Below are 459,957 nucleotides of genomic sequence, written 5' to 3' on the forward strand. Positions count from 1 at the left end.
ACCGGACAGGCGGCAGCTGCAGTGGCTGCTGCGCACGGAGCTGGGCGACGGTCCGCTGGCGCTGCTGAAGCTGCGCAACTTCAGGCTGCCGGCGCAGATATTCAGCGCCGGTGTCCCGGCAGTCGGCCGCACGGATGAAGAGAGATATGACGCGGGGGAGATGAGTGAATAATGAACCCGGCGGCGGCCAGCCGCGACGATATTTGACGGTCTTAAGACCTCTTCGGCGGTGACTGGAAATGACCCCTCCCCCTCGTATGAAGCTATTGTGTCGGAGACGGGACGCGGCGAAGCAGAACAAATCCGGTTACGGCCGGATAGAGAATTGCTACCTGGCGTACTGAGATCTGTCTTATCGCTCAGAACGGCGGGTAGTGCGTCAGTAATCTGAATATCGACCCATTAATGAGAGCGCAATGGAGAAAGGGAGTGATTTGATTCGCGTTGACAGAACTACCTGCGGCGAATTTATCTGCCGGTTCACTATGCTGGGCGTACCGGTTGCGCGTGAAATAGACCGGGTAACGGGTGGTCAACATCCGGGCATATACACGATCGCTGGCTCTATTCCTGGAGACAGTCTTGATGGCCTGGGGTAGGCCGGAACGTTGCACAATAAAAGTTCCTGTCCTGTCCTGGCCCGGTTCGGTTTATCGCCTCAATGATGAACGATACCTATGAGCTGTGATGCTGCTAAGGGTGTATCAGATCGTTCTTCCTTCCCGCGCTTTTAACAAAATGCGTTCACGTTGCTACAAGGCACAGCATAAAATTCTATGGATGACTTAACTCTGCGTTATTTTGACGCCGAAATGCGTTACCTGCGTGAAGCAGGTGAAGAATTCGCCCGCGCCCATCCTGACCGGGCAGCGGCCTTAAATCTCGACAAAGCGGGCGCGCGCGACCCGTATGTGGAACGCCTGTTTGAAGGCTTCGCCTTTCTGATGGGCCGCCTGCGGGAAAAGCTCGACGACGATCTGCCGGAACTGACCGGCGGTCTGGTCAGCATGATCTGGCCACATTACCTGCGTACCATTCCTTCGCTCTCCATTGTCGAATTCACCGCGGACTGGCATGAACTGAAAGAACCTCTACGAATAGAAAAGGGCTTTGGCATACTTTCGCAGCCTATTGGCGAAAAGCGCACCCGTTGCCATTACACCACTACGCAACCGTTGACCCTGCTCCCCTTGTCGCTTGTCCGGGCGGGGATGTCGACGGAAGCGGACGGGCGCTCGCTTATCCGCCTGCGCTTTGAGTGCAGCTCGCTGGCAGACTGGAGCCGCATCGATGTAAGCCGCGTCCCGCTGTATCTGAATGCCGATGCGCCGCTGGCCTGCGCTCTGCATGAGGCGCTGACGCTCCGGGTGGCGAAAACGTATGTTCGCCTCCCCGGCAATGCCGAACGCTGGCCGCTGGATGCCCGTTTTGCCGTCTGCGGTTTCAGTCAGGATGAGGCGCTACTGCCGGAGAGCGGCAGCTTCAGCGGTTATCAGCTGTTGCTGGAGTATTTTTCCTTCCGGGAAAAATTTATGTCGGTGTCGCTGCGCGGCCTGGAAAATGTGAATTTCCCTGAGGTTCTGGCGTGGTTTGAAATTGATATCGTGCTGGAGAAACAGTGGCCGCACGAATATGCGCTGTCGGAGAAAAATCTGCGCCTGCACTGCGCGCCGGTGATTAATCTGTTCCCTCTGGAGTCCGATCCGCTGCACCTGGACTCGTTGCAGACCGAATATCTGCTGCGCCCGATGCGTATCCAGGATGGTCATACCGAAATTTATTCCGTGGATTCGGTCACTTCCTCGCGCCATTCCGGCCATCAGACGTATGTGCCCTTTACCAGCTTCCGTCACAAAGGGGGCATGCTGCGCCATGATGCGCCGGAATATTACTATCATACACGGGTGAAGCCCGGTCCTTCCGGGCTGCACGACACCTGGCTGATGCTCGGCGGCGAGGCGTTTGATAACCACAGCGTACCTGAGCATGAAAAGCTATCGCTCAGCCTGACCGGCACTAATGGTCAACTGCCGCGCCGGGCGCTACAGAGCGCGCTGCTGGATACGGTGGTGAAATCCACCGCCACGCCTATCCAGGTGCGCAATCTTTGCGCCCCGACGCTGCCGTGCTATCCGCCGGATCGCGACCGATTTCACTGGCGAGTACTAAGTCATCTCGGCAGCAGCTTCCTGTGGATGATGGATAACGCCGACGTGCTGCGCGGCGCGCTGGCCCTCTATGACTGGACCGATAACGAGATGAATCGCCGCCGCCTGGAGGCGATTGTTGATGTCAGGCACAGCGAGGTGGAACGTTTTGCGCAGGGCCATTTTCTGCGCGGCGTACAGATTGAGGTGACCCTCGACAGCAGCGGCTTCGCCGGGCACGGCGATATCTGCCTGTTTGGCGAAATGCTGAACCGCTTCTTCGCGCTCTATACCGATATTCATCTGTTCAACCATCTGATTCTGATACTACAACCTGGGGGAGAACGTCTCGAATGGCAGGAGAACCACAACCGCCGTATTCCCGGCTGAGTCCCCGGCTGGAGCGGGAAATCCATCGCATTAACTTCTACCGCTTCTGCCAGTTACTGGAAAAGCGTCACCCGGAAGCCTCCCCGTTGGGCGGTACTCTGAACCCGGCCAGCGATCCGGTACGTTTTCGGCCGCATCCGGGAATGGGCTTCCCGGTTAGCGAGCTAAAAGCGGTGGAATATGATGAGTATCATCCTGATGCGCCGCCGACGGTGCGTACGACGTTTATGGGGCTCTACGGCGTCGACTCACCCCTGCCCACCGCATGGCTCGATGATATCGCCCGACAGCGGGAAGGGCACGAAGCGCAGGAGGCCTTTCTCGATATCTTTAACCACCGCATTCTGACGCAGTTCTATCGCATCTGGCGAAAATATTCGTACCCGGCGACGTTTGAAGCGGGCGGCAGGGACAGCACCTCGCAGAGTCTACTGGGACTTATCGGTCTGGGCATACCGGGTACCGCAAAGCATATCGCCACTCCGACGTCGCGTTTTCTGGCGCTGCTCGGCATCATGCGCCTGCCTGCGCGTACCGAAGAGGGCGTGCAGGCGCTGGTACGGCTGCTGGCTCCCCGCACGCAGGCCCGCGTCACGCCGCACTCTCCGCGCCCGTTTTCCATCAGCCATCCTCTGGGGTTTTACGACAATGACGATTTTCTGCTTGATGGCTATAACGTGCTGGGCGATGAAACGACAGAGGTCAGCAGCCAGCTGTTGATTGCGCTGTATACGGATGATATTGCCGAGACGCAGGGATGGTTACCGGAAGGGCAGCTATATCAGGACTTTGTGGTCCTGCTGCGGGTCTATCTCGGGTGGCGCTATAAGGCGCGGATACAGCTGACCGTTCCTGCTCAGCTACTGGCTGCGCCGGTGCTGGGCGACTCCCCTTTTATGCTCGGCATGACGGGGGTACTGGGTGTGGAGGGGGAAACGATCCCGCCCGATATCCCCGCCGCTTTTACTATTGAGCCAGGCAACTATAACGGAATGCCGTCTGCAACTTTACAACAAGGAAACCAACGTGTTGCGTATCACTTCGATTAAGCGATCTACCTTACTACTTATACCGTTAATGCTGACGGGGTGTGGCCTGACGCAGAAAATTAGCGACGGCACCTCATCGGTAGTGAAATCGGTCTTTTATAAACCGGTAAAAACCCTGCATCTGGACGTGACTGGCCGGGCAGAGCTGAACACCGATGAGCGGGAAAATGCCTCATTCTCCCAGCCGGTGATGGTATGGGTGTACCAGCTCAGGGACCGTAAGGCGTTTGATCATTTGCTCTATCAGCAGCTGGCTTCGGAAGGCGATAATGCAGCCGGAAACGAACTGCTTGCCAGCCATAGCCTGGTGGTGAAACCCGGCGCAGACGCCAGCCTCGACATGCCGATGGAGGAAAGAACGCAGTTTATCGCGGTGGTGGGGCTGTTTCGGGCGCCGGATATGGTGAGGAATGACTGGAAGCTGGTACTGAGACGCGACGACCTCGATCCGGACAAACCACGCGTTATTGAAGCCAGCTAACATCGTCTGACGCTGCAACCGAAGAAGGATGACTGATGATGGGGGGAACTTCTCTGTATGAAATGCTCTACGGCAATTTTGCCGGAGGGACTGCACTGGACCAGGTGAGCGAAGAAACCCAGGTGATTCTGTCGGTTCTGGATAATATGCAGCGCATTGTTAACTGTCGCGCCGGGACGCTGGCGCATCTTCCGGATTACGGCCTGCCGGATATGACTAAAATTCTGCAGGGTATGCCAGGGACGGCCCATGAACTGATGAGCATCTTGTCGACCGTGTTGCTTAAATATGAGCCCAGGCTAAAGAAAGTGAAGGTGGTTCTGCTGGCGCAGGCGATGGCGGGCGAGCTGCGCTATGGGCTTGATGCTGAGCTGAGGGGTATTGGCCTGGTACGTTATGGTACCGTATTTATGCCCGAGGGAAGGGTGCTTATTCGTCATCTGAAGCAGCAGCATTACCTGGAGGCCCGTTCCGCAATCCAGGCTTTGCAGGCTGGTATCATCAGATCGTCCAACGCTGAAGCTTGATGAGAACCGGCGGTGGCCCGTGCCCGCCGGGGAATGATGCGCTTTAAAGATGAAAACGCGCCATCGACGCTCTTCTTGCGAGCTGGCGCGGTCCGCCGCGCCAGCTCCGCTTACAGAGACGTTTGGCTACCCCTAACCAGCGGGCCGTTTAATAACTACGTAACTCATTGGCTTCCCAGCTATAAACCTCATTACCAACTAACGAATCGCCAAGTTCCTGATAATCAAAATGATAAAACTCAGCGCTGGCGCCATAGCCGGAGTAGTCGACTGCCGCAAGGCCAACAAACGCTCCGGTAAAGAAACCGCCATAGCTCTGCAAGACATAGTCATCTGAAAGGATAGCGGCATCTAACCTGACCGGGATTTCAGTGAACGCGACGCCATCAAAGCTATATTCATAGCTATACGTTTCCTTCCTGACTTTGCTGCGCAACCAGACATATTCGACATGCTCTGGCACCTTAATGGCATTATCTTTCAGATAGGAAGTATATTTTCCGCGATTATTTTCCCCTATTTCAATGACCCTTCCATTAATTTCATTCCAGGTAACAAACACAAAGCTCCAGTGGCGATCGTTATAGTAATTCGTTAATCCTGCCATTTGCTGGTAGTTGAACGGATCAAATTTTACTTTTACCTGGGCATCAAAATAAAAGGCTTGCCAGCGTCGGGCAATCAGCGACAGATCGTGCGTATTGGCTAAAGAGCCCTGGCCGATTAAGGTGAGCTTTCCGTCTCCGGTAGTACCCATTTTCTCGCTAAAGGGCACCCGCAACGTATTCCAGTTGGGATCGAGCGTCGGCGTGGTAAAGTCGTCGTGCTGGTTACGATCCTCTGCACTTTCGGTATAAATGGCGTCTTTCGGCCCCTCGACGAACGTTTTACCGCCGTGACCGCCCGCAATACGCGGCCAGCCATCTTCATCCCAGTACACTTTTTGGATCGACGTTTCTCTGCCGAGGGTTGACCAGCCGCGAGGATCGTAGACCGACTCGCCAGGGCGATTCCACGGACGAGCGCAGAGCGAGGCATAGTACCATTCGCCTCCTGGGGTAGAAACTAAGGCGCCATGCCCTTGCTTTTGGATATAGCTGTCTGGCGTATCGACATTCGTTAAGAAGACGTCTCCCGGTTCGGTAGTAAAACTGTTGGCTTCCAGCGTTTTTGAGCGGGCAACCACTTCCTGGTGGGTAAATACGGTTCCTCCTTGAGCGGCAAAAAGATAATAATATCCGTTGAGCTTATAGAGATGTGGCCCTTCAACGAGGCCAACGGCAGTCCCATGATAAATGGTACGCGCGGTTCCCGGCATTAATTTCAGGGTTTTGGTATCCAGTTCGGTTAACGTAATGCCGTCAAAAGGGTGGTGATATTCGCGATGATCCCAGGTTTGCTGCACGATATATTTTCGGCCATCATCATCGTGGAAAAGAGAGGCATCAAAACCCACGCCGTTAAGCTTGACAGGATCGCTCCAGGGGCCGCGAATATCGGTCGCGGTGGTCAGATAGTTAGTCATGTCTTTAAAGGCGCCTTCGGTGACTTTGACATCGGTATAGACTAACCAGAATTGACCGTCGGCCCAGGAGAGCGCCGGCGCCCAAATACCGCCGGATGAGGGGTTGCCTTTCATATCCAGCAGGGTGGTCGTTGACAAAGGCGCAGGGAGAAGATTCCAGTGCTCAAGGTCTTTTGACTCATGTAAACGAACGCCAGGAAACCACTCAAATGTAGAGTTGGCGATATAGTAAGTGTCCTCGACACGGATAATACTGGGGTCGGCATTAAATCCACGTAAAATAGGGTTTTGAATAAGAGACATATCATTACACCTTTTTTATTTAAAAGTTCCAACTGCGTCAGATTTATATTTTTAACTAAACGCGTATCTCATCAAGCTGACGATTGATATCGGTCACGTTTTTGTCCGAGATGGGATAAACCTGGATAATGATCATTGAAATAATCGCCAAAGCAATCGGGATCCAAACTGCGGTCATTATAATCCCCTCGATTGCGCTGGCACTTTGCCGGGCGCCGGTTTCATTGAAGCCATAAACGGCCAGCAACCATAGCGGAATCGCGCCGCCGATAGTAAAGCCAATCTTAAAAAAGAGCCCCATAATAGCGTTAATGATGGCAGCGTTTCGTTTGCCCGATTTTAGTTCGCCATATGCAATCACTTCCGGCACCAGCGCCCACATGAAGCCGGTCGCTGACGTTAAGCCCCACTGTTTAATAAATGTCGCGATGTAAGCAAGCCACAGCACATCGTGCATACCCTCGCGCGACCAAATATAGGTTAATAATTCACCGACAATGAACATGGCCAGAAAAAGATGGAAGAACCCTTTTTTGCCAAAAATTTTCTTGAGTCGCGGCCAGAAAATGGGGAAAGCAATGCCCGGAATAGAGGCGACCAGGCCAACTGCGCCCATCCATTCTGAATGGCCAACAACGTACTGATTGAAAAAGCCATTTACCGTGTTCATAAAAAACATGAACGTAAAGGCCAGCATAAAGAACAGTCCGAGAATAACCAGCGGGCGATTATGTTTGAGTTCAAGAAAAAGATCGGTGGTTTTGACGTTAGCCGTCTGTTCCGCTGTCGCCACCACACGTTCTTTGGTGAATTTATAGCAGATGAAAAGCGCCACCGCGCCAATCAACATATAAATTGAGTAAACGCCAAACCAGGCATAGTTCGCAGAAGGATCGGTATAGTTACCCAGATTGAGTTCAATACCAAAAAAACCGGTGTCCTTCAGGCTGCGATCTTTAGGCGAAGCCATTTGTACAAACATCGGGAACAGAGTATAGACAAGCAGGTTGGCGCTGTTGGCCAGCATCATTCGCGTACTGGTGAGCTTATCAATCGATTCCGGGTCGCGCGTCAGTGAAGCGTTAAGTGAACCATAAGGAATATTCACGAGCGAATAGACTAAATCCAGCGCCAGATAGATGATAAAAGCAAAAGGGACTGAACCGCGGACGCCGGGGATCGGGGCAAAAAGTAAAGCGGAAAGGATCACCAGCGGCACGCCAGCTCTGAGCAGCCAGGGACGGTATTTCCCGGCGTTCGATGTTCTCTTGTCAACGAAAGTTCCCACCATCGGATCCCAAAAGACATTGATGATGCGGACAAAAAGAAATATAAACCCTGCCGTTGCTGTACTGATGGTATTGACCGTCAGCATGTGTAGAGCAAGAAAACCGCCAATTGTGCCAAAAACCAGGTTTTGAGCAAAGTCGCCCATCCCATAACCAATACGTTCCCCGCGAGTTAATTTATGATATTCGTCATGGCGACTTTGCATTATGTTTTTACCCATGCTGAGCAGACTCCGGCTTGTTGTGTAGATGTGTAACACTTTCTGACATAAATGATCTCGAAGAATCTATTACGTTTTTAAATTAATTTATTATGTTTTTTTACTTCTGTGATCATCAAAGCAAAGGCAACTCCAGAGTATGTTGAGTCACTACACAAAAATGCTATTCCGCCTGCGTTGGAATTTTCTAAAACCACCATTTTATCCCTTACAACTTGCATTCCTGCATAAAATGTACGCCAGATAGCTCCCCGAGTGTTAAATATATAAAGCTGTTATTTGCGAGATGGCTCACAGTTGGGGCTTGCTTAATCGCTGAGTGAAATAACGTAATTCAATGACCGGGCAGGAGAATAGAGGATGTGTCACAATTATTAATTTACTTTTCCCTTGATTTTGGCGTTTAGCATGCAACGGTATTTTGCGAGGGGCACGGTCAGCGTTTATACCACCAGCGCGGCGCTGTCGCAGTCGAGTCGTTACGGTGTTCCTGGCGGTAGCGCAGGTTAATACGTCCATCACTGCCGACGGGTGTTTGGGCGCTCCGCAAGCCTTGTGGACGCTTGCGCTGCAATAAAGGCATGCAGTCGAAAAGGAGAGGGACGGGACAATAACGTTTTTACCCATACTGTTTTGCATTTATGCAGCCGATGAAGACTTGCCGGGTATATGCCGCAATAATCGTAAGGATATATCCGCAGGGTTTTCCTTATACCCTATGAAAAATAGCAGGGGGCTGTTGGAATAAGGATATACGTTCCGTCGCAAATGCCTGAGCCGTTACTGAGTTCACTGCTGGTCAGCGAATTATCCTTAGGGTAGATTTATACGGATTAGCATAAATGATGACACGTTTATTAGGGAGGCGCGACAACCCGAATAGTGAAAAAACCTCACTGGCCGGACAAAATAAAAATTAAATTGCTCTCATAATAGCGGCATATTCTGCCTGCCCGGAATGGGATTGTTATTATCTGAATAAGATTAACCTGTCTTGAGATAAACATGACAATGATAAAAAACTTACATCAACGATGGCGGTTATCGCCGCTGGCCTTCCGCGACTATGACAACGGCAAGGACACTAGCGACAACCGTAAAACGATGGCGCCATCGTGCGGCCAATGTACTTCTGGAACGATGTGCATTCGACCTGGCTGGAAGCAAGCTATCAGCGCGTCGATTACGATCGGGGCGGCGATAACCGCGGCTGGAAGCTGACGCTGTCGCAAAACATCGCCATTGGCATGGGGGCGGAGAGCCGCCGGATGCTGCGCTTCTACGTCCCCGGCGGCCGGGTGGACAATAAGCACATCGCCAAAGTGAACGACAGCAGCGTCGAACGGCTGCATTCGTTAAACGTCGGCGGGATGTTTGAGGCGTGGTTCCAGGTCTGTCGGCATCTACGCGAACAGGCTGGCCTGCGCCGGCCTGTTCGCGGGTTCTGTAGACTTAATTCACCGTCAGGCGCAGGGCCAGATCCTGCGGATAGGGATCAAAGTAGTTCTGCGTCTGCAGGTAACGATCCGGGTATTCCGCCAGATAGTGCTTAAGCAGCGTTAGCGGTGCGAGGATCGGCAGCAGTCCGGAGCGATAGTTGAGGATCACGTCGCGTAACTCGCCGCGCTGGCGGCTGTTCAGCTGGTTACGGAAGTAGCCCTGAATATGCATCAGTACGTTGGTGTGATTTTTACGCGAGGCGGGCTTTTTCAGGATCGCCATCAATTTGTCGCGGTACGCCACAAAGAAAGCCTCCAGATCCTCCCATTCATGCAGCGAGGCAACGAACGGGCCAATTTCCCGGTAACCCGCCTGATGGTGAGCCAGCAGCTGAAGCTTATAGCGGCTATGGAAATCCAGCAGCCCACGGCGCGTCAGGCCACTTTTGTGCAAGCAGTTGAGCTCGTGCAGGGCAAAAACTCTTTCGACAAAATTCTCACGCAGCGCCGGATCGTGCAGGCGGCCGTCCTCTTCTACCGGTAGCCAGGGATATTTCTCCAGCAGCGCGGCGGTAAATAACCCTGTGCCTTCTTTACGTCCGCGATTGCCCTTATCATCATACAGCCGCACGCGCTCCATACCGCAGCTCGGTGATTTGGCGCAGACGATAAATCCCGACAGTTCGCCCAGCGTCGTAAGGTGGGCGCTGGCAAAATCGGCCATTTTCTCCGTTACGTCGTCGTGCGGAGCATGGGTGAAGCGCATGCGGATATCCCCTTCGCGAGTTTGGACCAGCCGCAGCGCAGGCCGGGGAACGGGCAGGCCGATCGCCATCTCCGGACAGACGGGCTTAAACGCGACCCATTGCGCCAGCTCATCCATCACGAATCCCATTCGCTTATGCCCGCCGTCGAATCGCACGGCTGCACCGGTCAAACATCCGCTGATCCCAATCAAAGGTTGTGTGCTCATGGCATAATCCTCTTTTATTGTGCTGTCCGGGTGAAGAAAAGGGTGACGGTGGCGACGGTAACGCCAAATTTCTTCATCTCCGTTTTGTTGAACAGATGCACGCCGTCCTGCAGGAACATCCAGTCGTCGAAATCGAGTCGCCAGCGGCTACCCTCGGCTTTTACGTTCATGCTGTAGCGCCAGTGAAAAGCGTTGCCCGATGCCTGGCCAAGCGCCACGCCGGTAATATCGCCAGCGGTGCCTTGATAACGGTTGTCGCCGGTGCGGCGAATGCGCCATACCCGCTGCTGCTTTTCGCCATCATCGTAGACAAAGCGTTCATGTAGCGTCAGCGTGTCGCCAACAACCTCACCGTCAATCTCAACATGAAAGCGGCGTAGCTGCTTGCCATGGCGATCCTGCACCATCCCCCATGCTTCGGTTTTACCCTGAAAATAGTGGAAGATATCCAGCGCCGGCTGCTGCTGTCGATAATCGGTCACTTCGGCGCTGCAGCCCGCCAGCGCCAGCATCAGCAGCGCGAGGCCAAGGGTCAAAATGCGTTTCATGATGTTCGCTCCGCGGTGAGCTGCACGACGCTGATGGTGCGGGCGTTAAATCCGGCCTCACAGTAGCCGAAGTAATAAAGCCACATGCGGCGGAAACGTTCATCAAAGCCGAGCTTCTCGATATCCTGCCAGGCGTGGAGAAAACGCTGCCGCCAGTGGGCCAGGGTACGGGCGTAGTCCGGGCCCATATCGAACAGATCGCGCATCACAAAATCGGTATGGCGCGTCATCAGTTCGTTCATCACTGTAATGCTGGGCAAAAATCCGCCCGGAAAGATATAGCGCTGAATAAAATCCACGCTTTTGCTGTAGCCGCGATAGCGCTGGTCCTGGATGGTGATTGCCTGGATCGCCATCCTGCCGCCCGGACGCAAGCGCGCCTGACAGGTGCGGAAAAAAGCCGGCAGATAGCGTTGGCCCACGGCCTCAATCATCTCCACCGACAGCAGCTTGTCGTACTGGCCGGTGAGATCGCGGTAATCGCAGAGCAGCACGTCGACGCGATCCTGAAGCCCGGCGCGGGCAATCCGCGCTTTGGCCCACTGAAACTGTTCCTGCGACAGGGTGGTGGTGGTGACCCGACAGCCGTAATGGCGAGCGGCGAATTCGGCCATTGCTCCCCAGCCGGTACCGATCTCCAGCAAATGATCGCCGGGCGTAAGCGCCAGACGCTCGCACAGGCGCGCCATTTTGGCCCGCTGGGCCTGGGTGAGATCCTGACCGTCATCGGTAAACAGCGCGCTGGAGTAGAGGAGCTCGTCGTCAAGAAAGCGGGCGTAAAAGTCGTTGCCCAGATCGTAATGGGCGGCGATATTCTCCTTCGCCTGCGCGCGCGAGTTGCGGCGCGTCCAGTGGCGCAGTCGTTCTACGGGCTTGCCCAGTAGCCGGAAGCCGCGCTCCAGCCGTCCCAGCACCTGGCCGTTGCGCGCCAGGATCTGCAGCAACTGCGTCAACTGCTGGCTCTCCCATTCTCCGTCCATCCAGGCCTCCGCCGCGGCAAGGCTGCCGCCAGTGAGTAAGCGCCAGTAGACGCCCGCGGAGAGGACGTGCGCGTCGGCGCGTAACGTCGCGGCGGGGTCGCCAAAGTGAAAGGTCTGCGCCCCTTCGCGAACGGTGAGCGAGCCTTCACGAATGCCGCTCAACAGACGAAAGAGCAACCAGCGCGCGATACGTACGTTGCGCGGGATATCGGGCTCAAGCGCAAAAACGGGATCGGTCATGAGCGTTCACTCCTGCTGACAGGATGGTTGTACAGCGGCACGCGCTTGAGCCACAGCCGTAGCGCCTGCCAGTAAATCGCGAGAACGGTTTTCAGCGTCATCAGCGGAATGCGCAGCAGCAGCCCTCGCAGGTTGGCCCGGGTTAAGGGTTCACGGCTCAGGGCCAGCGTGGCATCGAAGACTTTTGCCGTCTGATGGTTCTCAATATGCATATGCAGCGTTTTACCGGGCCGGTTGAATCGCCAGTGATAGACCATGTCCATCGGGTTAAACGGCGAGACGTGAAATGCCTTATCCAGCGGACGCGTCCGTTGGCCGTCCACGGCGTAGTAATGCCGTTCATTCCACGGCGTGTTGCGCACTTCTGCCAGTACCCAGCGCAGGGCGCCTGCGCCGTCATAGCAGTAGTAAAAGTTGACCGGGTTAAAATGAAAGCCCAGATAGCGCAGCTGGGTCAGCAGCATAACGCGGCCATCCGGACGCGCGCCGGTCAGGCTTTCCAGCCGATTCAGAACCTGCGCTTTCAGCGGCATACCCAGCGGGTAATCCGCATCGTAAAAAGAGGCGGCAGCAAAACTATTGCGGCGGATACCCACTTCGCTGAGCAGGTCCAGTTCATCCAGATCGAGCCAGGCCATGAAGATGCGATAGCGAAAATGGTGCGCTTTCGGCTGGAGACGGCGGTGGCGTAATACCCCTTCATACAGGCAGCTGTTCATTTCAGCGATTCTCCGTCGCGGCGATGCCGTTGACCACATCGAGGGCGCTGCGCACGCCATCTTCATGGAAGCCGTTATACCAGTACGCGCCGCAGAACCAGCTCCGCTGGCGGCCGTTGATCTCCTCGCGCCGCAGCTGAGCCGACCCGCTTTGTGGATTAAACAACGGATGTTCATAGACCATACGTTTCCAGACGAAGCGCGGGTCCACCGGCGTCGGCGGATTGAGGGTGACGCAGAACAGCGGGGCGTCGGCAGGCAGGCCCTGAAGAATATTCATGTTGTAGGTGACGCAGGCGCTGGCCTGATCCTGCTCGCTCAGGCGATAGTTCCAGCTGGCCCAGGCGCGCTTACGCACCGGCAGCCAGCGGGGATCGCTGTGCAGAACCACCTCGTTGCGCTGCCAGCCGATATCGCCCAGAATCTCGCGTTCGGCGACGGTGGGTTCCGCCAGCATGGCCAGCGCATCGGCCGAATGGCAGGCGAAGATCGCCTGATCGAAATGCTCCTCTCCCGTTGCCAGTTGCAACGTCACGCCATCCTGACCGCGGATAACGTTTTGCACCGGCGTATTGAGGCGGAGGCTCAGGCGATCGCCAGACCGGACAAGCAGGGCGCGGACGTATTCGCGCGAGCCGCCGGGCACCACGTACCACTGCGGACGCTGGCGGATATCCAGCAGGCCGTGATTATCAAAGAAGCGTAAGAACAGCGCCAGCGGGAAGCGACGCATCTCCTGTAGCGACGAAGACCAGATAGCGGCCCCCATCGGCAGAATGTAGTGGCGCGCAAAAAAAGGGCTAAAGCGGTGGCGCTCGAGGAAGGTCTGTAGCGTGGCGGCCGGGTCGAACGCGCCTCCCAGAGCCTGCTTCGCCAGCCGATTAAAACGGACGATTTCTCTCAGCAGACCCCAGAAGGCCGGCTTAAGCAGATTGCGTCGCTGGGCGAAAAGCGAACTCAGGCTATGACCGTTATACTCCAGGCCACTCTGCGGGTTATGGACCGAAAAGCTCATTTGCGTTTTTTGGCCGCGGATCCCCAGCTCGCTCAGCAGGCCGATAAAGTGCGGATAGGTGCGATCGTTATACACAATGAATCCGGTATCGATGGCCCACGTACCCTGCGGCGTGGCGATATCCACCGTTGCGGTGTGCCCTCCCGGCGTGGATGCAGCTTCGAACAGGGTTACCTGGTGTTGCGCGGCAAGACGCCATGCGCAGGTCAGCCCGGCAATCCCGCTGCCAATAATCGCGATTTTCATGACCGTACCATCCTGCGTAACAGCTTGCGTTGAAGACTTTCAGGAAGCCCGGCCAGCAGGCGCAGAAGCAAACAAAAGCCAGTCGGGAAGGCAATACGATCGTGACCTTTCGCCAGGCCGCGGCGAATGGCTTTCACCGCCTGCTCCACGCTCACCTGTCCAGGCATTGAAAAATCGTTCTGACGCGTTAGTGGGGTATCAACAAACCCAGGCGAAACGACCGTGACGGCGATCCCTCGTGGCTCCCAGTCCAGGCGCAGACTGTTGGCAAACCAGGTTAGCGCCGCTTTCGATGCGCCATAGGCCTCGGCCCGTGGAAAGGGCAGCCAGTGCGCCATCGAGCTCACCAGCACCACGCGATTCCCGGCTGACAGCTGCGACTGAAGCGCTGCCAGGCAGTTCACCGGCCCGAGAAAATTGGTGGTGATGACTCTTTCAACCAGCCCGGCATCAACCATGCCGCGATCGAGGTACTCGCAGGTCCCGGCGCAGAGAATGACCCAATCGGCGCGGCAGTTGGCGAGCGTCTGGCGACAGGCATCCCTGTCCGTCATATCGAATGAGAGAACGCGGATGTTGGGGCTGTGCTGCTGTAGCGCCGCCAGACGAGACGGATCGCGGCCGCAGGCAATGACAAGATGACCATCCGCAGCAAAGGATCTGGCGAGCCCGGCGCCAATGCCGGAGCTGGCGCCGGTGATCAGAACAGTCATCATTTCCGCACCCTCCGCTTGACGCCGCGCACCGCCGATCCCAGCAGGGGAAGATGTTCATACAGCATCTCTCCGGCGTCGTAGTAGTCACGCTGATGAATAATGCGTTCGTCCTCAATGGTGACCGTTGAACATCCCGCAAGCTCTAGCGCCGCTCCGCCGGCAAGCCGCGGATGCGACCAGTGCATGGTCCAGGCGACGGCAAAGCGTTGACCGGCGCAGAGCGGGGCATCGAGGGTGAAACGGCAGTGATCCACGTTAGCCAGCAGGTGTGAAAGGTAATCCTGGATTGCGGCCAGTCCCTGATGTTGGCCAAAAGGATCGATCAGCACGGCATGGGCATGGTACAGCTCGGCCAGCGCTGAGGGCGGCTGGGTATCCAGCGTGGCATAGTACGCGCTAAAACGACTGATGGCGGACGACGAGGGACGCATAGGTCACTTCCTGAGTAAACAATGTGGCATAGTTAAAACTTACACAATTAATAATATTTGTCCAAGTTTTGGTGAAAATATTTTTTATTGTTGTTATTTATCATGTGGTTATTATTGAAACTTTGATGCGTGGTTCTGGAGGCGTTAGCGAGAAAAGAGGCGTCTGCGAGCGGGTGCGAAAAAGTTGCACGAAAAAGCAAAGGGGGATTTTTGTTGGGGCGATACTGAGGGACCTGTTCGCTGCGCCACGGGGTGTGGCGCATGCCATTACAGCGCGACAATCTCCAGCGAGACAACCTGCTGCTGCCAGCGTTCAATCTGCCTCTGCCGGGCAGGCGAGAGTTTACCGGTCGTCACCAGCAGCCATTTGCGTTCTGGCAGGATCTCCGGTGCAAGGGTTGCGGGAGGGGTGGGAAGGACGTCGATGCGGTGACCCTTGCCGGTGCGCTTGAGCGCTTCAAGCCAGATTTCGCAGGCGTCCGTCAGGTGCCAGCCGGTGATCAGATAGTTATCGCCGGGCGCTTTTTTGTCCCCTTCGAGGCAAAAGGAGGTATAGGCGATAATGATGCCATCGAGGATTTCGCGCAGCGTCATGATTGCCGGGACATTGGCGGAAACCTGGCTACGCAGCGGGCGCAGCACTTCGGTGACCAGCTCGGGGCGGGGATATTCACGACCGGCGTCGTAAATCAGCTGGCGCAGTGATTCGATTTTTCCCTCTTTCAGTCGCTGCAGCATGCTTTCCTGCAAGGTGAGCCAGTTATTTGTCCGTCGCGCGCCGGGACGGGCCAGCAGGGGCTTGACCTGGCTGACCGGCACCCCTTTTTTGACCCAGTCGAGAATTTTGAGCGCCTGCTGAATATCGTCATCGCTGTACAGACGATGGCCGCCATCGGTACGCTGTGGCTTAAGGAGGCCGTAGCGACGCTGCCAGGCGCGAAGCGTGGTCGCGTTAATGCCGCAAAGCTGCGCAAATTCACCGATGGAGTAGGTCATAAGGTACACCTGATAATCAACAATACTCTCAATAATATACTACGAATAGCGGCGGGTTGAATGGCTTGCCCCGTTTACCCGCCGCCAGCGTTGCCATCGCTCAGTGAGCGGAAAAAGCATACAACCCATAAATCGCCGCCATCCCTGCGATGCTGACCATCGTACTGATGACGAACCAGGTCCTGAACGGCTGCTTCTGCGTTTTATGGCGGAACAGCCTTTGGCCCGCTATGGCTCCAGCCCAGCCGCCCAACAGGCCAAATGTCAGTAAAGTGGCCTCGGGCACTCTACGCCAGGCCCTGCGCGCCGCCATTTTATCCACGCCATAAATCACCAGCGTCAGTACGTTAATCAGCAGCAGCCAGACAGCAAAGGGCCAGGAGGTAAAAAAGCTACCGATCGCTGCGAAGATCAGTAGCAGCCAGCAACACCGGTTGAGATGCATAATATGAGCCGCGGTTATTTTTCAGCGTGAATGCAAGCCGCATTATACGCATTACCCGCGACGAGAAAACTCCGCTGCTCGTATCGGATTCCGTGAGCTTATTTCGCCGGTTGACGGCTGGTGAGCAAAGTCATACCCACCGCGGCAAGCAGCAAAATGCCGCTTAAGCCAAACGCGCTTTGCCACCCCAGGCGGTCGAATGCCCAACCTCCAGCAGTTGAACCCAGCGCGATCGACAGCTGAATGACGGCGACCATCAGGCCGCCACCCGCCTCGGCATCATTGGGCAGGGTCCGCGCTATCCAGGTCCACCAGCCGGTTGGCGCCGCCGTCGCCAGCATTCCCCATAAGCTTAACAGTACGGCAACGGGCCAGACGTGGTGGCCGACCAGAAGCAGCGTTGCGGCAATCGCCGCCATCAGCAACGGGAGGGTGATTAAGGTCTGATAAAACCGGGCGTTGAGGAGCGTCGAAACGCACAGAGTGCCGATAAAACCCGCGACGCCGATAGCGAGCAGAATCAGTGACAGACCTGAGGCGCTGATATGGGTTACCGTTTCCAGAAATGGCCGCACGTAGGTAAATAAGGCAAACTGGCCCATAAAGAAAAGTCCGCAGGCCAGCAGGCCGATGGCGACGATGGGGCGGCTGAACAGACGAAGCAAAGCACCGCGTGGCCGACTCGCTGTGGCGCTTTCCATCGCTGGCAGGCTGACGCACTGCCAGATGAATGCAGCTATCGCCAGCGGCACGAGGCAGAAAAAAGCGCCGCGCCAGCCGACGGTGGCTCCCAGGTAGCTGCCAAGCGGCGCCGCTACGACGGTTGCCAGCGCGTTACCGCCGTTGAAAATCGCCAGCGCACGGGGAACCTGGTGCGCCGGCACCAGTCTGATAGCGGTGGCCGCCGACATGGACCAGAAGCCACCGATAACGACGCCAATCAGGGCTCTTCCCGCCATATAAACCGCATAGTTGTGGGCGAGGGCAACAATCATTCCCGACGCCGCCATCAGCACCGTCAGCCCCAGCAGGAGATATTTACGATTCAGACTGCCGGCAAGGTCAGAGATGGTCAGGCTGGTCAGCACCGCCAGGGCGCCGGAAATCGCAATGCCCTGGCCTGCCAGCCCCTCGGTGATATTTAACTCTCTGGCAATCGGCGTCAGCAGGCTGACCGGCAGAAATTCGGAAGCGATAAGGACAAAAACGCACAGCGTCATGGCAAAGACGCCGCCCCAGTGGGCGGGGGGTTGAGGGTGTGGTGTATTACGACTCAATATGGACATGATGGACATCTCTGGATATTTTTTCGGCCAGATTCAGGCCCTGCCGCAAAGGACGCCTGGCATGGAATAGCGGCAAAAAAGGCGGTGAAAAGTCATGGGCGCGAGGGTCAGCCGCCCGCAAAGACGGGCGGCTCGGGGGCGTTATCTCAGGCTGGTTTTGAAGAACTGTTCAAATCTTGCAAACGGGATTTTACCGGCCGCATTATCATACAGATCGACATGGTTCGCGCCGGGGACAATGACCAGCTCTTTCTCTTTACTGCCGATAGCCTTGAAAGCGTCTTCGGCAAAATAGCGTGAGTGGGCATTTTCACCGGTTACGATCAGCGTCGGGATGGTGACTTCATTGGCATAGCTCAGCAGCGGCATATTCATAAACGACAGCGGCATGGTCGCGTTCCACGCGCCGGTTGAGTTGACGGAGCGGGCGTGGAAACCGCGCGGCATGCGGTAATAATCAAAGAACTCTTTCAATACCGGGTTCGGGTTGGCTGGCAGGGTTTCCGGCAGGATACGATCGCCCGCGCTGGCGTTGCCTTTCTCATCGACATAAATGTCATGTCCGCCCGGTGCGAAGGTACCGTTTTCCGCATCTTTCCAGCGCTGCGCGTTCAGATATTGCAGTACGGCGCGGCGATCGGCGGTGGTATAACGATCTTTACCGTCGCCAACGCCGTGGCCCATCGCGCGGCTCATATCGTACATAACGCTGGTGGCCACCGCTTTGACGCGGGTATCCATCGCGGCATCGTTCAGCGCCATGCCGCCCCAGCCGCAGATGCCGAGCAGGCCGATTCGGTTGCGATCCACTTCGTTTTGCAATCCTAAAAAATCCACCGCCGCGCTGAAATCCTCAGTATTGATATCCGGCGAGGCGACGTTACGCGGATGACCGCCGCTTTCCCCCGTGTACGAAGGATCGAAGGCGAGGGTGACAAAGCCCTGTTCTGCCAGGGTCTGGGCATACAGCCCGCTGGACTGCTCTTTCACCGCGCCGAAGGGGCCGCTTACGGCAATCGCCGCCAGCTTGCGCTCGCCGCGATCTTTAGGGATGTAGAGATCGCCGACCAGGGTGATCCCGTAGCGGTTCTGGAAGGTCACCTTGCGGTGATCGACTTTCGCGCTTTTCGTAAAGGTTTTGTCCCAGGTTTCGATCAGCGAAACGGGCGCGTTCGGATTGGTTGTATCGGCATAGCTCATGGTTGTTACTCCACTTAATGATGCGCATAGCAGCATGGCTGGCATGACGGCCGTCAGTTTTCTGGTGAACGCTTTCATCAATATTTCCCCTAAAACAGGTTCCTGATACAGGTTTCATACGGACAACGCTGCTGTGCTTTGTTGCAGTGCGCTGATTATAGTTAGCAGTCAGAGTGCTGATTAGCGGGGGGAAAGTGCTAAGATTCATATCAAATTGTGATAAATAGCGAAACGGTAGCGGGGAGAATGATGGCGAGGCGGGAAAACTATAACGATCTTTACCTGTTCATGCTGGTGGTGCGGGAAGGGAGCTTTACCGCCGCCGCGCAGCGGCTTGGGCTGGCGCAATCCGGCGTCAGCCGCGCCGTACGCGAACTTGAAGAAAGGCTCGGCGTACAGCTTCTGGTGCGCACGACCCGTAAACTTTCACTTACCCAGGCCGGCGAGCAGCTCTATCGAACGGTAGAAGCGGGCTTTGATGCATTGGATTCGGGGCTTTCCACTCTGGCGTATTATCGCAACACGCCTTCCGGCACCGTCCGCATTAACGCCAGCCAGCATGCGATTGATAAAGTCCTTCTGCCGAAGCTGGCGGTGTTCAAGCAGCGCTATCCTGATATCCGGCTGGAACTTATTAGCGAAAGTCGGTTTGTCGATATTATTGCAGAGCGGTTTGATGCCGGGGTGCGTCTTGGGCCGGAGGTCGGCGGCGGCATGGTCGCAGTGCGCATTTCGCCCGATATGGAGATGGCCGTTGTCGGCACGCCCGAGCATTTTCGCCGCTACGGTTTCCCGCAAACGCCAGCGGATCTGGTCGTCCATCCCTGTATCGCTTACCAGTTTGGCGACGGTAGCCTTTACGCCTGGGAGCTGAATGAGCAGGGTAAAAAAATTACCCACCGGCCTCAGGGGCAGTGGGCTTTTGCCGACAGCTATATGGAAGCGAAAGCCGCCCGCCTGGGACTGGGCCTGGCCTATGTTCCGCAGGAGCTGGTCGCCGACGACCTGGAGCGGGGCGCGCTTATCAGAGTCCTGCAGCGTTACAGCCAGCGGCTGGAAGGCTCTTTTCTCTATTATCCTCATCGCAACGTCTCCCCCGCGCTGCGGGCGGTGATAGATACATTGCGAACTTGAGCAGGCACGAGGATGCCTGATACGGGAGACGTGCACGAGGAGAGGAGCGGTGGCCGCGGCGGTCAGTGACCGGCGCAGCGCCGAATGCGAAGTTATTAGAGAAATAAGGGTATGTATTTTTAATGTTAAATGTTGTGGTTGTATTTGTTAATTTTTACGCCAATTCCTATAATCATCGCCCAACATGTTAGTAGGGCTAAGCGATGAAGTTATTATCTACGGAGCGCACCGATATCTGTTTACTGGCGCCCGACCATGCACGGCATTTACAGGATTATTTGCTGGAAAACCGTTCTCACCTTGCGCCATTCGAACCCTTGCGAAATGACGACTATTTTACGTTAGACACTATTGCGCAAAGAATCAGCAGCGCGCGCAGAGAGTATGACGAAAAACGTAGCCTGATGCTGGTTTTCACCCTCAAAAATGAACCGCAAATCATCGGCAGTATCAACTTCACTAACTTTGTCTTCGGCGTTTTTCAGGCATGCTATCTGGGCTTTTCCCTCGATCGCGCCTGCCAGGGAAAGGGCCTGATGCGCGAAGCGTTAGAGCAGGCGATTCGGTACGTGCGTGAGAATTACGGGATACACAGGATCATGGCCAATCATCTGCCTGATAACGTGCGGAGCAGCAATACCCTTAAAAGTCTGGGTTTTGTGCAAGAGGGCTATGCGCACTCTTATCTGAAAATTAATGGTATCTGGCAGGATCACGTCCTGAACGCATTAATCTTTCCGGAATGAGTATCTGCTGTCGTGCCGCCGCCAGCCAACGCAGAGCCTATGGCCTGGCGAAGGTTTACTGACGGCACCCCTGTCCTGCTGTGAATTAATCCTGTTAATTTCACCCAGGAGGACGGTATTAAATTTGTTTTTCACAATAAGCTCTCTAACCATTCGGTAAACACCCGAACTTTGCGGGAAAGATGGCGGTGCGGATACAAAAGTGACAGTTTGCGATCGGGGGTAGGATTGTCGGGTAAGACTTCCACTAACAGCCCCCGGTCGAGATAAGGCTGTAAAAACACGTTCATCCCCTGGACTAATCCCAGGCCTGCCAGCCCCGCAGATAAATAGGTTTCTGAGTTATCCACGACCAGCTTACCGGGAAGCGTCATTTCAACGGGGCCTTCTGGCGTGGTAAACGTCCACGGCATGCTTTGTCGGCTGTTGCTGTTAATCCAGTTGATCGCCTGATGCTGCTGTAAATCCTCCAGCGTGTTCGGCGCGCCGTAGCGGGCAATATAGGCCGGGCTGGCGCAGGTCGTCATTTTAATATTGCCCAGCTTACGGGCGATATAGTCTCCGTCATCCAGTTCCCCGACGCGAAGCAGGCAGTCAAGACCATCGCGCAGCATATCTCTCCGGCGATCTGAGCTACTAAGAATGATTTCGAGGTCAGGATGCTGGCGATAAAAATCAGGAAGCCTTGGGACAACCAGTAAAGTTGCAAAAGCGATGGGCATATCAACCCGCAGCTGGCCGCGCAGTACGCGATCGGCGCCAAAAGACTCCAGCAGCTCATCCGCCTGGGAGAGTAAAGGTTTACTCCGGTGATAAAACGTTTCCCCGTCAGGCGTCAGGCTAATGCGACGCGTGGTTCGCTGCAGCAAACGCGTACCGCAGTGCTGCTCAAGCAGCTGTAAGGCTTTCGTCACGGCGGGGCGATGAACTTGCAGGTTTTCTGCTGCCTGAGTAAAGCTGCCTGATTCGACAATTTCAATAAAAATTCTTATAGATTCAAAGAGATTTAATTGCATGGCTGGATTCTTTTGCCTGATGCCAGAGTAGATATTGTTATCAATTTTATAATAGTGATGAACTTTTTTAGCTATTTTTCTAAATAATCTAACGTCATACACTCCTTCCAGCAAAAACGACCCGCGCCGTAGCGCCACTGCGAAGGATAATCCATTATGAAAACTAACCGTATCTGCCAGATCCTGCATATTGAAAAACCGGTGATTCAGGGCCCTCTCTCCTGGTTGACCGATGCCCGTCTAGTCGCCGCAGTCAGCAATGCCGGGGGACTTGGCGTACTTGGCCCTAATGCCGGATTAACCGCCGCGACTGCGGTATCAACGCCCGAAGAAACCGCTGAAAAAATGCGCGAAGAGATTCGTAAAACTAAGCAACTGACCGAAAAGCCTTTTGGTGTGAACCTGATCCCCTCTCCAGACAATGACATCTGGACTCCACCCATTCTGCAGGTAATTAAAGAAGAGGGCGTCAGCGCTGTGGTTTATACCGGCTACGGTGAAGGGGCGATCATACCGTCGTTATTTAATGAACTTAAACAGGCGGGCATTGCTATTATTTATCGCGATATCAATCCAACGCCTGAAAATACTCGTCTTGCTGAAGAGGCCGGCGCCGATATCATTGTCGCGACCGGTTTTGATGAAGGGGGAACCTTGCCGGGCACCGCGCTGGGTACTTTTTCAATCGTGCCGCTGATTGCCGATGCGGTGAAAAATATTCCGCTAATGGCTGCGGGTGGTATTACTGATAACCGCACCGCCAGAGCGGCGCACGCATTAGGCGCCGAAGGGGTATTTGCCGGTTCGGTGTTCATCGGAACGGAAGAGAGCAGGGTACCGCTGTCGATTAAAAACAGAATTATTGCCGCCAACGGTCTTGATTTGCTGCTGTTCCGCACGCAGCCGCACTACTATCGCTCCCTGCCGGGCAGGCTCGCTGAAACTTTGGTCGCAATGGATAAGGCCGGCGCAAGTCATGAAGAGCTCGGCAGAGCAATGGGGGGATTGCGTGGCTTGCGTATTGGCATGCTGGAGGGGAATGCTGATGAAGGCTATATCTCACTCGGTACGGGGATCGGCACTATCCGCAGCATCAAAAGCGCCGCCAGTGTTGTGAACGAGTTAGCCGTAGGCTGAAAACCGACGTAACAAAATCATGACGGGATCTCGCGGTTGCCAAACCCCGTCATGGCATCACGCACCAAACGCGCCGTCAATGGTCTGCATGGCTCCTGTTACGAACGAGGCTTTCGGGCCTGCCAGCCCCGCGACCATTGTTGCGACTTCTTCGGGACGACCGTGGCGTTTAATAAATACTACTTTTGAGCCATGAGGCAATATCCTGGGTAGGTATATTATTTTGTGCATTCCACGTTTTATTCATTGGCCACCACATACCGTCTCCCCTGGCAAAAGCTGCGCGATAGCGAAGCATTCCATCGTCCGGGTTTGAACGTAGTTGTTCCAGTAGAGTGGGCAAAGTGAGTACCTTTTTTGAAAAGCATTTTTGAGTTACCCGCTCAACGGTGTCCGCCAGTTTTCTATAGGAAGTGGTTTCTCCGGCGATAAAGATAACTTCATTTCTCACCCGCGGTTGTTGCAAATAAATCGCGGTGGTCAGACGGCCAATATCCGCAGGTGTTGTTACGGTAACCTGGGTATCCCAGCTGCCGAGGGCATTAATCGTATTTTTCGATAAATTCACCACGTCGAAGGCAGGCTCGAAAAGAAAACTGGTAAACATACCGGTCGAAATAATCACCCATTCTGTGGCGATTTGTTCCCGTAATAATGTTCTGACATCATACTGTTCGTCCCAGACGGGTTGACCGCTGCCTTTCCCGACTACATTGTAGTTTACGCCAAACTGCCAGGGAAAATAGCGCTTCACTCCGGCCTCCAGTACCGCACGGGTAATCTTTATCTGGGTTCCTGTGCCAGCAATAAAGCCCATGCAGTTGATGATGGTATCAAACTCTGCAAACGGGCCCGTTAACGATGCAACCGTACCAGCGGCTACGTCGCAGGCAATAAATTCTGCCCCCGCCGCCGCCAGTTGTTGATGGCTAGCAGAAAGCAACTCCCCCCGATCGCCCCACGATCCTGGCGACACGATAGCCGCGACGGTACCATTTTGTCGCTTGACCGCCGGGATTAATGAGCTGAGTACGGCTGCTCCCAACTGTCCCGCTCCCAGCACTAATACCTTTTCACCTGCATTAATATGAGATTCTCTCATTCTGACTCCTTACTGATCAGATCACACTATCGATTGGGTTTACGGAAGTTTAGGTCGATCAGCTACATTCGATAAGGACTCAACATTGGGTTAAACTGTTCGCAAATATAGAACAATCGCGTGGGTGAAGGGGCAAAATGGATAAGCTGGAATCAATGCAGGTCTATGTTTGCGTGGTGGATTCACACGGGTTCGCCAGAGCGGCTGAAGTGCTGGGGCTGCCGCGCTCAACGGTATCGCGGGTGATTAAAGAGCTTGAAGCATACCTGGGAATTCAGCTTTTACAGCGTACCACCCGTAAGCTTAGCGTGACGGTAGACGGCCACAGTTATTATACAGAGTGCAAAAGGCTTCTGGCTGAGATCGCCACCCTGGAGTCCTCTTTCCCCGGTAGATTTGCGCAGCCCAGAGGACGCTTTAAAGTGGGTATGCCGCAGTCCCTTGCCCGACATTGTATTATCCCAGGGCTGCCGGAATTTCTGCAGCAATATCCCGGTCTGGATATCACGATTTGTTCAAGCGATGACGTAGAAGATATTATTCAGGAAGGGTATGACTGCGCGATACGAACGGGCAGAATCGACGATTCGACCACTTTGGTTGCCCGACCGCTTGCCAGCTTTCGCTGGGCGATTCTCGCTTCTCCAGACTATATTGCCGCTCATGGTCAGCCGGAAACTCTTGACCAACTGGAACAGCATCGCGCCGTTGGCTACCTGAACCACCGTACCGGTCGGAGTATCGAGTGGCATTTTTCGCTTGCTGAGGGGGATTATGCCCTTCGCATGAAAGAGACGCTGGTCGTCGACGATACGGATGCCTACATTCAGGCCGGAATACAAGGGTTTGGGCTCATTCGGGTTGCCAGCTATCTGGCTAAGCCGTACCTGCGCAGCGGCGCGCTGGTCTCCTGTCTGGAGAACTTCTCTTCTGCTTTGCCCCTTTCGCTGGTTTATCCGCAAAACAGATACCTTCCTCCTTCGGTACGGGCGTTCTATGCGTGGAGTAAAGCGCTGTTACAGCAGGCGGTCACTGACGAATAATCGCTATTCAGGGCGTTAATATCCGGGCCATTAGGCCGCGATTATGTGAGCGCCGTAACCTTGCTTCCGCCACGCGATCAAAATAAAACTTGCTATCAAACTACTTTTGTGCGATCAATAGATGGTTGATTTACTCCACAGATCCAGTAATGAAACGAGTAGTAAAGCAGTTCTCATCTCAAGCGTTATCCATCGATAATCCTTCTTTAGAGTCTCCTTTTCGTTATTAATTAATTCTGTGAAGCCAATAGTGTTAAGTTTTTTGAACCTGCGACAACGATGACGGTCTAAGCCCGAGTAGACAAGTTCAGAAGCTGACGCGAACGGTGATAGCAAAGTGGTAGTTTTAGTACCGCCGTTTAGCGTGAAAAAGTGCAAAAGAGATATCGCTATCCTGAAAGCACGCAACTTTTTATTGAAATTTACCGAACATTACGTGCCCTGAGGGCAAATTAAGCAAACAACAACATTAAAAAATCGCTGGTGCAGTAATAGAGCTCAATCTGGACTAAGCTTCAGAGGCATCTATCAGAAGTAATGACAATGAGTCATTGTTATTCTCAACCATTCAGAGCAGCGCGTTGACGCTGTAACAGAAAGCCGGGAAGGTGATTTCTGTGAATGTTCCTGCGGTAGAGAATGTTGTAGCAAAAAGAGGCTAACATCATGATTGACCACATTCATTTCAGGTGCCCATGCTGTCATGGGTCACAGTACAGAACATCGACTTACGATGTGTCTGAAAAAAATCCGTTTGGCGCGAAATGCATTTTTTGTAAATCGGCAATGATTACATTCGATAATATCGCCCCGCATATTGCCAGAAACTCGGCATCGCTCGAGTTACGCAAGTAACCTGGCGGCCCTGAAAGGGGCCATTAATCTTAAATTATTCAATATTGTCACCCTTTTGTCACTAAGCTGCCTGCGGGCGGCTTTTTTGTGTAAAAAAATCGCTTACGATTCGCAGGCGAAAGCATTATGGCCATAATTACAGTACATAACTGGTAGCACCGGCATCCGGAAAAGTGTGATCTTGATCAATGTTGCCTGCCCGTAATGCCATTAAAAATGAGATAAGAAAAATAAATGTAATGGATTAATGGTGATTAATATGGCGATTAAAGAGTTTTTTATTCAGACACAACCGGAAAGGCGCCGTTATGGCGTAGCGCTATTTGTCGGGGTGGTTGCAGGGATTATGTCTGCGTTCGTTAAATGGGGTGCGGAAGTTCCTTTACCCCCTCGAACCTTTTCCGGTGGCAGGGATGAGTTTAATCCGCCGTATCTTTTCTTGCGCGACTATCTGGGAATTGACCCCACGCATACGGTATATACTTTTTCCGAGCATATCATTAATCCGGTTATGGTGACGCATATTATATTCTCTCTGGTGTTTGCGGTGGGATATTGCGTTGTTGCTGAAATCTTTCCGAAAGTCAAATTATGGCAGGGGGCGTGGGCAGGGATTGTTGCTACCATTGCCGTTCACTGGATCTCATTTCCGTTACTGGGCCTGACGCCTTCCTTATTGAATATTCCTGCAGATGAGTATATTTCGGAGTTAGTGGGGCATATTTTTTGGTTCTGGGCGATTGAGATGATTCGTCGCGACCTTCGCAACCGCATTACTCACCAGCCTGACGCCGAAGTGCCTCTGGATGCGCCCTTCAGATAATTGGCTCCGCAGGAACCCGTGTGTCCACGGGTTCTTGTGGCCAGGACTTTCAGACTAAACCAGAGCACGCGGCATTGTATTCAGCGCGAAATTGAGGATCTTTTCGCCATCAAATGTAGCGTAGGGCAAGCTTTCAATAACAGCAATTTCTTGAGGTAAATGCAACGCAGCAATAAATTCGGCAATTTTATACTGAATATGTGGCGCGATCAGAACGCCATCAAAGGCGGGGGCGATGCTAAAGAAGTTTTCAACCCCAACGGCGCTGATTAAGCGATCGCATTGTCGGTCATCAGCTATTTTTTGCATCCTTCGGGCAATAATACCTGCCGTTTCGCCGAACAGACAGCAGATTAGTAGTTTTTTCACGTTTTAACCCTCGGTGAGTAACCGTAGCTACCTTATTCCTCTCTGATTATCGAAAATGCGCGCTGCATCAATTTTTCACGGCAATTTATGCAGATATTTCTTGTGTCTGAGAGCATCACAGATACGTCAATCGACGGCCTCTGTGACGCTGTGAATGGCAGGAGGTTAACGCGCAGACTACTTTATTTTCCGTGAAATTACGAAGCGATCGCCAACTCGCGTAAGCTTTGCTCCATGTGTACAATACTCAATAGCAAAATTAAAGAACTCATCGGAGTCGAGCTCGAAATCCAGTTCTATTTTAACGGTATCGTCGGACTGCAGTAGCTGCTTTGCCTGTTCCAGATTGCTGGCTTTTAACATGGCCATCTCTTCACCTCGTTTTAGCGCTGGTGGGATCCGGGGTTTAGCTTACAGCCTTTATTTTACGTTACCGTGACATGACTATTACCTGAACTTCTGCCGTTTGCCCACGGAAATCATCGCTATGGCTGAGCCGATAGCGATGGTATTAAGTACATTCTCAATCAACGTTATTGAAGTAGTCCCGCGCCGCCGCCTCAACGTTCTTTGCATCAATGCCCGTTTTCTCGGTGATAGAAGCAACAAACGGCTTGAACTTCTCCGTCATCACATGGCCGCCATCCCAGTGGGCAACATAAAAGCGGCACTGATAACGATAAAAGTGGAGAGTCTTATCTCCTAACGTGTAATACATATGAATCTCCAGTTCAGTATGTCGGGTGGACAACAGCAGGTTATGTGCAAAGAGCGCATCTACGGATTCTATCCTCCTCCCAAATTGAGGAAATTTCCAGCGCGCAGTGCAAAACCATCTGGAATACGTAGGTCCGGGAGTGGCCTGCCTGCGGCAGTCATGGTCTCAGGCAGAATTTTACGTCTTTTTATGTTTTCGCCTCAATGTTTGCCGGGCGGCTTGATAAACTCGGCTGAAAAATTAATACTGTATATAAACACAGTATTGATGTGGGAGGATCTATTTTGATGTTCAATAAACCGGCTGAAATGCGTGAAATCTTGTCGATTCCGATGTTTAGTGACCTTGTGTCGTGCGGCTTTCCCAGCCCGGCGCAGGATTACATCGAGAAGGGGATAGACCTCAATGAGCTTTGTATCAGCCATCCTGCGGCAACCTATTTTGTTATGGCGACCGGCATGTCGATGGTGGATGCCGGCATTTATGAAGGTACGTTGCTGGTGGTGGATCGCGGCCTGAAGGCGAAGCATGGTGATATCATCATTGCCGCTATCGGCGGCGAATACACGGTTAAACGCCTGTGTACGCACCCCACGATGCAACTGCTGCCGATGAATCCGGATTTTCCGCCGATTGTGCTGCACAACGACGGTGAAGAGCTGGAGATTTTTGGCGTAGTCACTTTCAGCATCAACAGGCTGCGCTGATGTTTGCCCTGGTCGATGTGAATTCATTTTATGCCAGCTGTGAAATGGTCTTTCGTCCTGATTTACGTGGGCGCCCCGTGGTGGTGTTAAGCAATAACGACGGCTGCGTAATCGCGAGGAATCACGAGGCTAAACTGCTGGAGATCCCGATGGGCGCGCCGTATTTCAAAATGAAATCACAGTTTGAGCGTCATCAGGTGGCGGTATTTAGCAGCAACTATGCGCTTTATGGCGATATGTCCCAGCGCGTTATGACCCTTCTTGAGGAGCTGTCTCCCGCGGTGTATCAATATTCCATTGATGAAGCGTTTGTGAATCTCAGCGGCATCCATCGCACTGAGGAGCTTGAAGCATTCGGGCGCCACGTGCGAAGTACGCTGCTGCAGTGTACCGGATTGACGGTCGGGGTCGGGATCGGGCCGACGAAAACGCTGGCCAAGCTGGCTAATTATGCGGCCAAAAGATGGCCAAAATTCGAGGGTGTTGTCGATCTCTCTTTACAAGCCAGGCAGAGGAAACTGCTGGCGAAGGTTGCCGTCGGCGAAATCTGGGGGGTGGGGCGGCGCATGGCGAAAAAGCTGAATGATATGGGAATTACCACGGCTCTAGAACTTGCCGAAATGCCCGCTTCCCTCATCAGAAAAAATTTCAGCGTGGTGATGGAACGCACCGTGCGTGAGCTACGAGGTGAGTCCTGCCTTGAACCTGAAGAGTATATGCCCACGAAACAGCAAATCATTAGTTCGCGTTCATTCAGTCAGAAGGTAAGCGAATATGGGCCGATGCGCGAAGCCATATGCAGCCATGCGGTACGCGCGGCGGAAAGGCTGCGCGCGCAGCATCAGTATTGCCGCTATGTTTCAGTATTCCTGAAAACCAGTCCTTTCGCCGGCAATGACGTCTATTACGGTAACGATGCCGGGACAGAAATTCACATTCCGACTCAGGATAGCCGGGATATCGTTGCCGCAGCGGTAAAATGCCTGGAGACTATCTGGCGGGAGGGACACCGATATCAAAAGTGCGGTGTGATGCTGGGTGATTTCTTTAGCCGGGGCGTGGCCCAGTTAGGCCTGTTTGATGACTATCGCCCGCGCGCCAACAGCGAACAGTTGATGGAGGTGCTTGATTTTGTGAATCGGCGTGAAAAAGGTCGGCTCTGGTTTGCCGGGCAGGGGATTACGCGTAGCTGGGAGATGAAACGGCACAGGCTGTCTCCAGCCTACACCACCCGGTTCAGCGACCTGCTGCGGGTCAAACTGTAAGCCAGTATGAACGGGCGCTTTATTCGCTGCCTCACGCTGTCGCCAACAAGCCCTCTCTGATACCCCGCTCAGCGTAACGCCGGGAGCCAGCGAAGAGAACTTTCCCGGAACCGATGCAGGCGCACCGACCCGGGAATCCGCCATCAGACAGCTAGCGCAGCGCTTACTTCAGACCTGCCAGTTCCTCTGCGGTCAGCGCTAAGGTTTGCGTCGTTCCGCTCTCGGCCGATTTTACCGCGGCTTCCAGCACAGCCATTACCGCCAGCGCCTCTAACGGCGATACCGGATTGTTGATTTTGCCGGTCAGCGCGTCGCGGACGTGAATATAGTACTGGCGCTGATCCCCTTGCGGGGCGCTGATTTCACGTGACTGCAGGTCAGCATCGTACAGGACCAGACTATCGTCATCTTGGCCCCAGTCCTGGCTCCCCGGCGTCACCCCCGCCAGCAGTTGGCTCTCCTGCCGATCAGCGCGCTGTTTAACGACGCTGCCTTTATCGCCATGAACGGTAAAGCGCGCCACCCCACCTGCCACCAGCATGCTGCAGTGCAGAACGACTTTATGCTGCGGATAGTTGAGGACCACATGCGCCCAGTCGTTGATTTCCGCGCCTTCACGCAGGGTAGCGATATTTCCCCGGACCGACTGCGGCAGACCGAATAGCTGTAGCGTCTGGTCGATCAGGTGCGGACCTAAATCAAACCACAGGCCGCTTCCCGGTACGTTCTGCTCCCGCCAGCGGACACGTACTTCCGGGCGGAATCGGTCGAAATGGGACTCAAAATGTTTCACTTTGCCGATAAGCCCTTGTTCGATAACCTGCTTCACTCCCAGATAGTCGCTATCCCAGCGACGGTTATGGAACACCGACAGCACCCGCTGTTTTTCCTCCGCCAGCGCAATCAGTTCGCGGGCCTCCTGCATATCCAGGGTAAACGGTTTATCGACGACGACATGTTTACCGGAATTTAAAGCCAGACGGGCAAGGGGAGCGTGCGTCGCGTTAGGCGAGGCGATGACGACCAGATCGACTTCCGGATACTGAATCGCCGCTTCAGGCGATGCGATGACGGTGACGTCCGGCAGGTCGCGTTTGACTTTCTCTTCATCGCGCGAGGCGACAATCGCCAGATTCAGGCCTTCGACGGACTGAATCAGCGGCGCATGGAAAGTCTTGCCGACGAAGCCGTAGCCAATCAGGGCAATATTAATAGTCTTAGCGTTACTCATAAGCATCTCCGCGTTATTTAGTCTCAGCGATATTAAGTTGTGTTGAGCCGTTGTCCTGCAATTCTTTCCATGGCCGGTCGAGAAAGAGCTGATGGATGTCGGCGAGCCCGGCAACCAGCCAGGGCTCGCAGTGATTCAGTTTCAGATGATCGGCGACCAGCCAGTGTTCTGCGCTGGCCGCCAGCATGGCGCGCTTGACTTCAGCATCCGCTTCCTGGCTGGCGCTAAGGCCGAGATCGGCGTGGAGTGCGCAGGCGCCGAGGATCGCGATATCCGCCCGATAGCGTTCCAGCAGAGATACCGTCGCGCTTCCGGCAAACAGGCGCTGCTGTCGGTCCCATTTTCCACCCAGTAAAATCAGCTCAATATCCGCGCGATCGCTGAAGTGTTGTGCAATATCCAATGAGGTGGTGATGACCGTCATCGGGCCCTGTATCCATGCGGCGACGGCCAGCACGGTGCTACCCGCATCAAGAAACAGCGTCGATCCGCCGGGGATCTTCTTCGCCACCATTTTCCCGATCCGCTGCTTGGTATCCGCCAGCAGCGTATTGCGGTTCTGGCGATTCATTATCGAGAGATTAAGCGCGATAGCGCCGCCGTGGTTTTTCTGGGCAAGCCCCTGTTTTTCAAGGTCGCTAAGATCGCGGCGCAGCGTATCCGCAGATACCTGCAGTTTATCAACCAGTTCGCTGATGGTGACCTGGCCTTTTTCACTAAGGATATCAATGAGGTATTTTTGTCTGGCCGTTTTATGCACTATTATGACCCCGCAAAATGCTGCAATAACTCGCATAATACAGCATTTTGCGCAAAAAGAAATCGGCAGCATCGGCGGTCTGGCGCTAACGACGCCGCTGCCGCGTTTTGTCCCGGCGAATAATAATCCTTCGCGTAGTCCAGATCGGGCTGAGTAACGGCTGCGGTATTTAAAATCGGGTAGGTAGGTGGTGTATGGCCAGGAGTTTGCCATTTTCCAGCTGGATATAGTGACCTTTTTTTAATTCGGCGAGCATTTTCATAATACTGCTGCGTGATAACCGAGTACGGTCAAGAATATACTGATAGGCGGCTGTACTGGCGCGGATTTCGTCGGGTTCCTGAATCAGCATCAGCAACTGATAACGCAAAATATCAAAGCTGGTGGGCGCCGTCAGCATCTCGTTATAAATGAAAATTTTATTTGTCACAAACATAACGTGTTTAGCAACCAGGTCCCAAATCTGCTTTTCTTCGACTATCGCCATCACCTGTTCATAGGGAAGCGTAGCGATTTCAGATTCAGCCATCGTACGCAAATGAAGGTGTTCCGACAGTGGAACGGTAAAACCCAACGCCAGCGGGGCGGAAAGAATGCCGAGGGAGAAGGCATCTTCATTGCGCACGATCAGCACACTGCCTTTACGCACGAAGTGGCATAAAGGTTGCGATCCACGGCGGAAAAAAAGTTTGCTGCTTTTTTTCCATAGGCGGTAATCCTCATCGTGGGTTATCGCGGCAAGCAGAGGCGTCAGATGAGGTGACGGTACTTTGATATCGATATGACGATCGCGCGCAGCCATAGAACATTCTGTTTAATCTGCCATGACATTAAATCTAGCAGAAGATAGTCGTTGGGCAACAGGACACAAGTTTGGCGTAATTTTCAGTATTTCAACGGGATTCCCTGTTTGATCTGCAACAAAATCCCGCGTTCGGTGGTGATATAACTGCCTTTTTTTAGTTCGGCAAGGATTTTCATAATGCTGCTGCGAGAGAGAAATGTCCGCGACTGGATATAGTTTGCCGCAGTAATGCTCTGCCGAATCTCAGCGGACTCCTGCATCAGCTCATATAATTGTGAACGGATAATCGCGTATGAGCTTGGTGCGGAAATGCGGGTACAGTGATCGTAAACGCGTCCGGCAGTATAAATAAGTAAATGCGCGAGGCTTTCCCACAGGTCTTTTTCGGCAATAATGGTATTGGCGGTAAATAAAGACAGGCTGGCGATACGAGAAGGCTCCATCGTTTGCATATAAAGATAGTCGGCTGCGGCCAGCTGATTGCTTAGGCCAAAAACGTAAGGCGCGGACTCTGAGTTCATCATAAAACCATCCCGGGTGCGAAAAAGCGCAATACTGCCGGAGAGCAGTAAGTAACATTTACGAGAACTATCATTCTCGTAGTTAATTTTTTGTCTGGGATGTGTTTCAAATATGTTAGACCCGGGCTTGAGGTGAGTAATAAGATTTTCAATATGCGACGTTGGTTTGAAAGATAAAGCCCCATACATACTTGTTTTCACTGTGTTTATACTATCAGACACGTTTTTATATCTCCAAAAGAATAGCCTGGCATCAATGTGCTGATTCAACTGAGAGTGAAATTATGAGCCAACCGCTAGCGGAGAGTGAATATCTCAGGCGGTGTAAAATTACACCGAAAAATCACTTGAGATAATGGGTGGGTTTATATCAAAATTTAAATCAGGAGCAATGAGGTTGGTTTTTTAATATCACTATTTGTACAGGGCAATATCGCCTGAATGCAGATTTTAATACAAGTATGTTCTTGTGCATTGCCTCCGGCAGGATAATTTATTGTCTAAACAAATGATGAAGCAATGGAACGTCTGCGAAATGATGACGGGCGAATTTGATGCCATGTTTTTATCCGCGGAACGAGAGTAAATTAATTAAGGAGTATCAAAATGAATAATAAAATAATCATGGCGACATTTGCTATCAGCGCCGCTCTGTCGGCGGCAGGCGCTCACGCTGCTGATGGCACCATTAACTTTACCGGTGAAATTCTTGACCAGGCCTGCACCGTAGATATCGGCAGTAATAATACGATGACGGTCGATTTGGGCCGCGTGGCGCGCACCTCATTCCAGAGTACAGGAGATGAGTCTGACGCAACTAAATTCACGATTAAGCTGATTAACTGCCCGGCGAGCGTAAACTCAGCGAAGGTGAAATTTGATGGTGCCAATGATTTAAACAATAGCGATCTTTTAGCTATTACCCAGGGGCCGGCTGCGGCAAGCGGCGTCGCTATTAAGCTGATGACGGCGGATAAAAGTTTGCAAGGGCTAAATCAGGTCAATAGCTATAGCTACCCGTTGGTCACCACGGCTGATAACAATCTTGATTTTTATGCCTCTTATCAGGCGACTCAGGCAGTTGTTACTGCCGGTCCGGCAAATGCGGTTGCCAACTTTACCGTTAACTACAACTAATTTTTGAACGTTAATCAGGGCCACTGCTCGGCCCTGATTATCGCTGGAGTGTGCAATGAAGTTTTTTACCGCAATGGCGACGGTGGCGCTTTTAACCCTTACTTCAACATCTTACGCGGGGGTGATTATCGGCGGGACGCGGGTGATCTATGCGGGTGATAAAAAAGAGGCTTCATTGAGCGTGACCAATCCCGACGGCCTGGCTTATCTCATCCAGTCCTGGGTCGAACCTTCAATACCGGGTGGGAATAAAGCCCCTTTTATTATTACGCCGCCGCTTTATCGGCTGGATAAAAATCAGCAGAACGTGATGCGTATTATTCTGGCCGGACAGTTATCTCAAGATCGCGAATCAATGTACTGGCTAAACATTAAATCTATTCCGTCGGTGACGCCTCGGGATAATACTTTACAGGTGGCCGTGAAAACACGAATAAAGCTGATTTATCGTCCCGCGGCGCTGAAACAAAGTAGTCCTGAAGAACAGGCGGATAAACTCAGATGGCAGCGAACGGGCGATCGACTTCAGGTCACCAATCCCACTCCGTACTATATGAATTTTAATGAAATAAAAGTGGGAACAGTAAAGATAGACGATGTGACATTCGTCGCGCCAGGTGCAACCCGTTCATACGCTATTCCCTCAGGCGGAACCTCTACGCCAGTTGCATTTAAGCTCATTAATGACTATGGCGGAATTGGGGTAATACATAACGTCATGCCGTAAACAAAGGATTAAGGCGATAGCGACAGAATAACAATAAAAACTATCGTAATGGAGTGAATGCTTATGAAAGCACAAAAGCGAAAGCCGGAGCATTATCCAGCATACCTGGTGGTTGGCGTCACGCTGTTATTCTCCGTTATGGGAAATGACGCGCAGGGCCGTGATTTTTTTAACCCGGCGCTGCTTGAAATTGATAACCCCGAAATGAAAGGGGCCGACCTTTCAGCTTTTGAAAACGGCGCTCAGGCACCGGGTACTTATCATGTCGATGTGATTATAAATGGCAAGGTGGTTGATGCGCGGGATATCGTCTTTTATGCCGTTGAGCGCCAGGGCGGAGTGCCAGAACTAAAACCTTGCCTGAAGGTGGACCTGCTACAGAGCTATGGGGTGAAAACGGCGCAATTTGCCGCCTTATCCGGCACCGGGAAATGTGCGGATCTCTCCGCTATCCCGCAGGCAACGTCCGAATTTCTGTTTAGCACGCAAAAATTGCGATTAAGTATTCCGCAAGCTGCGCTTTCACCGGTAGCACGAGGTTATGTCCCCCCGGAACGTTGGGACGAAGGTATTAACGCTGTCATGCTGAACTATATGCTTAGCGGAGCCAACGATAGGGGGCGCCATCAGGATGAAAAGAGCAGCAGTCAATATGCCAACCTGCGTCCGGGCATAAATTTGGGACCGTGGCGGCTGCGTCACTACTCCACCTGGAATCATGACAGCCAGGGGGAAGAGAAGTGGGAGACGATTTACAGCTACGCGCAGCGCAATATTATTGCGTTAAAAGCTCAGCTGACGCTGGGCGACAGTACGGCGCCAGCGGATATTTTCGATAGTATGCCTTTTCGCGGCGGCCAGCTTGCGTCTGATGATGACATGCTGCCGGAGTCGATGCGCGGCTATGCCCCGGTGATTCGCGGGATAGCAAGATCGCATGCGCAGATCGTTATTCGCCAGAATGGTTATGTTATATACCAGGACTACGTAGCTCCCGGCGCATTTGAAATTAATGATATGTATCCCACCGGCGGTTCCGGGGATCTGAACGTGATCATTAAAGAAGCCGATGGCAGCGAGCAAAATTTTATTGTTCCCTATGCTTCGTTACCGATTCTGCAACGCGAAGGACGATTAAAATATGCCCTGACGGCCGGCCAGTACCGCTCCTGGGACCGCCGCGTCGATAAAACTCCCTTCGGCCAGATGACAGGTATTTTAGGGGCAGGCGGTGGGTTCACGCTATATGGCGGCTTTCAGGAATCAGCCAAATATCAGTCAATTGCCGGCGGCTTAGGAAGAAACCTCGGCGATATCGGCGCGCTCTCCAGCGATGTGACGCAGGCATGGTCGCATCCTCAGGAGGAGAAGAAACAGGCCGGACAATCGTGGCGCATACGCTACAGCAAAAATATGCTCGCCACCGGCACCAATTTCGCTATTGCGGGATATCGCTACTCAACCGGCGGTTACTACGCTATGCAGGAAACGCTGGACTCGTGGGGGAATCCCGGCACGGTGAACCAACATCGGCGCAACAGAATGGAGATGACGCTGAGTCAGGGGCTGGGTGAGCGCGCAGGGTCATTAATGATGAGTGCGATCCGCGAAGATTACTGGCATGCCAGTCGCTCAGCCTCATCGCTGAGCGCCGGTTATAACAACGCCTGGCAAGGGATTAGCTACGGCATTAACTGGACGCGAAGTCAAAATGGCGGAGCATCGGGTGGACAAAACCGCAGTACAGGGAGCGCCGAACAGCTTATTTCACTGAATATCAGCGTTCCGTTGCCGCGTCTGGCCAGCAATACCTGGGCAAATTATGCCCTGAATAGCAGCAAGAGCGGCGGTGCGACCCATTCCGTCGGAATAAACGGCATTGCCCTGGAAGGCAATTCGCTGAACTGGAGCTTTCAGCAGGGGTATGGTTCCGGAGGCGACGGATACAGCGGCAGCGCGAATGCAGATTATCGAGGCACCTATGGTGAACTGACGAGCGGCTGCAGTTATGACAGAAATAGCGAGCGGCTGAGCTATGGCCTGGCGGGCGGGGTTCTGGCGCATGCCGACGGCATCACGTTCTCGCAACCGTTGGGTGAAACGAATGTGCTGGTAAAAGCTCCTGGCGCCTCCGGCGTCGACATTAATAATCAGAATGGCGCGAAGACCGATTTTCGCGGCTATACCGTAACGAATAATGTATCACCCTATCGTAAAAACGATATTGGCCTGAATACGACGACCTTACCGGAGAATGTCGATTTGGCGATTACCAATAAAACGGTTATTCCGACGCGGGGAGCGGTGGTCCGCGCCGATTATATTGCTAATGTGGGTTTGCGGGCGCTGTTAACGCTAAAACAGAATAATCAACAGCCGGTGCCATTTGGCGCGCTGGTTAATCTGATGGGTAATGAAGGGCGCAGCGCTATCGTCGATGAGGCAGGTCAGGTCTATTTAACCGGCATGCCGCCGCAGGGAACCTTAGACGTTGCCTGGGGCCAGAAAAACTCGCAGCGCTGTCAGGTGGATTATTCTCTGGCTGCAGATAATAGCATTAGCGGAATTAGCATGGCGCAGTTTACCTGTCGCTAGCGTTATTTTTTCAAGCACAAGAGTACTTCTATGAGAAAGTTTATATCTCTCATTATTTTAATGTTGAGTTTAACGGCTGGCTGCTGTTCCGCGGTGACCTGTGAGGTATTACTGGCGCAGATCAATACCGTTGGTTTTGGTACGGTGAATGTTCAACGCGATATCCCGGTAGGGGCGACTATCGCTTCTACCGTCTCCCCTAGCTATGCGCAAGCTGCCATTACTTCGGATAATGGAGAGTCTTGCCCCGGAAATTATTCCATGGTGTATTTGTCGGGTATTGAATCGCCAGTCAGCGGCGTTTATCAAACCAACCTTGAAGGGGTAGGGATCAAAGTAAATGGCATGCCCGGAGATTTTAGCTTACCTCCGGTAACCGCAAACTACATTTTTTACCTGGGATATTATACGGTGTCGCTGGTGAAAACCGGAAATATCACCTCCGGACAATTAACGCCAGGGTTAATTGCTCAGGCGTGGTTTGGTTCTCCTGGCAATTATTTTACCAAAATCTCCCTGGACGCCAGTTCACAGGTAAATGTGCTTAGCTGCTCTATTTCGAGCCAGGTATTGAGTTTTGATCTCGGCAGCGTAAGCGCGGCCGAGTTTGGGTCTGCTGCGGGTTTTTCGCCTCCGCACACGGACACGCAGAATTTAGGACTTAATTGCAACGCCGGAGCAAATATCCATATACAACTCCAGGGGACGCAGAATCCGGACGCCAGCGGCGACCGCAGCGTGCTGGCGTTAACCGGCCAGGGCAGCGAGACCGTTGCGGATGGCGTTGGCGTTCAGCTGCTTTATAACAATGCGCCAGTGCAGCTGAATAATCGCCTGATGCTAAAGCAATCCTCGGGCGGCCTGGAAAGTTTGCCGATTACGGCTCGTTATTATCAGACCAAGCCGGTGGTTAAAGCCGGCGAAGCTAACGCGACCGCAACTCTGGATATGACTTATCAATAGGAGAGGCAATGATCGCCAAATTACATGATTTATGTCTGGTTCTGGTATTGTTTTCCGCTCCGCTACTGGCCGGCGATGTGGTTTCGTTGAATATCAAGGGTAAAATAGTTGCCGCCCCCTGCCAGATCAGCAGCGATAGTGTTGCAAGAACAATTTCCTTGACCGATTCGCAGGGTATCCGGGCGTCTTCTCTCTATACGCCTGGCTCCGCGACGGAGTGGGTACCCTTTGATTTTAATATTGAACGCTGTCCCGCGGGAACGACAACGGCCACGATGCAGTTTTCCGGTAATGCTGATAACGCTGGCCCGGACGATCTTTATCAGAATAGCGGTAGCGCAGGCAATATTGCCATACAGCTACAAACGGCAGAAGGGCAGCCTTTAGGTAAGGATAAAACGGTAAGCGGGACGATTGTGAATAATCAATATCGCTACCGCCTGCGCGCGCGGGCATTCAGCCCGCGAGGTGGTGTTACGCCCGGTACGATTAATGCAGTTGTCACCGTGTCCTTTACCTGGCAATAAAAGGAAGTACCATGCTTTTCTGTACGCTATTTTGTAAATCGGCGATCGCCGTAATTACGCTGGCGACTATCGTCTGGCTGATGCTTGATATACTATCACCGGGTATCCAGGGGCTATCGTGACCATGCTGAATGTCATTTATAAAAATGATAATAATTTTTTTAAATTAGGTTTTAACGCTCTGCTGGAGAGTTTATTCCCTGCGGCTATGTTTAGCTCGTCGGCAGTGAATAAAATATATAAGGGGAAAGATACCGCAACCGATATTATGGTGCTGAGTTTATGCCGCGGGGAGGAGTACATTTGTCATCCCGAGTTACAGCATCGCCGGGGAGGCATCCTTATTGGCCTGGTAGGTAAGCAGTTCCGCTGGCGCGGAGGGATCTTGCCCTCATGCCTGAAGGAGATGATATTTATTCAGCAGGATGAGAAAATTTACCGGATAATTGCGCAAATTAAGCGGGCCCGGATGCAGGAGGCGACTCCCTCGATGAATCAATCCGATATGCGCTGTCATGATTGTCGTCATCGCAAACTCTCAAGACAGCAGGAAAAAGTCGCCGCAGCACTACTGGCGGGGCTTTCTGTCAAAGAGATTGCCGGCAAGCTGGCGCTGAGCGAAAAAACGGTTTTCTCCCATAAGCGCATCATCATGTCAAAATTCAAATTACGCCATGATGTCGACCTCGTGCTGTTGTTAAATTATTTGCGCAGAAGCTCAGCGGGCCATAATGACTAACTTGCAAAAAGCTATTTCTCATCTATGTTTATTCTGCTTGTAACAATGGAGGATAAAAGCATGTGTACCCATTTGCATGATAACGCGCGTCAATACGCCGAAGAGAAAAAATGAACGACTCCCGTTAACCTGTCTTGCCGCCGGCATACGTTCTGGCGACGGACGATCGCGCAGGTTAGCCGCTGTATCGCAAAGTTTATCCATAACCCGCCGCCGGCGGGTTCTTGGTTTTTGCGTCCCCACTTTTCGCCAGTGAATTCAGCAGGATGGGTTTATTAACTCTTGCGTAACCGTCGCGTAAGGCTAGACTACGAAAATGTGCATGAGTTAACGGAGGTCCAGTGGACGCCATAAAAGGATCGGAACTGAACGTGCCGGATGCCGTTTTTGCATGGGTGTTCGACGGGCAGGGCGGCGTAAAGCCGCTGGTCGACAGCGATACCATTGATAAAGAGCATCCTTGTTGGCTGCATCTCAATTATACCCATGTTGATAGCGCGGAATGGCTGGCATCGACGCCGCTGCTGCCTAATAACGTACGCGATGCGCTGGGTGGGGAGAGCACTCGTCCCAGAGTGACGAGGATTGGCGATGGGGCATTAATTACGCTGCGCTGTATTAACGGCAGCACCGATGAGCGCCCGGACCAATTGGTTGCGATGCGTCTTTATATGGACGAGCGGTTAATTGTTTCTACCCGGCAGCGCAAAGTGCTGGCGCTGGACGATGTGCTCGGCGATTTGCGTGAGGGCAACGGGCCGGTTGACGGCGGCGGCTGGCTGGTGGAAGTCTGCGATGCGCTGACCGATCACGCCAGCGAATTTATTGAGCAGCTCCATGACCGGATTATCGATCTGGAAGATGATTTACTCGATCAGCAGGTGCCGCCGCGCGGCTTTCTGGCGCTGTTGCGTAAACAGCTTATCGTCATGCGCCGTTATATGGCGCCGCAGCGTGATGTCTATGCAAGGCTGGCCAGCGAGCGGCTGCCGTGGATGACCGATGACCATCGGCGGCGGATGCAGGATATTGCTGAGCGTCTTGGCCGCGGTCTGGATGAAATTGATAGCTGCATCGCCAGAACGGCGATTATGAGCGATGAGATCGCGCAGATTATGCAGGAGTCGTTATCGCGAAGAACCTACACGATGTCGCTCATGGCGATGGTTTTTCTGCCCAGTACCTTTTTAACCGGGCTGTTCGGGGTTAACCTCGGCGGCATTCCCGGCAATAGCTGGCATATGGGTTTTTCTATTTTCTGCATAATGTTAGTCGTTCTCATTGGGGGTGTTACATGGTGGTTGCATCGTAGTAAATGGTTGTAAAGAATCGTCTTTTGTCGCGATGGCGATGATGAAAACCCGGCAATGTTTGAGCGAAATCAATAAACCATCTACCCATTCAGGGCAATATCTCTCTCGCAGGTGAATGCAACGTCAAGCGATGGGCGTTGCGCTCCATATTGTCTTACTTCCTTTTTTGAATTACTGCATAGCACAATTGATTCGTACGACGCCGACTTTAATGAGTCGGCTTTTTTTTGCGCTCTGTTTCCCAGCTTCTACGCTTAATTGGTGTACCCGTCCATCACCGGGAGTCAATATGCGTTATCAACCGCTGAACTCAATACCCATACCGCCGGAACCCAACGATCCTGTGCCGGTCCACGATCCCAAGCCACGTCCGCGCCCGTTGCCCGATCCGCCGCCTGACGATGAGCCGATTAAATTGTCGCATCGGGAGCGGAGATCTGCGAGGATACGCGCCAGCAGATTGTCCGCCCCTCAATGTAATGCGAGAAATTATTGTGACCGCTTTTTCAACTCTGAATGTTTTGCCCGCCGCCCAGCTCACTAATCTGAATGAACTGGGGTATCTTTCGATGACCCCGGTTCAGGCAGCGGCTTTACCCGCGATTCTTGCGGGCAAAGATGTCCGCGTGCAGGCAAAAACCGGCAGCGGTAAAACGGCGGCATTCGGCCTCGGGCTACTCCAGCACGTTGACGCCTCGCTGTTCCAGACCCAGTCTCTGGTGCTGTGTCCGACCCGCGAGCTGGCGGATCAGGTGGCCGGTGAACTGCGTCGCCTGGCGCGTTTCCTGGCGAATATCAAAATATTAACCCTCTGCGGCGGCCAGCCTTTTGGCGCTCAGCGCGACTCGCTGCAGCACGCGCCGCATATTATCGTCGCCACGCCGGGACGCTTGCTCGATCACCTGCAGAAGGGCACCGTGTCGCTGGACGCTCTGCAAACGCTGGTGATGGACGAAGCGGATCGCATGCTGGATATGGGTTTTAGCGATGTCATTGATGACGTGATCCGCTTTGCGCCGGCGTCGCGCCAGACGCTGCTGTTTTCCGCCACCTGGCCGGAAGCGATAGCGGCAATCAGCGGCCGAGTGCAGAATAATCCGCAGACTATTGAAATTGATGCCGTTGATGCGCTACCGGCTATCGAACAGCAGTTTTTTGAAACTTCGCAAAAGGGCAAAATCGCGCTGCTGCAAAAGCTACTAAGCCAGCATCAGCCCGCCTCCTGCGTGGTGTTCTGTAATACCAAAAAGGATTGCCAGGCCGTTTGCGATTCGCTCAACGCCGCCGGGCAGAGCGCGCTATCGCTGCATGGCGATCTTGAACAGCGCGACCGCGACCAGACGCTGGTGCGTTTTGCCAACGGGAGCGCGCGCGTGCTGGTGGCGACCGATGTCGCTGCCCGCGGCCTGGATATAAAATCGCTCGAACTGGTGGTGAACTATGAGCTGGCCTGGGACCCGGAGGTACACGTGCATCGCATTGGCCGTACCGCTCGCGCCGGTGAAAGCGGTCTGGCGATTAGCCTCTGCGCGCCGGAAGAGGCGCAGCGTGCGAACGTTCTTGCCGAAATGCTGCAAATGAAGCTCAACTGGATGGACGGGCCGATGAATAGCTCGATCACGCCACTGCAGGCAGAGATGGCCACGCTGTGCATTGATGGCGGTAAAAAGGCTAAAATGCGTCCGGGCGATGTGCTGGGAGCGTTGACCGGTGATATCGGTCTTGATGGTGCTGACATCGGAAAGATCGCCGTTCATCCGGCGCATGTCTACGTTGCCGTACGTCAGAGCGTAGCGCATAAGGCATTCAGGCAGCTTCAAAACGGCAAAATTAAAGGCAAGGCCTGCCGGGTACGTTTGCTGAAATAGACCCGGCAGCGGCGTCTCAGGCGATTGCCTGAGACGCAGGAGGATTATTTCACTTCCACCACGTTCAGACGCAGAGCGTCCAGCTGCGCATCATCTTCTTCCGGTTGCCAGCCGGCCGGCTGCGTCGGGAGCTCTTCGCGATCGAACGCCAGGTCGCCGCCGTCAACGACCGCAGAGCCGTGATGAATGCCTTTGAAGTCGAACAGATTAACGTCGCTGAGATGAGAAGGCACCACGTTCTGCATCGCGCTAAACATGGTTTCGATGCGTCCGGGATAGCGTTTGTCCCAATCGCGCAGCATATCGGCAATCACCTGACGCTGTAGGTTCGGCTGCGAACCGCACAGGTTGCACGGGATAATCGGGAAACCTTTCGCCTGAGAGAAACGTTCAATATCTTTTTCCCGGCAGTAGGCCAGCGGGCGAATAACGATATGTTTACCGTCGTCGCTCATCAGCTTCGGCGGCATCCCTTTCATCTTACCGCCATAGAACATATTCAGAAACAGGGTCTGCAGGATGTCGTCGCGGTGGTGGCCAAGGGCGATTTTGGTGGCGCCCAGCTCAGTCGCGGTGCGGTAAAGAATGCCGCGGCGCAGGCGCGAACAGAGAGAGCAGGTGGTTTTGCCTTCCGGAATTTTTTCTTTAACGATGCCGTAGGTATTTTCTTCAACAATCTTATATTCAACGCCCAACTGCTCAAGATATTCCGGCAGGATATGCTCGGGGAAGCCCGGCTGTTTTTGATCGAGGTTGACCGCCACCAGGGAGAAGGAAATTGGCGCGCTTTTCTGCAAGTTGCGCAAAATCTCCAGCATGGTGTAGCTGTCTTTACCGCCGGAGAGGCAAACCATGATGCGGTCGCCTTCTTCAATCATATTAAAATCAGCGATCGCCTCGCCGACGTTACGGCGCAAGCGCTTCTGCAATTTGTCGATATTGTATTTTTCTTTCTTTGTAACTTGCTGATTATCAAGCATTATAAACGTTCTCTGAAACAAAAAGGGGCATATAAGGGGCAAACAAAATCACAGTTATAGCCTGGCGTTGAGCATTGAAACCTGATCGCCGTTCATTTCTTCAATCCATGTACTGTAGACTTCGTACACCATTTTCGCGTTTTCATGCCCCATCTGGTTAGCTATAAAGGACGGGTTGGCACCTGCTGACAGCAGCCAGCACGCAAAAGTATGTCGCGTATGGTACGGATTCCGACGACGAATACCAGCGCGTTTTACGGCAGCTTTCCATTTTAGCCCTACCCTGACTATACGGATGCAAGTACAACATTGTTGCCACAGGCAAAATTGCCTTTTATTGAGATAACAGCCGTTGCTAAAAGGAATAATGGTGAAATGATAGGCAACAGATAAATATTCTATGGCCACCGCGAAGGCGATCTTCGGGTGGCTTTTATGGAAGAGTAACTAAGTGTGTTGACCGATCAACGCTGACCCGGCCCGTGGAAATGCCCCCCGCCCGGTCCACCACCGGGTCCACCTGGAGGCAAAATACATCCGGACAGAGACAACGCTCCGCAGAACACAAATACGACTAACATAATTTTTTTCATAATAACTCCTGAACTGGCGAGACCCAATTCCAATATAAAAATGTGAATATTTTAAGGAGATGCCATAGATACTCCTCTGCCGGCGCAGCAAATAGGAGTAATCCGTGGATACTCTGGCTTTAGCGAGCTGCTAGCCGATTGCGCTTAGCAGGCATTGTTGTTATGTGAATGGTCGGAATTAGCAAAGGGGGAGCACAGGGAATCTACTGTCAGGCGAGCAAATAAAAGCCCGCACGGCGGCGGGCAGGATAGGTTTATCGTACGACCAGTACCGAGCATTCCGCATGGCGGACAACGGCGGCGGCGTTAGAACCCAGCAGATAGGTGGTGATATCGGGACGGTGCGAAGAAATGATCACCAGATCGGCGGGAAGGGATTTCGCCATAGCGAGAATTTTATCTTTCGGCGAACCCTCGGAAACGTGTAAATGGACACGGTCTTCCGGAATAGTAAATTTTTTCACAATCTCTTTCAGCCGCGACTCCGATTCGGCTTTGAGGTCGTCCATCGCCGGCAGCTCTGCAGTATAGGCCATTCCCAGCGAAGCGTAATAGGGAAGGGAGGGAATGACGGTCAGGAAATGCACCTCGGCATCATCGATTCTGGCTTCAGCCTCAACGTGCTTGATAACACGGTCAGTTAATTCTGTATCGGAAATATCGATGGGCACAAGAATCATTCTGTTCATATAACCTCCTGTTTAAGTAACCACTTAAAGTGTAGGCCATCCGGACGAATATTGTATATTGAACCCAATCACACTTTCGCTATCAGGCGCGGCGGCGTTCGGTAAATTTGCCTTTAATCACACCGTCGTAAAAACGGCCCTTAGAAACAACCTGGAGAAAATCGCGAAAAATGCGTGGCGGGACGCCGAGATACTGTAGCGTTTGGTTATCGCGGAAACGGATTTCAAGAATGCCAGAGGATTCATCATAGGCGATGGAGTGGATGCGGGATGATTTTACGCAATGATGGTGCATGGCAGGCGTCCTCTACGGCTACGGCAGTTCCTGTCAGTAATATATCATTCATCGGACGATTATTTTAAAGCAATTGATATATTGTTTTGCTTTGAATGCAGCTTCAGAGGCAAGGGAAGAGAGCCCGCCGTTGCCAGCGGGCCCGCAGCTTAGAACTGGTAAACCAGGCCTAAAGCAACCACGTCATCGGTAGAGATGCCATTGTTGGAATAGAAGCTGTCGTCTTCGTCAAGCAGGTTGATTTTGTAATCGACATAGGTAGACATATTGCGGTTGAAGTAATAAGTCGCGCCAATGTCAGCATATTTCACCAGATCTTTGTCGCCATCGGTATTGGTCAGATCTTTGCCTTTAGACATCAGGAAAGAGACCGCCGGGCGCAGGCCGAAGTCGAACTGATACTGAGCAGTCACTTCAAAGTTCTGAGTTTTGTTGGCTACGCCGTTACCGTTGCCGTAAGGCGTCATATTGCGGGTTTCGGAATACATGGTCGCCAGATAGATGTTATTGGCGTCATATTTCAGGCCGGTGGTCCAGGCTTCCGCTTTATCGCCCTGCGCGGTGGTCTGGGTCATCTGATCGTTGGTACGGTCAGAGGAGGTGTAGGCGGCAGCGGCGCTGATACCCATACCGAAATCATAAGAAGTGGATAGACCAAAACCATCGCCGTTAGCGTTACGTACGCTGCGATCGCCATTGTTGGTGCCTTCTCCGCTGCCGGCATTTTCGTTTTTACCCTGGTACTGCAGGGCAAAGTTCAGGCCATTAACCAGACCGAAGAAGTCGGTATTGCGGTAGGTTGCTACGCCGTTGGCGCGGCCGGTCATAAAGTTATCCGCCTGGGTATAAGAGTCGCCGCCGAATTCTGGCAGCATATCGGTCCAGCCTTCTACGTCGTACAGCACGCCGTAGTTACGGCCATAATCGAATGAACCGTAATCAGCGAACTTGAGGCCTGCGAACGCCAGACGGGTCCAGGACTGGTTGTCCGCGCCTTCGGTGTTGTTCGCCTGGACGTTATATTCCCACTGACCGTAGCCGGTCAGCTGATCGTTAATCTGAGTTTCGCCTTTGAAGCCAAGACGGACGTATGACTGATCGCCATCTTTTGATGCATCGTCAGAGAAATAATGCAGACCGTCCACCTTGCCATAGAGGTCCAGTTTATTTCCGTCTTTATTATAAATCTCAGCGGAGTGTGCAGCGCCAGCAGCTAATAATGCCGGGATAACGAGGGCCAGTACTTTTCTTTTCATTTAGACAATCCTTTAACTGTTTTTGTTTTTGCTTCCTCCAGGGAAGTAAACTCATGCTAAAGGAGCAGATTGAGATCTGGTAAATATCAATTGTTACGATATAAGTAAAATCTAAAATAAATAATTCGAATGAAATGATGATAATTATAATGAATGAATTCGTGTAATGCATATAAAATAAAAATTATACATATCGGTATTAATGCCGTATTATCCACCCGTTATATGCCTTTTATTGTCATCCAAATTTTTATGTTGCCGCCCGTTCCTGAGAATGGTTTTATTGATCGGTAAAATGACAAGCCCGAATTCATATTCGGGCTTTTTTTATGGGCTGAAAAAAACGTCAGTAGATTAGCTTTCGGTAGTCGGTTTTTCTGCCTTACCGGCCAGCTGCGCGAGGAAGTCGTAGCGTTTTTGCAGGTCTGCCGTTGCATCCTTCCACAGTTGTTCCGCGACTTCCGGCTGTTGAGCGTTCAGGCGACGGAAGCGCTGCTCGTTCAATAGCGTCTCAGCCAGCGCATCTGACGGCGGACGGGAGTCCAGCGCCAGCGGGAGTTTGCCCTCATCGGCACGACGCGGGTCAAAGCGATACAGCGGCCAGAAACCGGTGGCGGTCAGCTGACGCATCTGATCGTGGCTCAGCGCCAAATCGTAACCGTGCTCTTCGCAAGGGCTATAGGCGATAATCAGCGACGGACCCGGGTAAGCTTCCGCTTCCTGAATGGCTTTTACCGTCTGATTCAGCTGGGCGCCAAGCGAAATCTGCGCCACATAAACATGACCGTACATCATCATGCTCACGCCGAGATCTTTACGCGCCTTGCGCTTGCCGTGCTCGCCAAACTTCGTGACGGCTCCCAGCGGCGTAGCCTTCGATGCCTGACCGCCGGTATTGGAGTAGCACTGGGTATCGAGCACCAGAATATTAACGTTTTCGGTCAGACTCAGCACGTGGTCGAGACCACCGAAGCCAATATCATAGGCCCAGCCGTCGCCGCCAATCAGCCAGATCGATTTTTCCGCCAGCGCGTCGGCATCGGTTAACAGCTCCTTCGCGCCTTCTTCATTTGCCAGTACCTTGCGCAGCTCGGCTATCTGCTCGCGGCGCACCTCAGGCGTTGCTTCTGCGTGCAGCGCATCGTTAAGCTCGGGCGGAAGTTTATCGGCGAACTGCGCCAACAGACGCATGACGCGCTGCCGATGCTGATCGACGGTAAGTCGGAAGCCAAGCCCAAATTCGGCGTTATCCTCAAACAGCGAGTTGGCCCAGGCCGGCCCGCGACCATTGGCATCGGTGGTGTAGGGCGTGGAAGGGAGGTTGCCGCCGTAAATCGATGAACAGCCGGTGGCGTTGGCAATCAGCATTCGATCGCCGTAGAGCTGAGTCAGCAGTTTGATATATGGCGTTTCGCCGCAGCCGGAGCAGGCGCCGGAGTATTCAAACAGCGGGCTGATCAGCTGTGAGGTGCGGATATCGATACGTTCCAGCTTGCTGCGGTCCATTTCCGGCAGGTTGAGGAAGTAGTCATAATTCACTTTCTCTTCTTCAACATGCTCAAGGCGCGACATCATATTGATAGCCTTGATTTCCGGGTTCTGCCTGTCTTTTGCCGGACAAACTTCGACGCAGAGATTACAGCCGGTACAATCTTCAGGCGCGACCTGCAAAACGTATTTCTGACCGCGCATATCGCGGGATTTGACATCAAGGGAATGCAGGCTGTCCGGCGCATTTTCCATTGCCTCCGGGGAGACCACTTTCGCACGGATTGCCGAGTGCGGGCAGGCGGCCACGCAGTGGTTGCACTGGGTGCAAAGCTCTTCCTTCCAAATCGGGATCTCTTCGGCGATGTTGCGTTTTTCCCAGCGGGTAGTGCCCATTGGCCAGGTACCATCCGGCGGCAGAGCGGATACCGGTAGCGCATCGCCGAGCCCGGCCAGCATCGCGGCGGTGACGGTTTTTACGAAATCCGGCGCGGCGTCGGAGACGACCGGTGGGCGATTCGGGCTGTTGCCGTCAACCGGCCGTAGCGGCACTTCCGCGAGCGACTCGCGGGCCATCGCCAGCGCCTGCCAGTTACGCTCCACCAGCTCCTGGCCTTTGCTGCTGTAGCTTTTGGCAATGGCCCCCTGTAGCTCCGCCAGCGCGTTATCGCCCGGCAGGATCCGCGTCAGGTGGAAAAAGGCCATCTGCATAACGGTGTTGATACGCGCCCCCAGGCTGCATTCACGGGCGATTTTTGCCGCGTTGACGATATAAAAACGCGCTTTTTTCTGATTGAGGGTGGCCTGGACTTCTTGTGGCAAACGGGACCAGACTTCATCGGCGCTGTAGGGCGTATTAAGCAGGAAAATACCGCCGGGCTTCAGACGTTCCGCCATCTGATATTTATCGATAAACTGCAGCTGGTGACAGCCGACAAAGTCGGCCTGCGAAATCAGATAAGAAGAACGAATCGGCTTCTCGCTGACGCGCAGATGTGAAACCGTCAGCCCGCCGGCCTTTTTCGAGTCATAGACGAAATAGCCCTGCGAGAACCACGGCGTAGAGTTACCGATAATCTTGATATTGTTTTTCGTAGCCGAGACGCTACCGTCGCTGCCGAGCCCGTAGAAGAGGGCTTCCAGTTTCGCTTCCGAGGGGAGCGTGTTTTCGACCAGCGGCAGGGAAAGATTAGTGACGTCATCGTAGATGCCGACGGTAAAGCGCGGCTTGGGTTTAGCGGCGCTCAGCTCCTTGAAGATGGCCAGGACACACTCCGGACCGAACTCTTTTGAAGAGAGGCCATAGCGTCCGCCAATGGTGCGCGGCAGGGTTTCTCGCTCGCCGCGGTTAAAGGCTTCGGCCAGGGCGGTCATGACGTCGAGATAGAGCGGCTCGGCCTGGGACCCCGGTTCTTTGGTGCGGTCCAGCACCGCCACGGCTTGGGTGCTCGGCGGTAAGGCTTCAAGCAGGTGCGCGGCAGAGAAGGGGCGGTAAAGACGAACTTTTAGCACGCCGACTTTTTCACCGCGGCTCAGCAGCTCATCGACCACTTCTTCACAGGTACCGATGGCGGAGCCCATAATGACGATTACGCGCTCAGCCTGCGGATGACCGTAAAACTCAAAGGGTTTGTACTGACGTCCGGTGGCGGCGGCAAAATCATCCATTGCCGTTTCGACACACTCATAGACCGCGTTGTACCACGGATTCGTCGCTTCACGTGACTGGAAATACGTATCCGGATTAGCTGAGGTGCCGCGGATAACCGGATGTTCCGGGTTCAGGGCGCGCTGGCGATGTTCATCAATTCTTTCCTGCGGCAGCAGGCTACGAATGGTATCGTCTGCCAGTGGAGCGATTTTGTTGATTTCGTGCGAGGTACGGAAGCCATCAAAGAAATGAATGAATGGCACGCGACTTTGCAGCGTGGCGATATGTGAAATCAGCGCAAAATCCTGAGCTTCCTGAACGCTGCTGGCGCAGAGCATCGCGCAGCCTGTCTGACGTACGGCCATCACGTCGGAGTGATCGCCGAAGATAGAGAGCGCGTGGGTGGCCACGGTACGGGCGGCGACGTGCAGCACAAACGGCATCAGCTGGCCCGCCAGTTTGTACAGCGTCGGGATCATCAGCAGTAAACCCTGCGATGAAGTAAAAGAGGTTGAGAGCGCACCGGTCTGCAGCGCACCGTGTACGGCGCCGATCGCCCCGGCCTCCGACTGCATCTCGACGACGCGGGGGACATCGCCCCAGACGTTTTTCAGCCCGTTGCCAGCCCAGGCATCCGCCTGCTCCGCCATTGTGGAGCTGGGCGTGATCGGGTAGATGGCGATAACTTCACTGGTGCGAAACGCGACTGAAGCAACCGCGCCATTACCGTCAATAGTGATCATATCAATACTCACATTGCTAAATATTTGAAAAAAACTTTTTATGCCCAGTGATGCAACCTGGGCACTCGCTTATCTCTGCTTTAAAACCGCTTTCGGCGCGATCCTGTCGCTGGCTAAAAATGCATCTCTGATCAGCCTGAGCGCGCTCAAAACGCGACCCGCTTCAGTTCGCGCAGGGCGTAGGGTTTGCGATACCGTGTTTAAGTATAGACCCCTGAGCAACAGGCCTTTTTGATCTCCGGTAGCGATAAAATCCATAATTTAGATAAATTAATTCAACTTATTACAGCGTTGTTTGCTTATAAACGACAGCCTACACCAAAATCACAGGCTCCATTTTTCCATAAGTAGCAGTGTTGCCAGTGGAGGTGAGCAAAGCGTTGAGAACGAAAATTTCGCGTACATTACCTATAGGTAATTTAATGGCGCTTTGCTATATTTTAGATACCTGCTGGTAACTGGTGTTAGACAGATTACGATGGATAAATACGAAATCAGACGTCAGCGCTTGCTCTATATCCGTGATAATTTATGCGGCGGTAAAGCTGTTGATGTAGCCCGAACCCTTGGGCGGGAGCCTTCTTACGTTTCCAGGATGCTCTACCCGGAAGGCAAGAAACAAAAGAAAAGGATAGCTGACGAGATGGTCGATCTTATTGAATCTTCTTTCAATTTGCCCCGCGGCTGGATGGACGGCATTAGCGGAAGTATTGATATCGAACGAGAACCGGTGGAAGACACACCTCAGATGCAGTACGTCATTGAGGTTCTGGACGCTCAGGCCAGCGCGGGACCAGGATGTATTGTCTCAAGCGAGGTTGATGAAACGGTCAACAGTATCACCTATGACACTGCCGGCGCGCTGAGGCTTTTTGGTAACCGGCCCGCAGAGCATATCAAGGTGATTACGGTTTCCGGCGATAGCATGTCCGGCACCATCGAGACCGGTGATTACATCTTTGTTGATGTCTCAAAAGATTACTTTGAAGGTGACGGTATCTATGTCTTTTCGTTCAAAGGGGCGGTGTTGGTGAAGCGTCTTCAATTCACGGCGGATGGCCTGCTTGTGCATTCAGATAACCGCAAATATGCCGACTGGACGATCGGCGAAAGCCATGAACAGTATCTGAAAATTATTGGCCGCGTGATCTACAGCCATAGCGTTAAACGGTTTGTTTAACGCTTTACTAGCGTTCAAACCCTCCTCCCGTTCCAGCCTTTAGTATCAAGTCCAGCAGGTAAAATTTCCCGGCAGGCTTTTTAAGCACCGGGTTTACCTGCGCTGGATGCGAGAAATCATGTCCAGCAGCCCTTTTTATGTTGGCAATCTGGCGCATCGCCCGCCTGCATCGTTTCCCTCCCGGCAAAACCCTGCCTTGTAACTAAATTTTGAATATTTTCAGAGGGTTATTCTAATTGCACCATAAAATATACCTGAAGGTATTTATTTTTAATTAACCCTTAGGTATTCTTTCTTCATCGACTTGAAACACATCGCGTTATCGTCGGTGAAATACAACGATTCGAAAATGAATCTACGTGGCTGAAAAGCCAGCACCATAACGCAGTGCGCTTTGGGGTGAAGCCAGCGGGAGAGGATTCATCGCCGACGCACCGTCAAAGCTCATTAAGGAGACCGCAATGTCCCGTAAAACCGCGTTTCATGGTTCCGCTGCCGGTCGTCGCCGTGCGCAGCGCTCGCACTTACAAAATCCACAAGCCCTCAGTTCAGAACGCCTCCACCGGCCTACGCCTTCTCGCGCTCAGATTCAGGCTAAGGGAAAGCACCATACGCCAGCGCGTATCGAGGACGCATTGCCCATTAACTTTGTTGCCCAGGATATTTTTTGGCAGCTTGAGGAATATAAACGGCAAATTGCGCGTGCCACCATTGTTTATCAGCAAGAATTTTCACACCACTATGCGCAACCTGGGACCTGGCTCTGTCACAGGGCCATCTATGCGCTGGGTTTGCAAAAAAGAAAAAAGGTTACGGCAAAGTAAAAGCATTAGCATGATGCTGCTTTCCTTCGCCATTTGTTATGACCATCAGGAATGTCAGTGAAAGAAGGGAGGGTGAATGTCCGATCCTGTTTCCGGTACGTCGGCAATTGTTACTGGAGGATTAATGGCAGCGAGTCTATTTGGCCTGATCGCAGGTATTGATTATGGCGTTGTGTTCGGCGCATTTGCTGGCGCCGTGTTTTATGTGGCGACCGCAGTAAATATTTCACGTTTCAGACTGGCTGCCTATTTTATGACTTCCTTTATTGTCGGCGTATTGGGCGCCGGGTTAATTGGTACGAAGCTGGCAATCTGGACCGGATACAGTGAACGGTCTTTAGACGCGTTAGGCGCCGTACTGCTATCCGCGCTGATTATTAAGATACTCACATTTCTGAATAATCAAGATCTCACCGAATTGTACAAAATACTCACTCGCAACAATAGTGAACGGCCAAATGGAAAATGAACTGCCGGCGCTGATTAACGCAATTGTCTGCGCTTTGATCACTCTGAACTTGATGTTTTATCGCCGCGCGTGCTACCGAAGACATCGGCCATGGATATCATACACGGCATATTTACTGGTACTTACCTATGCCAGCATACCGTTTCGCTATCTTTTTGGCCTGTATGAATCGACCCATTGGTTAGTCGTCAGCGTCAATTTTTTTATACTTATTACCGTATTCCTCGTCAGGGGGAATATCGCGCATTTAATCGATAAATGAGGGATGTATGAATAAAGATGAGATTTTTAACGCCATTTTGGATAAGGAGGGCGGCTATGTAAATCATCCGGACGATCGAGGTGGCCCAACAAATTGGGGGATTACTCAGACCACTGCCCGCGCGCATGGTTATGATGGACCTATGCAAAAACTGCCGCGCCAGCAGGCGCTGGATATTCTCAACGCGGACTACTGGATTGCGCCCCGGTTCGACCATGTTGCTGAGATATCTACCCCGCTTGCTGAAAAACTGTGTGATGCCGGGGTCAATATGGGCACCATTCTGCCGGGTAAGTGGCTTCAGCGATGGCTAAATGCCTTTAATCATCGCGGAGTGCTGTATCCGGACCTCGTGGTCGATGGTGCTATCGGCCCCAGAACGATTAACGCCTTAAGCCAGTACCTTATTCGCAGAGGCAATGAAGGTGAGACGGTACTATTACGAGCATTAAACTGTAGTCAAGGGCAATATTATCTGGAGTTGGCTGAAAGAAACGATGCTAATGAATCCTTTATCTATGGTTGGCTCAGGGCTCGAGTAATTATTTAGTTTATCTCTTTATTAACCATTGATTCAACAATCTACGCCTGGAGAAAATAAATATGTATGCATCTAATGATTTAACTCTCTCAATGTTTTACTCATCTAGTATTGCTGAGGAAACAGGCAATAAAATCGCAACGCTTACCGTTCAAACCTTGGGGCCAGTTGCGGAAGTTTTACAAATCAGTAAATTGCATTGTATTACTGACGAAAACAGAACGAAATATTATAGTATCGGTGAGCAGTTTATTGCGAATGGTTCCGACCCTCTTCTTGCTGCTATCGAAACCTGGTGGCGCGATAATTCGGCTACTTTGATCCAGGAATTAATGGTGGAAGTTATGGATTTTATTTCTGGTAACATCAACCAAAATGCCACCTGGATTGGCCAATATGGAATGAAAATCTTTGAAAATGAGCCAGTGCTAAAACGTATCCCTGAAAGTGTATTGCCGAATAATTACTCTGCGAACACCTGAATAATTTATGAGAAATGGCTTTAGTTTAAAAGTGTAGTCACTATGGCACACAACAATAAGTCATGCCCAAACAAATTATTCACTTTTTAAAAGAATATTAAAACATTCAAATATTGATAATGGAGATATTATTATGGCTTTTGCTCTGCCTAATGGCTCAACTGTTTTTGTCGGTTCCGGCTTGAGTAATCCTGTCGTGGTAAGTACGGTATCGAATGCGGAAGGTGCGGTTTTTACCGTGACTGAAAATCATAATCTTAGGGTCGATGATGTCGTGCTTATTTCTTCGGGCTGGGGTGCCATCGATGGTTTAGTCGCCAGAATTACTGCGCAAACCCCTAATAGCGTGACCATTTCGGTCATCAACTCTAGCGACCGGAATTTCTTTCCTGCCCATGCCGGTGGCGGGAAATTGCAAAAAATCACTGAATGGACTGAAATTCCACAGATTACTGAAGTCGCGCTGTCAGGGGGGGAGCAGCAGTATGCACAGGTACAGTTTCTGGCCGACGATCGCCAGCGTAATATTGGAACCTTTAAGGCCGCTAAAAACCAAACGTTCACATTAGCGCATGATGCTTCATTACCTATCTATAATGTATTGAGCATGGCAGATCGTTATGGACAAGTTTTACCACTACGCATGTTTGTGCCTAATGCAAAAGAGTATCGCTACTGGTCCGGCGTTCCGTCGTTTGATCCGCAACCAATGACGGCGGTGAATAGCGTTGAAACCGTACAAGTCGCGTTTTCCATTCACTCTCGGGATATTACTTTCTACAAGTCGGAAGAATAATTGTTCTTCTTATCTGTGAACCATAAATTAAATTCAACCAGGCTCCTTCGGGAGCCTCTTTTAAGGGTATATATGAGCGCTATCTTCAAATTACAACCTAAACCTGTTTTTAAAGCTGATGTTGCTATTCCTCGTGCGGGTGAAGAAGACGGAGTGCTGAATTTTACGTTTAAGCATCGGCCTATAAAAGAATTGGCAGAGTTAGAAGATATTGACGAAAAAACGGTATGTGATTTTTTACTGGAGATCGTCGACGGTTGGGGATTATCAGAACCTTGTACGCGAGAAAATATGGGAGTACTGGTAGATAATTATCCGGGGGCTGTTAAGGCAATAATGGCTACTTATTATCAAGAGCTGACGGGGAATCGCGAAAAAAACTGATTACGGTTGCCTCTGCATTCTATACGCCTGAACCATCAGCGGATGAGCTAAGCGCATTCGGTCTGACAGCCGAAGATTATGACGATACTGTTATCAATGTTTGGCCCGATATCTGGCCTGCATTTGTGGTCTTTCGCTCGGCCAGCACGCAGTGGCGAACCAGTCCAGGCGGCTTAATCGGTCTGGACTATAGTGTGCTCGCATGGCTCATGAGGGTTTATGATATAGCTGATGAGGTAACCGTAATAAACGATATTCAGGTAATGGAACGGGTGGCGTTGAATATCCTGAATAAACTACAGAGCTAGCCTGGGTTTTTAGCAGAAGTATGTTCAAATTATTAATCAACGTAAACCGATGAGTGGTTGGTTTATTCTCTCAGGAGAAAGTCTATGGCGAGTGAAACCAATATAACGCTGCGCGTAAATACCAGCGAGCTGGAAAAAAGTAGCCAGCTTCTTGATAAGTATCAACAGAAAGCATCCGTCGCCAACCGTAAAAGCGAAGAGCTGAATAAAACTTTTCGTGCTGCAACAGAAATACAGAAAAGGCATACGGATAGCCTGAAGAGGCTAATGCAAACGCTCCCTCTTCCTCCAGCCAGAATGGGATCCATACTTCAGGATATGGTGAAGAAATCTGAGGGTGAGACCTACAATATAACGTCTGGCCCTAAAACTTACTGGGATTCACTGGCAGGAATTGGTAGCCATCCAAAAGAGGATGTGGGTAATACGCCAAAATTTTTTCTGCAAGGCGAAAATATGGAAGAACGTCCTGACGATGATAAGAAAAAAAGGAGGGGCGGCGATTGGCTCGGCGGTTTAATGGAAGGAGTTAAAGAGGCGTGGGATAAATTCCTTAAAGATGGAGAAAACGTTCATGGCAAGCTTAAGGATTTAGCTAAAGACGCTTTTAGCTCAATGGGGAACTCACTGGTGGAATATATAACCACAGGAAAGGCGAGTTTTAATGATTTCCTGATGACCTTTCTGAAAGGGACGCTGAAGATGCTCAGCCAATTATTGTTGGTAAAAGCCATGCAGGCTTCCTTTAACGCGATGTCGAATTCCGGCATTGGCTGGGTAGCATCCATCGGTAAAGTTTTCACGGGCCATTCCGATGGCGGCTATACCGGAGACGGGGGTAAATATGAGCCGAGAGGGATTGTTCATGGCGGCGAATTTGTTTTTACTAAAGAGGCGACCTCGGCGATAGGGATTGGCAACCTTTACGCCATGATGCGCGGTGCGCAGGGGTATGCGGGCGGCGGCTATGTAGGAACGGCATCAATGCAGGGACTGGGTTCTTCTGGCGCAGGGCCACTGACCATTCAGACCTCAGTACTTATTCAGAATCAAGGCTCCGAACCGCAAGCGGTCGATAATAACGGCGCGTTAAATCGCGCCTGGCAGCAGACGATAGACCGTTCCGTTCGCGCTGGTGTGGCAAATGAATTGAGGCCTGGTGGCCTTATCTGGAATGCAAACCACGCACGTTAATTTTTTGATTCCCGGAGATGATATGGCAATAGAAACCTTTACCTGGCGAACGCAAATACAAGCGGGTCTACTGGGGGATTTTAATTATACCGTTCGAGAGGCCAGTTTTGGCGATGGGTATCAACAGATCGTAGGAGATGGCCTGCATTATGAAAAGCAAAGCTGGCCAGTGACCTTGACCGGAGATAAAGAAGAGATATTAGAAGTGCTAGAATTTTTACGGCGCCATATAACGAAGTCGTTTATCTGGAATTCACCGGTAGGGGAATCCGGGCTTTATCGTGTTAGCGCTGACACACTAAAAATTTCGCCATTATCGAGTCAGGTAATGACGGTAACCGCTACATTTAACCAGGCATATGCACCATGATTACAGCTGATTACCAAAAACTTGAACCTGGAAATGAAATACGTTTACTGGAAATTGATGGCAGCGTATTTGGCATGGATGATGTCTTATATTTCCACGGACACAGTATCGCGCATAGCGAAGCCGAAATCCTGGATGCAGGAGGGGATGAAAAACGTTTGCCTGCAAAATCTATTTGGTGGCAAGGCAATGAATATATGCCGTGGCCTTGCATTGTTGAAGGGATAGAATCCACTACCAGCGGTCGTGACGCGCAACCATCTCTGAAGGTGGCAAATATTGATGCTTCGATTACCGCGCTGTGTTTGTATTACGATGACCTGATTCAGGCAAAAGTCACTATCCACGATACGTTGGCAAAATATCTCGATGCACGTAATTTCCCTGAAGGTAATGCGTCAGCCGACCCCACGCAGGAAAAACGAAAAGTTTTTTTCATTGATGCCAAAAGTGAGGAGACTAATGAAGCAATTGAGTTTTCACTTGCCAGCCCAATGGATTTGCAAGGGATTATGATCCCAACGCGCCAGCTGCATTCTATCTGTACCTGGTGTATCAGAAATAGATATCGTACCGGTGATGGATGTGATTATATCGGTCAACGATATTTTGATATTAATAATGTGCCTGTTAGCGATCCCTCCCTCGATGTTTGTAGCGGTACGTTGTCAGCCTGTAAATTACGTTTTGGTGAGGACAACGAACTGCCTTTTGGTGGTTTCCCCGGCACCTCTTTAATTCGGAGCTAGTATGCGTCAGAAGGTTATCATGGCCATTCAGAAGCATGCGCAGGAGGAGTATCCTCACGAGTGTTGTGGTGTGATTGCGCAACGGGGACGGGTGGAGCGTTACTTTCCCTGTCGTAATATTGCGGATAATCCCCTGGATCATTTTCTCCTTGCGCCTGAAGATTATGTGCAGGTAGAAAATTGGGGTGTTGTTACGGGAATTGTCCATAGTCATCCTGATGCGACGACGCAGCCAAGCGAGTTGGACAAGGCGCAGTGTGATGCAATGTTATTACCATGGCATATCTTTAGCTGGCCGGAAGGGGATCTCCGTACAATTTTTCCGCGAGGAGAATTACCGCTACTGGAACGCCCGTTTGTGCTTGGACATTATGATTGCTGGGGATTGGTCATGAGTTATTTTCGCCAGCAGCATGGAATTGATCTGGCGGATTACAGAGTTGATTATCCTTGGTGGGAAGATAACTACCCGGATAACTTCTATCGTGATTGCTGGTATGAATGCGGCTTTCGCGAGTTTTATGGCCCACCGCAGCCTGGCGACATGGTAATTATGCAGGTACAGGCGAATAAGTGGAATCATGCAGGTATTCTTCTTGAAGGTAATATGCTACTTCATCACCTATATGGTCATTTAAGCCAGCGGGTACCTTATGGTGGTTACTGGCGAGAAAGAACAGTAAAGATTTTGCGCTTCCATAACAATGATACTGAATTGAATAATAATACTTTCTGAAAGATATTCTCTACATACTAAGGTTGATGTTTAATTCATTAATGAAAGAGTGTAATTTAAATTAGGCGGTTCGAGTCGCTTTCGAGCCAGTTCAGTGTGCGATATTATTGATGGCAGAATAAAAATTATGATTTATTCATAATGTCTGCTGCTGATGGAGTATGTATGCAAGAACATATGGTCAGAATAGAATTGGGTGGTATTCTTGGTAAGAAGTTTGGCAAATATCATTGTCGGATGGTAGCAACAGCATCTGAAGCAATAAGAGCTTTATGCTGCACTATCAATGGATTTGAAAAATTTATGAATAACAGCAAGTCTATGGGGTTAACTTATGCTGTTTTTAAAGGAAAGAGGAATATTGGAGAGGATGATATTCCTTTTCCAATTAATGATAAATTAATACGAATTGTCCCGGTCGTTATTGGCAGTAAAAAAGCTGGCGTATTACAGACGATATTAGGTGTAGCATTGATCGCGGTCGCTTCAATAGCCACTATGGGATCTGGGGGGATATTTGCCGCCATTGCTGCTGGTTCCGGTTGGGGAAGTGCCGCAATGCTAGGGGCCTCAATGGTCCTCGGCGGTGTACTCCAGATGCTTTCTCCCCAGGTTCCAGGCTTAGCTAGTCAACAGTCACCCGAAAACAAAGCCTCTTATGCATTTGGCGGAGTAACGAATACCACCGCACAGGGATATCCTGTACCGCTGTTGTATGGGAAACGTCTTATCGGCGGGGCAATTATTTCGGCTGGAATTTATGTAGAAGACCAGCAGTAGATTATCCGGCTTCTCCTATTTCAGACCACCTTACAGGTGGTTTTTTTATGGACAAATATCTATGACACAGCACCTCATTAAAGGTCGTAAGGGCGGGAGTTCAAATCCGCGAACCCCAACGGAACAGCCTGATGATTTACAGTCTGTTGCGAAAGCAAAAATTCTCATTGCGCTGGGCGAAGGTGAATTTGCCGGTGCGCTTACAGCTAAAGATATTTACCTTGATGGCACGCCGCTGGAAAACCCCGACGGCTCCCAAAATTTTAGCGGCGTTTTCTGGGAGTTTCGCCCGGGAACTCAGGCGCAGAATTATATTCAGGGAATACCCGGTTCAGAAAATGAAATTAATGTGGGAGTAGAAGTATCCAGCAAAACGGCCTGGTCCCGCTCTTTTAGTAATACACAGATTTCGGCAGTACGTTTGCGTTTAAAATGGCCATCGTTACTCAAACAGGAAGATAATGGCGATCTGATAGGGAACGCCGTCAGCTATGCCGTTGATTTGCAGACTGATGGTGGTGTCTGGCAGACGGTTCTGAAGAGCGCAGTAAAAGGTAAGACCACTTCTGGCTATGAACGTTGTCACCGTATTGATCTACCTCGGGCGACGACGGGTTGGGTATTGCGCCTGCGTAAGGTTACGGAAGACGCAAACACTTCAAAAACTGGCGATGTCATGATGTTACAAAGCTATGCTGAGGTGCTTGATGCGAAACTTCGCTATCCAAATACAGCTCTGCTTTACGTTGAATTCGACTCTCGTCAATTTAATGGCTCTATTCCAAAAATTTCCTGCAGTCCTCGCGGCCGCATCATTCGCGTTCCTGATAATTATGATCCGAAGACCCGACAATATTCCGGTATCTGGACGGGGAGATTTAAATGGGCCTGGACGGACAATCCAGCATGGATTTTTTACGATCTGATTGTTAGCGATCGTTTTGGGCTGGGGAATCGTCTTACTTCTGAGAATATAGATAAATGGACGTTATATCAGGTCGCACGATATTGTGATGAACCCGTACCCGATGGCAAAGGCGGGAACGGTACAGAGCCTCGCTACTTATGTAACGTCTATGTTCAGAATCGCAACGATGCTTATACGGTGTTGCGGGATTTTGCGGCTATTTTCCGGGGTATGACATGCTGGAGCGGCGATCAGGTGATTGCTCTGGCAGATATGCCTCGTGATATCGATTACACCTACACCAGGGCTAACGTTATTAATGGACGTTTTCAATATGCCAGCAGTAGTAGCAAAACGCGCTATACCAATGCACTGGTTTCCTGGTCTGACCCAGAAAACGAGTATGCAGATGCGATGGAACCAGTTTTTGAGCAGCCGCTGGTAGCCCGCTACGGATTTAACCAGCTTGAATTGACGGCCATTGGCTGTACTCGTCAGTCGGAGGCTAATCGTAAAGGACGCTGGGGGATTCTGACCAACAATAAAGACCGCGTGGTGACTTTTTCCGTCGGACTGGACGGTAATATTCCGCAGCCTGGCTATATTATTGCGGTGGCAGATGAAATGCTGGCGGGAAAAATCAACGGTGGCCGCACCAGTAAGGTTGACGGCTGCATTATTACACTCGATCGCAAAACGGAAGCTAAAGCCGGTGATCGACTGTTGTTAAACCTGCCATCGGGCGTGACGCAAAGTCGAACTATTGAGAGCATCGATGGGTTTGTTGTCACCGTCACTGCCGAATATGCAGAATTACCCGAAACGGAATGTGTATGGGCTATAGAATCTGATTCGCTTAGGGTCCAGCAATATCGAGTCGTAAGTGTTAAAGATAACAACGATAGTACATTTACTATTTTCGCGGCTGCTCATGATCCGGATAAATATGACAGAATTGATACTGGCGCGATAATTGATAGCCGGCCGATAAGCGTTATTCCTCCCGGGAACCAAAGTGCGCCGGATAATATCATTGTTGAGTCTTATTCCGTAGTCAATCAGGGGATGAGTGTTGAAACAATCCAGGTTAACTGGACGCCAGTTAAAAATGCCCTTGCTTATGAAGCCCAATGGCGACGTAATGACGGTAACTGGATTAACGTGCCGCGCAGCTCGACCACCTCGTTCGAGGTCAGCGGCATTTACGCCGGTCGTTATCTGGTCCGTGTCCGGGCGATTAACGCTGCAGAGGTCTCCAGCGGCTGGGCATACTCAGAAGAGAAAACGCTGACCGGAAAAATCGGTTTGCCGTCGGCACCGCTGGCGCTGACCACCACTTCCCTGCTGCATGGCGTGCAGCTGAACTGGGCGTTCCCGGAGGGGAGCGGCGATACGCAGAAAACCGAGCTGCAGTACAGTCCTAATCCCAACGGCAACGGGGCGATGGCGCTGTCTGATGTGGCGTATCCGGGTAAAACGTATCAGCAGATGGGCCTGCAGATTGCGGCGATATTCTGGTACCGCGCGCGGATCGTTGACCGTATCGGCAATGAAAGTCCGTGGACGGCTTGGGTGCAGGGGATGGCCAGCGACGATATCGGTGACTATTACGACAAACTGACCGATGCGATTAAGGACACGGAAGCCTGGCAGGAAGCCCAGCGGGATATTGAGGAGACTCATAAGGAGCTGATAAAAACCGCCGAGGCTATTCGTGAAGAAGTCGCGCAGCAGGTCACCGATATTAACCAGAGTATTGATGATTCTGCGTCTGAGATCCGCCAGCAGGTTGACGGTCAGATAGAGTCCGTCAACACGTCGATAACGGAGAATATCAACAGCGTAAATCAGACGCTCAGTGACAATATCACGGCAGTCAACAAGAGCATCACCGATGCCGTGAGCGATATTAATACCTCCGTTGACCAGCAGATCGCTGACGTTAACAAAACCCTCACCGAGGGGGATGCTGCGTTAAAATCCCAGCTGCAGGCGGTTGAAAACAGTCTGAAACAGTCCATCGCCCAGGCGAATACAGGCTGGGACAAAGCGGTAAAACAGGAGACTGCCGACCGCATTGCGGACGTCAACGCGAAAGCGGCGCAGGCGGCAGACCAGCTGCTGAATGAAACAAACGAGCGCGTGGCCGCCATTGATAATCTGCAAACGATTATTCAGGACGGCGACGAGTCACTGGCCCGTCAGATTTCTGAAATTTCCGCCGGTAGCGGGCAGCAGTTTGATTCGTTCAGTATCTGGTACTTCGATAAAGACAATGAGGGGTGGACCGAGGACGATGCCGGTCAGGTGCCGATGCAAATCACGGACGACGGCTGGCTGAAAGCACTGAACAGCACCGCCTCCTGCCGCTCACCCAACGGGCAAACTATTCCGGCTTCCTCCTATCGCACCGTCATGCTGCGTATTAAACGCGTGGGTAATCCGGCATGGAAAGGGCGGCTTTACTGGATTGGTACAGAGGAAACCGGCTGGAGTGATGCCCGCTCGGTGAATATCGCGGAGCAGGAGTTTGACGGCGATGGTATCAGCGTGGTGGCCATCTCCGATGTGAACTGGAATGCATCCGGTACGGTCCGCCGCTTTCGCCTGGATCTGGCTCAGGGGCAGAATGCTGACAACCATTTCCTGATCCACTGGATATCGGTCGGGCGCCCGGCACCGGCGGCCAGTACTGCGGCGCTGCGTAATGAGGAGATGGCGCGGACACAGGCAGATGAAGCGGAAGCGCTGAAGCGCTCCACGCTGGCGGCACAGATAAGGGGAACGACGGACAGTAACAGCCTGGCGGATCTGCGTTCCGGCCTGCTGTATCAGGAGATGAATGCCCGTATCACTGCTGATAAAGCAGAGGTGACAGCCCGGGAATCGCTGCAGACGCAGTTCAACGAGAATAAATCCTCGGTCGCGGAGGAGCTGAGTTCCCTGTCGACTGCACAAAGCGCACAGGCCAGCAAAATCAGCGGGCTGGAAACCAGTCTGGGTAAAAAAGCCGATGCAACCGCGCTGCAGTCCCTCACGCAAAAGGTTGAACAGCAGGGCACCACGTTAACCAGCCAGGGGAATTCGCTGACCTCGCTGTCTAACCGCGTCGGTAAAACAGAGTCGGGTGTGGCCGCAAACAGCAACGCCATCACGGGCCTGCAGTCCAGCGTCAGCCAGCAGGATAAAACGCTGACCAGCCAGGGCAGCGCGATCACTAAACTGCAGAACGACCTGACGACAACCAATTCAAACGTCAGTAAAAAGGCCGATGCGAGCGCGGTCACGGCGTTAACCAACCGGGTATCCGCGACGGAAGGCAACCTGACAACACAGTCTGGCCAGCTGACGATGCTGAAAAACACCCTGGCTGAAGGGAGCCTGATTAGCAATGGCGGCATGGATGTGGATCTGTCGTTCTGGGAGAACTCCGGTACCGGCTCGGCATTCACGTATGATACAGGTGAAAAAGCGCTGAGAACGACAACCGGCTCTGTCCGGGTTGCCAACGTCACGCGTATCCCTGCTGAGGCCGGGCTGACGCTTACCGTCTCATTTGAGTACAAAACATCGGAAACGATGAACAGCGTATCGTCTGATACCGTTGGTGTGATAACTGATTTGGGCAATCCTGTCGCCTGGCTATCCTCAGAATCTCCGTGGCTGAGTGGCGTGACGACCAGCTGGCAGACGAAAACCGTGGAGCTGACCATTCCGGCAGACTTTACCGGGAATTATGTCTATCTGCGGTTTGCCGCCGGGGGCTGGGCACCGTCAAACAGTGCGCGTCTGTATATCCGTAAAGTCGACGTTTTTTCGTCGACCGGGGTGTCGAAGAAGGCAAATGCCTCTGCCGTGACTGACCTGACCAGTCGCGTTGACTCAGCGGAAGGGAAGCTGGCCAGCCACAGCCAGGCAATCACAAAGCTGCAGAATGACCTGACCACCACGAACTCGAATGTGAGTAAAAAGGCGGATCAGAGTGCGCTGACGTCACTGACCGGGCGAGTGGAGAAGACGGAAAGTGGTCTGACTGCAGCGAACAGCAATATCACATCGCTTTCGGGAAGCATAAATACGCTCCGCAACCAGGGATCCAATCCGTGGTTTGATGGCTCACTGGAAAGCTACGCAGATGGTCAGCAGATTGGCGGAGCTGGAGCGACGGTTGTTTCGTCGCAAAAATACAGTGGGATGAGAAGCCTGCGGTTACGCCGTAACGCGAATGAAAGCGGCAACAGCGATAAGCAAATCGGATCGTGGGCGGTTGTCCGGGCGCAGGCCGTGTATCGCTTCGAATTATGGGCAATGATGCCAGCCGGGCAGGCGCCATCATCAGGCTGGTCAGTTGCAGTGGGTCTGCAGTGCCAGGATGAGACAGGTTCGGGGAATACATGGCCTGCGGCTATTATCATCACAGAGAATGCGCTGGAAGGGCGAGATCGCTGGGCGAAATTCACCGGCAACCTGACAGTGCCAGCAGGTAAATCGCGCGCGGTGATCTGGATGGCATGTCGCGGTGCGATCGGTACCGGGACGCCGGGGTACGATCTGTACGCGGATAATATCGTTATTACCGATATTACCGATGCAAAAGCAGCACAAGATACGGCGAGCGCAGCTGCGTCAGCGGTGGATTATCTGACGACAACAGTTTCTCAGCAGGTCGATACCCTGTCCAGTATCGGGAACCGCACCACGACGCTGGAAAACGGGTTGAAGACGATAAACAGCACCATCAGCCAGAAAGCGGATGCGAGTGGGCTGCAGACGTTACAGAACACTGTGACGGAGCATGCCAAAACGCTGACCAGCCAGGGCAGCAGCCTCACGAAGCTCGATAACAGCCTCAGCACAACACAAAATAATGTTGCTGCTATGCAAGATGATGCTGCGGCTAGCGCGGCTGTCATAGGTAACATGCTCGTTAATAGCGGTTTTGAGTTAGGGAGCAAACGCTGGACAGTCTCAGGAGCAGCGACGTTTACCACGGCCTTAGCGCCGCACAGCGGTAGCAAGATAGTGCGTTGTGGTACAGGTAAAGCGGCGATCTCACAGCGCATCAGTGTAAAATGTGGCCGGACTTACAGGATCGGCGTATTCACCCGCCGTAACGGGGCTGCAGCCACGGCAGAGCAGTCGTATCACAAGCTGAGAGTCGGTGATATCAATGGTTCGATTATTTATGCGGTGAATTTTATTACGCCGGAGTTGCCGACAGGATCAGACTGGTCAGAAATTAACGGTTCCTGGGTGCCGTCTGCAGATATGACGGTTGAGGCCGCCATCTGGTCATCGTTGTCAGCCGGAGAAATATACTTCGATGATTTTTACATTGTCGATATTACTGATGAGAAAACTATTACGGCGCATGCCGGTGCTATCAGCAATCTGACCAACCGGGTAACGAGCGCGGAAGGGAAGTTGGAGAGTCAGAGCAGCAGCATCACTAGCTTACAGAACTCCCTGATGAATTCGAACCTGAACATCACTAAGAAGGCCGATGCGTCAGCCGTCACCTCGTTAAGTAACCGGGTTTATGAAGCTGAAGGTAAGTTGACCAGTCAGAGCAACAGTATCATACAGCTCCAGGCGTCGCTGATATCCGGCAGCCTGATAGCAAATGGCGGAATGGAGTCAGACCTTTCGTTATGGGTGGATTCCGGTACAGGCTCTGCGTTCACGTATGATGTCGGTGAAAAAGCGCTGAGGACGACGACAGGCTCCATTCGTGTGGCTAACCAAACTCGGATTCCGGTTGAGCCAGACACTAAATTAACCGTTACGTTTGAGTTTAAATCCTCAGAGACGATGTCGAATATATCCTCTGACTCTGTTGGAGTGATTTCTGATCTGAATAACCCCACCGGCTGGCTGGTATCCAGTACATCATGGTTAAAAGGGGTAACGACCAGCTGGCAGACGAAAAACATTGAGCTGACCATCCCGGCAGATTTTACTGAAAATTTTGTCTACCTGCGATTTGCAGCCGGCGGCTGGGCGCCTACCGCCAGTGCACGACTTTTTATCCGTCATGTTGTCGTGTTTTCATCAAATGGTGTGGCGGGTAAAGCAGATGCCAGCGTAGTCAGTAATTTATCGTCAAAGGTTAACCAGCAGGACAAGACGCTGACCAGCCAAAGTCAGGCGATCACAAAGCTGCAGAACGACCTGAACGCAACGAACTCGAATGTGGGTAATAAGGCGGATCAGAGCGCCCTGACAGCGTTGACCGGACGGGTTGAGAATACCGAGAGCGGATTAACGGCTGCAAACAGCAGCATTAGTTCCCTGACTGGCGCTATTGTTGCCGCAAAAGCGGGAGGCGATGATTTAATCCCTAATCCAACGTTTGACCCTGCTTACAACCAGATGGGGTTTACAGTCATTGATACTTCTGCTGTGGGCGTGCCAGCAGGTTGCCCTTTTAAATATGCCGCCCGACTGGCTAGTCGCGATCATATTCCCGGGATCAATAATATTGTGGCTACTACCGGCGACGTGATCGAACTGTCCGCCTTGGTTGCCTGCGGTGCAGGTACGGCGACATTCAATTTGTATATCAGTTCTGCGTCCTCACCCTCGGCCAGTATTGCTGCTGCAAACTCTGGAGGTTCAGTTTCTGCAGCTGCAGGTAAAACCTGGGTTCGCACGACCTGGCGCTGGACCGTCACCGCTGCGGTTGCGGCGAAAGGCTATTTCAGACCTTTTCTGCAAGTTAACCAGAACACACCATTTGACACTATCTGGTATGCCACCGACTGGCATTGCCGGAATATTACCGCAGCAGCGATAGCCCAGAGAACTGCCGATGCTACAGCATCCGTTGTGGATTCTCTGACAATGAAAGTCACTCAGCAGGGTGATAACCTTACCAGTATCGGGAACCGGACCACGACGCTGGAAAACGGATTATCGACAACAAACGCTATAGTTAACAAGAAAGCGGATGCTAGCGCGCTGCAAACGTTACAGAACACCGTGACGGAGCAGAGCAAGACGCTGACCAGCCAGGGCAGTAGTCTGACGGAGCTGAATAACACCCTGAGTGATACCACGGCCAGCCAGGCTGCTGACAGTAAAATCCCCGGTAACCTGATTTCCAACGGGTCATTCGAGCGTGGTCAGGATGCATTTACCGGGTGGGGAAGCGTCGGGTCTGTTATCAGTGCGCAGTCGCCGAACTACGGCAGCAAAATCGCGATGTGTGGTGTGGGTCTTGCCACACTATCCCAGAAGGTCCCGGTAACGAAAGGCAACACCTATAAAATCGGTGTCTTTGCCCGTGCGCAGGGCGGTTCGGTCATGAATGATCAGGACAATAACAAACTGCGTATTGGTCAGTCGTCCCTGCTGTACGATCGCCAGTTTAACACCGCAGACCTGCCCACCGGCTCCTCATGGGTTGAGCTGTCCGGAACATGGAAGGCGACAGTTGACGGGATGGTTGATGTGGCGATCTACTCTTCCCTGAAGTCTGGCTTTCAGTATTTTGACGACTTCTATTTTGTGGATGTCACGGATGGAGTGAATATTACTGCCAACGCCGGGGCCATCAGTAGCCTGACCACGCGTGTGACGACGGCAGAGGGGAAAATCACCTCGCAGGGCAGCAGCATCATAAAGCTGACGAATGACCTGGCCACCACCAATGGCAACGTCAATAAAAAGGCGGATGCGACAGCGTTGACCGCACTGACTAACCGGGTAACGAGCGCAGAAGGGAAGCTGGAGAGCCAGAGCAGCAGCGTCACTTCACTGAATAACAGCATTGTGGCTACCCAGCAGGATGCGGACGCGACAAAATCAATGCCCGGCAACATGCTGGCGAACAACTCGTTCGAACGCGGTTTTGAAGGCTGGAGTAATTCCGGCTGGAGCACGCTGGCGGCGCAGAACCCGAAGTCCGGCAAATACATCATTCAGGCCACGAAGACTTCCAGCGACTACACGACCTGCGACCAGGTGATAAAGCTGACCGGCGGCCAGACGTACCGCGTGGGCGCCTGGGTGCGCAGGTCTGGCGACATGGCCATCAGCAATGCCAGCAATACCAAAATCAGCATCCGCAATAGCTCAGGACCGCTGAAAGATATTACGATCCCGGCCAGCGTCGGTACTGCATGGACTTATATCAGCGGCGACTATAAGCCAACGGCAGACGCAGAGCTGATCATCTCCCTGCGCTCCAGCCTGTCTGCAGGTTATCTGTATCTGGATGATGCATTCTGTATCGATGTCAGCGATGAAGTGGCCAATACTGTCAACGCTGCAGCCATCAGTTCGCTGACGACGCGCGTGACCAGCGCCGAGGGGAACATTACCTCGCAGGGGCAGCAGCTCACCAGCCTGCATAACAGTCTGGCGAATAAAGCGGATGCCAGCGCGGTCAGTTCGCTGACGACGCGGGTCACGAAGGCTGAAGATAAAATCGAATCAACAGCCAGCAGCCTGACCAGCCTGAACAGTACCGTCGGCACGTTATCCTCGTCCGTACAGGCCCAGGGTCAGACGCTGGCGGATACAAACGGCAAGGTCAACTCGATGTACTCCATCAAAGTTGAAACCAATAACGGGAAGAAGGTAGGCGCCGGGATCGTGCTGGGCAGCGATGGTTCCACCAGCGACATGATCCTCTATGCCGACCGTTTCTCGCTGTTTAACCGCAACAGCAAGGCTGCTGTGCCGGTGATGATTGCTGAGGGAAATGAACTGTATATCGACAGCGCAAGGATAAAAAACGGTACTATTGATATTGCAAAAATCACAGATCGACTTTCCTCTACTAATTATGTGTCCGGAAGGTACGGTTGGAGTATTACTAAGAGCGGAAGTAGTGAATTCAATAACGTTGTTGTACGCGGTGAAATACAGGCTGACACAGGTACTTTGAATAATGTAGTTATTAACGAGAGTTGTAATATCCTGGGCACCGTAAGGGCTAACAAGATTATTGGAGATGTCGGTTCGTGGGCAATCAATATTTCTCAGCATCGTTCGCGCAGAATTGCGAAAGCACAATGGGCCTGGTTCGACTTGCTTGTTGTTGATCGTCAGCCATTTGAGCAACGAGTACAGTTGTTAGGGGCGCTTCGCCAGGATGATTCAATTAATATTTCTGGTAGCGGGAAATTAACGGCCGGCATGGAATTTAGTAGTTACGAAGGTGGTTCCTTAAGCATGGGTAAACTAGGTTACAGTATTCTCATGTTGGGTACTGGCGATACTTCAGGTGGTGGCCCAATGACCTGTGCGCTCTCTATTGATGGTGTTTTATATCAAAAGGGAGATGGGAGTATGGAAATTCAGGCAATGGATTTTATCGTTCCGCCAGGTACCGGACAGACAGTTGTGCGTTATGGGTACTATTTGGACAGAAACGGTGGTATGACGGGCGTAATCTTGTCGCGTTTTCACGCGTTTGTTATGCGTAATTCGAATATTATTCGAGGCGTTTCAACCGATTAATAGTCTTAGTTTTGTTACGAAATGGGCTTTTACCAGACCAGGAGGTACTCAGTAAGTTAAATTTAATCGCCTGAAATACAAACCGAAACAATGCCCTCATTATGGATGACATAATGAGGGCGTTTTGCGTTCAAAAATTGTTGATGAAGAAAAGAGAACATAAAATTGCTAAAAAATGTTAACACAACGCATAAATACGTACTTCGCCTCTCGACGCGGCGCGCTGAGCTGCCTATTATTCTTGAGCTTGTTCATTTTAAGATGTATCTGAGGGGAGAGAAGATGCGAGCTGCGTTTTTAGTGGGATGTGCTGCGCTGTTACTGTCGGCGTGTAGTAGCAATGATGAACCTGTTCAGCAGGCAACGGCGGCGCACGTGTCGCCAGGGATGCGTGCCGCGATGAGCAGCAGCGGGCAGGCGAACTGCGCCATGGTCGGCGGCTCGTTATCCGTAGCCCGCCAGCTTGATGGCTCCGCTATCGGCATGTGCGCATTACCGAACGGCAAGCGATGCAGCGAGCAGGCGCTGGCAGGCGGAAGCTGCGGTAACTATTAATTCATCAGGTCGGCGAGCTTATACACCAGCGTCTGGTCGGCGGTTGCCAGCGTCAGCTGCGTTTCCGTCAGGTCGACCTGCGCACCGTCGCGCAGCATTTTGCTCAGTGTGGCGTCCAGCGCGCTCAGCTGCGAGTCCGTGCAGAGCATGCGGGTCATCGCCAGCTCTTCAACCTTCAGCTCGCCGTCAGAGACTTTACCCGTGCCGCTAAAGCGGTTGCACATATTGCCTGAAACGTACATATTGCCTGTAATTGGCATCTTTTCGCCAAAGCTCAGCTCCAGAGGCTTATCGGCGGCTTTCAGCAGTTGACCGTTGACGCTGGTCAGCACAAAACGGTGGTGCTGAAGCTGTTCCGCTCTGGTCGACACTTTGCTGTTATAAACGCAGCCCGATAGCAACATTCCCGCCGCCAGCAGCGCAGCAATCTTGTTCATTTAATCTCCATAAATATTTATCACATCAATAAATGAAGGGGATTGTAACTTTATCGCAGGGGATTTCTGTGGGGATTATCTGAATGTGCCCCCCGCGGAAGGGGAGCACAAAAGGGCAAGGAAAATCAGACCAGTGCGTTAGGGCAGGTTTCGCCAGCATCCACCTGACGCAGGTTGTCGAGGGTGGTCTGCGAGATACTGATCAACGCCTCTGCGGTCAAAAACGCCTGGTGACCGGTAAACAGAACGTTGTGGCAGGCGGAAAGGCGGCGGAAGACATCGTCCTGAATAACGTCGTTAGACTTATCTTCAAAGAACAGATCGCGTTCGTTCTCATACACGTCCATCCCCAGCGCGCCAATTTTCTGGTGCTTCAGGGCATCGATCGCTGCCTGCGAATCGATAAGCGCGCCGCGACTGGTGTTGATGATCATCACCCCATCTTTCATCCGATCGAACGCGGCATGGTTCAGCAAATGATAGTTCTCATCGGTCAGCGGGCAGTGCAGGGAGATAACATCGGACTCCCGGTATAGCGTTTCCAGATCGACATACTCCACGCCCATATCCAGCGCGGCGGCGCTTGGATAGGGATCAAACGCCAGCAGGCGCATACCGAAACCTTTTAGGATGCGCAGCGCGGCAACGCCAATTTTACCGGTGCCGATAACGCCGGCGGTTTTACCGTGCATAGTGAAGCCGGTCAGCCCCTCAAGGGAGAAGTTAGCATCGCGAGTGCGTTGATAGGCGCGATGAATGCGGCGGTTCAGCGACATCATCATGCCGATTGCGTGCTCAGCGACCGCTTCCGGCGAGTAGGCCGGGACGCGTACTACCCGCAGGCCCAGCTCTTTCGCGGCGTCGAGGTCAACGTTGTTGAACCCGGCGCAGCGCAGCGCGATGTACTTCACGCCGTGGGCTTTCAGTTCTTCAAGTACCGGGCGGCTACCGTCATCGTTAACGAAAATGCATACCGCTTCACAGCCGTTGGCGGTTTTGGCGGTCTTTTCGGTGAGCAGGAAGTCAAAAAATTCCAGTTCAAAGCCGTATGCATCATTGACATGCTGCAGATACTTCTTGTCGTACTGTTTCGTACTGTACACAGCGATTTTCATAAGACTTTTCTCCAGTGATAATACCGTCACGGTAGCATAATTAAAATAATCTTACAATTATTAAAAAATAGTTTAATTGCCAGGCTATAGTAATAATTCTAGAGCATATCGCTGAGTTAAGAAATCTCTTTAAAAGACAATACGTTTCACCAAAAATTGAGGCTTAAAGCGCCTGGCGCCAGCAGGATTAACGGCCACAGCAAGCCGGAACTAACGTTGGCCAGCTGGAAATGGCAGAAGGACGTCCCGCTGGCGCCGGTTACCAGCGGCACGGTGGCGCGCAGGGGGGAAAGAAAGCGGCCAAAAAAAACCGCCCATGCGCCGTGGCGGCGCAGGAACAGCTGACCGCGCGCGAGACGCTCGGCGTTAAGCCAGCGAATACGATACAGATGATGCTGGTAATGACGGCCGGTTAGCCATGACAGCCAGAATCCGCCGATTGCGCCGAGGCTGGCGCTCATCCACATTAACAAGAAATGCCCGGCGCTGGCCGAAGCCAGAGTGCCGAACAGCAGCAGACCGGAAGTTCCCGGGATCAGCAGCGAGATAACGGCGCAGGATTTGGTGAACGTCAGCAGGAAAACCATCAGTAATACCAATGAATAGTGGCCCTGAGCGTACGCCATCAGCGAGATAATTAAGTCCACAGCAGCATCCGTTTACGTTCCCGGTGGGTGACCAGTGTCGCAGGAGAAAACTAAACCCCGACTAAATGGCCTGCTGGTGAATCACAGGGCGGCGACTACGCTTAAACGGGATGGGAACTTTAACTCGCAGGTCGAACGTGCCACAATGACGGCCTCTCGGCTTTTACTTATTTCGAATCAGGATATTAGCTGCCCATGAAGGGTAAATATAAAGCCGCCATCGCGCTATTATTAGCACTCGTGCTGCTACCGCTGGCTTTGCTGTTGACGCTCACCCACTGGGTGCCCACGCTGGCTGGCATCTGGCTACCTGCGGGCACCCGAATCTCTCTCAGCGAGAGCCCGCGCCTGACGCGCTCTTCCCTGCGTATTCCGGATTTACGCTACCTGGTAGGCGACTGCGAAATCGCGCGTGTCGCTAACGCCGAGCTCTCCCGCCCCAGCCGCTGGCGTTTACATATCACTGAGCTGGATATTAACAGCGCCTGCCTGAATAAATTACCGCACAGCGAAGCCGCGCCGGGGGCGCCGAAAACCCTTGCCGAGTGGCAATCGATGCTGCCATACAGTTGGCTGACGATTGAAAATCTGCGTCTGTCGCCGTGGGAGAAATGGCAAGGGCGTCTGGTGATGTCGTTGACCCCGCAGCAACAGGATATCGGTTACGCCGGAGAAGAGGTCTCTCTCCAGGCGCGCCTGCGCGGCCAGGCGCTGACGGTCAGCGACTTTTCCGCGCGTCTGGTAGAAGGCCAGGCGCCGGTGAAGCTGGTGGGCGAGTTTCAGATGCCGCTGGTGCCGGACGGTTTGCCGGTTGATGGTCATCTGTTTAGCACTTTTGAATTTCCTCAGACACCCGGCCTTGTCGACGCCGAACTGGAGTGGCATGAGAATCGCGGGCAGCTGTTGGTCACGCCGCGTGGTGAAGTGGAGCCGATTCTCGATCTGCCGTGGGAAATCACCCCGGATCGTATCGCTATCAGCGATGGCCGCTGGCACACCGAGTATGCGGGCAATGCGTTAAGCGGTCGCGTTGCGCTTTCGGTGGGTAACTGGCAACAGGGCACCGAACAGATGAAGGTCAGCGGGCGGTTGAACGTGCTTACCCAGGGTCAGGCCGGTAAGGGTAATGCCGTGCTCAATATTGGCCCCGGTAAGCTGAGTATGGACAGCAGCGACATGCCGCTACAGCTGACCGGCGAGGCCAAACTTGGCGATCTGATTTTTTACGCCAGACTGCCCGCGCAGCTGAGCGGTCCGCTTATCGCGCCGGTCCTCAACTTTCATCCTGGGGCGCTGCTGCGTTCGCGCGGGCGGGTCATCGACTCACTGAACATCGATGAAATTCGCTGGCCGCTGGCGGGCGTCACCGTGACGCAGCAGGGCGTGGATGGCCGCCTGCAGGCCATTCTCCGCGCCCATGAGCAGGAGATGGGAGATTTTACCCTGCATCTCGACGGCCAGGCCGACAATTTTATGCCAGACCGCGGCCGCTGGCAGTGGCGCTACTGGGGCGGTGGCCATTTTACCCCGATGCAGGCGCGCTGGGACGTTAAAGGCGCGGGTGAATGGGTTGATAGCGCCATCGTGCTCAATAGCCTGTCGACCGGTTTCGATAAGCTGCAGTATGGTTCCATGCTGGTGAGCACGCCGCGCCTCACCCTGGATAAACCGATTCACTGGCTGCGCGATGAGCAGCATCCGCGACTGACCGGCGCGCTGTCGCTGGATGCCGGAAAAACCACCTTCAGCGGCGGCAGCGAACTGCCGCCGTCAACGCTGAAATTTAACGTTGAGGGTCGCGATCCAACCTGGTTCCAGTTCAATGGTTCCCTGCATGCGCAAAAAATTGGCCCCGTCCGCGTCACCGGACGCTGGGACGGCGAGCGCCTGCGCGGGCAGGCGTGGTGGCCGAAACAGTCATTAACCGTTTTCCAGCCGCTGGTGCCGCCGGAATGGAAGATGAACCTGCGCGAAGGTTCACTGTACGCCCAGGTCGCGTTCTCTGCCGCCGCCGGTCAGGGCTTTGAGGCGGGGGGGCACGGGGTGCTCAAAGGCGGCAGCGCCTGGATGCCGGATAACCAGATCAACGGCGTCGATTTCGTGCTGCCGTTCCGCTTTAGCGAAGGCATCTGGCAGCTTGGCACCCGCCATCCGGTTTCGCTGCGCATTGGCGAAGTCGTCAACCAGTTTACGGCGCGCAATCTGACGGCAGATCTTCAGGGAGCCTGGCCCTGGAGCGAAGACGCTCCTTTACAGTTGAGCAACGTCAGCGTCGATATTCTCGGCGGCAAGCTGACCATGCAACAGCTGCGGATGCCGCAGCACGATCCGGCGCTGCTGCGCCTGCAGAACATCTCCAGCAGCGAATTAATTAGCGCCATTAAAGTGAAGCAGTTCGCCGTTTCCGGCCCGTTCAACGGCGCGCTGCCGCTGTGGCTGGATAACGATAAATGGATCATTAAGGACGGCTGGTTCAGCAATCCGGGGCCGATGACGATGCGCCTGGATAAAGACACCGCTGACGCGCTGGTGGCCGACAACGTCTCCGCCGGGGCGGCCATTAACTGGCTGCGCTATATGGAAGTGGCCACCTCGTGGACGCGGATCAATCTCGATAACCTCGGCGTACTGACGCTGAAGGCGACCATCAGCGGCACCAGTCGGGTAGAGGGCAAAAGCAACACGGTGCACTTAAACTACTCCCATGAAGAGAATATTTTTGACCTGTGGCGCAGCTTGCGTTTCGGCGACAATCTGCAGGCGTGGCTGGAGCAGAACGCCAGACTGCCCGCCCAGCGCTGCCAGGACAGTCATACCTGTAAGGAACAACAATAATGATCAAACTATTCACCGCTTTTCTGGCAACCATTCTGCTGGCGGGCTGTACGCCGCGTATTGAAATTGCGGCGTCGAAAGAGCCGATCACCATCAATATGAACGTCAAAATTGAACATGAGATTCATATCAAAGTGGATAAAGACGTTGAGAATCTGCTGAAAAACCGTAGCGATCTGTTCTGAGGCGATGATGAGAAAACGATGGTTAATCGCGACGCTGGCGCTGGCGTTGTTGAGTACTCAGGCGCTGGCGTTAACCCTAAGCGAAGCGCGTCAGCAGGGGCGAGTCGGCGAAACGCTGAACGGCTATCTTCAACCGCTGCGCCAGGATAAAGAAACCCTGGCGCTGGTTAAACAGATCAACGCCGCCCGCAGCGACAGCTATCAGCAACTGGCGGACGACAACAACCTGCCGGTGGATCAGGTGGCGAAAATGGCCGGGCAGAAGCTCGTCGCCAGGGCGCAGCCTGGCGAGTATGTGCAGGGCCTTAACGGCAAATGGCTGAAAAAATAGCTATCGGCAGCGCTTGCGATACTCCCCCGGCGAGACGCCGAAGCGCTGCTTAAAGGCGGTGGAAAAATGGCTATGATCGCTGAAACCCCAGCTGTAGCCGATCCCCGCCAGCTTTTCATCATCATGGGCGCTTTCCAGCGCGCGGGCGCAGAGATCGAGCCGACGATTCTTGATATATTGCGCCACCACCAGCCCCTTTTCCGCAAACAGGCGGTAAAGACTGCGCACCGACATACCGGTTTCGCCGGCCAGCCACTCCGGGCGCAGATGTTCCGCCTGAATCGACTCATCGATTAACGCCATGATTTTCTGAAACTGTTTATCGCGCCGGGTGGGCTGGGCCTCCTGATGGTGCAGCATGGGGCGTAGCAGGCAAACAATCGCCTCCAGCGCCGCTTTGCTTTCGCTTGCCGATAGCTCGGGGCTGTTCATGCTCTCATGCAGCAGCCGCTGACTGAGCTGGACCATCGGCAGGTTTTTTGCCAGCCGGGTGGCAATGCTGATTTCACTGCCGCGCAGCTGCTGTTCCAGCAGCGACCTTGGCAGCAGCAGGGAAGCCTGACGCGAGGTTTGCTGCCAGATTATTGAACAGGGGCGAGAAGCATCAATCAGGGTGATATCGCCGATCTCCAGCATCGCCTGGCGACCGTCCTGCTCGATTGTCGCCTGACCTGAGAGCTGGAAGACGGTATAAAACCAGGCGTCGTTATCGCGCTGGATCTCCTGCCGGGTACGGTAGAGGTTGATGCCGCGAGCGGTTACCGTGCTGACTTTCAGGTCGCCCGCATAGCTGGCGTCTATCTCACCGTGAAAATTATCATCCAGCGGGCGAGCGGCGAACTGGCCGCACACCTGATTGATTTTGGCTAACCAATGCTGGTAATCCTGTCCACGATTTGCCGTACTCATCGCGCATCCCTTGTAATGGTAATGTTTATGCATTGTTGCATTTATGATGCCGGAGACAAGGGTAAAAGGCGGAGTATATGAAAGAACTATTACCTGCTGCACATTTTTTGTGCGCGAAATCCCCTTAATTGCGGCGCCTGTCACAGCGGCAAAAGCGAATGTCACAGAGAAAAAAGCGTGAATCGCGCCCCCGGCATAGACTGAAACCACTATCCGCGAACAATAAGGAAGGGGTATGTCCACATCAGAGGTCGCGCTACTCGCCAGCGTACAGCAGTTTTTAGACAGGCAGCATGGTTTATATCTCGACGGCGCACAGCAGGCGGCAGAGAGTGAAAAGCGCTTAACCGTCTGGAACCCGGCAACCGGCCAGGCTATCGCCAGCACCGCGGACGCCAGTGCCGCCGATGTCGATCGGGCAGTCATGTCTGCCTGGCGCGCCTTCGTATCCCGCAGCTGGGCAGGGCGAACGCCCGCCGATCGCGAACGTATTCTGCTGCGCTTCGCCGATCTGGTTGAGCAGCATGGCGAAGAGCTGGCGCAGCTGGAGACGCTTGAACAGGGGAAATCGATTAATATTTCCCGGGCCTTCGAAGTGGGCTGTACCCTGAACTGGATGCGCTATACCGCCGGGCTGACCACTAAAATCAGCGGACGGACCCTGGACGTGTCGATTCCCTTCCCGCCGGGTGCGCGCTATCAGGCGTGGACCAAAAAAGAACCGGTGGGGGTTGTCGCCGGGATCGTACCGTGGAACTTCCCGCTGATGATCGGCATGTGGAAAGTGATGCCCGCGCTGGCTGCAGGCTGTTCTATCGTCATTAAGCCGTCGGAAACCACGCCACTGACCCTGCTGCGGGTAGCGGAGCTGGCAACTGAAGCCGGCGTGCCGGACGGCGTCTTTAACGTGGTGACCGGTAGCGGGACCGGGTGCGGTGCGGCGCTGACCTCTCACCCACACGTCGCTAAAGTCAGCTTTACTGGATCAACGGCGACAGGCAAACAAATCGCCCGCGTCGCCGCCGACCGTCTGACCCGGGTCACGCTGGAGCTGGGCGGTAAGAACCCGGCTATCGTGCTGAAAGATGCCGATCCGCAATGGGTTATTGAGGGACTCATGACCGGTAGCTTTCTCAATCAGGGGCAGGTATGTGCCGCCAGTTCGCGCATTTATATCGAAGCGCCGCTGTTCGATACGCTGGTGAGTGGCTTCGAGCAGGCAGTGAAGACGCTACAGGTGGGGCCAGGCATGCTGGAGAGCAGCCAGATTAACCCGGTAGTGTCTCAGGCGCATTGCGCCAAAGTGGCGGCCTATCTTGATGAAGCCCGTCAGCAGAAGGCAGAACTGATTAGCGGTAATATAGGGCCAGATGCGCAGGGATACTATATTCCCCCCACGCTGGTGATTAATCCCGACGCCGGGCTGCGCCTCAGCCGGGAAGAGGTTTTCGGCCCGGTGGTAAACCTGGTGCGCGTGGCCGACGGCGAAGAGGCGCTGCGCCTGGCCAACGACAGCGATTTTGGCCTGACCGCCAGCGTCTGGACCCGCGACCTGAGCCAGGCGCTGAGCTATACCGATCGCCTGCAGGCGGGAACGGTGTGGGTTAACAGCCATACGCTGATCGACGCTAACCTGCCGTTCGGCGGCATGAAGCAGTCCGGCACCGGCCGTGATTTCGGTCCCGACTGGCTGGACGACTGGTGCGAAACGAAGTCGGTCTGCGTGCGCTACTAGCGGCCTGTCTTCCCCCGGTGGCGGCTGGCGCCCTACCGGGGTTACAGGCGTGCAGTTTGTGAATTCTGCTGCTATGCCTGTGAAAAACCTCGCTGCACAATACCTTTTTTAGTTCGTTACCTGTTGATGTCACTCAGAGCGTTAGGGTGGCTAATGCAGCAGGTATTCAGTGATTGCAAAGCGTTTGTCTAACACATAATGTAAATATATTGTGATAATAAAATTTGCAGGGTTCAGGTCTTATGAATATCAAAGTTGCAAACACTGGAAACGCAGAGGAGTGCTGGGCGCTAAGGAATCAAGCCATTCGGTTTGGATGTAAGGGCAGTTATAGTGATGAGGTTATCAGCGCCTGGACGTCAGATTTGATGCCGGATGGATTTCGCGAATTAATGACCAAAGAATTTTTTTTCATCGGGCAAGATGATGAAGGAAAGATCATCGCTACCGCACTCCTTGACGTGGCCACCAACACTCTGAAAGCCTTCTACGTTCTCCCCGAGCTCCAGGGGAAAGGCATCGGGACCAGATTCCTCTCTGCACTTCTGGATGAGGCGAGGAAGTCAGGAATGAAATGTCTGGAGTTATCATCTACGCCAAATGCTCGTTTTTTTTATGCCAGCCGGGGTTTTGTTTTAATCGGCGAAAAAGCGTATACATCCTCTGTCACGGGGACAGACCTACTCTGTTTTGATATGAAAATGGTGCTTTAACGAATTTAAAATTTTCTAAGGTATCATGGCAACGCTGGCAGTAAACCCCGCCGCTAGTTCAATCCCTTCCGGTACCTTTGCTAAGTGAATACGCACAGGCCCTCGCTTTGCAGGCCGCACCGAGATAAAGCCGGGATTGACATCCGGCAGCCCCAGCCGCCCGTTTCTTCATAGGCATCATCGCTGCGTCTCCGCGCTGCCGATGCTGCGTCGCCATGCGCCGGGCGCCTGGCCGAACTGACGCTTGAAGCTGCGGTTGAAGGACTGCTGGGAGTCAAAGCCGAGGGCGATCGCCACGTTCAAAATCGGTTCATCGCTGTGGGCTAAGCGCTCGACCGATTTTTGCAGCTTTTGCGCGCGAATATACTCGCCGAGAGGATAACCGGTATGCTCTTTGAATATCCGCTGCAGGTGCCATTTCGAATAACCGGCGCGCCTGGCGACGGTCTCAATATCCAGGCGGCTATCAAGATTGTTGTCGATCCAGTCGAGTAAATCGTGAATGAATGCGCCAGTGTTCATCTGGTTCCCCCCGCGCAGCTTAGAAAAAGTATTTGTGTTTGTTGCATTTAAAAATGGATCGCTTTTAGACTAATTGCAAGTTTTATTGTTGCATTTAAAGCCCTGGCAGTATTGCGCCATTTCTCAAAGTCGGGAATAGCACATAAAGTGCAACAATTATTCTTGCACTAAATTAAGCGCCTTCCTACAATCGCCGCGAATAGTGTATTCGCAACTGTTACATTTTTGTGGCGATGATCGACACAAATAGCCTAAAGCCTGTCCGGGCAAAGGAAGTGGCGCGGCGTCTCCCGCTGCGTCTTGCCCGGCGGCTACCCATATCGGAATAAAAATAATGAGCCTGCAAAAAAACTGGGGTAACGTTCATCTGACTGCGCTGGGCGCGATACTCCTCTCCACGCTCCTTGGCGGGTGTGATGAGGGGGCCGCGCAAAACGCCGCGCCGCAAGCGCCTGTGGTGAGCGCCGCTGACGTGGTTGTGAAATCCATTAGCCAGTGGGACAGCTTTAATGGGCGGATTGAAGCGGTGGAAAGCGTCCAGCTTCGCCCCCGCGTTTCCGGCTACATTGATAAAGTGAACTACGTCGATGGCCAGGAAGTGAAAAAGGGGGAGGTGCTGTTCACCATTGATGACCGTACCTATCGCGCCGCGCTGGAGCAAGCGCAGGCGACGCTGGCGAGAGCCAAAACGCAGGCTAGCCTGGCGCGAAGCGAGGCTAGCCGCACCGATAAATTAATCAATACCAACCTGGTCTCCCGCGAAGAGTGGGAGCAGCGCCGTGCGGCGGCCACCCAGGCGCAGGCTGATATTCGCGCGGCGCAGGCGGCGGTTGACGCCGCGCAGCTTAATCTGGACTTTACTAAAGTGACCGCGCCTATCGATGGCCGCGCCAGCCGCGCGTTGATCACCAGCGGGAACCTGGTCACCGCCGGCGACAGTGCCAGCGTACTTACCACGCTGGTATCGCAGAAGACGGTTTACGTCTACTTTGACGTGGATGAGTCCACTTACCTTCACTATCAACATCTCGCCCGCAGCGGGCAGGGCGCGTCCAGTAATCATCTGGCGCTACCGGTAGAAATTGGCCTGGTTGGCGAAGAGGGATATCCCCATCAGGGCAGAGTGGATTTTCTGGATAATCAGTTAACGCCGAGCACCGGCACGATCCGTATGCGTGCGCTGCTGGATAATGCCCAGCGTCAGTTCACGCCTGGACTGTTTGCCCGCGTCCGCCTGCCGGGCAGCGCCGAATTTAACGCCACGCTAATCGACGATAAAGCGGTGCTGACCGATCAGGATCGCAAATATGTTTATGTGGTTGATAAAGATGGGAAAGCGCAGCGTCGCGACATCACGCCGGGACGCCTGGCCGCCGGCTTACGCATCGTGCAGAAAGGCCTGAATCCGGGCGATAGAGTCATCGTCGATGGGTTACAAAAAGTGTTTATGCCGGGGATGCCGGTTAACGCGAAAACCGTCGCCATGACCACCCGCGCCGCCCTTAACTGATCCCCTATCTGAGAATCCGACCCATGGACTTTTCCCGCTTTTTTATCGACAGGCCGATCTTCGCCGCGGTACTGTCGATTCTGATTTTTATCACCGGATTAATCGCCATTCCGCTGCTGCCGATCAGCGAATATCCTGACGTCGTACCGCCCAGCGTGCAGGTGCGTGCGGAGTATCCCGGCGCCAACCCGAAAGTGATTGCTGAGACCGTGGCGACGCCGCTGGAAGAGGCGATCAACGGCGTTGAAAACATGATGTACATGAAATCCGTCGCCGGCTCTGACGGCGTACTGGTGACTACCGTTACCTTCCGCCCGGGTACCGATCCCGATCAGGCGCAGGTTCAGGTGCAAAACCGGGTCTCGCAGGCCGAGGCTCGTCTGCCGGAAGATGTGCGGCGTTTAGGCATCACCACGCAGAAACAGTCGCCGACTCTGACGCTGGTGGTGCATCTGTTTTCGCCCGGCGGTAAATACGATTCCCTGTATATGCGCAACTATGCCACGCTAAAAGTGAAGGATGAGCTGGCGCGACTGCCCGGCGTCGGGCAGATTCAGATTTTTGGCTCGGGCGAATACGCGATGCGCGTCTGGCTCGATCCCGACAAGGTAGCGGCGCGCGGGTTGACCGCCTCGGATGTGGTGACGGCGATGCAGGAGCAAAACGTCCAGGTTTCCGCCGGGCAATTGGGCGCCGAGCCGCTGCCGCAAGAGAGCGACTTCTTGATCTCCATTAACGCCCAAGGGCGCCTGCATACCGAAGAAGAGTTTGGCAATATTATCCTGAAAACGGCGCAGGACGGCTCGCTGGTCCGCCTGCGCGATGTGGCGCGTATTGAAATGGGTTCCGGTAGCTATGCGCTGCGCTCCCAGCTGAATAATAAAGACGCGGTTGGGATTGGTATCTTCCAGTCTCCGGGGGCCAACGCTATCGATCTGTCCAACGCGGTGCGCGCTAAAATGGACGAGCTGGCGAAGCGTTTTCCGCAGGATATGCAATGGGCGGCTCCTTACGATCCGACGGTTTTCGTTCGCGATTCCATTCGCGCGGTCGTGCAAACGCTGCTGGAAGCGGTGGTGCTGGTCGTGCTGGTGGTGATCCTGTTCCTGCAAACCTGGCGCGCGTCGATTATTCCGCTGATCGCGGTGCCGGTCTCGGTAGTGGGGACGTTCAGCATCCTCTACCTGTTAGGCTTTTCGCTAAATACCCTCAGTTTGTTCGGCCTGGTGCTGGCTATTGGGATCGTGGTGGATGACGCCATCGTGGTGGTGGAAAACGTTGAGCGAAATATCGAAGAAGGATTGGCTCCGCTTGCCGCAGCGCATCAGGCGATGCGTGAAGTTTCCGGGCCGATTATCGCTATTGCGCTGGTGCTGTGCGCGGTGTTCGTGCCGATGGCGTTCCTCTCCGGGGTCACCGGTCAGTTCTACAAACAGTTTGCGGTGACGATTGCGATTTCCACGGTGATCTCCGCCATCAACTCGCTGACCCTCTCTCCGGCGCTGGCCGCTCTGCTGCTTAAGCCGCACGGTGCGCCGAAAGACATCCCGACCCGGCTTATCGATCGTCTGTTCGGCTGGATTTTCCGTCCATTTAACCGCTTTTTCCACCGCAGTTCGAACGGCTATCAAGGGCTGGTGGGGAAAACGCTCGGGCGCCGCGGGGCGGTTTTTGTGGTCTATCTGCTGTTGCTTTGCGCCGCCGGCGTCATGTTTAAAGCCGTCCCTGGCGGGTTTATTCCCACCCAGGATAAGCTCTATTTGATTGGCGGCGTGAAAATGCCGGAAGGCTCTTCGCTGGCGCGCACCGATGCGGTGATCCGCAAAATGAGCGAAATCGGAATGAATACCGAAGGCGTGGATTATGCGGTGGCGTTTCCCGGTCTTAACGCGCTGCAGTTCACTAATACGCCGAATACCGGGACGGTCTTTTTTGGCCTGAAGCCGTTCGACCAGCGTCAACATACGGCGGCGGAAATTAACGCTGAGATCAACGCAAAAATTGCGCAAATCCAGCAGGGCTTTGGCTTCTCTATTTTACCGCCGCCGATTTTAGGACTGGGCCAGGGGTCCGGCTATTCGCTCTATATTCAGGACCGCGCCGGTCTTGGCTATGGCGCGCTGCAAAACGCGGTGAACGCGATGTCCGGTACCATTATGCAGACGCCGGGGATGCATTTCCCCATCTCAACCTACCAGGCTAACGTTCCGCAGCTGGATGTGCAGGTCGATCGCGATAAGGCCAAAGCCCAGGGCGTGTCGCTGACCGATCTGTTCGGTACGCTACAAACCTATCTGGGATCGTCTTACGTCAATGATTTTAACCAGTTCGGGCGGACCTGGCGGGTGATGGCGCAAGCCGACGGGCCGTTCCGCGAAAGCGTGGAAGATATTGCCAATTTGCGTACCCGGAATAATCAGGGCGAAATGGTACCGATCGGCAGTATGGTGAATATCCGTACCACCTATGGGCCGGACCCGGTGATTCGCTACAATGGCTATCCGGCGGCGGATCTGATTGGCGATGCCGATCCGCGCGTACTCTCATCCTCGCAGGCGATGGCGCAGCTGGAGGCGATGTCGCAGCAGATACTGCCGAACGGCATGAATATCGAATGGACGGATCTGAGCTTCCAGCAGGCGACTCAAGGCAATACGGCGTTGATCGTCTTCCCTGTGGCGGTGCTGCTGGCTTTCCTCGTGCTGGCGGCGCTGTATGAAAGCTGGACGCTACCGCTGGCGGTGATCCTTATCGTACCGATGACCTTACTCTCTGCGCTGTTTGGCGTCTGGCTGACCGGCGGCGATAATAACGTATTCGTGCAGGTGGGGCTGGTGGTGCTGATGGGGCTGGCCTGCAAAAATGCGATTCTGATCGTCGAGTTTGCCCGCGAGCTGGAGCTCCAGGGAAAAGGGATTATGGAAGCGGCGCTGGAAGCATGTCGCCTGCGTTTGCGCCCGATCGTGATGACCTCCATCGCCTTTATTGCCGGGACGATTCCGCTGATACTCGGCCACGGCGCAGGCGCGGAAGTGCGCGGCGTCACCGGGATCACGGTGTTTTCCGGTATGCTGGGGGTTACGCTGTTTGGTCTGTTTCTGACGCCGGTGTTTTACGTGACGCTGCGTCTATTCGTGACGCGCGGTAAAGCGGTGAAGGACGTGATGCCTGCGTAGGACAGGCTGCCGCAGTGAAGAAAAACCGCTTTCCCTGTGAAGGCGGTTTTTTGCCATAAGCAACGGATTAGTGCGATTTGTTGTGCTGGGTACAGATTTCAGGAACCGGATCGCAGCCGCTGGTGTCGGCTTTTTTGACTTCTTCCAGCGCACTGGCCACGGTATGGCGAGCTAAAACCTCTAACGAAGCCTGCTCTGCTTCATCGGCGACAGATTTGAAGTACCAGCACGCGTTGGCGCTCACCACGCAGCGGGCAGGGATGTCGGGACGTGACGCCCACAGCTTTTTATCTTCGATGACGGATACGTAGATATCGCGCAGGGTAATCTCTTCCGCCGGGCGACCAAGATGGATAGAGCCGTTGCGGCCAAGCGTTGAGACGATGATACCGTCACGCGTGAGCGGAACCATCAATTTGCGGATAAAGCTCGGATTGGCTTTCAGACCGTAGGCCAGAATCGCACTCGTTGAGCGTTCGCCCGATTGCTCCGCCATCGCTACGCTGAGGACCATCTGCAAAGCTGTCGGGAAGCGGTAATCTAACATTTTCTTGTCCTGGGTTGCGGTGAATCTTGTTCTTTTTGGCACCGCAGAGGTGAGTAATCAATAAACAACAATATACCAAATACGGTATTTTTTTTGAAGTCATCAACGATTGACCTGGCGCGTAAAAAAGAGTTTCCGGTGTACCTGTGCTTTACCGCAAAGTTATGCCAGATCGCGTAAAAATGTATCGGTGAAGGGCAGGATGATCAGTTTAGGGGAGGGGACAAGGTTTAGCATGGGAGCAAAGATGCCGCAGGGAATAAGCGAAAAACGAATAGTCCCCGGTCGTCCCCTGGCCCGCAAACAGCGAAGCAGGCAGGTAATTTATACGGTTTGAACGCTGACGTATAAAATATTCGATATTGCAAACTTTAAATCTACGCCACTTCTAATACACATCAGTATTCAGTCAATGACTGTAGCAAAAATAAGATTATTCTAGCGAGGTTGGGCACTATGTACCCATCAAGGATATTTCCACGAATAATGCATCTGCATTAATATTCTCATTATTTACAGGTGGTTACGCTTGCCTGATAATATTTTTGGCGAGAAAAATGGTTAAAATGGAATCCTCTACTAAAATCAAATTGTTGATTAAATTCATACACTGTTCATTCGTATTAATTTAGATGATTGGCTTTTGTCTATCGCCCGAAATTGCAGCGGTGAATGATAGCTGCTGACGATAATTACTTAGTTCGATATTGCCATAAGTCTGGCAGGTAAACTTCTGCCCTGGACGTTTGTGCATAACGAGTTCGGGGTTAAAAAGTTATTTCAAAGGACAACGTAAATGACGCATATCTACGAATCTACCAATATTAGTAATCAGGAAACAGCCAGACCTTTGCCTGTCGGCGGGGTAAATAGCGCGAGCGCGGTATCATGGGGAGCAATATTTGCAGGCGCAGCCGCAGCGGCTTCGCTGGCGTTGATGCTGCTTATGCTTGGCGCAGGCTTAGGCCTGACGTCCATTTCTCCGTGGGAAAATCACGGTCTGGCAGCAGGTACCGTGGGTATTGTCGCCATTGCCTGGCTGACGTTTACCCAAATTGTGGCGTCAGGAATGGGGGGATATCTGGCCGGGCGTTTGCGTACCAAATGGGTTGATACTCATACCAATGAAATCTATTTTCGCGATACAGCGCATGGTTTTCTGACCTGGGCCGTTGCATTGCTGGTATCGGCTGTGCTTTTGACCACCACTATCAGCTCTCTCATCGGCGGCAGCGCAAAAGTGATTGGCTCCGTTGCCGGGGGCGCGACGGCAACCGCGATGAGTAACGCGGGAGACGAATCTTCCGTGCTGTCGAAGTCATCGATGGAATATTTTACCCGCTCGCTGTTCCGGTCGACCGCTTCCGCTCCGGCAGATAACGGCGGACTTCCGGCTAATTCATCAGGTAATGACGCGATGGCAATGAATCAGCCCGTACCGCCAAAGGCCGAATCTCCAGCGCAATTAGCAGAGGTTACGGGTATTTTTGCTAACAGCATTTATACTGGCGCGCTTCCACAGGAAGATCTGACTTATGTAGCGCAGTTAGTTTCGCAGAATACCGGCATCAGTCAGCAAGAGGCCGAGCAGCGGGTTCAGGCTGTTTATGATAAAGCGCAGGCCAATTTGAAAGAGGCAAAAGATAAAGCACAGCAGGCCGCAGATGCTGCCAGAAAAGCCACGAGCTACGTTACCCTGTGGTCATTTATTTCTCTGTTAATCGGCGCATTCGTTGCCAGCCTCTGTGCAACCTATGGCGGCCGTCAGCGTGACTTATAATTTCTAACACTCATTATTCAGGAGGAACCTATGCGTTCAATATTGCTTTTCTTTCTGGGCGTGCCTATCCCAATCATTATTTTGATCGCGTTATTTGTGCACTAACGATTTTCCGGCCCCGCAGGAATAATTGTTAAGAAAATACTGACCTTGCGCACATTACCGCTAAAGCATAAATGCCCTTTGAGGGCATTTATGCTTTTTATCAGGCGCTCAGCGGAGCCTGCTGCGCGTCACCTGAATCTCTCCATGATGTTCACTATCAATCACACCCGCAGTGAATTAGCGTTCACGACTTGCCATCATCAGCGCCAGGTCGACGAGGCGATTAGAGAATCCCCATTCGTTGTCGTACCACGCCAGAATTTTGACCATATTGCCGCCAATCACCAGCGTTGACAGACCGTCGATAATCGACGAGCGCGGGTCGCCCCGGTAGTCGCTGGAGACCAGCGGTTCATCGCTATAGCCGAGGATACTTTTCAGTGGCCCCGTCGCGGCGGCTTCGCGAAAGGCATTATTCACCACTTCGCTTGTCACATCTCGCTCAAGCGTGACGGTCAGGTCGACAATGGATACCACCGGAACGGGGACGCGCAGCGAATATCCCGTCAGGCGGCCCTCCAGCGCAGGAATAACTTTGCCCAGCGCCTTCGCGGCACCGCTGGAGTACGGTACGATCGACAGCGCAGCGGCGCGGGCGCCACGCAGATCTTTTTCCGGCTGGTCGTGCAGCGCCTGGCTGTTGGTATAAGCGTGGGTCGTGTTCATCAGGCCATGCTTGATCCCAAAATGCTGGTGCAGAACCTGGGCGGCAGGCGCCAGACCGTTGGTGGTGCAGCTACCGTTACTGACCACGTAGTGCTTATCCGGGGAGTAGAGGCCATCGTTAACGCCCATCACGATAGTTAAATCATCGTTTTTACCGGGGGCGGAGATAATCACGCGCTTCGCGCCACCGCTGTGGATATGCACCGCCGCCTTGTCGCGCTCGGTGAAGAAGCCTGTGGCTTCAATCACGATATCGACTTCACGCTGACGCCACGGGATATTTGCCGGATCGCGTTCGCTGAATACGGTAATGGGTTTACCATCAACCACAAGCTGCCCCTCGCTGGCGGTGACGTCGGCGTCGAGTTTACCGAGCAGCGAGTCGTATTTCAGTAAATGCGCCAGCGTCTTACTGTCTGTCAGATCGTTAATTGCCACAATCTCAATATCCGGATTGCCCAGTGCAGCACGCAGTACGTTGCGTCCGATACGACCAAAACCGTTAATACCGACCTTAACCATAATCCACTCCTTATTGATTGGCTCTGGAGTCAATGTAGGCCGGGCGTTTGATGGCGTAAATGACAAAAAAGGATCACTTTACGCCATTCTGCGGCTGTGAAACCGCTGGCGATATTCGCCGGGCGTGAGATGAAGCTGTTTTTCAAACAGCCGTCGCAAATTAATGCTACTGCCAAATCCCGTTTGTTCGGCGATACGCTCCAGCGTGTCGCTGGTCTGCTCCAGACGCTGCCGGGCAGCGGCCAGACGAGCTTCCGCGACGTAACGCGCCGGCGAAGCGCCGGTTTCCCGGGTAAACACGCGGGTGAAATTTCGCGGACTCATGGCGACTTTTTCCGCCAGCTTATCCACGCTGAGGTCGGCGGTGAGGTTTTCGAGCAACCATGCCAGCAGATCGTTAATCGGGCCCAGGGTGGTAGTCTGCTGAAGATTGTAGCGGCTAAACTGCAGCTGGCCTCCGGGGCGACGCAGATACATGACGAAGTCCTGGGCGATATCGCGCGCCAGGCTGAAGCCGTAATCTTCTTCAACCAGCGCCAGCGTAAGATCAAAGCCGGAACTGACCCCGCCAGAGGTCCAGATATGTTCGTCCTGAATATAGAGCGGACCGCCCTCGACGCGGACCAGCGGGAATTCCGCCTGCATGGTTTCCAGCAGCTTCCAGTGGGTAGTGGCCCGTCTGCCGTCCAGCAGTCCGGTTTGCGCCAGCAGCATTGCACCACCGCAAATGGAAGCAATACGGCGGGCATGGGGAGCGGCAAGGCGCAGCCAGTCAACCACCGCAATCCCTTCCTGCGGGTTTTGACCTCTGCCGGTAATGATGATCGTATCGAGGGGCTCGCGAGGGTCTATCTCATGCAGGCGATGATCGGCCAGCAAATTTAAACCGGACTGACCATGGATCACCTGATGCGGTTGAGTCGTCGCCAGCCGTACCTGGTAACCGATCTCACTGGCGCCTTGCGGATGCAGGCGGTTAGCCTGCATCAGAATGTCGGCAATACCGGCGGACTCAAACAGCATGCCGCCATCCGGGACAATAATGAGTATTTTCTTCATGTCCTGAAAAGTAATCTTTTTACATAATAAGTCAACAGGACGGATGGGGAAGGGGGCAATCTTACGTGCCTGAGAGACGGTATTTTCAGCCAGATGATGGTTGACGTTGCCCGAGCGGTGTCGCCTGCTGAGGTAGATCTGCTGGAAAAGAGGGCAGAATGTCCGCTATTAGCGAAAAGCAGACTTTGCTTTTAGCTGTAATCTAAGTGTGTGCGCATTGAAATTGGTATCCCTAAGTGCACATAAAGCTATTTAGTTTAAGTTAACCTACCTCTGAAGCTGGGTACATAAAACACCTAAACACCTGGAACGTAATTTGTCCTGTTTGCATCGTAAGTTGTCCCGCGGACTTATTACCCCAAAGAAGTTACATATCTACACTGGCCTCCGTTTAAAATATCGAGTCCGGGTAGTTTATGAGTACGAAAATCCTCCTTTTTCCCGTTTTACTGGTCGTTTCACTTAACGCCGCCGCGTCGTCCACATGGGTGGACAACCGCTACGCGCACATTACGGGATCAGAGAAAAACCAGTACAAAATCGGTGGCGGTCATACCTTTGACAATGGCGCCACAGTACGTGCCGCCTGGCTGTATGACGCAGGCAAGAACTTCGATCAGTTTAAAAGCAGCTTCCAGGAGTACGAGGGCTGGTATCCCCTCAACCTCAGCCCTGACTGGACGTTGTCGCCAGGCTTACTCAGTGACGTGGACCAGACGGGAACGAAAATTGCGCCCTATGCCATGCTTGAATACCGTGTCTCCGGCGATCTAATTGTGGCGGGGCGTTATCGCTATAACCACATGACGCACAAAGACGTAAACATCAATGGAGAGATGGAGTATAACGACTCCCACCTTCTTGACGTCTTCGTGAACTATCAGGCCACGGATAAATTATGGCTTCAGCTGAACCCCGAATTTTCTATTAATGCTGGTGACTTCAGGTCGCCTAACGGGAAAAGAACGCACTGGGAGCCCAATATTGCCGCGCACTACCAGCTGAATAAACACTGGAGACCTTTTGCAGAGCTGGGTTGGCTGGACCGGGATGAAAACCATGATAACCAGGTCCGCGTACGCATCGGGATCCGTTATTTCCTGCCGTAATAGCGTCGCGCTCTGGTCGCCATCGTTACCCGTCATATTTTGTATGTTGCGCTTTATAACTGACCTGATTTCATCGCACCTTGTCCCGCAGGCCTCTCACCTCTGCTGACACACCTCCCTATACTGGCTCTCACTGAAGACTTGAAGGCACTGCGGTGCCAGCCATTACCGAACAGGATTATTATGAAACTGACACAAGTACGAAACGCCACCCTTTTTATTGAGTATGCCGGCACCACCTTCCTCATCGATCCGATGCTTGCTGAAAAAGATGCCTGGGACGGCTTTGCCGGGACGGCGCGTTCGCATATTCGTAACCCGATGACCGCCTTGCCGATCGCGACAGAATCGCTGGTCAATGCTGATATCGTCATCGTGACCCATACTCATATGGACCACTGGGATGAGGCCGCACAGAAGCAGATTCCTTCAAACAAGCTGATCTACGCCCAGCACGAGGCTGACGCAGAACTGATCCGCTCCCAGGGGTTCACCAACGTTCGCGTGCTGCAGGATGACAACGTGTTCACCCACGGTCTGACTATCCATAAGGTCGAAGGCCAGCACGGCAGCAACGAAGCCTACGCGGTTCCGCACCTGGCTGAAGGTCTGGGCGATGCCTGTGGTCTGGTGTTTACCCATCATGATGAGAAAACGCTGTATATCGCCGGTGACACCGTCTGGGTGAAGCCGTACCTGAAAGCCCTTCAGCGCTTTAAACCTGACGTGGTGGTTCTCAATACCGGCGACGCGCACATTGACGACTATGGCCCGATTATCATGGGCGCCCGTGACACGCTGCGCACGCTTCAGGCCCTGCCTGAGACAACGGTTGTGGCCTCACACATGGAAGCCATTAACCACTGTCTGCTGACCCGCCAGGAGCTGCGCGAGTACACGCAGCAGAGTGGCATTGAAGAGAAGGTTCTTATCCCTGAAGATGGTGATACCCTGACTTTCTGATAATACTGAACCTGCCGGGGCCGCCCTCTGTCCCGGCAGACTGACGCTGAGGACCGCCATGTCATCATTATCCGTCGCCGTGGTTGCCACACCCGGTGTTAGCCCTTTCCATTTCTCCATTCCCTTCATGATTTTCGCCCAGGCCGTCGAGCCCGGACTGTTCAGCGTCAGCGTCTGTGCCGACGCGCCAGGTCAGGTCCGTTCCGACATGGGCTTTACCATTGATGTTCCGCATGGCCTTGAGCCGCTACGCACAGCTGACATCATTGTCATCCCGTACTGGTCTCATCCTGAAGAAAAGCCCGATGAGCGCCTGCTCGCCGAACTGAGGGATGCGTGGGCGCGCGGCGCCGAAGTCGTGGGGTTGTGTCTGGGGGCCTACGTTCTGGCCTACGCCGGGCTGCTCGACAACCGGCGGGCGGCGACCCACTGGGAGTTTGAGCATGATTTCAGAAAGCGTTTCCCCCTTGTGCATCTGGACAGTAATGCCCTGTACACCACGGACGAGCGTCTTATCACTTCGGCCGGCACCGCTGCGGGTATCGACTGCTGTCTGAATATCGTGCGGGAACGCTACGGCAGCAGCGCAGCTAACCACGCTGCGCGCAGAATGGTGGTCCCTCCCTACCGTGAAGGTGGCCAGGCCCAGTTTATCGAACATCCGGTACCGACCAACACGCGTGATGAGAAAATCAACGAGCTGCTCGACTATATCCGGCGTAATCTCGAAAAACCACACGATCTGGACGCGCTGGCGGGATTCGTGAACATGAGTCGCAGGACGTTTACCCGCCACTTCCTGAAGGCGACAGGGGTAACCGTCGGCGAGTGGATCAACGCCCAGCGCCTGCAGCGCAGCCAGGAGCTGCTTGAGACAACCAGCGCCAGCATCGAGAGCGTTTCCGAGCTGGCCGGTTTCCAGTCTCCGGTGTCGTTCCGCCAGAGTTTCAAGGCTCGTTTTAACGTCAGCCCCAGCGAATGGCGGAGGGCGTTCCGCGGGCCTGAGCCCCTTGCCTGATATCGCGCGCCTGAATAAGGGAGGATGAAGACTGTTCATCCTCCTTTTTTTATTTCACCCTGCACCGCGCCTGCAGCCCGCTCAGGGCCAGCGCGCTGAGCTCCCGCGTCGGGGCGGCACACCCTTTCGCCAGAACATGTACCCGCATGCCCCTGGCCTGTGGAGAGAGCGCCGTGTGCGTCACGCAGTGCTGCGTCATCATTCCCGTCAGCCAGATATCGGTGACGCCTGCACCGCGAAGCAACCCCTCCAGCCCCGTATTATAAAAGCTGTCCGCTTCTTTTTTTCGCAGCACCACCGCGCTACCCAGCGCACCGGCAACAGCGCTCAGGATATCCGTGCCAGGGCTGCCCGGGCGCAAGAAGGGCGCATCAGCCGCGGCAACATGCTGTATACCCACCACCATCCAGCCTTATAAGCCTGCCGGACAGTGCCGACGATTTCCGCCGCGACCTCTTCGGCACCTTCGAGCGGCCAGGCGCCGCCGGGGAAATAGTCATTCTGAACATCGATGACGATCAGTGCGTTTTTCATAGAGTCTCCTTTCTGAGGATGTCATGAGAAAGGCCCGTCAGTGAACTGACGGGCCTGCAGGTGTGTCTGGTGCCGATGGACAGATCGGCACGATGGGGTGAGGTGAGGCATTAATTTGAGGCGATGGCGGCCCGGCGACGCTGCCAGCCCAGCCAGAGAAGCGGCAGCGCCAGGACAATGACCCACGGCAGCAGCAGTTTATTCATGCTCTGCCAGCCGATGGTGTTGAGCAACGATCCTGCCGCAACCGAGCACAGCAGGGTGAACACAAACACGCTCATATCGTTAACAGCCTGTGCCACCCCTTTTTCTTTTCCACTGTAGGTTGTGGAAAGCAGGCTGGTTGCGCCGATGTAGAGGAAATTCCAGCCGGTACCGACAAAAATCAGCGCGCCGGCAAAAAGCGCCCAGCTGGTTCCCGACAAGGCCAGGCAGGCGTAGACGATCATCATTGCCACCCCGGCCAGCATAATTTTCACGGAGCCAAAGCGGGCCACCAGTCTGCCGGTAAAGAACGACGGCAGGTACATTCCCAGAACGTGCAGCTGGATAACCGAGGCGCTTTCTCCCAGCGAGTAATCATGGTGTGTCATCGCGATAGGGGTAGCGGTCATGGCCAGCACCATGATCCCGTAGGCCGAGGCTGCTGAAAACAGCGCCACAAGATAGGCCGGCTGGGTGATGACCGTCGTCCAGCGCCTGGCAGGCGGGGTATTGAAAGTCGCAGTATGGGACTCTCCCGGCACCTTCAGTCCAAGCAGCAGCAGTACGCCAATCGCTGACATCACGCCCATCAGGATAAAAGAACCGGCATACGGCGTTGAAAGCAGGTTGCTGCCCGTGCGGCCAAGCCAGGGGCCGGCAAACGCTGCCACCACGCCACCGGCAATAACCAGCGAAATGGCACGGGTACGAAATTCTACCGTGGCGACCTCACCGGCGGCAAAGCGGTAAAACTGGGCAAAGGCCTGGTAAATGCCCATCAGCAGCATGGCCAGGCAAAGCAACCAGAAAGAGTGCTGCATCATGGCGACCAAAGCGACGGCTGCAGAGACGATGCCCGATGCTGCGCCAATCAGGAAGCCTGCGCGACGGCCCACCCGGGTCATCAAAAAGGATGCGGGAAACATGACCAGAGCGGTACCGAGGCTGCCCATTGCAACCGGTATGGTCGCCCATGAGGGATCGGGCGCGAGATATAATCCGGCCAGCCCGCCAATGGTCATCAGCAGTATGGTTACCGTCTGGAATACGGCCTGCGATCCCGCCAAGATCAGGACCTGTTTGTACATATTACGCATGTGATTACTCCGTTGAATGCAGGCTGAGTGTGAAGCACGTCCTGTCGGTGCCGATGATGGTCGGTTACCTGAGGAACTCTCAGCGACGATGCAGGTATGTTAAGAGTTGCAGCCTGACGGAGTGAGAAGGTACATGGTCATCTTGCGATGAAAGCGGGCCAATCGGCCCGGCGTCATGGGGTGTATAACATGGGACAGGTCTTTTACGAGGGAAACCGCACTAAGCATGCCGGTACAATAAGGTGTCGCAGGTGAATCAGCTCTGTAAGGTATCGCGGTTTTTAGCGTCCTGTCCGGCATGCGACAGCGCTTCAGTATTCAGCTGTATCGACTGTGCCTGCTCCTTCTGAGGTTGTGCCGGCGCGCTGTCCTCTTCACCCATCACCTTCTTAAAGCCCCTGATCGATGCCCCGAGATCGGAGCCGAGAGAGCCCAGTTTTTTGGTGCCAAAAAGCAGCACCACAATGACGGCAATAATTGCCAGCTGCCAGATACTGATCCCGCCCATACGCGTTCCTCTGGTGATATAAACAAACCTCATTCAGGCGGCTGGCTGCAGCCGCCTGGCGTTGTGTCCGGCAGGATCGTCATCCTGCCCTGCCGTCAGTCTCAGACGGAAATCGTTTCACCGTCTTCCGGGATAAGTAGACGATTGTCGAATCCCATCAGCTTTGAGAATTTACGCAGATCGGCGCGCGTGACGGTGCAGTGGTTGACCGCCTCAAGGTGGCTCGCAATAAGGGTGGCGTCAGGCATGGCCTCAGCCACTTCGTTAACGTCCTCAACGCCCATAATGATGCCATCAAGGTTGGTTGCGACTGCAAAACCGGCGTTCATCACAATCACGTCCGGTTTATAGGTTTTCAGCGTTTTTCTGACGTAGCTGTTCCAGCGTGTGTCGCCGGTGAGGTACAGCGTTTCTTCACCGGTATGGCGGAAGACAATCCCGCATACGTCGCCCAGTCCTTCCCCGGCGACGGCCGTTGCTTCTTCCGTTCCGTGCCGTCCCGGCGTCCAGCTGAGTGATACGCCCTTGAAGGAGGACTCAGGCGTCAGCACCCGCACGTCCGTAAAACCCTGTGCCCGGATGCGCGCTGCATCGGCTTCGTGCTGGGCAAAGAGAGGCAGATGCTTGGGAACCAGCTTCACTGCCGCTTCGTCCCAGTGATCGCCCTGCGGATTGCCGTTGTGCGTATGGGTAACAATAACCGCATCGACGTCAAGAATGGTGTTCATCGGCGTTTTTAGCGCCACGCGCGGGTTGCGTAGTTGACTGTTTAACGTTCCCTCAAAGCCAGGGTAGGCTTCTTTTTCTGCCAGGTAAGGGTCTATCAGGAACTTAACGCCGGCATAGTTAACAATGAGCGTGGCATTACGCACTTGGGTGATCTTTATACGGCCGCTGCCGGAGCCCGCGGATACGGTTCCGGCGGTACCGGACGTGGCGGCTGTTAGGGCAGCCTGTGCTGCCGAGGTGAAGGGAATGGATGCCGCTGCGGCGGCCACAGCGCCGGTCACCGACAGCTGTATGAATTGTCTTCTGGATGTCATATCCGTTACCTCAGAGAGTATTGCAGGACAGGATCCCGTACCGGCTAACCGGGACGGGTCCGGAATATTTATCAGTTCCGCCCAGGAACGTACGTGACAGTGTCAGCGCAGCAGACATGGATGAGTCAGCCCATGCGTGGGCATTTTCCGGTTCGGATCCCGAAAGATTAGGACAAAACAACGAATGGCACCCTTTGCGACGGGTCATTAATCGATGCCTTCGGGTCAACTGCATGCGTATGTGAAGTGAAGGGATGCCAGGCGGGTTAAGCCAGGGGAATATGCCGGTAAAAAAAGCGTGTCGGGATCCTGACTTCGTACTTCACGAACTGACCCGATTACATCGAATATTGACATCAGGGCTCGTCACACAAGAATTCCCTGCCGGCGATAATAGCCCTGTACTCCGGACGCAGACTCGCCGGCTGAACCGGTAGTTCCTTCAACACCCTGTTTCAGTGATACCCATCCGCGTGGCTGTCCGCTGCGCAGGCGTGTCGCGGTCCGGGTTGTTCCAGCCTGTTCAACGTTAGCGGAGCGTAAAGTCACGCTCTGCCTGCCCGGAGGGATAACATGCCAAAAAATCTGACCCCATCCCATTCCCGTCACGCCCTGTGGGCATCGATGGCCGCCCTCTACCTTAACGGACTGCTGTATGCCGTCTGGGGCGTCAATATTGCCGTCATCAGGATCCGGTTTGACCTGTCCGAAGGCGCGCTGTCGCTGGCGCTCGCAGCCGTGGCGGTCGGGGGTATTGCCACCATGGCCATGGCTTCCCGTATCGTCACCCGTAAAGGCAGCCGCTATACCGCCATGGTCAGTGGTCTGCTGATGGGCGGCTCTGCATCGTTTATCCTGGTGATCCCACAGTTCATGCCGCTGCTTGCGCTGCTTTTTGTGTTCGGCATTTTCGTCGCTGCACACGATATTTCCGTCAACACCCAGGTCGCTTCGCTGGAGCGGCTATCCGGTAAACCTATGATTGGCGCGCTGCACGGCAGCTTCAGTGCAGGAGGACTTTCCGGTGCACTGCTGTCGAGCTACTGGCAGGGGGCCTCTTTACCTGCAGAGGCTAACTTTCTCGTGCCTGCGGCAGCGGGAGCCGCGGTCATCCTTCTCACGTGGCGATTCATGCTCCCCCGGGAGGCTGAAAGCACATATTCGGGCAGCGAGGACGCATCCGCTACAGGGCTCGCGGGCGAGTTTCACAAAGGCGTGCGTGCACGTCTGCTGTTTCTGGGCCTGCTCGCCTTCTCAGCCCTGGTTGTGGAAGGGGCTTTTTACGACTGGGCCGCGGTGTATATGCGTGAAGTGGTTAAGGCCCCGGCATCCTGGGTGGGATACGGTTACGCGGCCTTTGCCGTGGGGCTGGTCAGCGGGCGGCTGAGCGGTGACTGGATCCGCGCCCGGATTGCACATCAGCTTCTTATCGCCGTGGGCTGGATAGTGGCGGCAGGAGGGCTGGCAGCTGTACTGGCGCTGCGCTCGCCGGCGGAAGTGGTGGCCGGGTTCTTCTTTACCGGCCTCGGTATTTCAAACATCATTCCGCTGCTTTTCTCAACGGCGGCCAGGCTGGCCGTTCAGGGAGGAATGCCGGCATCCGAGGGGCTGGCCATCACCACGCGCATCGGATACATCGGCCTGCTGGCGGGGCCGTTGCTCGTCGGACCGGTTGCGGAGTTTGTCGGCCTGCGTCTGTCGCTGCTGAGTCTGGGGATCGCGCTCTCATTCACCTGTGCCGGATGGTTGCTCCTCAGCCGCCGGACCGCAGGAAAACCCTGGAACATCAGCGTAGCGTAAGGGGCTGTGTCCGGTGCTCTGGCCTGAACCCACAGAGCATTCCAGCGATTCAGGCACAACACTCAATGCCGCAGCTACTCTATGCTGCAGCGCGCGGCCAGGCCGCTCAGGGCCAGCTCGTGAAGAGCGTCCGTGGGAGCCGCGCAGGCTTCGGCAATGATGTGCATACTGAATTCCCTGGCCTGCGGGGACAATGCAGTATGGGTGATACAGTGCTGGGTCATCATACCCGTCAGGTAGACGTCGGTAATGCCTTGGTCATGCAGGAGTGCTTCCAGGCAGGTTTCATAGAAGCTGTCTGCCTGCCCCTTGCGGATCACCGGCGCATCGCCCAGGGCCTCCGCGATATGCGGATGAAGGCGTACGCCCTCGCTGTCCGGCCGGAAAAATGGCGCGTCAGGAGCTGATACGTGCTGAACGCCCACGATGAGCCAGTTCTGCTGTCTGGCATAGTCGATGGCGGTCAGGACGTTAGTGCAGGCGACGCCGGCATTCTCCAGCGGAAACGCACCCTGCGGGAAATAATCGTTCTGGACATCAATAACAATCAGCGCTTTTTTCATCTTTTCTCCTTGTAAAATAACAACGGACAGCCGGGCTTATTTGTGCCAGGCCTTCCGCAGGATCAAGCCTGGCATCAGACAGGGCAGTAAAAAAAGATGTACACGGGACACTATTCGATGGGATCGGGTCAATTGGGCGAAATGCATCAGCTGTCGACATGGGGCAGCACCAGATACCCGGACCGCTTTTTGTAAGGGGCCGGATTATTTTTTTAATAATAAATAAGGAAAGCGTAATGTTAAAAATACTCAAAACTCCGGAAGGGAAAAGGTTTCTGATGGCCGTAGCTTTGGTGTTTGTCGTTGCGGTGTGCGTGGTTTCAAAAGCAGCTTTTCAGGGCGTGGAAGACCAGTACAACCTGCCGATGGAAACATGGGATGTATCACTCTTTATTATCCAGGGCACATGGGTGGCCATTTACAGTGTTATGTTCACAATAGTGGGCTCGCTCCCTTTTGGATTTTATTTCCTGGGCCCCAAAAATGAAGAGGGTTAACGCGCTAATAAGTTTGTAACTTGATTTTAAACTCAATCGGGCCTGCTTCGTGGTGGGCTTTTTTTGCCCACCACGAACTGCTCACGGTTAATAATACGACGCCAATAACGTCCGCTTTTGGCACTCAGCTGACCTTGTGCTTAAACCATGATGGCGCTGGCAGGATAGCTGTGGATGATTGAAAGGTAACAACTAATCCAGTAGCCGTAAATGCGTTGCAATTCCCCATCTAAGGGCAGCACAACGTCCATCAATCAGGTCGAAAACTGAGTAACTCGCGTTGGGTTGTGCATACCTCGGGAAATCATCGACAGTTCCACTTTTCAGAATCGAAAGAACGCCCTGAATGACATGCCCGTGCGACACAATACATATCGTTTGATGATGGCGTTTTTTTCCCAGAGCGTATAAAAAATGCATCATACGCTGAGAGGCATATGAGAGAGACTCGCCTCCGGGCGGACAATACTCGGCATCAAGTTTGAATAACGCTTCTGCAGCATCCGGGCTGTGCTTCAGGAGCTGCGCTGTTGCCATGCCTTCAAATTGACCAAATGCTTGTTCTTTCAGGGCAGGCTCAGCTATCAGTGAGCAACAAAAGCTTTCAGCCAGGCTCTGTCCCATTTGCCAGGCACGACCAAGCGGAGAAGCGTAGACACATTCTACCCGGTAATCACACGCTGCAAACGCCGCAAGTAAGGCTGATGTCTGGCGTTTCCCCCGGGAGGTCAATGCGCTATCGCTCTGTCCTTGTAGAATCTCTCTCACATTCCACTCGGTTTCCGCGTGTCGAACAAGTATCACTTGCATCATTAAAGGGCCATGTGTGTTATTGATGAAAATGCTAAAGACCAAACCTATCCCTTTAATAGAGTAGGATGTTTCTGCTCTGGATGATAAACAGCAATAAGTGTAGCTGACCAGGATGTTCAGTCTCAGAATTGATGCATTGAACATCGTTAACCTCCACTCCTGGTCCGCAGCAGCTTTCACCACCCTGGACTTAAATTTACCCAGCGATCGCTAACGCATTATCGACTTCAATGGCCAGATAACGGACTTTATGTGATGTTCATCACATAAAAATGATCCTGATTAGAGCTCCAAAATTGTGACTCTCTGCCATACCTCCCATCTAAAAAATCCCTATCATAAACTCGAAGTTGTACATGATTGTCCATGGACAACTCTAAATGTTCAGGTGCGCACCATGAAAACATTAATAAAAAGTTCACAAATTCCGCTTTATCAGCAGGTTGTGGAGTGGATAAGAGAAAGTATCTATAGCGGGGAACTTGTTGAGGATGACCGCATACCTTCAGAGTTTCAAATCATGGATATGCTTGAGGTGAGTCGCGGTACCGTTAAGAAAGCGGTGGACCAACTGGTAAGAGAAGGTGTCCTTGTGCAAGTTCAGGGTAAAGGCACCTTTGTGAAAAAGGAAAATGTTGCTTATCCGCTGGGTGAAGGTTTGCTCTCTTTTGCAGAAGCCCTGGCAAGCCAGAAAATAAACTTCACCACCAGCGTTATTACTTCCCGGCTGGAACCAGCCAATCGTTTCGTGGCTGAAAAGCTCGGAATTCACCCGGGGCAGGATATTCTGTTTCTTGAACGCCTTCGCTCTATTGGTGATGAAAAAGTGATGTTGATTGAAAATCGTATCAACATTGAGCTTTGTCCCGGTATTGTGGATGTGGATTTTACCAGGGAAAATTTATTTCCAACGATTGAGCGATTATCTCAAAAGAAAATAAGTTTCTCTGAAAGTCGTTACGCTGCCAGACTCATTGGTAATGAACGAGGACATTTTCTGGATATTGGTGAAGATGCGCCTGTTTTACATTTAGAACAGTTAGTGTTTTTCTCCAGAGGATTGCCCGTTGAGTTTGGAAACGTCTGGCTAAAAGGCAATAAATATTATCTTGGCACCATATTGCAGCGCCGGGATGCTAACTAGTAAAGAGGGAATTATGCAGGATATTAATTTTCGTCGTCATTACGTGCGACACCTTCCAAAGGAGGTCAGCCAACAGGACATTATCAGGACTCTCGCCAGTCCACTCATTAACGATGGTATGGTCGTGTCTGATTTTGCCGATCACGTTATTGAGCGGGAAAAAAGTTTTCCAACAGGTCTGGCTGTTGAACCTGTGGGTGTCGCTATTCCCCATACCGATCACCAACATGTTCGTCAGAATGCGATCAGTATTGGGATATTGGCAGAATGCGTCAATTTCGAAGATATGGGCGGAGAGCCAGAACCTGTTCCAGTCAGGGTAATATTCATGCTTGCATTAGGTGAAAGCAACAAGCAGCTCAATATCCTGGGCTGGATTATGGATGTCATTCAGGATGGGGATTTTATGCAGCAGTTGCTGGTCATGAATGATGATGAAATTTATCAATCAATTTACATACGATTATCTGAAAGAGGTGAGTTATGAGTCAAATGATACTGTTTGTTTGTGCAACGGGTGTTGCTACTTCCACAGCCGTGGCAGAAAAGGTAATGGAATATTGTAAAGAGAATGGGCTTGATGTTAATTACTCACAAACTAATGTCGCCTCTCTCCCAAATAATACTGATGGTGCAGCTTTAGTGGTATCAACAACAAAAGTGCCTTATGAACTGGATATCCCGGTTGTTAGTGGTCTGCCAATTATTACCGGAATAGGTGAGGATAAAGTACTGGAAAAAATAATTTCAATTCTTAAAGGCCAGGCCTGATTTCATAAATATAAAACAAGATAAATTATCCAGGCGCTAACGCGAGGTCTGGTTACATCTGAATCAAGAGGTCGGATATGAATGATATAGCACACACCCTCTATACCGTTGTGCAATATGTCCTGGGGTTTGGCCCTACGGTTTTATTACCGCTGGTGCTGTTCTTCCTGGCATTGTTCTTTAAGGTAAAACCAGCAAAAGCACTTCGTTCATCGTTAATTGTCGGAATTGGTTTTGTCGGGATTTATGCCATCTTTGACATTCTCACCAGCAATGTGGGTCCGGCTGCGCAGGCAATGGTTGAGCGTACCGGTATCAGTCTTCCAGTGGTCGATTTAGGCTGGCCACCGCTGGCTGCGATTACATGGGGTTCGCCGATCGCTCCCTTTGTTATCCCGCTGACTATGCTCATTAACGTCGCCATGTTGGCTCTGAACAAGACACGCACTGTCGATGTTGACATGTGGAACTACTGGCATTTTGCTCTTGCCGGAACGCTGGTTTACTACAGCACGGGGAGTTTTGTGTTAGGGCTCTCTGCCGCTGCTATTGCTGCGATAGTCGTGCTCAAAGTTGCGGACTGGTCAGCGCCATTAGTCGCTAAGTACTTTGGTCTGGAAGGCATTTCGCTTCCCACTCTGTCATCTGTCGTCTTCTTCCCGATTGGGCTATTGTTTGACAAAATTATCGACAAAATCCCTGGTCTTAACCGTATTCATATCGATCCGGAAAGTGTGCAGAAAAGGCTCGGAATCTTTGGTGAACCGATGATGGTGGGGACAATTCTGGGTATCTCGCTGGGTATTATTGCCGGTTACGATTTTAAACATATCCTGCTGCTGGGTATCAGCATTGGTGGCGTTATGTTTATTCTCCCGCGCATGGTCCGTATCTTGATGGAAGGTTTATTACCGCTGTCAGAGGCTATCAAGAAATATCTGAATGCAAAATACCCCGGTCGCGATGATCTCTTTATTGGTCTGGATATCGCAGTAGCAGTCGGTAATCCAGCTATTATCTCCACGGCCCTGATCCTGACCCCCATCTCTGTCTTTATTGCATTTCTCCTTCCCGGCAATAAAGTCTTGCCGCTTGGCGATCTGGCAAATCTGGCTGTCATGGCTTCAATGATTGTCCTGGCTTGTCGAGGTAATATTTTCCGGGCAGTGATTACCGCGATTCCGGTGATCATCGCCGACCTGTGGATTGCGACTAAAATTGCGCCATTTATTACCGGTATGGCTAAAGACGTTAATTTCAAAATGGCCGAAGGATCAAGTGGTCAGGTATCAAGCTTCCTGGATGGTGGCAACCCTTTCCGTTACTGGCTGCTTGAGATATTTAACGGAAATATGATTGCTATTGGGCTGGTCCCGGTAATTGCTCTGATTATTTACGCTATCTTTCGTCTGACAAAAGGAACTGTCTATGCCTGATTACCGCGCCGCGCTTGTCATCGATATTGGCACAACTAACTGCAAAGTCAGCTGTTATTCCTGTCATGACGCGTCAGTTTTGGATGTCCGCAAATTTCCTACACCTACCAGGGCGTCGGAGAAAGGCGGGGTAGATTTCGATATCGAAGCGCTGTGGCAGGCCCTGCGGCAGGTAATGGCTGAACTGGTAGCTTCTGCACCTTTCCCGGTGAAAGATATCAGTATTGCGAGTTTCGGTGAGTCTGGTGTTTTCGTTGATGAGCACGGTGACATTCTTACCCCGATGCTGGCCTGGTACGATCGTCGTGGTGAATCTTATCTGTCTTCGTTAAGCAAATCAGAGGCTGAAGAGCTGTACGCTATTACAGGACTTCCGCCTCACAGCAATTATTCAGCCTTCAAAATGAAATGGTTGCTTGATAACTACTCATTACATGAACGAAGAGATATTTGCTGGTTACATGCACCTGAAGTACTGCTGTGGAGAATGACGGGTGAGAAAAAGACGGAAGTCTCAATGGCTAGCAGAACGTTGTGCCTGGATGTCAGTCGACAGACCTGGTCTCGTAAAGCTGCCGGGATCCTCGGTATACCATTTGATGCGCTGGCACCATTGATAAAGCCGGGTGAAGTCGCGGGTTGGATGACCGCCACGCTCAGACAAGAGCTTGGATTCTCTCATGAAGTCAAAATCACGATTGCGGGACACGATCATATGGTCGGAGCCCGGGCATTACAGATGCAACCCGGTGAGGTGTTGAATTCTACCGGGACGACAGAGGGTATTTTGCTGCTGGATACTCAGCCAACACTCAGTGACCAGTCACGGAGGGATAAACTGGCAAACGGCTGTTATTCCGATGCTGAATTTTTCACGCTTTTTGCATCACTTCCTGTTGGCGGTTATGCGCTTGAATGGGTGAGAAAAACGTTTCGTTTGACGGATGAGGAAATTCAAACAGGCCTGGAAAAAGCACGCGAGCGCTATGTCCAGCCTTCCTGGTCTGCCGAAGACATTCCCGTGTTCATTCCTCATTTGCGGGGGTCTGGTTCGCCAAATAAAAATCGGCACACGCGCGGTCTGATTTTTGGTCTGACGGATTCACTTTCGCCAGCAACTCTGCTTGAGAGTGTCTTTATCGGTCTGGCGATGGAATTTTCTCTCTGTTATGAGTGCTTTAACATCCAGGCTGGCAGGAGTGTAAAAGTAATAGGCCCTGCGGTGAGAAACCCGTACTGGCTCCAGTTGAAGGCTGACATCCTTCAATGCCCCATTGAGGCCATTGCTTTTGATGAAGCCGTATCCGTTGGGGCATTATTGATAGCCTGCCCGGAGATTGACCCTCCCTCTGTTCCTGTGGCCGGGCGCTATATTCCTGACGTAATACGGTCGGAGAAGTTGCAAAAATATCAGCAGCAATGGCTAGCCTTTTACCGATTTAAATTAATGCAGGAAGGAGTATTTATTGGTGAGGAGGGTAATAGCTCAGTAGTTCGATAATTTCTTTACACTTTCAATATAGATATCTGGAGTTAATATGCCTTTAGTTAATGGTAGGATCCTGCTCAATTGCATTCAGGAAAAGCATGTGCTGGCTGGTGCATTTAATACAACAAACCTGGAGACGACAATTTCTATTCTTAATGCAATAGAACGCTCGGGGTTACCTAATTTTATTCAGATTGCGCCAACTAATGCGCAGCTTTCCGGTTACGATTACATTTACGAAATTGTTAAACGGTATGCTGACAAAATGGATGTCCCGGTGAGCCTGCATCTGGACCATGGTAAAACCCTGGCAGATGTTAAGCAGGCGGTAAGAGCCGGGTTTACCTCAGTAATGATTGATGGCGCGGCTTTACCGTTTGAAGAAAATATTGCTTTTACAAGAGAGGCGGTTGATTTCTGTAAATCATTTGGCGTACCCGTTGAAGCGGAACTTGGCGCTATTCTGGGTAAAGAAGACGATCACGTTAGCGAGGCTGACTGCAAAACCGAACCCGAGAAAGTCCAGCGCTTCGTTGAAGAAACAGGGTGTGACATGCTGGCAGTGTCAATCGGCAATGTCCACGGACTGGAAGATATCCCACGCATCGATATCCCGCTACTGCAACGCATTGCTTCCGTTTGCCCGGTCCCCCTGGTTATCCACGGCGGCTCTGGTATTGATGAAGAGATTCTTCGTAGCTTTGTTAATTATAAAGTGGCAAAGGTTAATATTGCGAGCGATTTGCGCAAAGCCTTTATTACTACAGTCGGAAAAGCCTGGGTGAACAATAATAACGAGGCTAATCTTGCTCGCGTAATGGCAAATGCAAAACAGGCGGTTGAAGATGATGTGTATTCTAAAATTCAGATGATGAATAAACTGCACCCTGCATTTCGCAAAGCGTGTTAAGGATCGGACATGATTAGACAAAAAGTACGCGTCATGAACAGTACCGGATTACATGCCCGACCCGCTGCAAGCCTGGCCCGGATCGTCAAAAAATACCAGTCTTCATTGATACTGGTTAATAATGACAAAGAAATCCCCATTAAAGGAATGATGAGCATTCTGGGTGCCGGTGTAAAAGGAAATACGATGATTGACCTCATTTGTGATGGACAGGATGAACTGGCCTTTATGGATGAATTAAAATCTGCCTTTGCTGCTGGTTTTGGTGAGTCCGAATAGTGTCATTCCCTTAAGAGGCGCGTGAAGTTGTGACGACTTGATGCGCCTCTTATGATCTTTTGAATCACAATCACTTAACTTATTGAATGCAGGCTTTTTTCATTAATAGAATCGACCTTCTTACTCTCTTAATGTCTCTCCACAGCGTTTAGCTTTCAGAGTATAAACTTCGGCTTCTGGCACCAGGCCGCCCACCAGCATCCATGAACTCCCGCGTTATGGTTGTGCGGGTAAAATGTATTCTTAATGTGCTGTACTATATGTTCGGGAAAAGGGCAAAGAGGATGCAATAAGATGCTGGCTTATATCACTATAGGTACAAATAACTTTCAGCGCGCCGTGGACTTTTATGACGCTATTTTTAAGGTTCTTGGCTACTCGCGATTGCCTGCCTGGACAGAAAGCTGGGCAATGTGGGGAGATGAAAATAATCCGGATGAGGTATTCAACTTCTGCATCTGTCCTCCTTTTGACCGCCATCCCGCAACGGCGGGAAACGGGACAATGTTCGCATTTCATGCAGACAATGCTGACATTGTCAGACGATTCCATGCAGCAGGTCTCCTTGCGGGAGGGGAGAGTGAAGGCGAGCCAGGTACACGCCCCGCATACGGACCCGACTTTTATGTTGCTTATCTGCGCGATCCTGACGGGCATAAGCTGGCATGCGTTTATCAGCGCTATTCTCCTGAAGCCGATAAGTTCGTAAATGAACCTTAGGGACTTCACTTAACCCATTTAACGGTTTGAGCATTGATAAAGCCTGGCGATGAAATGCGGCGTTTGCGGCGAACTCGCTCAATATCGTTTACGGCTGCCACCGTTCGCCCCGGCCCTTAGCCGCCCGGGCTAATTCACTCCCGCATTAAAGCTGCCGGGCTGATTATGGTGCCGTCCCTTAATGAGCTCACGAGAGCGGAGCGGCAGGGCATTCTTCTGAATAAGCTGAGAACGGCGATAGCCCCAGACCCTGGTTTTATCGCCGTTTAGCGTCTAAGCCACCTTACTCCTTCTTCTCGCCAAGCGTCGGCGTCTCGTCAAAGAAGTTCCACGGTTTCAGCAGCGCATGCGCCCACTCGGTCGGCATAATCGGCCACTCCTCGGCGCGGGCCACGTGGGTGGTACCGGTAGTGATCCACACGACATCATCGTGGTTGTCCAGGGATTCATCATCTTTCGCGTACTGGCCGAGGCCGGTGTCGTGAATTGAACGGTTAGGGTACTTACCTTCCGGGAAGCGTTCGGTCGGATGATAGCGGGTGACCCACAGCTGTTTATCCATAAAGCTCAGGCGATGGTAAATCCACTCATCAGGGGCAAATTTTGCCCCGGTAGCGACCGGATGCGTGCCGCCCGCGTAAGGGATAATCTGATACGACACCGGATTACCCATCCGGTTTTCCCTGGTGGTATTGCTTAGCAGACGGATGGTGCCCGGGTCAAATTTCTGCGCCGCTTTCTGCTCGCTATCAATCGTGTACTGATTGATCTGCATGGTGCTGCTGCGCGGGCCGCCGGCGGTATTCGGCTTCACTTCCGGGTCCATGGCCACCAGCGTGTTGTTCTCTCCGTCAACGTCAAGATCGAGGCGGAAGTTATAAATATGCTGGTGGGTGGTGCCGACAATATTATGGTCAATCAGCGTGCCGTAGCGGGTGTCCTCTTTGGCGCTCGGGTCATGCATAGTCTTCGCTTTCACGCCTTTGACCGCTTCGATGCCGGTGGCTCCGGCGTCAATGCCGATTGTGCCGTTTTCGTGGAATACCCAGTCAAAGATATAGTCGTAGTTGCCGACGGTACTGATCCAGCGCACCACCAGTTCGCGGCGCTCGGTACTGACGTTCGGCTTGCCCATCTCTTGATGTTTATACTCCGGCCCGGCGTAGCGTTCGAAAATAGCGATCGCGCGCGGAATGGTAGTGGGTGTGCCGGTATAGTCGGCGATGGTTTCATCCAGCAGGACCGCGTTGGACGGCGCGTCTTTACCGCGGACGATAGGTGAGGTCAGGGTGCCCATGCCGTAGTCGCCGGAATCGAGATAGGCCTTAAAGTACCAGCCCACGTCCGGGTCGCCGTAGGGCACGATCATTCCACCGAGCGATCCTTCGTACATCACCTGACGTTTCTTGCCGTTATCGTTATATGTCACGGTGGAGAGAATCGGCCCAACGCGGGAGTTCATGCGCAGGTGGAAATCCCAGTTTTGCCAGTGGATCATATCGCCGGTAATGGTGTAGTTTTTGCCTTCCGGCTCGATGATATCGAGGGGTTTAACCTTCGGTGCCACGCGGTCGCGCCCGTCATAGGGGCGGGCTGCCATCGGTACCGGGATCGTCGGACCTTCTTCAATTTTAATAATCTTCTTCTGTTCGAGGTCGACTACCGCGACCAGATTTTCAATCGGATGCGCCCAGTAGTTACCGTCGCCAACGTCAAGATAGCTCACCACTTTCAGCAGCCGCGCATCCTGTTTGAGGCCATCTTTGCCGTCGAAGTAGCCGACGGTTAGCGGGGTGGTAATCACCTTGCTCGGGTCGTCGATGCCGTGTTTTTTTAACACTTCGGCAAATTCGCTGCTGGCGTTGATGATGTTCTGCACGCTAGCGAAATCGTCCAGCAGTACCATGCCGTGGGCCTCTTTAATCGGCGTCCATGAGAGGACCTTCTTATTCCGGAGATCGACTACGGCTTCAATGACGTGCTTGCCATCGAGCATAATCACGTCGGCAGCGCGAGGGGCGTCGACCGGTGTGTCCTGAAGAGCAAAGGCCCAGACGGCGGCTTTATCGGGCTCGCGCAGGGAGACTTCGCTAAAGCGAGTATTAGGTTTGAAATCCGCAGCGGCTTTAACGATAGCGACCGCTGCGCTGATTTCCGCCGCTGACAGCGAATTCAGCGGATGCGGGCGTTTTTCCACCTGAAAGGTCTGATCGAGACCGGACTGGAAGACATCGTTGATGAAGGTGTCAGAAACCCATGCTTTGCCGTCTTTCATCACTACCGGCACCTGCAGCTCCAGGGTTTTACCATTGACGATGGCCGTTTTCGCCCCTGGTTTTACCTTTACGTAAGCGCCGTCTTTAATCAGGGTAAACATCTGCGCGTAGTCATCCCACTGAACGTCCGCGCCAAAATCCTGCAGGGTTTTATCCATCGGGACCATATGCGCTTCGCCGCCGTGGGCGAACGCCGGGCCTTGCCAGGCGCAAAACAGGGCGACAGCCAGCGCCAGAGCCGTCTTGCGGGGGGAAAGAATCGCCATTGTGACCTCACCTTATTGTTGTGTTGTGCAGTGCCGCTGCGAATGTCGGCTTGTCTATCGTTAAGCTAACAGCGGTCAGCGCCGGGGCGTTTGCCTGCTTTTGCCAGGTTGTTTGTCAGTTTTGCCAGTTATAAAAAATGCCTCCGCAGAGGCATGAAGATGGCGATAAAGATGGGAGAATTTCTAATATTTACCCGGCAAAATCCCCCTGCTGGCGGGCCACCAGGGTCAGAATGGAGTAGAGGGCGACCGCCTGCTGGTGCTGATTAAAAATCTCTACCGCCCACTCAACGACGCCGGTCGCTTTCTCTTCAGCGTTGCGCTGACGTTTCACCGTTTTACGCTTGCAGGTCAGGCGTACCTGGATGGTATCGCCCGGCTTCACCGGCTCGATGAAGCGCAGATTCTCCATCCCGTAGTTGGCGATCACCGGGCCGACCCCGGCGTCAACAAACAGCCCGGCAGCGGCGGAAATCAGGAAGTAGCCGTGCACCACGCGTTCGCCGAAAATCGACTCCGCCGCGGCAATCTTATCCATATGGGCGTAAAAGTGATCGCCGCTCAGGCAGGCGAAGTTGACGATATCCGCCTCGGTCAGCGTGCGGCGCGGAGTCAACAGGCTGTCGCCCGGCTGGATCTCCTCGAAATATTTGCGGAACGGGTGAATGCGGTCTTCCACCACCTGCGCGCCGCGCACCCACTGCTGGCCGATAGCGGCGAGCATCGTTGGGCTACCCTGAATCGCGGTGCGCTGCATATAGTGCTTCACCGCCCGCAGGCCGCCCAGCTCTTCACCGCCGCCGGCGCGCCCCGGACCGCCGTGTACCAGCTGCGGCAGCGGGGAGCCGTGGCCGGTGGACTCTGCGGAAGACTCTTCGTTCAGTATCTGAATACGCCCGTGGGCGCGGGCGGCGCCGAGAATAAACGCGCGCGCCAGTTTTCCGCTGGCGGTGACCAGCGTGCCTGCCAGGCTACCTTCACCGGCCCGCGCCAGGGCCATCGCATGCTCGACGCTCTGATAGGGCATCAGAGTAGCCACGGGGCCGAACGCTTCAATGGCGTGTACCGCCGGGGTCTCATCCGGCTGTGGGCAGAACAGCAGCGTCGGCGGGAAGAATGCGCCCGCGGCGTTGAGATCCGCGCGACCACCCAGCAACACTTCACATCCCGCTTCGATCAGACGGTTTACATTATCCTGTACGTCCTGACGCTGTTCGTGGTTGACCAACGCGCCCATCTTAACGCCTTCCTGCGCCGGGTCACCGAACGCCACTTTTTGCAGGCGCGCAACCAGCGCGTCGCTCACCGCTTTAACCTGTGCCTGCGGCACGATAATACGGCGGATGGCGGTGCACTTTTGCCCGGCCTTCGCCGTCATTTCTCGTACCACTTCGCGAATGAACAGCGCGAACTCCGGCTGCTCCGGCGTGACGTCGTCACCGAGTACGCAACAGTTTAGCGAATCCGCTTCCATGGTGAAGGGAATGGACTTCGCGACCAGGTTGGGATGCACCCGCAGCTGCTGTCCGGTATGGGCCGAGCCGGTAAAGGTGACAACATCCTGGCTATCGAGATGGTCGAGCAGATCGCCCGCGCCACCGCAGATCAGGCTGATTGCGCCCACCGGCATCAGTCCGCTATCGACAATCATTTTAACCATCGCCTGAGTCAGCTGCGCGGTAGCGGTAGCCGGTTTGATGATGGCGGGCATCCCGGCAAGCCAGGTGGGCGCCAGCTTTTCCAGCATGCCCCAGCAGGGAAAGTTAAAAGCGTTGATATGCACTGCCACGCCGGACTTCGAGGTCAGCACGTGGCGGGCGGCGAAGCCTCCCTGTTTTGATAGCGGAATCAGCTCATCTTCCGGCCACAGGGTATCGTCCGGCAGCTCGCGGCTGCCAAGGCTGGCGTAGGTGAAAAGGGTGCCAATGCCCCCTTCGATATCCACCCAGCTGTCGGCACGGGTAGCGCCGGTTTCGGCAGAGATTGTATACAACGCCGCCTTCTGCTCCAGCAAATATCTGGCGACCGCCTTCAGCATTGCGCTGCGCTCAATAAAGGTCATCGCCTCCAGCGCTTTGCCGCCGCGCTCAATCGCGAAGCGTCGCGCCTGCGCCATATCCAGACCCTCGCTGGTGACTTCCCATAGCGCTTCGCCGCTGATGGCGTGATGGATAGTGCGCGCATGGCCCCGGCCGGTCTGCCACGTGCCGGACAAGTAGCTGGCTAACTGCTGCATGTTTCATCTCCAGATGTGTTACGTGAAATATCTATAAATAGTTCTTTGGTGAATCATAAAAAGCAAGCCTGTATTTAATAATTTATTAACATTGTGATCGGTGGCGATCTGCTTTGATCACTTAATCTATTGTTATTTATGGGGTTTACAAATGCTTTTGCGGTAGCTATCACAAAAAGAACAAACAAAATTTGTGGTTTTATTTAACCTGAATGTAACTTTTATAAAACAAAGTGATTCGAAAATTATTTATAGTCGAATTTATTGGAATCATAAAAGGTGATGACGTGACAGAAGAACAACGCTTTGACCAGCGCATCGCGCAGGAGACGGCCATCGAACCGCAGGACTGGATGCCGGAAGCCTACCGCAAAACGCTGATCCGCCAGATTGGTCAGCACGCGCATTCGGAAATCGTCGGCATGCTGCCGGAGGGCAACTGGATAACTCGCGCGCCAACCCTGCGCCGCAAAGCGATTCTGCTGGCGAAAGTGCAGGATGAAGCCGGGCACGGTCTGTATCTCTACAGCGCCGCGGAAACCCTCGGCTGCGCCCGCGAAGATCTGTATCAGAAGATGCTCGACGGCAAGATGAAGTACTCCTCCATCTTCAACTACCCGACCCTGAGCTGGGCGGACATCGGCGTAATCGGCTGGCTGGTGGACGGCGCGGCCATCGTCAATCAGGTGGCGCTGTGCCGTACCTCCTACGGACCCTATGCCCGGGCGATGGTCAAGATCTGCAAAGAGGAGAGCTTTCATCAGCGCCAGGGATTCGAAGCCTGCATGGCGCTGGCGCAGGGTAGCGACGCGCAGCGGCAGATGCTGCAGGACGCCATCAACCGTTTCTGGTGGCCGGCGCTGATGATGTTCGGTCCGAACGACGATAACTCGCCAAACAGCGCCCGCAGCATGGCGTGGAAAATCAAGCGTCACTCCAACGATGAGCTGCGCCAGCGCTTTGTCGATAACACCATTCCGCAGGTGGAAATCCTCGGCATGACCGTACCCGACCCGGATTTACAGCGGGATGAAGCCACCGGCCACTACCGCTTTGGCGCCATCGACTGGCAGGAATTTAACGAGGTCATTGCCGGACGCGGGATCTGCAACCACGAACGTCTGGCCGCTAAACGCAAGGCGTGGGAAGAGGGCGCATGGGTGCGGGAAGCCGCGCTGGCGCATGCGCAAAAACAGCAGGCTCGCGACGCCGCATAAGGAGAAGAAAGATGAGCAATAACTATTGGCCTTTATATGAAGTGTTCGTTCGCAGCAAACAGGGACTGTCACACCGCCACGTCGGCAGTCTGCACGCCGCCGATGACCAGATGGCGCTGGAAAACGCCCGCGATGCCTATACCCGCCGCAGCGAAGGCTGTTCGATTTGGGTGGTGAAGGCCAGCGAAATCGTTGCCTCGCAGCCTGAAGAGCGCGGTGAATTTTTCGATCCGGCGGAGAGCAAAGTCTATCGCCATCCCACCTTCTACACCGTGCCCGACGGCATGGAACATATGTGAGGCGACGATGAAAAACGATAATCCCGTTGCAGCTTATGCTCTGCGCCTCGGCGATAACGGCCTGGTGCTGGCCCAGCGTCTGGGCGAGTGGTGCGGACATGCGCCGGAGCTGGAGATCGATCTGGCGCTGGCCAATATCGGTCTCGACCTGCTGGGGCAGGCGCGCAATTTCCTCAGCTATGCCGCTGAACTGGCTGGCAGCGGCGATGAAGACACCCTGGCCTTTGGCCGCGACGAGCGTCAGTTTCGCAATTTGCTGCTGGCGGAGCAGCCCAACGGCAACTTTGCCGACACCCTTGCTCGCCAGTTTTTTATCGATGTCTGGCACGTAGCGCTGTTCAGCCGCCTGGTCGGCAGTCGCGATACGCAGCTCGCCGCCATCGCCGCCAAAGCGTTAAAAGAAGTGCGCTACCACCAGCGCTTTAGCCGTGGCTGGCTGGAGCGCCTGGGCAACGGCACGGCGCTTTCGGCGCAGAGAATGCAAAGCGCAGTCGATAATCTGTGGCGCTTTACCGGCGAGCTGTTCCAGGCCGATGAGCTGGAGATTGAGCTGAGCGCGCAGGGCATCGCCGTCGACCCACGCGAACTGCAGGGCGAATGGCAGAGTGCGGTACATACGGCGCTGATCGACTCCGGTTTACAGATCCCGCAAGAAGCGGCCTTCCGCAGCGGCGGTAAACAGGGGCTGCACAGCGAGCATCTCGGGCCGCTGCTGGCGGAGATGCAGTATTTACAGCGCGCGTATCCCGGCCAGCAGTGGTAGCAGGAGGTGGTTATGCAACGTCTGGTTGATATCGCTCTCCCGGAGATCCACGCCGTCTGGGAGGTATTAAGCGCCATTCCCGACCCGGAAGTTCCGGTGTTGACGATTACCGACCTCGGCATGGTGCGCAGCGTGGATCGCCGCGGCGATGGCTGGGTGATTGGCTTTACGCCAACCTACTCGGGCTGCCCGGCGACCGAACATCTGTTGGGAGAAATCCGCGCGGCAATGACGGAAAACGGCTACGCGCCGGTGCATATCGTGCTGCAGCTGGACCCGCCGTGGACTACTGACTGGATGGGGCCGGAGGCGCGTGAACGTCTGCGCCAGTACGGCATCAGTCCGCCGCAGGGTCATGCCTGCCATGCCCATATGCCGGAGGAGGTGGTCTGCCCGCGCTGCGCCAGCCGCCATACCTCGCTGATTAGCGAATTCGGTTCCACGGCTTGCAAAGCGCTATATCGCTGCGACAGCTGCCGGGAACCCTTTGATTACTTTAAATGTATTTGAGGTTGCGATGACGACATTTCATTCGCTTACCGTGGCGAAAGTGGAGCCGGAAACCCGCGATGCGGTCACCATCACCTTTGCCATTCCCGACGCGCTGCGAAACGCATACGCCTTCCGTCCGGGCCAGCATCTGACATTAAAAGCCCGCCTTGGCGGGGAAGAACTGCGTCGCTGCTACTCCATTTGCCGCAGCCGCACGCCGGGGGAAATCAGCGTGGCGGTCAAGGCCATCGACGGCGGACGCTTCTCACGCTATGCCCAGAACGACATTCAACAAGGGATGGCGTTGGAGGTGATGGTGCCGCAGGGCCACTTTGGCTACCAGCCGCAGGCCGGGCGCAGCGCGGACTACCTGGCGATTGCCGCTGGCTCAGGTATTACGCCGATGATGGCGATTATCGACGCCACCCTCGCCACCGAACTCGACAGCCGTTTCACCCTGATTTATGGCAACCGCAGCAGCCACAGCATGATGTTCCGCCAGGCGCTGGCCGACCTGAAAGACCGCTATCCGCAACGCCTGCAGGTGGTGCATCTGTTCAGCCAGGAGGCGATGGACAGCGATCTGCTGCAGGGGCGCATCAATGGCGACAAGCTACGCGCGCTGGCCGCCCGTCTGCTGGATTTCAGCCGCTTTGAGCGCGCCTTTATCTGCGGGCCGGCGGCGATGATGGATGAAGCGGAGATGACCCTGCGCGAACTGGGCATACCGGAGAAAGCGATTCATCTGGAGCGCTTTAATACCCCGGGCAGCAGCGTCAAGCGGGCCACCGGCGTCCAGGCAGAGGGGCGCACGGTCACAATCCGTCAGGACGGCCGCGACAGAACCATCGCCCTCAGCGCAGAGGATGACAGCATCCTTGACGCCGCGCTACGCCAGGGGGCGGATCTGCCGTTTGCCTGCAAAGGCGGAGTCTGCGCCACCTGTAAATGCAAAGTCCTGCGCGGCGAGGTAGCGATGGCTGCTAACTACGGCCTCGAAGCCGACGAAGTAGCGGCAGGTTACGTGCTGAGCTGCCAGTCGCTGCCCACCAGCGGCGATGTGATCGTCGATTTCGACGCGCGGGGGATGGCATGAGCGAACTGTTAATTGCTCGCCACGCGCGCGTCCTCCAGCTGACGCTTAATCGCCCGCAGGCGCGCAACGCGCTGAATAACGCGCTGCTGACGCAAATTGCCGACGTGCTCGACGCGGCGGCGCTGGACCCGACGGTCGGCGTCTGCGTTATTAGCGGTAATCAACGCTTTTTTGCCGCAGGGGCTGACCTGAACGAAATGGCGGAAAAAGATCTGCCTGCCACCCTCGATGATATTCGACCGCGGCTGTGGGCGCGTATCGACGCCTTCACCAAACCGCTGATCGCCTCGGTAAACGGCTATGCCCTCGGCGCCGGATGCGAACTGGCGCTGCTCTGCGACCTGATAGTCGCCGGCGATAACGCCCGTTTTGGCCTGCCGGAAATCACCCTCGGTATTATGCCGGGCGCGGGCGGGACCCAGCGCCTGATCCGCAGCGTCGGTAAAGCGCTGGCCAGCCGGATGATATTGAGCGGCGAAAGCATCGATGCCAGGCAGGCGCTGCGGGCGGGGCTGGTAAGCGAGGTTTATCCGCCAGCGCTCACCGATGAATATGCACTCGCTTTGGCAGCAACTGTGGCCCGCCACTCGCCGCTAGCGCTGCGCGCGGCTAAACAGGCCTTACGGTTGTCGCAGGAGGTCAGCCTGCAGGCCGGGATTCAGCAGGAACGCCAGTTATTTACTTTGCTGAGCGCGACTGAAGACCGTCGCGAAGGCATCGACGCCTTTCTCCATAAACGTACTGCGGAATTTAAAGGACGCTAATCGTGGAAGCTTTCATTCTCAGCGAAACAGAACAGGGCGTGATGACGATTACCCTTAATCGCCCGGACCGACTGAACAGTTTTAACGACCTGATGCACCAGCAGCTGGCGGCGTGCCTGAAACAGGCCGAACGCGACGACAGCATACGCTGCCTGCTGGTGACCGGTGCGGGGCGCGGTTTTTGCGCCGGGCAGGATTTAAATGACCGTAACGTCGACCCCAGCGGGCCGGCGCCGGATCTCGGGCTCTCGGTTGAGCGTTTCTATAACCCGCTGGTGCGCCGTCTGGCGGCGCTGCCGAAGCCGGTAATTTGTGCGGTGAACGGGGTCGCGGCGGGTGCGGGAGCTACGCTGGCGCTGGGCTGCGATATCGTGCTGGCGGCGCGTTCGGCGAAATTCGTGATGGCGTTCAGCAAGCTTGGTCTGGTGCCGGACTGCGGCGGCAGCTGGTTTCTGCCGCGCGTGGCGGGACGGGCGAGGGCGATGGGGCTGGCGCTGCTGGGCGATAGCCTGAGCGCAGAGCAGGCCGCACAGTGGGGGATGATCTGGCAGGTGGTGGACGATGCCGAGCTGAAAGAGACCGGCCTGGCGCTGGCCCGTCATCTGGCCGCCCAGCCAACTTATGGCCTCGGTCTGATTAAGAAGGCGCTTCAGCTTGCGGAAACCCAGACTCTGGATCAGCAGCTCGATCTTGAGCGCGATTATCAGCGCCTGGCCGGACGCAGCGCCGACTATCGCGAAGGCGTCAGCGCCTTCCTCGCGAAGCGTCCACCTCAATTCAGCGGGAAATAGCCGATGAGCAAAACGTTACCTACCGTTGCGGTAATAGGCAGCGGCACCATGGGCGCCGGCATTGCCGAGGTGGCCGCCGCCGCCGGGCATCCGGTACTGATTTTCGACATCGATCCTGAGGCGGTGGTTCGCGCCATCGACGGTATTGGTCAACGTCTGGCCTCCCGCGTCAGCCGCGGCAAGCTGGCGGCTGGCCAGGCTGAGGCGCTGCTGACGCGTCTGTCTCCGGCTGAGGATCTGAGCGCTTTAGCCCGCGCGGAGCTGGTTATTGAAGCTGCCTCCGAGCGCCTGGACGTGAAAAAAGCGCTGTTCAAACAGCTGGCTGAAATCTGCTCCCCGTCAACGCTGCTAGTCAGCAACACGTCGTCGATATCGATCACCGCCATCGCCGCTGGAGTCGCGCACCCGGAGCGGGTTGCCGGGCTGCACTTCTTTAACCCGGCCTCGGTGATGAAGCTGGTCGAAGTGGTCAGCGGCCTGGCGACCTCAGCGGAAGTCGTTGAACAGCTCTGCCAGCGGGTCTGCGCCTGGGGAAAACAGCCGGTTCGCTGCCGTTCGACGCCCGGTTTTATCGTCAACCGCGTGGCGCGTCCTTTTTATGCCGAAGCGTGGCGAGCGCTGGAGGAGCAGGTTGCCGCGCCGGAGGTGATTGACGCCGCTCTGCGCGACGGCGGCGGTTTTCCCATGGGGCCGCTGGCGTTGACCGACCTGATAGGCCAGGACGTTAACTTTGCGGTGACCTGTTCGGTGTTTAACGCCTTCTGGCAGGACCGCCGCTATCTGCCATCGCTGCTGCAGCAGGAGCTGGTTCTGGCCGGACGGCTGGGCAAAAAGAGCGGGCAGGGGGTCTACTGCTGGCCTGGCGAAGCGCAGCCTGAGCTGGCGCTGGCCGCCGTATCAGCAGAACGCGCAGCAAAGCGCATTAAAAGTGACGTTGTCACAGAGCTGGACGAGGTGCTGCTGCTGGAAACGACCGGCGAAACCGCCCTGGCATTAAGCATCCAGCACGGCCGTCCGGTGGTGGTCTACGACCATAGCGCGGGCGAAACGGTGGTGCTGGCCAGCGCGGAAACGACCTCACAGGCGGCGACCGACAAAGCCATTTTCTATTTTCAGCAGCAGGGCAAAAAAGTGCTGCAGATCGCCGACTATCCCGGGCTGCTGGTGTGGCGGACGGTGGCGATGCTGGTTAACGAAGCGCTGGATGCGCTGCAAAAAGGCGTTGCCGGCGCCGAGGATATCGATACCGCCATGCGCCTGGGCGTTAACTACCCGCGCGGTCCGCTGGCGTGGGGGGAATCACTTGGCTGGGGCCGGGTACTGCGGCTGCTGGAGAACCTACAACAGCACTACGGCGAGGAGCGCTATCGGCCCTGTTCCCTGCTGCGTCAGAAGGCGCTGATGGAGAAACATCATGAGCAATGAAGCCTGGCGTAACGCCCGCGCGATGTATGAGAACGATAACTGCGCGCAAGCGCTGGGGATCAAGATTATCGAGATGGATGACGGCTACGCGCAGATGTCCATGGCGGTTACCGCGAACATGCTCAATGGCCATCATACCTGCCACGGCGGGCAGCTGTTTTCGCTCGCCGATACCGCCTTCGCTTACGCCTGCAACAGCCAGGGGCTGGCGGCGGTCGCGTCGGCGGCGAGCATCGATTTTCTGCGCCCGGCCTTTGTCGGTGAGCTGCTGACCGCGACGGCGAGAGTCAAGCATCAGGGCAAGCTGACCGGGGTCTATGACATCGAAATTGTCAATCAACAGCAAAAAGTTGTTGCCTTGTTTCGCGGTAAATCGCACCGCATCGGCGGCACAATCACAGGAGAAGTCTGATGCGCGACGCTTATATTTGTGACGGGATCCGCACGCCGATTGGCCGCTACGGCGGGGCGCTGGCCAGCGTGCGCGCCGATGACCTGGCCGCCATCCCGCTGCGCGAGCTACTGAGCCGTAACCCTAAGTTCGACCCGGCATCGATTGATGATGTGATTCTCGGCTGCGCCAACCAGGCCGGTGAAGACAACCGTAACGTGGCCCATATGGCGACGCTATTGGCGGGCTATCCCCACAGCGTACCCGGTACCACCATTAACCGCCTGTGCGGCTCCGGTCTGGACGCCATCGGCTTCGCGGCCCGCGCCATCAAAGCCGGAGAGGCGGATCTGATGATCGCCGGCGGCGTTGAGTCCATGTCGCGGGCGCCGTTCGTGATGGGGAAGGCCAGCGCCCCGTATCAGCGCCAGGCCGAGCTGTTTGATACCACCATCGGCTGGCGTTTTGTGAACCCGCTCATGCAGCGGCAATTTGGCACTGACAGCATGCCGGAAACGGCGGAGAATGTAGCTGAATTGTTAAATATCAGCCGCGCCGATCAGGACGCTTTCGCTTTCCGCAGCCAGCAGCGGACTGCGCAGGCTCAGCGCGACGGTATTCTGGCGCAGGAGATCGTGCCGGTCGACATTATCGGCCGGAAAGGGGCGGTAAACGTCGTGCGTGACGACGAGCATCCGCGAGCGGACACCACCATTGAACAGCTTTCGCGGCTAAAAACGCCGTTCCGCCAGGGCGGCGTAGTGACCGCGGGAAATGCCTCCGGCGTCAACGACGGCGCCGCGGCGCTGATTATCGCAAGCTCGCAGCAGGCCATCGTCCAGGGGCTGACGCCCCGGGCGCGCATTGTGGCCATGGCGACGGCGGGCGTCGAGCCGAAATTTATGGGGCTGGGGCCGGTTCCGGCGGTACGTAAAGCGCTGGAACGCGCCGGGCTGAACATTAACGACATGGACTTGATTGAGCTGAATGAAGCCTTTGCCGCTCAGGCGTTGGGCGTGCTCAGACAGCTGGGGCTGGCGGACGATGCCCCCCATGTTAATCCCAACGGCGGCGCCATCGCCTTAGGCCATCCGTTGGGAATGAGCGGCGCCCGGCTGGCATTAAGCGCCAGCCTGGAGCTGCAGCGCCGCAGCGGGCGCTATGCGCTGTGTACGATGTGTATTGGCGTGGGTCAGGGCATTGCCATGATCCTTGAGCGAGTGTGAGCGAATCTACCTGCGAGTACCCTACAAAATGACAACGATAACTCAATTAGACCCGATTGAAACCGCATCGCGCGACGAGCTACAGGCCCTGCAAACCCAGCGTCTGAAGTGGACCCTTAAGCATGCGTATGAGAACGTGCCGATGTATCGCCGTAAATTTGATGCGGCGGGCGTTCATCCTGACGATTTTCACGAACTGAGCGATCTGAGTAAGTTTCCCTGTACCACCAAACAGGATCTGCGCGACAACTATCCGTTTGATACTTTTGCGGTGCCGATGGAGCAGGTGGTGCGCATCCATGCGTCTTCGGGCACCACCGGCAAGCCGACGGTGGTGGGCTATACGCAAAACGATATTGATAACTGGGCCAATATTGTCGCACGCTCCCTGCGCGCGGCGGGCGGGACGGCGAAAGACAAAATTCATGTTGCCTATGGTTACGGGCTGTTTACCGGCGGTCTCGGCGCTCACTACGGCGCGGAGCGTTTAGGCGCGACGGTCATTCCCATGTCCGGCGGGCAGACCGAAAAACAAGCTCAGCTAATCCGCGATTTTCAGCCGGATATGATCATGGTCACTCCGTCCTATTGTCTGAACCTGATTGAAGAGCTGGAACGCCAGATGGGCGGCGACGCCAGCGGCTGCTCCCTGCGGGTGGGCGTGTTCGGCGCGGAGCCGTGGACCCATGCGATGCGGGCGGAAATCGAGCGCCGACTGGGTATTTCGGCGCTGGATATCTACGGTCTGTCGGAGGTGATGGGGCCGGGGGTGGCGATGGAGTGTCTGGAGACCGCCGACGGTCCGACGATCTGGGAAGACCATTTCTACCCTGAAGTGGTGAATCCGGACAACGGTACGCCGCTGAGGGACGGTGAACACGGCGAGCTGCTGTTCACCACCCTGACCAAAGAAGCGCTACCGGTGATCCGCTATCGCACCCGCGACCTGACGCGTCTGCTGCCGGGCACCGCCCGTACCATGCGTCGGATGGATCGCATTAGCGGACGCAGCGACGATATGCTGATTATTCGCGGCGTAAACGTCTTCCCGTCGCAGCTGGAAGAGGAGATCCTCAAGTTCGAACATCTGGCGCCGCACTATCAGCTGGAAGTTAATCGCCGGGGCCATCTTGATTCACTTTCGGTGCGCGTGGAGCTAAAAGAGAGCGGTCTGGCGCTGAACCACGAGCAGCGCTGTCAGATTTGCCATCAGTTGCGTCATCGGATCAAGTCGATGGTGGGGATCTCGACCGATATCAGCATCGTCAACTGCGGTAGCATCCCGCGTTCCGAGGGCAAGGCCTGTCGCGTGTTCGACCTGCGCAAGGTTGCCGCTAACGGATAATGTTTTCTCCCGGAGGCGGCGCATTGCGCCTGTCCGGGCTACACGACGACACAACTCCCTGGCCCGGACAGGGGTAGCCCGGGTAAGGCGTTTACGCCGCGACCCGGGGAGTGTGCCGGGATTGATGTATCAGCTCGGCCTCTTCCCGGCTTGCGCTGTGCTTAGCCGGGCTACGTGTTTATCGCCGTCTGCGGGCCGGTAGCCCGGACAGGTGCGCCAGCACCGCCTCCGGGATTTCCTGTGCTATGATTCAAAAAGGACAAAAATAACAACAGAATGAATCAGATGAGTAAACTCGATACCTTTATTCAACAGGCCACGGAAACGATGCCCATCAGTGGAACCTCGCTTATTGCTTCTTTATACGGCGACGCCTTGCTCCAACGCGGTGGGGAGGTCTGGCTCGGCAGCGTAGCGGCGCTGCTGGAAGGACTGGGCTTCGGCGAACGATTCGTGCGTACTGCGCTGTTCCGCCTGAATAAAGAAGAGTGGCTTGACGTGGTGCGCATTGGCCGCCGAAGCTTCTACCATCTCAGCGACAAAGGTCTGCGCTTGACTCGCCGCGCCGAACATAAAATCTATCGCGCCAGCGCCCCGGAATGGGACGGCACCTGGCTACTGCTACTGTCGGAAGGGCTTGAGAAGAGCACGCTGGCGGAGGTCAAAAAACAGCTGCTGTGGCAGGGATTTGGCGCGCTGGCGCCGAGCCTGCTGGCTTCACCGTCGCAAAAGCTGGCGGATGTGCAATCTCTACTGCACGACGCGGGCGTGGCGGAAAATGTCATCTGCTTCGAAGCCCACTCCCCGCTGGCGCTCTCCCGGGCGGCGCTGCGCGCCCGCGTTGAAGAGTGCTGGCATCTCACCGAACAGAACGCGATGTATGAGACGTTTATCAATTTGTTTCGTCCTCTGCTGCCGCTGCTTCGCGACTGCGAGCCCGCAGAACTGACGCCCGAACGCTGCTTTCACATTCAACTACTGCTGATTCACTTCTACCGCCGGGTGGTGCTTAAGGATCCGCTGCTGCCCGAAGAACTGCTCCCTGCACACTGGGCCGGGCAAACCGCGCGCCAGCTGTGCATCAATATTTATCAACGCGTTGCGCCCGGCGCGCTGGCCTTCGTCGGCGAGAAGGGCGAAAGCTCGGTGGGGGAACTTCCCGCGCCGGGGCCGCTCTATTTCCAGCGTTTCGGCGGACTGTCGGGCGTATAAGGAGGCACCATGCCCATTTATCAGATTGACGGTATGACGCCGGTTGTACCGGACGAGAGCTATGTTCATCCCACCGCCGTGCTGATTGGCGACGTGATCCTCGGCAAAGGGGTCTACGTCGGGCCTAACGCCAGCCTGCGCGGCGACTTTGGCCGTATCGTGGTGAAGGATGGCGCTAACATCCAGGATAATTGCGTGATGCACGGCTTTCCCGGCCAGGATACGGTCGTGGAGGAGGAGGGACATATCGGCCACGGTGCGATTCTGCACGGCTGTACCATCGGCCGCAACGCGCTGGTGGGCATGAGCGCGGTGATTATTGACGGTGCCAGGATTGGGGAGAATAGCATTGTCGGCGCCTCAGCCTTTGTGAAAGCCAACGCCGAAATGCCCGCCAACCATCTGATTGTCGGCAGTCCGGCCAAAGCCATCCGCGCGTTAAGCGAACAGGAGCTGGCCTGGAAAAAGCAGGGAACGCGGGAGTATCAGATGCTGGTGGAGCGCTGCAAGCAGACGCTGCATCAGGTGGAACCGCTAAAAGAAGCCGAGCCGGACAGAAAGCGTCTCGTCTTTGACGAGAATTTACGGCCAAAGTCATCGTCCTGAGGGGAAAACATGGCAGAAAAATTATCCGCTCAATGCCACTGCGGCGCGGTGGCGTTTACCGTTGAACTCAGCGATGGCTTCAACACCGCTCGACGCTGCAACTGTTCATTTTGCCGGATGCGGGGAGCGGTTACGGTCTCCGCGCCGCTTTCAGGAATCGATATCTTACGCGGGCGGGAGAAGCTCACGGAGTATCGCTTTAACACCGGTGAAGCCGTGCACTTTTTCTGCTCGGTATGCGGGATTTACACTTTCCATCAGCGGCGTTCAAATCCGCAGCAGTACGGGGTGAATGTGGCCTGCATTGCAGGCGTGTCGCCCTTCGATTTTCCCTGCTTAGAGGTCAACGATGGCGTGAATCATCCGAAAGATGGCGGCGGGGGCGTGGTGGGGTATTTGCGTTACGAGAAAAAGTGAAACTCTCCTCCCGCCGGGAAGCAGGAGGAGGCAAATCTTATGCGGCAACGACGCTGTCGATAGCGGCTTTCGCATCAGACTGCGCTTTCGCTGCGACTTCCGGACCGTAAGCGATGCCTTCAGCAAAGACGAAGTTCACGTCGGTGATGCCGATAAAACCGAGGAAAGTAGAGAGATACGGGGTCACCAGATCGGTCGGGGTATCTTTATGGATACCGCCGCGGCTGGTGACGACCACCGCACGTTTTCCTTTTACCAGACCTTCTGGCCCTTTCTCGGTATAGCGGAAGGTGACGCCAGCGCGAGCCACCAGGTCGAAGTAGTTTTTCAGCTGAGTCGGAATGTTGAAGTTGTACATCGGCGCCGCAATAACAATCACATCGTTCGCCTGCAGTTCAGCGATCAGTTCGTCGGACAGCGCCAGCGCTTCCTGCTGACGCGGCGTCAGCGGCGCATCGCTCGGACGCAGGGCGCCAACCAGCTCGCCGTCCAGTACCGGGATCGGATTTGCAGCCAGGTCGCGCACGGTAATAACGTCTTGCGCGTGTTTTTCACGCCATTGTTCAACAAAATAGTCGGACAGCTGACCAGATTGCGAGTACCCTGCCAGAATACTGGATTTGAGAACTAATACTTTGCTCATGGGTGTTTCCTTTTTTAATGTGATTGACGGGCCTGTGCCCTGGTGCTTGATGACACTGTATTCACAATCATGTCACAGAGAAAGCGCAATAAATCGAACTCTGTATTCAGTTTTTTTGAACAAGGCACGAAATGCGCGGATGTGGTACTCTAGCGCAATATTTCATAAGAGATTTTTCCCGGCAGTGCACTGCCCGATAACGCTATGACAGAACAACAAAAATTCACCTTCTCACAGCTCTTTACGCAGCTGGATGGCCTGATGCTGCGCGATAAGTCGCGCTTTGCCCGTCGCCTGCACGGCGTGAAGAAGGTTAAAAATCCTGATGCCCAACAGGCCATTCTGCAGGAGATGGCGCAAGAAATTGAACAGGCGGCAGGGAGAGTCCTGCTGCGCGAAGCCGCGCGGCCAGCGATTTCCTATCCGGATAACCTGCCGGTTAGCCAGAAAAAACAAGCGATCCTCGAAGCCGTGCGCGATCACCAGGTGGTGATTGTGGCGGGGGAAACCGGGTCGGGGAAAACCACCCAGTTGCCGAAAATTTGCATGGAGCTGGGACGCGGCGTTAAAGGCTTAATCGGCCATACCCAGCCGCGTCGTCTGGCCGCGCGTACCGTTGCCAACCGTATTGCCGAGGAGCTGCAAACGGAACCAGGCGGCTGCATCGGTTACAAAGTTCGCTTCAGCGACCACGTCAGCGACAATACGATGGTTAAGCTGATGACCGACGGTATTCTGCTGGCGGAAATCCAGCAGGATCGGCTACTGATGCAGTACGACACCATCATCATCGATGAAGCGCACGAACGCAGCCTGAATATCGACTTCCTGCTCGGCTATTTGCGGGAACTGCTGCCGCGTCGCCCGGATCTGAAAATCATCATTACCTCAGCGACCATCGACCCGGAACGCTTCTCGCGCCACTTTAACAACGCGCCGATTATCGAAGTGTCCGGACGAACCTTCCCGGTTGAGGTGCGCTATCGGCCCATCGTTGAGGACGCCGATGACACCGAACGCGATCAGCTGCAGGCGATCTTTGACGCCGTTGACGAGCTGGGACGTGAAAGCGCTGGCGATATCCTCATTTTTATGAGCGGCGAGCGGGAAATTCGCGATACCGCCGATGCGCTTAACAAGCTGAATCTGCGCCACACCGAGGTGCTGCCGCTGTATGCGCGGCTCTCCAATAGCGAGCAGAACCGCGTGTTCCAGGCCCATAGCGGGCGGCGAATTGTGCTGGCGACCAACGTCGCGGAAACCTCGCTGACCGTACCGGGCATTAAGTACGTTATCGACCCCGGTACCGCGCGCATCAGCCGCTACAGCTTCCGGACCAAAGTGCAGCGTCTGCCGATTGAGCCGGTTTCTCAGGCGTCGGCCAACCAGCGTAAAGGCCGCTGCGGCCGCGTATCTGACGGGATCTGCATTCGTCTTTATTCAGAAGACGACTTCCTGTCGCGCCCGGAATTTACCGATCCGGAGATTCTGCGCACCAACCTGGCGTCGGTTATCCTGCAAATGACCGCGCTCGGACTCGGCGATATTGCCGCTTTCCCGTTCGTTGAAGCGCCGGATAAACGCAATATTCAGGACGGCGTGCGTCTGCTGGAAGAGCTGGGGGCGATTACCACTGACGAACAGCAGACCGCCTATAAGCTGACGCCGATGGGGCGCCAGCTCAGCCAGCTGCCGGTGGACCCGCGTCTGGCGCGAATGGTGCTGGAGGCGCAAAAACACGGCTGCGTGCGCGAGGCGATGATTATCACCTCGGCGCTCTCTATTCAGGACCCGCGCGAGCGGCCAATGGATAAGCAGCAGGCTTCCGATGAGAAGCATCGCCGCTTCCACGATAAAGAGTCCGACTTCATGGCGTTCGTCAACCTGTGGAACTACCTGGGCGAGCAGCAAAAAGCGCTCTCCTCGAACCAGTTCCGCCGCCAGTGTCGGGTCGATTTTCTCAACTACCTGCGCGTGCGCGAGTGGCAGGATATCTACACTCAGCTGCGTCAGGTCGTTAAAGAGCTCGGCCTGCCGGTGAATAGCGAACCGGCAGAGTATCGCGAAATTCACACCGCGCTGCTGACCGGTTTGCTGTCGCACATTGGTATGAAAGATACCGATAAGCAGGAATACACTGGCGCGCGCAACGCTCGCTTCTCTATCTTCCCCGGCTCCGGGCTGTTTAAAAAGCCGCCGAAATGGACGATGGTCGCCGAGCTAGTGGAAACCAGCCGTCTGTGGGGGCGTATCGCCGCACGCATAGAGCCGGAATGGGTCGAGCCGGTCGCTCAGCACTTGCTCAAACGTTCTTACAGCGAACCGCACTGGGAGCGCGCGCAGGGCGCGGTGATGGCGACGGAGAAGGTCACCGTTTACGGTCTGCCTATCGTCGCGGCCCGTAAGGTCAACTACAGCCAGATTGACCCGGCGCTGTGCCGCGAACTGTTTATCCGCCATGCGCTGGTGGAGGGCGACTGGCAGACCCGCCACGCCTTCTTCCGTGACAACCTGAAGCTGCGCAACGAGATTGAAGAGCTGGAGCATAAGTCGCGCCGCCGCGACATTCTTGTCGACGACGAAACGCTGTTTGAGTTCTACGACCAGCGCATCAGCCATGACGTCATCTCCGCGCGCCACTTCGATAAATGGTGGAAACAGGCCAGTCGCGAGACGCCGGATCTGCTTAACTTTGAAAAAAGTATGCTGATTAAAGAAGGCGCGGAGCAGGTCAGTAAGCTGGACTATCCGAACTTCTGGCACCAGGGCAATCTGAAGCTGCGTCTGACCTATCAGTTCGAGCCGGGCGCAGATGCCGACGGCGTGACGGTGCATATTCCGCTGCCGCTGCTCAACCAGGTGGAAGAGGCCGGGTTTGAGTGGCAGATCCCCGGTCTGCGCCGGGAGCTGATTATCGCCCTGATTAAATCGCTGCCGAAGCCGGTGCGCCGCAATTTTGTCCCGGCGCCAAACTACGCGGAAGCGTTTCTCGGCCGCGCGACGCCGCTGGAGCTGCCGCTGCTGGATTCCCTTGAGCGCGAACTGCGGCGGATGACCGGCGTGACTATTGACCGCGAGGCCTGGCAGTGGGATCAGGTGCCCGATCACCTGAAAATCACTTTCCGGGTGGTGGACGACAAAAATAAGAAGCTACAGGAAGGGCGATCGCTGCAGGATCTGAAAGATGCCCTGAAAGGCAAGGTACAGGAGACGCTGTCCGCAGTCGCCGATGACGGTATAGAGCAGAGCGGGCTACATATCTGGAGCTTTGGCCGCCTGCCGGAGAGCTACGAGCAGAAGCGCGGCAACTATAAAGTTAAGGCCTGGCCGGCGCTGGTGGACGAACGCGACAGCGTGGCCATCAAGCTGTTTGATAATCCGCTCGAGCAGCAGCAGGAGATGTGGCGCGGCCTGCGCCGCCTGCTGCTGTTGAATATCCCATCGCCGATTAAATATCTGCATGAGAAGCTGCCGAATAAAGCCAAGCTGGGGCTCTATTTCAACCCCTACGGCAAGGTGCTGGATCTGATCGATGACTGTATCTCCTGCGGCGTCGATAAGCTGATCGATGAAGCGGGTGGCCCGGTGTGGAGCGAGGAGGGCTTTGCCGCGCTGCATGAAAAAGTGCGCGCTGAGCTCAACGAGACGGTGGTGGAGATCGCCAAACAGGTTGAGCAGATCCTGACCGCGGTGTTCAACATCAACAAACGCCTGAAAGGTCGCGTCGATATGACCATGGCGCTGGGGCTGTCGGATATTAAATCGCAGATGAGCGGGCTGGTGTATCGCGGCTTCGTCACCGGCAACGGCTTCCGCCGCCTGGGCGATACGCTGCGCTATCTGCAGGCGATTGAAAAACGGCTGGAGAAAATGGCGATCGACCCGCACCGCGACCGCGTGCAGATGCTGAAGGTGGAGAGCGTGCAGCAGGCGTGGCAGCAGTGGCTGAATAAGCTACCGCCCAATCGTCGCCAGGATGAGGACGTGCAGGAGATTCGCTGGATGATTGAAGAGCTGCGCGTCAGCCTGTTCGCCCAGCAGCTCGGCACGCCTTATCCGATTTCCGACAAGCGGGTGCTGCAGGCAATGGAGCAGATTACGGCCTGAGCCGCTGCATTCCCCGGTGGCGCAGGCTGCCGGGGAAAGCTGTTGGCGTCAGGCGTTCACCCACGCGAGGGTGAACCCGTCCCAACCTTTGCTGCCCACGGTTTGCAGGGCCGTTACCGTCAGGCGCGGGTCGCTGCCCATCATCGCAATAAACTCCCTGACGCCCTGAACGCGGTCATCTGCGCTATGCGGATCGGTCACTTCGCCGTCGCGCACCACGTTATCGCCAATGATCAGCGTCCCCGGGCGAGAGTAGCGCAAAGCCCAGCGCAGATAGTTTGGGTTATTCGGCTTATCCGCATCGATAAAGATCAGATCAAACGGCGGATGGTCGCCCAGCTTCTCCAGCGTGGCCAGCGCCGGGCCTTCCCGCACCTCAACGAGCTTATCCACGCCCGCCATGCGCAGGTTCTCGCGCGCCACGGCGGCATGGTGCGCATCGGCCTCCAGGGTGACTAATTCGCCATCCGCAGGCAATTCCCGGGCCATCCAGATGGTGCTGTAGCCGCCGAGCGTGCCAATCTCGAGGATGCGTCTGGCGCCCGTCATGCGCACCAGCAGGGCCAGAAACTGCCCCTGATTGGCGGCAACATCGATGGCCGGAAGCCCGGCGCGCTGGTTATTTTCCAGAACCTGGTTGAGCAAGGGATCGTTGGGGATTAACGCTTCCACCAGATAATTATCTACTGCCGACCACTGTTGTTGCATGTCAGATTTCCCGTATTACATCCCTGATGAATCAGACCAGCCGCCTCCCAGCGACCGGTACAAATCGACTTGCGCCAGCAGCAGATTGTTTTTCACCTGCACCACGCTGAGCTGGGTGGAAAACAGCGTACGCTGGGCGTCCAGGACGTCAAGATAGGATGAGTAGCCGTTGCGATAACGGTTTTGGGCAATGCGCAGCGTCTCCCGGGCTACGTCCTCCTGGGCCTGCAGCTCCGTCAGCTGCTCCCCGTAGCGGCCAATAGCATCAAGGCTGTCATTGACCTCCTTAAACGCGCCGCGCACCGTTTTTTCGTAGCTATACAACGCCTGATTGCGCTGGGCCATCGACACGTCTACTTGGGCATTCAGCGCCTGGCGGTTGAGCAGCGGCGCCAGGATGCTGCCGCCAAGGCTCCATAAGCGTAGCGGATTATCCAGCAGGTCGGGCAGAGTGCGATCCTGCATGCTGCCGGTGGCGGTAAGGTTGATGGACGGCAGCAGCTGCGCCTGCGATGACGCCAGCGTGGCGTCGGCGGCCACCAGCTGACGCTGAGCCTGAACGATATCCGGGCGGCGATTGAGCAGGGTTGACGGCAGCTGGGACGGTAGCGACAGCGGCGTCAGCTGGGCAAAGGCGTTGCGCTTAACGGCGCCAGGATTAGCGCCGAGCAGCAGGCTGAGCGCGTTTTCCTGCTGGGCGATTTGGTGTTGCAGCGACGGAATTTGCGCCCGCGTCGAGCGCAGTTCGGAATCCGCCTGCATCAGTTCGAGGCGCGATGTATAGCCGGTCTCGAACTGACGTTTCGCCAGATTAAAGGCATCTTCCCGCGCTTTGAGCGTTTGTTGCGTTACCCGCAGCTGTTCGTCCAGCGAGAGCAGAGTGACATAGCCTGTCGCCACCGAAGAGGCGACGGTCAGGTTCGCCGCCGCGGCGGCGGCTTTTTGCGCCGCCAGACTGGCCTCCGCCGCGCTGGCGGCGCTGCGGTTAGCGCCCCAGATATCAACATCGTAGCTGGCGGTTAGCGCGCCTTTATACACCGTACTGTGGATCGGCAGACCGGTGGCGGCCGACTGCGACCGCGCGCGGGTACCGGTCAGTCCGGCGTCTAGTGAAGGAAAGAGGCTGCTGTCGGCGGCGTAGACCCGCGCCTGATACTCGTTGACCCGTTCGCGGGCAATCAGCACGTCGCTGTTGTAGCGTAGCGCCTGGTCGACGTATTGATTAAGCGTACTGTCGTGAAAATTGCGCCACCACACGCCCTCGACCGGGCTGGCGGGGCCGATATCCGCGCGCCAGGCGGCGGGAATATGCAGCGTCGGCGCGGCCTGTGGGATATCAGCTGACTGGCAGCCAACCAGCGCAAGAATAACGGCGAGGGTGAGCGGACGAATCATCGCGTCTCCTCCCCGCGGGTGTCGATGGTGACCTGCACCGACATCCCCGGCCGCAGGCGCTGGCTGTTTTTCTGCCCCTCATCCACGGCGATGCGTACCGGAATGCGCTGGGCAATTTTGACGAAGTTGCCGGTGGCGTTGTCCGGCGAAATGGCGCTGAACTCAACCCCGGTGGCCGGGGAGATGCTCTGCACCGTACCGGTGAATTTCTCGCTGTTCAGCGCATCAACGGTAAAGGTTACCGGCTGCCCGACGCGGACCTCCGCCAGCTGCGTCTCTTTGAGGTTAGCGATCAGCCAGTGCTGCGGCGGTACCAGCGAGGTCAAATGCGTCCCGGCGGTCACGTAGGCGCCAAGGCGCACTGATATTTGCCCCAGCTGACCATCGGCGGGGGCGATAATGCGGGTATTCTGGAGGTCGATCTGCGCCAGTTCCAGCGCGGCCCTCGCACTGGCGACGTCGGCCAGCAGCGAATCCCGATTAACAATTGTCGATTGCAGATCCTGGCGCGACATTTCCAGCGTCGCTTTGGCCTGCTCGATATCCGCAGTCCCCTGCGCCGCGCTGGCGCGGGCGGAATCGCGTTCGCGGATCGAGAGCGAACCGTCGGCGGTCAGCTCCTGAACGCGTTTTAAATCCGCCTGGGTTTTCAGACTTTGCGCGCGGGCGTTTTGCAGCGCCGCTTCGTTACGTACGATGACCGCCTCGGCGCTTTTGCGCTGCTGCAGATTGTTCTTGAGCGCCGCCTCTTTCATCGCCAGCGTGGCTTCCGCCTGATGTACGCGCTGTTTATAGATGCGATCGTCGATCTGAAACAGCACATCGCCGGCTTTCACCTGATTAAAATCCTGAACCTTGACCTCGGTAATATAGCCGTTGACCTGTGGGCTGATAAACGTGGTTTGCCCGCGAACGTAGGCGTTATCGGTAAACTGGCTTTGCCGGGTAAACGGCGGCAGCTGCCAGGCGTAAAGAATAACCAGAACGCCGACAATACCAATTGCCGCGGCGGTAAAAATAGAGACCACGCGAATATTATTACGGGTGTTGGCCTGTTGTTTGGCCGCATCCTGCTGACTCATAATGACTCCAGAGTAAAAATTTTATTTGCTTCCCGTCGCGCGCTTTAACGCAACGCGGGCGGTAATACGTAATCTTATTAAGCGCCAGAAAACCCACACCAGCGTGGCGGCTGAAATCGCCGCCGTCAGCAGATAGGTATCATTGTAAGCGAGAATATTGGCCTGCAGCGTGGCGGCGTTTTGTAGCAGCGTGGTGGCCTGAACGTTGAGCAGGGTGCTGTCGCCAATCTGGCTTTGATACATTTGGCTGTACTGCTGCAAACGTTCAGTAATCAGCGGATTGAGGGTGGTCAACTGGTCGGCGAGCTGGCTGGAGTGAAACTTCTCCCGCCATGTCTGAAAGGTGCCGAGAATGGCCGACCCCAGCAGACCGCCGATATTCTGACTCATGCCGAACAGTACCGAGAAGCTTACCAGATTGCGCTGGTCGGCAATCACGCCGCCAATCCCTGCCAGCATTGCCGGAGCAAGGAAAAAGGCGCTGCCGAAGCCCAGCAGGAACTGGCTGAACATTAGCTGTTCCGGGCGGGTCAGGATGGTCGACTGGCTGTCGAGCAGCGAGGCAATCATGATCAGCGCCAGCGCCGTAGCGGTGGGCCAGTAGAGACGCTGCGGGTTGAGCGTCAGACAGCTGGCGACGATGCCGCAGATGATGCCGGCGAAAATCGACCACGCCAGATTGGTCATCTGTTCATTCTGCAGGCCGACGTACTGCAGCCAGCCGATGACCCCGGTATTTTGCTCCGCCAGCACGATGCGGATCAGCAGCATAATCAGCCCGAGGCGCAGAATGCTGCCGCTGGAGAGCCATTTAATATTGAGTAACGGGTTGCTGCGGTTATGTTCAAAGGCAATTGCGGACACGATGAGCACCCCCGCTCCCGCCAGCGCCCAGCCGATCCACGGCGCTTCAAACCACCAGTCCAGACGCCCCAGCGACAGCACCGCGGTAACCAGCGCCATTCCCGGCGCCAGCAGGAAGAAGGTGATAAAGTCTTTCTTCTCAAAAACTTTTTTACGATCGCTTGGGGGAAGCTTCAGGGCGATCACGCAGGCCAGCGATACCAGCGCCAGCCCCAGTTCAAAGAAGTACAGTCCGCGCCACTCGTCAATTTGCAGCAGTTCGGTGGAAAACAGGCGCGCCAGCGGGATCGCCAGCGATGAGCCGGTAATACCGATAGTCAACGCTTTTAGCCGATGGCGGGCGGGCCAGGCCTGCACCTGATAGTAAATGCCTAACGAGCTCAGCGCCGCAGCCACCATCCCGTGGGCGGCGCGTACCATCAGCGCGGAGCTAAGGTCGTTGACGAACAGGTGAAAGAAGGTCACCAGCACATAGAGGACGAGAAAGCCTTCGGTGAAGGCGCGCAGGCCATACTGCTGACGGAATTTTACCAGCAGCAGGTTGATAGAGACGTTCGTCATCACGTAGACCGCCGGAAGCCAGGCTATCTCGGTGGACCAGGCGGCAAAGGTTCCCTGCAACAGTTGCAGGTTAGCGGTGACCACCGCGTTGCCCAGCGCGCCGGTCAGGCAGACCAACAGTCCAACGATCCCGTAGGCAATGCGCCTGGGCGTGCTGTGAATCGGGGTGGAAGGCGAGCCGAGGATCGCCGGTTTTTCGTGCGGAGCCCAGTCGTGGGGCACATAGGGGTTATCTTTACGGCGAGGCATTATTTTTTCTCTACCTCGCGCAGCAGTTTCTCCAGCACGCGCTGAGTCTGCTGCTGTTCGTCGGGCGTGATAGCGGTGAGGATCTCCTCACGCAGTTCATCGGCTACCGTTTTTACCTGCTGATACACCTCAAGGCCTTTAGCGGTGGCGATCAGCAGCCGTTTACGTTTGTCGCGTTCGGTTTTCACCCGCTCAACCAGACCCAAATCCACCAGCCGATTAAGCAACGGGACGAGGGTCGCGCTTTCGACGCCCAGCTCCTGGGCCAGCTCGCTTTGCGATAGCGGCTGCGCGTTGCGCGCGATAGCGGAAACGGCGACCCAGCTGGCCTGGCTCATGCCGAGGTCTTTGAGGCGACGGTTGACCGCCAGCCGCCAATGATGGGCGGTCAAATACAAAAGATGGGAGAAATTTAGCTGTCGGTTATCCATAGTTCGGTCTGCAATATCGTTAGAGCTCTAATGATTTTATGTCTGGCCAAAACGAGAATTCAAGTCCGATTGATAAAAACAGGTTAACGGTATGTGCGTTTATTGTGGTAGAAGCTTTGGAAGGGGGGAAGGAGAGTTCTGGTCTCAGCCCGGCTTTAACCGGGCTGAGAAGGGGGATTATCCCGGATAAATACCGCGATCTTTACGCGCCATCAGAATTCGCTCACAGGCCACGATATAGGCGGCAGTACGTAAAGAGCACGCTTTTTCCACCGCTTTATCGTAAACGTGAACGATCGCATCGGTCATAATGCGGTCCATTTTGGCGTTGATCTCTTCTTCGCTCCAGAAGAAGCTGGCCATATCCTGCACCCATTCGAAGTAGCTCACGGTGACGCCGCCGGCATTACAAATGACGTCCGGCACCACCACGATGCCGCGTTCGGCCAGCACGTCGTCCGCTTCCGGATAGGTCGGGCCGTTAGCGCCTTCAAGCACCAGTTTGCAGCTGAGGGTTTCCGCGCGCTCGCGCGTAATCTGACCTTCCAGCGCCGCCGGGATCAGAATATCCATCGGCGTCGTCCAGAACGTTTCTTTGTCAATTTCGCGGGCGCCCGGGAAGCCGGCAATTTGCTTGTTCTCGGCCTGCCAGGCGGTCAGCGCGGCCATATCGATACCGCCTTCGTTATACAGCGTGGCGGTATGGTCCTGAATGACCACAATCCGCGCACCGACGCCAGCGAACAGGCGGGCCGCTTCACTGCCTACGTTACCAAACCCTTGCAGCGCGACCTTCGCGCCTTCGATTTCGATACCGCTGCGGCGGGCCACTTCGCGACCAGTGACGAAGACGCCGCGTCCCGTGGCCTTTTCGCGGCCCAGAGAACCGCCGAGATGAATCGGTTTACCGGTGACCACGCCGGTGATAGTGGTGCCGTGGTTCATGGAATAGGTGTCCATCATCCAGGCCATCACTTTACCGTTGGTGCCGACGTCCGGCGCCGGAATATCTTTTTGCGGCCCGATAATAATGCCGATCTCGCTGGTGTAGCGACGGGTCAGACGTTCCAGTTCACCTTCTGATAAAGAGAACGGATCGACGCGGATACCGCCTTTGGCGCCGCCGTAGGGAATATTGACTGCCGCACACTTAATGGTCATCCAGGCTGAGAGGGCCATGACTTCATTCAGGTCCACATCCGGATGGTAACGCACGCCGCCTTTACCCGGACCGCGTGAGAGGTTGTGCTGGACGCGGTAGCCTTCGAAGTGGCGAATGGTTCCGTCGTCCATTTGTACCGGGATATCAACGATCAGCGCGCGTTTCGGATGGCGCAGCGTTTCGATCCAGTAGGCCAGATCGCCGAGGTAGGGGGCGACGCGATCGATTTGACGCAGGTAGGTGGTCCATGGAGATGTACTACTTTCAGAAGCGTAAGATAACTTTTCCATAAGAGTCCTGTTTTGCAGTGATAATTATTTTGTTAACCGTGGAAAGATACAGCCATAAAATCTGTAACGAGAATGTTATCACCAATTTAATGGGACGGTATTTGGCAAAAATGCAGAATATGCTGCCGTTATCGGTAGGGTTGAAGTTTTTGTGAATAAAAAAACGCAAAACAGCGTCGACTACGGATGAATATGCATCTTTGTGCATTAAAGCCGTAGTTTGGACCCTTTATCCCTATTTATCAGAATCTTGACTTCCTTCAAAAAGTGAACAAAACGCTATATTTGTGTGTTGACTTTGTTGCATTGCAGTGAGCATCCTTCGGCTGCTGCCGGCAGGGTGAATGGGTTGCCGGCAGCGAATGGCTTTATAACATCTCGCTCCTGGTGGCGACAGCGCCGGGAGCCTGCTTTAAGCGGCTGGCGCAGAAAATCGCGATAAGTGAAATCACCACCGTTCCCGCCAGATACCATGCGACCGGTATCCAGTCACCGTCATATTTTGCCAGCAGTCCGGTGGCGATCAGCGGAGCGGTACCCCCGGCGAGCGCGGCGCCAAGCTGGTAGCCAAGGGTGATGCCGGTGTAGCGAACGTTAGCGCTGAAGATCTCGGAGCAGAGCGTCCCCAATACCGCGGTAACCGGTGCCCACAGAATACCGAAGGCGATCACCGTGGCGAGCGCAATGCCCCACGTGCTGCGGGTATCCAACAGCAGAAACCACGGTACGATAAACAATCCAAGCAGCACCACGCTGAGCGTGTACATTTTCTGGCGTCCGATTCTGTCTGAAAGCAGTCCCATCAGCGGGATCATAACCGTAGCAACCAGCGCACCGAGGGTGACGGCTTCAAGCGCCTGGGATTTTTGATAGCTCAGCGTGGTGGTGGCATAGCTGACCACGAAAGTCGAAAAAATATAGAATGGCGCGGTTTCCACTACTTTGAGGCCCGCAGCAATTAACACTTCGCGCCAGTGATACTTGAGCGTATCGCGCAGCGGCGCCTTTGCTACCTGGCCTGACTGCTTCACCTGTTTAAATTCCGGCGTTTCATCAATATCTTTGCGGATCCACAGACCAATAAGAACCAGCACCGAGCTGAGCAGGAAAGGGATGCGCCAGCCCCAGGAGAGAAACTGCTCTTCGCTGAAAAGGGTCATTAGCGAGACGATAAAAGTGGCCATCAGCATGCCAATGGTCACGCCCGCCTGCGGAATGCTGCCGAAAAAACCTTTGCGCTTTTCCGGTGCGTATTCGTAGGCCAGCAATAGCGCACCGCCCCATTCGCCGCCGATGCCCATTCCCTGAACGATACGTAAGGTTATCAGCAGCGCTGGCGCCCATAAACCGATCATCTCATAGGTGGGAAGCAGACCGATGGCGACCGTTGCGCCGCCCATCAGGGAGAGCGTCAGGACCAGCGTTTTCTTACGCCCGATTCGGTCGCCAATATGTGCGAAGACCACCCCGCCAATCGGGCGAATGAAAAAGGTCAACGAGAACGAGAGCCAGGAGAGGATTAAACCGATGACCGGATCGACCATCGGAAAGAAAATCTTGTTGAATACCAGCGCCGCCGCCGTACCGTAAAGGAAATAATCGAACCATTCAATGGCGCTGCCGGTGAGGCTGGCAATGAGCACCTTTTTGTTTTTCTTGAGAATTGATGTGGTGCTGCTCTCGTGCAAGGTCATCTTTTAGCTACTCCCCCAGAGTCATCACAACCCGGTGACACCTGATGATTTTCAGGTGCAACCTGGCGAGCGATGAGGTTATTTAATTGTTAAGGAAGCTAGGGTTGTATGTTGCATTTGGCAAGTCTGGTCGCCACGTCAGGGAGCCGTTTTTGCCATTTTTACCGGCGAATCGCGCCGTTATTTAGCCGTTTATTTGAACGTATTCGCTAACAATCGGGCGTATGGTGGTGAGTTATTGAGGTGCAACCGTTCTGTTTTTGGACGTTTCTTGTTATTTCAATCTTGTTACCGCTCAGGCTTTATTAACCCTTAAAGGCGGCTCCGGTTTATCATGGTATCCACAATCCCGTGAAGGGTGACATTGGCGCAAAGGAGAGAACATGTCGGAGCATTTTCCATCGCTGCCGGAGGCGACGCTAGCCGCGGCGAACCGGCTGGGGGCCTGGCTGGCGCAGCATGATTTGCCGCAGCAGCCATCAATCGATGTCGTGGTGCTGGCGGGCAATGCGGTGATCCCAACCATTGATTTCGCCTGCCAGCTGGCGGCGCATCACGCCGTTCCGCTACTGATCAGCGGTGGTATCGGGCATTCCACTTCGTTTTTATACCACGCGGTGTTGAACGATCCGCGCTATTGCACCATCCCGGTAGCCGATCGCGCCGAGGCGCACATTCTGGCCGATATTGCCCACCGGTTCTGGGCTATTCCTCGCGAATACATTGTCGTGGAAGACCGCTCCACCAACTGTGGAGAAAATGCGCGTTTTACCCGGCAAATGCTGGAACAGAGAGGTATTACGCACCGAACGGGCGTGGTGATCCAGGACCCGACCATGCAGCGGCGAACGATGGCGACCTTTGCCCGCGTCTGGCAAGACGCAGCGCATGTGCCGATGTGGTACAGCGCGCCGGGGTGTTCGCCGGTGTTGTGCAATGGCGATAACGGCGTCACCTTTAGCGGCGATAGCAGCGGCCTGTGGCCGGTGGAACGCTATCTGGCGCTGATCCTCGGCGAGCCGCCGCGGCTGGCGGACAATCCGCAGGGTTATGGCCCGTTGGGTAAGGGATTTATCGCTCATGTGGATATTCCGCCGCAGATTATTGATGCGTGGCAGACGCTGCGCAAGGACTGTCTGCTGTCCGATACATTGAGCGCGCGCCAGCTGGCTTAGCTATTAGCCTGAACGCTGTCAGTCAGCCGCTGTCTTTGGCAAGCGCAGGGATGGTCCGGACGTATCCGCCGCATTGCCCGTTTGCGTTGGCGATATCGCAAACGGGCAGGTAGTGTTACTGAATTGTGGTTTTTTCAGCGCCGGCTTGGTCTGTTTTTATGAAATATCTCACAAAAACAAACGTCCGGCCTGTCTCTTTGCCCTTTGGACGATAATTTTTAACATCTATTTCACCTGTTAAAAACAATAATCCTGAGGAGCAGACCATGACAGCACCCGTTCAACACCCTATGTATATTGACGGTCAGTTTGAAGCCGGCCGCGGTGATGCATGGATTGAGGTGATCAATCCGGCCACGGAAGCGCTCATATCGCGTATTCCTGACGGCAGCGCGGAAGATGCGCAGCGCGCGATTCTCGCTGCTGAGCGCGCTCAGCCGGGCTGGGAAGCCTTACCTGCGATCGAGCGAGCGGGGTGGCTGCGTAAAATCGCTGCCGGTATCCGCGAACGGGCCGACGAGATCGCCGCGCTGATTGTCGCCGAAGGCGGGAAGATCCAGCAGCTGGCGGCGGTAGAGGTCTCCTTTACCGCGGATTACCTGGATTATATGGCCGAATGGGCGCGTCGTTATGAGGGCGAAATTGTGCAAAGCGACCGCCCGGGAGAAAACATTCTGGTATTCAAACGCGCGCTGGGCGTGACCACAGGCATCCTGCCGTGGAATTTCCCGTTCTTCCTGATTGCCCGCAAGCTGGCGCCAGCGCTGATTACCGGCAATACCATCGTAATTAAACCGAGTGAGTTTACGCCGAATAACGCCATCGCTTTTGCGCAAATCGTTCATGATATCGGCCTGCCGAAAGGGGTCTTTAATCTGGTGCTGGGCCGCGGCGAAACCGTGGGTCAGGAGCTAGCCGGCAATCCAAAAGTCGCGATGGTCAGCATGACCGGCAGCGTCACCGCAGGGGAGAAGATCATGGCCGCGGCAGCGAAAAACATCACCAAAGTATGCCTGGAGCTGGGCGGGAAAGCGCCGGCTATCGTGATGGATGATGCGGATCTTGAGCTGGCGGTAAAAGCGGTGGTCGATTCTCGCGTGATTAATAGCGGGCAAGTGTGTAACTGCGTTGAGCGCGTGTATGTGCAAAAAGGGCTATACGATCGCTTCGTTAACCGTTTGGGCGAAGCGCTGAAAGCGGTGCAGTTTGGCGATCCGGCTGCGCGCGACGATATTGCCATGGGGCCGTTGATCAATGCCGCAGCGCTGGAGCGGGTTGAGCAGAAGGTAGCGAAAGCGGTGGCTCAGGGCGCACGTATCGCTCTGGGTGGGAAAGCGGTGGAGGGTAAAGGCTATTTCTATCCGCCGACGCTGCTGCTGGACGTGCGCCAGGAGATGGATATCGTTCATGAAGAGACGTTCGGTCCGGTACTGCCGGTCGTGGCGTTTGATACCCTGGAAGAGGCGCTGGCGATGGCCAACGACAGCGATTACGGGCTGACGTCATCAATCTATACCCGCGATTTGAACGTCGCGATGAAGGCGATTAAGGGGCTGAAGTTTGGTGAAACCTATATTAACCGCGAGAACTTTGAGGCGATGCAGGGTTTCCATGCCGGATGGCGTAAATCAGGGATTGGCGGCGCCGACGGGCGTCACGGCCTGAATGAGTATCTGCAAACCCAGGTGGTCTATCTGCAGGCCTGATTTAGCAGAGGAGCGGCGCGTTCCCCGGAGGCGATGCTGCGCATCTGTCCGGGCTGGAGGTTACCAGCCGTCTGCGGTCTCGTAGCCCGGGCAAGGCGCGTTGCGCCGCCCCCCGGGAGAAACGTGCAGAACGTGGCAGACATTCCCGGAGGCGATGCTGCGCATCTGTCCGGGCTGGAGGTTACCAGCCGTCTGCGGTCCGGTAGCCCGGGCAAGGCGCGTTGCGCCGCCCCCGGGAGTTATTTGGCGAATTTATCCAGCACGCGAATCAGCTGGGTCACGAAACCGTATTCGTTATCGTACCAGGCGACGGTTTTTACGAGCTGGAGATCGCCAACTTCTGCGATCTCCAGCTGGGTGGCGTCGTAAATTGAACCGAAATGGCTGCCGATAACGTCTGAGGAGACGATCTCCTCTTCGGTATAACCAAACGACTCATTGTTCGCCGCCGCCTCCCTCATCGCCTGATTAACCTCCTCGGCGGTCACTTTTTTCTCCAGCACCGACACCAGTTCGGTTACCGAACCGGTTTTGGTCGGCACGCGCTGAGCGTGGCCTTTCAGCTTGCCGCTAAGTTCAGGGATGACCAGTCCGATAGCTTTCGCCGCCCCGGTGGTATGCGGAATGATATTTTCCGCCGCCGCGCGGGATGCGCGTAAATCTTTGCCGCGCGGGCCATCAACCAGCGACTGGGTGCCGGTATAGGCGTGAATCGTGGTCATGGTTCCCACTTTAATACCAAAGGCGTCATTCAGCACTTTCGCCATCGGCGCCAGGCAGTTGGTGGTGCAGGATGCTACAGAAATTATCGTATCGTTGGCGTCCAGCGTATCGTCGTTAACGTGATAGACGATGGTCTTCATATCGCCCGCCGGCGCGGAGATCAGAACTTTTTTGGCTCCGGCGGTCAGATGCGCCTGCGCTTTCTCTGATGAGGTGTAAAAGCCGGTACACTCCACGATAAGTTCAGCGCCCGTCGCTTTCCACGGAATATGCTGGGCCTCTTTTTCGGCATAAACGGTGATTTTTTTGCCATCAACGATCAGCGCATCTTCAGTAAAATCAACGCTCCAGGGGAAAGGTCCGTAGTTAGAGTCGTGCTTTAGCAGGTAGGCCAGCACTTTCGGTGAGGTGAGATCGTTAATGGCGACCACCTCTAAGGAACTATTAACCTCCAGTAACCGGCGCAGCACCAGCCGTCCAATACGCCCAAATCCATTAATCCCGAGTTTGCTCATGAAGAATCTCCAGGTCAGTTGAATCGTGATGTGAAAACTTCTCCAGGCTTAGTCCAGCAGTCAGGATAGGGCAACCAGCGAATTTTTTGCCGCGAGAAAGGTGGCCGCTAAATATAGCGGGAAAAGCGTGTAAATCCGGGAGGTTGAGGGTATGACGGAAACGGCTAATAATTTTTTGTTTCAGCGTTATACGCCACGGGCATATTGGCTGCGCAGAGAAAAGGAAAGGGCGGACCCGTAAAGACCCGCCGATGGCGATTATCTGGCCAAAGCGCCTGATTCAGCGAAAGCGGCTAGCGCGGCGCCGTCAAGACGATAGCGCACCCATTCACTTTGCGGCAGCGCGCCAATGCTCAGATAAAAATCGATGGCCGGCTGGTTCCAGTCGAGCACGCTCCACTCTAACCGGCCGCATTCTCTTTTAACCGCTAGCTGAGCAATGGTGCGCAAGAGTGCTTTTCCCGCGCCGTTGCCGCGAAACTCGGGCGAGACGTACAGGTCTTCCATATAGATGCCATTGCGTCCGAGCCAGGTGGAATAGCTGGTGAAGAACACCGCATACCCAGCGACCTTATTTTCTATCTCGCAGATCAGCGCTTCCGTTTTGCTATCGCTGGCGAAAAGGGTGGCCTGGATCTCCTCGACCGTGGTGACCACCTGCTCCGGCGCTTTTTCATACACTGCGAGCTCATAAATCATGTCATAAATTGCTTTTGCGTCCGCCGGGCTGGCCTGACGAATGGTCATATTCATTGAATTACCTGTTGTGCCGTCGTGAGTTTGATACCGCAAAGCATAAACGTTAAGGTTAGAAGAATTAAGTGCAATGAAATCACTGAATGATGAATATTATGCATCCCGCCCTTCGCCGTCTTGATTTAAACCTGCTGCCGGTATTCGAGGCGGTCTACCGCTATCGCTCGGTCCGCCTTGCGGCGGAAGAGTTAGCAATGAGCACATCGGCGTTAAGCCACGCGCTATCCAGACTGCGCGCGGCGCTTAACGATCCGCTTTTTTATCGTGAGGGTCACCGCATGTGCCCCAGCGTATATGCGACCCAGCTCGCGCCGTCGATATCATCTGCGTTAAAGTTTTTAAATCAGGAGCTCACCCCGCAGCCAAAGTTTGTCGCTTCCGCCAGTACCGACTGCCTACAGATCGCGATCACGGATTTCACCGCGCAGTGCGTTTTTCCAACCGTGATGTCCAGACTTCACCACCAGGCGCCGGGTTTGCGTTTCGAACTGCGTTATCTGCCGCATAGTCCGGCGCTGACGGAACTGCTGGCCGGAGAGGTGGACCTGGCGTTGGGTTTCAGCGCGCTCAATGAAGCGGAACATCCGGAACTGGATGAGATTCGCTGGCTGCAGGATGACTATGTTGCGATGAGTAACGAAAGGCGGAACAGACTCACGCTGGCGGATTATCTGGCGGCCCAGCATCTGGTGGTCACTCCGTGGAATGAAAGCCAGGGGGTTCTCGATGTGCAGCTGGCGAAAATGGGCTTCACGCGACATATCACCATCAAAACCCCCTCAATGCTGAGCGCACCGTTTATTGTTGCACAAAGTGAACTGTTGATGGCGATGCCGCGCTCGGCTGCTGAAAAGATGCTCGCAACCGCCGGGTTGAAGATTTTTGAACTGCCGTTTGAGGTGCCGCCATTTGAAGTGAAAATCTATTCCCATAAGCGCAGCGGTCAGCGCGGCGCAAGCCAGTGGCTGAAAGACACGCTGCGGGAGTGGGCGGCGCCGGAGGGCATCTGATGGCGGGTTTGACGAGTCAGCGATATATGCTTAACTCATGATATCAGAAATGTAAAATCTGTGTTAACAATCAAGGCGCGCATTGACTCTACGCGCTGCGCCGCTCATCCATAAAAGATAAGAGAGACAAATTGAAATTAGCCGGACCTCATCCAGATGAACTGCGTCGTCTGCAATCGCTGCGGGCATCCGGGTTACTGAATAGCGGAAAAGAAGAGCGCTTCGATCGCCTGACCAGGCTGGCGCGTACGCTCTACGATCTGCCGGTGGCGTCGATTAGCCTCGTCGGGGAGAACACCCTGCATGTTAAATCCTGCGCCGGACTTGATGTGGATACGCTGCCGAGGGATATCACCTTCTGCGCGCACACCATTCTGCAAACCGATCCTTTGATCGTCAACGACCTGCAGCAGGATATGCGCTTTCACGATAACCCGCTGGTGACGGAAGCGCCGTTTATTCGCTTTTATGCCGGGTATCCGGTTCAGCTACCTGACGGCGCGACGGTAGGTTCGTTCTGCCTTATGGATCATAAGCCGCGCGCTTTTTCCGGACATGAAATTCAGATATTGAGTGACCTGGCCGCCATTGTAGAAGATGAATTCAAGGTGCTGGATGCGGCGACCGCCGACGAACTGACGGGGTTATTTAACCGGAGGGGATTTTTGTCGTTAGCGGAGTATGCGCTGTTAACAGCCAGACGGCGAAGTGAACCGGCGAGCCTGGTGTTTATCGACCTCGATCGCTTTAAGCTGATTAACGATACCTGGGGCCATGAGCAAGGGGATAAAGCCCTGACGGCAATCGCCGATGTGATGAAGTCTACCTTCAGAGAGTCGGATTTAATTGCCAGACAGGGCGGCGATGAGTTTATCATCCTGCTTGCCAATACCGCCCAGCAGGCCGCGAACAAGGCGATGGAGCAGCTTAGCCAGAATGTTGCCGAGTATAATCAGCAAGCGGGTAATCCGTGGCAGCTGGCGTTCTCATGGGGCTGCGTTGAATACGATCCCCATGAGCACCATAGTCTCAATGACATCGTTGCAGTGGCCGACCGGCGGATGTATCAGGCTAAAACGAGCCATGGCGCAGAGCGCCGGTAGGCGTGTCGCCCGGCGTCGTCTGCCGGGCGTCTGCGGCATCCCCTGCGGTTCAGGCGGGTGATCGCCGCAGCTTGCGCAATCTTAGTGGAGTCCAAGACGGATCAATTCAACGGGCTCGAATTTGCCTTCAGCGCCTTCAACTTCTACTGTCTTATTACGACGCAGCTGGGCAGGAGTAAGACCATTGGCATGTATAGCAACAATTTTACCGGTTTTACCCGTCCCGTTAATCATTACCTGACTACCGTTAGTAATAGGGTTGCGGTTACGATCGTAAGTGATCATGGCTATTTCTCCTCTTAATAATCTGCAAATAAAACTCCGCTTAACCACCAGGCTTACTCCCGGCAACGGACGTAATACAAATACGCCTCTGAGGCTGGCGTTTTTTTGTTTTTGATCAACATCACACTTTTTAGCGGTCAGCGAAGGCCATTTCCTGACCATTCGTCCGCGCGTTATGCTTCTGCAGGTCTTTGACTTTGTACACTATGGTTGCGGATGCTGCAGGTTGCAGACGCGGTTGCGGCTGCTAAACTTTTGGCGGGCATAACGGAGCGGAACGATGAACAACAAAGACGAGCAAACGGGGCTGATCGGGCTTGCGATTGGCGCAGCGGTCATTGGCCTGGTGTCTGACCAGAAGCCAATTAATCGGGAAAGTATTGTTGAGGAACTGATGCGGTTAGGCAGGCAGAAGGGAGATGGCGTCGAGGACGAGATTTTTAAAAAAGCGGCAACGCTGGTGCGAAAGGGGATATAAACCCCGATAAAGAGATAAACGAAGCCCGGGTATCAGAAAACCCGGGATTACACCGGGAGCAAAGTCATCATTAGCCAGGCTAAAAAAATGCATATCAGCGTCATATACCAGACAAAACTCATTTTACCACCTGACTCTACAGCGCCATGCCAATCACTGCGTTAACCACGGATGAAGCCATTAACACGCCGCCAACGATATAACAGGTTCGGTTCTTTCGGCTCGCGGCTAAGGCCAGAAGAACAATAGCTGCGGCAAAGAATGGGATAGCTATGATGCTAAATGTGTTCATGATTCCCTGAGGCCTTATTCGTCAATATTCCCGCAAGTGGCTTCGCGGTTAAGAAGGCATAGACCGCGATTCGAAATCTACCGGAACCCGGTTAATCTTCCTGCATCCACATATCGGCTTCTTCAAACATTTCCTGCACGGCGCGGCTGATCTGCTCCTTCTCGTGCTTGCTGGCGTCGGTATTAATCGAAGCTAAAGTCATCATCGGTTTTACGCGGACGTCGGCATCGGGAAAAATGCGGTGAACTCGCTTCGTCAGTTCATTAAGAATGATCTCTTTAGCGCCGGCCAATCCCTCGAAATTTCTTTTGTCATAAATCAGTTCTACAAACATGCGTTATCCCGGTTATTTTGATGACAGCCAGTATTGTACTGTAATTATATACAGCGTCAAGGCGACAGAATAAGTTCCTCGCGCAGGCGCGATCTCTGCTTTTGCATCAAATGCCGGAGTAGGGCAATTGTTTTTTTATAAGTACGTAAAAGTTAATGAATTTTTAATAAAAGGTGGTTATGTTGACTCCATCACCATCTTTTTAAGGGTTTTCCATGCGCGATAAATACTCTGGCCTGCAGATAGGCATCCACTGGCTGGTTTTTTTATTAGTGATTGGCGCGTACGCGGCGATGGAGCTGCGGGGCTTTTTCCCGCGCAGCGCGCGGCCTGCCATTAATATGATTCACGTCTCGTGCGGTATTTCTATCTTTGTTCTGATGGTGGCGCGCCTGATCGTGCGCCTGAAATCACCGGCGCCGCCGATAGTCCCCAAACCATCGCCGATGATGACCGGCTTCGCGCATCTCGGGCATCTGGTGATCTATCTGCTGTTTATCGCGCTGCCGATCATCGGCATGGTCATGATGTACTATCGCGGCAACCCGTGGTTCGCTTTTGGTCTGACCATGCCGCACGCAGCGGAAAGCGACTTTGAACTGGTGGATAATCTGAAAGCGTGGCATGAGCTGCTGGCCAATACCGGCTACTTTATTATCGGCCTGCACGCGCTGGCGGCGCTGATGCACCATTATTTCTGGAAAGATAACACGCTGCTGCGGATGATGCCGCGTAAGCGTTAAACCCCGCTAAACCCGCTTCGGCGGGTTTTTTGTCGCTCTTTATTTTAATTGTGATAAAAATGTTATCAACAATAAAAAAAGGGGAAGGGTATGAAAGTCAGACTTGCCATCGCAGAAGAGGCTCCGGCCCTTTGGGAAGTTCGTAATCAGGCGATTCGCCACGGCTGCCGTGAAAGCTATGCTGCGGAAGTCCTCCAGGCCTGGGCTCCCGACAACATGCCTGAAGGTTATCGCCATGCGGTGCGCGATAATCCATTTTTTGTTGTTGATGATGGGCAGGGCAAGCCAGTCGCCAGCGGCTATCTGGATATCAAAGCGGGTAGCGTTGAAGCCATATTTACTTTGCCGACCTGGGAGGGTAAAGGCTGCGCCAGCATGATTATGGCGGCGATTATCGGGGAGGCGAAACAACGCAAGTTCAGGCACATTACCCTCGATGCAACGCCAAACGCGGCCGGTTTTTATCTGCGCCTGGGATTCACTTCAACCGGCGAAAAGCGCTGGCATTCGAACATGGCGAACGCCGACTTACGCTGTGAATCGATGATCCTTAGCCTCGACTGAGCGCAAATTCTCGCCGCTATGCTACGGTTAAAGCGGCGAAGCCATTTGCCTCATGGCAATAATAAATATAGTATACCCCCCTATATGATATGGAGGGCGACACCATGCCACATTCACCTGAAGATAAAAAGCGTGCCCTCAGCCGGGTAAGGCGCATCCGCGGCCAGGTTGAAGCGCTCGAGCGGGCGCTGGAATCTGGCGAACCCTGTATGACCATTCTGCAACAGATTGCCTCTATTCGCGGCGCCGCTAACGGCCTGATGGGGGAGATGGTTGAGATTCATCTGCAGGACGAACTGGTTAGCGGAGAAACGACGCCAGACCAGCGCGCCGCCAGAATGGCGGAAGTCGGGCATCTGCTACGATCCTATTTAAAATAAAATCACCACGAGGAAGAGAGATATGAAATCACGTGCAGCCGTCGCGTTTGGCCCAGGCCAGCCGCTTTCAATCGTTGAGATTGACGTCGCGCCGCCGAAAAAGGGCGAAGTGCTGGTGAAGATCACCCATACCGGCGTATGCCATACCGATGCTTTCACCCTCTCCGGCGACGATCCGGAAGGCGTCTTCCCGGCGGTGCTGGGTCATGAAGGCGGCGGTATTGTCGTCGAGGTTGGCGAAGGCGTAACCAGCCTGCAGCCGGGCGACCACGTTATTCCGCTCTACACCGCCGAATGCGGCGAATGTAAATTCTGTAAATCAGGCAAAACCAACCTCTGTCAGGCGGTTCGTGCTACCCAGGGTAAAGGCCTGATGCCGGACGGCACTACCCGTTTCTCTTATAACGGTGAACCAATCTACCACTACATGGGGACCAGCACCTTTAGCGAATACACCGTAGTGGCCGAAATTTCGCTGGCCAAAGTAAACCCGCAGGCGCCGCTGGACAAAGTCTGCCTGCTGGGCTGCGGCGTCACGACCGGCATCGGCGCGGTGCACAACACGGCGAAAGTGAAAGAGGGCGATACCGTCGCCGTTTTCGGGCTTGGCGGCATTGGTCTGGCGGTGATTCAGGGTGCGGTACAGGCGAAAGCCGGGCGCATTCTGGCGGTGGATACTAACCCGGAAAAATTCACCCTCGCCAAAGAAATGGGCGCCACCGACTTTATCAACCCAAATGACTACGATAAGCCGATTCAGGATGTGATTGTTGAGCTGACCGACGGCGGCGTCGACTTTAGCTTCGAGTGTATCGGTAACGTGAACGTGATGCGCGCAGCGCTCGAATGCTGCCATAAAGGCTGGGGCGAAAGCGTGATTATTGGCGTTGCTGGCGCAGGCCAGGAGATCAAAACGCGGCCATTCCAGCTGGTTACCGGGCGCGTCTGGCGCGGCTCCGCCTTCGGCGGCGTCAAGGGACGCACTCAGCTGCCGGGCATGGTGGAAGACGCGATGGCGGGCAAAATTCGCCTCGACCCGTTTATTACCCACCGTATGCCGCTGGATCGAATCAACGAAGCTTTTGACCTGATGCACGAAGGGAAATCAATTCGTACCGTCATCCATTTCGGTGATAACTGATTTTTCAGTCCAAACATAACCCGGGCTTGCCCGGGTTATTTCTGAATATACGCTATTCTCGCCGCAAATTTTCATAACCGCTATGCCACCGCCGCTGTTCCCGACGCTCCCGTTCTCGCTGAATATCTGATTTTTCATCTTCCCAGACCGCGCAGTGCGGGCCGCTAAAAACCTCGCAGGGCGGCTGGTCAGCGGTGAGCGGGTTGGCCGTTTTCTCTTCCCAGATCGTCGGATCGCGCAGGTCCACTTCCGGGGCCTTCAGCGCCTGTGCGGAGGCAGCGGCTAACGCCAAAACGGTGGCTGCGAGCAGGCGGCAGGTTGAACTTTTCATCCATTATCCTTGTTCAGTTTTTATTATTGATAACCATTCGCAATAATAACATGACTGAATGAAAATGGCGCGTTCAGGGAGATGAGAAGACAATTTCGCTGTCGTGATGTCGTGATGTCGTGATGTCGTGATGTCGTGATGTCGGGTAGCGGCTGGCGCCTGACCCGACCTGCAACACCGTGGATAACCACCGCTGGTAGGCACAGTAAGGCGTTTACGCCACCGGGCAATATCCAGGAAAGGTACTTCGCCAGTAAAAAGGGCCCCGGCTGGGGCCCTGAGGATTACTCCTGCTCCGGGAGCGCGTAGGCAATAATATAATCGCCGCGGTCCGGGGACTGGCGAGCGCCGCCCGCATTGATGATGATGTACTGCTTACCGGTTTTCGGCGAGACATAGGTCATCGGGCCGGACTGGCTGCCGACCGGCAGACGCGACTTCCAGATCTCTTTACCGTTGGCGGTATCAAACGCGCGCAGGTAGAAGTCCTGGGTACCCGCGAAGAACAGCAGGCCGGACTGGGTAGCAAGCGAAGCGCCCAGCGTCGGCATGCCGATAGGGATCGGCATATGCATGCGGATCCCCAGCGGACCGGTGTCCTCTACGGTGCCAACCGGAACCTGCCACACCAGCTTGCCGGTTTTCAGATCGACCGCTGACATCGTGCCGAACGGCGGTTTCTGGCAAGGAATGCCCAGCGGCGACAGGAAGCGCTCGCGCATGGCGCCGAACGGGGTGCCTTCCATCGGCACTATCCCCATTTCGATACCGCTGGCGTCTTTCGCCACGTTGGCGCGCGGAACCATATAGTTGGCGAGGCCAAGGCGCATATCGTTGACGAACATCAGGCTATTATTCGGGTCAACCGACACGCTGCCCCAGTTCATCCCGCCCAGCGAGCCAGGATACTGCAGCGAACGATCTTCGCCCGGAGGGGTGAAGACACCCTGATGGCGCATCTCTTTAAACTGAATGCGGCACAGCAACAGGTCGACAGGCGTCGCGCCCCACATATCCGACTCTGTCAGCGTCTCGTTGCCGATCATCGGCATGCCAACGGAATAGGGCTGGGTCGGGGAGTAGCGCTCGCCTTTGACGTTGCCCGCAGGGACAGGGCGTTCCTCAACTTTGGCGACTGGTTCACCGGTGGCGCGATTGAGCATAAAGATCATGCCCTGTTTACTGGTTTGCACCAGTACCGGGGTGGTGCCGCCTTTACCGTCAGGAAGATCGTACAGCAGAGGCTGCGAAGGCAGGTCGAAGTCCCAGAGATCGTGGTGGGTGGTCTGATAATGCCAGCGTACCTGTCCGGTCGTCGCATCAACGGCCACGATGGAAGAGCTGTATTTATCGTCCAGCGCGGTACGTTCGCCGCCAAAGAAGTCTGGGGTAGCGTTACCGGTAGGCAGGTAAATCAGATTCAGCTTCGCGTCATAGGACATGGCCGACCAGACGTTCGGTGTACCGCGGGTGTAGGTTTGCCCTGCAGGCGGTTCACCGGTCAGGTTCGGGTTGCCCGGATCCCATGCCCACGCCAGCTTGCCGGTGTGAACATCATAGGCGCGAACCACGCCCGGAGGCTCGCCGGTGGAGAAGTTATCCGCCACGCGACCGCCAACCACGACGACGTTACCCGCCACCAGCGGCGTAGAGGTTTGCTGGTAGTAACCTGCTTTGATTTCCCCCATCCCCACGCTAAGGTCAACGATACCGTGGTCGCCGAATGCGTCGCACAGTTTACCGTTATCGGCATCAATGGCGATCAGACGGGCGTCGGTAGTTGGCAGGAACAGACGGCGGGAGCAGGCGGCCGGCTGCGTATCGGCGGCAGAGGACACCTGGGCCTGGCTGTCTTCGTAATAGCCTAAACCACGGCAGCGCTGCCAGTTCGGCGCGGTGGCTTTTGAATCATAGCGCCACTTCTCTTTACCGCTATCGACATCCAGCGCCAGTACTTTGCTGTAGGGCGTACAGACGTAAAGCGTATCGCCAATCTGCAGCGGCGTATTCTGGTCTTCCGCGCCGGAGCCGTTGCTCTGCGGGATATCGCCGGTATGGGCGATCCAGGCGACCTGCAGCTGGTTCACGTTCTGTTTGTTAATCTGGTCGAGGGCGGCGAAGCGATCGCCGTGGGTGGTGTTGCCCCAGTGCGCCCAGTTCTTCTGCTGCTCGCCGGCGGCGACCGGTTTAACCGGCACCGCCTCGCTGGCGCTGACCAGAGGCTGAGATTTGAACATCCAGCCGAAACTTGCCAACAGGACCACTGCCAACACCGCTGCCAGGCCAAACGCGGGCCCTTTTTTCGCAGGCTGGCGGGAAAGGAACGGCCACACCAGCGCGCACAGGAAGGCCAGCACGCCGAGCGCGAACAGGCGCGAGAACAGCGGCCAGTAAGTCCAGCCCGCGTCGCTAATCGCCCAGACGATCGAGACGATAAACGCCAGCCCATACAGCAGTATGCCGCCGCGACGGTTGCGGAAAATGAGCGCTGAGGCGATCACCATCACCAGGCCCATAATCGCAAAATAGAACGTCCCGCCGACCGAGGCGAGCTTTGCACCAAGAATACCGATAGCCAGACCGATGATCAGCATCAGTCCGGCGAGAAGCCACTGCAGGATCCGTGGGAACCCTCGCGGCACGTTGCCAGTTGCCATTTTTGTCTCCTTAACCACCCCTGAACAGGCGTGAACCAGATGAATCAATTTTTCAAGTTAACTCTTTTGAATGAAGCGTCAATGACCTTCATAAAAGCGGGTTTTTTGCTGTTATTGATTTCGAGTGAACCATTTGGTGAAATCGTGGCTATGATAGATCTGTTAAATAAATTTGCGCAATTGTTAATGAATGATTTCGCACTAATTGATTATTGTGATGAATGACGTTAGCGAATCGCTGGAAAAAGAGGCTGCGTTTCCCCGGCGGCTGGAGGGGCGGCGCCGGGAGAAAAGCGGAAGACGCCGGTCAGACCGGCATAGATTTGCGAATGGCGCTCAGCAACGTTTGGCTACCGGCGGTGAGGGTGGCATCCACGCGGGTCAGAATACCGATAGGTTCGCCAGCGCCCTGAGTGGGTATGGGCAGCGCGGCGAGCAGTCCACGGCGCAGATCGTCCTTCACCGCGCCGGAGGGGACGAACCACACGTAGTCGTAATCGACGGTGAGCTGGCGCGAGAGCGAGGCCGACAGCGTTTCGATGCAGCCAGTGGGAATTTTACAGCCCTGGCTTTGCAGCAGGGCTTCCGCATTCTGTCGCGGCAGTGTGCCTTTTGGCGATACCACCACCGGCCACTCCATCACCCGGCTCAGGGTAACGGTTTCTTGCAGCAGCGGGTGCCCCGGACGAACCACCAGCTTCAGCGATTCAAGAAACAGCAGCTCATAGTTCAGACCGCTCATCAACTCCGGATCGGACATTCTTCCGATGCCGATATCGATTTCTCCCGATTTCAGGCCCGCCAGCAGCATGGTGTTATTCATGGTCGCGACCTGCAGGGTGATATCCTTTTGCTGCTGGTGAAACTGGCCAATCACCGAGGGCAGAATCCCCAGCGCAGCGGTTGGCAGCGCTCCGATACGCACGATGTCGTTGCTGAGGCCTTCTTTACGATTCAGCGCTTGCCCGGCGGTATTGAGCGCGTCCAGCACTTTCACCGCATGGGTAAGAAACTGTTCCCCGACCAGCGTGAGCTGAGCACCAAGGCGTCCGCGCTCAAACAGCCGCGTACCGGTAAGCTGCTCCAGTTCATTCAGGGTTTTGGACAAAGCCGGTTGGCTAAGGTTTAAGGTTTCAGCCGCGCGCCCAAGAGTTCCCTGTTGAGCGACGGCCACGAAGGTATGTAGATGGCGCAAGCGAATGCGCTGACTGAAAAGACCATTTTTTTGCATAATCAATGTTAAGAACTGAGGCTGACCGGTGACAAGTAAGGGTGTTTAAATTTGTTAACTTCATAGCAAAATATTATTAACATTTTATATTATTATTTTACAAGTTGATTTTGTTGAGATTGTGGAAAAGCGCCGCCTCTGGCTGGCAGAGGCGGAGAAGGAACGGGCAAATTTAGATATCGAAGAACACGGTTTCGTTGTTGCCCTGTAAGTGAATATCGAAGCGATAAACGATTTCCGTACCGCGCACTTCGCGCTGCCCGATGAGGGTCTGACGGCGAACTTCCCACTCAATCAGATTGAGCACCGGATCGGCCTGATTAGCGTCCTGCTCGTCGGAGAAGTACATCCGCGTATTAAGGCCAATGTTTATTCCGCGCGCCACCACCCATAAATTGACGTGAGGGGCCATTACGCGGCCATCTCGGCCCACTACGGCGCCGGGTTTAATGGTTTCGAAGCGCCAGATACCGCTGGTAAAGTCCGAGCAGCTGCGCCCCCAGCCGCGAAACTCCGCATCCAGCTTTTTGTTTTGCTGCCGATCGTCCGGGTGATTGTAGCGCCCGGCGGCGTTGGCCTGCCAGATTTCCAGTAGCACATCGCGCACCGGCGTTCCGGAGCCATCGATGACTCTGCCTTCAATGGTAATGCGCTCACCCTCGGTCGCAGGGGTCGTCAGCGTTGGGCCAAAGTTATTCTCAAAGATATGAAATCCGGCGGCGTCCGGCGCCAGGCCGATATGCACATAAGGACCGGCGGTTTGTGAAGCGGTTTCGGGTAAAAAATCTCTCATCGGGCGGCCCCCTGCGTGCGGTTTTCAAACAGCGTGGCGCGGTGGCCGCGCAGCACGAGATCAAAACGGTAAGCCAGCGAGTCCAGCGGTACGGCGGCATGGGTATCCAGCTCGGCGATCAGCGTCCTGATGGCATCGTCGTTATTGATGGTTTTGACGATAGGACACTGTTTGATCAGCGGATCGCCTTCAAAATACATCTGCGTAATTAAACGCTGTGCCCAGGCGTCTCCGGAGAGAGAGAAGTGAATATGCGCCGGGCGCCAGTCGCTTACCTGGTTGCGCCACGGGTAGGGACCGGGTTTGATGGTGCGAAAACAATAATAGCCGTTCTCGTCGGTCAGCACGCGTCCACAGCCGCCAAAGTTCGGGTCGATCGGCGCCAGATATTGATCCTTTTTATGTCGGTAGCGTCCGCCAGCGTTGGCCTGCCAGACTTCGACCAGCGTATTTTTCATCGGCCGACCGAATCCATCGCGTACGTAGCCGTGCACAATAATCCGCTCGCCAATCGGCAGGCCGTCTTTGGCGTAATTCAGGATCAGGTCGTTATCGAGCGCGCCGAGATCGTCGCTACTGAAAACCGGCCCGGTGATTTCCGAAAGTGAATTCTGTAGGGAGATAAGCGCATTGCGCGGCGAGCGCAGAACGCTGGTTTTATAGCCCGGCGCGTAAGCCGGAGGATGGCTGCTATAGTCGCGATGCAGAACCTCGCGCGGTGACCATTTGTCGTTCATCAGGGTACTCCGTTTTATCGGTAGAGAGGCATATCGTTGTTATGTCGCCACAAGCAGTGTGTGTAAATGTTTTGTTAATTTAAAGTGAAATTAAAGGGTGTTTAACATAACTACTGGTTATGAAGTGTTCAGGCGAAATTAAACGGGCAGCTACCGGCATCACAGTTTGTAAATTCTTCCCACCGTCTTCAGACAGCTTTTCTACACTCCAGGGAGAATTCACTGGAGGTAAGACATCATGGCGAACACCATCACGGCTGATGAGATTCGGGAGTGCTTTTCGCAGGCGATGTCGGCGATGTACCAGCAGGAAGTTCCGCAGTACGGGACGCTACTGGAGCTGGTGGCCGACGTTAACCTGGCTATTCTGGAGAATAACCCGAAGCTGCATGAACAACTGGCTAACGCCGATGAACTGGCGCGGCTGAACGTTGAACGCCACGGCGCGATCCGCGTTGGTACGGCGGAGGAACTGGCGACCTTGCGTCGCATGTTTGCCATTATGGGAATGTATCCCGTTAGTTATTACGATCTGTCGCAGGCTGGCGTGCCGGTTCACTCCACCGCGTTTCGTCCCGTTGATGACGCCGCGCTGGCGCGCAACCCGTTTCGTATTTTTACTTCGCTTCTGCGCCTTGAGCTTATCGCTAATGAGGCGTTGCGTAAGCGGGCGGCACAAATCCTTTCCGGGCGCGATATCTTCACCCCACGCTGTCGTGAACTGATTGCGCTTTATGAACAGAAAGGAGAATTCACCGCCGCAGAGGCCCGGGAGTTCGTCGAACAGGCGCTGGAAACCTTTCGCTGGCATCGACAGACCCTCGTCGATGAAGAAACCTATCATGCGCTGCACGATGAGCACCGGCTGATTGCCGATGTCGTCTGTTTCCCCGGCTGCCACATCAATCATCTGACTCCGCGCACCCTGGATATCGATCGGGTACAGGCGCTGATGCCTGAATGCGGCATCGCCCCGAAGGCGTTGATAGAAGGGCCGCCGCGCCGCGAAGTGCCTATTTTACTGCGCCAGACCAGCTTTAAGGCTCTCGAGGAGCCGGTGATGTTTGCCGGAGAGCATAAAGGCACGCATACCGCTCGCTTTGGTGAAATCGAGCAGCGCGGGATTGCCCTGACGCCGAAAGGCCGCGCGCTCTACGATCGTCTTCTGGGCGAGGCGGGGGTGGGCAAGGATAACCTCAACCATCAGCGTCATCTGCAGGAGGTGTTTAGCGCGTTTCCGGACAGCGAATTCCTGCTGCGTCAGCAGGGACTGGCATACTTCCGCTACCGCCTGACCCCTGCCGGAGAAGCCCATCGTCAGGCGTTTCGCCCCGGAGACGATCCGCAGCCGCTGATCGAACGCGGCTGGGTGATTGCGCAACCGATTATTTATGAAGACTTTTTACCGGTAAGCGCCGCCGGGATATTTCAGTCGAATCTGAGCAACGAGGTGCAGACCCGCAGCCACGGCAACGCCAGCCGGGAGGCCTTTGAGGAGGCGCTGGGCTGTGCGGTTTATGACGAGTTCAGCCTCTATCAGCAGGCGGAAGAGCGCAGCAAACGACGTTGCGGTCTGCTGTAAAATCAGTACTCTGCTGGCATGAGTCGTTAAAGGAAGCAGGTCATGCAGAATCCGTCCACCCCGCTGGTGAAAACCCGGCAGGGGATACTATCCGGCACCTCTGAAGAGAACATTCATATCTGGCGCGGTATTCCTTATGCCGCGCCGCCCGTCGGCGATCTTCGCTGGCGCTCGCCGCAGCCTGCTGCCCGCTGGCAGGGCGTGCGCCGGGCAGAGACCTTCTCGGCCTCCAGCTGGCAGGATATTGAATACTGCCGCGAGCTCGGCGGCGGCGATCCCGGCAGCTTTTCCGAAGATTGCCTCTACCTTAATGTCTGGTCGCCCGCCGCCCGATCGCAGCCGCTGCCGGTTATGGTCTGGCTGCACGGCGGGGGCTATACCATCGGCGCGGGAAGTTTGCCGCCCTATGACGGCAAAGCCTTAGCTTCTCGCGGCGTGGTAGTGGTGACGGTCAACTACCGGCTCGGGCATCTGGGCTTTTTTGCCCATCCGGCGCTGGAAGGGGAAGACGGCGAGCGTATCTATAACTTCGCGCTACTCGATCAGATCGCCGCCCTGCAGTGGGTGCAGGAGAACATTCACGCCTTTGGCGGCGATGCGGCTACCGTGACGCTGTTCGGCGAATCCGCCGGCGCGCGCAGCGTGCTGTCGCTGATGGTTTCGCCTAAGTCCAGAGGCTTGTTCCATAAAGCGATAATCCAGAGCGGCTATACCTTGCCCGATCTGCCGCGAGAGAAGGCGCTGGCGAAGGGGCAGCTTATTGCGGAACACTTTTCTTTGCCGCAGGCCAGCGCCGAACAGCTGCGGGCGATTCCGGCGCAAGCGTTCTGGTCGTTGACTGCGCCGTTGACCATCGGCCCGGCGCCCGTGGTTGGCGATGCCGTGCTGCCGCAGCCGATGCTGGAGACTTTTTTTAGCGGACGCCAGCATCCCCTGCCGGTGATGATCGGTTCGAACAGCGATGAGGCGAGCGTCATGGCGGTGTTTGGCGTCGATATCGCCGGGCAGATCCAGAAGCTTCGCCGTGAACGCCGTTTCGGTCTGGGTCTAATTAAATTGCTCTATCCCGGCGTGAAGGGAGATGAAGCGCTGGGGCGCGAAGTTTGCCGGGATATGGCCTTTACCACTCTGGGCTATGTGGTGATGCAGGCTCAGCAGCGAGTAGGGCAACCGTGCTGGCGCTACTGGTTTGACTACGTGGCCGAGGCGGAACACCAGACCTATCCGCACGGCGCGTGGCACGGTAATGAAGTCGCATACGTTTTTGACAATCTCGACCTTGCCGAGCCGGTACGAAATTATGCCAACGATCGCGACAGAGACTTTGCCGCCCGGGTCGCCGACTATTGGGCGAACTTCGCTCGCTTCGCCGGCAATGACTGTCATGAACTCTCAGGGCCGGTACGCTGGCCCGCCAGCGTGCGCGGACGGGATCGCCTGCTGCGAATCGGGCTGCACAAACGGGCCGGCTTTAAGGTGGAGAACCGCTTTATGCGCGCGCGTCTGGCGCTGTTTCGGCGGGTCATGAAGCATCATGTGACGCTGGATTAACATTATTCACAAAATCTCCGCTAGCCGGGTGGCGTTCTGCAAATGGGACAATGCGTCCCACTTTCGGCGGCTAATCCTCAGCCAGTGATTACACTATGATCAGCCTTATTAACACCATCTCCGCAGAACCGGCGTTCTGACGGAAAATCTGACGTTAAAATGAGGAAGAAACCATGGCCAAACCGTATGTTCGTCTGGATAAAAATGATGCCGCCGTGCTGCTGGTCGATCACCAGACCGGATTGCTTTCACTGGTGCGCGATATTGATCCTGATAAATTCAAGAACAACGTCCTTGCCCTTGGCGACCTGGCGAAGTATTTCGGTCTGCCGACCATCCTGACCACCAGCTTCGAAAACGGCCCTAATGGTCCGCTGGTGCCTGAGCTGAAAGAGCAATTCCCGGATGCCCCCTATATTGCGCGCCCGGGTAATATTAACGCCTGGGATAACGAAGATTTCGTTAAGGCAGTGAAAGCGACGGGCAAGAAGCAGCTGATCATTGCCGGGGTGGTGACGGAAGTGTGCGTGGCTTTTCCGGCGCTATCGGCTATTGAAGAGGGGTTTGATGTATTTGTGGTGACCGACGCTTCCGGCACCTTTAACCCGATTACCCGCGATGCGGCCTGGGATCGGATGTCGCAGGCTGGCGTGCAACTGATGTCGTGGTTTGGCGTTGCCTGCGAACTGCATCGCGACTGGCGTAATGATATCGAAGGGCTGGGCACGCTGTTCTCCAACCATATCCCGGATTATCGCAACCTGATGACCAGCTTTAATCTTCTGAATCAAAAATAAGCTTCTCTGCGGCCGGCGCTCGGCTGGCCGCTTCCTCTTTCTCTTCACTGTCGCTGAATTAAGCAGCAAACGCCGCCGGTTGGCGAAATCATCGCCGCCCCTGGCTATCGGCAATTCGGTCTGGTCCGGTGGACATATTTTTTTCACCTGATTTCTGCCCTCAACAATTGGATTATCAATCGTTTTTGTCTAGAGTGAGCGACATTCACGACGCATGGGTTTGTTACGTCGCGTCTCAATTCACATATGAAGAAGGATGCTCTCTCAGGCATGAACCGCAGACGTTTTCTCAAATCTTCCATGGCTGTTGCCGCCGTATGCGGAACGTCAGGAGTCGCCTCTCTATTTTCTAAAGCCGCATTCGCCGAAGATTCGGGAATTGCCGATGGGCAAACGCGCCGTTTTGATTATAGTGTCCTCCAGTCGATGGCCCACGATCTTGCCCGTCAGCCATGGGGCGGCGCGCCTCGCGATCTGCCGCCAACCCTGGCAACCCTGACGCCGCAGGCCTACAACAGCATTCAGTATGACGCCGCGCACTCCCTGTGGAGCAACATTGAAGAGCGCAAGCTGGATATCCAGTTTTTTCACGTGGGAATGGGGTTCCGCCGCCGCGTGAGAATGTTCTCGCTGGATTCACAAACTCAACAGGCACGTGAAATACACTTCCGGCCTGAACTGTTTAAATACAATGATGCCGGCGTCGACACCAAACAGCTGGTGGGCCAGAGCGACCTGGGTTTTGCCGGTTTTCGCGTATTTAAGGCCCCTGAACTGGCGCGTCGCGACATCGTCGCGTTCCTTGGCGCCAGCTACTTCCGCGCGGTGGACAGCACTTACCAGTACGGTCTTTCCGCCCGCGGCCTGGCGATCGATACCTTTACCGATACGCCAGAAGAGTTTCCTGACTTCACCTCTTTCTGGTTTGAGACCGTTAAACCGGGAGCCACGGTATTTACCGTCTATGCGCTGCTCGACAGCCCAAGCGTCACCGGCGCCTATAAGTTCATCGTTAACTGTCAGGAGACGCAGGTGATCATGGATGTGGAAAACCATATCTATGCGCGCAAAGACATCAAGCAGCTGGGCATCGCGCCGATGACCAGTATGTTCAGCTGCGGTAATAACGAACGGCGAATGTGTGACACCATCCATCCGCAAATTCACGACTCTGACCGTCTGTCGATGTGGCTGGGCAACGGCGAGTGGGTTTGTCGCCCGCTGAATAACCCGCAAAAGCTGCAGTTCAACGCTTTCCAGGATAAGAATCCGCGCGGTTTTGGCCTGCTGCAGCTGGATCGCGACTTCTCCCACTATCAGGATATTATGGGCTGGTACAACAAGCGCCCGAGTCTGTGGGTCGAACCGCGTAACCAGTGGGGCAAGGGGGCCGTCAACCTGATGGAGATCCCGACCACTGGCGAAACGCTGGATAACATCGTCTGCTTCTGGCAGCCGGAGAAGCCGGTGAAAGCCGGGGATGAACTGGACTTCCGTTATCGTCTCTACTGGAGCGCGCAGCCGCCGGTACGCTCGCCGCTGGCGCGGGTGATGGCAACGCGGACGGGGATGGGCGGTTTCCCGGAAGGCTGGGCGCCGGGCGAACACTATCCGGATAAATGGACCCGTCGGTTTGCTATCGATTTTGTCGGCGGCGACCTGAAGGCCGCTGCGCCTAAAGGCATCGAGCCGGTCATTACCCTGTCGAGCGGTGAAGCGAAACAGATAGAAATCCTCTACGTTGAACCCTTTGATGGCTACCGCATTCAGTTTGACTGGTATCCGACTTCGGATTCGACTGACCCGGTTGAGATGCGCATGTTCCTGCGCTGCCAGGGGGAGGCTATCAGCGAGACCTGGCTTTATCAGTACTTCCCGCCGCCGCCGGATAAACGCAACTATGTCGACGATCGGGTAATGAGGTAAGTGTCCGTTACTGCGCCCGCCGGGTAACCGCGCGGGCGCGTATTTTTTTAATCACATCGTTAATCAGAGTGCGCCATGTCCGCCGAAAACAGATCTGCTATCGAACATATCCCCGTTACGGATTCTCTCTCCCTGCGCGCGGTTGACGAGCGTCACGTGCCGGAACTGCATCAGCTGGTGATGAAAAACCAGCGCTGGCTTCACCAGTCGCTGAGCTGGCCCGCTGAGGTGACTCACGAAGAGGAGACCCGCCGCCACGTGCAGGGCAACGTGATGCTCCACCAGCGCGGCTATGCCAAGATGTTTTTGCTCTTTCTGCAGGAGGAGATTGTCGGCGTACTGTCGTTCAATCAGATAGAGCCAATCAACAAGACCGCTTACATTGGCTACTGGATTGATGAAAGCCATCAGGGGCAGGGGCTGCTTTCGCAGGCTCTGCAGGCGCTGATGGACTATTTTGCCCGCAGCGGTACGGTCCGCCGCTTTGTGATTAAGTGTCGGGTGGCGAACCACAAAAGCAATCAGGTGGCCCTGCGTAACGGTTTTAGCCTCGAAGGGTGCCTTAGGCAGGCTGAGTATCTCAACGGTTCGTATGATGATCAGAATATCTACGGACGCATTATCGATGATAGCACCGGGCAATTCCCGGGTCGCGGCTGACGATTTACCCGGGCGACAGGACGCACGGCCAGGTAGCCCGGGCAAGGCGCGTAGAGCGCCGCCACCGGGAACAGAGCGCAGGGGCCTGAGGCTGAAAACCCCGCTGCCTGGCGTAAAGGTTAAAGAAAGCCGACAATGGGCGTACGGGTATAATGTTCGTCGCCGTTAATGACCTTCGCGCCCCGGATAGAAATGGCGTCTCCCGCGCTGGCTTCGATGCGTGCTTCATCGCCGATAGTGACTTGATGCTCGATCACCACATCGCCGCAAATCACCGTATGGCCTTCAATTAACACACTATCGTCCAGCAGAATCGGCCCGCCCCGCAGGTGCGCATGGCCGCCTACCATCACCCGATGCTTCAGCAGGCAGTTGCCTTCGACCACAGCGTGCTCCGCCACCTGCGAACTGTAGCGCAGGGTCGGGATAGCGTCTTCTTCCCGCCCGGCGATAATCCTCGCATGGCCATAAACACGAGCGTTATCGCAGACCCAGACGTCGTTCTCTTCATTACCTTCCAGCCGCGCATGATCGAAAATTTCCGCCCGGTGCTCGACAAAAGCGTGTTCGACAAACGCATCGCCGTAAATTTGTGCCTGGTGAACGACGCGCGATGCGCTGACCGTGGCCCGCTGATAAATGCGCAGGATTTTATCGTTGTCGGCAGTCAGACCTTGAGCGGCGATAATTAAACAGTGGGGGAGGATCCGCGCGTGGTCGGCCAGGTGGCAGCACCCGCGAATGTGCGAGTGTGAAACGGTGACGTTGTCACCTATTTGCGCATTATGGCTCACTGCGGCGCTATCCAGACAAGCGTTACCGTTGACGATGGCCCCATGGCTGATAATGCACTCGCCGGTTAAGCGCGCATTGCCCTCAATTTTTGCCCCGGCAAATACGGCGCTATTAGGATCATAAATCCAGCACGCGCCCTCGTGGCTAAGGGCTGCTTCATCGTCCAGCCAGCCGCCTTCATCACCGCTTTTTACGTCAGCGAAATCACGTAAGGCGACAATTTGCCGCAGATTTACGCTATGTTTGTTGCCGTCGGCCTCATAGTGAAACTGGCGAACCTTCTCGCTGAGGTAATATTTGCGCATCTGACTATCTCATTACGTATGGTTAACATAAACATAGCAAAAAACTCCGTAGCGCGTTTTTGAAGGTTCCTTTAAAATGCAACTTAATATAATTTTAAATTTCAAACAAAATGAATAAAACGCAGCGCGCGAGCCGGGTGCTGAATCTTCCGGCGGGCTATTTTGGTATGGTACTGGGCATTATCGGCATGGGCTTCGCCTGGCGCTACGCCAGCACCATCTGGCCGGTGAGCCGGGTCGTCGGTGACGCCCTGGTGATCGCGGCTACGCTCATCTGGCTACTGCTGGCGCTGGCATTTATTACCCGGGCGGTCCGTTTCCCGCACAGCGTACTGCAGGAGATGCGACATCCGGTGGCCAGCAGTTTTGTCAGCCTGTTTCCGGCGACCACCATGCTGGTCGCCATCGGCTTTGTTCCCTGGATGCGGCCGCTGTCGCTGGTATTATTCGCGATTGGGGTGGTGCTGCAGCTGAGCTATTCGGCATGGCAGAGCGCCGGATTATGGCGGGGGAAACATCCCAGCGAGGCAACTACGCCGGGTCTCTATCTACCGACGGTGGCGAATAACTTTATCAGCGCCATGGCCTGCGGCGCGTTGGGCTTTAACGACGCCGGACTGGTGTTTCTTGGCGCCGGGATCTTCTCCTGGCTAAGCCTGGAGCCGGTTATCCTGCAGCGCCTGCGCAGCGATGGCGAACTGCCGACGGCGATGCGGACTTCGCTCGGCATTCAGCTGGCGCCGGCGCTGGTGGCGTGCAGCGCCTGGCTGAGCGTAAACGGCGGCGAGACGGATACCTTCGCTAAGCTGCTGTTCGGCTATGGTCTGCTCCAGCTGCTGTTTATGCTGCGGCTGATGCCATGGTATCTACGCCAGCCGTTTAACGCCTCTTTCTGGAGCTTCTCATTTGGCATCTCCGCGCTGGCGACGACCGGGCTGCATCTCGGTCATCAGCATCCGGGCGGCTTTTTCCATACTCTGGCGTTCCCGCTGTTTCTGTTTACCAATCTGATCGTCGGCCTGCTGCTGGTTCGTACCTTCTTGCTGCTGGTGCGCGGTAAACTGCTTATTCGCGTTGAACGCGACGCATTATTAAAAAATAAGGATTAATCATGACGCTTCGTGACGAAAACTACTTTACCGATAAATACGGCATGACCCGCACCCATTCGGAGGTGCTGCACGCCGCCACGCTGATCGCCCCGGGCAGGGCGCTGGATCTGGGCTGCGGCAACGGTCGCAATAGCTTGTATCTGGCAGCCAACGGGTTTGATGTTACCGCGTGGGACAAAAACCCTGCCAGCATCGGTAATCTTGAGAGCATTCGTCAGGCGGAAGGGCTGGGGAATCTGCGGACGGCGATTAAGGATCTTAACGCCCTGAGCTTTGATGGCGAGTATGACTTTATTCTTTCCACCGTGGTGATGATGTTCCTTGATGCGCAGACCATCCCGGGTCTTATCGCCAATATGCAACGCTGTACTAAACCCGGCGGCTACAATCTGATCGTTGCCGCTATGGATACCGACGATTATCCGTGCACCGTTGGCTTCCCGTTCGCCTTTAAACCGGGTGAGCTTAGCCACTACTACCAGGGCTGGGCGTTCCTCAAGTACAACGAAGACGTCGGTGAACTCCACCGCACCGACGCCAACGGCAATCGCATCAAACTGCGTTTCGCCACCATGCTGGCGCGCAAACCGGCCTAACGCGCGGCTAACAGGCAGAGCTGGAACGCGGTCTGATAAGAGGCTTCAAAGGCGCGCAGCGGCAGAAATTCAAACTTCGAGTGGAAGTTATGCGCGCCGGTGAAGAAGTTTGGCGTTAACACCCCTTTTGCCGACAGGGCCGCGCCGTCGGTGCCGCCGCGCATCGGCGTTGGTTTCGGCGTAATGCCTAAGCTTTCCATTGCTTCGAACATCAGATCAATGGCGCGGCGATCTTCGCCAATCGCATTGCTGATGTTGCTGTAGGTATCGCTGACGTGAAATTCCACCTTACCGGTTGGATACTGCGCGGCGATTTTTTGCGCCACTTCGCCGATCTGCTGCTTGCGGCGATTAAAGCTGGCGAGATCGAAGTCGCGGATGCTGGCCTGCAGTAGGGTGCTATTTTGATCGCCCTGGATGCCGTTAAACCACACGTAGCCTTCGCGTCCGGCCGTATATTCCGGCGTTTGCTGGCGATCGAAATGGCTCATGTAATCGGTGGCCATCAGCAGCGGGTTCACCAGTACGCCCTTTGATGACATCGGATGGGCCGTGACGCCGGTAAAACGGATCTCCGCGGCGGCGGCGTTAAAGTTCTCATAGACGATTTCGCCGAGCTCGCAGCAGTCGATGGTCCACGCAAAATCGACGGCAAAGCGCGAGAGGTCCAGCGCTTTCGCTCCCCGCAGACCCACTTCTTCATCCGGCACAAAGGCCACCACGATATCGCCGTGGCGATGCTCCGCCGTGAGGTTTTCCAGCACCGTCATCACCACCGTGACGGCGGATTTGTTATCCGCCCCGAGCACGCTGGTACCGTCGCTAAAAATAATCTCTTCATCGGGATAAGCGAGGATTTCCGGATGCTCGACGACGCGCAGCCAGATATCTTTCTCGCTGTTCAAACAGAGATCTTCACCAGTGAAGCGCAGAATTTGTGGATGAATCTCCGGTGACAAACCAACGTCAACGGTATCGATGTGGGTAATAAAGCCAATCCGCGGCGCGTCTGGGACATTGCCTTTTTTCACCGCCGTCACGGTGGCGTGTTCGTCAATCACAATGTCATCCAGCCCAAGCTGGCGTAGCTCATCCGCAAGGGCCTGCGCCATCGCGTGTTGCCCGGCGGTGGTGGGTAGGGTGGACGCTCGCGGATCGCTTTGGCTGGTTATCGCCAGATAGCGAAAGAAGCGTTGGGTTAATTGACTGGCCAGGGCTGATGACATAGTGATTCCTTCTTTATTCGAGTTTTCAGGTGTTTGCAATCAGGCTTTAGTGTTATGTATGGAAGGGAAAACAACAAGCTATTCATTAGCTGACAAATTAAAAAGGAAAACATATGCAACGCAGATTCACGACGCTTGCTCTGGCGGTAGCGGCCCTGACGGCCAGCTCAGCTATTAGCGCAAAAACGCTGGTCTACTGTTCAGAAGGATCGCCGGAAAACTTTAACCCTCAACTCTATACCTCGGGAACCAGCGTGGATGCCAGCGCGGTACCGGTCTATAACCGGCTGGTTGACTTTAAAGCCGGTACTACGGAATTAGTGCCGAGCCTGGCTGAAAGCTGGGAAGTCAGCGAAGATGGCAAAGTTTATACTTTCCATTTACGTAAAGGCGTTAAATTCCAGAGTAATAAATATTTCAAACCCAGCCGCGATTTTAATGCCGATGATGTTATTTTTTCATTTATGCGGCAAAAAGATCCTCATCATCCTTATCACAATGTCTCCAACGGCAATTATTCTAATTTTGAAAGCCTGGAGTTTGGTCAGTTAATTACCGCAATCGATAAGCCTGATGAATATACGGTGCGTTTTACATTAGCGCATCCTGAAGCGCCATTTGTCGCCGATCTTGCCTGGTATTTTGCCTCTATTTTATCGGCGGAATATGCCGATGCGATGTTAAAAGCCGGCACGCCAGAACGCGTGGACATGGACCCGATTGGCACCGGTCCGTTCAAACTCGCTCAGTATCAAAAAGATTCCCGCATTCTCTTCACCGCTTTCCCGGAATACTGGCAGGGGAAAGCCCATATCGATCGCCTGATTTTCAGCATCACGCCGGACGCTTCGGTGCGTTACGCCAAGCTGGAGAAAAACGAGTGCCAGGTAATGCCGTTCCCCAATCCGGCAGACCTGCCGCGAATGAAAGAGAACAACGCGATCAATCTGATGAGCAAAGCGGGTCTCAACACCGGTTTCCTGGCGTTTAATACGCAAAAAGCGCCGCTGGACAACGTCAAGGTGCGCCAGGCCTTAGCGATGGCGATCAATAAACCGGCGATCATTGAAGCCGTCTTCCACGGCACCGGTACGGCGGCGAAAAACCTGCTGCCGCCGGGGGTATGGAGCGCGGATAGCCAGCTTAAAGATTACGAGTATGACCCGCAGAAAGCGCAAGCGCTGCTGGCGGAGTCGGGCGTTTCCGGGCCGATAACCATCGACCTGTGGGCGATGCCGGTGCAGCGTCCTTATAATCCGAACGCCAAACGCATGGCCGAGATGATTCAGGCCGACTGGGCGAAAATCGGCGTGCAAACTAAGATCACAACCTATGAGTGGGGTGAATACTTAAAGCGGGTTAAGGATGGTGAACACCAGGCGGCGCTGATGGGCTGGACCACCGCGACCGGCGACCCGGATAACTTCTTTGGCCCGTTGTTTACCTGCCAGTCGGCAAACGGCGGCTCTAACTCGGCGAAATGGTGCTATCAGCCGTTCGATAACCTCATCGCCGAGGCGAAATCGATAACCGATCGCCAAAAACGCGAGACGCTCTATCTGCAGGCGCAGCAGATGATGCACGACCAGATGCCGGCGGTGATGATTGCCCACTCGACTATTTTTGAACCGGTACGTAAAAACGTTTCTGGTTACGAAATCGACCCCTTCGGCAAGCATATTTTTTATCAGGTTGATATAAAATAAATACGAAAAAACGGCCCGCCGGCAGCGGCGGGTTTATTTTTTTACGCTACTTGACGTACCACCACTTTTGCCACAAAACTTACCCCTGTCTTTTGCTATAACACTTGCCGATAGATGGTATTCACAGGGATCAACCTATATGCGTACTCAGTTATTTTTTAAGGTCGCCGCGCTCGCTGGCCTGTTAGCCTTGGCCGGTTGTTCATCAAAACTGGCTAAACCTGAACAATATTCCGGTTTTTTAAAAGATTACTCAGGTTTAAAAGAAACCACCTCCGCTTCCGGTAAACCGGAGTTGCGCTGGATTTCTGCGGATTACAATCCGAACAACTATGACAATATCGTTTATAACCCCATCACCTATTATCCGGTCCCTAAGCCGACGACCCAGGTTGGCGAAAAGGCGCTCAGCGATATCCTTAATTACACCAACAAAGAGATGAAACAGGCTATTTCCGAGCGTAAACCGCTGGCTACCACCGCAGGGAAACGCAGCCTGATCTTCCGCGGCGCCATCACCGGCGTGGATTCCAGCAAAGAAGGTCTACAGTTCTACGAAGTGATTCCGGTGGCGATGATTATCGCCGGTACCCAGGCGGCAACCGGTCACCATACCATGGACACCAACCTGTTCTTTGAAGGTGAGCTGATTGACGCGGCGACCAAAAAGCCGGTTATCAAAGTGGTCCGTAAGGGCGAAGGTAAAAACCTGTCCAACGAAAATACGCCGCTCACCGTCGAGACCCTGAAGCAGGTGATCGATGATATGGCGATTGACGCGGTGAAATTCGACCCTAATAACCGTTAATCAGGCGTATCCGTGAATAAAGGCGCTAGTGGTTGATAGCGCCTTTTTCATTTCTCCTCGACGGCAGCGCGAGCGTTAGCAGCGATCCGAGCGAACTCAGGCCAGCCTGCGCCGCAGCAGCCACTGCTCCGGGCGAGCAAACATCACCAGATTGCCGAGCAGAATCAGCGCTAACCCGGCGACGGCGTTGCTATGCCAGACGTAGCCCTCATAAAAGGTGGAAATCGTCAGCGCGACGAGCGGAAATAACAGGGTACTGTAGGCGGCTTTGCTGGCGCCGATTCGCCCCACTAGCGTGAAATAGGCGCCGAAAGCGATCACCGAGCCAAACACCGCCAGATACAGCAGCGCGCCCATATAGCTTAGCGTCCACTGCGGGGCAAAACTATCGCCGCGTACCAGGGCGATAGCGCCCATGACCAGCGTGCCGTAAAGCATAGCCCAGCTGTTGGTGGTCAAGGTTTCCAGGCCGCGGCGCTGGTGGCGAAGGCTGAGCATATTGCCGAGAGAAAATCCGTAGGTGCCTAATGCGCTGAGGGCAATACCCAGCAGGAGCGTGGCGTTCAGGCCGCTGGCCCACAAATCATCCCAGAAGAGCGTTACGATCCCCGCCAGTCCCAGCGCGGCGGCCAGCCAGAAACGGCCCGGCGGCTGCTGGCGGAAAAAGAGAAAACTGTTAATCGCGTTAAACAGCACCGCCATGGAGAAGATCACCGACTCCAGCCCGGTATTGATATACGCAGCGGCGGTATAGAAGCACCAGAAATTAAAGCAGAAGACACAGCAGCCCTGCAGCAGGCAGAAAAGATGGTCCCGGGCGGCCAGCGGGCGAAGACGGCGGGTAAACAGCAGAATGGTCAGCATGGTGATGCTGGCGACGGCAAAACGCCAGAAAATAGACACCGGCGCGGCGACCGGCCCCTGCTGCAAAAAGATAGCAATCCATGTCGTACCCCAGATAACGACGACTAACCCGTAGAGTAATGCGTTCAAAATGTCTCTCCTGTGAGTGTTGTACCCGTCATTTTGCAGCCTCGCCATGCTCCGCGCTGTCATCCACGTGTTGCCGACTTGCAAATTCTTGCGCTTATTTTGCGTTGGCGGCGGGCGAAAGCTGGTATCCGTCAGCGACTCTTCTTAGACTAGGGATCTGCGGAAACTGAACTGTGAAGGCTATGGCTTACGGGACTTTCGAAACATTGCGTCAAAAAAATGCCGTGCTGCGGGAGACGGTTAAGCTCAACTCCGGGATTCAGCTGGCGGCGTGGTATAACAATCTCGATACCATAACGGTACAAAGCGATCACCACACTCTGAGCCTGTATATTGCCGATGGCTACGAAAGCTACCAGAAGACGCCACATGGCTGGAAAAACGGCGGCGGGCCCGACCGTTTCTGCCTGATGCCGAAAGGCGATGAGAGCACCTGGGATATTCGCGGCGACCTCTCTTTTGTCCACCTTTACTGCACCGATGAACATCTCCGCCGGGTAGGCGAGCAGATTTGGGACCGTAGTCCGGCTTCGTTCACGCTGCAGGAAAAAACCTTTTCCAGCGATGACAAAATTACCGCTGTCTATCGCCAGTTTCTGCTGGACAACGACTGGCAGCAGCAGGCGAACCACCTTACGTTGAGTTCCGCCAGCACGCTGCTGCTCACGCACTTGATTCAGCATTATTCAAACGTTCAGTGGCGTTTGCCGACGGTGACCGGCGGCCTGGCGCCGCACGTCTTGCGTAATCTGCTGGCATGGATTGAGGAGAACCTCGACCGGCCGCTCACCCTTGCCGATCTGGCGCAGGAAGCGGCGCTCAGCGAATACCATTTTGCGCGGATGTTCCGCCAGTCAATGAAAATGGCGCCGCATCAGTACGTGATGCAGCGCCGGATGGTTAAAGCGCAGGCGCTTATTACCCGCAGTCTGCTGCCGTTAACCGATATTGCTATGGCCTGCGGTTTTAGCAGCGCCAGCCACTTTAGCAATCGGGTAAAAAGCGCCACCGGCCTGACGCCCTCGCAGCTACGCGCGGCGCAGCGCTGACAGTAAAACGTAGCTGACGCCGCCGAGAACCAGCCCCCAAAAAGCAGAGCCGATACCGGCCAGCTCCACGCCGCTGGCGGTGACCAGAAAAGTCACCACCGCGGCATCGCGTTCACGCTCATGATTGAGCGCCTGAAACAGGCTGCCGCCGATGGTGCCCAGCAGCGCCAGTCCGGCAAGCATCTGGATCCATGCCGCCGGCAGCGCCGACATCAACGAAGTGATGGAGCCGCCGAAGATTCCCGCCAGCAGATAAAAAACGCCCGCCGCCGCCGCCGCGAGCCAGCGCTTTTGCGGGTCCGGATGGGCTTCCGGGCTTTGGCAAATCGCGGCCGTAATCGCGGCGATACAGATCGAGTAGACGCCAAACGGCGACAGCAGCAGCGCCAGACCGCCGGTCGCCACGATCAGCGATGAAGCCGGAACCCGATAGCCCGAAGCCTGCAGGGTAGCAAAGCCGGGGGCATTCTGCGAAGCCATGGTAACAAGGAAAAAGGGTACGCCGACGCTAAGCAGCAGCGCGGGCGTAAATTCAGGAGCGATAAAAGCGGGGGCGACAAAGCGCCAGCTGATATGTGACCCTGTCACATCTCCGCTGAGGGCGGCCACCGCGCTTCCCGCCAGTAGGGCGGCCACCACGGCAAATCGGGGAAGGCAGACTTTGCATATCAGCCAGGCGGCTAACATGCTGCCGCATAGCAGCAGATTGCCCTGCAGGCTGGAGAAAGCCTGCATACCAAAACGCAGCAAAATACCGGCCAGCATCGCCGCCGCCAGCGAATGGGGAATGATTTTCATCAGCCGGGCAAACAGACCGGTTACGCCGCACAGTACGATTAAGCCGTTAGCAAAGATAAACACGCCAATCGCCTGCGCCAGCGTGACGCCGTGCAGGCCGCTAACCAGCAGCGCCGCCCCGGGCGTTGACCACGCCGTCAGGATTGGTACCTTTCGCCATAAGGTGAGCGCCAGGGTACTCACACCCATTCCCAGGCCTAAGGCGGTCATCCAGCCGGCGATTTGCGAAGCATCGGCGCCTGCCGCCGCCGCTGCCTGCCAGATAATGGCGGCAGAACTGGCGTAGCCGACTAAGACCGCGACAAAACCGGCAAGCAGAGTCGGAAAAGGCAGAGTAAAAGAGCGCATAAACATTACCTTGTGCGTTATAACGGTCTTTGTAATGTAGCATTGTGCGTTATAGCGCACAACTACCTTTCACCACCGCCGGGCCAGTACAGGGCTGCGAAGAGGGGGCGGATGATGTCGTTACCCTGTAGAATCAGGCAAATGTGCGTATAATTCCCTAAGAGATTATTGGGAGGTTGAATGAATATTGCGCAACATCTGTCGGCGACGCTAAAAACGCTGCGCCAGCAGCGCGGCTGGAGCCTGTCGCGCCTGGCGGAAGAAACCGGCGTATCGAAAGCCATGCTGGGCCAGATTGAACGTAACGAATCCAGTCCGACCGTGGCGACGCTGTGGAAAATTGCCACCGGCCTGAACGTACCGTTTTCCGCCTTTATTATCGCCGATGATAGCGCTGAACCAGCCGCCTTCGACCCGCAGCAGCAGGCGATGGTTGTGACGCCTGTTTTTCCCTGGGACCCGGTGCTGCGTTTCGATCACTTCTCCATTACCCTGGCGCCCGGCGCGCTAAGCGAGTCCACGCCGCACGAGGAAGGGGTTATCGAACATGTGGTGGTGATTAGCGGCGTGCTGGATCTGTGCCTGCAGGGCGAGTGGCTGTCGCTGCAGCCAGGGGAAGGGCGGCGTTTCGCCGGTGATTTAGCGCACGCCTACCGCAATAGCGGCGCAAAGACCGCCCATTTCCATTCGCTGATCCACTACCCAAAAGCACAATAAAAAAGCCGCGAGCAAACTCGCGGCCAGGCAAATGACTGAGACAACAAATCACAACGTGACGAGGAAAATCCGGAATACGCGATGACTGTATCCTCAGGCGCTTTTTGTGGGAAATATCTTTTCCTTCAATACTTTGCTGAAAAGTGAAAATTCCCCCTGCGGCGGCGGTGGAAAATGTTTTGGTCTGCGCGCAGTTCTGACTACAATAGCCGCCATTTCGACCCCCTATAATGGATAACGACGAGCGTATGCGCCTGCAAAACCATCATCTTGAACTATTGAGTCCTGCCCGCGATGCCGGGATCGCCCGTGAAGCGATTTTACACGGCGCGGATGCGGTCTATATCGGCGGACCGGGCTTCGGCGCGCGTCACAACGCCAGCAATAGCCTGAGCGACATCGCCGGACTGGTGCCATTTGCTCACCGCTACGGCGCGAAGGTGTTCGTGACCCTGAACACCATTCTTCATGATGATGAACTGGAACCGGCGCAACGTCTGATAACCGATCTGTACGAAACCGGCGTGGACGCGCTGATTGTCCAGGATATGGGCGTGCTGGAGCTGGATATTCCGCCGATTGAGCTGCATGCCAGCACCCAGTGCGATATTCGCAGCGTGGAGAAAGCGAAATTTCTTTCCGATGTCGGCTTCAGCCAAATCGTCCTCGCCCGCGAGCTGAATCTTCAGCAGATCAAAGCGATTTACGATAATACCGACGCGACCATCGAATTCTTTATCCACGGAGCGCTGTGCGTGGCCTATTCCGGTCAGTGCAATATTTCCCATGCTCAGACCGGGCGCAGCGCCAACCGCGGCGACTGCTCGCAGGCCTGCCGTCTGCCCTATACCCTGAAAGATGACCAGGGCCGCGTGGTGGCCTATGAAAAGCATTTGCTGTCGATGAAAGACAACGATCAGACCGCCAACCTGGCCGCGCTGATCGATGCCGGAGTGCGTTCCTTTAAGATTGAGGGACGCTACAAAGACATGAGCTATGTGAAGAATATTACCGCGCATTATCGCCAGATGCTTGACGCCATCATTGAAGATCGCGGCGATCTGGCCCGCTCGTCGTTGGGACGTACGGAGCACTTCTTCATCCCGTCCACGGATAAAACCTTCCATCGCGGCAGCACCGACTATTTTGTCAACGCCCGCAAAGGCGATATCGGCGCGTTTGATTCGCCGAAGTTTATTGGCCTGCCGGTGGGTGAAGTGCTGAAAGTCGGCAAGGATTTTCTCGACGTTGAGGTGAGCGAAGTCCTGACCAACGGCGACGGCCTGAACGTGATGATCAAACGTGAGGTTGTTGGCTTTCGCGCCAACACGGTTGAAAAAACGGGCGAAAATCGCTACCGCGTATGGCCGAACGAGATGCCCGCGGATTTACACAAAGTGCGCCCGCATCAGCCGCTAAACCGCAACCTCGATCATAACTGGCAGCAGGCGCTGCTAAAAACCTCCAGCGAGCGTCGCATCGCGGTGGATATCGAACTGAGCGGTTGGCAGGAACAGCTGGTCTTAACCATGACCAGCGAGGAGGGCGTCAGCGTCACCCATACTCTGGACGGCGATTTTGCCGAAGCGACCCAGGCGGAGAAAGCGCTGACGAATCTGCGCGACGGCCTGGCGAAGCTGGGCCAGACCCTTTACTACTCGCGCAACATGGAAATTAACCTGCCGGGTGCGCTATTCGTGCCGAACAGCCTGTTGAACCAGCTGCGTCGGGAAACCGTAGATATGCTGGATGACGCGCGGCTGAAAGCCGTGGTGCGCGGCTGCCGCAAGCCGGTTTCCGTCCCGCCGCCGGTCTATCCGGAAGCGCACCTGTCGTTTCTGGCGAACGTCTACAACCATAAGGCGCGCGAGTTTTACCAGCGTTACGGCGTGCAGCTGATCGATGCCGCCTATGAAGCGCATCAGGAGAAGGGCGATGTGCCGGTCATGATCACTAAGCACTGCCTGCGCTTTGCTTTTAATCTGTGTCCGAAACAGGCTAAAGGGTCGATTAAAAGCTGGAAAGCCACGCCGATGCAGTTGATTCACGGCGATGAAGTGTTGACGCTGAAATTTGACTGCCGCCCCTGCGAAATGCACGTCGTCGGTAAGATAAAAAATCATATCCTTAAAATGCCGCTACCGGGCAGCATCGTGGCGTCCGTCAGCCCGGATGAGCTTATAAAAACCCTGCCGAAACGCAAGGGCGCCTGATGACTGACAGGTCTTAGGGATAGAAGTGCATTTTCGGCTTTCGCGCATTTTGCCAGCGGTGATGTTCGCGCAGATCGGACGCGGCTTCTTCGCTCTGGCTGCGTAGCTCATCGCTATCGGCTTCGTGCTGTAGCTGCTGCTCGAGGCCCTGTACCGGGAAGAAATCGTGTCCGTGCTGGTGGGCCAGCACGTGGCCGGAAAACAGGGCGCACACCAGCAGTAGCGCTGAAACGTATCTTCTGAGCATATCTTTTCCCTTCTGTCGGTGAGTGGGGCTACTATGCCAGGGAGTTGTTGAGCTTATTTCCGCGTTTATCAAAGATGGGAAAAGCTTTTGTCAGCGCTCCCTGACGGATGGCGAAAAAAAGCCCGACGGTGGAGCCGTCGGGCCGACTAAAATGACGTTACGGGCGGCTCAAACCTTCAGCCCGGCGGCCGTCATCAGAAGCCGAAACCCCATGCTCACCGCTCCCAGCGCCAGCACGCTGCCTCCCCACAGCACTATCATCCATACCGCTCGCTTAAGCCATACTCGTTGCATCAGTGATACCCCTCGCCGTGTTGAACTTTGCCGCGAAAAACGTAGTAGCTCCAGAAGGTGTAGCCGAGGATCACCGGCAGAATAAGCAGCGCGCCAACCAGCATAAAGCCCTGGCTTTGCGGCGGCGCGGCGGCCTGCCAGAGGGTAATGTCCGGCGGAATAATATGCGGCCAGATACTGATCCCCAGCCCGCTAAAGCCGAGGAAGATCAGCCCCAGCGTGAGAGTAAAAGGCAGCAGGTGGCTGGCGCTGTTGCGAAGCGTTCGCCAGAGCCAGGCGCCGATCGCCGCCACCAGCAGCGGTACCGGCAGCAGGAAGAATAGGTCAGGCAGGCTAAACCAGCGCCGGGCGATGGCCGGTTGCGCCAGCGGCGTCCAGATGCTGATGGCGACAATGACCGCCAGCAGCGCCAACAGCAAGCCGCGCGCGGTCATGCGCATATTGCGGTGGAGCGCATTTTCGCTTTTCATCACCAGCCAGCTGGCACCCAGCAGCGCGTAGGCAACGCATAGCCCCAGGCCGCAGAACAGGGTAAACGGCGTAAACCAGTCAAACATCCCGCCGCTGAAGCTGCGGCCGTTGACCGGGAAACCGTTGATCACCGCTCCGACCACCATGCCCTGGGTGAAGGTGGCCAGAAGGGAACCGACCATAAAAGCGCGATCCCAGAATGGACGATGCGATGGCGTCGCATTAAAGCGAAATTCAAAGGCAACGCCGCGAAAAATAAGACCGATCAACATCAGGGTGAGCGGGATCGCCAGCGCATCGATAATGACCGCGTAGGCCAGAGGAAATGCGCCAAACAGCCCCGCGCCGCCAAGCACCAGCCAGGTTTCATTGCCGTCCCAGACCGGGGCGACGCTGTTTACCATCACGTCGCGGTCCGCCGTGTCCCGGGTAGTGGTGAATAAAATGCCAATGCCCAGGTCAAAGCCATCCATTACGATATACATCAGGGTGGCGAAGACAATGATAACAAACCAAATAACCGATAAATCGATACCCATTAGCGGAACTCCTTCTGCTGTTCATGGCCCGTAGCGGCGGAGAGTGGACGCGCTGGCGTACCGGAGGCCGGTGGCTGCGCGGTCTGCGGACCTTTGCGAATCAGGCGTAGCATATAGCTGTAGCCGACGCCGAACACCGAACCGTAGACAACGATAAAAGTCAGCAGACTGATCGACATATGCAGGTCGCCGTGAGCGGAGACGGCATCAGCGGTGCGCTGAACGCCATAGACGACCCACGGCTGGCGGCCCACTTCGGTGGTCACCCAGCCCGCCAGAATCGCGATAAGTCCCGAAGGTCCCATCCATAGCGCAAAGCGTAAAAAGGGCCTGCTGTGATAGAGGCGGCCGCGATAGCGTAGCCACAAGGCCAGCGCGCCCAGCAGGATCATCAGCATGCCGAGCCCGGCCATCAGGCGGAAGGACCAGAATACGATGGTGGAGTCAGGGCGATCTTCCGGGGCGAACTCCTTCAGCGCCGGCACCTGCTTATCCAGGCTGTGGGTGAGAATCAGGCTGCCGAGAGCCGGGATCTCCAGGCCATAGCGGGTACGCTCCTGCTGCATATCCGGCCAGCCGAACAGCAGCAGCGGGGTGGGCTCTCCGGGCGCGTTCTCCCAGTGTCCTTCAATGGCGGCGATTTTGGCCGGCTGGTGTTTCAACGTATTCAGCCCGTGCATATCGCCAATCAGCGCCTGAATGGGGGCGACAATCAGCGTCATCCACAGCGCCATGGAGAACATCGCGCGGACGGCGGGGGTATTGTTCCCTCGCAGCAGGTGCCAGGCTGCCGACGCGCCGACGAACAGCGCGCTGCTGAGGAAAGCCGCCACCGACATATGCAGCAGGCGGTAAGGGAAAGACGGGTTAAAAATCACCGCCAGCCAGTCCACCGGCACCACCTGACCATTGACGATCTCAAATCCCTGCGGCGTTTGCATCCAGCTATTAGATGCAAGGATCCAGAAGGTGGAGATAATCGTCCCCAGCGCGACCATACAGGTGGCGAAAAAGTGCAGGCCAGGTCCGACACGGTTCCAGCCGAACAGCATCACGCCGAGGAATCCGGCCTCAAGGAAGAAGGCGGTCAGAACCTCATAGGTCAGCAGCGGGCCGGTAATGCTCCCGGCGAATTCCGAGAATCCGCTCCAGTTGGTACCGAATTGGTAGGCCATCACCAGGCCGGAGACGACCCCCATGCCGAAGTTAACGGCGAAGATTTTTGACCAGAAGTGGTACAGCGAACGCCAGGTCGGGTTTTTGGTTTTTAACCATAAGCCTTCCAGTACCACCAGGTAGCTGGCTAACCCGATGGTGATGGCGGGGAAGATAATATGAAATGACACGGTGAAAGCGAACTGGATCCGCGCCAGGTGGAATGCATCAAGACCGAACATGCAGAACTCCGCAACAAAATTGACTCAGCGCAATTCTAGGCTTCGTTGATAACGGGTTGCAGGAACAGAAACGCTGTTTTTCCCTATAACAGTTGGGGTCTGTTATGACCTTTTGGCAAAACGCAGAATGGCGCTCTCCCGGTCTGCGCTGCGCTTAGCCGGGCTACGGGCTCCCAGCCGTCTGCGGTCCGCTAGCCCGGATAGATGCGCCAGCAACGCCTCCGGTAAGATATTATTTTCACTACACACCATAACAGTTTTTATAAACTGCCATTATTTCTCATCTGATATATAATTGACCCTACGAATAGCTACACGGATCGACGGATGAAAAAGTACCAGCGGCTGGCGCAGCAGATTACCGAACAGATCGCGCTTGGGGTGTGGTTACCCGGCGACAGGTTGCCCTCGCTGCGCGAACAGGTGGTAAGCAGCGGAATGAGTTTTATGACCGTCAGCCACGCCTATCAGCTACTGGAGAGCCAGGGACGCATCATCGCCCGTCCGCAGTCCGGCTATTATGTCGCGCCGCAGCCCACTAAACCGCGGCAGCCCGCGCCGCCCGCCCAGGTAACGCGTGATGAAGCGGTTGATATCAACACTTATATCTTTGAAGTGCTGCAGGCCAGCCGCCAGGCCTCTATGTTGCCCTTCGCCTCGGCTTTTCCCGATCCGCGACTATTCCCCTTACCGCAGCTCAACCGCTCGCTGGCGCAGGTGAGCAAAACCGCAACCGCCATGAGCGTGATTGAAAACCTGCCGCCGGGGAACGATGAACTGCGCCATGCGATTGCCCGGCGCTACGCGCTGCAGGGAATGAATATCTCGCCGGACGACATCGTGATCACCGCCGGCGCGCTGGAAGCGCTGAACCTTAGTCTGCAGGCCGTCACCGAACCGGGCGATTGGGTGGTGGTGGAAAATCCCTGCTTCTACGGGGCGCTGCAGGCTCTTGAAAGATTGCGCCTGAAAGCGCTATCGGTGGCCACGGATGTTAAAGAGGGGATCGATCTCGCCGCGCTGGAGCAGGCGCTACAGAGCTATCCGGTGAAAGCCTGCTGGCTGATGACCAATGGGCAAAACCCGCTCGGCTTTACCCTCAGCGCGGAGAAAAAAGCGCGGCTGGTGGCGCTGCTGGCGCGCTATAACGTGATGCTGATTGAAGATGATGTTTACAGCGAGCTCTACTTTGGTCGTGAGAAACCGCTGCCGGCAAAATACTGGGATCGCGACGATATGACGCTGCACTGCAGCTCCTTCTCCAAATGTCTGGTACCCGGGTTCCGTATCGGCTGGGTGGCGGCGGGCAAGCACGCCCGACGGATCCAGCAGCTACAGCTGATGAGTACGCTCTCCACCAGTTCGCCAATGCAGCTGGCGCTGGTCGATTACCTTTCGACTAAACGCTACGATGCCCACCTGCGCCGTTTACGCCGCCAGCTTGCCGAGCGCAAACAGCTGGCCTGGCAGGCCCTGCTGCGCCATCTTCCCGCAGAGGTAAAAATTCATCATAGCGATAGCGGTTATTTTCTCTGGCTTGAGCTTCCCGCCGGAGCCGATGCGGGGGAGCTGAGCGCCCGCGCGCTGGCGTATAACATCAGCATTGCGCCGGGGAAAATGTTTTCCACCACCGCCAGCTGGACTTCATTCTTCCGCTTTAATACCGCGTGGGGCTGGGGCGAAAAAGAGGAGCTGGGGGTTAAACGCCTGGGCGAACTGATTCGCGAAATGCTGGCTTAGCGTTATTTATTTCCCGCCAGTGATACCGGGCCGAAAAATAAGCCGGCGAACAGGTGGGTTATTATTTTACTGATGCCAACCATAGGAAATTCGCATAGTCGTATTGCCTCGCTAACTCCTTGTCTATAATCCATAAAGTTATTCCGTGTATGCCGTTTTTTGCGTAATGCGCCCCTTGTCACAACCTGAATAAATTTCCCCGGGGGCCCCAGGCGCGCCGTCTACTGTTATGAAGGAAGATATTTTTACGGCACGGCTGCCGCTCATTTTCTTGTGACAGGAGTATGACCCGATGAGCAAAAAAATTGCCCGTGGCAGCCTTTGCGTGCTGGGGATGGTTTTCCTGACGGCGCAGGCCGCCGAGCCGCCGACTTCTCTCGATAAAGGCGAAGGTCGTCTCGATATTATTGCCTGGCCGGGATATATCGAGCGGGGACAAACCGATAAAAGCTACGACTGGGTGAGCCAGTTTGAAAAAGAGTCCGGCTGTCAGGTTAATGTCAAAACCGCCGCCACGTCCGATGAGATGGTCAGCCTGATGGCAAAAGGAGGCTATGACCTGGTCACCGCGTCCGGCGACGCTTCGCTGCGCCTGATTATGGGTAAGCGCGTGCAGCCGATTAACACTGCGCTGATTGCTAACTGGCACTCCCTCGACCCGCGCGTGGAAAAAGGCGCGTGGTTTAACGTCGGCGGACAGGTCTACGGCACTCCATACCAGTGGGGGCCAAACCTGCTGATGTACAACAGCAAAACCTTCCCGACGCCGCCGGATAGCTGGAGCGTGGTGTTCGTAAAACAAAATCTGCCGGACGGAAAAACCAATCAGGGCCGCGTACAGGCTTATGATGGGCCCATTTATATTGCCGACGCCGCGCTATTCGTTAAAGCCACTCAGCCGCAGCTGGGTATTAATGATCCCTATCAACTTACTGAAGCGCAGTATCAGGCGGTGCTGAAAGTCCTGCGCGAACAGCACCCGCTGATCCACCGCTACTGGCACGATACCACCGTGCAGATGAGCGATTTTAAAAACGAAGGTGTGGTGGCCTCCAGCGCCTGGCCCTATCAGGCCAACGGTCTGAAAGCGGAAGGCCAGCCGATTGCCACCGTTTTTCCGAAAGAGGGCGTCACCGGCTGGGCGGATACCACTATGCTGCACAGCGATGCTAAACATCCGGTTTGCGCTTATAAATGGATGAACTGGTCGCTCACCCCGAAAGTGCAGGGGGATGTCGCCGCCTGGTTTGGTTCGCTGCCGGTCGTACCTGCGGGTTGCAAAGCCAGCGCGCTGCTCGGGGATAAAGGCTGCGAAACCAATGGTTACAACGAATTCGCCAAAATTGCGTTCTGGAAAACGCCGGTTGCCGAAGGCGGGAAATTCGTCCCCTACAGCCGCTGGACGCAGGATTACATCGCGATTATGGGCGGTCGTTAAGTCGCCGGAGGCGAAGAACATGCACGCGGTAGAGCTGGATAATGTTTCGCGCCTGTACGGCGACGTGCGGGCGGTGGATGGCGTCAGCATCGCTATTCGCGACGGCGAGTTTTTCTCTATGCTGGGGCCATCTGGCTCCGGCAAAACCACCTGCCTGCGCCTGATTGCCGGATTTGAACAGCTTTCGGGCGGAACGATACGTATTTTTGGCCAACCGGCCAGCGCGCTGCCGCCCTGGCAGCGCGATGTGAATACCGTTTTCCAGGATTATGCGCTGTTTCCTCATATGTCGGTACTCGATAACGTCGCCTACGGGTTGATGGTTAAGGGGATCGGCAAAAAGGAGCGCCACGCCCGTGCGCAGGAGGCGCTGGAGAAGGTGGCGCTCGCTTTTGTGCATGCGCGCAAGCCTTCTCAGCTTTCCGGCGGCCAGCGCCAGCGGGTAGCCATCGCCCGGGCGCTGGTGAATCAGCCAAGGGTCCTGCTGCTGGATGAACCGCTGGGGGCACTGGATCTAAAACTGCGCGAACAGATGCAGCTGGAGCTGAAAAAACTGCAGCAGGCGCTGGGCATCACCTTCATTTTTGTGACCCACGATCAGGGAGAGGCCCTGTCGATGTCTGACCGCGTGGCGGTCTTTAATCAGGGACGCATTGAGCAGGTTGATGCGCCTCAGGATCTCTATTTGCGGCCAAGAACGGCGTTTGTCGCCGGGTTTGTCGGTACCGCCAACGTGTTTAGCAGCGAGCTGGCGCAGAAGCTGTGCGCGATGACGGGCGCCTGGTCGCTGCGTCCGGAGCATATTCGGCTGAATGCCGGCGGGGAGGTGCAGATTCAGGGGATCGTGCAGGCGGTGCAGTATATGGGCGCCGCCACGCGCGTCGAGCTGAAGCTGGCTGACGGCGAGAAGCTGCTGGTGAGTCAGGCGAATGTCGATGGTCAGGCTGCGCTGAACGCCCCTCCGGTAGGGCAACAGGTGCTGGCTTCATGGTCGCGTGCGGCGATGGTCCCCCTGGAGAGCGGAGGGTGATATGACGATGGCGATACCCTCTGCCGGAGGCGGACGCCTGGCCGGCACCTTCTGGCGTCATCCCTCGCTGGCTCTGTTTCTGCTACTGCTGGGGCCGCTCATGTGGTTTGGCATTGTCTATCTGGGGTCGTTGTTGACCCTTTTGTGGCAAAGTTTCTATACCTTTGATGATTTCACCATGTCGGTCACCAACGACCTGACGCTGGCCAATCTGCGCGCGCTGTTTAATCCGGCTAACTACGACATTATTGTGCGCACGCTGGTGATGGCGCTATCGGTGACCGTCGCCAGCGCGATTCTGGCACTGCCCATGGCCTGGTATATGGCCCGCTATACCCGTGGCAAGATGAAAGCCTTTTTCTATATCGCCGTGATGCTGCCGATGTGGGCGAGCTATATCGTCAAAGCCTATGCCTGGACGCTGCTGCTGGCTAAAGATGGCGTCGCCCAGTGGTTCCTGCGCCATCTTGGTCTGGAAAGCGTACTGAGCATGGTGCTGACGATCCCGGCGGTCGGCGGCAATACGCTGTCGACCTCTGGGCTGGGGCGCTTCCTGGTGTTCGTCTATATCTGGCTGCCGTTTATGATCCTGCCTGTGCAGGCGGCGCTGGAACGCCTGCCGTCTTCATTGCTGCAGGCTTCCGCCGATCTTGGCGCCCGTCCGCGCCAGACCTTTCGCTATGTGGTGCTGCCGTTAGCGATCCCCGGCATTGCGGCGGGGTCCATTTTTACCTTCTCCCTGACGCTGGGCGATTTTATCGTGCCGCAGCTGGTGGGGCCGCCGGGATTCTTTATCGGCAATATGGTCTATTCCCAGCAGGGGGCGATTGGCAACATGCCGATGGCGGCGGCGTTTACCCTGGTGCCCATTGTACTGATTGCCCTCTATCTGGCGTTCGTGAAACGTCTGGGAGCATTTGATGCACTCTGATCGCGCACCGCTATTCCTGAAGGTCGCCACCTGGGGTGGCGTGATATTCCTGCATTTCCCGCTGCTGATTATCGCTCTCTACGCATTCAATACCGAAGACGCCGCCTTCAGCTTTCCGCCTGCAGGCCTGACGCTGCGCTGGTTTAGCGAAGCGGCGGGGCGTAGCGATATTATCGATTCCGTGACGTTGTCACTTAAAATCGCCGCGCTGTCGACCGCCATCGCTCTCGTACTTGGCACGCTGGCTGCAGGTGCGCTGTGGCGCAGTAGGTTTTTTGGCAAAAACGCCGTGTCGCTACTGCTGCTATTACCGATTGCGCTGCCCGGCATTATTACCGGGCTTGCGCTGCTGACCGCCTTTAAGGCCGTCAATCTGGAACCCGGGCTGCTGACTATCGTCGTGGGACACGCGACCTTCTGCGTGGTCGTGGTATTTAACAACGTGATTGCCCGCTTTCGCCGCACTTCATGGAGTCTGGTGGAAGCGTCGATGGATTTAGGCGCAACCGGCGGGCAAACCTTTCGTTACGTGGTACTGCCCAATCTGGGATCGGCGCTGCTGGCGGGGGGAATGCTGGCGTTTGCTCTGTCGTTTGATGAAATTATCGTGACCACGTTTACCGCCGGGCACGAGCGTACGCTGCCGCTCTGGTTGCTTAATCAGCTCGGGCGCCCGCGCGATGTCCCGGTCACTAACGTCGTCGCGCTGCTGGTCATGCTGGTGACGATGTTTCCGATTCTGGGGGCCTGGTGGCTCACTCGTGACGGCGACATCAGCGCGGAAAACGGAAAATAAAAAACCGATACAGGATAATGCTATGCAAAATAACCTTTTGATAAACGGTAAGTTAGTGGCTGGCGAAGGCGAGACTGTGCCGGTGTTTAATCCAGCCACCGGCGAAGAGATTTTGTCGATTGCGGAGGCCTCGGCGACGCAGGTTGATGCCGCGGTTGACGCCGCTGACCTGGCCTTTGCCGGCTGGAGTCAGACGACGCCGAAAACCCGCGCCGAATGCCTGCTGCGGCTGGCGGACCTGATTACTGAACATGCCCAGGAGCTGGCTCAACTGGAGTCGTTGAACTGCGGCAAACCGCTGCACTGCGTGGTCAACGATGAGCTACCGGCGGTTGCCGATGTTTTCCGATTTTTCGCCGGTGCAGCGCGCTGTCTGCCGGGTATGGCGGCAGGTGAATACCTCGAAGGCCACACCTCGATGATCCGCCGCGATCCGGTCGGCGTGGTGGCTTCTATCGCGCCGTGGAACTATCCGCTCATGATGGCGGCCTGGAAACTGGCGCCAGCGCTGGCGGCAGGCAACTGCGTGGTAATAAAACCCTCTGAGATCACTCCGCTCACCGCGCTGAAGTTAGGTGAACTGGCGCAGGAGATTTTCCCCGCCGGGGTGCTTAATGTTCTGTTCGGGCGCGGAGCAACCGTCGGCGATCCGCTGACCGCCCATGCCCGGGTTCGCATGGTGTCGCTAACCGGCTCGATTGCTACCGGCGCGCATATTATCGGCCATACCGCGGCGTCGATTAAGCGAACCCATATGGAGCTGGGCGGGAAGGCGCCGGTTATCGTTTTTGATGATGCGGATATTGACGCGGTGGTGGAGGGGGTACGGACCTTTGGGTTTTATAACGCCGGTCAGGACTGTACCGCCGCCTGCCGCATTTACGCGCAGGCCGGAATCTATGACCAACTGGTGGAAAAGCTCGGCGCGGCGGTCGCCAGCCTGAAGATTGGACCGCCGGACGATGAAACGACCGAACTGGGCCCGCTGAGCTCGCAGGCGCATCTGGACAGGGTCAGCGCCGCCGTCGATGCGGCTCGTGCCTTGCCGCATATTCAGGTGGTGACCGGCGGCAGCAAAGCGCCGGGCAATGGTTACTACTTCCAGCCCACGCTGCTGGCAGGGGCGAAGCAGGACGATGCGATTGTGCAGCGGGAGGTTTTTGGTCCGGTTGTCAGCATCACCGCATTTAGCGATGAAGAGCAGGCGCTGTGCTGGGCCAACGATTCCCAATATGGTCTTGCCTCGTCGGTATGGACTCGCGATGTCGGCAGAGCGCACCGGCTCAGCGCCCGCCTGCAGTATGGCTGTACCTGGGTCAATACGCATTTTATGCTGGTTAGCGAAATGCCGCATGGCGGGCAGAAGCTCTCCGGCTACGGCAAGGATATGTCGATGTATGGCCTGGAGGATTATACGACCATCCGTCATGTGATGATCAAGCACGGGTAGAGGATGAGTGATTCAGATTAGCCTGCTAATAGTTACCATAGCAAAAAATGTTAAAACAGAAGCGTGCGTTTATGAGAATATTCTTAAGCCCCTTCAAGAGCTAAGCCATGATGAGTGCCGGAGATAAGCGCCGGGTGGGGCCGGTTAGTCCTCGGGGCGAGGGATGCGCTCTTCCGGGTCCTCTCGTTAACTGACGGAAAAGTTCGCCAGCCCCTGCAGGCAATGCAGGGGCTTTTTGTTGCGCTGGAGATATTAACTTGTTGCTGTGATTTTGCCTGATATCAGGTCATCAGAAATTAAATACGTACGGCGTTATTTATTTTTTGGCAAATGATTAACAGGCTAACGTTTGTTTTTTTTGCTCGGTAAACTTGATTGACGACGCTCGCGAACATAAGAAAAAAGATTATAAATTGCAGCAATAAGTAAAATTAACGCCACAATAAGCACGGCGATTCCGGACATGTACCACCTCAAAAAGCAATGAGTAAAAAACAAGCTTCGCATAACTTGTAATTATGAATGTATGATTTTATGCGAAACAAGGCAAATGATATTTCTTATCATTTAAAGTCGAGAGAAAAGTTTTATCGCTATTTTGGTTTTATAACCTATTGATAAATAATGATGTATTATCTTTTTAACCCGTTTTACTGTATCCTGGCCGCCATTGAACCCGCTAATTATGATGATCGCCTCTTGGCTCAATGCTGATGATTGGATAAAGAATAGTGAACAATTGCCCTGCGACAGGAAAGGCCCGTGAGCTTCGGAGAATAGCGCGCAGCGCTGATTGCGGCAAATAAGGCTTATTTAAACTTAAGCCATCAAATATATAACCCTATAAATAAAGGTGTTATTAACTGCGGATTGTGAGAATAAGTTCTGAAAGGCAAGAGATATTCATTTACCGCCATTGATATTTTCGTGCTCCCCTTTAAAGTTAGCAAATATGTAATGTTTATGTTAAATAATGCGCGATGATGACGGCTGGTGGGGCAGGGAAGCGGGTTTGACTTTATATAGCCGCTCATGCGAACATTCGGCGCAATTTGTTGCTTCGACGTTGATATAGTTTTGAAAAAAATAGCGTGTTTTCTCTTCGTGGCCTGCGCCACAGCGATGCTTTACGGGAATTTTCCCGCTAAACAGATTGTTGATTGTGAAAAACAGGGCGTAGCAGAAGCGGTTTGCGCTGCGGCCGCGTGGGACAGTGAAAAAGTTGACCTGCTACCGGCGTGGGATCCTGAATTGCAGAAGCTGATGACGGTGCAACAACACGCCTCTGCAGCTGAGGCTGGCGCTATTAAATCGTAAAAAAGCAGCCTTCAAAGGCTGCTTTTTTAGGTTTCATTGCTGAGTAAAATCGCTAAAACCAACCAAAACGAACGGACAACAGGCCGATTAGCGCAAGCGCTGCGCCGACATTTATCAGAAGGACGGTTTTGCTGGAAACATCCATAACGCCACCTTAATGAATTAGCCTCTACAGTTATAGTACGAGGTCAAAGGTTGCGCTATCGGACTAAGCCGAATCGGGCGTATTTCTGAAAATTAAAGCCGTGACTCGTTTTATTATGCCATAAACTCTGACGTACGCTGGGGTACGAAAAGGCATCGCTTGACGCGAAAATGCCTCTCAGGGAAGGAAGAAGAAAAATGACGTTGTACCAGAAAATGCTGGTTTTTTATGCAGTTATGGGCTGTATCTGCGCGGTAATAAGCTGGTTCTTAACGAAAGAGAGCCGCTGGATCCGCCTGCTGGCGGCGCTGCTGATTGGCGCGACATGGCCGTTCAGCTTTCCCATGGCGTTGCTGGTCTCTTTGTTCTGATTGAAAAATCGATGGCTAACTTTTAGTGATGACTGTATAAAAAAACAGGCTCAACTAACGGATGATCTTCGATGAACAGTTTCTATTCCTCTCAGGCCGGCGGCAACGTGCGCTGGCTGGACCTGCCCGGCCGCGGTGAACCGATTATCTTTATCCACGGCCTGGGCTGCGCCTCAACCTATGACTATCCTCGCGTGGCCGCCGATCCTGCGCTGGCCGGACGGCGAACGATTCTGGTCGATTTACCCGGATACGGCTACAGCGACAAGCCGCCATCTTTCGGCTATCGCATTGGCGATCAGGCCGGAGTGATAGTTGAGCTTCTGGATTGCTTAGGGCTAACGCGCTGCTACTTGTATGGTCACAGCATGGGCGGCAGCGTGGCGATTGAAGCCGCAGAACGGCTCGCCGAACGGGTGCTGGGGCTGCTGGTGGCCGAACCCAATCTCTATCCCGGGGGCGGGATGTACAGCAGGCGCATCGCGGAACAAACCGAAGAGCGCTTTATTGCCAGGGGCTATGCCGAGATGCTCAGTGCCGAAACCTCGCCCTGGGCCGGTTGCCTGCAAAACAGCGCTCCGTGGGCGGTGTGGCGCGGAGCGTCCAGCCTGGTGAAGGGCGCTAATCCGTCCTGGTTTACCCGCTTTATCCATTTATCCTGTCCTAAGGCCCTGATTTACGGAGAGCATTCGTTACCGGCTGAAGAAGCGACGGATACTGTCGCGGCGGGGATCCCGCTGTTAGCGCTCCCGCTGGCCGGGCATTCAATGGCGTGGGAAAACCCATCGGCGCTGGCCCGCACGCTGGACAATTTTTATGCCAGCATTGAGGCAGAAATCTGATTCGTGATCGCTACATACAAAAAGAAATAATATTTCATTTATTTTGATATTCTGTTTCTTTTATATGTGGCGAGCGTGAAATGCGAATAATCAACATCCTGGGTATCTCGGCTTTACTCTGTACGCCTCTGCTTCTGCAAGGGTGCGTAACGCAACATCCGCGCGGGACGGCTTCCCGCCCGCAGCTTACGGCGGCGGAAGCGGCAAGCTTCACCATGGAGCGCTATTTTGCGCAGGGCGGCGCGTTGAGTGCCCCGGATGGGCCATGGTCGCCATCGCCAGTTAGCCTTCCGCAAACGGAAAGCGCCTGGCGCGTGGCGCTTGCGGGAGCGCCGTACTCTCGCATTCAGCAGGCGGTTAATGCGGCAATAGCCCAGCATTCGGCAAAGAATGAGCGTATCTATATCCGTATCGAGCCAGGCATCTATCGGGAAACGGTCTATATCCCCGCAGGGGCGCCGCCGATAACCCTTTATGGTGCCGGAGAGCAGCCCGAAGAGGTCAGGATTGAGCTGGCGCTGGATTCACAATTTTCTGCGCAGCGCTATCGCGAGCAGGTGAACGGCCAGCATCAGTATCGTGAAGGCGACCCCGCCTGGTACCAGTATGCGCTTTGCGCCGGGCGTACCAGTAAGACAATAGGCACCAACTGCGCGGCGGTGATGTGGTCGCAAAGCGCTGATTTCCAGCTGGTTAATCTTAGCGTAGCCAACAGTCTGCTGGATACCGTTGATGGCGGTACCCACCAGGGGGTGGCTCTGCGGACGGATGGCGATCGCGTGCAGCTGGAGAAAGTCCGTTTGCTGGGACGCCAGGATACGCTCTATTTGAATACCAGCAACCTGCGTAATGAAGCGGTGACGGATCGCATTAGCCGCGTATACGTCAAAGACAGCTACGTCGAAGGGGACGTGGATTATGTCTTCGGCCGGGCGAATGCGGTCTTTGACAATGTGCATTTCCACACCGTCTCGACGCGCCGTTCTCCCGAGGCTTACGTGCTGGCGCCGAACACGTTGCCGGATAATCCATACGGCTTTCTGGTGAAGAACAGCCGCTTTACCGGCGACAGCGGCTATCAGGGCAGTTTCAAGGCAAAGCTGGGCCGCGCCTGGGATCAGGGGGCAGGCAAGACCGGCTATTTAGCGGGGCAGACCGCCAACGGACAGGTGCTGATCGCCAACAGCGCTATCGATCAAAGCTACGATCGGCTTTCCCCATGGGGCGCTGCGGCCACCACCTCCCGACCGTTCCGCGGCAATTTTTCCGCAGAACGACAGCTGGATGACGTGGCCTTTAATCGCCTGTGGGAATTCAAGAACCATTGGCGGCCTTGAAACTTAAAACGGCAGCTCGCGCGGGAGCGTTTGCAGCGTGATCCAGCGCAGCTCGGTAAACTCGGCAATCCCCGCGCGTCCGCCAAAGCGGCCATAGCCCGATGATTTACAGCCGCCAAACGGCATTTGCGCTTCATCGTGCACGGTGGGGCCGTTGATGTGGCAAATGCCGGTTTGCAGATTTTGCGCCAGGTTCCACGCCCGGGCGCTGTCCCGACTGTATATCGCCGACGAGAGGCCATATTCGCTTTCGTTCGCGACGGCCAGCGCTTCGGCTTCGTTCTGAACGCGAATAATCGATTTCACCGGGCCGAACGATTCCTCATGCCAGATGCGCATTTCCCGGGTGACGCCATCGAGCAGGGTGGCGCGCATTTGCGTCGAATTGGATGTGCCGCCTGTGAGCAGGCGCGCGCCCTTCGCCAGCGCATCCTCTATCAAGGCATTGCAGCGGGTGACGGTCTTCATCTCTACCACCGGGCCGAGCAGGCTGGCGGGCAGGGCCGCCGCGCGCCTGGCCAGCAGCGCCACAAACTCTTCCGCGACGGCCGCATCCACAATGATGCGCTCGGTCGACATGCAGATTTGTCCGGCGTTGGCGAATGCGCCAAAAACGGCGCCCGCAGCCGCCTGTTCGAGGTCAGCGTCGTCGAGCACCAGCAGCGGTGCCTTGCCGCCCAGTTCAAGCACCGCCGGTTTCAGATGCTCCCCGCAGGTGCGGGCGATAATCCGTCCTACCGGCGTCGAACCGGTGAAGTTGATGCGGCGTACGGCGGGGTGCGCTATTAGAGACTCCACCAGCGCAGGAGCGTCGGCGGGAGTGCAGGTCAGATAATTCACCACGCCGGCGGGGAAGCCCGCCGCCGCCAGGGCATCGATAATTAGCCCCTGAGTCGCCGGCGAGAGCTCCGCGCCTTTGAGAATAACCGTATTTCCGCAGGCCAGCGGCGTGGCGATAGCGCGAGTCGCCAGAATCAATGGTGCGTTCCACGGCGCCATGCTGAGTACGACGCCCGCCCCCTGACGGATGCCCAACGCCAGATTTCCCGGCACGTTAGAGGGGATCACCTGGCCTTCGATTTGCGTGGTCAATGCGGCGGCTTCGCGCAGGATATCGGCGGCCAGATGCACGTTAAAACCGGCCCAGTGCGCGGTGGCTCCCGTTTCGGCCGCCATCGCGGCAATAAACTTCGCCTCACGGCGCAGCATCTCTTCGGCAGCGTCCAGCAGGAGGCGTCGCCGTTCTGCGGGTATCGTATCGCGCCATTGCGGATACGCCGCGCCGGCGGTATCGGCGCAGCGGCGAGCGTCAGCCAGGCTGGCGGCGCTGGCAACGGAGGCGTTTTCTTGCGTCAGCGGGTTGTAGCGGGTAAAAGTGGCATGGCCTTCCGCATCGTGCCACTGGCCGTTGGTGTAGAGAGTGCAGGTTATTGTCATTGTAGGTTTCTCCTGGCGTTGCGATTTGCCGAGTGTACCGGGTTGCGCCGCCGCGTGATGCCGCCCGGGCGGTTATCGCCCTGTTTTTTCGCAACCTTTCGCACGCTTCACATTTATGACTGAAATCGAGGGGGGAGTGAGAGTAGAGATGCTGAATTAATCGGCGAAAATGCGGTTTTTAGCATAACCTGATACCAATTGATTATTTGCCGGTTGAATTCCCCTGTGCTGTTATTAAAGGACTTATAACAAATTCATAAGGTTTATAACCATGTTTACAGGGAAAACGTTTATTGCGCTGGCGTTGAGCGCACTTCTGCCGGCAGCAAGCGCGCTGGCGGCGGGCGATGATACGCTGGTCTATTGCTCCGAAGCTTCTCCGGAATCCTTCAATCCGCAGATTGCCAGTTCAGGGCCCTCTTTTGTCGCCAGCTCTCAGGTGCTGTATAACCGGCTAATAAACTTTGATCCGGTCAAAAACACGCCAGTTCCTTCCCTCGCGACGGAATGGAACGTCTCTCCGGACGGCAAAACCTGGACCTTTACCCTGCGTAAAGGCGTGCAGTTCAACAGCAATAAATTCTTTAAGCCGACCCGCGATTTCAACGCCGATGATGTGCTGTTCTCGGTGCTGCGCCAGAAAGATGCGAATCATCCTTATCACAATGTTTCCCACGGGCAATACGAATACTTTCACGACGTCGGGCTGGATAAGCTGATTAAAGAGGTCAAAAAGATCGATGACTACCACGTTCAGTTTGTGCTCAACGAACCCAATGCGGCATTCCTCGCCGACTGGGGGATGGATTTTGCGTCAATTCTGTCTGCCGAATATGCCGATGCAATGCTGAAAAAAGGCACGCCGGAGTATATCGATACCTGGCCTGTCGGCACCGGACCTTACGCCCTCCAGCAGTACAAGGTGGATTCGCTGATCCGCTATGTTGCCAACCCGCACTACTGGGATGGTGAAGTGCCGACTAAACACCTGATCTTCTCGATCACCCCGAACGTTGAGACACGGCTGGCGAAGCTACAAACCAATGAATGCCAGATTATTCCCGCGCCGTCGCCGGTACAATTCCCGGTGATTAAAGGTAATAAAGATCTGGCGCTGCATTCGGTTGAGGCGCTCAACGTCGGCTATCTGGCGTTTAATACCGAGAAAAAGCCGTTCGATAACCTGCTGGTGCGGCAGGCGCTCAACTATGCCACCGACAAGCAGGCGATCGTGAAAGCGGTGTTCCTGGAGTCCGGCAGCGTTGCAAAATCGCCGATCCCTGCCAATATGCTGGGCTATAAGAAAGATCTGCCCGATTACGACTACGATCCGCAAAAAGCGAAAGATCTCCTTAAACAGGCCGGGCTGGAAAAAGGGGCCGAAGTCACCCTCTGGTCGATGCCGGTGCAGCGCCCGTATAATCCTAATTCGCGCCGTATCGCTGAAATGATCCAGAACGACTGGAGCAAAGTTGGCATCAAAGCCAAAATCGTCACCTATGAGTGGGGCGAGTACCTCGCCGGTATGCGCAAAGGGGAGCATGACAGCGCGCTGTTTGGCTGGATGTCAGATAACGGCGATCCGGATAACTTTGCCGGTACCCTGTTAAGCTGCGATAACATTAAAACCGGCTCCAACGTTGCCCGCTGGTGCGATAAGCCCTACGATGCGCTGGTGAAAAAGGCTATCCTGGTGAGCGACCCGCAGGAGCGCGCTAAACTCTACGCTCAGGCGCAGGAGATTTTTTATCAGCAGGCCCCATGGATCACCCTGGCAACCGGCAAAACCTTCTACGCGACGCGCAGTAACGTTAGCGGATACAGCGTGAGCCTGATGGGCAGCGATTTTTCCAAAGTTAAACTTAATTAAGCCGGAAGGAGGAAGCATGTCGCATCTGGATGAGGTCGTCGCGCGCGTGGACGCGGCGATTGCCGAAAGCGTCATTAGCCATATGAACGAACTGCTGATTACATTAAGCGACGACGCCGGGCTGGGGCGAGAAGAGCGCTACGTGCAGCAGCAGCGTTTGCGTAACGCTATTGCTCATCATGGCCGCCAGCAGCATGAGGAACAGGAAGCGCGCCGGGAGCAGTTGACCCGCGGCGGCGAGATCCACTAAGCCAGGCGCTAGAACTGGCGTCTGGCCACCAGCCAGGCGCCGATAACCAGCATTACCGCACCGCAGAGTGGGCCAATCAGCGCGCGAAGCGGAACGCCATGCGCGCGAAGTAAATCCATCACCAGGCCACCGATCAACTGACTGGCAATCAATACTGCGATGGTGGTCGCCGCCCCGACGTTCTGATAGCCGCTGATGCTGGCAAAGACAAAGAACGAACCCAGCAAACCCGGAATTAGCGTCCACCACTTTACGCTGACCGCCAGCTCCTGAATCCCTGCCGCGCCGTGCTTCAGCAGCAGTATCGTGACAAAAATCACGATGCCGACCAGCGAGTTCAGCAGCATAGCGATCAGAATGGTCGATGCGGACTGGGTAATTCGTACCATCAGGGTGTTTTGCACGACCAGCCCAATGCCGGCGGCAATCAAACAGGCCAGGGTCAGCGTCTGATTCATGCGCCGCCGTCCGGATCGCGGCGATCGTCAAGCTGTAGCTGCATAAAGGTCAAATCCAGCCAGCGGCCAAATTTCGTGCCGACCTGCGGCATCTGTCCGGTGGTGATAAAGCCCAGCGTGTGGTGCAGATGTAAAGAAGCCTCATTTTGCGCTTCAATACCGGCAACCATCACGTGCTTATTCAACCGCTTAGCTTCGGCGATCAGGGCCACCAGCAGGCTGCGGCCCAGCCCTTTGCCCTGATGCGCAGGATGGACATATACGGAATGCTCGACGGTATGGCGAAAGCCATCAAAGGCGCGCCAGTCTCCGAAGGAAGCATAACCGGTAATGACGCCGTTTTCTTCACTCACCAGCACCGGATAACCGGCGATCTGTCGGGCTTCATACCACGCGATGCGATTGTCGGTATCGACAGTTTTATCGTTCCAGATGGCGGCGGTATGGACGACCGCATGGTTGTAGATTTCTGCGATTGCCGCGCAATCGTCTTTGCTGGCATGGCGGATGATCATGGTAACCCTCAGGCTTGTACACTATAGTAGTACGCTATTATTACAATAATGTACGCAAGGCTGTCATCTGTTTTAGTCATAAATTTTTCCTCTGGCTTGCCGAATCCGTCGGTTCTCTGTCCAGGACTCTCCTGTCTCATCATTCAAATCAATAACTCCTGTATTACAACTGATTGAACGTATCACTATTACTCTACAGTCATATTTTCAATTTTTATTTACCGGTTTTATATTTTGATGACATTTAGTAATGAAGTTGTGGCCACGATAACTTCATGATTGTATTGAAGATGATACAAATCATTGTGATAGCATTCCCTTTTTTATTTTTACGCAATAGAAATAGCTTAACCCCGGAAGATATATTGTCATTAATCAGAGTGCGTATGGAAAAATATACGGCATAACTCTGGTGGATTTTATAACGATATTCCATTCATACCATTATGCGTATTTATACGCAGGGATTCATTTTGCTGATAAGGGTGAAGCAATGGCGCGTAGGAAAAATATGAAAGTAGTAGTGCCTTCGATACTGACAATTATTATGGGTAATGTATTTGTCAATACCACCATGGCGGCTGAAACCAATGTGCTACAGGCGGCACCGGCTTATACCGCAACGCAGACAAAAGGGGAGACGCTGTGGAGCAATGATGATACGGCGATCGGTATTTTAGGATCCGTACGTTTAATGGCCAAAACGGATTCTCATCATAGCCAGGAACATAATATACAGAATAATGACTCACGGCTGGGGGTAGCCGTACGGCATAATTTTGATCTGAACGGCCTGAGTAATTATGCCGTAGGTTATTATGAGACTGGCGTTCATGGTTTAGATTCCGCAACAGATGACCAGGGCAACGATGTTTATACCCGGCAGGCTTATGCCGGTATTGGTAACGATCGATATGGTGTAGTGACCTTCGGTAAACAATATGCGCCGACCGACTGGGGGTTGGGCATTGACACAACCTATGCCTGGGGTGGAAAGGCGAAACATGATACCGCCGGAATGTCGACGGATATTATTAATTCCGCGGCAATCTACTATTTTAATGATAAAAATATGACCCTTGGCGTCATGGGGCAAGGTAATGACAACGTCGACAGCATCGGCTTTGCGGCCTATGGCGATGGCCCGAACCTGCATGACGCTTACCGCGATGGTTCAGCCACCGTTCACGGCGGCGCCGCGGCCGCCGCGCAGTATCGCTGGGATAACGGCTTCTCCGTCTCCAGCGCCGTTGCTTATAATCATTACACGGTAAATAGCGGGTCAGCCAGCGGCTGCCAGAGTTTTGGCCCGAATGGTCACTGCTTTCATTACACCGATAATAACGGTGATGCCTATGACGGCAATACATATTCCATGGGGATGAACGCAAAATATACCGCCAACGTCGGCGACCACGCCTGGTATAACGGCGCGGAGGTGACGTATTACCTGAATAAAGTTAATGATGTTAAAGCGGCGACCAGCGGTCATTACGATCGTAATACCCGGCATGGTGATGACCAGGAAACGGTGCTTGGCCTGGAATATGACTCACAGTTTAAAATCACGCCGGCCTGGGGAGTGTATGTTGATTTTAACTGGTCGCAGGGCGGGGATGCCATGGACGGGCAGCACTTCCAGTCGACGGTATTAGGCACTGATTACTGGCTAGGTAATAGCGCGGTGACCTATCTTGAATACGGCTACGAAAAAGCCTGGGGCAACGATAACGAGGCGTGGAATATTGACGATCATCTTGGCGCAGTGGGCCTGCGCGTCTTTATTTAGTCGAGGCGTTTTCTTTTCATTTATTGCCTTAAAGGATGTAAGTTTAATTATCCCCTGATTTCTCCAGATTGCCCGGCGTAATATCACGTCGGGCCTTTTCCTCGGAATAAGCGGCCATTTTCGGCTGGTTGTGCAAACAGACGCCCTACACTATAGTGTCACGCTATGAATACTATAGAAGACAACCTGAACCAGCGCATCAGCGCACGCATCCGTATTGAGCGGGAATCTCGCGGCTGGTCGCTGAGCGAACTGGCGGATCGGGCGGGCGCGTCCCGGGCGATGATCCACAAGATCGAGCGCGGCGAAAGCAGCCCGACGGCCTCTATGCTTGGGCGGCTTTCCGGCGCCTTTGGCATCAGTATGTCGACGCTGATCGCCCGCGCCGAGATGCAGGAAGGCAAGCTGCTGCGGTTGGCTAATCAGCCGGTGTGGCACGACCCGCAGAGCCACTATCTGCGTCGTCACGTGTCGCCGCGTAGCGATTTGCCTATCGATCTGGTGCAGGTGGAGCTGCCCGGGGGCAGCGATATTCCGATGCCGGCGGCTTCTTATGCCCTGGCGCGACAGCTTATCTGGCTGCAGCAGGGCGAGCTGGTGTTTATCGAAGGCACTACGCGCCACGAAATGCAGGCGGGGGATTGTCTGGAGCTCGGGCCGCCGAACGACTGCCGCTTCATTAATGAAACCACGCAGCCCTGCGTCTATCTGGTCGTCCGGCTCAATCAATCTGCCTCATAATGTCAATGCGCGCTGACGGGAAAGCAGCTAGCCTCAATACAGACTTGTCAAAAGAGGAGTTTGTTATGGCTTTTAATCCGCAACGCCACCGCCGCTGGCTGCTGGCATCCCGTCCGCACGGCGAGCCGACCGGGGAGAACTTCCGCCTGGAAGAGGGTGAGGTCGCTTCTCCTGGGCCGGGGCAGCTGCTGCTGCGCACCGTCTTTCTGTCATTAGATCCCTATATGCGCGGGCGGATGAGCGACGCGCCTTCCTACTCGCCGCCGGTCGCCATTGGCGCGGTGATGGTGGGCGGCACCGTAAGCCGCGTTGTAACGTCGAACCATGCTGATTATCAGCCCGGCGATTGGGTGCTCGGCTACGGCGGCTGGCAGGATTATGAGATTTCCGATGGCAGCGGGCTGGTGAAGCTGGGCGATAACCCGGAACACCCCTCCTGGGCGCTGGGTATCCTCGGTATGCCGGGCTTTACCGCCTACATGGGACTGCTCGATATCGGCCAGCCAAAAGCGGGCGAGACGCTGGTGGTAGCCGCCGCCACCGGGCCGGTCGGCGCCACGGTCGGCCAGATAGCGAAGCTGAAAGGATGCCGTACGGTAGGCATTGCGGGCGGCAGCGAGAAGTGCCGTTATGCGGTAGAGACGCTGGGTTTCGACGTCTGTATCGATCACCGCGCGCCCGATTTTGCCGTTAAGCTGTTAGAAGCGTGCCCGCAGGGCATCGATATCTACTATGAGAACGTTGGCGGCAAAGTATTCGATGAAGTGCTGCCGCTGTTGAACACATCGGCCCGCGTGCCGGTCTGCGGCCTGGTCAGCGGTTACAACGCTACCGCGCTGCCCGCTGGCCCGGATCGTTTACCGCTGCTGATGGCGACGATCCTCAAAAAACGCATTCGGATGCAGGGCTTTATCATCGGCCAGGATTACGGTCACCGGATTGCGGAGTTCCAGCAGGAGATGGGGCGCTGGGTGCAGGCAGGGAAAATCAAATACCGCGAGCAGGTCGTTGACGGCCTGGAGAACGCGCCGCAGGCGCTCATCGGCCTGCTGAAGGGTGAGAACTTCGGTAAGGTCGTGGTTCGCGTCTCTCCTGACGAGTAATCATGTACCCGGCAGGCTTCGCGCCTGCCGGATAGTTTGACCATCAGGCGTAAAACGCCAGCCGCTCGGCCAGCAGATCGACAAAGGCCCGGCGATCGATGTCGAGCATCACCGTCGTATTTGGCGTCTTGCCGGTCAGGTTGTAGAAATCGACCACCGTCATTCCCTGCGTATATTTCCCCTGCGTTTCCACGCCGACCCAGCGTTCAACGGTGGTAAACATCTCCGGCTTCAGCAGCCAGGCAATGGTGCAAGGATCGTGCAGCGGAGCGCCGACAAAACCCCATTTTTCATCCTTATGGTACTCAAGGAAAAAGTCGAGTAGTTCGGCGACGATAGTGGATATCGGATTGCCGATACGGCGGAAACGCTCGATATCTTCGACGTGGATTTGCGCTTTGTGGGTGACATCCAGCCCGGCCATCACCACCGGGATCCCGGACTGGAAAACGATCTCTGCCGCTTCCGGGTCGACGTAGATATTAAACTCGACCGCCGGCTGCCAGTTACCCAGCACCATGGCGCCGCCCATCATCACGATGCGGGCAATTTTGCTATGCAGTTCAGGGTGGCTGTTGAGCAACAGGGCGACGTTGGTTTGCGGACCGGTAGCAACGATCGTAACCGGCCCGGCGCTTTCGCGCAGCGTTTTCGCCATCAGCTCGACGGCGGTGCAGGCCTGCGCGGCAAAGCCCGGCTCCGGCAGCGCCGGGCCGTCAAGCCCACTCTCGCCATGCACGTTATCGGCGATAATCAGCTCCCGCATCAGCGGCTTAAGCGCGCCGCCGGCGACCGGAATATCCGGGCGCTTAAGCAGGGTGAGCATCCGCAAGACGTTGCGCAGCGTTTTTTCCGGTGTCTGGTTTCCGGCGGAGGAGGTGACGGCTTTCACATCGAGTTCGGGTGAGGCGAGGGCAAGAACGAGGGCGATCGCGTCGTCGTGACCCGGATCGCAATCGATAATCACTGGCAGTGCCATGGCAGCTCCTTGTTGGCGTTATTTTGTGACAAGGGTAACGCCGCAAAGCGCTATAGACGAGGCTCAACGCAGGATAGTGTGATGGTGTGCACGAATGGTTGCCGATATTTTGGGCTCTCTCGCCAGGACGGATGCGCGATCTGTGCGCAATCAGGGCGTAGCCATGCGGTGGCGCAAGAAGTCGCTTCACGCGGTGGCGTATAATGATAAAACGACTCAACCATACGAATATTATTGGTTTGCTTTCCGCAAATGGATTCTTATTCTAAAGAAAATTTTACGAGGTAACCGCAATGAAAGATGTTGTAGATAAATGCAGTACCAAAGGCTGTGCCATTGATGTAGGTTCGATTATTGATAATGAGGACTGCGTATGGCGAGTTGAGAAAAACTTCGTCAGCCGTGAAGAGGCTGAGTCCACCCTGGCGGCCGTTCGCCAACGTGCCGAAGCCGCCGCACCCGCCAGCGAGCCGCCGCAGGTTGACTATACCATTGAGACCGCCGGTGATGAGGTTAAGCTTGAGGCTTCAATTGCCTTCTCCTGCCAGGCGGAGAAGATTATCTTCGAATTGTCCTTAAGAAACGTGATTTAACGTCAGCAAGCCGCCACAGCTAATCCTCAAGGGGATCATGCAAGCGATCCCCTTGAGGTTCAGCGGTTAAGGGTTACTCAAATCGCCATGCCAGATTGAGCCCGATGCCGTAGTTGCGGCCCGGCGCCGGTTCGTAGTAGCGTCCATTGGATTCGTTAACGATAACCGAACCGGCGTAGCGGCGGTCAAACAGGTTATCGACGCGGCCAAACAGATCCATATCCATCTTGCCGTAGCTCCATTTATAGCCGGTCGTCAGGCCGACGACTGTCCAGGACGGCGCTTTGGCGGTGTTCTCATCGTTAGCCATAATATCGCTCAGATAGCGAATATCGCTGCCCGCGTACCAGCCTTTTTCGGGCTGGTAGCCGAAGGAGGCGTAGCCCATGTTACGGGCGATCCCCGGAATACGATTGCCTTTACAGCTGGCATCGTCGCAGACGTTGGTACGATAGGTCGCATCCAGCCAGGTCCAGGCCGCTTTTAAACGCCAGCTCTCGCCAAACTGCTGATCCAGCCCCAGTTCCATCCCCTGGCGACGGGTTTTCCCGGCGTTTTTGTAGCTGGTACGGCCCCCGCTGCTGGCATCGACAACAATCTCATTGTCGGTGTCGGTCTGGAACAGCGCGGCAGTTAACAGGCCATTGCCGATTCGCGCCTTACTGCCAATTTCAACCGTTTCGTTGGTCGACGGCTGCAGGCCAAAATTCAGCCCGCCCTGGTCGCCGGAGCGATAGGAAAGCTCATTGATCGTCGGCGTTTCGAAACCGCGACCGGCGGAGACGTAGACATTCCAGGCGTCGGTTACCGCATATTTCAGCGAGCCTGCCGGCAGCCATTTATGATAGCTGGCTTCGCCGCTGTCATCGCCGTTGCCCGGCGTAATGTAATAATCGTTGGAATCGAACCAGACTGAGCTATAGCGCACGCCGGCGTCCAGAGAGAGCTTCTCGGTGAGCTGCCACTGGGTTTGCAGATAAGGGTCAAGGTTCCACATCAGGTTGCGCTCGTTGCGGCGCAGGTCGCCTTTCTCCCCGTACTGCGGCGCGCCGTTGTTCATGACAAAGTTTTCGTAACCCTTGCGACGTTCGCTCATGGTCTCGTAGTCGAGACCGGTGGTAAAGGTGACCGGCACCAGAAGCTCGCCACGGTGGGTCCAGCGGGTATCAATGCCCTGATAGTGACGCGTCAGGTCGATCACGCCGCCCGCATGGGTGGGTTGTTTGAGCTGCGGCGCACGCGGGATCGACTGATATTGCGTGGTCTCACGCTCGCCGGCATACATCATCACGCTCAGATCGTCCTGCTCGCTCAGCTGTCGCTCGTAGCGTAAACCGGCCTGGGTCTGTTTGATGGTTTTACGGGTATTGTACTCATCGCCTCTCGGCGACTGGCGCGGATTGTTTTGCCATTCGTCATAGCTCAGGCCGCCCGCGTCATTAGCTTTAATATCCACGCTGTTAAACAGCAGGGTCAGCTTACTGACGTCATTGATGCGCACGCCGAGCTTCGCGTTGGCGAGATTCTTACGCGCGCCGCTATGGTCGCGGGAGCCATGGGTGGTGAAGCGGTTGGTGGAGACCACATAGTCGACATCGCCCGCATGGGTGCCGTCGCCGACCGCGCCGGTTGCTTTCATGCCGTAATGCCAGGTACCAAAGCTGCCATAATAGCTGCTGGCTTCGAGAGTTGGTGGCTGGGCGCCGGTCTGGCTGGTAGCGTTGATCACCCCGCCGGAGGAGTTACCGTACAGGGCGGAAAACGGTCCGCGCAGCACTTCAAGCGAATCGAGGCTGCCAATATCAATATTCGAGGTTTGCCCCTGGCCGTCGGGCATGGTGGCCGGAATGCCATCGACGTAAATGCGCAGCCCGCGCACCCCGTAGGTGGAGCGAGAGCCAAAGCCGCGAATTGAAAGCTGCAGATCCTGCGCGTAGTTCTGGCGGTTTTGCACCTGTAGTCCCGGTACCGCGCCCAGCGACTCGGAGAGGTTAACCCGCGGCGCAGCCTGGCGCATCTCATCGCCGTTAACCACGCTGACGGCGGCGGGGGTATCGAGTTCAGAGACTGCCGACGGCGCGGCGGTAACTACCATGGTCTGTTCAGCGGCGATAGCGGTTGGCGCAGCGGATACCAGCGGTAAAAGCAGAGCGGGGAGCGCGACGGCGCGCACGGAAAGGATTTTCATCAACGTTACTCACAAAACGAACCAAACGGAACATATGTATATATGTTAGCTCTTTTGTAAATTTTTTGAAAAGACTTAACAGGATTTGAGTTAACAAATAGCAAGAATTGCGTGATGCTCAGGACACAACTGGTAATTAACGCTCCACATTGCGATAAATAATGATTACTATTCGCATTCCAAAGAATAGCGCAAAGCGATGATTTTGCGCCCCGGAAGCACTGTCGAGCAGGCATATATTTGTTTTATCAAAGGGAGTCGTCATGTCATTACGTCATCTGTCCGCGCCGCGTCTGCGCCGTTCACTGTTGTTAACTTCATTACTGCTGGCGGGGAGCTTTAGCGCCCATGCGGCGGAAGAAATGCTGCGCAAAGCCGTCGGCAAGGGCGCATACGAAATGGCCTATAGCCAGCAGGAGAACGCGCTGTGGGTGGCCACATCGCAAAGCCGTTCGCTGGATAAAGGCGGCATCGTTTATCGTCTCGATCCGACGACCCTCGAAGTGACCCAGATCATTCATAACGACCTGAAACCCTTCGGCGCGACGATCAATAACGCCACCCAGACCCTGTGGTTTGGCAACACTACCGACAGCACCGTCACTGCCATTGATGCTAAAACCGGTAAGGTAAAAGGACGTCTGGTGCTCGACGCTCGTCAGCGCAGCGAGACCGTGCGCCCGCTGGCGCCGCGCGAGCTGGCGGTCAATGAGAAAACCAATACCGTCTACATCACAGGCCTGGGTAAAGAGAGCGTGATTTGGGTTGTGGATGGCGACAAGCTGACGCTGAAAGACACTATCGCTAATACCGGCGCAATGGCGACCGGCCTGGCGGTGGACGCAGAAGCGAACCGCATCTATACCACCAACGCCGACGGCGAGCTGGTGACTATCGACAGTAGCAGCAATAAGATCCTCTCGCGCAAGAAGTTGCAGGATGATGGCAAAGAGCACTTCTATCTGAATCTCAGCCTTGATACCGCCGGTCATCGCGCCTTTATCACCGACAGTAAACAGCCGGAAGTGCTGGTGGTCGATATTCGCGATGGCAAAGTGCTGGAGAAAATCGCCGCGCCGGAGTCCCTGGCCGTTCTGTTCAACCCGACGCGCAATGAAGCCTACGTGACGCACCGCAAAGCCGGGGAAGTGAGCGTGATCGATGGTAAGAGCTACAAGGTGGTCAAAACTTTCAAAACCCCGACCCACCCGAACAGCCTGATGCTTTCCGCCGATGGCAAAACGCTGTACGTAAGCGTGAAGCAGGAATCGACGCGTCAGAAAGAGGCGACCCAGCCGGATGACGTTATCCGCATCGCGCTGTGATCTTCACGGGAGGGGGAAGCCCCTCCTGAAAGTCGTTCTGCCGGGCGGCGGTTTGCGTCTTACCCGGTCGGCATAATCCCCGCCTGGTTCGTGCCTTACAGAAAATAGCGTCTTCACCGATATCACCCTCTGTTACAAACGCTTATTAGCCTGACAAATGTAATGGCTATAAACTTACCGCTTTCCTGCGCAAGCGGGACGGTGGCATTAATCCTGGAGATATGATGAAAAGAACATTGATGGTCGTTTGCGCCGGCGCAATGCTGGCTTTGCTGGCAGGCTGTAGCTCAAACTACGTGATGACGACGAAAAGCGGGCAAACCATTGTGACGCAGGGCAAACCGAAGCTGGATAAAGATACCGGCATGACCAGCTATACCGATGAGTCGGGCAATAAGCGTCAGATTAACAGCAGCGATGTTGCTCAGCTGGTGGAAGATAATTAAGTTCTGCAGTTGCGGTTTGCCCCACCGGGCAAACCGCAAAAGGGACGAGTTACGGTTTTTCAATATCCGGCGCAGTGCTGTGAATATCATGCACGCGCTTGCGTACGCCAAACCAGCCGGCGACCAGCAAAACGGCAATCAGCGGAATCGAACCGATGGTATAAGTCCCATTCGGGTAATCGAAAGCCATTAATACCAGCACGCTCAGCAGGAATAGCAGGGTCAGCCAGGAAGTAAAAGGCGCTCCCGGCATCTTGAAGCTGACGTCTGCGGCCTTGCCTTCTTTGATCGCCTTGCGCAGGCGCATCTGGCACACCACAATAAATCCCCACGAGGCGATGATGCCCAGCGAAGCGACGTTGAGGACTATCTCAAACACCTGCGAAGGCACCAGGTAGTTGAGGAATACCCCAACGACATAGACGCCCAGCGTCGCCAGAATACCGGCATAGGGCACGTGATGGCGGCTCATTTTCGACATAAATTTAGGCGCCGAACCGCCCATCGACATGGAGCGCAGAATACGCCCGGTGCAGTACAGTCCGGAGTTGAGGCTGGAGAGCGCGGCGGTTAATACCACAATATTCATCACGCTGCCGATATACGGCACGCCCAGCTTCGAGAAGAAGGTGACGAACGGGCTCTGCCCGGCCTGATAGGCATTCCACGGCAGCAGCAGCACCAGCAGCAGCACCGAGCCAACGTAGAACAGACCAATACGCCAGATGACGCTGTTGATGGCGCGCGGCACCATGGTCTGCGGATCTTTACACTCGCCGGCGGCGGTACCTACCAGTTCAATAGAAGCGAAGGCGAAAACCACGCCCTGAACCAGCACCAGCGCCGGGAGCAGGCCGTGCGGGAACAGACCGCCGTTATCGGTGATCAGATGGAAACCAGTGGCATTGCCATCCAGCGGCTTGCCGGTGCCAAGAAAAATAGTCCCGACCACCAGAAACGCCACGATTGCCAGTACCTTGACCAGCGCGAACCAGAACTCCATCTCGGCGAACCATTTCACGCCGATCATATTCATGGTGCCGACGATCGCCAGCGCGCCGAGGGCAAACACCCACTGCGGAACGTCGCCGAACGCGCCCCAGTAGTGCATATACAGCGCGACGGCGGTGATATCGACAATCCCGGTCATCGCCCAGTTGATGAAGTACATCCAGCCCGCAACGTAAGCCGCTTTTTCGCCGAGGAACTCGCGGGCGTAGGAGACGAAGCTGCCGCTGGAAGGGCGATGAAGCACCAGCTCGCCAAGCGCGCGTAAAATAAAGAACGAGAAGAGGCCGCAGACCAGATAAACCAGCGCCAGCGCCGGTCCCGCCATCTGCAGGCGCGCGCCCGCGCCGAGGAACAGGCCGGTACCAATCGCGCCGCCGATGGCAATCATCTGCACCTGACGGTTGCCCATCGCCTTGTGGTAGCCGGACTCCTGCGAGTTTAGCCAGTGGCGTTTGGCAGCGTGCTGCTCCGCCACGCTAGAGTGTTTTGTATTCATTGATGTCGCTATTTTCCTGTCAATGTCCATGAAGTGGTTCGTGCTGCTGGCTCTCCCATCATTCTGATGAATGAGATAAGCGAGCATGGCGGAGAATCCTACACGTATCGGAAAATGGACGCACGTAAAAGATTTGTCGACAGCACTTGCTTAAATATCAATGAGATCGGCAGGTTTAAGTCCTTCCCCGGCGCCCTGGAAATTTTGCTCAGCGTTTTAACGATATTGCGCTATGCTTTTCCGCCCGTGTTTTGCCCGAGAGGCCACGATGAAAATCAACGTAGTAGGGACCAGCGGCGTCGGCAAATCTACCCTCGCGCGTCGGCTGGCTCAGGAACTGTCTCTGCCTTATATCGAAATGGATGTGCTCTACTGGCTGCCCGAGTGGCAAGGGACGCCGGACGATGAGTTCTACGCTAAGCTGGCCGCCGCGCTCGCCGCGCCAGGCTGGGTGCTTGACGGCAACTATAACCGCAGTCGTCCGGTAAAATGGCGCGACGTGGATCTGGTGGTGTGGGTGGATTACAGCTTCTGGCGCACGATGCGCCAGGCTATCTGGCGCGCGGCATCGCGTGCCAGCCGACGCCAGGAACTGTGGCCTGACACCGGTAACTGTGAAACCTTCCGCCGCTCCTTCTTTAGCCGGGACTCCATTATTCTCTGGACGCTAAAAACCTGGCGCAATAATCGCCGCCGCTATCTGGCTGATATGCAGGATCCGCAGTATCGACATATTCGCTTTGTGCGCTTACGCAACCAGCAGCAGACCGAGGCGCTGGTGCGCGAGCTTCGGCAGAATAGCCGATAATCCCCCGGCTCGCGCTGCGCTTAGCCGGGCTACAGGCCCGCAGATTGCTCAGGACGCGTAGCCCGGACAGATGCGCAGCATCGCCTCCGGGAAATTCTGCCACTCTGCGCTCTTTTTCCGGGGGGCGGCGCAAAGCCCTTGCCCGGGCTACCGGGCCGCAGACTGCTGAGGATGCTTAGCCCGGACAGATGCGCAGCATCGCCTCCGGGGACATTTACCTCACCGCATATCTAATTTTCGGCAGAGCACATGTAAATAAATTGTTTCTCTCCAGCCGCGGGCGATTCTAATAATGCAGACATGTTAATTCACATGAGCCTGCGAAATGTCTTATCGAATCAGTATCCTGGATAAAAGCCCGCTGGCGGCCGGAGAAACGGCCGCCCAGGCGCTGGCGCGCACATTAACGCTCGCGCAACAGGCGGAAGCCTGGGGATATCACCGTTTCTGGATCGCCGAACACCACAACACCGACCAGCTCGCCAGCCCGTCGCCGGAACTGGCGATTGCCTGGATCCTCGGCCAGACCCGCAGCATTCGCGTTGGCTCCGGCGGCGTTATGCTGCAGCACTACAGCCCATATAAGGTGGCGGAGAACTTCAATATGCTGGCTTCTCTTGCCCCGGGCCGCGTGGATCTGGGCGTGGGCAAAGCCCCCGGCGGACTGCCGCTCTCCACTCGCGCGTTGCAGCAGGGACTTAATCTCCAGCAAAAGGGGAGTTTTGCCGACCAGCTGGCGCAGCTCGACAACTGGCTGTCGCTGACCGAAACCGATGGTGAAGAGAGCGTCCGGGCAACCCCAATCCCGCCGCGTCGCGCCGACGGTTTTCTGCTCGGCGCCAGCCTGGAGAGCGCGCAGCTGGCGGCGCAGCTGGACTGGAACTTCGTCTTCGCCGCCCATCTCAACGGCGATAAGCAACTGCTGCGGGAGGTGTTAACCCGCTGGCGCGAACTGAGCCGTCGCGACGCCATTATCGCCGTTCAGGTTATTGTGGCCGAAGAGGCCGCAGCGGCCGCGGCGCTGGCAAAATCCGTCGAAGCATGGGGCGTTGAGCTGGAAAACGGTCAGCGGGTGACCGTCGGCAGCGAAGCGCAGGCGGCCGCCTTTGCCCGTCAGGCGGGCAGCAGGCCGACGCGTATCGCCCGGCGGGAATCGGCCGTGCTGTCCGGCACCCCCGAGCAGGTGAAAGCGCAGCTGGATGCCTTGCAGTCGGCGTGGAACATCGACGAATTTATCATCGACACGCCTATTAGCGACGGCGCGGCGCGCCTTAACTCCCTGCGTCTGTTGGCCCGGGCGCATCTGAGCGCGGAGGTCCAGCCATGAGCCTTGCTGAACAGTTAATTCGCTGGCGGCGCGAGCTGCATCAGTATCCGGAACTTTCGCTGCAGGAGGTCGACACCACCGCGCGTATTCGCGACTGGCTACAAAGCGGCGGCATCAGCCTGTTGCCATATGATCTGAAAACCGGCGCGGTTGCCGAGGTTGGGAGCGGCAATAAGGTGATTGCCCTGCGTGCCGATATTGATGCGCTGCCTATCGAAGAGGCGGCCAGCGTGCCGTTTCGCTCGCTGAATGCCGGCGTGATGCACGCCTGCGGGCATGATATTCATACCAGCGTGATCCTTGGCGCGGCCTTACTGCTGAAACAACGCGAAGCGCAGCTGGCGGGACGCGTCCGCATTCTGTTCCAGCCGGCGGAGGAGAGCTTCGGCGGCGCGAAAACCCTGATTCGCGCCGGCGTGCTGGAGGGCGTTTCCGCCATTTTCGGTATGCATAATGAACCGGGGCTGCCGGTGGGGGAATTCGCCACCCGAGGTGGCGCGTTTTATGCCAACGTCGATCGCTTTGTGTTTAAGGTGACCGGCAAAGGCGCTCACGCCGCCCGGCCTCATGAAGGGAAGGATGCCATTCTGCTGGCCAGCCAGCTGGTGACCCTGCTGCAAAGCGTCGCCAGCCGCGAAGTGAACACCCTCGATTCCGTGGTGCTGAGCGTCACGCGGATTCAGGGTGGCAATACGTGGAATGTCCTGCCGGAAAGCGTCGAGCTGGAAGGTACGCTGCGCACCCATAGCAGCGAAGTCCAGCAGCGGGTGAAGGCGCGGGTGAGCGAGATTGCCGCCGGCTTCGCCAGCGCCTTCGGCGCGCAGATCGATGTCTTCTGGTACGCCGGGCCGACCGCGCTGGTCAATGATGAGCGCTGGGCGGCTTTCGCCAGCCACATGGCCGATCGATCCGGCTACCGCACGCACCATGCGGATCTCCATCTCGGCGGAGAGGATTTCGCCGTTTATCTTCAGCATATTCCCGGCGCGTTCGTCAGCATCGGCAGCGCCAGCGAGTTTGGTCTTCACCATCCGGCGTTTAACCCGGATGAGCGCTTAATCGCGCCGGCGGCGCACTACTTTGCCGATCTGGCAGAGCAGGCGCTGAAAGAACTTTAATTATTCAGGGTCATAGACTAAGGATTAACGATGTCTGAACAACGACAGCTGCGCATTGGCACTATCTTACATGGCGCATCGGGAAATATGTCGGCCTGGCGCCATCCGGCCGCGCTGGCCGACGCCAGTATTAACTTTGAGTTCGTGAAGCAGACGGCGTTAAAAGCGGAAGAGGGCAAGCTCGATTTTATTTTTGTTGCCGATGGCTTATATATTAATGAAAAATCGATCCCGCATTTTTTAAACCGTTTTGAACCACTCACCGTATTATCCACCCTTGCAGCGGTAACCTCGCGTTTAGGCCTCGTCGGCACCTTGTCGACCTCCTACAGCGAGCCCTTTACCACCGCTCGCCAGTTCGCCAGCCTCGATCATCTGAGCGGAGGACGCGCTGGCTGGAACGTGGTGACATCGCCGCTCGAAGGCTCAGCGAAAAACTTCTCCCGGGCGCAGCATCCCGATCATGCGCTGCGCTACCGCATCGCCGATGAATATCTTCAGGTCGTTAAAGGCCTGTGGGATTCATGGGAACAGGACGCGTTTATTCGTAATAAAGAGAGCGGCCAGTTCTTTGATAAAAATAAGCTGCATACGCTTAATCATCACGGTGATTTCTTCAAAGTGGCCGGCCCGCTAAATATTGCCCGCACGCCGCAGGGCCGACCCATTATCTTTCAGGCGGGCGCTTCCGAAGACGGTAAAAAATTAGCCGCCAGCCATGCCGACGCTATTTTTACCCATCAGGACTCGCTGGCGGAAGCGCAGGCCTTTTATCGCGACGTCAAAAGCCAGCTCGACGCGTACGGCTGCCGGGAGAGCGAACTACACATATTCCAGGGCGTCAGCGTGATCGTTGGCGATAGCGCCGACGATGTGGAACAGCAATACCAGACCACCGCCGCGCTGGTATCGATTGAGGACGCGCTGAATTATCTTGGCCGCTATTTTGAGCATCACGATTTCGCCCAATATCCGTTGGATGAGGCGTTCCCGGATATCGGCGACCTCGGGCAGAACAGCTTTCGCAGCACCACCGATGAGATTAAACGCAACGCCCGCGAACGCGGCCTGACCCTGCGCCAGGTCGCGCTGGAGGCAGCCAGCCCGCGACCGCGTTTTGCCGGAACCGCCGCAGAGGTGGCAGATGGGCTACAGCAGTGGTTTGAACAGCGCGCGGCGGACGGTTTTATTATCCAGGGCGGTACGCCGGATACCTTCCCGCGCTTTGTGGACCAGGTGGTACCGATCCTGCAGCAGCGTGGATTATTCCGTGAAGAATATCCCGGCACCACGCTGCGCGAAAGTTTAGGGCTGGCAGAGCCCGTCAATCAATTCCAAAAACAATAATAGAGAACACCCGCTATGCAGAAAACGCAGAAAAAATCGCTATTACTGGCGCTGGCGCTGGCCGTGAGCGCGTCATCCTGGGCGCAGAACGTCACGATCAACGGCACCGGCGTGAGCCTCGAAGCTAACAAAACGCCGATTCACACGGCAAAAAACCCTCAGGCTATCGCCCAACTGCCGAAGGGTCTCCACCTGGCGGTGCCGGGTAAGCTGACCGTCGCGGTCGCCGCGCTGAATTCGCCGCCGCTGACCGTGTTTTCTGATGATAACAAAACCCTGCTCGGCAGCGAGGTGGATATCGCCCGCCTGGTGGCCGACAGCCTCGGGCTGGAGCTGAACGTGGTGCCCACCTCGTGGGAAGACTGGCCGCTCGGCGTCGCCTCCGGCAAATATGATGCGGCGGTCAGCAATATCACCGTGACCAAAGAGCGCAAAGAGAAGTTTGATTTCGCCACCTACCGCAAAGATTCGCTGGGTTTTTACGTCAAGAGCACCAGTCCGCTGAGCAAAATTGAAAAAGCCGAAGATATTGCCGGGCTGCGGATTATCGTCGGCTCCGGCACCAACCAGGAAGCGATTTTGTTGGCGTGGAACGCCGAGAATCTCAAGAAGGGGCTGAAGCCGTTTACGCCGGTCTACACCAAAGACGACGCCGCCCAGACCCTGGCGCTGCAGTCCGGGCGAGCCGACGCCTTCTTCGGCCCGAACGTAATCGGCGCGTGGAAAGCGGCGCTGACCGGCAAAACCAGGCTGGTGGGCAGCGTTGACGGCGGCTGGCCGAAGGCGGCGCATATCGCCGTGACGGTGAAAAAAGGCAGCGGTCTGGTTGAACCGGTACAGACGGCGCTGAACGGCGCTATCCGCAGCGGCGATTACGCGAAGGTGCTGAGTCGCTGGGGCGAAGGCGTGGAGAGCATCCCGCAATCGGAAATTAACCCGGCCGGACTCGGCGATTAACAGGAGGCATGATGAGCGATCTATTCCGCGATGTCTCTCCGGAAGCGCCGGAGCTGCAGCCGATTATTGAGGGCCTGTTCGGCGAGTACGCCGCGCGCTACGGCGACTACTTTTCCCGCGATGCCGAAGTCGAGCTGACTGAATGGTATCTGGCGCCGCAGGGGCTATTTATCGTGCTGGAGCGGGAGGGGGAAATTATCGCTACCGGCGCGTATAAACCGAAAGATGCCCATACGGCAGAAATCAAACGGATCTGGACCCATCGTCGTCTGCGCCAGCAGGGGCTGGCGGCGAAAGTGGTGCAGGAGCTGGAACGTCGGGCGCTGCTGGCGGGCTACAGCCATATCTTTTTGACGACCGGTTTTCGTCAGCCGGAAGCGGTGCGGCTCTATCTGAGCCAGGGCTACGAGGCGCAGTTTGACCTCAACCGCGATCCGGAAGAGTACAGTTTGCCGCCGTTCGATGGTCGGCTGCGCTTTACGAAAGCGCTGGCGGTCAGCGCGCTGAGCCAGAGCGCTTAAGGAGCCAATATGCATACTCAGGAAACGATTAAGGTTGTCCCCGCGCGCTATCCGCTGCGGGCAGTGGGCGCGGTGCTGGCGCTGCTGGTGCTGGCGGTGGTGATTCAATCAGTTGCCTTTAACCCGCGCTGGGAGTGGGGCGTCTTTGCCCGCTGGTTCTTTGACCCGGTGATCCTCGAAGGCCTCGGGCAGACGCTGCTGTTGACCCTGCTGGCGACGGCGCTCAGCGTTATCTTCGGCGGACTGCTGGCGCTGGCGCGACTCTCCAGTTCATGGCTGCTGAGCAGCCTTGCCTGGGGCTATATCTGGTTGTTTCGCTCGCTGCCGCTGATCGTGGTGCTGATTATTCTCTACAACTTCTCTTATCTCTACGACACCCTGTCGATCGGCATTCCGTTCACCGCTATTCGCTGGGCCAGTTTTGAGACCATTAGCGTGCTGGGGCAGTTTTCTACCGCCGTTGTCGGGCTGACCCTGGTACAAAGCGCCTACACCGCCGAAATTATTCGCGGCGGTTTCCTCGGGGTTGATCACGGGCAGTATGAAGCGGCGGCGGCGCTGGGGCTTCCGGCCAGCCGCCGCACGCTGCGCATTATCCTGCCGCAGGCGCTGCGCACCATTTTACCGGCGGGTTTTAACGAAATTATCAGCCTCGCCAAGGGGACAGCGATGGTTTACGTGCTGGCGATGCCGGAGCTGTTTTACACCATCCAGATGATCTATAACCGCACCCAGGAAGTGATCCCCCTGCTGATGGTCGGCGCCGCCTGGTACCTGGCGATCACCAGCGTGCTGTCGCTGATTCAGTATCTGGTCGAGCGCGGCCTGGCCCGCAGCGAGCGCCGCTCGGCGGTTAATAGCGCCCGCAGCAGCCGTCGCGTTGTTGAAACCGTTCATCGTCCCCAACCGCAGGAGTCCGCCCATGCTCAACTCTCGTAACGGTCATATCTCCATTACCGGCGTCAGCAAATACTTTGGCCGCCATAAAGCGCTGGACGATGTATCGCTGGAAATAGCACCCGGTACGGTGACGGTGATCCTCGGGCCGTCCGGTTCGGGAAAATCGACGCTGCTGCGGGCGATCAATCATCTGGAGCGCGTTGATGAAGGCTTTATTCAGATCGATGGCGACTATATCGGTTATCGCCGTAAAGGCGACAAGCTCTACGAACTGAAAGAGAAGGAGATCCTTCGCCAGCGGATCAACGTTGGCTACGTGTTTCAGAACTTCAACCTGTTCCCGCACCTGACGGTGCTGGAAAACCTGATTGAAGCCCCCATCGCCCATAAACAGGCGACCCGTAAGGAGGCTATCGCGCGGGCGTACGAACTGCTGGACGTAGTTGGACTACGCAATAAAGCCGACGCCTGGTCGCGGCACCTGTCCGGCGGTCAGCAGCAGCGCATCGCCATTGCCCGGGCGCTGGCGCTTAACCCGCGAGTGATGCTGTTTGATGAACCCACCTCCGCGCTTGACCCGGAGCTGGTGGGGGAAGTGCTGGATGTGATTAAAAAGCTGGCGCGCTCCGGCACCACGCTGGTCGTGGTCACCCACGAAATTGGCTTTGCGAAAGAGGTGGCGGATCGGGTGGTGTTTATGGTCGACGGCAAGATAGTCGAGCAGGGCAGCAGCGACGATGTGCTGAACCATCCGCAGCACCCGCGTACGCAGCAGTTTTTATCGAGGGTATTAGCGGCATGAGAAACGGATTTTTGACCCTGGCGTTACTCTCTTTATCTGCGGCATCGCAGGCGGCTATCGACCTGCGCGCCAACGAGCAGCCGCTGCCGGTAACCCGCGATGAGCAGGCGGTGGCGAAGATCCCGGCGGATTACGTCTTCGTCGAACCGGGTACTTTAACGGTGGCGATTTCAGCGCTCAACTCGCCGCCGCTGGCGCTGCTGGCCAGCGATAACCGCACGCGTATCGGCAGCGACCCGGATATCGCCCGACTGCTGGCCGGCAGCCTCGGGCTGAAGCTAAAGCTGGTGCCCACAGCCTGGGAGGACTGGCCGTTGGGGATTACTTCCGGGCGCTACGATGTGGCGCTGGTGAATATTGCGGTAACCGAGCAGCGGAAAGCGAAGTTTGATTTTGCCACCTATCGCGTCGATTCGCTGGCCTTTTCCGTAAAATCGACCAGCGACATCGCCAGCGTGAGCGGCCCGGCGGATCTCGCTGGTAAAAAAGTGATTGTCGGGTCCGGGACCAACCAGGAGCGAATTTTGCTCGGCTGGAACGCCGAAAACGAAGCCGCCGGGCGACAACCTGCGCTACCGGTCTACCTGACCGATGACGCTTCGGGCAATCTCTATATTCAGTCCGGTCGCGCGGACGTGTTTTTTGGGCCGCAGTCGGTAGCCGCTTACAAAGCGGCGCTCAGCGGTAAAACCAAAGTCGTCGGGCTGGGGCCAAAAAAGGCTTATGTCGCCACCACCACCAGGAAGGGTAACGGACTGGTCTATGCGCTTCAGGCCGCGCTGGATGGCGCGATAGCGCGCGGAGAGTATCAGAAAGTGCTGGCCCGCTGGGGCGAGCAGGGCGAAGAGGTGAGGCAATCGGAGGTGAATCCGCCGGGGATTACCTACTAAAAAACCGCTGTTTCGCAGGAGTGTGATGCGAAACAGCGGAGGCGAATGCTCGCCAGAGTTTTAAATCAGGCGGCGCGCGGGGTCAGCGTTAAGCGATCCAGCGGCCCGACGATAAACAGGTAGGAGAACAGGCCCAGTACGCCCATGGAACCGACGTACAGGATGGCGTAATCGAAGGAGTGAGTATTAGCGAGGATCACGCCGATAACCAGCGGCGTGATAATACTCGCCAGGTTGCCGCACATATTGAACACCCCACCGGCAATTCCCAGCATCTCCTTGGGTGATGTGTCGCTCAGCACGCACCAGCCGAGGTTACCGAACCCTTTAGCAAAGAAAGCCAGGCTCATGGCGGCGATCACCACCACTTCCGAAGTAGTGTAGTTGGCGACCACAATGACGCAGGAGAGCAGCATGCCGCAGATCACCGGCAACTTGCGGGCGGTCGTCAGGCTATAGCCGCGTTTCAGCAGCCAGTCCGAGAACACGCCGCCCAGCAGGCCGCCGATAAATCCGGCAATGGCCGGGATGCTGGCGACAAAGCCGACCTTGAGAATCGACATGCCTTTGGCCTGGTAAAGATAGGTCGGAAACCAGGTCAGGAAGAACCAGGTGATTGACGTCACGCAGAACTGGCCAATATATACCCCGATCATCATACGATTGACGCAGACGCTTTTGATTTGCGCGAGGGTTAATTTATGCTGCGTTTTTTTCGTGCCTAATTCCGGCTCGCCGCCGCCTTCGCGAATATAGTCGAGCTCCTGTTGGTTAATTTTTGGATGATGAGAGGGATCTCTTACTTTTACCAGCCAGAATATCCCCAGCACCACGCCGATAGCGCCAATATAATAGAATACGTAGTGCCAGCTTAAATTATGCAGAATAATCGTCATTAGCGGCGTAATAATCCCCAGGGAAATATACTGCGCGGCCTGATAGACCGAAGTGACAAACCCGCGCTCTTTATTGGGAAACCACTGTACGCTCAGACGACTGTTGGCGGGAAAGGCGGGGGCTTCTATCGCGCCCATCATCAGGCGCAGAATAACCAGTACAATCAGCGGGCTGGCGAACAGATAGATCGTACCCTGGAACATGGTGACGACCGACCAGCCAATCAGCGCGCAGCCGTAGACCAGCCGCGAACCATATTTATCCAGCAGCCAGCCGCCGGGTATTTGCATAATGACGTAGGAGATGCCAAAAACTGAAAAAGCCAGCCCCATCGCCTCGGGATCAAAACCTAACTCTTTGCTCATAATAGGCGCGACAACGGACAGCGTTGCCCGGTCGGCATAATTAAATACGGTAGCCAGAAATAAAAACAGTAATATGCCGTAACGCACGTTGCTGCGTTTTAAGGGTGTAGTCATCTTCAACTCCTTTGCAGGGTTGTTTATTGTGGGTACAGCCAATAAGAGGTATTTCCCCGGCAGGCCTACGGGTTTTCAGTCGTCCGCGGACCGGTAACCCGGACAGATGCGCAGCATCGCCCCCGGGAGAATGCGGTATTCTCCCGGGGGCGGCGCTTGATGCGCCTTGCCGGGCTACGCGGCCTGTAGCCCTTATGCCGCCATGCGGGGAATTCGGTTAAGGGCGTTTGCCAAACTCGCAGCTTTGCTGGGTCCAGCGGCGGGCCTGTTCGCTCAGGGTGAAGCCCAGACCGTGGCGTTCGGAAACCCACATCCGCCCGTCGCGCAGTTCCAGCTGTTCGTTAAACAGCGGGTTCAGCCACTCGAAGTGCTCCAGCCAGGGCTCGAGCGGGTAGGCGGCGGCGAGATGCAGGTGTACCTCCATCGCAAAGTGTGGGGCCAGCTTGCGACCGTGCTTCGCCGCCAGATCCATAATCTTCAGGAACGGGGAGATGCCGCCGACGCGCGGCGCATCGGGCTGCACGAAGTCGCTGGCGTTGCCGAGGATCAGCTGCTCATGTTCGCGGAAGCTGGTCAACATCTCGCCGGTGGCAATCGGCGTATCCAGCGCGGCGGCGAGCTGTGCGTGGCCTTCCACATCGTAGGCGTCAAGGGGCTCTTCAATCCAGATCAGATTGAACTGCTCCATTTTGCGCCCCATGCGGATAGCGGTTTCACGGTCCCACTGCTGGTTGGCGTCCACCATCAGCGGGAAGTCATCGCCCAGGACTTCGCGTACTGCCGTCAGACGGCGAATATCCTCAGCGGTATTCGGCTGACCGACTTTCAGTTTTATCCCGCCAATCCCGTTCTCGCGTGAGATAGCCACGTTTTTCAACACCTGCTCCAGCGGGGTATGCAGGAAGCCGCCGGAGGTGTTGTAACACTGCACGGAATCGCGATGCGAACCGAGCAGTTTCGCCAGCGGTAGCCCGGCGCGTTTGGCTTTCATATCCCACAGCGCAATATCGATAGGGGAGATTGCCTGCACCGCCATGCCGCTACGACCTACGGAAGCCCCGGCCCACAGCAGTTTGGTGTAGATCTTGTCGATATCATTCGGGTCTTCGCCGAGCAGATTATCGGCAATCTCCCTTGCATGGGCGTAAATGCCCTGGCCGCCCGCGCGTTTGGAATAGCTGAAGCCAACGCCTTCAAAGCCGTCCCGGGAGCGGATTTCCGCGATGATGATCGCCACTTCGGTCAGCGGTTTTTGCCGACCGGTCAGAACCTTTGCATCGCTAACGGGGGTGGCCAGCGGCAGAAAGGCCAGCGACAGTTTGACATGTTCAATGCGGTCGCCGGTTTCAGCGGCGGTTTTGACGCCGGAAGCTTTGGCGTAGGTCACGGAGTCGGAATTTGCGCTCGAGGTCATAGTCAGTTCCTTTTTAGTGGTAAAATGTTTGCGCTAACATTTTTAATCCTGAAATTATCCTGGTGCTACGACAGTGATTTTAATTTGTACAAACGATCACAATTAGCGGTTATAAAGGGTAAAATTATGCAGCGCAGGTCACGTTCCAAAAAGGTTTGTGAAAATTCACAAATCATAATGATAGCGATAACATTTAATTCGGCAGGTCGTTGATTCTATTGGGGATATACGGACGGGCGCTGGCAATTGCCTGGACCATCATCAATAATGGCCACAGGAAACGACTCAACACAGGGGCTTAGCCGTGAAAAGCAGAAAACCGACGCGCGCGCCGACGCTGGATGATGTGGCCCGCAGCGCCGGGTTGTCGTCGATGACGGTCAGTCGGGCGCTGAATACGCCGCAGCTGGTAAGGCCAAAAACGGTAGAGAAAGTGATGCAGGCGGTGCAGGCCACGGGTTATATCCCCAATGCGCTGGCCGGCGGCCTGGCCTCCAGGCGCAGCAAACTGGTGGCGGTGGTGGTGCCGCAAATCAATAACAATATGTTTGTCGATACCATCCAGGCGCTGAGCGATACCCTGGCGGCGCGCGGCTATCATATGCTGCTGTGCGTGGCGGGCTATAGCCGTCAGACCGAAGCCGAGCTGGTAGCAACCTTACTCTCCCGGCGTCCGGATGGCGTGGTGTTGACCGGTATTCAGCACGCTCCGGCGTTAAAGAGGACGATCCTCAACGCCGCCACGCCGGTGGTGGAAATCTGGGATCTCACCCCGACGCCGCTGGATATGCTGGTTGGTTTTTCGCATGAAAAAGTCGGTGAAACCATTGGCGAATATTTGCTGGAAAAAGGCTACCGTCGTCCGGGACTGCTATGGGCAGGCGATGCGCGCGCGACGTTGCGAAAGCAGGGGCTCCTGGCCCGGCTGGCCAAAAGTGGAATTAACGTTGCCCCGCAGGTCGAGGTGCCGCTTCCGGCATCGCTGGCGCTGGGGCGACGCGGGCTGGGCGAACTGCTCGCCGGTGGCGAGTTTGACGTTATCGTCTGCAGTTCCGACACCCTTGCCCAGGGAGCGATTATGGAAGCGGAAAGCCGGGGGCTGCGCGTGCCGCAGAATCTGGCGGTGATCGGCTTTGGCGATCTGGATTTCGCCGCCAGCAATCGTCCGGCGATCACCACCGTCAGCGTCGACCGTCACGCCATTGGCGAGCAGGCGGCTACGCTGCTTGCCGACCGCATAGAAGGCGGAGAAGAAGGGGACGCGATTATTGATATTGGCTTTCACCTGGTGGCGCGTGAGTCGGCGTAGCGTTGTGGTTTAGCCTGGGCGAGGGAGACTCCATAGCGACATTGCTCAATCAAACCTATACTGCAAGGTTGCTAAACCCGTCGCCGCTCTGTTCACGGGCGGCAAATTTCTTGAGGGCGCAGAATATGATCACCGTCTATGGCGTACCCGGCTGGGGCTCAACGATAAGCGAACTGATGCTGACGCTGGCCGATATCCCGTACCATTTTGTCAACGTTGAGGGCTTTGACCAACCGGGCCCGCAGCGCGACCGTCTCAAGCTGATTAACCCGCTGTGTCAGGTGCCGACCCTCACGCTTGAAGATGGCAGCGTGATGACCGAATCCGCGGCGATTGCTCTGATGATCCTCGACGTGCGACCGGATCTGGCTCCGGCGCCGGGATCGCCGCAGCGGCATGCCTTTCAGCGTCTGCTCATCTGGCTGGTGGCGAACGTTTATCCCACCTTTACCTTTGCGGATTACCCGGAGCGCTGGGCCGCCGATGCGCCAGAGCAGCTGCGGGAAAGCTGCATCAGCTATCGCAAATCGCTTTATCAGTGGCTGGAGGAGCAGCTTGCCGCCGCGCCGTATGCGCTGGGGGCGGAAATAACTCTGCTGGACTGCTATATTGCGGCAATGTGTGCCTGGGGCCCGCGACGGGAGTGGTTTGCGGCGCAAACGCCAAAATTCGTCGCCGTGGCGGATGCGGTGTATCGCCATCCCAAACTCGAAGCCGTTCTTCGCCGCAACGAGCTGATTTAAAGCACAAAAAGCGATCCAGATGATGCGGGTTATGCTAGCTTTATCATCCTGACAATAAAGGAGCCTGCTATGCCGCATATTGATATTAAATGTTTTCCCCGCGACCTGAATGATGAACAAAAAGCGGCGCTGGCCGCCGATATTACCGAGGTGGTGATTCGCCATCTCAACAGCAAAGAACGCTCGGTGAGCGTGGCCCTGAATGAAATTGAAGAGAGCGACTGGCAACAGGTGTGGGACAGCGAAATCGCCCCGCAGATGGAACAGCTGATTAAAAAACCGGGTTATAGCATGTAACCCGCTTTCTTTCCCGGAGGCGATGCTGCGCATCTGTCCGGGCTACGCGTTCTCAGTGGTCTGCTATCCGGTAGCCCGGGCAGGCGCTGTGCGCCGCCCCCGGGAGAGGGTGCGGAGTGGCAGAATATCCCGGAGGCGATGCTGCGCATCTGTCCGGGCTACGCGTTCTCAGCGGTCTGCGGTCCGGTAGCCCGGGCAGGCGCTGTGCGCCGCCCCCGGGAAGAGGTGCCAGGGCTGATGTATTAAAACCAAATCTCCGTCTGCACGCCAAAGTTCCAGTTTCCTCCGGCGGTAAAGCCTTTACTGCCGAAATCATCGTTGATCGCATAACGATCCAGGTCTTTATCCCAATTCATCCACGTGACAAAGAAACGTATCTCCGGCCTCGCTTTGATATCAAACACATCGCCCACTTTGAACGTCGGGGCGAAGGTCAGCTTGTAAAAATCGCCGCTCACCGCCTGGTATTGATGCACGCCGCTGTCGTAGCGATAGGTTCGGCCGTTGGGATTCAGGTCCATATATTGCCAGGACGCCTCGTATAGCAGGGCGAAGTTGCGGGTGATGCCCTGGGAAACCCGTAGGTTAAAGGTTGCCCAATCGTAGCGGTCGCCATCGCGGTAGCGATCTTCGCTATGCTGGGCGATAACCGATGGTGCAAGCTGCCAGTTTTTCCCCAACGGCAAAATGCCGTAGGACGCAAATCGCAGGGACTTAGCATTCTCGGTAAGATCGCCATCGCTGCCGGGCTGGCGCGCCTCGGCGCCCAGCCCGCCGCCGTACTGCAGGGCGCTCTCCGATACGCCCGGCGCGAGGCCATAGAATTGCTGTTTGTCGTGATACGCCAGCATCGCGTAGTAGCCGTTTTTCGCCGTATTATCGCTGCGCAGAGCGTAACTGCCGGTGGTCGAGGTATTATCTTTCAGGTCATCATTGCCCTGGGCGGTCATCGCCGTGGTCATCAGCTGCCAGTTGTTCCAGAAGTGGTTGGCGGTGAACATCAGGTTCTGTATATCGTTATCCTGGTAGTTATCGCTACCCAGATCGCCGAAGTTACGCGCATAGACCGAGTAATCGCCGCGCAGCGTATTACCCCACTTCACGTCATTGATCCCGCCGCCGGTACCGCCGAGGAACATAATATCGCTATCGGTAAAGTGGATATCGAAATTATCGCGGTCGAAACGCTTGCCCGCCCAGATGGAAGCGCTCCTGAACGGCCCGGAAAAATCGGCGAAATTGCCCATCTCGACGTACAGCTGACGCACGTTCAGGTGGTGGCTGTCGTTATCCTGTACCCATGGATCCGGGTTGGTTGCCCCGTCGGCAAGCATGGTTTTAAAGTGCGCCCATGACCCGTCGCTGAAGGTCATTTTTTTGCCGAAGCTGAGCTCCACGTAGTTATCTTTCTCGTTGCCGAGACGGCCAACGTGGGCATCGCCGTTGAGCGAACTGGCCGGGGAGACACCCGGCCCGCCGCGCGCGCCTTTGCCGTGGCTGTCAACCAGCATCCCGGAGCGCGCGTAGGCGTTGAACTCGAAGCCATCGCTGAGGCTGCTTTTCGCCAGCTGTTTGTCAGCAGCCTGCTGCTTTTGCTCGGTCGCTGCGGTGCGCTGACTGAGGGTCTGCACCTGCTTTTCCGCTGCCGCCGCGCGTTGTTCCGCGGCGCTGGTGCGCAGCTCCGCCTGCTGCGCCCGACGTTTGGCCTCTCCGGCCTCCTGCTCCGCATGATTAAGCCGGGCCTCCAGCTGCGCTAGCCGTTGTTCGACCGTGAGCGGGGCCGCACTCGCGCCGTAAGCCGAAAAAAGGGCGCAGCAAACCGCTGCGCTAATCAAAGAGATACGCATATCAATCCTTATTTTTTTCAGAGGTATGAAGGGGGTGCTGCGCCTTACAGGGCGTGGTTTTCTCCAGCAACGGACGATGGGTTCGACGGCGCACGGCGTCCAGCGTCAAGGTCGGCGCGGATCTGCTCGTACTGGTCGTCGAGTCGGTAGAAGCGACCAATCCACAGCATTGAAGCCACAATCAGCAGCGCCGGGATATAGAGGTAGCAGGCTTTTATCGCCAGCATCGCGCCGTCGCTTTGCGTCTGGTTAGCGATATAACCGCCGGATGAGAGCAGGGCCCCGGTAATGGCTCCCGCGCCCGCCATCGCCACCTTGCCAAGAAAGCCGTTGATGGAGGTTAAAATGCCGGCGGTATTGATGCCGGTTTTCCATACTCCGTAATCCACCGGATCGGCTTGCATAGAGAAGTAAATTGCCGTGCGCTGTCCGGCGCCAAGCGAGAGTACGACCGCTCCGGCAACCAGACCCCAGCTGTTAACGCCTGCCGCCATCATCATGCCCATGCCGACCAGGTTGATCGCGCTGGCGACCAGATAGACGTGGCGTTTTTTCATCCGGCTGGCGAGCAGCGGAACGGTGAGGGTACCCAGCAGAGGAACGAAGGTGGAGATCCCGGCGACGATCGCCGTGAGATCGTTATTACCGACGTAATAATGGAAGAAGTAGACCAGCGCCCCGGTCTGGAAGAAAAACGCGCCCCACATCAGGAAAATATTGATGGCGAAGACGAACCATGGACGGTTGGCGCGCAGGCTGACCCAGGCGCGTTTTAAGGTCATGCGCTCCTGAGTAATGCTGATATTTTCCTTAACGTTCCGGAAGCTCACCAGCAGAAAAAAGGTGGCAATAACGCCGAAAACCACCGCCGTATAGAAGAAGCCGTGCTCCTGATTGCCTTTCCCCAGCGCGCCAACCAGCGGCAGAGTGGCGACCGCGACAATAGTCGCGCCGAGCGAGCCGAGCAGAATACGCACCGCTGACAGCGTCGTGCGCTCCCGCGAGTCGTTCGTCAGAAACGGCAGCATGGCGCAGAATGGAATATTAACGAGGGTATAGAGAAACGACAGGCACAGATAGGTGACAAAAGCGTAGATCAGCTTACCGGTGGTGCCAAAATCAGGCACGTAAAAGGCCAGAATACACAGCAGTCCGAAGGGGATCGCGCCAATCAGCAGATACGGACGGCAGCGCCCCCAGCGGGTGGCGGTATTGTCGATAACCAGCCCCATTAGCACGTCGGCAACGCCGTCCACCAGGCGCGTCACGAGGAACATCAGGCCTACGTAATAAGCGGGCAGGCCCATCACGTCGGTGTAAAAGAACATCAGATAAAGAGAGATCATCTGCCACACAAGGTTGCAGGAGAGGTCGGCGATGCCATAGCCAAGGCGCTGCCGCCAAAGGGTAAAGGTTGTTTCTGCCATAAAAGTAAACTCGCTTATCGTTGTTGTTAAAGTCCGTACTGGCGAATAAACCAGGCCGGGGTGCAGCTCCACGCATGGCAATAACTGTTTATCAGCTTGCTGCCATAAGGGGAAAAATCAGGATGCGCCGGGTCGAAGATTTCCCAGAAGGTATCGGCACCGTAGTCGACCATTGCTCCCCAGTAGGCTTTGATCTGCGCAATAGCGTCGTCGCGCAGCCCGCACTGCAGAAGGGCGGCAATATAGTGGTGACGCAGGTATGGCGTGTTCATGGCGATCGCGGGGGGATTTTGCTCCAGATTATGCATGATCTCCAGGCGCTGCTGAGGAGTACCGACTTCCGCCAGTACCAGCCAGATTTGCGATGCCCATGAGACCTGCCGCTGCTCGCCGCTGAGGTAGAAGCCTTGCTGCTCGTCCCATAAGACATCGAGGGCCGCAGCTTTAAGCTGCTGTAAACGCTGGCGATAGCTGACGGCCAGCTCAGGTTCGAAACGCTCCGCCAGCCAGACGGCGCGCTGCAGGCAGTAAATCAGCACGCCCTGCGCTGCAGCCTGTTTATTCAGCGATGCCTGCCAGTCGATAAACACCCACCAGTCGTCGCTATCGCGCACAACCCCGGAGGCGTCGCAGCGTTTCAGCGCCAGTTCAATCTGACGACGGGCCGTGGGCCACAGCTCGCGGGCCGTAGCAATATCCTCCGCGCTTTGCAGATAGTTGTAGAGAACGTCAACAAAAAACAGAGAATAATCAAAAAGAAAAGTATCGTCAGCAATGACATCCGGCTGCACGAACACGTTGGCCGATACCATACCGTCCTCACGAGTATGCCCGGCGAAAAGGTACAGGCAGCGGCGTACTAAATCGTGACGGGCGAAGGTCACATCGTTCACCAGCGCCTGCAAACGTAAATCGCCGAGCCACAGGCGGCGGTCGCGTTTGGGGCCATCCTCAAACACCTCCTGCATGCAGTTTTGCAGGGTCAGAACGGCAACGCTGTCGATGGCCTTGAGCTGCGGGTCGGCGGTTGTCGCTGCCGGGCATGCGCCGCTGGCGGAGGTAACGGCATTCACCTGAATCTGGTTGAACTGCAGACGAAACTTGCGCGACACGGCTTTGACCTCCACCTTCAGATAGCGGAAGCAGTAGCGGCGCGGCAGATCAACTTCGGCCGGCAGGACATCAAGCCACAGATCCTGCTGCTGCAGCCAGCTGCTGCTTAGCCAGCCCTGGTAATCGCTGAACGGCTCACACACTTCGCTCAGCGTTTCGCCGAAGGTAAACTGCAGATGGGCCGGAGCGTCCGGTGGGCTCCCGACGCTCTGACAGAGAAAATGCAGGTAGCCAACAAAGTGGCTGCCAAAATCAATAATGACGCTATCGCCGCTGCTCAGCTCGCGCTGGTAAAACGCGGCCGGGGAACTTACCGGTTCGGCGCGCCAGCCAAACAGCGCCGTGGCGTCGGCGTGGGCTTCCACCACGGCGATCGGCGGGTACGCCTGGCGGCGTAGCGCGGGCCGGAGCGTCTCGGCGGTGCGTAGAAAATCCGGGTGGCGGGTCATCGAGACCTGAGAATTATGCTGAATTGCCTGTGACATACTGCGTCCTCTGTATTTATTTGTCCGCAGCATAAGATGCCGGCCCGGGGGGTAACCACTCTGGCAATGCCAATGCATTTGCCAGATTGGCACTGATAATGAGATGGGCGGGTTGCCGATCACAATTCCAAAAATCTTGCTCGTGGCGGTCGGGAAAATGCATTATCTTGCCTCTGCGCCGTATGCCGTTTTGGACTTTATAGATGATGATGTTGACCGTTGAGTATTATTTCACCCATCCGCAGGATAAGCTGGGCATGTACGCCAGCGATCCGGAAGATAATAACCATGAACATAGTCATGAATTTGCTGAGCTGGTGATCGTTGAGGAAGGGCACGGTTTACACGTTATTAATGGCAGGCCACTATATATTCAACAGGGCGACGTTTTTTACGTTCAGCCGGGTGACGTTCATTATTATGATGAGCTAGGGACGCTTAAGTTAATTAATGTGCTGATTAACCCGTTGGTAGGGTTTCATTATTTACAGCCTCTCGATACTTTATTACAGACTTTCTCTGCGCAGAATGCGTCCTGCTACGGTTGGCTGGCGCCGGACACCCGCCATATCTGCAAGGAACTGGTGGATAAGATATTTTCTGCCGAGCTGCGGCAGGGGCAAAATATTGCCCTGCGCGAAGCCGCGTTTTTCCAGCTGGTGACGACGATTCTGCATGCCGAAACCGAAGCCGAATATAGCACCACTAAATATAAGCTGCATAAATTGCTGACCTGGCTACAGGAGCACTGTTTTGAAGATCATAACTGGCAGCAGCTGGCGGAGAAATTCCATCTGACCACGCGTACCGCTTTTCGCCATATTAAAGAGGCGACGGGATTGACGCCGGATAATTATTTAAAGCGTCTACGATTAGTTTCGGCGCGCGTCAAATTACGCGAGACCGATATGACGATTACCGAAGTGGCTTATCTATGCGGCTTTGCCAACAGTAATCACTTTACCACTTTATATAAAAAGGTTTTTGGCCTGACTCCCAGCGAAGACCGGCGGCGTTTGCTGCGCTAGTACACCTGCCGGAGGCGATGCTGCGCATCTGTTTGGGCTACGCGTTCTCAGCGGTCTGGGGCCCGGTAGCCCGGGCAGGCGCTGCGCGCCGCCCCCGGGAGAGACGAGCAGGGTGGTGAAGAATTGCCCCGGAGGCGATGCTGCGCATCTGTCCGGGCTACTCTTCTGGCGTATTGGCGCGGACGTGGCGGCCGCTGGCGACAAAGTTGCCGGTGCCGAGATGATGGAGGGTATTGATCTTATCATCGTCGAACTGCCAGCGTCCGGTGACAAACGCGCGTTCGTCGGCGGCGGCGGAAACCACTTCGCCAAACAGCGTATCGTACTGCTCCTGAGCCGCCGTTGCCGGCAGCAGTCGGCACTCCATCCACGCCAGACACTTTTCTTCAATCAGCGGCAATCCCAGCTCCGGGCCTTGCACCACCGGAATACCGTAAGCGTTAAATTTATCCTCATCGCGTCCGCTGATGCTGCCGACCGCGTAGGTCCAGCTGGCGGCCTCGACGCCCGGGACGACGATGCCGAACGTGCCGTTGCGCTCAATAATTTCCCGCGTCCAGGCGCTTTTATCCACCACGATAGCCAGCCGCGGCGGGGCGAACTCCACCGGCATCGACCATGCGGCGGCCATAACGTTGCGGCGCTGAGTATGGGCGTCGTAGCTGGTTATTAAAATCGTTGGGCCATGGTTGAGCAGGCGACTGGCGTACTGGAGTTCCACGTGGCGAAAACGGCTCATATGCGTTCCTTGGTAAATGGGTCTGATGCCAGACAACACGTTAATCCGCAATGAAAATGTAATCAATACGTCATCAAGGCTCCCTATAGTCGGCGTCACTAAGTCCCAAAGAGGATAACAATATGTTAGCTCCCCTGTCTTTGACACAGGTGAGCGCGCGCCGGCGGATGTTGACCGCCGGCAGAGCCACGCTTTCCCAACGGGAGGGCGAAAATGCGCGCGCTTACCAGCATTAAGCTTGACGGCGTTTCTTTCGCCTTCGGCGCCAACACCGTCCTTAATCAGATCGATCTGCATATCGATGCGGGCAGCATCGTGGCGCTGCTCGGGCCTTCTGGCTGCGGCAAAAGCACGCTGCTGCGCCTGCTCGCCGGATTAACCGTACCCGCCAGCGGCAGCATTCACTTCGGCGATCGGCTGGTGGCGAAAGCCGGCTGGGGTATGCCGCCGGAGCAGCGCGATCTCGGCATGGTCTTCCAGGATTACGCCCTGTGGCCGCATATGACGGCGGCGCAGAACGTGGCTTTCCCGCTGCGCATGCGCGGCATCGGGCACAAGGAACGACAGCGACGGGTCGAGGAGGCGCTGGCAATGGTCGGTCTCAGCGGCTTCGCCGAGCGTAAACCGTCGGGCCTTTCCGGCGGACAGCAGCAGCGCGTTGCCCTGGCCCGCGCCATCGTCGCAGAACCGCGCGTGCTGCTGTTCGATGAGCCGCTCTCCAATCTCGACAGCGAGCTGCGCGAGTCGCTGTGTCTCGAAATGAGCCGCCTGCTGCGCCAGCTGGGCATCACTGCCGTCTACGTCACCCACGACCGTCGCGAAGCCGAGCTGCTGGCCGACAAGATTATTCATTTATCTGCGGGCTGCGTTGCCGCTGTCCGCGCCGTGACTTCAACCTCAGGGGAATCCGTATGAAAACCGTTATCACCGTTACCAAAGGAGCCGCGCTCGCGATGATGCTGTCCGCCACCACGATCTCCTGCGCCCACGCGCTCACCGTCTACACCGCCGGGCCGGGCTCGCTGGCGAAAAGCCTCGCCAGCGGTTATGAGAAGAAAACCGGGGTGAAGGTGAATATATTTCAGGCCACCACCGGTAAGGTGATGGCGCGTCTTGAGGCCGAGCAGGCTAACCCGCAGGCAGATGTGCTGATTTCCGCCTCGTGGGATACCGCGGAAGATTTGCATCACCGCGGCTGGCTGCTGCCGTATCAGAGCGCCAATGCCGATAAAGTCCCGGTGAACCTGAAATCCGCCGATTACGTTGCCCAGGGGATTTCGGCGCTGGGGATCGTCTGGAATACCAAAAGCGGCACTCCGGAGCCGAAAGAGTGGCGCGACCTGACCGAAGCGGCGTTCAAAGACAAAGTGACGACGCCGGACCCGGCGCTTTCCGGCGCATCGCTGGATTTGCTGATCGGGTTACAGAATGGCATGGGCGACCAGGCCTGGGCGCTGTTTAAAGACTTGAAGAAGAATGGCATGGCGGTCAGCGGGCCGAATGCCCAGGCGGTAACGCCGGTGATGCAGGGAGCGAAAGCGGCGGTATTCGGCGCGGTTGATTATGTCTCTTACGGCAATATTCATCAGGGCGAGTCGCTAAAGGTGATTTTCCCGGCCAGCGGCACGGTGATTGCGCCGCGGCCAATGATGATCCTCAAAACCAGCCCGCATGCTGACGATGCAAAGGCCTTTATTGATTATGTGCTGTCGCCGGAAGGCCAGGCGCTGGTCGCCGACGCCTGGCTTATGCCCGCCCGCAGCGATATTCCGGCGAAGCGTCCGCTGCTCAACGAACTGAAAATTCTGCCGACCGCCGGCGAAGGCACTAGCGAACGTAGTGCGGTGCTTTCCCGCTTTAATACGCTTTTCGCCCAGTAAACCGACTTTTCCCCAAGCTGCGAAAGTTGGTTCGGGCACATTCCCCGGAGGCGGCGCTGGCGCGCCTGTCGGGGCTACCGGACTGTAAACGGCCGTGATTTTGTAGCCCGGCTAAGCGCAGCGCGAGCCGGGTAAGATCGTATCCAGGAATATATCGTGAAACAGAGACTTATTTCAGCGGGCACGCTGGCGGCACTGCTGGTGCTGGTGGCGTTGCCGCTGCTCTTTATCGTCCTCCAGGCGATTTTTCCCCGGTTTAGCGCCGGCTCGCTGAGCGGCGCGTTTAGCGGCGTGTCAACACTGATTGCCGACCCGCAGCTGCCTACGATGCTCGGCGGCACCCTGTGGGTGGCCTGCGGCGTGGCGCTGATGAGCGTGGTCATCGGTCTACCGCTGGGCGTCGTGCGCGGATTGTTTACTATCCCGCTGCCGCGGCTGTGGGATCTGCTCTTTCTGATCCCCTTTCTGACGCCGCCCTATATTGCCGCGCTGTCGTGGATGCTGATGCTGCAAAGTCATGGCTATCTGCAGCAGCTGACCGGCTGGGATCTTAACGATCTGCTTTTTAGCCGCATCGGGATCGTGCTGGTGATGACCCTCAATATCTTTCCGGTGGTCTACTTTGCCGTCTCGCGCAGCCTGTTGGCCAGCGGTCAGCGGCTGGCGATTGTCGCCCGGGTGCACGGCGCCAGCGCCTGGCGAGCGTTCTGGTACATCACGCTGCCGATGCTTTCGCCGGCTCTGGCGGCGGGGATGCTGTTGGCGTTTACCCTGGCGATTGAGGAATACGGCGTTCCGGCGGCCCTCGGGTCGCGGGCGGGGCTGGTCATGCTGACCGTAGGCATTGAGAAAAAGCTTGCCGACTGGCCCGTCGATCTGCCCGGCGCATCGCTGCTGTCGCTGCTGCTGATCGCGGTGGCGCTGCTGGCCTGGTGGCTGCAAAAACGGCTGACTGGCGATAAAGAGGTCACCAGCGTCACCGGCAAGCCGGGAGAGAATAGCGGGGCGGAGCTGGGCTGGCTGGCACTTCCGGCGGTGCTAGTGATGGCGGGCGTCGGCGGGCTGGCGGTGGTGCTGCCGGGCGCATCGATGGTGCTGACCAGCCTGATGAGCACGCTGTCGGGCGGTATCCACGCTGACAACGTTACTCTTCGCCATTTTGCCGCGCTGTTTACCCAGCAGGGCGATGCGCTGTCGGCACTGGCAACCAGCCTTTCGCTGGCGCTGGCTTCGGCTGGGGTTGTTGGGCTGGTGGGGCTGCTCGCCGCCTGGCTGGTTGTGGTGCAAAAAATCAAGGGGAGCGCGATAGTCGATGCCTTATCGCTGCTGCCGGCGGCGCTGCCGGGCGTGGTGGTAGGCGTCGGGTTGATTCTGTTGTGGAATCAGCCGTTCTGGCCGCTTTCCCCCTACAACAGCTGGTTTATGCTGCTGCTCTCCTACAGTTGTCTGCTGCTGCCCTGGCCGGTACGCTACGTCGGCAGCGCGCTGCGCCAGCTTGGCAATAATCTTGAGCCTGCGGCAAGGGTACATGGGGCGACGGCCCTGCAGGCGCTGCGTCTGATCGTTCTGCCGCTGGTCTTTCCGGCGCTGCTGGCGGCGATGCTGATGGTGTTCGCCGTCGCCTCCCGCGAGCTGGTAACTTCGCTGCTGCTCGCGCCAGCAGGAACGCAAACCGTCGCGGTGTTTATCTGGCGCCAGTTTGAGCAGGGCTCGGCGGGGCAGGGAATGGCAATGGCGTCGCTGACGCTGCTTACCGGTCTCGGGCTGATGCTCAGCGCGCTGGCGCTGATGCAGCGAGGCACGCGCGGATAAATGCGATCGCACAAAATAGCTGGTCAGGCGGGAAAAACAGGCTATAAATGTCGGACACCGATTGCTGGAGGCATTGATGAGTCCCTTTTTAAGCGCCTATTTTTCTCGTCTGGGCTGGACGGGCACCCCGGGTGTTTCACTTAATACCCTGCGCGAATTGCATATTCACCATAACGGCGCGATCCCCTTTGAAAATCTGGATGTGCTGCTGCCAAGAGAGATACATCTCGACGATCGCACCCTGGAAGATAAGCTGATTCACGGTCGTCGCGGCGGTTACTGCTTCGAGCAAAACGGCCTGCTGGAGAGAGCGCTGCGCGAAATTGGTTTCAACGTGCGCAGCCTTCTGGGCCGCGTGGTGCTGGCCAATCCGCCGCATATGCCGCCGCGTACCCATCGGCTGCTGCTGGTGGACGTGGAGGGCGAACGCTGGATTGCTGACGTTGGTTTCGGTGGCCAGACCCTGACCGCGCCGATCAAGCTGCTGGCCGATGTGGAACAAGCGACCCCGCACGGTGAGTATCGCCTGATCTACGAAGGGGAAGAGTGGACCCTGCAGTTCAGCCATCACGGCCACTGGCAGTCGATGTACCATTTTGACTTAGGTCGCCAGTACGCTTCCGACTATGTGATGGGCAACTTCTGGTCAGCGCACTGGCCGCAGTCGCACTTCCGCCATCATCTGCTGATGTGCCGCCACTTACCGGATGGCGGCAAGATGACGCTGACCAATTTCCACTTTACCCATTGGGATAAAAACCATGTGGTCGAAAAGCGGGATTTAGCGGATGTTCCGGCGCTGTATGAAGCGCTGCAAACGCGTTTTGGCCTCGGCGTAGATGATGCCAAATATGGCTTCAGCGAAGCGGAACTGACGGCAGTGATGGCGGCGTTTGATACCCATCCCGAGGCGGGTAAGTAAATACAATACAGGAACCGTTGGCTGGATAAGGGGTGACTGTCAAACGTGGATGTTACCCGGCTTGCGCTACGCTTAGCCGGGCTACGGGTTCACAGCCATCTGCGTTGATGTATCCCGGGTGAGGCGTTTACGCCGCGACCCGGGATGATTGCAGATTTTGCTCAGCGTCTTGAACGTACCACCTGGTAGCGGCGGGTGAAATATTCAAACGGCGCGCTCCAGACGTGAACCAGACGGGTGAACGGGAACAGCAGGAAAATCGTCATTCCGAGTACCAGATGTACGCGGAAAACAAAGGCGACACCGCTGAGCATTTCAGACGAGCCGCCGCGGAAGGTCACGATGCCTTGCGCCCAGCCGACCAGCTTCATCATTTCACTGCCGTCAGGATACTGCGCCGAAAAAGGAATCGTGCTCAGCCCGAGCAGGCACTGAATCAACAGAATGCTCATGATGATGATATCCGGGGTGGTCGAGGTCGCGCGAACGCGCTGGTTGGTCAAACGACGCCAGAGCAAACCGGCGCCGCCGATCAGCGTCAGGACGCCGCAGACGCCGCCGAGCACCATCGCCATCTGCTGCTTGACCGCAATCGGTAAAAACCAGGCATACACCCAGTGCGGCGTTAACATGCCGAACAGATGGCCAAAGAAAATGCCGAGTATGCCGATATGAAAAAGATTCGACCAGATCACCATCCCGCGTTTATCGAGCATCTGGCTGGAGGAGGCGCGCCAGGTGTACTGACCGTAGTCATAGCGCAGCCAGCTGCCGAGAAAAAAGACCGTCGCGCAGATGTAGGGGTAGATGTCGTAAAAAAAGACGTTCAGGTACTGTATCATTTCGGGCCTCCCGCGCTGACGTCGACGTACTGCGGCGCCACGTCCTGGCTAAAGCGTCGTTGATATTGCTGTAACGGTGAGCTGTCACAGGTTGTGGCGTTATCTTCGATAAATTTCACCTGTTCTTCTTCCCAGACCGCATCCAGCGCCTGCCGAGTATCATCACGGGACTCGTTGTTAACCTGCTGCGTGACACTGTCACTTGAGAGGGGGCTCCCGGCGAGGCTCAGCAGGGCGTCAAACAGCGGGTACCACGCTACCTCGCGCTGCTTGAGCCGCCCGCCCAGCAGCGCCAGAATCGGCGCGACGTTTTGCAGCCCCTCACGCGCTTCGTTTTCCGGCAGGATGCTGAGGTATTCCAGATACAGCGGCAGATGGTCTGGAAGTTCGCGACAGTTGAGCACCAGGCCCGCCTTTTCATACTGAGCGAGCAGATCGACCATTGCCTGGCCGCGATCGCGGGACTCGGCGTGCACGTGTTCAAACAGCAGCAGCGACGTGGCGCGGCCCCGGTCGAACACTTCGCACCATTCGGCCTGCTTGTCCAGCAGCGGGGCATTCAGCATTTCCGCGGCGAAGTCGTTGAGCATGGGGGCGTCGTGCCGCACCATGGCCAGCACCTCCTCCTTGCACTGCCAAAGAAACTCATCCGGGTACTCCATCAGCAGGCCGATCGCTTTGAGGATTTGCATTATTCCCCCTCCGCTTTATCGCGTACTTCGGTGATGTTGATGGCATCGATACGGCTACTGTTGAACAGGTTGAATTTGGTGTCGGAGCCGTGGCAGCCGTCGCCAAAGGTAAAACCGCAGCCGTTGCGCTCGGGGAAAGCGTCGCGCGCCATTTCGCGGTGGCTGGTCGGGATCACGAAACGGTCTTCATAGTTGGCGATCGCCAGATAGCGGTACATCTCCTCGACCTGTTCAACGCTTAAGCCCACTTCCTCGATGGCGCGGGTATCCGTGACGCCTTCCACCGTTTGCGAGCGCATGTAATGACGCATCGCCATCATGCGCTTCAGCGCGCGCAGCACCGGGCCGGTATCGCCCGCGCTGAGCATATTGGCGAGATACTGTACCGGAATACGCAGGCTTTCGATGGCCGGAAGCACGCCGTCGCTTTTCGGCAGGCCGCCGGCGTCGGCGTAGGACTGAATCGGCGACAGCGGCGGCACGTACCAGACCATTGGCAGGGTGCGGTATTCCGGATGCAGCGGCAGCGCCAGCTTCCAGTCCATCGCCATTTTGTACACCGGCGAGCGCTGGGCGGCATCAATCACGTTTTGTGGAATCCCCTGTTTCAGCGCTTCTTCAATCACCGCCGGGTCGTGGGGATTGAGGAACACCTCACACTGCCGCTCATAGAGATCGGTTTCGCGCTCGGTGCTGGCGGCCTCTTCAATGCGATCGGCGTCGTATAACAACACGCCGAGATAGCGGATACGCCCCACGCAGGTTTCCGAACAGACCGTGGGCTGGCCGGACTCGATACGCGGGTAGCAGAAGATGCATTTTTCCGATTTACCGCTTTTCCAGTTGAAGTAGATTTTTTTGTACGGGCAGCCGCTGATGCACAGACGCCAACCGCGGCATTTATCCTGGTCGATCAGCACGATGCCGTCTTCTTCACGCTTGTAGATGGCGCCGCTCGGGCAGGTGGCGACGCAGCTCGGATTCAGGCAGTGCTCGCACAGGCGCGGCAGATACATCATGAAGGTGTTTTCAAACTGGCCGTACATCTCCTTCTGAATCTTGTCGAAGTTACGGTCGCGGGCGCGCTTTTCAAACTCGCCGCCGAGCAGCTCTTCCCAGTTGGGCCCCCAGATGATTTTATCCATCCGCTTACCATCGATAAGCGAGCGCGGACGGGCGGTGGGCAAATGTTTCCCCTCCGGCGCGTTGTGCAGGTGCTGATAATCAAAGGTAAAAGGCTCATAATAATCGTCGATTTGCGGTATCACCGGATTGGCGAAGATTTTGGTGATGACGCCCATTTTGCCGCCCAGACGCGGGCGTATTTTGCCATTAACGTCGCGCACCCAGCCGCCTTCCCACACCTCCTGGTCTTCCCAGTTTTTTGGATAACCGATGCCCGGTTTGGTTTCGACGTTGTTAAACCAGGCGTATTCCATTCCTTCACGTCCGGTCCAGACGTTTTTACAGGTGACGGAACAGGTGTGGCAGCCGATGCATTTATCAAGATTGAGAACCATGCCGACCTGTGAGCGTATTTTCATTTTTTCGCCTCCTGTACCCCGTCGCGACCTTCGTCATCCAGCCAGTCAATATTTTTCATTTTGCGGATCATAATGAACTCATCGCGATTGGAGCCGACGGTGCCGTAATAGTTGAAACCGTAAGCCAGCTGGGCGTAGCCGCCAATCATATGGGTCGGTTTCGGGCACACGCGGGTCACCGAGTTATGGATCCCGCCGCGCCGTCCGGTGACTTCCGAGCCCGGAATATTCATCAGACGCTCCTGCGCGTGGTACATCATGGTCATCCCCGGCGGTACGCGCTGGCTGACCACCGCGCGAGCGGTGAGCGCGCCGTTGGCGTTAAAGGCCTCGATCCAGTCGTTATCTTCAATCCCCAGTTCGCGAGCATCGGTTTCGCTGATCCACACGATCGGCCCGCCGCGCGACAGGGTTAGCATCAGCAGGTTTTCGCTGTAGGTGGAGTGAATGCCCCATTTCTGGTGCGGCGTCAGAAAGTTGAGCGCTTTTTCAGGAAAGCCGTTAGGCGGGATCGCTTTCATCTGGCTGACGCTGCGGGTGTCAATGGGCGGACGATAGACCACCAGGCTTTCGCCAAAGGCGCGCATCCAGGGGTGATCCTGATAGAGCTGCTGGCGGCCGGAAAGGGTGCGCCAGGGGATCAGCTCGTGGACGTTGGTATAGCCGGCGTTGTACGACACATGCTCGCTCTCGAGGCCGGACCAGGTCGGGCTGGAGATAATTTTGCGCGGCTGGGCCTGAATGTCGCGGAAGCGGATTTTTTCATCCTCTTTATTCAGCGCCAGGTGCGTGTGCTCGCGGCCGGTAAATTCGCCGAGCGCTTGCCAGGCTTTGACCGCCACCTGGCCATTGGTTTCCGGGGCGAGGGCGAGGATCACTTCCGAGGCGTCGATGGCGGTGTCGATGCGCGGGCGGCCTTTAGCCGGGCCATCCAGTTTGACGTAGTTGAGCTTGCCGAGGAAATCGACCTCGTTCTGGGTGTTCCAGGTGATGCCTTTACCGCCGTTGCCGAGTTTGTCGAGCAGCGGGCCGAGGGAGGTAAAGCGCTCATAGGTCGCCGGATAATCGCGCTCAACCACGGCAATCGACGGCGCGGTTTTACCCGGCGTCAGCTCGCATTCGCCTTTCCGCCAGTCCAGCACGTCAAAGGGCTGAGAGAGTTCCGCCGGGGAGTCATGCTGCAGTGGCACCAGCACCACGTCGGTCTCTTTATCGAGGTGGCCGACGCAGACTTCAGAGAAGGTTCTGGCGATATCTTTGTAAATTTCCCAGTCGCTTTTTGCCTCCCACGCCGGGTCAACGGCGGCGGAGAGCGGGTGAATAAAGGGATGCATATCCGAGGTGTTCATATCGTCTTTTTCGTACCAGGTGGCGGTTGGCAGAACGATATCGGAGAACAGACAGGTGCTGGACATGCGAAAGTCGAGCGTCACCAGCAGGTCGAGTTTGCCCTCAATGGCCGCGGTTTGCCACTCCACCTCTTCCGGCTTCACCTCATCGGTAGCCCCCAGCTCTTCGCCCTGAATACCGCTGTCGGTCCCCAGCAGGTATTTGAGCATATACTCATGGCCCTTGCCGGAAGAGCCCAGCAGGTTTGAGCGCCAGATAAACAGATTACGCGGATGGTTTTTGCCGTTATCCGGCTGTTCGCAGGCGAAGCGGATCTCGCCGGACTTCAGCGCCCGGGCGGTGTAGTCGGCGGGGGGCAGTCCGGCTGCGGCGGCCTGCGCCTTGATGGTCAGTGGGTTAACCCCCAGCTGCGGCGCGGAAGGCAGCCAGCCCATGCGCTCGGCGCGAACGTTAAAATCGATCAGATGGCCGCTGAATTGGCTGGCGTCGGCCAGCGGCGACAGCAGCTCCCGGGCGGTTAGCTTTTCATAGCGCCACTGGCTGGCGTGATTGTAAAAAAAGGAGGTGCTGTTCATCTGGCGCGGCGGACGATTCCAGTCCAGCGCGAACGCCAGCGGCAGCCAGCCGGTTTGCGGACGCAGTTTCTCCTGGCCGACATAGTGCGACCAGCCGCCGCCGCTCTGGCCGACGCAGCCGCAGAACACCAGCATATTGATCATCCCACGGTAGTTCATATCCATGTGGTACCAGTGGTTGACGCCGGCGCCGAGAATAATCATCGATCGTCCGTGGGTTTTATGCGCGGTATCGGCGAACTCGCGGGCGATCTGCTCGATGTGCTGGCGCGGGACGCCGGTGATCTGTTCGGCCCACGCCGGGGTATAGGCTTTCATTTCGCCAAAGTCCCTGGCGGCGCTGGGGTCGTCTAAACCGCGATCGAGCCCGTAGTTAGCGAGGATGAGATCATAAACACTGACCACCAGTCCCGTTTCGCCATTGGCCAGCGGGAGGTGTTTAACCGGTAGCTGGTGCAGGGTGACCGGATCCTGCTTAACGCTGCGAAAGTGCGGGTTTTCGTTGCCGCCGAAGTAGGGGAAACCCACCAGGGCGACGCTATCGCGGCTATCCAGCAGCGACAGCTTAAGTTCAATCGCTTGCCCTGCGGCCTGCTGTTCGAGGTTCCACTTGCCTTTCTCTCCCCAGCGGAAGCCAATCGAACCGTTTGGCGCCACCAGTTCACCAGCGCTGTTATAGGCGACGGTCTTCCACTCCGGGTTGTTGCTTTCGCCCAAATCGTCGACCAGATCGGCGGCGCGGACCATCCTGCCGGGAACGTAGAAACCCTCCTCGCGGCGCTCAAGCATCACCAGCATCGGCATATCGGTATAGGTGCGACAGTAGTTGAGGAAATAGTCGCTGGGATTATCAAGGTGAAACGTTTTGAGGATCACATGGCCCATTGCCATCGCCAGCGCGCTGTCGGTGCCCTGTTTCGGCGCCAGCCACTGATCGCTGAGTTTGGCAACTTCCGAAAAATCCGGAGTAATCGCGATGGTTTTGGTGCCCTTATAGCGCACTTCGGTAAAAAAGTGGGCGTCCGGCGTTCGGGTCTGTGGGACGTTTGAGCCCCAGGCGATGATATAGCTTGAGTTATACCAGTCGGCGGATTCAGGGACATCGGTTTGCTCACCCCAGGTCATCGGCGAGGCGGGGGGAAGGTCGCAGTACCAGTCGTAGAAGCTCAGACAGGTGCCGCCAAGCAGCGACAGATAGCGGGTACCCGCGGCGTAAGAGACCATCGACATCGCCGGGATCGGCGAAAAGCCCGCCACCCGGTCCGGCCCGTAGTTTTTGATGGTCCAGACGTTGGCGGCGGCAATCAGCTGATTCAGCTCTTTCCAGCTTGAGCGGATAAACCCGCCTTTGCCGCGTACCTGCTTGTAGCTGAGGGTTTTAACCGGGTCCTGCATAATGCTATCCCACGCCTGCACCGGATCGGCGTGCTGAGCCAGCGCTTCGCGCCACAGCGCAATCAGCCGCTTGCGCACCAGCGGATACTTCAGACGGTTGGCGCTGTAAAGGTACCAGGAGTAGCTCGCGCCGCGCGGGCAGCCGCGGGGTTCGTGGTTGGGCAGATCCGGGCGGGTTCGCGGGTAGTCTGTTTGCTGGGTTTCCCAGGTGACCAGACCGTTTTTGACGTAAATCTTCCAGCTGCATGAGCCCGTACAGTTCACGCCGTGGGTTGAGCGGACGATTTTGTCGAACTGCCAGCGCTGCCGATAGCTGTCTTCCCAGTCGCGGTTGGTGTTGTATACCTGGCCGTGACCGTTGGCAAAGCTCTCGCCTTTTTGTTTAAAGTAGCGAAAGCGATCCAGTAGTTTACTCATGACATTTCTCCTGCTCCAATAATGTCCGGCCTTACAAGACCGCACTATCCTGTAGGCCAGATAAGGCTTCAGCCGCCATCCGGCAAAGATGTCGTTATTTTTTTGCCGGTTTACGACGGCCGTAGACCAGCCAGGTCACCAGCACACAAACCACGTAGAAAACAAAGAAGACCTTCATTGCCCCGACAGGTGAGCCGGTCAGCGCCAGCGAGGTGCCGAAGGCTTTAGGGATAAAGAAGCCGCCAATGGCGCCGATAGCGGAGATAAAACCGAGCGCCGCCGCGGTGTCGGTCACCGCTTCGTGCTGAGCCTGTTCATCGCTGCCGCCGCGCTTCTTCACGCTGTCGATAGTTATCTGGCGGAAGATCACGGCGATCATCTGGAAGGTGGAACCGCTGCCGAGACCGGCGGTAAGGAACAGTCCCATAAACACCACGTAAAAGGCGAGAAAGCTGCCGGAGCCGGTGCCGGGCAGGGTGAGGAACAGCAAGCCGGTGAACAGCGCCATTAAGATAAAATTGATCAACGTGACCCGCACGCCGCCGAGACGGTCGGAAATAATGCCGCCAAATGACCGCGCCAGCGCGCCGATAAACGGCCCGAAGAAAGCCAGCTTCAGAATATTCACGTCGGGGAACTGCGTTTTCGCCAGCATGGCAAAACCGGCGGAGAAGCCGATAAACGAGCCAAAGGTGGCAAGGTAGAGCAGGCTTAACAGCCACATATGCGGGCGCTTCAGTACCGGCAGCTGCTCGCGAATGGAGGCCTTCGAGCTGGCGATATCATTCATTCCCACCCAGGCTGCGAAGGTGGCGATCGCCAGCAGCGGTACCCAGACGAGCGCGGCGTTGCTAAGTGCGAGAAGGGATCCATCCTCCTGAGGCACCCCATGAACACCGAGAAAAGCAAAGATGGGCAGAAAAATCACCGCCGGCGCGATCATCTGCATCACGCTGACGCCGAGGTTGCCGAGCCCACCGTTAATTCCCAGTGCGCTACCCTGTTTCGCTTTGGGGAAGAAAAAACTGATATTTCCCATGCTCGAAGCAAAGTTCGCACCGGCAAAACCGCACAGTAAGGCAATAATGATAAATACCCAAAACGGGGTAGCGGTATTTTGCACGGCAATTCCCAGCCAGATGCAGGGAACCACCAGAATAATCGTACTTAATACCGTCCAGTAGCGCCCGCCAAATATGGGTACCATAAAGGAGTAGGGTACGCGTAATATCGCGCCGGAAAGCGAAGGCAGAGCGGTTAATAAAAAGAGTTGATCGGTAGTGAAATTAAAACCGATTTTATTGAGGTTGACCGCGACGGCGCTAAATAACATCCAGACGCAAAAGGCGAGTAGCAGACAAGCTACGGAAATGCAAAGATTTCTGCGGGCTATTTTCTTTCCCTTATTTTCCCAGAATGCCGCGTTTTCAGGTTTCCACTCGCTTAAAAGATAATGATTCTTTTTCTCATTTTTGCTCAGCATATTGCCCTCGAATGAACATTAACCAGTCAAAAAGAATAAAGATGTAAAACAGTCAATTAATATAAAAGAATGAAAGAAGGGGCCGAACGATGTGTTTGTTGTAATGAATGAAGAATAGATAAGAAAAGCGCGTCGGCAGTCGACGCGCGGAGAATAGAGGGGGATAATTTGTTACAAAGTGTAACCTGAGTCAGAACAGTTCCATCGAAATAAAATAATTGATATGCCGGTTAAAGGTGGCGTCATCTATTTCCTCCATACCCAGCGCGTAAATACCATCCAGGCCACATACCAGCGCAATGAGCCGCCAGGCAATACTTTCCGCATGGTCTTTTGGCGTAAACTCGCCCGCTTCGGTTCCGCGCTGAATAATTTTCAGCGTCTCTTCATGCCACATACTCATCGTCAGCAGATATGCGCCTTTGATATCGCTATCGCTGTCGGCCAGCAGCTGCGCTTCGCGCCATAAACGAATATAGGGCTCAAGCTTGCCGTCGTCGCTGCCCACCATGGAAAACAGGCGTTCCCGCCACGTGGCGTCGTCAGCGACCAGCGGCATGTCCAGCATTTCACGGATAAGGCGTACAAAGGTATGGGCTTTCAGCTCGCCTGCTGAAGTGAAATGGTGGTGCAGTTGACCGGCGGAGACGCCGGCTTCGGCGGCAATCTGGCGCACGGTCATGGCGCTGAATCCGCCTCTAAGCGCTACGCGCATGGCTGCCAGTACAATAACTTCCCGTCGCGCATCGCGATTTAAGTAGCTCATAACGCCTGGTGACCCCCGTGTTTTTGGTCGATAGTAACAAAAAGTTGGACACTCGTTCAACATTGGGGCAGGATCGCCATCCTGGACGCTTGTCCAATTTTCAACTTTGAGGAAAGGTAGTATGTCTCGGCAATGGTTGACGCTGATGGCGATTTTGCTGGTTTATATTCCGGTGGCGATTGATGCCACCGTTCTGCACGTGGCCGCGCCAACGCTTAGCGTAGCGCTGGGGACCAGCGGCAATGAGCTATTGTGGATTATTGATATTTACTCGTTGGTGATGGCCGGCATGGTGCTGCCGATGGGCGCGCTGGGCGATAAAATAGGCTTTAAACGCCTGCTACTGCTCGGCAGCGCTATTTTTGGCGCCGCCTCGCTGGCGGCGGCGTTTTCGCCGACGGCCGAAACGCTGATTGCGTCCCGCGCGCTACTGGCGGTAGGGGCGGCGATGATCGTCCCGGCGACGCTCGCCGGTATTCGCAGCACTTTTGCGCTGGCGCAACAGCGTAATATGGCCCTTGGCCTGTGGGCGGCGGTGGGTTCCGGCGGGGCGGCCTTTGGCCCACTGATCGGCGGCATGCTGCTGGAACATTTTTACTGGGGCTCGGTTTTCCTGATCAACGTGCCGATCGTGCTGCTGGTGATAGCGATTAACGCCAAAGTGGTGCCGCGTCAGCCCGCACGACGGGAACAGCCGCTGAATCTATTCCAGGCGCTAATCCTCATCGCCGCCATATTGATGCTGGTATTCAGCGCTAAAACGGCGCTTAAAGGGCAAATGGCGCTGTGGTTAACCGGGCTGGTGGCGGTTGCTGGCGCCGGTATGCTGTTCTGGTTCGTGCGCAAGCAGCTTATGGCGACGCGGCCCATGGTCGATATGCGACTGTTTACCCATCGCATTATTTTAAGCGGTGTGATGATGGCGATGACGGCGCTGATCACGCTGGTGGGCTTTGAACTTCTGATGGCGCAGGAGCTGCAGTTCGTGCATAGCAAAACGCCATTTGAGGCCGGGCTGTTTATGCTGCCGGTGATGGTGGCCAGCGGTTTTAGCGGGCCGATTGCCGGCATGTTGGTTTCGCGCCTGGGGCTGCGCGAGGTGGCAACCGGGGGAATGCTGCTCAGCGCGCTGAGCTTCCTCGGCCTGTCGATGACCGATTTCAGCACCCAGCAGTGGTTAGCCTGGGGACTGATGACGCTGCTGGGCTTTAGCGTCGCCAGCGCGCTGCTGGCTTCCAGCTCTGCCATTATGGCCGCAGCGCCGAAGGAGAAAGCGGCGGCGGCGGGGGCCATCGAAACTATGGCCTACGAGCTGGGGGCTGGTCTGGGCATCGCCCTGTTCGGTCTGATATTGACCCGCAGCTACACCTCATCGATTGTTTTGCCGTCGGGCGTTGACGGCGCAGCGGCGGAGCAGGCGTCCTCCTCCATCAGCGAGGCGATTAAGCTGGCGCAGTCGATGCCGGCTATTCCTGCGCAAAACCTGCTCGAAGCGGCGAAGGCAGCGTTTATTCATTCGCACAGTATCGTGCTGGCGACGGCCGGTGTCCTGCTTCTGCTGCTGGCGGCTGGTATCTGGCGCAGTCTGGCCAGGGCGCCGGAGCTGAATTAACCCTTACAGCTGAAGAGAAAGCGCCATCGCCGCCCGCCGTAGCGGGGCGAGGGCTTTCTCCTTCAGCGCGGCGGCGTTGGTATAGCCTGCCGGAACGCCAACGTTAAGCGCCGCCACCACCTGACCGCTGCGGGAAAGCAGCGGTACCGCCAGCGAACATAATCCCACCTCAATTTGCCGGTCAGCGAGCGCGTAGCCCTGCATACGCACTCTGGCGATTTCCTGCCGTAAACCCGGCAGATCGCATAGCGTATACGGGGTATAGCGGATTAAGCTGGCTCGTGACAGTGTCACTTCAAGCTGTTCTTCCGGCAACGCGCTAAGCAGCACGCGTCCCATCGACGTGGCCCACGCAGGCAGACGGCTACCGCGGCCGATATCTACGCTGAGCAGGTTATTCACCGCCGCTCTGGCAATATACAGGACGTTATCGCCGTCCAGCGTGGCGGCGGAGCAGGATTCTCCGAGGTTTTTACCCAGATTATCCAGGGCGCTCTGCGCGACTTTCGCCAGCGGCGTTCCGGCCAGGTAAGCGTGACCCACCGCCAGCACGCGGGGGAGTAGCTCATAGCTGCGGCCATCCGGGCTATGCACCATTCCCAGCGCGGCGAGGGTATAGAGGCAGCGGCGCACAGCCGCGCGGGAGATCTGCGTTTTTTGGCTAAGCTGGGAAATGGTCAGGCGCTGCCGCTGTGGGGTAAACGCGTTAAGGACTTCCAGCCCGCGCGCCAGGGACAGCATAAAGTTAGGGTCGTGTTCAGACTGGCGGACGCTGAGAGTATCTGGTTTTTTTTCGCTCATACACCCCTCTTTTACTGAAGATAAAGGTTCATGGGGCATCACTATATCGCGGGTGAAAAACGCGGCGATTCCTTGTGCTGTTTTTACCATGTCGATCACATTATTAACCCCAATTTAACAACCGCGTCGATAATCGCACAACATTTCGATTATCGCCGTTGACCGTCCCGACCGTACAGACCTATTGTCAACAGAATCGTTACCCCACGTTATGAACAGGGGGATGAAAAGTTATGTATTTCATCACCAGGAAAAAAAGATGACCGCGACCATTGAACGTATTGAAAGCTGGCTGGTAGATATCCCGACCATTCGACCGCACAAACTCTCCATGACCACGATGGGCTGTCAGACGCTGGCGATCGTCCGCATCACCCGTTCGGACGGGATTTGCGGTATTGGCGAAGCCACCACCATCGGTGGATTGAGCTACGGCGTGGAGAGCCCGGAAGCTATCGTTTCGGCAATTAACCATTACCTGATGCCGCTGCTGAAGGGCCAGCCTGCCGATAATCTCAATTCCCTGACCGCGCGAATGAACGGCGCGGTTAAAGGCAACACCTTTGCCAAATCGGCGATCGAAACCGCGCTGCTGGACGCGCAGGGAAAGGCGCTTGGCCTGCCGGTTTCCGCGCTGCTTGGCGGCGCGCTGACGACCTCGCTGCCGGTTCTCTGGACGCTGGCGAGCGGCGACACCGAGAAAGATATTGCCGAGGGGGAAAGGCTACTCGCGGAGCGTCGCCATCGGGCCTTTAAGCTAAAAATCGGCGCGCGCGAGCTGGCGACTGACCTGCGCCATACCCGCGCGATTGTTGAAGCCCTGGGCGATCGGGCCAGCATCCGCGTCGACGTGAATCAGGCGTGGGAAGCCACCGTCGCGGCAAAGGGCTGCCGCGAGCTGGCGGCGATGGGGGTCGATTTGATTGAACAGCCAGTTAGCGCTCAGGATAACACTACGCTGGTGCGCCTCAGCCATCACATCGGCACGGCTATTCTGGCCGATGAAGCGGTAGCGACCCATTACGAAGGCTATCGCCTGGCGCAGCAGGGATTCAGCGGGGCCTATGCGCTGAAGATTGCCAAAGCGGGCGGGCCAAACAGCGTGCTGGCGCTGGCGAAGGTGGCGCAAGCGGCGGGAATTGGGCTTTACGGCGGCACGATGCTTGAGGGGACCGTTGGCACCCTGGCCTCGCTGCACGCCTGGTCGACGCTCCCCCTACAGTGGGGCAGCGAGATGTTTGGCCCGTTATTGCTGAAGGACGATATTGTCAGCGTGCCGCTCACGTTCGCCGAAGGCGAAGTGACGCTACCGCAAACGCCGGGTCTTGGCGCTGAACTGGATGAAGACAAACTGCGCTTCTATAGCCGCAAAGGATAATGGAGGATTTTTATGCTATTTAAAGTCGATATGACCGTGAATATTCCGCTGGGGTTTCCTGCCGACGAAATTGAGGAAATTAAGCAGCGAGAAAAAAAGTATTCACAACAACTTCAGCGTGAAGGTAAATGGCGACATATCTGGCGCGTCGCCGGACTTTACGCCAATGTCAGTATTTTCGATGTAAAAGATGCTGAAGAGCTGCATCAAATTTTAATGGCTCTACCGTTATATCCCTTTATGCAAATTCGCGTGGAGGCGCTCTGTCGTCATCCCTCCTCGATTCGCGAAGACGACCGTTAATAAAAATAATAACTAACCTCGCGCCGAAACTATTCGGCGAATATCCTACAACGATAAGTGAGAAATATTATGAGTAATGCATTCGTACAACAAGATGCTGTGCAACATTTATTGCGTGAAAGTGCAGGTTTAAATGCAACCGGCGGCGACGAACGTTTTAAAACGATTGTTCATCGTCTGCTGGAAAACATCTGCACGCTGATTGATGACTATAATGTCACTGAAGAAGAGTTCTGGCATGCGGTGAATTATCTGCATGAATTAGGCGGCCGCCAGGAAGCGGCACTGCTGGCGGCGGGCCTCGGCCTTGAACACTTCCTCGACCTGCGCCAGGACGCTATTGATGCCGCAGCGCAGCGGGAAACCGGCACTCCTCGTACTATTGAAGGCCCGCTGTACGTGGCGAATGCGCCGCTGGCAGACGGGCATACCCGCATGGATGATGGTAAAGATGCGGGGGAGGTGATGTGGCTTTATGGCCAGGTTCGCGACACCCAGGGCCACCCGATAGCCAACGCTATCGTTGATATCTGGCATGCCAATACCCTCGGGAACTACTCTTTCTTCGATCAAAGCCAGAGTGAATATAATCTTCGCCGCCGCATTCGCACCGGCGCCGATGGCTGCTATAGCGTGCGCAGCATTATGCCATCCGGCTACGGTTGCCCGCCGGATGGGCCAACGCAAAAACTCCTTGACCTGTTGGGGCGTCACGGTAACCGTCCGGCGCATATCCATTTCTTCGTTTCCGCGCCGGGTCATAAACATTTGACCAGCCAAATCAATCTCAACGGCGACAAATACCTGTGGGATGATTTCGCGTTCGCCACCCGCGACGGCCTGATTGCCGATCCGGTAAAAGTCAGCGACCGCGAGCTTATTCAGCAGCGTGAGCTGGAAGGCGAACATACTGAAGTGCGCTTTGATTTTACCCTGTGCAAAGCACTTAACGCCGATGAAGAACACCGCGGTACGCGCCTGCGCGCGCAGGAGTAGCGCGGCGTTAATTCTCTTCTCCGGCCAGGTCGTGGCCGGAGAATAAAGCGAAATCCCAACCTCACAGTTTTCTATTCCTGAATTATGCAGGAGGGCCGACTCATGCAAAAAATGTTCACCACATTAAAAGATAAAATCACCAATGCATTAATTGTCGATCGTGAAAAGCATATTTATCGCTGCCATCGCTCAATATTTACCGATCCGCAGCTATTTGATTTTGAAATGAAGCATGTTTTTGAAGGAAATTGGTTGTTCCTTGCTCATGAAAGCCAGATTGCGCAGCCTGGAGATTATTACACCCTGACTCTTGGGCGCCAGCCGGTAATAATAACTCGCGACAAAAAGAATGAACTGCATGCGCTAATTAACAGCTGCGCCCACCGCGGGGCGATGCTGTGTCGCCGTAAAACCGGTAATAAAAGTTCCTTTACCTGTCCATTTCACGGCTGGACATTCAGTAATAACGGCAAGCTTTTAAAAGCCAAAGATGAAAGTACCGGCGGTTACCCGGAGACTTTCAAGCATGAAGGCTCCCACGATTTAAAGAAACTGCCGAGGTTTCAATCGTATCGCGGCTTCCTTTTCGGCAGCCTGAATGCCGATGTACAGCCGCTGGAGGCGTACCTGGGCGAAACCTGCAAAATTATCGACCTGATCGTTGACCAGGCGCCGGAAGGGCTGGAGGTGCTTAACGGATCATCGAGCTACGTTTATGAAGGCAACTGGAAGCTGGGGGCGGAAAACGGTGCTGACGGCTATCACGTTAGCGTGGTCCACTGGAACTACGCTTCCACCATGTCGCGCCGCAACTACGAAGCGGAAGGGACGCATGCGGTAGACGCAAACGGCTGGTCGAAAAGCGTCGGCGGCGGTTACGGCTTTGACAATGGACATATGCTGTTGTGGACCCGGGTGCTGAACCCGGAAGTGCGGCCGGTCTACGAACATCGTGAACGGCTGCAGGCGGAATTCGGCCAGTCCCGCGCCGAGCAGATGGTCAACGAAACGCGCAACCTGTGCCTCTATCCAAACGTCTATCTGATGGATCAGTTTTCGACGCAGATCCGCGTGATACGCCCCATCGCGGTGGATAAAACCGAAGTCACCATCTGGTGCTTCGCGCCGAAGGGCGAATCTGACCATGCGAGGGCGCTGCGTATTCGCCAGTATGAGGATTTCTTCAACGTTAGCGGCATGGGAACGCCTGACGATCTGGAAGAGTTCAGCGCCTGCCAGCGCGGCTATCTCGGTGAGAATCTGGCATGGAGCGACCTCAGCCGCGGGGCGCTGCACTGGGTCGACGGCCCTGACGAACACGCTCTTCAGGCGGGCTTCAGGCCGCAGCTAAGCGGGGTGAAATCGGAAGATGAAGCTTTGTATATCGCCCACCATCATCACTGGCAAAACGTGATGCTGGCGGCGCTGGAAAAAGAGCAGCAGCGCTACGAGCAATCGATCACGCAACGCGTGGAGGTGGTCTGATGCTGACTCTCGAACAGGTTCGCCAGTTTCTCTATTACGAAGCCCGCCTGCTTGACGATCGCCAGTGGGATGATTGGCTGAACTGCTACAGTCCACAGGTGGTGTACTGGATGCCCGCCTGGGGGGATGACGACAAGCTTACCCGCGACCCTCAGCGCGAAATTTCGCTGATTTACTACCCGAACCGCGATGGCCTCGAAGACCGGGTATACCGCATCAAAACGGAACGCTCAGGGGCCAGCACGCCGGAACCGCGCACCACTCATATGATCGGCAACGTTGAGCTGCTTGGCGAAACCGAACAGGGGATGGAGGTGCGCTACAACTGGGTCACCTACTGCCATCGCTATCAGCAGACGGATACCTGGTTTGGCTCTACCTGCTGCACGCTGATTGAGAACGCCGGCAAACCGCAGATTATCCGTAAAACCGTGCGCCTGAATAACGATTACATCCGTCAGGTGATTGACGTTTACCACATTTAAGAGGCGTTTATGACCTTTAATATTGCTCTCAATTTTGAAGACGGCATCACCCGCTTTATTCAATGTCACGCCGGAGAGAAAGTTCTCGATGCCGCCTATCGTCAGCAGGTTAATCTGCCGATGGATTGTTCGGGCGGCGTTTGCGGCACCTGCAAGTGTCGCTGCGTCAGCGGCGAATATGGTTTGGGCGATGAGTATCTTGAAGAGGCGCTCAGCGAAGACGAAGCCGCAGAGCGCCTGGTGCTGACCTGTCAGATGGTGCCATCCAGCGATTGCGTCATTGATGTACCGGCGGCGGCAGCCCAGTGCAAGACCGCGCTGGCAAGCCTGGGGGCGACGGTGAAAGCGGTCAATCTCCTTTCTGACACCGCCATTGAGCTGGCGATCGTGCTGGATGAGCCGCTGGACTTCCTGGCGGGTCAGTACATCAATATTCAGGTTCCCGGCACGCCGCAGGTGCGCGCCTATTCGTTTAGCTCTCTACCGGGCTCGCGTGAGGGGAGCTTTCTGATCCGTAACGTGCCCGGCGGCTTGATGAGTCAGTGGCTGACGCAGCGGGCCAGTCCCGGCGATCGTCTGACGCTAAGCGGCCCGATGGGCAGCTTTTATCTGCGCAGCGGCGAGCGTCCGCTGTTGCTGTTGGCGGGGGGCACCGGCTTAGCGCCGCTGCTCTCGATACTGCAAACGCTGGCTATGCAACGCAGCGCCCGGCCCGTCACCTTGCTCTATGGTGTGACCCGCGACAGAGACCTGGTGAAAACTGATGCGCTTGAAGCATTTACCGGCCAGCTTCCCGCTTATCGCTGGCTGCCGGTGGTTGCCGATGCGCAAAGCCAATGCCCGCAGCGCGGTTTTGTGACCGACCATCTTAATGACGCAATACTCAACGATGGCGATGTGGATATCTATCTGTGCGGGCCACCGCCGATGGTCAATGCGGTATCCACGGCGCTGCGCGAGAGAGGCATTTCGCCGGCGGGGTTCTGGTATGAAAAATTCATCGCCAGCCAGAGTGCGGCGGCATAAGGAGCAACGATGCGATTTAACCATAAAGTCGTGGCCATTACCGGCGCCGCGCAGGGGATTGGCCGACAGACCGCAGAGCAAGCGGCGCGTGAGGGTGCGCGGCTGCTATTGATTGACCGATCTCGCTATGTTCACGAACTGGCGGCGGCGCTGAACGCCGCCGGTTGCCAGGCGCTGGCGCTGGAAGCCGATCTTGAACAATGGGAAAGTACCGAGCGGGCATTCGCCAACGGCGTGGCCCATTTTGGCCACCTGGATGTATTGATTAACAATGTCGGCGGCACCATCTGGGCGCGGCCGTTTGCGGAATATCAGCCGGATCAGATAGAGAAGGAGATTCGCCGCTCGCTGTTTCCGACCCTGTGGGGCTGTCGGGCTGCGCTACCGTGGATGCTGAAGCAGGGCAAGGGCAGTATCGTTAATATTTCGTCGGTGGCAACGGCGGGCGTGAACCGGGTGCCTTATTCCGCAGCGAAAGGCGGCGTTAATGCGTTGACCCGTTCGCTAGCCCTGGAATATAGCGCAAACGGGATCCGCATTAACGCCGTGGCGCCGGGGGGCACCGAGGCGCCTGCGCGCCGGACGCCGCGGAATGAGGAGCTGCCGTCGGCGCAGGAGCAGACGTGGTATCAGCAGGTGGTCGATCAGACGGTGGCGAGTAGCCTGATGCATCGCTACGGTACGCTGGCGGAACAGGCCAATGCCATCCTGTTTCTCGCCAGCGATGAGGCCAGCTACATCACCGGCGTGACGCTGCCGGTCGCCGGCGGCGACCTCGGTTAGCGCCGGGTCGCCTGCCAGCAGAGCAGGGAGCCGGCGCACACCATGCCGGCGCCCTGCCAGAACGACCACGAGAGCGCGGCGCTGAGCAGTACCGCCGCCAGCGCGGAGGAGAGCACCGGCGTAAAGTAGGAGGCGGCGGCTAACAGGCTGACGTTGCCGTGCAGGATGCCGACGTTCCACGCCGCATAGCCCAGGCCCAGGGCAATGGACAGCGCGATCAGTTTGACTATTACCGGCCAGCTAAAGACCATGGGCGGCTGTTCGCTGAACAGAAACTTTAGCCACAGGGTCAGGGCGGTAAGCAGAACAAACAGAGTGATGCCGTTTTTGCCTTGTGCATATTTAGCGGTGACCGTGCAGTAGGCCGCCCAGATAAATGCGCCGACGAACGCCAGAATATAGCTCAGCGGGCTGGAAACCACGTTGCTGATAATTTCGTCAATGTTCAGGCCATGCTCACCGCCTAATACCCAGGTGACGCCGAATAAAGCCAGCAATAACCCCGGGATAACCAGCCAGCTGCTTTTTTGATTGTTAAAGACAATGGCAAATAAAATCGTCAGGCTGGGCCACAGATAATTGACCATGCCCACTTCAATCGCCTGCTGGCGGGTTCCGGCTAGCCCGACCGACAGCGCGAGGCATATTTCATAACTGACAAACAGCACGCTGCCTGCCAGCAAATAAGGGCGGGGGATCTGACGTATTTGCGGAAAACCGACGGTAAAGATGAGCAAAAGGCCGCTCAGGCTGTAGATCATCGCCGCGCCGCCTACCGGACCAAGCCCTTCGCTTACGCCACGAATCAGCCCGACCATGGTGCTCCAGAGGACGATGGCGGCGAATCCAATTAGCGTGGCTTTTTTCTTCTCCATATTTAACCTGATGTTGGTTCAAACGCAGTCGGCTTTTATAACACTTTTTTTTCGCCCTCGGGGGATATTTTCCACAGCGCTTAATCCTAATGGAGTAATGAAATTCGGCGCGGCTGACTATTAAGGGGGCCTGGGTTCAGGACATTGATTTGACGCAAATAAAACAGGGTTATTGCTGTTAATTTCCACTCCCGCAATGAATAGACATCCCGCATGGAGGGGAACAATGGACGTCAGCCGCAGAAAGTTTTTTAAAATCTGCGCAGGCGGTATGGCCGGAACAACAGCCGCTGCATTGGGTTTTGCGCCCAAAATGGCCCTGGCTCAGGCGCGTAATTACAAATTGCTGCGCGCCAAAGAGATCCGCAACACCTGCACATACTGCTCCGTGGGCTGCGGGCTATTAATGTATAGCCTGGGCGACGGCGCGAAAAACGCGAAAGAAGCGATTTATCACATTGAAGGGGATCCGGACCATCCGGTGAGCCGCGGCGCGCTGTGCCCGAAAGGCGCAGGGCTGCTGGACTATGTCCATAGCGACAACCGTCTGCGCTATCCGCAATACCGCGCGCCGGGTTCGGATAAATGGCAGCGCATCTCCTGGGATGAAGCATTTACCCGTATCGCTAAATTGATGAAAGCCGACCGTGATGCCAACTTTATTGAGAAAAACGAGCAGGGCGTGACGGTTAACCGCTGGCTGTCCACCGGGATGCTGTGCGCGTCGGCGGCCAGCAATGAGACCGGCATGCTAACGCAAAAATTTGTGCGCTCGCTCGGCATGCTGGCGGTAGATAACCAGGCGCGCGTCTGACACGGACCAACGGTAGCAAGTCTTGCTCCAACATTTGGTCGCGGTGCGATGACCAACCACTGGGTTGATATTAAAAACGCCAATGTCGTGGTGGTGATGGGCGGTAACGCCGCCGAAGCCCATCCGGTGGGATTCCGCTGGGCGATGGAGGCAAAAAACAACAATGATGCGACGCTGATTGTCGTTGACCCGCGCTTTACGCGTACGGCGTCGGTGGCCGATATTTATGCGCCGATCCGTTCCGGTACCGACATTACCTTCCTGTCGGGCGTGCTGCTGTACCTGATCGAAAATAACAAAATCAATGCCGAGTACGTTAAACACTATACCAACGCCAACCTGCTGGTGCGCGACGATTTTGCCTTCGAAGATGGCCTGTTCAGCGGCTACGATGCCGAAAAGCGTCAGTACGATAAGTCTTCGTGGAACTATCAGTTCGACGAAAATGGCTTCGCGATGCGCGATGAAACGCTGCAGCATCCGCGCTGCGTATGGAACCTGCTGAAGCAGCACGTTTCGCGCTATACGCCGGAGGTGGTGGAGAACATCTGCGGTACGCCAAAAGCGGACTTCCTGAAAGTGTGCGAAGTGCTGGCCTCAACCAGCGCCACGGACCGGACCACCACTTTCCTCTATGCGCTGGGCTGGACGCAGCATACCGTCGGCGCGCAGAACATCCGCACCATGGCGATGATTCAACTGCTGCTCGGCAATATGGGGATGGCGGGAGGCGGGGTCAACGCGCTGCGCGGCCACTCCAATATCCAGGGGTTAACCGATTTAGGCCTGCTTTCGACCAGCCTGCCGGGCTACCTGACGCTGCCGTCGGAACAGCAGGTTGATCTGCAAAGCTATCTCGCTGCCAATACGCCGAAGGCGACGCTGCCCGAACAGGTGAACTACTGGAGCAACTACCCGAAGTTCTTCGTCAGCCTGATGAAATCTTTCTACGGCGACGCGGCGCAAAAAGAGAACGACTGGGGCTTCCACTGGCTGCCGAAATGGGACCAGGCTTATGACGTTATCAAGTATTTCAATATGATGGATAACGGCAACGTCACGGGCTATATCTGCCAGGGATTCAATCCGGTGGCGTCCTTCCCGGACAAAAACAAGGTGGTCCGCAGCCTGAGCAAGCTGAAGTACATGGTGGTTATCGACCCGCTGGTGACCGAAACCTCGACCTTCTGGCAAAACCACGGCGAGTCGAACGATGTTGACCCGGCAGCGATTCAGACCGAGGTCTTCCGCCTGCCGTCCACCTGCTTTGCCGAAGAGGATGGTTCCATCGCCAACTCCGGGCGCTGGCTACAGTGGCACTGGAAGGGCCAGGATGCGCCGGGCGAAGCGCGCAACGACGGCGAAATTCTGGCCGGGATTTACCACCGCCTGCGCGAGATGTATCGCACCGAGGGCGGCAAAGGCGTCGAGCCGCTGCTGAAGATGGGGTGGCACTACAAGCAGCCGGATCGTCCGGAATCAGAAGAGGTCGCGAAAGAGAACAACGGCTACGCGCTGGCGGATCTCTACGACGCTAACGGCGCGCCGCTGGCGAAGAAAGGCCAGCTGTTGAACAGCTTCGCGCTGCTGCGCGATGACGGTACCACCGCGTCGTCTTGTTGGATCTATACCGGCAGCTGGACCGAGCAGGGCAATCAGATGGCCAACCGCGATAACGCCGACCCGTCAGGTCTTGGCAATACGCTCGGCTGGGCATGGGCGTGGCCGCTCAACCGGCGCGTGCTGTACAACCGCGCGTCGGCGGATATGAACGGCAAGCCGTGGGATGCGAAGCGAATGCTGATCCAGTGGAACGGCAGCAAGTGGGTTGGCAACGATATTCCGGACTTCAATACCGCGCCGCCGGGCAGCAAAACCGGGCCGTTTATTATGCAGCCGGAAGGTCTGGGGCGTCTGTTTGCCCTGAATAAGCTGGCGGAAGGTCCGTTCCCGGAACACTACGAACCGATGGAAACGCCGCTTGGTACCAATCCGCTGCACCCGAGCGTGGTCTCCAGCCCGGTGGTACGCCTGTATGAAGAAGATGCCCTGCGTTTAGGTAAGAAGGACAAATTCCCGTACGTCGGCACCACCTATCGTCTGACCGAGCATTTTCATACCTGGACCAAGCATGCGCGGCTCAATGCGATTGCGCAGCCGGAGCAGTTTGTCGAAATCAGCGAAGGCCTGGCGAAAGCGAAAGGGATCGCCAATGGCGATCGGGTGACGGTCAGCAGCATGCGCGGCTTTATTCGCGCGGTGGCGGTGGTGACGCGTCGTCTGCAAACGCTCAACGTCAACGGTCAGCAGGTGGAAACCGTCGGTATTCCGCTGCACTGGGGTTTTGAAGGAGTGGCCCGCAAAGGTTACATCGCCAATACCCTGACGCCGAACGTCGGGGATTCCAACTCGCAGACGCCGGAGTATAAGGCGTTTCTGGTCAACATCGAGAAAGCGTAAGGAGCGAAGCAATGGCGATGGAAACCCAGGACATCATTAAACGCTCCGCCACCAATCCGATCACCCCCGCGCCGCGCGCGCGGGATTTTAAGGCGGAAGTGGCAAAGCTGATTGATGTCTCCTCCTGCGTAGGCTGCAAAGCCTGCCAGGTGGCCTGTTCCGAGTGGAACGATATCCGCGATGAAGTCGGGCACTGCGTCGGGGTTTACGACAATCCCGCCGATCTGAGCGCCAAATCCTGGACGGTAATGCGCTTTAGCGAAACCGAGCAGAACGGCAAGCTGGAGTGGCTGATTCGCAAAGACGGCTGTATGCACTGTGAGGATCCGGGCTGCCTGAAGGCGTGCCCGTCCGCCGGAGCGATTATTCAGTACGCAAACGGCATCGTCGACTTTCAGCAGGAAAACTGCATCGGCTGCGGTTACTGCATTGCCGGATGCCCTTTTAACGTCCCGCGCCTCAATAAAGAGGACAACCGGGTCTATAAGTGCACGCTGTGCGTCGATCGGGTCAGCGTTGGCCAGGAACCGGCCTGCGTGAAAACCTGCCCAACCGGCGCGATTCACTTCGGCAGCAAGCAAGAGATGCTGGAAGTGGCCAACGAGCGTGTGGAAAAACTGAAGAAACGCGGCTATTCCCATGCCGGGGTGTATAACCCGCCTGGCGTCGGCGGCACCCACGTGATGTACGTGCTGCATCATGCGGACCAGCCGGAGCTGTACCATAACCTGCCGAAGGATCCGCAGATAGATACCTCGATAAATCTGTGGAAAGGCGCGCTGAAACCGCTCTCCGCCGTTGGCTTTATCGCCACTTTTGCCGGGCTGATCTATCACTACATCGGGATTGGGCCGAACAAGGAAGCGGATGACGATGAGGAGGAGCATGATGAGTAAATCGAAAATGATTGTGCGCACGAAGTTTATTGACCGCGCCTGTCACTGGACGGTGGTCATCTGCTTTTTCCTGGTGGCGCTGTCGGGGATCTCGTTTTTCTTCCCGACGCTGCAGTGGCTGACCGAAACCTTCGGTACCCCGCAGATGGGGCGTATTCTGCATCCGTTCTTCGGGGTTCTGATTTTCGTGGCCCTGATGTTTATGTTCGTGCGCTTTGTCCACCATAATATTCCCGACAAACAGGATATTCCCTGGCTGAAAGGGATTATCGAGGTGCTTAAGGGCAATGAGCATAAAGTGGCGCGGGTAGGGAAATACAACGCTGGCCAGAAAATGATGTTCTGGACGATCATGAGCATGATATTTGTGCTGCTGGTCACCGGGGTGATTATCTGGCGGCCTTATTTTGCCCACTATTTCCCGATTCAGGTTATTCGCTATAGTCTGCTGATTCACGCAACGTCGGCCATTATTCTTATCCATGCGATTCTGATCCATATGTATATGGCATTCTGGGTTAAAGGATCGATTAAAGGCATGATTGAAGGGAAGGTGAGCCGCCGCTGGGCGAAGAAGCATCATCCGCGCTGGTATCGCGACGTGGAGCGCCTGGAAGCGAAAAGGGAAAATCGCGAAGGGCTGAAGTAAGCCTTAACGTATTACCCGTTCCGGTTAATGCCGGAACGGGGGTTAATATCCTCAGGGGCATCAATTAGCTCACCTCTGACAGCGGTGAAAAATTGTCTCATTTATTTATGTCCGGGCGCGCGATCTGACGGTCTCTCTTTTTCTGACGACAGATATTTTCCTTTTTCCCATTAAGCCAGTTGGGTCGCTGTTTCAACGTAGCGCTATTAACGTCATTATTCGTTGTCTCTATAAAAACGCTATCGTTTAGGCGGATCCTTGCGTATTTTGCGCGGCGGCTTCCACAGAAAAGAAAATCACTGAAATTAATATTGTGGGTTGTCTTTACGCAGCGATAAAGAGTAAGCTGTATACGGTTCAAGGAAGTCCGGGTTATATTTGAGTAAAAAATGGAAGATGCTAAATTAATAAAAATCATGCATGAAAGTGGCTTTACAGATAAGCAGATCGACAAGTTAACGGCGAGATATAAGACGCTTTTATACTGTGCCGTTGACGAAGCGGCATCGCGCTTGCCCAGGGCAATATTTGTCCATGTATTCGTTCTTTTAATTATCGGGATCGGCATCCTGAAAGCGGTCCATGAAGGGACCTGGCATCCTGCGCAACTCATTATTTTCGCGCTACCGCTGGTCGTCGCCTGTGGGGTATCGCATCACTTCGCTCCGCTAAGTGAGGTATACAAAGCAGCAAAGGTGATGAAAAAGATCAAACATCAGCAGGTTCACTAATTCACTCGCGGATGAAGCGTTAACGGCGACTGACTGCCCGAGGCAATAAAATCATGAAAGCCATGCTTCGCTATTTTTTAAAGGATATTTATGACGGCATTTGCACTCACGTAATATTAATCTGCGCAATAGTACTTACAGGGCTTATTTACAGGGCTTTCGATTTTGACGTTTGGTTCACGCCTGCCGTTGTCATTGTTATATTGGTTGCCCATTGGGTATTAAGCCAATTCAGGATTTAATGATTGCTGTTTTTATGAACGTTGGATATGAAGTAATCACGCTGTTTTATGGATAAACAGGTTACGGAAGGTTTTAAACTGGTTTACCGCCAGAGAATGCATAATAATGCGACCGGTAAAATCCATAACAAGTGATTAGATGTATGAAAAAGACTATTTTTTCGTTAGCGCTTGGCACTTTTGGTCTCGGAATGGCGGAATTTGGCATCATGGGGGTATTACCTGAAATTGCCCGTGATGTCGGCATATCCATTCCTGCCGCAGGCAACATGATTTCATATTATGCGTCCGGCGTCGTGATCGGCGCGCCGGTGATGGCGATATTCTCCAGCCGCTTTTCACTAAAATCAGTGATGCTGTTTCTCGTAGCGCTATGCATTATCGGCAACGCCATCTTCACGTTCTCTTCCAGCTACTCGATGCTGGCGCTGGGGCGCCTCATCTCCGGGTTTCCGCACGGCGCATTCTTTGGCGTGGGCGCGATCATTCTGTCGAAAATTGCGCCGCCAGGCAAGGTTACCGCAGCGGTGGCGGGGATGATCGCTGGGATGACCGTCGCCAACCTGCTGGGGGTACCGGGAGGAACCTGGCTTGGCCATCAGTTCAGCTGGCGCTATACCTTCCTGGCGATTGCGGTCTTTGACGTCGCGGTGCTGGTGTCCATCGCCTGGTGGGTGCCGACGTTATTTGATAAATCAACCACGCGCTTGCGCTCGCAATTTCATTTTTTAACCTCGCCTGCGCCGTGGTTAATTTTTGCCGCCACCCTGTTCGGCAATGCCGGCGTCTTCGCGTGGTTTAGCTATATTAAGCCGTTTATGATCAACGTCTCCGGCTTCGGTGAAAGCGCCATCATAATGATTATGATGCTGGTGGGTCTGGGGATGGTTCTGGGGAATTTATTTAGCGGTAAAGTTTCCGCACGCTACAGTCCGTTACGTATTGCCGCCGTGACGGATGGCGTTATCGTTTTGACCTTATTACTCCTGTTCCTGCTGGGTGAGAATAAAACCGCCTCACTAACCCTGGCGTTTATCTGCTGCGCGGCGCTGTTTGCCCTGTCGGCGCCGCTGCAAATCATGCTGCTGCAAAATGCCAAAGGCGGCGAGATGCTGGGCGCGGCGGGCGGCCAGATCGCCTTTAATCTTGGTAGCGCCATCGGGGCGCTGTTCGGCGGGATGATGATTACGGCCGGCCTTGGCTGGCGTTCTGTTGCCTTACCGGCCGCGCTGCTTTCGTTTCTTGCGCTCAGTTCACTGCTGATTTATGCCCGCTATCAGCAGCGTTCTGTCTGACGAAATCCGCAGGCGGCTAATCCTGCCACGGCTCCCCGAGGGTCAGCATTAACCGGTTGGCCCAGGCGAAGAAGGCTGCCGATTGCAGCAGATCCAGTTGGGCGAGGGTATCCAGCTGTTGCTGTTCGACGGCCGCAAGGTGGCTCGCGGCCAGGGCGGGAGGGGTAACGGAAATCGCTGCGGCAAAATCAATGAGCGCCTGCCAGCGCGGCGTCTGCCCATCGCTCAGCTTCTCTCCCGGGGTCACCGCCAGCAGGGTCTCTACCGCCGTTTCATCTTTCGCTAACTGCGCGGCCTTGCGAGCATGCACCGAGGCGCAATAAATACAACCGTTGATTTTACTCGCTACCGTCGCCGCCAGCTCGCGTTCGGCACGCGGCAGGCCGCCGGGAGTATAAAAAATCCCTTTATCGGTTAACGTACGCTGCTCCAGCACCGGCTGGTTGCGCGCCAGCAGGCGGAAGTAGGGCGAGTCGCTGTGGCCGAATTTCGCCAGCAGCGCCTGCTCATCCGGGGTAAATTCCGCCAGCGGTTTAGCCGCCAGCCAGGGTTCCCAGTGCAGTTCATCGCGGGTGAAGCGCACCGGCGCGCGTTTACCGCTGAGGGTTTGCGGTGAGGTATGCCAGAATCCGGCTACGACCGGGGTCCCGGCAACCGGGGCGCTTTTACCGTTGAGCAGGCGTAGACCGTTCAACAGACGACTCTGGAAGCTGACAAACGCAATCAGCTGGGCCAGCGTCACGATAGCGCGCGGGCTCCATCCGGCGCGGGTTAATGCCTCCAGAGCCGAAGGCGTGGCTTCTACCGGCGCGAAGGTCAACAGCCGGGCAAAGGCCTGCGCCGGAACCAGCCGCGGCGAGGTCGGATCGGCAATCCCAAACCCGGCATAGTGGGCGGCCAGCGCATCGCTCTCATGCAGCTTCGCTACCCTGGCGGCAACGGCAAAACGTTCGTCGAGCGGAAAGTCGTTATCCTGCTGACCGAACAGCGCTTCATAGCTTCCCTGAGCATGATGGGTGGCCGCCTCGCGCACGGCTCTCGCCGCCGCTAAGGCGGAATCGGGGGCAATTTCTGCCAGTTCGGCCAATATATCCTGACTGAGCGTCATGGTGACTCCTTATCGTATCTGCGGGGCAATATGCTGAGCGATCAGCTCAATGGAACGAAGCGTGTCGCGGTGCGAGGGTTCAACGGAGTGCACCTGGAACGAAATATCGGTTACCCGCCGCAGGACGCTATCGCGCCCCAGCGAAGCGGCGACGTGCTGCGGGTCGCCAACGTGCGCGTCAAGCTGCGGTAAAAAATCTGTGACAGTGTCACCAATAATGTGATGACCTGAGGCGCGATGCTGGGCCGCCTGCTGACGCAGACCGGGTTCTGCGACCTGCAGCGCATACTGCTGGCTATCGGCGACAAAGGCCGTCCGCGAGGCGAGGATCCGTGGCTCGACGCCCGGCGGCAGCGCGGCGAGATAGGCGTCAATAATCGGATTCTGGATAGCGTCCAGCGGCAGCGTGGGCTGCCCTGAAGGACGCGGCTGGGTACGCGAAAGCATCAGGCCGTGTCCGGCCTGAGCCGCGCGCACCGCGCCTTCAACGGAAAAAGTGGCAATCCAGATACGCTCCGCCAACTGCGGTGCCTGGGGATAAAGATGATTATCCGGATGCGAAAGTGAATCTCCGCGCCAGGCGCTTTGAATCAGATGCAGGTGTTCGGCAAAGACTGCGCTGCGCTGGTCGATGGTCAATCCAAAGGGTAAAAACGAGTTCGGCGTGCCGCCAGATCCGAAGCCCACCTCCAGTCGTCCATCGGCGAGCAGATCCAGCACCGCCGCATCCTCGGCAACCCGCAGCGGGTTTTCCATCGGCAGGGTGATAATGGCGGTTCCCAGGCGAATGCGCTCCGTATGCGCTGCCGCGTGGGCGAGAAAGACCAGCGGCGACGGCAGGCCGCCTTCGTGCTCATGAAAATGGTGCTGAGCGACCCAGGCGCTGTCAAAACCCAGTCGTTCGGCGTGGCGAATTTGTTCGGTAGCCAGCCGATAGCGCTCACCTGGCGCGACGTGGTCCAGCAGGCGAGTGAAAAAACCCAGTCGTTTACGCGTCATGCGACCTCCTTGTTCGAGGGGGAAAAGTGGGGAATAGCGGCAATAAGCTCGCGGGTATACTCATGCTGCGGAGCGCTGAACAGTCGGCCGACATCGCCATGTTCAATAACCTGGCCCGCCCGCAGTACCGTCACGCTGTGGGCGATACGGCGAACCGTCGCCAAATCGTGGGTGATAAACAGATAGGTCAATCCCAGCTGTTGCTGCAGCTGCTGCAGCAAGGCGAGAATTTGCGCCTGGACGGTAACGTCCAGCGCCGAAGTCGCTTCATCGAGGACAAGGATCGTCGGTTCAAGGATTAGGGCGCGGGCGATAGCCACCCGCTGCCGCTGTCCGCCGGAGAGTTCACGGGCGGTTCGCGACAGCAGCTCCGGAGCGAGCGCCACGCGAGCGGCGACCGTTTCGACGCGCTGGCGTCGTATTCCGGCGCTGAAGCGGTCGAAGTTCTTTAACGGCTCTTCAATGATTTCAAACAGCGTTTGCCGTGGGTCAAGAGAGGCAAAGGGGTTCTGATAGACAAACTGAATTTTACGCCGTAGCTGGCGGAGCGCCTCCCGACTGAGATGCCCGGCATCAATACCATCGATGGCAATCTGGCCGCTATCCGCCTTTTCGAATCCCAGCAGGATCCGCGCAAGTGTCGTTTTGCCGGAACCGGACTCACCAACCAGCGCGTGCGTGCAGCCGCGCTTAACCTCAAAACTCACGGCGTCCAGCGCCTGCAAATGCGCCCGGCCTAATGAGAAGCGCTTGCTGATGTCGTCGACGCGAATCGCCGGCGTAGCCAGTACGCGACCGCCGGCGGGAGCCATGGTCAGCGCCGGGCCGTGAAGATCGCTGAGCAGCTGGCGAGTATAGGCATGCTGCGGCGTCCGTACCACATCGCGGGTCGCGCCTTGCTCCTGAATTTCGCCATGACGAAAGACCAGCAGGCGGTCGGCACGTTCGGCTGCCAGCGCCAGATCGTGAGTGACGAACAGCACCGCCGTGCCGGACTCCCGGCGCAGGGTATCCAGCAGATCGAGGATCCGCTTCTGTACCGTCACGTCAAGGGCGCTGGTTGGCTCATCAGCAATGATTAAATCCGGTTTCAGAGCGATGGCGATGGCAATCAGCACTCGTTGCTTCATGCCGCCTGAAAGCTGGTGCGGATATTGATCGAAGCGCTGCTCCGGGTGGCTCAGTCCAACCTTCGCCAGCAGCGCCAGTACCTGCGTTTTACGTTCCGCGGCGCTGCGTTTCTGATGGAGGCGCAGAATTTCACCTACCTGCGCGCCGATGGTTTTCACCGGATTGAGGGAGTTGCCTGGATCCTGGGGCACCAGGCTAATTCGCGCGCCGCGCAGGCCGTCGAGGCGTTTACCTGACCAGCCGCTAATGTCTTCACCGTTAATACTGATGCGCCCGCTGTCGCGCCGGGCATTCTCCGCCAGCAGACCCATTATCGCCTGGGCGGTAGTGGTTTTGCCCGAGCCGGATTCGCCGACGAACGCCAGCATTTCGCCGCGTTTTACCTGAAAACTGACGTTATGCACGACTTCACGCCATTCACTCTGCGAACGATAGCTGATGCGTAGGTTTTCTACGGTTAAAACATTCATCGGCGTTCTCCGCTAAATTGACGGCTAATACGATTGGCGGCAAGCACGACCGCAATCACCGCCATACCGGGAAGGGTCGTTAGCCACCAGGCGGTGGAGAGGTAGTTACGGCCTTCGGCGATCAGTAATCCCCACTCTGGTACCGGCGGCGGCGTGCCGTAGCCGAGAAAACTCAGGGTTGAGAGCGCCAGAACGGCCTGGCCGAACTGGAGCGTGGCGAAGGCCAGTACCGCGGTGAGCGAATTGGGTAAAATATGCCGCCAGAAGACGGCAAAAAAGGTGCCGCCGCTGCCGTAGGCCGCTTCGACGTAATCGCTGCGCCGTACGCGTACGACTTCCGCGCGCGCCAGGCGGGCAAAGCTGGCTATTGCCGCCACCCCGACCGCGACGGCGGCGTTGAGGGTGCCGAAGCCGAGCAGAATAATGACCGTCAGGGACAGCAACAGGGATGGAATCGCCAGCAGTACGTCGACCAGCCGCATGACGATCGACTCCACGCGTCCCGCCAGCGCGCCGGCCAGCGTACCCAGCGCGGTTCCGATGATCAGGCCAATCGCCACTGCCGCCAGCGCAGCGGAGAGCGAATGGGCAGCGCCGTAGACGATTCGACTCCACAGATCGCGACCAAGCTGGTCGGTGCCCAGCCAGTGACCCGCCTGGGGGGCCAGGCGCTGGGCGCCGGGGAAACCTTCCAACGGGTTATAAGCGGTAAACAGCTGCGGGACAACGGCCATTAGCGCAGCAACGATCATAATCGCCCAGGCCAGCAGCAGGCCGGGCTGGAAGCGTAGCGTGCGCCAGTCTGGCGAGCGGCGGCGGGCGGCGATTGCGTAATCAACCAGACTCATAGCGTACCTCCCTCAGCGGTTTTCAGGCGCGGGTCGAGCAGCGGCATCAGCAGGTCGACCAGCAGATTAATCAGGACAAAACCAAGGGCTGAGATCATCACCACCGCCTGCAGTACCGCGATATCCTGATTATTGACCGCCTGCTGCGTCAGCAGACCCAGCCCGCCGCGGCCAAACACGGTTTCGGTAATCAGGGCTCCGGCGATCAGTTCCCCGAGCAGCAGCCCGGCCATATTGAGCACCGGTAGCAGGGCATTGCCGGTAACGTGCCGCCACAGCACGCCGGTCTCGCTCATGCCTTTAGCACGAGCAACGGCCACAAACGGCAGCGCGGCGACCTGATCCAGACTGCGCATCAGAATTTGCGCCAGCGGAGCGGAAATCGGTACCGCGACGGCGACGACGGGCAGAATGAGTCCCTCAATCGGTCCCGGATTGATCACCGGTATCCAGTGCAGCTGAAAGGAGAAAAGCTGTATCAGGGCGATAGCGAGCCAGAACGTCGGCAGGGAGATAAACAGCACCGGCAGCGATTGCAGCGTATTGCTTAGCCAGCGCAGACCCGGCAGCCGTGAGGCGAAGGCGAGGGTAAAAGCCAGCGCCACCGCCAGCGCAAAGGCGGGGAGCGCGAGGCTTAGTGTCTGCGGCAGATTGCTGGCGATCAGCGCGCTCACCGGCAGTCCGGCCTGCAGCGAATAACCAAAATCCCCGCGCAGCATGGCGAAGAGGGTGTGGAGATACTGCTTCCACACCGGGCTATCGGCCCCCCAGGCGAGGCGCATTTCGGCGATCTGCTCAGGGCTGAGCCCCAGATCCGGATTCTGAAACTTGATCAGTACCGCATCGCCGGGCAGCACCTGTAACAGGATGAAGGAGAGGGTAAATGCCGCCCATAGCACCAGTAAACCCTGGCCGGTTCGCCGCAGAAGATAATGGCTCATCGCAGGCTCCTCAGTGCTTTTCCAGCCACGCGCCATAGAACGACGGGCGGCCTACCGCTTCAAAACTGACGCCTTTCACCCACGGGGCGCCGGCGAAGACCTGCGGTTCTTCAAATATCGGGATCACGTAGGCATTATCCAGCAGATAGCGTTGGGCATCGCCGGTGAGCTGGAGCCGTTTTTGCGGTTCAACTTCGGCTGAAATCGCGCTCAGCAATGCGTTGAGCTTATCGTCGCGGAACCCCTGTACTTTGTCGCTGGAGCCGCCTTTTTGCAGCAGCGCGTCGCGGTTAGTGGGGAAAAACATGCTTTTCACCACGTCGGGGTCGGCGCGGCCCACTTCCGACACGGTGAGCGGCGTTTTCAGCGGATCGAGGTTATCCAGCGTACGGCTGCCGGCATCGCCGGCTTTGACCGCCAGCGCGACGCCGACCTGACGCCACTGCTGAGCGACAAGCTGCAAAACTTCTTTATTTTGCGGTTGCGGCAGAGATTCATAGACGGTTAAGGCCAGCCGCTGGCCATCTTTGACCCGAATACCATCGGCAGCCGGTTTCCAGCCTGCATCATCAAGCAGTTGTTTTGCTTTGGCCGGATCGAAAGCCAGCTTGTCGCTGAGGTTAACGTACCCGGCGGCGGTACTGGCGACGACGGAGGTCGCCTGCGGATAGTTGGCGGAGAACAGCGTTTCGACTACCTGCCTGGCGTCGGTGGCGTGCAGCAGCGCCTGACGAACGCGCAGGTCGGCAACCAGCGGATTATCCGGCCGGAAGCTCAGGCTGTCGTTAACGCCGCGCGTGGGGGCAGCATAAATTTTAAAGCCCTGCCCGGTGGCCTGCTTTTCATCGTAGGCCTGTACCTGACGGATAAAATCAGCCTGGCCCGCCAGCAGAGCGCCAATGCGCACGCCATCTTCAGGGGTAACGATGTAAGTGATGCCATCGAGATTAGCTGGTCCCTGCTGGGTGAGATTTTTCGGTCCCCATTGATAATCTTTGCGCGCGACCAGAGTGAGTTCGCGCCCCGGCTTTTCATCTTTTACCGTAAAAGGTCCGGAGCCAATAATATGGCGGGCATCGCCCAGCTCTTCAAAATTACGCGCCAGGGTACTGAGGGATACCAGCCCGGAGCCGATGGTGGCGGTGCCCTGCAGAAATCCCGGCGAGGGCTTTTTAAAGTAGAACTTTACCGTCAGCGGATCGATGACTTCGCTGCGATCGTAGTTATTAATGACCTCAGACACCGGCAGGCGGTGCGCTTTATCACCGAGGCCGTAGGTATCAAAGTTTTTGGCGACCGCCCTGGCGTCAAGCGGGGTGCCATCTGAGAAGGTCACCCCGGGGCGAAGCTTAAAGGTATATTCGGTTTTATCCGCGTTGGCGCTCCAGCTTTCGGCGATCCACGGCTCCACCTGCAGCGTTTTCGGGTTCTGCCAGGTGAGCTTATCGGTTATTTGATTAAGAATGCCGCCGTTGGGGTAGAAGCCACCGGCCGGTGGGTAAAGATTAGTATGCGGCTGCTGCTCCAGATAGATTAACGTACCGCCTTTAACCGGGGCGTCGGCGGCCCAGGCGGAAAACGCGCCGGTTAAAAATAGCGCCGCCAGCGCGGGCAGGCGAAAACGGATGTGCATGGTGAATTCCTTTGTTATCTCTTGTTTAGTCATCATCGGGCGCGCGTTTTAACAAAGGAAGTAAGGATTTGCGCTAAGCATTTGCGTAAAAAGCATTTATATCCTGCATACCACAGGCTGCGCATAGCGGGGAGAGCGTTGTTAATGAAGGTGGTAGCCGGTTCGATATTTATCGGCTGAACGATGATGAGCGTAAGAAAGGATTTCTGCCGGGCATCATGTAAATATGCGCAGCAGAGCTACCTGCATAAGGGGATAAATGGAACCTCTCCCGTAGCGAGAGAGGCGAGAAAATTAACGGCGGAAATCAATCACCATACGACCGCGAATTTGTCCCTGTTCCATCTCCTTAAAGATGGCGTTGATATCACCTAGCGGGCGCAGGGTGACCTTCGGTACCACCTTACCCTCGGCGGCAAACTGGAAGGCTTCGGCCAGATCCTGGCGCGTACCCACCAGAGAACCAACCACCTCGATACCGTCCAGTACCAGGCGCGGAATATCCAGGCTCATGGCTTCCGGAGGCAGGCCGACGGCCACCACGCGTCCGCCGGCGCGAACCGCATCCACCGCAGAGTTAAACGCCGCTTTGGCGACCGCCGTCACGACTGCGGCATGGGCGCCGCCGGTTTTCTCGTGGATAATTTTGGCCGCGTCTTCGCTGCGGGAATTGATGGTCAGATCTGCGCCCATTTCTGCGGCCAGTTTCAGCTGTTCATCATTAACGTCAAGGGCGATGACCTTGGCGTTAAAAACGTTTTTCGCATATTGCAGGGCCAGGTTACCCAACCCGCCGAGGCCATAAATGGCGATCCACTGGCCGGGTTTGATATGGGAAACTTTTACCGCTTTATAGGTGGTGACCCCTGCGCAGGTGATGCTGCTGGCTGCCGCAGAATCAAGACCATCCGGCACTTTGACCGCGTAATCGGCAATGACGATACACTCTTCGGCCATCCCGCCATCAACGGTGTAGCCCGCATTTTTTACCGAACGGCACAGCGTTTCGTTACCGCTGTTACAATATTCACAGTGACCGCAGCCTTCGAAGAACCATGCGACGCTGGCGCGATCGCCCGGCTTGAGCGAGTGCACGCCAGGGCCGACCTGCTGCACCACGCCCACGCCTTCATGGCCCAGAATGACGCCGGTTTTATCGCCGAAATCGCCGTTCTTAACGTGCAGGTCGGTATGGCAGACGCCGCAGCAGTCCATTTTTAAAAGGGCTTCGCCGTGCTGTAATGGGCGAAGTGTTTTTTCCGTAACATTGACCTGATGATCTTGCGTGACGACGGCAGCTTTCATTCTGTTCTCCTTATTAAACATAAGCGTATTAACACAATATTTGTTTTTACGCATGTTAACCAATAGCTTAAATTGCCAATAAATCAAGGTAATAATAGATTTTTATGCTGGTTAAAGATTTCTTTTGTTTGTTTTTCGAACAGTTTTTCTTATGTTTCTGCGCGTCATATTTATGTCACTTGCATGTCATGAAATTTTCATCCGCGATCTCTATCGTTCTGTTTTTCAATTTCTTATTAACCTAGAGCGACATGACAATGCATCTGGCGAAAACCCTCCTGGCCGCAGGCCTTCTGCTTTCTACCGCCGTTGAGGCGCAAAACGTGCTGGATTTTCCGCAGCCGAACAACAACCCTGAAGAGTTTTACGCCGTAACCGAAATCCCGGCGGGCGGCATTATCAAATACGAAACGGACGCCAAAACCGGCTTTCTGATCGCCGATCGTTTCCAGTCGATGCCGGTGGCCTATCCGGCTAACTACGGCTCGCTCACTCAATCGCTGGCAGGGGATGGCGATCCGCTGGACGTGGTGTTTTATACCCGCGCGCCGATGGCCCCGGGAACGCTGATTAAGCTGCGCACGATTGGCGTGCTGAAGATGATTGATGGCGGCGAGAAGGACGACAAAATCATTGCCGTTCCGGCAAGTAAAATCGATCCAACCTACGATGACGTGATTAACATCAGCGATCTGCCGAAAATTGAGCAGGAGCGTCTGCAGGCTTTCTTCCGGGTTTACAAACAGCTGCCGGACGGACGCAAAAAAGTCGAGCTGGACGGCTTTAACGATGCCGCCGCCGCGAAACAGGAAATCAAAGCGGCATGGGAAGCGTGGAAAGAGAAAAATCCGCAATAAGTACAAAAGCGGGTAAAGCCGGCAGGCGTCTTTTTCCCCGCAAGGTGGGTATCGGCATGGTGTCACGCGCGAGTAAAGTGCGAGCATTCACCCCGTTCAGTTGAGGCCAGTTCAGGGAGGAGGCAACACGGCGGCTTGACAGCACGCAGCAGAAAATGGTTGTATCATGCAACTATTTCTGGCAGAGCTGACCTCAGATGAACTCACCCGCGCTTGTTGATGAAATTCGTACCGCTTCCCGCCTGATGGTGCGTGAACTGGGCTTTATGAGCACCACGCTGGCCGCTACGGCGTACTCACCTTCGGCGGTACATACGCTTGTGGAAATTTCTCTACGCGGCGCGATGACGGCCGCTCAGCTGGTGCAGATCCTGGGGCTGGAAAAGTCTAGCGTCAGCAGGATGCTTTCCCGTCTGCTTGCCGCCGGGGAACTCCGGGAAAAAACGTCCTCCCGCGACGGGCGGATTAAGCAGCTTGCGTTAACGGCGCAAGGTGCGGCGACGGTCAAAAAAATTAACGCCTACGGCGCTATGCGGGTAGTGGATGCGCTGGAACACCTGAGCGATGCGCAAAGACAGTGCGTCGCTCAGGGCCTCACAACCTGGGCCTGGGCGTTGGAAAAATGCCGCGACGTCGAGGCTACAGGCTCGAAAAAGACGATTGATATCGCTACCGGCTATCGGCCTGGAATGATTGGCCGCATAGCGCAAATGCACGGCGAGTATTATGCAAAACATTATCAGTTTGGTGCTTTTTTCGAGAGTAAAGTCGCCAGCGGGCTGGCGGAATTTTCAGCTCGTCTCGATAAACCGTGCAACCGTGTTTGGCTGGCCGTTCAGGGCGAGCAAATTGTCGGATCGGTAGCGATTGACGGCGAGGATCTGGGGAATAACCAGGCGCATCTGCGCTGGTTTATTCTCGACGATAGCTGCCGGGGTAGCGGCATTGGTCGGCGCCTGCTGAGCGAAGCCATGGCTTTTTGCGATAGCCGGGACTTTGCATCAGTACAGCTATGGACCTTCAGCGGCCTGCACGCCGCCCGCAGGCTGTATGAATCCTTTAGTTTCACGCTGGATAAAGAGTGGCAGGGCGAACAGTGGGGCAGGACGATGACCGAGCAGCAGTTTAGTCGAATCAAACCGCGACCGGCGACTCATACTAAGTAAAATCCCGGCGCAGCGGGCTGCGCCGGGGAACAACATTTAGCTTAGCAAAGCGTTGAGGGTGGCTATCTCCTTACGCCACTGCGCCTGCAGCTGCGGTTTTTGATGTTTTGGTTTACGGGCCAGATCGTCGGCCAGCAGTTGCTCAAGCGACACTAACCGTTCCAGCAGCGTATCATGGTCTTCCTCCGCTTCGCGGCGGTTCTCCGCCACGACCTCCGGGGCCGGACAACGAACGGCGGTGCGTAAAACCTCATACACCTCTTCGGCGCTGTGCCATTCGCTCAGCCCGCGCTCGTCAATAAGCCAGAAGCGATTGCAGCTATGGTTAATGAGTTCGCGGTCGTGGCTCACCAGCAGCAGTCCGCCTGGGTAGTCGCACAACGTTCTTGCCAGCGCTGTTTTGCCGTCCATATCCAGATGGTTGGTTGGCTCATCCAGAAGCAGCAGGCTATAGCAGGCCAGAGACAGGCCGACAAATAGCAGACGCGAACGCTCGCCGCCGCTTAAGGTGGCGACCTTTTGCCCGTGACGAGCCCAGCTAAATCCGGCTGAGATCAGCGCCCGCTTGCGCGCGTCCGCCGCCGGCTCAAAAGGCTCCAGCGCGTCGAGAAGCGTGTCGTCATCCGCAAGCTGATGCAGGATCTGATCGTAATAACCCGGTTTCAGCCGCGGGTGCAGGCGTAAGCCGTCCTCCGCTGATTCCTGCTGCATATGTCGCCACAGTAGACGCAGCAGGGAGGATTTCCCGCCGCCGTTACGGCCCATTACCGCGACCCGATCGCCGCTTTTCAGACGAGCCAGACCCGCAGTAAACAGGACCGGCAGACCCGGCGCGGGCGGGACGGGAAGCTGATCCATCTCCAGCAGCCTGTCTGCCCGCAGCATGTCGCCGCGCAGCGTTAGCCGCCAGGGTGTTCCGGCGGTGAGATCGGTTTGGCTCTCCTTCAGGCGCTGAACCTGCTTTTCCATCTGCTTAGCTTTACGCGAGAGATCTTCGTTGTCATAGGTGCGCCCCCAGATAGCCAGTCGTTTGGCGCTGGCGGCGACCCGGTCAATCTCTTTTTGCTCGGCTTTATGGCGCAGCGCATCGCTGGCATCTCGCTCATCCAGCGCCTGACGGGCAGCGCTGCAGGGCAGGGAGAAGGCATGCAGGGTTTTGTCGCGCAGGATCCAACTCGCATTAGTTACAGCATCCAGTAAGATGTTGTCATGAGACACCAGAACGAAACTCCCCTGCCAGGTTTGCAAGAAGCTTTCCAGCCACAGGAGGGTCGGCAGGTCGAGGTGGTTTCCCGGTTCGTCCAACAGCAGGAGATCCGGTTGCTGAATCAGCGCCCTGGCAAGCAGCAGCCGGGTATGCTGACCGCCGCTCAGGGTTGATGCCCGCTGCCGGGCCTCATCGGACGTAAAGCCCATCTCCGCCAGCAGCCGCTCCGCTTGCCAGCGCTGGTTCTCTCGCTCAAGGGCGGGAAGTTTTTCCAGGACCACCTGTAGCAGAGGTTGCGCTAACAGCGTATCGGGTAGATGCTGTTCCACCCGCGCCATCAGGCAGTGGCTGGCCAGCGCCACGCTGCCCCCATTCGGAATCATCGTGCCGTCCAGCACTCTAAGCAGGGTACTTTTTCCGCAGCCGTTATAGCCAATCAGGCCAATGCGGTCGCCTTTTTTGAGGGTAAAGGAGAGGTTTGTGAACAGCGGGCCAAACGCCGTATCAACATGGAGAGATTGTGCAGTTAGTAATGTACTCATGGTGAACTTACTCAAGAGTTACAGGCATGTTTATGCCTCGTCAAACATCGCTGACGATAACCCGGTAAGCCCGAGGGAAGGGATTCAGTCTTTGGTTTCTTCGCTCAAGCTGAAGTTATCGCAGCACGATACCGATAACGCTTGAGCAGGTGCGATCGCCAAATGCACGTGAAAAAAACATTTCACGGTACGACATGGGATCCTCCTTTTTTTATTCAGTAAGTTGATAGGTGCAGGCAGTGTAATGGGTGAAATCCGTTTTGGCTAGCGATCCGTTTACGCCGGGCACGCTTTTGCCACTAACATCCTGGGCGCTTGAACCCTATCAGGCTTAGCAGCGCTGCTTTGGCGCAACGCAAAAGCGATAACGCAGAAGAATTATTCATGAAATCAATATAACTTACGTAATCTCGCTCATTTCATAATCGATTCGACAGAAAAGAAGAATATTTCCGCTACCAATTGATATATATCATTATTTTTCTGCAAACTGTAATGGTTCAAAATCAATTATTTGTCATACTTATAGCTATTTATGCTTCAGATACAATGATTATCGGTTTTATATACTTTAAAAACCGGGCTCACTGTTTTCATGCTGCTAAATAAATCTGTTTGCTTAGATTTTGATCATCAATAGCTAACGTTGAATAAGCCACGGCATGTGGTTTAATATTTGTTTCGTCTGTATAAGCCTGGCGAGATAATCTGACAGCAGGACTGATTATCCTCAATAAACGTTAGCCAGGCCGTTTCCTGAGATAACTATATCAATTGTCTGGTGCTTTATATCCTTATAAAGCGCTTTGGATTTTTATTCGCCGTGAGCCGGGTTTATGAAAAATTTAATTATCACCGCTAAAAACTATTTATTAGCGTTTTTAATGCCGCATGCTACTTAACGTACAGCAACAGCCGCACAATATAGTTATTAAAAAATAAAAAGGTCACGCCTGTTAATTACTATTGAAATAGGGGGGGAGATGCGCATACTTGTCTTTGCGGATAAGGCTCTGCTGCGTCATCATTTGAAAGTACAGCTAACGCAGCAAGGGCATATCGTCGATGATGCACAAAACGTCAAGGAAGCGAATTACTATATCGTAGAGTATCCGCCTGACATCGCAATTATTGATCTGGACGCGACAAGTGAAGCGGGTCTGGCTCTGATCCGCGACTGGCGCGGCCAGGGGGTTTCTGTACCGATATTGGTTATGAGCGCAGGCGAGTGCTGGCAGGATTGCGTTAACGCCCTCAACGCCGGTGCGGACAACCACATCCGTAAGCCATTTCATATTGATATTATGGTTGCGCGTATCAATGCGCTTTTTCGCCGCAACTATGGATTGTCATCAGAATTAATCTCAATACCGCCATTTCTGCTAAATCTTTCGCGTCGGGAATTGTCGGTAAATGGTGTTACGTTAAATCTGACCGCTTTTGAATATATTATTATGGAAACATTAATCCGCAACTGCGGTAAAGTTACCAGCAAGGATGATCTTATGCGCCAGCTGTATGCAGAAGGAGAGCTATATTGCAGCAGTTCACTAATGGTCCTTATTGGGCGGATACGTAAAAAGATTCGGGCGTGTTATTCATCTGAGTCCATCGTGACGATTCGCCGGCAGGGCTATAGATTTGATATCAAAAAATAGCGAACCAGAGAATTATTTCCCAGGTAACCAGGAGCATTAACGCTCCCGGTTACGCTAGTGGTTATATTGACGTCCGGCGATAGTTGCGATATTCCGGCTGCCAGAAGTTATCGGCGATCGCCTGCAGCAGCGCTTCGGCGGAGGTTTTCACCGCCACGCCTTGCTCCTGGGCAATTTTACCCACCGCAAAAGCGATAGCGCGCGAAACGCTCTGGATATCTTTCAGTTCCGGCAGAACCGGACCTTCACCGTTATTCACCAGCGGCGAATGTTTCGCCAGCGTTTCGCTGGCGGCCATCAGCATCTCATCGGTCACGCGCGAAGCGCCTGAAGCGATAACCCCAAGGCCGATCCCCGGGAAGATATAGGAGTTGTTACACTGGGCGATGACGTACTGCTTGCCTTTGAGCGTTACCGGAGCGAACGGACTGCCGGTAGCGACCAGCGCTTCTCCGTCGGTCCAGCTGAGGATATTTTGCGGCGTGGCTTCCACCCTTGAGGTCGGGTTTGACAGCGGCATCACGATTGGTCGTGGGCAATGCTTATGCATCTCGCGGATAATCTCTTCGGTGAACAGCCCAGGCTGCCCGGAGACGCCGATCAGGATATCCGGTTTTACATTTTGCACCACGTCAAGCAGCGACAGCACGTCACTGGTGGTGTCCCACTCTTGCAGGTGTTCGCGTTTCTGCACCAGTTTGCTCTGGAACGGCAGAAGATTTGGCATCGCATCCGTGAGCAGACCGAAACGGTCAACCATAAATACGCGTTTGCGGGCTTCTTCTTCGCTTAACCCTTCGCGCTGGATCTGGGCGACGATCTGCTCCGCGATACCGCAGCCTGCGGAACCGGCGCCGAGGAAGACAATTTTCTGCTCGCTCAGCTGACTGCCCGCGCCGCGGCTGGCGGCAATCAGCGTACCGACGGTGACCGAGGCGGTGCCCTGGATATCATCGTTGAAGGAGCAGATTTCGTGGCGATAGCGGTTAAGCAGCGGCATAGCGTTTTTCTGCGCGAAGTCTTCGAACTGCAGCAGCACATCCGGCCAGCGGGCTTTAATCGCCTGAATAACATCGTCAACAAACTGGTAATACTCATCGTCGGTAATACGCGGGTGGCGCCAGCCCATGTATAACGGATCGTCGAGCAGTTGCTGATTATTGGTGCCCACGTCAAGAACGACCGGCAGGGTGTAGGCCGGGCTGATCCCCCCGCAGGTGGTATACAGCGACAGTTTGCCGATAGGAATGCCCATTCCGCCGATGCCCTGGTCGCCGAGGCCGAGAATACGTTCGCCATCGGTCATCACGATAACCTTAACGTTATGGTTCGGTACGTTTTGCAGAATATCGTCGAGATTATTGCGGTTCTGGTAAGAGATAAACACGCCGCGGGCACGACGATAGATCTCAGAGAAGCGTTCACAGGCGGCGCCGACGGTCGGGGTATAGATGACCGGCATCATTTCATCGAGGTGGTTGCCGACCAGACGGTAGAACAGGGTTTCGTTGGTATCCTGAATGTTGCGCAGGTAAATGTGCTTGTCGATCTCGGTTTTAAATCCCTGGTATTGGATCCACGCGCGTTCGGCCTGCTCTTCGATGGTTTCGACCACTTCCGGCAGCAGGCCCAGCAGATTAAAGCTGCTGCGCTCTTCCATGCTGAAGGCGCTGCCCTTATTGAGCAGCGGAAATTCAAGCAGCACGGGGCCGGCGTAAGGGATGTAAAGAGAGCGGTTTTTCTTATGAGTGAATTGCATCGCACTAACTCCTTGATAATCGCTTCAGCCCGGGCGCGGCGACAGGCGGGGGGCTGGCAGGGAATGGCAGCGGGCAGAGTATAAAGCAGAAGACATCAAAGGAGGGTAAACATGAGGGGGATAGTCTTAAAAAAACACCATCCTGGAGAAAGGACGGTGTTTTTATCATCACTTAGCTGAAAGATTAGCCACCGCGGCGCTTGCGGCCGGTGGCGCGAACATGGTTAACCGTGGTTTCCGCATCGCCTTCCAGCAGGACCTTTTTCTGCTGAGAAAGTTTGTAGTTCAGACCAAGAAGATGACGTGCCTGTTGGTTCGATTTCATTCTTACTCCTTTATCCTGTGTCAGTTTCAAGGACAAGCCCGACGACTGTCGGACGAAATTTAACCCTCAATACGCCGCTTATTTTTCACGCGGCGATCATTAGCGTGGCCCATTTTGCCGGGATTAGCAACATTGAGACGGCACAATCAGCCTCATTTTCAGAGTGGTCCGGGGTCACTCTGCTTCTGCGGATCGTGCCCGGTAAGGCGTTCGCCTTTCCGGGCCGACGGGCGGGTGGCGGGCTTACCCCCTGGATATAGCATTAACCTTCACCAGGCAGAAATCCCCGCGTAATACCCAGACTTACCACTTCATTTCGCCGGTATTCACTTTGGCGCTCAGCTCCAGCGAACTCTCTTCCGCGAGCCCCGGCCAGCGCTGTTTCATCGCCTTAATGACGCCAGCGGAATCTTTATGCTCTTTGAGCGCCTGCTCAAACTGGGTCAAATAATCGCGAGTAAAAGTAATCGCCCGGTCACCGGCTGGCGGCGTGCCGAGATAATGGCCGGGGATCACCTGCTGCGGATGCAACGCGGCCATCTCGTCGAGCGTATTTATCCACTGCTGACGGCTTTCGACGCTCTGAGTGTCCGCCGTCCAGACGTGCATACCCCACGCCACGCCGGTACCGCCAAGAATGGCTTTATTCGCCGGGATCCACACATAGGCGGCATAATTTTGCGGCTGGCGGATCTCAACCTTTTCGCCGTCGATAGTGAAGGTATTAGCCGTCAGCTCCTGCGGGACATAAACCTGGGTCGGCGCGCCGTCCTTCATCTGCGGGCCCCAGTACGCCAGTTTGGCCTGTTTGGTGGCGTTAATGTGTTTAACCACTTCTGCGGTTGCCACCACTTTGGCTTCCGGGAACGCTTTGACCAGCGGCTGCAGGCCAAAATAGAAATCCGGATCGCCGGAAGTAATCACGATGCGGGTCAGTTTTTTACCGCTTTTCTGAATCATTTCAACCAGCTTCTCGCCATCCTTCACGCTGAACTGAGCGTCAAACAACACCGCTTCATGCGGGCCGGAGGCGAGGGTGGAGTTAACCGCGAAAATACCGTTCTCCTGCGGGTTATAGGTTTGCAACGTTAATGGGGCTGCCAGAACTGAAGCGCTGAACAGCGTAGTGGCGATGGCAAGGGCAGATAATTTCATGTTCGTTTCTCTTCGTCAGGTGAATAAGCGCTATTTTACGGATTTCCTGATTTGCGAAAATTCCTGAAAAAAGAGATGCTGAGTTTCATAAAACGTGCAGATGGAATCAAGTTATGGATCGAGTCATTGCCGCGCAGGTCTATATGCGTATTTGTGAGCTGGGAAGCTTAAGCGCCGCCGCGCGGGCGCTGGGGATGTCGCGGCCGATGGTGAGCCGCTATCTGGAACAGATGGAGCAGTGGGCTGGCACCCGACTGGTTCATCGCTCTACCCGTAAGCTGACGCTCACGGCTGCGGGGGAAAAGGTACTGCAAAAAACGCGCACCCTGACGCAGCTGTCGGATGAGATCGCCGGGCAGAGTGAACGAGCGATCCCCAGCGGAACGCTGCGCGTAGCCTGCGCTCATTTTACCGCGATGCAGCTGATTTCTCCGCTTTTGCCCGATTTTCTCGCCCGCTATCCGCACCTGCGTCTTGAGCTGGATATCAACAATCATCCGGTAAGCCTGATAGGCGAAAGGATCGACGTGGCGATTCGGATCACCGACAATCCGGAGCCGGGAGCTATCGCCCGCCGTCTCGGCGTTTGCCGTTCGGTGCTGTGCGCGTCGCCGCGCTGGCTACAGCAGAATGGGCCGCTGCATACGCCGGACGATCTCACTCGCCACAACTGCCTGCATTACAGCCATTTTGCCAGTCAGACCTGGCAGTTTAGCGACCCCAGCGGCGAAAGCGTGACGGTGGCGGTTTCCGGCAACCTCAGCGCCGGGATCTCCTCGCTGTTGATGGAGGCGGCGGTAGCCGGCTGCGGCATCGCAATGCTGCCGGAGCTGGAGGCGCAGCGGGCGCTCAACAGCGGGGCGCTGAAACAGGTTTTACCGACCTGGCGGCCAAAAGCCTTAAACGTGTATGGGATTTATCTCTCGCGGGACTACCAGCCGAGCGCGCTGCCGCTGTTTCTTGAAGAGATTCAGCAAAAACTGGCGCAACCTAACGATATAAAAGGACCCTTGTGATGATTGTTATTCGCCCAATGCGCGATGAAGAGTACGCCGCGTACCTGAACTATTTTATTGCCGATTATGCGGCGGAGATCGCGACCAATTACGCGCTTTCTCCGGAGGCGGCATTGGCCCAGGCGCAGCGCGAAATTGCCGAGGATCTGCCCGATGGCGTCAATACTCACGGCCAGGCTTTACGCTGCTTATTCGATGAAATTGACGGTACAGAAAAGCGGGTTGGCTATCTCTGGTATAAGCCTGACGCAGAAATACGCTCCGCCTTTATCTGTGATTTTTATATTTTTCCGTCCTTGCAGGGGCAGGGATTGGGTAAACAAGCGATGGCGGCTTTTGAGCATGAATTAAAAAACCAGGGTATCCGCCAAATAAAACTGCGCGTCGCCGGCGATAATCCGCGCGCTCGCCGACTCTATGAAGTCACCGGATTTCGCGTTACCGGCATCAATATGAGTAAAAATATCGCTGCGGATTGATCCTAAAATCGCCGCGTGCCGCCCAAATGCGTAAGGGAGTTCTATACTTAACCCTTTCATGTCACAAAAGGAGCGATATCATGGCAATCCATAAGAAAGGTCAGGCGCATTGGGAAGGGGATCTAAAAAGCGGTAAAGGAACCGTCTCTACCGAGAGCGGCGCGCTGAACCAGCAGCCTTATGGTTTTAACACCCGGTTTGAGGGTGTGAAGGGGACTAACCCGGAAGAGCTTATCGGCGCCGCACATGCCGCCTGTTTTTCCATGGCGCTATCGCTGATGCTGAGCGAAGAGGGCTACACCGCGACCTCCATTGATACCGTGGCAGTGGTAACGCTGGATAAATCCGGCGGCGGTTTCGCCATTACCCAGATCGCGCTACAGAGCAAAATCGTGCTGCCAGGCATTGAGGCCGACGCGTTTGACAGCATTATTCAGAAAGCAAAAGCCGGTTGTCCGGTTTCTCAGGTGTTGAATGCTGAGATAACCCTGGATTATCAGCTCAATTCCTGACCTCTCGGGTGCCCGCGTTCAGCGGGCGCTCTCCTTTAAAGCCGTTTCAGGACAATGCCCCCGCCGTTGATTAATGTTATCTTTCTTGCTCACGAATGAGAGCAGGTGGGTCATGATCAGCATACGCGGAACGATTGAAGCTCAGGTTCTGGGCTTAACCGGCATGGCGCTAAAAGAGATCGATTTTGAACATCCCAAAGGCGAACCGGGGCTTTTTGGGCCGCAGTCGGCTATCTGGCAGGTTCACGGCGATTTCACGTCCATGCTCTGCGGCGGGGTCAGCGCGCTGTTGTTACAGATGCTGCATCCGCTGGCCCTGGCGGGCGTCTGGGATCACTCAAATTTCCGTGAAGATATCTTTGGCCGCCTGCGCCGCACCAGCCAGTTTATTTCTGCCACCACCTTTGGCACCACCGCCGATGCCGAACGGTTGATTGCAAAAGTACAGGGGATCCATATGCGGGTAGGCGGCCAGGACAAAGACGGCACGCCCTATCAGGCCAGCGATCCGCACTTGCTGACCTGGGTGCACGTCGCCGAATGCAGCAGCTTTATGGCCTCGCATCTGCGCTACAAGCGGACCGTGGTCAGCGCCGCCCGTCAGGAGCAATACTATGAGGAAGCGGCCGAAGTTGCCCGTCGCCTCGGGGCGCGGGATATCCCACAGACGCCGCGGCAGATTGCTGATTACCTGCAGGAGATGCGGCCGGTGCTGCGCTGCGATGAGCGAACCCAGGAAGTTGCCCACGTTCTGCTGTCGACCCGTCTGCCGGGCCGTATGAGCCGGCCGGTGGGGCGAATAATGATGCGCGCCGGAATTGACCTGCTGCCGCCGTGGGCGCAGGAGATGCTTAATTTGCCGATGAGCACGCTACAGCGGCACAGCGCGCGGTTTGCGGTTCACGGCGTCGCTCGCATACTGCGCGCCTCGGTGCGCAACGGCGCGTATCATTGCGCAATGCGCCGGATGAATCAGTTTTAATTTTGCCCCTTTGTTGAATACGCGGAAATATAGCCATGGCTATTATTGATATGGCTATTTTGTTTAAAAGCAAACTATTCTCATTTATATATTTAAGGTCGGAAGAAATAATTAAACACTCTCTTAATGGCGGCGACTTATTCAGGAAAAATTAAGCCTGAACGCGTAGTCTTGCTCTTTTTCTTCGGGGAAGTGTCGGTAATGAAAATAAGTAACGATAAGCAGCGTTCCCAGGTTGCGCGTAAAACGACGCTGGTCAGCGTGATGGTCAATCTCTTTTTATCCAGTTTTCAGATACTGGCCGGGATATTCTCGGGCTCGCAGGGCTTAATCGCCGATGGTATTCATTCTCTTTCCGATTTGGTGGCCGATTTCGTTGTGCTGTTGGCCAATAAAAAAAGCGGCAAACCTTCGGATAGCGACCATCACTACGGGCACCGGCGCTATGAAAACGGCGCTTCACTGGTGATTGGCGCGCTGCTGTTACTGGTTGGCGCGGGTATGCTGTGGTCTGCTTGCGGCAAACTACTGCAACCGGAATCTATTCAGAGTGTGCATATTACCGCGCTGTGGGTGGCGCTCGCCGCGCTGACCGCCAAAGAGATTTTATTCCGCTATATGCTAAGGGCGGCTAAGCAAATCCAGTCCTCTATGCTAATTGCCAACGCCTGGCACGCCCGCTCGGACGCCGCGTCTTCGGTAGTCGTTGCGGTCGGCATCATCGGTAATCTGGCCGGTTACGCCTGGTTTGACCCAGTGGCCGCACTGGTTGTCGGCGCGCTGGTCACCCGCATGGGCTATACCTTTTCGTCTGACGCCCTCCATGACCTGATGGATCGGTCAGTGGATAGCGATAGCGAGCGGCAAATAATCGCCACTATCCTGGCAACGCCCGGCGTCGTGGCGCTGCACGACCTGAAAACCCGTCGTGCCGGGGATTTGATCCTGGTCGATGTGCATGTCGAAGTACCCGGGCATTTATCGGTAGCGGAGGGGCACGATATTGCGCTGCTGGTGCGGACCCGGGTGCTAAGCCACCATAACGTTCTGCATATGATGATTCATATTGACCCGTGTCGCGCAGAGAGCGCCGCGATTGTCGCGTAAATTATTCCCCTGGATTTTCGAGGGTTATGTCGGATTGCGGATAATATTGCCTGCGAAATAAAAAAGGACCATAATTCAGCGGCTATTCTTTCATCGCTGATAAATAGCCGGCTGACACAATGTCGTGTTTTTAAACAATATAAGAATCCAATCGGTTAATAGAAACGCTCTATAGCCTGAATAATTCAAGTTACAGGAAGACGGCGGCGCAGGGAGTCCCCAGAATCTGACTTCTGTCAGCGAATGGGGTGCGAGGAAAGCCAATGTCCAGGTAACTTGCCGTTTGACAGGGATATTAACCGTGCGAAATTTCAGGAAGTAATACAATGATTATCCGGCCAGAACAACACTGGTTCCTTCGCTTGTTTGACTGGCACGGCTCCGTGCTGTCCAAAATTGTTTTTCGCCTGCTGCTTAACGTAATGATGTCGATTATCGCCATCATTAGCTATCAATGGTATGAGCGGCTGGGGATCCATCTTACCGTCGCGCCGTTTAGCCTGCTGGGGATCGCCATCGCTATTTTCCTCGGATTTCGCAATAGCGCCGGATATAACCGCTTTGTTGAAGCGCGCAATTTATGGGGGACGGTGCTGATTGCCCAAAGAACGCTGGTGCGCCAGCTGAAAAATATTCTGCCGACGGAAAGCGCAGCCCATCAACGCCTGGTGAGCTATCTGGTCGCGTTTAGCTGGAGTCTGAAGCATCAGCTGCGTAAGACGGATCCGAGCGCTGATTTAGCACGTCTGCTGCCGCCGCACAGCGTAAAGGAAATTCTCGCCAGCTCGATGCCGACCAACCGTATTCTGCTGCTGGCAGGTGATGAGCTGGGGCGTCTGCGCGCAGAAGGGAAGATTGGCGATATCACCTTCAGCCTGATGGACAATAAACTTGATGAGCTGGGCCACGCGCTGGGGGGCTGCGAGCGGCTGGCCAGCACCCCGGTGCCCTTTGCCTATACGCTTATTTTGCAGCGCACGGTGTATCTGTTCTGCGCGCTGCTGCCGTTTGCGCTGGTCGGCGATCTTCACTATATGACGCCGTTCGTGTCGGTGTTTATCTCCTACACCTTCCTGTCGTGGGATTCGCTGGCGGAGGAACTGGAAGATCCGTTCGGTACCGCCGCTAACGATTTGCCGCTGAACGCGATGTGTAACACCATTGAGCGCAACCTGCTGGATATGACCGGACAATATCCCTTACCGGAGAAACTGGTGCCGGACCGCCACTACAATCTGACCTGATTTTGTGTGTTTATTATTCGTTAAATAAGTTAAATCTAACGCGTGATAGATAACATTGATTATACAGTCATGGCCCAGATTGTTATGCTTTCGTTAACAAAACGCCCGCTATTTTGACGGATAGCGGGTGATAAGACATCAGGCGGCATTTCACCTGCAATCCGCCGCCGAAAGCGCATCAGGAGTCAACATGAGTAATAGAAGACGCGTCGTTCCCGGCGTCCATCCCTATGATGGTCCGGCGGGCGGCTGGGGTGCCTTAAAAGCCACCGCGATCGCCGTGCGTACGCAAATGGACGCGCTCGATGCTCCCGCCACGCTGCTGCGGACCAATCAGCCGGATGGTTTTGATTGCCCTGGCTGCGCCTGGCCCGACAAAGAGCATAAATCGACGTTTCAGTTCTGTGAAAACGGCGCCAAAGCGGTGACCTGGGAAGCCACCAGTAAACGCGTGACGGCAGAGTTTCTGGCGACCAATACCGTGACCTCGCTGCTGGCGAGGAGTGATTTCGAGCTGGAAGGCTACGGGCGCTTAACTCAGCCTCTGGCCTATGATCAGGCCAGCGATACCCTGCGTCCTGTCTCATGGGAAGCGGCGTTTGCCCGTATCGGCGCCATTCTCCGGACGCTGCAGCCTCATGAAGTCGAGTTCTATACCTCCGGACGCGCCTCTAACGAAGCGGCCTTCCTGTTCCAGCTGTTCGCCCGCGAATATGGCACCAACAACTTTCCGGACTGCTCCAATATGTGCCATGAGTCGACCAGCGTCGGCCTGCCGCAGTCCATCGGTATCGGTAAAGGGACGGTCTCACTTGATGATTTTGATAAGACCGAGCTGGTGATTTCTATCGGCCACAATCCCGGAACCAACCATCCGCGCATGATGGGCACGCTGCACGAACTGGCGCGCCGGGGCGTGCCGATTATCGTCTTCAATCCGCTAAAAGAGCGGGCGCTGGAACGTTTCGCCGATCCGCAGAACGTCATTGAGATGGCGACCTACAGCTCAACCAACATTGCATCGACTTACTTCCAGGTCAAAGCGGGAGGCGACGCGGCGGCGCTTAAGGGCATCGCGAAGGCGCTGCTGCAGCTGGAAGCAGAGCAGGGCAAAGTGCTGGATCGGGCGTTTATCGATGAGCATACGCTGGGCTTTACCGACTTTGCGCAGGATCTACAGGCGACGCAGTGGCAGGATATCGAGCGCGAGTCGGGTTTAACGCGGGGCGATCTTGAACGGGTAGCGGCGGCCTATGCCAAATCTCACGCCACCATTATCACCTACGGCATGGGCATTACCCAGCATAATAAAGGCACCGCTAACGTCCGCCTGATAGCCGACCTGCTGTTGATGCGCGGCAATATCGGTAAGCCGGGTGCCGGAATCTGCCCGCTGCGCGGACACTCCAACGTGCAGGGTAACCGCACCGTCGGCATCACGGAAAAGCCGAGCCCCCAGTTTCTGGCCAACCTGCAGCGGGTGTTTGGTTTTACGCCGCCGCAGGAGCATGGCCATGATGCGGTAAAAGCGCTGCAGGCGATGATCGAGGGTGAATCGAAAGCGCTTCTCTGCCTGGGTGGTAACTTCGCGGTGGCTATGCCGGATAGCGAACGGGCTTTTCCGGCGATGCGGGGGCTGGATTTGAGCGTGCATATTGGCACCAAGCTCAATCGTTCGCATCTTCTGGTGGCGAAAGAGACCATTATCCTGCCGTGTCTTGGGCGAACCGAACTCGATCTGCAGGAGACGGGACGGCAGTCGATCACCGTCGAAGATTCGATGTCGATGGTGCATGCATCGTCGGGCAAACTGAAACCCGGTTCGCCTGAACTGCGCTCGGAACCGGCGATTGTTGCCGGGATGGCCATGGCGACGCTGACGGAGAGCAAAATTGACTGGCTGGCGCTGGTCGCCGACTACGATCGGATCCGCGATCTGATTGAGCAGACCATCCCCGGCTTTGACCACTACAATCAGCGCATTCGCCATCCCGGCGGTTTTCGCATGCCGCTGCCGCCGACGGAGCGTATCTGGCCCACGCCGACCGGCAAAGCGATGTTTTCCGTTTTCGACGGGGTGCACGAAAACCAGCAGGTAGAAGGGCATGAGGTGATGCGCCTGGTGACGCTGCGCAGCCACGATCAATACAACACCACCATCTATGCCATGGACGATCGCTATCGCGGCGTGTTTGGCCGTCGCGACGTGCTCTTTATGAACGAACAGGATATGGCTGAGCTGGGATTTGAACACGGCGACCGGGTGGATATCCGCTCCGCGCTGCCGGGCCACCATCAGCGGCTGGAAGATATCACGCTGGTTGCCTACAACATCGCCCCGGGCACCGTTGCGGCCTACTACCCTGAAGCTAACGTTCTGGTTCCTCTGGATTACCTTGATAAAGAGAGTGGAACGCCATCGTATAAATCGGCGCCCGTGCGCTTAACCTTGCGCTCGAAAGAGATTCGCGCGCTGACAGGGCTTCGCTAACCCCTTTTGCCCACGGCGATCGTCGCGTCGTGGGCAAAATCGCTACCTCTGCGCCAGAATGAGCTTAACCCCCAGCCCGACGAAACCGGCGGCAAAGCAGGCTCTCAGCCCCTGTAAAACCCCCGGACGCGTCAGCACGTATCCGCGCATCGCCGCAGAAAAGGCGCCGTAGAGCAGAAAAATCAGCAGCGTCATCAGCATAAACACAGCGCTCAGGATCAGCATTTCGCCGATCGGCGACGTCGAGTTGCGCTGGATAAACTGCGGCAGAAAGGCGAGAAAGAAGAGCGGCAGTTTGGGGTTGAGCAAATTGATCAGGATCGCGTGGCTGATGACCTGACGTGAGTTGCGTTGCTCGATGCCTGTCACGCTAAGGCTCCCGCGCTGGGTCAGGGTGGCCCACGCCAGATACAGCAGCCAGGCAACGCCGGCGTACTTAACCAGCTCGAATGCGCCTGGCGTACTGTGGAGGATGGCCGCCAGCCCGGTTATCGCCGCCAGCATATGTGGAATAATGCCCAGCGTGCAGCCGACGGCCGCGGCAAAACTCATGCGTCTGCCCGCCGTCAGGCCGGTGGCAATCGTGTAAAGCGTCCCGGTACCGGGAGCGATGACGACGATAAGCGACGTTAAGAGAAACTCAGGGCTGATAAATGCCATGATGTCTTCCTGTGGGAGAGAATCGAGGCCCTGAGTATTTCGCAAAGCGCCGCGCGGGTATTGAACAAAATTGCACAGTTTCAGCTAGCGGCTCGCCTGAACGATAGCCTGGTAGCTGCCCGGCGTGACGGCAAACTGTTTTTGAAATGCGCGGGTCAGGTGGCTTTGGTCGGCAAAACCGGCCATGAAGGCGGTATCGGCGAGGGAGTGACCCTCCATCAGCAGACGACGCGCCAGACGAACGCGGGACTGTATCAGATAGGCGTGCGGCGTGATGCCGGTCGCGCGCGCGAAGCCGCGGATCAGCTGAAAGCGGCTGAGACCGCAAAGCCTGGCAAGCGCCTCAAGAGAGATTTTCTCTTCGGGGGCATCATCGAGATATTGTCTGGCCAGCACGATGGCGGGGGAGCCGATTTTGCCCGGCCGCCTGGCGCAGAGATGAAATTGGCAAACCTGCATCAGGCAGAGCAGCAGCGCTTCTTCCACGGCGGCGTCATCCGGCGCGCTGGCAACGATCTCGCGAAACAGCCGCTGCATTTGCCCGCGCAGCATCGGGTCTCCGACTATCGGGCGCAGGAGGATCTCTTCAGCCTTCATCTCTCCCTGCAACTCGTCAACGACACGCTCAGGATCGAGATAGACCATCTGCCAGCTGCGCGGGCCATCCAGCGGAATACCATCGTGCATCTCGCCCGGATTAACCATAATGATATCTCCGGCGACGGCCTCAATTTTGCCCAGATGGCTCCATGAATGCTGCGCGCCCTGAGTGAAAATCCCGATACCGAACTGGTCGTGGGAATGGCGCGGAAAGCGCTGATCCGTGACTAACGATATGGCTTCCAGGCCTGGCATGGCCAGCCGGTGCTGCTGAACGTAATGAAGGCGAGTTTTCAACGGTTTCTCCTGCCGGTGCATCCCATGAGTGTAGCCTCAGGCACGCAGGACGAGCAACGGTCGACCGGCGCTTGAATTTCATCAACGCTGAACATAACATTTAACTAACATTTTGCCTGCTGCACCGGCAGCAGATTGCGCAAACAGTGGATGATAATGGATATTAAACAGCTTAAGTACCTGATTGCGCTCGACAGAACACGACATTTTGGCCAGGCCGCAGCGGCGTGCCACATTACTCAGCCTACGTTATCAATGCGTATTCGCAATCTCGAAGAAGAGCTCAATTTAACCCTTATCCAGCGCGGACAGCGCTTTGAAGGATTTACCCCGGAGGGCGAGCGTATTCTGGCCTGGGCGCGAGCGCTGCTGGCGGCGCATGACGGGTTAGAAGCCGAGGCGGCTATCTGTCGGGGGCAGATGGTCGGCCAGCTAAGGGTGGGGATGGTGCCTTTAGCCAGCCTTAATCCGATGCAGTTGATAAAACCGCTGGCGGAGAACTATCCGGAGCTGCAGTTCAGCCTGCTGTCCATGACGTCGGAACAGATTATCGACGGCGTCAGCCGCAACCAGCTGGATTTAGGGATCTGCTACCTGCACCACGTCGATAGCCAACTGTTCAACGTGCTCTGGCTGCCGCATACGCGTATGGGGCTGCTGCATGATAAACGTCATTATCAGTTTACCGATGCGACGCCGGAGTGGGAGACGCTGGCCGCGCTGCCGCTGGGCTTTCTGACCAAAGGCATGTACTACCGAGAATCGATTGAAATGAGCTTTAAGGCCAAGGGGCTGGCGCCAAAATACGTTTTTGAAAGCGATTCCACGTTTCAGATCATCCAGGCGGTGCAGGCCGGGATCTGCTGCGCGATTATGCCGCTGAATAACGGACTGGAAGCGTTAAGCGATAACCTGGAAATCAGGCCGATCGCCGAAACGGAGGTCGACTCGATGCTGGCGCTGATCATGCGCAACAAAGAGCCGGTGTCGTCGCTGGCGGAAAAATGCTTTGCCGATGCCCAGGCGATTTTTAGCGAACGCCAGCAGGATGAAGGCGCTTAGCCTGCCATCTGCCTCTGGATAAATTCAAGCCAGGCGCGCATTCTGGCGGGCATAAAATGGCGCTCCCGATAGAGGGCTGAAAGCTGTAACGGCGCCGGCGGTAACTCAAGCGTGACTTCCTGTAGCTCCCCGCGATTAATAAACGGGCGGCAGGGTTGTTCCCCCACAATAGCGAATCCGACACCGGCAAGAGCGGCATGCAGCGCCATTTCGCCGCTGTTGACGCGATAGTGCCCGTTGACGTTAACCTTTTTAAAGTTCCCGTCCGCCGCGGCAAACTGCCAGGCTTGCCCCGCGAGGGCGCTGACGGTGGTGATACAGGGTAGCGAGGTTAATTGCTCGCTGTCTGTCGGCATACCCGTTCTGGCGATGGGTCGGTAACGTTAAACCACGGCGCTTTTTGCTCTGCAACATGGCCCTGCTGGGGGGATTAACGATAATGACGCTGACCACCACCAGTTTTAGCGGATTGTTATTTTGGCGTTTTCTCGCCGGTCTGGTCGGCGGAACAACGATGGGGGTGGGCAGCAGTTTGCTGGTCAACATTATGCCAGCACACCTGCGTCCTCGGGCGTTGGCCTCAACGATTGCCGCATTCTCGCTGGTCAGCATCGTCGGCATGCCGACGATGTTATTTCTCAGTGAAAAAATCGGCTGGCAGATAGCCCCTGCGACGATCGGCGGACTCTGCCTGATTGCGTTGCCACTGATAAAACTCGCGCTGCCGGAACAGCCCGTTGCGGCGAACCGTCAGGCAGATTTGCGCTGGTCTTCATCGGTGCTGTTTTACGCCTCCGGCAACGCCCTCGCGCAGTTCAGTGCGATGTTAATCATTCCGCTGCTGGTTCCGTTACTGACGGCGAAAATGGGGGGCAGCGGCGATCAATTACCGTGGATCTTTTTCGCTGGCGGACTGGCGGGGCTGTGCGCCACTAAACTTACCGGCAAGCTATGCCAGCATTACAGCGGCTACTGCATCAGCCTGCTGGCCAGTCTGCTGTTTATACTGAGCCTGAGCATCGCTTTTACCTTCAACCACGGCGGCGGGCTGTTTATGGTGTTGTTTCTAGCGGCCGCCTACTGTCGCCTGGTGGCCTCATCGGCAGTGGCGATGCGTTTTCCAGAGGATGGCGCCAGGGCGGGGTTTACCCTTTTACAGAATACCCTGATGTCATTAAGTACGGCGGCGGCTTTTCTGCTTTCGTCATGGTTGTTATCGGTTGCCGGGAACGGCGTGCGGGCGATGAATGGGATATTGCTGCTCTGCGCCCTGAGCGCATTGCCGCTGCCGTGGCTACTACGGGTTCAGGAGAAAAAATTAGCCGCGCGCGCCGCCGGTTAAACCGGCGGCGGCAGTCATCAAATATTCTCCAGGCTAATCCCTCGGGTTTTTGGTCCAAAGATGCCTACTGAGAGCATCACCATCAGCATGCTGGCGACGATAAAGCTAATTACCCCGGGTGTACCGGCGTATTGCAGAATAATGCCGATCAAAATGCTGGTGATCGCCGTGGACAGGCGGCTAAAGGAGTAGCAAAAGCCGACCGCCCGCGCGCGAATATGGGTCGGGAAAACTTCGGCCTGGTAGGCGTGATAGCTAATGGTCAGCCAGGCGTTTGACCAGGTGATCATAAACCCGCAGATCACCAGCAGCACCGGACTGTTCTGAAGCGCAAACAGGGTACCAAATACCACCGTCATCAGCGCGGAAAGCACAATTTGCCATTTGTTTTCAAAACGATGGACGAAGCGGGTACAAAACAGGCAGCCAATCGGATAGGCGAGGGTAATAAAAAACGCATACAGCAGGCTGTGGGTGATGCTCGCTCCCTGGCCGGAAAGCAGGGCCGGTAGCCAATTGCCGAAGCCAAAGAAGCCGATGGCCTGGAAGAAGTTCATCACCATCAGCATAATCGTGCGTTTGCGGTACTGCGGCGCCCAGATCGCTTTAAAACTTCCCAGCCTGCGCGGATGCTCCTGCGTCTGCACCTGATGGCGCGGCGAGGGAGAAACGCCGCAGCGCTGTTCCATTTCGCACATGACCTTATGGGCCTCATCATGGCGGCCCTTTTCCTCCAGCCAGCGCGCCGATTCCGGCAGCTTCTTGCGGATGACCCAGATGATCAATGAGCAGAGCGCGCCGAAGATAATCACCCAGCGCCAGCCGGTCAGGCCAAAAAGGGTAATCGGCACCAGCATCCACGACATCAGCGCCACGGCGGGAACCGATAAAAACTGAATAAAGAAGGCGAAAGCGAAGGCTTTATTGCGCAGATGCGTCGGCACCCATTCGCTTAAGTAAGTGTCGATGGTCACCAGCTCAATACCGAGACCGATGCCCACCAGAAAGCGGCAGAAGATAACCCCTTCAGCGCTGCTTTGCAGGGCCATCATCAGGGAAAACACGCCGTACCAGGCGAGGGCGAACATAAACGTCAGGCGGCGGCCCAGTTTGTCCGCCAGCGGCGCAAGCAGGCTGGCGCCGAAAAACAGCCCCATAAAGGTGGACGAGGCAAAGGCGGCCTGGTCTGAAATCCCGAAAATACCCTGTTCGCCGGTATGGAAAATATTCTCTGCCAGCAGCCCGGTACTGATATAACCGGTCTGAAAAAGATCGTAGAGTTCGAAGAAACCGCCCAGCGCCAGAAGGGTGATAAAAGACCACAGGCCAACGGAGGCGGGCAGCGCATCAATGCGAGCGGTCAGGCTGGAGTGGGAGCGTCCCGGAGAGGCGAACGCGGCGTCGCCCAGGACCTGGGTGGTAGACATATTATTATTTTCCTTAGATGAAATGTTTGCCTGCTAATGTTATTTGATTGTTAATGGTTTTAAATTTTTAATCGCATCGGTGAAAAGGCATTTGCAGAATAAAATAATGTGAATAAGGTTTGGTTGGCGTTGTATGCTGGTTTCTGCGTTTGACCCGCCCAAAGGTTGAAGGAATTCACCATCATGCCGCTAAGTTTTGACCAGAATTTCATTTAGGAAAACGAGAGATTGTTGCGCTGAGGTTATTCATCTACATTCATAGCGAGTACTCCCTCTCAGGAAAAAAATCATGTCCAGAAAGCAAGTTTTGCAAGCGGCGCTGGCGGCGGCGCTTTCGCTGACCATGATGGCGACGCCTGTTTTCGCCAACCCCGGTAACGGCAACGGCGGCGGTAATCATGGTAATAGCGGTAACCATGGGAATAACGGTAACAACGGCAATAGCGGTAAAAACAACGTTGATAAGGGCAACAAGGGTCATAAAGAAGGAAACCCGGGGCAGAGAAAAAATTACGGTAAACCCGACCATGTGTCTGCCGATATCAGCTTCTCCAGAGCGCGCTCGCTGGCGGTTAATTACGGCTTAACCGGCTATCAGTCGCTGCCGCCGGGAATCGCCAAAAATCTGGCTCGCGGAAAACCTCTGCCGCCGGGGATTGCCAAAAAAGCGGTTCCGGCATCGATGCTTAACGAACTGCCGTACTATCCTGGCTATGAATGGCGCGTGGTGGGCCAGGATTTGGTGCTAATCGCGCTGAGTACGGCGATCGTGACATCGATAATTAATGGCGTCTTTGATTAGTCAATTAACCCCGGTTCGCGCCGGGGTTAAGGTTATCGTGGCGGGAGTTGCGCATTAAGGTCATTCTAAACAAATCGTCACTAAAGCGAGATTTTAACTTTACTCGAATAATTGAATGACTATAATGAGCACAAATTCACACAGGAGAAATATGTTGGACAGTCACCCTTACTTAAACATCAAGGCAAGCTGACGCTATTTTTTCTGCGCTGCTTGCCAACCGGCGGGCAGCAATCTCCTCATCCAGACGATTGCATCCCATAAAAAATAACGCAGCATGGCTGCGAGGATAATCGTCATGTTCATGTTTAAAAATACATTATTCCCTCCACCGTCAACACGACGTTAATCGCCTTCCGGGCGACAATTTGTCGTGTGCTTAATAAAGCACATAGTTAATTCTTCCAGCAAAAATGGAGGAAACTATGTTGATGTTTCCTTATATCGCAAATTTACTCGCCGCGATGCTGTTGGGCGCGCTGATTGGCGCTGAAAGACAGTGGCGTCAGCGTATGGCCGGCCTGCGCACCAACTCGCTGGTCGCCACCGGCGCGGCGGTTTTTATTCTGAGCTCCATTTCAACATCGCCGGACAGCCCCGGACGTATTGCCGCGCAGGTGGTATCCGGAATTGGTTTTCTCGGCGCCGGCGTCATCATGCGTGAAGGCATGAACGTGCGCGGCCTGAATACCGCCGCAACCCTGTGGTGCTCTGCGGCGATTGGTGTACTCTGCGGTTTAGGCCAGTTCTGGCAAGCAGCGGCGGCAACGCTGATAATCCTCTGCGCCAATATTCTACTGCGCGAAGCGGCGCAGAGAATTAATCAGATCCCCGGCGCGACAGAAGAAGAGAAATGCTACGTTCTGAATATTGTCTGTCAAAGCGAATATGAAAACGCGATTCGTCAGCTATTGCTTAATATCAGTAAAGAGATGACGCTCAGCCTTCAGGGACTGGTGTCGACAGCAGCAAAAGAACAAGGGCATAAAGAAATCCGCATCGAACTGGTGGGAAATACCGACTGTCGAAAAGCGCGAGATCTCATTATGACAAGAATTGGCGGGGACGAAAAGATTACGTCAGTCCGCTGGTGCGTCGAGGGGAGTTAACCTCGTGACTATTTCACTCTGACAATCATTTGTCTAAGGAGGGAATGATGGATATTCCCAGGCGATTAAAGTAATAAGCGTTTAATAACGTAAAAATGAATTATGCATAAGTCATTTATGCAGGGATAACGACGTCTTAAATTTGAGGATTAATCATGACTGACATGAAAATAGAAAACCGGAAAATAAACCGGTCTGCGTCAGAAAATGATAAGCAGCATAAAAAAAGCTTCGCCATTGAAACCGAGGCATTTAACAGTCCGGATCATACGCTGGCGCGGTTAAACAGCAGTCGCCACGGGCTCACCACCGAAGATGCCCTTGAACGACTGGATGAATACGGCCGCAATGAAGTGGCGCATGAGCAGGCGCCGCCGGCGTTGATCCAGCTTTTGCAGGCATTCAATAACCCGTTTATCTATGTCCTGATGGCGCTGGCCGCCGTCAGCTTCGTGACCGATTACTGGCTACCGCTGCGTAACGGCGAAGAGACCGATCTGACCGGGATCATCATTATCGTCACGATGGTTAGCCTGAGCGGGTTATTGCGTTTCTGGCAGGAGTTTCGCACCAACAAAGCGGCGCAGGCGCTGAAATCCATGGTCCGCACCACGGCGACGGTGCTGCGTCGCGGTCCCGGGAATATGGGGCCGGTGCAGGAAGAAATTGCCATTGAGGAGCTGGTGCCCGGGGATATCATCTTCCTGGCGGCGGGGGATCTGGTTCCGGCAGACGTCCGCCTGCTGGAATCCCGGGACCTGTTTGTCAGCCAGTCGATACTCAGCGGCGAGTCGCTGCCGGTTGAAAAGTATGACGTTCTGGCCAGCGTTTCCGGTAAAGGATGCGACAGGCTTCCCGAGCCGAACAAAGATAAAAGCCTGCTGGAGATGGGCAATATCTGTCTGATGGGCACTAACGTGACCAGCGGCAGGGCGCAGGCGGTGGTGGTGGCCACTGGAAACCGTACCTGGTTTGGTTCGCTGGCGAAATCCATCGTCGGCACGCGTACCCAGACGGCGTTCGACCGCGGGGTAAACAGCGTCAGCTGGCTGCTGATCCGCTTTATGCTGGTGATGGTACCGATTGTGCTGCTGATTAACGGCTTCAGCAAAGGTGATTGGGTTGAAGCCTCGCTGTTTGCCCTGGCGGTAGCGGTTGGCCTGACGCCGGAAATGCTGCCGATGATCGTCAGCTCCAACCTGGCGAAAGGCGCTATCGCCATGTCGCGGCGCAAAGTGATCGTCAAGCGGCTGAACGCCATCCAGAACTTTGGCGCTATGGACGTGCTGTGTACCGATAAAACCGGTACGTTAACTCAGGACAATATCATCCTTGAGCATCACCTTGATGTCAGCGGTCATGAGAGCGACCGGGTGCTGACGCTGGCCTGGCTTAACAGTAGCAGCCAGAGCGGGGCGCGCAACCTGATGGACCGGGCGGTGCTGCGCTTTGGCGAGGGGCGGATTGCGCCAGCGACCAAAGAGCGTTTTGTCAAACTTGATGAACTGCCGTTTGATTTTGTCCGCCGTCGGGTCTCGGTGTCGGTGGAAGATGTCCGCCACGGTGACAAAAGCCTGATCTGCAAAGGCGCGGTCGAAGAGATGCTGATGGTCGCCACGCATCTTCGTGAAGGCGATAACGTTGTGGCGCTGGATGAAACCCGACGCGATCTGCTGTTAGCCAAAACGAAGGACTATAACGCCCAGGGCTTCCGCGTGCTACTGGTCGCAACCCGCAAGCTGGATGACTCCGCGCTGACCACGCCGCTATGCACCGCCGATGAGCAGGGATTGACGGTTGAAGGGATGCTGACTTTCCTCGATCCGCCGAAAGAGAGCGCGGGAAAAGCCATTACCGCGCTGCGCGATAACGGCGTGGCGGTGAAAGTGCTGACCGGCGATAACCCGGTGGTTACGGCGCGTATTTGCCTGGAAGTGGGCATCGATGCCCACGGTATTCTGACCGGCGCCCAGATTGAAGCGATGACGGATCGCGACCTGGAGCGAGAAGTGGAAACGCGCTCGGTATTCGCGAAGCTGACGCCGCTGCAGAAGTCGCGCATCCTGAAAACACTGCAGAAAAACGGCCACACCGTCGGCTTTCTCGGCGACGGCATCAACGATGCGCCAGCCCTGCGCGATGCGGACGTCGGCATTTCGGTTGACAGCGCGGCGGATATCGCCAAAGAGGCATCGGATATCATCCTGCTGGAAAAGGATCTGATGGTGCTGGAAGAAGGGGTGATCAAAGGACGTGAGACGTTCGGCAATATCATTAAGTACCTGAATATGACCGCCAGTTCTAACTTCGGCAACGTCTTCTCGGTACTGGTGGCCAGCGCGTTTATTCCGTTCCTGCCGATGCTGGCGATTCATCTGCTGATTCAGAACCTGATGTACGATCTCTCCCAGCTCTCGCTGCCGTGGGACAAAATGGACAAAGAGTTTCTGCGCAAGCCGCGCAAGTGGGATGCGAAGAATATCGGCCGTTTTATGCTGTGGATTGGCCCAACCTCGTCCATTTTTGATATCACCACCTTCGCGCTGATGTGGTACGTGTTTGCAGCAAATCACGTCGAAGCCCAGGCGCTGTTCCAGTCCGGGTGGTTTATTGAAGGACTGCTGTCGCAAACGCTGGTGGTGCATATGCTGAGAACGCAGAAAATTCCGTTTATCCAGAGCCGGGCGACCTTGCCGGTGCTGCTCACCACCGCGGTGATTATGGCTATCGGGATCTACATTCCGTTCTCGCCGCTGGGAGCGATGGTCGGACTGGAGCCGCTACCGCTGAGCTACTTCCCATGGCTGGTCGCGACGCTGCTCAGCTATTGCCTGGTAGCGCAGGGCATGAAGCGTTTCTATATCAAACGTTTCGGTCAGTGGTTCTGATGATAAGGAGGCGCAGAGATGAATCGTTCTCCGGACACCATCATCGCGCTGATATTTTTCCTGATGGGTTTGCTGGTGCTGCTGTTGGCAATCTGGCAAATCCTGTTCTGAAAGGGGGCGCGATGCGCAGAGGATCGCTGGATAAAGTCTTTATTCAGGTGGCGATTATTGCGGCCATCATTATTCTGCTGACAATCTGGATTAGATAAGAGGATCCCGGGCCACTGGCCCGGGATGTGCATTTCTGCCGGTAAAGATGTTACAGATCGAAGCGGTCGAGGTTCATCACTTTGGTCCATGCGGCGACAAAGTCACTAACGAACTTTTGCCGCGCATCGCTGCAGGCATACACTTCTGCCAGCGCACGCAGGACGGAGTTAGATCCAAAGACCAGGTCAACGCGGGTCGCGGTGTATTTCTCTTCGCCGCTCTTACGGTCGCGACCGATAAACAGCTCAGCGTGCTCATCAGCGGCTTTCCAGACGGTGCCCATATCGAGCAGATTGACGAAGAAATCATTGCTCAATACGCCCACGCGGTCGGTAAACACGCCGTGACGGCTGCCGTCGAAGTTAGCGCCCAGCACGCGCAGGCCACCCACCAGTACCGTCATTTCCGGCGCCGTCAGCGTTAACTGCTGCGCCTTATCAATCAGCAGCGTTTCGGTGGAAATGCCGCCGCCAATGCGGCGATAGTTGCGGAAACCATCGGCCAGCGGCTGCAGCAGATCCATCGCTTCGACATCGGTCTGATCCTGGCGCGCATCGACGCGGCCAGGAGCAAAGGGGACGCTAACCTGAACGCCCGCCGCAGCGGCAGCCTGCTCAATGCCCACTACGCCAGCCAGAACGATGATATCGGCCAGCGAAGCTTTACCGGACGCCTGCTGAATCGCCTGCAGGGTCGGCAGCACGCGGGTTGCGATAGCGTTCACCGGCCAGGCATTCTGCGGTTCCAGCGCCAGACGTGCGCCGTTGGCGCCGCCGCGTTTATCGCCACCGCGGAAGGTGGAAGCCGACGCCCAGGCCACGGAAACCAGCTCGCTGACCGACAGACCAGCATCGGCAATAGCGGTTTTCAGCGCGGCGATGTCTTCTGCGCCCGGATTGTGGATCGCTGCCGGTAACGGGTCTTGCCAGATCAAATCTTCTTTCGGTACTTCCGGACCCATATAGCGGGATTTCGGCCCCATATCGCGATGGATCAGTTTAAACCACGCGCGGGCGAAAGCCTCGTTAAAGGCCTGCGGATCGTTAAGGAAGCGACGGCAAATTTTATCGAATTCCGGGTCAAAGCGCAGCGTCAGGTCAGTCACCAGCATGGTCGGCTTACGTTTTATCTCTGGATTAAAAGGATCAGGGATAATTTCGGGGCCGTCTTTCGCTTCGAACTGAATCGCGCCTGCCGGGCTACGGGTTTGTACCCATTCATATTTGTACAGGTTTTCTAAGAAGTAGTTGCTCCACTGAGTCGGCGTTTGCGTCCAGACAACCTCAAGACCAGAGGTGATGGCATCCGCGCCTGCGCCGCTATTGTAGCTGTTCGCCCAACCGAGACCCTGCGCTTCAATCGGCGCCGCTTCCGGCTCTGCGCCTACGTGGGTGGTCACCGCAGCACCGTGCGTTTTACCCAGCGTATGGCCACCGGCGATCAGCGCGACGATCTCTTCATCATTCATCGCCATATTACCGAAGGTAGCGCGAATCGCTGCGGCTGCGGAGAGCGGGTCGCCGCTGGCGTTGGGGCCTTCCGGGTTAACGTAAATCAGACCCATTTCAGTGGCGCCAATGGCCTGCTGATTCAGGCTTTCCGGATGGCGGTGAGCCAGCCATTCGGTTTCATTACCCCAGTCAACATCCAGATCCGGTTCCCAAACGTCTTCGCGGCCGGCCCCGAAGCCAAAAGTACGGAAGCCGGAATTTTCCAGCGCCACGTTGCCCGCCAGCATATAGAGGTCGGCCCAGGAGATTTTCTGACCGTATTTCTGTTTTATCGGCCACAGCAGGCGACGGGCCTTATCGAGGCTGACGTTATCCGGCCAGGAGTTGAGCGGAGCGAAACGCTGCTGACCGCGTCCGGCGCCGCCGCGACCGTCAACGGTGCGGTAGGTACCGGCGCCGTGCCATGCCATACGAATAAACAGCCCGATATAGCTGCCCCAGTCCGCTGGCCACCACTCCTGCGAGTCATTGAGCAGGGCATGCAGGTCGGCTTTCAGCGCTGAATAGTCGAGCTTTTTAAACTCTTCCCGATAGTTAAAGTTCTCCCCCAGCGGGTTAGAGCGATTGGAGTGCTGGTTCAGCAAATCGACGCGTAGCTGATTGGGCCACCAGTCGCGGTTGCCGGTACCACCGCCCGCGCTCTGCGTTGGCGTTGGCGTTTCGGCGTGAAAAGGGCATTTCCCTGCGGATGGGGTGTTCGATGGATCGTTTGACGTGCTCATATCAGGCTCCGTTTGCTTTTGTGAATGCCATTACGATATACACTGCTTCGAGTAAACGATATGTGAATAAAACTACGGATTTAATAGATAATTCCGTTCAATTGCTCTTGTAAAAACCGAACATATGTCATTGTTGAATGATTAGTTTTCGGTATTAACGCGAACACAATAATAGGAACCTCAGGGTAAAGGAATCGTTAAAACCGCTTCAGCGCCGGGGAAGACGCATTGTTTGCGTTACGACAATTTTCATGCGTAAAAAAGCTTAGCGCTGCCAGTATAAAGGCGTACCAAAAACGTCGACAAAATAGTCAATTACCGTCCGTACGTTTAGCGAAGGGTGGCGAGCGTGAGGATAAATCGCCGACACTGGCGAAGGCGTGCTGCTAATCGCGGCGGTGAAATGAGGCATCAAATGAATCAGTCTTCCCGCGCCAATGGCTTCGTTGACCATCCAGTCGGGAAAAAGTACTACCCCCATGCCGCCCAGCGCGGCGGTCAGCAACGCATCGGCGTTATTGGATGCCAGCTGCGGGGTTTGCGGATAGTGAACCCATTCGCCTTCCGCGAGGCGAAATAACCAGCGGTTAGGCCCGTTTGAACCGCTGTACACCAGCGTACTGTGCTGGCGAAGATCTTCCGGCCGCTGCGGAACAACGCGACGCTGCAGATAGCGCGGGGCGGCAACCAGATAGTGATGCTGCATCCCCAGCACTCTGGCATGAACGCTGGAGTCGGGCAGGCTACCGATGCGGAAAATAACATCGGTCGCCTCCCGATGCGGATCGATAAAATCATCGGTCAGCGCCAGCTCAATTTGCATTTGTGGATAACGTTCGCTCAGACCCGGTAGCCATGGCGCAATATGGCGCTGGCCAAAGTAGACCGGGGCGTTGATTCGCACCAGCCCCCCAGGCTCAAGGCTCCGATCCTGCAGGTCGCGTCTGGCGGCGCTGAACTGTTCGCTGATGCCTCTGGCATGTTCGGCAAAAAGACGTCCGGCTTCGGTGGGCACCACTGCGCGGGTATTACGATAAAACAGCTGTTGGCCGAGGGAGTCTTCAAGCTGATGAATGACGCGCGACACCATGGACGGGGAAACGCCTTCCCGTCGCGCCACCACGGAAAAGCTCTGGCTGTCGTACACGGCGATGAACAGCTGTAGCGCCCGAAAATTCACATTACCCGCATCGCTCATTTATGCAATATCCGCAAAAGTGTTTCCCTGATTGTACCGTTTTTCACACTACTTCGCTGTTTTATGCTCTGCCGCCTGATTAATAAGCGGAATTTAATGATGCAGTTATTACTGATTTTTCTGGTGATTGCCGGCGGCATGGGTCTGTCCGTCGAAGCCGGGCTACTGGGACCGCTGGCCGGTCAGGTAGGGGATTTATGGGCGACGTTCAGTATATTTGGCGTCGGGAGCGCCCTCACGTTTTTGCTGATGCTGCTGTTTGGCCCGCGCCAGAGCCCCTCATTTTTCTCTTTACCCGGCTGGCAGCTCACCGGAGGCGTGCTGGGACCCATTTACGTCGTCATTTTAACCGTTGCCGTACCGGTGATCGGTATCGCTATGACCATGATCGGCATTCTTGCCGGCCAGGTCTGTAAAAGCCTGCTGATCGACCATTACGGTCTGTTCGGTTCGCCAAAACGTAAAATCGATGGGCGGCGGCTTATTGCTCTGCTGTTAATCGTTGTCGCCCTGGTTCTGATTGCCACAAGCTGAGGTTGTAAAAAATGAGTAGCATAATGATTTTGTTGGCGCTGGTCGGCGGCGCGATGCTGAGTATGCAGGCGGCGATCAACGGCCGTTTAGGCAGTCAGGTTGGCGTGTTTCGTAGCGCATTTCTCACCTTCGCCGTGGGAGGATTGATCACCGCGCTGCTGATTTTGTATTTCGAGCCTCACCAGACGATGACGCTGCTCGATGTGCCGAAATGGCAGCTGCTGGGGGCGTTTTGCGGTGTACCCTATATCGTGATTATGGTGCTGGCGGTTCAGCGTATCGGCACCGCGACGGCCACGGTAGCGGTGATTTTTGGCCAACTGGCCATGAGCCTGCTGATTGATAATTTCGGCTGGCTGGGAAATGACGCCATCGCTTTCTCCCCGGGCAGGCTGGGGGCGATCGTCTGTCTGGGGCTGGCGTTGTTCTTTATTTATCGCTCCAGTTCAGTAGCCGCAGCGGAAGATAAGCAGTAGAGAGACATCTGTTTTGCCCGGTAGCGATACGCTACCGGGCGCCCCCTGTCAGCCAGACGTCGGCCGTTATCAGCTGCGAATACATTTTCGCTTCGGGCATCATCGACAGTAGACCGGCCATCAGCATTTCTCCTGCCTCATGAAGCGCGCTAAGCGGCATTTCCGGCAGACTTTCAAGAATAAACCACATCCGCGGACTCTCTACGCTCAGGCGAGTGCGTACTCCCTGTCGCCAGTTCCAGCGTCGGCAGGTCACCCCTGCGTCATCGCACCAGACCACTTCACCCGCGTCGGGGTTTTCGAAGACGATCTTTCCCTCTTTGACGGTATCGAACGGCTCGCTGCCGTCGGCGATCCTCAGTTGCGGGACGCCAACGTAAGCCGCCAGGTTTTCCCCACCGACCGGCACGGCGTAGCGCAGGCTCACCGCATTATAGAGATCGACGATCGGATCGAGCGCTGCCATTTCGCCATCGCGCAGCACCCGCCTGCGCAAGGCTTCCGCCGAGCAGGGCGTGCGCTTAGGCTTTGCGCCAAAGGCGCGGAATACCTCGTTCCAGGCCTGCAAATGTGCTTCCGCCCACTGCGGCTCACCGGCGATAACCGCACGGCAGGCGGAGCGGAGCGCTTCAGCGCCAACCTGCGGCGCGCGTACGGGAGCAGAGATAACATCAATGCTCAGGGCGCGAAAGCCGGGAGCCAGCGCCGATACCTGTGGGCTGATTGACGGTAATACGTTATTCATTGGATAATCCTTTAACGACTATTTTAAAGCATGATATCGACCGATGACCAAAAAAGTCAATATAACGACCGGGGCGGGTGCTGATGCCGCCAGCATCAATGAAGCCGTTGCGGCGCGCATTAAGCGCTATCGGGCGGAAAAGAAGATCTCCCTCGACGAGCTATCAAAGCGCGCGGGCGTCAGCAAAGGGATGCTGGTAGACATTGAAGCCTGCCGGGCTAACCCGAGCATTGCGCTGTTATGCCGTCTGGCGTCAACCATGGGCGTTGCGGTGGCCGATTTCGTCAATGTTGCCTCCGCGCCGCCGGTAAAGGCGATCGCCGCAGGCGATATCCCCACGCTGTGGCAGGGTGAACAGGGCGGCCACGCGCGACTGCTGGCCGGAACCAGCGGTCCAGATATGGTGGAACTCTGGCAGTGGAGTCTTTATCCGGGCGAAATTTTTACTTCTCCGGGCCACGGAGAAGGGACCACGGAGCTGCTTTTTGTGACCGAGGGTGCCCTGACATTAACGGTGAACGACAGCCTCTATTTGATTCCCGCCGGTGATTCAGCCGTCGCGCGTACCGACGCCCCGCATAGCTACGCTAACGCCGGCGAAACGGTGACGCGATTCACCATGACGGTCAGTGAAAAAGCGCGCTAGCCATTCGCCTCCGTCGATCTTACGATGGAGGTTATTTCAGTGACAGTGTCACTTTAAATCTCTAACATGCTGATACATTTCTGCCAAATCATTAGCAACCTTTCGGTAGGGCTCCCGCTGCGATAACGCTATTCTTCCCCGCTTTTCCTTTTTCAGGCCCTTTGTAACCCAGGTAAATGCCCGCTAATGTCCCTTATGAGAGATGAAATTCGCGACCATTCAGCGGAAGAGATGCTATTTATCCGCCGTGCCGTCATTGCGTTTCTACTGGTGGTGGTCTGCTTTGCTGTCCTGATTGTTAACCTCTACCGCCTGCAGGTAGAGCAGCACGACTTTTATCAGACCCGTTCAAACCAGAACGACATTAAAATGCTGCCCATCGCGCCGAGCCGCGGGCTGATTTTCGACCGCAACGGCATCCCGCTGGTACAAAATATTACCCTCTACCGTTTGCAGGTGATCCCGAGTAAAATCGCCGATATGACGGCGCTGCTGCAGCAGCTGACGCCGATTGTTGATTTAACCCCGCAGGATATCGCCGACTTCCGCGACGATATGCACCACACCAGCCGCTACAAAGAGGTGACCTTAAAATCGGACCTGAGCGATGTTGAGGTGGCGCGTTTTGCCGTCAATGAGTTCCATTTTCCCGGCGTTACCGTAGAGAGCTACCAGCAGCGCGCTTATCCCTACGGCGCCGAGCTGGCGCACGTAGTTGGCTATGTCTCGAAGATCAACGACAGCGATTTGCAAAAGCTGGCCAAAGCCGGCGAAGAAGAGAACTACGCCGCCGACCATAATATCGGTAAGCAGGGCATCGAAGGCTACTATGAGAAAGCGCTGCACGGCACCACCGGTTATCAGGAAGTTGAGGTGGATAACCACGGGCGGGTGGTGCGTCTGCTAAAAGAGGTGCCGCCGGTGGCCGGGAAGAACATTTACCTGACGCTGGATTTGCATCTGCAGCAGTATATCGAGTCGGTGCTGAAGGGGCAGCGCGCGGCGGTGGTCGCCGTCGATCCGCGCGACGGCGGCGTGCTGGCGATGGTTTCCAGCCCCAGCTATGACCCGAATCCCTTTGTCAGAGGCATTGGCTACCAGGCCTATCGTTCGCTGCTCGAAAACCCCGACCGTCCGCTGATTAACCGTGTCACCCAGGGGCTCTATCCGCCCGCGTCGACGGTGAAGCCCTACATGGCGCTGTCGGCGCTATCGGCGGGCGTAATCACGCCAACCACCTCCTTCTTCGGCGCGCCGACGTGGACGCTGCCGGGAACCCAGCGCCGCTACCGCGACTGGCTGAAGAGCGGCCACGGCATGCTTAACGTCACCAAAGCGATCGAAGAGTCGGCGGATACGTTTTTCTATCAGGTGGCGTTTGAGATGGGGATCGACCGTATTCACGAGTGGCTGAGCAAGTTCGGTTACGGTCAGTCTACCGGTATCGATCTTAACGAAGAGTATGCCGGGGTGCTACCGAGCCGGGAGTGGAAACAGCGGGTGCATAAAAAACCGTGGTATCAGGGGGATACCATTTCCGTGGGCATCGGCCAGGGCTACTGGATTGCCACGCCGATCCAGATGGTTAAAGCGCTGACGACCCTGATAAATAACGGCAAAGTGCAAAATCCGCATCTGCTTTACTCCATGAAGCAGGGGAATAGGGTCGAGCGCTATCAGCCACCGCAGAATCTGCCGCAGATTGGCGATCCGCATTCGCCATACTGGGACGTGGTACGCAACGGTATGTACGGCATGGCGAACCTGCCAAACGGCACCGGGTATAAGCTGTTCCATACCGCGCCGTACCAGATCGCGGCAAAATCGGGGACGTCCCAGGTCTTCAGCCTGAAGGAGAATCAGACCTACAACGCGAAGATGATCCCGGTGCGCCTGCGCGACCATATCTTCTACACCCTGTTTGCGCCGTATCAGCATCCGAAGGTGGCGATGGCGCTGATTCTGGAGAACGGCGGCGGCGATGGCGTAGTGGCAGGACCGACGGCACGCGCCATCCTCGACCATATCTTTGACCCGGCAAACGCGCCGGCTGAACAGGGTGCTGCGGCTGCGGTGCCGCAGGTGGAGAGCGCGGACGCGCAATAGACGTTATTCGCCCGGAGCATAAGCGTTAGCGGATTGGTTATTTGCCGCCGCTGGCGCTTTTGCTCATAGTAGGACTCTGTGTTGTTGTGAAAAAAGGCCCTCCGATGTCGTTAAGCCGAAATACGCTTCTCATTGTGCAGACCGGCACCCCGCCGGATGAAATCGCCTCCGACCACGGCGATCTTCCCTCCTGGTTTGCTCATTTACTGGCGCCGTGGCGCAATAAAATCAGCGTGGCGCGAGTGTTTGCCGGGGAGACGCTTCCCGCGCCGGATAACGCGACCGTCGCGGTGATTACCGGCTCATGGGATATGGTGACCGAACGCCTGCCGTGGAGCGAAATGACCGCGGCCTGGATCCGCGAGGCAATGGCAATAGAGATGCCGCTGTTCGGCGTCTGCTACGGGCATCAGCTGATGGCGCATGCGCTGGGCGGCGAGGTGGATTACCATCCTGCCGGGCGCGAGGCCGGAAGCAAAACCATTTCGCTGTCAGAAAGCGGGCGGGCGGATCGTCTTCTGGCCGATCATCCGGCGCCGTTCAGCGCGCATCTTACCCATATGCAAACGGTCACCCGATTACCGCCGGGGGCGACGGTGCTGGCCTCGTCGCAGCACGATCCGCACCAGATTGTGCGCTACGGCGCCCATGCCGTCTCCACCCAGTTCCACCCGGAAATCACGCCGGCGATTGCCCGCTCGCTGATCGCGTACCGTCAGGCGGCACTGCGCAACGAGGGTATTGACCCGGATAAGCTGAGCCTTGAGGTTGAGGAAAGCCCGGTGGCCTCGGCGATTTTGACCCGCTTTGTTGCCGGCTATCTGCCGCCGGATCGGGAAACGGCGTAACGTTAGCGCTGGTTTTCCTCAAGCCAGGCCGCTGTTTCTCGCAGGATTTCATCTGAAAACGCCGAATCAGCGGTCATTCGCGCCAGAATCAACGCCCCGACCATGGCAGACCAGTTGCCAATCGCCGCACGACGGCTCTTTTCCGGGTTTTTCTCATTAATCGCTTCGCTGAGATAAGCTATCTGCTGCTGCAGTCGCGCGGTCATTTCATCGCGTGCGGATTCAGACTGGCGGATGGTCTCCGCCGCCAGCGCTGCCAGCGGGCAACCGCTGGCAAAATTATCCCGGTGCTCGGGTGAGAGATAACGTGCGATAAGCGATTCGACGTCGTTATCCGCCGCTTCGCTCTCTATCTTCAGTTCAGCAAGGGTTTGTGCGATCAGGTCATCCTTCGATTTAAAGTAGCCGTAAAATCCGCCGTGGGTCAGACCGGCTGATTTCATAATATCGGTGACCGTGACCGCGTCAAAACCGCGCTCACGAAACAACCGGCCGGCGGCGGTCAGGATTGTCTGCTTATTCTCTTCAACCTGTTTTCTGCTCACTCTCATGGCGCGTTCCTGCGATAAATTATTTATGATGACCATCATATAACAATATTTACAGCTTACCCAGCTCGTGCCATTATACATGACGACCATCATGTATAATTCAGGAGTGTCGTTATGAGTAGTCAATCAGCAGTACTGGTGACCGGGGCATCGACAGGTATTGGCGCAGTCTATGCCGAACGTTTTGCTCGCCGCGGTCATGACCTGGTGCTCGTTGCGCGTCATCTCGAGCGGCTGACGGCGCTGGCCGAGCGGCTGCGCGGTGAAACCGGCGTTCAGGTCGACATCCTGCAGGCCGACTTAACTCAGGATAGCGACATTACCGCCGTCGAGCAGCGACTGCGGGAAGACGCACAAATTGGGATTCTGATTAACAATGCCGGCACGTCGATACCCGGCGATTTTCTTAACCAGAGCAGCGCCGATATCACTCGGCTGATTACCCTCAACGTTACTGCCGTGACCCGCCTGGCAAACGCTATCGCACCGCGTCTGACCCGGGTCGGAGCAGGGGCCATCGTCAATATTGCATCGGTGGTTGGGCTGGGCCCGGAAATGGGCCTGACCGTATATGGCGCGACAAAAGCGTTTGTGCTGTTTCTTTCGCAGGGGCTCGACGTTGAGCTAAGCGCGAAGGGCGTATACGTGCAGGCGGTACTGCCTGCGGCCACCCGTACCGAAATCTGGCAGCATAGCGGTAAAGATGTCAACGCCATTCCCGGAGTTATGGAGGTGGAGAAACTGGTAGATGCCGCCCTGGTCGGTTTTGACCGCCGCGAATTGGTCACCATACCGCCGCTGCAGGACGAAACGCAGTGGCAAATGCTTAACGCGATGCGTCAGGCTATGCTGCCCGCTTTCGTGCAATCTGAGCCAGCGGCACGTTATCTCGCCTGATCGTTTGTTTGTCTCACCGTGTATCGGAAAGGAGAGTCGATACCCGGTGCGACAACATCGCGCCATCGCACGTCCGGCGCAGATATAACGCCTCCGGGGAAAGCGCCCGAAGTGGCAGAATTTCCCGGAGGCGATGCTGCGCATCTGTCCGGGCTATGCGTCCTCAGCAGTCTGCGGGGCTGTAGCCCGGGCAGACGCCTTGCGCCGCCCCCGGGAAATTACGTGACAACGTCACAAGATCAGGGCGAAACCCAATAAAAAAGCCGATAAGGTAAGTTATCGGCTTTCGTGGTCAATGCGAAAAGCTTACTGCGCCAGCAGCTCCTGGGCGGTACGATCGACCAGGCTCAGGAGCACCTTCACGTCATCTAACGTGACGATCGGGTTCAGCAAGGTCAGCTTCAGGCAGGTAACGCCGTTGTGCTCGGTCACCCCGACGTTAGCGCGGCCGGAAGCCAGCAGCGCATCGCCAACCCGCTGGTTGAGCAGGGCGATGGCGGCGTCGTCGCTGCCCGCCATCTGCTGAGGACGGGAACGGAACAGCACGCTCGCCAGCTGCGGCTGCATCACCAGTTCCAGCGTCGGCTGCGTTTCGACATAATCCGCTACGTTCAGCGCCATCGTCACGCCGTGATCGATGATTTCCGCGTACTGCTTCTGGCCCAGCGCCTCAAGACCCATCCACAGCTTCAGCGCGTCGAAGCGGCGGGTGGTCTGCAGCGATTTGGACACCAGGTTCGGTACGCCATGCTCTTCATCGAACTCAGAGTTCAGATAGGCCGCCTGATAGCGCATCAGCTCGTAGTGACGGGCTTCTTTTAACAGAAACGCGCCGCAGCTGATGGTCTGGAAGAACTGCTTATGGAAATCCAGAGTGATGGAATCCACTAAGTCAATGCCGTCCAGACGATCGCGATACTTCTCAGACATCAGCAGCGCGCCGCCCCAGGCTGCGTCAACGTGCAGCCAGATCTGATGCTCTGCCGCGACAGCCGCGATTTCTCGCAGCGGGTCAATGGCCCCCGCGTCGGTAGTGCCAGCGGTAGCGACAATCGCCATAATCTGCTCGCCGTTAGCCTGAGCCTCGGCGATTTTCGCTTTCAGGTCCGCCACGTCCATCCGCGCGAATTGGTCGGTTTTCACCAGCGTCACGGAACGGTAGCCGAGGCCCATCAGCGCCATGTTCTTCTGCACCGAGAAGTGGGCATTTTCAGAACACAGTACTTTGTAGCGACGAACATCGCCCGGCAGACCATCCTGCTGGATGGAGTGGCCCTGGCGGGCAAAGAAGGCATCGCGCGCCAGCATCAGCCCCATCATGTTGCTCTGGGTACCGCCGCTGGTGAACACGCCCGCATCGCCAGCGCCGTAGCCGACCTGCGCACGCAGCCATTCAATCAGCTTGATCTCAATGATGGTGGCTGACGGGCTTTGATCCCAGGAATCCATGCTCTGGTTGGTGGCGTTAATCAGCACTTCCGCCGCCTGGCTAATCACCAGGCTCGGGCAGTGTAGATGCGCCACGCACTGCGGGTGATGTACCGACAGGCTGTCTTTCAGGAAGTACTCGATCGCACGTTCAATCGCCGCCTGGTTGCCCAGACCCTGTTCGTTGAAATCAAGGGTGATGCGCTCACGCAGTTCGTCAACGCTTTTCCCCTGATACATTTCAGGCTGCTGCAACCACTGCGCGACAGCCTGGCTGGTCTGGGCGATCGCTTGCTGATAGGCATCAATACTCTGTGCGGAACCAGCAAGAATCGGATTCAACTTGGACATTGCGGTCACTTACTCCACTCAGACCGGTTTTACGCCGGCGGCCAGCAGGGCCTGTTCAAATTTGTCGAAGAAAATTTCCAGCTCAGCGTTGCTGATCAGCAGGGACGGCAGCAGACGCAGCACGCAGCCGTGGCGACCGCCGCGCTCGAGGATCACGCCCGCTTCGAAGCATTTCTTCTGCAGCAGGGCGGAGAGTTCGCCGTCCGCCGGGTAGCAGCCCATGTGATCCGGCGCTTCGTTCGGTTTAACGATCTCAATACCGATCATCAGGCCCAGACCGCGAACGTGGCCAATCACCGGATAGCGTTTCTGCATCTCGGCCAGCTTGCCCTTCAGCCATTCGCCCTGAGCGGCGGTTTTATCCGCAATGTTATTGTCTTTCAGGTGGCGCAGGGTGGTCAGGCCGGTCGCCATCGCCAGCTGGTTGCCGCGGAAGGTGCCGGTGTGGTGACCCGGTTCCCAGGCGTCGAACTGCTTTTTGATACCGAGAACGGCCAGCGGCAGACCGCCGCCGACGGCTTTCGACATCACGATAATGTCCGGCTCGATGCCCGCGTGTTCGAAGGCGAAGAATTTACCGGTACGCGCAAAGCCCGCCTGAACTTCATCGACGATCAGCAGAATGCCGTGTTCCTGAGTCACTTTACGGATGCGCTGCAGCCACTCGACCGGAGCCGGGTTCACGCCGCCTTCACCCTGAACGGCTTCAAGGATCACCGCCGCCGGTTTACGCACGCCGCTTTCGACGTCGTTAATCAGGTTTTCGAAGTAGTAGGTCAGCGCTTTTACGCCGGCTTCACCGCCGATACCCAGCGGGCAGCGGTACTGGTGCGGGTAAGGCATAAACTGCACTTCCGGCATCATGCCGTTAACCGCCGCTTTGGGCGACAGGTTACCGGTGACGGACAGCGCGCCGTGGGTCATCCCGTGGTAACCGCCGGAGAAGCTGATCACGGAAGTACGGCCGGTGTATTTTTTCGCCAGCTTCAGCGCCGCTTCTACGGCGTCAGCGCCGGAGGGACCGGTGAACTGCAGGCAGTATTCTTTACCTTCGCCCGGCAGCAGGGAAAGCAGGTATTCAGAGAAGCGATCTTTTAACGGAGTGGTGAGATCGAGAGTATGTAACGGCAAGCCGCTGGTAATGACACTTTGGATGCTCTGCAGCACATCAGGGTGGTTGTGACCGAGAGCCAGAGTACCTGCGCCGGCAAGGCAGTCGAGATACTGTTTGTTATCCGCATCGGTCAGCCAGACGCCTTCCGCTTTAGTAATCGCAAGGGGCAGCTTGCGCGGGTAGCTCCTGACATTCGATTCGAATTCAGCCTGACGGGCCAAAAAGGTATCGTTGTTTGCATCTAATAAATCTGCGCCTAAAGTATCAATACGGACTTTATCCGTCATCATATCACTCCCACAACCAGCGTTACGGTTGAGCGCTGGTTGAATAAAATGGTGTAAGAAAATGAATCGCCATGCATTAAAGCGGGCACAATATATGGCTTTTTAGAACCGCGTTCAACGTTTTATTGATTAAGCTATATTTACGTTATTTTTACACTGCAAAATTAACGCATAACGCATTGATAAAAAAGAAGTGTTTTAAAGGATGAAAGACCTTTAAAATTGTAATTATTAGTGAGGGATTCTCGCAATTTTTATTACTGCCGCCTGGCTATTGCTGGCGAAAGATTTCCGCCAGCAATGGTATGACTTAGTGCAGTTCAACCGCATAATTCGTTAAAGGTGTGACTTTTTTCACCAACTTGTTGTTATATAAAAACTGTTCATAAGCTTCATAACGAGGTTTATCCATCGCTGCCGGATCGCTGGCAAACAGAGGAAGAGTTTTCAGCCAGGCCTGCTTGTTCAGCTCCGTGTTAAGTTCAGGATGCGCGTCGGCAAACGCCTGCCAGGTTTCCTGCGGATGAGCGCGAAGGTAAGCAACGCCTTTTTGCAGCGCTTGCAGGAACGTCCTGATTTTCGGCGCGTTGACGTCGTCCCGGTTGGCGACAATCACCAGCTCATCGTAGGCCGGGACGCCGTAATCCTCGACGTTCATCACCTGCGGATCTTTCCCCTGAAGCTGCAGTTCCAGCGCTTCGATATTACGATAGCCGCCAATCACCGCATCGACCTGTCCGGCCAGCAGGGCGCTGGTCAGCTGAAAGTTAACATTGATGAGCTTGATGCTTTTGGGATCGATTTTCGCGTGCTGTGCCATAGTGGCCAGCGTCGCTTGTTCGATTCCGCTTACCGAATACCCCACTTTTTTGCCCTGCAGATCGGCGGGAGATTTGATGCTTTTATCCAGCGCGATCACCGTGTTCAGCGGCGAATTAATCAGCGTGCCGACGCGGACCAGCGGCAGACCTTCATCGGCAAAAAAATGCACCTGCGGCTGGTAGGTAATCGCCAGGTCCGCCTGGCGGGCGGCGACTAATCGCGGCGGCAGCGCCGGGTCGGACGGTGGCACAATTTTAACGTCCAGACCCGCCTCTTTAAAGGCGCCAATCTGTTCAGCCACCACGATCGGCGCGTGGTCGGGATTGATATACCAGTCCAGCACCAGGGTGAGTTTTTCATTGGCCAGCGCCTGACCGCTGAACAGCGCGGCAAGCGTGATACCGGCATAAATACGTTTACGCATGGTTAGTCCTTTTATTTAAGAGCGTCATTCCGGCGTCCAGTTAATCAGCCGGTGTAAAAAAGCATCCACCGCCAGCCACAGCAGGACGGTCAGTAGCACCAGAATAAACAGGGCTGCAAAGCAGATATCGGTTTGCAGACGGGCATTGGCGTTAAGCATGACGTAGCCCAGTCCTTCGGCTGAACCGACCCATTCGCCGATAATCGCCCCGATGGGCGCGACGGCGGCCGCCATCCGCAGACCGGAACCGAGGGCCGGAAGGGCAGCCATCATGCGGACGTGGCGCAGCTGCGCGCCAAAAGAGGCGCCCATGGTGCGCGCGAGGTCAAGATAGTCCTGGTTAACCCGGCGCAGCCCGTCAAAAAACGCCGAGGTGACGGGAAAGAAGATCACCAGCACCGCCATCATAACCTTGGCGCTCATCCCGAAGCCGAACCACAGTACCAGCAGCGGGGCAAGGGCAAAGACCGGGATCGCCTGGCTGGTCAGCACCAACGGCATCAGCCAACGCTGAAGGCGCGGCGAAACAATCATGCACAGCGCCAGTATCACGCCGAGCAGAACGCCGAGCGCGAGACCGCTGAGGATCTCGCTTAATGTGATCAGCGTGTGCCCACCGAGGTAGGCGCGGTTAACCCACAGGGCGCTTGCCACCGCCGAAGGCGAAGGCAGCAGAAAGGCGGGAATGCCGCTGCGGGTCACCAGCCACCAAATCAGGAGCAGGCCGCAGAACACCACGGCGGCGCGAAACAGTTTTGCGCTCATTCGTTAGCCCTTATCAGCTGTTGCAGCAACTCCGCCTGACCGGCTAATAGCGCCGGATCGTCCGGCGCGCGCGGCGGTATGCCGGACAAGCGATGCGTGTCGTCAATCCCGCCGGGGGCCGGGGAAAGGACGAGCAGACGGTGGCTCAGACGGCAGGCTTCCATCGGATCGTGGGTGATCAGTACAACGGTCCGGTTCACCAACAGCCGGGCGGCCAGGGACTGAATACGCGTGCGGGTAATCGTGTCGAGCGCGGAAAAGGGCTCGTCCATCAGCACGATGGGCCGGTCTTCGTAGAGCGTACGCGCCAGCGCCGCACGCTGACGCATGCCGCCGGAGAGAGCGGCCGGGCGGTCATCGGCGCAGTGTTCAAGCCCAACCTGCTGTAGCAGCGTGGTGACGCGCAGGTGATCGATGCGCTCCCCGCGCAGGCGCGCCCCCAGCGAGACGTTGTCGCGCACGCTTAGCCACGGGTAAAGCAGATCTTTTTGCCCCATCCACGCCAGGCGTCCGGCAATCGGCAGGCCATCGCTGGCGCGAACTTCGCCCCCAGAGGCTTTCGCCAGCCCGGAGATGATGCGCAGGAGGCTGGTTTTACCGGCGCCGCTGGCCCCCAGCAGCGAGCTCCACTGGCCGCCGGGAATAGAAAACGTCAAATTGTCGAAGATCGGTCGCAAACCAAAGCGCAGGCTCAGTCCGCGTACTTCGATGCCGGGAGCCATCACGCCTGGCGCTCCGCGAGGACGTTAAGGCCCATTTGCCAGAAGTTAGCCTCCAGGCGCGTAGCGGTCGTGAAAATGGCGCTGAGTTCGGCAAAACGCGCTTCGCCGCCGCGCTGCTGCCAGAGGGTTTCCAGCAGGTTTAAGGCTGCATTGACGCCGTTAAGGTAGCCCTCATCACCGTAGTTGCGGATCCACGAGGCATACGGGTTGGCAGTCAGCCGGGTCGCCGGGTCGTGCAGCAGACCGAGGCCGATTTCCGCATAGCCGGCCACGCAGGGCATCAGCGCCGCCAGTAGATCCAGCGCATCGCCGGCGTGGCCAATGTCCAGTACGTAGCGGGTATAATTTACCGTTTCAGCGGCTTCCTCTTCAGCCGCCATCGTCGCTTCATCCAGCCCCCATCCCGTACAGTAGCCGACGTGCAGCGGCAGTTCGTCGAGAATGGCGTTCATGGACGCGGCGGCAACGCGCATTTCCGCGAGGGTACGCAGCTTGCTCACCAGCAGCGCGTAGCTGCGGGCAAAGTGGATCAGGAACAGGTAGTCCTGCGTCAGATAGCGACGAAAAGCGGGTTCGGGAAGGGTGCCATCGGCAAGCTGGCGCAGGAAGGGATGGGCGACGTAGCGCTGCCAGTCAGCACCGGCCTGCAGGCGCAGACGACCATAAATACCCTGAGTAAATGCGGGAAGAATCACAGGACCTCCTGATAATAGGGAGATCCGGGCGTGCTGAATGAAGTGTGAACAGGCAATGGCGCAAAACTGGCGGAAATGCCGACCCGTCCCTTCGCTGGCATGACCCAGATCAGGTTCAAAGGGTTCGGCTTACGCCATCTCAGCCCTCACGGGACACCCCTCGGTTTGGCACCTGTTATACGACATTCGCTTTTTGATTACAATGCTGTGAACTTGCCGAAAATTGGTGACACTGTCACGTTAAGACACTGCGATAAATGGCCGTTGTGCGTCATTTTGGCCCGGTGGCGGCTGGCGTCTTGCCGGGCGCAGAACGGCCCGATTCTCTTTGGCCGGGCAAGGCGTCAGCCGCCCCCCCGGCAAATATTATTTATGGATTAATGGAAATCGACCCAGCGGGCGCCACTGTCTGCTGAACGTACGCAGTTCTCAACCCAATGCACGCCGAGCGCACCGGCTTTGGCATCCGGGTACCAGAAGTTTTCCAGCAAAGCAGTGTCGCAACGATCGGTAGCATCCATGGCGATGGCGAAGCGGCGGTACAAATTCGACCAGGCCTCAAACAGCCCTTCGGGATGGCCACCGCCGATCCGGTCATCGTGCAGAGCCAGCGGGTCCAGATAGGGCATACCGCGTTCGAGAATGCGCACCGGCTCGCCCTGAATCTCATAGCGCAGCTGATTCGGCTGTTCATCCCACCACTCAAGGCTGGCTTTTTCTCCGACGATACGGACTTTCTGCCCGTGCATTGAGCCGCTGTTGACCGCCGAGCACCACATCGAACCCACGGCGCCGTTGTCGTACTCCATCAGCACATGCGCGTTATCCTCCAGCGGCGCGCGGCTTTTGACAAAGCTCTGGCGGGAGCACATCAGGCGAGTGATATTGAGCTTCGGCGCCATGGTCTCCGCCAGAAACAGCGGGTGAGTGGCGAGATCGCCCAGAACGTAGCTGGGGCCAACAAACTTCGGGTCCACTCGCCAGCGGGTACTGGGGTTTTCCTGCTCCACAGGCTGGTTATGAAAACCGTGGGCGAACTGCATATTGATAATGCGGATCTCGCCCAGCAGCCCCTGCTCAATCATCTGCCGCGCCTGCAGAATCAGCTGATGACCGGCGTAGCCGTAAGTCACGCCGACGATTTTGCGCTGTTTTTCGCTCAGGGCCACCAGCGCATCGGCCTCTTCGCCGGTAAAACAGAGCGGTTTTTCGCAGACCACATGCAATCCGGCCTCCAGCGCTGCGCGGCAAATGGCGTAGTGGGTATTGTTCGGCGTAGCGATGGAAACGGCTTCAATACCGTCCTCCCGCGCGGCCTCTTCGCGAAACAGCGTTTCGTAGTCGGGGTAACAGCGCCCGGCCTCCACGCCCAGCTGCTGGCCAAACTCACGCCCGCGCTGAGCGTCAATATCGAAGGCCCCTGCCAGCAGGGTAAACGTGCCGTCGCGCAGCGCCGCGGAGCGGTGAATATAACCAATCTGGCTGCTTCCGCCGCCGCCCACCATACCCCAGCGTAACGACCGGCCAACAGGTTTAATACCGTTAATCATGTTTCATCTCCCGATTAAAAACCAACCGAATGCAGGTAGCGCAGGCTTTCCGTGACCGCCTTAAGGCTGCCCTCGACGTTGCGCGGGTCGCGCTCTTGCTCAATGGTGATCCAGCCTTGATAGCCGCGTTTGTCGAGAAAGGCGCGCACCGCCGGATAATCAATGGCGCCGCTGCCGAGCGGACACATCACGCCCTCCGCGCAGGCAGAGAAGAAGTCGATACCGCGGGAAATTACGCTCCTGAATACCTGCGGATCGACATCTTTAAAGTGCAGGTAGTCAAGGCGTTCAAAATGGCGATCCAGCCAGCTGATGGGGTCCATACCCGAATAGAAGAGATGGCCGGTGTCGAGACACAATCCGGCAACATCATGGGGGATTTGCGCCGCGAGCAGGTCGATTTCGTCGGCAAACTCGATGCAGCCGCCGGCGTGAGGATGGATAACCGGACGAACGCCGTACTCCTGCCACGCCAGTTGGCTGATGGTAATAATATGGCCGATCATCCGCTGCCAGTCGGCGGGAGAGAGGCGGGGCGCCAGTTCGCTGTGTCCGGCGTATTTCGCCCGCAGCGGATTGCCAAAATCAATAATCACCAGATAAGGCGGCTGGAAGAGGTTGCCCGGCGTCTTTTCCGCCGATGGAACCTGCGACAGGTTGCGGCAAATGTTATGCGTCAGTGCGACAATGTTCGCAAAGTTCTCTTCGCTGACCAGATCGTCAAAGATCGTTCCGGCCACCAGCGACAGCCCCTGTTTATTCAGCGCGGCGCTGAGTTCATCGGCTCGGGTCGGCAGATAGCTCCACGGCCCCAGTTCAATACTTTTATAACCGGCCGTCGCCGCCTCTTCCAGCACCTTGGTCCACGGCGGCAGGTAAGGATTTTTGGGATCATCGACGCCCCAGCTGCACGGCGCGTTGGCAATATGTATGGTCATGATGGCTTCCTTTTCAGATGAGGAGAAAACATGACCAGTATTGAATGAAAATTTCATCTTCAACAATCATGAAATTTAAATTCTTTGATGGAATTCAAGGTTTATTTTGATGTCTTAATTGATAGTTTTTTATCAAATATAGCGCTGAAGCGGAGCGCGGAGAATATACCCGCGCTTTCGCCGATCAGAGGTTTTCTTTGGTGAGTAAATCAAAAGGCTGCAGGGCGTTAATAAACGTCGCCTGCGGCTGGTGAGCGCACTGGACAAAGGCGTCGACGGTCGCTGAGGCGAATTCGGCAAGCCGATGAGCCAGCATGAGATCGATTGTCCCGTCGATTAGCGCCAGCTCGCCGTGGTCTACCGGGCCATGACAAATCAGCGTGACCTGATGCTGACGCTGATGCGCATGCAGCGCGGCGATAATCCCTTCCACGCCGCCGCAGGGCGCGTAGATGGCCTCCAGATCGGGATAACGCTGCAGCATCTCCTCCGTCACCCGGCGGGCGATATCGGCGCGTTCGTGGCTGCGTACAGGCTCCAGCACCCGGTCGCCTTTGCCATGTTCGCGCAGGTAGGAACGGAAACTTATCTCGCAGCTTTCCTGACAAATAAATCGGTTATCGCCGACGATAATGCCGATTTCGCCGCTTCCATGACACAGCCTGTCCACCGCCCAACCGGCGGTGCGGCCCGCTTTCTGATTATCCAGCCCAATGTAGCCGGTGCGTTGCGGGATGCTCATATCGGAGAGCAGGGTAAAGACGCGCACGCCTTTATCAACGGCCTGAGCAACGGCATGGCGGATAAGCGGATTATCCAGCGCCACAATACCGATTGCGTCAACCTCTTCGCTGAGGCGGGCGATTGCGGCAACCATGTCGTCAATGGCGTTAATGTCATAATGCAGAAACACCGGCGCCTGTGCCGGACTATGCCAGGGCAATGCCGCCTGCTCAAGCGCCTGCGCCAGCTGATGGTAAAACGAGTGCGACTCCTGCAGCAGGATGAACCCCATTCTCAGCGGGATCGCCGACTGACCGGCTGCCAGCCGATACTGCGATTGTTCGAGCGCAAAGCCTAAGCGCCTGGCGGACTCAAGCACTTTACGTTCGGTGCTCTCTTTCACGGGAGTTCGTTTATTCAACACTCTGTCCACCGTCGCGATACCGACTCTGGCGTCTCTGGCTATATCCTTCATGGTGACTTTTTTCGCTGACATTGTTCTCTTCCTGTGAGGTGATTGATAAAAATCTATCATTATTGTGGCGGATAAAAAGCGAAGCCACTCAGGGTTTATGCAAATCAGCAAAATGACCCGCTTCATTGAGCTGGTATTCAGGCGCCAGGGTCTACACTAAGTGCATCCCCATTATGGAACAGGATGTCATGACTTATTCCCTCTCAAAAAAATTCCTTACCGCCACCTCTGCGCTGCTATTGCTTTCCATGAGCGCTGTTCCGGCTAGCGCCGCTACCGACAGCACCGATGCCGTCTCTCCGCTCAGCGCGGAGAACGGGTTAAGCGAAGCGGCTAAGCAATATTTTCTGCGTTATCCTTCCCACAGCGGCGTGAACGGTAAAACCGCGCGCGAAGATACCGCGGCGGTCTTTATTCCCTTTGGCGCCACGCCGGAAGGGGGATGGCCGGTGGTGGTCTGGGCTCACGGTACCGTTGGCGTGGCGAATCACTGCGCGCCGTCGTTAAACCCGCGCAGCGATCGCGATAAGCAGTATCTGAACACCTGGCTGTCGCTGGGCTATGCGGTGGTCGCGCCGGATTATGCCGGTCTGGGCTCGTCCGGGCTGCACCACTATCTGAACGCCCGCGGCGAAGCGTGGAGCGTACTTGACAGCGTTCGCGCCGCCCTGAAACAGTTTCCGCTCAAAAATGAACTTATTCTGGTAGGACAGTCGCAAGGGGCGCATGCCGCCTTCGCCAGCGCCGGCTATCAGCCGCAATATGCACCCGAGCTTAATATTCGCGCAACGGTGCTGACCGGTACGCCTTATTTTGAAAAAGGGACCACCGCAGCCGACATTCTTCCGCCGGCAGGCGGCAAAGCGCCGAGCGGCGGCGATCCGAAAATTCCGTATATTTTCTATATTTATCTTTCAGCTGCCGACAGCAACCCGCAGCTCAATCCCGCCGACTATTTCCAGGACAAAGCGCTACCGCTGCTGAAAGAGGCGAACCATTTATGCATTACGCCGCTCAACGATGAGGTGATGAAGGCCGGTCTCAATGCGGCGAATGCCCTCAAGCCGGGAGTGGATTCGCTGTTAAACGCCAGCGTAGAAACCATGCTCTACCCGACGCTAAAAATCGATCATCCGGTATTTATCGGTATAGGCAGCGTCGATATCAACGTCCCGACGGCGATGCAAAAACGCTTTGCGGATGCGGTTAAAAGCGCGGGAACCCGGGCGGACGTGCATATTTATGAGGGGCTGGATCATAGCGGAACGGTTAACCCGTCATTGCGCGACTCGGTGCCGTTTTTGATTAAGACGCTCAACGATAAGCGGTAATGGCGAGGGTCGATGAGCCGCCCTGAGCGATGGGGCGGTTCAGCGCAGGTATGACGTCGATTACCAGTATTTGGGGATCAGATAGCCATACATAACGACCGCGACAACAATCATCAGCGTAATAATTGCCCAGTCTGCTTTTAATGATTTTACTGCCTTCATAAGTTCCTCTTTTTTCGATGAATCACCGGGTAACGTTACCGCCGCCGCCCGCACCGAAAGGTGATGAAGATCACACAATAATATTTGTCGTACAAATAAAGTGTGTCGATTTTTAAATATTGTTAGCAATATTTTGTCCGCTCATTCGTCTACCTCTGCACAGGTTACTATTCACAAGCGTTATGAGGTATACAAAGCATGAGAGATTTCGACAGGCGCGAGCAGCGCCATCAGCACCGTTTTGGTGACCACAGAATGGCAAAACCGCTTCTCATCGGCGCGGCGTTAATCATCGTTCTCGGGCTGCTGGTCATGTCGCTATGGAATGCGCTACTGCCCGCTATCCTTGGGGTAAAGAGCATCGGCTTCTGGCAGGCGTTAGGTCTTCTGGCGCTGTCGCGGATCCTGTTTGGCGGTCTCGGTTTTCGCCCGGGAATGTTCGGTATGGGACACGCGCGGCGTCGAATGCATGAACGCTGGATGAAGATGAGTCCCGAGCAGCGCGATGAGTTTGTACAGCGCTTTGGTCATCGCGGGCATCGTGGCCACTGCGGCTGGCGCGATCGTCGTAGCGAAAATGCGCCGCAGCAGGAGCCTGCGGTGAAAAATACGGATCCCGAGTGAGCGCAATGAAAAACGGCATCGCGACGCCATCGCGGCTGATTTCCGCTCTCGACGCCTGCCGGACGAAGCTGAAGGCGTTTATTCGCGCCCGGATCCCGCAACGGGATGAGGCGGACGATATCCTGCAGGAAGTGACTTATCAGCTGATCCGCGTCGAGCAACCGGTGGAGAATATTGCCGCCTGGCTGTTCCGGGCCGCGCGAAACGAGATGACCGACAGGGCGAGAAAAAAGCGTGAGCTGCCGCTGGCAGGCGATTTCAGCGAGGAAGAAGAGGGTGCCTTTCCGGAGGATGAGCTGGCCGAGACGCTATTTGGCGTTGCGCAAACGCCGGAGGAGGCGTATCTGAAAACGCTGCTCTGGGAGGCGGTAAACCAGGCGCTCGCGGAACTGCCGCCCGCCCAGCGCGAAGCATTCGAGAAAACCGAACTGCAGGGCTACAGCTATCGGGAGCTGGCCGAAGAGACCGGCGCAAGCGAGCAGGCGCTGCTGTCGCGTAAGCATAAAGCGGTACTTTACCTGCGAACCCGCCTGCGCGCGCTGTATGACGATCTGCTCGCCGATTAGTCTTTCTTCGGCCTCTGGCGCGGGGCCGAAGACCTGGTCTTTATCCGCTTAGCAGAATAAGGGCGGCGACAGGCCTGAAAGTGGCTGCGTAAACCTGGATTATGGCCCGTAGCCCCAGGCCTTGAGAAAGACGGTAATCGCGCACTCCGCGAGCTGTTCCAGCTTCTCCGGCTCCACCGCTTTTTGCGCAATTAAGGCCCCCGGCAGCGGATAGCCCATAATCGCGCCGAGAAACGCCGTTGCTTCGAGCTCCGGATCGCTGATGGTCAGCAAACCTTCGTTTTTTTTCTGCGCCAGTATCTCGCTCAGTGCCTGCAAAACGCGCCCTGAGGGGCGCTGTTCGAGCGTGACGTAGAGTTCGGGCTTTTGCACCAGCACCTGGATCAGCAGGCGTTGAAAGTGAATATTCTCCGGCGCATAAAAGTGCGCTTGCACCACTTTCGCAAACCCGCGCAGCAGCGCGGGAAAATCCTGCTGACGCTCCTGCAAAAGCTGGCGCAGAGGCGGCTGCATGGTGTCATTGAGAAACGCAAATGTCTCCAGCAGCAGCGCGTCTTTACCGCCGGGGAAATGACTGTAGAGCGTCGGCCGCGAGGTTCCCGCTTCGGCGGCAATCGTATCCAGCGACACATCAAGCCCGTGCCTGAGAAACAGCTCGCGGGCGGTTTGTAAAATGCGTGGGCGGGCTTTCATTGGCCGCCCGCGTTGATTTCCCATCAATTGAGTCCTTACCGTTTGCGCCCTTTAAGGCGCATCATTCCTTGCTGTACCAGCAGGAAAAAGAGTGGAACGAAGAGCAAGGTCAGCAGCGTCCCGGTGAGCATACCGCCGATCACCGCGGTGCCAATCTCTCGTTGGCTGGAAGCGCCGGCACCGGTAGAGAGTACCAGAGGGATAACGCCGACAACAAATGCAAGTGAGGTCATAATGATGGGGCGTAAGCGCAGACGAGCGCCCTCCAGCGCCGCGTCGGATAAGGTTTTTCCTTGCTGAAACTGCGCCAGCGCAAATTCAACGATCAGAATCGCATTTTTGGCGGAAAGCCCCATGGTCGTCAGCATACCGACCTGGAAGTAGATATCGTTTTCATATCCGGCGAGCAGCGACGCGCTCACGGCCCCCAGAATCCCCAACGGCACGATCAGCAGTACGGCGACCGGAATCGACCAGCTTTCATACAAGGCGGCCAGACACAAAAACATAAAGGCCAGCGAGGCCAGATATACCCATAGCGTTTGCACTGAAGAGGCCTGCTCCTGCCAGGACAAACCGCTCCATTGCAGATCAAACCCACTCAGCGTGCCCACCAGTTCGGCCATTTCCGCCATCGCCGAACCGGAGCTGACGCCCGATGCCGCATTGCCCTGGAACTGCACGGCTGACAGTCCGTTAAAACGCTGAAGCATCTGCGGCCCGGTGGTCCAGCGCCAGGATGAGAAGCTGTCGAAGGAGGCCATGTTGTTGCTGTCGCCGCGGACAAACCAGGCGGATAAGTTTTCCGGCGTCGAACGCCAGGCTGCGTCTCCCTGCATGTACACGCGCTTGACGCGCCCGCGATCGATAAAGTCGTTAATGTACACGCCGCCCCAGGCCGCAGAGAGAGTGCTGTTTATCGCGGCCTGATCTAACCCCTGGGCCTGCGCTTTCTGTCTGTCAACATCGACCTGCAGCTGCGCCTTCTCCTCCAGGCTGTTAATGCGCACCGCATCCAGCTCTGGCTGTTGTCTGGCGGCAGCGAGCAGGGTGTTTTGCGCCTCGATGAGCGACGGGCTGCCGTTTTGCGCGCTATCCTGTAGCCAGAGTTCAAAGCCGCTCGACTGCCCGAGCCCGCGCACAGTGGGTGGCGACATCACGCTGATGCTGGCCAGCCGGGAGGTTTTAACAAAGTACTGGTTCGCCCGGGCAATGATCGCCTGAGCGCTGTTCTGTTCTCCGGGACGCGCATCCCAGTGCTTGAGTTCGGCGAAGGCCATGCCGACGTTCTGCCCGCTGCCGGCGTTATTTCTGCCGGTAACCATAAAGATGACGTTGAGGTTATTCTCTTCCTCGCTCATGAAATAGCGGCTAATTTCCGCGCCGACCTCTTCGGTCATCGACATCGGCGAGCCGGAGGGAAGCGTAAACTGAACCATCACCGCGCCCTGATCCTCTTCCGGCAGAAAGCCGCCAGCCAGTTTCTGATACTGCCAGAGCATCAAAAACGTCAGCGCCAGGGCCAGCAATACAAAGCGGAAGGGGCGGACCGCTATCCGCCGGAGAATCGCCAGGTAACGATTCTGAGTGGCGGCGACGCCGCGGTTGAAACCGGAGAAGAACGGCCCTTTTTTAAGATGGCCGGGTTTGAGCAGATGGGCGCACAGCGTCGGCGTCAGGGTCAGTGCGACCAGCGCGGAAAGCACCATCGCCGAAACGATGGTCACGCTGAACTGCCGGTAGATAATCCCCACCGAGCCGCCGAAAAACGCCATCGGGATAAAAACCGCCGAGAGTACCAGCGCGATGCCAATCAGCGCGCCGGTTATCTCATTCATCGAGCGCAGCGTGGCTTCAAGCGGGGTAAGATCCTCTTCCACCATCAGGCGTTCAACGTTCTCCACCACCACGATAGCGTCATCAACCAGCAGACCGATTGCCAGAACCATCGCGAAGAGGGTGAGCGTATTGATGCTGTAGCCCAGCAGGCTAAGGATGCCGAAGGTACCGAGCAGGACGACCGGCACCGTGAGGGTCGGGATCAGCGTTGCCCGCCAGCTCTGGAGAAAGAGATACATGACCGCCACCACAAAAAGAATCGCCTCAATCAGCGTGCGCACTACGCTTTCGATAGAGACCGTCACGAACGGCGTGCTGTCGCGCGGATAAGCGGCGACAACGCCCTGCGGAAAGCGGGGCGTCAGGCGTTCGACTTCTGTCCGGATCTTCTCCGCCGTCTCCAGCGCGTTGGCCCCGGAGGCCAGCTGAATTGAGATTCCGGCTGAGGGGAAACCGTTGAGCGTGGTTTGGTTTTGATAGTTTTCCGCGCCGATCTCCACCCGGGCGACATCGCGCAGATAGACCACCGAGCCGTCGCTGTTGGTGCGCAGAATAATGTTTTCAAACTGTTCGGGATGCTCAAGGCGGGACTGCGCGGTGACCGTCGCGTTCAGATACTGCCCCTCCAGCGTAGGCAGTGAACCAATTTCGCCGCTGGTGACCTGAGAATTCTGCGCCTCGACGGCGGCCTGCACGTCGGAGGGCATCAAACCGTAGCCGTTCAGCTGCAGCGGATTGAGCCAGATGCGCATTGCGTACTGGGCGCCGAAAACGGTCGTTTCCCCCACGCCTTCCACCCGGCTCAGCGGCTCCTGCAGGGAGCTAACGAGAAAGTCGCTGATATCAAGGCTGGTTAGCGTTCGCGTTTGATCGTACAGGGCCACCACCATCAGGCTGTCACCCTGTGACTTGGTTACCGTAAGGCCTTGCTGCTGCACCTCTTGAGGCAAACGCGTAATGGCCTGATTAACGGCATTTTGTACCTGCACCTGCGCCATATCGGGATCAATGCGTTGATCGAAACTGAGACTAATACGCGCCTGGCCTGCTGAACTGCTGCTGGAGGAAAAATAGAGCAGGCCGTCGATGCCTTTAATCTGCTGCTCCAGCACCTGGGTCACGCTGTCTTCAACGGTTTCAGCCGAGGCGCCGGGGTAGTTGGCGGTGACGTTGACGCCGGGAGGAGCAATATCCGGATATTGTTCGACGGGCAGGGTCAGCAGGGCGAAAGCGCCGGTCGCCATAATACAGATAGCGATGACGGCGGCAAAAACCGGGCGAAACACAAAAAAGCGAGCCAGCATCGTTATGCACCTACGGTCAGTTGAGGGATTCTTGTAGCGCAAACACGGCCGGCGGTTCGCTTAGCCCGGGGGATGGGGGAAGTGCCGGCGTGGGTGGAGCCGGTAGCGCCGCATCCAGCGCCCTCGACAGAAAAAAGCGGCTGATTTCAGAACATGCAGTCGTACGCTGGTATTCACCCCACAGAAAGTCATAGGTCTGAATGCTGAAAATATTCTGCTGCAGTAAAAAATGCAGATAGCGTTGGCGCTGCTCCGCCTGCTGGCTAACGAGCAGGGCGTGACATAGCCTGGCCTGAGCCGGTTCATCTACACGTGAACATGCCGCCTGAATCTGCTGATCCTGCGTAGCCAGACTCAGCAATGCGGCCTTCGCTACGCAGGAAAGAAATGATAATCCAATGAAACAAAAGAGCTTTGCCCATCTTCCTTCGTTGAACATCCGCCTTACCCCGTCAGTTTATTTACTTTACAGTAAAGTAAATAAACTATTTAAACAAGTACCCATCTGTACGAGGCGAAAATGGGTAAAGCGGAGGGAATGATGAGCAGAGGAGCTCTGCTCAGGCTCAGAACATGCCGTTGCCGCTGGCGGTTTTCTGCGGAACGTTCTGGGTCACGTCCCAGTGCTCAACGATTTTATGCTGTTCATCAACGCGGAAGATATCGATAATCGCCCGCGTCACTCCCGGCTCGCGACCGGTTACCTCCACGTGGAGGATCACATGATCGCCGTCGACAAAGGCCTGCTTGATAACGCTGCGCGAGTCGGGATATTTACTCTTCAGGAAGGCGATAAACTGCTGAAAGCCTTCAACGCCGTCTTTCGCCATTGGGTTATGCTGTATGTAGCGGTCTCCGAGATAGGGCCTGGCGGCGGCAAAGTCCTTGTCATTTAACGCTTTGTTATAAAAATCAATGACGTTCTTCTTATTCAGCTGTTCGCTTTCACTGTTGCCCGCAAAAACAGCGGGCGACAGGGTGCAAAACAGGGAAAAGGCGATGAGCGATTTTTTCAACATACATCCTCCGGCGGTGATTGTAGTAACAGGCATCTGGCCTGTCAGGGGGAATCAGCCTCCCCAGCGGCCTTTGAGGTAGTTAACGGCCTGCTGGGTCTGCGGCTGATTAAGGTAATTCTCTCTGAACAGAATAGTGCCCTGAATTTGCGGCATGGATTCATTCAGATCAAGCTGCTTTTTCAGCTCCGGCACGCCGCCGCTAATCATCCAGTCAGGCTCGCTCTTTGACGGTTCGCCAACTTTGTACAGCGCCACGCCGATATAAAGCCGGGTGTGGGTAGGCTTCACCACCTCAGCCCACCAATTTGCCAGCACATCGTAGCGCGCGGCGTCGCGGGCGAAGGGCCAGTAAATTTGCGGCGCGATATAGTCCAGCCATCCCTGCTGAACCCACAGGCGGGTATCCGCGTAAGACTCATCGTAGGCCGCCGCGCCGCGGGTATCGGACCCGGACGGATCGTGAGAGCGATTGCGCCAGACGCCCGCCGGGCTGACGCCGAATTCTACGGCGGGGTTCAGCTGCTTGATAGTGCGGGAAACCTGCTCAATCAGCAGCTGGGTATTGTGCCGCCGCCAGTCCGCTTTGGCAGCAAAGCCCTGGCCATACTGCTGGAACGTCCGATTGTCGTTCAGCTTCGACCCCGGCGTTTCGGTATAGAAGTAATCATCGAACTGGACGCCGTCTACCGGATAGCGCTCTACGACCTCTGCCACGATGCTGGTGATCCAGTCGCGCACTTCCGGGATCCCCGGGTCGAGAACGAAACGGTCTCCGGAGGTACGGATCCACTCCGGATGCAGGACATAGACGCTGGCGGGAAACTGCGAAAGGGTACTGTTAAGCTCGGTGACGGTTTTGGGGCGAGTATTGACCGAGACGCGATAGGGGTTGAACCATGCATGAACGCGCATGCCGCGCTTATGGGCTTCATCCAGCATAAACTTTAACGGATCGTAGCCCGGGTCCTCGCCGATTTTACCGGTCAGCATATCGGACCACGGCAGGATCTTCGACGGCCAGAGCGCGGTGCCATCAGGTTTCACCTGGAAAAAAACGGTATTGATACCGAGGCTTTTTAAATTATCCAGCTTGGCAATCAGCGCCTGCTGCTGCAGGGCGATGCGGCGATCGGCGGTAATGCCGCCGTTCACGGATTCCAGCGGCGGCCAGTCGAGGCGCGAGACGGTAGTCAGCCAGACGCCGCGCACCGGCTCGTGGCTTTTGGGTAACGTCGGCTGCTTTGTCGCGGGCGGCAGCGGCGTGACAAGAGAAACGGGCGGTTTACTGCCGCAGTGCGACAGCAGCAGCGCTGCAGCGATAGCTACGGCGGATGCTTTTACTTTTTTCAGGATGCTATTACGGGAGTGAATCGTCATATTTGCCAGCATTTCTGGTCAGCGCACAAAGAAGTCATTTTCGTATTATTCTAGTTTAAGTCAATAATTTAGCCATAGACAGCGCCGCTTTTGCCTCAGCAAATTTCGCGGCCAGTCGTCTGCGCCATCACGCAACGGCTGGCCATGATATATCATTGATATGCATTAAAACTTGATCGGTTCAGGGCGAGTTTAAAAAGGATTTGTTAAAATCTGGCCAAACAATTGACCGCCGGCCCCCGATGGCGAGTCTAACTGGATTAGCATAATGAACTACTCATCGTCACGCCATCGTCTGTGGATAATCCTATTTCTCATGGCATTAATCAGCCTTGGCACCGGTCTTTGCTACTGGCAGATGCAAAAAAAGGTGGATAAGGATATCCAGTCACGGCTGCAGCAGGCGATAGCCAGCCTTGATGTGACCGTTTCCCACGCCGAACAGGCCGCCGACCTGGCGGAACCTTTTATGGGAAAAAACTGCAATGAGAACGTCCTGACGGAGCTGCGCACGCTGGTGGCGACCATTCCCGACGTGCGCTCGGTAAATTTAGGGCGGGATAACGAGATCTACTGCACTTCGGTTTTTGGCGGACGCAAATTTCAGTTTGATAGTACTCAATATACCCAAGGGTCGTTGCAGTTATTCCAGGGGAACGATATTACGCCGTCTCATCCGTTAATGGTGTATAGCGAACAGGACGACCGGGGGAATACCACGCTGATAGGTATTGATGGCTATTATTTATACAATATTTTATCCGTTCTGGATGGCGATGCTCATCTGTATCTTCAGGTTGGTAATCGGGTAATGAACCGCAAAGGGGAAGTCACCACGACGCCGAAGATCAAAATTCCCGTGCGTCTGACCTCTGAGCAATTTAATTATTCGGTCATTGCCGATCGCGGCTTTGCCTCCGGCGCAGTCGCATTTATCCGCTATGAACAGCATACCCTCATCGCCATTCTTCTCGCCTCCTTGCTGCTCGCCTTTTTGTTCAGAAACTATCTCCGCTATCGGCAGACGATTGAGTACCAGCTGAGGAAGGCGATCGAGCTGAAGCAGCTCAAACCGTATATTCAGCCGATAATTAACGATGAGGACGGCGCCATTATCGGCGGCGAGGTGCTGGTACGCTGGGAACATCCCAAACAGGGATTTATTGCGCCGGATAAATTTATCTCCGTTGCGGAACAGACCGGTTTGATTAAAGACGTGACGGCGATTTGCTTTGCGGAAGTAAGCCGACAGCTCCGTCGCCAGCAGTCCCTGCTCCCTAAAGGACTCTTTATTTGCTTTAACACCAGCTCGGTTAACTTTCAGGATGACGAAATAGTCCAACTCTGCCAGACGTTTATCCAGGAGCTGAAAGAGGCGGAAGTTCGGCTCGTCCTTGAGATAACCGAGCGGGAGTCGATTGAAAATACGCTGCAAACCTCGGAGGTGACGGATAAGCTGCGGCGCATCGGGATTCAGTTTTCGTTGGATGATTTCGGTACCGGTTACGCAAACTACAGCTACATCCAGCAATTTAATCCTGAGATTATAAAAATCGATAAGGTGTTTACCTTCAATATCGTCACCAATAATGCTTCCGCGCTGGTGGTCAAGAATATGGTGAATCTGGCGAAGAAGTTTAACTGTCAGATTATCGCCGAAGGCGTGGAGGATAAGGAGCAGCTTACAATGCTCAGGAATATGGGCATCGCTATTTACCAGGGCTACTACTTCTCACAACCGGTGCCGGTTGGCGAGTTTATCAAAATGCTGCCACGTTCATTTCGCTAGTCAGGAAAGGGCTGGTTTGTTCGATCACAAACAGGAAATTAAAAGGTGATCGACTCGGCAAAACCGAATCGTAATTTCCTGTTTCACCTGAAAATTTGTCATCATTGAGGAACAACTCAACAACACGGAGGTTGTCTTGTTCGAATCTCACCTGAATATTTTTATCCGCGCGGTTTTCGTTGAAAATATGGCGCTCAATTTTTTCCTTGGCATGTGTACTTTTCTCGCTATTTCCAAAAAGATCGATGTCGCATTTCGGCTCGGGATCACCGTGACGGCGCTGCTAGCCATTGCGACGCCGATTAACAACCTGATTTATCATCACCTACTGAAAGAAAATGCCCTGATTGAAGGCGTGGATCTTAGTTTTCTCGATTTCATCACGTTTATCGGCGTCCTTGCGGCGCTGGTGCAGATCCTGGAGATGGTGATCGACAAATATTTCCATGCGTTAAACCATGCTTTAGGGCCGTTTCTGCCGCTGTTGACCATCCACTGCGCCATTTTTGGCGCGACCATATTTATGGTGCAGCGTGAATACAGCTTCCTTGAGTCGCTGACTTATGGCACCGGATGCGGTATTGGCTGGACGCTGGCGATTGTGGCGCTGGCTGGCATTCGCGAAAAGCTGAAATATGCCAATATGCCGAAAGGGTTACGCGGATTAGGCAGCGTGTTCATTACCGCCGGACTCATGTCGCTGGGCTTTATGTCGTTCGCCGGTATTTCCCTGTAAACAGAAGTCGGGAACCATGAGAGAGAGCGTCTGGCCTGACGACGTTTTACCGAAATTCTGCCGTACACTTTTGGGCGCGCACGGCAGAAGAGGGCGCTGGCGGGCGATGAATGCGCGTCGCGGGTTCATCGCACCGGGCTTGCTGGCGGATTTCAGGGGTAGTTGAAAGCCTCTGGATGGTTTTCCAGGCTGCCGCTCAGGGCTGCAAAGAGTACCGTTTTCCCATCGATGGATAATGGATCGCTAACGTTAAGCCAGATCAGCTTTTCCTGGGAGGTCTTTTCGTCAACGGTGGAAAAAACTCCGGACATTTGTCTGGATTTTTCCGACCACAGCACCGCGAGCCGCTCCGCAGCGCAATCGTGAGGTTTGCAGACGCTGAGCACCTGATAAACATCCTCGCCAAGCTTTACCGTACGCGCGGGCGTGGTCGTGCCGCCTGAACTGACCCAACCGGGCAGGTGATGTCCTTTGAGCATCTGATTAAACGCGGCGGGCTCCTTTTTGGCGAGGCTGTTCAGCGTAATATCGTCCTGTGCCATAGCGTTTGCTGACGTCGCCAGAATAGCCAGCGCGGTAAACATTTTAAGCATAATAATACTCCTGTGATCTTTCCGATTCCGTTTAACGCCTGTTAATCATGGCTCTGGTTGGCGGTGAATGCAAATTTGCTCAGCTGGCTTCTCTATATTCCGCAAATGGTCGGAAAGTGGTGATTTCATTTCTTATGGTTTTGTAAAAAAGAATGTCACTATAGAATGCGAATTACTTATAAAGCATATAAAACCGGCAGTGATTATTACTATCGCGAGCTTTTATTCAACATTTTCGTGCCGTTGGTTGAATCACCATTAAGATAACGCGTCAATAATGGCTCAATCACTGTGCTTATTCGCTTGACCGCTAACGTATAATAGAATCCAGACTATTCTGCTGTTATTTTTCGGTAAATTATTGACGGTGTCATTTCACAAAAGAAAATTTGATCGCCGGCATCGCGCTTGTTAAAGTTCGCGCCACTTTTCAGGAGGGTATGATGAAAAAGACTCAATTCATTATCGCGTGTTCTTTAATTATGGCTTCAGGCTCTGCCCTGGCAATGGGTTTTACCGCTGAGCAGGGGAAAAACTTTACCAATCTTAATATGGAAATCGGTAAGAGTTCTTCCGGCCTGTATGCGGAAAGTAACTGGATTAAAAATACTCATGACGGAAGTCAACTTGGCGGCGTCGGCGTTGGCTACAATCTTGCGCTGGGTCCGCTCACGGCGAATATTGGCACAAAAGCCGTATATCTCGGGCCGAAGAAAGGGGACAACGGCGTCGCCTTCCCGATTGGCGGCGGCATCGATCTGGCGCTGACTGACAGTATCCATCTGTACGGCGAAGGATATTCCGCGCCGGAAGGGTTAACTAACAGCGTTAAAAATTACGTCGAAGCGAATGGCGGAATTAGCTGGACGCCGCTGACGCCGCTGACTATCAAGGCTGGCTATCGTCACGCGAGCGTTGATGGAAAAGATGGCCGCCCGGGACATACCATCATTGATGGCGCTTACGTAGGCGCTGGCGTGACTTTCTGATATGACGGTCGGGAGCGTGGGCTCCCGACATATTACTGAGTGCTGAGAAAATCTCAAAAGGCGCTTTCAGATGCTTAGCTGTTTTTGGTCTGTACCCAAAAAGCGTGAATGAGCCCTGGAATGTAGCCGAGGATCGTCAAAATAATATTGAGAATAAACGCCCAGCCAAACCCTTTTCCCAGCAATACTCCCAGCGGGGGTAGAATAATCGTTAAGACAATTCGCCAGAAACCCATAATATCTCCCTGTGTTGTTAGCTAAATTATTACTATTTTAGTGGCTGACGGTATTTTTGCAAATTTTAGCTTTTTAAATCATAAGCCTGCTAACTTTTCTGAGTTTCAAATACTACATATTTAATAAATTTAAAAGCGCTAATTTATGCCAGATATCTATATGGGATTATTCCAGGTTATTGCTTAAATTATGTTCTTCAAAGCTCAGTGGAAAATTTGTACGGAAGAGGGGGGAATTACGCGCAATGATAGCCTGCCGGGTGGGTTAAATTGCGCTACACTGCCCGTCCAGGGGATAAGATATTGACGGCGGGGTTACATGGACAACATCGTTCTTCAAAAGGTCATCGCCATCTTTCTGATGGTTTGGTGGGGTTGGGATATTCTGAAAAGAAAAAAGAAAAAGCAGAACCCCGATCCCCTTATTGCGCAGGCAAACGCTGCGGAGCGCTATCAGTGGCGCTACTTGCGTTGGGGATGGCGGCTCTTGCAATTCGCCTGTGGCGGGTATTTGCTGATAATGATGGTCACCTTTCTGTTACGCTAGCGCTGGCAGGTGAAAAGAGAGCCGCTACCGCGGCTCTTTTGCTGACCAGGCACGTATCCGGAGGAGTTGCGCGCCAACTCTTTTAGGCTACGCCGGTACCGCCATCTGAGCACCAGACCTGACCCGAAGCGTAGGAGCAGGCGTCGGAAGCCAGAAGGACGTAAAGCGGCGCAATCTCAACCGGCTGTCCCGGTCGGCCAAGCGGCGTATCCTCACCAAATTTTTGCACCTTCTCCTGCGGCTGGCCGCCGCTCGACTGCAACGGTGTCCAGTAAGGGCCAGGGGCAACGGCGTTAACGCGAATACCGCGCGGGCCAAGCTGCTGCGCCAGGGATTTAGTAAACGCCACGTTGCAGGCTTTGGTCTGGGCGTAATCCAGCAGAATCTCGCTGGGTTTAAACGCCTGCACGGAAGAGGTATTGATGATAACCGCCCCCGCAGACAGGTGACGGAGGGCGGCTTTGGTTATCCAGAACGGCGCATAGACGTTGGTTTTAAAGGTGGCATCAAACGCAGCGGTGCTCAGCTGTTCAATGGATTCGCAATACTGCTGTCTGCCGGCATTGTTCACCAGAATATCCAGCCCGCCCAGCTCGGCTACCGCTTTTTCAACCAGGGTGTCGCAAAAAGATTCAACCCGAATATCGCCGGGAATGGCGACGGCTTTTCGTCCCTCGGCCTGAATCAGCGCGATAACGGCAGCCGCGTCCGACTCTTCTTCCGGCAGGTAGCCGATGGCGACATCCGCGCCTTCACGCGCATAGGCGATAGCGACAGCGCGGCCAATACCTGAATCACCGCCGGTAATAAGCGCTTTTTTTCCCGCGAGCTTCCCGGAGCCGATATAGCTGGTCTCACCATGGTCGGGAAGGGGCTTCATTTCAGATGCCAGCCCTGGAGCCTGCTGCGGCTGCTCAACAAACGGCGGAAGAGGATAATGTAGCGATGAATTATTTCCTGTTGTCATACCGGCCTCCTGATAAATGAAATTTAAGATTAGCCAATCGTTGTGATTGAGCGAGCAAAAAGCGTAAACCAGGAATAATTAACTTTGTAAAACCAGGAATTATTTACCTGACATTAGTTCAACATGTAATACCAGAACAGCGCAATTTCATCTTTTTCCGCTAAAGCGTTGTAGAGATATCGATCGTATCCTCCGAGAGTAAAACCATAATTTCGATAGAAGAGGCAGGCGGGCACGTTAACGTTCTGCGTCTCAAGCTTTAATCCCGCAGCGTTCATACTGCGGGCCCAGATATGGGCGGCGGCCATGAGCTTGTTGGCCGCGCCGGCTCTGCGATGTGAGCTTTCAATGGCAATATAATCGACGGAAATAAACCTGTTCCAGCTCAGAGATGCGGTGATGAAACCGGCCACCTGTCCCGCTTCGGTTTCGGCAATCAGGAATATTGCATCCGGATTAATACAGTGGTTTTCCAGCGTCTGGATATCCAGCTCATAGGTTTTATTATAAGCGCAGGGAAGTGTCTCAATTTTCAGATCATTATTGATGAAAGGGCCTCTGGCAACCTGGCTGACCGTGAAGGAAAAATCACAATATTCGAGGCGAGCAAGGTCAGAATTTAATCCTTTACGAATCTGCATAGCATTCCTTATTTTTTAGCGATTTATTAATGATAGACAACGTCGTTAAAAATAACAGTCAGGCCATCAACAGCGCATTCGTCCAAACCTGGGCTAATCTTATATTTCATGCTGCATTTCCTGCAGGTCGTTTGAGGACATTGAATGGAATCCATATCGTTTAAAAAGCATTGGGGGGCGGAATTCATTTCCGCGGATATTGTCCGCTTTCGCGTCTGGGCCGAAGGTCAAAAGTCGATGACGCTTAGCCTGAGACACCGGGATATTGCGATGGAAGCCGTGGGAAATGGCTGGTTCCAGATCGATGTCCCTGGCGTTAAGCACGGGGATGAATATCAGCTTCGTTTAGCCGACGGCCGCCTCATTCCCGACCCGGCCACCCGCGCGCAGCGCGATGATGTCAATGGCCCCTCAGTAGTGATCGATCCCCGACGCTATCAACCGGTTAACCGTGACTGGAAAGGGCGTCCCTGGGAAGAAACCGTGATATATGAACTTCATCCGGGCACCTTTACGCCAGAAGGCACCTTTGTCGCCGCTATCGAAAAGCTCCCCTGGCTGGCAGAGTTGGGGATCACCCAGATAGAGGTTATGCCGGTGTCTCAGTTTGGTGGTTCGCGCGGCTGGGGCTACGACGGGGTACTACTTTATGCCCCGCATTCAGCTTATGGTACCCCGGAGGATTTTCACGCCTTCATCGATGCCGCTCACGGGTTAGGGCTTTCGGTGGTTCTCGATATCGTGCTGAACCATTTTGGTCCGGAAGGCAACTATCTCTCTTTGCTGTCGCCGGGCTTTTTTCATCAGGACCGAATGACCCCCTGGGGTAATGCCATCGCCTATGAAAACGAGGCCGTACGTCAGTATATTACCGACGCGCCGCTATTCTGGCTTACCGAGTATCAACTTGATGGGCTGCGCTTTGATGCTATTGACCAGATTGAAGATCGCTCCGCCCGGCACGTGCTGATAGAAATAGCCGAGAATATCCGCGCGGCTATACCCGACCGCCATATTCACCTGACGACGGAAGATAGCCGTAACGTGATTTTCCTCCACCCGCGCGATGAAAACGGGCACACACCGCTGTTTACCGCTGAATGGAATGATGACTTCCATAATGCCGCGCACGTTTTCGCGACCGGTGAAACCCATGCGTATTATCAGGATTTTGCGCATCAGCCGGCAAAGAATGTCGCTCGGGCGCTGGCGGAAGGATTTGTCTATCAGGGGGAGATCTCTCCACAAACCGGGCAACCTCGCGGCGTCTCCTGCGCCGTTCAGCCACCGCAGTTCTTTGTCGACTTTATTCAGAATCACGATCAAACCGGGAACCGAGCCCATGGCGAAAGGCTTATCTCCCTGGCCGGCGCTGAGAAAACGCGCGTGCTGCTTGCCGCATTGCTTCTCTCTCCCCACATTCCCTTACTGTTTATGGGCGAAGAGTATGGTGAAACCCATCCTTTTCTATTTTTTACCGATTTTCAGGGTGCTCTCGCCAAAGCGGTAAGAGAAGGGCGGGCAAAAGAGTTTGCCGGACACGCAGGGCATGATGCCTCCGTTCCGGATCCGAACGATCCTCAAACCTTTATCCGCTCTAAGCTCGACTGGCAGAAGGCGGCAAGCGAGGAGGGGAAATCCTGGCTGCGCTTTACCCGCAACCTTATCTTACTGCGCCATCGCTATATCGTCCCGCTGCTCGCGGCAGAGGGCGCCGTGGAAGGCAGGATCCTGCACGCGGCGGCGCATGCGCTGGCGGTGAGCTGGCGCTTCCCCGACGGGACGCTCTCCGTGGCGCTGAATATCGGCGCGGACCCCGTGACGGTGCCGGAGATACCGGGAGAGGTCATTTTTAGCTGGCCGGAGCGGCAGGAAGCGTTAACGCCAAACAGCATTGTTGTCCGTTTTGCACATGGAGAAGCTTCATCATGATCCCTTCCGCAACCTATCGTATTCAATTCCGTAATGGTATGACCTTCGATCGCGCGGCGGCGCTGGCCCCGTATCTGAAAGCGCTGGGTATTAGCCATCTTTACGCGTCGCCGATATTTACGGCGACCACCGGCTCCACCCATGGCTATGATATTACCGATCCAAACGAAATCGACCCGGCTATTGGCGGGCGCGAAGGATTTGACCGGCTGGTAAAGGCGCTGCAGAGCGCACAAATTGGCCTGATTCTGGATATTGTCCCCAACCATATGGCGACCTCTCTGGAGAATCGCTGGTGGCGGGACGTCATTGAACAGGGTAAGCACAGCGCCTGGGCCAATTATTTCGATATTGACTGGACGCGTCCCGTTACGCTGCCGTTTCTGGGGGATACCTTTGAGGCAGAGCTGGAGAGCGGGGCGCTTGAGCTTAAGCGCGATCCTGAAACGGGGAAACCGGCGTTCGTCTATTACGACCAAGCCTGGCCGCTGAATCCTGAAAGTCTGGCAACAGGTGAGCAACTACTAACTTCGCCGGATCGCGACGCGATTGTGGCGCTGCACGAGGCGCAAAGCTGGCGGCTGATGTCGTGGCGGGAAGCGCCCAGACAGCTCTCCTGGCGGCGCTTTTTCGAAATTACGGGCCTGATTGGCGTCAGGGTCGAAGAACAGGCGGTATTCGACGATACCCACCGTCTTATTCTTGAACTGGTACATGCCGGTATCGTCGATGGTCTGCGCATCGATCATATCGATGGGCTTGCCGACCCATTAGGGTATTTGCAGCGTCTGCGCCAGGCCGCCGGGCCAGAATGCTACATTACGGTGGAAAAAATTCTTGCGAAAGGCGAGCAGCTTCCCGCTGATTGGCCTGTCTCCGGCACCACCGGATATGAGTTTATCGCTTCGCTGGCTGAAGTGCTGGTGGATGACAATAATCTCGACCAGCTGCAGCAGGTGCATGACGAAGCGCTCGGCGGCGCGGTAGATCGTCACCAGGCGCTGCGTGAGGCGAAAGGGCTGATGGCGGATCGCAACTTTGAGGGCGAATTTACCACTTTGTTGAGGCTGGCCATCGAACTGGCGCAGCGTAATAGCATGGAGGTTGAAAGCGAAGCGCTGCGCCACGCATTACGTGAACTACTGCTGGCCTTTCCGGTATATCGCACCTACGGTACCGCTGAGGGGATGAGCGCCGAGGATATTACGCTATTAAACCGGGTCGTCGATCGGGTTAACGCTCGGGAAAACCGCCCCGATCCCAGGGCCCTTGAGGTCATTATCGCTATCCTGACCGGCAATTTACAAACAAGTAGCCTCGATGCCGCCTCGCTTTTCAGGACCCGTTTTCAACAGCTGACAGGGCCGTTAATGGCTAAATCGGTCGAGGATACGCTGTTCTTCCGCCATAACCTCGATCTGGCGCTGAATGAAGTCGGCGCGGATCCCACGCCGCGCGCTTTCTCGCTTTCTCGTTTCCATCAGGAGATGCGTATTCGCCTTGCTCGCCAGCCCGACGCGCTGCTGGGCACTTCGACGCACGACACTAAACGCGGGGAGGATGCGCGCGCCCGTCTGTATACCTTAACGGAAGCTCCGCAGCTGTGGGCGACCAATCTTGCGCGCTGGCGTCAGATGAATCAAACCCTGGTGCGTTTTTTGAACGACGGTACGGCGCCGAACGCGGCAGATACGTGGATGATCTATCAGGCGCTCGCCGGCGTGTGGCCTGCAACGTTGCTGCCTGACGATAGCGCAGGGCTGAAAGCCCTCGAAGAACGTTTTCTCGCTTTTATGGAAAAAGCGCTGCGCGAGGCTAAGCAAAGAACCGACTGGATCGACAGCAATGAAAGCTATGAAAGCGTCGTACTGAACTACGTTCAACAGCTGTTTTCTGCTGATAACGCGCTGTTTCTCAATGATTTTTACACCTCCCTGCAGCCTTTTGTCCGTGCCGGTCTGGTGAACAGCCTTAGCCAGACGGTCATCAAACTGACTGCGCCTGGGGTACCGGATATTTATCAGGGGAGCGAGGCGCTGAACTTTAGCCTCGTCGATCCGGATAACCGCCGTGAACCTGACTTCGCCGCCCTGGCACAACATCTTGATAGCGGAAGCGCGGAACTGTTTCATCATGAAAGCGCATGGCGAGACGGACGGTTGAAGCAATTCGTCACCGCTTCGTTTCTCAGATTAAGGCAGCAGCATTCCGCGCTCTTTCATTATGGTGACTGGGTACCATTAAAAGTCGCGGGTGAAAGAGCAGATAATTTTATCGCCTACGCGCGTATCAAAGACGAGGAAGCCCTCATCGTGGTGGTTCCTCGGCTGGTGTTTGACGTGGCGGCGCACGGGTTGGTCGAGTCATCGGCGCAACTGTGGGGCGAGACGGCAGTATCGCTCCCGGAAGATCTGGCCGGAAGGCGTTATTGCGATGCATTAACCGGTGAAAGCCGTCTGGTAGAAGAGACGCTCGATCTGGCGTCAGCAACCGGGTGGTTATTGACACTTATTAGTGAAAAGGAACGTGGGGAATAACAATGTCAAAGGAAAATGCTTTTATCATACGGCCAGGCCACGGCCAGCAGTTGGGGGCTAATTTCGACGGGAAGGGGGTGAACTTCGCACTGTTTTCAGCGCATGCTGAACGCGTTGAGCTGTGCTTATTCGATCCTTCCGGTAAAACCGAAATAGCCCGGCTTGAACTGCCTGAATATACAGATGAGATCTGGCACGGCTATGTACCCGATCTGCAGCCCGGCGCATTGTACGGTTATCGGGTTTACGGACCTTACGATCCGGAAAACGGTCATCGCTTTAATCCCAATAAATTGCTTATCGATCCCTACGCGCGGGAGCTGGAAGGCGATGTTGAGTGGAACGATGCGCATTTCGGCTACGAGTTGGGCCATGAGGAGAGCGACCTGAGCTTTGATAGTCGCGATAGCGCGCCATATACGCCAAAATGTAAGGTTATCGACCCGGATGCCTTCGACTGGCAGGGGGAAAACCGTCCCAATGTACCCTGGCCGAAGACGGTTATCTACGAAACCCATGTCAAAGGTTTTACCCGGCTTAATCCGGCGCTTCCTCAGGAGCTGCGCGGCACATTTGAGGGGCTTGGGCATCAGGCTTCCGTCGATTATATTAAAAGTCTGGGCATTACTTCCGTCGAACTGCTCCCCGTACACTGGTTTCCCGATGACCAGCATCTGCTCGATCGGGGGCTGAAAAACTTCTGGGGTTACAATACGCTAGGCTTCTTTGCTCCCGCTTCCCGCTATTATGGCCCTGAAGGTATAGCGGGCTTTCGCAACATGGTGCGCGCTTTTCATGATGCCGGCATCGAAGTGATCCTTGACGTGGTGTATAACCACACCGCGGAAGGCAATGAGCTGGGCCCGACGCTCTCATTTAAAGGTATCGATAATTTCTCTTATTACCGGACGATGCCGGATCAGCATCGTTATTACATTAATGATACCGGGACCGGCAATACGGTGAATACATCGCATCCCCGGGTGCTGCAGATGGTTATGGATTCGCTACGGTACTGGGCGCAATCGATGCACGTTGATGGCTTTCGTTTCGACCTCGGGACTATTCTTGGACGCGAGCCAGAAGGCTTCGATCCGCGAGGCGGTTTTTTCGATGCGGTAACCCAGGATCCGGTTTTATCGAAGCTTAAACTGATTGGTGAGCCGTGGGATATTGGCCCCGGCGGCTATCAGGTCGGCGGTTTCCCGCCTGGCTGGGGCGAGTGGAACGACAAATATCGTGATACGGTGCGGGAATACTGGAAGGGAGATAACGTCTCCAACGACTTTGCCGCCCGCTTACTGGGCTCGGGCGATCTGTACGATTTACGCGGTCGTCGTCCGTGGTCCAGCGTCAATTTTATTACCGCCCATGACGGCTTTACGTTGAACGATCTGGTTTCATATAACGAGAAGCATAATGAAGCCAACGGTGAGGACAATAACGACGGGCACAACGATAACCGTTCCTGCAACTATGGCGAAGAAGGCCCAACGGAAAATCAGGATATTATTGCCGTCCGTGAACGCCAGAAGCGTAATTTTCTGGCAACGTTATTTTTCTCCCACGGTACGCCGATGCTGCTGGCCGGCGATGAGTTTGGTCGTTCGCAGCAGGGCAATAATAACGGCTACTGCCAGGACAGCGAGATTTCATGGTTCAACTGGGAAGCGCAGTCTGAGCGGGATCGTGCATTACGAGACTTCACCCAGCATCTGATTGCACTGCGCGCGGAGCAACCGCTTTTACGTCGTGAAAGCTGGCGCGACGGGCTGGAAGTACGCTGGTTTAACGCCGGCGGCGGTTTGCAGCAATCAGAGCAATGGGATGAGGGTTCGACCTTAGGCCTTGCCATCAGTCGACCCGATCTTGAGAAGGAGGAGGGCATCTGGCATGACGTGCTGATGCTGTTCAATCCCTTTGAAGGCGATGTTCCGTTCCAGATCCCGCAGTTTGGCGAAGGCGGCTGGGTTCTCGAGTTGTCGACCGCAGAGGAAAAAACAGACGGCGCGATTATTACCGAGACGATTGATTTTGTTCTGGCCGGGCGCAGTATTGCGCTATTCAGACGGCCTTAGCCTACAAGATAACCCGGCGCAGATGGCCGGGTTTATTTTGCCTGTTGCAAACAGGAAGGGATGGCCGAACCGGCAAGCGGACAACCGCGTGTTGTTCAATACGTTTGAACCTGGTCTTTAAGCAACGCTGCCAGCGCTTTCCAGTCGAACGGCTCGAGCTGCGCATAGGTAATGCCTTGCGCCGCCAAACGATCTGGCAGGTGGCGCTGGGCTTTCGCCGTTGCCTGACTCATCACACCTTCTCCCGCCACATCGCGAAGGGTTTTGACTACTTCTTCCATCTCTTCGCTGCGCCGGATGCCATGCTCGGCAACGCGGCTTATGAGGTAGTCGGGGAAGGCGTCATTCCAGCCCAATGAGGGGAAGCTGGCGTGGAGCGATGCCAGCACCGCCTCCTCAACGCCGTACTGACGGGCGGCGAACAGGCATTCGGCGGTCAGCGCCTCCAGCCCTTTGATCATCACGCTGCGGCACATCTTGATAGCCGATACGCTGCCTACCTCGTCCCCGCCGTAGCGGGCATGACATCCGAGCGCAGTCAGTAATTCTGCGATTGCTTTTGCCTGTGGTCCCCCCGTCAGCAGAGGCGTTCTGAGCGCCCCGGGGGGGACTGGTGCCATCACCGCTACATCGACATAAGCGCCGGGCTTAAAGCGTTCGGCAGCCTGCCGCTTGGTCTGCGGGGCGACAGAGTTAAGGTCAAGAAAATACTGCGTATCCGTCATCAGCGGGGCAGCTTGTGAAGCCACATCCAGCGCGGATCCTGCGGTAACGGTGGAAAATATGAGTTCAGCACCCGTCAGCGCGTCGGCCAGGGAGCTTGCTGCCCGCACGCCTCCTCTGTTCGCCTTCGTCATCATTGCATCGCGCTCGGGACCATTCAGCTTGCAATCCCAGACGGTGACCGGGTTCTCTTTTGCCAGCGCATCCGCAAGAATGCCTCCTGCTTCACCATAGCCTATAAACGTAATTGTCGTCATCACTGCTCCTCACGCGGCCACACGCCGGCCGGAATGCAAACGTCGCCGGCGAACAGCAGTCGCGCCGTGCGCAGCAGGCCGCAGCCTGCCAGCTGGTCGTTATCACTGAGCCGGAGCGCTACGCTGAATTCACCTGTTGGGTGCTCAACGCTCAGCTCTGGCGCACGCTCGAGACTCGCCAGCTCTTGCGCCACCGAGCCTGAAATAAGACAGGCGCTGGCGACGCTCACCGCGCCAAAAACGCCAATCGAAGCATGGCAGCGGTGCGGAATAAAGGTTCGACTGCTGATGGCTCCTCCGGCGCGCGGTCTGGCAATCAGCGTCATTTTGGGAACCGTGCGCTGCGACACGTCGCCCAGATTCATGCGCGGTCCGGCCTGCAGCCGAATAGACTCCAGCCGCTGCTTCAGCTCATCGTCGGCGTCGAGCTGTTCGCGGGTCTCATAACCCGTGCGGCCCAGATCGCTGGCGCGGACAAGGACCACTGGCATACCGTTATCGATACAGGTCACATCAACGCCGTCGAAGCGATCGCGCGGCTGCCCGGTGGGGAGCAGCGCGCCGCAGCTTGAGCCCGCCACATCGAGGAAATTGAGCACAATTTTGCTGGCCGTACCGGGCACGCCGTCAATGCGGGTGTCTCCCGCATACTCCACCCCTTCATTGCTACAGGGTACTTCTGCAACAGCAAGCTGGCCGGTGTTCTCCATATAGATGCGCACCCGGGTCAGGGGGGGGACACAGTCAACCAGGCCGCGCTCAATGGCAAACGGCCCGACGGCCGCCAGAATGTTGCCGCAGTTCTGACCGTAATCGACTACGGCACGCTCGACGTTGACCTGGGCAAAAAGATAATCGACGTCGGCATCTGGCCGCGCCGAGCGGCGAATAATTGCCACCTTGCTGGTCAGCGGATCGGCTCCGCCAATGCCGTCGATTTGACGCGCATCCGGTGAACCCATCGCCGCCAGCAGCACCGCGTCCCGACTTGCGGGCTGCACCGGTAAATCGTCTGCCAGGAAGCAGGCGGCCTTAGAGGTACCGCCGCGCATCAGTAAGCAGGGAATTCTGCGCTGTGCCATGTTAACTCTCCGCATCTTCCGCGCTGTCGTAATAACGCAGTCCTTTTTCAGCGAGACGCGGGCGCATCGCGTAGATATCCAGCCCCAGTTCCCCGCTCCTCATCCGCTCTCGTTTCGCTTCTTCGTTCGCCATTCGGGTTTCGGCTTTTGCTAGCACCTCGCGGCCAAGCGCGTGCGGGATGACCACCACGCCATCGTCGTCGGCGACAATCACATCCCCTGGCGTCACCAACTGGCCTGCACAGATAATCGGGACGTTAACCGAGCCCAACGTCTCTTTCACCGTGCCCTGGGCGTAAACCTGCCTGGACCAGACGGCAAAGCCCATCTCGCGGAGGGTATGCGAATCACGGATGCCGATATCACCCACCAGTCCCACGACGCCGCGCGATTGTAGCGACGTGGCCAGCAGGTCGCCAAAAAAGCCATCCCCGCAGAGTGAGGTGGGGGCCACCACGAGGATATCGCCCGGACGGCACTGCTCGACGGCAACGTGGAACATCCAGTTATCGCCGGGCGTGACCAGCACTGTGACCGCATTTCCGGCACGGCATATGCCCTGTTGTATGGGCCTGATGTGCGGGGCCATAAGTCCCTGACGGTCGTAAGCTTCGTGAAGCGTGGCTACCCCCGCCGCGGTGAACTGACGCAGGGCGGCATCGTCGTGGCGGGGAAGGGAGCGAACGACAATGCCTTTACGGTTAAGCAGATTCATGCGAGGTTCTCCGTCACGCGAGGGAAGATGCTCTGGAAACCTTCGGCATGCACGATGTCACGCGCGGCGGTGATGCCGATATTGCGTTTAGCCTGCACGCCCCGCTGGAGCGCCACGCGGGTATAGTATTCCCACAGGTGTTCCTGGCCCTGCATGCACTGGATCGCCTGATACTTTTTCTCCCAGACGCGAGTGATATCCAGCAGGAGGTCCGGCTTCCAGCTGCACTGTTCAGGCTGATGCGGCTCAAAGCAATAGACTGGCGGCGCCTGCACGACAGGTTCACCAGGACGGTATCCTTCGGCCTGGGCGATAATGCGGGCTTCCTGCGCCAGGTTCGACGCCATCGGGTGATCGTAGTTATAAGGATCCTGCATGGAGTGGGTCAGGACAAAGTGTGGCTGTACGCGACGATAAACATCCGCCAGGCGGAACAGCGTTTCTTTGTCGGCACGCAGCGGATAGTCGCCAATATCAAAAAACTCCACGCTGGCTCCCAGAATGTCGGCGGCAGCCTGCGCTTCTTCCCGACGATGATGTTTTACCGTTTCTTCGGTCATATTGCCTTTGCGCCATAGTTTAGCGGATTCCCCGCGCTCGCCGAACGACAAGCAGACAATATGCACCTGATAGCCCTGCTCGACGTGCAGGGCTATCGCGCCACCTGCGCGCCAGACGAAATCAGCGGAGTGGGCACTAACGACAAGAGCATTTTTTTCACGAATCGGTTGGGACATGATGACTTCCTCTGTTGTTTTTTGTCAGCTTGTCATGCCCCGTCGCAGGAAGGTAATTCGTTAACTTGTGAACGCTATGATTTTTATTTATGTTGTTATTTGGTTCATTGAGCGACGCCGGGCAGATCATGCAGAGAAAAATACGAAGCAATTCGATAAATATTATGCAGCTACGCTTTTTCTGTCAGGTAGCATTAAGGGGTAGTGTCTCCCGTGCTGCCGATGATTTATTTCGTACGCAGTCCGCCATTACGCGCGCAATACGCGATCTGGAAGCCTCACTGAACGTTATTCTTTTCGAGCGTCACTACAGCGGTATGGTGCTTACGGAGTACGGTAAATGTATATTACCCCGCGCCAGGCGGGCGGTAGAGGATTTGCAGGCCGTGCCAGCCCTGATGCGAAAATTGAAGGTGCGCGCCAGCGCGTCTACCGCGCTGCCGGATGCCGGCTGGCTATTTCATACCCGTCGGCTGGAAATTTTTATTCAACTGTATCATGTCAATCATACCCAGACCGTCGCTACCCAACTGGGGGTGACGCAACCGGCAATTAGCGCAGCGCTTAAAATTCTGGAGAAAGGGGCCGACGCGGCGCTGTTTCGCCGTACCCCGGAAGGGGTTCGTCCGACAGCTGCGGCAGACGTGCTTTATCCCCACATCAGCCGGTCGCTGAACGAACTGGATAATATCTGGAGCGATCTCGCCGCCCGGCGCGGCGTGCTTGAGGGAAGCGTGCGCATAGGTGCGCTGCCGCTCAGCCGAACGCAGCTGCTACCCGGCGCGATCGCCAGTTTCCTCGCGCGCCATCCAAACATCACAATAATGACTAACGAGAGCCCGTATGAATCTCTGGTGTCGGACATGCGCGCGGGCAATATTGATTTTATTATTGGTGCCCTGCGTCAGGATGAGGATCTCCCCGAACTGACAAACGAAGCGCTCTTCGAAGAAGATATGCTGATCCTGGCGCGCAATGACCATCCGCTGCTGCACGATCCCGATCCCAGGAGCAAGCTGGCGCAGGCACAGTGGGTGCTACCTCGCTCGAACGCGCCAGCGCGGCATCTGCTGGACAATGCCTTTCTCATATCAGGGCTGCCTTTGCCACAGCCCTGTGTTGAAACCGGCGATGCGGCGATGGTTCGTGGCCTGCTGCTTCACTCCGATATGCTGGCGGCGGTATCTACAAGCCAAATGCGCTATGAAATCGAGAACGGGCTGCTCACCGTTTTGCCTGTTCGCCTGCCCGATACGACACGCCGTATCGGGCTGACCTTCCGCGAAGGGAGCATACCGTCACCCGCTACGCAAGCTCTGTTAACTTTTATTCATAACCACGTGGCGAAAGGCTAACGGGTGCCGGCGACAGAATAGGTGACCTGCTGGTTGCGCGTTTTCTGAAACTCCTCCAGCGTTTGACCGCGCATGGCGGCGTAAATATGCAGGTTCGATACGCCGACTACCGCGCCCATTTTCTCCAGCAGGAAAAAGCTTGCGCCATACTGGATTAAACCGCGCCAGTCGCGTTCGGTCAGCAGACGTTGTTCCTCCTGGCTCAGCCCGGCCTCCTCATACAGTGTCTGCGGCGAGCTCAGGAAGCGCTCGCGCCAGGCGGGCTGCGTCAGCTTATGCAGGAAGTTGTTCAGCCGCAGGCCGTTCAGGCTGCGCTCATGCGTAAAGGGATACGTTCCCGGCAGGTTTTCAACGCCAGCCAGCTGCTGCGCCATATGCTGGCGGTGGCGGGACAGGGTGTCCACAGGCGGCGTGCGGGCGTTATTTTCCAGAATAAGCGTTGCAATGCCGGTCATTGAGGGCAGGTAGTAATCACGCCAGGTCTCAGTAACATTGGCCGAAAGGGCGCCGCGCATCACCAGCCACATAATAACCTCTGAACCTTCCATACCGCCCAACGTCGCATATTCACTGATGGTCATTTCGGTGAGTTTTTCCGGGTCGTTAACCAGCATGTCGACAAACTGCGCGTCCCAGTCGGTATTGTTGAATCCACAGCGTTCTCCGTGTACCTGATGCGACAGCCCGCCCGTCGCAACGATTGCCACGTCGATATCTTCAGGGTAGCTTTCGATGGCTCGGCGTAAAGCCTGGCCAAGCTTATAGCAACGTTTTGCGCTGGGGACCGGGAACTGTAGCACGCCGATCTGCAGCGGGATCACCCGCGTTGGCCAGCCCTCATTCTGCTGCCAGGGCAGAAGCGCCGACAGGGGTGAAAACAACCCGTGATCCAGTTTTTTATTCATAAAGAACGACATATCAAACTCGTCGGCCATCAGGCTCGCACCAATGTGCCGCGAGAGTGCCGCATCGCCTTTTACCGGCGGCAGATCGCGCGGGCCGCCGCCTTCGTCTGCGACGCCATACTCTTTGTCGATTCCGAGGGTAAACGCGGAATAGTGATCAAAGAAAAAGGCGGTCACATGATCGTTAAAGATGTAGACCAGCGCGTCGGGCTTTTTCTCATCAAGCCAGCGCTGAAGCGGCTCGAAGCTTTGGAAAATAGGGGACCACGCCGGATCCTGCTGTTTGTGGTGATCGACCGCGAAGCCAATTGTCGGCGTGTGTGAGACGGCAATACCGCCAAGTATGCGGGCCATAAAAAATCTCCAGTTATCGGTTATGCAGGGTTTGCGACAGTGCACTCAGTTCTGCCTCTGTTGCACGAGGCTCTTTTCGGTTCATACGGTGCAACAAAATAGCGATGCCCGCCAGACATGCCGGCAAAGCGAGTACCAGGAAAATAGACGAGTGACCAGGAACGGCCAGCATGATGACGCCGCCGAGCGTGGAGCTCAGAATCGCTCCCGTGCGGCCGATGCCGTGCATCCAGCTTACGCCCGTGGCGCGAATTTCCGTTTGGTAATAGGCGGGAGAATAGGCCTGAAGGCCATTTTGCGCTCCATTAATACACATTCCGCTGAGGAAAATCAGTACCGCCAGCGTCACGGAGCCGAAATCCATCACTCCTTGCGTTAGCAGACACAGGCAGCCAAGGAAGTAGGTAAGGGCAATAACTTTTTTTGCGGCGGTGCGATCCATCATATAGCCGACGATAATGCCGCCAAGCGGACCGCCAAGCTGGAATAGACCGGTAATGATCGCAGCCTGCTGCAGTGAGAGCCCCCCGGAACGCAGGATAGTGGGTAGCCAGCCGTTAAGCAGGTAAATAACAAACAGTCCCATAAAATAGGTCAGCCACAACGCAACTGTGCCCCTGGCGTATCCGTGACGAAACAGTTGAATCACCTTACTGCTGCGCGATATCAGCGGGGTATTCAGAGTGAAGATGTTATTTTCATTGAAGTTTCCACCCATGCGATTCAGCACGTTGGCAATTTTTTCTGTTGGCACCCGGCGGGCAACCATGCTCATAGCCGACTCGGGCAGCAGGACGAGCATAATGGGCAGCAGAACCAGCGGTAGCACACCGCCGAAAATCAGCGCCGAATGCCAGCTGTAATGCGAAAGCAGACCAGCGGCAATAAATCCACCCAGACCAGAGCCGACATTAAATCCGCTGTACATCAGGGTTATCATTAAGCCCTTACGCCGTTCAGGCATGTACTCCGCAACGAGCGTTACGCAGTTTGGCATGACAGCCCCTAAACCTAACCCGGTGAGAAAGCGCATTAGCGCCATTTGCAGCGGACTCTGCGCCGCCGCAGCAGCCAGACTAAAAAGGGCGAAAAAAGCAACTGACCAGAGCAGAATCCGCTTGCGACCATAACGATCCGACAATGGCCCTGCGACCAAAGCACCGATGGCGACGCCGAACATGGCAGCACCCAGTATCGGGCCTAGCTGAGCGCGGCTGATGCTCCAGTCCTCAATTAACGCAGGGGCAATAAAGCCCATGACTGCGGCATCATAACCATCAAGCATAATGATAAGAAAGCAAAGGAGCAGGACATGCCACTGAAAGCGTGATATCGGCCGGGCATCAATCCACGCCTTTATATCAACGATGTTTGTCTGATTCATAGGGTGACTTCCTTAAGCAGGCGGTATGAATGTTCTGTTTGTGTTATGTGATGAACGTTCGCATACAACTTAAGGCAGGCGACCGGTCGTGTCTGGTTCAAAAAACCCGGCGCAGGTATGAGTTCTATTTATAATGTGATGGACATGGCGAAAACCAGGTCGTTGTGAGGACAAGCAGAATTTACAGTAAATCGATTTTCCTGGAGAGATTGCTCGGATTTACGGCATTATTAAATTCCTGAGTTTGCTCAATCAACCGGTTACAGGCAGCTCAAGAGACAAGCGTATGCAGAATACATGCTGACGCGTGAGACGGGGCTGGTTGCAATACCGACGACTTGTTCTCCGTTGAAGCCAGACGCCGGAATTGCGAGCTTCAGTGTTTTAAAACGTCTCGAGGGCAGGCTGGCGATACGGTTGTTATTCAGGTAATGGGGGGCAGGACAGCTTGCCTGGCAATAATGGGTCTCTGCAGAAAATTGCAGCTGAGGGCATACGGCGTTTTTATGGGGTAGTGAAAGTGTCTTATGAACTTATTAACCATTACAGCTCATTTAACATAATATACATTATGCGCACTAATGATGTAACGGCTCAATGCTAATGTCTATTTGTGGCCCATCATCATCAGGAATGTCCAGGCTATAGTTCTCAGACCTGTATGGCTGGTCAACAACTCACTTCACTTTTCCTGTTGAAGAGTTTTCTGTGGCTATACATGACGCCGGGATGTTCACAGTGAAAGAAATCAACGGCCTAAAAATCCTTCATGATGTCATCGACCGCGGCCCCGGACTTCTGAACTTAGCTTTGACAAATATGGTGTCAGCCAGATTATGCGGTTGTGACCAGAACTCAGGTTAACCCGCCAGGGATTCTGCTAATGTTCCCGGCGTTTCCATTCCCGCTGCCGGGATCTTGCGACATGTTATCGCTTACTGCCTCCCGGATGGTATATGCAGCGGTGTTGTTCTTTTACCGGCTCAAGAACCAGAACCACTCAGGATATTCTCAGCCAACGTCTGACAACAAAGACGAAAACGTATCGTCTGCATATTGCCGTGCTCTCATGCCAACATCCTTTCTGAATTTCTTAGACATGACCACCTGGCTTCACCGCAAGTCTTGCTATCGTGACTCCTGCCATCAGGATAACGCTGGATTAATCCTGGGATTGCCACGGTGTTCACCGTCATTTTTTGGCGATACTGAAAATGGCTACTATACTTAAAATGAAAAAGCTTTCGATGAGCTTTATTTAAAGGAGATTAGATAATGAAAAAGGTATTAGCTGCATTAGCGTTATCCGCGTTTGCATTTGGCGCCTCAGCCTCTCAGTTGATTACGAAACAAGAAGTTGACCATTTTAAACTGACCCATGTAGGCAGTATCTCTGTAGGACCTTCCGGCGGTCAATTCTCTTCTCCCTCTGACTTGCACGATCAGCTTTCAAAATTAGCTGATGAAAAAGGTGGCAAGTTCTATGTGATTACCGCGGCTCGTGAGCATGGTCCAAACTTTGAAGCAACTGCTGAAGTTTATAAATAACGATCCTGATAAATTTCATCAGAGCTTAATATAGCATCTGTTATATTTAACAGCCTGTTTCTCCTCGCACAGGCTGTTTGCTTATTTTTCTATCAGCTACGGTAAATCCCATTTTCATCAGTTTATCGGGTAACCACCCTGCTCCCGGGTTTCCGCCATTACAGAGGCAGACATCAGGTTGTGTGGCCGGGTTGTCAGTCGGCTTAGATCGCTCTTTTAACGAAAAACATCGTTTTTTGTATCAGATACGGTGTAAAGCATATAACAGATGAAAACAGCACAGAAAAAAACAACGTTGCTCCCTGGAGAGGAATAGCCTGGGAATGTTTTCCCGGGTACACTAGCAGTTAATTAAAATACTGCAACAGCGAGTAAGAATATTTAAACCATTAAGACCTTATTTTGCCTCGGGTTAAAAAACTCAATACTTTGAGCAATAAGGAATTCGATACAATCGACAAAAACATTTGAATCTAACAAAGCAAAAAAAATGACATTTTTGATAATAATCAGCGCCAGAATACCCTGAAGGAGCCGCGGCACTTCCCTGCTTCACGTTCTTCGTGTTCATAAAGTCGATGTAAATCATATCACCTCCGGCGATCTCTGCGCCCATTTCTATTCGGATAATGAAAAAAGATAGCCACGGCACTTCTTAAGTAACTGAAAACCTCATAACTGCTAACGACCTGATGACATACGCGAAAAACAATGTCGCCACTCTCGCAAAAGAGACATTATCCACTTTATTTACAAAGTAACATGTTAAATAATCAGTTAAGAATTAATACGCAGTAGAGGAATTAAGATGCGTTTCAGTACCATGCCCGACAGTGAAATTATTTCTGAACTGTGCCGAAGAATTAAAGAAACGCGTATACAGCTGGGATTGTCACAGATTGAGCTGGCCGAACGCGCCCAGGTCGGTGCGGCAACCATTAAGCGCGTTGAATTGGGTGAGTCGGTGACCCTCAGTACGCTTATTGGCATTTTGCGCGGTCTGGATCGTCTGCATCAGCTGGAGTCGATTTTATTCGATTCGCACATGCGCACCTTTAAGGCGCAGCTCAATGCCGAGACCCCTTCCCGTATCCGTATCCGTAAAAAAACGCCTCAGGCAAAAGAGAAATTGCCCACTGCTACGCCGCCTGGCGAGGCTAATGCCACCATTAACGAGTGGTACACCTCATCGGCTTCGAACAGCGTGGTATGGTCTTTTACACCGCCGGACGCGGAGAAAAAAAGCTAAGGGACTTAAGAAGACGGCCGGCAAGTTTCGCGGCCAGAGAAAGAGTAAACCGCCTGCAGCGCGCACAGGCGGTTTTATCCAAAATCAGGATTCACATACCGCGACTTTTATTGCCAGACCGCCCCGGGCGGTTTCACGGTATTTGGCATTCATGTCTTTGCCTGTCTCAAACATCGTTTCGATGACTTTATCCAGTGAGACTTTTGGATCGCTGGTCCGGTACATCGCCATGCTGGCCGAGTTAATCGCCTTCACTGCCGCAATCGCGTTACGCTCGATACAGGGGACCTGGACCTGCCCGGCCACCGGATCGCAGGTCAGGCCGAGGTTATGCTCCATGCCGATCTCCGCGGCAATGCACACCTTCTCCGGACTGCCGCCCAGCAGTTCGGCCAGACCGGCAGAGGCCATTGAGCAGGCCACGCCCACTTCTCCCTGGCAACCAACTTCTGCTCCGGAAATCGAGGCATTCATCTTGTACAGAATGCCAATGGCGCCCGCCGTCAGGTAATAGCGCATATAGATTTCCGGCGTCACCTCTTTGATAAAACGATCGTAATAGGCCAGTACCGCCGGAACAATGCCGCAGGCGCCGTTAGTCGGCGCGGTAACCACTCGCCCGCCCGCCGCGTTCTCCTCTCCCACCGCCATCGCGAACATATTGACCCAATCCATGGCGCTCAGTGGCGTAATCGACTGGCTCTGGGGCGCCAGCACGCGGTGCAGCGCAGAAGCACGGCGCGGTACTTTCAGCGGCCCCGGCAAGATGCCTTCCGTATTCATACCCCGGTTAATGGCGTTTCTCATGGTCTCCCAGATTTTCGCCATATTTTGCTCCACGCTCTCTCTGCCGTGGCGAGCGATCTCATTTTTCATCATCACGGCAGAAATCGACAGGCAGTTGTCATGACAGTGCGCCAGCAGATTACGTGCGGAATAGAACGGGAACGGAATATCGACTTCGGCATCCTGATTCTTACCAAAGTTTTCCTCCGTCACGATAAAACCGCCGCCGATGGAATAATAGGTCTGGAAATGGGCAATTTTGCCGTCGCAAAACGCCGTAATGCTCATGCCGTTTTCATGCAGCGGCAGAAATTCATTGTGAAAACGCATGCATTCCGCCACCGGGAACTGAATTTCTCGCTGGCCTTCTTCTATAAACAGACGATGCATGGTGTTCACATCACGAATAATACCGGGGATGGCGTCGATATCCACGGTATCCGGTAAATATCCCGATAGTCCGAGAATGATGGCGATATCGGTGTGGTGACCTTTACCCGTTAATGACAGTGAACCATACACATCCACTACCAGACGATTCACTTTTTGCAGCAGGCCCTTTTCCTGCAGGGTATCAACAAAATGTTTTCCCGCTTTCATCGGCCCGACGGTATGTGAGCTGGACGGCCCGATGCTGATTTTGAAAATATCGAAAACGCTAATCATGTGGCACCCATGCGGTTACATAGCAAAACGGATGCGCCGCCTGTGGCAGGCGGCGCTGAACACTTAGCTAAACAGAGAGAAGAAAATGGCGGAGATGGCAATTAACCCCATGACAACCACAAACGCATTGCTGATATGACCGCTGTACTTGCGCATGGCCGGGACTTTGTTAATGGCATACATTGGCATCAGGAACAAAATCATCGCGATAACCGGACCGCCCAGGGTCTCAATCATGCCCAGGATGCTTGGGTTCAGGGTAGCGACAAGCCAGGTCGTCACCAGCATAAACAGCGCGGTAATCTTGTTCAGCTTATTGATTTCGATGGATTTACCTTTTCCGCGCAGAGATTTAATCACCATGCCGTTGAAACCTTCACGCGCCCCGAGGTAATGGCCAAGGAAGGATTTGGTAATCGCGATCATGGCGATAATCGGTGCCATCCAGGCAATCACCGGCGCGTTGAAGTGGTTCGCCAGGTAGGAAAGAATGGAGATATTCTGAGCCTTCGCTTCCGCCAGGTTTTCCGGTGAGAGGCTTAGCACGCAGCTGAACACGAAGAACATCACGGTCAGCACCATCATGATGTGGGCGAAGCCCAGGATACGCGAGCACTTGCGCTCAGCGTCCTGACCATATTCTTCCCGCTTTGCCACCGCAAAGGAGGAGATAATTGGCGAATGGTTAAAGGAGAACACCATGACCGGGATTGCCAGCCACAGGGTCATCCACAGACCGTTCCCCGTTGCGGAGGCGCTGCTCAGCGACAGCGTATCCAGTACTGCGCCGTTCCATTGCGGTATCAAATACAGCGCCAGCACCATCAGCGCAAAGACGAATGGAAACACCAGCACGCTCATGGCTTTAACAATCATTTTTTCGCCAAAGCGGACGATTCCCATCATGCCGACAATGAGAATCAGCGACAAAATGGCGCGCGGCGGAGACACCAGACCAAGCTGGTGAGTAATAAAGCTATCAACCGTGTTAGTAATAGCCACGCTGTAGACCAGCAGAATCGGATAAATAGCGAAGAAGTACAGCAGCGTGATGAGCTTACCGGCGCCCGTACCGAAATGCTCTTCCACAACTTCGGTAATATCTTCCCCCGGGTTTTTGCCCGACAGAACAAAACGAGTTAAACCACGGTGGGCAAAAAACGTCATCGGAAATGCAAGAATAGCCATGATGATTAACGGAATTAAACCGCCGACCCCGGCGTTAATTGGCAAAAAAAGCACCCCTGCGCCAATCGCAGTACCGTACAGACCCAGCATCCAGACGGTATCACTCTTTCTCCAGCCGCTGCTCTCGCGAGCGACGAGGGTATTTTGAACGGTTTCCATAATATGGCCTCAGTAATATAAAGTAGCGTCAGGTTTATTTGACGCTGATTCAGGTAATAAAAACGTGGTGTTTATTTGGCTATTTTATGAAATGCAACTATGCTAATTCACTAACCGCGATCACATAACCTGATTTATTGCAGTGACTTTTAACGTATCAAAATTAACCCCGAGAATTCGTTATTTTTTTAAGGTATCATTTTTAATACGTTATTATTTTTCGTATGATCTTAACTGCCGTTTCTTTATATACCCAGAACCTTGAGGTAACAAACAATATTTGTCATACGATTAATAAAAAATTAAAGAAATTATTTCCCGACATGAAAATTCACCGCGGGTAGCGGTCCTGTTTTTGCGCAGAGGACATGACCGCATCGTCACCTCCTCCCCTTAAACTGCCCTACACCCCTTTGTAATGCTCTTTACTCAGGCCATACTTCTTCATTCTGAGATAGAGTTTTTTACGCGGTATAAGCAGATACTCCGCCACCTCATTGATACGTCCCTGGTGGATATTCAGCGCTTCAGTGATAATCTGCCGCTCGACGTCCTCAACCCGCCGATCCAGCGGCGTCGGTTCGCCGACGAGCATCTGCGGATTCACCGTTTCCGCGAGCGGTAATACCCCCACCGCAAACAGCTCGGCGGCGTTCGCCAGTTCGCGAACGTTATTTGGCCACACTCGCCGCATCATCCCCTTCAACAGACCGGCATCCACCTCCGGGACGGGATGATTCAGCCGTTGACAGGTTTTTTGCAAATAGTGATGAAACAGCGGCTCGATATCATCAGGTCGCTTTGACAGAGGCTGGCAGCCAATTTGCGTCATCGCGAAGCAGTAATAGAGTTCCGCCACTATCTGGCTGCTGGCGGCCAGCTCCACCAGCGAAGCATTACCGATACCAATCAGGCGAAAAGGCCGTTTCTCATGACTCTGCAGCTGTACCAGATGATGCTGTTGCCCGTGAGTCAGATGCTCCAGGTGACTTAAGACCAGCGTCCCGCCCTGGGCTTGCGCGATCAGTTCATTCAGCGTGTGGGCGTTAGCCGTATTGAGTTCGCAGGAGATAAACGGACCGTCGGCGTGACGCCCTAACTGGTGCAGGTAACGCGCGCCGGTCATGCGGCCGGTTCCCGGCTCGCCGTAAAGCCATACCGCAATATCCGTCTCTGCCAGCTGCTGAAGGCGCTGGCGATACCGATCCGTCCATTGGCTACGGCCAATAAGCTCAACCTGTAATTTTTGCTGACAATACTGGCGACGGGCGATCACCGATTGCCTCTGACGCAGCGCGGCATCCACCAGCGTGAGCAGCTTGCCCGGATCGATCGGCTTTTGCAGGAAATCCCAGGCCCCTTTTTTCACCGCCTCCACCGCCATCGGCACATCGCCGTGACCGGTGATGAGCAGAATCGGCAGCAGATCGTCATCCTGATGAAACAACGTCATTAAATCGATTCCGGAGCAGCCGGGCATGCAGACATCGCTTAAAACAATGCCGGGCCAGTCCTTCGGCACCTGCTCCCGCGCATCAAAAGGATTATTACAGGCACTGACGTGATACCCCGCTTGCTCAAGCAGCTGCGTATAGGCATCCAACACATCGGCATCATCATCAATCAGCAGAATCGAACAGTTATTACTCAACATCTTTTACATCCGTCAAATTGAATTCCAGCACCACGCAGGCACTGCGCGTAAACGTCGACGCCAGGCGCAACGCCCCTTCCATTTGCGTCATCAGCGAAACACATATCGAAAGCCCTATTCCCAGTCCCACGGCTTTGCTGGTAGTGAACGGCTTTAACAGCGAAGGGAGTAAGGCCGCAGGCCAGCCGGGGCCGTTATCGGCAATCAACACGCACAGCCTTTCGCCCTGGATTTGCCAGCTCACGGTGATTTGCGCTGCGTGCGGGCAAGCATCAAGGGCATTTGACAGCACGTTCACCAGCACCTGATGAACACGCACTTCGTCTCCCAGGATCCAGACGGTGTCATCCGGTATCAGCAGCGTCCCCTGCTGAGGTTTATGTCGCATCGCCAGCAATTCCCACGCCACGGTAAATGTCTGGCGCAAATCGACCGGGTGCAGCGCTGTTTCCAGTTCTGCGCGGCGGGTAAACTGGCGCAGGGAGCGGATAATCGCGTCAATGCGGTTGATCAGCCCTTCCGCTTTGCTCAACGTCGTCCGCGCCTGCTCCGTCTGTCCCTGCTCGATTGCCCTTCCTGCGGTAAAAAGATACATCGACAGCGCATTCAACGGCTGATTGATCTCATGCGCCAGGGTGGTCATCGTCTGCCCCACCACCGCCAGTTTAGCGGTCTGGATCAGCTCGTCCTGAGTGGCACGCAGATCGGCCTCAATCGCTTTCCGCTCGCCTATCTCCTGTTCAAGCTGCTGTTTTTGCGCATTAAGCTGACCCAGGGTATGGCGAAGTAAACCGGCAATACGTCCCAGCTCGTCGCGCCCGTAAACCGGAATGGTCGCCTCGGTCTGGCCCAGACCAATCTGCACCACCGCCTGATTCAGCGCGGTAAAGCGCTTCACCAGCCGCGAGCGAATAAAATAATGATTCAGCCCCCACGCCAGCAGCAGCGCCAGCAGCGTCGCCACCAGGATTAACCCGCCGCTGACCCGGACAATCTGCCCCATACGCTGATTAAACATCTGCATCTGCTGGTGACTGCTGCCAAGCTGGGCTTCCAGCAGCGTTCTGAAGCGTCCCAGTGTTGCTTCTCTGGCCCGGCTGGCTTCCACGAGCGCTTTTTGCGCGGTAACGTAGTCGCGCATAGTGTCCGGCATCTTATTTTTCACCATGCCAATTTCCAGCAGCTCATCGATCGTTTGTCGCAGGGTAATGGTGCTCGGCCAGTCATCCAGCGCACGAATATTTTCATCCGACGTTTTCTTCAGGTTTTCAAGATAGCGGATATGCGTCTCCACCAGCATGCCGTCATCATTACCGGATTTCAGTTCATTGAGCCTGTCGCGCAGGTCGTCAACGATCTGATTTTCAATACGAGCCAGGGTATAGACCTGCTGTTGTTCATTCTGCACTTCCCGGGAGCGTTTCAGGTACTGCGCCGCATCCCCCTGTCGGGCTTCAATCTGATCGAGCAGCGTTCCCTGTTGCCAGGTAAAATCCTGCACCAGCGAATTCAGCTCGGTGGTGAAATCATCGTGCAGCCAGTCGATCCGCGCCGAAAGCTCTCCCACCTTTTCGCGAACCAGAAACATGTTGTAGAGCACGCGATCCAGTTCCGCCAGCAGCGCGCGGCTGTCCTGCAATATCACCGCCAGCTGCTGGCGTTCTGCCGGCGACAACCCCTGGCTCAACCGCTCTATTTTATCCAGATGCTGGATAATCTGGTTGCGCAGCTGCAGCCGTACCGTGGTATTCGGCGCCAGCAGAAATTCATTGAGCTGATCGACCACCAGGTTGAGATTCCCTTCAATCAGAAAAGCCGAATGGATGCGCGGAAAATACTCATCCAGCGAATAGCGGATCTGCGAACTTTGCTCATGCCATGAATAGAGGCTGACGCTGCTGACAATCAGCGTCAGCAGCGCCCCCATCAGAAAAGCCCCGCGTAGGCTGCTACTGATACTGATTTGCCGCAGACGTTGCAGCATGGACCTGCCCATCATTTCAGTTCTTCCAGTTTATTAATCGCCTGCCGCTGATTGTTGAGAAACCAGAGCTGCCACTCCATCATCTGCTGTTCCGCGAAGCTCTTATTGTCGAACTGAGCCAGCCAGGCTTCATCCTCGCTGCTGGCCGGATCGACCGGCACACGGGTCAGCAACGCGCGTATCTCGGGCAGCGGACGCTTGAGACGGGCCTCCGCGCTATGCAGCGCTCGCCAGGCATCTTTTAGCTGGGCAAGACGAAAGCTGATCGCCGTATCGAACATCCGTTGAACCAGACGCTGGCGTTTGAGGATCAGCCGATAGTTCAATGGCGGTTGATTCATCAGCACCGCCTGCTGCGCCGCCCGCGGATTGCCTGCCGCCAGCGGCGTTACCGGGTATTTCCCGGTATTAGCATCGGCGAGGATCGCCTGGCCCTCCGGGCTTAACAGATAGCGAATAAACCGCCGCGCCTCGCTGGCGTGCTGACTGTTTTTAAGCACCGCGATATAGGTCGGCGAAACCGCCGACTGCGGAAAATAGGTAAAAGCCAGGTGCGGATCGTTCAGCAGCAGATTGGCGTAGTTATCAATCACCGGACCGGCCACGCCCAGGCCGCTTTTAATCTTATCCGCTACCCCAAAGCTGCGGGATGAAATGGTCACGAGGTTCCCCGTACTCGTCAACAGCGTTTCCCATCCCTTAATCCAGCCCTTTTGTTGCAGCAGCGACTCCACCATCAGATGGTTGGTATCCGAACGCGACGGACTGCTCATCAGCAGCGCCCCCTGATAGCGGGGATCGGTCAGGTCATCCCAGTCCGCTGGCGCAGGCAGATGCCGTGTCATCAGCGCCGAGCGATTAATCAGCAAACCGAACCCGGAAATCGCCACGGCCACGGAGGTGGAGCGGATAGATTCCGGCACCAGGTGTTGGCTGACTGCCGGCGCACCGCTGAACGGCGCCAGTTTTTGATGCTCCTGAAGATGCTGCAGCAGCATCGGCGACGAGGTCAGGATCAGATCGACATTTTCGGCATTTGCCGTATCAAGCAGCTGTTCCAGCGAGGCGCTGGTGCGGTTGAGCGTCCTGATCATCACTGACCCCGGCTCCGTCTGCCAGCGATCGATAATCCACACGGTGGCGCTGGGTGAAAATGTCGTCGCCATCACCAGCTCATTGCTTTGCGCTGCACAGGGTCTCAGCCAGGCGGTCAGCAGCATCAGCGCGAGCATTTTGCTCACTATCCCGCCCCGACGAAGAGACATGTTTGTGATCCCGTTCATAAATATTGAAATACCGTAAAAATAGCGTTGAGACAAAACTTACCCGTTTATGAAATCTGGCGAATTAATCACCGCGAGCGGCAAAATAGTCAAACGGGCGTCCGGGAATATCAGGAAAGATTACCAGATAATGATTGGGGAATTTGCTGGTATCCGCACAAGCCTGACATAAAATCAGCGCAAAATTATTTCCGCAGGCTCTCGCTCATTCAATATGAGTCAAAAGCAACCTATCAATTCATTATTTTGAGTCAGTTTTGACTCATTTCGACGATTTGTATTTTATGGCCGCTTATTTCACCCTTCAGGTCGAATACTCCTGATGTTCACATCAATATAAAATACAGGTGACGACATGTTATCATTATTAAAAAAAGGGCCGTCGGCGAATAAAGTTCCTGCTGAGAAAATTCAGGCAACTTATGGTCGATACCGCATGCAGGCGCTGCTAAGCGTATTTCTGGGATATCTGGCGTACTATATTGTGCGCAATAACTTCACATTATCCACGCCCTATCTGAAAGAGCAGTTAGACCTTAGCGCCACGCAGATCGGTTTGCTCAGCAGCTGTATGCTGATAGCGTACGGTATCAGTAAAGGCGTGATGAGCAGCCTTGCGGATAAAGCCAGCCCGAAAGTGTTTATGGCCTGCGGTCTCGTACTGTGCGCAATCGTCAACGTCGGGTTAGGATTCAGTACCGCATTCTGGATCTTCGCTGCGCTGGTTGTCCTGAACGGCCTGTTTCAGGGGATGGGGGTCGGCCCCTCTTTTATTACCATCGCTAACTGGTTCCCGCGTCGGGAGCGTGGCCGCGTAGGGGCTTTCTGGAATATTTCCCATAACGTCGGCGGCGGGATTGTCGCCCCGATCGTCGGCGCCGCATTTGCGATTCTCGGTACCGAGCACTGGCAGAGCGCCAGCTACATTGTGCCGGCCTGCGTGGCGGTGGTATTCGCCATCAGCGTACTGGTGCTGGGTAAAGGTTCGCCGCGCGAGGAAGGCCTGCCTTCGCTGGAAGAGATGATGCCGGAAGAAAAAGTGGTGCTGAAGACCAAACATACTCAGCAAGCGCCGGAGAACATGAGCGCGTTCCAGATCTTCTGCACCTACGTCCTGCGCAACAAAAACGCCTGGTATGTCTCCTTCGTCGATGTCTTTGTCTACATGGTGCGTTTCGGCATGATCAGCTGGCTGCCTATCTATCTGCTGACGGTGAAACATTTTTCTAAAGAGCAGATGAGCGTCGCCTTCCTGTTTTTTGAGTGGGCAGCGATTCCTTCTACCCTACTGGCCGGGTGGCTTTCCGACAAGCTGTTCAAAGGGCGCCGGATGCCGTTAGCCATGATCTGCATGGCGCTAATCTTCATCTGTCTGATCGGCTACTGGAAAAGCGAATCTCTGCTGATGGTCACGGTATTCGCGGCGATTGTGGGCTGCCTGATTTACGTCCCGCAGTTTCTGGCCTCGGTTCAGACCATGGAGATCGTCCCCAGCTTTGCCGTTGGTTCAGCCGTGGGTCTGCGCGGATTTATGAGCTATATCTTTGGCGCCTCGTTAGGCACCAGCCTGTTTGGCGTGATGGTCGATAAAATGGGCTGGCACGGCGGGTTCTATCTGCTGATGGGCGGGATCGTCTGCTGCATCCTGTTCTGCTACCTCTCTCATCGCGGCGCGCTGGAGCTTGAGCAACAGCGTAAAATCACCGAGCAGGAAGAGGCCCGGCTGGCGCTGGCTGACGCACAGTAAGCGCCTGATAACGTAGAAAGAAAGTGCCAGCCTGCTGGCACTTTTGGCCTTACGCAGAGTTGGCCGTCGTTAGGCAGACACCCTTAAATAGGGCGCAATGCTCGCTAATTTTTCCCGGGTTTCCGTCAGTTCGCGTTCCGGCGTCGATTGCGCAATGATCCCAGCCCCCGCCTGTATCCAGCAGCGCTGGCTGTCCTGAAATACGGATCGCAGGACTAACGCCGCATCAAAGCGCGTGTCCTCCAGCAGCAGCACCGCCCCGGAATAGAGCTCCCGCGGCGTCTTCTCAATTTGCATAATCGCGCTCAGGGCCGCATTCTTGGGGATACCCGAGGCGGTAATCGACGGAAACAGCACGGTAAATGCATCCCAGGCATCCTTACTTTCCGCAAGCTGGCCGCTGACGCAAGATCCCAGATGCTGAACGCTACCGCGCTGGCGAACCGACATCAAATCTTCAACCACCACGCTGCCCGGCTGGCAGACCACCGCCAGTTCAGCGATCGCCTCCTTCACCGACAGGATGTGCTCCAGCACCTCTTTACCGTCATGCAGCAGCTCGGTCTCTTTCTCCTTATTCTGCTGCGGATCCCCCATGCGATCGCGGGTACCCGCAAGGGGTTCAGTGACGACTTTGCTTCCGCTGACCGACATCACCAGCTCCGGGCTAAACCCCAGCGCTTCTCGCCCCTGCTGGCGAAACATAAACGAACGGGTGGGCGTATTGGCCTGCCGCCCGCATAATAGCGTGGAGGGCATATCAATTCGCGATGGCAAGGCAATAGCCCGCGAGACAATCGCTTTGACATATTCACCGCGGCGGATCGCCGAAACCACGCGCGCCACCTGCTCCTGATAGGCCTCACCGTTGTCAGCGGTATCTACAGTCACGGTGTTACACGGCGTCGCCGTACCGGCTGCTTTTACCGACTCGCACAGACGTCGGCATTCGCTGGCGGTGTCGGCAGAAACGGTGACATTTCCCTGTTCAAAAATCAGTTCCTCACGGGGAACGGTTAACGTCAGCAATGGCCACTCGCCAGCGTGATAGGCTATCCCCCGGGTATGCGCCGCAAAGTTAAACCCTACCTGGCCATATACCCGACGCCCTTTCACCTGAGGATGGGCCATAAAACGACGCGCGCAGTCGGTAATGGAATCCACCGCCCATTGCTGCTCTCCGTCCGCATTGATGAAGGTCGCCCGCGTGCCGTCAGCATTAATGATCAACCGTGCCAGGCATCCTTTGCCGATATACCAACACGGTTGCCGCTCATAGACATAGCACTCTTCATCGGCGAACTGGCGTAAGACGCCACAAATCGTCGGCAGCCGCTGTTCCTCTGGGAGCGCCAGATGTAAAAATTCACTGATTTTCATCCCTTACCTCTCTGTGTTATTCCCGGATCCTTCAATTGCGTTTGTCGAATGCAGCCTGGCAGAAGCAATCCACGCTGCCAGCAGCGTGAATGCCCCGCCAAACATAAAGCAGGCCGCATAGCCAAAATGCTGCGCAATTACGCCGCCAACCACGCCGGCCAGAATGGCGATGGCGGCATCAGTACATTGAAAGAGCGTAAAATCGACGCCAGCCTGCAGAGGCGATGAAAGCGTCATCAGCGTGGCGTAAAGACAGACCAGGGCGCAGGCCAGAGAAATGGATTGCAGGATGATCAGCCCCTGGAGTAACGGCAGCCGCAAATGTCCCGGCGCCAGCAGCAACGTCGTTACTATTGCCAGCAGCACGACGCCCTGGAGGCCATAAGCCGCAAGCAGCGCTCTGCCGGGGGAGGAGTATTTCATCAGCACCCCGCCCGCCAGCGTTCCTGCGATACCAGCCGCGATATTGCCAGCGCTGAATAGCGCGCCGAGCGCCGACATGCTCAACCCCTGATCCAGCAGCAGCGGCGCCAGAAGAGGCAACACGAACCGCATCCCGGTATTCAGCATCAGCACCAACAGTAAACCCAGCCGCGCCTGTCGCCTTTTAAGCGCATAACCCAACGCCGGAACATGCGGTACAGACGTGATGCGCATGGGTTCGGCAATGCACCACAGGGGAACGGATAAGACCAGGATCAGCGCCGCCATGATCAGCATGGCCACCGGCCAGTCGAATGCCGCCGCTAGCATCAGGAAGACGCCGCCGCCGCACATCATTCCCAGATAGCTGCCGCCGACCTGGACGCTGTTTCCCCAGCCGTAACCTGCGCGACTGAGCTGATCGACACAAAAGCCGTCGCTGGCAATATCGATGGTGGCGGCAACCGTACCCGCGAGTAAAAACAGCGCAAACAATGCGGCGATCTGCGTGTCGGGAAATCCCCCAGTTCGCCCGACCGCGCCGGTCGCAGCGGCAACCGTCAGGATCGCCGCCAACCCGACCTGACCCCGGAGGATTAACAGGCGGGAACGACGCTCCGGGCGATCGGGCGGCAGGCGCCAGCGCTCAATCCACGGCGCCCAGATAAACTTCAGCGCCCAGGGCAACATAAACAGCGTTGTCGCGCCGGCAAGGGCCAGCGAGCCGCCGGCGGCGCGCACCAGCGCAGGCAGGGACTGCATAGAGAGCGCCGATACCAGGCTCTGCGTCACATAGATCCCGGCAATGGCAAAAATCACCCGTCCGGTCGTTAACGGTTTCACCTGCGACTGAACATCACTCATGCAGTCGCTCCTCAGATGCGTCAACCTCTGCATCACGCCAGACGCGCGCGGCCATTTGCGCCTGCCACAGCGCCTGGTAACGTCCCTGACGGGAGAGCAGCTGCGCATGCGTGCCCTGTTCAACCACTTCTCCCTCTTCCATCACCAGGATGTTTCCGGCCCCGGCGATGGTTGACAGGCGATGGGCGATGATAATTACCGTCCGGTTGTGAACCAGACTATCAATAGCTTTCTGTACCGCCAGTTCGCTATCAATATCCAGCGCGGCGGTCGGCTCATCGAGAATGACGATCGGCGCATCTTTCAATAAGGCCCTGGCAATGGAAATTCGCTGGCGCTCGCCGCCCGAGAGCTGCCCGCCCATCTCGCCCATTGGCGTCAGCCAGCCTTGCGGAAGACGGGAAATGAATTCAAGACACTGCGCCGCGCGGGCGGCCTCTTCCACCTCCTGCTGCGTGGCCTGCGGGCGGGCAATAAGGAGATTCGCCAGCAGCGTGTCATCAAACAGCCAGACATCCTGAAACACGACGGAAATCAAGCTATTGAGCTGTTCCGCCGTCAGATGACGAATATCGACGCCACCGATAGAAATCTCTCCCTGCTGCGGATCGGCATAGCGCATTAACAGTTTGCTGACCGTGGTTTTACCGGCGCCTGAGGCACCCACCAGCGCGCTCATGCTGGCGGCCGGAAAGGTCAAAGAGAGGTTGTTGAGCGCGGGATCGCCGCTGTCATCATAGCGGTAGCAAATGGTGTCAAAGCGGATATCGTAACGCTCCGGCATCTCGCCGCGTTCTGCGACGGGAAGCGGCGGGAGCGCCATAAACTGCTCAATACGCTGCAGGGCGCTGGCGATCAGTTCCACCACCGAGGTGTAGCTGATAAACATCGCCATCGGTTCCGAAAAACGCATTATCATCGCGGCGGCGGCTATCAAAAAGGCAAGGTTCAGGGTCCCCGTTACTACCCAGACCACCCCGGCTAACACGACCACCTGCAGGCCCAGCTCCACAACGCCGGCGATCAGCATCGTCGCGCCGGCACTCTGGCGATGCGTGCGGCTCTGTAAGCTTTCCAGCGCATTAAAATGCGCCAGCAACGCCCGGCTTTTTTCGCCATCGCTGCCGCAGGTACGCAAAACCATCATCCCTTGCGCAAATTCAACGATATCCCCGCTCAGCCGCTGGTGCGCTTCGCCCAGGGTCTGCATTTGTCGGCGCATCGCCGGCCGGCGCCAGTAATAAAACGGCACCAGCATGGGAAAGATCAGCAACATCACCAGCCCCAGCCGCCAGTCGATCCACAACGTTGCCAGCGATGCGGTCAGCGGAGTGACGATGGTTAAAAGCAAAATATTGGCTATCGCAATCACATAGTTGAGATTTTCATCCACGCTGCCCAGCAACAAGGCGTTCGTTTCGCCCGCTCTGCCGCGCTGGAGTCTTTCCAGCGGCACGCGGCGTAGCTGTTCGCCCAGGCGCAGGCGCAGTTCATGGGTGGCCTGCGCCAGATGACCACGGTATTCAAAGCCCAGCCCATACCAGCGTAGCGCCAGCGCCGCGAACGCCGCAGCGCTGAAAGCCAAAGCCCAGGTGAGAAGCGGCGATGCTTCACCACGTAATAGCGCATCAACGATCGGATAGAGGCAGGCAAAGGCAATCCCCTGCATCAATGCCGCCAGCAGCAGCGCAATCATACTGCGCCGCAGCATCCCTGCCTGACTGCCAACGCTGGAGATAAGCTGGCGCCAGATGACGCGCCAGGCCAGGTTATCCGCGGGATTAATGGCTTTCATTTTCCGCCTCCTCTGGTTGTGTTCTCCCCGGCATCCATTGCTGCGCCTGCTGATAGCGCTGCCACAGCTGCTGATACAGGCCGCCCTGGGCCAACAGTTGCCGGTGACTCCCGCGTTCCCGGAGCCGCCCGTCGGAAAACAGCAGTATCATATCGGCGTGAGTCACCATGGAGAGTCGATGCGCGACCATGATGACCGTCCGGCCGCGCATGGCCGCCGCGAGGGCTTTGATCAGCGCCGCTTCGTTTTCCGGATCGGCAAACGCCGTCGCCTCATCGAGCACAAGAATGGGGCGATCCTGCAACAGCGCCCGGGCGATGGTGATGCGCTGCCGCTGACCGCCGGAGAGAAAGACGCCGCGCTCCCCGACGCGGGTGCTGTATCCCTCCGGCAACGCGCTGATAAATTCATGGGCCTGCGCCACTCTGGCCGCCGATATCACCGCTTCCAGCGGCGTATCCGGCGCGCCCAGACGAATGTTATTGGCGATGGTGTCGGCAAAAAGGAAGTTGTCCTGGAATACAAACGAGATTTGCTGCATCAAGGTGTCCGTCTGCATATCGCGCAGATCCACGCCGCCGATGCGAATATGGCCTTTATCGGGATCGGCATAACGCAGCAGGAGTCGCGCCACGGTGCTTTTCCCGGCGCCGCTCGGCCCGACCAGCGCCACTATTTTTCCGGCAGGTACATGAAAGCTCACCTCCTGCAGCGCCGCGCCTGCGCGCGCTTGTGGATAATGAAAACTCACCTGCTCAAAGGTAATGCTCGCATCGTTCGGCTGCCGATCGACAAGCGGACGGGAGAGTTCCGGCATCGCGAGAACCTGATAAATACGCTGAATGCTTAAACGCGTTTGCGCGACCAGATTATTGAGCATCATCATGGGCATCACCGCTTCCGCCATCCCGCTGCCCAACAGTAAAACGGCCACCCAGGCGATAAAATCGAGGCTGCCCGCCTGCATCAGGCCGTATCCGCACCAGATCAGAACGAATAAGGTCGGCAGCGGATTGAGGATCGAGAATGAAAAACGCGCGGAAAAGCCGGCTTTGCGATACCAGATTTTGAGCACATCGACCCACTCCTCAAGGGCATGCTGATAGCGCAAAAAGCTGGTGCTGCCGCTATCAAACGTTCTGACCACCTGCATGGCCTGCACGAACTCAATCACCGCGGCGCTGACCTGCTCGCGCGCCTGATGATAACGCTGAGCCATCTCTCCCGAGCGCTGGCGGGCGAGAGTAAGTATCAGTGAACCCAATGCCAGCACACCCAGCGTGGCAATGGCCAGTCGCCAGTCCAGCCAGAACAGGATAGCGGCGGTCGCCAGGGGCATGACTATCGCGCGAGCGTACAGCGGCGTGCTGTCAGCAACGAAAATGTGTAACGACTTCACATCATCCAGCATCACCTTCGCCATCGCACCGCTGCCCATTTGCTGTAACGCGCCCGGGGCAAGCTGCACGGCTTTCTGCGCTAATCTGCTGCGCAGAATATTCTCCAGATGAAACGCCGCATAATGCGAGGTGTTAAATGCCTGCAGGCGCAGGACAAAAGTCAGCGCCACGCAGCCAAATAGCCCTCCCAACGACCAGAGTGGAATAACGTCGGGCGAGACGCGAAGATCGCGCAGGCTCCATGCCAGAAAAAGCAGCGCCGCAAGGCTGGTGATGGCCGCCAGACCCGCCAGCGCCATCGCCAGAATGACCTTCCGGCGAACCGGGGTTATCACCTGCCAGAGCGGAAACCGGGACAGAGATTCAGTATTGGATGATTGAGATGACATGGGAGTGGCTGAATTTCCTGATGAATTTTTAAGGACGCCAAAAACGCTATTTCAGGGTGGCGTTCTGAGAATTAATGTGAATAATAACCATTATCAATTACTCATCTACCCCATTCGGTTCTATTTTTACCCGCATTGGTTTAAGCCACAGGGAGATAACCCGGTCATGACGGAGTCACCACAAACGCAATCTGCAATCTCAATTCATCAGTTGGTGGTCGGGAAACCCGCTAACGACGGTACTATCCCGGCCCAGTGTGAACTGCTGCGCTGTTCGTTGCAGGAAGGGATGGATATTTTGCTCTGGAGAGGCCATTTTGCGCAGCCTGAGACGTTACAGCTTCACGATGATCTGGGCAGGATTAACTTCTCGTGCATCCTTGAGGGCACCTCGCGCTTTGCCATCCAGGGGCTCAGACGCCACACCGAGTGGGAACTGGCCCGCAATCGCCATTACATTACCCACACGCCAGATTGCCGCGGCAGCGCCTCCTACGGCGGCCGATTCGAGAGCATCACCCTCTCCTTCAGCCCTGAAACCCTCGCGCTGTGGGTACCTGATATCAGTACAGTCATTAAAAATAAGATCGACTCCCACTGCTGTTGCCAGCAGCAGCGCTGCAATGCGGAAACCCATTTAACGGCCCAGGCTTTGCGTCATGCGCTAATGCGGATGCACGGCGGATTCAGCCATGAACAAAAACCTTCGACGCTCTGGCTACAGGGACAGAGTCTGGTGATGCTAAGCCTGGTCCTGGATGAGCACCGCGAAGACGCCAGCTGCTTCTCCTGCCACTTCAACCCGGTGGAGCGCCAGAAACTGCTGCGGGCAAAGGATCTGCTGCTGGCCGATTTGACGCAGGCGCCGGGCGTTGCTGAGCTGGCGAGAGAGTCCGGTTTGAGCGTGCTGAAAATTAAGCGTGGCTTCCGCGTTCTGTTTAACAACAGCGTCTATGGCCTGTTTCAGGCTGAACGCATGCAGGAGGCACGAAGAAGGCTGGCCAATGGCAATACCTCCGTTATGACGGTAGCCGCCGATCTGGGCTACGCCAACGCCAGCCACTTCTCTGCCGCTTTCCAGAAACAGTTTGGCGTCACCCCTTCCAGCTTTAAACGCGTCATCTGATCGCCGATTGACCCCTCCCCGTCAGCGGCCCGGCCCCCCCCTCCGGGCCTCAGTGCTTTCCTCCAGTGATTAACCCGAAACGGGCATAAATAGACCCGTTTCGGGTAGCACTCAATTGTTAATAATTATTATTCTCATGTAAGGAGTATTTTCCGCTAAGACGTGCCATCAGGAGGAAGAATGATTTCTGGCGCACCATCTCAGGAACCGCGGTTACCGGACAACGGCAACGCGGCTGATTATCAACAATTACGCGAGCGGCTCACGCAGGAGCTAAATTTAACGCCGCAGCAGCTACATGAAGCGTGCAATTTGATCCAGGCGGGCCTGGATTCAATCAGATTGATGAGATGGTTAGACTGGTTTCGTAAAAGGGGCTACCGCGTGACCCTGCGCGAACTGTATGCCGCCCCCACGCTGGGCGGGTGGCGCCAGCTGATGCGCAGCCGTTCCCCGGAGAAACCGGCGGAGGAAACGGCGGAGGAAACCGCACCCGGCGAAAGCGTCTGGCCGACCATGACCGAGGGTACCCCCTTCCCTCTGACGCCGGTCCAGCATGCCTACCTGACGGGGCGAATGCCTGGACAGCCCCTCGGCGGCGTGGGCTGCCATCTGTATCAGGAGTTTGCCGGCTATTCTCTGACGGCGGAAAAGCTGGAACAGGCCATCGCGATCCTGATGCAGCGCCACCCGATGCTGCATATCGCCTTTCGCACCGACGGACAGCAGGTCTGGTTAAAGCAACCTTACTGGAACGGCGTGACGGTTCATGATCTGCGCCAGAACGACGCCGCCAGCCGCCAGGTCTATCTGGACGCCCTGCGCCAGCGCCTGAGCCACCGCCTTTTACGCGTGGAGATCGGCGAAACGTTTGATTTTCAGCTGACGCTGTTGCCCGATAATCGCCACTGCCTCCATGTCAATATTGACCTGCTGATTATGGATGCCTCCAGCTTTACGCTCTTCTTCGATGAGCTTAATGCTCTGCTGGCGGGCGAATCGCTGCCGGCTATCGACCCCCGCTATGATTTCCGCTCCTATTTGCTGCACCAGCAGAAGGTGCATCAACCGCTGCGAGACGAAGCCCGCGCGTACTGGCTGGCGAAAGCGCCTGCGCTTCCTCCCGCGCCGCTCTTGCCGCTGGCCTGCGACCCCGCCGCGCTACGTGAAGTCCGTAATACCCGACGCCGCATGATTGTCCCGGCCAAACAGTGGCATGCGTTCAGCCAACGGGCCGGTGAGTACGGCGTCACCCCGACAATGGCGCTGGCAACCTGTTTTTCCGCCGTCCTGGCTCGCTGGAGTGGCCTGACTCGGCTGCTGCTCAACGTAACGTTATTCGACCGCCAACCGCTGCACCCGGCGGTTAGCGCTATGCTTGCCGACTTCACCAATATTCTGCTGCTGGATACCGCCTGCGACGGCGATACCGTCAGCGGCCTCGCGCAGAAGAATCAGCTGACCTTTACCGAAGACTGGGAGCATCGTCACTGGTCCGGCGTCGAACTCCTCCGGGAGCTCAAACGCCAGCAGCGCTATCCCCACGGCGCCCCGGTGGTATTTACCAGCAATCTGGGACGCTCTCTCTACAGCAGCCGCGCGGAACCGCCTTTGGGCGAGCCGGACTGGGGCATCTCGCAGACGCCGCAGGTGTGGATAGATCATCTGGCCTTCGAACATCAAGGCGAGGTCTGGCTGCAATGGGACAGCAATGACGCCCTGTTCCCTCCGGCATTAGTAGCGACGTTGTTCGCGGCCTACTGCCAGCTGATTAACCAGCTCTGCGAAGATGACAGCGCATGGCAAAAACCGTTCCCGGATACCCTGCCCGCCAGGCAGCGCGCGATTCGCCAGCGGGTCAACGCGACCGACGCGCCCATTCCCGCAGGACTGCTGCATGAAGGCATTTTCCGCATCGCCCTCCAGCAGCCGGAGGCGCTGGCGGTCACAGATGCTCATTATCAGTGGAACTACCGTGAACTGACGGACTTTGCCCGCCGTTGCGCCGGCAGGTTAATCGCGTGCGGGGTGCAGCCGGGCGACAATGTGGCGATCGGCATGTCAAAAGGCGCGGGACAGCTGGTTGCGGTGCTGGCCGTGCTGCTGGCCGGGGCGGTCTACGTTCCGGTTTCGCTGGACCAGCCCGCCGCGCGGCGCAAGAAAATCTATGCTGACGCCAGCGTTCGGCTGGTGCTCATTTGCCAGCACGACGCCAGCGCGTGGTCAGACGATATTCCCCTGCTTGCCTGGCAGCAGGCCATTGAGGATGAACCGATCGGCAACCCGGTGGTTCGCGCACCGACACAACCGGCCTATATTCTCTACACCTCCGGTTCTACCGGCACACCGAAAGGCGTGGTCATTTCTCACCGGGGAGCGCTCAACACCTGTTGCGATATCAATAACCGCTATCAGGTAGGTCCAGGCGACAGGGTGCTGGCGCTGTCCGGCCTGCATTTTGATTTATCGGTATATGACATTTTTGGCGTCCTGAGCGCCGGCGGCGCGCTGGTTATGGTGATGGAAGAGCAACGGCGCGATCCCCGCGCATGGTGTGAACTGATCCAACGCCATCAGGTCACGCTCTGGAACAGCGTCCCGGCGCTATTCGATATGCTGCTGACCTGGTGCGAGGGTTTTGCCGACGCTGCGCCGGCAAATCTGCGCGCGGTAATGCTTTCCGGCGACTGGATCGGTCTCGATCTTCCTGCCCGCTTTCGGGCCTATCGGCCGCAAGGGCAGTTTATCGCCATGGGCGGCGCCACCGAGGCGTCTATCTGGTCTAACGTCTGCGAGGTCAGAGAGGTTCCTGAGCACTGGCGCGCCATCCCCTACGGTTTTCCGCTGTCTAACCAGCGCTACCGGGTAGTCGATGAGCGGGGCCGGGACTGCCCCGACTGGGTGCCCGGCGAATTGTGGATTGGTGGCCTCGGGGTCGCTGAAGGCTATTTCAACGATCCCCTACGCAGCGAGCAGCAGTTTTTGACGCAATCGGGCGAGCGCTGGTATCGCACCGGCGATCTCGGCTGCTACTGGCCAGACGGTACCTTAGAGTTCCTCGGCCGCCGCGATAAGCAGGTCAAGGTCGGGGGATATCGCATCGAGCTGGGCGAAATTGAGAGCGCGCTCGGCCAGGTGGCGGGCGTGAAACAAGCCACCGTTCAGGCGATCGGGGAGAAAGAGAAGACCCTGGCGGCCTGGGTTGTTCCCCAGGGGGAGGCTTTTTGCGTTCCCCATCATCGCGATCCGTTGCTGCCGCAGGAATGGCGTACCCTGGCAGGAACGCTGCCCTGCTGCGCCTGCCCGCCAGAAATCTCCGCCGCTCAGGTCGCTGATTTTCTGCAGTATCGTCTGTTAAAACTGCATCCGGGCCACGCCTCTGACGTCGATCCGCTCTCCCTGATCGATTCGCTCGCTATCCAGCCGCGCTGGCAGGCCGTGGTGGAACGCTGGTTAGCCTTTCTTGCGGCTCAACAGCGGCTGCAGCCCGCCGCCGAGGGTTATCAGGTCTGCGCGGCAGAAGCGCCGGAAAAGCGCCATCCTTCGTTCAGCGGGCATGACCTCACCTTAATGCAGATTCTTCGCGGCGCGCGCCACGAACTGTCATTACTGAACGATGCGCGGTGGTCGCCGGAAAGTCTGGCTTTCGACCATCCGGCCAGCGCCTTGTATATCGAGGAGCTGGCGACAATGTGCCAACAGCTTTCCCGACGTTTACAGCGCCCGGTACGCCTGCTGGAGGTGGGGGTCCGCACCGCCCGCGCCGCAGAGTGCCTGTTGTCCCGCCTCAACGCTGGCGAGGTTGAGTATGTCGGGCTTGAACATAGCCAGGAGCTGCTGCTGAGCGCCAGACAGCGGCTTGCCCCATGGCCTGATGCCCGTCTGGCCCTCTGGAATGCAGAGACGCTGGCGGCGCACGCGCATTCGGCGGACATTGTCTGGCTGAATAATGCCCTGCATCGTCTGCTGCCAGAAGATCCCGGACTCCTTACGACCTTACAACGGCTCGCCGTCCCCGGAGCGCTGCTCTACGTCATGGAGTTTCGCCAGTTGACGCCGTCTGCCCTGCTCAGCACGCTTCTGTTAACCGCTGGACAACCGGAGGCTTTACTGCATAACAGCGCAGCGTGGGCAACAATATTCAGCGCCGCCGACTTCAGCTGTCAGCATGGCGATGAAATCGGCGGATTACAACGCTTCCTCGTCCAGTGCCCGGCCAGCCAGATGCGCCGGGACCCGCGTAAACTACAGGCCGCCCTTGCCGAACGCTTGCCCGGGTGGATGGTGCCGCAACGGATCCATTTCCTTGACGCTTTCCCGCTGACCGCGAACGGAAAAATTGACTATCAGGCGCTGACCCGTCGCCATACCCCTGAGGCGGAAACATCGGCCGAAGCGGATTTACCTCAGGGCGATACGGAAACATGCGTGGCCGCCATCTGGCAGCAGCTGTTGTCGATCGGCGCCGTCACCCGGGAGACCGACTTTTTCCAGCAAGGCGGCGACAGCCTGCTGGCCACCCGTCTGACCGGACAGCTCCATCAGGCGGGTTATACCGCGCAATTAAGCGATCTGTTTAATCATCCCCGACTGGCGGATTTTGCCGCTACCCTGCGTAAAACCGACCTCCCGGTCGAACAGCCATTCACCCACTATCCTGAAGATCGCTACCAGCCGTTCGCGCTTACCGACGTGCAGCAGGCCTACCTGGTCGGACGGCAGCCGGGGTTTGCCCTGGGCGGCGTAGGCTCCCACTTCTTCGTTGAATTTGAGGTTGCCGATCTGGATATCCGCCGGCTGGAGAGGGTCTGGAATCGTTTAATCGTCCGCCACGATATGCTGCGCGCCGTTGTTCACGATGGACAGCTGCAGGTTCTCGAACAGACTCCCCCCTGGATCATACCCGCGCACGTTTGCCCAACGCCAGACGAGGCGCTGCGGCTACGTGAAAAACTGGCGCATCAGGTACTCAACCCCGAAATCTGGCCGGTATTCGATCTCCAGGTCGGATACGTCGACGGGATGCCCGCCCGACTCTGGCTGTGCCTGGATAACCTGTTGCTTGACGGGCTAAGCATGCAGATCCTGCTGGCGGAGCTGGAACACGGCTATCGCTATCCGCAACAGCTGCCGCCGCCGCTCCCCGTCACTTTCAGGGATTATCTGCAGCAACCCGCGCTGCGGGCGCCAGACCCAGACTCCCTGGCCTGGTGGCAGACTCAGCTGGACGATATCCCTCCGGCGCCGGCGCTGCCGCTGCGCTGCTTGCCTCAGGACGTTGCGACACCGCGCTTTGCGCGCCTGAACGGGGCCATGAACAGCGCGCGCTGGCGCCGATTGAAACAGCGGGCGGCTGAAGCCCATCTTACCCCGTCGGCCTTACTCTTATCGGTATGGTCAACGGTGCTCTCGGCATGGAGCGCGCGGCCTGACTTCACGCTTAACCTGACGCTTTTCGACCGCCGTCCGGTGCATCCGCAAATCAACCAGATTCTGGGCGACTTCACCTCGCTGATGCTGCTGAGCTGGCGGCCTGGCGACAACTGGCTGCACAGCGCGCAGCGACTGCAGCAGCGCCTGAGCCAGAGCCTCAATTATCGCGATGTATCCGCCATCCGCGTGATGCGTCAGCTGGCGCAACGGCAAAATCTGCCCGCCGTAACCATGCCGGTTGTCTTCACCAGCGCGCTCGGCTTCGCGCAGGATAATTTCCTCGCCCGGCGCAATTTACTCAAACCGGTCTGGGGTATCTCGCAGACGCCGCAGGTCTGGCTCGATCACCAGGTTTATGAGTCCGAAGGTGAATTGCGCTTTAACTGGGATTTTGTCGCCGCCCTGTTTCCTGCCGAACAGGTGGAGCGACAGTTTGCCCAGTATGGCGAATTGCTCAATCGGATGGCCGAGGAAGAGAGCTGCTGGCAGCTGCCGCTCGCCGCGCTGGTTCCCCCCGTTAAACTCGCGGAACAAAGCCCCGCGCCAGCTCCGCGCGGCTGCCCTGAGCGCCCGGTGTCCGGCGTGGCGGCGGACGAGAGCACTGTCCGTCTGATTTGCGACGCCTTTCGCGAGGTGGTGGGCGAATCGATTATGCCCGCGGATAACTTTTTTGAGGCGGGCGCCACGTCGCTAAATCTGGTGCAGCTGCACATTTTGTTACAACGTCACGAATTTTCCATGCTGACGCTGCTTGATCTCTTTACCCACTCCTCTCCAGCCGCTCTGGCCGAATACCTTACCGGCGTCGCGATGGAGGAGAAAGCCACACGCTCTCGCCCGGTTCGCCGACGCCAGCGGCGGATTTAGCGCGAACCAAACTGATTTTTTCCGGGACGCCGTCGCGCAAGCGCGGCGTGCCATTGACTTTGTGACTCTTAGAAAACGAGACCGATTATGGATAACTTGCGCTTCTCTTCTGCGCCGACAGCAGATTCCATTGATGCATCGATCGCTGAACGCTACCCGGACTGCGAACCTGTCGCGGTGATCGGCTACGCCTGCCATTTTCCTGAAGCGCCCGATGGCGAAACGTTCTGGCACAACTTGCTGGAAGGCCGTGAATGCAGCAGGCGCTTTACCCGCGAGGCGCTGCTGGCCGCCGGTCTGGATGCCGCGGTGATTGACGATCCTCATTACGTCAATATCGGGACGGTTTTAGACAACGCCGACTGCTTCGACGCCGCCCTGTTTGGCTACTCGCGGCAAGAAGCCGAATCTATCGATCCGCAGCAGCGGCTGTTTTTGCAGGCGGTCTGGCATGCGCTGGAGCATGCCGGCTATGCCCCCGGCGCCGTCCCCCACAAGACCGGCGTTTTCGCCTCTTCCCGGATGAGCACCTATCCCGGCCGCGAAGCCCTGAACGTCACGGAAGTCGCGCAGGTCAAGGGTCTGCAGTCGCTGATGGGTAATGATAAGGACTATACTGCCACCCGCGCCGCGTATAAGCTCAATCTGCACGGACCGGCGCTATCGGTACAGACCGCCTGCTCCAGTTCGCTGGTTGCGGTGCATCTGGCCTGCGAAAGCCTGCGCGCGGGGGAATCCGATATGGCGGTGGCCGGCGGCGTGGCGCTCTCTTTCCCCCAGCAGGCGGGCTACCGCTACCAGCCCGGGATGATTTTCTCTCCCGATGGCCACTGTCGCCCTTTTGACGCCTCGGCAGAAGGCACCTGGGCCGGCAACGGTCTCGGCTGCGTGGTACTGCGCCGCCTGAGAGATGCGCTGCTGTCAGAGGATCCGATTATTGCCGTGATCCTCTCCAGCGCGGTCAACAACGACGGTAGCCGAAAAGTGGGTTATACCGCGCCGTCGGTGGCAGGACAGCAAGCGGTCATCGAAGAGGCGTTAATGCTGGCGGCGATCGATGACAGACAGATTGGCTACATTGAAACCCACGGTACCGGCACGCCGCTGGGAGACGCGATTGAAATTGAAGCGCTGCGCAACGTTTATGCGCCCCGCCCGCCGCATCAGCGCTGCGCGCTCGGTTCGGTAAAAAGCAATGTTGGCCATCTGGATACGGCGGCCGGGATTGCCGGGCTGCTGAAAACCGTCCTCGCGGTCAACCGCGGACAAATTCCGCCGATGCTAAATTTTGCCACGCCAAACCCGGCGCTCAAGCTCGACGAAAGCCCGTTCACCGTGCCGGTGACGGCCCAGGCGTGGCAGGACGAAATACGCTACGCGGGCGTCTCCTCCTTTGGCATTGGCGGCACAAACTGCCACATGATCGTCGCCTCGCTGCCCGATGAGCTCAAATTACCGTTGCCTGGTGCGGATGACGGTAGCAGGAGCACCGCGCTGCTGCTCAGCGCCGCCAGCGACACCGCGTTGCGGCAGCTGGCTACGGACTATGCTCGGGCGCTGAGGGAAAACGCGGATGCCAGTAATCTGGCCTTCACGGCTTTGCGCGCCCGCCGTCTCGATCTCCCCTTTCGTCTGGCGACGGCATTAAATGATGATACCGCCGCTGCCCTTAGCGCCTGGGCTGGAGAACAGGCCGGGGCGCCGGTTTATAGCGGCCACGGCGTCAGCGGTAAGCAGGTGTGGCTGTTTACCGGGCAGGGCTCGCACTGGCGGACCATGGGCCACGCCATGTGCCAGCGTTCGAAGGTGTTTGCCGACACGCTTGAACGCTGTTTTTCCGCCTGTCGTGAAATGCTCACGCCCTCCCTGCGCGACGCGATGTTTAATCCCGACTCGGCGCAGCTGGAGGAGATGACCTGGGCGCAGCCAGCCATCGTTGCCTTTGAAATCGCCATGGCGGCGCACTGGCGCGCCGAGGGATTGCAGCCGGATTACGCCATCGGTCACTCGGTGGGCGAATTTGCCGCCGCCGTGGTCTGCGGACACTATACGATTGAACAGGTTATGCCGCTGGTTTGCCGCCGCGGGGCGCTGATGCAGCTGTGCGCAAACGGCGCGATGGTGGCGGTGTTCGCGCAAGAAGAGGCGCTGATGCCGCTGGCCCGCCAGTTTGAGCTGGATCTGGCGGCCAACAACGGCACCCGGCATACGGTCTTTTCCGGGCCGGAAGCCCGTATTGCGGAATTTTGCGCCGCGCTTTCGCAGCGTGATATCAGCTATCGTCGCCTGAGCGTTTCCGGCGCGGCGCACTCCGCCTTACTGGAGCCGATACTCGATCGTTTTCAGGACGCCTGCGCCGGGCTGCACGCAGAGCCCGGGCAGCTACAGCTTATTTCCACCCTCACCGCCGGGGCCATAGATGCGTCGACGCTCAATCAGGCGGATTACTGGCGCCGCCATATGCGCCAGCCGGTGCGCTTTATCCAGAGTATTCAGGCGGCGCACAAGCTCGGCGCCCGCGTTTTTGTAGAGATGGGACCCGATGCCCAGCTGATTGCCTCCGGACAGCGCGAATACCGGGATAACGCTTACTGGATAGCCAGCGCCCGCCGTAACCAGGAGGCGAGCGCTGTCCTGAATCAGGCGCTGCTCCAGCTGTACGCCGCCGGCGTCACCCTGCCGTGGGCAGACTTACTGGCGGGCAATGGGCAACGTATCTCTGCGCCACGCTATCCGTTCGCGACCGAGCGTTACTGGAAAGAGCACGTTTCCAACGTCTGCGAGCCTGACGACGTCGCGCTGTCCGCCGGCGCTGAGGTGGCGAGTCGCGCCGCGGCAGCGCTCGATCTTCCCCGGCTGGAAGCGCTTAAACGCTGCGCCACGCGGCTACACGCCATCTATGTCGATCGGCTGGTACAACGCTGTGCGGACGATGCCATTGCCAGCGGCGTCGACGCCATGACCATTATGCGCCGAGGCCGTCTGCTGCCGCGCTACCAGCAGCTGCTTCAACGCCTGCTGAATAACTGCGTGGCCGACGGCGACTACCGCTACGCTGACGGGCGTTATTTCCGCGCCCGCCCGATTGAACATGAGCAGAGGGAAGCTCTGCTGGCGGAGCTTGCTGGCTATTGTGAAGGTTTTCAGGCTATTCCCGAGACCATCGCCCGCGCCGGCGAGCGGCTGTATGAAATGATGAGCGGCGAGGAAGAGCCGGTGGCGATCATCTTCCCGCAGGGCGCCTCCGACGGCGTGGAGGTCCTCTATCAGGAATTCAGCTTTGGCCGCTATTTCAACCAAATCGCCGCCGGTATCTTACGCGGTCTCGTCCAGACGCGTCAGCCCCAGCGCCCTTTACGAATCCTGGAAGTAGGCGGCGGTACAGGCGGCACCACCGCGTGGCTGCTGCCGGAACTCAACGGCGTTCCGGCGCTGGAGTACCACTTCACCGATATCTCCGCCCTGTTTACCCGCCGCGCCCAGCAGAAATTCGCCGACTATGGCTTTGTGCGCTACCACGAACTGGATCTCGAAAAAGAGGCGCAGTCCCAGGGGTTCCAGGCAAACTCATACGATCTGATCGTGGCGGCGAACGTGATCCACGCCACTCGCCATATTGGCCGCACGCTCGATAATCTGCGCCCTCTGCTCAAACCGGGCGGACGCCTGCTGATGCGCGAAATCACCCAGCCAATGCGTCTGTTTGATTTCGTTTTTGGCCCGCTGGTGCTTCCGCTCCAGGATATCGACGCCCGCGAAGGCGAGCTCTTCCTCACCCCCCAACAGTGGCGGCAGCAGTGTCGCCGCGCCGGATTCAGCAAAGTGGCGTGGCTACCGCAGGAGGGTAGCCCGACCGCCGGTATGAGCGAACATATCATTCTCGCCACGCTGCCCGGTCATGGGATATCCTCGTCATCAGCATCCGCGCTGGGGCAGATGTTGCCGGATAATGCTGATGATCTCGCCGACTGGTCCGATTGCGCGGGTCAGCCGGAACGGTTTAACGCCCGCTGGCAGGAGGCCTGGCGGCGGCTCTCAGCGCGGCACGGCGACGATTCCCCCGTGGGAGCACCCCAGGTCAGCCCCCCGCAGTGGCTGGGGGAGGTGCGCTTAAGCTGGCGAAACGCCGCCTTTTCCCGCGGCGAGATGCGCGTGGAAGCCCGTCATCCTGATGGCGAGTGGCTGCCGCTGGCTCCCGCCGCGCCTGTTCCTGCGCCGCAGACGCATTATCAATGGCGCTGGACGCCCTTCAGCGCCGCCAGCGATGGCCGCCCACTGGCATTTCGCTTCAGCGCCGGTACGCTTGCGCACGAAAATGAGCTGGCGCAATGCGGTATCCTTCACGATCCGCAGGCCGCTTCGGTGCTCATGATTGTCGAGGAGAGCGAACAGACGCTGGCGTTAGCGAAACAAGTGAAGGAGGCCCTGACCACCGGCGCCGGAGGATTGATTGCGATCACTCACCGCGCGTGGCAGGTTGAGGATAATGAGGCGCTCGCCGCGTCTCATCACGCTCTGTGGGCTTTGCTTCGCGTCGCGGCCAATGAACAGCCGGAACGCTTGATTGCCGCCATCGATCTGGCCGAAAACACGCCATGGGAAACGCTGCGTCAGGGATTGACCGCCGTCTCCCTTTCTCAGCGCTGGCTCGCCGCAAGGGGCAACGCCCTCTGGCTCCCCTCCCTGGCGCCGAATCCAGGGCGCGCCGCCGATCTTCCGGCAAATGTCTTCGCTGGCGATACCCGCTGGCATCTGGTGACCGGCGCGTTTGGCGGATTGGGCCGCCTTGCCGTTAACTGGCTCAAAGAAAAAGGGGCGCAACGTATTGCCCTGCTGGCACCGCGCGCGGATGCCTCCTGGCCGGGCGACATCGAGGGCGTGCAAATCCGCGTCTGCCGTTGTGATGTTGGCAACGCCCGACAGCTGACCAGGGTTCTCGATAAGCTGGCGGGCGATGGCGGCATTGCCGGGGCGATCCACGCTGCAGGCGTATTGGCTGATGGGCCGCTGCAGGAGCTGGACAATCGCCAACTGGCCGCGGTTTTCGCGGTGAAAGCGCAGGCGGCAGACCAGTTGCGGCAAAGCCTGAGCGACCACAACGCACGCTATCTTATTCTTTACTCCTCCGCAGCCGCCGCCCTCGGCGCGCCGGGTCAGAGCGCCCATGCGCTGGCCTGCGGCTATCTGGACGGGCTGGCGCGGCAACATACTTCTGATGATACTCCGAAGACGATAACCATTGCCTGGGGCGCCTGGGGGGAAAGCGGTCGGGCGGCCACGCCGGAAATGCTGGCGACGCTGGCCAGCCGCGGCATGGGCGCGTTAAGCAATGCCGAAGGCTGCTGGCATCTGGAACAGGCGGTGATGCGCGGTGCCCCATGGCGGCTGGCGATGCGTGTTTTCAGCGACAACATGCCTCCGCTACAACAGGCCCTGTTCCATAGCGGGTCCGCAGAAAAAGCCGCAGCGCCGGTCAGCCCTCCTGCGGATGACAACGTCTTTATCGGCAACCTGAGCGATGAAACGGCGGTAATGACATGGCTGAAAAAACGCATCGCGGTTCAGTTACGGCTAAGCGATCCGGCATCGCTGCAGGCAAATCAGGATCTATTGCCGCTGGGCATGGATTCGCTGCTCTTCCTTGAGCTCAGTAGCGATATTCAGCACTACCTGGGCGTGCGCATCAATGCGGAACGGGCGTGGCAGGATCTGTCGCCGCGCGGGCTCACGCAGCTTATCTGTTCTATACCAGAGAAGACGCCTGCCGCTTCGCAGCCGGAAGCGTTACGGCACGACGCCGATGAGCGTTATGCCCCCTTCCCTCTGACGCCGATTCAGCACGCCTACTGGCTGGGAAGAACCCATCTTATTGGTTATGGTGGCGTTGCCTGTCACGTGCTGTTTGAGTGGGATAAACGCCACGATGAACTCGACCTCTCCCTACTGGAGAAAGCATGGAACCAGCTTATTGCCCGTCACGATATGCTGCGAATGGTGGTAGATGCCGACGGCCAACAGCGCGTTCTGGCGACAACCCCGACGTATCGCATCCCGCGCGACGATCTGCGCGCGCTCTCCCCGCAGGAGCAGCGCCTGGCGCTGGAAAAACGGCGGCTGGAACTGAGCTATCGCGTTTTACCCGCCGACCAGTGGCCTCTTTTTGAACTGGTGGTCAGCGAAATCGACGATTGTCGCTATCGCCTGCACATGAACCTCGATCTTCTGCAGTTCGATGTGCAGAGTTTTAAAGTTATGATGGACGATCTGGCGCAGGCCTGGCGCGGAGAGACGCTGGCGCCGCTCGATATCACCTTTCGCGATTATGTGATGGCTGAACAGGCGCGCCGGCAGACGGCGGCATGGCACGATGCCTGGGAGTACTGGCAGGAAAAACTACCGCAATTACCCCTGGCGCCGGAACTGCCGGTGGTGAAGACGCCGCCGGAAACTCCACACTTCACCACGTTCACCTCAACGATCGGCAAGCCTGCGTGGCAGGCCGTTAAGCAGCGCTGGCAGCAGCAAGGGCTCACCCCTTCTGCCGCGCTGCTCACGCTGTTTGCCGCCACCCTCGAGCGCTGGAGCCGCACCGCTGAATTCACCCTGAACCTGACTTTCTTTAATCGCCAGCCGGTTCATCCGCAAATCAACCAGTTGATTGGTGATTTTACCTCCGTCACGCTGGTCGATTTTAACTTCACCGCGCCGGCGACGCTGCAAGAGCAGATGCAAGGAACCCAGCAGCGCCTGTGGCAGAACATGGCGCACAGCGAAATGAACGGCGTCGAGGTGATCCGCGAGCTGGGGCGCCTGCGCGGATCGCAGCATCAACCGCTGATGCCGGTGGTGTTTACCAGCATGCTGGGAATGACGCTGGAAGGCATGGCTATCGATCGGGCGATGAGTCGTCTGTTCGGTGAACCCTGCTATGTGTTCACGCAAACGCCGCAGGTCTGGCTGGATCATCAGGTCATGGAGAGCGATGGCGAGTTGACGTTTAGCTGGTACTGCATGGATAACGTGCTGGAGCCGGGCACAGCGCAAGCCATGTTTACAGACTATTGCGCCATCCTGCAGGCTGCTATTGCCAGCCCTGAAAGCCTGCAGACGATGGCCTGCGGTATTGCCGAACAGAACCCGCGCCGCCGCTGGCCGCTCAACGCGCAGACGGACTACGATTTGCGGGATATTGAGCAGGCGACGCTGGACTATCCCGGTATCCAGCGGGCCAGAGCGGAACTAAGCGAAAATGGCGCGTTAACGCTGGATATCGTCATGGCCGAGGGGCCGTCGCCCTCCGCGCTCGCCCCGGCTGAACGCGATCTCGCCTCGCTGGCGCTGCCGTTGCCTGAGCAGGCGCAACTTGATGAACTGGACGCGACCTGGCGCTGGCTGGAGGCGCGTGCGCTACGAGGGATCGCCGACACGCTGACTCGCCATGGTTTATTCACCTCGCCGGAGAGCGCCCATCGCTTTAGCGAAATTGTACAGGCGCTGGCCGCGCAGGGGGCCCGGCGACGGCTGCTGCGCCAGTGGCTACAGTGTCTGACGGAAAGAGAATGGCTGGCCCGCGAGGGGGATAGCTGGCGCAGCCGCATGGCGTTCAGCGAGATCCCCGGGCCGCAGGATGCCTGCCCGCCAACCCAATGGAGTCAGGCGCTGGCGCAGTATCTGGACACCTCTATTTCCCGCCACGACGACCTTTTCTCCGGGCAGTGTTCGCCGCTGGAACTGCTGTTCAATGAGCCGTTGCGCGTAACCGACGCGCTGTATCGCGAAAACCCCGCCAGCGCCTGTCTGAATCGCTATACCGCACAGATTGCCGCCCTGTGCGGCGCAGAACGCATCCTCGAGGTGGGCGCCGGAACCGCAGCCACCGCGGAGCCGGTGCTGAAGGCCACGCAAAGCACGCGACGTTCATACCATTTCACCGATGTCTCCACGCAGTTCCTCAACGATGCCCGGAGCCGTTTCCACGATCAATCGCGGGTTTCTTACGCCTTATTCGACATTAACCAGCCGCTGGATTTCGCCGCCCATCCGGCAGAAGGATACGACCTGATTATTGCCGTCAATGTGCTTCACGACGCCAGTCATATCGTTCAGACGTTGCGCCGATTAAAGCTGCTGCTGAAAACCGGCGGACGTTTGCTGATCGTCGAGGCGACGGAGCGAAACAGCGTATTCCAGCTGGCGAGCGTCGGCTTTATCGAGGGATTGAGCGGATACCGTGATTTCCGCCGCCGGGATGAGAAACCCATGCTCGCCCGTTCGGCGTGGCAGGAAGTGCTTGCGCAGGCCGGGTTTGTCAACGAGCTGGCGTGGCCGACGCAGGAATCCTCGCCTCTGCGCCAGCATCTGCTGGTCGCGCGTTCGCCTGGCGTGAATCGACCGGATAAAGCAGCCGTAAGCCGCTATCTGCAGCAGCGTTTTGGCTCCGGTCTGCCCGCATTACGGATTCGCCAACAAGAAGCATTACTTGCGCCGCTGCGTACCCCGTCCGTTGCGCAGAATGCGCCAGCCGAATCGACCCCAGTCGCCGGGGGAGATCCGACGCTGGAAAAACAGGTCGCTGAACTCTGGCAATCGCTGCTTTCTCGCCCCGTGGCCAGGCATCACGACTTTTTTGCGCTGGGCGGCGATAGTCTGATGGCGACAAGGATGGTCGCGCAGCTGAACCGCAGAGGAATTGCCAGCGCCAGCCTTCAGGATCTGTTCACCCATTCAACGCTCAGCGACTTCTGCGCCCATCTGCAGGCCTGTTCGTCGGCAGAGGACAATCCTGTGCTCATTTGCCACGGCGCGGGCGATGAAACGTTGTTTGTTTTCCACGCTTCCGACGGCGGTATCAGCGCCTGGCTGCCGCTTGCCCGGGCGCTGGACAGGCGCGTATTCGGCCTGCAGGCAAAATCGCCGCAGCGTTTTGCCACGCTTGATCGGATGATCGATGAGTATGTCGCATCCATCCGTCGCCAGCAGCCACACGGCCCCTATGTGCTGGCGGGATGGTCGTACGGCGCTTTTCTTGCAGCTGGCGCCGCGCAGCGTCTGTACGCCAAAGGCGAGCAGGTACGGCTGGCGTTAATCGATCCCGTGTGTCGACAGGATTTTCGTTGCGCCAACCGGACGGCCCTGCTGCGGCTGTTAGCCGAAGGGGATACGCCGCTGGCGCTGCCGGAACATTTTGACCGGCTGACGCCCGCCCGCCAGCTTGCCGTCTTCATCGACCTTGCCAGAACGGCGGGAATGGTGCCGCAAAACCTGACGCGGCAAGCGGCAGAAACGTGGATCGACAACATCGCGCATCTGCTGCGTTTACTGGCCGGGCATACGCCGGGCGAAGCCGTTGCGCTTCCCTGCCTCATCCTGCATGCCGTAATGAGACCCGCGCGCTGGACGCCAGCGGAGACCGAATGGCGGGCCTGGATGGACCGCGCCGACCGCTATGCGATTAAAGCCAGTCACTGGCAAATCATGCTGGAGCCCCCCCACGTTCAGGCTTGCGCGCAGCATATCCAGCGCTGGCTTGGCGCAACCTCAACGCAACCGGAGAACACCTTATGATGCCGTCCACCTTCGACAAACAACGCGTACTGATTGTGGGCGCCAAATTCGGCGAAATGTACCTCAACGCCTTTATGCAGCCCCAGGAGGGGCTCGAACTGGTTGGCCTGCTGGCTCAGGGAAGCCCGCGCGCAAAAGAGCTGGCCCAGGCGTTTGGTATCCCGCTGTATACCTCGCTCGAACAGATCAAGGAGATGCCGGATATCGCCTGTATCGTCGTGCGCTCGACCGTCGCCGGCGGGAGCGGAACGCAGCTTGCCCGGCACTTTTTAACTCACGGCGCGCACGTTATTCAGGAGCATCCCCTCCACCCGGATGATGTCCGTTCATTACAAGCGCTGGCGCAGGAACAGGGGCGTTGCTATTGGGTCAATACGTTTTATCCGCACGCGCTTGCCGGTCGCGTGTGGCTCAGGGACGCGGAGCAGTTACGTCGCTGTCTGGATCAGGGGCCGTCGATTGTCCATGCCACCACCAGCCGGCAGTTGCTCTACTCCACTCTCGATTTATTGCTGCTGGCTCTGGGCGTGGATGCCGCCAGCGTGGCGTGCGAAGTGGTCGGCAGCTTCAGTGACTTTCACTGTCTGAGACTCTACTGGCCGGAGGGAGAGGCTTGCCTGCTGCTTCAGCGCTATCTCGATCCTGACGATCCGGATATGCACAGCCTGATTATGCACCGTCTGCTGCTGGGATGGCCGGAAGGACATCTTTCGCTGGAGGCGAGCTACGGCCCCGTCATCTGGTCATCCAGCCTGTTTGTCGCCGAACATCAGGAGAATGCTCACAGCCTCTACCGCAGGCCGGAGATCCTGCGCGACCCGCCGGGTCAGACGTGCAGCCCGGCGCCCCTGAGCTGGCGTGATTGCTGTGAAACCGCCGGGCCTGAGGGCGTCGGAAGATTACTCCATCAGCTGCGCAGCCATCTGGCGGGCGAAAATGCGCCTGCCGCCTGCCACGGCGCTCATCAGCTGGCGGTGTCGTACCTATGGCAGCAGATTTTACGCGCGACCGGCAATGCCGAGATCCGCCACCTGAAGCCGCCGCGTCATGAACGGTTAACGGCTTTCTACCGCCACGATGAGGAGTCCCGATGATACAATCTGCCATGTGTACTCCGTTATGGCCCGCCCGCAGCGCCAGTACGGCGCATCTGGTGATGTGCCCCTTCGCGGGCGGCAGCAGTAGCGCGTTTCGCTGCTGGCGAGAGCAGCCTATGGCGGACATCGCGCTTTCCCTGGTAACCTGGCCGGGACGCGATCGCCTGCGCCATCTGACGCCGCTCAACAGCATTATGCCGCTGGCGGTACGGCTGGCGAACGAACTGCAACAGAGCGTATCTCCTGACGCGCCGCTGCTGCTCGCCGGGCACAGTATGGGCGCGCAGGTGGCGTTTGAAACCTGTCGCCTTCTGGAGCAACGAGGACATGCGCCGCATGGCCTGATTATTTCGGGCTGCCATGCTCCTCACCTCCATTCCGAACGCCGACTCAGCCATCGCGATGATGCCGACTTTATCGCTGAGCTGATAGATATTGGCGGATGTTCGCCTGAGCTGCGGGAAAACGAGGAATTAATATCGCTGTTTCTTCCCCTCCTGCGCGCCGATTTTTACGCCACCGAGCATTATCACTACGATTCGCCCGATCGCGCCTCGCCGCTGCGCACGCCTGCGCTGCTCATATGCGGCAGCCGCGATCGCGAAGCCTCCCGGCAGCAGGTCGACGCCTGGCGTCAGTGGCTGACCCACGTTACCGGGCCGGTTACAATCGACGGCGATCACTTCTATCCCATTCAACAATCCCGCGCCTTCTTTACGCAGATTGTCCGCCATTTTCCCGACGCATTTTCGACGCTGACCGCTGTGCAAAAACAGTCCAGTACTTCTGAAAGGTGACGCATGCACGCTTCTTTTAACACTCTGATTGAACAGTATCCCTTACCTATTGCCGCACAGCTGCGCTGCTGGGCGGCGCGTTATTCCACGCAAACAGCGCTCGTTGATGACGGGGGTGCGCTAACCTACAGCGAGCTTGATGTCCGGGTCGACCAGCTTGCCGCAGGGTTAGACTCGCTGGGGTTGCGTTCAGGGCAGCATGTGATTGTGCAGCTTCCAAACGGCAACGCCTTCGTGATCCTGTTGTTCGCCTTGTTAAGACTCGGCGCGATCCCCGTTCTGGCGATGCCCTCCCAGCGGGAGCTGGATATCGACGCGCTGATCGCGCTGGCGCAACCCGTCGCTTATATTATTCACGGGGAAAACCATGCAGGGCTGGCCCGCCAGATGATGCATAAACACGCCTGCTTGCGTCATGTTCTGACCATCGAACAATGCGCAGATGACGAGTTTACGCCGCTGTTCTCGCTGCGCGGCGAGCTTCAGGCGTGGCGGCAGCCCGAGGTTTCCGCCACCGCGCTGCTGCTGCTTTCAGGCGGCACCACCGGGACGCCAAAGCTTATTCCGCGACGGCACGCCGACTATAGTTATAACTTCAGCGCCTCTGCCGAACTGTGCGGCATCAACGCCCAAAGCGTATATCTCGCCGTCCTTCCCGTGGCGCATAATTTTCCGCTGGCCTGTCCCGGTATTCTGGGAACGCTTGCCTGCGGCGGGAAGGTGGTGCTGACCAACAGCGCCAGCTGCGATGAGGTGATGCCATTAATCGCCGAATGCCGCGCGACGCACGTCGCGCTGGTGCCGGCCCTGGCGCAGCTCTGGGCGCAGGCCAGAGAATGGGAAGAGAGCGATCTCTCTTCGCTGCGCGTCATTCAGGTGGGCGGCGCCCGCCTCGATCCGACGCTGGCAGAGCAGATCATCGCCACCTTTAACTGCACCCTGCAGCAGGTATTCGGCATGGCGGAGGGGCTGCTTTGCTTTACCCGTCTCAACGATCCGCTGGTCAGCGTTCTCCATAGCCAGGGGCGCCCGCTATCTCCCCTGGATGAAATTCGCGTCGTTGACGAAGAAGAGAACGACGTTGCGCCTGGCGAAACCGGACAGTTATTAACGCGCGGCCCTTACACGATTTCGGGCTATTATCGCGCTCCCGAGCACAATGCCCGGGCCTTTACCGCGCAAGGATTTTACCGTACGGGCGATAATGTCAGGCGCGATGAGGCGGGAAACCTGTACGTTGAGGGACGCATAAAAGAGCAGATCAACCGCGCCGGAGAGAAAATTGCCGCGGCGGAAGTGGAAGCGGCGCTGATGCGTCTGGAGGCGGTAAAGGATTGCGCCGTGGTTGCCGCGCCGGACACGCTGCTTGGCGAGCGAATTTGCGCGTTTATCATCGCGCAGCAGACGCCATTTGACTATCAACAGTTGCGTCACCAGCTAACCCAGCTGGGGCTCAGCGCGTGGAAAATTCCGGACCAAATTGAGTTTCTGACCCACTGGCCGCTCACCGCCGTCGGCAAGGTAGATAAAAAACGCCTGACGGCGCTCGCCACCGAGCGTTGTCGCCAGACGTCACAATAAGCGCAACCCTACCCGAAACAGGTGGAAATAAACCCGTTTCGGGTAGCAGCACAATTAGAAATAGTTATCATTTTCAATTCACCGTTGTGGCTATTTTTGGCGTTTCGCCGTTTTACAGGGACTCATAACAATGAAAATGACACGGTTTTACCCTCTGATTGTGGGAGGGTTTCTGCTCCCGGGCATGGCTCATGCCCAGACTGCACAGCAAGACGAAACCACGCTGGTGGTCACCGCCAGTAAACAGTCTTCCCGCTCGGCATCAGCCAATAACGTCTCTTCTACCGTTATCAGCGCGACGGAGTTAAGCGACGCAGGCGTTACCGCCAGCGACAAACTCCCCCGAGTGTTGCCCGGACTCAATATTGAAAATAGCGGCAATATGCTTTTTTCAACGATCTCGCTTCGCGGCATCTCTTCTGCCCAGGACTTCTATAACCCTGCCGTCACCCTGTATGTCGACGGGGTTCCCCAGCTATCTACTAACACCATCCAGGCGCTAACCGATGTGCAAAGCGTGGAGCTGCTGCGGGGTCCCCAGGGAACCTTGTATGGCAAAAGCGCTCAGGGCGGGATTATCAACATCGTCACGCAGCAGCCGGACAGCACCCCGCGCGGCTATATTGAAGGCGGCGTCAGCAGCCGCGACAGCTATCGTAGCAAGTTCAACCTGAGCGGCCCTCTTCAGGATGGTCTGCTCTATGGCAGCGTAACGCTGTTACGCCAGGTTGATGACGGCGAGATGATTAACCCTGCGACGGGAAGCGATGATTTAGGCGGCACCCGCGCCAGCATAGGGAATGTGAAACTGCGTCTGGCGCCGGACGACCAGCCCTGGGAAATGGGATTTGCCGCCTCGCGCGAATGTACTCGCGCGACACAGGATGCCTATGTGGCATGGAATGATATTAAGAGCCGTAAACTGTCGATCGACCCGGGGTCGCCGGACCCATATATGCGGCGCTGCAATGACAGCCAGACGCTCAGCGGGAAATACAGCACCGAGGACTGGGTTTTCAATCTGATCGGCGCCTGGCAGCAGCAGAATTATTCACGCACTTTTCCTTCCGGCTCGTTGATCGTCAATATGCCCCAACGCTGGAATCAGGATGTGCAGGAGCTACGCGCCGCGACTCTCGGCGAGACGCGGACCGTGGATATGGTGTTCGGATTGTACCGGCAGAATACCCGGGAGAAGCTAAATTCAGCCTACGATATGCCGACCATGCCCTATTTAAGCAGCACCGGCTACACCACCGCCGAAACGCTGGCCGCCTACAGCGATCTGACCTGGCATTTAACCGATCGTTTTGACATCGGCGGCGGCGCGCGTTTCTCACATGATAAAGCCAGCACGCAGTATCACGGCAGTATGCTCGGTAACCCCTTTGGCGATCGTGGTAAAAGCAGTGATGACCACGTGCTCGGACAGCTCTCCGCAGGCTATATGCTGACCGACGACTGGCGGGTGTATACCCGCGTAGCGCAGGGATATAAACCTTCCGGATATAATATCGTGCCTACCGCAGGCCTTGATGCCAGGCCGTTCAGCGCGGAAAAATCCATCAACTACGAAATTGGCACCCGCTACGAGACCGCCGACGTCACGCTGCAAGCCGCGACGTTTTATACCCACACCAAAGATATGCAGCTCTACTCTGGTCCGGTCGGGATGCAGACCTTAAGCAACGCGGGGAGAGCCGACGCCACCGGCGTTGAGCTTGAGGCAAAATGGCGGTTTGCGCCCGGCTGGTCATGGGACATCAATGGCAACATGATCCGTTCCGAATTCACCAATGACAGTGAGCTGTATCACGGCAACCGGGTGCCGTTTGTTCCGCGTTACGGCGCGGGGAGCAGCGTGAACGGCATGATTGATACCCGTTATGGGGCGCTGATGCCCCGACTGGCGGTGAATCTGGTAGGACCGCATTATTTCGATGGCGATAACCAGCTGCGGCAAGGGACTTACGCCACCCTCGACAGCAGCCTGGGCTGGCAGGCGACTGAACGGATGAATATTTCCGTCTATGTCGATAATCTGTTCGATCGCCGTTACCGTACCTACGGCTATATGAACGGCAGCAGCGCTGTCGCGCAGGTCAATATGGGCCGCACCGTGGGGATCAATACGCGCATTGATTTCTTCTGACAATCGATAGAGGGGGGCGATTAGCGCATCCCCTTCACCGCTGACTCACCGCTGGGTTTGACCGCCTCCGGTCGGGAGCATAAGCTGCAGAACAGGATAGCGTTCCAGCCAGCGTTTTTCCGCCACGCGCTGGCGGAAAATATTCAGCTTATCGCCCTCAAATTCCGGCGTTGGCCGCAGGCGACGTTCAAACAGATCGTCGAGTCCGTAAGGCGCAATGACCTCAATAAGGCCAGAGCGCCCTATTCTGACCGCGATGGCCGTCGCCGTCTCAGGCCAGTAGCTAAGCGCATTCTCCGTTGAATGATAAGGTTGATTACCGTTACGCTGGTGCATTCTGGCCTGATTCTTCACCGACCAGTTAAAGGCGGGCGACCGTTGGCAAAGCCCCGCTACCAGCGCGTTATCGTGGGCAGCACTGCAGCTTTTCGGATCGAACCAGACAACATCCACATCACCCCAAACCGGCCTTTGACCGTATCCGTGCAGATGATCCCAAACCGCATCTCTGACCAGGCCGGCACCGATCCAGCCATCGTTGAGTTCGAGCGCCTGAACGGCATAAAGCGCCTCCATTCTGAGCGGGTCGCTGAATAATAATCTCTGTAATTCGTCCTGATATTTCATTCTTCGCCTGGTGCCGTCTGATTGCCTGGCGACAAATCTGCCTGATGGCAGAGTGGTTATCAACCTTCCGATTATCTTGTATGATGGCGAACAATTATCGTCTCACTTTTAAAGGTGGCCAGGTGCTTGATCTAAAGCTAAGAGAAGTGAATAACAATCTGTCCGCCAAAGAGCGTCTTGTCGCCGACTATATTCTGGCGAATAAGCCGCTGCTAAAAAGCATGAGCATTCAGACCCTGGCCAAAGCGAATGATGTCAGCACCACAACCATCCTGCGTCTCTGCCACAAACTCGGCTATCAGGGTTTCAGCGATCTTAAAATTGATCTGATCACCTCTTCTGGTCATCCCCAGCACGACAAGGTTTTACAGGAGGATATCAATCTTGATGACTCTGTAGAGAGCGTCAATCATAAAATCCAGCTGATTGAAAAATCCTCCATTGATGAGACCCATGCCATCGTGAATATCGAACAGCTAGAGCTGGCGATAGCGCTGATCAGGAAGAGTAATAAGATCGTGATTTACGGTGCCGGCAGCAGCGGACTCGTCGGTAAAGAGCTGGAGTATCAGCTCATCAAAATAAAGAAAGACGTGAGCTGTCACGCGGATTACAGTATTCAGTACAGCATCGTCAATACGCTGGATGAGCATGACCTGGTGATTATTCTCTCCCATTCCGGCGAAAACCTGGAAAGCGTTAAGCTGCTGACCATGGCTCAGCAGCTGGGCGTTCCGTCAATTGCTATCACCAAAATGGGGCAAAGCCGCATCTCTGCTCTCGCTACCGTTCTGTTACACACCATCACCAGCGAAAGCGTATCTCGCCTGATCCCTATCCGTTCAAAAATGTCGCAGCTCTCGGTTATCAATATGCTGGTGACGAATCTCTTTATTCAGCAATACGACGATCGCCTGCTGAAACAAACCCAAAACCGCGCCCAGCGTTTCTACAATCAGAATCACAAATCCTGACGAATAACGCGCTCCAGCCTCCTGCCCTTGCCGTGCCTGCGGCGCCGTAAACCCAACACGGCGCTGAATAACTGAAGAGTGATCACCCTCGCAGAATGAATAAATGGGACTTCTGTCCTGTGTATTCCCTTACCTTAAAGTAATACTATTACTAACATCGAAACAATAAATAGTAACAATGTCACTCAACGTCAGCCCGGGAGAACGTATGCAAACTGAAATTCCTGTCATTCTGGTCAGCCACGGTCCTTTTGCCCAGGGGGCGCTTTCCTGTGCGGAAATGCTTATCGGTGAACAGCGCAACGTGTCGGTGATTTCGCTGCAGCCTGAGGCCAATATCAGCGATGTGCGCGCCACGCTGCTCGAGACCTATCTCTCGGTCAATAAGGGAAACGGCGTGGTGATACTGGTCGATATGATGGGCGGTTCGCCATGCAACCTGGCGAGCGAGCTCTTTTTGACCTATCCGGACATCCTGCTGTTCTGCGGGTTCAATATCCCGACGCTGCTGGAAGTGCTCAGCAATCGTGATTTACCGCGCGATGAGATTGCAACAATTATTGAAGACGTTTTCCCGGGTAGCTGTTTTAACGTCGGAAAAACGTTACACGCTGAATACACACAATCGACCGATCTGTAGGGGAAATAAATATGCCGATTAATCTCGCAAGAATTGATGACCGTCTGATTCACGGCCAGGTTATTACCACGTGGGTAAAAAACCACGATATCGAACAAGTGCTCATCATCAACGATAAAGTCGCTGGCGACAAAATCCAGCAATCGGTTTTAACCATGTCCGCGCCGCCCGAATTAAAGGTACAGGTATTCGGCGTGCAGAAATTTATCGAAATCCTGCAAAAAACGGAAATTAAAAGACGCACCATGCTGCTGTTCACTAACAGTATTGATGTAAACACGCTCGTTGAAAACGGGGTGAAAATCGACAAACTCAACGTCGGCGGCATGCGAATGCAGGAAGGCAGAAAGAGTCTTTCCCGCGCCGTCGCGGTAACGCCGGAAGAAGAACAAGCCTTTAAATCGCTCATAGCCAGGAATATACCGGTGGAAATACAGATGGTGCCCAAAGATCCGGTAGTTGATCTGCAAACGTTAATTTAACGCCAGCGCGTATGACGCCTTTTAAAACAGGGAATACTCTATGTTAATTGAAGCTTTTCTGGTCGCCATCTGGGCAGGGATCTGCTCACTGGACGACGTCGGGCCGCAGATGCTGCGTCGCCCGCTTCTGACGGGAACCGTTGCTGGAATTATTATGGGCGATACGGTTCAGGGGCTGGCGATCGCCGCCACGCTGGAGCTGATGTGGATGGGGATCGGCAACGTCGGGGCCTATTCCGCGCCCGACATTATTGCCGGATCAATCATCGGCGTCGCTCTGGGCATTTCCTCCAAAGGCGGTATCGCTGCGGGCATCGCCCTCGCCGTCCCGGTGTCGATACTCTGCCAGCAGCTTCTTATCATCTGGCGCTCTTTCGCCAGTTTCCTGAACGTATGGGCGGAGAAGTCCATTCAGGAGGGTGACTATGGTAAGCTGCTGAAAGTCCATTATTTCTCTACGCCGCTGTGGTTTCTGATCCGCGCCGTCCCCTGCTTCCTGGCCGTCTATTTTGGCGGGGAGCTGGTGGGTCGGATTCTGGCCGCCATCCCGGAAAGTATTCTGACCGGTATGGGCGTTGCCGCCAAAATGATCCCGGCTATCGGCGTCTGTATCCTCCTCTTAATGCTGCTGAAAGGCCGGATGTGGTTCTTCTTTCTGCTTGGCTTCATGCTCACCACCTATCTGAAGCTGCCGATCATTCCCATTACCTTTATCGCTCTGGCTTTTGCCGTGCTCTATGACATGGCCTACAGCAATGGTCAGAAGGCCGAGAGTTCACCTGCGGAAAAAGAGCAGCAGTCCACTACCGACACTGAAGAAGGATATGACTTATGAGCGATATCGCCTCTTATCGGGTGGCCGAAACCGCAACCCAGGACAAAAAACTGACTAAGCAGGATCTAAACCGTATTTTCTGGAATATCCAGTCAATGTCCTTTTCTTATAACTATGAGAAGTTACAAACCATCGGCTTTGCGCACTGCATGATCCCGGTGCTTGAGCGACTCTACGCTGATGCCGATAAAGCAACGCGCATTAAAGCCATGAAGCGCCACCTTGAGTTTTACAACTCACAGGTGAATACCGGCGCGCTGATCCTTGGCGTCACCGCCGCGCTGGAGGAAAAAACCTCGGAAGAAGAAAAAGAAGCCGTGGTGTCGGTAAAAGCCGGGCTGATGGGCCCCTTTGCCGGTCTCGGGGATAGCTTACTCAAATTTACCTGGCTGCCAATCTGCGGCAGTATCGGGGCGGCCTTTGCGCTTCAGGGCAATATTATTGGCCCTCTTCTGATGTTTATCCTGTTTAATATCGTTAACGTTGGCTCAAAATATTTCTTTATCCACTATGGCTATAACAAGGGCGTAGACTTAATCGAGCAGTCGAAAAACTCGAACATTATCCAGCGTATCTCCAACATCGCCAACGTGGTCGGCGTGATGGTGCTGGGGTCGTTAATAGCGACAACCGTGAAAATATCAACTCCGCTGGTTATTGCGGTTGGCGAGCAGTCGATAAAAGTGCAGGAGATGTTCGATAAAGTTATTCCTAACTTGCTGACCCTGCTATTTGCGCTGGGTATCTTTTTCCTCGTCAAAAAATTTAAGGGCAAACATACCGTCGCGCTCATCATCGGCATGATGTGCATCGGCGTCATTTGTTCGATGTTGGGAATTTTAAATTAAGGGAAGATGTATGAATGAAACACCGCAGTTTTCCGTTATTCGTCATAATCATACGCAGCTTGAAATTCATTTTTCCAAAGCATTAGATAACGCCACGCTATACTGGACGCGAGACCGCGATATTCACACCGCCGAGCGTAACTTGATTACCGATCGTATCTCAGGTCCGGTATATTTTGATGACCCTTTGCAGGCGCGGCAGCGTATCTATTTTATCGTGGAACATGCGCAAAGTTCATGGTTATTTGGCGAAAGAACCCTGCCGATTTCCGGTATAAATAATTTCAGGGATATCGGAGGGTATCGCGGTGCAGGCGGCAAAAGGGTTAAATGGGGCCTGCTCTATCGCTCCAACCATCTGTATAATTTGACGCCGCAGGCTCAGGCCTACCTGGAAGGCCTGGAGGTAAAAACCATTATCGATTACCGCAGCGCCAACGAAATCGCGAAAAGCCCCAACGGCTTTATCGGTGAAAATAAGACCTTCCACCTGGATGCCACGGCGCAAACCGCAGAGCTGGCGGCCCAGTTTGCCGCCGAACCCAGCAATGAGGATCGCGCGCTGATCGAGAGCGTTATACGCGATATACCGGCGGAACTGATTAACGGTCAGGGAGGCCAGGTCATTGAGCAGTACAGGCATTTTGTACTCAGCGACAAGTCAAAAAAAGCCTTTAAGGCGATGATTAACGTCCTGCTTGACCCGGGCAATGCGCCGAATATTCAGCATTGTCGTGGGGGCAAAGATCGCACCGGCTATGGCGCTTTATTGATACTCTCCATGCTTGGCGTTTCTGAACAGGATATTATCGCCGACTACATGCTGACCGGCGCAAACCGCCTGGCGCGAAATAATGTGAAGATGACCGCCTATCGACAAATTACCGATAATCAGGATGTACTCGATTACTTACTTACCCTGATCGATACCCGGGAGGCATTTATCGTTGAAACACTGAACACCATGAAGGCACTCTCCGGCAGCGTTAATGCTTATATTAAAAATGAGCTTGGCTTTACCGACGCTGACTTTATTAAAATGCAGGAAAACTATTTACAGTAGTCCCTCGCGCTAACTGGAAAAACTGGTAGAAATAAGCCTCCAGTTCAGGCTGGAGGCCTGGTTGTGTCTGTCAGTTAACCATCATGAACAGGACGCTGCCGCCGGGTCCACAATCGGTTTATTCACCATAAAGAAGTAAACCAGCGAAGCCATAAAAGCGATGACCGAAGAGGCCACCAGCGCCAGGGTAAATGAACCGGTATTATCCAGAATCATTCCGGTAATAATTGGCGCAAACGACCCTCCGATAAAACCGCCGAAGTTCTGAATGCCGCTCACCGAGGTTATCAGCCGTGACGGTACCGACACCAGGATCAGTCCCCATGCCGAGGTACCGGCAAAGTGAATGGAGAAGAGCGCCATACTAATGCAGGCGACCGCCATAAACGTACTGTCAGTATAAGCGGCGGGGAGCGTAAAGCCGGCAGCGCAAAGCAGGCCAAGGCAGATCATCCATTTACGGCTCTTCATTTTATCCGCGCCGCGCTTCATCACCCAGTCGGCTACGGCGCCGTTAACCAGCATACCGGCAGCGCCAAACAGGAACGGAATAGCCGCTACCCAACCGGTTTTTTCCAGGCTCAGGCCGCGGGACATTTCGAGATAAGAAGGCAGCCAGGTGAGGAATAACCAAACCATGTAGCCGACGCCGTTGAAACCGATGATCATTCCCCACATCGATTTTTGCTTAAACAGACCGGCCCAATCCCTCAGGGTCACCTTTTCCTTGCTGGAAGGAGGCGTCTCCTCTTCCAGGTGCGCGATGTCTTCTGCCGACAGGCCGGCATCTTCCCGGTTGCGATAGAACATAAACCAGAGGATAGAAAGAATAATACCGCTCACCCCGATGATGATGAACATCATGCGCCAGCCGAAAGCCAGCATCATGGCGATCAGCAGCGGAGGCGCCAGCGCCTGCGCCAGAGTTGATGACATATTCACAATCCCCATCGGCACGCCGCGCTGACGGATGTTATACCAGTCATTAACGACTTTTACGCCGGTAGGCAGGTGCGGCGACTCCCCTATGCCGAGAACGATACGGGCGACAATCATCTGGCTGAAGGAGCCGACAAACCCCAGCGCGGTCTGAGCTGCGGACCACAGGAAGATACCAAAGCCATACACCTTTTTAACGCCGAACCGTTCCATCACCATGCCAATCGGCAGTTGGCACAGCGCATAGCCAAAGGAGAATACCGAGAGCAACAATCCCATTTCCGTTGCCGTCAACCCCATCTCTTCACGGATAGTGGTATTGGCAATCGAAAGTGAGGTTCTGTCGAGGAAGTTAATAATACCCGCCACGAGCAAAAACAATAATGCCATAATTTGCAAACGCTTCAGGCGAGAGCTTGCTTGACTGGACATATATTATCCTTTTGTAATGTAAACCACGGCAGCATTCTGCACGGCGCAGAATAATGCCGTCACAGGGACCCGGATATATTCCCGGAGGAAAGATAAATGTTAAATACTAAATAAGTTTAATCTTTAATTTCAAAAATAATTTCAATTTCAACGGGCGTATTAAAAGGCAGCGTGTTGGTACCAATTGCTGAACGCGCATGTTTACCCGCTTCACCAAATATTGCGATCAGTAAATCCGAAGCGCTATTCATCACCAACGGCTGGTCTTTGAAAACGTCTGCACTCTGCACGAAACCGAGCATTTTAACGCAGCCAGCCACGCGATTGAGATCGCCCAGGTAGCTTTTCAGGGACGAGAGAATATTGATGATGCACTGGCGCGCGGCAGCCTGCCCCTGCTCTATCGTGAGTTCCCTGCCGAGGGTTCCTTGATAAAGTAATTCCCCGTTGACCCGGCAGTCATTACCTGACGTATACAATAAATTTCCCGTCTGCTTAATGGGCACATAAGAAAATTTAGGCGGTACAGGCGCGCTGAGCACTATACCCAATTCGGTTAATCGCTGTTCAATATTCATGGTAATTCCCTGATATTTATTTGAGTAAAGATAATGCCAGTGCGGTATATATTTGCGCGGCCTGATGCAGCTCTTCGATTTTGACATATTCATCTTTGACGTGCGCCTGAGCTAAATCACCGGGGCCGAGAATGATGGTCGGGATCTGGCAGCCTACGGAGAAGAACGGCGCTTCACAGGTGGCGTCGAAAATCGTTTTTTTGGCCGCGCCGGTGAGCGTTTCTACCGTCTGAAAAGCGGCTTCCACCAGCGGATGCGTCTCTGCAATAGACGAGGCCGGAATATACAGATAGTTTTCGAGGTCGTAGTCGTGCTGCGGTTTTAGTCCTGAGTCGCTAAGCGATCTTTGCAGGCTTTCGTTAATTTCATTACGTCTTTCTTCCGGCAGCACCCTGCGGTCGATTTCAATAACGCACGATTGCGGGACAATATTCGGCGCGCTGCCGCCGGTAATGGTGGTCACCAGCATAGAGGCGTTGCCCAGTAAATCGTGATGCTTTTGCTTCACCCGCTGACACTCTGCCAGCACCCCCGGCAGGAGCCGCGCCATTTTGTCGATGGCACTGTCCGGATTGCGCGTCTTTGCCGCATGACCGGCGGTGCCGTGCGTGGTCAAGCGGGTTCGGCTCACCCCTTTATGCGCCACGCAGATCTCCAGCGAGGTCGGCTCGCCGATAATGGCGTAATCTGCCTCGACGCCCTGCGCCACAAAATGTTCCATCCCCAGGTTGACGCGCTCTTCATCAACGTTGAACAGTAAAACAATTTCACCGTTGAACGCATACTGCCGTCGCTGAATCAGGATCGCCGCGTACATCATTGCCGCAACGCCGGATTTCATATCTGCCGCCCCGCGGCCAATAATGCGGTCACCATCAATGACGGCGGCAAAGGGTTCCACCGACCACCCTGCGCCGCATGGCACCACGTCAGAGTGTCCGTTGAGGATCAGCCGCTTGCCTGGCCGCTGCCCTTTGAGTCGGGCAATCACGTTCGGCCGCTCTTCTACCGCCTCCTGTACTTCAACGTCAATGCCTTCGCCGCGTAATACATCAGCAATGAACAGCGCGACCGCTTTTTCATTGCCCGGCGGGTTTTCCGACGGGTGCTGTATCAGGCTGCACAGGAGCGTAGTCAACTCCTGCCGTTCATCGGCAGTTAATTCAATATCGGTCATAATAATATTCTCAGTTAATTAATAACTTTTGCCGCGGGCGTCGATAGTTATCGTTTCGCTCAATATTCCGTTACGGAAAGCATATATTTCATCGACAAGATTTGCGACCACGCAGCAGTGGTTGGGAATAATATGCAGCCGATCGCCAATAGCGAGCGATACTTTTTCCGGGTCATAGCGCAGATAGCCGTGTTCTTCATTAAGCTTGACCAGCGCGACGTCCGGATGTTCCTGAATCAATCCGTAAGAACCGGGCGTCGCGGAAAGATCGGAGGTCAGCGATTTTGTACCGGCATCCAGCGTGGCGTAGCCCGGCAGCGGGATACTGACAACCGTCGCACAAATGGTCAACGCGCAGTCGGCAGCCGTGTAAATCCCGCCGTTAATCGCGTTCATATCGCCAAAAATAAAATTTCCGGCGCGGGATTCGGTTATTCCGCTGAGCTCATCGGCATAAAAAGAAGAGAGCGTTGAGCCGCCGGATAAAACGTCAATATGAAAACCATGCGCATTAAGAAGATCCCGACTGGTCATCAGCAGAGCGGCTTCTTCGCGCGCCGCGCGACGGATATCCTGCTCATTGTGGTATTGATAAATAGTCCCGGCATAGGTAAATACCCCGCGCACCCTTAACCCCGGAAGCGCCGCCACCTCACGGGCGAACGTCAGCAATTGATCCGGCTGTACTCCTTCGCGGTGGGCACCGAAATCAATGGCAATATCGATGTCAAACGTCAGGCCATGCCTCAGCGCAGCGCGTGAGAGCCCCTGTGCGCCCGCCAGGCTGTCGACAATGGTTCGCATGGTAATCTTGCGCGCCAGTTCAGCATAGCGCTCACATTTGTCATCACCAATCAGCGGATAGGCCAGCAGAATTGAGGTAATTCCACCCGCAGCCATCACTTCCGCTTCAGATAGCTTAGCGCAGGTAATTCCACTCGCCCCCAGCGCCTGCTCGAGCTGAGCCAGGCGTACAGATTTATGGGTTTTAATATGCGGCCAGTGTTGAATATTATGACGAGCCAGTCCGGAGGTCATGGCGATAATATTCCTCTGCATAATATCCATATCCAGCGCAACATAAGGTGTGGTTAACATTTTTCCTCCTGACGGCTAGCCGTCACTTGTTGGGTTTTCCCCTCTGACCTCTCCCAGGTAGGCATAGAGGGTATATTTCGAAATGTTCAGAAATTCGCAGATTTTTTCTCCGGACTTTTTAATAAGGAAAACGCCCTTTTCATCGAAAAATTTAATCGCGTTGAGTTTATCCTGCTTAGACATATTGGCGACGGGGACATCAATAATTCCCATACACTCGGCAATCAGGTAATCAAGTAGTTCATTGACGTCTTTAACAAATACCTCATTAACGTCCTCTTTTTTAGCGGTGCTGCTATCCGAATGACCGGCCAGTTTACTGAGCGTTTTTTCCGCCTGTAAAATATCGCTAATGTCGAGGTTGATACAAAGTGCGCCTATAACCTGTTTATTGCTGTTACGTATGTAAATGGAGGTGGAGCGTAGCGTTTTACCCTCACGGGTGCGCGTAACGTAGTTATGCCTGTCGCCGTTGACATCCGTTCCCCGCAGCACTTCCAGCCCCAGGTTGCTGCTGGGATCGCCCACTTTCCGGCCGGTGACATGGCCATTAATAATCGCGATAATACTGCTTTCCAGCCCCTGGGAGTGGTCGTGCAGGACCACTTCACAGTTGTCACCGAACTGATTTGATATCCCTTCCATTATCGGAATAAAGACGTCTAAATTCTGCTGTATGTTTTCCATGTCGACCTGAATTTATGTTAGACAACCAAACTTTTTGTTATGTATACCTGCATCAGCAGAAATTCAGCAATATGAATCTGAACAAAAAGTGATCGGCAACACACTTATTTCTGACTTTTTGTTTGGAGATGGGTCTGAATCATACTTTTTGTTTGGTGGTCAGGAAGGTAACGGATCGTGCGGGTCAGGAGCCCTGCGGCTCCTGTGCTATTTTTCGTAAGTCAGGATAACCGGCAGTAAAGGGCATGCCTGTTCGTGCAAAAAAATCTGGCCTGAATATAAACAACTCGCTATTCTGAAATGCTTTGTATTTTTTGTGAACAGGAAAAAGTATGCTAAGTACGTTACCCGATTTACACAGAAGTTTTGCAGAGCAACTCAAGCTTAAGTTTCAGTCTGACTCGCGGATTCACTCCCTTCTCGCTGGCGGCTCGATTATTCATGGCGGATTTGATCAATACTCCGATCTCGATTTTATCGTTGTCGTAGACCCTGGCTATTATGACGAAGTCATGGCGCAGCGTAGGGAGCTCGCCGGAACATTAGGCCATCTGTTACATGCTTTCACCGGGGAACATGTCGGAGAACCCCGCCTGCTTATATGCCTGTATGGACCTGAACTCCTCCATGTCGATCTAAAATTTGTCACCCTGGAAATGCTCACTCAACGCGTTGAGGAGCCAGCAGTATTATTTACTCGTGATAACACGGCTCTGGAGCGACAACGGGTAAAATCCAGCGCTCACTGGCCCAACATGACGCCGGAGTGGTTTGAGTCGCGAGCCTGGATCTGGCTTCACTATGCAGTGGTTAAGCTGGGAAGAGGAGAACTGTTCGAAGCGATAGGTATGCTGGCATTCTTTCGAGAGCAGGTTCTGGGACCTATGCTGTATCGTCGGGCAAATCTACCGCAACGTGGGGTTCGCCGCATTGAATTCCACAGCATTGATCCTGACGGCCTGCTGACCTCCACGCTGGCAACGCACGATCGTGACTCCGTCAGCGTTGCCATCAGAATGGCTGTTGAAGCTTATATCAATCTGCGAGCTGATGCTCTGCCTGAAAATATCGCAGACGACGCGACACGTTGGGCGGTCCTTGCCATGCTGAAAAAGGTTTCTGACCAGGGTTAAATTTATCCTTCCGGTCGCTTACACGGCCGGAGTAAAGGTATCCTGCACAATTTTGCCGGCTTCCCCGCTTACATCCCTGGCGGGTTGAGCAGGTGCAGGAGAGAAACTCCGGTGTGCCGGTTTGAGAGGACTCATCATTAAATAGCCTCCTGATTTGCTAAGAGCCTTAGTGACAGGCTCTTAGAGGCAATTTTGCTGATTAATGCTTTACTCGCTTTATGGGTCAGGGATGGGAAGAGCACTGCCATAGCAATTGCTTACAGAGAAGAAATCCATCCAAAGTAATTGTACAAAAATTCCATAAATTGAAATTTCATGCGTTTACGCGTTATGGCTAACTTGCTAGTTTCCAGCGTAGAGTATGACTTCGCCCCTTCCCGGTTTTGATGCTTACTACGGCCCCCGCCATCTCCATTTGGCATAATAAATAGCGCATACTATAAATGCTAATATCCATTTCGTTTGCAATCTCACGCGTCGTTAGCCAGACATCGCCCTCAGACTCGCTTATATGCAAACGGCGCATCATCAGACGTTTCATACTTTGCAATACGCGGTGTTTATCGTCGTTACCTTCGACTGGGTTAGCGATTTTTTTAGTTTGCCATATAACCCCTTCCTCATTAAGCTTCTGTTCGTATTGATTGACAATATCAGAATACTTTTCAGAGACGAATCTGGACCCCAGCCACAGTGCGAAGTCACTATATTTATTTATATTAAGCTTACGCATAATTGAACGACGATAGCTGCTGAGTGCTTTAATTGTACAACCCATTTTTTGTGATATGGCGTAATGCCCTAACCCCTGACTTAAATAACCCAGCATCAATTTTTCTCGCCATGCCAGCTGGTAGGGCCCCGGGCAATTGGCGCAATTTGGTTTACGTAAATCCGGAGGGCCGCACATTAAATCGGCGAAAAATAAATTAAATAACTTTCTACGAATAGTAGCAACTGAGTTTCTCATAGTGATAACGGCGCTGACGACCGGACAAACAATATTACGGTCATAGTGCTCACTGTGAGGATATACGCTCAACCATTTTTTACCCAACATCATAAATTTATACTCATTTTTCATACGAAAATCGTCACATCCCACCCAGTCGAATACTTTCTCTCCTGGTGAATGTATTTGTACTATCAGATCGGCCGCCATAGGTTCGTTAACCTTTGAAATGATGATTTTGCCGTGGTATTCCTCTTCAAAAAGTTCTTTCAAAAGGAATATAATCCCCAGAGAAAAATAATTATCCGTAGTTGCAATATGCACAGGTAAATATGTTTTTTCGACAAAAGATACCATTTCGAACCTCCTTTGACATTCATTTAAAACATTCCATTAACACATACCCAACCTTATATAATTATACAGTTGAATGAGAAAAAACACTCTACAGTAGGTTGGCAATATATTAAAAGAAGCGTAAATTATTAATTTCCAAACTTACATTGGCTGTTGTTTTTGTACGCGAATATACCAGTGCTCTACATAGGAACCATATTCACTTGGATCACCATATTCATTGACTTTGACTGCTAATTCAGCTTCGCCATTCAAGCGCGTGTTTTCAACAACGACCTGCAACCAATTCGGCAGATTGGTTAATTTTTCTTGTAGTATCAGACCTGAAATATCAGAGTCCGCAATCAATGTTCCGTCAGTGAAGCGACGTGTAAATGAAATAGTTAATTCATCTTCCGACTCATTATCCGGTAATAACGCTTCACCGCTATGGAGAACCCTGAACCAGGCTTCCTTATCGGCGACCAGCGTACCATCCTGCTTAATAAAGTTCTGCAACCACTCGCTATCGCGCGCCTCCTTATCCTTAAGTTTTTTTTGAATAGCGTTAGCAACACGCTGATTAGCCCTGTTTAGGTGTTGCTCGAAGGCCGCCTGAGACAGGCGGCGCTCACCGCGTAATGTTTCCGTTATTCCAGCCAGAAATACGGTCCGGTCAACCGTTACGCCTTGCTCACTTCGTTGTTCAAGCAGCGTAATAATGTCAATACCCATTGCCATGCCGGCCGCAAAATCCTCCAATTCAGGTTCACTTGTAGGCAGCGGAGGATATTTAGCATCCTTCAGGTTTTTTTGCATTTTCTGAGTTAACACCTGCCACTGTGCGTTTCTTTCTTCCAGTTGAGCAACTCGCTTAATCAGAGAAAGGCGCTCTTTCTCAGCGCTCCTCAATCCAGCAATCTCACTTTCATTGCGCGCTAGCTTTTCGCTAATGCGTTTAACTTTATCCTTCTGCGCCAGGTATAATTCCTTTATTTCCTTCTCTGATGGCGTGAAGGAAATATGTTGTATCAACGATTTCAACCACCTGCCTAAAGTACGTTCATCGGGGAATTTAACCAAACTCTCTGTTTCTATTTCCCTCGCCCCGATTACGTCTTTTTTACGGTCTTTCGGCTGAACTACAGGCGTATTTTTAACTTTCTCTTCAACCGCCCTGTTGTTAGCCGGAACCGTTTTGGCTTTAACCGGAACGGATAATCTGGGATTAGGCTTATCTTTAACAGGCCTAACCCGCTGCATTTCTGGCTTTGGATGCGATACAGGACGTTTCTCTCCCTGTGTCTGCGGTTGCGCGAGGGATTTATTTTCTCCCTCACGCTGTGTCCAGTCCCGGGCATAATTCAAAACATCAGTCTGAGCGCAAGGAACCATCGCGATACCAAGAATGAAGACTGTCGCTTTCCCTGCCCGATGACTCATTCGACCTTATCTCCTGTTGGTTTGTCTGCCAGACTATTAAGCATTTCCCCACGGATCTCTGAACATAGTTTTACCGCCTGGAACTTATACAAAGCATCAATGGCATTACGCGTTTCTGGATTTACAGCGTTGCGAACGGTGGTATATCCTGACGCGCCATGCATAACTCGCTCAAAGCGATCCTTTAATTCGGAATACCTGAGTTGATTAACCGAACCCAACGCACTTAGCTCTTTTTCGCACTGCACCATATCAACCTCACCCTCTGAATTTGTCGGCGGCGAAACTGCCTCTCCTGACGAGGTGACCAGCGACGGTGTTTTTTTAGGGACACAGCCGGTTATAAAAAAACCGGCAATGATAACTGCAATGAAACCTGATTTAATCATTATATTATTAACTCCAGAATTATCCCCGCCGCCGCACTCATTATCAGAGCAGTAAAAACCTTCTACTAAATGCGACGATGATGAATATACTATTCTATTGACCCAGAAATAAATTAGCGGGCATTGTTATATCTTATAAATAATTTACAGCCAATATCCCGGTACCACTAATTGATCCCGTACTGGTAGGCGTTCCACTGAGAGTCACCGTAATATTTAACGTATTTGTTGTACCCGTTGATACCCTATTGGTTTGTAGTGCCTGATTATTAGCACTTACCGTAGCGGTGATGCCTCGACCTAAATCAAGACTATTTCTTCCGGCGGTAGAGACATTACTCAGATATAAATTATAAGTCACACCGGCATCGCTACAGGCCATCACCGCGCTTTTCGTCATCGACTGCCCCGAGACTGAGGCTGGCGCCATATCACCAAAAGCAAAAGTCAACGCGCTGGTGCTCATGCCACACCATTCCGGATCGGGCTGTGGGTCCACAGTCCCCGGGAATCCTGGCTGACAAGGTTCCGCTAATCCAGGAGCAAAAACAGTATAGAAATCACCGGTGCTCGGGTTTATTGCCCCAAAAATCAGGCATGGCGGTGCGTGAGCAGGGTACGAAGAGGGCAACGCCACGCTTGCGGTACCGGAGAAACCATATTTCTGAAAGAATCGAGCGGCCATTGTCTGATGCGTACAATAAAACGGATTATCAGTACAGTAATCCGTTGTAGTTCCACCAGAAACTGTACGCACAGGATCGGTATTGCTGACAGTTAAAATAGGAGTCATGGTTCCCCCGCCGAACCAGTGACCGTTCATCGATGTCGACCAGCCATAAATCATATATAGCCCCCAGGTAGCAGCCCGGGTGCTCTCTATTGAAGCGTAAGTCTGCGCACTTAAATCACTAGCCCAGTTAACCGATACCGAACCACCGTTTGCCTGGAGCGATTGTACCGTCGGGCATCCTCCCCCCTGATTGCCAAAGGCATTACAATCCGCCGCCGAAGCAGATTCAGACCATAGCAGAGCATTGCCGAGGATGATCCCCGCCGCCAGTATTAATCTTTTTAACTTTCTCTTTTCCATAAGCACCCTACCGCGTTAAATAGTATTCCGACCACGGGACTCCGTTACAAATATTCCGCCTTCAAGGTCACCGTCGCCTCGAACGGCCCTTCAGCCAACTCAATATTCGGCCTTTGCACCAACAATGCTTCGATTTTTGGTATCGCCGAAAGGCTGATTTCTATCGGCAAATCAAACTGAAAAGGTTGGCCGTCACGTAGGATCTTCACGCCAAGATTGCCAATATTGCCCATCGATGTCGCAACCGTCGCGCGATCGGTCGTATCAAATGTCGCCAGAGTTCCCCGTACGCTAAGCATCAGTTTCCAGTCTTTCCCAGCGGTGCTGTCACAGACCAGGTTGTACGGTACATCCTTACGATAAACGCCATCACTGACCTTCTTGATCGACAGACGATCGCCAAAAGGTACATGAATGGTTTTATCGTTGTCGATCGAGCACGGCGGCGGATTAACCAGCGTTCCTTTAAAAATGATGTCTGCCTCGTTGACCGCCATCGCCGGGCTGACGCCAACCAACAGGATTTCCAGTAAAAGTGCGGCTGTCATTAGCTGACGCATTAGATAATCCTCATTGATAACTAAACACCATGGTCGCCGAACCATTAAACGCCCCGTTTGGCAGCGTCGCGCTGGTCTGCTTCACCGGTACCGCATAGAGCGCCGGTGGGCTATTGGCAGCATAGGTAAAATTCAGCGTCCCAGAATTGGGGACGATAACGGCTTTACCAGCGCCATAGACCTGTATACCGAGGCCGGTCACATCGGTCATATACAGCTGGCTGTCAAATGACGCTCCGGTGCCTTTGATATTGATTTTTAGCGTGTTACGAATTAAATTTGCGCAGCTCAACGTATAGACAATCGGCGTTTCATAGTTCGATCCGTCGATACGCGTCGTCAGCACTTCACCGAAATCCACCACAATCTGCTGATTGTTATTAATCACACAATCTGGCTCGACAATGTTGCCGGTGATAGTCAACGTAGTTGTCCCACCGTCAGATGCCAGGCTATATGGTGATGAGGCAATCAGGCAGCATAAAGCCGCAAGGCGCCCTAATTTCCCAATTTTCACGTTTGGCCTCCGGTCAGCTTTCAGGCGTGATAACCGGCAGCGCCTTACAGACGGAACCGGTACACTGGAATGGCAGCAAACGTAAGCTACCGTAATCATTAACAAAAACCAGAACTGGCATTGCGCCCAGGTCAGATGCGCCTACGTTCAGCGTCGCCTGGGCCTTTGGCGCCACCATTACCGGTTCAAAGCCTTCCTTGCCCTTCCCCTTCACGGCGCTGCGGCCTTCGACAAACGTCAGGTGGTACGGCGTCGGGTTATTCAGCGTATAGTTGTTGCCATTTTTGGCCAGCGTCACGTTCTGAATGCCGGGAAAGGATTCGGATTTCGCATCGACCTTTATAGAAGCCGGACGCCAGAAAATTTTCAGCCGGGTCTGCAGCGCCAGCGTTAAGACATTTGGCTTATCGCTGCGCGGTGGAATTTCGCGTAAGTTGAACCAGAACACGCTCTCCCTGTCTTTCGGCAGCTTGCTGACATCCGGTAGCACCTGAACGCGCACCGCGCTTTTGGCTCCGGCTTCGATACGCTGCACCGGCGGCAGAACCATTAATGGGCTCGTCACTTTAGTTTCTGCTTCATCCTCTATCCAGGTCTGCGCCAGATAGGGTTCCTGAGTATTACGATTCGTCACGCTCATGCTGACGCTTTTGTCACCTTCATTAACGATCACTCGTGAACGGCTAACCGTTAACGCCGCCTCTGCGGGTAACAAACAACTCGCCGATAACACTGCAACCGTGGCAAAAACGAGTGTTTTCTTCATAACGAGTTACCTCTAGTCGTACTCCAGCAAAAATGTTGTCACGCATTCAAAATCGCCTTCACGCACCCGGCTATGAACCGGCGCGGAGACAAAAGCCTGAAAATTTAAATTGGTGTCACCCGCAGTCAAAGCGGTCGGCCGCATTTTGGTGTTAGGTAACACCGGGGTACCATCCGCATCTTCAATGGCGATGGCGATCCCAGCGGCTGTGCCGGTAACCGCGAAAAGTCCGGGCTGATCGACATCCTCCGCGCCCATGAAAGTGACCTCTACTGTGCTTCCCAGCGACAGGTCACAGTTGATGAGCATGATGGAGAAACGCTCGCGTTCACTCAGGTGATATTTAATAAACGTCTTTGACGGTATGTTGCGGAAATCCACAATCTGATCTTCTGAATCAACGTGCAGTTCACACGGATCGGCCACCAGGTTACCGGTGAAGAAGACGTCCGTATCAGCATGCGTGGCCGGAATACTGACCAGCAGCAGCATGGGAAAGCCCACCAGACTTAGCGCTCGCGCTATGTGACTTTTCATTATTCGTACTCCAGGCCGACATTCACTACGCTGCGCCATTCGTTGGCCATCAGCGACGCAGGGAGACGCCACAGCTGCGCCTGAAAAACCAGATCGTTGCGCCCGGGAGTCAGAATCTGCGGCCGACCAGACATACCAGGGCGCAGAAGCTCGCCCCGCTGGTCGCTCAATCGCAGCGCTACCCCTTTCACGCCGCCTTGCACCCGGAAGAACCGGCTATCCGTAGGTTCGACTTCTCCATAAATCGTCATTCTTACGGCGGACTGCCCGTTTAGCAGTAGCGAACCCCGCATTAACTGACGGTCACGCATAAACTGATACTCTCCGGGGCAACGATCTAATTTGATATATATGGCGACTGGCATGGTGACCGAACCGGGACGATCCAGTCCCCAGGCAACGGTACTGCCCAAATCGATCTCTTGCTCCGCCGATTCAGGCAACAATACACACGGAGACGCAACCAGCGTGCCCGTGGCGCGAATACCGCCGTTGAGGCCGTCGGTATCCCAATTTGCGGCACTAGCCACAGAAACGACTCCGGCTGTTAACAGCCACAGAATCAAGGTGGTACGACCGAATCCATGTTTCATCAGGCATCTCCTGTGTCCAATACCAGCGTCCATCAAGATGCGGGTCTGGCTGCCGCCCGGCAGACGTTACCGTTGCAGCTAAACGGCAAAGTGGGTTTACCGCCAAAGTCGTTAATCGTGGTGACGTGAGGCGCCGTAAAGTGCGAGCTATTCACCATTGCCGTTGATTTTGGCGCGACCATTACCGACTGGAACCCCTTCGCTACGGCCATGTTCGGCGCTGGCGTAATGCCAATCACCGTCATGTAATAAGGCGTCGGATTCTCCACGCGATATCCGCCGTTTACCTTCTGCAGCACCAGCTGGTTATCCCAACGGCTATACTTCTCCGGCAGGATGGCTTTTGGCCGATAGAACAACTTTATTTTGGTGTGCAGCGCTAGCTGCATCACGTTAGGCCGATCGCTTTTCGGCGGAACTTCGCGCACGTTAAAATAAAAAAGGCTCTCTTTATCCTGAGGCAATAACGACGCATCCGGCATTGCATTGATGCGCATAACGCTTTTACTCTTTGCCTCAAGCCGCTGTAGCGGGGGTACCACGACCAACGGACCGCTTATTTTTTTCCCCTGCTCATCCTCGATCCATCCCTGGGCCAGGTACGGCATTGATGCGCTGTCGTTAGTAATGTTCAGGGAAATACTCTTCTCCGAACCGGGAAAAATCGCCCGCGTTCTGTCCAGGGCAATCGCCGCTTCTGCACCATTGAGCAGTCCAGACGTCAGCGTTCCCAGCAGAATAGCCATCACCGTTTTGTTTACTTTCATTCCATCACCATTCACTTTCTCAGCCGCGAGATATCGGTTTGCATGGCAGTAATAGCTGCTGTGCAGGGATGACTCGAGGCAGTACGACTTCACACCGGGCAGAACCGCCCCAGTGCACGGTTAAATGTTCATCCGGGTTAACGCCGGTCAGCCAGGCTAATCCGCCATCGCTGACCATTCCCAGCTCTCGCTCTTTAGCGTTATGAACCGTCGCGCCAAACGGTGGATGACGGCCATCTTCCTGGCTGAGGATGGCGACCACTTTCGCGCCCTTTAACACATCGAAACGGCGGAACCCAATGGCACCTTCGGTAAGCGCCAGCTCAGCAATAGGCGAGCCAGAAGTCTCCACGTCGTCTGGTAAGCGATTAACATCAATTTCGGCACTGGTGCGGAAATAGTTCGGCACGCCAGGGATCACGGCAATACCAAAGGCGTTGCTGTAGCCCTGATAGCCCACAGGTACTCCGCTCACCCCGTCAGTGCTGATCATCATCCGGGTACCGCCCTGCACCCCACCGGAGTGCAGCGCCACACCTTCAGCCGTAGCGGTCATTCCGCCGCTGGCAGAGATACCAAAAGAGGTATATTGGCTTTGTGCCCAGTTAAAATTGGTGGTGACATCGGCCATACTGCCAAGGTGCGAGTAATAGCCGCTCATCTGACTACGCGTTCCTTGCCCGCCGCCCATGCTGTTACCGGCATTAATGCGGTAATAATCATTATTTTCCAGACGATCGCTCCAGCTGGCGTTTTGCGTATAGCGGTCGCGATTAATGCTTCCGTTATAGCCAACCGTGCCTGAACCAAACGGCATGGTGAGCGAGATATAGGCGGTGTCATCCTTACGTCCGTTAAATTCGCTGCGCGCCGCGTTGAGCGATAACGAAAGATGTCGCCAGTCGCCGAGATCAAAATATTTATTGAGAGACACGCTGTAGCGATCGGTCGCCGGTCGGTTCCAGTAAGTCTGATGCGACCAGTTAATACTCGTGGAGAGGCGTAGATCCTCAAAATTCTTGGTCGCCTGGATGGTATACAGCTCTTTACTATTACCGATATAACCTTCCCGGTAGCGAATATCTAAATACTCACCCATGGTGAGATAATCGCGCTCAGAGAAGCGGTAGCCTGCAAACGTGACTTCACTACTGAGTTCATCAAAACGTTTGGAGTAGCTGAGTCGCCAGGATCGTCCGTGACGGTTTTTATCCCCCGGGAAGCGGGCGCTGGCATGGGTAACGTCAGCGGACAATGTGCCATAGACACTCATATCCCTGCCTGCCCCAAAGGCCACGCTGTTGTAGTCCTGCGAGAAAATACCGCCGCCGTACACCGACCAGGCATTCGTCAGGCCCCAGGAGAGCTCACCGGTAGCAAAATAAGGTCCCTGAGTACTATGGCGATAATCCCTTGGGCGACCCGTGGTCATTTTGTAGCGAAGCTGGCCGGGACGCGTCAGATAGGGAACCTGAGCCGTATCCACGGAAAATGTCTGAATCGATCCATCCTGTTCTTCAACCCGCACATCCAGCCTGCCGGTCAGGGCGCTGCTCAGTTCCTGAATACGGAACGGCCCCGCAGCAACGGTACTTTCATAGATCACTCGTCCCTGCTGGGTGACCGTAACCTTTGCGTTCGTCCGCGCAATACCTGAAACTTCCGGGGCATAGCCGCGCAGTTTTGGTGGCAGCTGGCTTTCATCGCTGACCAGCGATAGCCCCGTGTAGCGCCACGAATCGAAGAGATCGGAAGTGAGATAATCCTCACCGACGGTTAGCTTTGACATGATGCCCGGCAGCGCGCGATAGGCGTAAAACCGGCTCCAGTCAAAATTACGGGTGGTGCTATTTGGGCGTCCAGTGGTGTTGTAATAGCTTCCCTGGTAATCCCCCCTTAAGCGCCACGGACCAAGGTTAACCCCGGTGGTCCCGCTAACGCTGGCACTCTGGCTTTGATTGCCGCGCCGCGGAAACGTGACGTTCGTGTTGAGGTTGTAATCAAACAGCAGACCGGGAATACCGTCTTCCCAGCGGGAAATGGGTAACCAGGACGCATCCTGATACTCCAGCCACGCCTGAGGAACGGAAATTTGCAAGGAGGATTCGGACAGATCGCCACGCAAGACAATACCTTCAAGCGCAGTGAAATCGGCACAACGACTGCCATCAAGCCACTGAATCATTTTGAGCGCATCTTCACGCAGCCCGAGTAAGTCGACTTGCTCAGGCGTCAGGCAGGCTTCAACAACCAGTTGATCGTCGCGAGTTCTTTCAACGAAAGTGATATCCTGATCGGAAATCCCATGTTCGTTAAGGCGCATGCTCAGCGTGTAGGTCCCGGGCATAATATATCCAGCCCGAGAAAAGCGGGATAAATCGATATTCTCACGGTCCTCTGAGTCCAGAATATCCACATTAAACTCTACCGCCACAACGGGTGATGTAGAACCAAAAATGGCAATAGCAATGTAAACGCCCAGACGCCGCAGGTAATAAGCTGGTGGTCTGTTTTTTTTCATTTTTTAAAATCCATTTATTGCCTACCAGAATTCACCAGTGGGAAAGTTTTTATTACGGCGAAAAATGAATGAGGAGGAATAAAAGCCCCTGCCATTTAATGACGCTGCAACTTACTGGTAAGTCACCATAAAGCGAATAATTCCGTACCAGTCACCTTCCGACAACGATTTTCCGCCGCGCACCAGCGATAATAAATAACGCAATTCATTATTATCATTTTGTAACATGACGGCAGGCATCGGAATTCCGTCTTGCGCCACATCGCCGACCTGGCTATGAATACGTAAACCAAGCCCCTGAGCGTCGCCATAAACTTTAAAAATATCGCGACGAAATACTTCCGTTTCCCCACTAAAAGTAATGTTGACGCTTTGCCATAAACCGCCATCACTTCTTTCCAGTGAACAGTTTACCAGGCGAACAGCGAAGGGTTTAATAATCGCTTTACCTTCCTGGTCAAGGTCATTATAAGAAATTACCCCAAATGGTATTTCCTGCCAGATATCATCAGTATGGATAGAGCAGGCTGATTCCTGAATTTGACCATTCATTGTGACGAGCCCCATGCCTTGCTCGGATGCCACAGCAACTGAAGATATTCCCAATAAAAGACTTGATGTCAGGAAACGCATAATTTTTACCATGACTGTGCTCCTGAATATCGGGCTGCAGACGCAGCCCGAATAAAACTACTTGAGAACAGGCGATGACTTATTGATAAGCCAGGGTAAAGTTAGTCACGGCTTCAAAATCACCCGGAGTGACATTAGTCACTGACGCAATTTTTTCCAGGTAAGCGCTAAAGCTCAGGGTGTTGTCGCCAATGCCAAGAATGCGTCCGGCAGTCGGCTTATCTAAAGTCACCATCGTGCCTGAGTAATCCTGAATTCGAACGCCTGCGCCAGCAGCCTGACCGGTGATAGCCAGCATGGTCATGTCATTAGGAACGTTACCGCCATTGAAGGTGACAGTGACGGTGTTATACATCGGGTCACCGTTTGAATCCTTCTCGAAGGAGCAGTTTTCCAGTTCAATGTCGAACGGACGAGGAGTAGAGATGCCGCCGTTATCCAAATGCGTATTGGAAATCTGACCCAGTTCGATACGCTGATCGCCGTAGCCATTTTTAATAGAGCATGGAGCATCAATAATCGAACCCCAGAAGGTGACCTTGCCGCTTCCCTGATCGGCCTGAGCTGCGAAAGAGGCGACACCCATAGTGAGAACAACAGCAGATGCAATTTTGCTAATTTTCATAATACATTCCGTTATATTAAAAGTTACTGGATAACCATCCTGAAAATAACTCTCGAAGGTAATAAATCGTATATATAGAAACCAAGGCCTCGATATATATCCTCTTGAGTTACGTATATTCCTGACAGCAAAATCATCCTATCGCGAAATATCTTAAGATTAAACATATGCACCTGCTGAAACGATCATTACGAGCTAATAATTTTACATAAAAACATTCAACAGGATAAAATCCTGTCTGCGTAATTTAATACGACAAGGTGTGTGAAAATATTACTAATAATTTAAAATAAACTATTTGTACATTTTAAAAAGATCGCACAGATAGTTATAAAAAAATAAAAACAGTTACTTATCATTACTTTACATGAAAACACAACCTCTTAAACACATTCAGATTCATCCATAAGAAAATTCCTAACGTATCCTGGAAAGAGGCAGGTTTAAAAAACGAATAATCCTATGAAATGGATGGTCGAGGTATAAAGAGAAAAGCAAGAGGGGCGATATTTTTACCATCTGGTCAAAAATCCACCTTGCGGACGAGGTTACAATATAGATATGTGGTTAAGGTGATGATGATCCACAACAAGAATTTCTGCAGATACTCGAGTCGGGGCGACAAGATATAAATTGTTATCCTGTGACCGGCCGCTGAGTGAAACCGCTCAGCGATCCGGGTTTAGTCACTAACAAACGAGGAAGTTAAACCCGTATATTATGGAGTGTTATTTGGCCTGTTAGTTGTTATTCTGCTGAATTGTTGTCCAGAAAAGTATCATTCAGGATTGCTGATGCGATGTAAGCTGATCTGGTTACAACGCCCTTCTTGCCGCCTCACCCTCCAGAGCAAAAACACGGAGAGCGGCAAATCCATTATTCACACCTGCCCTGCAGGTGTTTTTTCCACAGGGAGATTTACCGTGAGATTTGCATCAGTACCTTTCAATCAAAATCAGGTGGGATGGCCGCTTAATGAAGAAGATCTTTATCGCCAGCCCTCGCTGAGCGGCGACATTAAAGCTGACTGGGTGGTTATCGGTTCCGGCTATGCCGGGGTAAGCTTTGCCCGCAGGCTGGCCAGCATCAACCCGCAGCAGAGCATCGTGCTCATTGACGCAGAATGCGCTGCGACCAGCTCCTCGGCGCGGAATTCCGGCTTTATTATCGGCCTGCCGCATAATATCGGCAGCTCTACCGCCGAGTTGAAAAAGGCGCAGGACTATCGCGCTCTGCTGCAGGAGGGGATCCGCCTGCTCGATGACACGGTGACCAAACACCAGATCGATTGCGAATGGGAAAACGTCGGGAAATACCACTGCCAGATAGATCCGTCCAGCGAAGCCATTATGCAGGAGTACGTGGATAACCTGCAGCTGATGCAGGAACCTTACAGCCTGCTGAACGGCGAAGAGCTGTATCAAAAGCTGGGAACTCGCCTTTACAGCAAAGGGATTTACACTCCCGGCTGCATTCTGGTGAATCCGGCAAAACTGATCGCGGGCCTCGCGCGCCATCTGCAGGATAATGTCACCGTGTTTCACCAGACCCCGGCGCTGGCTCTTCACCAGGAAAACGGCGGCGTCAGGGTGACGACCCTGCAGGGCACCATCCGCGCCGACCAGGCGATGCTCGCCACCAATGCGCTCTCCCGCGAGCTCTCGCCAACCGTGAGCCGCCAGGCGTCGATGGCGACCTACGCCAGCATTACTGCCCCGCTTACGCCCGATCAGCGCCAGCGTCTGCCGGCGATGGAGAGCTGGGGATTAACCCCGGTCAATGCGATCGCCGGGGCCACCCTACGCTATACCCACGATTATCGTTTTCTTGTCCGCCAGCATGTCGATCCGGCATTGCGCGGCGTGATTACCGCCGGACAAACCGCTAACGCCGCAAGACAGCATCTGGCGCTGTTCCATACGGCCTATCCGCAGCTGCAGGATGTTCCTCTGGAGCGAACCTGGTCCGGGACCATCAGCGTCACCCGCAACGGCGCGCCGGTCTGGGGGCGTCTTGCGCCGCGGATCTGGACTGCGGGGGGCTGTAACGGCGCCGGCGTATCAAAACAGACCATCGCCGGGACGCTGCTTGCCGATCTGGCGATGGGCCAGGACAACCCGCTGATCGCCGCGATGCAGTCGCTCGGCCAGGCCAACTTTATGCCGCCCTCCCCGTTCCTGGATATTGGGGTGGCGGGCGCGTTATGGAAAGAGCGTTATATGGGACGTAAAGAGATGCCCGTATAGTCACTACGGGCGGGTGACTGACAGGTTTCACCGCGCAGGCGTGAAACCTGTTACTCAGGCTAATCCGGAATCACTTCATCTTTTCGCAGGGTCAGCACCTCAAACCCCTCGGCGGTGACGGCGACGGTATGCTCCCACTGGGCAGACAGTTTTTTATCGCGAGTGACCACCGTCCAGCCGTCTTTCCTGGTTTTTATTCGGCTATCGCCCTGATTAACCATCGGTTCAATGGTAAACACCATCCCCTCCTTGAGCACGGCGCCGGTGCCGGGTTTGCCGTAATGCAGCACCTGCGGATCTTCATGCATCTCTCTGCCAACGCCGTGGCCGCAGTACTCCCTGACCACGCTGTAGCCATTACCTTCAACATAAGTCTGGATCGCATGGCCGATATCGCCCAGCGTCGCCCCCGGTCTGACAACCTTAATGCCCTTCCACATAGCTTCATAGGTTTTCTGCACCAGCCGACGGGCCAGCGGTGAAACCTCGCCAATCAGATACATTTTGCTGGAATCGGCAATCAGCCCCTCTTTCTCCAGCGTAATATCCACGTTCACGATCGTGCCGGATTTCAGCAGCTCGCTTTCCTTTGGCATGCCGTGACAAACGACTTCATTGATCGAAGTATTGAGCACATAGGGAAAATCGTACTGCCCTTTGCTGGCCGGGCGCGAATTCAGGTCGTTGACGATAAAATCCTCCACCCGATTGTTGATGGCCATGGTGGAGACGCCGGGCTGAATAAAGCTATCCAACATGTCGAAGACCGAGGCCAGCAGTTTGCCGGCATGGCGCTGGCTGGCGAGCTCCTGCGTGGTTTTAATGGGAATTGATAGCATTGATCACCTCCAGCAACCGGTCAGAGCCGGACTTGAGCATCATCAGCTTGATTTGCTGATGGTTAAGTTCGGGATAGAGCTCGCTCATCATCCCCAGACGGATCCAGTACTCCGCCTGGGCGTTGACCGAACGCGACATCGCCTTACTGGCGTCACGAATATCGTCGTGCAGCAGATCTGAAATTTTTACAATACCCATCTATACGTACCATAACGATTTATATATGTTTCGTATATTACGCCTGCGGACGCAAGCGTCCAGTTTTTTCTGCCTCGGCACCTTTTGCCGTTGCCGACAGCGATCGTGTTGACTGAAAAGAGCAGCATGATGCGCGGCGAAAGCCACACCCAGCCGTGTTGCATGAAAGAACGGCAGAGGAATAAGTGTAAGCAGATTAGGTTTTTTATTTGGTCTTCGAAAATTCTCTTATTACTTTCTCTAACCCCTGATTAAATATTCTTATTACGATATCAATTCCATTTATTTTTGATGACCTGAACTTAAGAGTGCGATATAAAACCACGCAAGATTTAACTTTTTTATAACAGAGCAAAGGCTAAGTAAATGAAACAGGTCGGCATTATTGGTTGGCGCGGCATGGTAGGTTCTGTATTGCTTCAACGCATGGTTGAAGAAAACGATTTCCGTGATATCGCTGCACATTTTTTTAGTACCTCCAGCGCGGGGACCGTTGGCCCAACTATAGATGGCGAGAGTTATATCCTTAAAGATGCGAATTCAGTCAGTGAACTCGCCGATATGGATATTATTATCACCTGCCAGGGCGGCGATTATACTAAAACCATTTATCCCGCACTTATTACGCATGGCTGGCAGGGTTATTGGATCGATGCGGCATCGGCGCTTCGCATGGATGAAAAAGCCTGTATCATTCTCGATCCGGTTAACCGTACCCATATCGATCGGGCAATCCAACAAGGGCTAAAACTTTTTGTCGGCGGTAATTGTTCGATTACCCTCAGCTTGATGGGGCTCGCCGGCTTGCTCAAGGCTGACCTGATCGAATGGATGAGCGTGATGACCTATCAATCTGCATCCGGCGCTGGCGCTAAACATGTCAGAGAATTAATCGCGCAAAGCGCCTGGGTGAGCAATCATTTGTCGGCAGAGGAATTGACCAGCTCCGGCTCAGTCCTTCCTTTAGTCAATAAAGTCAGCGAACTGATTAACAGCGCGGGCATGCCCGTCCAACACTTCGGCGCTCCCCTAATGGGAAGCATCATTCCCTGGATTGATGCCGATTTAGGCGACGGCAATAGCCGCGAAGAGTGGAAAGGCGAAGCAGAAACCAACAAAATTCTGGGCTTGCCCCGCGGAACTATTCCCGTGAACGGTTTATGCATTCGGGTTGGCGTCATTCGCTGCCATAGCGCAGCGATTACTTTAAAATTAAAGCGTGAAGTCAGCGAAGCTGAATTTGCTGAATTAGTGGGTAATGCCCATCCCTGGGTTAACTATGTCCCCAATAATAAAAACGACAGCGTCAGCAAATTAACCCCAGCCTATATCAGTGGCTCGCTGCAGGTAGGCATAGGCCGTTATAAAAAAATGGCCCTGAATAATGAACCTGTATATTCGGTACTCACCGTTGGGGATCAGCTTTTATGGGGAGCGGCGGAGCCTTTGCGTCGTATGTTAAATATCTTGCTTAATCGCGTTTAATTCTTCTGCGGCAGGCGTTTTAATACCAGAATGGTGGGCAGGGAAATATATTTATATATCGGTTCCACCACCGCGGCATCCTGTGCCCCGGCCTGTCGCCGTCAAACCCACAGCGAGGCTCTGCTTTCACCACAGTTCCGGCAACAAGGCCAGCGCGTCAGCCACCAGCGTGCGCCTGTCGTTGCCGGGCTTCCAGATGGTCACCATCGTTTGGCCGATCCCCTGATTACCCACTTCAGTCGGCAATTTTTTGACGTTTTTCCACCGCGCCGCATTCATGTGCGTCGGCAAAAATCCCCAGCCGCAGCCCTGTTCAAGCAGGGCGCGCAGCATCTCCTGTTCGTTGGTAAAAATGGTGCGCCCTGAAATCTGCAGACGGCGGGCCACGGGCTCGTCAGTATCCGGGTGCATAATCACCTGCGGTGCCAGCGAAAGTTCCAGCAGAGAAAGCGGTTGTTTAGCGGCGGGAAAAAGCGCTTCGGAGGCGTAAAAATCCATCTCGATTGACCCCAGGGCGCGCCACTCCATAGCGTCGCCCACGCTGCGATGTCGCGCCTGGCAGATACCCAGGTCGGCCAATCCACTCGCCAGCAGCCTTTCCGCCTCGTCACGCGAGGCGTTAATCAGGCTCAGACGAACGTTGCGCCGGGCCATGGCGCCAATCAGCGCCTGTAACAACGTTCTGGGGGTAAAGGGATCGTAGGCCAGCGTAATATCCTGCGTGGCGCTATTCGGCACTTCTTTGGCAAAGGCTTCAAAGGCTTTGACCTGGCGCATCAGCAGGTGCGCCTGACGCTGCAGCTGTTCCCCCTCCGGCGTCAGCAGCAAGCTGCGACCTTGACGCAGAAACAGCGCATACCCCAGACCATCTTCAAGGAACTCAATCAAATCGCGAAGCGTCGTGCGGTCCTTGCCCAGCTGGCGCGCCGCTTTCGCCAGGCTTTTGCACTCAACCACAGCAGTGAAGGCTTCCAGTTGGGCAAAAGAATACATCAGGGTCGGCATTGTGCTCTCCACTCGGTTATTCGGGGGGATTTTCCCCCATGAGGCGTTTTTTATTATAGGCCGCATTTTTTTAAGCTAAACGCCTTCCTGAGCTGAACGAGAAAAAATATGAAAAACAAAGTGGTTAATCGTCGCCTGCTGTCCAGTGTTGTCATCACCCTCTGCAGCGGCCTGCTGGCCCCCATCGCGCAGGCCGCCTGCCCCGGGACCGAACTTAGCGCGTGCCCTGCTCCCTTTGATGCACAGCTTCCGGATACCCATAAAATGCTCACCTGGAGCCAGACCGACCGGGTAATCGGCTTTCGTAACGACTACCGCAATTACGCAGGCGATGTGTTTCATCACGGTCATGCCGTACCGTTGCAGGCTGCAGCGAAACGGTTAACTCACGCCAGCTATCAGGTTAATGGCCACACCTGGACCCTGCAGGATTATCTGCAGCGCCAGAACGTCAGCGGCATGCTGGTGCTGAAAAATGGCAAAGTTGCCTGGAAATATCTGGCGGAAGGCAATACCGACACCACCCTCTGGACCTCGCGCTCGGTGGGCAAATCCGTGGTTTCCACGCTGGTGGGCGTGGCGATTAAACAGGGCAAAATTCACTCGCTTGACGATCTTGTCACCCAGTATGAACCCGACCTGAAAGGCACCGCCTGGGAAGGCGTGACGCTGAGGCAGCTGATTAGCCACACCTCCGGGGTGGCGTGGAATGAGGACTACACTAATCCGCACTCTGACTTCGCCCGGCTTACCGAGTGTGAAGCCAGACCCGGCGCCTATGACTGCGTACGTCAGCTGGTGTCCGGCCTGCGTCGGGCACATCCGGCCGGAGAGAACTGGTCTTACTCCTCCGGCGGCGCCTGGCTACTGGGTGATGTCCTGGAACGCGCCACCGGTATGACGCTGGCGGCGTATCTGGAGAAAAGTATCTGGCAACCCTACGGTATGGCGAGCGATGGCGTGTGGCATGCCTATACAAAAGGTGAGCACGACGTGGGCGCGCATGGCTTTAACGCCACGCTAGAAGATTGGGGGCGCTTCGGTGAGTTCATCCTGCATAACGGCGTGTTGCCGAACGGCGAGCAGATCTTGCCGGAAAACTGGGTCGCCGAATCATCAAACTGGACCCGGGCGACAGGTTCAGTATCCGCGGCACATCCAAACGGTCTCTACGGCTATCAGTGGTGGAACAATGAAGTGCCGGCCAATGCCAGCAACGTTGAGCCCGCTCCGCAGGCATCCCTTCAACATTCGCTGTGGGCGCTGGGGATATTTGGTCAGATGATTATGGTCAATCAGGCGGAAAATCTGGTCATCGTGCAGTGGTCGACCTGGCCGCAGGCTGAACCCTCCTTCAGCGCCCAACCGCTTGAGGCGTCGCTGATGTTTAGCGCGATAGCGAAGGCGTTACGCTAATGCCGGTTTAAAACTGTCGCTCTTTTGCAGACCATGAGCGAAGTGAGCTCAACCATTTTTAAACGATTGGAAGCCAGCCTGCCAACGGCAAAGCTGCTGCGGTACGCTGGCTATCATCTGCCTGTCGCTGGGGTGGCAAGCCGGTAATATAAGGCGGATCAGCGCCCTTTCTCGATCGTGCAGTTCCACTGCTGACTCACGCTACTCTGACTGGTGGCGATCTGTAGCGACAGGCTGGCGTCCAGAGTATGGGTGACGCTGTATTCAAGGACCACGTCATCAAGATCGCGCGCGACGCGCTCAATGCGAAACAGAGGGCGCCCGGGTTCAATATTCAGCAATCCCGCCGTGCGGATATCGCAGCACACCGGCGTATAGCGTTCGGTCGCGTTAGCCGGCGAGTAGCCGAATGTTTCCCGCAGCTGTTTATAGAGCGATCGGCTGCCGTCCACGTGACTCAGGTCGTTATAAATTCGGCCGTTAAGCCAGGTCAGCACGTGGCCGACCGGCCGCTCCCCCTGCACGAGTAACCGCTCCAGACGCATCAGTTGGCTACCCAAATCGAGCCCCATCTGTTCCGCTACGTGGCGGTCGGCCATGGTTGAAATCAGCGACAGCACCTCCACTTCTATCGCGCCGGGAGCAGCAAAGGTGGTCAGTACGTCCGGCAGGTCGGTGTAGTATTTTTGCAACGCATCGCGGTTGATAAACGTGCCTTTTCCCTGCTCGCGATAAACCATACCGATGCTGGCCAGCGAATCTATCGCCTGTTTAATCGTGCCGCGCGCCACCTTGAACTCCCCGGCAAGCAGCAGCTCGCCCGGGAGTTTATCGTCATAGGTAAAAGAGAGGATCCGCTGCAGGATAACGTCTTTTATTCTTAAATAGAGAGGGAGTCCATCCGACTCATACATACTTGCGCTCCAACTCAGAGATAGTGTATCTGGCTCCTGTATGCGCTCAGTATATCCTGATTTATCTCCTGATTACCGTCTATGTTTGCGCTGGCGAGGACCGGCGGCGTGCGCGCATTTTCCAGCATAATTTCGCAAATACGCAGTACCAGGCTGTTGGCGATGGCCGCACCCATGATGGTGGAGAGCGGCGCCACTTTCTGCGCCAGCCCCGGCAGGCTCACCGCCGCATCGCCATACTCGCAGTGGTTATCAAGGGTGATATCGGCAATGTCTACCAGCAGTTTACCGCTGGAGTGGCGGGAAGAGACTCGTGCTGCCGTCGCCAGGCTGGTAATGGCGATAACCCTGGCTCCGCAGGCTTTTGCCGCCAGCGCGACATCGATCGTAATCGCATTTCGCCCCGACACTGAGTGAATCAGCAGAGTATCGTCGGCCCTCAGCGGCGACTGTTCAACCAGCACGCGGCCAAGATTTTCCACATTTTCCACCGCGCTGGTAAGGGTTAACGGCCTGACGTTAAGCATCAGCGCAGGGGTAAAAAGCGGGTTGATGATGGCCAGACCGCCTGCCCGATAGCTCATCTCCTCCGCCAGAATACCGGCGTGGCTGGCGCCAAAGACGAAGATATTGCGCTGCGCCAGAATGCTGTGGGCCATCATTTCTGCCGCCCGGTTCAGCTCATCGGCGCGCTGTTCAAGCAACCCCAGCTTCTGGCGGATCTGACTGTAATACTGTTTCAGTGCCTGGCTCATAGACTTCCTCCTGATATCAGAACGTCAGCAAGCGGGTCAAAAGATGGATTAACGGCGCGAGGACAAACATATCGCTATCGCCCGCCCACAGCGCCGTATCCGGGATCGTGTTGTTGATAAAGCCGGTCACGCAGAAATATTGCCCCCAGGCGACCACCGTTGAGGTGATAAATCCCGCCAGCAGCGCGCCTTTATAGCCGCCGGTGATATTGCCGAAGACCCCTGCCGTACCGGCATGGAAGAAAATGACGATCATGCTGGGAATAAATACGTAGCCGGTATAGCGGCCGATCAGGGTCAGCCACAGCAACGATCCCACAAAGGCGCCGACGAACCCCAGCACCACCGCATTTGGCGCAAAGTTGAACAGAATCGGGCAGTCCAGCGCAGGTTTGGCCCCCGGAACCAGCCGCGAGCCGATGCCGTTAAACGCGGGCACCATTTCACCAATAAACATCCGCACCCCGAGCAGCACCACGGCGATGCCCCCGGTGAACATCAGCGATTGTTTAAGGGCATAGATGTAGAAGCTCAGGTCGCCGGATTGCGCAAGGATCTCCGCCGTTTTCGGGGTGCCTTTGATTTGCAGAATAAAGGTGCCGATAAAAAACAGCAGCGCCATGGTTAACGCGGTCACCACGTTGGAATCGCGCAGAAAACCGAGCTTTTTAGGAACTTTGATATCTTCGGAACTGATTTTATTACGGGCGAAGATCTGGCCGAAAATGGCCCCCAGCAGCGCGACCGAGGCGGAAGTATGCCCCAGCGCCACGTTATCGTTGCCGGTAATTTTCCGTACCCATGGCTGAACCAGCGCGGGCTGCAAGGTCCAGTACAGTCCCATGATAACCGTCAGCATGAGCGTCAGCTGTAGCGCAGAAATAGCGGGCTCGGTGTTCACCATCACCCCGGCAAATATCATGGTGGTCCAGAACATCATGTGTCCGGTCAAGTAGATATATTTAAAGCGCGTCAGCCTGGCCAGCAGTAGATTGATAGCGAAACCGCCGGCAATGGCGATCGTCACGCTGCTTCCGTAGCGTTCGCTAAAGCGCGCCTGACCGATAATATTGGTCAGATTCATCGAGCTGAGGCCGAAAACTTCGGTCCAGATCGGCTGAAAGATCAGTAGCGCGGAAACGATAATCCCGGCCCCCGCGCCGATGATCAGAAAGCCCAGAATGCCTTTCAGGGTGCCGGACACAATGTCTGCCAGCGATTTTTTCTGCAAAACCAGTCCCAGCAGCACGATCAGGCCAATTAAAATCGACGCCTCACCAAATATGTTGATGGTGATCCAGCGCAGGACGCCAAGAAACTCGCTCATGTTGGCTCTCCCGCGCGCAGAATGTGCGCCTGGGTCAGCGCCGCGGTGATTTCTGCGTTATCAATGTAGTTGTTTACTACCACCACCGGGCAGGAAAGATGCTTCAGGTTGTCCACCAGTTCAGCATTGGTAATGACGACATCGGCGTTGGCCGAAGCGGCGGATGAGACATCCATATGTTCCACGGAGGCCTGAATCCCGTGCTGCTTTAATACCGCCTCAACGTTCATTTTTAAAATCAGGCTGGAGCCCATACCTAAACCACAGACTGTCAGAATTTTCATCGCTATTCACTCCGTGTTAATTACAGCTATAAACGCTGTGAGCCGCTGGCCAACAGCCGATAAAGTTGTTCCGGATCGTCTGAATGCATCAGGGTATGCAGATTATTTTCATCGCTGAGCACGGTGACGATATGCTGGATAAGGTGGATATGCGCGTCGCTGCTGGTAGCCGAAAGGCCCAGAACCACCCGCACAGGGTCGTTTTCCGCATGACCAAACGCCAGCGGTTCGCGCAGCCGGATCGCGCTAATTTGCGCTTTGATCGCTCCCTGTTCCGGACGGGCATGCGGCAGGGCCAGACCAGGGGCGATGACAAAATAAGGGCCCAGCTCGCGATAGCTGGCGATCATCGCCTGGACGTATTGCGGACTGCAGGCCCCCGCGCGGCACAGCGCGTTCCCCGCCTCGCGAATAGCCTCCTCCGGGGTAGCGGCCGGGCAGTCAACGGTTATCGACTGACGTTCAATCATCACGGGCTCCTTGCGTTAAGTGGTGGCGAATGGAGGCCAGGGTGGTCGCCAGCGCCCGGGCAACAAACGCGCGCCCTTTCTCTTCGCTCGCCAGGGTGGGGTCCCCCAGCACCGCATAAGCAGAAAACTCGGTCCAGCGCATCGGCTGATAGCGAAAATTCTGCGGGAATTCGGGATAGTGCGCGCGCGCCTCCGCCATGTTGACGAACTCCGGCGCCAGCGCCAGCATCAGCGAGGTTTCGACCTCGTCGGCATGCATATATCCCGGATAAGCCACCGCCGAGGTTTGTCGTTTTTTTACCTCTTCATCCATACCCGCCCAGCTGTAGCTAAGCAGCGTGATGCCCTGCTCTTTAAGCTGGCGGGAAGCGGCTTTAATCGCGTCAAAGTTGCCGTAATGCGCGTTGATCACCGCCGTGGTGGTAATACCGTAGCTGGCCATGTTTTCCGCCAGCGCCACCAGCAGCGACGTCAGCCGTTCATTACCGATATCAATCGCGCCCGCATGCCCGCGCAGCGACCAGACCTGGCTATAGGAGACAACCGGCAGGCTCAGCGCGCACTCGCCCAACTGCTCATCAAGCCGCGCGCAAAACCGCTCGGCCAGCAGGTTATCGGTATCCAGCGGCAGGTGATCGCCGTGCGGTTCGACCGCGCCAAGGGGCAGTAAGGCTATCCGCGCCTTTTGTAGCGCCCGCCTGGCCTCGCGCTCATTTAAATGGTGCAGCTTCATGACGCCTCCTCAGGCAAAAGCGAGGTAACGCGCCGGGTTTTCGACGAAGAAATCATGCAGCAACGCTTCGCCGTCAAACCCCGCCTCCCGGGCCTCTTCCATGAATCTTGGCCGCCAGTCGCTGAGGATGAACTTCAGCCCCAGTCCCCCTTTGCCGTAATGCGCGCTCATGGATTTACGGGCAAAATCACCGCCGATCAAAATCTGCTTTTGATGACCGCGCTGGCAGAGCGCCAGGATGGCCTGGGTGCGAATGTGCTCAGGGTGATATTTAATGCGGCTGATACCGTCAAATGAGAGAAACGCCCCGGTGTTGGCGATCTGACGGTGCAGCCAGGGGTCAGGATTGCGATCCATATGGGCAAAACATAAGCGGGACAAATCCAGTCCCCATTTTTTAAAGATCCGCGCCTGTTCGAGTCCCATCGTCCCCATTTCCGTATGGCTGTGCATCGGCGCCCCGGTACGCTGCTGGGCGCGAACGATAACCTCCATGGTTTTGTATTCCAGAGGGGAAATGGCGTTATAGCCGGTGCCACATTTCACTACGCCGGCCCGATGCGCGGTGCCTTCGATTCCCTCGGTGACCTCGCGGCAAACGTGTTCAACCAGTTCGTCGACGTCAGAACGCTCAATCCACTCGGCAAAAGTTTGCGCTGTGCCCGGTCGCCGACTACTCCACAGAAACCCTTTGTTAAAACCCGCGGTGGCAATAATGTGCAGCTGCTGGCGCTGCGCCATGGCCGCGACAGCAGCGGCCTGACGACCATAATCCGGCGCGGTGGCGTCGTAGATGGCATTGCCTCCCGCCTGGCGGAAGTCGCTTAATTCACGCTCAGAAGCCTGTGGATCGTCGAGCAAGAGGTCGTCATCCTGACGCTCGGCCCAATAGGGCGGAATACAGTAGATATGGTCGTGGCTGTAGGTTACGCCCAGCTGATTAGCGGAAATATCCCCGTTTAACGTTCGAATGATGGCCATGTTTCTTACTCTCCGGAACGGATAAGAAGGTGCCTTCAACATAGGCGCGACCCACTTGACCAGTCAAGTGATCAAGTTCGCATCAATCATATTAAATTCTTATCTGTGAGGTGGGTCGACATTAACATTTATGTGGCGTTGTCACGTAAATAGATTCGGGCTAAAAAACCGTTACTCATGGAAAAATATAGGTGTTTCGGATGAGGCGATTTAATTTATATTCCATTATTTCAATGAGATACGCACATACCAAACCAATACATTTCAGACTAATAATCAATACATTTGATTAAAATGTTTAATTGAATGAATCGATAAAGAGAGTATTGTTAAAAACAATGATGAGCGGAGATAAATAAATGTTACGAGATTTCTTGAAGGTAGAAAAAGAGGATCGACTGGTGGAACAGCAGGACGCCAGCAGCGATAACGGCAATTCAACGGACGTCACCGAATGGATAATTGTGAGTAAAAATGGCGATAAAAAAGGCCGGGTGGCGTTATTCAATCAATTTTCCACCCGTCGTTCGTATTGCGTGAATTATCGCATTACCCAGTTTGATAATAGCGGCAAAGTTGTCGTAGACCGGCTGGCAGAATCTCTCTAATCACGGGAAACGCAACACACCGGCGTTTTGGTCACCTGTCGCCAGAGCTCGCAGAACAATAACCGATTAGTGCCGCCGCCCGCGCCTTTATCCGGGACCGTCGCTGGCGGCGGCCAGCAGCGGCACAATCACATCGCTTAACGGCGTGGCAATGTGGTAAATACGGCCGTAACGCTGCACGACCCCGTTACGAATATCCCACTCCAGCGGTAGACCAGCCTCACGGTCGGTGAGTATAGAAGTACTTAAGTCCGGAGGCGCGCGATGAAATCCCGCGACGATCTCCTGCGCCACGCTCTCGTCCAGCCTGGCGCCTGCGGCGCGAGCAACCTTCAGCCCCTCCTGCAGATAAGCAAAAGCCAGCGCGGTGATATCTTCGCGCGCAAACATGCCTGCCCGCCGTCCCGCCAGTACCATCAGGCCCGCAACCGCGTTTTGCAGCAGTTTACGCCACGCCACGGAGAGAAAATCGTCGCTAATATCCACTGCGCAGCGCGTGTCCCGTAGCGCATACTGGACCCGTTCAGCCCCCTGCGCATCGGGCAGCGTCAGGCGCGGTTTCGCCCGCAGCCAGACCGATGCTTCCGGTTCGCGCTGCGCGGGGAACCAGACGACCGACGGCAGTACCGTCGCTTCCGCGACATGAGGCGCGAAAAGCGCTCGTTGTTCAACGCCATTTTGCAGCACGCAAACCACCGTTTGCGCATGGCATAGCGCTTTAAGCCACGGCGCAATAGCGGCAATTTGCGTTGCTTTTACCGCCACAAAAAGCAGATCGAACGGCGCAACGACCGAAGACGGTTCAGTGACGACTGGCCCCGGAACCACAATCGTTCCGCCATCGAAACGTAGCGATAGCTGCGGGTGAGCGCGCCGGCCGCATACCAGAGGCGTTCGACCCACCTCGTGCAGCGCGGCGGCGATGGTGGTGCCAATTGCGCCGGGACCAATCAACGCAACGGTGGGTTCTTCAACATTCATCTATGCCTCCAGGCCGCCTCCGGCCCCTGAGATTTCATGGCTACATAACATAAACGCGACTTCGTTCGCATTACCATTTTATTCATATGGGTAATCTGAATGTGTGTGTCGTCGTACACACTTTCTCCATTAACAAGGAAGGTACATGTTTCCAGAATACAGAGAGCTGATTTCTCGATTGAAAACCACGCACCCGCGCTTTCAGTCGCTATTCGAAAAACATAACGCACTCGATCACGACATTTCCCGGATAGAAGGAGTCGATGGCAAAGGATACAGTCTCGAGCTCGTACAGATGAAGAAAGAAAAACTTATGTTGAAGGATGAAATGCTCAAAATCCTCCAGCATGAAAGCCTGATGTAGACGATAAGGCCGCCGCCATGGCGGCCTTCTTATACCGCCTGACTACGAGCGAATAAACGCCAGCAGATCGGCGTTAATCACATCGGCGTGGGAGGTATGCATGCCATGCGGAAAGCCGGGATAAATTTTCAGCTGGCTGTTCGGCAGCAGCTTATCCTGCAGTATCGCCGCGTTTTGATAAGGCACCACCTGATCGTCATCGCCCTGCATCACCAGCACCGGCAGCGTAATGGCTTTTAAATCTTCGGTCTGGTCGGTTTCAGAGAAGGCTTTAATCCCCTCATAATGCGCTTTTGCGCTACCGGTCATGCCCTGCCGCCACCAGTTCTGAATAGTGCCCTGGGACACCTCCGCGCCCTCGCGGTTAAAGCCATAAAATGGGCCGGACGCCACGTCGAGATAAAACTGCGAGCGATTGGCAGCCAGCGCCTGGCGAAAACCATCGAAGACTTCAATTGGCGTACCGCCAGGATTGCTCTCCGTTTTGACCATCAAGGGCGGAACCGAACTGATCAGCACCGCTTTGGCAACGCGCCCCTGCGGTTGTCCATACTTCGCCACGTAGCGCGCGACCTGCCCGCCGCCGGTAGAGTGCCCGACATGAACGGCGTTATGCAGATCCAGATGCTCCGCCACCGCGGAGGCATCGGCGGCATAATGATCCATATCGTGACCGTCACTCACCTGATCTGAACGACCGTGACCGCGTCGGTCAATCGCAATCACCCGGAAGCCTTCTGCCAGGAAGAAAAGCATCTGGTTATCCCAATCATCGGCGCTTAATGGCCAGCCGTGATGAAATACGATGGGCTGCGCCTCTTTCGGGCCCCAGTCCTTAAAGTAAATGTTGACGCCGTCTTTGGTGGTCACAAATGCCATGTTACAAACTCCTCTGAAGAGAAAACAAGGCTGCGGGCCTGACGCCTGCAGTTGGTCGGGTGTAAAGGTCGGATGCTCAGCCTTAACGAGCGTGTCTCGTCAGGTTTGAAAGTGATGCGCAGAAAAAGTGTAGATGATTTTTGCGATGCCGGAGATGCGAAAAGAATTCAACAAATGGGCTGTAGAAAGCCCATTAAATAAAGTCGTCAGGGTCATTTAACGCTGGATAAACTTAGTAACGCCTGATGGTCACCGTTGCCGCGCCGGGCTGGTCGAGCGAGGCCAGTCCCTCTTCCACCCGCCCGAGCTTTATCAGACCGGGCGAGTGGCGAAAGTCTTCGCGAAAAATAGCCAGGTTGCCCCACGGCGCGTAATAGGCCATATCGCCGCGTCGCGGAGTCATTGATTCGCCAGCATCCACATCGCGCAGCTTCTCCGGCAGCCAGGCGATCTTTTCCGTAGAACCATAATCCTCAAGCTTCACCGTCATTGGCAGCTGCGCCACAAACGCACTAGCCGCAGCGCTCTCGTCCAGCAAGCCGACGACCGTGACGCCCTTAAATACAAACTCAATCTTCACCGCGTTCTCCCTGGCGGCGGCGGATGCCGCGCCCGTCATCATGATCAAAATGGATAGCACCGCACCGAGCGTTTTCAGCATCCGCTCACCCTGCCAGACCGCGAGCGTGCAGGACTTCCCCCACCACCGCTACTGCCGAAAAGGCGTTTGGCCAGCCGGCATAGAACGCGGCATGAGCAACAATCTCCCCCGCCTCTTGCGCGGTAAGGCCGTTATCCATCGCCCGGTTAAGGTGGTAGCCAATTTGCGCGCTTTGCCCGGCGGCGATCAGCGCGCTGACCGTCACCAGACTACGATCGCGCGGTTTCAGCCCCGGCCGCTGCCACAGGTCGAGAAACAGCGGTTGAGCGGTAAACTTCACCAGCCCGGGCGAAATTGCGCCGAAGTTGTGCTCCACCGTTGACGAGCGCTGATTTTCCGCTGCCTGATTAAGCGCCAGCAGCTCGGGGGATGCCGAAGCCAGCTGCTCGCGGCGGATACCGCGGGCGGCAAAGATATCTTTCGTGACCGCAACGGCGGCCATCGCGTTAGGCCAGCCGGAATAAAAAGCCAGATGCGTGATGATCTCGGAAATTTCGACCGGCGTGACGGCGTTATCCAGGGCAACATCAACATACTGTTTTAGCTCGGCGGGCTGGTTACGCGCGATCAGAATCGCCACCGTCACGATGCTGCGATCGCGACGCGAGAGTTCACTTCTCTGCCAGAGATCGTCTATCAGCACCTCGCTGCCGAAACGGACAAGCGCGGGCGCGACGGACTGGACATCCTCAGCGGACAGTACGGTTGGGCTAAGTGGAACCATTTTTTCACCTCTCTTTTCTTCTGCCTGGACAGGCGCGCCCAGCATCAACGACATTGCCGCAGCGGCAATAAAAGCTTTCATCCTGTACTCCTTCCCGGCACGTTAATTCTTCAGCCTTTCCACCAGTTGACGCTGGTACTCAGGCAGTTGACTGCGGCTGGCGCTCTGAAAAACCAGCGGAGGAAGCCAGATCATTCCCGCATGCAGAGCGCTGGCCTTCATCGGCGTGAAGACGTCGGCGAGGCTGACGCCAGTTCGCCCGGATTCGCCGTATGTCGATTCTCCTCCCGCGGCGGTCGTAACAATCAGCATCTCTTTACCCTGCCATACGCCCGGCCCCACGCTGCCCCAGGTATCGTTCAGCCAGGCCTTCATCATTGGCGTGATGTTGAACCAGTGGGTCGGGAAGATAAACACGACGCGCGAGTGTTCCCGCATCAATCGACGCTCGGCATCGGCATTGATATTGCGGCTGTCATAGCCGTAAAGCGTCTCAAGATTGCGTACGGTCACGCCGGGCACGCTTTGCGCTGCGGCTTGAAGACCTTTCGTCAACACCGATTGCTCAGGGTAAGGATGAGAGACGATAACCAGCGTTTTAACCTCGGCGGCATGGCTGACGCGGTTATGACTAAACAGAACGATGGCGATGGCCACAAACCACAGCAGACCGGCGAAATTGCGGGGCGAATATGTCATTGAGCTCTCCTTCTCTTTTGCCACAGGTTAAGCCGCGCAAAAAGAAGGAGCCAGCCCTCGCTATCGAATGGGGCTGTGAGCCATTTTCATCAATCAGGCTACAAACCGAGCGGCTGCAGTTCACGGACCAGCGCGATCAGCAGGCGCAATCCGGTAGGGATCTGGTGTCGGCTGGAGTAATAGATATAGAATCCCGGCCCGTAAGAGGCCCAGTCGGTGAGCACCAGACGCAGGCGCCCCTCGCTGACGTGCTGCTTAATCAGCGGCTCCGGCAGGTACATCAGGCCGAATCCTTGAAGGATGGCCACCACGCCCGTCTCCGCCAGATCGACGGTTAACAGCGGCGGCACTTTGATCGTCAGCTGCTCTTCACCGCGCTCAAACTCCCATTTATAAATCCGATTGTTTCCCAGACGGTTGCTGACGCAGCGGTGGTGCTGAAGATCGTTGGGGTGCAGGGGCTCGCCGAAGCGGGCAAGATAATCGGGCGACGCGGCGACGACCCAGCGCACATCGGCGGAGAGACGCTGCGCCACCATATCTTCCGGTACGGTACCGCCATAGCGGATACCGGCGTCAAAACGCGCTTCGGTGACATCAACAATGCGGTTACTGGCCACGATATCCAGCTCAATATCGGGATAGCGTTCGGCAAAAACGGGCAGGATCGGCGCCAGCAGCAGCGTGGCTGCCTCGACGGCGACGTTGAGCCGAATATGTCCCGCAGGCGAGTCGCGAAACTGGTTGAGCTGTTCAATCGCGCCATCGATGGCGGCCACCGGCTCGCTCACCGCGCTGGCCAGACTCTCGCCTGCCGCCGTCAGGGTTACGCTTTTGGTCGTACGGTTCAGCAGACGCACGCCCAGCCGCGCCTCAAACCCCTTCAGGGCATGGCTCAGCGTCGAGGCGCTTACGCCGAGCTCGACGGCGGCCTTACTAAAACTGCGATGACGAGCGATGGCGCAAAAATAGACCAGGTCGGCCATATCGGAACGGTTTACATTCATACGTTCTCGCTAACCAGATAGAAAATAAGCTGAAAAAACAACGTTACCTTGATTTGATGGCGTAAAGCAATCTGGCGTAACGCCAGTTCTGGCCGGAAAAGCGGCCTCCATTGATTCTGGGCGTCAATCATTATGCCATTGACATTGACCTATCAAACTAGTTTACTAGTACAAGATAAATTTCAGGATAGCGAATAATGCAACGCGTAATCATCATGAATCTGCACGGCTGGTGGCGTACTTCCCGATAACGGGCAGTATCGTCACGTCTGCAGTTTGCACACCGATACCCGGCCCGCTAAAACGCGGGCTTTTTTTCGCCCGGATTTTACGCATAGGATGCATCTGCCGAAGTGCAAGCAGCCGGGAGCCGCTGCGCAGTACCCGATTTCACTTCATGTGCAGCGTCCTTTCCGGGGGCAGACCCCGAATCATCAGACACTGCACATACAACAAGGAGCAATAATGAGTCCCTTACTTAACCCCTACTTTGGCGAATTCGGCGGTACGTACGTTCCGCAGATCCTCATCCCCGCGCTACGCCAGCTGGAGGAGGCGTTTGTTAGCGCACGTGAAGATCCGCGCTTTCAGGCGGAATTAACCCATCTATTGAAAAACTACGCCGGTCGCCCGACGGCGCTAACGCGCTGCCGTAACCTGACGCAGGGTACGCGCACTACCCTGTATCTCAAACGTGAAGATCTGTTGCACGGCGGCGCGCATAAGACTAATCAGGTGCTCGGCCAGGCGCTGCTGGCAAAACGGATGGGCAAAACCGAAATTATTGCCGAAACCGGCGCCGGTCAGCACGGCGTGGCCTCGGCGCTGGCCAGCGCGCTGCTGGGCCTGAAGTGCCGTATCTACATGGGGGCGAAAGATATTGAACGTCAGTCGCCAAACGTCTTTCGTATGCGCCTGATGGGGGCCGAAGTGATCCCGGTGCACAGCGGCTCAGCCACCCTGAAAGATGCTTCGAATGAAGCGCTGCGCGACTGGTCCGGGAGCTATGAGACCGCCCACTTTATGCTGGGCACCGCCGCTGGCCCGCATCCTTTCCCGACTATCGTACGCGAATTTCAGCGCATCATCGGCGAAGAGACCAAAGCGCAGATCCTCGAAAAAGAGGGGCGCCTGCCGGATGCGGTTATCGCCTGCGTTGGCGGAGGTTCCAACGCCATCGGCATGTTCGCTGACTTTATCGATACGCCCCAGGTCGGACTGATTGGCGTTGAGCCCGCTGGCCTGGGTATCGAGACCGGGGAACACGGCGCGCCGTTGAAACACGGGCGGACCGGCATCTATTTCGGCATGAAAACGCCGCTGATGCAAACCGATGACGGCCAGATCAAAGAGTCCTGCTCTATTTCCGCCGGCCTCGATTTCCCGGCCGTCGGGCCGCAGCATGCCTATCTGAACAGTATTGGCCGCGCGGAATACGTTTCGGTCACCGACGATGAAGCGCTGGCGGCATTTAAAACCCTGAGCCGTTCTGAAGGCATTATTCCGGCACTTGAGTCATCCCACGCCCTCACGCATGCCTTAAGAATGATGCGCGACAATCCGCAACAAGAGCAGCTGCTGGTGGTGAACCTTTCCGGCCGCGGCGATAAGGACATCTTTACCGTGCACGACATTCTGCAAGCGCGAGGAGAAATGTGATGAAACGCTATAACGATATGTTTTCGCGACTGCAAACTCGGGGAGAAGGCGCGTTCATTCCCTTCGTGATGCTCGGCGACCCGCAGCCGGATCTGTCGCTGCAAATTATCGATGCGCTGATCGAGGGCGGAGCCGATGCGCTGGAACTGGGGATTCCCTTCTCCGATCCGCTGGCCGACGGCCCGACAATACAAAATGCCGCCCTGCGCGCGTTTGCAGCCAACGTCACCCCTGCGCGCTGCTTTGACATGCTGGCCGCCATTCGCGCCAGGTATCCGGCGCTGCCCATCGGTCTGCTGATGTACGCAAACCTGGTGTATAACCGGGGAATCGAGACGTTTTATGCCACCTGCGCCCGCGCGGGCGTCGATTCTGTGCTGGTAGCAGACGTCCCGTTCGAAGAGTCGGCGCCGTTCCGCGAGGCCGCGATGCGCCATGATATTGCGCCCGTGTTTATCTGCCCACCCAATGCGGACGATGAGCTGCTGCGACACATTGCCGCTCACGGCCGCGGTTACACCTACCTGCTGTCGCGCGCGGGCGTAACCGGCGCGGAAAAACGCGCCGCGCTGCCGCTGGAACATCTGGTCTCTAAGCTTGGTGACTATCAGGCGCCACCGCCGATTCAGGGGTTTGGTATTTCAACCCCGGAACAGGTGGCGGATGCCATGAAAGCGGGAGCCGCCGGGGCTATTTCCGGCTCAGCAATAGTGAAAATCATCGAACAACACCAGGACGATCGGGAGGCGATGCTCTGTCAGTTGAAGGCTTTCGCCCGCAACCTGAAAACAGCCACCGTCAGGCCAACATAGCGTGGGGTTAATGCGGCAAAATGCCGGTGGTGATGAATATCCATCACCGGCAATATCGTCTGGCCGCTAAGGGATATGCAGGGTAACGTAAAAAGGGAGCTTGCTGCTCTGGCCTGAGTGCTGCAAAATTTAGCCCGTTTCCCCAGACACCATCATTCGGCCACCTGACAATCCTGTTTTTATCCGACCGAGGCGCATTTATGTTACCTGAGTGTGATAAAGCCATCATCCTGCTGCATGAAATCTACGGCATTAATGCGCATATTCAGCGAACCGCCGCGACCTGGCGCAGCCGCGGCTTCGATGTCTACACGCCAGCGCTTTTTCCCCACTCTGCGCCGTTCGCCTATGAGCAGCAGGAGCAAGCCTGGCGTCACTTTAACGATAACGTCGGATTCGACACCACCGCCATTGAGTCGCTGCTGGCCGAGCTGAAAACAAAATATGGCATGCTAATCCTCATCGGCTATAGCGTGGGCGCCACCTTAGCCTGGCTGGCCGCCAGAAGCGGTTTCTGCAACGCCGCGATTTGCCACTACGGCTCGCGGATCCGCCACTACAGCGACGTTGCGCCGCCCTGCCCGACGCTGGTGATTCTCGCCAGCGAGGAACCGGCGTTCGATCCCCGGGTAATGCAAGATCAGCTGGAGAACGTTCCCTCCGTGACCTGCCGGATGTTCAATGCGCAGCACGGCTTTTGCGACGCTGACAGTCCGGCGTGGGATCCGCGCCTTACGCAGCAGGCAGACGAAGATACGCTGCAGTTTTTAACGCTTATTCAGCAAAGACAGGAGGCCTGATGCAACAGGTATTTCAATGGATTAACGAACCCGCAACATGGTCGGAAGAGGACGGCTCACTTAGCGTCGTAACCGATGAGGAAACCGACTTCTGGCGCGAAACCTGGTACGGGTTTGAGCGCTTCTCCGGGCATATCTATGCCACGGAAGCCGCGGGGGATTTCACCTTTCAGGTGCGGGTGCGCGCAGATTTCAGCACCCTGTATGACCAGGCGGGGATTATGTTAATGCAGGACGCCCGGCACTGGCTTAAGGCCGGTATCGAGTACAACGACGGCGCGCCCGCCATCGGTAGCGTACTGACGCTGGGAACTTCAGACTGGGCCACCGGCATTTTTCCAGGCAACCCCGCGGCGTTCTGGCTGCGCCTGACCCGTCGGGGCGAAGCGCTGCGCCTGCAGTACTCAACGGATGGCCACCAGTGGCCGCTACTGCGGCTGTGCCCTTTTCCGACCGGCGCCGCGAAAGTGGGCATCATGTGCTGTACGCCACAGCGCAGCGGCCTGCGGGTTAATTTCGACGAAATATCGCTGCTGCCGCCCAACGATAAAGATTTGCACGATTTAAGCTGAGGGGAGCCCCCAGGGCGGACGCTTTCGCTGAATAATCGCGACGAAGGTATGATTTCTGGCTGCCGGGACTGCATGACTTCTCACCTTGCTGCTAGATTGGCAACAACTTGCAGGCGAAAAGGAGGAGGCGTCATGTTTTCCTATATTATGCTCGGCACTAACGATCTGCCGCGCGCCATTCGTTTTTACGATCCTTTGATGGAGATGCTGGGGCAGCCGCAAAGCGGCCGAAGCGATCAAGGCGCATCGTGGGGGACATTCAGCGGAAACAGCACCATCGGGCTGTGCGTTGGCCAACCGTTTAATCAGCAGCAGGCAACAACCGGCAACGGCGTTATGGTGGCTCTGAACGCACGTTCGGTTGAGCATATTCAGCAGCTGCATCAGCTGGCGCTCAGTCTGGGAGGAAGCGATGAAGGCGCTCCGGGACATCGCCCGCAGTACGGTGAAGGTTTCCACAGCGCCTACGTCAGAGATCCGGACGGCAATAAGCTGGCATTTGTTTATTATGTAAACGCCGACTGAGGCCGCCGGCCGGCAAATTCAGGCAGGGTTGTCCATTGCGAGACCCTGTCTGTCTCTGAGCGGCGCGCCGGATGCGGTTAGCCTGATGAGACGACCGCAGCCCACTGCGATGGTCCGCATCAGCCCTCGGTAAACATTCCCGACGTAAAGGTCGCCCTCATGGCTTCGATCTCTTCCTGGCGGGCCGCGTTTAAGGCAGACAGCATATTGCAGGTAAAATCCAGAAAGCCAACGCCGTTGGCGGTGACCAGGTTACCGTCGCGGACCGATGGCACGTTTTTGTACCGTGAGGCGCCGCGATAGGCTGACCCCGCCCTGCTCTGCAGGTATGCCAGGCCGTTGGAGGTATGGTCAACATCATTAAGAAAACCGTGTGCGCCGAGGAATGCCGAAGCATCGCATATTGCGCCGACGACGATCTGCCGCGCCTGCGCTTGCTGAACCAGAGGCACAACCCGCTGAGCCTCCTCTCCCCACCAGTTCATTCCCCCCACCAGCACCAGAGCAGCGTAGTCATCAGGTATCGTCTGGAAGGTATAATCCGGCAGACAGCGCACCCCGCCAATTGACCTCACGGGCCCCTCATCCGCAGCTACGGTCCTGACTTCGTAGCGCGGCTCCCATACGCCAAACCCCCGGCGCAGGCCGGGTGCCAGCAGCGAAAACTCCCAGTCGGCATACTCCTGGATGAGGACAAACAGCACTTCTTTACGCGTATCCATAGACAGGGTTTTCTCCTTTTTTAAACAGAATTTGCCGTCGCAATATCCGGCGAGTCGATCGACACTGGTCGCCGCGTCGTCACCAGAAACTGTATAAATGCACAGTAAGAAAGGCAAGGTTATTTTTCCACCGTGGACAACCGGGCTCCATTTTTGCGAGTCAGCTCCCCGGATAGCAATCTATCCGGGGAAACGGGCTATCATCTCCTGAGATCTGAGCCGGTATTTAATGAAATTCGCCTGCGCGCCAGAAGAAGTTCCTTCACGATATAAAGCCTGTGTCCTTCTGGCCGTATCCTCGGCGAACGTAGCTCTTTCAGCGTAATTCCGGCGATATCGCCCGCCGCCAGACATTTGCGGATCGCGCTGCCGCTAAGGCCGAGCTGTCTACGTAGCACCGCCAGTAAGCTGACCTGAAAAGCGCGCTCGACGTAGACGTTGACGCTGACCTGAGCAGCACGGACAAGGCTGATTCGCCAGCCTTCCCGTACGACGAATTCAGGCGAACCCGCTAACAACGCGCTATTGCGCCGCAGAACCTGCAAATCGTGAGAGTAGTCCTCTGCAGCAGATTTATCGTTTGCCATGAGTCGCTCATAGAGGTGTGGATCTATTTTACTGACGGGTAAACGAGAGAACAGGCTGATGTTCCAGGTGTATGCGCAGCGGACGCACTTATAGATACTCCAGACATCGAGCTGTTTTTTTTGCGAATTGATCCGGAAGGCTCCGGATGGCGTGAATTTCTGCTGCCCATGGCAGGCGGGACAGCGTTTGCTTAGCAGCTGGTAGCCCGCAGGGCTGACGTTCCATGTGACTTTCATGGTGAACCTTTTTTTTAACCCATACAAAAGCGGATCCGTCGATAACGGACCGTGATATTTGCAATGTGAAAAATATTTAGAGAATACTTTTCAGTGGGTTAAAAAAAGATTTCCAACGCGACTACCCTGTCTGACCGCTAATGAAGAGGCCAAGAATACCAAAGCGGCTGGCGGGTCAAATATGCATTAAATCAATAAATTCATAGAAATCATTCACAAACAACGTTATTTACCTTCTGTTCACAAAACGAGAAGCGGCTCACTGATCAAACAAACCTAAACGTTTATGTTTACTCACATAAACGTTTAGGTACAGACAATAACCGTTTATATCGCAGGTAATTTCTTAAAAGCAGAGAGCAAAAAATGCGTAAAGCAACGATGCGGGATGTGAGCGAAGCGACGGGATTTTCCATGTTTACCGTTTCGCGCGCGCTAAACGGTGGCGATGGCGTCGCTGACGACAGCCGGGAGCTGATTTTAAAAGTGGCGCGAGAGCTCGGCTACGTACCCAACCGCGCGGCCCAGGCGCTACGCCGTTCGAGCAGAGACTCGGTGGCAGTGATCACCGCCCATGCGTCGAACTCTTACTATCTCAACCTGATGTCCGGCATTCAGCAGATGCTGCAGCCTTCGCAGTGGACCGTGGTGCTTGGCGATATTGCGGTCAACGGCATCTACGACCGCGCGCAGGAAGATCGGATGATTAACCGCCTGATCGAGTCACGGATGGCCGGGATCATTTCGACCGTGACGCTGCAGCCGGAAAGCCTGACTCTGCTGGCGAAATGGGACATCCCGGTCGTCTTCGTTGATTCCCCGCCCCGCGGCGAGCACAACTTTCCCAGCGTCACGACCGACAATTACCATGCCAGCCTGCTGGTGGGAAACCATCTGGCGCAGCACGGCTATAAAAACTGGCTGCTCCTTATCTACCCGGACCGCTGGACCACGCGTTTTGAACGCGAGCGCGGGATACGCGAGGCCGCCGAGCGGTGCGGCGCTACGCTTGAAGTTGTCGAAACGGAAAACGACGCGCAGTCGGCTGCTGACAAACTGAGCCAGTACCTCGACCACCAGAAAGCGCTGCCGGATGCCCTTATTGCCGGTAACAACCCTATCCTGTTGGGTTCGCTCAAACAGCTCCAGCAGCGCCAGATAGCCATTCCAGAGGATATGGCCCTGATTGCCTACGACGAATTCGACTGGGCGCCGCTATTAAATCCGCCGCTGACGGTGCTCAATGAAAATAGCGAAGAGATTGGCAGACAGTCGGCTGAAATGCTTATCCAGTTAATTAACCCGGAAGGGAAAGGAGAAATCAACACCCAACGTAAAGTTCCCGCCGAGCTGGTTATACGCCAGTCCTGCGGCTGTAAAAAAACGCATAACAATTAAAAGACATTATAGAGATTGCTGACAACGTTTCGCCCGAACGGACTTGCCCGACGCCGCTTCGCGCGCGCGGGCCTGAAAAACGGCTGTCGCGGTTTTGCCAGGCCCGCTAAGGCGCCTGCCGGCTAACAGCGGGAAAGCGTTCGCAACGCGTTTGCCAGCCCTCTCTAATCATTTTGATGATTTAAATAACGGCTGAATAATCGGCCGCCAGTAAAAAAACAACATCAGGGGATTATTTCTGAGGCTTCCCCACACCTGGCCGTACGTCATACCACACGATAATGAAAGGAACAGAATATGACCAAACTTCGTAAAGCATTTCTGGCTGTCGCGGTTACTGCGGTAATCACCACCATGACAGGATTTATCCCCGCCGCCAGCGCCGCGCCGCAGGAGGGCAAAAAAATATCCCACATCGGCTTAATGGTGCAGGACATGTCCAACCCCTTCTTCTCGGCAATGGAAAGGAACGCAAAGCAGGCCGCGGCAAAAATCGGCGCAACCCTTAACGTACAAGATGCGCAGGTCGATCTGGCAAACCAGAACACGCAGATTGACGCCTTTATTCAGCAGAAAGTGGATCTGATCATTATTTCCGCCGTCGATGAGTCCGGCATCGAGCCGGCCATTCAGCGGGCAAAAGCCGCCGGAATTATCGTTATCGCGGTCGATACGCCCGCCAGGGGCGCTGACGCGGCGATCATGACCAATGCCATCCAGGCCGGCGAAACCTCCTGCGAATATCTGTTCAGCCAGATGGGCGGCAAAGGCAAAGTGCTGCTGGTGGACGGCACGCCGATTCAAACCATTATTGACCGCATCAAAGGCTGTAAAAACGTCGCGCAAAAATATCCGGATATCAAAATCGTCGGGCAGCAGGCATCCCGCAACGACCGCGCTTCAGGCCTGATGGTCACCACCGATATGCTCACCGCCAATCCGGATGTCTCCGGTATTTTCGGTATGAACGATCCTTCGGCGCTCGGCGCGGTGCTGGCCGTTGAGCAGGCCGGCAAAGCCGGTGCGATTAAAGTCACCGGCGTAGACGGCAGCCCGGAAGCGGTTGAAGAACTCAAGCGCAGCGGCTCACCGTTTATCGGCACCGCCACGCAAAACCCGGGCGAAATGGTGCGCCAGGCCATCTCGCTTGCTCAGGATATGGTTGACGGCAAGCCTATTGCGTCCCCTACCGTATTGATCCCCAGCGTGCTGGTCACGCGCGACAACGTAGATAGCTATCCGGGCTGGTAATCACATCATCACTCAAGAGGCAAAAACGGGATGACGATTGGGTTCATCCCGGAGGGCAAAGACAATGGCCGACATCACTTCACCCCCCTTGCTCAGGCTGGAAGGGATTTCAAAACGCTACGGCGCGACCCTCGCGCTGAACAACGTACGCTTTGATTTATTCGCCGGAGAGGTCCATGCCCTGATGGGGGAAAACGGCGCGGGTAAATCCACGCTGATGAAGATCCTCTCCGGAAACGAGCAGCGCGATAGCGGCGCGATCTATATCAACGGGCAGGAGATTGATATTCGCACGCCAAGAGATGCGCGCAAATATGGCATCGCCATCATCCATCAGGAGCTGAATACGGTTCCCGATATGACGGTGGCGGAAAATCTGTTTCTCGGCCAGGAACCGACCTCTTTCGCCGGTATTCTCGATCGCAAACGGATGCTCCGGGAGGCCCGGGAGAAGCTGGACCGGATTAACGCGGACATCGACCCGCAGGCGCCGCTCGGCTCGTTGAGCATCGGACGTCAGCAAATGGTCGAGATCGCCCGCGCCGTCAGTGAAAACGCAAAAGTACTGGTGCTTGATGAGCCGACCGCCGCCCTGTCGCGGGCGGAGACCCTCCAGCTTTACCGGCTGATCGAGCAGATGCGTCAGGATGGGGTCGGGATGGTCTACATCTCGCACCGCATGGAAGAGGTATGGCAGCTGGCAAACCGGGTCACGGTGTTCAGGGACGGCACGTGGATCGGCACGGAAACCCTGAGCAGCGTCTCGACCACCGATATCGTACGCATGATGGTCGGCCGGCAAATCGTCGATCTCTATCAGCACGAACCGCGTACGCCTGGCAAAGTACTGCTGGAGGTCGCGGATCTGGCGGGTAGCGCAACCGGCCCGGTCTCCTTTGAGGTCAAAGCGGGCGAAGTCGTCAGCATGTCCGGACTGGTTGGCTCTGGCCGAACCGAAGTGGCCCGCCTGTTATTCGGCGCCGACCCTCGCACCCAGGGAAGCGTACGTATTAACGGCAAGGTAAGCCAGCCGTCAGATCCCACCGCCGCCATTGCCGACGGAATCGGGATGGTGACCGAGGACCGCAAAACCCAGGGCCTGTTTCTGGGCCATTCGGTTGAGCACAACATTGATATCAGCTCGCTGGAGAACTTTGTCGCCAGCGGCGTGGTTAAACGCAAAACCATCCGCGCCGCCGTCCTTGAGCAGATGCGCCGGTTACGGCTGCGGGAAAATGCGGTCGAACTGCCCGTCAGCGCCCTGTCCGGCGGAAACCAGCAGAAAGCGGCGCTGGCGCGCTGGCTGCTGCGCGATTCGAGGCTGCTTATCCTCGATGAACCGACCCGCGGCGTGGATATCGGCGCCAAAAGGGAAATTTACGAACTGATCGACAAACTCGCCCGCGCCGGGAAAGCCATTCTGGTGATCTCCTCCGATTTACCGGAGGCCATCGGCATCAGCGACCGCGTGCTGGTTATGCGCGGCGGCCGAATCGTTCACCAGTTACCCTCATATTCAGCAACGGAAGAAGAAGTGATGCTGCACGCAACAGGAACCTTTACCAGTCAATCCGGAGAATGCCATGGACAACAATAAACCTGTGACGGAACTGCCGGTCAAAGCGCCGTTTGATTTTGCGAAATGGTGGGATCGGGTGGGGATCTTAATCGTTCTGCTGGTGCTGCTGATCCTGATGTCGACCTTTGCGCCAAACTTTAACCGCGTCGATAATCTGCTGAATATCGCCCGCTCGATTTCCGTCAACGCTATTCTGGCGGCGGGCATGACTTTCGTCATTTTAACCAGCGGAATTGATTTGTCCGTCGGGTCTATCGTCGCCGTCTCCGGCGTGATCTCGGTGGTTGCGGCGATGGCCGGGATCCCTGCGCCGCTGGCGATTCTGGCCGGCGTGGGCGTGGGCGCGCTCTGCGGTCTGCTGAACGGCGTGCTCACCGCCTATCTCGCTCTTGCGCCCTTTATCGTCACTCTCGGCACAATGACCTTCCTGCGCGGGATGGCCTACACCATTACCGAAGGGCAACCTATTGTATCGAGTAGCCTGAGCTTCCGCGAGCTGGGGAATGGCTATCTCGCCGGCATCCCTGTTCCGGTCATTATTATGCTGGTGGTTTATCTGCTGGCGTGGTTCATTCTTGAGCGCACGCGGTTCGGTCGTCATATCTATGCCGTCGGCGGCAACGCCCAGGCCGCGCGCCTGGCCGGCGTCCGGGTAAAACGCGTACTGGCGGCGGTTTATATGATTGCCGGCGTCTGCGCGGGTCTGGCGGGCATTATCTTCGCCGCCCGGGTCATTTCCGCCCAGCCTACGGCGGGTACGGGATATGAACTGGACGCCATTGCGGCGGTAGTGCTGGGCGGCACCAGCCTCGCCGGAGGACGCGGGCGAATTATCGGCACCCTGATTGGATCGATAATTCTCGGCGTGCTCAGCACCGGCCTGATTCTGCTGAGCGTCCCCTTTTTCACCCAGCTATTGATTAAAGGCATCGTCATCATTCTTGCCGTGGCGATTGACGGACTGAAGCAGCATCCGGAACTGTTTACCTTCTGGCGGAAAAAAGAGATCGCCCGTACCCGCTAGCTTTCCCTGACGCTTTGTTTATCCGCCGCGCTGGCGGCGGGTCTTCGCATGCTTAAATTTTAATGGAGTCTACGCCCATGACATATCACATTACGCTGACGGACCCGATGAACGGTACCCGGGATCGCGAACCGATTACGTTTACTCTCCCGGAGAAACTGCAGGAGCCCCTGTGGTGGGCAATCACCAGCGAGGACCAGCGGATCCTTTGCCAGCGCCTCACTCATGAGTCGACGCAAAACAGTACCGCCTTTATCGCTACGGTAAGCTTCAGCGGCACGCTCCGGATGCGGCTTGAGCGGCCGCTAACGGCGGCTGAAGTCGGTGAAGTCGCTGGTATCCACCGCCTGCCTGGCCGGGAGAAAGACTGTTTTGTCCGCCTCAATACCGGCTGCTTCGATCTGGAAATGTGTCGGGGAACCGCCCAGGGCGTGGGTTCATCCAAGTGGGGGCTGCGCCATTTTCGCTGTTTGCAGGACAACGTCGAGCTGCTTCCTTCCGGGAATAACGCCATCGGCGGTTTTTACGGTCCGTTCTTTACCCCGGAAAATGGGCTGATTAACCCGCCGGAACATACCCTCGTTGATATTGAAATTGTTGAGGAAGGCCCGGTCTATCATCACTATCGCATGCACGGCACGATCCCCAATGGGTTATTAGCGGAGCTGCGCGGTAAGCACTTCACCATCGACTGGAAGTTCAGCTGGAATACCCCGTGGTTTCAGCGGCGCTACTGGGTGGATGACTTTTCGACGGTCATCAACGGGCGTTCGGTGACCAACAAGATCACCGTCGGCGACGAGTTTGAAAGCGGTCCGGGAAAACTGCTGTTTGACCGCTTCGCGGCCTACGGCGGTACCCGCTATCGCGCAGGCGACCCCTACGCCGAAGAGCTGGTCGCCATGGTGGCTCATACCGTTACCACCTCTGAAAACCAGAGCCCGAAATTTGCCGAATTCCGCGAACAGCTCGCCGACATGGCCTCCGCTCACTGGGATCTTTACTGGCGAATGTTCTGCCGCTGGGAAAACGTGCTGGATGAAGCTGAAATCCGCGAAAGGCTTGGCGTTGTGCGCGCCCGGGCGCACGTTCGCGCCGACCTGAATGAACGGGAATGGCGCCTGACTGATTCTCCCGTCAACGTTTCCGCCGTGCCGGATGAAACCGTGTTCCCGGGACCAGCCAGTAAAACCGTCGAGTACGATTCAGCGAGCGGCCGGGCGATGATCTGGTGGACCTCCCGCCCCTCCGGCGCGTTTCAGATAGTCCAGCGCCGTCAGTCCGGTTGGGTGAACTGGGGCAGCAACGGGGAAAACGAGTGTCCGGAGCTCCCGGTCGGGGTCGATATCAAGACCGCCTGCGGGATATTCGCTGACAACTGGATGCAGGTAGCAGACGGCCTGGAAACGCCGCCGCAGGTCGCGGTGAGTCAGGAGGAAAAGCCATGATCCTTTGCTGCGGAGAAGCCCTGATCGATATGCTGCCCTGCCGGAGCCTTGAAAATGCTCCCGCCTTTACGCCCTGCGTCGGCGGCGCGGCGTTCAATACCGCCATTGCCCTGGGGCGCCAGGGGATGGCGGTCGCGCTGTTTTCCGGTTTATCGGACGATTTTATGGGTGACAAGCTGCGCCACACGCTTGACGCTTCCGGCGTGGATTATTCGCCCTCAACCCGCGCGCCGCTACCGACCACGCTGGCCTTTGTCAGGCTGGAAGGCGGACAGGCGCGCTATACCTTTTACGATGAGAATAGCGCCGGCAGAATGCTGACTGAAAGCGACCTGCCGACGCTCGGTGATGACGTATCTGCCGTCCTGTTCGGCTGCATCAGCCTGATAGCCGAACCGTGCGGCAGCGTTTATGAAGCGCTGATGGTAAGAGAGGCGCCGCGCCGGGTGATGTTCCTCGACCCCAATATTCGTGAAATCTTCATCCAGGACCGGCAGAAACACCTGGCGCGCATGATGCGGATGATTGCTCTGGCGGATATCGTCAAGCTTTCCGATGAGGACCTCGCGTGGTTTGCCGAACCCGGCGAAGAACACGCGGTCATACGCCGTTGGCTTGCTCTGGGACCAAAGCTTATCGTGGTCACCCGCGGGGCTGACGGCGCCGATGCCTGGACCGCTAATTTCCATCTTCATGTTCCAGGGATTCGCGTAACGGTTGCCGATACCGTCGGCGCCGGGGATACGGTCAATGCCGGTATTCTCGCCAGCCTTTCGCAGGCCGGACTCCTTGAGAAGCCCAAATTAGTGACACTGTCACGAGAACAGGTGCGACGCGCGGTCGATCTCGGTATGCGCGCCGCCGCGGTGACGGTCTCCAGGCCGGGGGCTAACCCGCCGTGGGACCATGAGCTCTGAAGACGGAGGACGCCAACCCTTGTAAACCCCAGGCGACCGGATGATGGTCTGAAAATAGCGTTTATGGATGGACCATCATCTTTATTTATTGTGGATATGATTTATGTCCCAATTATTGAATGAAAGCTAAACCAGCTTCATTTAATCATGGGTTATTACCTACTAATCCATTAATATCAGACAATTAGATCGTGATCTATTTTCTGCCGATCTCGCTGACAGACATCAGGGACAGGACGTCAATAATGAAAAATACTCCATGGCTCGTGCGCTTACGTAATACCTCTATTCCGGAGCATAAGCTTCGTCCCGCGAAATGGCTGGCGCTGATTGCCCTGCTGCTGCTGCTGGCGCAGCTGATGGTCGAATCCCTGTTGCTCACTGAATAGCATCAGGGCACGCCTTCCCCAACGGAAAGTAGCGCTGATTGGCCACCACGAATTTTCTGTTTTTCCCTGCCAGAGCCGCGTCGCGATAGCGTTCGCCCGGCAGCAGATACAGCTGCGTGGCGCGTTCATCACTCCCCGCGCACCCCTGGTGAACAATCACCCGAAAAAACGTATTTCCGCTATTATAAATCTCCCCCTGGCGTTCATCTATCTGCCACTCCAGGCGCTGCTGACGCGGCCTGACGACCAGAATAGTGCTCATCGCCACCACCGGCAGCACATCCATCTTTTGCGGCGTCGTCCTGAAAGGTATCAGCGTCACCGGCGTCTCTTTGAATACCACGCGATAATAGCGCTCCTGATTATCTTCAGGGCCTTTGTAATAGAGACGGAAATATTCACTGCTTCCCGGCGGTAAATGGAAGCGCAGCGGGGCATAGAGCAGTTCGCCCTGATTAGGCAGAACCGGTTCATTCCCCGCGCCGGGTTTGGCAATTTTCCACGCCGCGATGGAGTACATATTATTACGCGGCGTGTCGTTATACAGCGGCTGCGAGATAAAGGCCCGGTCGGAGGGCATCTCATACACGACGGCATTAAAAAACGCCCCTGCCGCCGCCAGCGGCGACGCGGCCAGCAGCATAACAGCGGCTTTCATTAATCTGCCTCTCACTCGACGCCCAGCCATTTGGCAGTCACTCTGACCTCGCCGCTGGCGTTCACCGTTCCCATCCAGTCGCTGCCGTCGAGAGTGCGTCTGGAGCGCGGATCGTCCATCGGAAACAGCAGCTGCAGGCGGGTGGTGAAATAGTAGCCGTCATCAATTGCCGCATTCCACGGCGTTTGCGTCCAGCGCGCAGCGGTCATATCGATCTCCGCATCGATGCAGCTATTGCGGCTGGTGCGGGTTTCTCCGGTGGATGCCGTCCAGGAGAGAAAGGCCGGGATCGGCACCTGCCAGCCGCCCTCTTGCGACGTAAACAGGCAGTATGAGACACCATCAATAGAGGTGCCATCGCCGATCACCTGAGCCGTCACCGCGTCCGCCATACGCTCGGAGGAGACGGTTACCTGATATTCAAAGCCGATCGGCGTCGGGTCGCCGATATTGCCCGACTCTTTCGGCGCAGCATTGCCGTCCGTGGACACAATACTGATCCCATACTCTTTCGGCAGAATATTGATCATACTCGACGCCGTAAACTGATAGAACCCGGACTGCGCGGTGTTACTGTTATCAAAGAAGAAGGTAAACAAATCGTCGTTATTGGTAATGCTAATTCCGCGCTGGATCAGGTTCTGGAAAAAGGTTTTCGAGAGGAACACATAAACGTACTGGCCTTCGGGGGTAAAGACGTTGCTATAGGTAGTGGAAGCGCTCCAGTTATACCAGGTGGATCCATTGCCGCTATATTTGATGGTTTTAGACGCCGGACTAAAGCCCAGCCTGGCGGTATCGACCACCATTTCAAATGACAGAGAAGAGGTCACCCGCTTGGTTTGACGATAGCGATACGACACCATTTTACAGGTCATTCCGCTTTCGCCGCCGACGATACTGACCTCGCAGTGCTCGCTACCGATATTGACGCTGGGCGTGCCGTCGCTGGCAATCCAGATTTCCGCCAGCGCGCCGGTGCTGTTCAGCGTTAAATGCCCGACTTTAGTGGTATTGATGGTGTAATAACGCCATGTCGCGCCCGAGGCGAGATCCCGACAGCGCTGGCCGGATGCCGCATCGTAATTAGTTTTGGTGTAACAAAGATTGAGCACAAAAGCATCGCTCTCGCCAGGCTGACGGTTGCGCAGATATTCATACATTGCCGGGGAGAACGTGGCGTAGCCGGTGCCGCCATTGTTCAAAGAGCTTCCGGACATCGTATGATAAAAACCTTCACTATCAATGACCTCGCCGGAAATATAGCCCTGCGACGGGCAGTCGGCGCCGGTGGTCATACAGCGAATGCCGATAAACGGTGAATTCACCGGCGAGTCCGACAACCACATATCGTAGTAGTAGGATCGATAGCTCCAGCTGACGTAGCCCATATAGCCCAGACTGCGCTGCTTCGTCGAGTAGCGGGTCCAGACGTTTGCGCCGGAAAAGCGCGGGTCCAGGCTGCCGGGGGTAACGAAATATTCGTTATCGACATGGTTTTCAATAAACATATAGTCATTTTTCCCCGAGCCGCTGCTGCTGGCTTTCACCGCCAGGCTCTGGAATGACGTGGTCGCCAGGCAAGCGCCCAGCGCCAGGCCGCAAATCAGTTTACCAGGTGTCACGCTGCCCCTCCCCCTGTACCGCCATACGCATCTGCGCCTCGCACTGCAGGTCCCCCATCCACACCGCGCCGCGCGCTTCCTGCAGATTCAGCTCCAGCTCGCAGCGCTGTCCGTTTTTTTCGACCAGAGTGATGGTCGGATAGCGTTTATCAACATCCATGGCGAATTCTCCCTGTCCATCGGTGCGCCCTTTGCCGATGTGATTATGAATATCGAGGTGGGCGGCGACGGTGCCGTTATCGCGCCGAATGCGGCCAAACACCGTAACCAGCTGTTTTATCTCTGGACGAATAACGTCCACATTACCGGGATACAGCACCGCCTGATGGCTTCTGCCGCTGACGATATCCACGCTATCGGCGCTGCGTTTGTCATTCATCAGCTCCACGCTGTAGCGCCCATAGGCGGGCAGCGGAATAAAGTTTTTCTGGCCGCTGAGCGGGTAATGCTGGCCGTTAATTTTGGCAGTCATAGTGGCGTTGTCGCGGAAATCGGTATGGATCAGCACCCCCGATGTATGGCTTCCTTTGGCCGGAACAACATCTTTTCCGGCCCAGGCGACGCTGCCCAGGGTACTGAAATTGAGGTTGGTACTGTTATCCGAAGCATGGGTGGCGGATAGCGTGCCGCTGCTGTATTTAGTGTCGTAGCTGGCAAAACCATTGATCGCCCGTTTATCGCTGCGGTAGCTCTCGCTCTCTTTGCTTTTTAACCGCCGGGAAGCTGAGATGCCCGCCTGAGTGATGGCGCTATCGGCGAAGCGTTTTCTGAGCGCCATATTCGCCAGCATGTTGCCGTTTTCGCTGGAAACACCGGCGCTGAACCACGCCGCCAGCGGCAACGAAAAATCGAGGTTAATGTATTTATCCCGCGTGGTGTCCTGGTTGCGCTGATAGTGGTAATTCTGCACCCCGGTTCTCAGAGTAACGGTACCGTAGCGCCCCGACGCCAGCGTCTGCGAGTAATCAAGGTTGTTATAACGCGTTTTGTTACTGTAGTTTTCCGTACGGCTGAAGGTCAATGTGCCGAGGTAGGGCGTCAGCGATTGCAGCGGCAGCGTTGTCCCCCAGGTAAAGTAATCCCCTTTGCGCAGCGGTAAGTGGTTGCCAATATGCGTAAATTCTCGCGAACCCCAAAGTGAACCATAGCCCGCAGGCAGACTCAGATTGAGGGTGGTGATGCTTTTCCTGCTGCCGTCGTTGGCCAGCAAAACCTGCTGATTAACCCGCAGACGTTCGTTGAACATCACATCCACTTCGCTTTCGTTTACGGCGTTGCTGTCGAAACCGTATAGCGTGGTTTTAAACCCAGTCCCGGCGAGCCAGGGCAGCGTGACCGCCGCCGCGCCGCCGCTAAGCCAGGTTTCCTGCTTCCCCTCGCGCCGGGCATGTTGTGGTCGATAGTCGGTTTTATGGTATTCGAGCATTCCGCCGAATACTTGCCACGACCAGCGCTCGGTGACGCTCGAGCGACGGGCGTAGGTTTTGTTAATCTGTTCCGTGCGGCTGCTGGCCACTTTGCCGTTGATCACAACCTGCACCTCAACCTGATATATGCCGAACGGCAGCGTTGCGGTATTGACTTCGTAGCTGCCCATCGCAAGGTTCTGAATGCTCAGTAATTTGCCATCGCGCAGAATATGCACTTCGCCCGCCGCCGGTAAAAAGACGGTAATCGGCGTCAGGGACAGGGCGGTATCTTCAAGGCGCGAGTTGCTTTTATTGCCATAGCTCACGCCGTAGATGCGGCTGGAATTCAGCGCGCTCATGCTGGCGATGGATTGTAGATTCCAGGTATCGACCATTCCCAACGCCAGGCGTTGGCCTGCCATATCGCGCTCATACATCGCCCGGTAGAGGTTACCGCTGCTGTCGCCAGAGCCGATACCGTAGATAGAGCCGTTGATATTCACGTGGTGCTCGCGAAATGCCGCGGTGTTATCCAGCGTCAGGTAGCTGCTGGTGCCGTCGTAGCCGTTATAACGGTGATGATAAGTACCAAAGGTATAATTGAGCACGTTCGACGGCGCACCGGCGGTTGAGTCGCCCAAAACGCTGTGCCTGGCAAGCGTCGTCGCCGCCAGCGCGCTGCGATCGACGGTCATTTCAAGGTAAAATGCCCGGACGTCGAAAGTGATCTGCGCCGCGCCGGAGAGACGCAGCGTCATATCCGCAGAAAATTGTTGGTCCTGCAGACCATTGACAATCTCCTCTACCGGCGCAGATAGCGACAGGTTATCCGGCGTGGAGAGCAGCGTCAGTTCGCGGATCGTCAGCGCCCCGTCCTTGGTCGCAATCAGCGCATCGGCGATTTTTTGCCGACTGCGCGACGGCAGCTCCGCCTCTTTGTAGCGGATAAAAACCGGTACCCGCATCCCCTGCTTAAGCGCATCAGCAAAAACGGGCGGAATAACATAATCCCCCACCCGCAGCAGCGTCGCTCTGCCCGCGCTTTCGTTGGCTGAAGCATCGACGGTACAGACGAGACATATTCCCGGCAGCAGCATTCCTTTTCTGAATAACCATCCTGACATCTGTAATTCTCTATTTGACGTGAATATATTTACCTTCGTGCCAGATACCGATTCGCGTCTGTTTATTCGCGACCTGCGTATGCGTTATTTTTGCGCTAAGTCCGGGCATCACGTAATAACGTTCACGGCAGCCCTCACCTTTGTTTTTTTCAGGATCTTTACAGGGCCCATAGGAAATAACCCGGAAGGTCACATTGCCGGTATTCGTCACCGTATCGCCGCGATGCTGATAGTTAAATTTCGCCTTGCGCGGCGCCACCACCAGAATGGTGTTAATTTGCGCTGAGGTTGTCGCCATACCGTGACGTGAATTACTGCTGGCCTGATGATCGCTCACCGGTTCATCCAGCCACGACAGCCGGTAATAGCGCTCTTTATCATCTTCAGGACCATGATAAATAAAGCGGAAATGTTCTCTGGCGCCGGCGGGAAGAATTACGTTTGCCGGGGTAGAAAGCAACTCGCCGGGCTGTTCCATCGGAATAATTTTGCCCCCTGCCATCGGCGTAGAGAGGCGGTGGGCGCTGACGCTAACAAATCGCGCCGAGTCGCTGGCGTTATCGATCTCTTTCGCCAGCATCTGGTCATTGGCGAACATAATGGAGGTCACTTCCCCAACGCCAATCGCCGCCGCGCTAGCGCTGATTAACAGCGGCAGAAATAAAAATGGGTATAATTTTTTCATCATTAAAATAAAGGAGGGATACCCCTCCTTATTGGCAAATTTAAAGGCGATATTAGCTCTGAGACAGCGTCCACTCGGCGGTAAACTGCACCTTCACATCGCCGCTCCAGTAGCCGTCGGCAAGGGAAGCGAAAGGCGTCGCGGTGGTACCATTTGAGGTAGCGGAATCGACGGTAAACAGGAAGGCGCTCTGCGTGCTGGTGCGGTTATCTTTATCAGCATATCCCGCGATCAGCGCTTCCAGGCCTGCGGTAATATTATTGCTAATATCCATCATTTTCACCGGCGTGGATTTGGACAGCTTCTCACCGTTCCATGCCACGCCAATTTCCAGCGTTGAGTTATCCGTAGCGCGGGTCAGCGTGTTGGTCACCAGTTGAGAGGTTAAAACGAAATCGGACGCGTTCTCCTGCCCCTGAATGGTAATATCAAACGCCCCATCCTGTGAATTAAACGCTTTCAGACCTTCGGCATATTCAAAAGAGACGGAACGCAGCGGCGTAACGACCAACAGGCTGGTGGTATCTTTTGTTGCAGAAGCATCCCAGCTTGCCGTTGCGGAAGCCGTTACGTCCGCAGCCATGGCGCCGGAGCAAAAAAGAATGGACGTCGCGCATGCTGCCAGAAGAGACTTTTTCATTATATATCCTTAATAAACATTTCCAGATGTAGTGCTTTGGCGTTGCCGCCACAGAGATATTTTGCCCCGAGAGCAAAATAAGATTCATTACGGGCTATTAAAACGACGCTGCAGCGCTGAAGACATTCGACAAACGCCGAGCTAAATGTATATTGAAATTTCAATGCGGCGAAGTATAAATTCCCGACAGGCAGCTGTCTATTGCTGTCAAAAATAAGAATAATCGTCATTACATTCAGTAAAAGGAAACTGAGAGGATGATCTGTCGTGGTTTTAAAATAATCTGTTTAAGACTTTTCTCCTGACCATTGGCGAATCATCGCAGACCCCAGGATAAAACACGGCGTCGACCAACAGAAACAGCGCACAGGGATCGTTTTTAATCTGAGTTCAGTAGAAAAAAATGAAGGAATAGCCGAATGATGAATCAGGTAAACATTTCCCGGTGTAAATATATCCCCTGAAAGTTTCCTCCAGCAGGCTCTCATCATAAATATCGCTGGCTAAGAACAGTACAACAACCCATTCGCCAGTACCGATAAGTTTAAACTCAACCCGGATTTGTGACAGGCATCTCAGTTTATCAACAATGGCTAGACAGAAAGAACTCAGACATGCTAGTAATTAATTCAAGCAAGGGAACGGATTTAAATTAAACACCATTTAAACCCCACCCGTAAGGCTGAAAAAATTAATTGATAATGGTTTGGGTAGCTGAACGATTATCAAAAGGGTAAGTGAATCGAAGGCCCTCAGAGACGAAAGTCTCTGAGGGCCTTTTTGTTTTTTTTCTATCTCAGGAGTCAAAAATGTCTAAAGAACGTCGTCTCTCTCGCATTTTCGCAAAAGATGGTAAATCAGTCACTCTGGCGCTGGATGGCTACTATTTTTCGACCAAAACTAATGGTATTGATAATACGATAAACCAGCTCCCGGCCCTCGTCGACAGCGGTCTGGACTGCGCGCTGGTGACCTGGGGCATGTTGAAAAATTTCCGTGAAGTTTTCAATTGCGTCCCCGTTGTATTACGCGTCGATAGCACAGTGAGTATTTTTGACAATACCGTTCCCGACACCACCCCCGTATTTTCCATTGAGGACGCGCTGAAAGTGGCGGCGGAAGGCGTGGTGTGCATGACTTTTCCCGGCGCGTTCAATGAGGAGAAAACGCATATCATGGCGATGCAGCTGGCGCAGGCCGCCGACCGCTGGAACGTACCGCTGATCGTGGAATCCCTGCCGTACGGCTATCCCGTCACTAGCGACGACTCCAACAATCCGGCCGTTATCGCCGCCTCTGCCCGCATTGCCGTTGAACTGGGGGCTGACGTGATCAAAACCCGCTTCACCGGCACCGAGGACGACCGGCTTATCGTCGAAGCGGCCGGCGTGCCGGTGCTGGCGCTGGGCGGGCCGAAAACCGGGATTGACGGTTATTTTAAATTTGTTCATCACTGCATGCAGGTTGGTGCAAAAGGCGTGGCGGTGGGTCGTAATATCACTCAGGACCCACAGCCGGCAAAAGTAGTAGCAGGTCTGAATGCCATCATCCATGAAAATGCGACAGCGGAAGATGCCTACAGCCTCTATATGGCTAAATAACATCGGATATTAATATGCTCTTAAATAACACCATCATTCCTTCAATCAGAAAATATAAACATTTTGAACAGGCGCTGGCCTGCGCATCAGAATACGTACTGTTATCCGAAGCGAATATTGGCAATCTGCAATCGTTGATCGGTAAATGTCATCAGAGTGGCAAGAAAGTGCTTATTCACCTCGAGCTACTGGGTGGTTTTAAACCTGACCAGGCGGGTATTAGTTTGCTCAAAAATTACTACAAGGTTGATGGTGTTATTTCGTCCAATCTCTCGGCCCTACGCTATGCCAAAAAAGAGGGATTGTTAACTATCTTTCGGGTACTGCTCATCGACTCGCGCTCGCTGGATCACTCCATCGATATTGTTAAGCATAACCCGCCAGATGCTATTGAAATCTTACCTGCTGAATATGCCTGCCAGTGTCTGGAATTGATTAGCCGGAATTTAAAAGGCTTTGATGTGATATTCATCGCCGGAGGCTTTGTTAAGCGGAAATACCTTGTAGATAAAATTTTCCATGCCGGATTTAAAGGCATTACCACCAGTGAACCCGGTTTATGGTAACTCATAAGGAGTCCACGCGAATGAAACAACACTATGTCATGGGCATTGATAACGGCGGCACCGTTACAAAAGCGGCGATTTACGATCGCGCCGGCAACGTGGTGGCCAGCGCGTCGAAATCAACGCAAATGCTGACCCCGAAGGAATTTCATACCGAGCGGGATATCAACGAACTCTGGGCGGCTAACGTCGAAGTCATTAAAAAAGCCATCGCGCAGTCGGGTATCGACGCCAGCCAAATCAAAGGCGTGGCGGTAACCGGTCACGGCAACGGGCTTTATATGGTGGATGAAACCGGTGCCCCGGTGCGCAACGGAATTATCTCCACCGATAGCCGGGCTAAGGCCTGGGTAGAAAAGTGGTACCGCGACCCGACGTTTGTTAGCGATATTTTGCCCAAAACTATGCAGTCTATCTGGGCCGGGCAGCCCGTCGCCCTCCTCGCCTGGCTGAAAGAGAACGAGCCTGAAACGCTGTGTAAAGCGCGCTACATTTTCATGGTCAAAGATCTGATTCGTTTTTATCTGACTGGCGAAGCTTTTCTCGAACTTACCGATATCTCAGGAACCAACCTGATCAACGTTCGCGACCGCGACTATGACGCCTCGCTGCTGGCCTGGTGGGGACTCGGCGATCTGCGCGATAAGCTTCCGCCCATCAAGCTCTCCACCGATTGCTGCGGCTACATTACCGAAGACGTCGCGCAGCTCACCGGATTGCGTGCCGGAACGCCGGTCTCGGGCGGGGTGTTTGATATCTCGGCGTCATCTGTCGCATCCGGTATCAATACCCTGGATAAGCTGGCAATTATTACCGGAACATGGAGCATTAACGAATACGTGACCGACCATCCGGTTATTGACCAGGATCTCTTTATGACCTCGATTTATCCGATTGAGGGCAAATGGTTAATTACCGAGGCAAGCCCCACCTCCGCCAGTAATCTGGAGTGGTTTATCAATAACTTTATGGAGAGCGATCGCACCGCCGCCGCTGCGCAGGGATCGTCAGTCTACGATCTGTGCAATGAGCTGGTCTCCACAACCACGCCCGCGGAGAGCCACCTGCTGTTCTTCCCGTTTGTCTTCGGTTCCAACACCATCCCGGACGCCTCTGCGGGGTTTATCGGCCTGAATAGTTTCCACAAAAAAGCGCATTTTTTACGCGCGATATATGAAGGGGTTGCTTTCAGCCACCTGTATCACACCGAACGGTTACGCAATATTAACCCGCAGCTCAGCCGCACCATCCGGATTGCGGGCGGCGTGACTAACTCAGCGGTCTGGCTGCAGATATTCGCCGACATTTTCCAGTCCACCCTGGAGATTGTCGACGTGAAAGAGCACGGCACGCTGGGCACCGCGATGACCGCCGCAGTAATGGTTGGCTGGTTTGATGACGTCTTTGCCGCCTCAAATGAGATGGTTCACGTTTCGCGAACGGTTACACCGGACCCGGACAGCAACAAGGTCTATCAGGATAAGTATCAGCTTTACAAAAACCTGCTATCGGAAATGCAGTCTCCGTGGAAAAGCTGCAGTAACTACATCACGCATTAAGTGAGGAAAGTATGGATCTGAATTTACACCACCGCACGGCTATCGTTACCGGAGGCGCTACGGGCCTCGGCAAAGAGTTTGTCCTTTCACTCGCCCGAGAAGGGGTCAACATCTGCTTCACCTATATGCGTGATGAGGAGCGCCCGGAACAGCTGATCGCTACGGTAAAAAGTAGCGCCAGCGTCGAAATTATTGCGGTGAAAACCGATCTTTCCGACGAGCATAGCCGGGAGAATCTGTTCGCGACCTGTCTCGAACGCCTGGGGAACGCCGATATTCTGGTCAATAACGCCGGGATCTGGCTGAGCGGTTACGTCACTGAAATCACCCAGCAGGAGTGGGATAGCGTGATGAACGTCAACCTGAAGGCGGTGTTCCACCTGAGCCAGCTGTTTGTCAACCACTGCCTGGCGAAAGATCAGGCCGGCAGTATTCTGAATATCACGTCTCAGGCGGCCTTCCACGGTTCAACCACCGGTCATGCTCATTACGCGGCCAGTAAGGCGGGTCTGGTGGCCTTCTCAATCTCGCTGGCGCGCGAGGTGGCGAAGCAGAAAATCAATGTCAACAACATCGCCGTCGGCATCATGGATACCGCGATGATCCGTAAAAACATTGAACAGAATCCTGACTATTACGTCAGCCGTATACCGGTAGGCCGGGTGGCCCAACCGCACGAAATTGCCGACATCGGCGTCTTCATGGTCTCACCGAAAACCCGCTATATGACGGGAGCGACTCTGGATGTCACCGGCGGTATGTTGATGCGTTAATTTATGGAGAATGATTATGAAATGTCTGGCAATTGCCGATCTGTTTATCAATGCAGCGATGATGGACGCGGGTCTGAAAGCGCTCAAAGATAAAGGTATTGCAGTGGAAGTACGCGAATGGTCGCACGAGTCAATTGAAAAACTGCAGGAGGATAATTTACTGGTTGAACAGCAAGGTTCTGAGGCGCTGGCGCTGCCTGCCGCTCTGCTTCAGGGTGCTGAGGAGACGGAGATCCTGATAGTCCAGTTCGCCCCGGTTAACGCGGCGGTATTCGACAAGCTGCCAAAGCTTAAATACGTCGGGGTGCTGCGCGGCGGGATTGAAAACGTTAATCAGGCGGAGGCAAAAGCGCGCGGAATTGAGGTGATGAACACGCCGGGGCGTAACGCCCGCAGCGTGGCGGAATTTACCGTCGGGATGATTCTGGCGGAAATGCGCAATATCGCCCGCTCACACGATGCGCTGCGCGATAAGTTCTGGCGCAAAGAGAGTCCTAACCACCGGGCCATTCCTGAACTGGGCGGCAAAGTGGTAGGTCTGGTCGGGCTGGGGCATATCGCGCAGCTGGTGGCTGGCTTCCTGCGCGGTTTCGGCAGCGAGATTATCTTTTACGATAAGTACGTCCCCGGCCATGAAAGTTATGAAAAGGTGGATACTCTCGACGAACTGGTGCGCCGTGCGGATGTGATTTCGCTACATGCCCGTATGACCCCGGAAACGGAAAACCTGATCAACGCCCATCATTTTGAATTAATGAAGGAGAGCGCCATCATCGTCAACACGGCGCGCTCCGGGTTAATTAATGAAGGCGATCTGATCGCCGCGCTTCGGGCGGGTAAAATCATGGGCGCTGCCCTCGACACTTTTGATGACGAGCCGCTGCCGGACGATAGCGCGTTTTATTCGCTGAATAACGTCACGATAACGCCGCATATTGCCGGCAGTACCATTGATGCCTTCAGCAATTCGCCGAAGATTTTTTCAGAGATATTGCTGAAGCAACTCGGTTAAATATTAAAAGAGCCGCTTAAGGTTTTTGCTACGGCCCATTGGGCACGGGTTCGCTCGCGCCCAATTCGGCCGCCTTTTAAGGAAATATTATGGATATTATCAACAGCATTATTAGCCTGGGGGCATCAGTGATGATGCCAGTAATATTCTTTATTATCGCACTGTGCTTTGGGGTTAAAATCGGCACCGCATTTAAAGCCGGGATGCTGGTAGGCATCGGCTTTGAAGGGGTGGGACTGGTGATCGGCCTGCTATTAACCAACCTCGGGCCGGCATCGCAGGCCATGGTAGAGCGTATCGGCCTGCACCTGACGGTGGTCGATACCGGCTGGCCGACCGCCTCGACTATCGGCTGGGGCTCGCCGCTGATGCTGCCGGTAGTGGTGGGATTTATCGTTATCAATATTGCCATGCTGCTGCTGAAATTAACCAAAACGGTAAATATCGATATATTCAACTACTGGATTTTCCTGATTATGGGTTCAGTCGTCTATGCCGGTACCGGTAACTACTGGCTCTCCGTCGGCATTACTTTCGGCATATTTATCTTAACGCTACTGGCGGCGGATTTAACCGCACCCTATCTGCAAAAAAACTATAATCTGCAAGGGATATCATTTCCCCATCTTACCTGTATAACCTACGTGCCGTTTGGTATTGCCTGTAACTATATTATTGATAAGATCCCGCTGATCAATAAAATTAATTTCGACCCGGAAAGCATTAATAAAAAATTCGGCGTCTTCGGGGAGCCACTCACTCTGGGCTTCGTGCTGGGGCTGCTGCTGGCCTTCCTGGCCGGGTACGATGTCTCGGCGGCGGTATCGCTGGCGATTAAAGTTTCCGCCGCCATGCTGCTGCTACCGAAAATGATCGAAATTTTAGTGCAGGGCCTGCTGATCGTGCGCGATGCCGCGGAAGCGAAGCTGAAGGCGAAATTCCCCAACCGCGACTTCTATATCGGCATGGATACCGCACTGCTTATTGGCGAACCTTCGGTGCTGGCAACCGGCCTGCTGCTGATCCCTATGGCGGTGGTGCTGGCGATTATTCTGCCAGGCAACCGCGTGCTGCCGTTTGTCGATCTGGCCTCCCTGATGTTCCTGCTGGCGATGGTAACGCCGTTTTGCAAACGTAATATGTTCCGCATGTTTATCACCGGCACGCTGGTGGTCACCTGCATTTTGTACGTCGGAACGGATATTTCGCGGGAATACACCCAGGCGGCGGTCAACTCTAATATTCCTGTGCCGGAGGGAATGGCGGAAATTACCAATATCGTTGGCGGAGCCACCACGCCGGTGGGCTGGCTGGCGGTGAAATTCGGCGAGTTTTTCACTACCGCGCCGTAAATTCCCTCTCTTCTCACTCTGCCCGGCGCGGGAAAAGGCGCCGGGCTTTTTATTATCGCCCGCTCGCCACCATAAAAAATGCCTGCCAGGAGGGTAAGCTGGCAGGCATGGCTGATAAAAGGCTGAATTTTAGAACTGGTAAGTTATGCCCACGGCAACGATGTTATCGGTGCTGATGCTGGCATCTTTAGTGAACCTGGTGTCATCCAGCAGGTTGATTTTATAGTCCACGTAGGTAGACATGTTCTTGTTGAAGTAGTAAGTCGCGCCTACATCAACGTATTCAACCAGATCCTGGTCGCCATAGCGGCCCAGATCTTTGCCTTTTGATTTCAGGTAGGCGATGGACGGACGCAGGCCGAAATCAAACTGATACTGAGCAACCACTTCAAAGTTCTGCGCGGTGTTGGCGATATAGCCTTTACCGAACTTAGTCATGTTGCGGGTTTCCGCATAGGTGGTCGCCAGGTAGATGTTATTGGCATCGTACTTCAGACCGGCCGCCCACACTTCCGCTTTTTCGCCACGGGCGTAGAAGTCTGGATTGACGCGACCTTCCCTGACCTGCGCATCGGTACGATCGGATGCCGCGTAGGCCGCACCTGCGCTAAATCCTTCGTACTCATAGGTCGAGGCCATACCCCAGCCGTCGCCATGCTGTTTCGCCAGATCGCGGTCGTTGCCCTCTTCTTTACCCTGGTACTGTACGGCGATATTCAGACCGTCAACCAGACCGAAGAAACCGTTGTTACGGTAAGTGGCAACGCCGGTGGTACGCGCGGTGGCAAAGACGTCGGTCTGGGTCCAGGTATCACCGCCGAACTCCGGCAGCATATCGGTCCAGGCGCCGATATCATAGGCAACGCCGTAGTTACGACCGTAGTCCAGAGAACCAAATTCGCCAAACTTCAGGCCAGCAAACGCAAGGCGCGTTTTGTCGCCGGAGTTGTCGCCTTCAACGTTATTGGCGCTGAAGTTATATTCCCACTGGCCGTAGCCGATCAGCTGGTCGTTGATCTGCGTTTCACCTTTGAAGCCCAGACGGGCATAGGTCTGATCGCCATCTTCTGACTTATCGCTGGAGAAATAATGCAGGCCGGTCACTTTCCCATAGAGGTCGAGTTTGTTTCCGTCCTTGTTATACACCTCAGCTGCCTGCACGGTTCCTGCAGCAAGAAGTGTAGAGACGGCCACTGTTAGTAATTTTAATTTCATATTATTTCGTCCCTAACTATTAATAGAATATCAAATCTCAGATACCTTCTGAGCGAGACCATTATGCGATAATTCGCAAAGATACTTGAAATTAAAAGTTCCGAATTTTTATACCAAATACAATAACTGTGACGAAAACGGTGGTTGTTAATTGACACACATCAATTAACCCCGTTTTGAGCCCGCAATTATTCTAAATCACACCTTGTACAACCCCTGGAATCAGCAGATTTAACCAAAATAAATAATTTCTCATAGGGAAATTCTAATGATAAGAATAATTAAAGATTTCAATTTGTTAAAAGACATATAAATCATGATGTTATGAATAATTATTTCTTCAGGAAATCCTTAATCATAAACATCCTGATTCGCCAGATCGTGTTTTCAAAGGTATATTCTGATTTTCGCATTCAGAATTAATTCCAGTATCAAGATAAGCCCTGGCGTTATTGAAAGTTCTTTACAAAATCCACATTCATTATAGCCCGGCGGTTTAAGATTTGTTTAGAAATTGTGTGAAACGGATAGCGACGACTCTATTTTCAAGGGATGAAGGTGATGATGAATAAATTTAGTCCGGCGAATTGCCCGCAGACGTATGTCAATCAAAATATGATGGGGCCAAATGTATTAAGGCTGGTTGAAGAGCTTAGCCGCTCCCTGGAACTGTGGCCTGGAATGCGTATTCTCGATCTGGGCTGTGGGACAGGGTTATCTTCGATGTATCTGGCGACGGAATTCGGCGTGGAGGTGGTCGCGGCGGATCTGTGGGTTCGCGCCGACGATAACGCCCGGCGTTTTGCGGCAGCGGGCATGGACAATAAAATCACCCCGATCAATCTTGATATCAGCACCCTGCCGGGACTGGGTATTTTTGCCCGCGACGCCTTTGATGCCGTGGTCAGTATCAATGCCTGGCACTATTTTGCCCGCGATGCCCTGTTCTTTGACCAGCGCATTGCGCCTTATGTCAAAGGCGGCGGAACGGTGGCTATTGTCATCCCGGGTCTGCGCAGCAGCGACGCTGAAACGCGACCTGAAATCCATGCGCTCATTGCTAGCGGCATCGCCCTTTTTACCACCGACCGCTGGCGCGCAATCTGGTCCGGGAGCCAGCATCTTGCGGTCAATCAGTGCCGTCATATGGCATCCGGCCGTCAGGCGTGGCTAGAGTGGCAAAAGTGCGATAATGATTTTGCCGCTACCGATGCCGCCATAAGAAGTGATGAGCTGGGTCAGCAGTTGCGCTTTATGCAAATCATTGGCCGGGTAAACAAATAAACCTGTAGCCTGGCATCGACGCTCGCCCAGCCGGAGAGTGGGCGCCGGAAGCGATGGCACGGTGATAGAACGGCGCACTGAAACCAGGAGGTTGACGGTAATTAACAGGATTAGCCCGAGCGCAGTATCATCGCGGGCAATTAGTCTGGGGTGAATTTATCAATCAGCGAAAAAGCGTGTAAATAATTAGACAGCGCCAACAGCGCATGAAATGAGTTAAAACCGAATTTATCAATTAATCTTCTTTTATAGTTGCTGTAGGCTTTAGGTGAGATGCCGAGCAGTTCCGGATAGTCTTTTGCCAGCACGTTAAATTTCATAATAAAAATATACTGGAATTCTCTTTCCGTTAAGGTGATGTCCTCACCGACAGGGATACCGTCAGTGACTCTGGCGATAATACTGGCGATGTGCGCGGTGCGCCTCTTGTTGATCAAGCAAATGATATTGCCTTCCACCTTGAAACACACAAAATTCTTTTTCATTTCAAAGCTGTTTATCAAAAAATGAAACTGCGCATGGCTGCTGGATGAGTATCTGGTTAAGCACAGATCGACGAGATTCGCCTTTCTGACCGCTTTTATATCATTTATTTTCAGACGCATGGCTTTTTTAAAAAAATGATTATGGCTGAAAATAGTTAACATTCCGTTCCCTCACGAAAGTGCAATCATCCTTTATAGAAATGCGTATAATACGCGCCATGGGAATATACCCATGAGTGAAGCGGGTGAATTATAGGTTTGATTAATATTTATTGTCCAGACGAGCAAATTTCAGATAAATCCCCGTAAAATTTACCCTGTCGACATTTCGCGCCCCCAACGACGGCAACCATACCTCCCTTTTCTTTAGGATTTTTCTCATTAAACGTCAGTTGCAAAGAAATGAACAGGAGAACATTCTGTCATGCAGAATATATTCAACCAATTACATTGGAGAAAACGCTTTATAAACAGATAAATTCGGTTATCAAGGTGTTGCACGTACCGCGACGTGACGGCGAGATCGAATTTCTGAGGGTTTGTTTGCCATTCGTTTAGGTGGGGCAGCAGATGAAAATGCCGGGCTTGCGGCCCGGCGCTGATAAAGATTATGCCCGGCTCCGGGCCAGCAGAATAATAATAAACAGTCCGCCGATGCCGGCCGTAATGATCCCGATAGGCAGCTCCTGCGGGGCCAGCAGCGTCCTGCTGACAATGTCGCCGCCGCACAGCAGTACAGCTCCCCACAGACCACATAAAGGCAGCAACCGCAGATGCTTAACCCCGGAAAAGTAGCGGCACATATGCGGCACCATCAGCCCGATAAAGCCGATCACTCCGGTTAAGGCCACCAGCAGCGATGTCGCCAGCGCGCAGCAGAAAAACACCTCCATTCGCAGGCGGCTGACGTTGATGCCCAGCGACTGCGCGGTCTGTTCTCCGGCCAACAGGCCATCCAGCGATCGCCAGCGTAACAGGATAAAAGCGCAGAGAAATAGCAGACTGAATACGGCATAAGGTAAATTATCCCACCGCGCCAGGCCTAGGCCGCCCAGCGACCAGAACAGCACTGAACTGGCGGCCCGCTGGTCGCCGGAGAAAATCAAATAGCTGGTCAGCGCGCCGAATAAAAAGGAGATAGCCAGCCCGCAAATGACTAAATGCTCGGCGCCGCGCTGCTTTTTAAAATGAAACAGCAGCATCACCGCCACCGCAGAGCAGATCCCGCCGACAAATGCTGACACCGGCAGCGTCAGCCCCCCTAGCCGCTCGCCGAACCGGGTAATCACCAGCACCGCCCCCGCCGATGCCCCGGAGGAGAGCCCGAACAGAAAAGGATCGGCCAGATCGTTGCGCGTGGTGGTCTGTAAAAGGCCGCCTACCATTGCCAGCACCGCCCCGGTCAGCACCGACAGCAGCGTTCGCGGCACGCGCAAATCAATGACGATACGGGCCATCATGTCCGAAACTGGCACATCAAGCAGCCGTAAAGCCCCCAGAACCTGCGTCAGCGATAGCGGTACGCTGCCTTTCGCCACGCTTAGCAGCATCAACCCGGCTAACACCGGTAGCGCGCCCCACGCGGCCCAGTAGTAACGATATGGCGTTGAACTCATTGGTTAGCCGCTGGATACATCGCATGGGCCAGCTTTTCGGCCGCTTTAATATTTGCCGGACCGGGCGTCAATTCAGCATACTGCAGCTTCAGATAACGCTGGTGTTTCACCGCCGGGGTCTGCTTCATTAACGGATGATTTTCGAGGAAGCGGCGCAGCGCGTCGGCGCCGCTTCCGGTCTGATAGTCGAGAAGAATAATAAAGTCGGGTTCCGCCGTCGCGACGCTTTCCCATGAGGTGGTGCCCCAGCTTATTTCGAGGCCATCCATGACGTTTTGACCTCCAGCCGCTTCGATAATCGCGGTCGGCATAGCATAGCGCCCGCTGGTAAAGGGCTTGTCTTCGCCGGAATCATAAACAAACACCTTCAACGGCTGCACGCCCTGCGGCGGCCTGGGCAGCGCATTGAGCGTTTTTTTCCAGCCGTCGACCAGCGCCTGCGCTTCCCGCTGTTTGCCGAAAATTTTGCCCAGCGTCAGCTCATCGTTATACAGCAGGTCCATGCTGGCTTTTCGTTTGTCCTTAGCGGTAAACACGCAGCTCTCACTCAGAACAAAGGTCTTGATACCGTATTTAGCCAGCACGGAAGGGGTGACTTCTCCGCCCACTTTCATGCCGTAATTCCAGCCCGCGAAAAAGAAGTCCGGATTAGCCGCCAGCAGCGTTTCCAGCGAGGGATACTTCGGCGCCAGCTCAGGAATCGCCCCCATCTGCTGTTTAAATTGCGGCGTCATTTTGTACCATCCGCTAATCCCGGTTAAACCCACGATACGGTCCTGTAAACCGAGAGCAAAAGCCATTTCAGACATATTTAGATCGTGTATGACCGCCCTTTTCGGCGCCTGGGTAAAGGTTACGGGCGTTCCGCAACTCTCAATGGTGACAGGAAAATCTCCTGCGTTCGCCGCTGTAATAGAAAAAACCGCCATCATGCCGGCAAGCCATTTATTCATTCTTCGTCATCCTCAAAATTGATTACGCATAGCCTGGAACTTCAAAAATCCGCAGCGCCTTCCCGGTCTCGGGATGCGGCACGGTAAAGCTGGTTAAGCCGAAGACGGGATAGAGCTGTTCCGAAATAAGGACGCGCTCGGGCACATCCCAGGCTGCGGCGCGCCCCTGCGATAAAAGCAAAACCCGGTCGGCAAAGGACTCCACCAGCGAAAGGTCGTGCAATACCGCGACGACCGTGATCCCCTGGTTTTTAACTAAAGAAAGAAGCTCAACCCGACCCGGGGGATCGAGATGGTTGGTAGGCTCGTCGAGCAACACCAGTTCTGGCGACTGGGCCAGTACCCGCGCCAGCGCGGCGCGCTGCCTCTCACCGCCGGATAATGCCGATAGCGAGCGCGTTCGCAGCCTCTGCAGTCCCGTATCATTAATCGCCCGGGTCACGATGATGTCATGGTCACGACGCGACATCTCCCTGGCGTGGGGGATCCGCCCGAGGGCGACATAATCCTCAAGCGCCAGCCGCATATCCGGGGCATCATTCTGCGCAAGGACCGCGATCTGCCGGGCACGCTGCTGGCGGGTTAACGCTGAAACCGAGCGGCCATTCAAGCGAATCTCGCCCTCCCGCGTCGTCAGCTGCTGATCTATCGCCCGTAATAAGGAGGTTTTGCCGCTGCCGTTAGGCCCAATCACCGCCAGGCACTCTCCTTTTCTGGCGTGGAAATGAATATCCGTAAGAAGCGCGCCGCCGCCAGGACGCGGTAGCGATGCAATATTGACGCTAAGCACCGCTTCACTGGCCCTACTCCCGTTTGTCAAACGCCTCTCCATTAGCCTCTTCTCCTGCTCTCTGCCGAGCGGCCTGGCAAAATGCGCTCGCAATCAATTATTCTTACCCGCATAGATGATAATCATTATCATTTAAAAAGAAAGGTTAATAGTCACATATTTTATAATGCTTTATTTGTTATAATATAACATATCAATTATTGCCGGGCGTTGGCAACCCGCGATCGATAATACTGCCCGGGAGAGGCGTTAGGTTCTGGCGGAGTTGTATTCAGGCCGACGCTGTGTTCTATTGCCAGCCCACTCGGCGGTTTTGAAAGGAAAGTTCAGGATGAAAACGGTAGAGTTTTTGCTTTATACCCTTAAACCCGGTACCGGGAATGATTTTCACCGCGTAATGCAGGAGCAAAGCGCCCCCCGCCATCGCGCCGCCGGGATGGATATCGTCTCCTTTGGCAATTCGGTGGAAGACAACGACGCTTATTACCTGATTCGGGCTTATGACGACCTGGCGCATTTAAACGCTTCCCAGGAGCGCTTTTACAGTAGCCCCGCGTGGCGCGAAGGCCCACGTCAGGCCATCATCGACATGATTGCCGTAAGCGTAAAATCGGTTATGGTTCTAAGCGCCAGCGCGGTTGATGGCCTGCGAAACGGCTGACCGGCACAGGGGCAGACGCGGGCCGACAAGTAAAGGGCTTTGTTGCTGTTGGAGAAGGTGACGGTTCTCAGTCAATGCGGAGACCGCCCCTGATCCTGTCGCTGAATTTAGATCTGATTGAGCGAGGCAAGAAAGCCCTGCGGCGTATTGTCACCCAGTTTCTTTTGCGCCCGTCCCTGGTTCCACAGCGTGCACAGCCGCTGCAGCGTTGCGTCAGGCTCATCCAGCGCCGGGATAATATTGGCCAATCGTTCGCTAAGCTGTACCGCCCCGCACTCCTCCGCGATCACCGTTGTGCATGACAAATCCGCGCGTATCGGTTCGAAGCCCTTATGAGCATAAGTCTCAAGACATTGTATCTGCGCCGGACAGGCTTCCAGCGCCTGGTTCAGCCAGCTATCCACCAGCGCGGGCGAAATGCCGGAATAGATACGACCAAAGCACCAGCCGCTGATCGGCTCCTGCGCCCACAGCAGATGATGCTCGCCGCCATCGTCCATCGACAGCGCGAGCTGCCGGTAATGCAGCGTCAGGGTATCCGGCCTCATCCCCGCTTTTAACGCTTTCTTTCCCTGCGGCGCGGCGTTTTTTCGCCCTTCATGGGCCGGACGAAGATAGCGGTTTAGCGTGGCCCGTGAAAGGGTGATACCCAGCCCTTCATTCACCATAAACAGCAGCTCGTCCAGCGGCGCACGCAGTATATCGCGCAGGGCGTTAATCAGCGCCTCCTGCTCTTGTCTCAACACTTTGTGTATCAGATGTGGCGTGGTGTGATTATCTGAAATCTGGCTGCGGTTGCGCCAGCGACGAACCGTAGTGATTGATATACCCAGTTCCTGCGCCAGTTCGCGGTCGCTTTTCGTCGACTCCTGGAGATATTTTCGCGTTCTTGGGGTGGTGGTGGCGTTGGCATGCAGCTTGATTTCCATACAATCCTCGACGGAAAATATAACTAATCATATGAGATATATATAGTTACAGAGAAGACATTGTGAACCGCTTCACCTTTCAGCCCACCGCTTTCTCGCATAATCCGCCATAGATAACACACACAGCCCCTGTCGATCTTGTACGGAGTTCACAATGAACAATGTTCTGGGATTTCTTGAAGCAAAACTGATGCCTCTGGCGGCGAAAACTGCCCAGCAGCGTCATCTCGGCGCTATTCGTGGCGCCTATGTTTCATTCATGCCTTTTATTATTGTCGGTTCAATTCTGCTGGTGATCTCGTCGTTTCCTAATCAGAGCTATCAGCAGTTTATGGCCAGCACCTTCGGCGCCAGCTGGAGTGCGATAATTGAAATCCCGTTCAATGCGGTATTTTCCACGATGTCGCTGTTTATCAGCTTCCTGGTGGCCTACCGCCTGGCGGAGCACTACGGGGATGACCGTATCTCCTGCGGCATCCTGTCGCTGGTGGGATTTTTGATCCTCACCCCCTTTATTAAAGTCGCTGAAAACGGCGGTATCACGGTGATCCCCGTTGAATGGATCGGTACCAAAGGTTTGTTCGTCGCCATGATCGGTTCGCTGCTGTGGACCGAACTCTTCTGCTGGTTAAAGCGCAAGAAGCTGGTGATTAAGATGCCTGACGGGGTTCCACCCGCCGTGCAGGAGTCTTTCGCCGCCCTGATCCCGGCCCTGCTGGTGATGATTCTGATCCTGGCGATTCGCATCGGGTTTGAACACACGCACTACGCCACTATTCACCAGTTCATTTATGAGGTCGTCGCCTCGCCGGTTCGCCATTACGGTACCTCCTATTTCGGCGCGCTGATGACCGTATTCAGCATCACTATTCTGTGGTCCGTCGGCATCAACTCCGGTTCAATGATCAACGGCATTATTCGTCCTTTGTGGATGGAAAATCAGACCGATAACATCGCCGCGATTCAGGCCGGCGTGACCCCGCCGCACATTATCACCGAGCAGTTCTTCGATATGATCTGGATGGGCGGCGCGGGCGCAACGCTGTCGCTGGTGATCGCCATGCTGATTTTCGCCCGCAGTAAAAATATGCGCGAGGTCGCCCGCCTCGGGGCCGGCGCTTCCATCTTTAATATCAACGAACCCATCCTCTTCGGCCTGCCGGTGATCATGAACCCGATCATGCTGATCCCCTTTAACCTCGTGCCGCTAGTGCTGGTCACGGTGCAGTACGCGGCGATGAAAATCGGCGCGGTGGCCGTCACCACCGGGGTGTTTATTCCCTGGACGCTGCCGCCGGTGATCAGCGGGTTTATCGTGACCGGACATCTTAGCGGCAGCGTAATGCAGATCCTCAATTTGCTGATTGGCGCCATGCTATATCTGCCTTTCATGCGTATCGTCGATAAGCAGTATCGCGCGGCGGAGACAACCTCCCGTACCGAAACGGACAACACGCTTGCTAAACAGGAGTAAACCAATGTGGGGAATGATTGCCACCTGGCGAATGGCGCTGGAAGGGGTAACGGAAGCCGCGACGGCGCTGGCAGCCGGCGCTGATACCGCCAGCGCCGTGGTCGATGCGGTGGCGGCGGTAGAAGATTTTCCGCTCTACAAATCGGTAGGCTACGGCGGGCTACCGACGGAAAACGGCGAGGTTGAGCTGGATGCCGCCTTTATGCATGGCGATACCCTCGCCTTCGGTGCGGTCGGCAACCTGGTGGATATTGCCAACCCGGTCAAAGTGGCACACGCCCTCAGCCGCCAGCGCTATAACAGTCTGCTGGTTGGCCAGGGCGCCAGAGAGTGGGCCATCAGTCAGGGATTCGCCGCCAAATCCATGCTGACCGAGCGGGCCATGCAGCACTACCGGAAACGCTGTCGCGAAACGCTGGATAAAGGCCTCAGCCCTTACGACGGCCACGATACCGTGGGCATTATCGGCCTCGACAAACAGGGCTCCATGAGCGTCGCCACCTCGACCAGCGGCCTGTTTATGAAAAAGCGCGGGCGGCTCGGTGATTCTCCGATTATCGGCTCCGGTTTCTACTGCGACAGCGAAATCGGCGCCGCTACGGCGACCGGCGTCGGTGAAGATCTGATGAAAGGCTGTACCAGCTACGAGATTGTCCGGCGAATGGCTCAGGGCATGACGCCGCAGGAGGCGGCGGACTCGGTAGTCTGCGAGCTGGAAGACAAACTGATGTCGCGCTTTGGCCGTGCGGGCGATCTCTCGGTGGTGTGCATGAACCGCCGCGGCGAATTCGGCGCGGCCACCAATATAAAAACTTTCTCCTTTGTCGTCGCCACCGCGACGCAGCCGCTCACCGTATTCTGCGCCGAACGCGTGCAGGAGAAAACCCATTACCGTCCGGTGGACGACGAATGGATGCAGGCCTATGCCGCACGCATTCGCGCCCCCATCGAGGAGTAACCATGCTGGATTATCGCTTAATCAATCAACTGGATAGCGACTGTAACGGCGCGCACCTGGTGACCTGGCCGGGCAGCACGCTGTTAAAACAGGCCCCGCTCAACGACAGCACTCTGCTCACAGAAATGGCGGCGCAGGCCGCCCGCGGCGAGGTGGCTGACACCCGCTTCGGCTGTTCGCCCTTCGCGCGCATCACTCTTATCCCGCAGGCGCACTGGCAGGATGCGCTTAACGACGGGCTGAGCGAGGCGCTGCGGCCGCTATGTAAAAAGCCGGTGAGCGAATCGCTTATCCTTGATTGTTCGCTGGGAGAGACCGCAGGCGCGTTAACCAAAGCGCTGCGCGAACTGTTTAATCTTGACTGGCAGCTTGCTGATTTAGGTCTGCATCAGAATACAGCCGTCAGGCCACGCCTGCGTCAGCTGGTCCTCTACGCCTTACCTGAACAGCGGTCGACGCTGGATGCCCTCGCCCATCGTCAACGGGCCACGGCGCACGGTATGCTCGCCGCGCGGCGGCTGGCGGATCTGCCTTCGGAGCAGTGTACGCCGCAGTACGTGGTGGAAGAAGCCCGTCGTCTGTGCGCCGATATTCCTGCTCTGCGCTGCGAAGTTCTCGATGAAAAAGCGATTGTCGATCAGGGGCTCGGCCTGCTGCATGCGGTGGGTAAAGGTTCTGAACGCCCGCCGCGCCTGCTGGCGATTCATTATGAGGGCGTCAGCGAGGGCCCGGTTCGCTGCTACGTCGGTAAAGGCATCACCTTTGATACCGGCGGGCTGTGGCTTAAGGAAGGCGCAGGAATGTACACCATGAAGTACGATATGTGCGGTGCAGCCAACGTTCTCGGCCTGATGCTGAGCATCGCCGAGCTGGCGCTACCGGTGCGAGTAATGGGGGTACTGGCGCTGGCGGAAAACGCGATTGGTCCCGGCGCCATGCAGCCGGGCAGCGTCGCCCGGGCCTGCAATGGCCTGACGGTAGAGATCAATAATACCGATGCCGAGGGCCGTCTGGTGCTTTCCGACGCCATTGCCTGGGCCAGCCAGCGGTATCCGCAGGCGCGCTATATTATTGAT

At 55.5% G+C, this 459,957-nt stretch carries 411 protein-coding genes, 7 pseudogenes, 1 riboswitch and 1 other annotated feature (1 of these 420 only partly in view); of the genes and pseudogenes, 224 read left to right on the forward strand and 194 right to left on the reverse strand.

The window, feature by feature from the left end; translation table 11 throughout:
• From ACSIPU_RS00005 to tssE, 6 genes and pseudogenes are all read left to right on the forward strand, one after another.
• Positions 1-172 (forward strand): annotated as a pseudogene (locus ACSIPU_RS00005) (type VI secretion IcmF C-terminal domain-containing protein); the annotation flags it as partial.
• Positions 173-416: 244 nt separating this feature from the next.
• Positions 417-599, forward strand: coding sequence for a hypothetical protein (locus ACSIPU_RS00010; protein WP_285159921.1), 183 nt, complete (start codon positions 417-419; stop codon positions 597-599).
• Between the two features lie 177 nt (positions 600-776).
• Positions 777-2,537 carry a type VI secretion system baseplate subunit TssF gene (gene tssF, locus ACSIPU_RS00015; protein ID WP_135800129.1) on the forward strand — a complete coding sequence of 587 codons (1,761 nt, stop codon included), beginning with the start codon at positions 777-779 and terminating at the stop codon, positions 2,535-2,537.
• Positions 2,501-3,586: a type VI secretion system baseplate subunit TssG gene (tssG, locus tag ACSIPU_RS00020; RefSeq protein ID WP_023320828.1), complete on the forward strand. Its 1,086-nt coding sequence runs from the start codon at positions 2,501-2,503 to the stop codon at positions 3,584-3,586. Before tssF ends, tssG begins: the two co-directional genes overlap by 37 nt.
• Positions 3,564-4,067: a type VI secretion system lipoprotein TssJ gene (gene tssJ, locus ACSIPU_RS00025; RefSeq protein ID WP_196558080.1), complete on the forward strand. Its 504-nt coding sequence runs from the start codon at positions 3,564-3,566 to the stop codon at positions 4,065-4,067. Before tssG ends, tssJ begins: the two co-directional genes overlap by 23 nt.
• A 38-nt stretch (positions 4,068-4,105) precedes the next feature.
• Entirely contained in the window at positions 4,106-4,594 is a 489-nt protein-coding gene (gene tssE / locus ACSIPU_RS00030; protein ID WP_166643860.1) for a type VI secretion system baseplate subunit TssE, read from the forward strand.
• Between the two features lie 148 nt (positions 4,595-4,742).
• Here tssE and ACSIPU_RS00035 read toward each other — a convergent pair whose 3' ends face one another.
• Together ACSIPU_RS00035 and ACSIPU_RS00040 are read right to left on the reverse strand one after the other, a co-directional pair.
• Complete coding sequence (locus ACSIPU_RS00035; RefSeq protein WP_032728138.1) at positions 4,743-6,422, reverse strand: glycoside hydrolase family 43 protein; 1,680 nt, start codon at positions 6,420-6,422, stop codon at positions 4,743-4,745.
• A gap of 55 nt (positions 6,423-6,477) precedes the next feature.
• Entirely contained in the window at positions 6,478-7,917 is a 1,440-nt protein-coding gene (locus tag ACSIPU_RS00040; RefSeq protein WP_166643861.1) for an MFS transporter, read from the reverse strand.
• Positions 7,918-8,982: 1,065 nt separating this feature from the next.
• Here ACSIPU_RS00040 and ACSIPU_RS00045 point away from each other — a divergent pair.
• Positions 8,983-9,320: pseudogene (locus ACSIPU_RS00045) on the forward strand (carbohydrate porin); the annotation flags it as partial.
• 64 nt (positions 9,321-9,384) lie between these two features.
• Here the strand turns inward: ACSIPU_RS00045 and ACSIPU_RS00050 are convergent.
• The 11 genes from ACSIPU_RS00050 to ACSIPU_RS00100 all read right to left on the reverse strand — a co-directional run bounded on the left by ACSIPU_RS00050 (position 9,385) and on the right by ACSIPU_RS00100 (position 19,244).
• Positions 9,385-10,344: a YbgA family protein gene (locus ACSIPU_RS00050; RefSeq protein ID WP_024274071.1), complete on the reverse strand. Its 960-nt coding sequence runs from the start codon at positions 10,342-10,344 to the stop codon at positions 9,385-9,387.
• Between the two features lie 14 nt (positions 10,345-10,358).
• Positions 10,359-10,892 (reverse strand): DUF3833 domain-containing protein, encoded by a 534-nt coding sequence (locus tag ACSIPU_RS00055; protein ID WP_024274072.1) that lies wholly within the window; start codon positions 10,890-10,892, stop codon positions 10,359-10,361.
• On the reverse strand, positions 10,889-12,112 hold the full coding sequence (locus tag ACSIPU_RS00060) for an SAM-dependent methyltransferase (RefSeq protein WP_024274073.1): 1,224 nt from the start codon (positions 12,110-12,112) through the stop codon (positions 10,889-10,891). Before ACSIPU_RS00060 ends, ACSIPU_RS00055 begins: the two co-directional genes overlap by 4 nt.
• Positions 12,109-12,831 (reverse strand): DUF1365 domain-containing protein, encoded by a 723-nt coding sequence (locus ACSIPU_RS00065; protein ID WP_196558081.1) that lies wholly within the window; start codon positions 12,829-12,831, stop codon positions 12,109-12,111. Before ACSIPU_RS00065 ends, ACSIPU_RS00060 begins: the two co-directional genes overlap by 4 nt.
• Before the next feature lies 1 nt (position 12,832).
• Entirely contained in the window at positions 12,833-14,092 is a 1,260-nt protein-coding gene (locus tag ACSIPU_RS00070; protein ID WP_017146024.1) for an NAD(P)/FAD-dependent oxidoreductase, read from the reverse strand.
• Positions 14,089-14,808: an SDR family NAD(P)-dependent oxidoreductase gene (locus ACSIPU_RS00075; protein ID WP_004101533.1), complete on the reverse strand. Its 720-nt coding sequence runs from the start codon at positions 14,806-14,808 to the stop codon at positions 14,089-14,091. Before ACSIPU_RS00075 ends, ACSIPU_RS00070 begins: the two co-directional genes overlap by 4 nt.
• The gene (locus ACSIPU_RS00080) at positions 14,805-15,239 is read right to left on the reverse strand and encodes a nuclear transport factor 2 family protein (RefSeq protein ID WP_004101535.1); all 435 of its coding nucleotides are present in this window, start codon (positions 15,237-15,239) and stop codon (positions 14,805-14,807) included. Before ACSIPU_RS00080 ends, ACSIPU_RS00075 begins: the two co-directional genes overlap by 4 nt.
• Before the next feature lie 267 nt (positions 15,240-15,506).
• Complete coding sequence (locus ACSIPU_RS00085) at positions 15,507-16,235, reverse strand: MerR family transcriptional regulator (RefSeq protein ID WP_004101537.1); 729 nt, start codon at positions 16,233-16,235, stop codon at positions 15,507-15,509.
• A 100-nt stretch (positions 16,236-16,335) separates the two neighbouring features.
• Complete coding sequence (locus ACSIPU_RS00090) at positions 16,336-16,680, reverse strand: DUF1294 domain-containing protein (RefSeq protein WP_016807654.1); 345 nt, start codon at positions 16,678-16,680, stop codon at positions 16,336-16,338.
• A 98-nt stretch (positions 16,681-16,778) separates the two neighbouring features.
• On the reverse strand, positions 16,779-17,966 hold the full coding sequence (locus ACSIPU_RS00095; RefSeq protein WP_023320840.1) for an MFS transporter: 1,188 nt from the start codon (positions 17,964-17,966) through the stop codon (positions 16,779-16,781).
• Between the two features lie 141 nt (positions 17,967-18,107).
• The gene (locus ACSIPU_RS00100) at positions 18,108-19,244 is read right to left on the reverse strand and encodes an alpha/beta hydrolase (protein ID WP_016807767.1); all 1,137 of its coding nucleotides are present in this window, start codon (positions 19,242-19,244) and stop codon (positions 18,108-18,110) included.
• A gap of 171 nt (positions 19,245-19,415) precedes the next feature.
• Here ACSIPU_RS00100 and ACSIPU_RS00105 point away from each other — a divergent pair, with 171 nt between their 5' ends.
• Complete coding sequence (locus ACSIPU_RS00105) at positions 19,416-20,300, forward strand: LysR family transcriptional regulator (RefSeq protein WP_004101545.1); 885 nt, start codon at positions 19,416-19,418, stop codon at positions 20,298-20,300.
• Between the two features lie 203 nt (positions 20,301-20,503).
• On the forward strand, positions 20,504-21,046 hold the full coding sequence (locus ACSIPU_RS00110; protein ID WP_004101547.1) for a GNAT family N-acetyltransferase: 543 nt from the start codon (positions 20,504-20,506) through the stop codon (positions 21,044-21,046).
• A 131-nt stretch (positions 21,047-21,177) separates the two neighbouring features.
• Here the strand turns inward: ACSIPU_RS00110 and ACSIPU_RS00115 are convergent, their stop codons facing one another.
• The gene (locus ACSIPU_RS00115; RefSeq protein WP_024274075.1) at positions 21,178-22,062 is read right to left on the reverse strand and encodes a LysR family transcriptional regulator; all 885 of its coding nucleotides are present in this window, start codon (positions 22,060-22,062) and stop codon (positions 21,178-21,180) included.
• Between the two features lie 156 nt (positions 22,063-22,218).
• Here ACSIPU_RS00115 and ACSIPU_RS00120 point away from each other — a divergent pair, with 156 nt between their 5' ends.
• Positions 22,219-23,199, forward strand: coding sequence for an NAD(P)H-dependent flavin oxidoreductase (locus tag ACSIPU_RS00120; RefSeq protein WP_023320841.1), 981 nt, complete (start codon positions 22,219-22,221; stop codon positions 23,197-23,199).
• 57 nt (positions 23,200-23,256) lie between these two features.
• On the opposite strand, the pseudogene ACSIPU_RS00125 reads toward ACSIPU_RS00120, so the two are convergent.
• Together ACSIPU_RS00125 and ACSIPU_RS00130 are read right to left on the reverse strand one after the other, a co-directional pair.
• Positions 23,257-23,373, reverse strand: a pseudogene (locus tag ACSIPU_RS00125) (oxidoreductase); the annotation flags it as partial.
• On the reverse strand, positions 23,369-24,301 hold the full coding sequence (locus ACSIPU_RS00130; protein ID WP_196558082.1) for an aromatic alcohol reductase: 933 nt from the start codon (positions 24,299-24,301) through the stop codon (positions 23,369-23,371). The gene ACSIPU_RS00130 and the pseudogene ACSIPU_RS00125, both read right to left, overlap by 5 nt.
• A gap of 137 nt (positions 24,302-24,438) precedes the next feature.
• Between ACSIPU_RS00130 and ACSIPU_RS00135 the strand changes: the two genes are divergently transcribed.
• The 3 genes from ACSIPU_RS00135 (at position 24,439) to ACSIPU_RS00145 (ending at position 27,022) form a co-directional block, all read left to right on the forward strand.
• Complete coding sequence (locus ACSIPU_RS00135) at positions 24,439-25,344, forward strand: LysR family transcriptional regulator (protein ID WP_024274077.1); 906 nt, start codon at positions 24,439-24,441, stop codon at positions 25,342-25,344.
• 666 nt (positions 25,345-26,010) lie between these two features.
• Positions 26,011-26,199, forward strand: a complete 189-nt coding sequence (gene ymcF / locus ACSIPU_RS00140) for a cold shock small protein YmcF (RefSeq protein ID WP_004101558.1) — start codon at positions 26,011-26,013, stop codon at positions 26,197-26,199.
• A 259-nt stretch (positions 26,200-26,458) separates the two neighbouring features.
• Entirely contained in the window at positions 26,459-27,022 is a 564-nt protein-coding gene (locus ACSIPU_RS00145) for a YagU family protein (protein WP_004112567.1), read from the forward strand.
• A 54-nt stretch (positions 27,023-27,076) separates the two neighbouring features.
• Here ACSIPU_RS00145 and ACSIPU_RS00150 read toward each other — a convergent pair whose 3' ends face one another.
• The 3 genes from ACSIPU_RS00150 to ACSIPU_RS00160 all read right to left on the reverse strand — a co-directional run bounded on the left by ACSIPU_RS00150 (position 27,077) and on the right by ACSIPU_RS00160 (position 28,109).
• Entirely contained in the window at positions 27,077-27,391 is a 315-nt protein-coding gene (locus ACSIPU_RS00150) for a PTS sugar transporter subunit IIB (RefSeq protein WP_196558083.1), read from the reverse strand.
• Between the two features lie 177 nt (positions 27,392-27,568).
• Positions 27,569-27,760 (reverse strand): hypothetical protein, encoded by a 192-nt coding sequence (locus tag ACSIPU_RS00155; protein WP_004112572.1) that lies wholly within the window; start codon positions 27,758-27,760, stop codon positions 27,569-27,571.
• A gap of 154 nt (positions 27,761-27,914) precedes the next feature.
• Positions 27,915-28,109 carry a hypothetical protein gene (locus tag ACSIPU_RS00160; RefSeq protein WP_004101565.1) on the reverse strand — a complete coding sequence of 65 codons (195 nt, stop codon included), beginning with the start codon at positions 28,107-28,109 and terminating at the stop codon, positions 27,915-27,917.
• Positions 28,110-28,396: 287 nt separating this feature from the next.
• Between ACSIPU_RS00160 and umuD the strand changes: the two genes are divergently transcribed.
• Positions 28,397-28,816 carry a translesion error-prone DNA polymerase V autoproteolytic subunit gene (umuD, locus tag ACSIPU_RS00165; protein ID WP_227628696.1) on the forward strand — a complete coding sequence of 140 codons (420 nt, stop codon included), beginning with the start codon at positions 28,397-28,399 and terminating at the stop codon, positions 28,814-28,816.
• The gene (gene umuC / locus ACSIPU_RS00170; RefSeq protein ID WP_004101569.1) at positions 28,816-30,081 is read left to right on the forward strand and encodes a translesion error-prone DNA polymerase V subunit UmuC; all 1,266 of its coding nucleotides are present in this window, start codon (positions 28,816-28,818) and stop codon (positions 30,079-30,081) included. The genes umuD and umuC overlap by 1 nt, the downstream gene beginning before the upstream one ends.
• 163 nt (positions 30,082-30,244) lie before the next feature.
• On the opposite strand, the gene ACSIPU_RS00175 is transcribed toward umuC, so the two are convergent.
• The 4 genes from ACSIPU_RS00175 to ACSIPU_RS00190 form a co-directional block, all read right to left on the reverse strand.
• Entirely contained in the window at positions 30,245-31,312 is a 1,068-nt protein-coding gene (locus ACSIPU_RS00175; protein WP_196558084.1) for an oxidoreductase, read from the reverse strand.
• Between the two features lie 13 nt (positions 31,313-31,325).
• A complete protein-coding gene (locus tag ACSIPU_RS00180; protein ID WP_196558085.1) occupies positions 31,326-32,072 on the reverse strand; it encodes a DeoR/GlpR family DNA-binding transcription regulator in 747 nt (248 codons plus the stop codon).
• Between the two features lie 169 nt (positions 32,073-32,241).
• Entirely contained in the window at positions 32,242-32,874 is a 633-nt protein-coding gene (locus tag ACSIPU_RS00185; RefSeq protein ID WP_004101576.1) for a winged helix-turn-helix transcriptional regulator, read from the reverse strand.
• 83 nt (positions 32,875-32,957) lie between these two features.
• Positions 32,958-33,587 carry a winged helix-turn-helix transcriptional regulator gene (locus ACSIPU_RS00190; protein WP_032742579.1) on the reverse strand — a complete coding sequence of 210 codons (630 nt, stop codon included), beginning with the start codon at positions 33,585-33,587 and terminating at the stop codon, positions 32,958-32,960.
• A gap of 417 nt (positions 33,588-34,004) precedes the next feature.
• Between ACSIPU_RS00190 and ACSIPU_RS00195 the strand changes: the two genes are divergently transcribed.
• From ACSIPU_RS00195 to dbpA, 9 genes and pseudogenes are all read left to right on the forward strand, one after another.
• Positions 34,005-34,535, forward strand: coding sequence for a fimbrial protein (locus ACSIPU_RS00195; RefSeq protein ID WP_004101580.1), 531 nt, complete (start codon positions 34,005-34,007; stop codon positions 34,533-34,535).
• Positions 34,536-34,590: 55 nt separating this feature from the next.
• Positions 34,591-35,262, forward strand: a complete 672-nt coding sequence (locus ACSIPU_RS00200; RefSeq protein ID WP_196558086.1) for a fimbrial biogenesis chaperone — start codon at positions 34,591-34,593, stop codon at positions 35,260-35,262.
• A gap of 63 nt (positions 35,263-35,325) precedes the next feature.
• Positions 35,326-37,857, forward strand: a complete 2,532-nt coding sequence (locus ACSIPU_RS00205; protein WP_196558087.1) for a fimbria/pilus outer membrane usher protein — start codon at positions 35,326-35,328, stop codon at positions 37,855-37,857.
• 30 nt (positions 37,858-37,887) lie between these two features.
• The gene (locus ACSIPU_RS00210) at positions 37,888-38,820 is read left to right on the forward strand and encodes a fimbrial protein (RefSeq protein WP_026055863.1); all 933 of its coding nucleotides are present in this window, start codon (positions 37,888-37,890) and stop codon (positions 38,818-38,820) included.
• Positions 38,821-38,828: 8 nt separating this feature from the next.
• Positions 38,829-39,347 carry a fimbrial protein gene (locus ACSIPU_RS00215; protein WP_196558088.1) on the forward strand — a complete coding sequence of 173 codons (519 nt, stop codon included), beginning with the start codon at positions 38,829-38,831 and terminating at the stop codon, positions 39,345-39,347.
• A gap of 124 nt (positions 39,348-39,471) precedes the next feature.
• On the forward strand, positions 39,472-40,086 hold the full coding sequence (locus tag ACSIPU_RS00220; RefSeq protein WP_224227632.1) for a response regulator transcription factor: 615 nt from the start codon (positions 39,472-39,474) through the stop codon (positions 40,084-40,086).
• A 341-nt stretch (positions 40,087-40,427) separates the two neighbouring features.
• Positions 40,428-41,411 carry a zinc transporter ZntB gene (gene zntB / locus ACSIPU_RS00225; protein ID WP_004101596.1) on the forward strand — a complete coding sequence of 328 codons (984 nt, stop codon included), beginning with the start codon at positions 40,428-40,430 and terminating at the stop codon, positions 41,409-41,411.
• Between the two features lie 277 nt (positions 41,412-41,688).
• A pseudogene (gene ynaL, locus ACSIPU_RS00230) lies at positions 41,689-41,853 on the forward strand (proline-rich small protein YnaL); the annotation flags it as partial.
• Positions 41,854-41,893: 40 nt separating this feature from the next.
• Positions 41,894-43,267 (forward strand): ATP-dependent RNA helicase DbpA, encoded by a 1,374-nt coding sequence (dbpA, locus tag ACSIPU_RS00235; RefSeq protein WP_196558089.1) that lies wholly within the window; start codon positions 41,894-41,896, stop codon positions 43,265-43,267.
• Between the two features lie 44 nt (positions 43,268-43,311).
• Here the strand turns inward: dbpA and ttcA are convergent, their stop codons facing one another.
• From ttcA to nifJ, 6 genes and pseudogenes are all read right to left on the reverse strand, one after another.
• Positions 43,312-44,247 (reverse strand): tRNA 2-thiocytidine(32) synthetase TtcA, encoded by a 936-nt coding sequence (gene ttcA, locus ACSIPU_RS00240; RefSeq protein WP_004101599.1) that lies wholly within the window; start codon positions 44,245-44,247, stop codon positions 43,312-43,314.
• Positions 44,248-44,301: 54 nt separating this feature from the next.
• Positions 44,302-44,529, reverse strand: a pseudogene (locus ACSIPU_RS00245) (tyrosine-type recombinase/integrase); the annotation flags it as partial.
• Between the two features lie 565 nt (positions 44,530-45,094).
• Positions 45,095-45,529, reverse strand: coding sequence for a universal stress protein UspF (gene uspF / locus ACSIPU_RS00250; RefSeq protein ID WP_004101601.1), 435 nt, complete (start codon positions 45,527-45,529; stop codon positions 45,095-45,097).
• Between the two features lie 82 nt (positions 45,530-45,611).
• Positions 45,612-45,824 carry a KTSC domain-containing protein gene (locus ACSIPU_RS00255; RefSeq protein ID WP_004112591.1) on the reverse strand — a complete coding sequence of 71 codons (213 nt, stop codon included), beginning with the start codon at positions 45,822-45,824 and terminating at the stop codon, positions 45,612-45,614.
• A 149-nt stretch (positions 45,825-45,973) separates the two neighbouring features.
• Complete coding sequence (gene ompC / locus ACSIPU_RS00260; protein WP_004101605.1) at positions 45,974-47,080, reverse strand: porin OmpC; 1,107 nt, start codon at positions 47,078-47,080, stop codon at positions 45,974-45,976.
• Positions 47,081-47,434: 354 nt separating this feature from the next.
• Positions 47,435-50,962 carry a pyruvate:ferredoxin (flavodoxin) oxidoreductase gene (gene nifJ, locus ACSIPU_RS00265; RefSeq protein ID WP_196558090.1) on the reverse strand — a complete coding sequence of 1,176 codons (3,528 nt, stop codon included), beginning with the start codon at positions 50,960-50,962 and terminating at the stop codon, positions 47,435-47,437.
• A gap of 478 nt (positions 50,963-51,440) precedes the next feature.
• On the opposite strand from nifJ, the gene ACSIPU_RS00270 reads away from it, so the two are divergent.
• From ACSIPU_RS00270 to ACSIPU_RS00345, 16 genes are all read left to right on the forward strand, one after another.
• Positions 51,441-52,142: a S24 family peptidase gene (locus ACSIPU_RS00270; protein ID WP_004112598.1), complete on the forward strand. Its 702-nt coding sequence runs from the start codon at positions 51,441-51,443 to the stop codon at positions 52,140-52,142.
• A gap of 461 nt (positions 52,143-52,603) precedes the next feature.
• Complete coding sequence (locus ACSIPU_RS00275) at positions 52,604-52,966, forward strand: hypothetical protein (protein ID WP_023329615.1); 363 nt, start codon at positions 52,604-52,606, stop codon at positions 52,964-52,966.
• 76 nt (positions 52,967-53,042) lie between these two features.
• Positions 53,043-53,435: a phage holin family protein gene (locus tag ACSIPU_RS00280; protein ID WP_004101612.1), complete on the forward strand. Its 393-nt coding sequence runs from the start codon at positions 53,043-53,045 to the stop codon at positions 53,433-53,435.
• The gene (locus ACSIPU_RS00285) at positions 53,425-53,697 is read left to right on the forward strand and encodes a phage holin family protein (RefSeq protein WP_004101614.1); all 273 of its coding nucleotides are present in this window, start codon (positions 53,425-53,427) and stop codon (positions 53,695-53,697) included. The genes ACSIPU_RS00280 and ACSIPU_RS00285 overlap by 11 nt, the downstream gene beginning before the upstream one ends.
• 7 nt (positions 53,698-53,704) lie before the next feature.
• The gene (locus ACSIPU_RS00290; RefSeq protein WP_196558091.1) at positions 53,705-54,247 is read left to right on the forward strand and encodes a glycoside hydrolase family 108 protein; all 543 of its coding nucleotides are present in this window, start codon (positions 53,705-53,707) and stop codon (positions 54,245-54,247) included.
• Between the two features lie 53 nt (positions 54,248-54,300).
• The gene (locus tag ACSIPU_RS00295) at positions 54,301-54,720 is read left to right on the forward strand and encodes a hypothetical protein (protein WP_049593195.1); all 420 of its coding nucleotides are present in this window, start codon (positions 54,301-54,303) and stop codon (positions 54,718-54,720) included.
• A 133-nt stretch (positions 54,721-54,853) separates the two neighbouring features.
• Complete coding sequence (locus tag ACSIPU_RS00300) at positions 54,854-55,516, forward strand: phage tail protein (RefSeq protein WP_004112606.1); 663 nt, start codon at positions 54,854-54,856, stop codon at positions 55,514-55,516.
• Positions 55,517-55,588: 72 nt separating this feature from the next.
• The gene (locus ACSIPU_RS00305) at positions 55,589-55,900 is read left to right on the forward strand and encodes a phage tail assembly chaperone (RefSeq protein ID WP_049593193.1); all 312 of its coding nucleotides are present in this window, start codon (positions 55,589-55,591) and stop codon (positions 55,898-55,900) included.
• A 62-nt stretch (positions 55,901-55,962) separates the two neighbouring features.
• Positions 55,963-56,208 carry a DUF1799 domain-containing protein gene (locus tag ACSIPU_RS00310; RefSeq protein WP_074188043.1) on the forward strand — a complete coding sequence of 82 codons (246 nt, stop codon included), beginning with the start codon at positions 55,963-55,965 and terminating at the stop codon, positions 56,206-56,208.
• An 84-nt stretch (positions 56,209-56,292) separates the two neighbouring features.
• Positions 56,293-57,402: a phage tail tape measure protein gene (locus tag ACSIPU_RS00315; RefSeq protein WP_049593192.1), complete on the forward strand. Its 1,110-nt coding sequence runs from the start codon at positions 56,293-56,295 to the stop codon at positions 57,400-57,402.
• Between the two features lie 22 nt (positions 57,403-57,424).
• A complete protein-coding gene (locus tag ACSIPU_RS00320) occupies positions 57,425-57,772 on the forward strand; it encodes a phage tail protein (RefSeq protein ID WP_049592032.1) in 348 nt (115 codons plus the stop codon).
• Positions 57,769-58,521, forward strand: coding sequence for a phage minor tail protein L (locus ACSIPU_RS00325; protein ID WP_049593191.1), 753 nt, complete (start codon positions 57,769-57,771; stop codon positions 58,519-58,521). The genes ACSIPU_RS00320 and ACSIPU_RS00325 overlap by 4 nt, the downstream gene beginning before the upstream one ends.
• Before the next feature lies 1 nt (position 58,522).
• The gene (locus ACSIPU_RS00330; RefSeq protein WP_049127399.1) at positions 58,523-59,257 is read left to right on the forward strand and encodes a C40 family peptidase; all 735 of its coding nucleotides are present in this window, start codon (positions 58,523-58,525) and stop codon (positions 59,255-59,257) included.
• Between the two features lie 165 nt (positions 59,258-59,422).
• On the forward strand, positions 59,423-60,037 hold the full coding sequence (locus tag ACSIPU_RS00335; RefSeq protein ID WP_016807740.1) for a tail assembly protein: 615 nt from the start codon (positions 59,423-59,425) through the stop codon (positions 60,035-60,037).
• 61 nt (positions 60,038-60,098) lie between these two features.
• A complete protein-coding gene (gene gpJ, locus ACSIPU_RS00340) occupies positions 60,099-70,412 on the forward strand; it encodes a TipJ family phage tail tip protein (RefSeq protein ID WP_435321465.1) in 10,314 nt (3,437 codons plus the stop codon).
• A 282-nt stretch (positions 70,413-70,694) separates the two neighbouring features.
• The gene (locus tag ACSIPU_RS00345) at positions 70,695-70,967 is read left to right on the forward strand and encodes a putative hemolysin (RefSeq protein WP_004101621.1); all 273 of its coding nucleotides are present in this window, start codon (positions 70,695-70,697) and stop codon (positions 70,965-70,967) included.
• On the opposite strand, the gene hslJ is transcribed toward ACSIPU_RS00345, so the two are convergent.
• From hslJ to ACSIPU_RS00360, 3 genes are all read right to left on the reverse strand, one after another.
• The gene (gene hslJ, locus ACSIPU_RS00350; protein ID WP_133497589.1) at positions 70,964-71,404 is read right to left on the reverse strand and encodes a heat shock protein HslJ; all 441 of its coding nucleotides are present in this window, start codon (positions 71,402-71,404) and stop codon (positions 70,964-70,966) included. The genes ACSIPU_RS00345 and hslJ overlap by 4 nt on opposite strands.
• Positions 71,405-71,529: 125 nt before the next feature.
• A complete protein-coding gene (locus tag ACSIPU_RS00355) occupies positions 71,530-72,519 on the reverse strand; it encodes a 2-hydroxyacid dehydrogenase (RefSeq protein WP_004112629.1) in 990 nt (329 codons plus the stop codon).
• 146 nt (positions 72,520-72,665) lie between these two features.
• A complete protein-coding gene (locus tag ACSIPU_RS00360) occupies positions 72,666-73,166 on the reverse strand; it encodes a DedA family protein (RefSeq protein WP_047719900.1) in 501 nt (166 codons plus the stop codon).
• 195 nt (positions 73,167-73,361) lie between these two features.
• Here ACSIPU_RS00360 and ACSIPU_RS00365 point away from each other — a divergent pair, with 195 nt between their 5' ends.
• From ACSIPU_RS00365 to ACSIPU_RS00375, 3 genes are read left to right on the forward strand one after another with little or no spacing between them, the layout of a single operon-like run.
• Positions 73,362-76,001 (forward strand): YdbH family protein, encoded by a 2,640-nt coding sequence (locus tag ACSIPU_RS00365; RefSeq protein ID WP_196558093.1) that lies wholly within the window; start codon positions 73,362-73,364, stop codon positions 75,999-76,001.
• Positions 76,001-76,186, forward strand: a complete 186-nt coding sequence (locus ACSIPU_RS00370) for a YnbE family lipoprotein (RefSeq protein ID WP_133497590.1) — start codon at positions 76,001-76,003, stop codon at positions 76,184-76,186. The genes ACSIPU_RS00365 and ACSIPU_RS00370 overlap by 1 nt, the downstream gene beginning before the upstream one ends.
• Before the next feature lie 7 nt (positions 76,187-76,193).
• Complete coding sequence (locus ACSIPU_RS00375) at positions 76,194-76,517, forward strand: YdbL family protein (RefSeq protein WP_004112635.1); 324 nt, start codon at positions 76,194-76,196, stop codon at positions 76,515-76,517.
• On the opposite strand, the gene feaR is transcribed toward ACSIPU_RS00375, so the two are convergent.
• A complete protein-coding gene (gene feaR / locus ACSIPU_RS00380) occupies positions 76,518-77,426 on the reverse strand; it encodes a transcriptional regulator FeaR (RefSeq protein ID WP_133497591.1) in 909 nt (302 codons plus the stop codon).
• A gap of 235 nt (positions 77,427-77,661) precedes the next feature.
• Between feaR and ACSIPU_RS00385 the strand changes: the two genes are divergently transcribed.
• Together ACSIPU_RS00385 and ACSIPU_RS00390 are read left to right on the forward strand one after the other, a co-directional pair.
• A complete protein-coding gene (locus ACSIPU_RS00385; RefSeq protein ID WP_133497592.1) occupies positions 77,662-79,161 on the forward strand; it encodes an aldehyde dehydrogenase family protein in 1,500 nt (499 codons plus the stop codon).
• Positions 79,162-79,403: 242 nt separating this feature from the next.
• Positions 79,404-79,874 (forward strand): GNAT family N-acetyltransferase, encoded by a 471-nt coding sequence (locus ACSIPU_RS00390; protein ID WP_163525758.1) that lies wholly within the window; start codon positions 79,404-79,406, stop codon positions 79,872-79,874.
• Positions 79,875-80,051: 177 nt separating this feature from the next.
• Here the strand turns inward: ACSIPU_RS00390 and ACSIPU_RS00395 are convergent, their stop codons facing one another.
• Positions 80,052-80,396, reverse strand: coding sequence for a helix-turn-helix domain-containing protein (locus tag ACSIPU_RS00395; RefSeq protein WP_004112641.1), 345 nt, complete (start codon positions 80,394-80,396; stop codon positions 80,052-80,054).
• A 334-nt stretch (positions 80,397-80,730) separates the two neighbouring features.
• On the opposite strand from ACSIPU_RS00395, the gene ACSIPU_RS00400 reads away from it, so the two are divergent.
• Positions 80,731-81,906, forward strand: coding sequence for an efflux RND transporter periplasmic adaptor subunit (locus ACSIPU_RS00400; protein ID WP_435321470.1), 1,176 nt, complete (start codon positions 80,731-80,733; stop codon positions 81,904-81,906).
• A 23-nt stretch (positions 81,907-81,929) separates the two neighbouring features.
• Positions 81,930-85,082, forward strand: coding sequence for a multidrug efflux RND transporter permease subunit OqxB (gene oqxB, locus ACSIPU_RS00405; protein WP_196558094.1), 3,153 nt, complete (start codon positions 81,930-81,932; stop codon positions 85,080-85,082).
• A gap of 67 nt (positions 85,083-85,149) precedes the next feature.
• Here the strand turns inward: oqxB and ACSIPU_RS00410 are convergent, their stop codons facing one another.
• Positions 85,150-85,629 (reverse strand): RrF2 family transcriptional regulator, encoded by a 480-nt coding sequence (locus ACSIPU_RS00410; protein WP_004101646.1) that lies wholly within the window; start codon positions 85,627-85,629, stop codon positions 85,150-85,152.
• Positions 85,630-86,425: 796 nt separating this feature from the next.
• On the opposite strand from ACSIPU_RS00410, the gene ACSIPU_RS00415 reads away from it, so the two are divergent.
• The gene (locus ACSIPU_RS00415; protein WP_196558095.1) at positions 86,426-87,409 is read left to right on the forward strand and encodes a hypothetical protein; all 984 of its coding nucleotides are present in this window, start codon (positions 86,426-86,428) and stop codon (positions 87,407-87,409) included.
• A 282-nt stretch (positions 87,410-87,691) separates the two neighbouring features.
• Here ACSIPU_RS00415 and gap (ACSIPU_RS00420) read toward each other — a convergent pair whose 3' ends face one another.
• Together gap (ACSIPU_RS00420) and ACSIPU_RS00425 are read right to left on the reverse strand one after the other, a co-directional pair.
• Entirely contained in the window at positions 87,692-88,702 is a 1,011-nt protein-coding gene (gene gap, locus ACSIPU_RS00420; protein WP_196558096.1) for a type I glyceraldehyde-3-phosphate dehydrogenase, read from the reverse strand.
• Positions 88,703-88,780: 78 nt separating this feature from the next.
• A complete protein-coding gene (locus ACSIPU_RS00425) occupies positions 88,781-89,761 on the reverse strand; it encodes a GlxA family transcriptional regulator (RefSeq protein ID WP_195605712.1) in 981 nt (326 codons plus the stop codon).
• 416 nt (positions 89,762-90,177) lie between these two features.
• Here ACSIPU_RS00425 and ACSIPU_RS00430 point away from each other — a divergent pair, with 416 nt between their 5' ends.
• From ACSIPU_RS00430 to ACSIPU_RS00440, 3 genes are all read left to right on the forward strand, one after another.
• Positions 90,178-90,870 carry an oligogalacturonate-specific porin KdgM family protein gene (locus ACSIPU_RS00430; protein ID WP_196558097.1) on the forward strand — a complete coding sequence of 231 codons (693 nt, stop codon included), beginning with the start codon at positions 90,178-90,180 and terminating at the stop codon, positions 90,868-90,870.
• A 183-nt stretch (positions 90,871-91,053) separates the two neighbouring features.
• On the forward strand, positions 91,054-91,833 hold the full coding sequence (locus ACSIPU_RS00435) for an MBL fold metallo-hydrolase (RefSeq protein WP_047719896.1): 780 nt from the start codon (positions 91,054-91,056) through the stop codon (positions 91,831-91,833).
• A 58-nt stretch (positions 91,834-91,891) separates the two neighbouring features.
• Positions 91,892-92,851, forward strand: coding sequence for a GlxA family transcriptional regulator (locus ACSIPU_RS00440; RefSeq protein WP_047719895.1), 960 nt, complete (start codon positions 91,892-91,894; stop codon positions 92,849-92,851).
• 49 nt (positions 92,852-92,900) lie between these two features.
• Here the strand turns inward: ACSIPU_RS00440 and ACSIPU_RS00445 are convergent, their stop codons facing one another.
• The 5 genes from ACSIPU_RS00445 to ACSIPU_RS00465 form a co-directional block, all read right to left on the reverse strand.
• Positions 92,901-93,212, reverse strand: coding sequence for an isochorismatase family protein (locus tag ACSIPU_RS00445; protein ID WP_196557278.1), 312 nt, complete (start codon positions 93,210-93,212; stop codon positions 92,901-92,903).
• Complete coding sequence (locus ACSIPU_RS00450; RefSeq protein ID WP_435321474.1) at positions 93,179-93,385, reverse strand: cysteine hydrolase family protein; 207 nt, start codon at positions 93,383-93,385, stop codon at positions 93,179-93,181. The genes ACSIPU_RS00445 and ACSIPU_RS00450 overlap by 34 nt, the downstream gene beginning before the upstream one ends.
• 110 nt (positions 93,386-93,495) lie before the next feature.
• Positions 93,496-94,686 carry an MFS transporter gene (locus tag ACSIPU_RS00455; RefSeq protein WP_047719894.1) on the reverse strand — a complete coding sequence of 397 codons (1,191 nt, stop codon included), beginning with the start codon at positions 94,684-94,686 and terminating at the stop codon, positions 93,496-93,498.
• A gap of 256 nt (positions 94,687-94,942) precedes the next feature.
• Entirely contained in the window at positions 94,943-95,194 is a 252-nt protein-coding gene (tatA, locus tag ACSIPU_RS00460) for a twin-arginine translocase TatA/TatE family subunit (RefSeq protein WP_142477763.1), read from the reverse strand.
• 101 nt (positions 95,195-95,295) lie between these two features.
• Complete coding sequence (locus ACSIPU_RS00465) at positions 95,296-96,237, reverse strand: MBL fold metallo-hydrolase (protein ID WP_139153321.1); 942 nt, start codon at positions 96,235-96,237, stop codon at positions 95,296-95,298.
• A gap of 573 nt (positions 96,238-96,810) precedes the next feature.
• On the opposite strand from ACSIPU_RS00465, the gene ACSIPU_RS00470 reads away from it, so the two are divergent.
• Positions 96,811-98,037 (forward strand): MFS transporter, encoded by a 1,227-nt coding sequence (locus ACSIPU_RS00470; protein ID WP_047719892.1) that lies wholly within the window; start codon positions 96,811-96,813, stop codon positions 98,035-98,037.
• Between the two features lie 74 nt (positions 98,038-98,111).
• Here the strand turns inward: ACSIPU_RS00470 and ACSIPU_RS00475 are convergent, their stop codons facing one another.
• Positions 98,112-98,600: a cysteine hydrolase family protein gene (locus ACSIPU_RS00475; protein WP_047719891.1), complete on the reverse strand. Its 489-nt coding sequence runs from the start codon at positions 98,598-98,600 to the stop codon at positions 98,112-98,114.
• 236 nt (positions 98,601-98,836) lie between these two features.
• On the opposite strand from ACSIPU_RS00475, the gene ACSIPU_RS00480 reads away from it, so the two are divergent.
• Positions 98,837-99,097 carry a DUF2534 family protein gene (locus tag ACSIPU_RS00480; RefSeq protein ID WP_047719890.1) on the forward strand — a complete coding sequence of 87 codons (261 nt, stop codon included), beginning with the start codon at positions 98,837-98,839 and terminating at the stop codon, positions 99,095-99,097.
• 192 nt (positions 99,098-99,289) lie between these two features.
• On the opposite strand, the gene ACSIPU_RS00485 is transcribed toward ACSIPU_RS00480, so the two are convergent.
• A complete protein-coding gene (locus ACSIPU_RS00485; RefSeq protein WP_032705210.1) occupies positions 99,290-99,910 on the reverse strand; it encodes a histidine phosphatase family protein in 621 nt (206 codons plus the stop codon).
• Positions 99,911-100,307: 397 nt separating this feature from the next.
• Between ACSIPU_RS00485 and ACSIPU_RS00490 the strand changes: the two genes are divergently transcribed.
• The 8 genes from ACSIPU_RS00490 to ACSIPU_RS00525 all read left to right on the forward strand — a co-directional run bounded on the left by ACSIPU_RS00490 (position 100,308) and on the right by ACSIPU_RS00525 (position 106,659).
• Complete coding sequence (locus ACSIPU_RS00490) at positions 100,308-101,054, forward strand: GntR family transcriptional regulator (RefSeq protein WP_004101657.1); 747 nt, start codon at positions 100,308-100,310, stop codon at positions 101,052-101,054.
• A gap of 13 nt (positions 101,055-101,067) precedes the next feature.
• A complete protein-coding gene (locus ACSIPU_RS00495; protein WP_023320866.1) occupies positions 101,068-101,541 on the forward strand; it encodes a PTS sugar transporter subunit IIA in 474 nt (157 codons plus the stop codon).
• Entirely contained in the window at positions 101,538-101,825 is a 288-nt protein-coding gene (locus ACSIPU_RS00500) for a PTS sugar transporter subunit IIB (protein ID WP_004101661.1), read from the forward strand. The genes ACSIPU_RS00495 and ACSIPU_RS00500 overlap by 4 nt, the downstream gene beginning before the upstream one ends.
• Positions 101,826-101,902: 77 nt before the next feature.
• Positions 101,903-103,261, forward strand: a complete 1,359-nt coding sequence (locus ACSIPU_RS00505; RefSeq protein WP_196558099.1) for a PTS galactitol transporter subunit IIC — start codon at positions 101,903-101,905, stop codon at positions 103,259-103,261.
• On the forward strand, positions 103,254-104,762 hold the full coding sequence (locus ACSIPU_RS00510) for an FGGY-family carbohydrate kinase (RefSeq protein ID WP_032728155.1): 1,509 nt from the start codon (positions 103,254-103,256) through the stop codon (positions 104,760-104,762). The genes ACSIPU_RS00505 and ACSIPU_RS00510 overlap by 8 nt, the downstream gene beginning before the upstream one ends.
• 37 nt (positions 104,763-104,799) lie before the next feature.
• The gene (locus tag ACSIPU_RS00515) at positions 104,800-105,660 is read left to right on the forward strand and encodes a class II aldolase (protein ID WP_004101668.1); all 861 of its coding nucleotides are present in this window, start codon (positions 104,800-104,802) and stop codon (positions 105,658-105,660) included.
• Between the two features lie 9 nt (positions 105,661-105,669).
• Positions 105,670-105,939, forward strand: coding sequence for an HPr family phosphocarrier protein (locus tag ACSIPU_RS00520; RefSeq protein WP_004101670.1), 270 nt, complete (start codon positions 105,670-105,672; stop codon positions 105,937-105,939).
• Positions 105,940-106,233: 294 nt separating this feature from the next.
• Positions 106,234-106,659 (forward strand): VOC family protein, encoded by a 426-nt coding sequence (locus ACSIPU_RS00525; protein ID WP_004112669.1) that lies wholly within the window; start codon positions 106,234-106,236, stop codon positions 106,657-106,659.
• A gap of 283 nt (positions 106,660-106,942) precedes the next feature.
• Here the strand turns inward: ACSIPU_RS00525 and tynA are convergent, their stop codons facing one another.
• Together tynA and paaZ are read right to left on the reverse strand one after the other, a co-directional pair.
• The gene (gene tynA / locus ACSIPU_RS00530; RefSeq protein WP_032728156.1) at positions 106,943-109,201 is read right to left on the reverse strand and encodes a primary-amine oxidase; all 2,259 of its coding nucleotides are present in this window, start codon (positions 109,199-109,201) and stop codon (positions 106,943-106,945) included.
• Between the two features lie 190 nt (positions 109,202-109,391).
• Entirely contained in the window at positions 109,392-111,437 is a 2,046-nt protein-coding gene (paaZ, locus tag ACSIPU_RS00535; RefSeq protein ID WP_196558100.1) for a phenylacetic acid degradation bifunctional protein PaaZ, read from the reverse strand.
• Positions 111,438-111,724: 287 nt separating this feature from the next.
• Between paaZ and paaA the strand changes: the two genes are divergently transcribed.
• The 14 genes from paaA (at position 111,725) to ACSIPU_RS00605 (ending at position 123,481) form a co-directional block, all read left to right on the forward strand.
• Positions 111,725-112,654, forward strand: coding sequence for a 1,2-phenylacetyl-CoA epoxidase subunit PaaA (gene paaA / locus ACSIPU_RS00540; RefSeq protein WP_004101678.1), 930 nt, complete (start codon positions 111,725-111,727; stop codon positions 112,652-112,654).
• Between the two features lie 11 nt (positions 112,655-112,665).
• Positions 112,666-112,953 carry a 1,2-phenylacetyl-CoA epoxidase subunit PaaB gene (gene paaB / locus ACSIPU_RS00545; RefSeq protein WP_004101679.1) on the forward strand — a complete coding sequence of 96 codons (288 nt, stop codon included), beginning with the start codon at positions 112,666-112,668 and terminating at the stop codon, positions 112,951-112,953.
• Positions 112,954-112,960: 7 nt separating this feature from the next.
• Positions 112,961-113,716 carry a 1,2-phenylacetyl-CoA epoxidase subunit PaaC gene (gene paaC, locus ACSIPU_RS00550; RefSeq protein ID WP_004101680.1) on the forward strand — a complete coding sequence of 252 codons (756 nt, stop codon included), beginning with the start codon at positions 112,961-112,963 and terminating at the stop codon, positions 113,714-113,716.
• A 12-nt stretch (positions 113,717-113,728) separates the two neighbouring features.
• Complete coding sequence (gene paaD / locus ACSIPU_RS00555) at positions 113,729-114,226, forward strand: 1,2-phenylacetyl-CoA epoxidase subunit PaaD (RefSeq protein ID WP_196558101.1); 498 nt, start codon at positions 113,729-113,731, stop codon at positions 114,224-114,226.
• Positions 114,227-114,233: 7 nt separating this feature from the next.
• A complete protein-coding gene (paaE, locus tag ACSIPU_RS00560) occupies positions 114,234-115,304 on the forward strand; it encodes a 1,2-phenylacetyl-CoA epoxidase subunit PaaE (protein WP_004112678.1) in 1,071 nt (356 codons plus the stop codon).
• Positions 115,301-116,068, forward strand: coding sequence for a 2,3-dehydroadipyl-CoA hydratase PaaF (paaF, locus tag ACSIPU_RS00565; protein WP_004101684.1), 768 nt, complete (start codon positions 115,301-115,303; stop codon positions 116,066-116,068). The genes paaE and paaF overlap by 4 nt, the downstream gene beginning before the upstream one ends.
• Positions 116,069-116,070: 2 nt before the next feature.
• Complete coding sequence (gene paaG, locus ACSIPU_RS00570; protein ID WP_016807880.1) at positions 116,071-116,859, forward strand: 2-(1,2-epoxy-1,2-dihydrophenyl)acetyl-CoA isomerase PaaG; 789 nt, start codon at positions 116,071-116,073, stop codon at positions 116,857-116,859.
• Between the two features lie 3 nt (positions 116,860-116,862).
• Positions 116,863-118,284, forward strand: a complete 1,422-nt coding sequence (locus ACSIPU_RS00575; RefSeq protein WP_032728160.1) for a 3-hydroxyacyl-CoA dehydrogenase — start codon at positions 116,863-116,865, stop codon at positions 118,282-118,284.
• On the forward strand, positions 118,274-118,696 hold the full coding sequence (gene paaI, locus ACSIPU_RS00580; protein ID WP_004101689.1) for a hydroxyphenylacetyl-CoA thioesterase PaaI: 423 nt from the start codon (positions 118,274-118,276) through the stop codon (positions 118,694-118,696). The genes ACSIPU_RS00575 and paaI overlap by 11 nt, the downstream gene beginning before the upstream one ends.
• Positions 118,696-119,901, forward strand: coding sequence for a 3-oxoadipyl-CoA thiolase (gene pcaF, locus ACSIPU_RS00585; protein ID WP_004101691.1), 1,206 nt, complete (start codon positions 118,696-118,698; stop codon positions 119,899-119,901). The genes paaI and pcaF overlap by 1 nt, the downstream gene beginning before the upstream one ends.
• Before the next feature lie 28 nt (positions 119,902-119,929).
• A complete protein-coding gene (gene paaK, locus ACSIPU_RS00590; RefSeq protein WP_023320873.1) occupies positions 119,930-121,246 on the forward strand; it encodes a phenylacetate--CoA ligase PaaK in 1,317 nt (438 codons plus the stop codon).
• Positions 121,247-121,531: 285 nt separating this feature from the next.
• A complete protein-coding gene (gene paaX / locus ACSIPU_RS00595) occupies positions 121,532-122,458 on the forward strand; it encodes a phenylacetic acid degradation operon negative regulatory protein PaaX (protein WP_196558102.1) in 927 nt (308 codons plus the stop codon).
• A 9-nt stretch (positions 122,459-122,467) separates the two neighbouring features.
• The gene (paaY, locus tag ACSIPU_RS00600) at positions 122,468-123,064 is read left to right on the forward strand and encodes a phenylacetic acid degradation protein PaaY (RefSeq protein ID WP_004101697.1); all 597 of its coding nucleotides are present in this window, start codon (positions 122,468-122,470) and stop codon (positions 123,062-123,064) included.
• A 9-nt stretch (positions 123,065-123,073) separates the two neighbouring features.
• Positions 123,074-123,481: a GFA family protein gene (locus tag ACSIPU_RS00605; protein WP_004101699.1), complete on the forward strand. Its 408-nt coding sequence runs from the start codon at positions 123,074-123,076 to the stop codon at positions 123,479-123,481.
• Positions 123,482-123,518: 37 nt separating this feature from the next.
• Here the strand turns inward: ACSIPU_RS00605 and azoR are convergent, their stop codons facing one another.
• Positions 123,519-124,124, reverse strand: coding sequence for an FMN-dependent NADH-azoreductase (gene azoR, locus ACSIPU_RS00610; protein ID WP_004101701.1), 606 nt, complete (start codon positions 124,122-124,124; stop codon positions 123,519-123,521).
• Positions 124,125-124,328: 204 nt separating this feature from the next.
• Between azoR and hrpA the strand changes: the two genes are divergently transcribed.
• Entirely contained in the window at positions 124,329-128,231 is a 3,903-nt protein-coding gene (hrpA, locus tag ACSIPU_RS00615; protein ID WP_023320875.1) for an ATP-dependent RNA helicase HrpA, read from the forward strand.
• Positions 128,232-128,279: 48 nt separating this feature from the next.
• On the opposite strand, the gene ACSIPU_RS00620 is transcribed toward hrpA, so the two are convergent.
• The 7 genes from ACSIPU_RS00620 to ACSIPU_RS00650 all read right to left on the reverse strand — a co-directional run bounded on the left by ACSIPU_RS00620 (position 128,280) and on the right by ACSIPU_RS00650 (position 136,667).
• The gene (locus ACSIPU_RS00620) at positions 128,280-128,939 is read right to left on the reverse strand and encodes an O-methyltransferase (protein ID WP_004101705.1); all 660 of its coding nucleotides are present in this window, start codon (positions 128,937-128,939) and stop codon (positions 128,280-128,282) included.
• Between the two features lie 15 nt (positions 128,940-128,954).
• Positions 128,955-130,334 carry an efflux transporter outer membrane subunit gene (locus tag ACSIPU_RS00625; protein ID WP_004112696.1) on the reverse strand — a complete coding sequence of 460 codons (1,380 nt, stop codon included), beginning with the start codon at positions 130,332-130,334 and terminating at the stop codon, positions 128,955-128,957.
• On the reverse strand, positions 130,331-131,416 hold the full coding sequence (locus ACSIPU_RS00630; protein ID WP_004101709.1) for an HlyD family secretion protein: 1,086 nt from the start codon (positions 131,414-131,416) through the stop codon (positions 130,331-130,333). The genes ACSIPU_RS00625 and ACSIPU_RS00630 overlap by 4 nt, the downstream gene beginning before the upstream one ends.
• Before the next feature lie 21 nt (positions 131,417-131,437).
• Complete coding sequence (locus tag ACSIPU_RS00635; RefSeq protein WP_196558103.1) at positions 131,438-133,090, reverse strand: MFS transporter; 1,653 nt, start codon at positions 133,088-133,090, stop codon at positions 131,438-131,440.
• Positions 133,090-133,521, reverse strand: a complete 432-nt coding sequence (locus ACSIPU_RS00640) for a MarR family winged helix-turn-helix transcriptional regulator (RefSeq protein WP_004101713.1) — start codon at positions 133,519-133,521, stop codon at positions 133,090-133,092. Before ACSIPU_RS00640 ends, ACSIPU_RS00635 begins: the two co-directional genes overlap by 1 nt.
• 177 nt (positions 133,522-133,698) lie before the next feature.
• Complete coding sequence (locus tag ACSIPU_RS00645) at positions 133,699-134,973, reverse strand: Glu/Leu/Phe/Val family dehydrogenase (protein ID WP_064351524.1); 1,275 nt, start codon at positions 134,971-134,973, stop codon at positions 133,699-133,701.
• A 368-nt stretch (positions 134,974-135,341) separates the two neighbouring features.
• Positions 135,342-136,667, reverse strand: a complete 1,326-nt coding sequence (locus ACSIPU_RS00650) for an MFS transporter (RefSeq protein ID WP_004101717.1) — start codon at positions 136,665-136,667, stop codon at positions 135,342-135,344.
• A gap of 383 nt (positions 136,668-137,050) precedes the next feature.
• Here ACSIPU_RS00650 and ACSIPU_RS00655 point away from each other — a divergent pair, with 383 nt between their 5' ends.
• Positions 137,051-137,842, forward strand: coding sequence for a YdcF family protein (locus tag ACSIPU_RS00655; RefSeq protein ID WP_196558105.1), 792 nt, complete (start codon positions 137,051-137,053; stop codon positions 137,840-137,842).
• Positions 137,843-138,108: 266 nt separating this feature from the next.
• Positions 138,109-139,548: an aldehyde dehydrogenase gene (gene aldA, locus ACSIPU_RS00660; protein WP_004101721.1), complete on the forward strand. Its 1,440-nt coding sequence runs from the start codon at positions 138,109-138,111 to the stop codon at positions 139,546-139,548.
• Between the two features lie 239 nt (positions 139,549-139,787).
• Here aldA and gap (ACSIPU_RS00665) read toward each other — a convergent pair whose 3' ends face one another.
• Both gap (ACSIPU_RS00665) and ACSIPU_RS00670 read right to left on the reverse strand, forming a co-directional pair.
• Entirely contained in the window at positions 139,788-140,786 is a 999-nt protein-coding gene (gap, locus tag ACSIPU_RS00665; protein WP_004112702.1) for a type I glyceraldehyde-3-phosphate dehydrogenase, read from the reverse strand.
• Between the two features lie 258 nt (positions 140,787-141,044).
• Positions 141,045-141,539: a GNAT family N-acetyltransferase gene (locus ACSIPU_RS00670; protein ID WP_004101724.1), complete on the reverse strand. Its 495-nt coding sequence runs from the start codon at positions 141,537-141,539 to the stop codon at positions 141,045-141,047.
• Between the two features lie 86 nt (positions 141,540-141,625).
• Here ACSIPU_RS00670 and ACSIPU_RS00675 point away from each other — a divergent pair, with 86 nt between their 5' ends.
• Positions 141,626-142,552 carry a LysR family transcriptional regulator gene (locus ACSIPU_RS00675; RefSeq protein ID WP_196558106.1) on the forward strand — a complete coding sequence of 309 codons (927 nt, stop codon included), beginning with the start codon at positions 141,626-141,628 and terminating at the stop codon, positions 142,550-142,552.
• 131 nt (positions 142,553-142,683) lie between these two features.
• The gene (locus ACSIPU_RS00680; protein ID WP_004101728.1) at positions 142,684-143,655 is read left to right on the forward strand and encodes a GGDEF domain-containing protein; all 972 of its coding nucleotides are present in this window, start codon (positions 142,684-142,686) and stop codon (positions 143,653-143,655) included.
• An 81-nt stretch (positions 143,656-143,736) separates the two neighbouring features.
• Here the strand turns inward: ACSIPU_RS00680 and ydfZ are convergent, their stop codons facing one another.
• A complete protein-coding gene (gene ydfZ, locus ACSIPU_RS00685; RefSeq protein ID WP_004101729.1) occupies positions 143,737-143,940 on the reverse strand; it encodes a putative selenium delivery protein YdfZ in 204 nt (67 codons plus the stop codon).
• Positions 143,941-144,220: 280 nt separating this feature from the next.
• Between ydfZ and ACSIPU_RS00690 the strand changes: the two genes are divergently transcribed.
• Complete coding sequence (locus tag ACSIPU_RS00690) at positions 144,221-144,418, forward strand: hypothetical protein (protein WP_004101732.1); 198 nt, start codon at positions 144,221-144,223, stop codon at positions 144,416-144,418.
• A 383-nt stretch (positions 144,419-144,801) separates the two neighbouring features.
• Here the strand turns inward: ACSIPU_RS00690 and ACSIPU_RS00695 are convergent, their stop codons facing one another.
• The gene (locus ACSIPU_RS00695) at positions 144,802-145,044 is read right to left on the reverse strand and encodes a DinI family protein (protein WP_004101739.1); all 243 of its coding nucleotides are present in this window, start codon (positions 145,042-145,044) and stop codon (positions 144,802-144,804) included.
• A gap of 215 nt (positions 145,045-145,259) precedes the next feature.
• On the opposite strand from ACSIPU_RS00695, the gene cybB reads away from it, so the two are divergent.
• The 4 genes from cybB to ACSIPU_RS00715 all read left to right on the forward strand — a co-directional run bounded on the left by cybB (position 145,260) and on the right by ACSIPU_RS00715 (position 147,872).
• The gene (cybB, locus tag ACSIPU_RS00700; RefSeq protein ID WP_004101740.1) at positions 145,260-145,787 is read left to right on the forward strand and encodes a cytochrome b561; all 528 of its coding nucleotides are present in this window, start codon (positions 145,260-145,262) and stop codon (positions 145,785-145,787) included.
• Between the two features lie 90 nt (positions 145,788-145,877).
• Complete coding sequence (locus ACSIPU_RS00705; RefSeq protein WP_049094291.1) at positions 145,878-146,351, forward strand: GNAT family N-acetyltransferase; 474 nt, start codon at positions 145,878-145,880, stop codon at positions 146,349-146,351.
• A 104-nt stretch (positions 146,352-146,455) separates the two neighbouring features.
• Positions 146,456-146,731 carry a metal/formaldehyde-sensitive transcriptional repressor gene (locus tag ACSIPU_RS00710; protein WP_004101746.1) on the forward strand — a complete coding sequence of 92 codons (276 nt, stop codon included), beginning with the start codon at positions 146,456-146,458 and terminating at the stop codon, positions 146,729-146,731.
• A gap of 22 nt (positions 146,732-146,753) precedes the next feature.
• A complete protein-coding gene (locus ACSIPU_RS00715) occupies positions 146,754-147,872 on the forward strand; it encodes an S-(hydroxymethyl)glutathione dehydrogenase/class III alcohol dehydrogenase (RefSeq protein ID WP_004101749.1) in 1,119 nt (372 codons plus the stop codon).
• A 52-nt stretch (positions 147,873-147,924) separates the two neighbouring features.
• Here ACSIPU_RS00715 and ACSIPU_RS00720 read toward each other — a convergent pair whose 3' ends face one another.
• Together ACSIPU_RS00720 and ACSIPU_RS00725 are read right to left on the reverse strand one after the other, a co-directional pair.
• Positions 147,925-148,203 carry a hypothetical protein gene (locus tag ACSIPU_RS00720; protein ID WP_049094146.1) on the reverse strand — a complete coding sequence of 93 codons (279 nt, stop codon included), beginning with the start codon at positions 148,201-148,203 and terminating at the stop codon, positions 147,925-147,927.
• A gap of 284 nt (positions 148,204-148,487) precedes the next feature.
• A complete protein-coding gene (locus ACSIPU_RS00725; RefSeq protein ID WP_196558107.1) occupies positions 148,488-150,860 on the reverse strand; it encodes a membrane-bound PQQ-dependent dehydrogenase, glucose/quinate/shikimate family in 2,373 nt (790 codons plus the stop codon).
• A 39-nt stretch (positions 150,861-150,899) separates the two neighbouring features.
• Here ACSIPU_RS00725 and ACSIPU_RS00730 point away from each other — a divergent pair, with 39 nt between their 5' ends.
• Positions 150,900-151,085 (forward strand): hypothetical protein, encoded by a 186-nt coding sequence (locus ACSIPU_RS00730; protein ID WP_047719878.1) that lies wholly within the window; start codon positions 150,900-150,902, stop codon positions 151,083-151,085.
• Between the two features lie 82 nt (positions 151,086-151,167).
• On the opposite strand, the gene ACSIPU_RS00735 is transcribed toward ACSIPU_RS00730, so the two are convergent.
• The 3 genes from ACSIPU_RS00735 to pcaH all read right to left on the reverse strand — a co-directional run bounded on the left by ACSIPU_RS00735 (position 151,168) and on the right by pcaH (position 153,621).
• Positions 151,168-152,091 carry a LysR substrate-binding domain-containing protein gene (locus ACSIPU_RS00735; protein ID WP_004101757.1) on the reverse strand — a complete coding sequence of 308 codons (924 nt, stop codon included), beginning with the start codon at positions 152,089-152,091 and terminating at the stop codon, positions 151,168-151,170.
• Between the two features lie 172 nt (positions 152,092-152,263).
• Positions 152,264-152,884: a protocatechuate 3,4-dioxygenase subunit alpha gene (gene pcaG, locus ACSIPU_RS00740; RefSeq protein WP_123829626.1), complete on the reverse strand. Its 621-nt coding sequence runs from the start codon at positions 152,882-152,884 to the stop codon at positions 152,264-152,266.
• Positions 152,881-153,621: a protocatechuate 3,4-dioxygenase subunit beta gene (gene pcaH, locus ACSIPU_RS00745; protein ID WP_004850552.1), complete on the reverse strand. Its 741-nt coding sequence runs from the start codon at positions 153,619-153,621 to the stop codon at positions 152,881-152,883. Before pcaH ends, pcaG begins: the two co-directional genes overlap by 4 nt.
• 238 nt (positions 153,622-153,859) lie before the next feature.
• Between pcaH and hglS the strand changes: the two genes are divergently transcribed.
• The 5 genes from hglS to rimL all read left to right on the forward strand — a co-directional run bounded on the left by hglS (position 153,860) and on the right by rimL (position 160,137).
• Positions 153,860-155,203 carry a 2-oxoadipate dioxygenase/decarboxylase HglS gene (hglS, locus tag ACSIPU_RS00750; protein ID WP_435321488.1) on the forward strand — a complete coding sequence of 448 codons (1,344 nt, stop codon included), beginning with the start codon at positions 153,860-153,862 and terminating at the stop codon, positions 155,201-155,203.
• Between the two features lie 42 nt (positions 155,204-155,245).
• Complete coding sequence (locus ACSIPU_RS00755) at positions 155,246-156,754, forward strand: carboxylesterase/lipase family protein (protein WP_004101774.1); 1,509 nt, start codon at positions 155,246-155,248, stop codon at positions 156,752-156,754.
• Positions 156,755-156,927: 173 nt separating this feature from the next.
• Complete coding sequence (gene ycaC, locus ACSIPU_RS00760; protein ID WP_004101775.1) at positions 156,928-157,551, forward strand: isochorismate family cysteine hydrolase YcaC; 624 nt, start codon at positions 156,928-156,930, stop codon at positions 157,549-157,551.
• A 270-nt stretch (positions 157,552-157,821) separates the two neighbouring features.
• Entirely contained in the window at positions 157,822-159,477 is a 1,656-nt protein-coding gene (locus ACSIPU_RS00765) for a glucan biosynthesis protein D (RefSeq protein ID WP_004101777.1), read from the forward strand.
• 75 nt (positions 159,478-159,552) lie between these two features.
• Positions 159,553-160,137 (forward strand): 50S ribosomal protein L7/L12-serine acetyltransferase, encoded by a 585-nt coding sequence (rimL, locus tag ACSIPU_RS00770; protein ID WP_049101319.1) that lies wholly within the window; start codon positions 159,553-159,555, stop codon positions 160,135-160,137.
• Positions 160,138-160,256: 119 nt separating this feature from the next.
• On the opposite strand, the gene ydcK is transcribed toward rimL, so the two are convergent.
• Complete coding sequence (gene ydcK / locus ACSIPU_RS00775) at positions 160,257-161,237, reverse strand: YdcK family protein (protein ID WP_023329642.1); 981 nt, start codon at positions 161,235-161,237, stop codon at positions 160,257-160,259.
• A 110-nt stretch (positions 161,238-161,347) separates the two neighbouring features.
• Here ydcK and tehA point away from each other — a divergent pair, with 110 nt between their 5' ends.
• Both tehA and tehB read left to right on the forward strand, forming a co-directional pair.
• Positions 161,348-162,346, forward strand: a complete 999-nt coding sequence (gene tehA, locus ACSIPU_RS00780) for a dicarboxylate transporter/tellurite-resistance protein TehA (RefSeq protein ID WP_032728183.1) — start codon at positions 161,348-161,350, stop codon at positions 162,344-162,346.
• A 2-nt stretch (positions 162,347-162,348) separates the two neighbouring features.
• Entirely contained in the window at positions 162,349-162,945 is a 597-nt protein-coding gene (gene tehB / locus ACSIPU_RS00785; protein ID WP_049095637.1) for a tellurite resistance methyltransferase TehB, read from the forward strand.
• On the opposite strand, the gene pepT is transcribed toward tehB, so the two are convergent.
• Positions 162,942-164,171: a peptidase T gene (gene pepT / locus ACSIPU_RS00790; protein ID WP_017145962.1), complete on the reverse strand. Its 1,230-nt coding sequence runs from the start codon at positions 164,169-164,171 to the stop codon at positions 162,942-162,944. The genes tehB and pepT overlap by 4 nt on opposite strands.
• A gap of 113 nt (positions 164,172-164,284) precedes the next feature.
• Here pepT and ACSIPU_RS00795 point away from each other — a divergent pair, with 113 nt between their 5' ends.
• Positions 164,285-165,877: an ABC transporter substrate-binding protein gene (locus tag ACSIPU_RS00795; protein WP_023320885.1), complete on the forward strand. Its 1,593-nt coding sequence runs from the start codon at positions 164,285-164,287 to the stop codon at positions 165,875-165,877.
• A 139-nt stretch (positions 165,878-166,016) separates the two neighbouring features.
• Positions 166,017-166,685, forward strand: coding sequence for a DUF3313 domain-containing protein (locus ACSIPU_RS00800; RefSeq protein WP_435321492.1), 669 nt, complete (start codon positions 166,017-166,019; stop codon positions 166,683-166,685).
• A 96-nt stretch (positions 166,686-166,781) separates the two neighbouring features.
• Here the strand turns inward: ACSIPU_RS00800 and ACSIPU_RS00805 are convergent, their stop codons facing one another.
• Positions 166,782-167,678, reverse strand: a complete 897-nt coding sequence (locus ACSIPU_RS00805) for a DMT family transporter (protein WP_105890302.1) — start codon at positions 167,676-167,678, stop codon at positions 166,782-166,784.
• Between the two features lie 182 nt (positions 167,679-167,860).
• Here ACSIPU_RS00805 and ACSIPU_RS00810 point away from each other — a divergent pair, with 182 nt between their 5' ends.
• The gene (locus ACSIPU_RS00810) at positions 167,861-168,727 is read left to right on the forward strand and encodes an AraC family transcriptional regulator (protein ID WP_016807859.1); all 867 of its coding nucleotides are present in this window, start codon (positions 167,861-167,863) and stop codon (positions 168,725-168,727) included.
• Here the strand turns inward: ACSIPU_RS00810 and ACSIPU_RS00815 are convergent.
• Positions 168,707-169,894, reverse strand: a complete 1,188-nt coding sequence (locus ACSIPU_RS00815) for a benzoate/H(+) symporter BenE family transporter (protein ID WP_265785535.1) — start codon at positions 169,892-169,894, stop codon at positions 168,707-168,709. The two genes, ACSIPU_RS00810 and ACSIPU_RS00815, sit on opposite strands and share 21 nt — an antisense overlap.
• Before the next feature lie 159 nt (positions 169,895-170,053).
• Between ACSIPU_RS00815 and ACSIPU_RS00820 the strand changes: the two genes are divergently transcribed.
• Together ACSIPU_RS00820 and ACSIPU_RS00825 are read left to right on the forward strand one after the other, a co-directional pair.
• On the forward strand, positions 170,054-170,590 hold the full coding sequence (locus ACSIPU_RS00820) for a helix-turn-helix domain-containing protein (RefSeq protein WP_196558108.1): 537 nt from the start codon (positions 170,054-170,056) through the stop codon (positions 170,588-170,590).
• A 248-nt stretch (positions 170,591-170,838) separates the two neighbouring features.
• On the forward strand, positions 170,839-172,803 hold the full coding sequence (locus ACSIPU_RS00825) for a peptidase U32 family protein (RefSeq protein ID WP_196558109.1): 1,965 nt from the start codon (positions 170,839-170,841) through the stop codon (positions 172,801-172,803).
• 13 nt (positions 172,804-172,816) lie between these two features.
• On the opposite strand, the gene ACSIPU_RS00830 is transcribed toward ACSIPU_RS00825, so the two are convergent.
• The 4 genes from ACSIPU_RS00830 to ACSIPU_RS00845 all read right to left on the reverse strand — a co-directional run bounded on the left by ACSIPU_RS00830 (position 172,817) and on the right by ACSIPU_RS00845 (position 175,751).
• Complete coding sequence (locus ACSIPU_RS00830; protein ID WP_004101803.1) at positions 172,817-173,050, reverse strand: DUF2554 family protein; 234 nt, start codon at positions 173,048-173,050, stop codon at positions 172,817-172,819.
• A 168-nt stretch (positions 173,051-173,218) separates the two neighbouring features.
• Complete coding sequence (locus ACSIPU_RS00835) at positions 173,219-173,344, reverse strand: DUF2474 domain-containing protein (RefSeq protein WP_004101804.1); 126 nt, start codon at positions 173,342-173,344, stop codon at positions 173,219-173,221.
• Positions 173,344-174,354, reverse strand: coding sequence for a cytochrome d ubiquinol oxidase subunit II (gene cydB, locus ACSIPU_RS00840; protein WP_004101805.1), 1,011 nt, complete (start codon positions 174,352-174,354; stop codon positions 173,344-173,346). The genes ACSIPU_RS00835 and cydB overlap by 1 nt, the downstream gene beginning before the upstream one ends.
• Positions 174,354-175,751 (reverse strand): cytochrome ubiquinol oxidase subunit I, encoded by a 1,398-nt coding sequence (locus ACSIPU_RS00845; RefSeq protein ID WP_435321495.1) that lies wholly within the window; start codon positions 175,749-175,751, stop codon positions 174,354-174,356. Before ACSIPU_RS00845 ends, cydB begins: the two co-directional genes overlap by 1 nt.
• Positions 175,752-176,078: 327 nt before the next feature.
• Between ACSIPU_RS00845 and ACSIPU_RS00850 the strand changes: the two genes are divergently transcribed.
• From ACSIPU_RS00850 to patD, 6 genes are all read left to right on the forward strand, one after another.
• Positions 176,079-177,491, forward strand: a complete 1,413-nt coding sequence (locus ACSIPU_RS00850) for an aminotransferase-like domain-containing protein (RefSeq protein ID WP_004101808.1) — start codon at positions 176,079-176,081, stop codon at positions 177,489-177,491.
• A gap of 292 nt (positions 177,492-177,783) precedes the next feature.
• On the forward strand, positions 177,784-178,929 hold the full coding sequence (gene ydcS, locus ACSIPU_RS00855; RefSeq protein ID WP_004101810.1) for a putative ABC transporter substrate-binding protein YdcS: 1,146 nt from the start codon (positions 177,784-177,786) through the stop codon (positions 178,927-178,929).
• Between the two features lie 19 nt (positions 178,930-178,948).
• Positions 178,949-179,959 carry an ABC transporter ATP-binding protein gene (locus ACSIPU_RS00860; RefSeq protein WP_004112756.1) on the forward strand — a complete coding sequence of 337 codons (1,011 nt, stop codon included), beginning with the start codon at positions 178,949-178,951 and terminating at the stop codon, positions 179,957-179,959.
• 1 nt (position 179,960) lies between these two features.
• On the forward strand, positions 179,961-180,890 hold the full coding sequence (locus tag ACSIPU_RS00865) for an ABC transporter permease (protein WP_004112757.1): 930 nt from the start codon (positions 179,961-179,963) through the stop codon (positions 180,888-180,890).
• The gene (locus ACSIPU_RS00870; protein ID WP_049095588.1) at positions 180,880-181,686 is read left to right on the forward strand and encodes an ABC transporter permease; all 807 of its coding nucleotides are present in this window, start codon (positions 180,880-180,882) and stop codon (positions 181,684-181,686) included. The genes ACSIPU_RS00865 and ACSIPU_RS00870 overlap by 11 nt, the downstream gene beginning before the upstream one ends.
• A gap of 22 nt (positions 181,687-181,708) precedes the next feature.
• A complete protein-coding gene (gene patD / locus ACSIPU_RS00875; protein WP_016807853.1) occupies positions 181,709-183,136 on the forward strand; it encodes an aminobutyraldehyde dehydrogenase in 1,428 nt (475 codons plus the stop codon).
• Positions 183,137-183,478: 342 nt separating this feature from the next.
• On the opposite strand, the gene ACSIPU_RS00880 is transcribed toward patD, so the two are convergent.
• Positions 183,479-183,601, reverse strand: coding sequence for a small membrane protein (locus ACSIPU_RS00880; protein ID WP_004101819.1), 123 nt, complete (start codon positions 183,599-183,601; stop codon positions 183,479-183,481).
• Between the two features lie 567 nt (positions 183,602-184,168).
• On the opposite strand from ACSIPU_RS00880, the gene ACSIPU_RS00885 reads away from it, so the two are divergent.
• Complete coding sequence (locus ACSIPU_RS00885; protein ID WP_016807852.1) at positions 184,169-184,453, forward strand: hypothetical protein; 285 nt, start codon at positions 184,169-184,171, stop codon at positions 184,451-184,453.
• Positions 184,454-184,505: 52 nt separating this feature from the next.
• Here the strand turns inward: ACSIPU_RS00885 and yncL are convergent, their stop codons facing one another.
• Complete coding sequence (yncL, locus tag ACSIPU_RS00890) at positions 184,506-184,598, reverse strand: stress response membrane protein YncL (RefSeq protein ID WP_004101822.1); 93 nt, start codon at positions 184,596-184,598, stop codon at positions 184,506-184,508.
• 197 nt (positions 184,599-184,795) lie between these two features.
• On the opposite strand from yncL, the gene ACSIPU_RS00895 reads away from it, so the two are divergent.
• From ACSIPU_RS00895 to ACSIPU_RS00905, 3 genes are all read left to right on the forward strand, one after another.
• A complete protein-coding gene (locus ACSIPU_RS00895; protein ID WP_004101823.1) occupies positions 184,796-184,969 on the forward strand; it encodes a GhoT/OrtT family toxin in 174 nt (57 codons plus the stop codon).
• A gap of 71 nt (positions 184,970-185,040) precedes the next feature.
• Complete coding sequence (locus ACSIPU_RS00900) at positions 185,041-185,811, forward strand: alpha/beta fold hydrolase (RefSeq protein ID WP_049101317.1); 771 nt, start codon at positions 185,041-185,043, stop codon at positions 185,809-185,811.
• Positions 185,812-185,891: 80 nt separating this feature from the next.
• Complete coding sequence (locus ACSIPU_RS00905; RefSeq protein WP_049101315.1) at positions 185,892-187,148, forward strand: putative acyl-CoA thioester hydrolase; 1,257 nt, start codon at positions 185,892-185,894, stop codon at positions 187,146-187,148.
• 3 nt (positions 187,149-187,151) lie between these two features.
• On the opposite strand, the gene ACSIPU_RS00910 is transcribed toward ACSIPU_RS00905, so the two are convergent.
• Positions 187,152-188,585, reverse strand: a complete 1,434-nt coding sequence (locus tag ACSIPU_RS00910; RefSeq protein WP_004112770.1) for an aldehyde dehydrogenase — start codon at positions 188,583-188,585, stop codon at positions 187,152-187,154.
• Positions 188,586-188,856: 271 nt separating this feature from the next.
• Between ACSIPU_RS00910 and ACSIPU_RS00915 the strand changes: the two genes are divergently transcribed.
• Both ACSIPU_RS00915 and ACSIPU_RS00920 read left to right on the forward strand, forming a co-directional pair.
• Positions 188,857-190,455, forward strand: a complete 1,599-nt coding sequence (locus ACSIPU_RS00915) for an ABC transporter substrate-binding protein (RefSeq protein WP_016807850.1) — start codon at positions 188,857-188,859, stop codon at positions 190,453-190,455.
• A 16-nt stretch (positions 190,456-190,471) separates the two neighbouring features.
• Positions 190,472-190,705: a DUF2526 family protein gene (locus tag ACSIPU_RS00920; protein WP_004101835.1), complete on the forward strand. Its 234-nt coding sequence runs from the start codon at positions 190,472-190,474 to the stop codon at positions 190,703-190,705.
• A gap of 8 nt (positions 190,706-190,713) precedes the next feature.
• Here the strand turns inward: ACSIPU_RS00920 and ACSIPU_RS00925 are convergent, their stop codons facing one another.
• Together ACSIPU_RS00925 and ACSIPU_RS00930 are read right to left on the reverse strand one after the other, a co-directional pair.
• Complete coding sequence (locus ACSIPU_RS00925) at positions 190,714-191,163, reverse strand: DMT family transporter (protein WP_004101838.1); 450 nt, start codon at positions 191,161-191,163, stop codon at positions 190,714-190,716.
• Positions 191,160-191,678: a GNAT family N-acetyltransferase gene (locus tag ACSIPU_RS00930; RefSeq protein WP_004101840.1), complete on the reverse strand. Its 519-nt coding sequence runs from the start codon at positions 191,676-191,678 to the stop codon at positions 191,160-191,162. Before ACSIPU_RS00930 ends, ACSIPU_RS00925 begins: the two co-directional genes overlap by 4 nt.
• A gap of 493 nt (positions 191,679-192,171) precedes the next feature.
• On the opposite strand from ACSIPU_RS00930, the gene ACSIPU_RS00935 reads away from it, so the two are divergent.
• The 3 genes from ACSIPU_RS00935 to ACSIPU_RS00945 all read left to right on the forward strand — a co-directional run bounded on the left by ACSIPU_RS00935 (position 192,172) and on the right by ACSIPU_RS00945 (position 195,311).
• Positions 192,172-193,467 carry a porin gene (locus tag ACSIPU_RS00935; protein ID WP_049101312.1) on the forward strand — a complete coding sequence of 432 codons (1,296 nt, stop codon included), beginning with the start codon at positions 192,172-192,174 and terminating at the stop codon, positions 193,465-193,467.
• Between the two features lie 165 nt (positions 193,468-193,632).
• The gene (locus ACSIPU_RS00940; RefSeq protein ID WP_004101846.1) at positions 193,633-194,208 is read left to right on the forward strand and encodes a helix-turn-helix domain-containing protein; all 576 of its coding nucleotides are present in this window, start codon (positions 193,633-193,635) and stop codon (positions 194,206-194,208) included.
• Positions 194,209-194,273: 65 nt separating this feature from the next.
• Positions 194,274-195,311 carry an NADP-dependent oxidoreductase gene (locus tag ACSIPU_RS00945; RefSeq protein WP_004112778.1) on the forward strand — a complete coding sequence of 346 codons (1,038 nt, stop codon included), beginning with the start codon at positions 194,274-194,276 and terminating at the stop codon, positions 195,309-195,311.
• Positions 195,312-195,354: 43 nt separating this feature from the next.
• Here the strand turns inward: ACSIPU_RS00945 and rihA are convergent, their stop codons facing one another.
• The gene (gene rihA / locus ACSIPU_RS00950) at positions 195,355-196,290 is read right to left on the reverse strand and encodes a pyrimidine-specific ribonucleoside hydrolase RihA (RefSeq protein ID WP_004101849.1); all 936 of its coding nucleotides are present in this window, start codon (positions 196,288-196,290) and stop codon (positions 195,355-195,357) included.
• A gap of 293 nt (positions 196,291-196,583) precedes the next feature.
• On the opposite strand from rihA, the gene ACSIPU_RS00955 reads away from it, so the two are divergent.
• Positions 196,584-196,883 (forward strand): DUF406 domain-containing protein, encoded by a 300-nt coding sequence (locus ACSIPU_RS00955; protein WP_017145949.1) that lies wholly within the window; start codon positions 196,584-196,586, stop codon positions 196,881-196,883.
• A gap of 73 nt (positions 196,884-196,956) precedes the next feature.
• Here ACSIPU_RS00955 and pqqU read toward each other — a convergent pair whose 3' ends face one another.
• Positions 196,957-199,071 carry a TonB-dependent receptor PqqU gene (gene pqqU, locus ACSIPU_RS00960; RefSeq protein ID WP_049101311.1) on the reverse strand — a complete coding sequence of 705 codons (2,115 nt, stop codon included), beginning with the start codon at positions 199,069-199,071 and terminating at the stop codon, positions 196,957-196,959.
• A 263-nt stretch (positions 199,072-199,334) separates the two neighbouring features.
• Here pqqU and ACSIPU_RS00965 point away from each other — a divergent pair, with 263 nt between their 5' ends.
• The gene (locus ACSIPU_RS00965) at positions 199,335-200,396 is read left to right on the forward strand and encodes a 7-bladed beta-propeller protein YncE (protein WP_049095243.1); all 1,062 of its coding nucleotides are present in this window, start codon (positions 199,335-199,337) and stop codon (positions 200,394-200,396) included.
• Between the two features lie 224 nt (positions 200,397-200,620).
• Positions 200,621-200,842 carry a YgdI/YgdR family lipoprotein gene (locus ACSIPU_RS00970; RefSeq protein WP_004101857.1) on the forward strand — a complete coding sequence of 74 codons (222 nt, stop codon included), beginning with the start codon at positions 200,621-200,623 and terminating at the stop codon, positions 200,840-200,842.
• Between the two features lie 49 nt (positions 200,843-200,891).
• Here ACSIPU_RS00970 and ansP read toward each other — a convergent pair whose 3' ends face one another.
• On the reverse strand, positions 200,892-202,349 hold the full coding sequence (gene ansP, locus ACSIPU_RS00975; RefSeq protein WP_016807843.1) for an L-asparagine permease: 1,458 nt from the start codon (positions 202,347-202,349) through the stop codon (positions 200,892-200,894).
• A 268-nt stretch (positions 202,350-202,617) separates the two neighbouring features.
• Between ansP and ACSIPU_RS00980 the strand changes: the two genes are divergently transcribed.
• The 8 genes and pseudogenes from ACSIPU_RS00980 (at position 202,618) to ACSIPU_RS01015 (ending at position 211,019) form a co-directional block, all read left to right on the forward strand.
• Entirely contained in the window at positions 202,618-203,157 is a 540-nt protein-coding gene (locus ACSIPU_RS00980; RefSeq protein WP_026055869.1) for an AAA family ATPase, read from the forward strand.
• Between the two features lie 325 nt (positions 203,158-203,482).
• Entirely contained in the window at positions 203,483-204,484 is a 1,002-nt protein-coding gene (locus ACSIPU_RS00985) for an LLM class flavin-dependent oxidoreductase (RefSeq protein WP_115239521.1), read from the forward strand.
• Positions 204,481-205,602 (forward strand): amidohydrolase, encoded by a 1,122-nt coding sequence (locus ACSIPU_RS00990; RefSeq protein ID WP_435321500.1) that lies wholly within the window; start codon positions 204,481-204,483, stop codon positions 205,600-205,602. Before ACSIPU_RS00985 ends, ACSIPU_RS00990 begins: the two co-directional genes overlap by 4 nt.
• Before the next feature lie 30 nt (positions 205,603-205,632).
• Positions 205,633-207,906 (forward strand): annotated as a pseudogene (locus ACSIPU_RS00995) (NtaA/DmoA family FMN-dependent monooxygenase).
• A gap of 11 nt (positions 207,907-207,917) precedes the next feature.
• The gene (locus tag ACSIPU_RS01000; protein WP_016807839.1) at positions 207,918-208,427 is read left to right on the forward strand and encodes a GNAT family N-acetyltransferase; all 510 of its coding nucleotides are present in this window, start codon (positions 207,918-207,920) and stop codon (positions 208,425-208,427) included.
• Between the two features lie 9 nt (positions 208,428-208,436).
• A complete protein-coding gene (locus ACSIPU_RS01005) occupies positions 208,437-209,366 on the forward strand; it encodes an amino acid ABC transporter permease (RefSeq protein WP_004101870.1) in 930 nt (309 codons plus the stop codon).
• Complete coding sequence (locus ACSIPU_RS01010) at positions 209,350-210,129, forward strand: amino acid ABC transporter ATP-binding protein (RefSeq protein WP_016807838.1); 780 nt, start codon at positions 209,350-209,352, stop codon at positions 210,127-210,129. The genes ACSIPU_RS01005 and ACSIPU_RS01010 overlap by 17 nt, the downstream gene beginning before the upstream one ends.
• Positions 210,126-211,019 carry a transporter substrate-binding domain-containing protein gene (locus ACSIPU_RS01015; RefSeq protein WP_016807837.1) on the forward strand — a complete coding sequence of 298 codons (894 nt, stop codon included), beginning with the start codon at positions 210,126-210,128 and terminating at the stop codon, positions 211,017-211,019. Before ACSIPU_RS01010 ends, ACSIPU_RS01015 begins: the two co-directional genes overlap by 4 nt.
• Positions 211,020-211,084: 65 nt before the next feature.
• On the opposite strand, the gene ACSIPU_RS01020 is transcribed toward ACSIPU_RS01015, so the two are convergent.
• Both ACSIPU_RS01020 and ACSIPU_RS01025 read right to left on the reverse strand, forming a co-directional pair.
• Positions 211,085-212,395: an MFS transporter gene (locus ACSIPU_RS01020; RefSeq protein ID WP_017145944.1), complete on the reverse strand. Its 1,311-nt coding sequence runs from the start codon at positions 212,393-212,395 to the stop codon at positions 211,085-211,087.
• 217 nt (positions 212,396-212,612) lie between these two features.
• Positions 212,613-213,809 carry an L-talarate/galactarate dehydratase gene (locus tag ACSIPU_RS01025; RefSeq protein WP_017145943.1) on the reverse strand — a complete coding sequence of 399 codons (1,197 nt, stop codon included), beginning with the start codon at positions 213,807-213,809 and terminating at the stop codon, positions 212,613-212,615.
• A gap of 304 nt (positions 213,810-214,113) precedes the next feature.
• Between ACSIPU_RS01025 and ACSIPU_RS01030 the strand changes: the two genes are divergently transcribed.
• From ACSIPU_RS01030 to pptA, 3 genes are all read left to right on the forward strand, one after another.
• Positions 214,114-215,118, forward strand: coding sequence for a LacI family DNA-binding transcriptional regulator (locus ACSIPU_RS01030; protein WP_017145942.1), 1,005 nt, complete (start codon positions 214,114-214,116; stop codon positions 215,116-215,118).
• Positions 215,119-215,243: 125 nt separating this feature from the next.
• Positions 215,244-215,861 (forward strand): glutathione S-transferase family protein, encoded by a 618-nt coding sequence (locus ACSIPU_RS01035; RefSeq protein WP_023320904.1) that lies wholly within the window; start codon positions 215,244-215,246, stop codon positions 215,859-215,861.
• 69 nt (positions 215,862-215,930) lie between these two features.
• Positions 215,931-216,158: a tautomerase PptA gene (gene pptA, locus ACSIPU_RS01040; protein ID WP_196557600.1), complete on the forward strand. Its 228-nt coding sequence runs from the start codon at positions 215,931-215,933 to the stop codon at positions 216,156-216,158.
• 242 nt (positions 216,159-216,400) lie between these two features.
• Here pptA and ACSIPU_RS01045 read toward each other — a convergent pair whose 3' ends face one another.
• From ACSIPU_RS01045 to ACSIPU_RS01055, 3 genes are read right to left on the reverse strand one after another with little or no spacing between them, the layout of a single operon-like run.
• A complete protein-coding gene (locus tag ACSIPU_RS01045) occupies positions 216,401-218,005 on the reverse strand; it encodes a carbohydrate porin (protein WP_049129385.1) in 1,605 nt (534 codons plus the stop codon).
• A gap of 44 nt (positions 218,006-218,049) precedes the next feature.
• Positions 218,050-219,432: a glycoside-pentoside-hexuronide (GPH):cation symporter gene (locus ACSIPU_RS01050; RefSeq protein WP_004112819.1), complete on the reverse strand. Its 1,383-nt coding sequence runs from the start codon at positions 219,430-219,432 to the stop codon at positions 218,050-218,052.
• A 26-nt stretch (positions 219,433-219,458) separates the two neighbouring features.
• Positions 219,459-221,030 carry an alpha-L-rhamnosidase-related protein gene (locus ACSIPU_RS01055; protein ID WP_196557598.1) on the reverse strand — a complete coding sequence of 524 codons (1,572 nt, stop codon included), beginning with the start codon at positions 221,028-221,030 and terminating at the stop codon, positions 219,459-219,461.
• A gap of 203 nt (positions 221,031-221,233) precedes the next feature.
• On the opposite strand from ACSIPU_RS01055, the gene ACSIPU_RS01060 reads away from it, so the two are divergent.
• Positions 221,234-222,058 (forward strand): helix-turn-helix domain-containing protein, encoded by an 825-nt coding sequence (locus tag ACSIPU_RS01060; RefSeq protein ID WP_196557596.1) that lies wholly within the window; start codon positions 221,234-221,236, stop codon positions 222,056-222,058.
• Between the two features lie 157 nt (positions 222,059-222,215).
• Here the strand turns inward: ACSIPU_RS01060 and ACSIPU_RS01065 are convergent, their stop codons facing one another.
• Positions 222,216-222,797 carry a flavin reductase family protein gene (locus ACSIPU_RS01065; protein ID WP_004112829.1) on the reverse strand — a complete coding sequence of 194 codons (582 nt, stop codon included), beginning with the start codon at positions 222,795-222,797 and terminating at the stop codon, positions 222,216-222,218.
• Positions 222,798-223,010: 213 nt separating this feature from the next.
• Here ACSIPU_RS01065 and ACSIPU_RS01070 point away from each other — a divergent pair, with 213 nt between their 5' ends.
• The 4 genes from ACSIPU_RS01070 (at position 223,011) to nhoA (ending at position 227,411) form a co-directional block, all read left to right on the forward strand.
• Complete coding sequence (locus tag ACSIPU_RS01070; RefSeq protein ID WP_017145938.1) at positions 223,011-223,712, forward strand: ABC transporter ATP-binding protein; 702 nt, start codon at positions 223,011-223,013, stop codon at positions 223,710-223,712.
• The gene (locus ACSIPU_RS01075; protein ID WP_017145937.1) at positions 223,709-224,677 is read left to right on the forward strand and encodes an ABC transporter substrate-binding protein; all 969 of its coding nucleotides are present in this window, start codon (positions 223,709-223,711) and stop codon (positions 224,675-224,677) included. Before ACSIPU_RS01070 ends, ACSIPU_RS01075 begins: the two co-directional genes overlap by 4 nt.
• Before the next feature lie 156 nt (positions 224,678-224,833).
• Positions 224,834-226,489, forward strand: coding sequence for an ABC transporter permease (locus tag ACSIPU_RS01080; protein WP_196557594.1), 1,656 nt, complete (start codon positions 224,834-224,836; stop codon positions 226,487-226,489).
• 76 nt (positions 226,490-226,565) lie between these two features.
• Positions 226,566-227,411: an N-hydroxyarylamine O-acetyltransferase gene (gene nhoA / locus ACSIPU_RS01085; RefSeq protein ID WP_196557592.1), complete on the forward strand. Its 846-nt coding sequence runs from the start codon at positions 226,566-226,568 to the stop codon at positions 227,409-227,411.
• 161 nt (positions 227,412-227,572) lie between these two features.
• On the opposite strand, the gene narI is transcribed toward nhoA, so the two are convergent.
• From narI to ACSIPU_RS01115, 6 genes are all read right to left on the reverse strand, one after another.
• Entirely contained in the window at positions 227,573-228,253 is a 681-nt protein-coding gene (gene narI / locus ACSIPU_RS01090) for a respiratory nitrate reductase subunit gamma (RefSeq protein WP_017145935.1), read from the reverse strand.
• The gene (narW, locus tag ACSIPU_RS01095) at positions 228,250-228,945 is read right to left on the reverse strand and encodes a nitrate reductase molybdenum cofactor assembly chaperone (protein ID WP_004112845.1); all 696 of its coding nucleotides are present in this window, start codon (positions 228,943-228,945) and stop codon (positions 228,250-228,252) included. Before narW ends, narI begins: the two co-directional genes overlap by 4 nt.
• Entirely contained in the window at positions 228,945-230,489 is a 1,545-nt protein-coding gene (narH, locus tag ACSIPU_RS01100) for a nitrate reductase subunit beta (RefSeq protein WP_004101903.1), read from the reverse strand. Before narH ends, narW begins: the two co-directional genes overlap by 1 nt.
• Positions 230,486-234,226: a nitrate reductase subunit alpha gene (locus ACSIPU_RS01105; protein WP_196557590.1), complete on the reverse strand. Its 3,741-nt coding sequence runs from the start codon at positions 234,224-234,226 to the stop codon at positions 230,486-230,488. Before ACSIPU_RS01105 ends, narH begins: the two co-directional genes overlap by 4 nt.
• Before the next feature lie 94 nt (positions 234,227-234,320).
• On the reverse strand, positions 234,321-235,709 hold the full coding sequence (locus tag ACSIPU_RS01110) for a NarK family nitrate/nitrite MFS transporter (RefSeq protein ID WP_024274133.1): 1,389 nt from the start codon (positions 235,707-235,709) through the stop codon (positions 234,321-234,323).
• A gap of 190 nt (positions 235,710-235,899) precedes the next feature.
• Positions 235,900-236,475 carry a TetR family transcriptional regulator gene (locus ACSIPU_RS01115; RefSeq protein WP_004101906.1) on the reverse strand — a complete coding sequence of 192 codons (576 nt, stop codon included), beginning with the start codon at positions 236,473-236,475 and terminating at the stop codon, positions 235,900-235,902.
• 121 nt (positions 236,476-236,596) lie between these two features.
• On the opposite strand from ACSIPU_RS01115, the gene ACSIPU_RS01120 reads away from it, so the two are divergent.
• Positions 236,597-238,087 (forward strand): MFS transporter, encoded by a 1,491-nt coding sequence (locus tag ACSIPU_RS01120; protein WP_004112851.1) that lies wholly within the window; start codon positions 236,597-236,599, stop codon positions 238,085-238,087.
• 3 nt (positions 238,088-238,090) lie between these two features.
• On the opposite strand, the gene ACSIPU_RS01125 is transcribed toward ACSIPU_RS01120, so the two are convergent.
• Entirely contained in the window at positions 238,091-238,888 is a 798-nt protein-coding gene (locus ACSIPU_RS01125; RefSeq protein WP_004101908.1) for an IclR family transcriptional regulator domain-containing protein, read from the reverse strand.
• 211 nt (positions 238,889-239,099) lie between these two features.
• On the opposite strand from ACSIPU_RS01125, the gene ACSIPU_RS01130 reads away from it, so the two are divergent.
• The 7 genes from ACSIPU_RS01130 (at position 239,100) to benD (ending at position 245,344) form a co-directional block, all read left to right on the forward strand.
• Positions 239,100-240,266 (forward strand): muconate cycloisomerase family protein, encoded by a 1,167-nt coding sequence (locus ACSIPU_RS01130; protein WP_162680301.1) that lies wholly within the window; start codon positions 239,100-239,102, stop codon positions 240,264-240,266.
• A gap of 12 nt (positions 240,267-240,278) precedes the next feature.
• Positions 240,279-240,569, forward strand: coding sequence for a muconolactone Delta-isomerase (catC, locus tag ACSIPU_RS01135; RefSeq protein WP_004101911.1), 291 nt, complete (start codon positions 240,279-240,281; stop codon positions 240,567-240,569).
• 69 nt (positions 240,570-240,638) lie between these two features.
• Positions 240,639-241,565, forward strand: a complete 927-nt coding sequence (catA, locus tag ACSIPU_RS01140) for a catechol 1,2-dioxygenase (protein WP_004101912.1) — start codon at positions 240,639-240,641, stop codon at positions 241,563-241,565.
• A gap of 102 nt (positions 241,566-241,667) precedes the next feature.
• Positions 241,668-243,050 (forward strand): Rieske 2Fe-2S domain-containing protein, encoded by a 1,383-nt coding sequence (locus tag ACSIPU_RS01145; RefSeq protein ID WP_023320912.1) that lies wholly within the window; start codon positions 241,668-241,670, stop codon positions 243,048-243,050.
• Positions 243,050-243,535 (forward strand): benzoate 1,2-dioxygenase small subunit, encoded by a 486-nt coding sequence (benB, locus tag ACSIPU_RS01150; protein WP_023320913.1) that lies wholly within the window; start codon positions 243,050-243,052, stop codon positions 243,533-243,535. The genes ACSIPU_RS01145 and benB overlap by 1 nt, the downstream gene beginning before the upstream one ends.
• Before the next feature lie 9 nt (positions 243,536-243,544).
• Positions 243,545-244,561, forward strand: a complete 1,017-nt coding sequence (benC, locus tag ACSIPU_RS01155; RefSeq protein WP_435321506.1) for a benzoate 1,2-dioxygenase electron transfer component BenC — start codon at positions 243,545-243,547, stop codon at positions 244,559-244,561.
• A gap of 9 nt (positions 244,562-244,570) precedes the next feature.
• Positions 244,571-245,344, forward strand: coding sequence for a benzoate diol dehydrogenase BenD (benD, locus tag ACSIPU_RS01160; RefSeq protein WP_004101916.1), 774 nt, complete (start codon positions 244,571-244,573; stop codon positions 245,342-245,344).
• On the opposite strand, the gene yddG is transcribed toward benD, so the two are convergent.
• Positions 245,341-246,219, reverse strand: coding sequence for an aromatic amino acid DMT transporter YddG (gene yddG, locus ACSIPU_RS01165; RefSeq protein ID WP_004101917.1), 879 nt, complete (start codon positions 246,217-246,219; stop codon positions 245,341-245,343). The genes benD and yddG overlap by 4 nt on opposite strands.
• Before the next feature lie 226 nt (positions 246,220-246,445).
• Between yddG and fdnG the strand changes: the two genes are divergently transcribed.
• From fdnG to araJ, 5 genes are all read left to right on the forward strand, one after another.
• On the forward strand, positions 246,446-249,493 hold the full coding sequence (gene fdnG, locus ACSIPU_RS01170; RefSeq protein ID WP_148673694.1) for a formate dehydrogenase-N subunit alpha: 3,048 nt from the start codon (positions 246,446-246,448) through the stop codon (positions 249,491-249,493).
• A gap of 11 nt (positions 249,494-249,504) precedes the next feature.
• On the forward strand, positions 249,505-250,389 hold the full coding sequence (fdxH, locus tag ACSIPU_RS01175; RefSeq protein WP_017145927.1) for a formate dehydrogenase subunit beta: 885 nt from the start codon (positions 249,505-249,507) through the stop codon (positions 250,387-250,389).
• A complete protein-coding gene (gene fdnI / locus ACSIPU_RS01180) occupies positions 250,382-251,038 on the forward strand; it encodes a formate dehydrogenase-N subunit gamma (RefSeq protein WP_004101923.1) in 657 nt (218 codons plus the stop codon). Before fdxH ends, fdnI begins: the two co-directional genes overlap by 8 nt.
• Before the next feature lie 389 nt (positions 251,039-251,427).
• Positions 251,428-251,769 (forward strand): hypothetical protein, encoded by a 342-nt coding sequence (locus tag ACSIPU_RS01185; RefSeq protein WP_004112879.1) that lies wholly within the window; start codon positions 251,428-251,430, stop codon positions 251,767-251,769.
• A 385-nt stretch (positions 251,770-252,154) separates the two neighbouring features.
• A complete protein-coding gene (gene araJ / locus ACSIPU_RS01190; RefSeq protein ID WP_004112882.1) occupies positions 252,155-253,306 on the forward strand; it encodes an MFS transporter AraJ in 1,152 nt (383 codons plus the stop codon).
• Positions 253,307-253,322: 16 nt separating this feature from the next.
• Here the strand turns inward: araJ and ACSIPU_RS01195 are convergent, their stop codons facing one another.
• The 7 genes from ACSIPU_RS01195 to adhP form a co-directional block, all read right to left on the reverse strand.
• Positions 253,323-254,414, reverse strand: a complete 1,092-nt coding sequence (locus tag ACSIPU_RS01195) for an alkylhydroperoxidase domain protein (protein WP_017145925.1) — start codon at positions 254,412-254,414, stop codon at positions 253,323-253,325.
• Positions 254,415-254,423: 9 nt separating this feature from the next.
• Positions 254,424-255,413 (reverse strand): putative FMN-dependent luciferase-like monooxygenase, encoded by a 990-nt coding sequence (locus ACSIPU_RS01200; protein WP_196557587.1) that lies wholly within the window; start codon positions 255,411-255,413, stop codon positions 254,424-254,426.
• Complete coding sequence (locus tag ACSIPU_RS01205; RefSeq protein ID WP_049101486.1) at positions 255,410-257,014, reverse strand: dipeptide ABC transporter ATP-binding protein; 1,605 nt, start codon at positions 257,012-257,014, stop codon at positions 255,410-255,412. Before ACSIPU_RS01205 ends, ACSIPU_RS01200 begins: the two co-directional genes overlap by 4 nt.
• Complete coding sequence (locus ACSIPU_RS01210; protein WP_004101938.1) at positions 257,011-257,862, reverse strand: ABC transporter permease; 852 nt, start codon at positions 257,860-257,862, stop codon at positions 257,011-257,013. Before ACSIPU_RS01210 ends, ACSIPU_RS01205 begins: the two co-directional genes overlap by 4 nt.
• Positions 257,859-258,803, reverse strand: a complete 945-nt coding sequence (locus tag ACSIPU_RS01215; RefSeq protein ID WP_017145923.1) for an ABC transporter permease — start codon at positions 258,801-258,803, stop codon at positions 257,859-257,861. The genes ACSIPU_RS01210 and ACSIPU_RS01215 overlap by 4 nt, the downstream gene beginning before the upstream one ends.
• Before the next feature lie 10 nt (positions 258,804-258,813).
• The gene (locus ACSIPU_RS01220; protein WP_023320922.1) at positions 258,814-260,436 is read right to left on the reverse strand and encodes a TIGR04028 family ABC transporter substrate-binding protein; all 1,623 of its coding nucleotides are present in this window, start codon (positions 260,434-260,436) and stop codon (positions 258,814-258,816) included.
• A gap of 294 nt (positions 260,437-260,730) precedes the next feature.
• On the reverse strand, positions 260,731-261,741 hold the full coding sequence (adhP, locus tag ACSIPU_RS01225) for an alcohol dehydrogenase AdhP (protein WP_004101944.1): 1,011 nt from the start codon (positions 261,739-261,741) through the stop codon (positions 260,731-260,733).
• Positions 261,742-261,998: 257 nt separating this feature from the next.
• Between adhP and ACSIPU_RS01230 the strand changes: the two genes are divergently transcribed.
• Together ACSIPU_RS01230 and ACSIPU_RS01235 are read left to right on the forward strand one after the other, a co-directional pair.
• On the forward strand, positions 261,999-262,598 hold the full coding sequence (locus ACSIPU_RS01230) for an inorganic diphosphatase (protein ID WP_023320923.1): 600 nt from the start codon (positions 261,999-262,001) through the stop codon (positions 262,596-262,598).
• Between the two features lie 197 nt (positions 262,599-262,795).
• Positions 262,796-263,764: a bifunctional helix-turn-helix transcriptional regulator/GNAT family N-acetyltransferase gene (locus ACSIPU_RS01235; protein ID WP_004101948.1), complete on the forward strand. Its 969-nt coding sequence runs from the start codon at positions 262,796-262,798 to the stop codon at positions 263,762-263,764.
• 36 nt (positions 263,765-263,800) lie between these two features.
• Here ACSIPU_RS01235 and ACSIPU_RS01240 read toward each other — a convergent pair whose 3' ends face one another.
• Positions 263,801-265,513 (reverse strand): ABC-F family ATP-binding cassette domain-containing protein, encoded by a 1,713-nt coding sequence (locus ACSIPU_RS01240; RefSeq protein ID WP_023320924.1) that lies wholly within the window; start codon positions 265,511-265,513, stop codon positions 263,801-263,803.
• A 983-nt stretch (positions 265,514-266,496) separates the two neighbouring features.
• On the opposite strand from ACSIPU_RS01240, the gene ACSIPU_RS01245 reads away from it, so the two are divergent.
• Positions 266,497-267,171 carry a response regulator gene (locus ACSIPU_RS01245; protein WP_016807809.1) on the forward strand — a complete coding sequence of 225 codons (675 nt, stop codon included), beginning with the start codon at positions 266,497-266,499 and terminating at the stop codon, positions 267,169-267,171.
• A 61-nt stretch (positions 267,172-267,232) separates the two neighbouring features.
• Here ACSIPU_RS01245 and ACSIPU_RS01250 read toward each other — a convergent pair whose 3' ends face one another.
• The 3 genes from ACSIPU_RS01250 to ACSIPU_RS01260 form a co-directional block, all read right to left on the reverse strand.
• Positions 267,233-268,930, reverse strand: a complete 1,698-nt coding sequence (locus ACSIPU_RS01250) for an NAD-dependent malic enzyme (protein ID WP_004101954.1) — start codon at positions 268,928-268,930, stop codon at positions 267,233-267,235.
• A 184-nt stretch (positions 268,931-269,114) separates the two neighbouring features.
• On the reverse strand, positions 269,115-269,255 hold the full coding sequence (gene sra, locus ACSIPU_RS01255; RefSeq protein ID WP_004101955.1) for a stationary-phase-induced ribosome-associated protein: 141 nt from the start codon (positions 269,253-269,255) through the stop codon (positions 269,115-269,117).
• Between the two features lie 303 nt (positions 269,256-269,558).
• Positions 269,559-270,410: a Vmh family MBL fold metallo-hydrolase gene (locus ACSIPU_RS01260; protein ID WP_004101956.1), complete on the reverse strand. Its 852-nt coding sequence runs from the start codon at positions 270,408-270,410 to the stop codon at positions 269,559-269,561.
• Between the two features lie 113 nt (positions 270,411-270,523).
• Between ACSIPU_RS01260 and ACSIPU_RS01265 the strand changes: the two genes are divergently transcribed.
• The 7 genes from ACSIPU_RS01265 to ACSIPU_RS01295 all read left to right on the forward strand — a co-directional run bounded on the left by ACSIPU_RS01265 (position 270,524) and on the right by ACSIPU_RS01295 (position 278,241).
• Complete coding sequence (locus ACSIPU_RS01265; RefSeq protein WP_004101958.1) at positions 270,524-271,426, forward strand: LysR family transcriptional regulator; 903 nt, start codon at positions 270,524-270,526, stop codon at positions 271,424-271,426.
• A complete protein-coding gene (locus tag ACSIPU_RS01270) occupies positions 271,426-271,905 on the forward strand; it encodes a GNAT family N-acetyltransferase (protein ID WP_004101960.1) in 480 nt (159 codons plus the stop codon). The genes ACSIPU_RS01265 and ACSIPU_RS01270 overlap by 1 nt, the downstream gene beginning before the upstream one ends.
• Before the next feature lie 80 nt (positions 271,906-271,985).
• Positions 271,986-272,417, forward strand: a complete 432-nt coding sequence (locus ACSIPU_RS01275; protein ID WP_004101962.1) for an OsmC family protein — start codon at positions 271,986-271,988, stop codon at positions 272,415-272,417.
• A gap of 112 nt (positions 272,418-272,529) precedes the next feature.
• Positions 272,530-273,399 carry an oxygenase MpaB family protein gene (locus tag ACSIPU_RS01280; protein ID WP_049095765.1) on the forward strand — a complete coding sequence of 290 codons (870 nt, stop codon included), beginning with the start codon at positions 272,530-272,532 and terminating at the stop codon, positions 273,397-273,399.
• 201 nt (positions 273,400-273,600) lie between these two features.
• Positions 273,601-274,506 carry a cation diffusion facilitator family transporter gene (locus tag ACSIPU_RS01285; RefSeq protein WP_004112917.1) on the forward strand — a complete coding sequence of 302 codons (906 nt, stop codon included), beginning with the start codon at positions 273,601-273,603 and terminating at the stop codon, positions 274,504-274,506.
• Positions 274,507-274,832: 326 nt separating this feature from the next.
• Positions 274,833-275,750, forward strand: coding sequence for a bestrophin family protein (locus tag ACSIPU_RS01290; protein ID WP_004101970.1), 918 nt, complete (start codon positions 274,833-274,835; stop codon positions 275,748-275,750).
• Between the two features lie 190 nt (positions 275,751-275,940).
• Complete coding sequence (locus ACSIPU_RS01295) at positions 275,941-278,241, forward strand: FdhF/YdeP family oxidoreductase (protein WP_004112920.1); 2,301 nt, start codon at positions 275,941-275,943, stop codon at positions 278,239-278,241.
• Positions 278,242-278,283: 42 nt separating this feature from the next.
• Here the strand turns inward: ACSIPU_RS01295 and ACSIPU_RS01300 are convergent, their stop codons facing one another.
• Together ACSIPU_RS01300 and ACSIPU_RS01305 are read right to left on the reverse strand one after the other, a co-directional pair.
• Positions 278,284-278,901: a LysE family translocator gene (locus ACSIPU_RS01300; protein WP_004101976.1), complete on the reverse strand. Its 618-nt coding sequence runs from the start codon at positions 278,899-278,901 to the stop codon at positions 278,284-278,286.
• 84 nt (positions 278,902-278,985) lie between these two features.
• The gene (locus ACSIPU_RS01305; protein WP_004101978.1) at positions 278,986-279,798 is read right to left on the reverse strand and encodes a helix-turn-helix transcriptional regulator; all 813 of its coding nucleotides are present in this window, start codon (positions 279,796-279,798) and stop codon (positions 278,986-278,988) included.
• Positions 279,799-279,954: 156 nt separating this feature from the next.
• On the opposite strand from ACSIPU_RS01305, the gene ACSIPU_RS01310 reads away from it, so the two are divergent.
• Complete coding sequence (locus tag ACSIPU_RS01310) at positions 279,955-280,860, forward strand: LysR family transcriptional regulator (protein WP_004101980.1); 906 nt, start codon at positions 279,955-279,957, stop codon at positions 280,858-280,860.
• Here ACSIPU_RS01310 and ACSIPU_RS01315 read toward each other — a convergent pair.
• A pseudogene (locus ACSIPU_RS01315) lies at positions 280,857-281,231 on the reverse strand (LysR substrate-binding domain-containing protein); the annotation flags it as partial. The gene ACSIPU_RS01310 and the pseudogene ACSIPU_RS01315 overlap by 4 nt on opposite strands.
• Between ACSIPU_RS01315 and ACSIPU_RS01320 the strand changes: the two are divergent.
• The gene (locus ACSIPU_RS01320) at positions 281,207-282,202 is read left to right on the forward strand and encodes an MFS transporter (RefSeq protein WP_071992013.1); all 996 of its coding nucleotides are present in this window, start codon (positions 281,207-281,209) and stop codon (positions 282,200-282,202) included. The pseudogene ACSIPU_RS01315 and the gene ACSIPU_RS01320 overlap by 25 nt on opposite strands.
• Positions 282,203-282,219: 17 nt before the next feature.
• Here ACSIPU_RS01320 and ACSIPU_RS01325 read toward each other — a convergent pair whose 3' ends face one another.
• Positions 282,220-283,629 carry an MFS transporter gene (locus tag ACSIPU_RS01325; RefSeq protein WP_004101985.1) on the reverse strand — a complete coding sequence of 470 codons (1,410 nt, stop codon included), beginning with the start codon at positions 283,627-283,629 and terminating at the stop codon, positions 282,220-282,222.
• A gap of 289 nt (positions 283,630-283,918) precedes the next feature.
• Here ACSIPU_RS01325 and ACSIPU_RS01330 point away from each other — a divergent pair, with 289 nt between their 5' ends.
• From ACSIPU_RS01330 to mgtU, 5 genes are all read left to right on the forward strand, one after another.
• Complete coding sequence (locus ACSIPU_RS01330) at positions 283,919-284,431, forward strand: anti-virulence regulator CigR family protein (protein ID WP_004101986.1); 513 nt, start codon at positions 283,919-283,921, stop codon at positions 284,429-284,431.
• 413 nt (positions 284,432-284,844) lie between these two features.
• Positions 284,845-285,540 carry an MgtC family protein gene (locus ACSIPU_RS01335; RefSeq protein WP_094298938.1) on the forward strand — a complete coding sequence of 232 codons (696 nt, stop codon included), beginning with the start codon at positions 284,845-284,847 and terminating at the stop codon, positions 285,538-285,540.
• Between the two features lie 155 nt (positions 285,541-285,695).
• Entirely contained in the window at positions 285,696-288,428 is a 2,733-nt protein-coding gene (mgtA, locus tag ACSIPU_RS01340) for a magnesium-translocating P-type ATPase (protein ID WP_004101988.1), read from the forward strand.
• 18 nt (positions 288,429-288,446) lie between these two features.
• The gene (gene mgtR / locus ACSIPU_RS01345) at positions 288,447-288,539 is read left to right on the forward strand and encodes a protein MgtR (protein ID WP_004101989.1); all 93 of its coding nucleotides are present in this window, start codon (positions 288,447-288,449) and stop codon (positions 288,537-288,539) included.
• Between the two features lie 11 nt (positions 288,540-288,550).
• Entirely contained in the window at positions 288,551-288,637 is an 87-nt protein-coding gene (gene mgtU / locus ACSIPU_RS01350) for a magnesium transporter protection protein MgtU (protein ID WP_251009858.1), read from the forward strand.
• Positions 288,638-288,687: 50 nt separating this feature from the next.
• Here mgtU and katG read toward each other — a convergent pair whose 3' ends face one another.
• Together katG and ACSIPU_RS01360 are read right to left on the reverse strand one after the other, a co-directional pair.
• A complete protein-coding gene (gene katG / locus ACSIPU_RS01355) occupies positions 288,688-290,871 on the reverse strand; it encodes a catalase/peroxidase HPI (RefSeq protein WP_032746086.1) in 2,184 nt (727 codons plus the stop codon).
• A gap of 265 nt (positions 290,872-291,136) precedes the next feature.
• On the reverse strand, positions 291,137-292,069 hold the full coding sequence (locus tag ACSIPU_RS01360) for a LysR family transcriptional regulator (RefSeq protein ID WP_196557582.1): 933 nt from the start codon (positions 292,067-292,069) through the stop codon (positions 291,137-291,139).
• A 99-nt stretch (positions 292,070-292,168) separates the two neighbouring features.
• On the opposite strand from ACSIPU_RS01360, the gene ACSIPU_RS01365 reads away from it, so the two are divergent.
• Together ACSIPU_RS01365 and ACSIPU_RS01370 are read left to right on the forward strand one after the other, a co-directional pair.
• Complete coding sequence (locus ACSIPU_RS01365; RefSeq protein ID WP_016809042.1) at positions 292,169-292,603, forward strand: DMT family transporter; 435 nt, start codon at positions 292,169-292,171, stop codon at positions 292,601-292,603.
• An 11-nt stretch (positions 292,604-292,614) separates the two neighbouring features.
• On the forward strand, positions 292,615-293,079 hold the full coding sequence (locus ACSIPU_RS01370) for a DMT family transporter (protein ID WP_004101994.1): 465 nt from the start codon (positions 292,615-292,617) through the stop codon (positions 293,077-293,079).
• Positions 293,080-293,110: 31 nt separating this feature from the next.
• Here the strand turns inward: ACSIPU_RS01370 and ACSIPU_RS01375 are convergent, their stop codons facing one another.
• A complete protein-coding gene (locus ACSIPU_RS01375) occupies positions 293,111-293,824 on the reverse strand; it encodes a B3/B4 domain-containing protein (protein WP_032746084.1) in 714 nt (237 codons plus the stop codon).
• Positions 293,825-293,867: 43 nt separating this feature from the next.
• On the opposite strand from ACSIPU_RS01375, the gene ACSIPU_RS01380 reads away from it, so the two are divergent.
• From ACSIPU_RS01380 to ACSIPU_RS01390, 3 genes are all read left to right on the forward strand, one after another.
• Positions 293,868-294,470 (forward strand): helix-turn-helix domain-containing protein, encoded by a 603-nt coding sequence (locus ACSIPU_RS01380; protein WP_196557580.1) that lies wholly within the window; start codon positions 293,868-293,870, stop codon positions 294,468-294,470.
• 186 nt (positions 294,471-294,656) lie between these two features.
• Positions 294,657-296,576, forward strand: a complete 1,920-nt coding sequence (gene mrdA / locus ACSIPU_RS01385; RefSeq protein WP_004102000.1) for a penicillin-binding protein 2 — start codon at positions 294,657-294,659, stop codon at positions 296,574-296,576.
• Between the two features lie 104 nt (positions 296,577-296,680).
• Positions 296,681-297,424 (forward strand): glutamine amidotransferase, encoded by a 744-nt coding sequence (locus ACSIPU_RS01390; protein ID WP_064355563.1) that lies wholly within the window; start codon positions 296,681-296,683, stop codon positions 297,422-297,424.
• Positions 297,425-297,426: 2 nt separating this feature from the next.
• Here the strand turns inward: ACSIPU_RS01390 and ACSIPU_RS01395 are convergent, their stop codons facing one another.
• On the reverse strand, positions 297,427-297,975 hold the full coding sequence (locus ACSIPU_RS01395; protein ID WP_016809038.1) for a TetR/AcrR family transcriptional regulator: 549 nt from the start codon (positions 297,973-297,975) through the stop codon (positions 297,427-297,429).
• A 114-nt stretch (positions 297,976-298,089) separates the two neighbouring features.
• Between ACSIPU_RS01395 and ACSIPU_RS01400 the strand changes: the two genes are divergently transcribed.
• The gene (locus ACSIPU_RS01400; protein WP_032746078.1) at positions 298,090-298,872 is read left to right on the forward strand and encodes an SDR family NAD(P)-dependent oxidoreductase; all 783 of its coding nucleotides are present in this window, start codon (positions 298,090-298,092) and stop codon (positions 298,870-298,872) included.
• Positions 298,873-299,178: 306 nt separating this feature from the next.
• Here the strand turns inward: ACSIPU_RS01400 and ACSIPU_RS01405 are convergent, their stop codons facing one another.
• From ACSIPU_RS01405 to ACSIPU_RS01445, 9 genes are all read right to left on the reverse strand, one after another.
• A complete protein-coding gene (locus tag ACSIPU_RS01405) occupies positions 299,179-300,660 on the reverse strand; it encodes a pyridoxal phosphate-dependent decarboxylase family protein (RefSeq protein WP_160886463.1) in 1,482 nt (493 codons plus the stop codon).
• Positions 300,661-300,669: 9 nt separating this feature from the next.
• A complete protein-coding gene (locus ACSIPU_RS01410; protein ID WP_017145898.1) occupies positions 300,670-302,055 on the reverse strand; it encodes a diaminobutyrate--2-oxoglutarate transaminase in 1,386 nt (461 codons plus the stop codon).
• Between the two features lie 307 nt (positions 302,056-302,362).
• Positions 302,363-303,298 carry an ABC transporter substrate-binding protein gene (locus tag ACSIPU_RS01415; RefSeq protein ID WP_004102010.1) on the reverse strand — a complete coding sequence of 312 codons (936 nt, stop codon included), beginning with the start codon at positions 303,296-303,298 and terminating at the stop codon, positions 302,363-302,365.
• Between the two features lie 24 nt (positions 303,299-303,322).
• The gene (locus ACSIPU_RS01420) at positions 303,323-304,063 is read right to left on the reverse strand and encodes an ABC transporter permease (protein WP_032746075.1); all 741 of its coding nucleotides are present in this window, start codon (positions 304,061-304,063) and stop codon (positions 303,323-303,325) included.
• Entirely contained in the window at positions 304,060-304,788 is a 729-nt protein-coding gene (locus ACSIPU_RS01425; RefSeq protein ID WP_032726092.1) for an ABC transporter ATP-binding protein, read from the reverse strand. Before ACSIPU_RS01425 ends, ACSIPU_RS01420 begins: the two co-directional genes overlap by 4 nt.
• Complete coding sequence (locus ACSIPU_RS01430) at positions 304,785-305,480, reverse strand: TenA family protein (protein ID WP_004102013.1); 696 nt, start codon at positions 305,478-305,480, stop codon at positions 304,785-304,787. Before ACSIPU_RS01430 ends, ACSIPU_RS01425 begins: the two co-directional genes overlap by 4 nt.
• Positions 305,481-305,549: 69 nt before the next feature.
• A riboswitch (TPP riboswitch) is annotated at positions 305,550-305,651 on the reverse strand.
• Between the two features lie 206 nt (positions 305,652-305,857).
• Positions 305,858-307,030 (reverse strand): Gfo/Idh/MocA family protein, encoded by a 1,173-nt coding sequence (locus ACSIPU_RS01435; protein WP_023320943.1) that lies wholly within the window; start codon positions 307,028-307,030, stop codon positions 305,858-305,860.
• Between the two features lie 14 nt (positions 307,031-307,044).
• The gene (locus ACSIPU_RS01440; protein WP_023320944.1) at positions 307,045-307,968 is read right to left on the reverse strand and encodes a TIM barrel protein; all 924 of its coding nucleotides are present in this window, start codon (positions 307,966-307,968) and stop codon (positions 307,045-307,047) included.
• Between the two features lie 184 nt (positions 307,969-308,152).
• Positions 308,153-309,187, reverse strand: a complete 1,035-nt coding sequence (locus tag ACSIPU_RS01445; RefSeq protein WP_016809028.1) for a LacI family DNA-binding transcriptional regulator — start codon at positions 309,185-309,187, stop codon at positions 308,153-308,155.
• A 167-nt stretch (positions 309,188-309,354) separates the two neighbouring features.
• On the opposite strand from ACSIPU_RS01445, the gene ACSIPU_RS01450 reads away from it, so the two are divergent.
• On the forward strand, positions 309,355-310,497 hold the full coding sequence (locus ACSIPU_RS01450; RefSeq protein WP_004102018.1) for an alpha/beta hydrolase: 1,143 nt from the start codon (positions 309,355-309,357) through the stop codon (positions 310,495-310,497).
• Positions 310,498-310,557: 60 nt separating this feature from the next.
• Here ACSIPU_RS01450 and ykgR read toward each other — a convergent pair whose 3' ends face one another.
• Positions 310,558-310,659, reverse strand: coding sequence for a small membrane protein YkgR (gene ykgR / locus ACSIPU_RS01455; protein ID WP_004102022.1), 102 nt, complete (start codon positions 310,657-310,659; stop codon positions 310,558-310,560).
• Positions 310,660-310,857: 198 nt separating this feature from the next.
• Between ykgR and ACSIPU_RS01460 the strand changes: the two genes are divergently transcribed.
• Together ACSIPU_RS01460 and ACSIPU_RS01465 are read left to right on the forward strand one after the other, a co-directional pair.
• Positions 310,858-311,283, forward strand: coding sequence for a hypothetical protein (locus ACSIPU_RS01460; protein WP_004112965.1), 426 nt, complete (start codon positions 310,858-310,860; stop codon positions 311,281-311,283).
• Between the two features lie 5 nt (positions 311,284-311,288).
• Positions 311,289-311,849: an RNA polymerase sigma factor gene (locus ACSIPU_RS01465; protein WP_023320945.1), complete on the forward strand. Its 561-nt coding sequence runs from the start codon at positions 311,289-311,291 to the stop codon at positions 311,847-311,849.
• A 99-nt stretch (positions 311,850-311,948) separates the two neighbouring features.
• Here ACSIPU_RS01465 and ACSIPU_RS01470 read toward each other — a convergent pair whose 3' ends face one another.
• From ACSIPU_RS01470 to ACSIPU_RS01490, 5 genes are all read right to left on the reverse strand, one after another.
• Entirely contained in the window at positions 311,949-312,566 is a 618-nt protein-coding gene (locus ACSIPU_RS01470; RefSeq protein WP_004112966.1) for a TetR/AcrR family transcriptional regulator, read from the reverse strand.
• A gap of 11 nt (positions 312,567-312,577) precedes the next feature.
• A complete protein-coding gene (locus ACSIPU_RS01475) occupies positions 312,578-315,685 on the reverse strand; it encodes a multidrug efflux RND transporter permease subunit (protein WP_016809024.1) in 3,108 nt (1,035 codons plus the stop codon).
• Positions 315,686-315,701: 16 nt separating this feature from the next.
• Positions 315,702-316,046 (reverse strand): hypothetical protein, encoded by a 345-nt coding sequence (locus ACSIPU_RS01480; RefSeq protein WP_224226829.1) that lies wholly within the window; start codon positions 316,044-316,046, stop codon positions 315,702-315,704.
• A gap of 205 nt (positions 316,047-316,251) precedes the next feature.
• The gene (locus ACSIPU_RS01485; RefSeq protein WP_049094753.1) at positions 316,252-316,704 is read right to left on the reverse strand and encodes a nuclear transport factor 2 family protein; all 453 of its coding nucleotides are present in this window, start codon (positions 316,702-316,704) and stop codon (positions 316,252-316,254) included.
• A gap of 51 nt (positions 316,705-316,755) precedes the next feature.
• Positions 316,756-318,081 carry a glycoside hydrolase family 10 protein gene (locus ACSIPU_RS01490; RefSeq protein ID WP_196557578.1) on the reverse strand — a complete coding sequence of 442 codons (1,326 nt, stop codon included), beginning with the start codon at positions 318,079-318,081 and terminating at the stop codon, positions 316,756-316,758.
• 268 nt (positions 318,082-318,349) lie between these two features.
• Between ACSIPU_RS01490 and ACSIPU_RS01495 the strand changes: the two genes are divergently transcribed.
• Together ACSIPU_RS01495 and nqrE are read left to right on the forward strand one after the other, a co-directional pair.
• Positions 318,350-319,870, forward strand: coding sequence for an EAL domain-containing protein (locus tag ACSIPU_RS01495; protein WP_023320946.1), 1,521 nt, complete (start codon positions 318,350-318,352; stop codon positions 319,868-319,870).
• Between the two features lie 136 nt (positions 319,871-320,006).
• Positions 320,007-320,606 carry an NADH:ubiquinone reductase (Na(+)-transporting) subunit E gene (nqrE, locus tag ACSIPU_RS01500; protein ID WP_004102040.1) on the forward strand — a complete coding sequence of 200 codons (600 nt, stop codon included), beginning with the start codon at positions 320,007-320,009 and terminating at the stop codon, positions 320,604-320,606.
• A gap of 152 nt (positions 320,607-320,758) precedes the next feature.
• Here the strand turns inward: nqrE and ivy are convergent, their stop codons facing one another.
• On the reverse strand, positions 320,759-321,199 hold the full coding sequence (gene ivy / locus ACSIPU_RS01505) for an Ivy family C-type lysozyme inhibitor (RefSeq protein ID WP_032728257.1): 441 nt from the start codon (positions 321,197-321,199) through the stop codon (positions 320,759-320,761).
• 443 nt (positions 321,200-321,642) lie between these two features.
• Between ivy and ACSIPU_RS01510 the strand changes: the two genes are divergently transcribed.
• Positions 321,643-322,188: a YfaZ family outer membrane protein gene (locus ACSIPU_RS01510; RefSeq protein WP_004102044.1), complete on the forward strand. Its 546-nt coding sequence runs from the start codon at positions 321,643-321,645 to the stop codon at positions 322,186-322,188.
• Positions 322,189-322,262: 74 nt separating this feature from the next.
• Here the strand turns inward: ACSIPU_RS01510 and ACSIPU_RS01515 are convergent, their stop codons facing one another.
• The gene (locus tag ACSIPU_RS01515) at positions 322,263-322,424 is read right to left on the reverse strand and encodes a YqaE/Pmp3 family membrane protein (RefSeq protein ID WP_004102047.1); all 162 of its coding nucleotides are present in this window, start codon (positions 322,422-322,424) and stop codon (positions 322,263-322,265) included.
• Between the two features lie 319 nt (positions 322,425-322,743).
• Between ACSIPU_RS01515 and ACSIPU_RS01520 the strand changes: the two genes are divergently transcribed.
• Positions 322,744-322,971: a hypothetical protein gene (locus ACSIPU_RS01520; protein ID WP_016809020.1), complete on the forward strand. Its 228-nt coding sequence runs from the start codon at positions 322,744-322,746 to the stop codon at positions 322,969-322,971.
• A gap of 82 nt (positions 322,972-323,053) precedes the next feature.
• Here ACSIPU_RS01520 and ACSIPU_RS01525 read toward each other — a convergent pair whose 3' ends face one another.
• Together ACSIPU_RS01525 and ACSIPU_RS01530 are read right to left on the reverse strand one after the other, a co-directional pair.
• Positions 323,054-323,938 (reverse strand): SDR family oxidoreductase, encoded by an 885-nt coding sequence (locus tag ACSIPU_RS01525; RefSeq protein WP_004102064.1) that lies wholly within the window; start codon positions 323,936-323,938, stop codon positions 323,054-323,056.
• Positions 323,939-324,051: 113 nt separating this feature from the next.
• Positions 324,052-324,579 (reverse strand): GNAT family N-acetyltransferase, encoded by a 528-nt coding sequence (locus tag ACSIPU_RS01530; protein WP_004112983.1) that lies wholly within the window; start codon positions 324,577-324,579, stop codon positions 324,052-324,054.
• A gap of 144 nt (positions 324,580-324,723) precedes the next feature.
• Here ACSIPU_RS01530 and treZ point away from each other — a divergent pair, with 144 nt between their 5' ends.
• Genes treZ through glgX form a run of 3 tightly spaced genes read left to right on the forward strand, consistent with a single transcriptional unit; the run spans position 324,724 to position 331,126 of the window.
• Positions 324,724-326,511 carry a malto-oligosyltrehalose trehalohydrolase gene (gene treZ, locus ACSIPU_RS01535; RefSeq protein ID WP_032728258.1) on the forward strand — a complete coding sequence of 596 codons (1,788 nt, stop codon included), beginning with the start codon at positions 324,724-324,726 and terminating at the stop codon, positions 326,509-326,511.
• Complete coding sequence (gene treY, locus ACSIPU_RS01540; RefSeq protein WP_049094750.1) at positions 326,508-329,048, forward strand: malto-oligosyltrehalose synthase; 2,541 nt, start codon at positions 326,508-326,510, stop codon at positions 329,046-329,048. The genes treZ and treY overlap by 4 nt, the downstream gene beginning before the upstream one ends.
• Positions 329,049-329,050: 2 nt before the next feature.
• On the forward strand, positions 329,051-331,126 hold the full coding sequence (gene glgX / locus ACSIPU_RS01545; protein ID WP_049094748.1) for a glycogen debranching protein GlgX: 2,076 nt from the start codon (positions 329,051-329,053) through the stop codon (positions 331,124-331,126).
• Between the two features lie 95 nt (positions 331,127-331,221).
• Here glgX and ACSIPU_RS01550 read toward each other — a convergent pair whose 3' ends face one another.
• From ACSIPU_RS01550 to galB, 4 genes are read right to left on the reverse strand one after another with little or no spacing between them, the layout of a single operon-like run.
• Positions 331,222-332,106 carry an NAD(P)-dependent oxidoreductase gene (locus ACSIPU_RS01550; protein WP_049094747.1) on the reverse strand — a complete coding sequence of 295 codons (885 nt, stop codon included), beginning with the start codon at positions 332,104-332,106 and terminating at the stop codon, positions 331,222-331,224.
• A complete protein-coding gene (locus tag ACSIPU_RS01555) occupies positions 332,106-333,188 on the reverse strand; it encodes a 4-oxalomesaconate tautomerase (RefSeq protein ID WP_049102200.1) in 1,083 nt (360 codons plus the stop codon). Before ACSIPU_RS01555 ends, ACSIPU_RS01550 begins: the two co-directional genes overlap by 1 nt.
• A gap of 1 nt (position 333,189) precedes the next feature.
• Positions 333,190-333,903 (reverse strand): 4-carboxy-4-hydroxy-2-oxoadipate aldolase/oxaloacetate decarboxylase, encoded by a 714-nt coding sequence (locus ACSIPU_RS01560; protein WP_049094870.1) that lies wholly within the window; start codon positions 333,901-333,903, stop codon positions 333,190-333,192.
• Positions 333,900-334,640 carry a 4-oxalmesaconate hydratase gene (gene galB / locus ACSIPU_RS01565; RefSeq protein WP_049102202.1) on the reverse strand — a complete coding sequence of 247 codons (741 nt, stop codon included), beginning with the start codon at positions 334,638-334,640 and terminating at the stop codon, positions 333,900-333,902. Before galB ends, ACSIPU_RS01560 begins: the two co-directional genes overlap by 4 nt.
• Positions 334,641-334,768: 128 nt before the next feature.
• On the opposite strand from galB, the gene ACSIPU_RS01570 reads away from it, so the two are divergent.
• Positions 334,769-335,995, forward strand: a complete 1,227-nt coding sequence (locus tag ACSIPU_RS01570; protein ID WP_032705213.1) for a LysR substrate-binding domain-containing protein — start codon at positions 334,769-334,771, stop codon at positions 335,993-335,995.
• On the opposite strand, the gene ACSIPU_RS01575 is transcribed toward ACSIPU_RS01570, so the two are convergent.
• Positions 335,992-337,254, reverse strand: a complete 1,263-nt coding sequence (locus ACSIPU_RS01575) for a gallate dioxygenase (protein ID WP_004113000.1) — start codon at positions 337,252-337,254, stop codon at positions 335,992-335,994. The genes ACSIPU_RS01570 and ACSIPU_RS01575 overlap by 4 nt on opposite strands.
• Before the next feature lie 13 nt (positions 337,255-337,267).
• Positions 337,268-338,638, reverse strand: a complete 1,371-nt coding sequence (locus ACSIPU_RS01580) for an MFS transporter (RefSeq protein ID WP_004113002.1) — start codon at positions 338,636-338,638, stop codon at positions 337,268-337,270.
• Between the two features lie 1,275 nt (positions 338,639-339,913).
• Here ACSIPU_RS01580 and ACSIPU_RS01585 point away from each other — a divergent pair.
• Both ACSIPU_RS01585 and ACSIPU_RS01590 read left to right on the forward strand, forming a co-directional pair.
• Positions 339,914-340,186: a DUF1471 domain-containing protein gene (locus tag ACSIPU_RS01585; RefSeq protein WP_004113093.1), complete on the forward strand. Its 273-nt coding sequence runs from the start codon at positions 339,914-339,916 to the stop codon at positions 340,184-340,186.
• Positions 340,187-340,994: 808 nt separating this feature from the next.
• On the forward strand, positions 340,995-341,435 hold the full coding sequence (locus ACSIPU_RS01590) for a helix-turn-helix domain-containing protein (RefSeq protein WP_004102076.1): 441 nt from the start codon (positions 340,995-340,997) through the stop codon (positions 341,433-341,435).
• Between the two features lie 84 nt (positions 341,436-341,519).
• On the opposite strand, the gene ACSIPU_RS01595 is transcribed toward ACSIPU_RS01590, so the two are convergent.
• The 5 genes from ACSIPU_RS01595 to pgtC all read right to left on the reverse strand — a co-directional run bounded on the left by ACSIPU_RS01595 (position 341,520) and on the right by pgtC (position 349,104).
• Complete coding sequence (locus ACSIPU_RS01595; RefSeq protein WP_004102078.1) at positions 341,520-342,887, reverse strand: L-serine ammonia-lyase; 1,368 nt, start codon at positions 342,885-342,887, stop codon at positions 341,520-341,522.
• A 63-nt stretch (positions 342,888-342,950) separates the two neighbouring features.
• Positions 342,951-344,234: an HAAAP family serine/threonine permease gene (locus tag ACSIPU_RS01600; RefSeq protein ID WP_004102080.1), complete on the reverse strand. Its 1,284-nt coding sequence runs from the start codon at positions 344,232-344,234 to the stop codon at positions 342,951-342,953.
• A 403-nt stretch (positions 344,235-344,637) separates the two neighbouring features.
• A complete protein-coding gene (gene pgtA / locus ACSIPU_RS01605; protein WP_023320954.1) occupies positions 344,638-345,888 on the reverse strand; it encodes a two-component system response regulator PgtA in 1,251 nt (416 codons plus the stop codon).
• On the reverse strand, positions 345,878-347,887 hold the full coding sequence (gene pgtB / locus ACSIPU_RS01610) for a two-component system sensor histidine kinase PgtB (RefSeq protein WP_004102084.1): 2,010 nt from the start codon (positions 347,885-347,887) through the stop codon (positions 345,878-345,880). The genes pgtA and pgtB overlap by 11 nt, the downstream gene beginning before the upstream one ends.
• Entirely contained in the window at positions 347,884-349,104 is a 1,221-nt protein-coding gene (pgtC, locus tag ACSIPU_RS01615) for a phosphoglycerate transport regulator PgtC (protein WP_196557616.1), read from the reverse strand. The genes pgtB and pgtC overlap by 4 nt, the downstream gene beginning before the upstream one ends.
• Positions 349,105-349,510: 406 nt before the next feature.
• Between pgtC and pgtP the strand changes: the two genes are divergently transcribed.
• Positions 349,511-350,902: a phosphoglycerate transporter PgtP gene (pgtP, locus tag ACSIPU_RS01620; protein WP_004113099.1), complete on the forward strand. Its 1,392-nt coding sequence runs from the start codon at positions 349,511-349,513 to the stop codon at positions 350,900-350,902.
• A gap of 69 nt (positions 350,903-350,971) precedes the next feature.
• On the opposite strand, the gene ACSIPU_RS01625 is transcribed toward pgtP, so the two are convergent.
• Genes ACSIPU_RS01625 through ybtP form a run of 4 tightly spaced genes read right to left on the reverse strand, consistent with a single transcriptional unit; the run spans position 350,972 to position 357,063 of the window.
• A complete protein-coding gene (locus tag ACSIPU_RS01625; protein ID WP_004102087.1) occupies positions 350,972-352,282 on the reverse strand; it encodes a salicylate synthase in 1,311 nt (436 codons plus the stop codon).
• Between the two features lie 3 nt (positions 352,283-352,285).
• On the reverse strand, positions 352,286-353,569 hold the full coding sequence (locus ACSIPU_RS01630; RefSeq protein WP_004102091.1) for an MFS transporter: 1,284 nt from the start codon (positions 353,567-353,569) through the stop codon (positions 352,286-352,288).
• A complete protein-coding gene (gene ybtQ, locus ACSIPU_RS01635) occupies positions 353,562-355,364 on the reverse strand; it encodes a yersiniabactin ABC transporter ATP-binding/permease protein YbtQ (RefSeq protein WP_032728261.1) in 1,803 nt (600 codons plus the stop codon). The genes ACSIPU_RS01630 and ybtQ overlap by 8 nt, the downstream gene beginning before the upstream one ends.
• The gene (ybtP, locus tag ACSIPU_RS01640; protein ID WP_032728696.1) at positions 355,351-357,063 is read right to left on the reverse strand and encodes a yersiniabactin ABC transporter ATP-binding/permease protein YbtP; all 1,713 of its coding nucleotides are present in this window, start codon (positions 357,061-357,063) and stop codon (positions 355,351-355,353) included. Before ybtP ends, ybtQ begins: the two co-directional genes overlap by 14 nt.
• 256 nt (positions 357,064-357,319) lie before the next feature.
• On the opposite strand from ybtP, the gene ybtA reads away from it, so the two are divergent.
• From ybtA to ACSIPU_RS01675, 7 genes are all read left to right on the forward strand, one after another.
• Entirely contained in the window at positions 357,320-358,279 is a 960-nt protein-coding gene (ybtA, locus tag ACSIPU_RS01645; protein WP_023329710.1) for a yersiniabactin transcriptional regulator YbtA, read from the forward strand.
• A 180-nt stretch (positions 358,280-358,459) separates the two neighbouring features.
• Complete coding sequence (locus ACSIPU_RS01650; protein ID WP_032728262.1) at positions 358,460-364,579, forward strand: non-ribosomal peptide synthetase; 6,120 nt, start codon at positions 358,460-358,462, stop codon at positions 364,577-364,579.
• Between the two features lie 87 nt (positions 364,580-364,666).
• Positions 364,667-374,143 (forward strand): yersiniabactin polyketide synthase HMWP1, encoded by a 9,477-nt coding sequence (irp1, locus tag ACSIPU_RS01655; protein ID WP_196557572.1) that lies wholly within the window; start codon positions 364,667-364,669, stop codon positions 374,141-374,143.
• A complete protein-coding gene (locus ACSIPU_RS01660) occupies positions 374,140-375,237 on the forward strand; it encodes a Gfo/Idh/MocA family oxidoreductase (protein WP_023320961.1) in 1,098 nt (365 codons plus the stop codon). Before irp1 ends, ACSIPU_RS01660 begins: the two co-directional genes overlap by 4 nt.
• Positions 375,234-376,037 carry a thioesterase II family protein gene (locus ACSIPU_RS01665; protein ID WP_023320962.1) on the forward strand — a complete coding sequence of 268 codons (804 nt, stop codon included), beginning with the start codon at positions 375,234-375,236 and terminating at the stop codon, positions 376,035-376,037. The genes ACSIPU_RS01660 and ACSIPU_RS01665 overlap by 4 nt, the downstream gene beginning before the upstream one ends.
• Positions 376,038-376,040: 3 nt before the next feature.
• Entirely contained in the window at positions 376,041-377,618 is a 1,578-nt protein-coding gene (locus ACSIPU_RS01670; protein ID WP_023320963.1) for a (2,3-dihydroxybenzoyl)adenylate synthase, read from the forward strand.
• Positions 377,619-377,748: 130 nt separating this feature from the next.
• Positions 377,749-379,770, forward strand: a complete 2,022-nt coding sequence (locus tag ACSIPU_RS01675; RefSeq protein ID WP_023320964.1) for a TonB-dependent receptor — start codon at positions 377,749-377,751, stop codon at positions 379,768-379,770.
• Between the two features lie 45 nt (positions 379,771-379,815).
• On the opposite strand, the gene ACSIPU_RS01680 is transcribed toward ACSIPU_RS01675, so the two are convergent.
• Positions 379,816-380,397, reverse strand: coding sequence for a nucleotidyltransferase family protein (locus tag ACSIPU_RS01680; protein ID WP_023320965.1), 582 nt, complete (start codon positions 380,395-380,397; stop codon positions 379,816-379,818).
• A 122-nt stretch (positions 380,398-380,519) separates the two neighbouring features.
• Here ACSIPU_RS01680 and ACSIPU_RS01685 point away from each other — a divergent pair, with 122 nt between their 5' ends.
• The 6 genes from ACSIPU_RS01685 to ACSIPU_RS01710 all read left to right on the forward strand — a co-directional run bounded on the left by ACSIPU_RS01685 (position 380,520) and on the right by ACSIPU_RS01710 (position 385,239).
• Positions 380,520-381,371, forward strand: a complete 852-nt coding sequence (locus ACSIPU_RS01685; RefSeq protein ID WP_032704848.1) for a MurR/RpiR family transcriptional regulator — start codon at positions 380,520-380,522, stop codon at positions 381,369-381,371.
• Between the two features lie 208 nt (positions 381,372-381,579).
• Positions 381,580-382,011, forward strand: coding sequence for a PTS sugar transporter subunit IIA (locus ACSIPU_RS01690; protein ID WP_004102113.1), 432 nt, complete (start codon positions 381,580-381,582; stop codon positions 382,009-382,011).
• Positions 382,012-382,022: 11 nt separating this feature from the next.
• Entirely contained in the window at positions 382,023-382,493 is a 471-nt protein-coding gene (locus ACSIPU_RS01695; RefSeq protein WP_004102114.1) for a PTS system mannose/fructose/N-acetylgalactosamine-transporter subunit IIB, read from the forward strand.
• Positions 382,494-382,533: 40 nt separating this feature from the next.
• Positions 382,534-383,328, forward strand: coding sequence for a PTS mannose/fructose/sorbose/N-acetylgalactosamine transporter subunit IIC (locus ACSIPU_RS01700; protein WP_004102115.1), 795 nt, complete (start codon positions 382,534-382,536; stop codon positions 383,326-383,328).
• Positions 383,325-384,176 (forward strand): PTS system mannose/fructose/sorbose family transporter subunit IID, encoded by an 852-nt coding sequence (locus ACSIPU_RS01705; protein WP_004113118.1) that lies wholly within the window; start codon positions 383,325-383,327, stop codon positions 384,174-384,176. Before ACSIPU_RS01700 ends, ACSIPU_RS01705 begins: the two co-directional genes overlap by 4 nt.
• 10 nt (positions 384,177-384,186) lie before the next feature.
• Entirely contained in the window at positions 384,187-385,239 is a 1,053-nt protein-coding gene (locus ACSIPU_RS01710) for a tyrosine-protein phosphatase (RefSeq protein WP_016808948.1), read from the forward strand.
• An 81-nt stretch (positions 385,240-385,320) separates the two neighbouring features.
• Here ACSIPU_RS01710 and ACSIPU_RS01715 read toward each other — a convergent pair whose 3' ends face one another.
• From ACSIPU_RS01715 to ACSIPU_RS01735, 5 genes are all read right to left on the reverse strand, one after another.
• A complete protein-coding gene (locus ACSIPU_RS01715) occupies positions 385,321-386,610 on the reverse strand; it encodes an MFS transporter (RefSeq protein WP_016808947.1) in 1,290 nt (429 codons plus the stop codon).
• A 116-nt stretch (positions 386,611-386,726) separates the two neighbouring features.
• Entirely contained in the window at positions 386,727-387,188 is a 462-nt protein-coding gene (locus ACSIPU_RS01720) for a RidA family protein (RefSeq protein WP_004102119.1), read from the reverse strand.
• Between the two features lie 16 nt (positions 387,189-387,204).
• On the reverse strand, positions 387,205-388,365 hold the full coding sequence (locus ACSIPU_RS01725) for a M20 family metallopeptidase (RefSeq protein WP_032728268.1): 1,161 nt from the start codon (positions 388,363-388,365) through the stop codon (positions 387,205-387,207).
• 18 nt (positions 388,366-388,383) lie between these two features.
• Complete coding sequence (locus tag ACSIPU_RS01730) at positions 388,384-389,463, reverse strand: alanine racemase (RefSeq protein WP_004102121.1); 1,080 nt, start codon at positions 389,461-389,463, stop codon at positions 388,384-388,386.
• Positions 389,464-389,478: 15 nt separating this feature from the next.
• A complete protein-coding gene (locus ACSIPU_RS01735) occupies positions 389,479-390,150 on the reverse strand; it encodes a helix-turn-helix transcriptional regulator (protein ID WP_196557570.1) in 672 nt (223 codons plus the stop codon).
• A 332-nt stretch (positions 390,151-390,482) separates the two neighbouring features.
• On the opposite strand from ACSIPU_RS01735, the gene ACSIPU_RS01740 reads away from it, so the two are divergent.
• Positions 390,483-391,283 carry a hypothetical protein gene (locus ACSIPU_RS01740; protein ID WP_053064892.1) on the forward strand — a complete coding sequence of 267 codons (801 nt, stop codon included), beginning with the start codon at positions 390,483-390,485 and terminating at the stop codon, positions 391,281-391,283.
• 334 nt (positions 391,284-391,617) lie between these two features.
• On the opposite strand, the gene ACSIPU_RS01745 is transcribed toward ACSIPU_RS01740, so the two are convergent.
• From ACSIPU_RS01745 to ACSIPU_RS01805, 13 genes are all read right to left on the reverse strand, one after another.
• Positions 391,618-392,592: a LuxR C-terminal-related transcriptional regulator gene (locus ACSIPU_RS01745; RefSeq protein ID WP_049591951.1), complete on the reverse strand. Its 975-nt coding sequence runs from the start codon at positions 392,590-392,592 to the stop codon at positions 391,618-391,620.
• 141 nt (positions 392,593-392,733) lie between these two features.
• The gene (locus tag ACSIPU_RS01750) at positions 392,734-394,014 is read right to left on the reverse strand and encodes an FKBP-type peptidyl-prolyl cis-trans isomerase N-terminal domain-containing protein (RefSeq protein ID WP_196557567.1); all 1,281 of its coding nucleotides are present in this window, start codon (positions 394,012-394,014) and stop codon (positions 392,734-392,736) included.
• Entirely contained in the window at positions 394,011-394,403 is a 393-nt protein-coding gene (locus tag ACSIPU_RS01755; RefSeq protein ID WP_154022993.1) for a hypothetical protein, read from the reverse strand. The genes ACSIPU_RS01750 and ACSIPU_RS01755 overlap by 4 nt, the downstream gene beginning before the upstream one ends.
• A 133-nt stretch (positions 394,404-394,536) precedes the next feature.
• Positions 394,537-395,496, reverse strand: coding sequence for a hypothetical protein (locus ACSIPU_RS01760; RefSeq protein ID WP_135800159.1), 960 nt, complete (start codon positions 395,494-395,496; stop codon positions 394,537-394,539).
• Between the two features lie 44 nt (positions 395,497-395,540).
• Positions 395,541-396,056 (reverse strand): fimbrial protein, encoded by a 516-nt coding sequence (locus ACSIPU_RS01765; protein ID WP_049591948.1) that lies wholly within the window; start codon positions 396,054-396,056, stop codon positions 395,541-395,543.
• Positions 396,057-396,066: 10 nt separating this feature from the next.
• On the reverse strand, positions 396,067-396,573 hold the full coding sequence (locus ACSIPU_RS01770; protein ID WP_023320975.1) for a fimbrial protein: 507 nt from the start codon (positions 396,571-396,573) through the stop codon (positions 396,067-396,069).
• Between the two features lie 13 nt (positions 396,574-396,586).
• The gene (locus tag ACSIPU_RS01775) at positions 396,587-397,339 is read right to left on the reverse strand and encodes a fimbria/pilus periplasmic chaperone (RefSeq protein WP_196557565.1); all 753 of its coding nucleotides are present in this window, start codon (positions 397,337-397,339) and stop codon (positions 396,587-396,589) included.
• Between the two features lie 12 nt (positions 397,340-397,351).
• Entirely contained in the window at positions 397,352-397,876 is a 525-nt protein-coding gene (locus ACSIPU_RS01780) for a fimbrial protein (RefSeq protein WP_023320977.1), read from the reverse strand.
• Positions 397,876-398,469, reverse strand: a complete 594-nt coding sequence (locus tag ACSIPU_RS01785; RefSeq protein ID WP_023320978.1) for a fimbrial protein — start codon at positions 398,467-398,469, stop codon at positions 397,876-397,878. Before ACSIPU_RS01785 ends, ACSIPU_RS01780 begins: the two co-directional genes overlap by 1 nt.
• A 32-nt stretch (positions 398,470-398,501) precedes the next feature.
• A complete protein-coding gene (locus tag ACSIPU_RS01790; protein ID WP_016808933.1) occupies positions 398,502-399,236 on the reverse strand; it encodes a fimbria/pilus periplasmic chaperone in 735 nt (244 codons plus the stop codon).
• 19 nt (positions 399,237-399,255) lie between these two features.
• A complete protein-coding gene (locus ACSIPU_RS01795) occupies positions 399,256-401,757 on the reverse strand; it encodes a fimbria/pilus outer membrane usher protein (RefSeq protein WP_023320979.1) in 2,502 nt (833 codons plus the stop codon).
• Between the two features lie 111 nt (positions 401,758-401,868).
• Positions 401,869-402,402, reverse strand: coding sequence for a fimbrial protein (locus tag ACSIPU_RS01800; protein WP_004113138.1), 534 nt, complete (start codon positions 402,400-402,402; stop codon positions 401,869-401,871).
• Between the two features lie 67 nt (positions 402,403-402,469).
• Complete coding sequence (locus ACSIPU_RS01805; protein WP_016808930.1) at positions 402,470-403,015, reverse strand: fimbrial protein; 546 nt, start codon at positions 403,013-403,015, stop codon at positions 402,470-402,472.
• A gap of 923 nt (positions 403,016-403,938) precedes the next feature.
• Here ACSIPU_RS01805 and ACSIPU_RS01810 point away from each other — a divergent pair.
• Positions 403,939-405,261, forward strand: a complete 1,323-nt coding sequence (locus tag ACSIPU_RS01810) for an NAD(P)/FAD-dependent oxidoreductase (RefSeq protein WP_196557562.1) — start codon at positions 403,939-403,941, stop codon at positions 405,259-405,261.
• A 59-nt stretch (positions 405,262-405,320) separates the two neighbouring features.
• On the opposite strand, the gene map is transcribed toward ACSIPU_RS01810, so the two are convergent.
• Both map and ACSIPU_RS01820 read right to left on the reverse strand, forming a co-directional pair.
• Positions 405,321-406,100 (reverse strand): type I methionyl aminopeptidase, encoded by a 780-nt coding sequence (gene map / locus ACSIPU_RS01815; protein WP_196557561.1) that lies wholly within the window; start codon positions 406,098-406,100, stop codon positions 405,321-405,323.
• A complete protein-coding gene (locus ACSIPU_RS01820) occupies positions 406,081-406,299 on the reverse strand; it encodes a ParD-like family protein (RefSeq protein ID WP_004102160.1) in 219 nt (72 codons plus the stop codon). Before ACSIPU_RS01820 ends, map begins: the two co-directional genes overlap by 20 nt.
• 366 nt (positions 406,300-406,665) lie before the next feature.
• Here ACSIPU_RS01820 and asd point away from each other — a divergent pair, with 366 nt between their 5' ends.
• On the forward strand, positions 406,666-407,784 hold the full coding sequence (asd, locus tag ACSIPU_RS01825) for an aspartate-semialdehyde dehydrogenase (protein WP_196557558.1): 1,119 nt from the start codon (positions 406,666-406,668) through the stop codon (positions 407,782-407,784).
• A 126-nt stretch (positions 407,785-407,910) separates the two neighbouring features.
• On the opposite strand, the gene ACSIPU_RS01830 is transcribed toward asd, so the two are convergent.
• Entirely contained in the window at positions 407,911-408,789 is an 879-nt protein-coding gene (locus ACSIPU_RS01830) for a LysR family transcriptional regulator (protein ID WP_049593115.1), read from the reverse strand.
• Positions 408,790-408,897: 108 nt separating this feature from the next.
• Here ACSIPU_RS01830 and ACSIPU_RS01835 point away from each other — a divergent pair, with 108 nt between their 5' ends.
• Positions 408,898-410,205 carry a serine hydrolase domain-containing protein gene (locus ACSIPU_RS01835; RefSeq protein ID WP_023329728.1) on the forward strand — a complete coding sequence of 436 codons (1,308 nt, stop codon included), beginning with the start codon at positions 408,898-408,900 and terminating at the stop codon, positions 410,203-410,205.
• A gap of 158 nt (positions 410,206-410,363) precedes the next feature.
• Here the strand turns inward: ACSIPU_RS01835 and ACSIPU_RS01840 are convergent, their stop codons facing one another.
• From ACSIPU_RS01840 to ACSIPU_RS01870, 7 genes are read right to left on the reverse strand one after another with little or no spacing between them, the layout of a single operon-like run.
• The gene (locus ACSIPU_RS01840; protein ID WP_004102164.1) at positions 410,364-411,119 is read right to left on the reverse strand and encodes a GntR family transcriptional regulator; all 756 of its coding nucleotides are present in this window, start codon (positions 411,117-411,119) and stop codon (positions 410,364-410,366) included.
• Positions 411,120-411,133: 14 nt separating this feature from the next.
• Positions 411,134-411,874, reverse strand: a complete 741-nt coding sequence (locus tag ACSIPU_RS01845; protein ID WP_024274197.1) for a sugar isomerase domain-containing protein — start codon at positions 411,872-411,874, stop codon at positions 411,134-411,136.
• Positions 411,875-411,890: 16 nt separating this feature from the next.
• On the reverse strand, positions 411,891-413,201 hold the full coding sequence (locus ACSIPU_RS01850; protein WP_196557556.1) for a PTS ascorbate transporter subunit IIC: 1,311 nt from the start codon (positions 413,199-413,201) through the stop codon (positions 411,891-411,893).
• Positions 413,198-413,485 carry a PTS sugar transporter subunit IIB gene (locus ACSIPU_RS01855; RefSeq protein WP_004102167.1) on the reverse strand — a complete coding sequence of 96 codons (288 nt, stop codon included), beginning with the start codon at positions 413,483-413,485 and terminating at the stop codon, positions 413,198-413,200. Before ACSIPU_RS01855 ends, ACSIPU_RS01850 begins: the two co-directional genes overlap by 4 nt.
• A gap of 26 nt (positions 413,486-413,511) precedes the next feature.
• The gene (locus ACSIPU_RS01860) at positions 413,512-413,955 is read right to left on the reverse strand and encodes a PTS sugar transporter subunit IIA (protein WP_004102169.1); all 444 of its coding nucleotides are present in this window, start codon (positions 413,953-413,955) and stop codon (positions 413,512-413,514) included.
• Positions 413,948-414,688 carry a creatininase family protein gene (locus ACSIPU_RS01865; RefSeq protein WP_004113156.1) on the reverse strand — a complete coding sequence of 247 codons (741 nt, stop codon included), beginning with the start codon at positions 414,686-414,688 and terminating at the stop codon, positions 413,948-413,950. The genes ACSIPU_RS01860 and ACSIPU_RS01865 overlap by 8 nt, the downstream gene beginning before the upstream one ends.
• A gap of 9 nt (positions 414,689-414,697) precedes the next feature.
• On the reverse strand, positions 414,698-415,669 hold the full coding sequence (locus ACSIPU_RS01870; protein WP_196557553.1) for a phosphotriesterase family protein: 972 nt from the start codon (positions 415,667-415,669) through the stop codon (positions 414,698-414,700).
• A gap of 359 nt (positions 415,670-416,028) precedes the next feature.
• Here ACSIPU_RS01870 and ACSIPU_RS01875 point away from each other — a divergent pair, with 359 nt between their 5' ends.
• Complete coding sequence (locus tag ACSIPU_RS01875; RefSeq protein WP_004102175.1) at positions 416,029-416,277, forward strand: hypothetical protein; 249 nt, start codon at positions 416,029-416,031, stop codon at positions 416,275-416,277.
• Between the two features lie 87 nt (positions 416,278-416,364).
• Here ACSIPU_RS01875 and ACSIPU_RS01880 read toward each other — a convergent pair whose 3' ends face one another.
• Positions 416,365-417,258, reverse strand: a complete 894-nt coding sequence (locus ACSIPU_RS01880; RefSeq protein WP_004113159.1) for an oxidoreductase — start codon at positions 417,256-417,258, stop codon at positions 416,365-416,367.
• Between the two features lie 145 nt (positions 417,259-417,403).
• On the opposite strand from ACSIPU_RS01880, the gene ACSIPU_RS01885 reads away from it, so the two are divergent.
• Positions 417,404-417,622, forward strand: coding sequence for a YdcH family protein (locus ACSIPU_RS01885; RefSeq protein ID WP_004102179.1), 219 nt, complete (start codon positions 417,404-417,406; stop codon positions 417,620-417,622).
• 42 nt (positions 417,623-417,664) lie between these two features.
• On the opposite strand, the gene ACSIPU_RS01890 is transcribed toward ACSIPU_RS01885, so the two are convergent.
• The 5 genes from ACSIPU_RS01890 to ACSIPU_RS01910 form a co-directional block, all read right to left on the reverse strand.
• Positions 417,665-418,501, reverse strand: a complete 837-nt coding sequence (locus ACSIPU_RS01890) for an alpha/beta fold hydrolase (protein ID WP_004102181.1) — start codon at positions 418,499-418,501, stop codon at positions 417,665-417,667.
• 232 nt (positions 418,502-418,733) lie between these two features.
• Entirely contained in the window at positions 418,734-419,162 is a 429-nt protein-coding gene (locus tag ACSIPU_RS01895) for a cyclophilin-like fold protein (RefSeq protein ID WP_017145844.1), read from the reverse strand.
• Positions 419,163-419,166: 4 nt separating this feature from the next.
• Entirely contained in the window at positions 419,167-419,967 is an 801-nt protein-coding gene (locus ACSIPU_RS01900; protein WP_004113163.1) for a carboxymuconolactone decarboxylase family protein, read from the reverse strand.
• A 21-nt stretch (positions 419,968-419,988) separates the two neighbouring features.
• Positions 419,989-420,585: an NAD(P)H-dependent oxidoreductase gene (locus ACSIPU_RS01905; protein WP_004113165.1), complete on the reverse strand. Its 597-nt coding sequence runs from the start codon at positions 420,583-420,585 to the stop codon at positions 419,989-419,991.
• 98 nt (positions 420,586-420,683) lie between these two features.
• On the reverse strand, positions 420,684-421,592 hold the full coding sequence (locus tag ACSIPU_RS01910) for a LysR family transcriptional regulator (protein WP_023329733.1): 909 nt from the start codon (positions 421,590-421,592) through the stop codon (positions 420,684-420,686).
• A gap of 224 nt (positions 421,593-421,816) precedes the next feature.
• Positions 421,817-421,911 (forward strand) — a sequence feature (Trp leader region).
• Positions 421,912-422,057: 146 nt separating this feature from the next.
• Between ACSIPU_RS01910 and trpB the strand changes: the two genes are divergently transcribed.
• From trpB to ACSIPU_RS01935, 5 genes are all read left to right on the forward strand, one after another.
• Positions 422,058-423,251 carry a tryptophan synthase subunit beta gene (gene trpB / locus ACSIPU_RS01915; protein ID WP_196557549.1) on the forward strand — a complete coding sequence of 398 codons (1,194 nt, stop codon included), beginning with the start codon at positions 422,058-422,060 and terminating at the stop codon, positions 423,249-423,251.
• Positions 423,251-424,063: a tryptophan synthase subunit alpha gene (gene trpA / locus ACSIPU_RS01920; RefSeq protein WP_004102196.1), complete on the forward strand. Its 813-nt coding sequence runs from the start codon at positions 423,251-423,253 to the stop codon at positions 424,061-424,063. The genes trpB and trpA overlap by 1 nt, the downstream gene beginning before the upstream one ends.
• Before the next feature lie 200 nt (positions 424,064-424,263).
• Positions 424,264-424,863, forward strand: coding sequence for a dienelactone hydrolase family protein (locus tag ACSIPU_RS01925; RefSeq protein WP_017145840.1), 600 nt, complete (start codon positions 424,264-424,266; stop codon positions 424,861-424,863).
• On the forward strand, positions 424,863-425,435 hold the full coding sequence (locus tag ACSIPU_RS01930) for a DUF1349 domain-containing protein (protein WP_017145839.1): 573 nt from the start codon (positions 424,863-424,865) through the stop codon (positions 425,433-425,435). Before ACSIPU_RS01925 ends, ACSIPU_RS01930 begins: the two co-directional genes overlap by 1 nt.
• A gap of 132 nt (positions 425,436-425,567) precedes the next feature.
• Complete coding sequence (locus ACSIPU_RS01935) at positions 425,568-425,960, forward strand: VOC family protein (protein WP_017145838.1); 393 nt, start codon at positions 425,568-425,570, stop codon at positions 425,958-425,960.
• A 119-nt stretch (positions 425,961-426,079) separates the two neighbouring features.
• On the opposite strand, the gene ACSIPU_RS01940 is transcribed toward ACSIPU_RS01935, so the two are convergent.
• Positions 426,080-426,682: a DJ-1/PfpI family protein gene (locus ACSIPU_RS01940; protein ID WP_004102204.1), complete on the reverse strand. Its 603-nt coding sequence runs from the start codon at positions 426,680-426,682 to the stop codon at positions 426,080-426,082.
• Positions 426,683-426,882: 200 nt separating this feature from the next.
• Positions 426,883-427,506 (reverse strand): DUF1062 domain-containing protein, encoded by a 624-nt coding sequence (locus ACSIPU_RS01945; protein ID WP_004102205.1) that lies wholly within the window; start codon positions 427,504-427,506, stop codon positions 426,883-426,885.
• A gap of 366 nt (positions 427,507-427,872) precedes the next feature.
• On the opposite strand from ACSIPU_RS01945, the gene ACSIPU_RS01950 reads away from it, so the two are divergent.
• The 7 genes from ACSIPU_RS01950 (at position 427,873) to ACSIPU_RS01980 (ending at position 435,512) form a co-directional block, all read left to right on the forward strand.
• Positions 427,873-428,904 carry a LacI family DNA-binding transcriptional regulator gene (locus ACSIPU_RS01950; protein ID WP_024274202.1) on the forward strand — a complete coding sequence of 344 codons (1,032 nt, stop codon included), beginning with the start codon at positions 427,873-427,875 and terminating at the stop codon, positions 428,902-428,904.
• Between the two features lie 297 nt (positions 428,905-429,201).
• A complete protein-coding gene (locus tag ACSIPU_RS01955; protein ID WP_004102208.1) occupies positions 429,202-430,155 on the forward strand; it encodes an ABC transporter substrate-binding protein in 954 nt (317 codons plus the stop codon).
• Between the two features lie 64 nt (positions 430,156-430,219).
• A complete protein-coding gene (locus ACSIPU_RS01960) occupies positions 430,220-431,752 on the forward strand; it encodes a sugar ABC transporter ATP-binding protein (RefSeq protein WP_032728295.1) in 1,533 nt (510 codons plus the stop codon).
• Positions 431,739-432,758, forward strand: coding sequence for an ABC transporter permease subunit (locus ACSIPU_RS01965; RefSeq protein ID WP_004113181.1), 1,020 nt, complete (start codon positions 431,739-431,741; stop codon positions 432,756-432,758). The genes ACSIPU_RS01960 and ACSIPU_RS01965 overlap by 14 nt, the downstream gene beginning before the upstream one ends.
• Before the next feature lie 77 nt (positions 432,759-432,835).
• Positions 432,836-434,206, forward strand: coding sequence for a hypothetical protein (locus ACSIPU_RS01970; RefSeq protein ID WP_064355653.1), 1,371 nt, complete (start codon positions 432,836-432,838; stop codon positions 434,204-434,206).
• Complete coding sequence (locus ACSIPU_RS01975; protein ID WP_064355654.1) at positions 434,203-435,123, forward strand: carbohydrate kinase family protein; 921 nt, start codon at positions 434,203-434,205, stop codon at positions 435,121-435,123. Before ACSIPU_RS01970 ends, ACSIPU_RS01975 begins: the two co-directional genes overlap by 4 nt.
• Positions 435,124-435,368: 245 nt before the next feature.
• The gene (locus ACSIPU_RS01980) at positions 435,369-435,512 is read left to right on the forward strand and encodes a hypothetical protein (RefSeq protein WP_004102219.1); all 144 of its coding nucleotides are present in this window, start codon (positions 435,369-435,371) and stop codon (positions 435,510-435,512) included.
• Here ACSIPU_RS01980 and ACSIPU_RS01985 read toward each other — a convergent pair.
• From ACSIPU_RS01985 to ecpA, 5 genes are read right to left on the reverse strand one after another with little or no spacing between them, the layout of a single operon-like run.
• Positions 435,502-436,170, reverse strand: a complete 669-nt coding sequence (locus ACSIPU_RS01985) for a hypothetical protein (protein ID WP_064355655.1) — start codon at positions 436,168-436,170, stop codon at positions 435,502-435,504. The genes ACSIPU_RS01980 and ACSIPU_RS01985 overlap by 11 nt on opposite strands.
• An 11-nt stretch (positions 436,171-436,181) precedes the next feature.
• Positions 436,182-437,780, reverse strand: a complete 1,599-nt coding sequence (locus ACSIPU_RS01990) for a hypothetical protein (RefSeq protein WP_064355718.1) — start codon at positions 437,778-437,780, stop codon at positions 436,182-436,184.
• A gap of 1 nt (position 437,781) precedes the next feature.
• Positions 437,782-440,328, reverse strand: a complete 2,547-nt coding sequence (locus ACSIPU_RS01995) for a TcfC E-set like domain-containing protein (RefSeq protein WP_196557547.1) — start codon at positions 440,326-440,328, stop codon at positions 437,782-437,784.
• 10 nt (positions 440,329-440,338) lie between these two features.
• Positions 440,339-441,016 carry an EcpB family pilus assembly chaperone gene (locus tag ACSIPU_RS02000; protein WP_004102226.1) on the reverse strand — a complete coding sequence of 226 codons (678 nt, stop codon included), beginning with the start codon at positions 441,014-441,016 and terminating at the stop codon, positions 440,339-440,341.
• A 49-nt stretch (positions 441,017-441,065) separates the two neighbouring features.
• Complete coding sequence (ecpA, locus tag ACSIPU_RS02005) at positions 441,066-441,653, reverse strand: common pilus major fimbrillin subunit EcpA (RefSeq protein WP_004102228.1); 588 nt, start codon at positions 441,651-441,653, stop codon at positions 441,066-441,068.
• 809 nt (positions 441,654-442,462) lie between these two features.
• Here ecpA and ACSIPU_RS02010 point away from each other — a divergent pair.
• The 6 genes from ACSIPU_RS02010 to ACSIPU_RS02035 all read left to right on the forward strand — a co-directional run bounded on the left by ACSIPU_RS02010 (position 442,463) and on the right by ACSIPU_RS02035 (position 448,516).
• Entirely contained in the window at positions 442,463-443,254 is a 792-nt protein-coding gene (locus ACSIPU_RS02010) for a class I fructose-bisphosphate aldolase (protein WP_004102230.1), read from the forward strand.
• Between the two features lie 14 nt (positions 443,255-443,268).
• Positions 443,269-443,820, forward strand: a complete 552-nt coding sequence (locus ACSIPU_RS02015; RefSeq protein ID WP_004102232.1) for a glycerol-3-phosphate responsive antiterminator — start codon at positions 443,269-443,271, stop codon at positions 443,818-443,820.
• Positions 443,821-443,840: 20 nt separating this feature from the next.
• Entirely contained in the window at positions 443,841-445,379 is a 1,539-nt protein-coding gene (locus ACSIPU_RS02020; protein ID WP_023329739.1) for an FGGY-family carbohydrate kinase, read from the forward strand.
• Between the two features lie 11 nt (positions 445,380-445,390).
• Positions 445,391-446,152, forward strand: a complete 762-nt coding sequence (locus ACSIPU_RS02025; protein WP_004102236.1) for an SDR family NAD(P)-dependent oxidoreductase — start codon at positions 445,391-445,393, stop codon at positions 446,150-446,152.
• Positions 446,153-446,168: 16 nt separating this feature from the next.
• Positions 446,169-447,164 (forward strand): 2-hydroxyacid dehydrogenase, encoded by a 996-nt coding sequence (locus ACSIPU_RS02030; protein WP_064344369.1) that lies wholly within the window; start codon positions 446,169-446,171, stop codon positions 447,162-447,164.
• Positions 447,165-447,253: 89 nt separating this feature from the next.
• On the forward strand, positions 447,254-448,516 hold the full coding sequence (locus tag ACSIPU_RS02035) for a PTS galactitol transporter subunit IIC (protein WP_004113196.1): 1,263 nt from the start codon (positions 447,254-447,256) through the stop codon (positions 448,514-448,516).
• Positions 448,517-448,645: 129 nt separating this feature from the next.
• Here ACSIPU_RS02035 and ompC (ACSIPU_RS02040) read toward each other — a convergent pair whose 3' ends face one another.
• The gene (ompC, locus tag ACSIPU_RS02040; RefSeq protein ID WP_017145831.1) at positions 448,646-449,731 is read right to left on the reverse strand and encodes a porin OmpC; all 1,086 of its coding nucleotides are present in this window, start codon (positions 449,729-449,731) and stop codon (positions 448,646-448,648) included.
• A gap of 561 nt (positions 449,732-450,292) precedes the next feature.
• Here ompC (ACSIPU_RS02040) and ACSIPU_RS02045 point away from each other — a divergent pair.
• Entirely contained in the window at positions 450,293-451,015 is a 723-nt protein-coding gene (locus ACSIPU_RS02045) for an SAM-dependent methyltransferase (protein ID WP_023320997.1), read from the forward strand.
• Between the two features lie 140 nt (positions 451,016-451,155).
• On the opposite strand, the gene ACSIPU_RS02050 is transcribed toward ACSIPU_RS02045, so the two are convergent.
• From ACSIPU_RS02050 to ACSIPU_RS02065, 4 genes are all read right to left on the reverse strand, one after another.
• A complete protein-coding gene (locus tag ACSIPU_RS02050; protein ID WP_004102245.1) occupies positions 451,156-451,662 on the reverse strand; it encodes a hypothetical protein in 507 nt (168 codons plus the stop codon).
• 446 nt (positions 451,663-452,108) lie between these two features.
• Positions 452,109-453,116: a FecCD family ABC transporter permease gene (locus ACSIPU_RS02055; protein WP_004102247.1), complete on the reverse strand. Its 1,008-nt coding sequence runs from the start codon at positions 453,114-453,116 to the stop codon at positions 452,109-452,111.
• Entirely contained in the window at positions 453,113-454,069 is a 957-nt protein-coding gene (locus tag ACSIPU_RS02060; protein ID WP_017145830.1) for an ABC transporter substrate-binding protein, read from the reverse strand. The genes ACSIPU_RS02055 and ACSIPU_RS02060 overlap by 4 nt, the downstream gene beginning before the upstream one ends.
• 22 nt (positions 454,070-454,091) lie before the next feature.
• Positions 454,092-454,901 (reverse strand): ABC transporter ATP-binding protein, encoded by an 810-nt coding sequence (locus tag ACSIPU_RS02065; protein ID WP_004102250.1) that lies wholly within the window; start codon positions 454,899-454,901, stop codon positions 454,092-454,094.
• 289 nt (positions 454,902-455,190) lie between these two features.
• Between ACSIPU_RS02065 and ACSIPU_RS02070 the strand changes: the two genes are divergently transcribed.
• Entirely contained in the window at positions 455,191-455,520 is a 330-nt protein-coding gene (locus ACSIPU_RS02070; protein WP_023321000.1) for an NIPSNAP family protein, read from the forward strand.
• Positions 455,521-455,627: 107 nt separating this feature from the next.
• On the opposite strand, the gene ACSIPU_RS02075 is transcribed toward ACSIPU_RS02070, so the two are convergent.
• Complete coding sequence (locus tag ACSIPU_RS02075; RefSeq protein WP_016807432.1) at positions 455,628-456,449, reverse strand: homeodomain-like domain protein; 822 nt, start codon at positions 456,447-456,449, stop codon at positions 455,628-455,630.
• Between the two features lie 154 nt (positions 456,450-456,603).
• On the opposite strand from ACSIPU_RS02075, the gene celB reads away from it, so the two are divergent.
• The 3 genes in view from celB to ACSIPU_RS02090 are tightly spaced (at most 4 nt apart) and all read left to right on the forward strand, a layout consistent with a single transcriptional unit that may run on beyond the window.
• Positions 456,604-457,923: a PTS cellobiose transporter subunit IIC gene (gene celB / locus ACSIPU_RS02080; RefSeq protein WP_004102253.1), complete on the forward strand. Its 1,320-nt coding sequence runs from the start codon at positions 456,604-456,606 to the stop codon at positions 457,921-457,923.
• Between the two features lie 4 nt (positions 457,924-457,927).
• The gene (locus ACSIPU_RS02085; RefSeq protein ID WP_023321003.1) at positions 457,928-458,881 is read left to right on the forward strand and encodes a N(4)-(beta-N-acetylglucosaminyl)-L-asparaginase; all 954 of its coding nucleotides are present in this window, start codon (positions 457,928-457,930) and stop codon (positions 458,879-458,881) included.
• Between the two features lie 2 nt (positions 458,882-458,883).
• Positions 458,884-459,957, forward strand: partial view of a leucyl aminopeptidase family protein gene (locus tag ACSIPU_RS02090; RefSeq protein WP_016807430.1) — the 5' portion only. It continues 384 nt past the right edge of the window; the window shows 1,074 of its 1,458 coding nt (coding positions 1-1,074); its start codon is at positions 458,884-458,886; its stop codon lies off the right edge, out of view.

The sequence above is a fragment of the Klebsiella sp. HN106 genome (assembly GCF_051209435.1).
Taxonomy (GTDB): Bacteria; Pseudomonadota; Gammaproteobacteria; order Enterobacterales; family Enterobacteriaceae; genus Klebsiella; species Klebsiella oxytoca.

Excerpts from the sequence above, each read along its gene's own strand:
- ACSIPU_RS00010 (WP_285159921.1), top strand. The coding sequence starts at position 417 with ATGGAGAAAGGGAGTGATTTGATTCGCGTTGACAGAACTACCTGCGGC.
- tssF (WP_135800129.1), top strand. The coding sequence starts at position 777 with ATGGATGACTTAACTCTGCGTTATTTTGACGCCGAAATGCGTTACCTG.
- tssG (WP_023320828.1), top strand. The coding sequence starts at position 2,501 with ATGGCAGGAGAACCACAACCGCCGTATTCCCGGCTGAGTCCCCGGCTG.
- tssE (WP_166643860.1), top strand. The coding sequence starts at position 4,106 with ATGGGGGGAACTTCTCTGTATGAAATGCTCTACGGCAATTTTGCCGGA.
- ACSIPU_RS00035 (WP_032728138.1), bottom strand. The coding sequence starts at position 6,422 with ATGTCTCTTATTCAAAACCCTATTTTACGTGGATTTAATGCCGACCCC.
- ACSIPU_RS00040 (WP_166643861.1), bottom strand. The coding sequence starts at position 7,917 with ATGCAAAGTCGCCATGACGAATATCATAAATTAACTCGCGGGGAACGT.
- ACSIPU_RS00050 (WP_024274071.1), bottom strand. The coding sequence starts at position 10,344 with ATGAGCACACAACCTTTGATTGGGATCAGCGGATGTTTGACCGGTGCA.
- ACSIPU_RS00055 (WP_024274072.1), bottom strand. The coding sequence starts at position 10,892 with ATGAAACGCATTTTGACCCTTGGCCTCGCGCTGCTGATGCTGGCGCTG.
- ACSIPU_RS00060 (WP_024274073.1), bottom strand. The coding sequence starts at position 12,112 with ATGACCGATCCCGTTTTTGCGCTTGAGCCCGATATCCCGCGCAACGTA.
- ACSIPU_RS00065 (WP_196558081.1), bottom strand. The coding sequence starts at position 12,831 with ATGAACAGCTGCCTGTATGAAGGGGTATTACGCCACCGCCGTCTCCAG.
- ACSIPU_RS00070 (WP_017146024.1), bottom strand. The coding sequence starts at position 14,092 with ATGAAAATCGCGATTATTGGCAGCGGGATTGCCGGGCTGACCTGCGCA.
- ACSIPU_RS00075 (WP_004101533.1), bottom strand. The coding sequence starts at position 14,808 with ATGATGACTGTTCTGATCACCGGCGCCAGCTCCGGCATTGGCGCCGGG.
- ACSIPU_RS00080 (WP_004101535.1), bottom strand. The coding sequence starts at position 15,239 with ATGCGTCCCTCGTCGTCCGCCATCAGTCGTTTTAGCGCGTACTATGCC.
- ACSIPU_RS00085 (WP_004101537.1), bottom strand. The coding sequence starts at position 16,235 with ATGACCTACTCCATCGGTGAATTTGCGCAGCTTTGCGGCATTAACGCG.
- ACSIPU_RS00090 (WP_016807654.1), bottom strand. The coding sequence starts at position 16,680 with ATGCATCTCAACCGGTGTTGCTGGCTGCTACTGATCTTCGCAGCGATC.
- ACSIPU_RS00095 (WP_023320840.1), bottom strand. The coding sequence starts at position 17,966 with ATGTCCATATTGAGTCGTAATACACCACACCCTCAACCCCCCGCCCAC.
- ACSIPU_RS00100 (WP_016807767.1), bottom strand. The coding sequence starts at position 19,244 with ATGAAAGCGTTCACCAGAAAACTGACGGCCGTCATGCCAGCCATGCTG.
- ACSIPU_RS00105 (WP_004101545.1), top strand. The coding sequence starts at position 19,416 with ATGGCGAGGCGGGAAAACTATAACGATCTTTACCTGTTCATGCTGGTG.
- ACSIPU_RS00110 (WP_004101547.1), top strand. The coding sequence starts at position 20,504 with ATGAAGTTATTATCTACGGAGCGCACCGATATCTGTTTACTGGCGCCC.
- ACSIPU_RS00115 (WP_024274075.1), bottom strand. The coding sequence starts at position 22,062 with ATGCAATTAAATCTCTTTGAATCTATAAGAATTTTTATTGAAATTGTC.
- ACSIPU_RS00120 (WP_023320841.1), top strand. The coding sequence starts at position 22,219 with ATGAAAACTAACCGTATCTGCCAGATCCTGCATATTGAAAAACCGGTG.
- ACSIPU_RS00130 (WP_196558082.1), bottom strand. The coding sequence starts at position 24,301 with ATGAGAGAATCTCATATTAATGCAGGTGAAAAGGTATTAGTGCTGGGA.
- ACSIPU_RS00135 (WP_024274077.1), top strand. The coding sequence starts at position 24,439 with ATGGATAAGCTGGAATCAATGCAGGTCTATGTTTGCGTGGTGGATTCA.
- ymcF (WP_004101558.1), top strand. The coding sequence starts at position 26,011 with ATGATTGACCACATTCATTTCAGGTGCCCATGCTGTCATGGGTCACAG.
- ACSIPU_RS00145 (WP_004112567.1), top strand. The coding sequence starts at position 26,459 with ATGGCGATTAAAGAGTTTTTTATTCAGACACAACCGGAAAGGCGCCGT.
- ACSIPU_RS00155 (WP_004112572.1), bottom strand. The coding sequence starts at position 27,760 with ATGGCCATGTTAAAAGCCAGCAATCTGGAACAGGCAAAGCAGCTACTG.
- ACSIPU_RS00160 (WP_004101565.1), bottom strand. The coding sequence starts at position 28,109 with ATGTATTACACGTTAGGAGATAAGACTCTCCACTTTTATCGTTATCAG.
- umuD (WP_227628696.1), top strand. The coding sequence starts at position 28,397 with ATGTTCAATAAACCGGCTGAAATGCGTGAAATCTTGTCGATTCCGATG.
- umuC (WP_004101569.1), top strand. The coding sequence starts at position 28,816 with ATGTTTGCCCTGGTCGATGTGAATTCATTTTATGCCAGCTGTGAAATG.
- ACSIPU_RS00175 (WP_196558084.1), bottom strand. The coding sequence starts at position 31,312 with ATGAGTAACGCTAAGACTATTAATATTGCCCTGATTGGCTACGGCTTC.
- ACSIPU_RS00185 (WP_004101576.1), bottom strand. The coding sequence starts at position 32,874 with ATGGCTGCGCGCGATCGTCATATCGATATCAAAGTACCGTCACCTCAT.
- ACSIPU_RS00190 (WP_032742579.1), bottom strand. The coding sequence starts at position 33,587 with ATGTATGGGGCTTTATCTTTCAAACCAACGTCGCATATTGAAAATCTT.
- ACSIPU_RS00195 (WP_004101580.1), top strand. The coding sequence starts at position 34,005 with ATGAATAATAAAATAATCATGGCGACATTTGCTATCAGCGCCGCTCTG.
- ACSIPU_RS00200 (WP_196558086.1), top strand. The coding sequence starts at position 34,591 with ATGAAGTTTTTTACCGCAATGGCGACGGTGGCGCTTTTAACCCTTACT.
- ACSIPU_RS00205 (WP_196558087.1), top strand. The coding sequence starts at position 35,326 with ATGAAAGCACAAAAGCGAAAGCCGGAGCATTATCCAGCATACCTGGTG.
- ACSIPU_RS00210 (WP_026055863.1), top strand. The coding sequence starts at position 37,888 with ATGAGAAAGTTTATATCTCTCATTATTTTAATGTTGAGTTTAACGGCT.
- ACSIPU_RS00215 (WP_196558088.1), top strand. The coding sequence starts at position 38,829 with ATGATCGCCAAATTACATGATTTATGTCTGGTTCTGGTATTGTTTTCC.
- ACSIPU_RS00220 (WP_224227632.1), top strand. The coding sequence starts at position 39,472 with ATGCTGAATGTCATTTATAAAAATGATAATAATTTTTTTAAATTAGGT.
- ttcA (WP_004101599.1), bottom strand. The coding sequence starts at position 44,247 with ATGCTTGATAATCAGCAAGTTACAAAGAAAGAAAAATACAATATCGAC.
- uspF (WP_004101601.1), bottom strand. The coding sequence starts at position 45,529 with ATGAACAGAATGATTCTTGTGCCCATCGATATTTCCGATACAGAATTA.
- ACSIPU_RS00255 (WP_004112591.1), bottom strand. The coding sequence starts at position 45,824 with ATGCACCATCATTGCGTAAAATCATCCCGCATCCACTCCATCGCCTAT.
- ompC (WP_004101605.1), bottom strand. The coding sequence starts at position 47,080 with ATGAAAAGAAAAGTACTGGCCCTCGTTATCCCGGCATTATTAGCTGCT.
- nifJ (WP_196558090.1), bottom strand. The coding sequence starts at position 50,962 with ATGATCACTATTGACGGTAATGGCGCGGTTGCTTCAGTCGCGTTTCGC.
- ACSIPU_RS00270 (WP_004112598.1), top strand. The coding sequence starts at position 51,441 with ATGGATAAATACGAAATCAGACGTCAGCGCTTGCTCTATATCCGTGAT.
- ACSIPU_RS00275 (WP_023329615.1), top strand. The coding sequence starts at position 52,604 with ATGTCCCGTAAAACCGCGTTTCATGGTTCCGCTGCCGGTCGTCGCCGT.
- ACSIPU_RS00280 (WP_004101612.1), top strand. The coding sequence starts at position 53,043 with ATGTCCGATCCTGTTTCCGGTACGTCGGCAATTGTTACTGGAGGATTA.
- ACSIPU_RS00285 (WP_004101614.1), top strand. The coding sequence starts at position 53,425 with ATGGAAAATGAACTGCCGGCGCTGATTAACGCAATTGTCTGCGCTTTG.
- ACSIPU_RS00290 (WP_196558091.1), top strand. The coding sequence starts at position 53,705 with ATGAATAAAGATGAGATTTTTAACGCCATTTTGGATAAGGAGGGCGGC.
- ACSIPU_RS00295 (WP_049593195.1), top strand. The coding sequence starts at position 54,301 with ATGTATGCATCTAATGATTTAACTCTCTCAATGTTTTACTCATCTAGT.
- ACSIPU_RS00300 (WP_004112606.1), top strand. The coding sequence starts at position 54,854 with ATGGCTTTTGCTCTGCCTAATGGCTCAACTGTTTTTGTCGGTTCCGGC.
- ACSIPU_RS00305 (WP_049593193.1), top strand. The coding sequence starts at position 55,589 with ATGAGCGCTATCTTCAAATTACAACCTAAACCTGTTTTTAAAGCTGAT.
- ACSIPU_RS00315 (WP_049593192.1), top strand. The coding sequence starts at position 56,293 with ATGGCGAGTGAAACCAATATAACGCTGCGCGTAAATACCAGCGAGCTG.
- ACSIPU_RS00320 (WP_049592032.1), top strand. The coding sequence starts at position 57,425 with ATGGCAATAGAAACCTTTACCTGGCGAACGCAAATACAAGCGGGTCTA.
- ACSIPU_RS00325 (WP_049593191.1), top strand. The coding sequence starts at position 57,769 with ATGATTACAGCTGATTACCAAAAACTTGAACCTGGAAATGAAATACGT.
- ACSIPU_RS00330 (WP_049127399.1), top strand. The coding sequence starts at position 58,523 with ATGCGTCAGAAGGTTATCATGGCCATTCAGAAGCATGCGCAGGAGGAG.
- ACSIPU_RS00335 (WP_016807740.1), top strand. The coding sequence starts at position 59,423 with ATGCAAGAACATATGGTCAGAATAGAATTGGGTGGTATTCTTGGTAAG.
- gpJ (WP_435321465.1), top strand. The coding sequence starts at position 60,099 with ATGACACAGCACCTCATTAAAGGTCGTAAGGGCGGGAGTTCAAATCCG.
- ACSIPU_RS00345 (WP_004101621.1), top strand. The coding sequence starts at position 70,695 with ATGCGAGCTGCGTTTTTAGTGGGATGTGCTGCGCTGTTACTGTCGGCG.
- hslJ (WP_133497589.1), bottom strand. The coding sequence starts at position 71,404 with ATGAACAAGATTGCTGCGCTGCTGGCGGCGGGAATGTTGCTATCGGGC.
- ACSIPU_RS00355 (WP_004112629.1), bottom strand. The coding sequence starts at position 72,519 with ATGAAAATCGCTGTGTACAGTACGAAACAGTACGACAAGAAGTATCTG.
- ACSIPU_RS00365 (WP_196558093.1), top strand. The coding sequence starts at position 73,362 with ATGAAGGGTAAATATAAAGCCGCCATCGCGCTATTATTAGCACTCGTG.
- ACSIPU_RS00370 (WP_133497590.1), top strand. The coding sequence starts at position 76,001 with ATGATCAAACTATTCACCGCTTTTCTGGCAACCATTCTGCTGGCGGGC.
- ACSIPU_RS00375 (WP_004112635.1), top strand. The coding sequence starts at position 76,194 with ATGAGAAAACGATGGTTAATCGCGACGCTGGCGCTGGCGTTGTTGAGT.
- feaR (WP_133497591.1), bottom strand. The coding sequence starts at position 77,426 with ATGAGTACGGCAAATCGTGGACAGGATTACCAGCATTGGTTAGCCAAA.
- ACSIPU_RS00385 (WP_133497592.1), top strand. The coding sequence starts at position 77,662 with ATGTCCACATCAGAGGTCGCGCTACTCGCCAGCGTACAGCAGTTTTTA.
- ACSIPU_RS00390 (WP_163525758.1), top strand. The coding sequence starts at position 79,404 with ATGAATATCAAAGTTGCAAACACTGGAAACGCAGAGGAGTGCTGGGCG.
- ACSIPU_RS00395 (WP_004112641.1), bottom strand. The coding sequence starts at position 80,396 with ATGAACACTGGCGCATTCATTCACGATTTACTCGACTGGATCGACAAC.
- ACSIPU_RS00400 (WP_435321470.1), top strand. The coding sequence starts at position 80,731 with ATGAGCCTGCAAAAAAACTGGGGTAACGTTCATCTGACTGCGCTGGGC.
- oqxB (WP_196558094.1), top strand. The coding sequence starts at position 81,930 with ATGGACTTTTCCCGCTTTTTTATCGACAGGCCGATCTTCGCCGCGGTA.
- ACSIPU_RS00410 (WP_004101646.1), bottom strand. The coding sequence starts at position 85,629 with ATGTTAGATTACCGCTTCCCGACAGCTTTGCAGATGGTCCTCAGCGTA.
- ACSIPU_RS00415 (WP_196558095.1), top strand. The coding sequence starts at position 86,426 with ATGACGCATATCTACGAATCTACCAATATTAGTAATCAGGAAACAGCC.
- gap (WP_196558096.1), bottom strand. The coding sequence starts at position 88,702 with ATGGTTAAGGTCGGTATTAACGGTTTTGGTCGTATCGGACGCAACGTA.
- ACSIPU_RS00425 (WP_195605712.1), bottom strand. The coding sequence starts at position 89,761 with ATGAAGAAAATACTCATTATTGTCCCGGATGGCGGCATGCTGTTTGAG.
- ACSIPU_RS00430 (WP_196558097.1), top strand. The coding sequence starts at position 90,178 with ATGAGTACGAAAATCCTCCTTTTTCCCGTTTTACTGGTCGTTTCACTT.
- ACSIPU_RS00435 (WP_047719896.1), top strand. The coding sequence starts at position 91,054 with ATGAAACTGACACAAGTACGAAACGCCACCCTTTTTATTGAGTATGCC.
- ACSIPU_RS00440 (WP_047719895.1), top strand. The coding sequence starts at position 91,892 with ATGTCATCATTATCCGTCGCCGTGGTTGCCACACCCGGTGTTAGCCCT.
- ACSIPU_RS00450 (WP_435321474.1), bottom strand. The coding sequence starts at position 93,385 with ATGAAAAACGCACTGATCGTCATCGATGTTCAGAATGACTATTTCCCC.
- ACSIPU_RS00455 (WP_047719894.1), bottom strand. The coding sequence starts at position 94,686 with ATGCGTAATATGTACAAACAGGTCCTGATCTTGGCGGGATCGCAGGCC.
- tatA (WP_142477763.1), bottom strand. The coding sequence starts at position 95,194 with ATGGGCGGGATCAGTATCTGGCAGCTGGCAATTATTGCCGTCATTGTG.
- ACSIPU_RS00465 (WP_139153321.1), bottom strand. The coding sequence starts at position 96,237 with ATGACATCCAGAAGACAATTCATACAGCTGTCGGTGACCGGCGCTGTG.
- ACSIPU_RS00470 (WP_047719892.1), top strand. The coding sequence starts at position 96,811 with ATGCCAAAAAATCTGACCCCATCCCATTCCCGTCACGCCCTGTGGGCA.
- ACSIPU_RS00475 (WP_047719891.1), bottom strand. The coding sequence starts at position 98,600 with ATGAAAAAAGCGCTGATTGTTATTGATGTCCAGAACGATTATTTCCCG.
- ACSIPU_RS00480 (WP_047719890.1), top strand. The coding sequence starts at position 98,837 with ATGTTAAAAATACTCAAAACTCCGGAAGGGAAAAGGTTTCTGATGGCC.
- ACSIPU_RS00485 (WP_032705210.1), bottom strand. The coding sequence starts at position 99,910 with ATGATGCAAGTGATACTTGTTCGACACGCGGAAACCGAGTGGAATGTG.
- ACSIPU_RS00490 (WP_004101657.1), top strand. The coding sequence starts at position 100,308 with ATGAAAACATTAATAAAAAGTTCACAAATTCCGCTTTATCAGCAGGTT.
- ACSIPU_RS00495 (WP_023320866.1), top strand. The coding sequence starts at position 101,068 with ATGCAGGATATTAATTTTCGTCGTCATTACGTGCGACACCTTCCAAAG.
- ACSIPU_RS00500 (WP_004101661.1), top strand. The coding sequence starts at position 101,538 with ATGAGTCAAATGATACTGTTTGTTTGTGCAACGGGTGTTGCTACTTCC.
- ACSIPU_RS00505 (WP_196558099.1), top strand. The coding sequence starts at position 101,903 with ATGAATGATATAGCACACACCCTCTATACCGTTGTGCAATATGTCCTG.
- ACSIPU_RS00510 (WP_032728155.1), top strand. The coding sequence starts at position 103,254 with ATGCCTGATTACCGCGCCGCGCTTGTCATCGATATTGGCACAACTAAC.
- ACSIPU_RS00515 (WP_004101668.1), top strand. The coding sequence starts at position 104,800 with ATGCCTTTAGTTAATGGTAGGATCCTGCTCAATTGCATTCAGGAAAAG.
- ACSIPU_RS00520 (WP_004101670.1), top strand. The coding sequence starts at position 105,670 with ATGATTAGACAAAAAGTACGCGTCATGAACAGTACCGGATTACATGCC.
- ACSIPU_RS00525 (WP_004112669.1), top strand. The coding sequence starts at position 106,234 with ATGCTGGCTTATATCACTATAGGTACAAATAACTTTCAGCGCGCCGTG.
- tynA (WP_032728156.1), bottom strand. The coding sequence starts at position 109,201 with ATGGCGATTCTTTCCCCCCGCAAGACGGCTCTGGCGCTGGCTGTCGCC.
- paaZ (WP_196558100.1), bottom strand. The coding sequence starts at position 111,437 with ATGCAGCAGTTAGCCAGCTACTTGTCCGGCACGTGGCAGACCGGCCGG.
- paaB (WP_004101679.1), top strand. The coding sequence starts at position 112,666 with ATGAGCAATAACTATTGGCCTTTATATGAAGTGTTCGTTCGCAGCAAA.
- paaC (WP_004101680.1), top strand. The coding sequence starts at position 112,961 with ATGAAAAACGATAATCCCGTTGCAGCTTATGCTCTGCGCCTCGGCGAT.
- paaD (WP_196558101.1), top strand. The coding sequence starts at position 113,729 with ATGCAACGTCTGGTTGATATCGCTCTCCCGGAGATCCACGCCGTCTGG.
- paaE (WP_004112678.1), top strand. The coding sequence starts at position 114,234 with ATGACGACATTTCATTCGCTTACCGTGGCGAAAGTGGAGCCGGAAACC.
- paaF (WP_004101684.1), top strand. The coding sequence starts at position 115,301 with ATGAGCGAACTGTTAATTGCTCGCCACGCGCGCGTCCTCCAGCTGACG.
- ACSIPU_RS00575 (WP_032728160.1), top strand. The coding sequence starts at position 116,863 with ATGAGCAAAACGTTACCTACCGTTGCGGTAATAGGCAGCGGCACCATG.
- paaI (WP_004101689.1), top strand. The coding sequence starts at position 118,274 with ATGAGCAATGAAGCCTGGCGTAACGCCCGCGCGATGTATGAGAACGAT.
- pcaF (WP_004101691.1), top strand. The coding sequence starts at position 118,696 with ATGCGCGACGCTTATATTTGTGACGGGATCCGCACGCCGATTGGCCGC.
- paaK (WP_023320873.1), top strand. The coding sequence starts at position 119,930 with ATGACAACGATAACTCAATTAGACCCGATTGAAACCGCATCGCGCGAC.
- paaX (WP_196558102.1), top strand. The coding sequence starts at position 121,532 with ATGAGTAAACTCGATACCTTTATTCAACAGGCCACGGAAACGATGCCC.
- paaY (WP_004101697.1), top strand. The coding sequence starts at position 122,468 with ATGCCCATTTATCAGATTGACGGTATGACGCCGGTTGTACCGGACGAG.
- ACSIPU_RS00605 (WP_004101699.1), top strand. The coding sequence starts at position 123,074 with ATGGCAGAAAAATTATCCGCTCAATGCCACTGCGGCGCGGTGGCGTTT.
- azoR (WP_004101701.1), bottom strand. The coding sequence starts at position 124,124 with ATGAGCAAAGTATTAGTTCTCAAATCCAGTATTCTGGCAGGGTACTCG.
- hrpA (WP_023320875.1), top strand. The coding sequence starts at position 124,329 with ATGACAGAACAACAAAAATTCACCTTCTCACAGCTCTTTACGCAGCTG.
- ACSIPU_RS00620 (WP_004101705.1), bottom strand. The coding sequence starts at position 128,939 with ATGCAACAACAGTGGTCGGCAGTAGATAATTATCTGGTGGAAGCGTTA.
- ACSIPU_RS00625 (WP_004112696.1), bottom strand. The coding sequence starts at position 130,334 with ATGATTCGTCCGCTCACCCTCGCCGTTATTCTTGCGCTGGTTGGCTGC.
- ACSIPU_RS00630 (WP_004101709.1), bottom strand. The coding sequence starts at position 131,416 with ATGAGTCAGCAGGATGCGGCCAAACAACAGGCCAACACCCGTAATAAT.
- ACSIPU_RS00635 (WP_196558103.1), bottom strand. The coding sequence starts at position 133,090 with ATGCCTCGCCGTAAAGATAACCCCTATGTGCCCCACGACTGGGCTCCG.
- ACSIPU_RS00640 (WP_004101713.1), bottom strand. The coding sequence starts at position 133,521 with ATGGATAACCGACAGCTAAATTTCTCCCATCTTTTGTATTTGACCGCC.
- ACSIPU_RS00645 (WP_064351524.1), bottom strand. The coding sequence starts at position 134,973 with ATGGAAAAGTTATCTTACGCTTCTGAAAGTAGTACATCTCCATGGACC.
- ACSIPU_RS00650 (WP_004101717.1), bottom strand. The coding sequence starts at position 136,667 with ATGACCTTGCACGAGAGCAGCACCACATCAATTCTCAAGAAAAACAAA.
- ACSIPU_RS00655 (WP_196558105.1), top strand. The coding sequence starts at position 137,051 with ATGTCGGAGCATTTTCCATCGCTGCCGGAGGCGACGCTAGCCGCGGCG.
- aldA (WP_004101721.1), top strand. The coding sequence starts at position 138,109 with ATGACAGCACCCGTTCAACACCCTATGTATATTGACGGTCAGTTTGAA.
- gap (WP_004112702.1), bottom strand. The coding sequence starts at position 140,786 with ATGAGCAAACTCGGGATTAATGGATTTGGGCGTATTGGACGGCTGGTG.
- ACSIPU_RS00670 (WP_004101724.1), bottom strand. The coding sequence starts at position 141,539 with ATGAATATGACCATTCGTCAGGCCAGCCCGGCGGACGCAAAAGCAATT.
- ACSIPU_RS00675 (WP_196558106.1), top strand. The coding sequence starts at position 141,626 with ATGATGAATATTATGCATCCCGCCCTTCGCCGTCTTGATTTAAACCTG.
- ydfZ (WP_004101729.1), bottom strand. The coding sequence starts at position 143,940 with ATGATCACTTACGATCGTAACCGCAACCCTATTACTAACGGTAGTCAG.
- ACSIPU_RS00690 (WP_004101732.1), top strand. The coding sequence starts at position 144,221 with ATGAACAACAAAGACGAGCAAACGGGGCTGATCGGGCTTGCGATTGGC.
- ACSIPU_RS00695 (WP_004101739.1), bottom strand. The coding sequence starts at position 145,044 with ATGTTTGTAGAACTGATTTATGACAAAAGAAATTTCGAGGGATTGGCC.
- cybB (WP_004101740.1), top strand. The coding sequence starts at position 145,260 with ATGCGCGATAAATACTCTGGCCTGCAGATAGGCATCCACTGGCTGGTT.
- ACSIPU_RS00705 (WP_049094291.1), top strand. The coding sequence starts at position 145,878 with ATGAAAGTCAGACTTGCCATCGCAGAAGAGGCTCCGGCCCTTTGGGAA.
- ACSIPU_RS00710 (WP_004101746.1), top strand. The coding sequence starts at position 146,456 with ATGCCACATTCACCTGAAGATAAAAAGCGTGCCCTCAGCCGGGTAAGG.
- ACSIPU_RS00715 (WP_004101749.1), top strand. The coding sequence starts at position 146,754 with ATGAAATCACGTGCAGCCGTCGCGTTTGGCCCAGGCCAGCCGCTTTCA.
- ACSIPU_RS00720 (WP_049094146.1), bottom strand. The coding sequence starts at position 148,203 with ATGAAAAGTTCAACCTGCCGCCTGCTCGCAGCCACCGTTTTGGCGTTA.
- ACSIPU_RS00725 (WP_196558107.1), bottom strand. The coding sequence starts at position 150,860 with ATGGCAACTGGCAACGTGCCGCGAGGGTTCCCACGGATCCTGCAGTGG.
- ACSIPU_RS00730 (WP_047719878.1), top strand. The coding sequence starts at position 150,900 with ATGAATCAATTTTTCAAGTTAACTCTTTTGAATGAAGCGTCAATGACC.
- ACSIPU_RS00735 (WP_004101757.1), bottom strand. The coding sequence starts at position 152,091 with ATGCAAAAAAATGGTCTTTTCAGTCAGCGCATTCGCTTGCGCCATCTA.
- pcaG (WP_123829626.1), bottom strand. The coding sequence starts at position 152,884 with ATGAGAGATTTTTTACCCGAAACCGCTTCACAAACCGCCGGTCCTTAT.
- pcaH (WP_004850552.1), bottom strand. The coding sequence starts at position 153,621 with ATGAACGACAAATGGTCACCGCGCGAGGTTCTGCATCGCGACTATAGC.
- hglS (WP_435321488.1), top strand. The coding sequence starts at position 153,860 with ATGGCGAACACCATCACGGCTGATGAGATTCGGGAGTGCTTTTCGCAG.
- ACSIPU_RS00755 (WP_004101774.1), top strand. The coding sequence starts at position 155,246 with ATGCAGAATCCGTCCACCCCGCTGGTGAAAACCCGGCAGGGGATACTA.
- ycaC (WP_004101775.1), top strand. The coding sequence starts at position 156,928 with ATGGCCAAACCGTATGTTCGTCTGGATAAAAATGATGCCGCCGTGCTG.
- ACSIPU_RS00765 (WP_004101777.1), top strand. The coding sequence starts at position 157,822 with ATGAACCGCAGACGTTTTCTCAAATCTTCCATGGCTGTTGCCGCCGTA.
- rimL (WP_049101319.1), top strand. The coding sequence starts at position 159,553 with ATGTCCGCCGAAAACAGATCTGCTATCGAACATATCCCCGTTACGGAT.
- ydcK (WP_023329642.1), bottom strand. The coding sequence starts at position 161,237 with ATGCGCAAATATTACCTCAGCGAGAAGGTTCGCCAGTTTCACTATGAG.
- tehA (WP_032728183.1), top strand. The coding sequence starts at position 161,348 with ATGAATAAAACGCAGCGCGCGAGCCGGGTGCTGAATCTTCCGGCGGGC.
- tehB (WP_049095637.1), top strand. The coding sequence starts at position 162,349 with ATGACGCTTCGTGACGAAAACTACTTTACCGATAAATACGGCATGACC.
- pepT (WP_017145962.1), bottom strand. The coding sequence starts at position 164,171 with ATGTCATCAGCCCTGGCCAGTCAATTAACCCAACGCTTCTTTCGCTAT.
- ACSIPU_RS00795 (WP_023320885.1), top strand. The coding sequence starts at position 164,285 with ATGCAACGCAGATTCACGACGCTTGCTCTGGCGGTAGCGGCCCTGACG.
- ACSIPU_RS00800 (WP_435321492.1), top strand. The coding sequence starts at position 166,017 with ATGCGTACTCAGTTATTTTTTAAGGTCGCCGCGCTCGCTGGCCTGTTA.
- ACSIPU_RS00810 (WP_016807859.1), top strand. The coding sequence starts at position 167,861 with ATGGCTTACGGGACTTTCGAAACATTGCGTCAAAAAAATGCCGTGCTG.
- ACSIPU_RS00820 (WP_196558108.1), top strand. The coding sequence starts at position 170,054 with ATGAATATTGCGCAACATCTGTCGGCGACGCTAAAAACGCTGCGCCAG.
- ACSIPU_RS00825 (WP_196558109.1), top strand. The coding sequence starts at position 170,839 with ATGCGCCTGCAAAACCATCATCTTGAACTATTGAGTCCTGCCCGCGAT.
- ACSIPU_RS00830 (WP_004101803.1), bottom strand. The coding sequence starts at position 173,050 with ATGCTCAGAAGATACGTTTCAGCGCTACTGCTGGTGTGCGCCCTGTTT.
- ACSIPU_RS00835 (WP_004101804.1), bottom strand. The coding sequence starts at position 173,344 with ATGCAACGAGTATGGCTTAAGCGAGCGGTATGGATGATAGTGCTGTGG.
- cydB (WP_004101805.1), bottom strand. The coding sequence starts at position 174,354 with ATGGGTATCGATTTATCGGTTATTTGGTTTGTTATCATTGTCTTCGCC.
- ACSIPU_RS00845 (WP_435321495.1), bottom strand. The coding sequence starts at position 175,751 with ATGTTCGGTCTTGATGCATTCCACCTGGCGCGGATCCAGTTCGCTTTC.
- ACSIPU_RS00850 (WP_004101808.1), top strand. The coding sequence starts at position 176,079 with ATGAAAAAGTACCAGCGGCTGGCGCAGCAGATTACCGAACAGATCGCG.
- ydcS (WP_004101810.1), top strand. The coding sequence starts at position 177,784 with ATGAGCAAAAAAATTGCCCGTGGCAGCCTTTGCGTGCTGGGGATGGTT.
- ACSIPU_RS00860 (WP_004112756.1), top strand. The coding sequence starts at position 178,949 with ATGCACGCGGTAGAGCTGGATAATGTTTCGCGCCTGTACGGCGACGTG.
- ACSIPU_RS00865 (WP_004112757.1), top strand. The coding sequence starts at position 179,961 with ATGACGATGGCGATACCCTCTGCCGGAGGCGGACGCCTGGCCGGCACC.
- ACSIPU_RS00870 (WP_049095588.1), top strand. The coding sequence starts at position 180,880 with ATGCACTCTGATCGCGCACCGCTATTCCTGAAGGTCGCCACCTGGGGT.
- patD (WP_016807853.1), top strand. The coding sequence starts at position 181,709 with ATGCAAAATAACCTTTTGATAAACGGTAAGTTAGTGGCTGGCGAAGGC.
- ACSIPU_RS00880 (WP_004101819.1), bottom strand. The coding sequence starts at position 183,601 with ATGTCCGGAATCGCCGTGCTTATTGTGGCGTTAATTTTACTTATTGCT.
- ACSIPU_RS00885 (WP_016807852.1), top strand. The coding sequence starts at position 184,169 with ATGCGAACATTCGGCGCAATTTGTTGCTTCGACGTTGATATAGTTTTG.
- yncL (WP_004101822.1), bottom strand. The coding sequence starts at position 184,598 with ATGGATGTTTCCAGCAAAACCGTCCTTCTGATAAATGTCGGCGCAGCG.
- ACSIPU_RS00895 (WP_004101823.1), top strand. The coding sequence starts at position 184,796 with ATGACGTTGTACCAGAAAATGCTGGTTTTTTATGCAGTTATGGGCTGT.
- ACSIPU_RS00900 (WP_049101317.1), top strand. The coding sequence starts at position 185,041 with ATGAACAGTTTCTATTCCTCTCAGGCCGGCGGCAACGTGCGCTGGCTG.
- ACSIPU_RS00905 (WP_049101315.1), top strand. The coding sequence starts at position 185,892 with ATGCGAATAATCAACATCCTGGGTATCTCGGCTTTACTCTGTACGCCT.
- ACSIPU_RS00910 (WP_004112770.1), bottom strand. The coding sequence starts at position 188,585 with ATGACAATAACCTGCACTCTCTACACCAACGGCCAGTGGCACGATGCG.
- ACSIPU_RS00915 (WP_016807850.1), top strand. The coding sequence starts at position 188,857 with ATGTTTACAGGGAAAACGTTTATTGCGCTGGCGTTGAGCGCACTTCTG.
- ACSIPU_RS00920 (WP_004101835.1), top strand. The coding sequence starts at position 190,472 with ATGTCGCATCTGGATGAGGTCGTCGCGCGCGTGGACGCGGCGATTGCC.
- ACSIPU_RS00925 (WP_004101838.1), bottom strand. The coding sequence starts at position 191,163 with ATGAATCAGACGCTGACCCTGGCCTGTTTGATTGCCGCCGGCATTGGG.
- ACSIPU_RS00930 (WP_004101840.1), bottom strand. The coding sequence starts at position 191,678 with ATGATCATCCGCCATGCCAGCAAAGACGATTGCGCGGCAATCGCAGAA.
- ACSIPU_RS00935 (WP_049101312.1), top strand. The coding sequence starts at position 192,172 with ATGGCGCGTAGGAAAAATATGAAAGTAGTAGTGCCTTCGATACTGACA.
- ACSIPU_RS00940 (WP_004101846.1), top strand. The coding sequence starts at position 193,633 with ATGAATACTATAGAAGACAACCTGAACCAGCGCATCAGCGCACGCATC.
- ACSIPU_RS00945 (WP_004112778.1), top strand. The coding sequence starts at position 194,274 with ATGGCTTTTAATCCGCAACGCCACCGCCGCTGGCTGCTGGCATCCCGT.
- rihA (WP_004101849.1), bottom strand. The coding sequence starts at position 196,290 with ATGGCACTGCCAGTGATTATCGATTGCGATCCGGGTCACGACGACGCG.
- ACSIPU_RS00955 (WP_017145949.1), top strand. The coding sequence starts at position 196,584 with ATGAAAGATGTTGTAGATAAATGCAGTACCAAAGGCTGTGCCATTGAT.
- pqqU (WP_049101311.1), bottom strand. The coding sequence starts at position 199,071 with ATGAAAATCCTTTCCGTGCGCGCCGTCGCGCTCCCCGCTCTGCTTTTA.
- ACSIPU_RS00965 (WP_049095243.1), top strand. The coding sequence starts at position 199,335 with ATGTCATTACGTCATCTGTCCGCGCCGCGTCTGCGCCGTTCACTGTTG.
- ACSIPU_RS00970 (WP_004101857.1), top strand. The coding sequence starts at position 200,621 with ATGAAAAGAACATTGATGGTCGTTTGCGCCGGCGCAATGCTGGCTTTG.
- ansP (WP_016807843.1), bottom strand. The coding sequence starts at position 202,349 with ATGAATACAAAACACTCTAGCGTGGCGGAGCAGCACGCTGCCAAACGC.
- ACSIPU_RS00980 (WP_026055869.1), top strand. The coding sequence starts at position 202,618 with ATGAAAATCAACGTAGTAGGGACCAGCGGCGTCGGCAAATCTACCCTC.
- ACSIPU_RS00985 (WP_115239521.1), top strand. The coding sequence starts at position 203,483 with ATGTCTTATCGAATCAGTATCCTGGATAAAAGCCCGCTGGCGGCCGGA.
- ACSIPU_RS00990 (WP_435321500.1), top strand. The coding sequence starts at position 204,481 with ATGAGCCTTGCTGAACAGTTAATTCGCTGGCGGCGCGAGCTGCATCAG.
- ACSIPU_RS01000 (WP_016807839.1), top strand. The coding sequence starts at position 207,918 with ATGAGCGATCTATTCCGCGATGTCTCTCCGGAAGCGCCGGAGCTGCAG.
- ACSIPU_RS01005 (WP_004101870.1), top strand. The coding sequence starts at position 208,437 with ATGCATACTCAGGAAACGATTAAGGTTGTCCCCGCGCGCTATCCGCTG.
- ACSIPU_RS01010 (WP_016807838.1), top strand. The coding sequence starts at position 209,350 with ATGCTCAACTCTCGTAACGGTCATATCTCCATTACCGGCGTCAGCAAA.
- ACSIPU_RS01015 (WP_016807837.1), top strand. The coding sequence starts at position 210,126 with ATGAGAAACGGATTTTTGACCCTGGCGTTACTCTCTTTATCTGCGGCA.
- ACSIPU_RS01020 (WP_017145944.1), bottom strand. The coding sequence starts at position 212,395 with ATGACTACACCCTTAAAACGCAGCAACGTGCGTTACGGCATATTACTG.
- ACSIPU_RS01025 (WP_017145943.1), bottom strand. The coding sequence starts at position 213,809 with ATGACCTCGAGCGCAAATTCCGACTCCGTGACCTACGCCAAAGCTTCC.
- ACSIPU_RS01035 (WP_023320904.1), top strand. The coding sequence starts at position 215,244 with ATGATCACCGTCTATGGCGTACCCGGCTGGGGCTCAACGATAAGCGAA.
- pptA (WP_196557600.1), top strand. The coding sequence starts at position 215,931 with ATGCCGCATATTGATATTAAATGTTTTCCCCGCGACCTGAATGATGAA.
- ACSIPU_RS01045 (WP_049129385.1), bottom strand. The coding sequence starts at position 218,005 with ATGCGTATCTCTTTGATTAGCGCAGCGGTTTGCTGCGCCCTTTTTTCG.
- ACSIPU_RS01050 (WP_004112819.1), bottom strand. The coding sequence starts at position 219,432 with ATGGCAGAAACAACCTTTACCCTTTGGCGGCAGCGCCTTGGCTATGGC.
- ACSIPU_RS01055 (WP_196557598.1), bottom strand. The coding sequence starts at position 221,030 with ATGTCACAGGCAATTCAGCATAATTCTCAGGTCTCGATGACCCGCCAC.
- ACSIPU_RS01060 (WP_196557596.1), top strand. The coding sequence starts at position 221,234 with ATGATGATGTTGACCGTTGAGTATTATTTCACCCATCCGCAGGATAAG.
- ACSIPU_RS01065 (WP_004112829.1), bottom strand. The coding sequence starts at position 222,797 with ATGAGCCGTTTTCGCCACGTGGAACTCCAGTACGCCAGTCGCCTGCTC.
- ACSIPU_RS01070 (WP_017145938.1), top strand. The coding sequence starts at position 223,011 with ATGCGCGCGCTTACCAGCATTAAGCTTGACGGCGTTTCTTTCGCCTTC.
- ACSIPU_RS01075 (WP_017145937.1), top strand. The coding sequence starts at position 223,709 with ATGAAAACCGTTATCACCGTTACCAAAGGAGCCGCGCTCGCGATGATG.
- nhoA (WP_196557592.1), top strand. The coding sequence starts at position 226,566 with ATGAGTCCCTTTTTAAGCGCCTATTTTTCTCGTCTGGGCTGGACGGGC.
- narI (WP_017145935.1), bottom strand. The coding sequence starts at position 228,253 with ATGATACAGTACCTGAACGTCTTTTTTTACGACATCTACCCCTACATC.
- narW (WP_004112845.1), bottom strand. The coding sequence starts at position 228,945 with ATGCAAATCCTCAAAGCGATCGGCCTGCTGATGGAGTACCCGGATGAG.
- narH (WP_004101903.1), bottom strand. The coding sequence starts at position 230,489 with ATGAAAATACGCTCACAGGTCGGCATGGTTCTCAATCTTGATAAATGC.
- ACSIPU_RS01105 (WP_196557590.1), bottom strand. The coding sequence starts at position 234,226 with ATGAGTAAACTACTGGATCGCTTTCGCTACTTTAAACAAAAAGGCGAG.
- ACSIPU_RS01110 (WP_024274133.1), bottom strand. The coding sequence starts at position 235,709 with ATGCTGAGCAAAAATGAGAAAAAGAATCATTATCTTTTAAGCGAGTGG.
- ACSIPU_RS01115 (WP_004101906.1), bottom strand. The coding sequence starts at position 236,475 with ATGAGCTACTTAAATCGCGATGCGCGACGGGAAGTTATTGTACTGGCA.
- ACSIPU_RS01120 (WP_004112851.1), top strand. The coding sequence starts at position 236,597 with ATGTCTCGGCAATGGTTGACGCTGATGGCGATTTTGCTGGTTTATATT.
- ACSIPU_RS01125 (WP_004101908.1), bottom strand. The coding sequence starts at position 238,888 with ATGAGCGAAAAAAAACCAGATACTCTCAGCGTCCGCCAGTCTGAACAC.
- ACSIPU_RS01130 (WP_162680301.1), top strand. The coding sequence starts at position 239,100 with ATGAACAGGGGGATGAAAAGTTATGTATTTCATCACCAGGAAAAAAAG.
- catC (WP_004101911.1), top strand. The coding sequence starts at position 240,279 with ATGCTATTTAAAGTCGATATGACCGTGAATATTCCGCTGGGGTTTCCT.
- catA (WP_004101912.1), top strand. The coding sequence starts at position 240,639 with ATGAGTAATGCATTCGTACAACAAGATGCTGTGCAACATTTATTGCGT.
- ACSIPU_RS01145 (WP_023320912.1), top strand. The coding sequence starts at position 241,668 with ATGCAAAAAATGTTCACCACATTAAAAGATAAAATCACCAATGCATTA.
- benB (WP_023320913.1), top strand. The coding sequence starts at position 243,050 with ATGCTGACTCTCGAACAGGTTCGCCAGTTTCTCTATTACGAAGCCCGC.
- benC (WP_435321506.1), top strand. The coding sequence starts at position 243,545 with ATGACCTTTAATATTGCTCTCAATTTTGAAGACGGCATCACCCGCTTT.
- benD (WP_004101916.1), top strand. The coding sequence starts at position 244,571 with ATGCGATTTAACCATAAAGTCGTGGCCATTACCGGCGCCGCGCAGGGG.
- yddG (WP_004101917.1), bottom strand. The coding sequence starts at position 246,219 with ATGGAGAAGAAAAAAGCCACGCTAATTGGATTCGCCGCCATCGTCCTC.
- fdxH (WP_017145927.1), top strand. The coding sequence starts at position 249,505 with ATGGCGATGGAAACCCAGGACATCATTAAACGCTCCGCCACCAATCCG.
- fdnI (WP_004101923.1), top strand. The coding sequence starts at position 250,382 with ATGAGTAAATCGAAAATGATTGTGCGCACGAAGTTTATTGACCGCGCC.
- ACSIPU_RS01185 (WP_004112879.1), top strand. The coding sequence starts at position 251,428 with ATGGAAGATGCTAAATTAATAAAAATCATGCATGAAAGTGGCTTTACA.
- araJ (WP_004112882.1), top strand. The coding sequence starts at position 252,155 with ATGAAAAAGACTATTTTTTCGTTAGCGCTTGGCACTTTTGGTCTCGGA.
- ACSIPU_RS01195 (WP_017145925.1), bottom strand. The coding sequence starts at position 254,414 with ATGACGCTCAGTCAGGATATATTGGCCGAACTGGCAGAAATTGCCCCC.
- ACSIPU_RS01200 (WP_196557587.1), bottom strand. The coding sequence starts at position 255,413 with ATGACGCGTAAACGACTGGGTTTTTTCACTCGCCTGCTGGACCACGTC.
- ACSIPU_RS01205 (WP_049101486.1), bottom strand. The coding sequence starts at position 257,014 with ATGAATGTTTTAACCGTAGAAAACCTACGCATCAGCTATCGTTCGCAG.
- ACSIPU_RS01210 (WP_004101938.1), bottom strand. The coding sequence starts at position 257,862 with ATGAGTCTGGTTGATTACGCAATCGCCGCCCGCCGCCGCTCGCCAGAC.
- ACSIPU_RS01215 (WP_017145923.1), bottom strand. The coding sequence starts at position 258,803 with ATGAGCCATTATCTTCTGCGGCGAACCGGCCAGGGTTTACTGGTGCTA.
- ACSIPU_RS01220 (WP_023320922.1), bottom strand. The coding sequence starts at position 260,436 with ATGCACATCCGTTTTCGCCTGCCCGCGCTGGCGGCGCTATTTTTAACC.
- adhP (WP_004101944.1), bottom strand. The coding sequence starts at position 261,741 with ATGAAAGCTGCCGTCGTCACGCAAGATCATCAGGTCAATGTTACGGAA.
- ACSIPU_RS01230 (WP_023320923.1), top strand. The coding sequence starts at position 261,999 with ATGCATCTGGCGAAAACCCTCCTGGCCGCAGGCCTTCTGCTTTCTACC.
- ACSIPU_RS01235 (WP_004101948.1), top strand. The coding sequence starts at position 262,796 with ATGAACTCACCCGCGCTTGTTGATGAAATTCGTACCGCTTCCCGCCTG.
- ACSIPU_RS01240 (WP_023320924.1), bottom strand. The coding sequence starts at position 265,513 with ATGAGTACATTACTAACTGCACAATCTCTCCATGTTGATACGGCGTTT.
- ACSIPU_RS01245 (WP_016807809.1), top strand. The coding sequence starts at position 266,497 with ATGCGCATACTTGTCTTTGCGGATAAGGCTCTGCTGCGTCATCATTTG.
- ACSIPU_RS01250 (WP_004101954.1), bottom strand. The coding sequence starts at position 268,930 with ATGCAATTCACTCATAAGAAAAACCGCTCTCTTTACATCCCTTACGCC.
- sra (WP_004101955.1), bottom strand. The coding sequence starts at position 269,255 with ATGAAATCGAACCAACAGGCACGTCATCTTCTTGGTCTGAACTACAAA.
- ACSIPU_RS01260 (WP_004101956.1), bottom strand. The coding sequence starts at position 270,410 with ATGAAATTATCTGCCCTTGCCATCGCCACTACGCTGTTCAGCGCTTCA.
- ACSIPU_RS01265 (WP_004101958.1), top strand. The coding sequence starts at position 270,524 with ATGGATCGAGTCATTGCCGCGCAGGTCTATATGCGTATTTGTGAGCTG.
- ACSIPU_RS01270 (WP_004101960.1), top strand. The coding sequence starts at position 271,426 with ATGATTGTTATTCGCCCAATGCGCGATGAAGAGTACGCCGCGTACCTG.
- ACSIPU_RS01275 (WP_004101962.1), top strand. The coding sequence starts at position 271,986 with ATGGCAATCCATAAGAAAGGTCAGGCGCATTGGGAAGGGGATCTAAAA.
- ACSIPU_RS01280 (WP_049095765.1), top strand. The coding sequence starts at position 272,530 with ATGATCAGCATACGCGGAACGATTGAAGCTCAGGTTCTGGGCTTAACC.
- ACSIPU_RS01285 (WP_004112917.1), top strand. The coding sequence starts at position 273,601 with ATGAAAATAAGTAACGATAAGCAGCGTTCCCAGGTTGCGCGTAAAACG.
- ACSIPU_RS01290 (WP_004101970.1), top strand. The coding sequence starts at position 274,833 with ATGATTATCCGGCCAGAACAACACTGGTTCCTTCGCTTGTTTGACTGG.
- ACSIPU_RS01295 (WP_004112920.1), top strand. The coding sequence starts at position 275,941 with ATGAGTAATAGAAGACGCGTCGTTCCCGGCGTCCATCCCTATGATGGT.
- ACSIPU_RS01300 (WP_004101976.1), bottom strand. The coding sequence starts at position 278,901 with ATGGCATTTATCAGCCCTGAGTTTCTCTTAACGTCGCTTATCGTCGTC.
- ACSIPU_RS01310 (WP_004101980.1), top strand. The coding sequence starts at position 279,955 with ATGGATATTAAACAGCTTAAGTACCTGATTGCGCTCGACAGAACACGA.
- ACSIPU_RS01325 (WP_004101985.1), bottom strand. The coding sequence starts at position 283,629 with ATGTCTACCACCCAGGTCCTGGGCGACGCCGCGTTCGCCTCTCCGGGA.
- ACSIPU_RS01330 (WP_004101986.1), top strand. The coding sequence starts at position 283,919 with ATGTCCAGAAAGCAAGTTTTGCAAGCGGCGCTGGCGGCGGCGCTTTCG.
- ACSIPU_RS01335 (WP_094298938.1), top strand. The coding sequence starts at position 284,845 with ATGGAGGAAACTATGTTGATGTTTCCTTATATCGCAAATTTACTCGCC.
- mgtA (WP_004101988.1), top strand. The coding sequence starts at position 285,696 with ATGACTGACATGAAAATAGAAAACCGGAAAATAAACCGGTCTGCGTCA.
- mgtR (WP_004101989.1), top strand. The coding sequence starts at position 288,447 with ATGAATCGTTCTCCGGACACCATCATCGCGCTGATATTTTTCCTGATG.
- mgtU (WP_251009858.1), top strand. The coding sequence starts at position 288,551 with ATGCGCAGAGGATCGCTGGATAAAGTCTTTATTCAGGTGGCGATTATT.
- katG (WP_032746086.1), bottom strand. The coding sequence starts at position 290,871 with ATGAGCACGTCAAACGATCCATCGAACACCCCATCCGCAGGGAAATGC.
- ACSIPU_RS01360 (WP_196557582.1), bottom strand. The coding sequence starts at position 292,069 with ATGAGCGATGCGGGTAATGTGAATTTTCGGGCGCTACAGCTGTTCATC.
- ACSIPU_RS01365 (WP_016809042.1), top strand. The coding sequence starts at position 292,169 with ATGCAGTTATTACTGATTTTTCTGGTGATTGCCGGCGGCATGGGTCTG.
- ACSIPU_RS01370 (WP_004101994.1), top strand. The coding sequence starts at position 292,615 with ATGAGTAGCATAATGATTTTGTTGGCGCTGGTCGGCGGCGCGATGCTG.
- ACSIPU_RS01375 (WP_032746084.1), bottom strand. The coding sequence starts at position 293,824 with ATGAATAACGTATTACCGTCAATCAGCCCACAGGTATCGGCGCTGGCT.
- ACSIPU_RS01380 (WP_196557580.1), top strand. The coding sequence starts at position 293,868 with ATGACCAAAAAAGTCAATATAACGACCGGGGCGGGTGCTGATGCCGCC.
- mrdA (WP_004102000.1), top strand. The coding sequence starts at position 294,657 with ATGTCCCTTATGAGAGATGAAATTCGCGACCATTCAGCGGAAGAGATG.
- ACSIPU_RS01390 (WP_064355563.1), top strand. The coding sequence starts at position 296,681 with ATGTCGTTAAGCCGAAATACGCTTCTCATTGTGCAGACCGGCACCCCG.
- ACSIPU_RS01395 (WP_016809038.1), bottom strand. The coding sequence starts at position 297,975 with ATGAGAGTGAGCAGAAAACAGGTTGAAGAGAATAAGCAGACAATCCTG.
- ACSIPU_RS01400 (WP_032746078.1), top strand. The coding sequence starts at position 298,090 with ATGAGTAGTCAATCAGCAGTACTGGTGACCGGGGCATCGACAGGTATT.
- ACSIPU_RS01410 (WP_017145898.1), bottom strand. The coding sequence starts at position 302,055 with ATGATGACGGATAAAGTCCGTATTGATACTTTAGGCGCAGATTTATTA.
- ACSIPU_RS01415 (WP_004102010.1), bottom strand. The coding sequence starts at position 303,298 with ATGCGTAAACGTATTTATGCCGGTATCACGCTTGCCGCGCTGTTCAGC.
- ACSIPU_RS01420 (WP_032746075.1), bottom strand. The coding sequence starts at position 304,063 with ATGAGCGCAAAACTGTTTCGCGCCGCCGTGGTGTTCTGCGGCCTGCTC.
- ACSIPU_RS01435 (WP_023320943.1), bottom strand. The coding sequence starts at position 307,030 with ATGATTAACGGTATTAAACCTGTTGGCCGGTCGTTACGCTGGGGTATG.
- ACSIPU_RS01440 (WP_023320944.1), bottom strand. The coding sequence starts at position 307,968 with ATGACCATACATATTGCCAACGCGCCGTGCAGCTGGGGCGTCGATGAT.
- ACSIPU_RS01445 (WP_016809028.1), bottom strand. The coding sequence starts at position 309,187 with ATGTCAGCGAAAAAAGTCACCATGAAGGATATAGCCAGAGACGCCAGA.
- ACSIPU_RS01450 (WP_004102018.1), top strand. The coding sequence starts at position 309,355 with ATGACTTATTCCCTCTCAAAAAAATTCCTTACCGCCACCTCTGCGCTG.
- ykgR (WP_004102022.1), bottom strand. The coding sequence starts at position 310,659 with ATGAAGGCAGTAAAATCATTAAAAGCAGACTGGGCAATTATTACGCTG.
- ACSIPU_RS01460 (WP_004112965.1), top strand. The coding sequence starts at position 310,858 with ATGAGAGATTTCGACAGGCGCGAGCAGCGCCATCAGCACCGTTTTGGT.
- ACSIPU_RS01465 (WP_023320945.1), top strand. The coding sequence starts at position 311,289 with ATGAAAAACGGCATCGCGACGCCATCGCGGCTGATTTCCGCTCTCGAC.
- ACSIPU_RS01470 (WP_004112966.1), bottom strand. The coding sequence starts at position 312,566 with ATGGGAAATCAACGCGGGCGGCCAATGAAAGCCCGCCCACGCATTTTA.
- ACSIPU_RS01475 (WP_016809024.1), bottom strand. The coding sequence starts at position 315,685 with ATGCTGGCTCGCTTTTTTGTGTTTCGCCCGGTTTTTGCCGCCGTCATC.
- ACSIPU_RS01485 (WP_049094753.1), bottom strand. The coding sequence starts at position 316,704 with ATGTTGAAAAAATCGCTCATCGCCTTTTCCCTGTTTTGCACCCTGTCG.
- ACSIPU_RS01490 (WP_196557578.1), bottom strand. The coding sequence starts at position 318,081 with ATGACGATTCACTCCCGTAATAGCATCCTGAAAAAAGTAAAAGCATCC.
- ACSIPU_RS01495 (WP_023320946.1), top strand. The coding sequence starts at position 318,350 with ATGAACTACTCATCGTCACGCCATCGTCTGTGGATAATCCTATTTCTC.
- ivy (WP_032728257.1), bottom strand. The coding sequence starts at position 321,199 with ATGCTTAAAATGTTTACCGCGCTGGCTATTCTGGCGACGTCAGCAAAC.
- ACSIPU_RS01510 (WP_004102044.1), top strand. The coding sequence starts at position 321,643 with ATGAAAAAGACTCAATTCATTATCGCGTGTTCTTTAATTATGGCTTCA.
- ACSIPU_RS01515 (WP_004102047.1), bottom strand. The coding sequence starts at position 322,424 with ATGGGTTTCTGGCGAATTGTCTTAACGATTATTCTACCCCCGCTGGGA.
- ACSIPU_RS01520 (WP_016809020.1), top strand. The coding sequence starts at position 322,744 with ATGGACAACATCGTTCTTCAAAAGGTCATCGCCATCTTTCTGATGGTT.
- ACSIPU_RS01525 (WP_004102064.1), bottom strand. The coding sequence starts at position 323,938 with ATGACAACAGGAAATAATTCATCGCTACATTATCCTCTTCCGCCGTTT.
- ACSIPU_RS01530 (WP_004112983.1), bottom strand. The coding sequence starts at position 324,579 with ATGCAGATTCGTAAAGGATTAAATTCTGACCTTGCTCGCCTCGAATAT.
- treZ (WP_032728258.1), top strand. The coding sequence starts at position 324,724 with ATGGAATCCATATCGTTTAAAAAGCATTGGGGGGCGGAATTCATTTCC.
- treY (WP_049094750.1), top strand. The coding sequence starts at position 326,508 with ATGATCCCTTCCGCAACCTATCGTATTCAATTCCGTAATGGTATGACC.
- glgX (WP_049094748.1), top strand. The coding sequence starts at position 329,051 with ATGTCAAAGGAAAATGCTTTTATCATACGGCCAGGCCACGGCCAGCAG.
- ACSIPU_RS01550 (WP_049094747.1), bottom strand. The coding sequence starts at position 332,106 with ATGACGACAATTACGTTTATAGGCTATGGTGAAGCAGGAGGCATTCTT.
- ACSIPU_RS01555 (WP_049102200.1), bottom strand. The coding sequence starts at position 333,188 with ATGGCACAGCGCAGAATTCCCTGCTTACTGATGCGCGGCGGTACCTCT.
- ACSIPU_RS01560 (WP_049094870.1), bottom strand. The coding sequence starts at position 333,903 with ATGAATCTGCTTAACCGTAAAGGCATTGTCGTTCGCTCCCTTCCCCGC.
- galB (WP_049102202.1), bottom strand. The coding sequence starts at position 334,640 with ATGTCCCAACCGATTCGTGAAAAAAATGCTCTTGTCGTTAGTGCCCAC.
- ACSIPU_RS01570 (WP_032705213.1), top strand. The coding sequence starts at position 334,769 with ATGCAGAGAAAAATACGAAGCAATTCGATAAATATTATGCAGCTACGC.
- ACSIPU_RS01575 (WP_004113000.1), bottom strand. The coding sequence starts at position 337,254 with ATGGCCCGCATACTTGGCGGTATTGCCGTCTCACACACGCCGACAATT.
- ACSIPU_RS01580 (WP_004113002.1), bottom strand. The coding sequence starts at position 338,638 with ATGAATCAGACAAACATCGTTGATATAAAGGCGTGGATTGATGCCCGG.
- ACSIPU_RS01585 (WP_004113093.1), top strand. The coding sequence starts at position 339,914 with ATGAAAAAGGTATTAGCTGCATTAGCGTTATCCGCGTTTGCATTTGGC.
- ACSIPU_RS01590 (WP_004102076.1), top strand. The coding sequence starts at position 340,995 with ATGCGTTTCAGTACCATGCCCGACAGTGAAATTATTTCTGAACTGTGC.
- ACSIPU_RS01595 (WP_004102078.1), bottom strand. The coding sequence starts at position 342,887 with ATGATTAGCGTTTTCGATATTTTCAAAATCAGCATCGGGCCGTCCAGC.
- ACSIPU_RS01600 (WP_004102080.1), bottom strand. The coding sequence starts at position 344,234 with ATGGAAACCGTTCAAAATACCCTCGTCGCTCGCGAGAGCAGCGGCTGG.
- pgtA (WP_023320954.1), bottom strand. The coding sequence starts at position 345,888 with ATGTTGAGTAATAACTGTTCGATTCTGCTGATTGATGATGATGCCGAT.
- pgtB (WP_004102084.1), bottom strand. The coding sequence starts at position 347,887 with ATGATGGGCAGGTCCATGCTGCAACGTCTGCGGCAAATCAGTATCAGT.
- pgtC (WP_196557616.1), bottom strand. The coding sequence starts at position 349,104 with ATGCTCGCGCTGATGCTGCTGACCGCCTGGCTGAGACCCTGTGCAGCG.
- pgtP (WP_004113099.1), top strand. The coding sequence starts at position 349,511 with ATGTTATCATTATTAAAAAAAGGGCCGTCGGCGAATAAAGTTCCTGCT.
- ACSIPU_RS01625 (WP_004102087.1), bottom strand. The coding sequence starts at position 352,282 with ATGAAAATCAGTGAATTTTTACATCTGGCGCTCCCAGAGGAACAGCGG.
- ACSIPU_RS01630 (WP_004102091.1), bottom strand. The coding sequence starts at position 353,569 with ATGAGTGATGTTCAGTCGCAGGTGAAACCGTTAACGACCGGACGGGTG.
- ybtQ (WP_032728261.1), bottom strand. The coding sequence starts at position 355,364 with ATGAAAGCCATTAATCCCGCGGATAACCTGGCCTGGCGCGTCATCTGG.
- ybtP (WP_032728696.1), bottom strand. The coding sequence starts at position 357,063 with ATGGCGCTGGCGGGTCTGGCGGCCATCACCAGCCTTGCGGCGCTGCTT.
- ybtA (WP_023329710.1), top strand. The coding sequence starts at position 357,320 with ATGACGGAGTCACCACAAACGCAATCTGCAATCTCAATTCATCAGTTG.
- ACSIPU_RS01650 (WP_032728262.1), top strand. The coding sequence starts at position 358,460 with ATGATTTCTGGCGCACCATCTCAGGAACCGCGGTTACCGGACAACGGC.
- irp1 (WP_196557572.1), top strand. The coding sequence starts at position 364,667 with ATGGATAACTTGCGCTTCTCTTCTGCGCCGACAGCAGATTCCATTGAT.
- ACSIPU_RS01660 (WP_023320961.1), top strand. The coding sequence starts at position 374,140 with ATGATGCCGTCCACCTTCGACAAACAACGCGTACTGATTGTGGGCGCC.
- ACSIPU_RS01665 (WP_023320962.1), top strand. The coding sequence starts at position 375,234 with ATGATACAATCTGCCATGTGTACTCCGTTATGGCCCGCCCGCAGCGCC.
- ACSIPU_RS01670 (WP_023320963.1), top strand. The coding sequence starts at position 376,041 with ATGCACGCTTCTTTTAACACTCTGATTGAACAGTATCCCTTACCTATT.
- ACSIPU_RS01675 (WP_023320964.1), top strand. The coding sequence starts at position 377,749 with ATGAAAATGACACGGTTTTACCCTCTGATTGTGGGAGGGTTTCTGCTC.
- ACSIPU_RS01680 (WP_023320965.1), bottom strand. The coding sequence starts at position 380,397 with ATGAAATATCAGGACGAATTACAGAGATTATTATTCAGCGACCCGCTC.
- ACSIPU_RS01690 (WP_004102113.1), top strand. The coding sequence starts at position 381,580 with ATGCAAACTGAAATTCCTGTCATTCTGGTCAGCCACGGTCCTTTTGCC.
- ACSIPU_RS01695 (WP_004102114.1), top strand. The coding sequence starts at position 382,023 with ATGCCGATTAATCTCGCAAGAATTGATGACCGTCTGATTCACGGCCAG.
- ACSIPU_RS01700 (WP_004102115.1), top strand. The coding sequence starts at position 382,534 with ATGTTAATTGAAGCTTTTCTGGTCGCCATCTGGGCAGGGATCTGCTCA.
- ACSIPU_RS01705 (WP_004113118.1), top strand. The coding sequence starts at position 383,325 with ATGAGCGATATCGCCTCTTATCGGGTGGCCGAAACCGCAACCCAGGAC.
- ACSIPU_RS01710 (WP_016808948.1), top strand. The coding sequence starts at position 384,187 with ATGAATGAAACACCGCAGTTTTCCGTTATTCGTCATAATCATACGCAG.
- ACSIPU_RS01715 (WP_016808947.1), bottom strand. The coding sequence starts at position 386,610 with ATGTCCAGTCAAGCAAGCTCTCGCCTGAAGCGTTTGCAAATTATGGCA.
- ACSIPU_RS01720 (WP_004102119.1), bottom strand. The coding sequence starts at position 387,188 with ATGAATATTGAACAGCGATTAACCGAATTGGGTATAGTGCTCAGCGCG.
- ACSIPU_RS01725 (WP_032728268.1), bottom strand. The coding sequence starts at position 388,365 with ATGACCGATATTGAATTAACTGCCGATGAACGGCAGGAGTTGACTACG.
- ACSIPU_RS01730 (WP_004102121.1), bottom strand. The coding sequence starts at position 389,463 with ATGTTAACCACACCTTATGTTGCGCTGGATATGGATATTATGCAGAGG.
- ACSIPU_RS01735 (WP_196557570.1), bottom strand. The coding sequence starts at position 390,150 with ATGGAAAACATACAGCAGAATTTAGACGTCTTTATTCCGATAATGGAA.
- ACSIPU_RS01740 (WP_053064892.1), top strand. The coding sequence starts at position 390,483 with ATGCTAAGTACGTTACCCGATTTACACAGAAGTTTTGCAGAGCAACTC.
- ACSIPU_RS01745 (WP_049591951.1), bottom strand. The coding sequence starts at position 392,592 with ATGGTATCTTTTGTCGAAAAAACATATTTACCTGTGCATATTGCAACT.
- ACSIPU_RS01750 (WP_196557567.1), bottom strand. The coding sequence starts at position 394,014 with ATGAGTCATCGGGCAGGGAAAGCGACAGTCTTCATTCTTGGTATCGCG.
- ACSIPU_RS01755 (WP_154022993.1), bottom strand. The coding sequence starts at position 394,403 with ATGATTAAATCAGGTTTCATTGCAGTTATCATTGCCGGTTTTTTTATA.
- ACSIPU_RS01760 (WP_135800159.1), bottom strand. The coding sequence starts at position 395,496 with ATGGAAAAGAGAAAGTTAAAAAGATTAATACTGGCGGCGGGGATCATC.
- ACSIPU_RS01765 (WP_049591948.1), bottom strand. The coding sequence starts at position 396,056 with ATGCGTCAGCTAATGACAGCCGCACTTTTACTGGAAATCCTGTTGGTT.
- ACSIPU_RS01775 (WP_196557565.1), bottom strand. The coding sequence starts at position 397,339 with ATGAAGAAAACACTCGTTTTTGCCACGGTTGCAGTGTTATCGGCGAGT.
- ACSIPU_RS01780 (WP_023320977.1), bottom strand. The coding sequence starts at position 397,876 with ATGAAAAGTCACATAGCGCGAGCGCTAAGTCTGGTGGGCTTTCCCATG.
- ACSIPU_RS01785 (WP_023320978.1), bottom strand. The coding sequence starts at position 398,469 with ATGAAACATGGATTCGGTCGTACCACCTTGATTCTGTGGCTGTTAACA.
- ACSIPU_RS01790 (WP_016808933.1), bottom strand. The coding sequence starts at position 399,236 with ATGAAAGTAAACAAAACGGTGATGGCTATTCTGCTGGGAACGCTGACG.
- ACSIPU_RS01795 (WP_023320979.1), bottom strand. The coding sequence starts at position 401,757 with ATGAAAAAAAACAGACCACCAGCTTATTACCTGCGGCGTCTGGGCGTT.
- ACSIPU_RS01800 (WP_004113138.1), bottom strand. The coding sequence starts at position 402,402 with ATGGTAAAAATTATGCGTTTCCTGACATCAAGTCTTTTATTGGGAATA.
- ACSIPU_RS01805 (WP_016808930.1), bottom strand. The coding sequence starts at position 403,015 with ATGAAAATTAGCAAAATTGCATCTGCTGTTGTTCTCACTATGGGTGTC.
- map (WP_196557561.1), bottom strand. The coding sequence starts at position 406,100 with ATGCTATCAATTCCCATTAAAACCACGCAGGAGCTCGCCAGCCAGCGC.
- ACSIPU_RS01820 (WP_004102160.1), bottom strand. The coding sequence starts at position 406,299 with ATGGGTATTGTAAAAATTTCAGATCTGCTGCACGACGATATTCGTGAC.
- asd (WP_196557558.1), top strand. The coding sequence starts at position 406,666 with ATGAAACAGGTCGGCATTATTGGTTGGCGCGGCATGGTAGGTTCTGTA.
- ACSIPU_RS01830 (WP_049593115.1), bottom strand. The coding sequence starts at position 408,789 with ATGCCGACCCTGATGTATTCTTTTGCCCAACTGGAAGCCTTCACTGCT.
- ACSIPU_RS01835 (WP_023329728.1), top strand. The coding sequence starts at position 408,898 with ATGAAAAACAAAGTGGTTAATCGTCGCCTGCTGTCCAGTGTTGTCATC.
- ACSIPU_RS01840 (WP_004102164.1), bottom strand. The coding sequence starts at position 411,119 with ATGTATGAGTCGGATGGACTCCCTCTCTATTTAAGAATAAAAGACGTT.
- ACSIPU_RS01845 (WP_024274197.1), bottom strand. The coding sequence starts at position 411,874 with ATGAGCCAGGCACTGAAACAGTATTACAGTCAGATCCGCCAGAAGCTG.
- ACSIPU_RS01850 (WP_196557556.1), bottom strand. The coding sequence starts at position 413,201 with ATGAGCGAGTTTCTTGGCGTCCTGCGCTGGATCACCATCAACATATTT.
- ACSIPU_RS01855 (WP_004102167.1), bottom strand. The coding sequence starts at position 413,485 with ATGAAAATTCTGACAGTCTGTGGTTTAGGTATGGGCTCCAGCCTGATT.
- ACSIPU_RS01860 (WP_004102169.1), bottom strand. The coding sequence starts at position 413,955 with ATGATTGAACGTCAGTCGATAACCGTTGACTGCCCGGCCGCTACCCCG.
- ACSIPU_RS01865 (WP_004113156.1), bottom strand. The coding sequence starts at position 414,688 with ATGAAGCTGCACCATTTAAATGAGCGCGAGGCCAGGCGGGCGCTACAA.
- ACSIPU_RS01870 (WP_196557553.1), bottom strand. The coding sequence starts at position 415,669 with ATGGCCATCATTCGAACGTTAAACGGGGATATTTCCGCTAATCAGCTG.
- ACSIPU_RS01875 (WP_004102175.1), top strand. The coding sequence starts at position 416,029 with ATGTTACGAGATTTCTTGAAGGTAGAAAAAGAGGATCGACTGGTGGAA.
- ACSIPU_RS01880 (WP_004113159.1), bottom strand. The coding sequence starts at position 417,258 with ATGAATGTTGAAGAACCCACCGTTGCGTTGATTGGTCCCGGCGCAATT.
- ACSIPU_RS01885 (WP_004102179.1), top strand. The coding sequence starts at position 417,404 with ATGTTTCCAGAATACAGAGAGCTGATTTCTCGATTGAAAACCACGCAC.
- ACSIPU_RS01890 (WP_004102181.1), bottom strand. The coding sequence starts at position 418,501 with ATGGCATTTGTGACCACCAAAGACGGCGTCAACATTTACTTTAAGGAC.
- ACSIPU_RS01895 (WP_017145844.1), bottom strand. The coding sequence starts at position 419,162 with ATGCTGAAAACGCTCGGTGCGGTGCTATCCATTTTGATCATGATGACG.
- ACSIPU_RS01900 (WP_004113163.1), bottom strand. The coding sequence starts at position 419,967 with ATGAAAGCTTTTATTGCCGCTGCGGCAATGTCGTTGATGCTGGGCGCG.
- ACSIPU_RS01905 (WP_004113165.1), bottom strand. The coding sequence starts at position 420,585 with ATGACATATTCGCCCCGCAATTTCGCCGGTCTGCTGTGGTTTGTGGCC.
- ACSIPU_RS01910 (WP_023329733.1), bottom strand. The coding sequence starts at position 421,592 with ATGAATGTAAACCGTTCCGATATGGCCGACCTGGTCTATTTTTGCGCC.
- trpB (WP_196557549.1), top strand. The coding sequence starts at position 422,058 with ATGAGTCCCTTACTTAACCCCTACTTTGGCGAATTCGGCGGTACGTAC.
- trpA (WP_004102196.1), top strand. The coding sequence starts at position 423,251 with ATGAAACGCTATAACGATATGTTTTCGCGACTGCAAACTCGGGGAGAA.
- ACSIPU_RS01925 (WP_017145840.1), top strand. The coding sequence starts at position 424,264 with ATGTTACCTGAGTGTGATAAAGCCATCATCCTGCTGCATGAAATCTAC.
- ACSIPU_RS01930 (WP_017145839.1), top strand. The coding sequence starts at position 424,863 with ATGCAACAGGTATTTCAATGGATTAACGAACCCGCAACATGGTCGGAA.
- ACSIPU_RS01935 (WP_017145838.1), top strand. The coding sequence starts at position 425,568 with ATGTTTTCCTATATTATGCTCGGCACTAACGATCTGCCGCGCGCCATT.
- ACSIPU_RS01940 (WP_004102204.1), bottom strand. The coding sequence starts at position 426,682 with ATGGATACGCGTAAAGAAGTGCTGTTTGTCCTCATCCAGGAGTATGCC.
- ACSIPU_RS01945 (WP_004102205.1), bottom strand. The coding sequence starts at position 427,506 with ATGAAAGTCACATGGAACGTCAGCCCTGCGGGCTACCAGCTGCTAAGC.
- ACSIPU_RS01950 (WP_024274202.1), top strand. The coding sequence starts at position 427,873 with ATGCGTAAAGCAACGATGCGGGATGTGAGCGAAGCGACGGGATTTTCC.
- ACSIPU_RS01955 (WP_004102208.1), top strand. The coding sequence starts at position 429,202 with ATGACCAAACTTCGTAAAGCATTTCTGGCTGTCGCGGTTACTGCGGTA.
- ACSIPU_RS01960 (WP_032728295.1), top strand. The coding sequence starts at position 430,220 with ATGGCCGACATCACTTCACCCCCCTTGCTCAGGCTGGAAGGGATTTCA.
- ACSIPU_RS01965 (WP_004113181.1), top strand. The coding sequence starts at position 431,739 with ATGGACAACAATAAACCTGTGACGGAACTGCCGGTCAAAGCGCCGTTT.
- ACSIPU_RS01970 (WP_064355653.1), top strand. The coding sequence starts at position 432,836 with ATGACATATCACATTACGCTGACGGACCCGATGAACGGTACCCGGGAT.
- ACSIPU_RS01975 (WP_064355654.1), top strand. The coding sequence starts at position 434,203 with ATGATCCTTTGCTGCGGAGAAGCCCTGATCGATATGCTGCCCTGCCGG.
- ACSIPU_RS01980 (WP_004102219.1), top strand. The coding sequence starts at position 435,369 with ATGAAAAATACTCCATGGCTCGTGCGCTTACGTAATACCTCTATTCCG.
- ACSIPU_RS01985 (WP_064355655.1), bottom strand. The coding sequence starts at position 436,170 with ATGAAAGCCGCTGTTATGCTGCTGGCCGCGTCGCCGCTGGCGGCGGCA.
- ACSIPU_RS01995 (WP_196557547.1), bottom strand. The coding sequence starts at position 440,328 with ATGTCAGGATGGTTATTCAGAAAAGGAATGCTGCTGCCGGGAATATGT.
- ACSIPU_RS02000 (WP_004102226.1), bottom strand. The coding sequence starts at position 441,016 with ATGATGAAAAAATTATACCCATTTTTATTTCTGCCGCTGTTAATCAGC.
- ecpA (WP_004102228.1), bottom strand. The coding sequence starts at position 441,653 with ATGAAAAAGTCTCTTCTGGCAGCATGCGCGACGTCCATTCTTTTTTGC.
- ACSIPU_RS02010 (WP_004102230.1), top strand. The coding sequence starts at position 442,463 with ATGTCTAAAGAACGTCGTCTCTCTCGCATTTTCGCAAAAGATGGTAAA.
- ACSIPU_RS02015 (WP_004102232.1), top strand. The coding sequence starts at position 443,269 with ATGCTCTTAAATAACACCATCATTCCTTCAATCAGAAAATATAAACAT.
- ACSIPU_RS02020 (WP_023329739.1), top strand. The coding sequence starts at position 443,841 with ATGAAACAACACTATGTCATGGGCATTGATAACGGCGGCACCGTTACA.
- ACSIPU_RS02025 (WP_004102236.1), top strand. The coding sequence starts at position 445,391 with ATGGATCTGAATTTACACCACCGCACGGCTATCGTTACCGGAGGCGCT.
- ACSIPU_RS02030 (WP_064344369.1), top strand. The coding sequence starts at position 446,169 with ATGAAATGTCTGGCAATTGCCGATCTGTTTATCAATGCAGCGATGATG.
- ACSIPU_RS02035 (WP_004113196.1), top strand. The coding sequence starts at position 447,254 with ATGGATATTATCAACAGCATTATTAGCCTGGGGGCATCAGTGATGATG.
- ompC (WP_017145831.1), bottom strand. The coding sequence starts at position 449,731 with ATGAAATTAAAATTACTAACAGTGGCCGTCTCTACACTTCTTGCTGCA.
- ACSIPU_RS02045 (WP_023320997.1), top strand. The coding sequence starts at position 450,293 with ATGATGAATAAATTTAGTCCGGCGAATTGCCCGCAGACGTATGTCAAT.
- ACSIPU_RS02050 (WP_004102245.1), bottom strand. The coding sequence starts at position 451,662 with ATGTTAACTATTTTCAGCCATAATCATTTTTTTAAAAAAGCCATGCGT.
- ACSIPU_RS02055 (WP_004102247.1), bottom strand. The coding sequence starts at position 453,116 with ATGAGTTCAACGCCATATCGTTACTACTGGGCCGCGTGGGGCGCGCTA.
- ACSIPU_RS02060 (WP_017145830.1), bottom strand. The coding sequence starts at position 454,069 with ATGAATAAATGGCTTGCCGGCATGATGGCGGTTTTTTCTATTACAGCG.
- ACSIPU_RS02065 (WP_004102250.1), bottom strand. The coding sequence starts at position 454,901 with ATGGAGAGGCGTTTGACAAACGGGAGTAGGGCCAGTGAAGCGGTGCTT.
- ACSIPU_RS02070 (WP_023321000.1), top strand. The coding sequence starts at position 455,191 with ATGAAAACGGTAGAGTTTTTGCTTTATACCCTTAAACCCGGTACCGGG.
- ACSIPU_RS02075 (WP_016807432.1), bottom strand. The coding sequence starts at position 456,449 with ATGGAAATCAAGCTGCATGCCAACGCCACCACCACCCCAAGAACGCGA.
- celB (WP_004102253.1), top strand. The coding sequence starts at position 456,604 with ATGAACAATGTTCTGGGATTTCTTGAAGCAAAACTGATGCCTCTGGCG.
- ACSIPU_RS02085 (WP_023321003.1), top strand. The coding sequence starts at position 457,928 with ATGTGGGGAATGATTGCCACCTGGCGAATGGCGCTGGAAGGGGTAACG.